Annotated in this window: 345 protein-coding genes, 2 tRNA genes, 1 other RNA gene, 4 pseudogenes and 2 riboswitches (1 of these 354 cut by a window edge); of the genes and pseudogenes, 168 read left to right on the plus strand and 184 right to left on the minus strand. The window is 72.1% G+C overall.

Annotated elements, in window-relative coordinates; genetic code table 11:
* The 7 genes from ABZ956_RS09685 to ABZ956_RS09715 all read left to right on the plus strand — a co-directional run.
* Nucleotides 1–1,881: the 3' portion of an FdhF/YdeP family oxidoreductase gene (locus ABZ956_RS09685; RefSeq protein WP_361889560.1), read on the plus strand. 408 nt of this gene lie to the left of the window's left edge; only the last 1,881 of its 2,289 coding nucleotides appear in the window; its start codon lies beyond the left edge, outside the window; its stop codon occupies nt 1,879–1,881.
* Nucleotides 1,882–1,948: 67 nt separating this feature from the next.
* Nucleotides 1,949–2,422 (plus strand): hotdog fold thioesterase, encoded by a 474-nt coding sequence (locus tag ABZ956_RS09690; RefSeq protein WP_361889563.1) that lies wholly within the window; start codon nt 1,949–1,951, stop codon nt 2,420–2,422.
* A 342-nt stretch (nt 2,423–2,764) separates the two neighbouring features.
* Entirely contained in the window at nt 2,765–3,982 is a 1,218-nt protein-coding gene (locus ABZ956_RS09695) for a branched-chain amino acid ABC transporter substrate-binding protein (protein ID WP_361890472.1), read from the plus strand.
* 120 nt (nt 3,983–4,102) lie between these two features.
* A complete protein-coding gene (locus ABZ956_RS09700; protein ID WP_361889566.1) occupies nt 4,103–5,032 on the plus strand; it encodes a branched-chain amino acid ABC transporter permease in 930 nt (309 codons plus the stop codon).
* A gap of 5 nt (nt 5,033–5,037) precedes the next feature.
* Nucleotides 5,038–6,822, plus strand: coding sequence for a branched-chain amino acid ABC transporter permease (locus tag ABZ956_RS09705; RefSeq protein WP_361890475.1), 1,785 nt, complete (start codon nt 5,038–5,040; stop codon nt 6,820–6,822).
* Nucleotides 6,823–6,827: 5 nt separating this feature from the next.
* A complete protein-coding gene (locus ABZ956_RS09710) occupies nt 6,828–7,715 on the plus strand; it encodes an ABC transporter ATP-binding protein (RefSeq protein WP_361889573.1) in 888 nt (295 codons plus the stop codon).
* Nucleotides 7,712–8,428, plus strand: coding sequence for an ABC transporter ATP-binding protein (locus ABZ956_RS09715; protein ID WP_361889576.1), 717 nt, complete (start codon nt 7,712–7,714; stop codon nt 8,426–8,428). The genes ABZ956_RS09710 and ABZ956_RS09715 overlap by 4 nt, the downstream gene beginning before the upstream one ends.
* Nucleotides 8,429–8,515: 87 nt before the next feature.
* Here ABZ956_RS09715 and ABZ956_RS09720 read toward each other — a convergent pair whose 3' ends face one another.
* Nucleotides 8,516–9,166, minus strand: a complete 651-nt coding sequence (locus tag ABZ956_RS09720; RefSeq protein ID WP_361889579.1) for a response regulator — start codon at nt 9,164–9,166, stop codon at nt 8,516–8,518.
* A 95-nt stretch (nt 9,167–9,261) separates the two neighbouring features.
* On the opposite strand from ABZ956_RS09720, the gene ABZ956_RS09725 reads away from it, so the two are divergent.
* Nucleotides 9,262–9,336: transfer RNA gene (locus ABZ956_RS09725), tRNA-Leu, on the plus strand.
* Nucleotides 9,337–9,413: 77 nt separating this feature from the next.
* Here the strand turns inward: ABZ956_RS09725 and pyk are convergent.
* The gene (gene pyk / locus ABZ956_RS09730) at nt 9,414–10,850 is read right to left on the minus strand and encodes a pyruvate kinase (protein ID WP_361889582.1); all 1,437 of its coding nucleotides are present in this window, start codon (nt 10,848–10,850) and stop codon (nt 9,414–9,416) included.
* A gap of 132 nt (nt 10,851–10,982) precedes the next feature.
* A complete protein-coding gene (locus ABZ956_RS09735) occupies nt 10,983–11,687 on the minus strand; it encodes an SIMPL domain-containing protein (protein ID WP_361889585.1) in 705 nt (234 codons plus the stop codon).
* A 144-nt stretch (nt 11,688–11,831) separates the two neighbouring features.
* Between ABZ956_RS09735 and ABZ956_RS09740 the strand changes: the two genes are divergently transcribed.
* Nucleotides 11,832–13,628 (plus strand): 5'-nucleotidase C-terminal domain-containing protein, encoded by a 1,797-nt coding sequence (locus ABZ956_RS09740; protein WP_361889588.1) that lies wholly within the window; start codon nt 11,832–11,834, stop codon nt 13,626–13,628.
* Here the strand turns inward: ABZ956_RS09740 and ABZ956_RS09745 are convergent.
* Both ABZ956_RS09745 and ABZ956_RS09750 read right to left on the minus strand, forming a co-directional pair.
* Complete coding sequence (locus ABZ956_RS09745) at nt 13,584–15,014, minus strand: SidA/IucD/PvdA family monooxygenase (RefSeq protein WP_361889591.1); 1,431 nt, start codon at nt 15,012–15,014, stop codon at nt 13,584–13,586. The genes ABZ956_RS09740 and ABZ956_RS09745 overlap by 45 nt on opposite strands.
* Nucleotides 15,011–16,435: a pyridoxal-dependent decarboxylase gene (locus ABZ956_RS09750; RefSeq protein ID WP_361889594.1), complete on the minus strand. Its 1,425-nt coding sequence runs from the start codon at nt 16,433–16,435 to the stop codon at nt 15,011–15,013. Before ABZ956_RS09750 ends, ABZ956_RS09745 begins: the two co-directional genes overlap by 4 nt.
* Before the next feature lie 246 nt (nt 16,436–16,681).
* Between ABZ956_RS09750 and ABZ956_RS09755 the strand changes: the two genes are divergently transcribed.
* Nucleotides 16,682–17,236: a F0F1 ATP synthase subunit B gene (locus ABZ956_RS09755; protein WP_361889597.1), complete on the plus strand. Its 555-nt coding sequence runs from the start codon at nt 16,682–16,684 to the stop codon at nt 17,234–17,236.
* Between the two features lie 94 nt (nt 17,237–17,330).
* On the opposite strand, the gene pepN is transcribed toward ABZ956_RS09755, so the two are convergent.
* The 3 genes from pepN to ABZ956_RS09770 form a co-directional block, all read right to left on the minus strand.
* Nucleotides 17,331–19,898 (minus strand): aminopeptidase N, encoded by a 2,568-nt coding sequence (gene pepN, locus ABZ956_RS09760; protein WP_361890478.1) that lies wholly within the window; start codon nt 19,896–19,898, stop codon nt 17,331–17,333.
* Nucleotides 19,899–20,350: 452 nt separating this feature from the next.
* On the minus strand, nt 20,351–20,656 hold the full coding sequence (locus ABZ956_RS09765; RefSeq protein WP_071964734.1) for a chorismate mutase: 306 nt from the start codon (nt 20,654–20,656) through the stop codon (nt 20,351–20,353).
* 16 nt (nt 20,657–20,672) lie between these two features.
* Entirely contained in the window at nt 20,673–21,566 is an 894-nt protein-coding gene (locus ABZ956_RS09770; protein WP_361889600.1) for an AraC family transcriptional regulator, read from the minus strand.
* A gap of 146 nt (nt 21,567–21,712) precedes the next feature.
* Between ABZ956_RS09770 and ABZ956_RS09775 the strand changes: the two genes are divergently transcribed.
* The gene (locus tag ABZ956_RS09775) at nt 21,713–23,524 is read left to right on the plus strand and encodes a beta-galactosidase family protein (protein WP_361889602.1); all 1,812 of its coding nucleotides are present in this window, start codon (nt 21,713–21,715) and stop codon (nt 23,522–23,524) included.
* Here ABZ956_RS09775 and ABZ956_RS09780 read toward each other — a convergent pair.
* Entirely contained in the window at nt 23,422–26,655 is a 3,234-nt protein-coding gene (locus tag ABZ956_RS09780) for an endo-alpha-N-acetylgalactosaminidase family protein (protein WP_361889605.1), read from the minus strand. The two genes, ABZ956_RS09775 and ABZ956_RS09780, sit on opposite strands and share 103 nt — an antisense overlap.
* Before the next feature lie 246 nt (nt 26,656–26,901).
* Here ABZ956_RS09780 and ABZ956_RS09785 point away from each other — a divergent pair, with 246 nt between their 5' ends.
* Together ABZ956_RS09785 and ABZ956_RS09790 are read left to right on the plus strand one after the other, a co-directional pair.
* Nucleotides 26,902–28,128: an alpha/beta hydrolase gene (locus ABZ956_RS09785; protein ID WP_361889608.1), complete on the plus strand. Its 1,227-nt coding sequence runs from the start codon at nt 26,902–26,904 to the stop codon at nt 28,126–28,128.
* A gap of 71 nt (nt 28,129–28,199) precedes the next feature.
* Nucleotides 28,200–28,595 carry a VOC family protein gene (locus ABZ956_RS09790; RefSeq protein WP_361889611.1) on the plus strand — a complete coding sequence of 132 codons (396 nt, stop codon included), beginning with the start codon at nt 28,200–28,202 and terminating at the stop codon, nt 28,593–28,595.
* A 34-nt stretch (nt 28,596–28,629) separates the two neighbouring features.
* Here the strand turns inward: ABZ956_RS09790 and ABZ956_RS09795 are convergent, their stop codons facing one another.
* From ABZ956_RS09795 to ABZ956_RS09815, 5 genes are all read right to left on the minus strand, one after another.
* Nucleotides 28,630–29,343 carry an MBL fold metallo-hydrolase gene (locus ABZ956_RS09795; protein WP_361889614.1) on the minus strand — a complete coding sequence of 238 codons (714 nt, stop codon included), beginning with the start codon at nt 29,341–29,343 and terminating at the stop codon, nt 28,630–28,632.
* 90 nt (nt 29,344–29,433) lie between these two features.
* Nucleotides 29,434–30,585 (minus strand): histidine kinase, encoded by a 1,152-nt coding sequence (locus tag ABZ956_RS09800; RefSeq protein WP_361889617.1) that lies wholly within the window; start codon nt 30,583–30,585, stop codon nt 29,434–29,436.
* Nucleotides 30,582–31,262, minus strand: coding sequence for a response regulator transcription factor (locus ABZ956_RS09805; RefSeq protein WP_361889620.1), 681 nt, complete (start codon nt 31,260–31,262; stop codon nt 30,582–30,584). The genes ABZ956_RS09800 and ABZ956_RS09805 overlap by 4 nt, the downstream gene beginning before the upstream one ends.
* 187 nt (nt 31,263–31,449) lie before the next feature.
* The gene (locus ABZ956_RS09810; RefSeq protein WP_361889623.1) at nt 31,450–32,154 is read right to left on the minus strand and encodes a hypothetical protein; all 705 of its coding nucleotides are present in this window, start codon (nt 32,152–32,154) and stop codon (nt 31,450–31,452) included.
* A 292-nt stretch (nt 32,155–32,446) separates the two neighbouring features.
* Nucleotides 32,447–33,247, minus strand: a complete 801-nt coding sequence (locus ABZ956_RS09815; protein WP_361889626.1) for a serine protease — start codon at nt 33,245–33,247, stop codon at nt 32,447–32,449.
* 194 nt (nt 33,248–33,441) lie between these two features.
* On the opposite strand from ABZ956_RS09815, the gene ABZ956_RS09820 reads away from it, so the two are divergent.
* Entirely contained in the window at nt 33,442–34,314 is an 873-nt protein-coding gene (locus ABZ956_RS09820; protein WP_361889629.1) for a hypothetical protein, read from the plus strand.
* A gap of 4 nt (nt 34,315–34,318) precedes the next feature.
* Here the strand turns inward: ABZ956_RS09820 and ABZ956_RS09825 are convergent, their stop codons facing one another.
* Complete coding sequence (locus ABZ956_RS09825; RefSeq protein ID WP_361889632.1) at nt 34,319–35,386, minus strand: hypothetical protein; 1,068 nt, start codon at nt 35,384–35,386, stop codon at nt 34,319–34,321.
* Nucleotides 35,387–35,391: 5 nt separating this feature from the next.
* A complete protein-coding gene (locus ABZ956_RS09830) occupies nt 35,392–37,236 on the minus strand; it encodes a polysaccharide deacetylase family protein (protein ID WP_361889634.1) in 1,845 nt (614 codons plus the stop codon).
* Nucleotides 37,237–37,756: 520 nt separating this feature from the next.
* Here ABZ956_RS09830 and ABZ956_RS09835 point away from each other — a divergent pair.
* The 3 genes from ABZ956_RS09835 (at nt 37,757) to ABZ956_RS09845 (ending at nt 40,967) form a co-directional block, all read left to right on the plus strand.
* Complete coding sequence (locus tag ABZ956_RS09835) at nt 37,757–39,010, plus strand: glycosyltransferase (protein WP_361889637.1); 1,254 nt, start codon at nt 37,757–37,759, stop codon at nt 39,008–39,010.
* A 101-nt stretch (nt 39,011–39,111) separates the two neighbouring features.
* On the plus strand, nt 39,112–40,305 hold the full coding sequence (gene wecB, locus ABZ956_RS09840) for a UDP-N-acetylglucosamine 2-epimerase (non-hydrolyzing) (RefSeq protein WP_361889639.1): 1,194 nt from the start codon (nt 39,112–39,114) through the stop codon (nt 40,303–40,305).
* The gene (locus ABZ956_RS09845) at nt 40,302–40,967 is read left to right on the plus strand and encodes a calcium-binding protein (RefSeq protein WP_361889642.1); all 666 of its coding nucleotides are present in this window, start codon (nt 40,302–40,304) and stop codon (nt 40,965–40,967) included. Before wecB ends, ABZ956_RS09845 begins: the two co-directional genes overlap by 4 nt.
* A gap of 89 nt (nt 40,968–41,056) precedes the next feature.
* Here ABZ956_RS09845 and ABZ956_RS09850 read toward each other — a convergent pair whose 3' ends face one another.
* The 4 genes from ABZ956_RS09850 to lgt form a co-directional block, all read right to left on the minus strand.
* Entirely contained in the window at nt 41,057–42,517 is a 1,461-nt protein-coding gene (locus ABZ956_RS09850; protein ID WP_361889645.1) for a glutamate synthase subunit beta, read from the minus strand.
* Nucleotides 42,510–47,063, minus strand: a complete 4,554-nt coding sequence (gene gltB / locus ABZ956_RS09855; protein WP_361889648.1) for a glutamate synthase large subunit — start codon at nt 47,061–47,063, stop codon at nt 42,510–42,512. The genes ABZ956_RS09850 and gltB overlap by 8 nt, the downstream gene beginning before the upstream one ends.
* Before the next feature lie 306 nt (nt 47,064–47,369).
* Nucleotides 47,370–48,101, minus strand: coding sequence for a VIT1/CCC1 transporter family protein (locus tag ABZ956_RS09860; RefSeq protein ID WP_361889651.1), 732 nt, complete (start codon nt 48,099–48,101; stop codon nt 47,370–47,372).
* Nucleotides 48,102–48,347: 246 nt separating this feature from the next.
* Nucleotides 48,348–49,280, minus strand: coding sequence for a prolipoprotein diacylglyceryl transferase (gene lgt / locus ABZ956_RS09865; RefSeq protein WP_361889654.1), 933 nt, complete (start codon nt 49,278–49,280; stop codon nt 48,348–48,350).
* 170 nt (nt 49,281–49,450) lie between these two features.
* Here lgt and ABZ956_RS09870 point away from each other — a divergent pair, with 170 nt between their 5' ends.
* The gene (locus tag ABZ956_RS09870) at nt 49,451–49,843 is read left to right on the plus strand and encodes a hypothetical protein (RefSeq protein WP_361889657.1); all 393 of its coding nucleotides are present in this window, start codon (nt 49,451–49,453) and stop codon (nt 49,841–49,843) included.
* A gap of 53 nt (nt 49,844–49,896) precedes the next feature.
* On the opposite strand, the gene ABZ956_RS09875 is transcribed toward ABZ956_RS09870, so the two are convergent.
* On the minus strand, nt 49,897–50,544 hold the full coding sequence (locus ABZ956_RS09875; protein ID WP_361889659.1) for a hypothetical protein: 648 nt from the start codon (nt 50,542–50,544) through the stop codon (nt 49,897–49,899).
* Between the two features lie 841 nt (nt 50,545–51,385).
* Here ABZ956_RS09875 and ABZ956_RS09880 point away from each other — a divergent pair.
* Nucleotides 51,386–51,610: a hypothetical protein gene (locus tag ABZ956_RS09880; protein ID WP_361889662.1), complete on the plus strand. Its 225-nt coding sequence runs from the start codon at nt 51,386–51,388 to the stop codon at nt 51,608–51,610.
* 279 nt (nt 51,611–51,889) lie between these two features.
* On the opposite strand, the gene ABZ956_RS09885 is transcribed toward ABZ956_RS09880, so the two are convergent.
* The 11 genes from ABZ956_RS09885 to hisI all read right to left on the minus strand — a co-directional run bounded on the left by ABZ956_RS09885 (nt 51,890) and on the right by hisI (nt 70,916).
* Entirely contained in the window at nt 51,890–52,420 is a 531-nt protein-coding gene (locus ABZ956_RS09885) for an SMI1/KNR4 family protein (RefSeq protein ID WP_361889665.1), read from the minus strand.
* Nucleotides 52,398–62,930, minus strand: coding sequence for a LamG-like jellyroll fold domain-containing protein (locus tag ABZ956_RS09890; protein ID WP_361889668.1), 10,533 nt, complete (start codon nt 62,928–62,930; stop codon nt 52,398–52,400). The genes ABZ956_RS09885 and ABZ956_RS09890 overlap by 23 nt, the downstream gene beginning before the upstream one ends.
* Before the next feature lie 237 nt (nt 62,931–63,167).
* Entirely contained in the window at nt 63,168–63,983 is an 816-nt protein-coding gene (locus ABZ956_RS09895; protein ID WP_361889671.1) for a thioredoxin domain-containing protein, read from the minus strand.
* 35 nt (nt 63,984–64,018) lie between these two features.
* Nucleotides 64,019–64,834 (minus strand): tryptophan synthase subunit alpha, encoded by an 816-nt coding sequence (gene trpA / locus ABZ956_RS09900; RefSeq protein WP_361889674.1) that lies wholly within the window; start codon nt 64,832–64,834, stop codon nt 64,019–64,021.
* A complete protein-coding gene (gene trpB, locus ABZ956_RS09905; protein ID WP_361889677.1) occupies nt 64,834–66,075 on the minus strand; it encodes a tryptophan synthase subunit beta in 1,242 nt (413 codons plus the stop codon). The genes trpA and trpB overlap by 1 nt, the downstream gene beginning before the upstream one ends.
* A gap of 318 nt (nt 66,076–66,393) precedes the next feature.
* Nucleotides 66,394–67,203: an indole-3-glycerol phosphate synthase TrpC gene (trpC, locus tag ABZ956_RS09910; RefSeq protein ID WP_361889680.1), complete on the minus strand. Its 810-nt coding sequence runs from the start codon at nt 67,201–67,203 to the stop codon at nt 66,394–66,396.
* Nucleotides 67,204–67,349: 146 nt separating this feature from the next.
* Entirely contained in the window at nt 67,350–67,790 is a 441-nt protein-coding gene (locus ABZ956_RS09915) for a DUF2752 domain-containing protein (protein WP_361889683.1), read from the minus strand.
* A 96-nt stretch (nt 67,791–67,886) separates the two neighbouring features.
* The gene (locus tag ABZ956_RS09920) at nt 67,887–68,117 is read right to left on the minus strand and encodes an HGxxPAAW family protein (protein WP_361889686.1); all 231 of its coding nucleotides are present in this window, start codon (nt 68,115–68,117) and stop codon (nt 67,887–67,889) included.
* 111 nt (nt 68,118–68,228) lie between these two features.
* The gene (locus ABZ956_RS09925) at nt 68,229–68,876 is read right to left on the minus strand and encodes a TIGR02234 family membrane protein (RefSeq protein ID WP_361889689.1); all 648 of its coding nucleotides are present in this window, start codon (nt 68,874–68,876) and stop codon (nt 68,229–68,231) included.
* A 118-nt stretch (nt 68,877–68,994) separates the two neighbouring features.
* Complete coding sequence (locus ABZ956_RS09930) at nt 68,995–70,539, minus strand: anthranilate synthase component I (RefSeq protein WP_361889692.1); 1,545 nt, start codon at nt 70,537–70,539, stop codon at nt 68,995–68,997.
* An 11-nt stretch (nt 70,540–70,550) separates the two neighbouring features.
* Nucleotides 70,551–70,916 (minus strand): phosphoribosyl-AMP cyclohydrolase, encoded by a 366-nt coding sequence (gene hisI, locus ABZ956_RS09935; protein WP_361889695.1) that lies wholly within the window; start codon nt 70,914–70,916, stop codon nt 70,551–70,553.
* A 113-nt stretch (nt 70,917–71,029) separates the two neighbouring features.
* Here hisI and ABZ956_RS09940 point away from each other — a divergent pair, with 113 nt between their 5' ends.
* Both ABZ956_RS09940 and ABZ956_RS09945 read left to right on the plus strand, forming a co-directional pair.
* Complete coding sequence (locus ABZ956_RS09940) at nt 71,030–71,662, plus strand: TIGR03085 family metal-binding protein (RefSeq protein WP_361889698.1); 633 nt, start codon at nt 71,030–71,032, stop codon at nt 71,660–71,662.
* A 57-nt stretch (nt 71,663–71,719) separates the two neighbouring features.
* Nucleotides 71,720–72,259 carry a DoxX family membrane protein gene (locus ABZ956_RS09945; RefSeq protein ID WP_361889700.1) on the plus strand — a complete coding sequence of 180 codons (540 nt, stop codon included), beginning with the start codon at nt 71,720–71,722 and terminating at the stop codon, nt 72,257–72,259.
* 89 nt (nt 72,260–72,348) lie between these two features.
* Here the strand turns inward: ABZ956_RS09945 and hisF are convergent, their stop codons facing one another.
* Genes hisF through hisD form a run of 8 tightly spaced genes read right to left on the minus strand, consistent with a single transcriptional unit; the run spans nt 72,349 to nt 78,095 of the window.
* Nucleotides 72,349–73,119, minus strand: coding sequence for an imidazole glycerol phosphate synthase subunit HisF (gene hisF, locus ABZ956_RS09950; protein WP_361889703.1), 771 nt, complete (start codon nt 73,117–73,119; stop codon nt 72,349–72,351).
* Entirely contained in the window at nt 73,116–73,520 is a 405-nt protein-coding gene (locus tag ABZ956_RS09955) for a RidA family protein (protein WP_361889706.1), read from the minus strand. Before ABZ956_RS09955 ends, hisF begins: the two co-directional genes overlap by 4 nt.
* Complete coding sequence (gene priA, locus ABZ956_RS09960) at nt 73,517–74,242, minus strand: bifunctional 1-(5-phosphoribosyl)-5-((5-phosphoribosylamino)methylideneamino)imidazole-4-carboxamide isomerase/phosphoribosylanthranilate isomerase PriA (protein ID WP_361889709.1); 726 nt, start codon at nt 74,240–74,242, stop codon at nt 73,517–73,519. The genes ABZ956_RS09955 and priA overlap by 4 nt, the downstream gene beginning before the upstream one ends.
* Nucleotides 74,242–74,898, minus strand: coding sequence for an imidazole glycerol phosphate synthase subunit HisH (gene hisH, locus ABZ956_RS09965; RefSeq protein WP_361889712.1), 657 nt, complete (start codon nt 74,896–74,898; stop codon nt 74,242–74,244). The genes priA and hisH overlap by 1 nt, the downstream gene beginning before the upstream one ends.
* The gene (locus ABZ956_RS09970) at nt 74,895–75,062 is read right to left on the minus strand and encodes a hypothetical protein (RefSeq protein WP_361889715.1); all 168 of its coding nucleotides are present in this window, start codon (nt 75,060–75,062) and stop codon (nt 74,895–74,897) included. The genes hisH and ABZ956_RS09970 overlap by 4 nt, the downstream gene beginning before the upstream one ends.
* Nucleotides 75,059–75,652 (minus strand): imidazoleglycerol-phosphate dehydratase HisB, encoded by a 594-nt coding sequence (gene hisB / locus ABZ956_RS09975; protein ID WP_361889717.1) that lies wholly within the window; start codon nt 75,650–75,652, stop codon nt 75,059–75,061. Before hisB ends, ABZ956_RS09970 begins: the two co-directional genes overlap by 4 nt.
* Entirely contained in the window at nt 75,649–76,755 is a 1,107-nt protein-coding gene (locus ABZ956_RS09980) for a histidinol-phosphate transaminase (RefSeq protein ID WP_361890481.1), read from the minus strand. The genes hisB and ABZ956_RS09980 overlap by 4 nt, the downstream gene beginning before the upstream one ends.
* Nucleotides 76,756–76,769: 14 nt before the next feature.
* Nucleotides 76,770–78,095, minus strand: coding sequence for a histidinol dehydrogenase (gene hisD / locus ABZ956_RS09985; RefSeq protein ID WP_361889720.1), 1,326 nt, complete (start codon nt 78,093–78,095; stop codon nt 76,770–76,772).
* A gap of 199 nt (nt 78,096–78,294) precedes the next feature.
* Between hisD and ABZ956_RS09990 the strand changes: the two genes are divergently transcribed.
* The 3 genes from ABZ956_RS09990 (at nt 78,295) to ybaK (ending at nt 81,242) form a co-directional block, all read left to right on the plus strand.
* Nucleotides 78,295–79,902: an oxidoreductase gene (locus ABZ956_RS09990; protein WP_361889723.1), complete on the plus strand. Its 1,608-nt coding sequence runs from the start codon at nt 78,295–78,297 to the stop codon at nt 79,900–79,902.
* 87 nt (nt 79,903–79,989) lie between these two features.
* A complete protein-coding gene (locus tag ABZ956_RS09995; protein WP_361889726.1) occupies nt 79,990–80,724 on the plus strand; it encodes an LON peptidase substrate-binding domain-containing protein in 735 nt (244 codons plus the stop codon).
* Between the two features lie 11 nt (nt 80,725–80,735).
* Nucleotides 80,736–81,242 carry a Cys-tRNA(Pro) deacylase gene (ybaK, locus tag ABZ956_RS10000; protein WP_361889729.1) on the plus strand — a complete coding sequence of 169 codons (507 nt, stop codon included), beginning with the start codon at nt 80,736–80,738 and terminating at the stop codon, nt 81,240–81,242.
* Between the two features lie 172 nt (nt 81,243–81,414).
* Here ybaK and ABZ956_RS10005 read toward each other — a convergent pair whose 3' ends face one another.
* The 4 genes from ABZ956_RS10005 to ABZ956_RS10020 all read right to left on the minus strand — a co-directional run bounded on the left by ABZ956_RS10005 (nt 81,415) and on the right by ABZ956_RS10020 (nt 85,488).
* Nucleotides 81,415–82,116 (minus strand): hypothetical protein, encoded by a 702-nt coding sequence (locus ABZ956_RS10005; RefSeq protein ID WP_361889732.1) that lies wholly within the window; start codon nt 82,114–82,116, stop codon nt 81,415–81,417.
* Between the two features lie 59 nt (nt 82,117–82,175).
* The gene (locus ABZ956_RS10010) at nt 82,176–82,976 is read right to left on the minus strand and encodes an ABC transporter permease (protein ID WP_361890483.1); all 801 of its coding nucleotides are present in this window, start codon (nt 82,974–82,976) and stop codon (nt 82,176–82,178) included.
* Nucleotides 82,977–83,055: 79 nt separating this feature from the next.
* Complete coding sequence (locus ABZ956_RS10015; RefSeq protein ID WP_361890485.1) at nt 83,056–84,030, minus strand: ABC transporter ATP-binding protein; 975 nt, start codon at nt 84,028–84,030, stop codon at nt 83,056–83,058.
* Between the two features lie 159 nt (nt 84,031–84,189).
* Nucleotides 84,190–85,488 carry an NYN domain-containing protein gene (locus ABZ956_RS10020; RefSeq protein WP_361889735.1) on the minus strand — a complete coding sequence of 433 codons (1,299 nt, stop codon included), beginning with the start codon at nt 85,486–85,488 and terminating at the stop codon, nt 84,190–84,192.
* A 251-nt stretch (nt 85,489–85,739) separates the two neighbouring features.
* Between ABZ956_RS10020 and ABZ956_RS10025 the strand changes: the two genes are divergently transcribed.
* Nucleotides 85,740–85,910, plus strand: a complete 171-nt coding sequence (locus ABZ956_RS10025) for a hypothetical protein (RefSeq protein ID WP_361889738.1) — start codon at nt 85,740–85,742, stop codon at nt 85,908–85,910.
* A gap of 92 nt (nt 85,911–86,002) precedes the next feature.
* Here the strand turns inward: ABZ956_RS10025 and dnaE are convergent, their stop codons facing one another.
* Nucleotides 86,003–89,551 carry a DNA polymerase III subunit alpha gene (dnaE, locus tag ABZ956_RS10030; RefSeq protein ID WP_361889741.1) on the minus strand — a complete coding sequence of 1,183 codons (3,549 nt, stop codon included), beginning with the start codon at nt 89,549–89,551 and terminating at the stop codon, nt 86,003–86,005.
* 156 nt (nt 89,552–89,707) lie between these two features.
* Between dnaE and ABZ956_RS10035 the strand changes: the two genes are divergently transcribed.
* From ABZ956_RS10035 to ABZ956_RS10060, 6 genes are all read left to right on the plus strand, one after another.
* Complete coding sequence (locus ABZ956_RS10035; RefSeq protein ID WP_361889744.1) at nt 89,708–91,033, plus strand: DUF2252 domain-containing protein; 1,326 nt, start codon at nt 89,708–89,710, stop codon at nt 91,031–91,033.
* A 19-nt stretch (nt 91,034–91,052) separates the two neighbouring features.
* The gene (locus tag ABZ956_RS10040; protein ID WP_361889747.1) at nt 91,053–91,703 is read left to right on the plus strand and encodes a hypothetical protein; all 651 of its coding nucleotides are present in this window, start codon (nt 91,053–91,055) and stop codon (nt 91,701–91,703) included.
* Nucleotides 91,704–91,749: 46 nt separating this feature from the next.
* Nucleotides 91,750–92,601, plus strand: a complete 852-nt coding sequence (locus ABZ956_RS10045; protein WP_361889749.1) for a thioredoxin domain-containing protein — start codon at nt 91,750–91,752, stop codon at nt 92,599–92,601.
* A 106-nt stretch (nt 92,602–92,707) separates the two neighbouring features.
* Nucleotides 92,708–93,397: a hypothetical protein gene (locus ABZ956_RS10050; protein ID WP_361890487.1), complete on the plus strand. Its 690-nt coding sequence runs from the start codon at nt 92,708–92,710 to the stop codon at nt 93,395–93,397.
* A gap of 43 nt (nt 93,398–93,440) precedes the next feature.
* Complete coding sequence (locus tag ABZ956_RS10055; protein ID WP_361889752.1) at nt 93,441–94,298, plus strand: thioredoxin domain-containing protein; 858 nt, start codon at nt 93,441–93,443, stop codon at nt 94,296–94,298.
* 109 nt (nt 94,299–94,407) lie between these two features.
* Nucleotides 94,408–96,102: an alkaline phosphatase D family protein gene (locus ABZ956_RS10060; protein WP_361889755.1), complete on the plus strand. Its 1,695-nt coding sequence runs from the start codon at nt 94,408–94,410 to the stop codon at nt 96,100–96,102.
* 37 nt (nt 96,103–96,139) lie between these two features.
* Here the strand turns inward: ABZ956_RS10060 and ABZ956_RS10065 are convergent, their stop codons facing one another.
* The gene (locus ABZ956_RS10065) at nt 96,140–96,736 is read right to left on the minus strand and encodes a dienelactone hydrolase family protein (protein WP_361889758.1); all 597 of its coding nucleotides are present in this window, start codon (nt 96,734–96,736) and stop codon (nt 96,140–96,142) included.
* Nucleotides 96,737–96,837: 101 nt separating this feature from the next.
* On the opposite strand from ABZ956_RS10065, the gene ABZ956_RS10070 reads away from it, so the two are divergent.
* Nucleotides 96,838–97,941 carry a mechanosensitive ion channel domain-containing protein gene (locus ABZ956_RS10070; protein ID WP_361889761.1) on the plus strand — a complete coding sequence of 368 codons (1,104 nt, stop codon included), beginning with the start codon at nt 96,838–96,840 and terminating at the stop codon, nt 97,939–97,941.
* A 36-nt stretch (nt 97,942–97,977) separates the two neighbouring features.
* On the opposite strand, the gene ABZ956_RS10075 is transcribed toward ABZ956_RS10070, so the two are convergent.
* The 4 genes from ABZ956_RS10075 to ABZ956_RS10090 form a co-directional block, all read right to left on the minus strand.
* Nucleotides 97,978–99,570 (minus strand): Na+/H+ antiporter, encoded by a 1,593-nt coding sequence (locus ABZ956_RS10075; protein ID WP_361889764.1) that lies wholly within the window; start codon nt 99,568–99,570, stop codon nt 97,978–97,980.
* A gap of 87 nt (nt 99,571–99,657) precedes the next feature.
* Nucleotides 99,658–100,599: an RluA family pseudouridine synthase gene (locus ABZ956_RS10080; RefSeq protein ID WP_361889767.1), complete on the minus strand. Its 942-nt coding sequence runs from the start codon at nt 100,597–100,599 to the stop codon at nt 99,658–99,660.
* A gap of 62 nt (nt 100,600–100,661) precedes the next feature.
* Nucleotides 100,662–101,246 (minus strand): signal peptidase II, encoded by a 585-nt coding sequence (lspA, locus tag ABZ956_RS10085; RefSeq protein WP_361889770.1) that lies wholly within the window; start codon nt 101,244–101,246, stop codon nt 100,662–100,664.
* A 64-nt stretch (nt 101,247–101,310) separates the two neighbouring features.
* Nucleotides 101,311–102,834: a TraR/DksA C4-type zinc finger protein gene (locus tag ABZ956_RS10090; protein ID WP_361889773.1), complete on the minus strand. Its 1,524-nt coding sequence runs from the start codon at nt 102,832–102,834 to the stop codon at nt 101,311–101,313.
* 441 nt (nt 102,835–103,275) lie between these two features.
* Between ABZ956_RS10090 and ileS the strand changes: the two genes are divergently transcribed.
* The gene (ileS, locus tag ABZ956_RS10095; protein ID WP_361889776.1) at nt 103,276–106,410 is read left to right on the plus strand and encodes an isoleucine--tRNA ligase; all 3,135 of its coding nucleotides are present in this window, start codon (nt 103,276–103,278) and stop codon (nt 106,408–106,410) included.
* Between the two features lie 137 nt (nt 106,411–106,547).
* Here the strand turns inward: ileS and ABZ956_RS10100 are convergent, their stop codons facing one another.
* The 16 genes from ABZ956_RS10100 to rsmH form a co-directional block, all read right to left on the minus strand.
* The gene (locus ABZ956_RS10100; RefSeq protein ID WP_361889779.1) at nt 106,548–107,732 is read right to left on the minus strand and encodes a DivIVA domain-containing protein; all 1,185 of its coding nucleotides are present in this window, start codon (nt 107,730–107,732) and stop codon (nt 106,548–106,550) included.
* Between the two features lie 61 nt (nt 107,733–107,793).
* Nucleotides 107,794–108,078 carry a YggT family protein gene (locus ABZ956_RS10105; protein WP_099197393.1) on the minus strand — a complete coding sequence of 95 codons (285 nt, stop codon included), beginning with the start codon at nt 108,076–108,078 and terminating at the stop codon, nt 107,794–107,796.
* A 71-nt stretch (nt 108,079–108,149) separates the two neighbouring features.
* Nucleotides 108,150–108,758, minus strand: coding sequence for a cell division protein SepF (gene sepF, locus ABZ956_RS10110; protein ID WP_361889782.1), 609 nt, complete (start codon nt 108,756–108,758; stop codon nt 108,150–108,152).
* 121 nt (nt 108,759–108,879) lie between these two features.
* Nucleotides 108,880–109,599 (minus strand): YggS family pyridoxal phosphate-dependent enzyme, encoded by a 720-nt coding sequence (locus ABZ956_RS10115; RefSeq protein ID WP_361889785.1) that lies wholly within the window; start codon nt 109,597–109,599, stop codon nt 108,880–108,882.
* A gap of 3 nt (nt 109,600–109,602) precedes the next feature.
* Complete coding sequence (gene pgeF, locus ABZ956_RS10120; protein WP_361889788.1) at nt 109,603–110,340, minus strand: peptidoglycan editing factor PgeF; 738 nt, start codon at nt 110,338–110,340, stop codon at nt 109,603–109,605.
* 66 nt (nt 110,341–110,406) lie between these two features.
* A complete protein-coding gene (gene ftsZ / locus ABZ956_RS10125) occupies nt 110,407–111,654 on the minus strand; it encodes a cell division protein FtsZ (RefSeq protein WP_361889791.1) in 1,248 nt (415 codons plus the stop codon).
* Between the two features lie 240 nt (nt 111,655–111,894).
* Nucleotides 111,895–112,773: an FtsQ-type POTRA domain-containing protein gene (locus tag ABZ956_RS10130; protein WP_361889794.1), complete on the minus strand. Its 879-nt coding sequence runs from the start codon at nt 112,771–112,773 to the stop codon at nt 111,895–111,897.
* Between the two features lie 29 nt (nt 112,774–112,802).
* On the minus strand, nt 112,803–113,897 hold the full coding sequence (gene murG / locus ABZ956_RS10135) for an undecaprenyldiphospho-muramoylpentapeptide beta-N-acetylglucosaminyltransferase (RefSeq protein WP_361889797.1): 1,095 nt from the start codon (nt 113,895–113,897) through the stop codon (nt 112,803–112,805).
* Nucleotides 113,898–113,903: 6 nt separating this feature from the next.
* Entirely contained in the window at nt 113,904–115,274 is a 1,371-nt protein-coding gene (gene ftsW, locus ABZ956_RS10140) for a putative lipid II flippase FtsW (protein WP_361889800.1), read from the minus strand.
* Between the two features lie 58 nt (nt 115,275–115,332).
* On the minus strand, nt 115,333–116,760 hold the full coding sequence (gene murD, locus ABZ956_RS10145; protein WP_361889803.1) for a UDP-N-acetylmuramoyl-L-alanine--D-glutamate ligase: 1,428 nt from the start codon (nt 116,758–116,760) through the stop codon (nt 115,333–115,335).
* Nucleotides 116,757–117,821 (minus strand): phospho-N-acetylmuramoyl-pentapeptide-transferase, encoded by a 1,065-nt coding sequence (gene mraY / locus ABZ956_RS10150; RefSeq protein WP_361889806.1) that lies wholly within the window; start codon nt 117,819–117,821, stop codon nt 116,757–116,759. The genes murD and mraY overlap by 4 nt, the downstream gene beginning before the upstream one ends.
* Complete coding sequence (gene murF, locus ABZ956_RS10155; RefSeq protein WP_361889809.1) at nt 117,821–119,242, minus strand: UDP-N-acetylmuramoyl-tripeptide--D-alanyl-D-alanine ligase; 1,422 nt, start codon at nt 119,240–119,242, stop codon at nt 117,821–117,823. Before murF ends, mraY begins: the two co-directional genes overlap by 1 nt.
* A 65-nt stretch (nt 119,243–119,307) precedes the next feature.
* Nucleotides 119,308–121,011, minus strand: a complete 1,704-nt coding sequence (locus ABZ956_RS10160) for a UDP-N-acetylmuramoyl-L-alanyl-D-glutamate--2,6-diaminopimelate ligase (RefSeq protein ID WP_361889812.1) — start codon at nt 121,009–121,011, stop codon at nt 119,308–119,310.
* A gap of 23 nt (nt 121,012–121,034) precedes the next feature.
* Nucleotides 121,035–122,942, minus strand: coding sequence for a penicillin-binding protein 2 (locus ABZ956_RS10165; protein WP_361889815.1), 1,908 nt, complete (start codon nt 122,940–122,942; stop codon nt 121,035–121,037).
* 8 nt (nt 122,943–122,950) lie between these two features.
* On the minus strand, nt 122,951–123,574 hold the full coding sequence (locus ABZ956_RS10170; RefSeq protein ID WP_361889818.1) for a septum formation initiator family protein: 624 nt from the start codon (nt 123,572–123,574) through the stop codon (nt 122,951–122,953).
* Nucleotides 123,571–124,530, minus strand: a complete 960-nt coding sequence (gene rsmH, locus ABZ956_RS10175) for a 16S rRNA (cytosine(1402)-N(4))-methyltransferase RsmH (RefSeq protein WP_361889821.1) — start codon at nt 124,528–124,530, stop codon at nt 123,571–123,573. The genes ABZ956_RS10170 and rsmH overlap by 4 nt, the downstream gene beginning before the upstream one ends.
* A 295-nt stretch (nt 124,531–124,825) precedes the next feature.
* On the opposite strand from rsmH, the gene ABZ956_RS10180 reads away from it, so the two are divergent.
* The 4 genes from ABZ956_RS10180 to ABZ956_RS10195 all read left to right on the plus strand — a co-directional run bounded on the left by ABZ956_RS10180 (nt 124,826) and on the right by ABZ956_RS10195 (nt 130,386).
* Nucleotides 124,826–125,380, plus strand: coding sequence for a carbonic anhydrase (locus ABZ956_RS10180; protein ID WP_361889824.1), 555 nt, complete (start codon nt 124,826–124,828; stop codon nt 125,378–125,380).
* A gap of 166 nt (nt 125,381–125,546) precedes the next feature.
* Nucleotides 125,547–126,545: a MoxR family ATPase gene (locus ABZ956_RS10185; RefSeq protein ID WP_361889827.1), complete on the plus strand. Its 999-nt coding sequence runs from the start codon at nt 125,547–125,549 to the stop codon at nt 126,543–126,545.
* On the plus strand, nt 126,545–127,906 hold the full coding sequence (locus ABZ956_RS10190) for a DUF58 domain-containing protein (protein WP_361889830.1): 1,362 nt from the start codon (nt 126,545–126,547) through the stop codon (nt 127,904–127,906). Before ABZ956_RS10185 ends, ABZ956_RS10190 begins: the two co-directional genes overlap by 1 nt.
* Entirely contained in the window at nt 127,903–130,386 is a 2,484-nt protein-coding gene (locus tag ABZ956_RS10195; RefSeq protein ID WP_361889833.1) for a DUF3488 and transglutaminase-like domain-containing protein, read from the plus strand. Before ABZ956_RS10190 ends, ABZ956_RS10195 begins: the two co-directional genes overlap by 4 nt.
* Nucleotides 130,387–130,473: 87 nt before the next feature.
* Here the strand turns inward: ABZ956_RS10195 and ABZ956_RS10200 are convergent, their stop codons facing one another.
* From ABZ956_RS10200 to ABZ956_RS10210, 3 genes are all read right to left on the minus strand, one after another.
* Entirely contained in the window at nt 130,474–130,869 is a 396-nt protein-coding gene (locus ABZ956_RS10200; RefSeq protein WP_361889836.1) for a DUF3040 domain-containing protein, read from the minus strand.
* A 236-nt stretch (nt 130,870–131,105) separates the two neighbouring features.
* Nucleotides 131,106–131,861 carry a methyltransferase domain-containing protein gene (locus ABZ956_RS10205; protein ID WP_361889839.1) on the minus strand — a complete coding sequence of 252 codons (756 nt, stop codon included), beginning with the start codon at nt 131,859–131,861 and terminating at the stop codon, nt 131,106–131,108.
* A 117-nt stretch (nt 131,862–131,978) separates the two neighbouring features.
* Complete coding sequence (locus tag ABZ956_RS10210; protein WP_361889842.1) at nt 131,979–132,491, minus strand: SAV_6107 family HEPN domain-containing protein; 513 nt, start codon at nt 132,489–132,491, stop codon at nt 131,979–131,981.
* A 194-nt stretch (nt 132,492–132,685) separates the two neighbouring features.
* Here ABZ956_RS10210 and ABZ956_RS10215 point away from each other — a divergent pair, with 194 nt between their 5' ends.
* From ABZ956_RS10215 to ABZ956_RS10230, 4 genes are all read left to right on the plus strand, one after another.
* Nucleotides 132,686–133,480 (plus strand): ATP-binding cassette domain-containing protein, encoded by a 795-nt coding sequence (locus ABZ956_RS10215; protein ID WP_361889845.1) that lies wholly within the window; start codon nt 132,686–132,688, stop codon nt 133,478–133,480.
* Nucleotides 133,452–135,578, plus strand: a complete 2,127-nt coding sequence (locus ABZ956_RS10220) for a YhgE/Pip domain-containing protein (protein ID WP_361889848.1) — start codon at nt 133,452–133,454, stop codon at nt 135,576–135,578. Before ABZ956_RS10215 ends, ABZ956_RS10220 begins: the two co-directional genes overlap by 29 nt.
* Before the next feature lie 35 nt (nt 135,579–135,613).
* Entirely contained in the window at nt 135,614–136,231 is a 618-nt protein-coding gene (locus ABZ956_RS10225; protein ID WP_361889851.1) for a TetR/AcrR family transcriptional regulator, read from the plus strand.
* Nucleotides 136,232–136,571: 340 nt separating this feature from the next.
* Nucleotides 136,572–138,074, plus strand: a complete 1,503-nt coding sequence (locus tag ABZ956_RS10230) for an NAD(P)/FAD-dependent oxidoreductase (protein WP_361889855.1) — start codon at nt 136,572–136,574, stop codon at nt 138,072–138,074.
* 22 nt (nt 138,075–138,096) lie between these two features.
* On the opposite strand, the gene ABZ956_RS10235 is transcribed toward ABZ956_RS10230, so the two are convergent.
* The 5 genes from ABZ956_RS10235 to ABZ956_RS10255 form a co-directional block, all read right to left on the minus strand.
* Nucleotides 138,097–139,047 carry a hypothetical protein gene (locus tag ABZ956_RS10235; protein ID WP_361889858.1) on the minus strand — a complete coding sequence of 317 codons (951 nt, stop codon included), beginning with the start codon at nt 139,045–139,047 and terminating at the stop codon, nt 138,097–138,099.
* Nucleotides 139,048–139,086: 39 nt separating this feature from the next.
* The gene (gene metF, locus ABZ956_RS10240; protein ID WP_361889861.1) at nt 139,087–140,004 is read right to left on the minus strand and encodes a methylenetetrahydrofolate reductase [NAD(P)H]; all 918 of its coding nucleotides are present in this window, start codon (nt 140,002–140,004) and stop codon (nt 139,087–139,089) included.
* Nucleotides 140,005–140,090: 86 nt separating this feature from the next.
* Nucleotides 140,091–140,762: a thiamine phosphate synthase gene (gene thiE, locus ABZ956_RS10245; RefSeq protein WP_361889864.1), complete on the minus strand. Its 672-nt coding sequence runs from the start codon at nt 140,760–140,762 to the stop codon at nt 140,091–140,093.
* 92 nt (nt 140,763–140,854) lie between these two features.
* Nucleotides 140,855–141,220, minus strand: a complete 366-nt coding sequence (locus ABZ956_RS10250; RefSeq protein ID WP_361889867.1) for an Rv2175c family DNA-binding protein — start codon at nt 141,218–141,220, stop codon at nt 140,855–140,857.
* A 91-nt stretch (nt 141,221–141,311) separates the two neighbouring features.
* Nucleotides 141,312–142,538 carry an FAD-dependent oxidoreductase gene (locus tag ABZ956_RS10255; RefSeq protein ID WP_361889869.1) on the minus strand — a complete coding sequence of 409 codons (1,227 nt, stop codon included), beginning with the start codon at nt 142,536–142,538 and terminating at the stop codon, nt 141,312–141,314.
* Between the two features lie 187 nt (nt 142,539–142,725).
* A riboswitch (TPP riboswitch) is annotated at nt 142,726–142,838 on the plus strand.
* Between ABZ956_RS10255 and thiO the strand changes: the two genes are divergently transcribed.
* From thiO to ABZ956_RS10280, 5 genes are all read left to right on the plus strand, one after another.
* Nucleotides 142,836–144,014, plus strand: coding sequence for a glycine oxidase ThiO (gene thiO / locus ABZ956_RS10260; RefSeq protein WP_361889872.1), 1,179 nt, complete (start codon nt 142,836–142,838; stop codon nt 144,012–144,014). (Overlaps the previous riboswitch by 3 nt.)
* A complete protein-coding gene (gene thiS, locus ABZ956_RS10265; protein ID WP_361889874.1) occupies nt 144,011–144,241 on the plus strand; it encodes a sulfur carrier protein ThiS in 231 nt (76 codons plus the stop codon). The genes thiO and thiS overlap by 4 nt, the downstream gene beginning before the upstream one ends.
* 9 nt (nt 144,242–144,250) lie before the next feature.
* Nucleotides 144,251–145,054, plus strand: coding sequence for a thiazole synthase (locus ABZ956_RS10270; RefSeq protein WP_361889876.1), 804 nt, complete (start codon nt 144,251–144,253; stop codon nt 145,052–145,054).
* Nucleotides 145,055–145,156: 102 nt separating this feature from the next.
* On the plus strand, nt 145,157–147,115 hold the full coding sequence (gene pknB / locus ABZ956_RS10275; protein ID WP_361889878.1) for a Stk1 family PASTA domain-containing Ser/Thr kinase: 1,959 nt from the start codon (nt 145,157–145,159) through the stop codon (nt 147,113–147,115).
* 11 nt (nt 147,116–147,126) lie between these two features.
* Nucleotides 147,127–148,020 carry a deoxyribonuclease IV gene (locus ABZ956_RS10280; RefSeq protein WP_361890490.1) on the plus strand — a complete coding sequence of 298 codons (894 nt, stop codon included), beginning with the start codon at nt 147,127–147,129 and terminating at the stop codon, nt 148,018–148,020.
* Between the two features lie 28 nt (nt 148,021–148,048).
* Here ABZ956_RS10280 and ABZ956_RS10285 read toward each other — a convergent pair whose 3' ends face one another.
* Nucleotides 148,049–148,705: a sulfite oxidase-like oxidoreductase gene (locus ABZ956_RS10285; RefSeq protein ID WP_361889881.1), complete on the minus strand. Its 657-nt coding sequence runs from the start codon at nt 148,703–148,705 to the stop codon at nt 148,049–148,051.
* Between the two features lie 199 nt (nt 148,706–148,904).
* Between ABZ956_RS10285 and bfr the strand changes: the two genes are divergently transcribed.
* Complete coding sequence (bfr, locus tag ABZ956_RS10290) at nt 148,905–149,399, plus strand: bacterioferritin (protein WP_361889884.1); 495 nt, start codon at nt 148,905–148,907, stop codon at nt 149,397–149,399.
* A 13-nt stretch (nt 149,400–149,412) separates the two neighbouring features.
* Here the strand turns inward: bfr and ABZ956_RS10295 are convergent, their stop codons facing one another.
* Both ABZ956_RS10295 and ABZ956_RS10300 read right to left on the minus strand, forming a co-directional pair.
* Entirely contained in the window at nt 149,413–149,676 is a 264-nt protein-coding gene (locus tag ABZ956_RS10295) for a (2Fe-2S)-binding protein (protein ID WP_361889887.1), read from the minus strand.
* A 148-nt stretch (nt 149,677–149,824) separates the two neighbouring features.
* On the minus strand, nt 149,825–151,174 hold the full coding sequence (locus ABZ956_RS10300) for a class II 3-deoxy-7-phosphoheptulonate synthase (protein WP_361889890.1): 1,350 nt from the start codon (nt 151,172–151,174) through the stop codon (nt 149,825–149,827).
* Nucleotides 151,175–151,480: 306 nt separating this feature from the next.
* On the opposite strand from ABZ956_RS10300, the gene ABZ956_RS10305 reads away from it, so the two are divergent.
* Nucleotides 151,481–153,391 (plus strand): anthranilate synthase family protein, encoded by a 1,911-nt coding sequence (locus ABZ956_RS10305; protein ID WP_361889892.1) that lies wholly within the window; start codon nt 151,481–151,483, stop codon nt 153,389–153,391.
* Between the two features lie 112 nt (nt 153,392–153,503).
* On the opposite strand, the gene ABZ956_RS10310 is transcribed toward ABZ956_RS10305, so the two are convergent.
* The 4 genes from ABZ956_RS10310 to ABZ956_RS10325 are packed head-to-tail and all read right to left on the minus strand — an operon-like array spanning nt 153,504 to nt 157,271.
* Nucleotides 153,504–154,535 carry a 6-phosphofructokinase gene (locus ABZ956_RS10310; protein WP_361889895.1) on the minus strand — a complete coding sequence of 344 codons (1,032 nt, stop codon included), beginning with the start codon at nt 154,533–154,535 and terminating at the stop codon, nt 153,504–153,506.
* A 47-nt stretch (nt 154,536–154,582) separates the two neighbouring features.
* Nucleotides 154,583–155,254, minus strand: coding sequence for a response regulator transcription factor (locus ABZ956_RS10315; protein ID WP_361889898.1), 672 nt, complete (start codon nt 155,252–155,254; stop codon nt 154,583–154,585).
* Nucleotides 155,251–156,474, minus strand: coding sequence for a DUF5931 domain-containing protein (locus ABZ956_RS10320; RefSeq protein ID WP_361889900.1), 1,224 nt, complete (start codon nt 156,472–156,474; stop codon nt 155,251–155,253). Before ABZ956_RS10320 ends, ABZ956_RS10315 begins: the two co-directional genes overlap by 4 nt.
* Before the next feature lie 29 nt (nt 156,475–156,503).
* Nucleotides 156,504–157,271, minus strand: coding sequence for a lysophospholipid acyltransferase family protein (locus tag ABZ956_RS10325; protein ID WP_361890493.1), 768 nt, complete (start codon nt 157,269–157,271; stop codon nt 156,504–156,506).
* Between the two features lie 137 nt (nt 157,272–157,408).
* Between ABZ956_RS10325 and ABZ956_RS10330 the strand changes: the two genes are divergently transcribed.
* Nucleotides 157,409–158,206 (plus strand): alpha/beta fold hydrolase, encoded by a 798-nt coding sequence (locus ABZ956_RS10330; RefSeq protein WP_361889903.1) that lies wholly within the window; start codon nt 157,409–157,411, stop codon nt 158,204–158,206.
* Complete coding sequence (locus ABZ956_RS10335; protein ID WP_361889906.1) at nt 158,199–158,852, plus strand: hypothetical protein; 654 nt, start codon at nt 158,199–158,201, stop codon at nt 158,850–158,852. Before ABZ956_RS10330 ends, ABZ956_RS10335 begins: the two co-directional genes overlap by 8 nt.
* A 12-nt stretch (nt 158,853–158,864) precedes the next feature.
* On the opposite strand, the gene ABZ956_RS10340 is transcribed toward ABZ956_RS10335, so the two are convergent.
* The 6 genes from ABZ956_RS10340 to ABZ956_RS10365 form a co-directional block, all read right to left on the minus strand.
* The gene (locus ABZ956_RS10340) at nt 158,865–159,614 is read right to left on the minus strand and encodes an endonuclease/exonuclease/phosphatase family protein (protein ID WP_361889909.1); all 750 of its coding nucleotides are present in this window, start codon (nt 159,612–159,614) and stop codon (nt 158,865–158,867) included.
* Nucleotides 159,615–159,690: 76 nt separating this feature from the next.
* A complete protein-coding gene (locus ABZ956_RS10345; protein ID WP_361889912.1) occupies nt 159,691–160,632 on the minus strand; it encodes an ROK family glucokinase in 942 nt (313 codons plus the stop codon).
* Nucleotides 160,633–160,719: 87 nt separating this feature from the next.
* Nucleotides 160,720–161,199 carry a DUF5304 domain-containing protein gene (locus ABZ956_RS10350; RefSeq protein ID WP_361889914.1) on the minus strand — a complete coding sequence of 160 codons (480 nt, stop codon included), beginning with the start codon at nt 161,197–161,199 and terminating at the stop codon, nt 160,720–160,722.
* 57 nt (nt 161,200–161,256) lie between these two features.
* Nucleotides 161,257–162,534, minus strand: a complete 1,278-nt coding sequence (locus ABZ956_RS10355) for an ArsA-related P-loop ATPase (RefSeq protein ID WP_361889917.1) — start codon at nt 162,532–162,534, stop codon at nt 161,257–161,259.
* 47 nt (nt 162,535–162,581) lie between these two features.
* Nucleotides 162,582–163,031 carry an SRPBCC family protein gene (locus tag ABZ956_RS10360; protein WP_361889919.1) on the minus strand — a complete coding sequence of 150 codons (450 nt, stop codon included), beginning with the start codon at nt 163,029–163,031 and terminating at the stop codon, nt 162,582–162,584.
* A 71-nt stretch (nt 163,032–163,102) separates the two neighbouring features.
* Nucleotides 163,103–163,864: a metallophosphoesterase gene (locus ABZ956_RS10365; protein ID WP_361889922.1), complete on the minus strand. Its 762-nt coding sequence runs from the start codon at nt 163,862–163,864 to the stop codon at nt 163,103–163,105.
* 267 nt (nt 163,865–164,131) lie between these two features.
* On the opposite strand from ABZ956_RS10365, the gene ABZ956_RS10370 reads away from it, so the two are divergent.
* Nucleotides 164,132–165,928 (plus strand): AMP-dependent synthetase/ligase, encoded by a 1,797-nt coding sequence (locus tag ABZ956_RS10370; RefSeq protein ID WP_361889925.1) that lies wholly within the window; start codon nt 164,132–164,134, stop codon nt 165,926–165,928.
* 61 nt (nt 165,929–165,989) lie between these two features.
* Here ABZ956_RS10370 and ABZ956_RS10375 read toward each other — a convergent pair whose 3' ends face one another.
* Entirely contained in the window at nt 165,990–167,132 is a 1,143-nt protein-coding gene (locus tag ABZ956_RS10375) for a glycosyltransferase family 4 protein (protein WP_361889928.1), read from the minus strand.
* A gap of 152 nt (nt 167,133–167,284) precedes the next feature.
* Here ABZ956_RS10375 and ABZ956_RS10380 point away from each other — a divergent pair, with 152 nt between their 5' ends.
* On the plus strand, nt 167,285–168,529 hold the full coding sequence (locus ABZ956_RS10380; RefSeq protein WP_361889931.1) for a glycosyltransferase 87 family protein: 1,245 nt from the start codon (nt 167,285–167,287) through the stop codon (nt 168,527–168,529).
* Here the strand turns inward: ABZ956_RS10380 and ABZ956_RS10385 are convergent.
* The 5 genes from ABZ956_RS10385 to ABZ956_RS10405 form a co-directional block, all read right to left on the minus strand.
* Nucleotides 168,519–169,775, minus strand: a complete 1,257-nt coding sequence (locus ABZ956_RS10385; RefSeq protein ID WP_361889934.1) for a hypothetical protein — start codon at nt 169,773–169,775, stop codon at nt 168,519–168,521. The two genes, ABZ956_RS10380 and ABZ956_RS10385, sit on opposite strands and share 11 nt — an antisense overlap.
* A 48-nt stretch (nt 169,776–169,823) precedes the next feature.
* Nucleotides 169,824–170,882: an NlpC/P60 family protein gene (locus ABZ956_RS10390; protein WP_361889938.1), complete on the minus strand. Its 1,059-nt coding sequence runs from the start codon at nt 170,880–170,882 to the stop codon at nt 169,824–169,826.
* Nucleotides 170,883–171,156: 274 nt separating this feature from the next.
* A complete protein-coding gene (locus tag ABZ956_RS10395) occupies nt 171,157–172,236 on the minus strand; it encodes an NlpC/P60 family protein (protein WP_361889941.1) in 1,080 nt (359 codons plus the stop codon).
* Between the two features lie 173 nt (nt 172,237–172,409).
* The gene (locus ABZ956_RS10400; protein ID WP_361889944.1) at nt 172,410–173,783 is read right to left on the minus strand and encodes an NYN domain-containing protein; all 1,374 of its coding nucleotides are present in this window, start codon (nt 173,781–173,783) and stop codon (nt 172,410–172,412) included.
* 19 nt (nt 173,784–173,802) lie between these two features.
* Nucleotides 173,803–174,042 carry a hypothetical protein gene (locus tag ABZ956_RS10405; protein WP_361889947.1) on the minus strand — a complete coding sequence of 80 codons (240 nt, stop codon included), beginning with the start codon at nt 174,040–174,042 and terminating at the stop codon, nt 173,803–173,805.
* 157 nt (nt 174,043–174,199) lie between these two features.
* On the opposite strand from ABZ956_RS10405, the gene ABZ956_RS10410 reads away from it, so the two are divergent.
* Together ABZ956_RS10410 and ABZ956_RS10415 are read left to right on the plus strand one after the other, a co-directional pair.
* Nucleotides 174,200–174,919, plus strand: a complete 720-nt coding sequence (locus tag ABZ956_RS10410; protein ID WP_361889950.1) for a rhomboid family intramembrane serine protease — start codon at nt 174,200–174,202, stop codon at nt 174,917–174,919.
* The gene (locus tag ABZ956_RS10415) at nt 174,916–175,197 is read left to right on the plus strand and encodes an Lrp/AsnC ligand binding domain-containing protein (RefSeq protein WP_071964901.1); all 282 of its coding nucleotides are present in this window, start codon (nt 174,916–174,918) and stop codon (nt 175,195–175,197) included. Before ABZ956_RS10410 ends, ABZ956_RS10415 begins: the two co-directional genes overlap by 4 nt.
* Nucleotides 175,198–175,219: 22 nt before the next feature.
* Here ABZ956_RS10415 and ABZ956_RS10420 read toward each other — a convergent pair whose 3' ends face one another.
* The 6 genes from ABZ956_RS10420 to ABZ956_RS10445 all read right to left on the minus strand — a co-directional run bounded on the left by ABZ956_RS10420 (nt 175,220) and on the right by ABZ956_RS10445 (nt 182,328).
* Nucleotides 175,220–176,578 (minus strand): aminotransferase class V-fold PLP-dependent enzyme, encoded by a 1,359-nt coding sequence (locus ABZ956_RS10420; protein WP_361889953.1) that lies wholly within the window; start codon nt 176,576–176,578, stop codon nt 175,220–175,222.
* A 161-nt stretch (nt 176,579–176,739) separates the two neighbouring features.
* A riboswitch (SAM riboswitch) is annotated at nt 176,740–176,856 on the minus strand.
* A gap of 61 nt (nt 176,857–176,917) precedes the next feature.
* Nucleotides 176,918–177,982 carry an anthranilate phosphoribosyltransferase gene (gene trpD / locus ABZ956_RS10425; protein ID WP_361889956.1) on the minus strand — a complete coding sequence of 355 codons (1,065 nt, stop codon included), beginning with the start codon at nt 177,980–177,982 and terminating at the stop codon, nt 176,918–176,920.
* A 152-nt stretch (nt 177,983–178,134) separates the two neighbouring features.
* Complete coding sequence (locus tag ABZ956_RS10430; RefSeq protein ID WP_361889959.1) at nt 178,135–179,781, minus strand: cytochrome bc complex cytochrome b subunit; 1,647 nt, start codon at nt 179,779–179,781, stop codon at nt 178,135–178,137.
* Nucleotides 179,778–180,833, minus strand: coding sequence for a Rieske 2Fe-2S domain-containing protein (locus ABZ956_RS10435; RefSeq protein WP_361889962.1), 1,056 nt, complete (start codon nt 180,831–180,833; stop codon nt 179,778–179,780). The genes ABZ956_RS10430 and ABZ956_RS10435 overlap by 4 nt, the downstream gene beginning before the upstream one ends.
* Nucleotides 180,830–181,639, minus strand: coding sequence for a c-type cytochrome (locus ABZ956_RS10440; RefSeq protein ID WP_361889965.1), 810 nt, complete (start codon nt 181,637–181,639; stop codon nt 180,830–180,832). Before ABZ956_RS10440 ends, ABZ956_RS10435 begins: the two co-directional genes overlap by 4 nt.
* A 68-nt stretch (nt 181,640–181,707) precedes the next feature.
* Entirely contained in the window at nt 181,708–182,328 is a 621-nt protein-coding gene (locus tag ABZ956_RS10445) for a heme-copper oxidase subunit III (RefSeq protein WP_071963529.1), read from the minus strand.
* 238 nt (nt 182,329–182,566) lie between these two features.
* Between ABZ956_RS10445 and ABZ956_RS10450 the strand changes: the two genes are divergently transcribed.
* Nucleotides 182,567–182,986 (plus strand): hypothetical protein, encoded by a 420-nt coding sequence (locus tag ABZ956_RS10450; RefSeq protein WP_361889968.1) that lies wholly within the window; start codon nt 182,567–182,569, stop codon nt 182,984–182,986.
* A 3-nt stretch (nt 182,987–182,989) separates the two neighbouring features.
* On the opposite strand, the gene ABZ956_RS10455 is transcribed toward ABZ956_RS10450, so the two are convergent.
* The 4 genes from ABZ956_RS10455 to coxB form a co-directional block, all read right to left on the minus strand.
* The gene (locus tag ABZ956_RS10455) at nt 182,990–184,237 is read right to left on the minus strand and encodes an Ig-like domain-containing protein (protein WP_361889969.1); all 1,248 of its coding nucleotides are present in this window, start codon (nt 184,235–184,237) and stop codon (nt 182,990–182,992) included.
* Between the two features lie 116 nt (nt 184,238–184,353).
* Entirely contained in the window at nt 184,354–184,752 is a 399-nt protein-coding gene (locus ABZ956_RS10460) for a cytochrome c oxidase subunit 4 (protein ID WP_361889972.1), read from the minus strand.
* Nucleotides 184,749–186,476, minus strand: coding sequence for a cytochrome c oxidase subunit I (ctaD, locus tag ABZ956_RS10465; protein WP_361889975.1), 1,728 nt, complete (start codon nt 186,474–186,476; stop codon nt 184,749–184,751). The genes ABZ956_RS10460 and ctaD overlap by 4 nt, the downstream gene beginning before the upstream one ends.
* Nucleotides 186,473–187,444 (minus strand): cytochrome c oxidase subunit II, encoded by a 972-nt coding sequence (coxB, locus tag ABZ956_RS10470; protein ID WP_361889977.1) that lies wholly within the window; start codon nt 187,442–187,444, stop codon nt 186,473–186,475. The genes ctaD and coxB overlap by 4 nt, the downstream gene beginning before the upstream one ends.
* Before the next feature lie 347 nt (nt 187,445–187,791).
* On the opposite strand from coxB, the gene ABZ956_RS10475 reads away from it, so the two are divergent.
* The gene (locus ABZ956_RS10475; RefSeq protein WP_361889979.1) at nt 187,792–189,180 is read left to right on the plus strand and encodes an aminotransferase class V-fold PLP-dependent enzyme; all 1,389 of its coding nucleotides are present in this window, start codon (nt 187,792–187,794) and stop codon (nt 189,178–189,180) included.
* Between the two features lie 119 nt (nt 189,181–189,299).
* Here ABZ956_RS10475 and ABZ956_RS10480 read toward each other — a convergent pair whose 3' ends face one another.
* Nucleotides 189,300–190,274 carry a carbohydrate kinase family protein gene (locus ABZ956_RS10480; RefSeq protein WP_361889980.1) on the minus strand — a complete coding sequence of 325 codons (975 nt, stop codon included), beginning with the start codon at nt 190,272–190,274 and terminating at the stop codon, nt 189,300–189,302.
* 166 nt (nt 190,275–190,440) lie between these two features.
* Between ABZ956_RS10480 and ABZ956_RS10485 the strand changes: the two genes are divergently transcribed.
* Complete coding sequence (locus ABZ956_RS10485; RefSeq protein WP_361889982.1) at nt 190,441–190,656, plus strand: hypothetical protein; 216 nt, start codon at nt 190,441–190,443, stop codon at nt 190,654–190,656.
* 122 nt (nt 190,657–190,778) lie between these two features.
* Nucleotides 190,779–192,305, plus strand: coding sequence for a hypothetical protein (locus tag ABZ956_RS10490; protein ID WP_361889985.1), 1,527 nt, complete (start codon nt 190,779–190,781; stop codon nt 192,303–192,305).
* A gap of 86 nt (nt 192,306–192,391) precedes the next feature.
* On the opposite strand, the gene erpA is transcribed toward ABZ956_RS10490, so the two are convergent.
* Nucleotides 192,392–192,748: an iron-sulfur cluster insertion protein ErpA gene (gene erpA / locus ABZ956_RS10495; RefSeq protein ID WP_071963520.1), complete on the minus strand. Its 357-nt coding sequence runs from the start codon at nt 192,746–192,748 to the stop codon at nt 192,392–192,394.
* A 245-nt stretch (nt 192,749–192,993) separates the two neighbouring features.
* Here erpA and nadA point away from each other — a divergent pair, with 245 nt between their 5' ends.
* Nucleotides 192,994–194,181 carry a quinolinate synthase NadA gene (gene nadA, locus ABZ956_RS10500; RefSeq protein ID WP_361889988.1) on the plus strand — a complete coding sequence of 396 codons (1,188 nt, stop codon included), beginning with the start codon at nt 192,994–192,996 and terminating at the stop codon, nt 194,179–194,181.
* 85 nt (nt 194,182–194,266) lie between these two features.
* On the opposite strand, the gene ABZ956_RS10505 is transcribed toward nadA, so the two are convergent.
* From ABZ956_RS10505 to ABZ956_RS10520, 4 genes are all read right to left on the minus strand, one after another.
* The gene (locus ABZ956_RS10505; RefSeq protein WP_361889991.1) at nt 194,267–194,953 is read right to left on the minus strand and encodes a response regulator transcription factor; all 687 of its coding nucleotides are present in this window, start codon (nt 194,951–194,953) and stop codon (nt 194,267–194,269) included.
* Nucleotides 194,954–194,962: 9 nt separating this feature from the next.
* On the minus strand, nt 194,963–196,261 hold the full coding sequence (locus ABZ956_RS10510) for a histidine kinase (protein WP_361889994.1): 1,299 nt from the start codon (nt 196,259–196,261) through the stop codon (nt 194,963–194,965).
* Between the two features lie 119 nt (nt 196,262–196,380).
* Nucleotides 196,381–196,659 carry a hypothetical protein gene (locus tag ABZ956_RS10515; RefSeq protein WP_361889996.1) on the minus strand — a complete coding sequence of 93 codons (279 nt, stop codon included), beginning with the start codon at nt 196,657–196,659 and terminating at the stop codon, nt 196,381–196,383.
* A 49-nt stretch (nt 196,660–196,708) separates the two neighbouring features.
* The gene (locus ABZ956_RS10520) at nt 196,709–197,509 is read right to left on the minus strand and encodes a PspA/IM30 family protein (RefSeq protein ID WP_361889999.1); all 801 of its coding nucleotides are present in this window, start codon (nt 197,507–197,509) and stop codon (nt 196,709–196,711) included.
* Between the two features lie 280 nt (nt 197,510–197,789).
* On the opposite strand from ABZ956_RS10520, the gene ABZ956_RS10525 reads away from it, so the two are divergent.
* Nucleotides 197,790–198,383, plus strand: a complete 594-nt coding sequence (locus ABZ956_RS10525) for a DUF3043 domain-containing protein (RefSeq protein WP_361890002.1) — start codon at nt 197,790–197,792, stop codon at nt 198,381–198,383.
* Between the two features lie 104 nt (nt 198,384–198,487).
* Complete coding sequence (locus tag ABZ956_RS10530; RefSeq protein WP_361890005.1) at nt 198,488–199,198, plus strand: methyltransferase domain-containing protein; 711 nt, start codon at nt 198,488–198,490, stop codon at nt 199,196–199,198.
* Nucleotides 199,199–199,260: 62 nt separating this feature from the next.
* Here the strand turns inward: ABZ956_RS10530 and ABZ956_RS10535 are convergent, their stop codons facing one another.
* Complete coding sequence (locus ABZ956_RS10535) at nt 199,261–199,476, minus strand: hypothetical protein (RefSeq protein ID WP_361890008.1); 216 nt, start codon at nt 199,474–199,476, stop codon at nt 199,261–199,263.
* A gap of 114 nt (nt 199,477–199,590) precedes the next feature.
* Between ABZ956_RS10535 and ABZ956_RS10540 the strand changes: the two genes are divergently transcribed.
* The 4 genes from ABZ956_RS10540 (at nt 199,591) to ABZ956_RS10555 (ending at nt 204,480) form a co-directional block, all read left to right on the plus strand.
* Entirely contained in the window at nt 199,591–200,790 is a 1,200-nt protein-coding gene (locus ABZ956_RS10540; protein ID WP_361890011.1) for a bifunctional adenosylcobinamide kinase/adenosylcobinamide-phosphate guanylyltransferase, read from the plus strand.
* An 81-nt stretch (nt 200,791–200,871) separates the two neighbouring features.
* Entirely contained in the window at nt 200,872–201,918 is a 1,047-nt protein-coding gene (locus tag ABZ956_RS10545; RefSeq protein ID WP_361890014.1) for a nicotinate-nucleotide--dimethylbenzimidazole phosphoribosyltransferase, read from the plus strand.
* Nucleotides 201,919–201,997: 79 nt separating this feature from the next.
* Nucleotides 201,998–203,764: a phosphatidylglycerol lysyltransferase domain-containing protein gene (locus tag ABZ956_RS10550; protein WP_361890016.1), complete on the plus strand. Its 1,767-nt coding sequence runs from the start codon at nt 201,998–202,000 to the stop codon at nt 203,762–203,764.
* Entirely contained in the window at nt 203,761–204,480 is a 720-nt protein-coding gene (locus ABZ956_RS10555) for a hypothetical protein (protein ID WP_361890019.1), read from the plus strand. The genes ABZ956_RS10550 and ABZ956_RS10555 overlap by 4 nt, the downstream gene beginning before the upstream one ends.
* Here the strand turns inward: ABZ956_RS10555 and ABZ956_RS10560 are convergent.
* Nucleotides 204,447–205,184: a hypothetical protein gene (locus ABZ956_RS10560; RefSeq protein WP_361890022.1), complete on the minus strand. Its 738-nt coding sequence runs from the start codon at nt 205,182–205,184 to the stop codon at nt 204,447–204,449. The two genes, ABZ956_RS10555 and ABZ956_RS10560, sit on opposite strands and share 34 nt — an antisense overlap.
* 71 nt (nt 205,185–205,255) lie before the next feature.
* Between ABZ956_RS10560 and ABZ956_RS10565 the strand changes: the two genes are divergently transcribed.
* The 6 genes from ABZ956_RS10565 (at nt 205,256) to ABZ956_RS10590 (ending at nt 213,176) form a co-directional block, all read left to right on the plus strand.
* Entirely contained in the window at nt 205,256–206,053 is a 798-nt protein-coding gene (locus ABZ956_RS10565; protein WP_361890025.1) for an adenosylcobinamide-GDP ribazoletransferase, read from the plus strand.
* Between the two features lie 139 nt (nt 206,054–206,192).
* Nucleotides 206,193–207,716 (plus strand): leucyl aminopeptidase, encoded by a 1,524-nt coding sequence (locus tag ABZ956_RS10570; protein ID WP_361890028.1) that lies wholly within the window; start codon nt 206,193–206,195, stop codon nt 207,714–207,716.
* A gap of 326 nt (nt 207,717–208,042) precedes the next feature.
* On the plus strand, nt 208,043–209,431 hold the full coding sequence (lpdA, locus tag ABZ956_RS10575; protein WP_361890030.1) for a dihydrolipoyl dehydrogenase: 1,389 nt from the start codon (nt 208,043–208,045) through the stop codon (nt 209,429–209,431).
* A 49-nt stretch (nt 209,432–209,480) separates the two neighbouring features.
* On the plus strand, nt 209,481–211,262 hold the full coding sequence (gene sucB / locus ABZ956_RS10580) for a 2-oxoglutarate dehydrogenase, E2 component, dihydrolipoamide succinyltransferase (RefSeq protein ID WP_361890033.1): 1,782 nt from the start codon (nt 209,481–209,483) through the stop codon (nt 211,260–211,262).
* Between the two features lie 129 nt (nt 211,263–211,391).
* Nucleotides 211,392–212,015 (plus strand): GntR family transcriptional regulator, encoded by a 624-nt coding sequence (locus ABZ956_RS10585; protein WP_361890036.1) that lies wholly within the window; start codon nt 211,392–211,394, stop codon nt 212,013–212,015.
* Between the two features lie 195 nt (nt 212,016–212,210).
* The gene (locus ABZ956_RS10590; protein WP_361890039.1) at nt 212,211–213,176 is read left to right on the plus strand and encodes a WYL domain-containing protein; all 966 of its coding nucleotides are present in this window, start codon (nt 212,211–212,213) and stop codon (nt 213,174–213,176) included.
* On the opposite strand, the gene ABZ956_RS10595 is transcribed toward ABZ956_RS10590, so the two are convergent.
* Nucleotides 213,167–214,096: an SDR family oxidoreductase gene (locus tag ABZ956_RS10595; RefSeq protein WP_361890042.1), complete on the minus strand. Its 930-nt coding sequence runs from the start codon at nt 214,094–214,096 to the stop codon at nt 213,167–213,169. The genes ABZ956_RS10590 and ABZ956_RS10595 overlap by 10 nt on opposite strands.
* 186 nt (nt 214,097–214,282) lie before the next feature.
* Between ABZ956_RS10595 and ABZ956_RS10600 the strand changes: the two genes are divergently transcribed.
* The 3 genes from ABZ956_RS10600 to ABZ956_RS10610 all read left to right on the plus strand — a co-directional run bounded on the left by ABZ956_RS10600 (nt 214,283) and on the right by ABZ956_RS10610 (nt 217,208).
* Entirely contained in the window at nt 214,283–214,801 is a 519-nt protein-coding gene (locus ABZ956_RS10600) for a DUF4240 domain-containing protein (protein WP_361890496.1), read from the plus strand.
* A gap of 13 nt (nt 214,802–214,814) precedes the next feature.
* The gene (locus ABZ956_RS10605; protein WP_361890045.1) at nt 214,815–215,711 is read left to right on the plus strand and encodes a TIGR01777 family oxidoreductase; all 897 of its coding nucleotides are present in this window, start codon (nt 214,815–214,817) and stop codon (nt 215,709–215,711) included.
* A gap of 177 nt (nt 215,712–215,888) precedes the next feature.
* Entirely contained in the window at nt 215,889–217,208 is a 1,320-nt protein-coding gene (locus ABZ956_RS10610; protein ID WP_361890048.1) for an NAD(P)/FAD-dependent oxidoreductase, read from the plus strand.
* An 88-nt stretch (nt 217,209–217,296) separates the two neighbouring features.
* Here the strand turns inward: ABZ956_RS10610 and ABZ956_RS10615 are convergent, their stop codons facing one another.
* Nucleotides 217,297–218,754, minus strand: a complete 1,458-nt coding sequence (locus tag ABZ956_RS10615; protein WP_361890051.1) for a regulator — start codon at nt 218,752–218,754, stop codon at nt 217,297–217,299.
* Nucleotides 218,755–219,009: 255 nt separating this feature from the next.
* Here ABZ956_RS10615 and lipB point away from each other — a divergent pair, with 255 nt between their 5' ends.
* The 4 genes from lipB (at nt 219,010) to ABZ956_RS10635 (ending at nt 222,176) form a co-directional block, all read left to right on the plus strand.
* Nucleotides 219,010–219,807: a lipoyl(octanoyl) transferase LipB gene (gene lipB, locus ABZ956_RS10620; protein ID WP_361890054.1), complete on the plus strand. Its 798-nt coding sequence runs from the start codon at nt 219,010–219,012 to the stop codon at nt 219,805–219,807.
* Between the two features lie 96 nt (nt 219,808–219,903).
* Nucleotides 219,904–220,857, plus strand: a complete 954-nt coding sequence (gene lipA, locus ABZ956_RS10625) for a lipoyl synthase (RefSeq protein ID WP_071965480.1) — start codon at nt 219,904–219,906, stop codon at nt 220,855–220,857.
* A 364-nt stretch (nt 220,858–221,221) separates the two neighbouring features.
* The gene (locus tag ABZ956_RS10630; RefSeq protein WP_071965481.1) at nt 221,222–221,482 is read left to right on the plus strand and encodes a hypothetical protein; all 261 of its coding nucleotides are present in this window, start codon (nt 221,222–221,224) and stop codon (nt 221,480–221,482) included.
* 10 nt (nt 221,483–221,492) lie between these two features.
* Entirely contained in the window at nt 221,493–222,176 is a 684-nt protein-coding gene (locus ABZ956_RS10635; protein WP_361890058.1) for a DUF4191 domain-containing protein, read from the plus strand.
* Nucleotides 222,177–222,254: 78 nt separating this feature from the next.
* Here ABZ956_RS10635 and ABZ956_RS10640 read toward each other — a convergent pair whose 3' ends face one another.
* The gene (locus tag ABZ956_RS10640; RefSeq protein ID WP_361890061.1) at nt 222,255–222,722 is read right to left on the minus strand and encodes an RDD family protein; all 468 of its coding nucleotides are present in this window, start codon (nt 222,720–222,722) and stop codon (nt 222,255–222,257) included.
* Between the two features lie 198 nt (nt 222,723–222,920).
* On the opposite strand from ABZ956_RS10640, the gene glnA (ABZ956_RS10645) reads away from it, so the two are divergent.
* Nucleotides 222,921–224,330 carry a type I glutamate--ammonia ligase gene (glnA, locus tag ABZ956_RS10645; protein ID WP_361890064.1) on the plus strand — a complete coding sequence of 470 codons (1,410 nt, stop codon included), beginning with the start codon at nt 222,921–222,923 and terminating at the stop codon, nt 224,328–224,330.
* A 256-nt stretch (nt 224,331–224,586) separates the two neighbouring features.
* Here glnA (ABZ956_RS10645) and ABZ956_RS10650 read toward each other — a convergent pair whose 3' ends face one another.
* Nucleotides 224,587–225,963: a hypothetical protein gene (locus ABZ956_RS10650; RefSeq protein ID WP_361890067.1), complete on the minus strand. Its 1,377-nt coding sequence runs from the start codon at nt 225,961–225,963 to the stop codon at nt 224,587–224,589.
* Between the two features lie 173 nt (nt 225,964–226,136).
* On the opposite strand from ABZ956_RS10650, the gene ABZ956_RS10655 reads away from it, so the two are divergent.
* The 3 genes from ABZ956_RS10655 to ABZ956_RS10665 all read left to right on the plus strand — a co-directional run bounded on the left by ABZ956_RS10655 (nt 226,137) and on the right by ABZ956_RS10665 (nt 228,805).
* Nucleotides 226,137–227,162: a tyrosine-type recombinase/integrase gene (locus ABZ956_RS10655; RefSeq protein WP_361890070.1), complete on the plus strand. Its 1,026-nt coding sequence runs from the start codon at nt 226,137–226,139 to the stop codon at nt 227,160–227,162.
* A gap of 123 nt (nt 227,163–227,285) precedes the next feature.
* Complete coding sequence (locus tag ABZ956_RS10660) at nt 227,286–227,651, plus strand: hypothetical protein (protein ID WP_361890073.1); 366 nt, start codon at nt 227,286–227,288, stop codon at nt 227,649–227,651.
* Between the two features lie 2 nt (nt 227,652–227,653).
* Nucleotides 227,654–228,805 carry a caspase family protein gene (locus ABZ956_RS10665; RefSeq protein ID WP_361890499.1) on the plus strand — a complete coding sequence of 384 codons (1,152 nt, stop codon included), beginning with the start codon at nt 227,654–227,656 and terminating at the stop codon, nt 228,803–228,805.
* Nucleotides 228,806–229,205: 400 nt separating this feature from the next.
* On the opposite strand, the gene ABZ956_RS10670 is transcribed toward ABZ956_RS10665, so the two are convergent.
* On the minus strand, nt 229,206–230,003 hold the full coding sequence (locus ABZ956_RS10670; RefSeq protein ID WP_361890076.1) for a hypothetical protein: 798 nt from the start codon (nt 230,001–230,003) through the stop codon (nt 229,206–229,208).
* 93 nt (nt 230,004–230,096) lie between these two features.
* Complete coding sequence (locus ABZ956_RS10675) at nt 230,097–231,296, minus strand: hypothetical protein (protein ID WP_361890078.1); 1,200 nt, start codon at nt 231,294–231,296, stop codon at nt 230,097–230,099.
* Between the two features lie 428 nt (nt 231,297–231,724).
* On the opposite strand from ABZ956_RS10675, the gene ABZ956_RS10680 reads away from it, so the two are divergent.
* The 11 genes from ABZ956_RS10680 (at nt 231,725) to ABZ956_RS10730 (ending at nt 241,098) form a co-directional block, all read left to right on the plus strand.
* Nucleotides 231,725–232,006, plus strand: a complete 282-nt coding sequence (locus tag ABZ956_RS10680; RefSeq protein WP_361890502.1) for a MerR family transcriptional regulator — start codon at nt 231,725–231,727, stop codon at nt 232,004–232,006.
* Nucleotides 232,007–232,331: 325 nt separating this feature from the next.
* Nucleotides 232,332–232,535, plus strand: a complete 204-nt coding sequence (locus tag ABZ956_RS10685) for a cold-shock protein (protein ID WP_046930152.1) — start codon at nt 232,332–232,334, stop codon at nt 232,533–232,535.
* Nucleotides 232,536–232,633: 98 nt separating this feature from the next.
* Nucleotides 232,634–232,984: an SCO5918 family protein gene (locus ABZ956_RS10690; protein ID WP_361890081.1), complete on the plus strand. Its 351-nt coding sequence runs from the start codon at nt 232,634–232,636 to the stop codon at nt 232,982–232,984.
* Between the two features lie 178 nt (nt 232,985–233,162).
* Nucleotides 233,163–234,173, plus strand: a complete 1,011-nt coding sequence (sph, locus tag ABZ956_RS10695; RefSeq protein ID WP_361890084.1) for a sphingomyelin phosphodiesterase — start codon at nt 233,163–233,165, stop codon at nt 234,171–234,173.
* 298 nt (nt 234,174–234,471) lie between these two features.
* Nucleotides 234,472–235,035 carry a winged helix-turn-helix domain-containing protein gene (locus ABZ956_RS10700; protein WP_361890087.1) on the plus strand — a complete coding sequence of 188 codons (564 nt, stop codon included), beginning with the start codon at nt 234,472–234,474 and terminating at the stop codon, nt 235,033–235,035.
* Nucleotides 235,036–235,173: 138 nt separating this feature from the next.
* Nucleotides 235,174–236,433, plus strand: coding sequence for a sensor domain-containing protein (locus ABZ956_RS10705; protein WP_361890089.1), 1,260 nt, complete (start codon nt 235,174–235,176; stop codon nt 236,431–236,433).
* A gap of 37 nt (nt 236,434–236,470) precedes the next feature.
* Nucleotides 236,471–236,923, plus strand: a complete 453-nt coding sequence (locus tag ABZ956_RS10710) for a cupin domain-containing protein (protein ID WP_361890092.1) — start codon at nt 236,471–236,473, stop codon at nt 236,921–236,923.
* On the plus strand, nt 236,914–237,561 hold the full coding sequence (locus ABZ956_RS10715) for a response regulator transcription factor (protein ID WP_361890094.1): 648 nt from the start codon (nt 236,914–236,916) through the stop codon (nt 237,559–237,561). The genes ABZ956_RS10710 and ABZ956_RS10715 overlap by 10 nt, the downstream gene beginning before the upstream one ends.
* A 39-nt stretch (nt 237,562–237,600) precedes the next feature.
* Nucleotides 237,601–238,221, plus strand: coding sequence for a rhomboid-like protein (locus ABZ956_RS10720; protein WP_361890096.1), 621 nt, complete (start codon nt 237,601–237,603; stop codon nt 238,219–238,221).
* A 48-nt stretch (nt 238,222–238,269) separates the two neighbouring features.
* Nucleotides 238,270–239,079, plus strand: a complete 810-nt coding sequence (locus tag ABZ956_RS10725) for a tyrosine-protein phosphatase (protein WP_361890099.1) — start codon at nt 238,270–238,272, stop codon at nt 239,077–239,079.
* Nucleotides 239,080–239,163: 84 nt separating this feature from the next.
* A complete protein-coding gene (locus ABZ956_RS10730) occupies nt 239,164–241,098 on the plus strand; it encodes a hypothetical protein (protein WP_361890102.1) in 1,935 nt (644 codons plus the stop codon).
* A 6-nt stretch (nt 241,099–241,104) separates the two neighbouring features.
* On the opposite strand, the gene pulA is transcribed toward ABZ956_RS10730, so the two are convergent.
* Entirely contained in the window at nt 241,105–243,690 is a 2,586-nt protein-coding gene (gene pulA, locus ABZ956_RS10735) for a pullulanase-type alpha-1,6-glucosidase (RefSeq protein ID WP_361890105.1), read from the minus strand.
* Between the two features lie 158 nt (nt 243,691–243,848).
* Nucleotides 243,849–245,237 (minus strand): annotated as a pseudogene (locus tag ABZ956_RS10740) (alpha-amylase family protein); the annotation flags it as partial.
* A 322-nt stretch (nt 245,238–245,559) separates the two neighbouring features.
* On the opposite strand from ABZ956_RS10740, the gene ABZ956_RS10745 reads away from it, so the two are divergent.
* From ABZ956_RS10745 to ABZ956_RS10770, 6 genes are all read left to right on the plus strand, one after another.
* On the plus strand, nt 245,560–246,861 hold the full coding sequence (locus ABZ956_RS10745) for an extracellular solute-binding protein (RefSeq protein ID WP_361890108.1): 1,302 nt from the start codon (nt 245,560–245,562) through the stop codon (nt 246,859–246,861).
* A 6-nt stretch (nt 246,862–246,867) separates the two neighbouring features.
* Nucleotides 246,868–247,812: a sugar ABC transporter permease gene (locus tag ABZ956_RS10750; protein ID WP_361890111.1), complete on the plus strand. Its 945-nt coding sequence runs from the start codon at nt 246,868–246,870 to the stop codon at nt 247,810–247,812.
* Nucleotides 247,809–248,663, plus strand: a complete 855-nt coding sequence (locus ABZ956_RS10755) for a carbohydrate ABC transporter permease (RefSeq protein ID WP_361890114.1) — start codon at nt 247,809–247,811, stop codon at nt 248,661–248,663. The genes ABZ956_RS10750 and ABZ956_RS10755 overlap by 4 nt, the downstream gene beginning before the upstream one ends.
* Before the next feature lie 76 nt (nt 248,664–248,739).
* On the plus strand, nt 248,740–250,389 hold the full coding sequence (locus tag ABZ956_RS10760) for a glycoside hydrolase family 13 protein (RefSeq protein WP_361890116.1): 1,650 nt from the start codon (nt 248,740–248,742) through the stop codon (nt 250,387–250,389).
* A gap of 25 nt (nt 250,390–250,414) precedes the next feature.
* Entirely contained in the window at nt 250,415–251,428 is a 1,014-nt protein-coding gene (locus ABZ956_RS10765) for a LacI family DNA-binding transcriptional regulator (protein ID WP_361890119.1), read from the plus strand.
* A 118-nt stretch (nt 251,429–251,546) separates the two neighbouring features.
* Complete coding sequence (locus ABZ956_RS10770) at nt 251,547–252,455, plus strand: phosphatase PAP2 family protein (RefSeq protein WP_361890122.1); 909 nt, start codon at nt 251,547–251,549, stop codon at nt 252,453–252,455.
* Here the strand turns inward: ABZ956_RS10770 and ABZ956_RS10775 are convergent.
* The 6 genes from ABZ956_RS10775 to ABZ956_RS10800 all read right to left on the minus strand — a co-directional run bounded on the left by ABZ956_RS10775 (nt 252,443) and on the right by ABZ956_RS10800 (nt 261,860).
* Nucleotides 252,443–255,535: a bifunctional [glutamine synthetase] adenylyltransferase/[glutamine synthetase]-adenylyl-L-tyrosine phosphorylase gene (locus tag ABZ956_RS10775; protein WP_361890125.1), complete on the minus strand. Its 3,093-nt coding sequence runs from the start codon at nt 255,533–255,535 to the stop codon at nt 252,443–252,445. The two genes, ABZ956_RS10770 and ABZ956_RS10775, sit on opposite strands and share 13 nt — an antisense overlap.
* A 115-nt stretch (nt 255,536–255,650) precedes the next feature.
* Entirely contained in the window at nt 255,651–257,012 is a 1,362-nt protein-coding gene (glnA, locus tag ABZ956_RS10780; protein WP_071962738.1) for a type I glutamate--ammonia ligase, read from the minus strand.
* Nucleotides 257,013–257,273: 261 nt separating this feature from the next.
* On the minus strand, nt 257,274–258,593 hold the full coding sequence (locus ABZ956_RS10785; RefSeq protein ID WP_361890128.1) for a cytochrome P450: 1,320 nt from the start codon (nt 258,591–258,593) through the stop codon (nt 257,274–257,276).
* Nucleotides 258,594–258,866: 273 nt separating this feature from the next.
* Complete coding sequence (locus ABZ956_RS10790; RefSeq protein ID WP_361890131.1) at nt 258,867–259,346, minus strand: hypothetical protein; 480 nt, start codon at nt 259,344–259,346, stop codon at nt 258,867–258,869.
* A gap of 117 nt (nt 259,347–259,463) precedes the next feature.
* A complete protein-coding gene (locus ABZ956_RS10795; RefSeq protein ID WP_361890134.1) occupies nt 259,464–260,336 on the minus strand; it encodes an alpha/beta hydrolase in 873 nt (290 codons plus the stop codon).
* 48 nt (nt 260,337–260,384) lie between these two features.
* Entirely contained in the window at nt 260,385–261,860 is a 1,476-nt protein-coding gene (locus tag ABZ956_RS10800; RefSeq protein ID WP_361890137.1) for an APC family permease, read from the minus strand.
* Between the two features lie 162 nt (nt 261,861–262,022).
* On the opposite strand from ABZ956_RS10800, the gene ABZ956_RS10805 reads away from it, so the two are divergent.
* The 3 genes from ABZ956_RS10805 (at nt 262,023) to ABZ956_RS10815 (ending at nt 266,448) form a co-directional block, all read left to right on the plus strand.
* Nucleotides 262,023–262,883 (plus strand): hypothetical protein, encoded by an 861-nt coding sequence (locus ABZ956_RS10805; RefSeq protein ID WP_361890140.1) that lies wholly within the window; start codon nt 262,023–262,025, stop codon nt 262,881–262,883.
* An 87-nt stretch (nt 262,884–262,970) separates the two neighbouring features.
* The gene (locus ABZ956_RS10810) at nt 262,971–264,569 is read left to right on the plus strand and encodes a multicopper oxidase family protein (RefSeq protein WP_361890142.1); all 1,599 of its coding nucleotides are present in this window, start codon (nt 262,971–262,973) and stop codon (nt 264,567–264,569) included.
* 124 nt (nt 264,570–264,693) lie between these two features.
* Nucleotides 264,694–266,448 (plus strand): NAD+ synthase, encoded by a 1,755-nt coding sequence (locus ABZ956_RS10815; RefSeq protein ID WP_361890145.1) that lies wholly within the window; start codon nt 264,694–264,696, stop codon nt 266,446–266,448.
* A 9-nt stretch (nt 266,449–266,457) separates the two neighbouring features.
* Here ABZ956_RS10815 and ABZ956_RS10820 read toward each other — a convergent pair whose 3' ends face one another.
* The 4 genes and pseudogenes from ABZ956_RS10820 to ABZ956_RS10835 all read right to left on the minus strand — a co-directional run bounded on the left by ABZ956_RS10820 (nt 266,458) and on the right by ABZ956_RS10835 (nt 270,195).
* Nucleotides 266,458–266,691, minus strand: coding sequence for a DUF2277 domain-containing protein (locus ABZ956_RS10820; protein ID WP_361890148.1), 234 nt, complete (start codon nt 266,689–266,691; stop codon nt 266,458–266,460).
* Nucleotides 266,692–266,723: 32 nt separating this feature from the next.
* Nucleotides 266,724–267,773, minus strand: a complete 1,050-nt coding sequence (locus tag ABZ956_RS10825; RefSeq protein ID WP_361890151.1) for an endonuclease/exonuclease/phosphatase family protein — start codon at nt 267,771–267,773, stop codon at nt 266,724–266,726.
* A gap of 209 nt (nt 267,774–267,982) precedes the next feature.
* A pseudogene (locus ABZ956_RS10830) lies at nt 267,983–268,579 on the minus strand (TetR/AcrR family transcriptional regulator C-terminal ligand-binding domain-containing protein); the annotation flags it as partial.
* A complete protein-coding gene (locus tag ABZ956_RS10835) occupies nt 268,576–270,195 on the minus strand; it encodes an MFS transporter (protein ID WP_361890154.1) in 1,620 nt (539 codons plus the stop codon). The pseudogene ABZ956_RS10830 and the gene ABZ956_RS10835, both read right to left, overlap by 4 nt.
* 171 nt (nt 270,196–270,366) lie before the next feature.
* Between ABZ956_RS10835 and panB the strand changes: the two genes are divergently transcribed.
* From panB to ABZ956_RS10850, 3 genes are all read left to right on the plus strand, one after another.
* Nucleotides 270,367–271,236: a 3-methyl-2-oxobutanoate hydroxymethyltransferase gene (gene panB / locus ABZ956_RS10840; RefSeq protein WP_361890157.1), complete on the plus strand. Its 870-nt coding sequence runs from the start codon at nt 270,367–270,369 to the stop codon at nt 271,234–271,236.
* A 142-nt stretch (nt 271,237–271,378) separates the two neighbouring features.
* Nucleotides 271,379–272,407 (plus strand): ATP-binding cassette domain-containing protein, encoded by a 1,029-nt coding sequence (locus ABZ956_RS10845; RefSeq protein WP_361890160.1) that lies wholly within the window; start codon nt 271,379–271,381, stop codon nt 272,405–272,407.
* Nucleotides 272,404–273,228: an ABC transporter permease gene (locus tag ABZ956_RS10850; protein WP_361890163.1), complete on the plus strand. Its 825-nt coding sequence runs from the start codon at nt 272,404–272,406 to the stop codon at nt 273,226–273,228. Before ABZ956_RS10845 ends, ABZ956_RS10850 begins: the two co-directional genes overlap by 4 nt.
* Before the next feature lie 29 nt (nt 273,229–273,257).
* On the opposite strand, the gene ABZ956_RS10855 is transcribed toward ABZ956_RS10850, so the two are convergent.
* A complete protein-coding gene (locus tag ABZ956_RS10855) occupies nt 273,258–277,157 on the minus strand; it encodes a BTAD domain-containing putative transcriptional regulator (RefSeq protein WP_361890166.1) in 3,900 nt (1,299 codons plus the stop codon).
* Nucleotides 277,158–277,283: 126 nt separating this feature from the next.
* Here ABZ956_RS10855 and ABZ956_RS10860 point away from each other — a divergent pair, with 126 nt between their 5' ends.
* Entirely contained in the window at nt 277,284–278,093 is an 810-nt protein-coding gene (locus tag ABZ956_RS10860; protein ID WP_361890169.1) for a site-2 protease family protein, read from the plus strand.
* A gap of 6 nt (nt 278,094–278,099) precedes the next feature.
* On the opposite strand, the gene ABZ956_RS10865 is transcribed toward ABZ956_RS10860, so the two are convergent.
* Entirely contained in the window at nt 278,100–278,294 is a 195-nt protein-coding gene (locus ABZ956_RS10865) for a hypothetical protein (RefSeq protein WP_361890172.1), read from the minus strand.
* 140 nt (nt 278,295–278,434) lie between these two features.
* Entirely contained in the window at nt 278,435–279,148 is a 714-nt protein-coding gene (gene npdG / locus ABZ956_RS10870) for an NADPH-dependent F420 reductase (RefSeq protein WP_361890175.1), read from the minus strand.
* Nucleotides 279,149–279,282: 134 nt separating this feature from the next.
* Between npdG and ABZ956_RS10875 the strand changes: the two genes are divergently transcribed.
* Nucleotides 279,283–279,894: a hypothetical protein gene (locus ABZ956_RS10875; RefSeq protein ID WP_361890178.1), complete on the plus strand. Its 612-nt coding sequence runs from the start codon at nt 279,283–279,285 to the stop codon at nt 279,892–279,894.
* A gap of 105 nt (nt 279,895–279,999) precedes the next feature.
* Nucleotides 280,000–281,313: an MFS transporter gene (locus ABZ956_RS10880; RefSeq protein WP_361890181.1), complete on the plus strand. Its 1,314-nt coding sequence runs from the start codon at nt 280,000–280,002 to the stop codon at nt 281,311–281,313.
* A gap of 49 nt (nt 281,314–281,362) precedes the next feature.
* Here the strand turns inward: ABZ956_RS10880 and ABZ956_RS10885 are convergent, their stop codons facing one another.
* Nucleotides 281,363–281,593 carry a hypothetical protein gene (locus ABZ956_RS10885; RefSeq protein WP_361890184.1) on the minus strand — a complete coding sequence of 77 codons (231 nt, stop codon included), beginning with the start codon at nt 281,591–281,593 and terminating at the stop codon, nt 281,363–281,365.
* Between the two features lie 66 nt (nt 281,594–281,659).
* Here ABZ956_RS10885 and map point away from each other — a divergent pair, with 66 nt between their 5' ends.
* A complete protein-coding gene (gene map / locus ABZ956_RS10890) occupies nt 281,660–282,517 on the plus strand; it encodes a type I methionyl aminopeptidase (protein WP_361890187.1) in 858 nt (285 codons plus the stop codon).
* Nucleotides 282,518–282,662: 145 nt separating this feature from the next.
* Complete coding sequence (locus tag ABZ956_RS10895; protein WP_361890190.1) at nt 282,663–283,325, plus strand: biliverdin-producing heme oxygenase; 663 nt, start codon at nt 282,663–282,665, stop codon at nt 283,323–283,325.
* 63 nt (nt 283,326–283,388) lie between these two features.
* Here ABZ956_RS10895 and ABZ956_RS10900 read toward each other — a convergent pair whose 3' ends face one another.
* Nucleotides 283,389–284,957, minus strand: a complete 1,569-nt coding sequence (locus ABZ956_RS10900) for an HtaA domain-containing protein (protein WP_361890193.1) — start codon at nt 284,955–284,957, stop codon at nt 283,389–283,391.
* A 133-nt stretch (nt 284,958–285,090) separates the two neighbouring features.
* The gene (locus ABZ956_RS10905; protein ID WP_361890196.1) at nt 285,091–286,485 is read right to left on the minus strand and encodes an HtaA domain-containing protein; all 1,395 of its coding nucleotides are present in this window, start codon (nt 286,483–286,485) and stop codon (nt 285,091–285,093) included.
* A 168-nt stretch (nt 286,486–286,653) separates the two neighbouring features.
* Between ABZ956_RS10905 and ABZ956_RS10910 the strand changes: the two genes are divergently transcribed.
* The 7 genes from ABZ956_RS10910 to ABZ956_RS10940 all read left to right on the plus strand — a co-directional run bounded on the left by ABZ956_RS10910 (nt 286,654) and on the right by ABZ956_RS10940 (nt 294,135).
* Nucleotides 286,654–287,622 (plus strand): ABC transporter substrate-binding protein, encoded by a 969-nt coding sequence (locus ABZ956_RS10910; RefSeq protein ID WP_361890505.1) that lies wholly within the window; start codon nt 286,654–286,656, stop codon nt 287,620–287,622.
* 1 nt (nt 287,623) lies between these two features.
* A complete protein-coding gene (locus tag ABZ956_RS10915; RefSeq protein ID WP_361890199.1) occupies nt 287,624–288,775 on the plus strand; it encodes an iron ABC transporter permease in 1,152 nt (383 codons plus the stop codon).
* Nucleotides 288,776–288,803: 28 nt separating this feature from the next.
* Nucleotides 288,804–289,658 (plus strand): heme ABC transporter ATP-binding protein, encoded by an 855-nt coding sequence (locus ABZ956_RS10920; protein ID WP_361890508.1) that lies wholly within the window; start codon nt 288,804–288,806, stop codon nt 289,656–289,658.
* 125 nt (nt 289,659–289,783) lie between these two features.
* Complete coding sequence (efeO, locus tag ABZ956_RS10925; RefSeq protein ID WP_361890202.1) at nt 289,784–290,917, plus strand: iron uptake system protein EfeO; 1,134 nt, start codon at nt 289,784–289,786, stop codon at nt 290,915–290,917.
* 15 nt (nt 290,918–290,932) lie between these two features.
* Entirely contained in the window at nt 290,933–292,243 is a 1,311-nt protein-coding gene (efeB, locus tag ABZ956_RS10930) for an iron uptake transporter deferrochelatase/peroxidase subunit (protein ID WP_361890205.1), read from the plus strand.
* Nucleotides 292,244–292,274: 31 nt separating this feature from the next.
* Nucleotides 292,275–293,252 carry an iron uptake transporter permease EfeU gene (gene efeU / locus ABZ956_RS10935; RefSeq protein WP_361890208.1) on the plus strand — a complete coding sequence of 326 codons (978 nt, stop codon included), beginning with the start codon at nt 292,275–292,277 and terminating at the stop codon, nt 293,250–293,252.
* Nucleotides 293,239–294,135 carry a hypothetical protein gene (locus ABZ956_RS10940; RefSeq protein WP_361890211.1) on the plus strand — a complete coding sequence of 299 codons (897 nt, stop codon included), beginning with the start codon at nt 293,239–293,241 and terminating at the stop codon, nt 294,133–294,135. Before efeU ends, ABZ956_RS10940 begins: the two co-directional genes overlap by 14 nt.
* A gap of 9 nt (nt 294,136–294,144) precedes the next feature.
* Here the strand turns inward: ABZ956_RS10940 and ABZ956_RS10945 are convergent, their stop codons facing one another.
* On the minus strand, nt 294,145–294,873 hold the full coding sequence (locus tag ABZ956_RS10945; RefSeq protein ID WP_361890214.1) for a bifunctional DNA primase/polymerase: 729 nt from the start codon (nt 294,871–294,873) through the stop codon (nt 294,145–294,147).
* A 121-nt stretch (nt 294,874–294,994) separates the two neighbouring features.
* Complete coding sequence (locus tag ABZ956_RS10950; RefSeq protein ID WP_361890217.1) at nt 294,995–295,588, minus strand: TetR/AcrR family transcriptional regulator; 594 nt, start codon at nt 295,586–295,588, stop codon at nt 294,995–294,997.
* 127 nt (nt 295,589–295,715) lie between these two features.
* Here ABZ956_RS10950 and ABZ956_RS10955 point away from each other — a divergent pair, with 127 nt between their 5' ends.
* Both ABZ956_RS10955 and ddaH read left to right on the plus strand, forming a co-directional pair.
* Nucleotides 295,716–295,901, plus strand: coding sequence for a DUF6243 family protein (locus ABZ956_RS10955; protein ID WP_361890220.1), 186 nt, complete (start codon nt 295,716–295,718; stop codon nt 295,899–295,901).
* Between the two features lie 116 nt (nt 295,902–296,017).
* A complete protein-coding gene (gene ddaH / locus ABZ956_RS10960; protein WP_361890223.1) occupies nt 296,018–296,839 on the plus strand; it encodes a dimethylargininase in 822 nt (273 codons plus the stop codon).
* A 58-nt stretch (nt 296,840–296,897) separates the two neighbouring features.
* Here ddaH and ABZ956_RS10965 read toward each other — a convergent pair whose 3' ends face one another.
* From ABZ956_RS10965 to ABZ956_RS10975, 3 genes are all read right to left on the minus strand, one after another.
* Nucleotides 296,898–297,908: a small ribosomal subunit Rsm22 family protein gene (locus ABZ956_RS10965; RefSeq protein WP_361890225.1), complete on the minus strand. Its 1,011-nt coding sequence runs from the start codon at nt 297,906–297,908 to the stop codon at nt 296,898–296,900.
* Between the two features lie 10 nt (nt 297,909–297,918).
* Nucleotides 297,919–299,217, minus strand: a complete 1,299-nt coding sequence (locus ABZ956_RS10970; RefSeq protein ID WP_361890228.1) for a multidrug effflux MFS transporter — start codon at nt 299,215–299,217, stop codon at nt 297,919–297,921.
* A gap of 117 nt (nt 299,218–299,334) precedes the next feature.
* The gene (locus tag ABZ956_RS10975; RefSeq protein WP_361890230.1) at nt 299,335–300,819 is read right to left on the minus strand and encodes an alkaline phosphatase D family protein; all 1,485 of its coding nucleotides are present in this window, start codon (nt 300,817–300,819) and stop codon (nt 299,335–299,337) included.
* A gap of 198 nt (nt 300,820–301,017) precedes the next feature.
* On the opposite strand from ABZ956_RS10975, the gene ABZ956_RS10980 reads away from it, so the two are divergent.
* Nucleotides 301,018–301,638, plus strand: a complete 621-nt coding sequence (locus ABZ956_RS10980; RefSeq protein WP_361890233.1) for a hypothetical protein — start codon at nt 301,018–301,020, stop codon at nt 301,636–301,638.
* A 94-nt stretch (nt 301,639–301,732) separates the two neighbouring features.
* Nucleotides 301,733–302,101: a hypothetical protein gene (locus ABZ956_RS10985; protein WP_361890236.1), complete on the plus strand. Its 369-nt coding sequence runs from the start codon at nt 301,733–301,735 to the stop codon at nt 302,099–302,101.
* Nucleotides 302,102–302,140: 39 nt separating this feature from the next.
* On the opposite strand, the gene ABZ956_RS10990 is transcribed toward ABZ956_RS10985, so the two are convergent.
* Nucleotides 302,141–302,536: a hypothetical protein gene (locus ABZ956_RS10990; RefSeq protein ID WP_361890239.1), complete on the minus strand. Its 396-nt coding sequence runs from the start codon at nt 302,534–302,536 to the stop codon at nt 302,141–302,143.
* A 119-nt stretch (nt 302,537–302,655) separates the two neighbouring features.
* On the minus strand, nt 302,656–305,997 hold the full coding sequence (locus tag ABZ956_RS10995; protein ID WP_361890242.1) for an ALF repeat-containing protein: 3,342 nt from the start codon (nt 305,995–305,997) through the stop codon (nt 302,656–302,658).
* A 436-nt stretch (nt 305,998–306,433) separates the two neighbouring features.
* Here ABZ956_RS10995 and ABZ956_RS11000 point away from each other — a divergent pair, with 436 nt between their 5' ends.
* The 3 genes from ABZ956_RS11000 (at nt 306,434) to ABZ956_RS11010 (ending at nt 310,180) form a co-directional block, all read left to right on the plus strand.
* Nucleotides 306,434–306,934, plus strand: coding sequence for a hypothetical protein (locus tag ABZ956_RS11000; protein ID WP_361890245.1), 501 nt, complete (start codon nt 306,434–306,436; stop codon nt 306,932–306,934).
* Nucleotides 306,935–307,003: 69 nt separating this feature from the next.
* Nucleotides 307,004–308,602, plus strand: coding sequence for a S1 family peptidase (locus ABZ956_RS11005; protein ID WP_361890248.1), 1,599 nt, complete (start codon nt 307,004–307,006; stop codon nt 308,600–308,602).
* 39 nt (nt 308,603–308,641) lie between these two features.
* Complete coding sequence (locus ABZ956_RS11010; RefSeq protein ID WP_361890251.1) at nt 308,642–310,180, plus strand: FG-GAP-like repeat-containing protein; 1,539 nt, start codon at nt 308,642–308,644, stop codon at nt 310,178–310,180.
* 70 nt (nt 310,181–310,250) lie between these two features.
* Here ABZ956_RS11010 and ABZ956_RS11015 read toward each other — a convergent pair whose 3' ends face one another.
* From ABZ956_RS11015 to ABZ956_RS11025, 3 genes are all read right to left on the minus strand, one after another.
* The gene (locus ABZ956_RS11015) at nt 310,251–312,440 is read right to left on the minus strand and encodes a PIG-L family deacetylase (RefSeq protein WP_361890254.1); all 2,190 of its coding nucleotides are present in this window, start codon (nt 312,438–312,440) and stop codon (nt 310,251–310,253) included.
* A gap of 41 nt (nt 312,441–312,481) precedes the next feature.
* Nucleotides 312,482–315,355, minus strand: coding sequence for a stealth conserved region 3 domain-containing protein (locus ABZ956_RS11020; protein ID WP_361890257.1), 2,874 nt, complete (start codon nt 315,353–315,355; stop codon nt 312,482–312,484).
* A gap of 79 nt (nt 315,356–315,434) precedes the next feature.
* Nucleotides 315,435–316,484: a hypothetical protein gene (locus ABZ956_RS11025; protein ID WP_361890260.1), complete on the minus strand. Its 1,050-nt coding sequence runs from the start codon at nt 316,482–316,484 to the stop codon at nt 315,435–315,437.
* A gap of 485 nt (nt 316,485–316,969) precedes the next feature.
* On the opposite strand from ABZ956_RS11025, the gene ABZ956_RS11030 reads away from it, so the two are divergent.
* Entirely contained in the window at nt 316,970–318,907 is a 1,938-nt protein-coding gene (locus ABZ956_RS11030; protein ID WP_361890263.1) for a stealth family protein, read from the plus strand.
* Between the two features lie 22 nt (nt 318,908–318,929).
* Here ABZ956_RS11030 and ABZ956_RS11035 read toward each other — a convergent pair whose 3' ends face one another.
* On the minus strand, nt 318,930–319,487 hold the full coding sequence (locus ABZ956_RS11035; RefSeq protein WP_361890266.1) for a superoxide dismutase family protein: 558 nt from the start codon (nt 319,485–319,487) through the stop codon (nt 318,930–318,932).
* A gap of 172 nt (nt 319,488–319,659) precedes the next feature.
* Between ABZ956_RS11035 and ABZ956_RS11040 the strand changes: the two genes are divergently transcribed.
* The 3 genes from ABZ956_RS11040 to ABZ956_RS11050 all read left to right on the plus strand — a co-directional run bounded on the left by ABZ956_RS11040 (nt 319,660) and on the right by ABZ956_RS11050 (nt 321,246).
* Nucleotides 319,660–320,070: a hypothetical protein gene (locus ABZ956_RS11040; protein WP_361890269.1), complete on the plus strand. Its 411-nt coding sequence runs from the start codon at nt 319,660–319,662 to the stop codon at nt 320,068–320,070.
* Nucleotides 320,071–320,075: 5 nt separating this feature from the next.
* A complete protein-coding gene (locus tag ABZ956_RS11045; RefSeq protein WP_361890272.1) occupies nt 320,076–320,510 on the plus strand; it encodes a DCC1-like thiol-disulfide oxidoreductase family protein in 435 nt (144 codons plus the stop codon).
* Nucleotides 320,511–320,589: 79 nt separating this feature from the next.
* Complete coding sequence (locus tag ABZ956_RS11050; protein ID WP_361890510.1) at nt 320,590–321,246, plus strand: TetR family transcriptional regulator; 657 nt, start codon at nt 320,590–320,592, stop codon at nt 321,244–321,246.
* On the opposite strand, the gene ABZ956_RS11055 is transcribed toward ABZ956_RS11050, so the two are convergent.
* The gene (locus ABZ956_RS11055; protein ID WP_361890275.1) at nt 321,233–321,724 is read right to left on the minus strand and encodes a hypothetical protein; all 492 of its coding nucleotides are present in this window, start codon (nt 321,722–321,724) and stop codon (nt 321,233–321,235) included. The two genes, ABZ956_RS11050 and ABZ956_RS11055, sit on opposite strands and share 14 nt — an antisense overlap.
* 289 nt (nt 321,725–322,013) lie before the next feature.
* On the opposite strand from ABZ956_RS11055, the gene ABZ956_RS11060 reads away from it, so the two are divergent.
* The gene (locus tag ABZ956_RS11060; RefSeq protein WP_361890278.1) at nt 322,014–322,370 is read left to right on the plus strand and encodes a hypothetical protein; all 357 of its coding nucleotides are present in this window, start codon (nt 322,014–322,016) and stop codon (nt 322,368–322,370) included.
* The gene (locus ABZ956_RS11065; protein WP_361890281.1) at nt 322,367–322,615 is read left to right on the plus strand and encodes a hypothetical protein; all 249 of its coding nucleotides are present in this window, start codon (nt 322,367–322,369) and stop codon (nt 322,613–322,615) included. Before ABZ956_RS11060 ends, ABZ956_RS11065 begins: the two co-directional genes overlap by 4 nt.
* Before the next feature lie 66 nt (nt 322,616–322,681).
* Here ABZ956_RS11065 and rnpB read toward each other — a convergent pair.
* Together rnpB and ABZ956_RS11075 are read right to left on the minus strand one after the other, a co-directional pair.
* Nucleotides 322,682–323,092, minus strand: an RNA gene (gene rnpB / locus ABZ956_RS11070) — RNase P RNA component class A.
* 29 nt (nt 323,093–323,121) lie between these two features.
* Nucleotides 323,122–324,585: an RNB domain-containing ribonuclease gene (locus ABZ956_RS11075; protein ID WP_361890284.1), complete on the minus strand. Its 1,464-nt coding sequence runs from the start codon at nt 324,583–324,585 to the stop codon at nt 323,122–323,124.
* 96 nt (nt 324,586–324,681) lie between these two features.
* Here ABZ956_RS11075 and yaaA point away from each other — a divergent pair, with 96 nt between their 5' ends.
* Complete coding sequence (gene yaaA, locus ABZ956_RS11080; protein ID WP_361890286.1) at nt 324,682–325,482, plus strand: peroxide stress protein YaaA; 801 nt, start codon at nt 324,682–324,684, stop codon at nt 325,480–325,482.
* 502 nt (nt 325,483–325,984) lie between these two features.
* Here the strand turns inward: yaaA and ABZ956_RS11085 are convergent.
* The 4 genes from ABZ956_RS11085 to ABZ956_RS11100 form a co-directional block, all read right to left on the minus strand.
* Nucleotides 325,985–327,163 (minus strand): bifunctional RNase H/acid phosphatase, encoded by a 1,179-nt coding sequence (locus ABZ956_RS11085; RefSeq protein WP_361890289.1) that lies wholly within the window; start codon nt 327,161–327,163, stop codon nt 325,985–325,987.
* Nucleotides 327,164–327,168: 5 nt separating this feature from the next.
* The gene (locus ABZ956_RS11090; protein WP_361890513.1) at nt 327,169–327,912 is read right to left on the minus strand and encodes a C4-type zinc ribbon domain-containing protein; all 744 of its coding nucleotides are present in this window, start codon (nt 327,910–327,912) and stop codon (nt 327,169–327,171) included.
* A 13-nt stretch (nt 327,913–327,925) separates the two neighbouring features.
* Nucleotides 327,926–328,765, minus strand: coding sequence for a Nif3-like dinuclear metal center hexameric protein (locus tag ABZ956_RS11095; RefSeq protein ID WP_361890292.1), 840 nt, complete (start codon nt 328,763–328,765; stop codon nt 327,926–327,928).
* 123 nt (nt 328,766–328,888) lie between these two features.
* Nucleotides 328,889–329,926, minus strand: a complete 1,038-nt coding sequence (locus ABZ956_RS11100) for an iron-siderophore ABC transporter substrate-binding protein (protein WP_361890295.1) — start codon at nt 329,924–329,926, stop codon at nt 328,889–328,891.
* A 311-nt stretch (nt 329,927–330,237) separates the two neighbouring features.
* Between ABZ956_RS11100 and ABZ956_RS11105 the strand changes: the two genes are divergently transcribed.
* Nucleotides 330,238–331,449: a hypothetical protein gene (locus ABZ956_RS11105; protein ID WP_361890298.1), complete on the plus strand. Its 1,212-nt coding sequence runs from the start codon at nt 330,238–330,240 to the stop codon at nt 331,447–331,449.
* Between the two features lie 252 nt (nt 331,450–331,701).
* Nucleotides 331,702–331,857, plus strand: a complete 156-nt coding sequence (locus ABZ956_RS11110; protein ID WP_361890301.1) for a hypothetical protein — start codon at nt 331,702–331,704, stop codon at nt 331,855–331,857.
* 118 nt (nt 331,858–331,975) lie between these two features.
* Here the strand turns inward: ABZ956_RS11110 and ABZ956_RS11115 are convergent, their stop codons facing one another.
* From ABZ956_RS11115 to ABZ956_RS11125, 3 genes are read right to left on the minus strand one after another with little or no spacing between them, the layout of a single operon-like run.
* Nucleotides 331,976–332,938 (minus strand): 3-oxoacyl-ACP reductase, encoded by a 963-nt coding sequence (locus tag ABZ956_RS11115; RefSeq protein WP_361890304.1) that lies wholly within the window; start codon nt 332,936–332,938, stop codon nt 331,976–331,978.
* Nucleotides 332,935–334,011, minus strand: a complete 1,077-nt coding sequence (locus ABZ956_RS11120; RefSeq protein ID WP_361890306.1) for a Zn-dependent alcohol dehydrogenase — start codon at nt 334,009–334,011, stop codon at nt 332,935–332,937. The genes ABZ956_RS11115 and ABZ956_RS11120 overlap by 4 nt, the downstream gene beginning before the upstream one ends.
* A gap of 46 nt (nt 334,012–334,057) precedes the next feature.
* Nucleotides 334,058–334,930 (minus strand): MaoC/PaaZ C-terminal domain-containing protein, encoded by an 873-nt coding sequence (locus ABZ956_RS11125; protein WP_361890309.1) that lies wholly within the window; start codon nt 334,928–334,930, stop codon nt 334,058–334,060.
* A 176-nt stretch (nt 334,931–335,106) separates the two neighbouring features.
* Between ABZ956_RS11125 and ABZ956_RS11130 the strand changes: the two genes are divergently transcribed.
* The 6 genes from ABZ956_RS11130 (at nt 335,107) to ABZ956_RS11155 (ending at nt 340,827) form a co-directional block, all read left to right on the plus strand.
* The gene (locus tag ABZ956_RS11130) at nt 335,107–336,306 is read left to right on the plus strand and encodes a histidine kinase (RefSeq protein WP_361890312.1); all 1,200 of its coding nucleotides are present in this window, start codon (nt 335,107–335,109) and stop codon (nt 336,304–336,306) included.
* Nucleotides 336,307–336,314: 8 nt separating this feature from the next.
* Nucleotides 336,315–336,920: a response regulator transcription factor gene (locus tag ABZ956_RS11135; protein ID WP_361890516.1), complete on the plus strand. Its 606-nt coding sequence runs from the start codon at nt 336,315–336,317 to the stop codon at nt 336,918–336,920.
* A 90-nt stretch (nt 336,921–337,010) separates the two neighbouring features.
* Nucleotides 337,011–337,655 carry a class I SAM-dependent methyltransferase gene (locus ABZ956_RS11140; RefSeq protein ID WP_361890315.1) on the plus strand — a complete coding sequence of 215 codons (645 nt, stop codon included), beginning with the start codon at nt 337,011–337,013 and terminating at the stop codon, nt 337,653–337,655.
* A 23-nt stretch (nt 337,656–337,678) separates the two neighbouring features.
* A complete protein-coding gene (locus tag ABZ956_RS11145; RefSeq protein WP_361890318.1) occupies nt 337,679–338,635 on the plus strand; it encodes an N-acetylmuramoyl-L-alanine amidase in 957 nt (318 codons plus the stop codon).
* Nucleotides 338,636–338,822: 187 nt separating this feature from the next.
* Nucleotides 338,823–339,692 (plus strand): hypothetical protein, encoded by an 870-nt coding sequence (locus tag ABZ956_RS11150; protein WP_361890321.1) that lies wholly within the window; start codon nt 338,823–338,825, stop codon nt 339,690–339,692.
* Between the two features lie 124 nt (nt 339,693–339,816).
* The gene (locus tag ABZ956_RS11155; protein WP_361890324.1) at nt 339,817–340,827 is read left to right on the plus strand and encodes an LLM class F420-dependent oxidoreductase; all 1,011 of its coding nucleotides are present in this window, start codon (nt 339,817–339,819) and stop codon (nt 340,825–340,827) included.
* On the opposite strand, the gene ABZ956_RS11160 is transcribed toward ABZ956_RS11155, so the two are convergent.
* The 5 genes from ABZ956_RS11160 to ABZ956_RS11180 form a co-directional block, all read right to left on the minus strand.
* The gene (locus tag ABZ956_RS11160; protein ID WP_361890327.1) at nt 340,817–342,250 is read right to left on the minus strand and encodes a M1 family metallopeptidase; all 1,434 of its coding nucleotides are present in this window, start codon (nt 342,248–342,250) and stop codon (nt 340,817–340,819) included. The genes ABZ956_RS11155 and ABZ956_RS11160 overlap by 11 nt on opposite strands.
* The gene (locus ABZ956_RS11165) at nt 342,250–343,041 is read right to left on the minus strand and encodes a maleylpyruvate isomerase family mycothiol-dependent enzyme (RefSeq protein WP_361890330.1); all 792 of its coding nucleotides are present in this window, start codon (nt 343,039–343,041) and stop codon (nt 342,250–342,252) included. Before ABZ956_RS11165 ends, ABZ956_RS11160 begins: the two co-directional genes overlap by 1 nt.
* Before the next feature lie 182 nt (nt 343,042–343,223).
* Nucleotides 343,224–344,327 carry a prenyltransferase gene (locus ABZ956_RS11170; protein WP_361890333.1) on the minus strand — a complete coding sequence of 368 codons (1,104 nt, stop codon included), beginning with the start codon at nt 344,325–344,327 and terminating at the stop codon, nt 343,224–343,226.
* Entirely contained in the window at nt 344,324–345,058 is a 735-nt protein-coding gene (locus ABZ956_RS11175; RefSeq protein ID WP_361890336.1) for a class I SAM-dependent methyltransferase, read from the minus strand. Before ABZ956_RS11175 ends, ABZ956_RS11170 begins: the two co-directional genes overlap by 4 nt.
* Before the next feature lie 88 nt (nt 345,059–345,146).
* Nucleotides 345,147–346,541, minus strand: coding sequence for a glycosyltransferase family 4 protein (locus ABZ956_RS11180; RefSeq protein ID WP_361890338.1), 1,395 nt, complete (start codon nt 346,539–346,541; stop codon nt 345,147–345,149).
* Between the two features lie 226 nt (nt 346,542–346,767).
* Here ABZ956_RS11180 and ABZ956_RS11185 point away from each other — a divergent pair, with 226 nt between their 5' ends.
* Nucleotides 346,768–347,415, plus strand: a complete 648-nt coding sequence (locus ABZ956_RS11185; RefSeq protein ID WP_361890341.1) for a TetR family transcriptional regulator — start codon at nt 346,768–346,770, stop codon at nt 347,413–347,415.
* A gap of 313 nt (nt 347,416–347,728) precedes the next feature.
* A pseudogene (locus tag ABZ956_RS11190) lies at nt 347,729–348,115 on the plus strand (response regulator transcription factor); the annotation flags it as partial.
* Here the strand turns inward: ABZ956_RS11190 and ABZ956_RS11195 are convergent.
* The 6 genes from ABZ956_RS11195 to ABZ956_RS11220 all read right to left on the minus strand — a co-directional run bounded on the left by ABZ956_RS11195 (nt 348,041) and on the right by ABZ956_RS11220 (nt 356,500).
* Nucleotides 348,041–349,966: an ABC transporter ATP-binding protein gene (locus ABZ956_RS11195; protein WP_361890344.1), complete on the minus strand. Its 1,926-nt coding sequence runs from the start codon at nt 349,964–349,966 to the stop codon at nt 348,041–348,043. The pseudogene ABZ956_RS11190 and the gene ABZ956_RS11195 sit on opposite strands and share 75 nt — an antisense overlap.
* Nucleotides 349,963–351,696 (minus strand): ABC transporter ATP-binding protein, encoded by a 1,734-nt coding sequence (locus ABZ956_RS11200; RefSeq protein WP_361890347.1) that lies wholly within the window; start codon nt 351,694–351,696, stop codon nt 349,963–349,965. Before ABZ956_RS11200 ends, ABZ956_RS11195 begins: the two co-directional genes overlap by 4 nt.
* Nucleotides 351,697–351,814: 118 nt before the next feature.
* Nucleotides 351,815–351,934, minus strand: a complete 120-nt coding sequence (locus ABZ956_RS11205; protein ID WP_361890350.1) for a SapB/AmfS family lanthipeptide — start codon at nt 351,932–351,934, stop codon at nt 351,815–351,817.
* A 43-nt stretch (nt 351,935–351,977) separates the two neighbouring features.
* Nucleotides 351,978–354,650: a class III lanthionine synthetase LanKC gene (gene lanKC, locus ABZ956_RS11210; RefSeq protein WP_361890352.1), complete on the minus strand. Its 2,673-nt coding sequence runs from the start codon at nt 354,648–354,650 to the stop codon at nt 351,978–351,980.
* Between the two features lie 129 nt (nt 354,651–354,779).
* Nucleotides 354,780–354,959, minus strand: a complete 180-nt coding sequence (locus ABZ956_RS11215; protein WP_361890519.1) for a ferredoxin — start codon at nt 354,957–354,959, stop codon at nt 354,780–354,782.
* Nucleotides 354,960–355,015: 56 nt separating this feature from the next.
* Nucleotides 355,016–356,500 (minus strand): aldehyde dehydrogenase, encoded by a 1,485-nt coding sequence (locus ABZ956_RS11220; protein ID WP_361890354.1) that lies wholly within the window; start codon nt 356,498–356,500, stop codon nt 355,016–355,018.
* 244 nt (nt 356,501–356,744) lie between these two features.
* On the opposite strand from ABZ956_RS11220, the gene ABZ956_RS11225 reads away from it, so the two are divergent.
* From ABZ956_RS11225 to ABZ956_RS11250, 6 genes are all read left to right on the plus strand, one after another.
* Complete coding sequence (locus tag ABZ956_RS11225; RefSeq protein WP_361890357.1) at nt 356,745–358,019, plus strand: prenyltransferase/squalene oxidase repeat-containing protein; 1,275 nt, start codon at nt 356,745–356,747, stop codon at nt 358,017–358,019.
* The gene (locus ABZ956_RS11230; protein ID WP_361890360.1) at nt 358,016–358,714 is read left to right on the plus strand and encodes an SCO2322 family protein; all 699 of its coding nucleotides are present in this window, start codon (nt 358,016–358,018) and stop codon (nt 358,712–358,714) included. The genes ABZ956_RS11225 and ABZ956_RS11230 overlap by 4 nt, the downstream gene beginning before the upstream one ends.
* Nucleotides 358,715–358,755: 41 nt before the next feature.
* On the plus strand, nt 358,756–359,943 hold the full coding sequence (locus ABZ956_RS11235; RefSeq protein WP_361890363.1) for a CbiQ family ECF transporter T component: 1,188 nt from the start codon (nt 358,756–358,758) through the stop codon (nt 359,941–359,943).
* Nucleotides 359,940–361,634 (plus strand): ATP-binding cassette domain-containing protein, encoded by a 1,695-nt coding sequence (locus tag ABZ956_RS11240; protein ID WP_361890366.1) that lies wholly within the window; start codon nt 359,940–359,942, stop codon nt 361,632–361,634. Before ABZ956_RS11235 ends, ABZ956_RS11240 begins: the two co-directional genes overlap by 4 nt.
* Before the next feature lie 89 nt (nt 361,635–361,723).
* Entirely contained in the window at nt 361,724–362,512 is a 789-nt protein-coding gene (locus tag ABZ956_RS11245; RefSeq protein WP_361890522.1) for an ECF transporter S component, read from the plus strand.
* Nucleotides 362,513–362,791: 279 nt separating this feature from the next.
* A complete protein-coding gene (locus tag ABZ956_RS11250; protein ID WP_361890369.1) occupies nt 362,792–363,208 on the plus strand; it encodes a transglycosylase SLT domain-containing protein in 417 nt (138 codons plus the stop codon).
* Nucleotides 363,209–363,291: 83 nt separating this feature from the next.
* Here the strand turns inward: ABZ956_RS11250 and ABZ956_RS11255 are convergent, their stop codons facing one another.
* Nucleotides 363,292–364,461 carry a steroid 3-ketoacyl-CoA thiolase gene (locus tag ABZ956_RS11255; protein ID WP_361890372.1) on the minus strand — a complete coding sequence of 390 codons (1,170 nt, stop codon included), beginning with the start codon at nt 364,459–364,461 and terminating at the stop codon, nt 363,292–363,294.
* Between the two features lie 230 nt (nt 364,462–364,691).
* On the opposite strand from ABZ956_RS11255, the gene ABZ956_RS11260 reads away from it, so the two are divergent.
* The 4 genes from ABZ956_RS11260 to ABZ956_RS11275 all read left to right on the plus strand — a co-directional run bounded on the left by ABZ956_RS11260 (nt 364,692) and on the right by ABZ956_RS11275 (nt 368,704).
* Nucleotides 364,692–365,927, plus strand: coding sequence for a cytochrome P450 (locus ABZ956_RS11260; RefSeq protein ID WP_361890374.1), 1,236 nt, complete (start codon nt 364,692–364,694; stop codon nt 365,925–365,927).
* Nucleotides 365,928–366,168: 241 nt separating this feature from the next.
* Nucleotides 366,169–366,786, plus strand: coding sequence for a DUF6230 family protein (locus ABZ956_RS11265; protein ID WP_361890377.1), 618 nt, complete (start codon nt 366,169–366,171; stop codon nt 366,784–366,786).
* 1 nt (nt 366,787) lies between these two features.
* Nucleotides 366,788–367,306, plus strand: coding sequence for a DUF6114 domain-containing protein (locus ABZ956_RS11270; protein WP_361890380.1), 519 nt, complete (start codon nt 366,788–366,790; stop codon nt 367,304–367,306).
* 684 nt (nt 367,307–367,990) lie between these two features.
* The gene (locus tag ABZ956_RS11275; RefSeq protein WP_361890383.1) at nt 367,991–368,704 is read left to right on the plus strand and encodes a hypothetical protein; all 714 of its coding nucleotides are present in this window, start codon (nt 367,991–367,993) and stop codon (nt 368,702–368,704) included.
* Between the two features lie 52 nt (nt 368,705–368,756).
* Here ABZ956_RS11275 and ABZ956_RS11280 read toward each other — a convergent pair whose 3' ends face one another.
* Entirely contained in the window at nt 368,757–370,745 is a 1,989-nt protein-coding gene (locus ABZ956_RS11280; RefSeq protein ID WP_361890525.1) for a bifunctional glycosyltransferase 87/phosphatase PAP2 family protein, read from the minus strand.
* Between the two features lie 220 nt (nt 370,746–370,965).
* Here ABZ956_RS11280 and ABZ956_RS11285 point away from each other — a divergent pair, with 220 nt between their 5' ends.
* From ABZ956_RS11285 to ABZ956_RS11295, 3 genes are read left to right on the plus strand one after another with little or no spacing between them, the layout of a single operon-like run.
* Complete coding sequence (locus tag ABZ956_RS11285) at nt 370,966–371,649, plus strand: helix-turn-helix domain-containing protein (protein ID WP_361890386.1); 684 nt, start codon at nt 370,966–370,968, stop codon at nt 371,647–371,649.
* Nucleotides 371,650–371,681: 32 nt separating this feature from the next.
* Nucleotides 371,682–372,008, plus strand: coding sequence for an antibiotic biosynthesis monooxygenase (locus tag ABZ956_RS11290; protein ID WP_361890389.1), 327 nt, complete (start codon nt 371,682–371,684; stop codon nt 372,006–372,008).
* Nucleotides 372,009–372,041: 33 nt separating this feature from the next.
* A complete protein-coding gene (locus ABZ956_RS11295; RefSeq protein ID WP_361890392.1) occupies nt 372,042–372,563 on the plus strand; it encodes a GNAT family N-acetyltransferase in 522 nt (173 codons plus the stop codon).
* Between the two features lie 7 nt (nt 372,564–372,570).
* Here ABZ956_RS11295 and ABZ956_RS11300 read toward each other — a convergent pair whose 3' ends face one another.
* On the minus strand, nt 372,571–374,661 hold the full coding sequence (locus tag ABZ956_RS11300; RefSeq protein ID WP_361890395.1) for an MFS transporter: 2,091 nt from the start codon (nt 374,659–374,661) through the stop codon (nt 372,571–372,573).
* 238 nt (nt 374,662–374,899) lie between these two features.
* Here ABZ956_RS11300 and ABZ956_RS11305 point away from each other — a divergent pair, with 238 nt between their 5' ends.
* Nucleotides 374,900–375,559, plus strand: coding sequence for an HAD-IA family hydrolase (locus tag ABZ956_RS11305; RefSeq protein ID WP_361890398.1), 660 nt, complete (start codon nt 374,900–374,902; stop codon nt 375,557–375,559).
* An 18-nt stretch (nt 375,560–375,577) separates the two neighbouring features.
* Here the strand turns inward: ABZ956_RS11305 and ABZ956_RS11310 are convergent, their stop codons facing one another.
* Nucleotides 375,578–375,943, minus strand: a complete 366-nt coding sequence (locus ABZ956_RS11310) for a hypothetical protein (protein ID WP_361890401.1) — start codon at nt 375,941–375,943, stop codon at nt 375,578–375,580.
* The gene (locus tag ABZ956_RS11315; RefSeq protein ID WP_361890404.1) at nt 375,940–376,149 is read right to left on the minus strand and encodes a hypothetical protein; all 210 of its coding nucleotides are present in this window, start codon (nt 376,147–376,149) and stop codon (nt 375,940–375,942) included. The genes ABZ956_RS11310 and ABZ956_RS11315 overlap by 4 nt, the downstream gene beginning before the upstream one ends.
* 430 nt (nt 376,150–376,579) lie before the next feature.
* Here ABZ956_RS11315 and ABZ956_RS11320 point away from each other — a divergent pair, with 430 nt between their 5' ends.
* A complete protein-coding gene (locus tag ABZ956_RS11320) occupies nt 376,580–377,257 on the plus strand; it encodes a hypothetical protein (protein WP_361890407.1) in 678 nt (225 codons plus the stop codon).
* On the opposite strand, the gene ABZ956_RS11325 is transcribed toward ABZ956_RS11320, so the two are convergent.
* Nucleotides 377,229–377,810: a TMEM165/GDT1 family protein gene (locus ABZ956_RS11325; protein WP_361890410.1), complete on the minus strand. Its 582-nt coding sequence runs from the start codon at nt 377,808–377,810 to the stop codon at nt 377,229–377,231. The two genes, ABZ956_RS11320 and ABZ956_RS11325, sit on opposite strands and share 29 nt — an antisense overlap.
* Nucleotides 377,811–378,011: 201 nt before the next feature.
* Nucleotides 378,012–378,746, minus strand: a complete 735-nt coding sequence (locus ABZ956_RS11330; protein ID WP_361890527.1) for an ABC transporter permease — start codon at nt 378,744–378,746, stop codon at nt 378,012–378,014.
* A 338-nt stretch (nt 378,747–379,084) separates the two neighbouring features.
* Between ABZ956_RS11330 and ABZ956_RS11335 the strand changes: the two genes are divergently transcribed.
* From ABZ956_RS11335 to ABZ956_RS11345, 3 genes are all read left to right on the plus strand, one after another.
* The gene (locus ABZ956_RS11335) at nt 379,085–379,726 is read left to right on the plus strand and encodes an HNH endonuclease family protein (protein WP_361890530.1); all 642 of its coding nucleotides are present in this window, start codon (nt 379,085–379,087) and stop codon (nt 379,724–379,726) included.
* A gap of 186 nt (nt 379,727–379,912) precedes the next feature.
* Complete coding sequence (locus tag ABZ956_RS11340) at nt 379,913–380,398, plus strand: DoxX family protein (RefSeq protein WP_361890412.1); 486 nt, start codon at nt 379,913–379,915, stop codon at nt 380,396–380,398.
* A gap of 258 nt (nt 380,399–380,656) precedes the next feature.
* Complete coding sequence (locus ABZ956_RS11345; RefSeq protein ID WP_361890415.1) at nt 380,657–381,295, plus strand: VTT domain-containing protein; 639 nt, start codon at nt 380,657–380,659, stop codon at nt 381,293–381,295.
* Nucleotides 381,296–381,307: 12 nt separating this feature from the next.
* Here the strand turns inward: ABZ956_RS11345 and ABZ956_RS11350 are convergent, their stop codons facing one another.
* Nucleotides 381,308–381,826 carry a DUF1990 domain-containing protein gene (locus tag ABZ956_RS11350; RefSeq protein ID WP_361890417.1) on the minus strand — a complete coding sequence of 173 codons (519 nt, stop codon included), beginning with the start codon at nt 381,824–381,826 and terminating at the stop codon, nt 381,308–381,310.
* A gap of 68 nt (nt 381,827–381,894) precedes the next feature.
* Nucleotides 381,895–382,560 carry a snapalysin gene (snpA, locus tag ABZ956_RS11355; protein WP_361890419.1) on the minus strand — a complete coding sequence of 222 codons (666 nt, stop codon included), beginning with the start codon at nt 382,558–382,560 and terminating at the stop codon, nt 381,895–381,897.
* A gap of 232 nt (nt 382,561–382,792) precedes the next feature.
* Here snpA and ABZ956_RS11360 point away from each other — a divergent pair, with 232 nt between their 5' ends.
* Entirely contained in the window at nt 382,793–383,764 is a 972-nt protein-coding gene (locus ABZ956_RS11360) for a LysR family transcriptional regulator (protein WP_361890422.1), read from the plus strand.
* 227 nt (nt 383,765–383,991) lie between these two features.
* Here the strand turns inward: ABZ956_RS11360 and ABZ956_RS11365 are convergent, their stop codons facing one another.
* Nucleotides 383,992–384,237 (minus strand): hypothetical protein, encoded by a 246-nt coding sequence (locus ABZ956_RS11365; RefSeq protein WP_361890424.1) that lies wholly within the window; start codon nt 384,235–384,237, stop codon nt 383,992–383,994.
* Between the two features lie 364 nt (nt 384,238–384,601).
* Between ABZ956_RS11365 and ABZ956_RS11370 the strand changes: the two genes are divergently transcribed.
* Both ABZ956_RS11370 and ABZ956_RS11375 read left to right on the plus strand, forming a co-directional pair.
* Nucleotides 384,602–385,153: a hypothetical protein gene (locus ABZ956_RS11370; RefSeq protein WP_361890427.1), complete on the plus strand. Its 552-nt coding sequence runs from the start codon at nt 384,602–384,604 to the stop codon at nt 385,151–385,153.
* A 58-nt stretch (nt 385,154–385,211) separates the two neighbouring features.
* Complete coding sequence (locus tag ABZ956_RS11375; protein ID WP_361890430.1) at nt 385,212–385,655, plus strand: hypothetical protein; 444 nt, start codon at nt 385,212–385,214, stop codon at nt 385,653–385,655.
* 217 nt (nt 385,656–385,872) lie between these two features.
* Here the strand turns inward: ABZ956_RS11375 and ABZ956_RS11380 are convergent, their stop codons facing one another.
* Nucleotides 385,873–386,418, minus strand: a complete 546-nt coding sequence (locus ABZ956_RS11380) for a flavoprotein (RefSeq protein WP_361890432.1) — start codon at nt 386,416–386,418, stop codon at nt 385,873–385,875.
* Between the two features lie 182 nt (nt 386,419–386,600).
* Between ABZ956_RS11380 and ABZ956_RS11385 the strand changes: the two are divergent.
* Together ABZ956_RS11385 and ABZ956_RS11390 are read left to right on the plus strand one after the other, a co-directional pair.
* Nucleotides 386,601–387,342: pseudogene (locus tag ABZ956_RS11385) on the plus strand (transcriptional regulator); the annotation flags it as partial.
* Between the two features lie 362 nt (nt 387,343–387,704).
* Nucleotides 387,705–388,070 (plus strand): hypothetical protein, encoded by a 366-nt coding sequence (locus tag ABZ956_RS11390; RefSeq protein WP_361890435.1) that lies wholly within the window; start codon nt 387,705–387,707, stop codon nt 388,068–388,070.
* 676 nt (nt 388,071–388,746) lie between these two features.
* Here ABZ956_RS11390 and ABZ956_RS11395 read toward each other — a convergent pair.
* Nucleotides 388,747–388,818 (minus strand) — tRNA-Val (locus ABZ956_RS11395).
* Nucleotides 388,819–389,006: 188 nt separating this feature from the next.
* On the opposite strand from ABZ956_RS11395, the gene ABZ956_RS11400 reads away from it, so the two are divergent.
* The 3 genes from ABZ956_RS11400 to ABZ956_RS11410 all read left to right on the plus strand — a co-directional run bounded on the left by ABZ956_RS11400 (nt 389,007) and on the right by ABZ956_RS11410 (nt 391,495).
* Nucleotides 389,007–389,783, plus strand: a complete 777-nt coding sequence (locus tag ABZ956_RS11400; RefSeq protein ID WP_361890438.1) for a DUF4097 family beta strand repeat-containing protein — start codon at nt 389,007–389,009, stop codon at nt 389,781–389,783.
* A gap of 74 nt (nt 389,784–389,857) precedes the next feature.
* Complete coding sequence (locus tag ABZ956_RS11405; RefSeq protein WP_361890441.1) at nt 389,858–391,225, plus strand: hypothetical protein; 1,368 nt, start codon at nt 389,858–389,860, stop codon at nt 391,223–391,225.
* Nucleotides 391,226–391,282: 57 nt separating this feature from the next.
* Entirely contained in the window at nt 391,283–391,495 is a 213-nt protein-coding gene (locus tag ABZ956_RS11410; RefSeq protein ID WP_361890444.1) for a zinc ribbon domain-containing protein, read from the plus strand.
* 18 nt (nt 391,496–391,513) lie between these two features.
* On the opposite strand, the gene ABZ956_RS11415 is transcribed toward ABZ956_RS11410, so the two are convergent.
* The 4 genes from ABZ956_RS11415 to ABZ956_RS11430 form a co-directional block, all read right to left on the minus strand.
* The gene (locus ABZ956_RS11415; RefSeq protein ID WP_361890446.1) at nt 391,514–392,179 is read right to left on the minus strand and encodes an O-methyltransferase; all 666 of its coding nucleotides are present in this window, start codon (nt 392,177–392,179) and stop codon (nt 391,514–391,516) included.
* 70 nt (nt 392,180–392,249) lie between these two features.
* On the minus strand, nt 392,250–393,077 hold the full coding sequence (locus tag ABZ956_RS11420; protein WP_361890449.1) for an HAD family hydrolase: 828 nt from the start codon (nt 393,075–393,077) through the stop codon (nt 392,250–392,252).
* Nucleotides 393,074–395,707, minus strand: coding sequence for a phosphoribosyltransferase domain-containing protein (locus tag ABZ956_RS11425; protein ID WP_361890452.1), 2,634 nt, complete (start codon nt 395,705–395,707; stop codon nt 393,074–393,076). The genes ABZ956_RS11420 and ABZ956_RS11425 overlap by 4 nt, the downstream gene beginning before the upstream one ends.
* The gene (locus tag ABZ956_RS11430; protein ID WP_361890454.1) at nt 395,704–396,891 is read right to left on the minus strand and encodes an HpcH/HpaI aldolase/citrate lyase family protein; all 1,188 of its coding nucleotides are present in this window, start codon (nt 396,889–396,891) and stop codon (nt 395,704–395,706) included. The genes ABZ956_RS11425 and ABZ956_RS11430 overlap by 4 nt, the downstream gene beginning before the upstream one ends.
* A gap of 253 nt (nt 396,892–397,144) precedes the next feature.
* Between ABZ956_RS11430 and ABZ956_RS11435 the strand changes: the two genes are divergently transcribed.
* Nucleotides 397,145–398,182 (plus strand): TerD family protein, encoded by a 1,038-nt coding sequence (locus ABZ956_RS11435; RefSeq protein ID WP_361890456.1) that lies wholly within the window; start codon nt 397,145–397,147, stop codon nt 398,180–398,182.
* Nucleotides 398,183–398,228: 46 nt separating this feature from the next.
* Here ABZ956_RS11435 and ABZ956_RS11440 read toward each other — a convergent pair whose 3' ends face one another.
* Entirely contained in the window at nt 398,229–398,972 is a 744-nt protein-coding gene (locus ABZ956_RS11440) for a Tellurium resistance (protein ID WP_361890458.1), read from the minus strand.
* Nucleotides 398,973–399,038 lie beyond the last annotated feature (66 nt).

A 399,038-nucleotide genomic window follows, 5' to 3' on the forward strand; every position in this document is an offset into this window, starting at 1 on the left:
GTCAGCTGGGAGCGGGCCTTCGGCATCATCGCCGACGAGCTGACCGCCCTTGCCACACCGGATGAAGCCGTCTTCTACACCTCCGGGCGCACCAGCAATGAAGCCGCCTTCCTCTACCAGCTCTTCGCCCGCGAGTTCGGCACCAACAACCTGCCCGACTGCTCCAACATGTGCCACGAGTCCTCCGGCTCCGCGCTCACGGAGACCATCGGCATCGGCAAGGGCAGCGTCCTGCTGGAAGACCTCTACAAAGCCGACCTGATCATCGTCGCCGGGCAGAACCCCGGCACCAACCATCCCCGCATGCTCAGCGCCCTGGAGAAGGCCAAGGCCGGCGGAGCGAGGATCATCACGGTCAACCCGCTGCCCGAAGCGGGCATGGAACGCTTCAAGAACCCCCAGAACGCCCGCGGTCTCGCCGGCGGCGGCACCCCCCTCACCGACCTCTTCCTGCAGATCCGCCTCGGCGGTGACCAGGCCCTCTTCCGCCTCCTCAACAAACTCGTCCTGGAGACCGAAGGCGCCGTCGACACCGCGTTCGTCGACGAGTACACGCACGGCTTCGAGGACTTCGCACGCGCCGCCCGCGCCGCCGACTGGGACCAGACCCTGCGCGCCACCGGCCTGCGCCGCGAGGAGATCGAGACGGCCCTGCGCATGGTCCTGGCCTCCGAACGCACCGTCGTGTGCTGGGCCATGGGCCTCACCCAGCACAAGCACGCCGTCCCCACCATCAGGGAAGTCGTCAACTTCCTGCTGCTGCGCGGCAACATCGGCCGCCCCGGCGCCGGCGTCTGCCCCGTCCGCGGCCACAGCAACGTCCAGGGCGACCGCACCATGGGCATCTTCGAACGTCCCTCCACGGCGTTCCTCGACGCCCTGGAGAAGGAATTCGGCTTCACCCCGCCCCGCGAGCACGGGCTCGACGTCGTCCGCGCCATCCGCGCCCTGCGCGACGGACAGGCGAAGGTCTTCGTCGCCATGGGCGGCAACTTCGTCTCCGCCACCCCTGACACGGCCGTCACCGAAGCGGCCGTCCGCCGTGCCCGCCTGACGGTCCACGTCTCCACCAAGCTCAACCGCTCACACGTGATCACCGGCGCCCGGGCCCTGATCCTGCCCACCCTCGGCCGCACCGAACGCGACCGTCAGCACAGCGGCGAGCAGTTCGTCACCGTCGAGGACTCCATGGGCATGGTGCACGCCTCACGCGGCCGCCTGCGGCCCGCGAGCCCGCGGCTGCTGTCCGAACCCGCCATCGTCTGCCGGCTCGCCCGACGCGTCCTCGGCACCAGCAGCACCACACCATGGGAAGAGTTCGAGAAGGACTACGGCACCATCCGCGACCGCATCGCCCGCGTCATCCCCGGTTTCGAGGACTTCAACGCCCGCGTCGCCCGCCCCGGGGGCTTCACCCTCCCCCACGCCCCCCGCGACAGCCGCACCTTCCCCACCAGGACCGGCAAGGCCAACTTCACCGCCGCCGACGTCACCTACCCCCTCGTGCCCGAGGGCCGGCTGCTGCTGCAGACCCTGCGCTCGCACGATCAGTACAACACCACCATCTACGGCCTCGACGACCGCTACCGCGGCATCAAGAACGGCCGCCGCGTCGTCCTCGTCCACCCCGACGACGCCCGCGCCCACGATCTCGCCGACGGCTCCTACGCCGACCTCGTCAGCGAATGGACCGACGGCAGCGAACGCCGCGCACCCGGCTTCCGTGTCGTGCACTACCCCACCGCGCGCGGCTGCGCCGCCGCCTACTACCCCGAGACCAACGTCCTGGTCCCCCTGGACCACACCGCCGACACCAGCAACACCCCGGCCAGTAAGTCCCTCGTCATCAGGATCGAGCGGCGGGCCGATCAGGACAGTTGACGCCGAAGCGGTCCAGCTGAAAAAACTTTCACCACACAACGACCAAAGGTGATCGGAGCCACGACGCATGGGCGAGTACAGCAAGACCACGTTCCCGCAGGAGATCCTCGACCAGTGGGCCGGCAGCGGGCTCGACCTGAGCGCTCTCTTCTCCGCCGGCCACCTCGGCGAGCGCATGAGCGTCCACGTCGTCGAGGCCTCCCCCGAGCGCGTCGTCGCCACCATGCCCGTCGAAGGCAACACCCAGCCCTACGGACTGCTCCACGGCGGCGCCTCGGCCGTCCTCGCCGAAACCATCGGCTCCGTCGGCGCCATGCTGCACGCGGGCCCCGGCCGCATCGCCGTGGGCGTGGACCTCAACTGCACCCACCACCGCGGAGTCCGCTCCGGACTGGTCACCGGCACCGCCACCCCCGTCCACCGCGGACGCACCACCGCCACCTACGAGATCGTCATCACCGACGAGCAGGACAAGCGCGTGTGCTCCGCCCGCCTCACGTGCCTCATCCGCGCGGCCGCCGACACCTCCTCCGCCGCCTGAGAAATCCCCCGGCCCCACCCGACCGATGCCGTCCCCGGAACGCTTCCGGGGGCGGCATCGGTCTACTCAGCGCGACCCATACAGCCGACTCTGTTAAACAATCGCCCCCGAGTGACCTGCGTCATAACAAGACAGTCACATCATGGCCTGCACCTCTGCCCCTTAGTGCCGCACACCCCTAGAGTCACGGCCATTCACCACCCCGCCGGGCGGTTCGCACACGGCCTCTCCGCACCTCTCGAATTTCCCGTTCCGCCTTGCCTTCCTCCCGCCCGGCGGCGATACGGCACCTCCGCAGCGAGGGCCTCGCCAGGGAAAGGAAGCACCGTGCGACACCATTCCTTGCTCATCCTCACCACCGCGATCACCGCGGGAGCCCTCACCCTCAGCGCCTGCGGATCACGCGACGGCGGCGGGGACAAAGACACCGGCAGCGACCGGAAGACCACCGTCACCATCGGCCTCGACGCCCCCCTGACCGGCGACCTCTCCGCTCTCGGTCAAGGAATCAAAAACTCCGCCCACCTCGCCGTCACCAACGCCAACAAAGCCAAGGAAGTCCCCGGCATAACCTTCGAACTCACCCCGCTCGACGACCAGGCCCAACCCACCTCCGGCCAGCAGAACGCCACCAAACTGGTCGGCGACAAAAAGGTCCTCGGCATCGTCGGACCGCTGAACTCCAGCGTCGCCCAGTCCATGCAGCAGGTCGCCCAGGCCAACAGCGTCCCCCTCATATCCCCGGCCAACACCACCCCCGACCTCACCCAGGGCAAGGACTGGAAACAGAACAACCGCAAGCGCCAGTTCACCACCTACTTCCGCACGGCCACCACCGACGAGATCCAGGGCGCCTTCGGCGGCCAGTACGCCTACGAACAGATCAAGGCGAAAACCGTCTACGTCATCGACGACCAGAAAACCTATGGCGTCGGTCTCGCCGCCGCCTTCTCCGCCAAATTCACCTCACTCGGCGGAAAAGTCACCGGCACCGAACACGTCAACCCCGAGGACCGCGACTTCAAGGCCATCGTCTCCAAAGTCAAGACCGCCAACCCCGACCTCGTCTTCTACGGCGGCGAATACCCCGCCGCGGCACCGCTGAGCCAACAACTCAAGGACGGCGGCGTGAAAGCCCCGCTCATGGGCGGCGACGGCATGTACAGCGGTGACTACATCACCCTCAACAAGAAATCCGCCGGCGACTACGCCACCTCCGTCGGCAAGCCCGTCGAACAACTCGACTCCGCCAAGAAATTCATCGCCGACTACAAGGCCGCCGGCTACAAAGACCGCTACGAGGCCTACGGCGGCTCCACCTACGACGCCACCTGGGCCATCATCCAGGCCGTCAAAGCCGTCGTCGCCGACAACGGCGGAAAGCTCCCCGACAACGCCCGCGCCAAGGTCGTCGAAGCCCTCAACAAGGTCAAGTTCGACGGCGTCACCGGGCCGGTCTCCTTCGACCAGTACGGCGACACCACCAACACCATGATCACCGCATACCAGGTCGATTCAGCGGCATGGAAAGCCCGCCACAGCGCCGAGTACAAACGCTGACGCCCGCGCCCGCGCACACCGCGCACCACATCCACCGGCCGGGCCGTACGAACCGACCACCCACCCCGCACGGCCCGCGCCGACCGCCCGTACCCCTTCCCATCCCACGGAGGCCCGGCGGTGCACGAACTGCCGCAACAGCTGGCCAACGGACTCATCCTCGGCGCGATGTACGGACTCATCGCGATCGGCTACACGATGGTCTACGGCATCGTCCAGCTCATCAACTTCGCCCACGGCGAGATCTTCATGGTCGGCGGCTTCGGCGCACTGACCGCCCACCTCATCCTCCCCGAGAGCACCGGCCTGCTCCTCGCCCTCCCCCTCATGATCCTCGGCGGCATCCTCGCCGCCACCGCCGTCGCCGTCACCGCCGAACGCTTCGCCTACCGCCCCCTGCGCGACGCGCCCCGCCTCGCCCCCCTCATCACCGCCATCGGCCTGTCCATCGCCCTCCAGCAAGCCATCTGGAAGTGGTACCCCGACGCCAAGAAGGCCCGTGTCTTCCCGCAGTTCAAGGGCGAATCCCTCGACATCCTCGGCGCCACCGTCCAACGGGGAGAAATCTTCCTCCTCATCGCCGCGCCGCTGTGCATGACCGCTCTCGGCCTCTTCGTCGCCAAAACCCGCACCGGCCGTGGCATGCAGGCCACCGCACAAGACCCCGACACCGCCAAGCTCATGGGGATCAACACCGACCGCATCATCGTCATCGCCTTCGCCATCGGCGCCGCCTTCGCCGCCATCGCGGCCGTCGCCCACGGCCTCAAATACGGCCAGGTCGACTTCCGCATGGGCTTCATCACCGGCCTCAAAGCCTTCACCGCGGCCGTCCTCGGCGGCATCGGCAACATCTACGGCGCCATGCTCGGCGGCGTCGTCCTCGGCGTCGCGGAAGCCCTCGCCACCGGCTACATCGAGGAGATCCCCGGCATGACCCAATTCGGCGGCGGCTCCTGGAAGGACGTCTGGGCCTTCGTCCTCCTCATCCTCGTCCTGCTGCTCAGGCCCCAGGGCCTGCTCGGCGAACGCGTCGCGGATCGGGCGTGATCACCATGACCGGCACCCACCCCACGCCCCGTCCGTCCCGCGGCCTCATCCCCCTGCCCCCCGACGCGGCGCGCGTCCTCGTCATCATCGGCGCCGCCCTCGCCATCACCTCCACCTTCACCGCCTGGACCTGGACGGCCAGGTTCCCCGGCAACCTCACCGTCACCGGCTACCCCGGCGGCCTCCAGACCATCACCCTCGCCGGTGCCCTCCTCACCCTCCTCTTCGCCGTCGCCGGCCACGGCACCCGCGGCCTGCGGTGGCTGACCCCCGCCGGCGGGACCGCACCCACGCTCCTCCTCGCCCTCGGCACCTTCGCCACCACCTGGTACACCCTCGCCGCCATCGCCATCGACCTCGGCGGCCTGGCCAACCTCGAACCCGGCGGCTACCTGGCGGGAGCCGACACCCTCCTCACCCTCGCCGCCGCCCTCGCCCTGCCACCCGACCACCCCTATGACGACCACAACGGCACCCGGCCACCCACCCTCTGGCGCCGCCTGCGCCACACCCTCACCACCCGACGGCCGCCCCGCCCCGCGCCCCTGCCCACCTGGGCGGACATCCTCATCATCGCCGCCTCGTTCGGCATCGGCCTCTACCTCTTCAGCTACGGCATCGACACCGAGTACGGCGAACTCTTCGTCGGCTACCTCCTCCTCACCGGCTGCGCCCTCGCCGCCATCAGCCGGGCCGGGCTCACCACCCGCCTCAGCGCCCTCACCGCCAAACACCGCAACACCACACTCACCGCCGCCTTCATCGCCGCCGCCTGCTTCCCCCTCACCCAGACCAACGACGCCTACACCAACCTCGCCACCAGCATCCTGATCTTCGCCACCGTCGCCCTCGGCCTCAATGTCGTCGTCGGCCTCGCCGGCCTCCTCGACCTCGGCTACGTCGCCTTCCTGGGCGTCGGCGCCTACGCGGCCGCCCTCGTCTCCGGCTCCCCTGAATCCGCCATCGGCGTCCATTTCCCCTTCTGGGCCGCCGTCCTCACCGGCATCGCCGCCTCCCTCGTCTTCGGCGTCCTCATCGGCGCCCCCACCCTCCGGCTCCGCGGCGACTACCTCGCCATCGTCACCCTCGGATTCGGCGAAATCTTCCGCATCACCATGCTCAACCTCAACGGAAAGACCGGGCCCGACATCACCAACGGCTCGATGGGAATTCCCAACATCCCCGAACTCAACATCTTCGGATTCGACTTCGGCCAGACCCATGACATCCTCGGCACGCCCATCGGCCGGTTCGGCAACTACTACCTCCTCATGCTCCTGGCCACCATCACCGTCGTCCTCGTCTTCCGCCGCGCCACCGAATCCCGCATCGGCCGCGCCTGGATCGCCATCCGCGAGGACGAAACCGCGGCCACCGCCATGGGCATCAACGCCTTCCGGCTCAAACTCCTCGCCTTCGCCCTCGGCGCCGCACTCGCCGGACTCGCCGGCACCATCCAGGCCCACGTCATCACCACGGCCACCCCCGACCAATATCAATTCGCCGGCACGGTGCCACCCAACTCCGCGTTCCTCCTCGCGGCCGTCATCCTCGGCGGCATGGGCACCATCACCGGCCCCATCGTGGGAGCGGCCCTGCTCTACCTCATCCCGAGCAAAATGGACTTCATGCAGGACTACCAACTCCTGCTGTTCGGACTCGCCCTCATCCTCCTCATGCGCTTCCGGCCGGAAGGTCTGGTCGCCGACCGCAGAAAACAACTCGAATTCCACGAGCACGAGAACACCTCCCCGGCCGGCGGCGCACCCCTCACCAAGGCGGAGGCGTAACCACCATGACGACCACCGCCACACCCACCCCGCCCGTGCTCACCGCCACCGGCGTCACCATGCGCTTCGGCGGACTCACCGCCGTACGCACCGTCGACCTCACCGTCGGGCACCGCGAGATCGTCGGCCTCATCGGGCCCAACGGCGCCGGGAAGACCACGTTCTTCAACTGCCTCACGGGCCTCTACATACCCACCGAAGGCACCGTCGCCTATCGGGGCCATACCCTCCCGCCCAAACCCCACCTGGTCACCCAGGCCGGAATCGCCCGCACCTTCCAGAACATCCGCCTCTTCCCCAACATGACCGTCCTGGAAAACGTCCTCGTCGGCCGCCACACCCGCACCAAAGAAGGTCTCTTCTCCGCCCTCCTGAGAGGCCCCGGATTCCGCCGCGCCGAACAAGCCTCCGAACAACGCGCCATGGAACTCCTCGCCTTCACCGAGCTCGCCCCCAAACGCGACCACCTCGCCCGCAACCTTCCCTACGGCGAACAACGCAAGCTCGAAATCGCCCGCGCCCTCGCCAGCGACCCCGGCCTCCTCCTTCTCGACGAACCCACCGCCGGAATGAACCCCCAGGAAACCCGGGCCACCGAAACACTCGTGCGCGCCATCCGGGAACAGGGCACCGCCGTCCTCGTCATCGAGCACGACATGCGCTTCATCTTCAACCTCTGCGACCGCGTCGCCGTCCTCGTCCAGGGCGAGAAACTCGTCGAAGGCACACCCGACACCGTCCAAGCCGACGAACGCGTCATCGCCGCCTACCTCGGCACACCCTTCGAAGGCGCACCCGGCCAGGAGGAAATAGCCGAAGTCGAAGCCGCCGAAGCCGCGGCCGAAGCGACCGGAACGCCCGGAGCGACCGAAACCGAGGGAGACCAGCGATGACCCCCCTCCTCGAAGTCGAGGACCTCCGCGTCGCCTACGGCAAGATCGAAGCCGTGAAGGGAATCTCCTTCACCGTGCACGCGGGCCAGGTCGTCACCCTCATCGGCACCAACGGCGCCGGCAAGACCACCACCCTGCGCACCCTCTCCGGCCTCCTCACCCCCACCACCGGCACCATCCGCTTCGACGGCAAGCCGCTCACCGGCGTCCCCGCCCATGAGATCGTCGCCCGCGGCCTCGCCCACTCCCCCGAAGGCCGCCATATCTTCCCCCGCCTCACCATCGCCGAGAACCTCCAGCTCGGAGCGTTCCTCCGCAAGGACACCGACGCCATCGCCCACGACATACGCCGCGCCTACGAGCTCTTCCCCATCCTCGGCGAACGAGCCTCCCAGAAGGCCGGCACCCTCTCCGGCGGCGAGCAGCAAATGCTCGCCATGGGCCGCGCCCTGATGTCCCGCCCCAAGCTGCTCATGCTCGACGAACCCTCCATGGGCCTCTCCCCGATCATGATGCAGAAGATCATGGACACCATCGCCGAGCTCAAGGCGTCCGGCACCACCATCCTGCTCGTCGAACAGAACGCCCAGGCCGCCCTGACCCTCGCCGACCAGGGCCACGTCATGGAGATCGGCAAGATCGTCCTGTCGGGCACGGGAACGGACCTCCTGCACGACGAGTCCGTCCGCAAGGCCTACCTCGGCGAAGACTGAGGGCAGAAGCCTGAGGGTGGAAGTCTGAAGGCATAGGAAAAGGGCCCGTGTCCGGCCGGACACGGGCCCTTCGGGTGATCACGACCGCTACTGCTCCTTGGCCGCCTTCTTCTCCTTGGCGTCCTCGATGACGGCCTCGGCGACCTGCTGCATGGACAGCCGGCGGTCCATCGACGTCTTCTGGATCCACCGGAACGCCGCCGGCTCGGTCAGTCCGTACTGCGTCTGCAGCACGCTCTTCGCCCGGTCGACCAGCTTCCGCGTCTCCAGCCGCTGCGAGAGGTCGGCGACCTCCTGCTCCAGGGCCTTCAGCTCGGTGAAGCGCGATACGGCCATCTCGATGGCCGGCACGACGTCGCTCTTGCTGAACGGCTTCACCAGATACGCCATGGCCCCGGCGTCCCGGGCCCGCTCCACGAGGTCGCGCTGCGAGAACGCCGTGAGCATCAGGACGGGCGCGATCGACTCGGCGGCGATCCGCTCGGCGGCGGAGATCCCGTCGAGGACCGGCATCTTCACATCGAGGATCACCAGGTCGGGCTTGTGCTCCCGCGCCAGGGCGACGGCCGTCTCCCCGTCGCCGGCCTCGCCCACGACGGAGTAGCCCTCCTCCTCGAGCATCTCCTTGAGGTCGAGGCGGATCAGGGCCTCGTCCTCGGCGATCACGACACGGGTGATGTGCGGAGGGGTGTGCTGCGGCTCGTCGTCGACGGGCGGCTGGGGCTCGGCGGCGGTCACGGGTCTCCTCAGTAGGGCAGGTGCTGCTGCATGAGCCTACCTAGGTCATGTAGTTTTGAGCACTGAGGGGGTATAGACTTCCCTTGGATTGCAAGGCCCCGGTAGCCCAATTGGCAGCAGGCGATGGATTCAAAACCCATACAGTGTCGGTTCGAGTCCGACCCGGGGCACTCCACCTTCGATTCGAAGGCGTAGCGCCGCTTCCGGTGCCTGACGGCCTTCGCTCTCCCGCCGGCCGACCGCCCGGCTAGCCCTTCGGTGAATCGTCCTCCCCGATGTGGTGCACGCGCACCAGGTTGGTCGTCCCCGCCACCCCCGGCGGCGACCCCGCCGTGATGATCACCATGTCGCCCTTCCGGCACCGGCCGATCCGCAGCAGATACTCGTCGACCTGGTCGACCATCTCGTCCGTCGTCTGCACCATCGGCCCCAGGAACGTCTCGACCCCCCACGTCAGATTCAGCTGCGACCGGGTCGCCGGCTCGGGCGTGAACGCCAGCAGCGGGATGGGCGACCGGTAGCGCGACAGCCTCCGGACCGTGTCACCGGATTGAGTGAAGGCCACCAGGAACTTCGCGCCGAGGAAGTCGCCCATCTCGGCGGCGGCGCGGGCGACGGAGCCGCCCTGCGTGCGGGGCTTGCTGCGCTCGCTCAGCGGCGGGAGGCCCTTGGCGAGAAGGTCCTCCTCCGCCGCCGCCACGATGCGGCCCATGGTCCTCACGGTCTCGACGGGGTACTTGCCGACGCTGGTCTCGCCGCTGAGCATCACCGCGTCGGTGCCGTCGATGACGGCGTTGGCGACGTCGGAGGCCTCGGCCCTGGTGGGGCGGGAGGCGTCGATCATGGAGTCCAGCATCTGGGTCGCGACGATGACCGGCTTGGCGTTGCGCCTGGCGAGCTTGATCGCTCGCTTCTGCACGATGGGGACCGTTTCGAGGGGCATTTCGACGCCCAGGTCACCTCGGGCGACCATGATGCCGTCGAAGGCGGCGACGATGCCGTCGAGGTTCTCGACGGCCTGGGGCTTTTCGATCTTGGCGATGACGGGGAGGCGGCAGCCCTCCTCGTCCATGACGCGGTGGACGTCCTCGATGTCGCGTGCGCTGCGGACGAAGGACAGGGCGATGATGTCGGCGCCGGTCGTGAGGGCCCAGCGGAGGTCCTCGACGTCCTTCTCGGAGAGGGCGGGGACGGAGACGGCGACGCCGGGGAGGTTGAGGCCCTTGTGGTCGGAGACCATGCCCCCTTCGAGGACGAGGGTCTTGACGCGGGGACCGTCGACTTCGATGACCTCGAGGGTGACGCGGCCGTCGTCGACGAGGATGCGCTCACCCTTGGTGACGTCGGAGGCGAGACCGTCGTAGGTGGTGCCGCAGCAGTGGCGGTCGCCTTCGGTGTCCTCGACGGTGATGGTGAATTCATCCCCGCGTTCAAGGAGTACGGGGCCTTCACGGAAGCGGCCGAGGCGGATCTTCGGGCCTTGAAGGTCGGCGAGGATGCCGATGTTGCGGCCGGTCTCCTCCGCGGCCTTGCGCACCCGCTGGTACCGGGCCTCGTGCTCGACGTAGGTGCCATGGCTGAGGTTGAAGCGGGCTACGTCCATGCCCGCTTCGACGAGTGCCTTGATCTGCTCGTACGAGTCGGTGGCGGGGCCCAGGGTGCAGACGATTTTCGCTCGGCGCATGGCACGACCTTATGACCTACTGGTGGGTAGAGAATTGACCCCTCGCAACTCCCCAACGTCCCTTGAGTAAAAGCTTGTTGACACTTCGTGAAACGTGCGGGCGGCTGCTCCGATGAGCGCTCCGCGGCCCCCTCAGAGCACCGGTCGCGTCATCGTAAAGCGGGCGTTGACCTGGGCGTACACGGTCTGGCGCTGGGGCTCGAGGTCGAGCGCGGGGGCGGGGGCGGAGGCGCCGCCGTAGCCGGCGGTGCGCATCATTCCGCCGGGGGCGGGCGGCGGGTAGGCGGGCAGGCCGGTGTTCTCGGCTCCGTTGTCGGCGAGTTCGACGACCGCGGTGAGTTCGGCGCCGAGTGCGGCGGCGTATTCGCGGGCGCGCTGGACGGCTTCGCGTACGGCTTGCTGCCGGGCGTCGCGGTGGGCGGGCGAGTCGGGGCGCAGGGACCACCAGGGGCCGTCGACGCGGGTGAGGTCGAGTTCGGCGAGTCGGGTGGCGAGTTCACCGAGGGCGGTGAAGTCGGCGAGGGTGGCGGTGAGGTGGACGGTGCCGTGATAGGCGCGGACGCGTTCGTTGCGGCCCTTCTCGGTGAGCTGGGGGGTGATGGTGAAGCGGCCGGTCTCGAGTTTCTCGACGGCGTCGCCGTAGGACTTCAGCAGGTCGAGGACCTGGCTGTTGCGGTGGGTGAGGTCTTGGAGGGCATTGCGGCGGTCGGTGCCGCGGGCGTTGACGGTGATGCCGAGGTGGGCGATCTCGGGGTCGACTTCGAGGCGGGCTTCGCCGCGGACGGCGAGGCGGGGGGTGTCGGGGGTGCCGTAGGGCAGGGGTGCGGGTGTGGTCATGGGTTCAGGGTCCCAGGTGGGCGGGGTGTGTGGTGAGGGTGGTCGGTGATGTATTCGCAACCTTGTGAGGGTGTCGGGGGGTGTGGTTGCTGGGTCAGAATCTACGCGCGTTGGTTCTGATGATGAATGGGGAGAACAGAACATATGCCGCTCAATCGTAGGAATTTTCTGGGGCGTACCGCCGCGACGGGTGCCGGTGTCGCGCTGGCCGGAGCGGTGAGTGCCGCGCCGGCCGAGGCGGCGTCTCCCGGGGGCAGGAAGAAGCGGTACTCCTTCACCGTGATGGGCACCACGGATCTGCACGGCAACATCTTCAACTGGGATTACTTCACGGACGCGGAGTTCGACGACAAGGCGCACAATGATGTGGGCCTTGCCAAGATTTCGACCCTGGTGAATCAGGTGCGCGCCGAGAAGGGCCGGCGCAACACCCTGCTGATCGACGCGGGTGACACGATTCAGGGCACCCAGTTGTCGTACTACTACGCGAAGGTCGACCCGATCACGGGTGCGAACGGCCCGGTGCATCCGATGGCCCAGGCGATGAACGCGATCGGTTATGACGCCGCCGCCCTGGGAAATCACGAGTTCAATTACGGCATTCCGACGCTGCGCAAGTTCCAGGAACAGTGCCGCTTCCCTCTCCTGGGCGCCAACGCGCTGGACGCGAAGACGCTGCGCCCGGCGTTCCCGCCGTATGTCATGAAGAAGGTGTGCACGCCGCACGGCCGTGATGTCCGGGTGGCGATCCTGGGGCTGACCAACCCCGGCATCGCGATCTGGGACAAGGCGAATGTGCAGGGGAAGATGGTTTTCCCGGGCCTGGAGGAGCAGGCCGCGAAGTGGGTGCCGAAGCTACGTTCGATGGGTGCCGATGTGGTGATCGTGTCGGCGCACTCCGGTTCCAGCGGGACGTCGTCGTACGGTGATCAGCTGCCGTACATCGAGAACGCGGCCGCCCTGGTGGCCGAGCAGGTGCCGGGCATCGACGCGATTCTCGTCGGGCACGCGCACACGGAGATTCCCGAGTACCGGGTGACGAACAAGGAGACGGGCAAGCAGGTCGTGCTGTCCGAGCCGCTGAAGTGGGGCCAGCGGCTGACGCTGTTCGACTTCGACGTGGTGTGGGACCGCGGCCGCTGGCAGGTCGAGTCGGTGTCGGCGAAGGTACTGAACTCCAACGCGGTGGCCGAGGACCGGAAGATCACGGGCCTGCTGAGCGATGAGCACCGCAAGGTGGTCGCGTATGTGAATCAGGTGATCGGTACGTCGTCGGCGGCGATGAGTGCCGCGGAGGCGTCGTACAAGGACACCCCGATCATCGATTTCATCAATCACGTGCAGGCGGAGACGGTGCGTTCGGCGCTTGCCGGGACCGCGTACGCCGCCCTTCCCGTGCTCTCCCAGGCGTCGTGCTTCTCGCGTACGGCCGCCGTCCCCGCCGGGAAGGTGACGATCCGCGAGGTGGCGGGGCTGTATCCGTTCGAGAACACCCTGGAGGCGCGCCTGCTGACGGGCGCGCAGCTGCGTGAGTATCTGGAGTTCTCGGCGCGTTATTACGTGCGGACGCCGGCCGGTGGGCCGGTGGATCCGGCGAAGCTGACGAACGCCGAGGGGATTCCGGACTACAACTACGACGTTGTGAGCGGCTTGTCGTACGAGATCGATGTCGCGAAGGCGCCGGGTTCGCGCATCGTGAATCTCTCGTTCGACGGGAAGCCGCTCGTCGATTCGGCGCAGTTCGTTCTGGCGGTGAACAACTACCGGGCGAGTGGTGGCGGGAACTTCCCGCACGTGGCGCGCGCCAAGCAGGTGTGGGCGAATTCTGAGGAGATCCGTAACACGATCATCGGCTGGGTGAAGGCGAAGCAGTCGATCGATGTGGCGGCCTTCGCGTCAGTGAACTGGAAGCTGACGCGGGATGGTGCGCCGGTTCTCTGAGCTGATGCCGGTGTGGGGCCGTGGCTGTGGCCGCGGCTCCAGGCCGAAGGTGGTGAAGGCGGTGCGCTGGGGCAGGGGGTAGTGGGTCTTCCCGGTGAGGGCGTTGAGGATGACGGCGCTGCGCCAGGCGGCCAGGCCGAGGTCGGGTGTGCCGACGCCGTGGGTGTGGGTCTCGGCGTTCTGGACGTGGATGGCGCCCTTGACGGAGGGGTCGAGGATGAGCCGGTGGTGTTCGTCGATGCGGGGGCGGCCGTTGGAGTCGCGGCGGATGTAGGGGTCGAGGGCGGCGAGGAGGGTGTCGACGCGGCGCTCGCGGTAGCCGGTGGCGAGGATGACGGCGTCCGTGGTGAGGCGGGAGCGGGCGCCTTGCTGGATGTGTTCGAGGTGGAGTTCGACGCGGGTGGTGCCGACGCGGCCGGCGGTGCGGACGAAGACACCGGGGGTCAGGACGGTGTCGGGCCAGCCGCCGTGGAGGCTGCGGCGGTAGAGCTCGTCGTGGATGTCGGCGATGGTGTGGACGTCGATGCCCTGGTGGAGTTGCCACTGCTGGGGCAGGACGTGGTCGCGCACGGCTTCGGGGAGGGTGCGGAAGTAGTGGGTGTAGTCGGGGGTGAAGTGCTCGAGGCCGAGCTTGCTGTATTCCATGGGGGCGAATGCGGGGCTGCGGGCGAGCCAGGCGAGCTTTTCGCGGCCGGTGGGGCGGCGGCGGAGGAGGTCCAGGAAGATCTCGGCGCCTGATTGCCCGGAGCCGATGACGGTGATGTGTTCGGCTTCGAGGAGTTTCTCGCGGTGGTCGAGGTAGTCGGCGGAGTGGATGACGGGGACGTTGTGCGCTTCGGCGAGGGGGCGCAGCGGTTCGGGGATGTGGGGGGCGGTGCCGACGCCGAGGACGAGGTTGCGGGTGTAGGCGCGGCCGAGGGCGTCGGCTTCGCCTTCGGGGTCGAGCTGGGTGTAGTCGATTTCGAAGAGGACGCGTTCGGGGTTCCAGCGGACGGCGTCGATGTGGTGGTTGAAGTGGAGTCCGCCCAGGTTCTCGCTGACCCAGCGGCAGTAGGCGTCGTATTCGGCGCGGTGGATGTGCTGGCGCTCCGAGAAGTAGAAGGGGTAGAGGCGTTCGCGGGATTTGAGGTAGTTGAGGAAGGTCCAGGGGCTGGTGGGGTCGGCCAGGGTGACGAGGTCGGCCAGGTAGGGCACCTGGAGGGTGGTCCCGTCGATGAGGAGGCCGGGGTGCCACTGGAAGGTGGGGTTCTGGTCGTAGAAGGCGGTGCGGAGGTCGTCGAGGGGCTGGGCGAGGGCGGCGAGGGAGAGGTTGAAGGGGCCGATGCCGATGCCGACGAGGTCGAGGGGTTGGTCGGGGGCGGAGGCGGGGGGCTGGGCGTTGGTCATCGGGTCGTGTGGCCTTCCACGAGTTTCAGCAGGTGTCGGAGGTCGTCCGGGCGGGTGTGGGGGTTGAGCAGGGTGGCTTTGAGCCAGAGGCCCTGAGGGGTGTGGGCGCGGCCGAGGACGGCGTGTCCGGTGTGCAGCAGGCGGCGTCTGGTGTGGGCGGTGGTGTGGTGGTCGGCGCCGATGGGACGGAAGAGAACGGTGCTGATGGTGGGGCGTGAGTGCAGTTCGAGTGCGGGGTGGTCGTCGATGAGGTCGGCGAGGTGGTGCGCGGCGGCGCAGACGCGCTCGACGAGGTCGGCGATGCCCTGGCGGCCGAGGGCGCGGAGGGTGACGGCGATCTTGAAGATGTCGGGGCGGCGGGTGGTGCGCAGGGAACGGTGGAGGAGGTCGGGGAGGCCGGCTTCGGTGTCGTCGGGGGCGTTGAGGTAGTCGGCCTGGTGGGCGAGGGGGCGCAGGGCCGTGGTGTCGGGGACCGCGAGGAGGCCCGCGGCGATGGGTTGCCAGCCGAGTTTGTGCAGGTCGAGGGTGATGGTGTGGGCGCGGTCGAGGCCGGTGAGGGCGGTCTTGAGGGTGTCGCTGAAGAGCAGGGGTCCGCCGTAGGCGGCGTCGATGTGCAGGCGGGCGCGGTGGGCCTCGCAGTGGTCGGCGATGGCGGGCAGCGGGTCGATGCGGCCGGTGTCGGTGGTGCCGGCGGTGGCGACGACGAGGGCGGGGGTGCCACCGGGGAGCCCGGGGAGTGCTGTGAGGGCGGTGTGGAGGTCGGCGGGGTTGATGGTGCCGCTGGGGGTGGGGAGGGTGCGGGGTTCGGGGAGGCCGAGGAGCCATGCGGAGCGGTGGATGCTGTGGTGGGCGTTGGCTCCGCAGATGATCTGCAGGGGCGCGGTGCCGTGGGTGCGGGCGGCTTCGCGGGCGAGGAGCAGGGCGAGCTGGTTGGACTCGGTGCCGCCGGTGGTGACGAGGGCGTCGGGCGCGGGGCGGCCGGGGTAGGCGAGGGCGGCCAGGGCCCGGGTGGTGAGGGCTTCGAGGGCGGTGGCGGAGGGGGACTGGTCCCAGGAGTCGAGGGAGGGGTTGAGGGTGCCGGCCGCGAGATCGGCGGCGGTGGCGAGGGCGAGGGGTGGGCCGTGCAGGTGCGCGGCGCAGTGCGGGTCGGCGGGGTCGGCGGCGCCTTCGGCCAGGGCCTGGACGAGGGTGTGCAGGGATTCTTCGGGGCCGGTGCCGCGTTCGGGCAGGGCGGGGCCGGCGGTGGCTCGTATGCGGGCGGCGACGGTTTCGGGGCCGCCCGCGGGGAGCGGGCCGCCGCGGGCGGTGGCACCGCGGGCGAGGGCGTTGAGGGCGATGTCGATCAGGGGGCGCAGGGCGCGGGTTCCTTGGGCGCCGCCCGCGAGTGCGGGGGTGGGGTGGGGTGAGGGCGGCGCAGGCATGAGTCTGTCCCTTTTGGGTCGGTTTTCTGTGCGGTGTTCCTGGGGTACGGGCGGGTCCGGGGGCTGGCACCAACGGGCCAAGCTACCGGCTGTGCACGGTCGGTGACCTCGAGTGGAGGAGGGTTCGCCCGATGGGGGGACGGGACCGTCGTCGCCTTGTGGCGGCGGCGAGTTGGGGGTCCGGGCGGGGCCGTGGGGTGGGTGCGGGTCGGCGGGTGGGCGGGGCCGCAAGGTAATGTGCACACCATGGCCATGACTTTTGCCCTCGACGTAGGGCCTCTGAAGCCCGACCTCGCTCCGCTGATCGTGGGGCTGGTGCTGTTCTTCATCGTTTTCGCCCTGATGGCGAAGGTGATCCTGCCCCGGATCAACAAGGTCCTCGTCGAGCGTGAGAACGCCACCGAGGGGCGTTTCGAGGAGGCCGAGGAGACCCGCGCCGAGGCGGCGCAGGTCCACGCCGAGTACCAGGCGCTGCTGGCGGAGGCCCGTCACGAGGCGGCGCGGCTGCGGCAGGAGTCGGTCGAGCAGGGTACGGCGATCATCGCCGAGCTGCGGGCCGAGGGTCAGCGTCAGCGCGAGGAGATCGTCGCCGCGGGTCACGCGGTGATCGACGCCGAGCGTGCGGTGGCGGAGGCCGAGCTGCGGGAGCAGGTCGGCGCGCTGGCCACGGAGCTGGCGGGCAAGATCGTCGGCGAGTCGATGGCCGACTACGCCCGGGAGAGCGGCGTCGTCGACCGCTTCCTGGAGGAGCTGCGTACGGCCCAGCCGTCGCAGGCGGCGAAGGGCGACGCGCGCGACTGATCGTCGGTACCGACGATCGGCAGAGCCATGGGCCGAGGCTCCCGTACCCCCCGGTGGGGTACGGGAGCCTTTGTCGTATCCGCTGCCGGGTCTGTCAGGAGTGTGCCGCGCGGACGGCCAGGGCGCGGCGCAGGTCGTCGAGCTGGTCGGTGAGCTTGCGGCGCAGGGCGGGGGTGGGATCGGCGTCGCGCAGGCAGTCCTGGCCGCGGCGCAGGGTTTCCTCTTCGATCAGGGTGTGGGGGAAGCCGTGGGTTCCGGCGGCGGCGGCGAGGGCGGGGCCGCGGCGGGTGGCGAGGGCGAGGGCGTCGGAGTAGTAGCGGTCGCGGTAGGGGCGCAGGAGGTCTGCCTGCTCGGGCTGCCAGAAGCCCTGGGCGGTGGCGGTGAAGAGGTAGTTGCTGAGCTGGTCGTCGGCGTAGAGGGCGTGCCAGGCGGCGGCCTTGGCGGTGGGGTCGGGGAGGGCGGCGCGGCAGCGGGCGGCGCCTTCCCGGCCGGTGGCGCTGGGGTCGCGGGCGAGTTCGGTGTCGATGTCGTGCGGTGTGGCGGCGCCGAGGGTGGCGAGGCGGGCGAGGGTGCGCCAGCGCAGCTCGGGGTCGAGGGCGGGGCCGCCGGGGGCGGTGCCGTCGTGCAGCCACTGCTGGAGGGTGGTGGGGGTGGTGGCGCTGTCGATGAGCGTGCGGGCGGCGGCCAGGCGTAGTCCTTCGGTGCCGGTGGTGCCCTGGGTGCGCTCGAGGAGGTCGTGGCAGAGGTCGGTGAGGGTGGCCAGGGCGTGCGGGCGGTCGGCGGGGGCGCTGTAGCGGTCGGCGATCTGGGTCCGGGCGAAGGCGAGGACGCCTTGGACGACGGCGATGTCGGTTTCGCGTGGGAGGTGGGTGCGGGCCGTGTCCAGGTAGGCGGTGGGGGCGAGCTCGCCGTCGCGGACCATGTCGCGGACGGCGTTCCACACCACGGCTCGGGTCAGCGGGTCGGGCAGGCCGGAGAGCGAGGCCCGCGCGGTCTGCCAGGAGTGGGGGTCGAGGCGGACCTTGGCGTAGGTGAGGTCGCGGTCGTTGAGGAGGGTGAGGGCGGGGCGGGGGCCGGCGGAGGCGATGGCGAGGTCGCCGGTCTGCGGGATGTCCGCCTCGACGCGCTTGCGCAGCAGGAGGCGTGCCGGGTCGTCCGGGTCGTGGTCGTACAGGCCGACGGTGATGTGGTGCGGTCGGCTGCCGCCGGGTACGAAGCCGTCGCCCGCGGGAACGGGGACCCCCGGGCTGCCCCGGTGCTGGATGGCGAGGTGTACGTACGTCCCGTCGTGGGTGACGTCCGGGGTGAGCGTGTCGGCCCCGGTCGTGCGCAGCCACTGCTCGGCCCAGGTGTGGATGTCGCGGTCGGTGTTGCGGGCGAGGGAGTCGATGAAGTCGGCGAGGGTGGCGTTGCCGAAGCGGTGCCGGGCGAAGTGGTCGTTGATGCCGGCGAGGAAGTCCTTGTCGCCGAGCCAGGCGACGAGTTGGCGCAGTGCGCTCGCGCCCTTGGCGTAGGAGATGCCGTCGAAGTTGAGCAGGGCGGAGGCGGTGTCGTGGACGTCGTGCGGTGCGGGGGCGACGGGGTGGGTGGAGGGGCGCTGGTCGGCGTCGTAGCCCCAGGCTTTGCGGGCGATGGCGAAGTCGGTCCAGGTGTCGTGGAAGCGGGTGGCTTCGGCGAGGATCTGGACGCCCATGTACTCGGCGAAGGACTCGTTGAGCCAGATGTCGTCCCACCACTGGAGGGTGACCAGGTCACCGAACCACATGTGGGCCATCTCGTGGGCGATGGTCGTGCCGCGGCCCATGCGCTGGGTGTCGGTGACGGCGGAGCGGAAGACGTATTCGTCGCGGAAGGTGACCAGGCCGGGGTTCTCCATGGCGCCGGCGTTGAATTCGGGGACGAAGGCCTGGTCGTAGGAGTCGAACGGGTAGGGCTCGTCGAAGATCTCGTGGTAGCGGTCGTAGCAGCGACGGGTGATGTCGAGGATCTCCTCGGCGTCGGCGTCGAGGTGGGGGGCGAGGGAGCGGCGGCAGTGCAGGGCGAAGGGCAGTCCCGCGTGTTCGGTACGGACGGTGTGCCAGGGGCCGGCGGCGAAGGCGACGAAGTAGGTGCTCAGCGGCTTGGTGGTGGCCAGCTGCCAGCGTCCTTCGGCGGGTGGGCCGACGCGGGTGGCTATGGCGTTGCCGAGGACGGTCCACTCGGGTGGCGCGGTGACGGTGGCGTCGAAGAGGGCTTTGAGGTCGGGCTGGTCGAAAGCGGCGAAGACGCGCTGGGCGTCGTCGAGGAAGGTCTGGGTGTAGAGGTAGGTGCGCCCGTCGGCGGGGTCCGTGAAGCGGTGCATGCCTTCGCCGGTGCGGGAGTAGCGCATGTCGGCTTCGACGCGCAGTTCGTGCTCGCCGGCGCTCAGGGTCAGCGGGAGCCGGTTGCCGTCGAGGCCCGCGGGGTCGAGGGGCTGCCCGTCGAGGGTGACGCGGTGCAGGGTGGCGGGCTTGAGCTCGACGAACGTACGGCCGGCGGTACGGGCCGTGAAGCGGATGACGGTGGTGGAGCCGAAGTGTTCCTCGCCGCGGGTGAGGTCGAGGTCGATCCGGTATCGGTGGATGTCGAGGAGCCGGGCTCGGCTCTGCGCTTCGTCGCGCGTCAGTACGGGCATGCGGCCCATGCTGCCGTAACGCCGGGCGCCGGGCCTGGGCATATTGCGGTGCCGGGTGGGGCGTGGCCCCGCGGTGCGGCTGGGGCGCCGCGGCGGACCGGATGCGGACGGTTCGGCACCGTCGGCCCCCCGGTTGCGGCTGAGCGCCGCGGCGGCGGGATAGGGGTGCGGCGGCCGGTTCGCAGGGCCACACCATTGCGGCTGAGCGCCGCGGCGGCGGGATAGGGGTGCGGCGGCCGGTTCGCAGGGCCACACCATTGCGGCTGAGCGCCGCGGCGGCGGGATAGGAGTGCGGCGGTCGGTTCGCCGGGCCGCGCCGGTTGCGACTGAGCGCCGCGGCGGCGGGCGGGTGGGGTCGGCGGTCGGTCCGGTGCCGCCGGGCCCGGCGCGAGCCCCCGGGCACCGGTCGGCGGGTGGGCTCACCGCCCGGGCCCGGCGTCGCCGGCCCGGCGGGGGCCGGGCTAGGCCCGGGCGATCGTCTCGTGGTGGCGGATGACCTCGGCGATGATGAAGTTCAGGAACTTCTCCGCGAACGCCGGGTCGAGCTTCGCGTTCTCGGCGAGCTCGCGGAGGCGGGCGATCTGGCGGGCCTCGCGGGCCGGGTCGGCCGGGGGCATCTTGTGGGCGGCCTTGAGGTGGCCGACCTGCTGGGTGCATTTGAAGCGTTCGGCGAGCATGTGAATGACCGCCGCGTCGATGTTGTCGATGCTGTCGCGCAGGCGGCCCAGCTCGGCGCGTACGGACTCGTCGTTGGCACTGTTGTTCATGTCCACCCCACCGAGCCTATGCGGATGGACGGGATCCGATGACCGGTGGGTGCTCCGGATCGGGGATCTCGTTGCTCCAGCCGCCCGAGGGCACGGCCCGCCCGCACCGTTCCCGGAAGCGGATGGGAGCGGTGCCGACCCGGCGGGTGAAGAGCCGGCTGAAGTAGGCGGGGTCGTCGTAGCCGACGCGCCGGGCGACGGCGGCGACGGGCAGCTCGGTGGCGGCCAGGAGCTCCTTGGCGCGGCCGAGGCGGACGCCGAGCAGGTAGTCCTTGGGGCTGCAGCCGGCGCCGCGCCGGACGGCCAGGCGCAGCTCGGCGGGGCTCATGCCGTGGCGGGCGGCGTGCTGGGTGACGGACAGCGGCAGGAAGGCATCGCGGGCCAGGGCGCGCAGGACGGGGTCGGCGTCGCCGGCGGAGTCGGCGCGGACGTGGCGCAGGGCGACGAGGAGCTCGTGGACGGCGGCGGAGGTCTCGACCTCGAGCAGGGGGTTGCCGCGGCGGGCGGCGCGGGCGATGCGGGCGACGGCGGCACGGGGGCCGGTGGTGTCGGTCAGGGGGACGACGGGCCGTCCGGGTTCGATGTAGCCCAGCTCGGTGTAGGCGGCGACGGCGCTGCCGGTGAAGTCGACGAAGCTCTCGTCCCAGCCGGCGCCGCGCCCGGCGCCGTAGTGGTGCGGGGTTCCGGGGGTGAGCCAGAGCAGGGCGGGGGCGGTGACGGGGTGGGTGCGGGAGTCGGGCGTGCGGTACCAGCCGGATCCGGCGCTGATGACGACGGCCACGTGGTGGTCGAGGACGCGCGGGCCCACGGCGGGCAGGGCGCCGTGCTGGAGGCCGACCCCGAGGCAGACCAGGCCGAGCCGGTGGTGGACCGGGCCGGGGGTGAAGTAGCGCATCCAGGTGTGATACACGCGTCCCTGCCTTCCGCGGCGCCGTCGGCTCCGTCCAAACAGGGCCGATCTTTGTCCATGGCTTGCTCCCCCGCCAGAGGGCGACGATGGCCGGGGCCGGGTCGAGGACGGCCCGGGACGGCCGAGGGTGAGAGGCGGGCGGGCGCGTGCCGGAGTTCGTGGTGGGGGACGAGGGTTTCGAGCTCGACGGGCGGCCGGTGCGGCTGCTGTCGGGGGCGCTGCACTACTTCCGGGTGCACGAGGGGCTGTGGCGGCACCGGCTGGGGATGCTGCGGGCGATGGGGCTGAACTGTGTGGAGACGTACGTGCCGTGGAACTGGCACGAGCCGGCCCCGGGTCACTGGCGTGATGTCGGGGCGCTGGGCCGGTTCCTGGACGCGGCGGGCGAGGAGGGACTGTACGCCGTCGTGCGCCCGGGTCCGTACATCTGCGCGGAGTGGGAGAACGGCGGACTGCCGGCGTGGCTGACGGGCGCGGTGGGGCGCGGTGTGCGGACACGGGACGAGAGGTTCCTGCGGGCCGTCGACGCGTGGTTCGCGGTCGTCGCGGACCAGCTGCTGGACCGGCAGGTGGGCCGGGGCGGTCCGGTGGTGCTGGTGCAGGTCGAGAACGAGTACGGGTCGTACGGCAGCGACGAGGTTTATCTGCGGCATCTGGCAGAACGGTGGAAGGCGCTCGGTGTGACGGTGCCGCTGGTCACCTCGGACGGGCCGGAGGAGCACATGCTCTCCGGTGGTGCGGTGCCGGGCGTGCTGGCGACGGTGAACTTCGCCTCGGGTGCGCGCGAGGCGTTCGAGGTGCTGCGCCGCTTCAGGCCGTCCGGGCCGCTGATGTGCATGGAGTTGTGGTGCGGCTGGTTCACGCACTGGGGCGCGGAGCCGGCCTGCCGGGGGACGGCGCGGGCGGCGCGGGCGCTGCGGGAGGTCCTCGAGTGCGGGGCGTCGGTCAATCTGTACATGGCGCACGGGGGCACCAATTTCGGGGGCTGGGCGGGGGCGAACCGTGCCGGGGACGACCACCGCGGGGCGCTGCGGCCGACGGTCACCTCCTACGACTACGACGCGCCGGTCGACGAGTACGGGCGTCCCACACCGAAGTTCTGGGCCTTCCGCGAGGTGCTGGCGGAGTACCGGGAGGCCACCGGTCCGCTGCCCGCCCTGCCGCCCGCTCCCCCGGTGCTGGGCTCCCCCGCGGTGGCCCGGCTCGGACAGTGGGCGCCGCTGGGCGAGGTGGTGGACGCGCTGGGGGACGAGGAGCGGGAGGGCGCGGTGCCGCCGGTGTTCGAGGAACTGGGCGTCGAGCGCGGGGTGGTGCGGTACCGCTTCGAGGTGCCGGGGCCGCGCGGGGCGTATCCGCTGCGGCTGGTGGGGCTGCGGGATGTGGCGGCGGTGTACGTGGACGGGGTACGCAGGGTCGTTGCCGGGGACGGTGGCGGCGACGGCGGTGGCGACGGCGGCGTGGTGCTGGTCGGTGAGGTCGCGGGACCGGCGTCGGTGGAGGTGTGGGTGGAGTCGCTGGGCCGGGTCAACTACGGCCCCCGCCTGGGAGAGTCCAAGGGCATCACGGGGGGCGTGCTGCACGAGCGGCAGTACGTGCACGGGGTGCGGGCGCGGGCGCTGCGGCTGGATGCCGTGGTGGAGCCCGGCGCCCCGCGCGGCGTGCCGTGGCGGGCGTGGGAGAGCGCCTGTGGCCCTCAGGGCCCGGGCGGTGGCGGTCCGGGCCTGTACCGGGGCGCGGTCACGGTGGCCGGTGCCGGTGACGCGACGGTGAAGCTGCCGGGCTGGGTGCGGGGCTTTGTGTGGGTGAACGGTTTCTGTCTGGGGCGGTACTGGGACCGGGGCCCGCAGCGTGCGCTCTATGTGCCGGGGCCGGTGTTGCGCGAGGGGGAGAACGAGCTGCTGGTGCTGGAGTTCGAGCGGGCCGGCGAGCCGGCGCTCCCGGTGGGGGCGGTGGGCTGAGCTCCCGTCCCGCTGGTCACCGGCCGATGACGGTGACCAACGGGACGGAACCCCGTGGATGTTTCTTGCCCGACTGCATGCACCGTGAAGCCATCGAGGCAGAACTCAGCGGTCCCGTTGTCTCCCACTTTCCGTAATCCCACCCACGCCTCACCCGTATCGGGTGCGGTGAACTCATAGGTGTGCGTCGCCGGGGCGGTGGCCACTGGCAGGGTGGTGCGGGTCAGTTCGCGCTCCCCGGGCTCGTCCACCGCCGTGATCCACGCGTACTGGCCCGCCTGCTCGTTCTCGTAGCGGAACGTCACGCGGTAGCGGCGTCCGGGGGCGAAGCGCACGGTGTGCGGGACGGTGCGGTAGACCAGGCCGGGGTTCTCGCCGCGCGACTTCAGCGACTGGGTGCCGTCGATGACGTCGTCGATCGCCTTGCCGTTCCAGCCGCGCTGGGTGTACGGGGCGTGCCGCTGGGCGATGTGGGTGCGCGGATCGGTGGTGCCGCCCGCGTCGCCCTTGACGAAGGGGCCCCAGCCCTGCGGCACGTTCTCGAAGTCCTCGAAGACCAGGGCTCCTGGGGCGGTGGCCCGCCGTCCGGGGACGACGCGCACCGCGTCGAAGCGGACCCGGGCCTGCCCGGGCGCGGCCGTCAGCGCCAGGGTCACGGGGCCGCCGCCGGCCGGCACGGTGAACCAGGTGAACATCCGCTGGAAGCGCGTGCCGTGTTTGTGGTCGGCGGCCATGTGGTTGACGGCGGTGGAGGTGTCCGTCCAGTTCGTGGCGGTGACCCCGTCGGCGGTGCGGACGCTCAGCGCGGCCCTTCGGCGCTCGCCCGCCGTGGCGCCGACCTCGACCTGGACGGAGGCGGCGTAGGTGCCGGGGGCCAGGCGGGCGAGCCGCTGGCTTACGGTGGCCGCTCCCCCGGCGCCGACGACCAGTTCCCAGTCCCCGAGGGCGCTGCGCACGGCCCGGGCGGGCCCGGTGACCTGCCAGGCGTCGAGGGTTCCGGAGAGGAAGTGCGGGTCGCGCACGGGAGTGCCCTCGCCCCAGCGGGGGTCGGGGCGGCGCCGGCCGCGGGTGCGGGTGAGGACGTAGGGCTGCGCGGGTGCGGCGTCGAGGGTGACGCTGCCGTCGCGCACCGGCACGTCGGTGGCGTCGGCCCGGCCCTGGTCGGTGAGGCGGTGCAGCACCACCGAGCGCAGGGTGGCCCAGGCGCGGGGCAGGGCCCAGGTGGTGGGGCCGCCGCGGGGGTTGTAGTGGTAGAGCTTGGCGGGATCGGTGGCCCTGAGCGGTTCCCAGGGCAGGAGGTAGGCGCCGTCGTCGTGGACGAGACGGCCGTCGGTGGTGATCTTCTTCGTGCCGTCGGCGTCCGAGACGCGGGTGGTGAGTCCGTCCGGTGTGGCGAGGGTGATGTCGTGCTCGCCCCAGGTTTGGATCGCGAACGCCTGCAAATACTTCGCGGGCAGGTTCTCGGTCCACAGCCGCCGGTGGAACGCGGTCCAGTCGGTCTTCGCGCGCCAGCCCTCGAAGCTGCCGAGCTTGGCGGTGCCCAGGAGCGGCCACTTGTCGGCGAAGACGTCCTTTTGGTGGTGGCGGATGAAGCGGATGAGCCGGGAGTTGATGCCGCGCGAGCTGTCGGGACCGTAGTCGGTCTCGGCCGCCCAGTGCGCCCACAGGCTGGAGCGCTCCAGGCCGTGGCCCCACTCGGTGGTGATCTGCCAGCCCTGCTCGCGCAGGAGGCGCTGCAGCGCGTCGGAGGTCCAGCCGGACTCGCGGAAGACGTCGATGTAGAGGGTGTTCAGGGCCGGGTCGGTCTCCTGGCGCAGCTGCCGGAAGCGGCGGGCGATGTCGCCGGAGACCAGGTCGCGGCGGGCGTCGATGCGGTACGACTGGTCGAGCCAGTCCCACTGCCGGTTGTTCTTGTCCACGAGGGTTTCGGAGAAGGCGTTCGCGACCGGGTACGACTCGGTGGTGTTGACGTGCACGGCGAAGTCGCTGTTCCAGCGCTTGCCGACGCGCAGCAGGGTGTTGAGGTCGGCCAGGCCGCCGGCGCGGGTGTTGTAGTTGCCGCCGTAGTCGGGGTGTGCGGAGTCGTGGCCCTCGGACTGGTAGCCCTTGAGGAGGGTGAACTGGCGCAGCCCGTCGGTGGCGAGGTGGATGCGCTTGATGTGGTCGAGGGTGGCGAGGAAGGGGTTGGTGGCCTGGCTGGCGAAGTTGAACGGGATGTGCGGCACGACGCGCAGGTGCTGTTCCCGGGCGCCGAGCGGTTCGGTCATGATGTCGCGCATCGCGATGGCCGCGTCCTGCCAGTCGGCGGTGCCGTCGCCGTTGCGGTCGCCGGTGACGATGACGGTGGCGTACGGCAGGGGTTCGGTGGCGGTCAGGGGCGCGGTGGCGGCGCGGTGGGTCCACTCGCCGCAGGTGAGTTGGGTCTTGGTGTAGCCGGCGCGGGTCAGGGTCTGCCACCACAGGCGGCCGTTGTCCCAGGAGGAGGCCGCGTCCGGCTTGTCGTGGACGGTGTTGGTCTCGATGGCGGCGGCGAGTTCGCCGGTGCTGACGACGGCGTAGGCGCAGCCGGTGGGGGCCGGGTCGGCGGGGCGGCCGGGGGTGGGGCGTACGAGGGTGTCGCCGTCGGCTGCCGCGTCCAGGTGGATGCGGGCGGCGAGGAGGGCGGCGCCGGGCTGGGTGCTGCGGACGGAGAGGAAGGCGAGCGTGGGGAAGCGCAGGGTGCCCACGCGCAGGCCGGGCGTGTCGGCGATGTGGGTGACCCGCCAGTGCACGCGGGGTCCGTCGACGCGGATCTCGACGTCGATGCGGGTGGCGCCGAGGGTGAGGCGGTACGCGGCGTGGGCGGCGGCGGTGGAGACGGTGACGTGGGGGGTGTGCTCGACGCCGTCCACCAGCAGGGAGGTGACGGGGTCCTCCTGGCCGTGGAGGACGGTGCCACGGGCGCGGTCGGTGTAGGACAGGACGCGCGGGAAGCGGGTGTCGACGCGCACGTCGAGGACGTCGGAGCGCAGGAGGGCCTCGGCCGGCCCGGTGGCGGCGCGGGCGGTGGGGGCCAGGGCGGTGCCGAGGCCGGCGAGGGCCGTGGTGACGACGACGGTCCGTCTGCTGGGGCCCGTGGTTTCTGCGGTCACGGCGACACTGTGGGGCGCACGTGGTGGGGGTGCCCATGGACAAAGGGCGGCGCCGTATTGGACTAACGCGATCCGGATGCCGGTGGGGCGGGGTGCGTCTCGGCTGTGGGAACGATCCGTCCCCTAGGGGTGGGCCGGTGCGCAGCCCCTTCTCAGGAAGGGGGCGGTCGCGGTGCGGCGCCGCTTAGGGTCGTGTCCATGATGATCACAGTCGGCGGTAACCGGCGTACGGGCAGGGGCAGTTCCATGACGCGACGCGGGGTGGCGGTCGCCACGGCCGTCGTCGTCGCGGCGCTGGGGGCGGCGCCCGCGATGGCGGCGGAGCCCTCGGCCGAGGCCGCGTCCGCGCGGCAGCACACCGAGCGCGGCACGCTGCTGTCGGTGACGCCCCTCGCCGATCTGAGCCGCGACCAGGTCGCCACGTTCCTGCGCACGTCGGAGATCGACGCGACGCGGGCCGCCCATGGCGTACGCGCCTACCGGCTCACGTACCGGACGGTGACCGCGCAGGGCGAACCCACCACCGCCACCGGGCTGTTCGTGCTGCCCAAGGGCGGCGGGCGCACGCTCCCCCTGGTCGCCGAGACGCACGGCACCATGGCCCACCGCGACTACGCGCCCTCCGTGGGCGAGGGCTTCGGGCGGGTGGCGCCGTATCTGCACGCCTCGGCGGGGCGTGCCGTGGCCGCCCCCGACTACCTGGGGCTCGGCAAGGGCCCCGGCCCGCACCCGTACATGGACACCGCGTCCGCCGTGACCGCTTGCCTGGACATGCTGCGGGCCTCGCGGACCGCCGCGCAGCGGCTGGGCAGGCCGCTGAACGGCGATGTGTACGGCACGGGCTTCTCGCAGGGTGGGCAGGTGGCCATGGCGCTCGGCCGGGCCCTGGCGGGCGGCGCGGACCGGCACTTCCGGCTCCGTGCCCTCGCCCCGGTCGCCGGGCCGTACGACATCGAGAAGGCGGAGATGCCCGGCATCTTCGACGGCCGGGTCAACCAGACCAGTGCCGTCTTCTACCTCTCGTACTACCTCACGGCCCAGAACCGGCTGCACCCGATCTACAAGCACCCGGCCGAGGCCTTCAAGCAGCCGTACGCGGGGGTCGTCGAGAAGCTCTTCGACACCCGTCACACGGAGGAGGAGATCTTCAAGGCGCTCCCCGCGACGGTGGAACAGCTGATCACCGACGAGTTCCGCGAGAAGCTGCGGCACCCCTCGGGGGCCTTGCTGGAGGCCATGCGGGCCCAGGACGGGAACTGCGCGTGGAAGCCGGACGTGCCGGTGCGGCTGCACGCCGCGGCCGGTGACACGGACGTGCCCATCGCGAACTCCCGCAGCTGCGCCCGTGACCTGGCGCGCAACGGCGTGAAGGCGCCGGTGATCGACCATGGGAAGGCCAACCACTTCGGCACCTTCAAGGCGGCGGAGCCGCAGATCGTCCGCTGGTTCGACGCGCTGGAGCGCCGTTCCTAGGGGCGGCCCGCCCGGGCGACGCCGGCGCGGCCGTCGTTCCCCTGCGCCGTGCGGCGCGGCATCATGACGTCATGATCGCCGAACTGCAGTGCACCGTCATCGACTGCCCCGACCCGTCGGCCCTGGCCCGCTTCTACTCCGCGATCCTCGGCTGGCGGGTCGAGAGCGACGAGGACGACCCGGCCTGGGTCTGGGTGACCGACCCGGCCACCCGTCAGCGCATCGCCTTCCAGGGCGTGCGGGGCGAGTACCACCCGCCCCGCTGGCCCGACCCCGGCCATCCGCAGCAGATGCACCTGGACTTCGACGTCGCCACCCGCGAGGACGTGGAACGGGCGCAGGCGGAGGTCATCGCCCTCGGGGCGACGTTCCTCCACGACAGCGGCGGCGAGAAGTCGGGCTTCCGGGTCTTCGCCGACCCGGCCGGGCACCCCTTCTGCCTCTGCTACGGGCAGTCGTCGCTCTGAGCCGGGCGGGGCGGCCCGGAAGCCCCGGCGGGCTCTAGCCCACGGGCAGCCGGGCAGCCGCCTCCCGCAGCGCCTGACCCGCGCCGCCGACGACGGGCGCACCATGACCGAAACAGGCCGTTTGAACGTCGAGCTCGGCCTGACGGCGGAAGGATTCGAGCGCCCGGCGCCGGTCGGTGTTGAAGACGCCCAACATCACGTGCGGTACGCCCGCGATGGTGTCACCCGTGAACAGCACCCCGGACGAGGTCAGGTGCAGCGCGATGCTGCCGTCCGTGTGCCCCGGCACGGCGACGACCCGTACCTCCTCGCCCCAGTCCAGGACGTCCCCGTCGGCGAGCTCGACGTCCACCCGGCACGGCCCGGCGGGCGGCACGTCCGCCAGGCCGGACTGCACGGACTCCCACAGGGCCACCTCCCAGTCCTCCAGCACCGGCGGCGGCTCCGGGACCTCTCCGCGGATCACGGGCGCGTCGGGGGCGCCCGCCAGCACCCGGGCCCCGGTGGCCGCCGCCAGGGCGGCCGCGGACCCGCGATGGTCCACGTGGAAGTGGGTCAGCACGATGTCCTTGACGTCCTCGGGGCGGGCCCCCAGCCGCGCCAGGGCCTCCAGGACGGGCCGTTCGTTGCCCGGCAGCCCGGCGTCGACGAGGGCCCAGCCGGCGCCGTCCCGCCGGCGCACCGCGTAGGACTGGCCGACGGCGAAGGTGAACATCCATATGTGGAGGGTTACTTGTGTGCTCTCCATGACGTGAGGCTAGGCACCGGCTCCGGCCCGCCCCAAGGCTTTGCGCCGTCGGCGGATTGAGCCCCCGGCGAACGGCCCCGGCCGGCCGGGTCAGACCCCGCGGTCCACCGGGAACAGCGCCGTCACCTGCCATCCGCCCTCCGGCGCGGGGCCCGCCGTCAGCACGCCGCCCATGGCCTTGGCCCGTTCGGCGAGCCCGACGAGGCCGAAGCCCCCGCCCCGGGCCTGCTCGGTCAGCCCCGCGGCCCGCTTGCCGTCGTCGGCGATGCGCAGCTCGACGCCCGCGGGGACGCCGCGCACCCCGATCCGTACGGCCGTGGCGTCGGCGGCGTGCTTGCGGACGTTGGTGAGGGCCTCGCGGACGACGCGGTGGACGCCGGCCGCCACATCACCCGGGATCCAGGTTTCCATGCCCCGCTCGATGTAAAGGGCGACGGGTGGTCCCGTGCGGGCGAACGCCTCGGTCAGTTCGCGTACCTCGGGAAGGCCCGCGACGGGTTCGGTCTCCGCCTCGCCCTCCCGCAGGACGCCCACCAGGCGGCGCATCGCGCCGAGCGCCTCGCTCGCGGAGGTCTCGATGCGCTCGAAGGCCCCGGTCGCGGCCGGGCCCTCCAGGGCGGTGAAGCGGGCGGCCTGGGCCTGTACGGCGATGCCGGTGATGTGGTGGGCGACGAGGTCGTGGAGTTCGCGGGCCAGCTCCAGCCGTTCGGCCGTGCGGACGGCGGCCATGTCGCGCACGCGCCGGGCGGACTGGCCGCGCAGCAGCAGGGAGTAGCTGCCCACGACGACGGTCAGGACCGTGAACAGGGCGGTGAACCACTCCGGGTTGAGGTCGCGCATGGGCGCGGCGACGATGGCCAGGGCCAGCATCGGGCCCAGGGTGGCGGCGACGCGCCGGGAGGACCGGCTGACGACGAGGGTGAGCAGGACGAGCAGGGCGACGTCCTCGCCCATGCCCCAGACGATCGTGGGGTGCTGCCCGGCCATCAGGACGGCGGAGGCCGTCCAGGAGACGGCGACGGCCACGGACGCCCGTACGTTCAGCGGGATCCAGGCGTAGGGCACCGCGCACAGGCAGACCAGGACGCCGGAGGCGAGGACTATGGCGTGCGGGCGGCTGGGCTGCCGGGCCAGGACGATGCCCTCCAGGCCGACGAGGCAGAGCAGGACGACCCCGAGGCCGGCCTTCGCGGCTGCCGCTCCCCGGGGGTGGCGGGCGGCCCACCCGGCCCATCTGGTCACGTGCCGCCCGCGGCCAGCCCGCTCTCCCAGGCCCAGGCGGCGATCTCGACGCGGTTGCGGGCATCGAGCTTGAGCTGCACGTTGGCCAGATGGGTCTTGACCGTGGACAGGGAGACGAACAGTTCGCCGGCGATCTCGGCGTTGGTGGCCCCGCGGGCCAGGCAGCGCACGACGTCGGCCTCGCGGTCGGTGAGCGGCTCGGAGGGCTGTTTGACCGTGGGCGCGGCGGATCCGGCGGGGGCCATGTCGCGCAGCAGGCGCACGGTGATCGCGGGCGAGATGAGGGAGTCCCCGACGGCCGCGGCGTGCACGGCCTCGACCAGCATGGCGGGGCTGGCGTCCTTCAGCAGGAAGCCTGAGGCGCCGTTGCGCAGGGCGGTGTGCACGTACTCGTCGAGGTCGAAGGTGGTGACGATGACGATGCGGGGGCGCTGCCCGCGCTCGGGGTGGGCGGCGGAGAGCTCGGACAGGCGGCGGGTGACCTCCAGGCCGTCCAGCTTGGGCATGCGGATGTCGAGGAGGAGGACGTCGGGCCGGTGGTACTCGACGGCCTCCAGGGCGGCCTCGCCGTCGACGACGTCGGCCACGACCTCGATGTCGGGCTGGCTCTCCAGGATCATCCGGAAGCCGGTGCGGACCATCTCCTGGTCGTCCGCGATGACCACGGTGATCGCCATGCTGTGCCCTCGCTCCTTGACGCTTCGGCGGTGGTCGGAAGGTTCGGTGCCCGAAGAGCCGCGCCCGTGCGGGCGTCCCTCCATGTCACCGGGGGTGTGCGGGTGACGCAACCGCAGGGCCGGGGCGCAGGGCCGGGGCGCAGGGGCGCGGCGTGCGTACGGTCCGGCCGGTCGTAGCCGGTGCCGGTCAGTCCGCGGTGCGTCCGCCGCGGCGCAGCGCGACACGTACGCCGTAGGCACCGGCGCCTACGGCCAGCAGGGCGACGCCGCCCGCGACGACGGGGGTGCCGACGTCACCGACATCGTGGCTGGCCTTGATCACCTGGCCGGCCTCGACCACGCGCTTGACGGGGTTGCCGGACGAGTGATGGGGCGGCTTGCCCGGGCCCGTGGTGGGGCGGGCCCCGGCCTTGGTCCCGGCCTGCGCGGTGGCACCGTCCGCCAAGGCGCCGGTCCGGTGGGCGGCCGCGGTGGCCGTGCCGGCCGTGCCGGCCGTGCCGGCCGCCTCGGGGGTGTGGCGCAGGGTGCCGGAGGCGAAGTCGTAGTAGTGGGTCAGGCGGCTGCCGTCGAGCTGGGCACGCAGGGTGGGGCGGGAGCTGTCACCGCCGAGGATGCGCAGGTGGAGCCGGTCGAGGTCGGCCGTGGGGCGGGCGGTGTCGAAGGTGCGCAGCTGCTTGCCGTGGCTGGTGACGGTCACGCTCGTGCGGCCGTCGCCGGAGGTGAGGCTGGCCCGGCTGCCGTCGGGCAGCCGTACCTGCTGGACCGTGGTGTGCCGGGGGCGGGTGTCGTGGTCCTGCTTGTCGGCCGCGAAGGCGGTCGCCGTCGGGTACGCCACGGCCGCGACGGCGGCGGTGAGGACGGTGGCGGCGGCGATGCGGGACTTCACGGACACGGGAGGTGCCTTTCCGTAACGGTCGGCTCTGGCTGCGCCCGCCGGGTTCTTCGACGGGCACGCCTTCACGTTACGGACGTTTATGTGCCGCACACCTCGACTGTCCGACCATTCTCGTCTCGGCCGAAAGGATGACCGGGGCCCGTCCAGGTCATACCAAAGTGCGGTCCCCCGGGGTCGCGGACGGGCCGCCGGGGCCCGTACCGGGGCTGGGCCGTCCGGGTCAGCGGACGGCGTGGCGGGCCGGTACGGGCGGTCGGATTGCGTGGGGTGCCGGGGTGCGGGCCGGGGCTCAGCCGAGACTGGCCGCGGCCGACCTGATGGCCGAGGCGAAGGTGCTCACCTCGGTGTAGACGCCGGGGTAGCCGGGGCGCGCGCAGCCCTGGCCCCAGCTGACGATGCCGACCTGGATCCAGGCGCCGGCGTCGTCCTTGCGGAACATCGGGCCGCCGGAGTCGCCCTGGCAGGTGTCCACGCCGCCCTTCTCCAGGAAGCCGGCGCATATCTCCTCGCCGGGGGTGAGGGTGCCGCCGTAGGCGCCCTCGCAGGTGGCGTCGTCGACGTAGGGGACCTCGGCCTTCTGCAGGTAGCGCTGCTGCGGGCCGCCCTCGCGGGTGGCACCCCAGCCGGCGACGGTGAAGGTGCCGTCGTTGTAGGCCGTGCTGTCGGCGATCTTGAGGGTGGGCAGGTTGATGGGCCGGGCGAGCTTGATGAGGGCCCAGTCCTTGCCGACGCCGTTGTAGCCGGGGGCCTGCAGGACGCGGGTGGACTTGACCTTGACGGCCTGGGAGGACTGGAGGTCCACGACGCCCGCGGTGGCGGTGATGGAGGTGTTGGCGCCGCTGCCGTCCACGCAGTGCGCGGCGGTCAGGACGATCTGCTGGGTGTAGAGGGCGCCGCCGCAGCCCATCGACAGCCGCACCATGAAGGGGAACTCGCCCTGGGCGGCGGGCTCGCCGCCGACGACTCCGGGACCGGGCCGGGGCCCGGGGTCGTCCTGTGCCTGGGCGGCGGAGGGCTGGAGGCTGAACGCGGCGAGGGCGACCGCGCCCACTGCGGTGCATCTTTTGAGCACCTTGAGGTAGTTGCGCAACGGTCTTCCTTTCGTGGGAGGTTGTGCGCACCGCATGGCCGGGTGGGGTGGGGGTCTTGTAGGGCTCATGACAATGCGCTTGGCGATTATCGGGCCGGGCGACACCCCTGACCTAGCCGCGTTTTCGGCCAGTCGGCGAAGGCCGCCGCCCGTACAGTGGAGGGGCACCGGCAACCGCACGGGGGTGGTCACGCGTGGGCTCGGACATCGCGATCGAGCACGGCTTCCCGCACGTGGAGACGGTGCGGTCGGCGATCACGGCGCTGTACAGGCGGCTCTCCTACGACGGAGTGCGCTCCTTCGGGGCGAGCGTGCCGCCGGCGGGCGTCGCCTTCCACGACGACGAGGACCCCTACCTGGGCGTCCAGCGCGTCGCCGGCGAGATGGTCCGGCACCTGCGCCTGCCCGACGCCCGCATGATCGTCAGCTTCCGGGAGATGGTGCACGCGGGCAGCGTCGAACTCGCGGCGGGGCCGGAGTACTTCATCGAGCTCAACGCCCGCTTCAAGGCCCACCGCCGCGACATCGGCGCGGCGCTCGCGCACGAGGTGACGCACGTCTATCTGCACCGGCTCGGCCTGGAGTTCCCCGGCACGCGCGACAACGAGATCCTCACCGACACCACCGCCGCCTACCTCGGCGCGGGATGGCTGCTGCTCGACGCCTACCGGGAGTCGCAGGTCTCGACGCAGAAGCTGGGGTATCTCACGCCGGAGGAGTTCGGCTACGTCCTCGCCAAGCGCGCCCTCGCCTTCGGCGAGGACCCCTCGCCGTGGTTCACCAGCCCGCAGGCCTACGACGCCTACGTGCGGGGGCGCGAGTGGGCCCGCCGGGACGCCCGGCGGCCCCCGCTGGCGGCCGCCGGGCGGCTGGGGCACCACCGGTACGCACGGGACCGGCGCGCACGGGCGGCGTCCGCCGGTGCCGGGTACGCCTTCGAGGGCGCCGATCCGCTACGGGTCAGCTTCCCCTGCCCGACGTGCCACCAGCGCATCCGCGTGCCGGTGCGCGGGCGGCTGCGGGCGCGGTGCGCGCTGTGCCGGACGGTGCTGGAGTGCGACACCTAGCGGTTCACGAGCGGGCCCACCACTTGCGCAGGATCTTCTCCGCCGGCTTTCCGTGCGGGGTGTACGACAGCCTCTTCGCGGTCTCGCCGCTGTCCGGCCAGTCGTCCCACATCCACCAGCACACGCCCGCCCACCACGGCTTGCCCTCGAACGCGGCGAGCAACGCCTCGTACGCCGCGGCCTGTTCGTCCTCGCCGGCGCGCTTGCTGACCGTCCAGGAGAAGGGGGCGGTGGTGGTGCCGCGCTGGCTGACGTAACCGGCCTCGGTGAAGAGGATCTTGCGGTGCTGTCGCTGCGAGAAGGCGGCGAGCTCCTCGGTGATCGGCTGCCATGCCTGCCGCAGCCGGGCCGGGTCCGCCGTCGCCTTGTCGGCCAGCGGCCAGTACGCGTCGATGCCGATGACGTCGAGATCCTTCCAGAAGGAGATCTTCTGGTACTCGTCGTAGTTGGCGGCGTACGTCAGCGGGCCCTTGTAGCGCTCGCGGACCGCGGCGATGGTCCGGCCCCAGCGCTCGCCGTCCTGCGAGGTGCCCGCGAGCTCGGTGCCGACCGAGAACTGCTCGACGCCCGTGTCCTGGGCCAGGTCCGCGTAGTGGGTGATGAAGCGCCGGTACGCGCCGAACCAGGCGTCCCGGTCGCGGGGGCGGATCTCGCCGCGGTCGCCGCCCTTGGTCAGGTCCACATGGGGCTTGACCATGACCTTGAGCCCCGCCGCGTGGGCGAGGCGGATGATGTGGCGCAGGCTGTCGTCGCCGGCGGTCTCCCGCGTGGTGCGCATGGCCGAGTCGGTGACGCGGCCCTGGTACCAGGTCGGGGTGAAGGTCACCCACCGGGCACCGGTGGCGGCGATCTGGCGCAGATACGTTCCCGCCTGGGGACTGCTGTAGTCGTCGGTGTTCCACGACGGGAGCGTGACGCCCCGCAATCCGCTCACCTTCCTGTCGTCGGGCCGGCCGCTCCGGTCGCCGGGCGTCGGGGCGGGACCGCCGTCACCGTCGCCGTCGCCGGACGAGGAGCACCCGGCGACGAAGAGGACGGCCACCGCCGCCAGCGCGGCGGCCGTCCTCCTCATCGCGTTCACTGGGTGAGAGCCGCGGGGGCCACGAAGGTGTAGCCGAGGGCACGGATGCCTTCGACCGTCTGCTTCAGCGGCTCCACGTCGTAGTACGGGTGGTAGAAGAAGCTCGCCACGCCGTCACGGACGGCCAGGTTGGCCTTGGCCGACGCGATGAGGTCGGCCGGCAGCCTCGCCGGGTGGTTGTTGTACGGCACGGGCTCGTAGTTGCCGATGTTCTCGGGGAGCACGGTCGTACCGTAGACGTCCTTGACCGCGTAGGGGAAGAACTGCCCGATGTATCGGCTGGAGTTCACCGCCTGGCCGCTGAGCGTCCCGGAGAAGTACAGCGAACGCTCAAGCCGGGCGGTGTAGTTCTTGCCGAAGACCCGGTAGTCGGTGGCCGAGGCGGCGTAGTGCGGCGTCGTCCACAGCGTGGGCTTGGGCAGGCCCGCGGCGGTGAAGGCGGCGAGGGCGGACGTCACCCTGGACTGCGCCCAGACGGTGGAGTCCTCGGCGACCGGCCCGTCGTAGATGACGCTGTCGGAGGCGTCGACGTGGGCGCGGAAGAACTCGAAGTCGTCGCCCGTGACCCCGGTGTAGGGGTTGTTGACGTTCTTGTACTGGTGTGTGTAGCCGTGGTTCATCAAGATGGCGCCGCGCTGGAGCATGTACTTCAGCGCCGAGACGACCTCCGGGGCCTGGGCCAGGGTGACCGTCTTGGCCACGCCGTTGTTGTAGGCGCCCTTGGGGTCGGTGTACACCGGGACGACGTTGATCCCGTAGGGGACCTTCTGCGAGTGGAGGTAGTCGGCCATCGCCCGCAGCTTCGCCGGGTCGGAGTCGGGGCTGATGTCCTCCAGCCGTACGAACGCCCGGTGGCGCTCGGCGGTCGCGGGGGCCAGACCGTCGAAGAGGAGGTCCTCGAAGACGATGACGCGGTCGGTCTCGGAGACGTAGCTGAAGGGGATCTCCCCGACGTACGTGAGGTTGCCCGAGCGCAGGGCCCAGGGGAAGGTGGCCCCGCTGTTGGCGTCCTTGGCCTGGGCGATCTCGGTGATGTCCGGGTAGTCATCGCCGTCGGCCACGGCCGGGTGCAGCACTCCGCCGTCGAAGCCGGCGGGGATCTTCCGGGTCAGCGTCTGGTTCTTGTAGGTGACCTGGTTGACGTTGCCGACGTTGCCGTTGGTCTCGAAGAACGAGTTGGTCGGGTCCCAGCCGTACTTCTTCTTGAAGTTCTCCACCCCGACCGCGTTGGCCATGCCCCAGATGTTGTCGCCGATCCAGTTGACGGGCTTGGTGGTCTTCAGCGCGTCCTGGTAGAAGGCGGCGGGGATGGCGTCGGGCAGGGAACCGCCGTAGTAGGTGGAGCCGACGTAGTAGGTGGAGGTGTACTGCTCCACCATGCCCGCCGTGTAGGCGGAGACCGGCTTGGCGGTGACGGTGCCGAAGTGGCCGGCGAGGTTGGAGATCGCCATGGCGTAGAGCTCGCCGAGGTGGCCGTAGGGGCCGGTCGTGTCGTAGAGGACGAGCGCCGAGGGGCCGGCCGGGGCGGCGAGCGTCCCGGCGGTGGTGGCCTTGACGGTCGTCTTCGGGGCGGGCGCGGGGCGGACGGCGAGCGTCCCGGCGCGGCGCTTGCGGTCGTTCGCCAGCCGGGCGCCGGCCCATGCCTTGAGGTCCTTGGTGCTCGCCCCCGAGAGCGAGGCGGAGCTGATGCCCTTGAGGCCGTGCGGGGGCCGGGGTTTGTCGTCCCTGCCTATCGCGGCCTCGGCGCCCGTGGAAAGCGCGACGCCGCCCAGCAGGGCGGCGATGAGGGCCAGGATGAGCGAGAGCCGGGAAATCCCCGCTCTCCCTCGCGTGTTTTCCATTGTTGTTCCCCCCTGGTTGACCAGCTGTTGTCGTTTCCTTCCCCGAACGGGCAGGCCCCGACAGTTGGCTGATTCTTGTGGGCCCCCTGAGGGGGTGTCAATAGACAGCCCTGGTCCGGACCGGGCAATAAAGGACAGCCGAATTGGTTCAGACCAAAGATCCCATCAGTCACACGACTGACTCCAGCAGGCATAACTACCGGTTGGTACACAGAATTTACTGTTCCGATTCAACATCTCTCACCATGAAGCACTGAACAGGTCGCTCGGTCTGATACCTTCCCAGCGCACGCCTCAAGTGAGGCGGAATCCGGGGGGAACTCATGTACGGAAAACCCGCTCTGGGGACAGTCCTGCCTTTGGCCGGGCTGACGGCAGCCCCAGAAGTTATGCCGGGCATACCCTTTGCCAGGGGACTGCAGGAAGCGGCGGGGGCAGGTTTCCTGCTCTACTGCGCGATAGCCGCCGTACTTCTTTCGGCCAAATTCTGGTTCGTGCTCCGAAGCTCCGGTGACCGTTCATGATCACCGAAGTCCTGCTCTGGTCCAGCATTGCCATCATCGTGATGGCCGGCTGCTACAACAGCACACTCTTCGTCCTCTCCAGACGTCGCGTCCGCCGCGACCGCGGCCCACGCGCGGAACGTCTCTACGTCTTTCTCCTCGCCTGTCTGAACGAGGAAAAGGTTCTCGCCGAGAGCCTGGCCCGCATCACCGCCCTGCCGGCCGGGAACTTCATGGCCCTGGTCATCGACGACGCCTCCGACGACCGCACGGCCGCCATCGCCCGCGCCGCCGATCCCGACCGGGTCCGGCTGCTGCAGCGGCACCTTCCCAACGCCCGCAAGGGCAAAGGCGCGGCCCTCAACGACGGCATCCGTCACCTGCGCGAATCCGGCCTCCTCGACGGCCGCGACCCGAGCGACGTCATCGTCTGCGTCGTCGACGCCGACGGCCGGCTCGATCCGCACGTCGTCCAGGCGGTCGACCCCTACTTCGACGACCCGCGCACCGGCGCCACCCAGGTCGGCGTGCGTATGTACAACCGGCACAAGGGCCTGCTCGCCCGGCTCCAGGACATGGAATTCGTCATCTACGGCGACATCTTCCAGTCGGCCCGGCGCTACTTCGGCAGCGTCGGCATGGGCGGCAACGGCCAGTTCATGCGGCTCTCCGCGCTGGACACCCTCGGCGACGGAAGCGGCAGGGGACCATGGAGCGACTCCCTGACCGAGGACCTCGACCTCGGGGTGCGCCTCATCGCCCGCGGCTGGACCAACCAGCACTGCACCACCGCCGCGGTCTCCCAGCAGGCCGTGCTCGACGTCCGCCGGCTCGTACGCCAGCGCTCCCGCTGGTTCCAGGGCCATCTGCAGTCGGCCGGGCTGGTCCCGCTGATCCTGCGCGAGGTGCCCACCAAGGCCGCCGTGGACCTGCTGTACCACCTCTCCAGCCCCGTGCTGATCCTGCTCACCTCACTGCTGCCGCTGTCCTTCCTCGTCGCCGTGGCCGGCACCGTCATCGGCTCCATCCAGGCCGGCCACGCGCTGATCTCGCCCATGTGGATCGTCGGCCCGTACGTGCTGTCGTTCACCGCGGCGTACGCCTACGGCTGGGTCTACTCCCGGCGCGAGCGAGGACTCGGGCTCGTCCGCGCGATTCTGCTCTCCCACGTGTTCGTCATCTACGGCTACATCTGGTTCGCCGCCGGATGGTGGGGCCTGTGGCGGATGCTCACCGGCAAGCAGACCTGGCTCAAGACCGCGCGCACCTGACACCCGCACCCGCGCGCGCCGGAGGAACCGGCGCGCGCCCGCCGGAGGACCGGCAGCGCCACCCACCACCAGCCAAGCGAAGGTACTTCCGAGGGAGACCCATGTCCCCGAACGTCATCACCACGCCCGTACGCGCCATGCTCGTGCTGGGCACCCGGCCCGAAGCCATCAAGCTCGCGCCCGTCGCCCGCGCCATGGCCGCCTCGCCGCTCTTCGACCCCATCGTCGTCACCACCGGCCAGCACCGCGAGATGCTCCACCAGATGCTCGAACTCCTCCAGGTCGAGGTGCGCGTCGAGCTCGACGTCATGCGGGAACGGCAGGAACTGTCCACCCTGACCGCCCGCCTCGTGGACGGACTGGGCGAGGTCGTCCGCGAGCAGCGCCCCGACGTCGTCATCGTGCAGGGCGACACCACCTCCGCGCTGACCGGCGCCCTCGCCGCCTTCTACGAGCACATCCCGGTCGCCCACGTGGAGGCCGGGCTGCGCACCGGGGTGCTGGACAACCCGTTCCCCGAGGAGCTCAACCGCCGCCTCATCGGGCGCATGGCCCGCTGGCACTTCGCGCCCACCCCGCGCGCGGCCGGCCACCTGACCGCCGAAGGGGTGCCGGCCGCCGAGGTGTTCGTCACCGGCAACACCGTCATCGACAACCTGCTGTGGGTCCTCGAACAGGACACCGGCACCGACCTCTTCCGCACCGATCTGCGGCGCGTGCTGGTCACCTTGCACCGACGGGAGAACCAGGGCGAGAAGATGCGGGCCATGGGCAAGGCCCTGCGGCAGCTCGCCGACCGCGGCGACGTGGAGCTCGTGCTGCCGCTGCACAAGAGCCCGGCCGTCCGTGAGGCCCTGCTGCCGGAGCTGACCGGCCACCCGAACATCCGCGTCGTCGAGCCGCTGGGCTACGTCGACTTCTCCGCCACCCTCGCCGGCTGCGACCTCGTGCTGACCGACTCGGGCGGCATCCAGGAGGAGTCCCCCAGCCTCGGCAAGCCGGCCCTGGTCCTGCGGACCACCACCGAGCGGCCCGAGGCCGTCGAGGCGGGGGCGGCCAAGCTGGTCGGCACCGAACCGCAGGCCATCCTCGACGCGGCCGTGCGCCTGCTGGACGACGAGGAGGAGTACCGGCGCATGGCGACGGCCGGCAACCCCTTCGGTGACGGTCGTGCCACGGAGCGCATCGTGGCCCAGCTGGCGGAGGACTTCGGTGCCGACGCCGACGCGATGCCCGTACCTGATGCCGTGATCGCCACACAGCCCGACGGTCCGGGGTCATACTCGACGGCATGACGAGAGATCGCCGGCTTCTCGCCCTCGCCCTGTTCGCGGCCGCCTTGGTGGCGGGTATCGCAGTGGCCGTGAGCAGCATGTGGGAAGACAGCGGAGAGCCGGCGACGCCGTGGGCCGAGGGATCGGTCCACGGCCCCTGGCGGTCGGTCTTCGACGGCCACGGCGTGAACATCGGCCGCCACGACGGCGTGGCCCTCTCCCCCAAGCCCGCGAAGGTGCCGGAGGAGACCCACGCGGGGCTGATCGTCTCCACAGAGAGCTACGGGGACGTGAACTACCGGGCGCGGATGCGCACGGAGGCCCAGCTGCGCACCCCCGAACCCAATCCGTGGGAGGTGCCGTGGCTGGTGTGGGGCTATACGGATCCCGAGCACTTCTACTACATCACGCTCAAGCCCAACGGCTGGGAGCTGGGCAAGCGCGACCCCGCCTATCCGGGCGGGCAACGGTTCCTGGCGACCGGCGCGGAGCGCTTCCCGGTGGGCAAGTGGTCGGACGTACGGGTCGGGCAGCGCGGGGCGCGGATGGAGGTGAGCGTGGACGGGCGGGGGCTCGTGGCCTACGAGGACAAGGAGCGCCCGTATCTGCGGGGCAACGTCGGGGCGTACACGGAGGACGCCCGGGTGGTGTTCAGCGACATGTCGGTGCGCTCCGCCGACTGATTCCGGTATGACGCGGAACGGCGCCTGCCTCGGCCGGGGGGTGAGGCAGGCGCCGGGTACGGCGGGCCGCGTGCTCGGCGGCCGGTGGGTCAGACGCTGAGGGCGCGGTCCGTCGGCCTGACCGGGGCCGGCAGGGTGCTGCTCCCGGTCAGATAGCGGTCCACGCCACGGGCGGCGGAGCGGCCCTCGGCGATGGCCCAGACGATGAGCGACTGGCCGCGGCCGGCATCGCCGGCGACGAACACGCCGGGGACGTTGGTGGCGTAGTCGGCGTCACGGGCGATGTTGCCGCGCTCGTCCAGCGCGAGGCCGAACTGCTCGACGAGACCGTTCTGTCGGTCGGTGCCGGTGAAACCCATCGCGAGGGTGACGAGCTGGGCGGGGATGCGACGCTCGGTGCCGGGCTTCTGCGTGAGCTTGCCGTCCGTGAACTCGACCTCGACCAGGTGCAGCCACTGGACGTTGCCGTCCTCGTCGCCCTCGAAGTGGGTGGTGGAGACGGAGTAGACGCGCTCGCCGCCCTCCTCGTGGGCCGAGGTGACCTTGTAGAGCATGGGGAAGGTCGGCCAGGGCTGGCTCGCGTTCCGCTCCTCCCCCGGCCGGGGCATGATCTCCAGCTGGGTGACGGAGGCCGCGCCCTGGCGGTGGGCGGTGCCGACGCAGTCGGCGCCGGTGTCGCCGCCACCGATGACGACGACGTGCTTGCCCTCGGCGCTGATCGGGGAGACCGTCAGATCGCCCTCCTGCACCTTGTTGGCCAGCGGCAGGTACTCCATGGCGACGTGGATGCCCTTGAGGTCGCGGCCGGGGACGGGCAGGTCGCGGGAGGTGGTGGCACCGGCGGCGATCACCACCGCGTCGTAGCGCCCGCGCAGCTTGGCGGCGTCGATGTCGCGGCCGATCTCCACCTCGGTGCGGAACTTGGTGCCTTCCGCGCGCATCTGCTCGATGCGGCGGTTGATGTGCCGCTTCTCCATCTTGAACTCGGGGATGCCGTAGCGCAGCAGCCCGCCGATGCGGTCGGCGCGCTCGTAGACGGCCACCGTGTGGCCGGCGCGGGTGAGCTGCTGGGCGGCGGCGAGGCCGGCGGGACCGGAGCCGATGACGGCGACGGTCTTGCCGGACAGGCGCTCGGGCGGCTGCGGGGTGACGTCGCCGGCCTCCCACGCCTTGTCGATGATGGTGACTTCGACGTTCTTGATGGTGACGGGCTGCTGGTTGATGCCCAGCACGCACGCGGACTCGCACGGGGCGGGGCACAGCCGTCCGGTGAACTCGGGGAAGTTGTTCGTGGCGTGCAGCCGCTCGGAGGCGGCGCCCCAGTCCTCGCGGTAGGCGTAGTCGTTCCACTCGGGGATGAGGTTTCCGAGCGGACAGCCGTTGTGGCAGAACGGGATGCCGCAGTCCATGCAGCGGCTCGCCTGCTTGGAGATGATGGGCAGCAGGGAGCCGGGGACGTAGACCTCGTTCCAGTCACGGACGCGTTCGGCTACGGGACGGGTGCGGGCGACCTCGCGGTCGGTGGTCAGAAAGCCCTTCGGGTCAGCCATGGGTCGCCGCCTCCATCATCTTCTCGTGGGTCTCGGTCTCGGAGAGACCGGCTCGCTCGGCGGCGTCCTTGGCGGCGAGCACTGCCTTGTACGTGGTCGGCATGACCTTGCGGAAGCGGGTCACGGCCCGGTCCCAGTCGGCGAGGAGCCGCGCCGCGACGGTTGAGGCGGTCTCCTCGTGGTGGCGGCGCACCACGTCGTGCAGCCACTGCCGGTCGTCGGCGTCGAGGGTGTCGACGGCGTCGGCCAGCTCCTTGTTGACGTTGTCGGGGTCGAGGTCGATGACGTAGGCGACGCCGCCGGACATGCCGGCCGCGAAGTTGCGCCCGGTGGGTCCGAGGACGACGGCGTGGCCGCCGGTCATGTACTCGCAGCCGTGGTCGCCGACGCCTTCGGAGACGACGGTGGCGCCGGAGTTGCGGACGCAGAACCGCTCGCCGACGCTGCCCCGCAGGAACAGTTCGCCGCCCGTGGCGCCGTAGGCGAGGGTGTTGCCGGCGATGGTGGAGTACTCGGCGAGGTGGTCGGCGCCGCGGTCCGGGCGGACGATGACGCGGCCGCCGGAGAGGCCCTTGCCGACGTAGTCGTTGGCGTCGCCCTCCAGGCGCAGGGTGACGCCGCGCGGCAGGAAGGCGCCGAAGGACTGGCCGGCGGAGCCGGTGAAGGTGATGTCGATGGTGTCGTCGGGGAGCCCGGCGCCGCCGTACTTCTTGGTCACCTCGTGGCCGAGCATGGTGCCGACGGTGCGGTTGATGTTGCGGATGGGCACCTGGGCGCGGACGGGCTGGGCCTGTTCGGCGCCGACGGTGTTCAGGGCGTCGGCGGCGAGCTTGATCAGCTGGTTGTCGAGCGCCTTGGCCAGGCCGTGGTCCTGCGCGGTGGTGCGGTGCCGGACGGCGCCGGCGGGCAGCTCGGGCACGTGCAGCAGGGGTGCGAGGTCCAGGCCCTGGGCCTTCCAGTGGCTGACGGCCCTGGCGGTGTCGAGCAGCTGGGCCTGGCCGACGGCCTCCTCGAGGGTGCGGAAGCCCAGTTCGGCGAGGATCTCGCGGACCTCTTCGGCGATGAACTCGAAGAAGTTGACGACGAATTCGGCCTTGCCGTTGAAGCGCTCGCGCAGCACGGGGTTCTGGGTGGCGATGCCGACGGGGCAGGTGTCCAGGTGGCAGACGCGCATCATGACGCAGCCGGAGACGACGAGGGGCGCGGTGGCGAAGCCGAACTCCTCGGCGCCCAGGAGGGCCGCGATGACCACGTCGCGGCCGGTCTTGAGCTGGCCGTCGGTCTGGACGACGATGCGGTCGCGCAAGCCGTTGAGCAGCAGCGTCTGCTGGGTCTCGGCCAGGCCCAGCTCCCAGGGGCCGCCGGCGTGCTTGAGCGAGGTCAGCGGGGAGGCGCCCGTACCGCCGTCGTGACCGGAGATCAGCACGACGTCGGCGTGGGCCTTGGAGACACCCGCCGCGACCGTGCCGACGCCGACCTCGGAGACCAGCTTCACGTGGATGCGGGCGGCGGGGTTGGCGTTCTTGAGGTCGTGGATGAGCTGGGCGAGGTCCTCGATGGAGTAGATGTCGTGGTGCGGGGGCGGCGAGATCAGGCCGACGCCGGGGGTGGAGTGGCGGGTCTTCGCGACCCAGGGGTAGACCTTGTGGCCGGGCAGCTGGCCGCCCTCGCCGGGCTTGGCGCCCTGGGCCATCTTGATCTGGATGTCGTCGGAGTTGACCAGGTATTCGCTGGTCACGCCGAAGCGGCCGGACGCCACCTGCTTGATGCTGGAGCGGCGGGCGGGGTCGTAGAGGCGCTCGGGGTCCTCGCCGCCCTCACCGGTGTTGGACTTGGCGCCCAGCCGGTTCATGGCGATGGCGAGGGTCTCGTGGGCCTCCTGGGAGATGGACCCGTACGACATGGCGCCGGTGGAGAAGCGCTTGACGATGGCGCTGACGGGCTCGACCTCGTCCAGGGGGACGGGCGTGCGGTCGCTCTTGAAGGAGAACAGCCCGCGCAGCGTCATCAGCCGCTCGGACTGCTCGTCCACGCGCTGGGTGTACTGCTTGAAGATGTCGTAGCGGCGGGCGCGGGTGGAGTGCTGGAGCCGGAAGACGGTGTCGGGGTCGAACAGGTGCGGCTCGCCCTCGCGGCGCCACTGGTACTCGCCGCCGATGTCGAGGCGGCGGTGGCTGGCGGGGATGCCGGTGACGGGGTAGGCCTTGGTGTGCCGGGCGGCGACCTCGCGGGCGATGACGTCCAGGCCGGCGCCGCCGATCTTGGTGGCGGTGCCCTGGAAGTAGGTCGCGACGAAGTCCTGGTCGAGGCCGACGGCCTCGAAGACCTGGGCGCCCCGGTAGGAGGCGACCGTCGAGATGCCCATCTTGGACATGACCTTCAGGACGCCCTTGCCGAGCGCCTTGATGAGGTTGCGGATGGCGTCCTCGGGGGCGAGGTCCGGCAGGAACGTCCCTGCGCGGACGAGGTCCTCGACGGACTCCATGGCCAGGTAGGGGTTCACCGCCGCCGCGCCGTAACCGATGAGCAGCGCGACGTGGTGGACCTCGCGGACGTCACCGGCCTCCACCAGCAGCCCCACCTGGGTGCGCTGCTTGGTGCGGATGAGGTGGTGGTGGATGGCCGAGGTCAGCAGCAGGGACGGGATGGGGGCGTGCTCGGCGTCGGAGTGCCGGTCGGAGAGCACGATGAGGCGGGCGCCGTCCTCGATGGCGGCGTCGGCCTCGGCGCACATCGCCTCCAGGCGGGCGGCCAGGGCCTCGCCGCCGCCGGAGACCCGGTACAGGCCGGAGAGCGTGGCGGCCTTCAGGCCGGGCAGGTCGCCGTCGGCGTTGATGTGGATGAGCTTGGCGAGCTCGTCGTTGTCGATGACCGGGAAGGGCAGGGTGACGCTGCGGCAGGACGCGGCGGTGGGGTCGAGGAGGTTGCGCTGCGGTCCGAGGGAGGAGATCAGCGAGGTGACGAGCTCCTCGCGGATGGCGTCCAGCGGGGGGTTGGTGACCTGGGCGAAGAGCTGGGTGAAGTAGTCGAAGAGCAGCCGCGGGCGCTCGGAGAGGGCGGCGATCGGCGCGTCGGTGCCCATCGAACCGATGGGCTCGGCGCCGGACTTGGCCATGGGGGCGAGGATGACGCGCAGCTCTTCCTCGGTGTAGCCGAAGGTCTGCTGGCGGCGGGTGACCGAGGCGTGGGTGTGCACGATGTGCTCGCGCTCGGGGAGGTCGGCCAGGTCGATCAGGCCGGCCTCCAGCCACTCCTGGTAGGGCTGCTCGGCGGCGAGGGCCGCCTTGATCTCGTCGTCCTCGATGATGCGGTGGCTGCCGGTGTCGACGAGGAACATCTTGCCGGGCTGCAGACGGCCCTTGCGAACGACCTTGGCGGGGTCGATGTCGAGCACGCCGACCTCGGAGGAGAGGACGACCAGGCCGTCGTCGGTGACCCAGTAGCGGCCGGGGCGCAGACCGTTGCGGTCCAGGACGGCGCCCACGACGGCGCCGTCGGTGAAGGTGACGCAGGCCGGGCCGTCCCAGGGCTCCATGAGGGTGGAGTGGTACTGGTAGAAGGCGCGCCGGGCCGGGTCCATGGAAGCGTGGTTCTCCCAGGCCTCCGGGATCATCATCAGCACGCTGTGGGGCAGCGAGCGCCCGCCGAGGTGGAGCAGCTCCAGGACCTCGTCGAAGGAGGCGGAGTCGGAGGCGTCGGGGGTACAGACGGGGAAGAGCCGCTCGATGCTCCTGCCGTCACCGGCGAACAGCTCGCTGGCCAGCTGGGATTCGCGGGCCCGCATCCAGTTGCGGTTGCCCTTGACGGTGTTGATCTCGCCGTTGTGGGCGACGAAGCGGTAGGGGTGGGCGAGCGGCCAGGAGGGGAAGGTGTTGGTGGAGAAGCGGGAGTGCACGAGCGCGATGGCGGTGGCGCAGCGGCGGTCGGAGAGGTCCGGGAAGAACGGCTCCAGCTGCCCGGTGGTGAGCATGCCCTTGTAGACGAGGGTGCGGGCGGACAGCGAGGGGAAGTAGGTGTCCGCCTCGCGCTCGGCGCGCTTGCGCAGGACGAAGGCCTTGCGGTCGAGGGCGATGCCGGTGTTCACGCCGTCGCTCACGAAGAGCTGCCGGAAGACGGGCATGGTGGCGCGGGCGCCGGCGCCGAGCAGGTCGGGGGCGACGGGCACCTCGCGCCAGCCGAGGACGGTCAGGCCCTCCTCGGCCGCGATCGTCTCGATGCGCGAGACGGCGGCGGCCGCCTCCTGCTCGTCGGCGGGCAGGAAGCCGGTGCCGACGGCGTACGAGCCGGCGGGCGGAAGCTGGAAGGGAACGCTCTCCCGGAGGAAGGCGTCGGGGACCTGCATCAGGATGCCCGCGCCGTCGCCGGAGTCGGGGTCGGAGCCGGTGGCGCCGCGGTGCTCCATGTTGCGCAGGACGGTGAGCGCCTGTTGTACGAGCTCGTGGCTCGCCTCGCCCGTGAGAGTCGCGACAAAGCCCACGCCGCAGGCGTCGTGCTCGTCGCGAGGGTCGTACATCCCCTGCGGGGCGGGGTGGGATGCGTGGCGCATCGGCGCTCCCGTCGTCGTCTGGCAGTCATGTCAGAGGCATGTGCCGAGGGACGACGTTGGCCCTCGCTGAAGAAGGTTGGTGCAGCTACATGATGGAGCGCTTCTCAGAAAGTGGAAGGGGTGGTCCATCATGTGGACACCTATGGGGCGGGCGCTCCGGAATTCCTGGGATCGCCAGGCCCGGCCGCGCCGGAGAATCAGCACAGCACGGGCGGCGTTGCCCGCTGCGCTTCCGGATTGTGCCCAGTCGCCGAGGAGCTGAAACCGCGGAGAAACACGCACGTTATGCGGAAGCGCGCATAAGAATTACCCGACGGCGGTGCCGAAGGCAATACCGAGGAGATACGTCACACCTGCCGCGGCCCCGCCCAGCAGCAACTGCCGCAGCCCGCTGAACCACCACGACCGGGCCGTCACCCGGGCGACGACAGCCCCGCAGGCGAAGAGCCCCACCAGCGCCAGCAGCACCGCGGGCCACAGCTGGGTGGCGCCCAGCAGATACGGCAGCACGGGCAGCAGGGCGCCCAGCGCGAAGGAGCCGAAGGAGGAGACGGCCGCGACGGTGGGCGAGGGCAGGTCGGACGGGTCGATGCCGAGCTCCTCGCGGGCGTGGATCTCCAGCGCCTGCTCGGGGTCCTGCGACAGCTGCCGGGCGACCTCGCGGGCCAGCTTCGGCTCGACGCCGCGCGAGACGTACAGCGCGGCGAGCTCCGCCAGCTCGTCGCCCGGGTGCTTGCGCAGCTCGCGCCGCTCCACGGCCAGCTCGGCCAGGACCAGTTCGCGCTGCGAGGCGACGGAGGTGTACTCGCCGGCCGCCATGGAGAACGCGCCCGCCGCGAGGCCGGCGAGGCCGGCTATGACGATGGCCTGCGAGGAGGCGGTGCCGCCGGCGACGCCCGTCATCAGGGCCACGTTGGAGACCAGTCCGTCCATGGCCCCGAACACCGCCGGCCGCAGCCAGCCACCGTTCACATCACGGTGGGTGTGGTTGTCACGGTGTGCGGCATGTGTCGCCGCGGCCGTATCCAGGACAGCCATCTCTGCGAACGCTCCCTTCCCCAGGGGCACGGGCCCTTCGCCCCACCCCTCCGTCACCCGACGGTACGCACGAACGGGGCTGATCCGCTAGCAAGGAAGGCCGAACTTACCGCCCTGACCTGCGGTTTTGCGGTGGGAGCGGGAACATCACGGCGAGCGGAACGAACGGTTCCAGCCAGCGATGGCAAAAAGGCCCCCACGGCGTAATCCGTGGGGGCCAGGTCCGACGCGCCGCGTCGGACCGCGTCAGAGTTTCTTCTCCTTGGACGGCTTCGAGGGCGTGGCGGGCTTGCGCGGCGAGCGCTGCACGTCCGCGGCGCCCCCCTCGGAGCCTTCGACGGTCTCCTCGGCGCCTTCAAGGGCACCGGGTTCCACCACGAGCTCCCGCCCGGGGACCTTCTTCGCGGAGATCACGATGTAGGCGACGGCGGCGAGGAAGACGACGATGGAGGTCCAGCCGTTGAGGCGCAGCCCCAGCACGTGGTGGGCCTCGTCGACGCGCAGGTACTCGATCCAGAAGCGCCCGACGGTGTAGGCGGCGACGTACAGCGCGAAGGCCCGCCCGTGTCCGAGCTTGAAGCGGCGGTCGGCGAGGATCACCAGCGCGGCGACGCCGAGGCACCACAGCGACTCGTACAGGAACGTCGGATGGTACGTACCGGCCTCACGCCCGATCGCCGGGTCCGCGTCGATCTTCAGCGCCCAGGGCAGATCGGTGGCCTTGCCGTAGAGCTCCTGGTTGAACCAGTTGCCCCAGCGCCCGATGGCCTGCGCCACCGCGAGCCCGGGCGCGACGGCATCCGCCCAGGCCGGCAACGGAATCCCACGCCGCCGGCACCCGATCCACGCCCCGACCGCCCCGAGCGCGACGGCGCCCCAGATGCCCAGGCCGCCTTCCCAGATCTTGAAGGCGTCCACCCAGTTCCGGCCCGAGCCGAAGTACAGCTCGTAGTCGGTGATCACGTGATAGAGCCGCCCGCCGACGAGCCCGAACGGCACCGCCCACACGGCGATGTCCGCCACCGTCCCGGCCTTGCCGCCGCGCGCTACCCAGCGCCGGTTGGCGAGCCAGACGGCGACGAAGACGCCGATGATGATGCAGAAGGCGTAGCCGCGCAGCGGGACCGGCCCGAGGTGGACCACTCCGGTCGACGGGCTGGGGATGTATGCGAGATTCATGGCACGTAAGAACCTACCGTGTGATGCCGCCGAACCCCAGAGTGGGCCTTGGGGCCCTTACCGACAGTAGCGCTGCGCACACGGAAGCACGTTTGGGAAAGGACTCTGTGACCCCGCTGGAAGCGACCCCGCGCAACACCCGACCGCCCCGCGGACCCCTGCCTCTCGGGGTGCGAAGCGCACGCATATCGCTGTTCGTCCTCGCCGCCTTCGGCATACCCGTCGGCGCACTGATCCTCGCTGCGACGGCCGTGGGCCTCGAAGGCGCACCTGACGTCGTCACCGGAACGATGACCTTCACCGGGGGCGTGGCCGCCTTCTTCCTCGCCGCCCGATTCCGCACCGGTGGAACCGGTATTCGCAACGGCGCTGTGGCACTCGGCGCGATCATCGTTGCCCAGGATGCGCTGCGCCTCGTCGTGGACGGTGCGCTGCCCCTGAGCACCGTCGTCTTCGCGGCCCCGATCCTGCTCGGGTGCCTGAAGAAGGAGGGCACGGCCTGGTTCCGCTCCCCCAAAGCCGACCGGAGCGGGCACGGAGCGTCGGGACGGACGGCGGGCTGATCAGCACTGTCTGTAGGGAAGCGGCAGTGGCTGCCGCTCCCCTACGCAGGTGATCAAGCAGTGGCGAGCTGCGGCGTGCTTGCCACATCCCGTGCGAGGTCCTTCAGCCATGAGGGGGCTTCGGCGGTGCACTCGATCTCGCGCAGCGTGGTCCGCAGCCCGTGGCGATTGCGGCCGGAGTTCACCACTTCCAGCATCGTGGGGAGGGAGATCAACGTCGCTTCGCACTCGGGCCAGTCCCCCGCCCTGGCATAGGCGGTCAGTATCGAGACTGTGTAGTAGAGCGTCCCTCGGCCACCCTGAACGAAATCCTCGCTGAGCTCATGTGCACGCTGCAGACCGGTCAGCGCCCAGTCGGCGTCGCCCCCTGTCAGCAGGGCTTCGCCTTCGTGGCCCGCCAACTCCAGTTCGTTGATCCACCACGTCCACGACGGGTCTCGGGGGCCGATCGAATCCTCCAGGGCGACCCGGGCCACATCCAACTCGGACAGGGCGCGAGTCTGGTCGCCGATGTCGGCCAGCGCCCGCGCCCTGCGCACCCGAGCCATCAGTCCAACACGAGGAGGAAGGCGCAGCTCCGACAGCAACTCTTCAGAAATGCGCAACACCTCCCCAGGACGGCCTTCCTGGACACCATGCATGGCCAGCATGTCCAGCGCGAACCACAGCTTCGGGCGGTCCCCGGGGTGATGAGCGAGCACGCACGCCTCCAAGAAGGCCGCGCGAGCATCTGCCCGCTGATCTGCATCAAAGAGAAGCCATCCAGCGACCTGCGCCAGCTCAGCGACGACTGACAGGCATTCACCAACCGGCGCGCGGGAACAGCACCACTGTCGAGCTTGCGCTGGGCGGCACGCCACGCCTGTACAGCAGCGGGGGCGATGACGTCGGCGCCGTAGCGGTTGTCGTGATCCATGAAGTAGGCGACTGCGGCGCGCATGTGCGCGATTTCGCTGTCGATGGCTTCGTCGTCGACGCTCGCGCGGAGAGAAGGCGCCCCCAGCAGGAGACCGGCCCACGCCCCCTCCACCCCGACCAGCAAGTCCAGCTCTCAACCAACTTCGGGGAAGGTTGCTGCTTCCCCTTCAGTGCACGGGAGAGGTAGGCAAGGTCGTAGTTGATCGCCCGCGCTGCCGCGCCCATCGAGTAGCCGCTGTCCCACAGAGCGCGGCGGGCCGGATCAGCGAAGTCGCTCACAGTGAACCCCTAAGCATTGACTCCGGCCTTCAAGTTTAGTCAAGGCCAGTCAACTCCCGCGTGGCCAAAGGGGATTCGACACGGAGGCAGGCAGTACCCCGGCGACCGCGTGAACGGCCCCGGGACATGGCCAACGCTAACAAGAAGCGTCGACATGACTGACCATGTCGCTCGCTGGTTCCGCCAGGTAAGGGCTCTGTTCGCCCCGATCCCCACTCCTTCACCGCCCCCGCGCAAGCCCCCGCACTGCCCCAGGACCACGGACCCACCCCCCTACACCGCCGTCGTATCTGCACGCGGCATCAACTTCGTCCCCCGCCAGCCCCACCGCGCGAACGCGACCCGGTGAACGCCGCTCCGAAGACCGGGACGTGGGTGGTCGACGTCGGACGGAACTGCGTCGGCGAGGCCATCAGGGCGAGCGACGGGCGGGTGGTGCTGCGCGACCTAGCGAGCAGGGAGGAGTGGGAAGCGTCGCGCTGCGACGTCCGGCCCGCCGCGGCGAACGACGAGCTGCGGGCGAGAATCGCGGACCTCAACAACCGCAGCGCGCGGAGGAATGCCCGGTGACCAACCAGAAGACGGCCCAGCCGACGTCCACGTCTGCGTCCAGAACGCGCTGCGTGGAGTGTCAGAACATCAAGCAGCGCCGGGCCCAGGCCCTGGAAGCCGGCGACCGGCCAGGCGCCGAGGCGGCGACCTTCGCCATGGGCGTCCACCTGCGCGTGGCGCACCCCTGGCGAAGGCCACAGCCGCATATGCGACCGCCGCTGGTCCCTTCCGGAAGGGACCAGCGGCGGATGGCGCTTTTGCTAGTGCAGAACTCGATCGGTCCGCACTAAGCACCCGTCAGGCGATATTCCCAACCATCCGGCAGGGAACTGTCACTTCCTCAAGGATGCTCTCGTCGAAGAACGCATCGTCCAGTTCATCGTTCAGGGCCCTCAGCAAGAACTCGGAAAAACCGTAGTCGTAGAGGCTCCAGGAAGGCTTCCAGTCGACGGCGATCGTCCACGTGTCCCGGATCGATCCCGGCGGGGCGAGATAGATGTTGGCGCCGGCCTGCGACTCGGCGACCGGAATCAGGCCATTCGGTGCAGGATGCAGCGAGTACGGGTACGTCTCCGGAAACTGACTCCGCATGAAATCCGCCTCAGCAAGCACGCGATCCATCGCGCCCTCAAGGTTCAGCACGTCAGCCCGCGGATGCCAGATCCACAGATCACCAAAGATCTCACATGGCCCATAGGCCGAAACAAATTCCTTGTAGTCATCGGGCAGATGGCGACCAAAGCGCTCCTCGAAGGAGGACCAATCAGCCACGACGTCGGAATTCAGTTCCGGGTCCCCCAGAATACTACCGAACTGAACGAGGCCCACCAGAACTCCTTTCTGAGCATGAATATCCGCCAGCGGCCCTGTTGAAAATGGAACAGTCCAGGCGATAGCCGCCGTTGCCGACTGCCTTGATTCTTATCTCGCTTGGAATGGCCGGACGAGACGCGTCACCATACACCGGCAGCACGCCGTAGGTTATGTCCTCCCCCTTCGCTGCCTTCTCTACATCGTACTCGAGGGCACGCATATGCGGGGTGTTGGCAGGGGTCTGGTACCCAGCGACAAAGTTCCGCAAGGTGTAGGGGGCGCCGCCGAGGTTGTCGGCGATGAGGTGGAGAGCCGCCGCGTTGTGCGGACGTCCCGGAACAGTGCCCGTGGTCTCCTGTGCGATCTCGTCGAACCCGGACGGCTGCCACTTCGGATTGCGCCTCTTCATTCCGGTCCGCAGAGTACTCGAGGTGATCTCTGCGATCGCACCTGTGGCTCTGCAGTCCCCCTCCTCCGGACCGAATCGTGTCATCGGCGCGTAGTAGTAGCCGGCATCCCTGGACGGGATGTCGCGAGCACAGGAGTTACGGGTCCGCTTCGCGATGGGATCCGCCCCGGATCCGCCATTGCCCAGATCGTGCTCGATGTCCTCACCGGGGAACATCCGCTTCAGATCATCTATACCGGTGTTGTCCACCGGCACTGTGTGAGGACTCGAAGCGTGAGGTGCGTCAGGCGTGAAGAGCGCGATCGCGGCGAGGTCGACGAGCGCCTGCGTCGTGACCGTAAGAGCGGTCGTCGCGGTGGCCGTCGCCGCCGTTACGGTCGTCCCTACGAAACTGACGACCGGCGCGAGAAGCGTCGGAGCGGAGATGGGGTTCTTACCGCGGTTGGGATTCTGGATGATGGGCGGCTTGGGCGGCTTGACGATGAACGGCCGGGTGATACCGCCACCGCCGCCACCACGACCTCCACCGCGCGGTGGGCTGTACCAGTCGCCCTCGTCGCCGGAGTCATCGTCCTCGTAGTAGTAATCCTCGTCTTCCTCTTCATCCCAGAGCTGACTACCATTGTTCGACTCGGCCCATCGGTACTCCCGGTCAGCCAGTTCTCTCTGGTGGCGAGATTGCCCCAAAATTGCCGATTCATTACGACCGTTCATGCAGAAGACGAAGTTGCTGAAACGACCGAAACAGCTGTCGTCTCCCAGCGGTGTGGGCGTCTCGATCTGGATCAGCAACTCGATGCCGTCACAGACGAACCCGCAACTCCAGCCCCTGCCCTTGTGCCCATCCGGGTCTGTTGTGTTGAGCGGATCCGCGTTTCCGTAAAGGAAACGATTAGCCTGAGCCGACGGGCTCGGGTCCAGCTGCCACGTGTCGCGAGCCGCGAAGCGTCCCGTGCCCGGCTGATACCAACGCGCCGCCATGTTGACATCACCGCTCGACGGATCCGTCCAGCCGGACTGGAAGCCCAGCGACGAGCGCGAGCCGGACTTGGCACGCACCGAACCGAACGGGTCGTAGGCCGTGGATCCCACGACCTTCGTGCCGTCGGGCGACAGTCCGGCCACCACGTCCGTGTGCTGGTCGGTCACCGACCGCTGCGCGGTCGTGCCGTCCGTGCTGCCGAGCAGCGCACCGCCGGGGCTCCGGCTGTACGTGCTCGAACCGTCCGAGACCAGGTTGTTGGAGCCGCCGTCGTACGTGAAGACGGTGTCGCCGTGTCTGCTCACCCGGTCGAGCGAGTCGTAGGTGAACCTCGTGTCCCCATCGGCGATGCGGCGCTCGAAGGCGTCATGGGTCAGCGAGCGCTTGCCGCTGCCCGTGTCGACGGACGAGAGCGTGCCACGCGCTGTGTAGCTGTACCGGGTGGTGCCGTCCGTGAGCTGACGGTTGGCTTCGTCGAAGGAGGCGGTGAGCTCGCCGGCCTTGACGCGGTTGCCCGCGTCGTCCCACGCGTAGTTCGTGGCCTTGCCATCGCTCGACCACGTCGTCAGCCGACCGGACTTGTCGTACTCGTACGTCTCCGTCCCGGCGCCCGAGACGCCACTGGTGCTCTTCTTGGTCAGACGGTTGTTGAGGTCGTAGTCGTATGTGGCCGACATGACCTGGGTGGTGCCGTCCGCACCGGTGACCTTGGACTCGGTCAGACGGCCGAGCTGGTCGTACCCGTAGCCGCGCCTCGCACCGAGCTGCCAGCCGGCCGAGCCGGCGGGCTTGGTCGCGTATTGCTCCTGCAACACGCGCCCGGCGGAGTCGTAGGCCGTCGTCATCTGACCGCCGGTCACGGCGTCCTCGGTCCGGTTCAGACGGCCTGCGACGTCATAGCCGTACGTCGTCGTACCGGCCTTGTCGGCCCGGGACGTCATGGCACCGTCGGCGTCGTAGGTATAGGTGGACTTGCCTCCAGGGCCGTTCGTGGTCAGCAGCTGGCCACGGTCGTTGTAGGTGTAGGTATTGGGGTTGAGCACGTCTCCCGAGCCGGCCTTGGTCAGACGGCCCGCTAGGTCGTGCTCCAGGATGCGGTCGGCCGTGGCAGCCTCGGCACCCGTGCCCGTCTCCTTGGCCAGGCGACCGTAGACGTCAAAGGTGCTGCGCCGCTCGACGCCGCCGGGCAGCAGCTCGGCCACGTTCTGGCCCGCCGCGTCGTAGATCTTCGTCCACGTGCGGTCCGCTGGCTTCGGCTGGGCCCCGGTGGCGGGCTCGATCGTGGACTCGGGCAGGCCCCATGGAGTGAAGGAGTAGGTCGTGACGTTGCCACGGCCGTCCGTCAGGCGCGTGCGGTTGCCCACCACGTCGTAGCCGAACGAAGTGGTGATGGACTTGCCGTCCGCTACCGGCTCGACCTGCTGCGTCATCCGCCCCAGGGCGTCGTACGCAAGGATGATCTTGGTCCCGGTCGCCGAAGTGACCGCGGTGCGGTTTCCGTCGGCGTCGTACTCGGCAGAAGTCGACCGCAGAGCAGTGGTGCCCGTGCCGTAGTCGGCGGTGCCTACCACGCTCCCGAAGCCGTCGTAGCGCGTGACGCTCTTGCGGCCCGTGGGGTCCACGGTCTCGGTCCGGCGGCCCAGCGCGTCGTAGCCGAGCTTCGTCGTCCCCCCGCCTGGCATCGTGGCGGTCAGGACCTCGCCCGCCACGTTGTACGTGGCAGTCGTGACCCGGCCCGCCGGGCTGGTGGACGAGGTCTGGCGACCCCCGTCGTCCCAGGCGTAGCGCGTGGTCAGGTTCTGCACCGATGGGTAGCGCTCGACGGTCGTGGCCGTCAGCCGGCGACCGAGCTCATCGTAGGTGGCCTCGGTCCGCGCACCGGTGGGTCCGGTTGCGGAGAGCTGGAGGCCCGTGGGCGTCCAGGAGAAACGATTCGCCTTGTCGTCGAGCGTCGACGGCTGTTGCAAGGTGCCACCGTCGTTGTTCAGCAGGTTCGTCGCCGGGAGCGACTGCCGGATCAGGTGGCCGAGCTGGTCGTAGGCGTACGTCACGGTCCGGCCCAGCGGGTCGGTGGTCGCCGTCTTGTGGCCCAGGGCGTCGTAGGAGGCCCGGGAGACGGCAGTGATCTTCTCCCCGCCGGGCGGGGTGTAGTCGGGCAGGGTCACGGCGGTGGCCCGGCCGAGCTTGTCCACCGCGGTGCGGGTCACCGATCCGTTCGCGGCACGGGCCTCGGTGGCCTCGCCGAAGGTGTTGTACCCCCTGAGGGTGGTCGGCTTGACGGCCTCGGGCTGCTGGCCCGGCTTCTCGGCCTGGACCTGCGGGGCGGTCTGCTCCACGAGGCGGCCGAGGGCGTCATAACGGTTGATGGTGGTGAAGGCGGCGGCGTCCGCGCCGATCTCGGTGCCTCGCGGCGTGACGGCCGTGACGGGAAGGCCCCGCTGGTCGTACGTGAACTTGACCGTGCGCGTGCGGTCGCCGTCGACCGCGGTCTGGGTGAGCTTGTTCCCCGCCTTGTCGTAAGTGAAGCGCTGCGTGTTCAGCGCGGTCTTCTGCTCGACGGGCCGGTCGGCGTCGTCGTACGTGAACTCCATCCAGCGGTTGAGGCCATTGGGGTCGAGCACACTGCGCTTGACACGGCCGGTGGCGTCCACCTCGTTGGCGACGATGGCCGTGCCTCCGGCGCCGGTCCGCTGGACGAGATTGCCCGCACCGTCGTAGACGTTGGCCTCGAGCACGACGTCGTGCTTGCTGCCGTCGGCCTGGGTAACGCTCTTGGCCGTCTTCGACGCGAGCTTGCCGTCGTCGTAGTAGGTGTAGGCGGTGGTGGCTCCCATCGCGTTCGCCGTCGAGGCCAGGCGGCCTGCCGGATCGTAGGCGTTGGAGACCACTACCAGGTCCTTGGCGTCCCCGGAGGGGTCGCCCCTCCAGTCCTTGAGGACCGTTTCCGCGGGACGGCCGGCGGCCGTGTAGCGGAACTCGTAGGTCGTCCCGAGAGGGTCAGTCGTACGGACCTTGCGGCCGAGCTCGTCGTAAGCGACAACAGTCTCGTTGCCCTCGGCGTCGGTCGACTTGTCCTCCAGGCCGTGCTCGTCGTAGTGGTGAGAGACGGTGCGCTTGGCGTCGCCGCCGGTGGTGTCCTCCGCGGTTTCGGTCAGCAGCTTGCCGTCGGGATCGAAGGCACGCGTGATCTTGGCGGTGTGGGTCGCGCCGGTGACCTCGTTCTTCACCGCGGCACCGGTCTCGGAGACGATCCGCGACATGGCGTCGTAGGCGAAGGTCGTGGTCACACCGTTCGGCTGGCCGTCGGAGACCTGGGTCTCGGACACCTTCCGGCCGATGCCGTCGTACGCGTAACGCGTGACGAGTCCGGATGGGGCCGTGGCCTGGGCCAGGTCGCCCTGGGCCGTGTAGGCGTACTCCGTCACGGCTCCGCCGGGCGCGGTGATGCTGCGGACCAATCCGACCGGGACAGCTCCGCCACCCACCGCAGGCTCGCTGCCGGTCGTGTACGCCGTGACGGACTTCCGCCCGTCCGCCAACATCGTCGTGTCCGGCAGACCGAGCGCCGTGTACGTCATGGACGTGCGGTAACGGTCGTCGCGGGCACTCGTGGAGCGGGCGTCGCGCATGGCCGTCGGCCTGTCGTTGCGCGGGTCGAGCGGGTCGCCGCTGTTGAGGTAGTAGTCCGTGAACGACGTCCAGCAGGAGTTGGCGTCACGGCAGGTGGTCCTGGAGACCGTGTTGCCGCGGGAGTCGTGCCCCGTGATGGCGAAGTGCCCGTTGGGGTCGGTCACGGTGTGCAGGAACCCGCCGCTGTCGTACGCGTAGGTGGTCCGGCCGCCTTCCGCGTCCGTCGCGGTCACGGGGCGCTGGCCACGCAGGGCGTCGTACGTCGCGCTGCTGGTGCGGCCCGCCGGGTCGGTGACGCTGACGGTGGACGTCAGCGAGGACATCCCCGAGTGACGCATGGCCCGGTAGTGCTCGGCCACCTGGTTCTCAGTCAGCTCCTTCGGATAGAAGGCGGCTTCGTCGAGATCACCCGTGAAGTAGCGCGTTCCAGGCGCCTTGCCGTCCCAACCTTCGCTCGAGTAGCCGCCACCGAGGTAGGTGTGGGCCATCGTCTCCGGCTTGGATGACTCGTTCAGGCTGCCGACCTTCGTACCGTCAAGGTAGAGAGACTGACTGCTCGCACCACCGGTGATCACGACGTGGTGCCACTGGTTATCGGTGACCGTCGTGCCGGAAATGATTGGCTTTCCGGAGCCGCCGTGCCACAGCTGGCCGCGCAGCTTGCCGTCGGAGTCGATCAGTAGGCTCGGGTTCCAGTCGGTGGGGACCTTGCCCAGGTCCACGTTCTGCAGACCGAGCAGGACGCCGCTCGCCTTGCCGGTACGGAACCACAGCTCCGCCGACATCGCGGGAGTGTTGCCCATGATGCCGTAGGGCAGTTCGACCGAGCCGTCCCCCGCCAGGGTCACGGCAGCGTTGTCGCCGGGCCCGAAGGTGCCGGTGGCCCCAAGCTTGGCCTTGGTGTACGTGCCGTCGCCGGGGTACACCGCGGTCTTGCTGCGGGCCTTGTCCCCGCTGGTCTCGTCGAGGCGCCAATAGCCGGACGGCGCGTCTGCGGTGACCGCTCCCCGGTAGTGGGCACCGTCGCCGGAGACCAGGCCGGCGCGCGAGCGGTAGTGCTCGGCGACCGTGTCCTGCGTTAGCTCCTTGGTGTAGAAGGCCACCTCGTCGAGCTGACCGGCGAGGTAGCGGGTTCCGGCGCTCTGGCCGTCCCAGCCCTCACTGGAGTGGCCCGCGCCGAGGTAGGCGTGGTCCAGCGTCTCCGGCTTGGCGGCACCCGCGAGGGATCCAGCCTTCGCACCGTCGAGATACAGCGCCTGGCCACTGGTACCACCGGTCAGAACGGCATGGTGCCACTCATTGTCCGTGACCTTCTTCCCGGAGATGATCGGCTGCCAGGAGCCGCCGTGCCACAGCTGCCCCCGGAGCTTGCCGTCCGCGTCGACCAGCAGGCTCGGGTTCCAGTCGGTCGGCGTCTTGCCCAGCTCCGCGTTCTGCAGACCCAGCAGGACGCCCTGCTTCCCCGTGCGGAACCACAGCTCGAAGGAGAGCGAGTCGGCCCCCTTCAGCGGGTCCGTGGGGACCTCCACGGCACCCGTGGAGCCGTCGAGCGTCACTGAACCGTCATCGCCGTCGGAGAAGGCCCCGACCGCACCGAGCATCACGCCGTCGCGGTACGACCCGTCCGCGCCGCCGGTGATCTCGTTGGACGCGGTGGAACCGCTGCGGTCACCCAGCCGCCAGTACTCGACGGGTCCGGAGGTACGGACCGTGTCGGCGTAAGCCGCCGAGCCGGCGGAGTAGGAAGGCGCGGAGACCTTCCAGGTGCCGCCCTTGTCGTCCGTGGTCTCGGTAACGCGACCGGTGCCGGTGTCGTAGGCGACCTGGGCGTGGACGCGTCCCGACGGAAGGGTGACCTTGGTCAGCCGGGCCGACGTGGCACGTGCCCGGTAGTGCTCGGCCACGGTGGTGGCGTCCAGGGACTGGTGATAGACGGCCACCTCGTCCATGAGACCGGTGAAGTGCCGGATGCCAGGGGCCTGGCCGTCCCAGCTGGTGCTGGAGTAGCCGGCACCGAGGTAGGTGAAGGACTGCTTGCGGTGGTCGATCGGCCCGGTCAGCGAACCGACCAGGACACCGTCGAGGTACAGCGACTGTGTGGTTCCGGCGGCGGTGAGCGCCACGTGGTGCCAGGTGTCGTCGTTGACGGCGTTGCCGCTGACGATGGGCTGAACCCTACCGGTCCAGTACTGGCCGACCAGCTTGCCCGCACTGTTCACGGAGAGAGTGGGGGTCCAGTCGTTGGGCTCGCCGTCGGCGAGGCGGCCGTCCTGGAAACCGACCAGCACGCCAGGCTTGGTGGTCTTGAACCACAGCTCGGTCGTCAGCGAGGTCGAGGTCCGGATGGTGTCCTCGGGCAGCTCCACGTACGAGTTGGTGCCGTCGAAAGCAGCGGCCTTGTCACTCGTGCCCGCCACGGATCCGGCGGAGCCCAGCTTCACGTCCCGGTAGAGGGCCTGGTTGAGGCCTGTGCGGGAAGGCGCTTCGCTTGCGGCGACGGCGCCCTGGGCCTCGCCCAGCCGCCAGTAGGAAACGGGGTTCTGGTCGAGGACCATGCTGCGGTAGAGCGAACCGTCGCCGTACTCGTAGACCGTGCACTTGTCGGTGACGCCCGGCGGGCAGACCTTGGTGAGACGGTCACCGGTGTAGGTGTACGTCCACGTCAGGCCGTCGGCACCGGGGCCGGTTCCCTTCGCCCTGGCCGTGGCGACCTTGCCGCCGTTCCAGGTGAAGGCGAGCGAACGCCCCGACAGCACGTCGCGGGCCTCGGTCAGTTTGCCGTCGGTGTACGTCAGGCGTTGTTCCCTGCCCGACCCATCAGTGATCTTCGCCAGTCGACCGGAGGGGTCGAAAGAGTACGTGGTGGCTGACTTGTCCCGCAGCACCCAGCCACCGCCGGAAGCGGAGGTGAGAGTGGTCGGGTTGCCGGACGGGGCAGCGTAGCTGCCGTCCATGTTCCTGCCGAACCGGACCCGCGTGCCGTTGGCCTGGGTGACGACGATGTTGCCGGTGCTCTCGGCGACCGCGCGCATGTCCCAGCGAGTCGACCAGCCCGCACCGAAGACGTTGTCCGTCCGCGGGTCGAGGGAATTGTAAGTCCGTCTGGCCGACAGCTCCGGACCGACCGTGGGAACGGCCACGTCGGCCGCCTGCGTCGAGTAGTTCCCCGAGCGCACACCGAATTCGCGTCCGCTGTCACCCCCCAGGTGCCCGGTCACAGGGGGCTGCGGCACCTGCGTAGAGAAGAAGGCCGGATTCTGCCGGGCAGAAGTATCCTTGCCATCGAAGACATAGGCGTACCAGGCGTAGCTCTTGCTCCACGACAGCCAACCGGCCGGGACGGCCCACTGCTGGGCGGTGCTCCGCGTGCCACTCCGGCAATTCTTGCGGGCGTCCTTCCCCTCAACCTCACAGATCTCGAAGCTGTACTGCAGAGCTCCGCTCGGGGAACGGTCGGCGTCCTTGCCCACCGCCCACAGGGTCGGGGTCAGGGAGTTCAGCACCGCACCGCTGGCCGGCGACTCGGCGGTCAGCTGGGGTGGAAGGTTGACGGCCGAGAACTTCACGGCCGGTCCCGGGACGCCTTCACTGGTGAAACGCGGACCGTCGAGCACGTCCATGGTCCACTGCAGCGTGTACTCGGCAGGAGCCAACGGGGCGATCTTGGCGTCCAGCGAAACGCTCTGCCCCGGGGCGACATCGCGCGGCATGGGTGTCCATGCGATGCGCGAAGAGTCGTTGATCTCCTTGCCCGAGGCGTCCAGGAGGTTGTAGCGCAGCTGGACGTTGCCGCCCTTGGTCCAGGTGTCCTGGCCCTGGTTGGTCACGGTGACCTGCATGGACCCCTGAGAGGTAGCAGTCACCGGCGCGGTGAAGTTGCCCAGCTTGTAGGTTGCGCCGTACTTGGTCCAGGTGATGTCCAGGCGCGGGTTGCCGTTCGGGTAGTCGTCGGAACCGAACTGCTTCCAGCTCTTGCTGTCCGAGTCCGACGCCTTGACCGCGAGTCCGTAGTTCTTCTTCCGTCCGTGGGTCCAGTCGTCGACGAGCTCACGACCGGCCGAACCGAGACTGATGGACTCCCATGCGGCGCCGCACGACCACGACTCCGTGTTGGGAGGGCGCCAGCCATGGGCGAAACTCTTGGAGACCAAGGACGGTCCGGTGTCCGGTCCGGGGTACGACTTGGTCGACGACTCCGACCAGTCCGACGTGATGCCGTGGACGGTGACCGGCCGTGCGTCGCAGGAGTACGACCAGGTGTTGTACAGCGACAGCTTCGCGTCCAGCACCCAGGCGTTCTTCAGTGAGCTTTCGACACCGTCGAACCGGAGGAACGATGCGGCCTTGTGCGTGCCGCCGTCGTACGTGCCGGCCTTGAGGATGGTGTCGGTCGAGAAGTCCTGGGTGTACGGCGACTGCACGTACGTACCGGAGGTCGACGTGACGCCCTTGACCGACGGGTCAACCTTCACCGGGAACACACGCTCCGGCGCGTTCAGCCAGTCCTTGTCGAGGGTGACGACCAGGACCTGACGGCCCTTGTCGGTCGCGAGGGTGTAGCGGACACCCGAGGAGATCTCACCCTGGTTCGCGTTCTCCGCGAGGTGGGAGTCCTCCATCCATCCTGCCGGGATCCGGGCGTGCTGCTTGCCGGCCTTGTCGGTGAACACCACCCCGCCCTGGTCGTCCAATTTGGCTGTCAGGCCCTCGGTGCTGAGCGGGAAGCGCCACTCGGTGGGTGCGTCCTTGCTCTTGAGGACGAGGGTCTCCTTGACCGTGTCGTTGCTGGCGATGTACTGCAGATCGGCGGACGGGCGAGCGTCGGGGTAGGTGATGACGCTGCCGTCCACCGTGCCTGTCGCACGTGAGGCGCCCTCGAGCCCGTAGGCCAGCGCGATCCCGTCGCCCAGGCCCATGCGCAGTACCGGGTCCGCGTCGGCGGTGGCGGAGAAGCGGATGGTGACGGCGGTCGATCGGGTCTCCCAGAGGGGAGCGACCTCGCCCGCCGAGCGCGTGGCCTTCTGCTCAGGACGGGTCAGCGTGGGGTCGATCTCCTCCCACGTACCCTCGGCGGTGCGGCGGTTGACCGGCTCGTTGTAGTGCCTGGTGGTGTAGGTGCCGTCCTCGTTACGGAAGGTACGCTGCCGCTCCTTGCGCTCGGCGGGCAGCTCCTTGCTCTTCTTCTCGGAGAAGCCCTGTGGTACCGAGAGAGCGGGTGCCTCGGCCGGCTCCGCCGGGCCCATCATGGGCTGCTGCGGCTTGCCCGCCAGCTCCTGCCGGGTCAGCTTGTGTTCGGCCGGCAGCTGCCCGGGGGCCTCGAGGGCCCCTGGGCGACCGCCCGTGGCCGCCGCCTCCGTGACACCACCGGCTGCGCGGTGGTCGCGGCCTGCGGCCGATCCCCAACGCTGGTCGGGAGCTCCGGGGCTGGATGAACTTCGATTCCATTGATCGACTGCTAGCGCAACCTGTTCGGTTCCGCACAGCAGGGCCATGACAAAAGCCATGGCAAATGCTACTTGCCGTATAAGACGCACGAGTTTCCCTCATGGGTGAATAAAATCGATCATTATTACTACCTGACGCGATCTTTATTCAACCCAAAGCAGGCACATACGGCCGCGAAGTGATGGATATCATGCACTTCTTGACATGGCCTCAATGCCCGCCGAGGGACTTACGCCGTAACTTCGAGGATCCTCACCCCGACAGGGAGCCAAGGGAGCACGCCGGTCAGGTCACCCTCACCCCTTCTGCGCCTCCGCCACCATCTCCCGGAACTTCTGCGGGGTCAGGGGCTTCGTCGGGTCTTCGTAGAGGCTCTTGCCGTTCAGGAGGACCGTCGGGGTGCCGCGGTGGCCTGAGGTGCTGAAGTTGTCCTGGGACTTTTGGACCCAGCTGTTGTGGGTGCCCTCGTTCACGCACTTCTCGAAGGCGGGGGTCTTCAGGCCCTCGATCTTGCCGGCCAGTTCCAGCAGCTTCGCCTTCTTGCCGTAGGCGTCGTCCGTCTCCGGCGGCTGGTTCTTGAACAGCTCGTCGTGGTAGGCGGGGAACTTTCCGGCGTCCTGGGCGCAGGCGGCCGCGTTGGCGGCGTTCAGGGAGCCGGAGCCGCGGAGGTTTTTGTCGATCAGTGCGACCAGGTGGTACTCGGCCTTGAGCTGGTTCTTGTCCCGCAGGTCGTGGATGGTCTCGCGGAAGCCGTTCTCGAACTGGGCGCAGGCGGGGCAGCGGAAGTCCTCGTAGACGACGAGGGTGGCCTTGGCGGCGGGGTTGCCGACCGGGATGGCGAGGTTGTCCTTGCCCATGGCGCCCTGGGGGGCGACGACCGGGCCGGACGTCTGCTTGTTGTCCTTGCCCTGCTGGGAGCCGGCCACCAGGGCCGCGATCCCGGCGCCCGCGCCGAGGACCGCCACCACCACGACGCCCGCGATCAGAGTCCGCTTGCGCTTCGCGCGGGACTCCTCCCTCTGGCGTTGTTCCTGCAGGCGCTCACGGGCGCTGCGCTTACCGTCGTTGTTCTTCTGGCTCACGTCCCCGTACAACGAACCGGGGGTGCGCACCAGCGCACCCCCGGCCGTCGTTTCCTTCAAAAGAGTTACGCGCGCTTGCGCACGCCCTCCGCCAGTTCGCCCGCCAGGGCGCGGACCGCCGTCAGGCCGGACTCCAGGTCGGGGGCGTCCAGCAGACGCTTGACGAAGGCCGAGCCGACGATGACGCCGTCCGCGAACTGGGCGACCTCGGTCGCCTGTTCGGCGTTGGAGACGCCGAGGCCGACACAGACCGGCAGTGACGTCACCGACCGGGTGCGGGCGACCAGTTCCTCGGCCTCCCGGCCCACCGACTCCCGCGTTCCCGTCACGCCCATCAGGGACGCGGCGTAGACGAAGCCGCTGCCCGCCGCAGTGATCTTGGCGAGGCGCTCGTCGCGGCTGCTCGGCGCGACGACGAACACCGTGGCCAGGCCGTGCTGTTCGGCGGCCTTGCGCCAGGCCCCGGACTCCTCGACCGGCAGGTCGGGCAGGATGCAGCCCGCTCCCCCTGCGGCCGCGAGGTCGGCGGCGAAGCGCTCCACGCCGTAGGCGTCGACCGGGTTCCAGTACGTCATGCACAGCACGGGGGCGCCGGTCAGCTCGTGCGCCTCCTTCACCGTGCGGATCACGTCGGCGATCTTGATGCCGCCGCGCAGGGCGATGTCGTCCGCGGTCTGGATGACGGGGCCGTCCAGGACCGGGTCGCTGTGCGGCAGGCCGACCTCGACGACGTCGCAGCCGCCGTCGAGCATGGCGGTGATGGCCCGTACGCCGTCGTCGACGGTGGGGAAGCCGGCCGGGAGGTAGCCGACCAGCGCGGCGCGGTTCTCGGCCTTGGCCGCGGCCAGGACCGAGCTCAGCAGTTCGATGTTGCCCGCCATTACCGGTCCCCCGCCTCGTCGTCGTACAGCCCGAAGTAACGCGCCGCCGTGTCCATGTCCTTGTCGCCGCGCCCGGAGAGGTTGACCAGGATCAGCCCGTCCGGGCCGAGCTCGCGGCCGAGCTCGAGGGCGCCCGCGAGCGCGTGGGCGCTCTCGATGGCCGGGATGATGCCCTCGGTGCGCGAGAGCAGGCGCAGCGCCTGCATGGCCTCGTCGTCGGTGACGGCGCGGTACTCGGCGCGGCCGATGTCCTTCAGGTACGAGTGCTCGGGGCCGATGCCGGGGTAGTCCAGGCCCGCCGAGATGGAGTAGGGCTCGGTGATCTGGCCGTCCTCGTCCTGCAGAACGTACGACCGGGAGCCGTGCAGGATGCCGGGGGTGCCGGCGGTGAGGGTGGCCGCGTGCTCGCCGGTCTCGACGCCGTGGCCGCCCGGTTCGCAGCCGACCAGGCGTACGCCCTCGTCGGGGAGGAAGGCGTGGAAGAGGCCGATGGCGTTGGAGCCGCCGCCGACGCAGGCCACGGCGGCGTCCGGCAGCCGGCCGGCGCGCTCGAGGATCTGGCGGCGGGCCTCGACGCCGATGACCCGGTGGAAGTCGCGGACCAGCGCCGGGAAGGGGTGCGGGCCGGCGACGGTGCCGAAGAGGTAGTGGGTGCGGTCGACGTTGGCGACCCAGTCGCGGAACGCCTCGTTGATGGCGTCCTTGAGGGTGCGGCTGCCGGACTTCACGGCGATGACCTCGGCGCCGAGCATCCGCATCCGGGCGACATTGAGGGCCTGGCGCCGGGTGTCGACCTCGCCCATGTAGATGGTGCACTCGAGGCCGAAGAGGGCGCAGGCGGTGGCGGTGGCCACGCCGTGCTGGCCGGCGCCGGTCTCGGCGATGACGCGGGTCTTGCCCATCCGCTTGGTGAGCAGCGCCTGGCCCAGCACGTTGTTGATCTTGTGCGAGCCGGTGTGGTTGAGGTCCTCGCGCTTGAGGAACACCCGTGCGCCGCCCGCGTGTTCGGCAAAGCGCGGCACCTCGGTGAGCGCGCTGGGGCGCCCGGTGTAGTTGACCATCAGGTCGTTGAGCTCGGCGGCGAAGGCGGGGTCCGCCTTGGCCTTCTCGTACTCGGCGGCGACCTCGTCGACGGCGGCGACGAGGGCCTCGGGGATGAACTTGCCGCCGAAGGCGCCGAAGTAGCCGGAGGTGTTGGGGACCTGGCCTTCGGGGTCCGGGACGAAGAAGTCGGTGGGCATGCCTGATCTCCTCTTCGGATGAGTGAGATTGACGGTGTGACTGAGCGAGCGATCGGCCGTGCGGCGATCCGCGATCGGCTCAGCTACGCCATCGGCGCCCGTTGACCTGCCCCGGCTCACAGCCGATGTGGTACCTCACCCGGCGGCCGCGGACGCGGCGCGCGGGCGCGCGGCAGCCGCGGGGACGGCAGCCCCGGGCCAGCCGCGCGTACGGGTCCTGGGCCGCCGAGCCGGCCGCCTGCCCGGCCGCGGGCATGCCGGCGGGGGCCGGGCGTCGGCCCGGCACCGTACGGCAGGCGCGGCGGCTCATCGGGAGTGTCAGCTCCGCCCGTGGCGCAGGGCCGGATGGGCGCCGGCGGCGACCAGGTCGGCCACGGCGCCCTTCGGGTCGCGGCCGGTGACCAGGGACTCGCCCACCAGGACGGCGTCGGCGCCGTCGTTGGCGTAGGCGATGAGGTCGTGCGGGCCGCGCACACCGGACTCGGCGATCTTGATGATGCCGTCCGGGATCTCGGGGGCGACGCGGGCGAAGGTGCCGCGGTCGACCTCGAGGGTCTTGAGGTTGCGGGCGTTGACGCCGATGACGCGGGCGCCCGCGTCCACGGCGCGCTGGACCTCCTCCTCGTCGTGCACCTCGACCAGGGGGGTGAGCCCGATGGACTCGGCCCGCTCGATCAGGGAGACAAGGGCCTCCTGCTCCAGCGCGGCGACGATCAGCAGGGCCAGGTCGGCGCCGTAGGCGCGCGCCTCCCACAGCTGGTAGGCCGTGACGATGAAGTCCTTGCGCAGGATCGGGATGTCGACGCGGGCCCGGACGGCCTCGAGGTCGGCGAGCGAGCCGCCGAAGCGCCGCTGCTCGGTGAGGACGCTGATGACGGCCGCGCCGCCCGCCTCGTAGTCCGCGGCGAGGCCCGCCGGGTCGGCGATGGCGGCGAGGGCGCCCTTGGAGGGGCTGGACCGCTTGACCTCGCAGATCACGCTGACGTTCTCGCCGCGCAGGGCGGCGGCGCCGTCCTTGGCCTGGGGGGCCTTGGCCGCGCGCTCCTTGAGCTCGTCGAGGCTGACGCGCGCCTGCCGTTCCGCGAGGTCGGCACGGACTCCGTCGATGATCTCGTCGAGCACACTCACGCGAGCGGCCCCCTTCCGGACTCGGATGGTCTGGGCTGGTGCGGCGGGATATCACCTCACCAGGCACTGCGATGGTACTTGCCGGAGGGCGAAGGTTTCGCATCCGGTTGACGCAGGTCCCACCAGGCGGACCCGCGCCTGGACGCTCATGGCGCGAGCGCCGACCCGAACGGCAGATTCCGCACAACGGTGAAGACGAGCACGACCGCGGCCAGCGCCCACCAGTGTTTTGCCCGCAATTCGACCGGCATACCCCCGCCTGTCCGCAGTGCCCGGAACAGCCAGAGCACCCAGAGCACGGCGAAGGCGGCGTAACCGGCGACGGCCAGGGCGTTCGCGCCGAGCGCGGTGATCACATCGCCGTGGACCAGCGCGTGCAGGCCCCGCAGGCCGCCGCAGCCGGGGCAGTACAGGCCCGTCCAGCGCAGCAGCGGGCACGCCGGGTAGTGCCCCGGCAGCCCGGGGTCGACCGTGCCCACCCAGGCGACCGCGGCGCCCAGCGCGGCGGCGACGCCCAGCGGCGCCACGGCCCGGCGGGCCGCGGGCACCACCCGGCCGGCCGCCCCGTCACGTGCTCGCTCCCTCACCCTGCCGAGTGTGGGCCGCACAGCACGAAGGCGCAGCTCTGGACTTGCGTACGGGCGTCCGTACGGGTCCGGGCCGCGCCTCCGGGCCGCAGAAGGTCAGCTCTGGGCCTGGGTCTGCGTCCGCGTGCCGCGCTTGGGGGCCTGGCCCATGCCCATGGAACGCATGATCAGGCCGACGACGCCACCGAGGGCGACCACGACCATGCCGGCCCAGAAGCCGGCGGGCTTCGCCATCACGACGAACGCACCGGAGATGCAGAAGCCGATGAAGGCGATGGTGACACCGGTCCAGGCGGCCGGGGTGTGCCCGTGGTCAGTACCCGACATGAGTTGACTCCTCGTTGCTGTATCGCGCCTGCGGGCGCAGAGATCGCTCGGGGACATTGTCCCCGACGCCGCGGGCCACACCGATCTGGGGTGCGCGTGTCCGGCCGCGGGTCACTTCCCGCTCCCGCCGGTGGGGTCCTCGCCGCGGTCCAGGGCCTTCCACAGCTCCTCGGGGCGGTCGGGGTCGACGGCGGCGCGGGCGCGGCGCGGACGGGGGGTGCCGTCGCGCTCGTAGCGGCCGGACATGGCGGGCCAGTGGCGGCCGTAGCGCAGGGCGAGGAGCCCGGCCAGGAGCAGCAGGGCGCCGCCGGCGACCGCGACCCAGGGCCAGGCGGTGTGGCTGACGTTCTCGATGGAGGCCCGGGTCAGGCCGGAGACCTTGGCGGCCTTCTCCTCCAGCGCGGCGGTGTCGCCGGCGCCGGTGAGCGCGGCGGCCACGATGCCGGCGCCGCTCAGCGCGAGCAGGGCGGCCACCAGGGTGCGGCCGGCGCCGCGCACGGCGAAGACGGCCACGAGGGCGGCGAGGGCCACGATGGCCAGGGCGCCGGGCAGGGCGGTGACGTCCTGCCCGCTGGCCTGCTCGGGGACGGCGCCGCCCTGGGCGACGGGGGCGGTGCCCTCGGACCAGGTGCGGCCGCCGGCGAGCAGGACGAGGGCGGCGCCGGCCGCGCCTAGGAGGAGGGCGGTGCCTACGCTTCGCCGGGCGGCGCGGTGTGGGGTGGCGGCGGCCTGGTCGGTGGGGGGTACAGCTGTGGTCACGGGTACCACTATCCCTTGCCGCCGGGTGTTGTGCGGCGGGGGGTGGGCGTCGTCCGCCGGGTGCGGCCCGGTTGTGCCCACCCGTTCCGCCCCGGCGGAACGACTGCCCACAACCTCGTCACAGGCGGTTCGCTGTGTGGACCGCCCTGAGGACCGCCGCTGCCTTGTTGCGGCATTCGGCGTCCTCGGCCGACGGGTCGGAGTCGGCGACGACGCCGGCGCCCGCCTGGACGTAGGCGGTGCCGTCGCGCAGCAGGGCGGTGCGGATGGCGATGGCGGTGTCGGAGTCCCCGGCGAAGTCCAGGTAGCCGACGCAGCCCCCGTACAGCCCGCGGCGGGTGGGCTCCAGCTCCTCGATGATCTGCATGGCGCGGGGCTTGGGCGCGCCGGAGAGGGTGCCGGCGGGGAAGCAGGCGGTGAGCACGTCGAAGGCGGTGCGGCCCTCGGCGAGCCGGCCCGTCACCGTCGAGACGATGTGCATCACGTGGCTGTAGCGCTCGACGGACATGAAGTCGACGACCTCGACGCTGCCGGGCTCGCAGACCCGGCCCAGGTCGTTGCGGCCGAGGTCGACGAGCATCAGGTGCTCGGCCCGTTCCTTGGGGTCGGCCAGCAGCTCCTCGGCGAGGGCGGCGTCCGCCTGCGGGGTGGCGCCGCGCGGGCGGGTGCCGGCGATGGGGTGCACCATCGCGTGCCCGTCCTCGACCTTGACCAGCGCCTCGGGGCTGGAGCCGACGACGTCGAACCCGTCGAAGCGCAGCAGGTACATGTACGGGCTGGGGTTCGTCGCCCGCAGCACGCGGTAGACGTCCAGCGCCGAGGCCGCGCACGGCGTCTCGAACCGCTGCGAGGGGACGACCTGGAAGGCCTCGCCCGCGCGGATGCGCTCCTTGATGTCCTCGACGGCCGCCATGTAGTCGGCGCCGCCCCAGCGGGCCGTGTACTCCGGCAGCTCGGAGGGGGGCAGGGCAGTGGGCTGGGTGGGCGCGGAGCGGTGCAGGTCGGCGGCCATCGCGTCGAGGCGGGCGACGGCGTCGGCGTACGCCTCGTCGACGCCGGTCGACAGGTCGTTGTGGTTGATCGCGTTGGCGATCAGCAGGACGGTGCCGTTCCAGTGGTCGAGGACGGCGAGGTCCGAGGTGAGCAGCATGGTCAGCTCGGGCAGGTGCAGGCCGTCCTGCTCGCCGCCGGGGTGCTCGCCGATCTTCTCCAGACGGCGGACGACGTCGTAGCCGAGGTAGCCCACCATGCCGCCGGTGAAGGGCGGCAGTCCGGCACCCTCTATGAGGTCGCGCGGGGTGTGCAGGGCCTCGACGGTGGCCCGCAGGGCGGCGAGCGGGTCGCCCTCGGTGGGGACGCCGACGGGCGGGGTGCCCAGCCAGTGGGTCCGCCCGTCGCGCACGGTGAGGGTGGCGGCGCTGCGGACCCCGATGAAGGAGTACCGCGACCAGGTCCGGCCGTTCTCCGCGGACTCCAGGAGGAACGTTCCGGGCCGTTCGGCGGCGAGCTTGCGGTAGAGGCCTACGGGCGTGTCGCCGTCGGCGAGGAAGCGGCGGGTCACCGGGATGACCCGGCGGTCCTTCGCCAGCATGCGGAAGGTCTCGGCGTCGGGGGTGACATCCCCGCCGGAGACGTGGGCAGCAGATGCGGACGTGGCAGCCATGGCAGCGGAGCCTACTGGCCCAGCGGGAGGTCGCCGGAATCGAAACAGGTGCGGGTGCCGGTGTGGCACGCGGGGCCGACCTGGTCGACCTTCACCAGGAGGGTGTCCGCGTCGCAGTCCAGGGCCACCGACTTCACGTGCTGGACGTGCCCGGAGGTGTCGCCCTTGACCCAGTACTCCTGGCGGCTGCGGCTCCAGTAGGTGCAGCGGCCGGTGGTGAGGGTGCGGTGGAGCGCCTCGTCGTCCATCCAGCCGAGCATGAGCACCTCACCGGTGTCGTACTGCTGGGCGATGGCGGGGACCAGGCCGTCGGCGCTGCGCTTGAGGCGGGCGGCGAGGGCGGGGTCGAGGGAGGAGGGGCGGGCGTTGCCGGTCATGGCTCCATGATGCCTGGCCCGGGCGCCGGGCGGCACCCGGCCGGCGCGGGCGGACGGCCCGGGCATGGCGCGGCGGCGTGGCCCCGCCGGGGGCGCGGTCGTAGGGTGACGCCATGTCAACTCACGCCCAGCGCGAACGTCTGCTCCTCGCCGACCTGTTGGAGACGGTGGGCCCCAACGCGCCCACCCTCTGCGAGGGCTGGCGCGCCCGCGACCTCGCCGCGCACGTCGTGGTGCGCGAGCGGCGCTCCGACGCGGCCGCCGGCATCGTGTTCAAGCCGCTGGCCGCCCGTCTGGAGCGGGTGCAGGCCGAGTTCGCGGCGAAGCCGTACGAGGAGCTGATCCAGCTCATCCGCACCGGTCCCCCGCGCCTGTCGCCGTACGCCCTCAAGCCGGTCGACGAGGCGGCCAACACCGTCGAGTTCTTCGTCCACACCGAGGACGTGCGCCGCGCGCAGCCGGACTGGACGGCGCGCGAGCTGGACCCGGTCTTCGCCGACGCCCTGTGGAGCCGGCTGGAGCGGACGGCGCGGCTCCTGGGCCGCAGGGCACCGGTGGGTCTGGTGTTGCGCCGACCGGACGGCCGGACGGTGGTGGCCCACCGGGGTACGCCGGTGGTGACGGTCACCGGGGAGCCCGGAGAGCTGACCCTGTTCGCCTTCGGCCGCCAGGAAAGGGCCGAGGTGGCTCTGGACGGCGCCGAGGACGCGCTGGCGAAGCTGCGGCAGGGGACACTGGGAATCTGAGGGACGCAGGCGGCTCGGGGGCCCGGACCGGATACCGACCCGAGGAAGGTGCCCATCATGGCTTTTCCTGGTAGGACCAACGTTCCCGGCGACCGCGCGGGCCCGCTGCCGGCGACCGGCGTCTCGCTGGGGCTTCTGCTGCTGCGCCTCATGCTCGGCATCATCATGACCGGGCACGGCACGCAGAAACTCTTCGGCTGGTTCGGCGGGCCGGGCATCGACGGGACCGCGAAGGCCTTCGACTCCGTCGGCTATCCGGCGCCGAAGGCCATGGCCGTCATCGCCGGGCTCAGCGAGACGCTGGGCGGCCTGGGACTCGCCCTGGGGCTGCTCACGCCGCTGGCCGCCGCGGCGGTCCTGGGCACGATGATCAACGCGCTGGGTGCGACCTGGGACGGCGGATTCTTCCTGCCGAAGGGCGTGGAATTCACCCTTTTGGTCGCCTTGGCGGCGACGGCTTTGGCGCTGACCGGACCAGGACGGTACTCGATGGACGCCCACCTGCCGGTGCTGCGGCAGAACCGGCTGGTGTACGGCGTGGGGGCGATCGCCCTGGCACTGGTGGTCGGGGCGGTGTTCCTGCTGATCCGGGACTAGGCCCCTTCCCATCGGTTCCCTGGTGGGCGCGGCCCTGTACAGCCGGACGGGCTCGGCGTGAGCCCGTCCGGGAGGCCGCCGGCGGACCGCTAGCGGACCGGGTGGCCCGCCTCGCGCAGGGCGTTCTTCACGTCCGGGATGCGCAGGTCGCCGAAGTGGAAGACCGAGGCGGCCAGCACCGCGTCCGCGCCCGCCTCGACGGCCGGGGCGAAGTGCTCGAGGCGGCCCGCGCCACCGCTGGCGATGACCGGGACCGTCACATGGCGGCGCACGGCCTTGATCATTTCCGTGTCGTAGCCGTCCTTGGTGCCGTCGGCGTCCATGGAGTTCAGCAGGATCTCGCCGGCGCCGAGCTCGGCGGCCCGGTGGGCCCACTCCACGGCGTCCATGCCGGTGCCGCGCCGCCCGCCGTGCGTGGTGACCTCGAAGGAGCCGGTCGAGCCGTTGCGGGTAGGTGCCCGCCGGGCGTCGACCGACAGCACCAGCACCTGGCGGCCGAACCGCTCCGCGATCTCCTTGATCAGTTCGGGCCGCTCGATCGCGGCGGTGTTGACGCCGACCTTGTCGGCGCCGGCGCGCAGCAGCTTGTCGACGTCGTCGGCGGTGCGCACGCCGCCGCCCACGGTCAGCGGGATGAAGACCTGCTCGGCGGTGCGGCGCACCACGTCGTAGGTGGTCTCGCGGTTGCCGGAGGAGGCGGTGATGTCGAGGAAGGTCAGCTCGTCGGCGCCCTCCCGGCCGTAGACCGCGGCCATTTCGACGGGGTCGCCCGCGTCGCGCAGGTTCTGGAAATTGACGCCCTTGACGACGCGGCCGTTGTCCACGTCCAGACAGGGGATGACTCGGACGGCGAGGGTCACGCCGGTTCTCCTTGGAAGGCTTCTACTTCAACTTCCACCAGGACGCGCGAGTCGACGAAGCCGGAGACCACGACCAGGGTCGCGGCGGGCCGGACCGTGTCGAAGAGCTCCTTGTGGGCGCGGCCGACCGCGTCCACGTCCCGCGCGTGGGTGATGTACATCCGGGTGCGGATGACGGACTCGGGTCCGAGGCCGAAGCGCTTGAGCGCGTCGAGCGCGTTGCCGAAGGCGGCCAGCGTCTGCTCGTACGGATCGCCTTCGCCGTGCAGGACGCCGCCGACCAGCGGCATGGTCCCGGCGACGAGCACCCGGTCCCCCGCCGCCACGGCACGTGCGAAGCCGATCGACTCCTCCCAGGAGCTGTCTGTCTGCACGCGCCGCGGGGCTGGGGTTTTGGTCATACGGACACTGCCTCCAGGGCCTCTTCCAAGGTGAACGCCTTGGCGTAGAGGGCCTTGCCGACGATGGCGCCTTCGACGCCCTCCGGTACCAGGGTGGCAAGCGCACGCAGATCGTCAAGAGAGGAGACGCCTCCGGAGGCGACGACCGGCTTGTCGGTGGCCGCGCAGACGTTCTTCAGCAGCTCCAGGTTGGGGCCCTGGAGCGTGCCGTCCTTGGCGATGTCGGTGACGACGTAGCGGGCGCAGCCCTCGGAGTCCAGGCGGGCGAGGGTCTCGTAGAGGTCGCCGCCGTCGCGGGTCCAGCCGCGGCCGCGCAGGGTGGTGCCGCGTACGTCCAGGCCGACCGCGACGCGGTCGCCGTACTCGGCGATGACCTTGGCGACCCACTCGGGGGTCTCCAGGGCGGCGGTGCCGAGGTTGACGCGGGTGCAGCCGGTGGCGAGGGCGGCGGCCAGGGAGGCGTCGTCGCGGATGCCGCCGGACAGCTCGACCTTGATGTCCATCGAACGGACGACCTCGGCGACCTGCGCCCGGTTGTCGCCGGTGCCGAAGGCGGCGTCGAGGTCGACCAGGTGCAGCCACTCGGCGCCGGCGCGCTGCCAGGCCTGGGCGGCGGCCAGCGGGTCGCCGTAGGAGGTCTCGGAACCGGACTCGCCGTGCACCAGGCGGACGGCCTGGCCGTCGCGGACGTCGACGGCGGGCAGGAGTTCAAGCTTCGGCATCAGAGCGTCTCGATCCAGTTGGTCAGCAGCGTCGCGCCGGCGTCGCCGGACTTCTCGGGGTGGAACTGGGTGGCCCACAGGGGGCCGTTCTCCACGGCGGCGACGAACGGCTCGCCGTGCGTGGCCCAGGTGACCTTCGGCGCGCGGATGTTGGCGTTGGTGACCTCGAGGTTCCACTCGCGCACCGCGTAGGAGTGCACGAAGTAGTACCGGGTGTCCGCGTCCAGGCCGGCGAAGAGCTGCGAGCCCTCGGCCGGGGTGACGGTGTTCCAGCCCATGTGCGGGACGACGGGGGCCTTGAGGGGCTCGACCACGCCGGGCCACTCGTCGAGGCCCTCGGTCTCGACGCCGTGCTCGATGCCGCGCTCGAAGAGGATCTGCATGCCGACGCAGATGCCCATGACGGGGCGGCCGCCGGACAGCCGGCGCCCGATGATCCAGTCGCCGCGGGCGGAGCGCAGGCCCTTCATGCAGGCCTCGAAGGCGCCGACGCCGGGGACGAGCAGCCCGTCGGCGTTCATGGCCTTGTCGTAGTCGCGGGTGATCTCGACGTCGGCGCCGACGTGGGCCAGGGCGCGCTCGGCGGAGCGGACGTTGCCGAAGCCGTAGTCGAAGACGACGACCTTCTTCGCGGTCTTCGTGACGGGGGCGGTCATGACCACAGCCCTTCGATGCGCAGCACACCGGCGGTCAGGCACATGGCCGCGCCGATGCCGAGCAGGACGATCAGGCCCTTGGGCATGCCCTGCTTGAGGAAGGAGATGATGCCGCCGAGGAGGAACAGTCCGACGACGATGAGGACGGTCGACAGGCCGCTCACAGGGCACCCTTCGTGGACGGGAGGATTCCGGCGGCGCGCGGGTCGCGCTCGCAGGCGTAGCGCAGGGCCCGGGCCAGCGCCTTGAACTGGCACTCCACGATGTGGTGGGCGTTGCGCCCGTACGGGACGTGGACGTGCAGCGCGATCTGGGCCTGCGCGACGAAGGACTCCAGGATGTGCCGGGTCATCGTCGTGTCGTACGCGCCGATCATCGGCGCCATGTTCTCGGGCTCGCTGTGCACGAGGTACGGGCGGCCGGAGAGGTCGACGGTGACCTGGGCGAGGGACTCGTCCAGGGGGACCGTGCAGTTGCCGAAGCGGTAGATGCCCACCTTGTCGCCGAGGGCCTGCCGGAAGGCGGCGCCCAGCGCGAGGGCGGTGTCCTCGATGGTGTGGTGGGTGTCGATGTGCAGGTCGCCGTCGGTCTTGACCGTGAGGTCGAAGAGGCCGTGGCGGCCGAGCTGGTCGAGCATGTGGTCGTAGAAGCCGACCCCGGTCGACACATCGACCTGTCCGGTGCCGTCGAGGTCTATCTCGACGAGGACGGACGTCTCTTTCGTGGTGCGTTCGACGCGACCCACTCGAGTCATTGGTTGTTCTCCTTGCGAAGGGCGCGTACGGCGTCCAGGAACGCGTCGTTCTCCTCGGGGGTGCCCGCGGTCACCCGCAGCCACCCGGGCACCGCGTTGTCCCGTACCAGGACGCCGTGGTCGAGGAGGGCCTGCCAGGCGGTGTGGCTGTCCTCGAAGCGTCCGAACTGGACGAAGTTGGCGTCCGAGTCGGTCACCTCGCAGCCGATGGCGCGCAGCTCGGTGACGATGCGGTCGCGCTCGGCCTTGAGCTGTTCGACGTAGCCGAGGAGCGTGTCCGTGTGTTCCAGGGCGGCGAGCGCCGTGGCCTGGGTGACGGCCGAGAGGTGGTACGGCAGGCGCACCAGCTGGACGGCGCCGACCACGGCGGGGTCCGCGGCGAGGTAGCCCAGGCGCAGCCCGGCCGCGCCGAAGGCCTTGGACATGGTGCGGGAGACGACGAGGTGGGGGCGGCCCTCGATGAGGGGCAGCAGCGAGGGGTGGTGGCTGAACTCGCCGTATGCCTCGTCGACGACCACCATCGACGGCTTGGCCGCCTGCGCGGCCTCGTACAGCCGCAGGACGGTTTGGGCGTCGACGGCCGTGCCCGTGGGGTTGTTGGGCGAGCAGACGAAGACGACGTCGGGCCGGTGCTCGGCGATGGCCCGCTCGGCCGCGTCGACGTCGATGGTGAAGTCCTCGCGGCGCGGGCCGGGGATCCAGCCGGTGCCGGTGCCGCGGGAGATCAGGGCGTGCATCGAGTACGAGGGCTCGAAGCCCATGGCGGTGCGGCCGGGGCCGCCGAAGGTCTGCAGCAGCTGCTGGATGACCTCGTTGGAGCCGTTGGCGGCCCAGACGTTCGCCGTGCCGACCTCATGGCCCGCGGTGCGGGTGAGGTACGCGGCGAGCTCGGTGCGCAGCTCGACCGCGTCCCGGTCGGGGTAGCGGTTGAGGTGCCGGGCGGCCTCGGCCACGCGCTCGGCGATGCGGGCGACGAGGGGCTCGGGCAGGGGGTAGGGGTTCTCGTTGGTGTTCAGGCGTACGGGCACGTCCAGCTGGGGGGCGCCGTACGGGGACTTGCCGCGTAGTTCGTCCCGGATGGGGAGCTCGTCCCAGGGGGACACAGAGGGGTTGCCGGTCACTTGCTCTGTGGCACCTTCCAGTCGAACCTCGCCTTGACCGCCGCGCCGTGCGCGGGCAGGTCCTCGGCCTCGGCGAGCGTCACCACGTGCGCGGCGATCTCGGCCAGGGCGTCGCGGGTGTAGTCCACGACGTGGATGCCGCGCAGGAAGGACTGCACCGAGAGCCCGGAGGAGTGGCAGGCGCAGCCGCCGGTGGGCAGCACGTGGTTGGAGCCGGCGGCGTAGTCGCCGAGGGACACCGGGGAGTAGGGGCCGACGAAGACCGCGCCGGCGTTGCGCACCCGGGCGGCGACCCGGGCGGCGTCCTCGGTCTGGATCTCGAGGTGTTCGGCGCCGTAGGCGTTGACGACCTCGAGGCCCTGCTCGATGCCGTCGACGAGGACGATGCCGGACTGGCGCCCGCTCAGGGCGGGCAGGACGCGGTCCTCGACGTGCTTGGTGGCGGCCACCTGGGCGGCCAGTTCCTTCTCGACCGCGTCCGCGAGGTCCTCGGAGTCGGTGACGAGCACCGAGGCGGCCAGCGGGTCGTGCTCGGCCTGGCTGATCAGGTCGGCGGCGACGTGCGCCGGGTCGGCGGTGCGGTCGGCGAGGACGGCGATCTCGGTCGGGCCGGCCTCGGCGTCGATGCCGATGCGGCCCTTGAGCAGCCGCTTGGCGGCGGCGACCCAGATGTTGCCGGGGCCGGTGACCATGGTGGCCGGGCGGCACTCGTCGGTGCCGTAGGCGAACATGGCGACGGCCTGGGCCCCGCCCGCCGCGTACACCTCGTCGACGCCCAGCAGCGCGCAGGCGGCCAGGATGGTGGGGTGCGGCAGGCCGCCGAAGTCGGCCTGGGGCGGCGAGGCGACGGCCATGGAGCCGACGCCGGCCTCCTGGGCCGGCACCACGTTCATGATCACGGACGAGGGGTAGACGGACCGCCCGCCGGGCACGTAGAGCCCGACGCGGTCGACGGGCACCCAGCGCTCGGTGACGGTGCCGCCGGGCACGACCTGGACGGTGTGGTCGGTGCGGCGCTGCTCGCGGTGGACGAGCCGGGCGCGGCGGATGGACTCCTCCAGCGCGGCCCGTACGGCCGGGTCCAGCTCCTCAAGGGCACGGGTGATCGCCTCGGCGGGCACCCGGACCCGCTCGATGCGCACGCCGTCGAACCGTTCCGCGTAGTCGATCAGGGCCGCGGTGCCGCGATGATGCACGTCGTCGCAGATGGGCCGCACCTTCTCGAGGGCGGCCGCGACGTCGAGCTCGGCACGGGGCAGCAGATCGCGGTCGACGCCTTCGGAGGGGAAGGCGGCGCCGCGCAGATCGATTCGGGAGATCACGCGGTCAATTGTCTCAGACCCGTCCCGTCACACGGCTTCGCGTACCACTTGGTGATACGCGCCGGAAGTGTTGATCTTTTTCTGACCGAGGACGGACAATCACTCCTCACCGCCGGTGTTCAACCGGTCACCCGGCGGGAATGGGCCTCCTACCCGGGGCGAGACGGGGCGGGGACCCAAGGCAGGAGGGGGGGGAACCATGAGCGAGCCGGCCGACGGCGAGCCGCCCACCGGGCTGGAGCTCACCGCCGTCGAACGGGACATGTGGCAGGCGTTCCGCAACGGCGCCACCCTCGACCTGCGCAGCCGCGCCTCCCTCGAGCACGACGACCCCGCCGGCCCGCACGTGTGGGGCCCCGAGCGCAGTGTGCGCGCCCGCGTCGTCGCCCTCCTGCTGCTCCACGGGCCCGCGGCCCACCCCGGGCGTGTCGCCGCGCTCAAGCTCAACGGCGTACGGGTCACCGGCACGCTCGACGTCGCCGGCGGGACCGTCGTGCCGTACGTCGAGCTGCACAACTGCCGCTTCGACGAGCAGCTGCTGCTGCCGGAGAGCAGCTTCACCACCCTGCGCCTGGTCGGCTGCGCCATGCCCCGTCTGGAGGGCGCGCGGATCCGCACCGAGGGCGACCTGCACCTGCCCCGCTGCGTGATCCCGCACGGCATACGGCTGACCGACGCGCACATAGGCACCGACCTGCTGCTCAACCAGCTGGTGGTGCGGCGCGACCGGCGCGGGCTGTCCATAGCCGCCGACGGGATGACGGTCGGGCAGGACCTGCAGGCGGAGATGATGCGCTCGCACGGCGAGCTGAGCATGCGCGGCGCGACGATCGGGGCCTCGCTGAGCCTGCGCGGCTCCACGCTCAACAACCCTTACGGGCGGCGCGCCCTGAACGCCCCGCAGCTGACGGTGGAGCGCACCCTGTACCTCACGGCGGCCGGCATCGGCGGCCACCGCTACGGCGGCGGCGCCACTCCCCCGTACGGCATCACCCTCAACACGCCCGAGCAGGCCACGCGGCTGCGGCGCTTCGAGTGCCTGGGCGGGGCCCGGCTGGACGACGGGCGGTTCGGCGACGCGGTGGACCTCAGCCAGGCCCGGTTCGTGATGGAGGCCGACCAGGAGCTCTCGCTGCGCCGCGTCCAGACGCCCGAGCTGCGCTTCCTGGGCGAGAAGCAGCAGCGCGGACGGGTGGTCCTCTCGGGCGCCCGGGTGGCCAACCTGATCGACCGCTACGACAGCTGGCCGGGCCCGGGCGGCCTGGTGATGGCCGGCTTCTTCTACGAGCACCTGATCCCGCTCGGCCACTTCCCGCTCGCCCTGCGCCTGGACTGGGTCGCGGCGGCCACCCCGGAGTACGCCCCGGAGCCGTACGAACGGCTGGCGGGCGCCCTGCGCGCCAGCGGTGAGGACGCGGACGCGCGGGCGGTGCTGCTCGCCAAGCAGCGGCGCCGGCGCGAGACCCTGCCGCCGGCCGGCAAGGCGTGGGGGTATCTCCAGGACTGGACTGTGGCCTACGGCTACCGGCCGGGGCGGGCCGCGGTGTGGATGGCGGTGCTGTGGGCCCTGGGGGCGCTGTACTTCTCCTACCGCCCGGTGCCGCCCCTCAAGAAGGGCGAGGGCCCCCAGTGGGACGCCGCCCTGTACACCCTGGACCTGCTGCTGCCGGTCATCGACCTGGGCCAGGGCACCGCCTGGCGGCCCGGCGGCGGCACCCAGTGGGTCGTCGCGGCGCTGACGCTGCTGGGCTGGATCCTCGCCACGACGGTGGCGGCGGGCGCCTCCCGGCTGCTGCGCCGGCAGTGATCGTCTCGCCGCGGAAGGGCCACGGCGGCTGCGCCGGAAGAGAAATCCCCCCGAGGACCGGCAGCCCGCCCATTAGGCTTACCGGCCGTGACCACCGCGCGCCTTCCCCTCTTCCCGCTGAACACGGTGCTGTTCCCCGGCCTCGTGCTCCCGCTGAGCGTCTTCGAGCAGCGCTACCGCGCGCTGATGCGGGACCTGGCGAAGCGGCCCGAGGACGAGCGGCGGTTCGCGGTGGTCGCCATCCGCGACGGCCACGAGGTGGCGCCCAGCGCGCCGGGCCTGCCCGACGAGGAGCGCCCGGAGCCCGGGCCCGCCTCCGGGTTCGGCGCCGACCCGCTGAAGTCCTTCCACACCGTCGGCTGTGTCGCGGACGCGGCCACCATCCGCGAGCGCCCGGACGGTACGTACGAGGTACTGGCCACCGGCACGACACGCTTCCGGCTGCTGTCCGTCGACGCCTCCGGCCCGTATCTGACGGGCGAGGTGGAGACCCTTCCGGAGCGGCAGGGCGAGGGCGCCGGGGCGCTCGCCTCGGGGGTCGTCCGGGCGTTCAGGGCGTACCAGAAGCGGCTGGCGGGGGCGAACGAGGCGTCGCTGGCGGGCCGGGCGGACCTGCCCGGCGAGCCGCAGGTGCTGTCGTATCTCGTCGCGGCGGCGGCGGTGCTGGAGACCCCGGTCAAACAGCGGCTGCTGCAGGCCGCCGACACCGCGTCCCGGCTCTCGGAGGAGCTGAGGCTGCTGCGCGCCGAGACCGCGGTGATCAGTAAGCTCCCGTCGCTGCCGGCCGTCGAGCTCACCCGGCGGCCCACCAGCCCCAACTGAGGGATCCGGCCTTGACCAAGAAGCCGAAGAAACAGCAGCAGGCGTCGGGGGCGACCCCCGCGATCGTCGCCCTGGAGAAGGCGGGCACCGCCTTCTCGGTGCACGCCTACGACCACGATCCGGCCGCGGCCTCCTACGGCGAGGAGGCCGCCGAGGCGCTGGGCGTCGAGCCGGGGAGGGTCTTCAAGACGCTGGTGGCCGACGTGGACGGCGCGCTGACCGTGGCCGTCGTGCCGGTCTCCGGCTCGCTCGACCTCAAGGCCCTGGCGGCGGCCGTCGGCGGCAAGCGGGCGGCGATGGCCGATCCGGCCGCCGCCGAGCGCACCACGGGGTACGTACGGGGCGGGATCTCCCCCCTGGGTCAGCGCAAGCGGCTGCCGACGGCACTGGACGCCTCCGCGCGCTCGCACACCACGATCTGCGTCTCCGCCGGGCGCCGCGGCCTGGAGGTCGAGCTCTCCCCCGCCGACCTGGCGCTTTTGACGGGAGCGGTGATCGCCCCGATCGCCCGCGGCTGACCGTTGGCCCGCGCCCGGGCTGGACTGATGCCGCTCCCTTCGCTACGACCGAGGGGCGGGCCGCCGTGCGTGCGCCCCGCACAGGGAGGGACGCCCATGTCGAAGCGCACCCGCAAGCGCCGCTGGCGGCTGAAGAAGGGCCGCGCCAACCACGGCCGCAGGCCGGCGTAGCCTAGCCCCGGCCGGACTCCGGCGGCGCCTCCGGCCCGGGGCCGGCGGCAGGTCCGGAGGCGGCCCCGGGTACGGCCCACGGCAGGACCGGCTCGGGGTCGCGCGGCCCGAACAGGGCCATGAGGCCCAGGTGTACGGCCATCGCCGACAGCGGCCACGCCAGCAGCATGCCCTTGGCGGCCAGCTTCAGCGGGGCGTCGAAGACCACGCCCTTGCCCACCGCCCGGGCGTGCCCGGCCACGTCGGAGGACGGGCCCAGCCAGACGCCCATCCGCCAGCCGATCACCGAGGCCAGCAGGGAGCCGGCCGCGAGGCCCACCACGAGGGCGATGCCGCCGGCCCGGCGGAAGAGGAAGACCGCCGCCGCGCTGACCGCGCCGAACGCCAGGCCCAGCAGCGCGAACCAGCCGTCCGCGCCGATGGCCTGCTCGCCCTCGGTGTTCTTCAGGTAGACGGCCTTGCCGTCGGAGATCAGCGGCACGCGCGGCGCCAGCCACACCCACAGCAGTCCCAGCAGGACGCCTGCCACCATGACGGCCGCCGTGACGATCGCGGCGTCCCGCAGCTCGAGGCGGGTCTCCTCGGCCCGGGCCAGGGCCGCCTCGTCCCGCGTTGCCTCCGGCTGCGGGCCCGGCGAGGGCACGGCGTCGGTGGGGACGGGGTCGGAGGAGGAGCCGTCGTGCGGCGTCAGCGGTGCGGTCACCTTGCCATCGTGCCAGGCCGGGGCGCAGGCCCGGGCGCCAGGAGGGTCACTGCGGCGCGTCACCGCACGGCCGCCCGGCGGTAGGCCCAGGTGGCCACGGCCAGCGACACCACGCCGACGGCCGCGCACACCCCCAGGTCCGCCGCCACCAGCAGCCAGTCGGGGTGCGCGTCGAAGCTGCGGGCCAGCGCCTCCACGCCGTAGGTGGACGGCAGCAGGTCACGGGCGTAGCCGATCGGCGCGGGCATGCGGTCGGCCGGCAGCACGCCCAGCAGCAGCGCCGCCGACATGCCCAGCTGGCCGCAGAGCGTCGCCAGTTCCTGGCGCGGCGCGAGCAGTCCGAGGGCGGCGCCGAGCCCGGCCAGGGCCGCGCCGGACAGCGGGACCACCGCGGCCAGCACCCACAGGTGCACCATCGACAGCTTGAACAGCACGCTGCCGACCACCGCCGTCACCAGCGTGCCGGGCGCGGTGAAGGAGGCGTACGCCCCCGCCGCTCCCAGCACGACGGCCGCGGGCGGCACCGGGAGCGTCGCGTAGTGGTCGAGGCCGCCGCTGGCGCGCAGCTGGCCGAAGTACTGGGCGAGCAGGTTCAGCGCGACGAAGGCGACGACCAGCACGCTGGAGCCGGCCACGACCGCCCGTGCCTCGTCGCCGCCGTCGACGACACCGCGCATGAGGATCATGATGCCGACGGACTGGAACGTCGCCACGAACAGCAGCGGGATCCGCGCGACGCGGGCCCGCGAGAGCTGCGCGCGGTAGACCGCCGCCAGCGCCGGCAGCAGCCGCGCCCGGGGGGCCAGCGGTGCGGCCCCCTCGCTGTCGGGCCACGACTCGGCTCCGCCCTGCGCCCGGATCTTCCCGGGGACCGCCTCTGCGGATACGGCACTCACGCGGCACAGCTCCTGTTCGGTCGGACCTTCACGCCGGCGCCCCTCATGCCTTGACCAGTCCCTGCGCGCGGCCGCCGCCCAGCGCCAGATAGACGTCCTCCAGGCTCGGCGTGGCGAGCGTGAAGTCGTCGAGCGCGGCGAACGCGGGCCCCCCGGTCACGGCGGCGACGGCGGCGCGAGCCTCGGCGGGGGCGAGCCGCAGCGACCAGCGGCGGCCCGTCTCGTGGGCGGCGTCGCGCAGCGCGGCGACCTCGGGGACGTCCAGCGGCGGTTCGTCGCGCCAGACGAGGTCGACCCGTACTTCGTCCCCGACGAGCTCCTTGAGCCCGGCCGGGGTGTCACAGGCGATGATCCGCCCGTGTTCGAGCACCGCGACCCGGTCCAGCACGGTCTCGGCCTCGATGACGTTGTGGGTGACCAGCAGCACCGTGGTGCCGCGCTCGGCGCGCCGGCGGTCCACGGCGGCCCACACGGCCCGGCGGGCCACGGGGTCCATGCCGGTGGTCGGCTCGTCCAGGACGAGCAGGGGCCGCTCGCCGACCAGGGCGGCGGCGAAGCAGGCGAGGCGGCGCTGGCCGCCGGAGAGCTTCTTCAGCGGGCGGCCGGCGAGGGCGGTGAGCCCGAGTTCGTCGAGGACGGCGTCGCGCTCGGCGCGGGCGGCACGCAGGTCGAGGCCGCGCAGCCGGCCGGTGGTCTCGGCGGCCAGGGACACGGTCAGCTCGTCCAGCGCGCTCGACTCCTGGCCGAGGTAGCCGACGAGGCGGGCGGCGCGCTCGGGGTGGCGCACGAGGTCGTGGCCGAGGAGCTCGACGCTGCCTTCGTCCGGCCGCAGCAGGCCCGTGAGCTGGCGCACGAGTGTGGTCTTGCCGGCTCCGTTGGGGCCCAGCAGGCCGAAGATCTCACCGCGCCGGACCTCGAGGTCGATGCGGTCGCTGGCCCGCACGGCGGCGGCGCCGGGCGTACCGCGCCGGCCGCGTGCGGCGGGGTAGGTCTTGACGAGGCCGCGCACGGCGCACACCACGCCGCCCGATCGCCCCGGGGACCCCCGCTCCGCCTGTTTCGCGCCCATCCTCACGAGCTATGAGGGTACGCGCCCCGGCGCCCGCGGCTTGCTCCGGGGGCCTCCTGCGCCCGCCGGTGGCGCCGCCCGCCGGGCACCCCCTCGCCGCGCACCGGCTCAGTCCCCGGCGGGAGCGTGTTCCGCCGCGGTGCGGGCGTCGATCTCGCGCCAGAAGCCGGCGCGGATCGCATAGCGGTCGTGCTCGTCGATCTGGTCGTCCTTGTGGGCGAGGAGACCGAAGCGGGCGGCGTAGCGCAGCAGCTCGCCGTCGATGCGGTGCGGGATGCGCGGGTACTCGGTGGACAGGTGCTGGAGGTGGATGGAGTCGGTGATGCGCTCGGTCCAGCGGCGGGCGAAGACCTGGCCGACCTCGAAGGGGTCGCCGCCGACGGTGGTGATGTCCTCCTCGCGGTCGGCCCATCGCTGTTCGGCGCTGGTGAGCTGGGCGAGCATGGGCAGGGAGGCGGTTTCGGGAGGCTCCCCGAGGCCGTTGCCGGCGCCGCGCTCGACCCAGCCCTTGTCGGAGGACCAGCGCAGCGTCGCGCTGGGGGTCGCGCCCTGCCCGGCGGTGGACTGGGCGGCGGCCGGCTGGGGGGAGCCGGCGGCGGGGCCGCGGCCCAGGCCGGCGAGGTCCTTGGGGGTGGGCACGCCCCGCCCGGCGGAGGTGTCGGTGGCGCGCTCGGCGGAGGTGCAGGGGGTGCTGGCGGCGGCCGCGGGCCGGGTGCCGTTGCGCTCGGGGGCCGGGCGGGCGTCCGCAGGGCGGCTCGCCGCGGCGGCGGCAGCGGCCGCGGTCTCGGGCAGCGGCGCGGAGAGGATCGCGGCGATCTCGGGCCGGGTGGCGGGCTGGGGGGCGCAGATGCCGTTCAGTTCCTTGGCCCGTACCGCCCGGGTGATCCAGGTGCGGTCCAGGACGCGTCGCTCGTCGGCCTCGGCGACGAGGTCCTCGGACTGGTTGTAGTCGCCGTCGGCGGCCTGGACGGCCCACAGGTGGACGGCGACGCCGTGTTCCTTGGCGGACATCAGGCCCGGGAGCAGGTCGCCGTCGCCGGTGACGAGCACGATGTCGGAGGCGGCGCGGTTGCGGGCGAGCTCGGTGAGCTCGGCGTGCATGGCCGCGTCGACGCCCTTCTGGGCCCAGCGTCCGTCGCTGCGGGTCAGGGCGCCGAGCCGGACGGTGACGCGGGACATCACGCGCAGCCGGCGGTGCTCGGGCTGGGGTACGCGGTCGGGGGCGCCGTCGAACCAGTAGATGCGCAGCAGCGGCCGCTGGGTGTCGGCCTCGGCGCGTTCGCGCAGACCTTGGATGAGGGTCGCGTGGTCGACGGTGATGCGGGACCGGGCGGGCTCCCCGGCCAGCAGGCTCGCGGCGGCGCCCAGCAGATACCCGGCGTCCACCAGGACGACGCAGCGGTCCACGTTCCACCCTCTTTCCGTGAGTTCAGAAGTGCGGCCCCCCGGCACAGGCGTGCCCCGGTCTCCTTTGGCTTTCCCAGGAGTCTGCCCGACCGCGCGGGGGTTATCAGTCCGAACTGGATCTTCGGCGTGGCGGATACGGGCCACGGCCGATAAGTACCCCTGTCACCCACGGTAATTACCCGAAATGCACGTTTGGCCGGTGCGTGGGAGGGTGGGCCGAGGGGGTCATCCCGATGTGGAGGCACTTCAGCATGGCCAAGAACAAGAACCGGAAGCAGCCACAGTCGTCGAGCGCTGCCGAGCGCGGGCAGCAGCAGGCCAAGAGCCGCTCGATGGAGCAGCAGACGGAGCAGCGGCAGTCCCAGGTCACCCCTGCCGACGTCGCGCACAAGGGCCGCCAGAAGCGGTTCGGCCACAACTGACCGGCGCTTAGGTGCATTTGAGGGGCGCGCCCGCTTGATGCGGACGCGCCCCTCACGCGTTCTTCAGGTCCGGCGCACGGCCGGGTGCGGGCTCAGCCCGCCAGGCAGGACGGGCCGAGCAGCTGCTTCAGGTCGCCGAAGAGCGCCGGGTCGGGCGTCACCCGGTGCCGGTCCAGGCGCAGCACGGTCGTCTTGCGCGCCCCCTGGAGCTTGATGCGCACCTCGGTGGAGCCCCGGTGGTGGGTGAGCACCTGGCCGAGCCGCTCCACCAGCGGCGGGGTGACCTTCACGGTGGGGATGGTGATGATCACCGGTGCGTTGGTGCCCGCGTTGGACAGATCGGGGACCATCAGCTCCATGGCGACCAGGCGGGGGATGTCCTCCCGCTTGTCGAGCCGGCCCTTGACGAAGACGACGGCGTCCTCGACGAGCTGGGTGGAGACCAGCTGGTAGGTGGCGGGGAAGAACATGCAGTCGATGGAGCCGGCGAGGTCCTCGACGGTGGCGATGGCCCAGGCGTTGCCCTGCTTGGTCATCTTGCGCTGCAGGCCGGAGATGATGCCGCCGATGGTGACGATCGCGCCGTCGGCGTGCTCACCGCCGGTGAGCTGGGAGATCGCTGCGTCGGCCTTGTCGTTCAGGACGTGCTCGATGCCGAAGAGCGGGTGGTCGGAGACATAGAGGCCGAGCATCTCGCGCTCCTGCGCGAGCAGGTAGGACTTCTCCCACTCGACGTCGGAGAACTCCACGTCGAGCCCGAAGCCCGGCTCGCCGCTGTCCTCCTCCCCCATGCCGCCGAAGAGGTCGAACTGTCCCTCGGCCTCCTTGCGCTTGACCTGCACCACGTTGTCGATCATCGGTTCGTAGTGCGCGGTGAGGCCCTTGCGGGTGTGCCCCATCTCGTCGAAGGCGCCGGCCTTGATCAGCGATTCGACGGTGCGCTTGTTGCAGACGACGGCCTCGACCTTGTCGAGGAAGTCGGGGAAGGAGGTGTACTTCCCCTTGGACTTGCGGCAGCGGATGATCGAGTCGACGACGTTGGCGCCGACGTTGCGGACGGCGGTGAGGCCGAAGAGGATCACGTCGTCGCCCTGGGCGGCGAAGTTGGACTCCGACTCGTTGACGTTCGGCGGGAGCACCTTGATGCCCATGCGGCGGCACTCGTTGAGGTAGGTCGCCGACTTGTCCTTGTCGTCCTTGACCGAGGTCAGCAGGGCGGCCATGTACTCGGCGGGGTGGTTGGCCTTGAGGTAGGCCGTCCAGTACGTGACCAGGCCGTACGCCGAGGAGTGGGCCTTGTTGAAGGCGTAGCCGGCGAAGGGGACCAGGACGTCCCACAGGGCCTGGATGGCCTCTTCGGAGAAGCCCTTCTTCTGCGCGCCCTCCTTGAAGAAGACGAAGTTCTTCGCCAGCTCGTCGGGCTTCTTCTTGCCCATGACGCGGCGGAGGATGTCGGCCTCGCCGAGGGAGTACCCGGCGACGATCTGCGCGGCCTTCTGCACCTGCTCCTGGTAGACGATCAGACCGTAGGTGACGCCGAGGACCTCCTCGAGGGGCTCGGCGAGCTCCGGGTGGATCGGCGTGATCTCCTGCTGGCCGTTCTTGCGCAGCGCGTAGTTGGTGTGCGAGTTCATGCCCATCGGGCCCGGCCGGTACAGGGCCGAGACGGCGGAGATGTCCTCGAAGTTGTCGGGCTTCATCAGGCGCAGCAGCGAGCGCATGGGGCCGCCGTCGAACTGGAAGACGCCGAGGGTGTCACCGCGGCACAGCAGCTCGTAGGTCTTGGGGTCGTCGAGCGGGATCTGCAGCAGATCGATGTCGATGCCCTTGTTGGCCTTCACCATCTTGACGGCGTCGTCCATGATGGTGAGGTTGCGCAGGCCCAGGAAGTCCATCTTCAGCAGGCCGAGCGACTCACAGCTGGGGTAGTCCCACTGTGTGATGGTCACACCGTCGGAGTGGCGCACCCAGACGGGGACGTGGTCGGTGATGGGCTCGCTGGACATGATCACGCCGGCGGCGTGGACGCCCATCTGCCGCACCAGGCCCTCGACGCCGCGGGCGGTGTCGATGACCTTCTTGACGTCCGGCTCGTTCTCGTACATCCCCCGGATCTCGCCGGCCTCGCTGTAGCGCGGGTGAGACGGGTCGAGGATGCCGGAGAGCGGGATGCCCTTGCCGAGGACGTCGGCGGGCATCGCCTTGGTGAGGCGGTCGCCCATCGCGTAGGGGTAGCCCAGGACGCGGGCGGAGTCCTTGATGGCGTTCTTGGCCTTGATGGTGCCGTAGGTGCCGATCATGGCGACCTTGTCGGCGCCGTACTTCTCGGTGACGTACCGGATCACCTCGGAGCGCCTGCGCTCGTCGAAGTCGATGTCGACATCGGGCATGGAGATGCGCTCGGGGTTGAGGAAGCGCTCGAAGATCAGGCCGTGCTCGATCGGGTCGAGGTCGGTGATGCCCATGGCGTAGGCGACGATCGAGCCGGCGGCGGAGCCACGGCCGGGGCCGACGGCGATGCCGTTGTTCTTGGCCCACATGATGAAGTCGGCGACCACGAGGAAGTACGCCGGGAACCCCATCTGGATGATGACGTCCATCTCGTACTCGGCCTGCTTCTGGCGGTCCTCCGGGATGCCGCCGGGGAAGCGGCGGGCCATGCCGCGCTTGACCTCTTCCTGGAACCAGGTGACCTCGGTGTACCCCTCGGGCACGTCGAACTTCGGCATCAGGTCGCGCTTCTCGAACCAGCCGGTGGTGTCGATCTGCTCGGCGACCAGGAGGGTGTTGGCGCACCCCTCCTGCCAGGCGTCGGAGGAGTCGACGGCGTACATCTCGTCGGTGGACTTGAGGTAGTAGCCGGAGCCGTCGAAGCGGAAGCGGTCGGGGTCCGAGAGGTTCTTGCCGGTCTGGATGCACAGCAGGGCGTCGTGCGCGCCGGCCTCGTGGGCGTAGGTGTAGTGCGAGTCGTTGGTGACGATCGGCGGGATGCCCAGCTCCTTGCCGATCTTCAGCAGGTCCTCGCGGACGCGGCGCTCGATGTCGATGCCGTGGTCCATCAGCTCCAGGAAGTAGCGGTCCTTGCCGAAGATGTCCTGGTACTCGCCGGCGGCCTTGCGGGCCTCCTCGTACTGGCCGAGGCGCAGCCGGGTCTGGAGCTCGCCCGAGGGGCAGCCGGTGGAGGCGATCAGCCCCTCCGACCACTGGGCGATGGTCTCCTTGTCCATGCGCGGCCACTTGGTCAGCCAGCCCTCGGCGTAGGCGTCGGAGGAGAGCCGGAAGAGGTTGTGCAGCCCCGTCTTGTTCGCCGCCCAGATCGTCTTGTGCGTGTAGCCGCCGGAGCCGGAGACGTCGTCGCGCTTCTGGTGCGGCTGGCCCCACTGGATGCGTCGCTTGTTGCGCCGCGATTCGGGGGCGACGTACGCCTCGATGCCGATGATCGGGGTGACGTCCGCCTTCTTGGCCTGGTGGAAGAAGTCGTAGGCGCCGTGGAGGTTGCCATGGTCGGTCATGGCGATATGCGTCATGCCCATTTCATTGCAGGCATTGAACATGTCCTTGAGCCGCGCGGCACCGTCCAGCAGGGAGTACTGGGTGTGTACGTGCAGGTGCGTGAAGGGGGGCCTGGACGAGGCGGTCACGGCGGGAAGACCTCCGGCGGGGTGCAGCGGGTCGGCGGGGACAGTTTTGAAGGTTACCGGCCCCCACCGACAGCCACGGGCACGCGCCGGTAGCCTCGGGCGTTGAGGCTGGCAGCACATATGTCCGCCCGATGACCCCACCAGGAGGAACCGGCGATGGCGACCGAGCACGACCGGGCCACGCAGCGCGGCGAGGAGATCCTCGCCGTCTTCGACACCGCTTTCGGTGAGCTGCTCGCGGCCGACCCGGCCGCCTTCCGGGTCAAATTCCGGAAGATGGCCGCCTCCGCCTTCGCCTTCTACCGCGGCACGGCCTGCCTGTTCTACTCCGACCTCGAGCACGAGCGCGACGCCGGCCCGTACCTGGACGACCGCACGAGCCGGGTGTGGATCCACGGCGATCTGCACGCCGAGAACTTCGGCACGTACATGGACGCCAACGGCCGGCTGGTCTTCAACGTCAACGACTTCGACGAGGCGTACGTCGGCCCCTTCACCTGGGACCTCAAGCGCCTGACCGCCTCGCTGGCGCTGCTGGGCTACACCAAGGCGCTCAGCGACGAGAAGATCAGCGAGCTGGTGCGGATCTACGCCGCCGCCTACCGCGAGCGCATCCACGCCCTGGCCACCGGCGCCAGGAACGACGACCTGCCGCCGTTCACCCTGGACACCGCCGGGGGCCCGCTGCTGGGCGCGCTGCGCGAGGCCCGGTCGATGACCCGGTTCGGGCTGCTCGCCACGATGACCGAGATCCGGGACTTCGACCGGCGCTTCCTGGGCGACGACGGCTCCATCGAGCTCGACGCGGCCACCCGCTACAAGATCCTCGCCGCCTTCGACGGCTACCTGGAGACCCTCCCGGACACCAGCCTGGCGCGCCCGGACTCCTACCGTGTCAAGGACGTCGTCGGCCGCCGCGGCATCGGCATCGGCAGCGCCGGGCTGCCCTCGTACAACATCCTCCTGGAGGGCAACAGCGACGCCCTGGAGAACGATGTCGTCATCTACATGAAGCAGGCGCAGACCCCGGCGGTCTCCCGGCACATCACCGACCCGCGGGTGCGCGGCTACTTCCAGCACGAGGGCCACCGCACGGTGATCTCCCAGCGGGCCTTGCAGGACCATGCCGATCCGTGGCTGGGGTGGACCGAGCTGGACGGCAGCGGGCAGCTGGTCGCCGAGGTCTCCCCGTACGCGGTGGACCTGGACTGGTCGGACATCGACGACCCGGCGGAGATCGCGGCCGTCGTCGCCGATCTGGGCCGTGCCACCGCCACCATGCACGCCGCCGCCGACGACCAGAGCGGCCACTCGCTGGTGCCCTTCTCCACCGAGCGGGCCATCGACGCCGTCATCGCCGCCGACGAGGAGGGCTTCGCCGAGCTGCTGGTGGACTTCGCCCACACCTACGGCGCCCGGGCCCGCGCGGACCACCAGATCTTCGTGGACCTCTTCCGCAACGGCCGCATCCCGGGCCTTTAGCCGGGGCTCACCGCACGGCATGGCAGACTCGAACCTCATGGACATATCGGCGGCACGACCGCGGGCACTGCGCGCGGCGCTGTTCTCAGCGCTGTGCGTCCTGCTGTCCGCCGCCTCGCACGTGCTGCTGTCCGGCAGGACCCTGCCCGCGTCGGCCGTCGCCGCGGCCGGTGCCGCCGTCTTCGCGCTCGCCTACGCCCTGGCGGGCGAGGAGCGCGGCTTCTGGCGCATCGCGGGCCTGCTGGTGCCGCTGGAGCTGGCCACCGGGGCGCTCTTCACCACCGGCCAGGACACCTGCTACGGCTCCGCGGGGCACCCGGCCCCGGGGGCCCTGACCTGGCTGTGCAGCGGACGCATGGGCGGCCCCCTGGCGGGGGTCGCCGCCCCCGGCGCGGCCCCCTGGCTGCTGCTCGCCGGGCACATCGCCGTCGGCCTGCTGGCCGCCGCCTGGCTGCGCCGCGGCGAGGCGGCGCTCGGCAGGCTGCTGCGCGCGGCCGCCGCGTGCGCCTTCCGCCCGCTGCTGCTGGCCGCCGCCGCGCTCGGCGCGTACGCCTCTCCCGAGGGGGCGCCCGTACGTCCCCCGCGCCCCGCGCGCACGGCCCGGCCGCGCACGTCGCTTCTCCACTCCGTCGTCCGGCGCGGACCGCCGCTTCGCCCCGCCCTCGGCTGAGCAGTAGAGAACACACCGCACCAGAGCACCACGGAGAAGCATCACCATGAGCAAGCGCAACACCTGGGAGAACAAGCAGACCGCGCGCGAGCGGCTGCGCGCCGAGCGCGAGGCCCAGGCGAAGAAGGACAAGGCCCGCCGCCAGCTCGTCGTCGCCGGAGCGGTCGTCGGCATCCTGGCCATAGCCGGCGGCATCGCCTACGGCGTGAGCCAGATGGGCGGCGGCACCAGTGGCAGCGGCAAGTCCACCAACGCCGCCTGGAAGGCCGCGGCGGACAGCACGCTGGTCAAGCCCGCCAACACCGCCGGCGACAAGGGCACCGAGATCGTCATCGGCAAGAAGGACGCCAAGCACACCCTGGAGGTCTACCAGGACATGCGCTGCCCGATCTGCTCGGTCTTCGAGCAGAACGTCGGCGAGACGATCGACAAGGACGTCAAGGACGGCAAGTACAAGCTCTCGTACCACGTCGGCACCTTCCTCGACCGCAACCCGCAGATCGCCGGCACCGGTTCGAAGAACGCCCTCAGCGCGCTCGGCGCCGCCCTGAACGTGAGCCCCGAAGCCTTCTCGGCCTACAACAAGGCGCTGTACGCCAAGGGCAACCACCCCGAGGAGACCAAGGACGACTACGCCAAGGACGACGTCCTGCTGAAGGTCGCCCAGGAGGTCCCCGCCCTCAAGGGCAACGCCGAGTTCGAGAAGAACGTCAAGGACGGCACCTTCGACAAGTGGGCGCTGGAGGTGTCCGACGCCTTCGACAAGGCCAAGGACGTCACCGGCACCCCGACCCTGAAGGTCGACGGCAAGAAGCTCGAGGTCGAGACCGTGAACGGCAAGGGCGTCCCGATGACCCCGCAGCAGTTCACCCCGGCCATCGAGAAGATGCTGAAGTAGCCGTCCCCCGCCGCCGGCGACACCGGCGACCGGACCGCGACCGTCCCCTCAACGATGCCGAATCTTGACACGACACCTTCCTGATGCCGTGGCAGACTTCGGCGTCATGGAGGGGACGGGAGTTCGGTACAGGACGCTGCGCGCGGCGCTGTTCACCGCGCTGTGCGTCACCCTGTCCGCAGCCTCCCATGTGCTGTTGTCGCACATGCCGTTGCCGCTGTCCACGGTCGCCGTGCTGGCGGCGGCGTTCTTCGCGATCGCCTACGCGCTGGCCGGCCGCGAGCGCGGCTACTGGCCGATAGCCGCCCTGCTCGTTCCGCTGGAGCTGGCCGCGGACACCGTCTTCACCACGGGCCAGCACGCCTGTTACGGCCAGGCCGGCGGCCCCGTCGCCGGCCCGCTGCGCTCGATGGGCGTCGATCTGGTCTGTGGCGGCGGCGATTTCGGCACCCCGCTGGCCCGCATGGCGGCCCACGGCGGCGCCGACCCGCTCGCGGGCGCCGCCGGGACGCACTCCGCCACCCCCTGGCTGCTGCTGGCCGCGCACGTCGCCGTCGGACTGCTGGCCGCCGCCTGGCTGCGCCGCGGCGAGGTGGCGCTGGGCCGGCTGCTGCGCGTGGTGGCCTCCTTCGCCTTCCGGCCCCTGCTGCTGGCCGCCGCCGCGCTCGCCGCGTACGCCCGTCCGCAAGGGGCGCGCCTACGGCCCATACGCGACACCCTCCCGGCCCGTGCGCTGCCCCTGCTCGTCCACTCCGTCGTCCGGCGGGGACCGCCGCTGTGCCCGGCATCCGCCTGAGCACACCACCGGTCCCTTTCCCGTACCGCAACGGAGCGACATCATGAGCAACCGCAACAACCCGCAGAACAAGGCCGCCGCGCGCGAGCGGCTGCGCGCCGAGCGCGAGCGCCAGGCGAAGAAGGACAAGACGCGCCGTCAGCTCCTGGTGGGCGGCGCCATCGTGGCCGTCCTCGCGATCGCGGCCGGCGCCGGCGTGGCCCTGACCAAGGCCACCGACGGCAGCAAGAACAACAAGGTCAGCAGCGAGGACTGGGAGAGCGCCGCCAAGAAGCGCGAGTTCAAGCAGCCCGCCAACTCCACCGGCGACAAGGGCACCTCGGTCGTCCTCGGCAAGCAGGACGCGAAGAACACCCTCGAGGTCTTCGAGGACATGCGCTGCCCCATCTGCTCGGGCTTCGAGCGGACCGTCGGCGAGACCGTGCTGAAGGACCTCAAGGACGGCAAGTACAAGGTGCAGTACCGGATGGGCGCCTTCCTAGACCGCAACCCCATGATCAAGGGCTCGGGCTCCAAGAACGCGCTGAGCGCGCTGGGCGCGGCCCTCAACGTCAGCCCGCAGGCGTTCCTGGACTACAAGAAGGCGCTGTTCGACCCGAAGAACCACCCCGACGAGCGGGACGACGCCTTCTCCGACGACGCCAAGCTCCTGTCCATCGCCGAGGCGGTCAAGGAGCTCAAGGGCAACGCCACGTTCGAGAAGGACGTCAAGGACGGCACCTACGACAAGTGGGCGCTGGAGATGTCCGCCAGCTTCGACACGTTCGTCGGGCAGGGCAAGGAGCTCCAGGGCACCCCGGGTCTCAAGCTCAACGGCAAGGTCCTGGCCAACGCGCAGGGCCAGGCGCCGCAGGCGCCCGAGGAGTTCACCGCTCTCGTCGACAAGTCGCTCCAGAAGTAGCAGGAGCGCGGCGGGTTGCCGTCGTAGGGCCGACGGGCGGGCGAACACACGGTTTTCCGCCCGTCCGTGGCCTTACCGCTGGTCGTACTGGCCAGTAAACTGACGGCTCGTGACATCCCACGACATATCGCGACGCTCCGCCGTCTCGGCCGCCGCGGTCACCGCGACCGCCGCCCTGCTGCCGCTGGCCTCCGCGCCGGCCGCCCTGGCCGACTCCACCACCCCGGCCGCCTCTGCTGCCCCGTCTCACCCCGCCGGTCCTCGCCCCGCCTTCCTGCACGGCGTCGCCTCCGGCGACCCGCTGCCCGACGGTGTCCTGCTGTGGACCCGCGTCACGCCCACCCCCGACGCCGCGCCCGGCTCGGGGCGCGGGCCGGCCGTCGAGGTCGGCTGGCAGGTGGCCGAGGACGCCGACTTCGCCCGCGTCGTCGCCCACGGCACGGTCACCGCGACCGCCGCCACCGACCACACCGTCAAGGCGGACGTACGCGGACTGCGCCCCGCCACCGGCTACTTCTTCAGATTCACGGTCACCGCCGACGGCGGTGACCGCGTCCACTCCCCGACCGCCCGCACCCGTACGACGCCCGCCCACGACGCGGCCACCACCGGCGTCCGCTTCGGCGTGGTCTCCTGCGCCAACTGGGAGGCGGGCCACTTCTCCGCCTACCGCCACCTCGCCGAACGGCGCGACCTGGACGCGGTGTTCCACCTCGGCGACTACATCTACGAGTACGCCTCCGGCGCCTACCCCAAGCCCAAGTACGTCGTACGGCCGCACGCCCCCGCGCACGAGATCGTCACCCTCGCCGACTACCGCACCCGCCACGGCCGCTACAAGACCGACCCCGCCCTCCAGGCCCTGCACCACGCGCACCCGGTCGTGGCCATCTGGGACGACCACGAGTTCGCCAACGACACCTGGACCGGGGGCGCGGAGAACCACACCCCCGGCGCCGAGGGCGACTGGACGGCCCGCTTCGCCGCGGCCAAGCAGGCCTACTTCGAGTGGATGCCCGTCCGCACCTCCGTCCAGGGCACCACCTACCGCCGGCTGCGCTTCGGCCGCCTGGCGGACCTGCACCTGCTGGACCTGCGGTCCTTCCGCTCGCAGCAGGTGAAGGCCGGCAGCGGCAAGGTCGACGACCCCGAGCGCACCATCACCGGCCGCGCCCAACTGGACTGGCTCAAGCAGGGCCTGGCCTCCTCCGACACCACCTGGCGGCTGGTCGGCAACCCGGTGATGGTCTCCCCCGTCACCTTCGGCGCGCTGCCCGCCCACCTGCTGGAGCCGATCGCCGAACTGCTGGGGCTGCCCTCGGGCGGCATCACCATCAACGCCGACCAGTGGGACGGCTACACCGACGACCGGCGCGAGCTCATCGCCCACCTCGCCGACCGCGCCATCCGCAACACCGTCTTCCTGACCGGCGACATCCACATGGCCTGGGCCTGCGACGTGCCGAAGAAGGCCGCGACCTATCCGCTGTCGTCGTCGGTGGCCACGGAGTTCGTGGTCACCTCCGTCTCCTCCGACAACCTCGACGACATCCTGCACGTCGCACCGCAGACGGTGTCCCTGGCCGCCGCCACCGCCCTCAGGGCGTCCAACCGCCATGTGAAGTGGATCGACATGGACTCGCACGGCTACGGCGTCCTCGACGTCACCGCCGAGCAGGCCCAGATGGACTACTACGTCGTGTCCGACAAGACCGACCCGGCAGCGACGTCGTCCTGGACGCGCTCGTACCGCACCCGTTCCGGCACCCAGCAGGTGGAGCGGGCGGACGGCCCGGTGCGCTGACGGCCGTCCGCGATCGCGGAGTCCGGGGCGGCGGCCGTCAGGCCCCGGCCTCCGCGATCTCGTCGAGGAAGCCCAGCGCCACCTTCCACGTGGTCTCGCACGCCTCCTCGTCGTAGTCCGGCAGGTCCGGGTCCGTGAAGAGGTGCCCGGCACCGTGGTAGCGGTGGACCTCCACGTCCGCCCCCGCCCGCCGCATCCGCAGGTACCACGCGTTGAGCCAGTCGTGCGGCTCGAACGGGTCCGGGTCGGCGACGTGCAGCTGCACCGGCAGCTCGTCCACGGACGCGTCCTCGGCCAGGTCGGACGTGCCGTGCAGGAGCAGCAGACCGCGGGCCTTCTCGTCCCCCAGCGCCAGGTTCTGCGCGATGGACCCGCCGAGCGAGAACCCCGCGTAGACCAGCCCCCGGTCCGACAGCGGCGCGGCGGCGGTCACGGCGCGGCGCAGCAGTTCCTCCCGGCCGATCTCGTCCTTGATCGCCATGCCGTCCTCGACGGTCTCCGCCGTACGCCCCTCGTAGAGGTCCGGTACGTGCACCTCGTGCCCGGCCGCGCGCAGGCGTTCGGCGGCGGCGTGGACGGCGGGCCGGAGCCCGTAGGCCGAATGAAAAAGGACAATCGTGGTAGGGGACGCCACTGGAGGTCACTTCCTTACAGCTGTGGGGGCTCCTCCCGGCTTCCGGCTGGGGGAGCGTGCTCCCATCGTGCCAGCTACGTTCGGAAGGAGCGGAGGTGCCCATGGAGCACATACTGCGTCCCCTCGCGCTCGTCGGCGCGGCGGTGGTGATCACGCTGCTGGCGGGCTGGATCGCGGACCAGGCGGTGCGGCGCGTCGGGGCCCGCCATCCGGAGACGCCGCTGTGGGGGCTGCTGGGCCGCTGCAGAGTGCCGGTGCGGCTGGTGCTGTGCGCGGCGCTGTTGCGGGCCGGCTATCCCTCGGCGGAACTGTCCCCGTGGCACGCGGAGGTCGCGGGGCAGGTGCTGACGCTGGTGCTCATCGGGGCCTGCGCCTGGCTGGCGGTCCGGGTGGCCACGGCCGTGGTCGAGTCCACCTACGCGCGCTACGCCGCCGGCGCCCAGGACCCGGCGCGGGTACGGCGGGTACGGACGCAGGTCACGCTGATCCAGCGGGTGGTGACGGCCGCGGTGACGGTGGTGGCGGTGGCCGCCATGCTGCTGACCTTCCCGCCCATGCGGACGGCGGGCGCGTCCCTGCTGGCCTCGGCCGGCGTCATCGGCATCGTCGCCGGTATCGCCGCCCAGTCGACGCTGGGCAATCTCTTCGCCGGGCTGCAGATCGCCTTCGGCGACATGGTCCGCATCGGCGACACGGTCGTGGTCGAGGGGCAGTGGGGCACCGTCGAGGAGATCACGCTCACCTATCTGGTGGTGCGCACCTGGGACGAGCGGCGCCTGACCATGCCGGTGTCGTACTTCACCAGCAAGCCGTTCGAGAACTGGTCGCGGGGCGATCCCCGGATGACGGGCACCGTCTTCTTCCACCTCGACCACGCCGTCCCCGTCGACCTGATGCGCGAACGCCTGCACGACGTGCTCAAGGCGGCCCTCGAATGGGACGAGCGGGCCTGGAACCTGGTGGTCACGGACACCACGCCCACCACGGTCGAGGTACGGGCGCTGGTGACGGCCCGCAACGCCGACGACATATGGGCCCTGCGCTGCATGGTGCGCGAGGAGATGATCACGTGGTTGCGTCGTGAGCACCCCTACGCGCTGCCGCGGATCAACACCGCGCCCGCGCCCGGCCCCGCCCTGGCGCCCGACCGCCCGCAGAGTCCGCCGGCCGCCGAGGACATGGGGCCGGGCCCGGGGGCGACGTGAGGGCGGCTTGCGGAAGGCTTGCGGGGGCCGCGCGGTTCAGATGCCGCGCAGGGTGCGTTCGTCCAGATGGCGCAGCACCCTGTCCACCACCTCCGGGTCCATCCTCGGCTCGCTGCGGGCCGCGATGACCTCCCGCCGCGCCGCCGACAGCAGCTCCCCCTGGACCCGGTGGAGCGTCCGCAGCCGCTCCACCCGCCGCGCGTGTGCCTCGCGGCGCTCGTCGTCGACCATCTCGGGGCTGATGCGGGCGCCGATGTCGTAGGCGCGCCGGCCCAGCGTCTCCATCATGTCCTCGGGAAGGTCCTCGGCCTCCACGATCTCCATCAGCCGGTGCCGGGCCGCCTTCGCCGCCCGCGCGGCCAGCTGCCGCTCCTGCTCCAGGCTCTCGTCGTGGTCGGCGGCCACCCCCAGCACACGCACGAGCCGGGGCAGGGTCAGGCCCTGGGCGACGAGGGTGGCGAGGATGACGGCGAACGCGACGAAGAGGATCTCGTCACGGGCCGGGAAGGGGGCCTTGTCCTCCGTCGTCAGGGGGATGGCCAGGGCGAGGGCCACCGTGGCCACGCCGCGCATCCCCGACCACCACGTCACCACCGTCTCGCGCCAGCTCATCAGGACCTCTTCGTGGATGTCCAGGCGCTTGTGCAGCTTCTTGGTCAGCCACGCGGCCGGCAGCAGCCACAGCAGCCGCACCCCGACGACCACCGCGACGACGACGCCGCCGATGCCCAGCATCTCGCCCCAGCGGCCGGAGGCCGTGCTGACGGCGTTGTGCAGCTCCAGGCCGACGAGGCCGAAGGCCGCGCCGGTGACGAGGGTGTCGACGACCTCCCAGAAGGTGTGCCCCGCCAGCCGGCCCAGGACGTCGTCGGGGTCATGCGTGTACTCGGCCAGGTACAGGGCGGTCGTCAGCACGGCCAGTACGCCGGAGCCCTTGAGCTCCTCGGCGAGGACGTAGGAGACGAACGGCACCAGCAGGGTGAGACCGATCTGGAGCGTGGCGTCCCCGAGGACGCCCATCAGCCGCTTGGTGGCCCAGCCCAGCGCGAGGCCGACCACGACGGCCACCACGGCCGACAGCACCAGCGCGCCGACCGCCTCCGGCAGGGAGAAGCTGCCGCTGACGGCGGCCGCGATGGCCACGTGGTAGAGCACGATGGCGGTGACGTCGTTGAAGAGCCCCTCGCCCTCCAGGATGGAGACCAGGCGGCGCGGCAGGCCCAGGGCGCCGGCGACGGAGGTGGCGGCGACCGGGTCGGGCGGGGCCACGAGCGCGCCCAGCGCCACGGCGGCGGCCAGCGAGATCCCGGGCACGATCGCGTGGGCGACGGCGGCGACGGCGGCGGTGGTGACGAAGACCAGCGCGACCGCCAGCAGGAAGATCGGCCGCCGGTTGGCCGCGAACTGCCGCCACGAGGTGCGCTGGGCGGTGGCGTAGAGCAGGGGCGGCAGCACCAGCGGGAGGATGAACTCCGGCGGGATGTCCACGGCGGGCACGAACGGCACCAGCGCGAGGACGATCCCGCCGATCGTCATCAGGACGGGGGACGGCAGCCCCAGCCGGTCCCCGAGCGGCACCGTGACCAGCGCCCCGAGCAGCAGCACGAACAGCAGCGCGAGCTGGTCCACGGATGCCCTCCGGGCGGGTCGGCGCGGTCGAACAGACCTCCAGCCTGCCTCACACGCTCCCCGCCCGCCTCACGGGCACCGACCGCCTCAGGAGCTCTCGGCGCGCACCGTGTCCAGGGCGTACTGCAGGTCCTCGGGGTAGGCGCTCTCGAACTCGACCCAGCGGCCGTCCGAGGGGTGCTCGAAGCCGAGCCGCATGGCGTGCAGCCACTGGCGGGTGAGCTTCAGCCGCTTGGCCAGGGTGGGGTCGGCGCCGTAGGTGAGGTCGCCGACGCAGGGGTGCCGGTGCGCGGACATGTGCACCCGGATCTGGTGCGTACGGCCGGTCTCCAGCTTGATGTCGAGGAGGCTGGCGGCCCGGAACGCCTCGATCAGGTCGTAGTGGGTCACCGACGGCTTGCCCTCGGCCGTGACCGCCCACTTGTAGTCGTGGTTGGGGTGGCGGCCGATGGGGGCGTCGATGGTGCCGCTCATGGGGTCAGGGTGGCCCTGGACCAGCGCGTGGTAGCGCTTGTCGACCGTGCGCTCGCGGAACTGCTGCTTGAGCAGGGTGTAGGCGCGCTCGGACTTGGCGACCACCATCAGGCCGGACGTGCCCACGTCGAGGCGGTGCACGATGCCCTGGCGCTCGGCGGCACCGGAGGTGGAGATGCGGTACCCGGCGGCGGCGAGCCCGCCGATCACGGTGGGGCCGGACCAGCCGGGGCTGGGGTGCGCCGCCACGCCGACCGGCTTGACGATGACGACGATGTCGTCGTCGTCATGGACGATCTCCATGCCCTCGACGGGCTCGGCGACGATCTGCACCGGCGCGGGCGGCGCGGGCATCTCGACCTCGAGCCAGGCGCCGCCGGTCACCCGGTCGGACTTCCCGGCCTCGGCCCCGTCGAGCTGGACCTTGCCCGCGGCCGCCAGCTCGGCCGCCTTGGTGCGGGAGAAGCCGAACATACGGGCGATCGCAGCGTCGACGCGCTCGCCCTCGAGGCCGTCGGGAACGGGCAGGGCGCGGATCTCGGGAATGGTGCTCACCCGTCGAGTATGACGGACGGCTGTGACAGGCCCGCACGCGCGGGCCCGCCGCGGCCTCCGGCTCAGTCGTCGTGGACGGTCCCGTCCGGGTCCAGGCCCCGGAAGGAGAGGATGACGATCAGGAAGCCGCCGCAGACGATCGCGGAGTCGGCGAGGTTGAAGACCGCGAAGTGGGCGGGGGCGATGAAGTCCACCACCCCACCCTCGAAGCCGCCGGGCGCGCGGAAGAGCCGGTCGGTGAGATTGCCGAAGGCGCCGCCCAGCAGCAGGCCGAGCGCGATCGCCCACGGCAGGCTGTAGAGCTTGCGGGCGATGCGGGCGATCGCCACGATCACGGCGGTGGCGATGACCGTGAAGACGATCGTCATCGCCTCGCCGATGCCGAAGGCCGCGCCGCGGTTGCGGACGACCTCGAACTGGAGCCACTCGCCGATCACCGGGACGGGGTCGTGGTGCTCCAGCTGGGCCACCACGAACAGCTTGCTGCCCAGGTCGAGGAGGTAGGCGAAGGCGGCCACCGCGAGCAGCACCGCGATGCGCCGCTTGCCGGTGGGCGCGCCCGCCCCGTCGGCCGTGGCCGGCGCCCCGGTGGGCTGGGCCGGCCCGGTGGGCTCGGTGGGCCGTCCGGCCTGTTCCGCCTCAGTCACGTGAGTCCCTGGATGTCGTCCCTGCTGACTGAGGACGAGGGTACGGCACGTGGTGCCGGGCCGGTCAGCGACGTTCCTGGCGCTGTTTGCACTCCACGCACAGGGTGGCCCGGGGGAACGCCTGCATACGGGCCTTGCCGATGGGTTTCCCGCAGTTCTCGCACAGGCCGTACGTTCCGGCGTCCAGGCGTTCCAGCGCCCGCTCGGTCTGCCGCAGCATCTCGCGGGCGTTCGCGGCCAGGGCCAGCTCGTGCTCACGGGTGATGTTCTTGGTGCCGGTGTCGGCCTGGTCGTCGCCGGCGCCGTCGCCCGAGTCACGCATCAGGCCGCTGATCGCCTCCTCGGAGGAGGCGATCTCGGCCCGCAGCCGCACGGCCTCGCCCTGCAGCTCGTCGCGGGCCTCCGCCACCTCCTCCGGCGACCAGGGCTCCTCGCCCGGCCGTACGGCCAGCACCCCCGGCTCGGCGGCGGCCGTGCGCGCCCCCGGCACCTTGTTCGCGGTCTTCTTCGCAGCCACCGTCCTGGCTCCCGTCTCCTCAGCGGGCACCGCCGTGGGGGCCGGTGCGGACTTGTCGACCCTGACGGCCGTGTCGGCCGGGGCGGCCTTGCCTGCCGCCCCGGCCGACACGGCCGAGGTGGCTCTCTTCCCTGTCGCGCCCTTCCCCACGGGTGCGGCACCCTTGCCGGCGGCCTCCGCCCCCACGGCATCGGCCACCGTGGCAGTCTTCCCCGCCTGCACGCTTTTCCCCGCCGACGCGGCCTTTTTGGCTGACGCCATCTTTTTGGCCGGTGCGGCTCTCTTGGCGGGCGGGGCCTTTTTGGCGGGGGCGGCTTGCTTCGCCGGTGCAGCTTGCTTGGCGGGAGCGGGCTCCTTGGCGGGGGCTGCTTGCTCAGCCGGTGCAGCTTGCTTGGCAGGGGCGGCTTTGGCGGGGGCGGCTTGCTCAGACGGTGCGGCTTGCTTCGCCGGTGCGGCTTTGGCAGGGGCGGCTTGCTCAGCCGCTGAGGCTTGCTTGGCAGGGGCCTTACGGGCCGGGGCGGCCTTCTTGGCGGGCGCCTTGCGGGCCGCTGCGGCCTTCTTGGCCGCTGCGGCCTTCGGCGCGGGCGGGGCCTCGGCCGGGGCGGCCGGGCGCTCCGCTGCGGCCTTCTTCGCGGGGGCGGCCCTGGTCGTCGCCTTCTTCCCCGTGGTGGTTTTCGCGGGTGCGGCCTTGGCGGTGGCGGCCGTCTTCGCCGGAGCCGCCTTGGCCGTCGCCTTCTTCCCCGTGGCGGTTTTCGCGGGTGCGGCCTTGGCGGGCGTGGCCTTGGCAGGGGCGGCCTTGGCGGGGGCGGCCTTGGCGGGGGCGGCCTTCTTCGCGGGGGTGGTCTTGGCCGCAGCCTTCTTCGCCGTGGCCGTCTTCGCGGGGGCGGCCTTCGCCGCCTTCTTCGCCGCCGCTGCCTTCTTCGCCGGAGCCGGCTCCTCAGCCGTGGGCTTCCGCGCAGACGCGGCCCCCTTCGCCGCCGGGGCGGCCTTGGCGGCCTTGGCGGCCTTCCTGGCGGGCGCGGCCTTCCTGGCCACCGTCGCCTTCTTCGCGGACGCCGACTTCTCCGCCATGGCCGCGACCCCTTCACATTTTATGATCTTGCGCGCAAATCGTGCGGGAACGATAAATCGCCTCACGGCACGCGGCAACGGGGCACGCCGGTCGCCGGCGTTGTGCCCCGCCTCCGGCCCCGTAATCGGTGGGCCACCGCCCGCCCGGCCCCGTACACTGGGCGGCAGCGAAAGGCGTGGAAGGGACGAGTAGCGCCGCACGCAGCCATGAGCGACCCGGGGACGGTGCGAGCCCGGGGGTGTGCGCGACGTGAAGATCAGCCCGGAGCCGCCGGAAGAACGCCCCGAGGGGTCAGTAGAACCGGCATCGCGATCCCAATGAGGGGGCCGGAGGCGTGACACGCCTGCGGCCAAGGAGGGTGGTACCGCGGGAAGCGCAGCGGACAGCGCGTTCTCGTCCCTCCGACGGACAGCGCAATGACGTCCCGCCGGAGGAAGCCGATGACGCAGTACCGCCAGGTACCCGCACAAGTGGATCTGCCCGCGCTCGAGCACGCCGTGCTCGAATTCTGGCGCGAGAGCAAGACCTTCGCCCGTACCCTCGAACAGTCCGAGGGCCGCCCCGAGTGGGTCTTCTACGAGGGCCCCCCGACCGCCAACGGCATGCCCGGTGCGCACCACATCGAAGCCCGCGTCTTCAAGGACGTCTTCCCGCGCTTCCGCACCATGCAGGGCTACCACGTCGGCCGCAAGGCCGGCTGGGACTGCCACGGCCTGCCGGTCGAGCTCGCGGTCGAGAAGGAGCTCGGCTTCAACGGCAAGCAGGACATCGAGAAGTACGGCATCGCCGAGTTCAACGCGAAGTGCCGCGAGTCCGTGACCCGGCACACCGACGCGTTCGCCGAGCTCACCACCCGCATGGGCTACTGGGTCGACCTGGACGACGCCTACCGGACCATGGACCCCGAGTACGTCCAGTCGGTCTGGTGGTCGCTGAAGGAGATCTTCAACAAGGGCCTGCTGGTCCAGGACCACCGCGTCGCCCCCTGGTGCCCCCGCTGCGGCACCGGCCTGTCCGACCACGAGCTGGCGCAGGGCTACGAGACGGTCGTCGACCCGTCCGTCTTCGTGCGCTTCCCGCTGACCTCCGGCCCGCTCGCGGGCGAGGCGGCGCTGCTGGTGTGGACGACCACCCCGTGGACGCTCGTCTCCAACGTCGCCGCCGCCGCGCACCCGGACGTCACCTACGTCGTGGCCACCGACGGCAACGAGAAGCTGGTGGTCGCCGAGGCGCTGCTGGAGAAGGCCCTCGGCGAGGGCTGGACGGCCACCGGCCAGTCCTTCACCGGCCGCGAGATGGAGCGCTGGAGCTACCGTCGCCCCTTCGACCTGGTCGAGCTGGACGGCGCGAACTTCGTCGTCAACGCCGAGTACGTCACCACCGAGGACGGCACCGGTCTGGTCCACCAGGCCCCCGCCTTCGGTGAGGACGACCTCAAGACGTGCCGCGCGTACGACCTGCCCGTCGTCAACCCGGTCCGCCCCGACGGCACCTTCGAGGAGGGCCTGGGCCTCGTCGGCGGCCAGTTCTTCAAGAAGGCCGACGAGAAGCTCGTCGCCGACCTCACCGAGCGGGGCCTGCTGTTCAAGCACATCGCGTACGAGCACAGCTACCCGCACTGCTGGCGCTGCCACACCGCGCTGCTGTACTACGCGCAGCCGTCCTGGTACATCCGCACCACCGCGATCAAGGACCGGCTGCTCGCGGAGAACGAGAAGACCAACTGGTTCCCCGAGTCGGTCAAGCACGGCCGCTTCGGCGACTGGCTGAACAACAACATCGACTGGGCGCTCTCCCGCAACCGCTACTGGGGCACCCCGCTGCCCATCTGGCGCTGCGAGGACGACCACCTCACCTGCGTCGGCTCGCTGGCCGAGCTCTCCGAGCTCACCGGCACCGACCAGAGCGGCCTGGACCCGCACCGCCCGTACATCGACGACGTCACCTTCACCTGCACCACCGAGGGCTGCTCGCACACGGCCGTGCGCGTCCCCGAGGTCATCGACGCCTGGTACGACTCCGGCTCGATGCCGTTCGCCCAGTGGGGTTACCCCTACAAGAACAAGGAGCTCTTCGAGCAGCGCTACCCGGCGCAGTTCATCTCCGAGGCGATCGACCAGACGCGCGGCTGGTTCTACACCCTGATGGCCGTCGGCACGCTCGTCTTCGACAAGTCGTCGTACGAGAACGTCGTCTGCCTGGGCCACATCCTCGCCGAGGACGGCCGGAAGATGTCCAAGCACCTGGGCAACATCCTCCAGCCGATCCCCCTGATGGACCAGCACGGCGCCGACGCCGTCCGCTGGTTCATGGCCGCCGGCGGCTCCCCGTGGGCCGCGCGCCGCGTCGGCCACGGCACGATCCAGGAGGTCGTCCGCAAGACGCTCCTCACGTACTGGAACACGGTCGCCTTCCAGGCCCTGTACGCGCGTACGTCCGGCTGGGCCCCCTCGGCCTCCGACCCGGCCCCGGCCGACCGCCCGCTGATCGACCGCTGGCTGCTCAGCGAGCTGAACGCGCTGACCGACCAGGTCACGCAGGCCATGGAGGCCTACGACACCCAGCGCGCCGGCAAGCTGCTGTCGTCCTTCGTGGACGACCTGTCCAACTGGTACGTGCGCCGTTCGCGCCGCCGGTTCTGGCAGGGCGACGCGGCCGCGCTGCGCACGCTGCACGAGGTCATCGAGACCGTGACCCGGCTGATGGCGCCCCTGGTGCCGTTCATCACCGAGCGGGTGTGGCAGGACCTCGTCGTCCCGGTCGACCCGCAGGCCCCGGAGTCGGTGCACCTGTCCACCTGGCCCAAGGCCGACGCCACGCTGATCGATGCGACGCTGTCCCAGCAGATGCTGCTGGTCCGGCGCCTGGTCGAGCTGGGCCGCGCCACGCGCGCCGAGTCGGGCGTCAAGACGCGCCAGCCGCTGTCGCGCGCGCTGGTCGCCGCGGCCGGCTTCGAGGCGCTCGGCGAGGAGCTGCGCGCGCAGATCGCCGAGGAGCTCAACGTCTCCTCGCTCGCCTCCCTGTCGGAGGTGGGCGGCTCGCTCGTCGACACCACGGCCAAGGCGAACTTCCGCGCCCTGGGCAAGCGGTTCGGCAAGGGCGTCCAGGCGGTGGCCAAGGCCGTCGCCGCGGCGGACGCGGCGGCGCTCTCCCTCGCGCTGCGCCAGGGCACGGCCTCGGTGGTCGTCGACGGGGAGACCGTCACGCTCGCCGCGGACGAGGTCATCATCACCGAGACCCCGCGCGAGGGCTGGTCCGTGGCCTCCGACTCGGGTGCCACCGTGGCCCTCGACCTGGAGATCACTCCGGAGCTGCGGCGTGCGGGCCTGGCCCGCGACGCCATCCGGCTGATCCAGGAAGCCCGCAAGAACAGCGGCCTGGACGTCGCGGACCGGATCGCCCTTCGGTGGACCTCCACGGACGCCGCCACGACCACGGCGCTCGACGAGCACGCCGGCCTCATCGCCGACGAGGTCCTGGCCACGGACTTCGCCGCCGGCTCCGCCGACGACTCCTACGGTGAGCCGTTCACGGACGAAGGTCTCGGACTGACGTTCCGCCTCCGTAAGGCGTAAGCAGACGGGTGACCCCGGCGCTTCGCGCCGGGGTCTTCGCCCACCCACCCGCGCCTGAGGCGCGACCACAACGGAAATGGGCCGGGCCCCTGGGAAATCCCAGGGGCCCGGCCCATGTGTGCTGACGGATCCAGCCGTCAGTTGTCGTCCTCGTCGATGAGGAACCCACGCATCGGCGAGGGAGCCTGCATCGGCTGCTGGCCCTGCGGCCGCACCGGCGCCATCGGCTGCGTCATCGCCGGCGACATCTGCTGCTGACCGCCGTACGACGGGGCACCGGTCGACGGGCCGCCGTGGCCGCCCATGGACTGGTTGCCACCCATGGAGTTGCCGCCCATGGAGTGACCGCCCATGCCCGCACCGGCCGAGGCCATCGACCCGCTCATCGAGGGGGCCGGCGGCAGCGACGCGGTCGCCGGGGTCCGCGGCGGGGCCAGCGAGTCGTCCGCCTGGTTCTCCAGCTGACGCAGCTGGCTCTCCAGGTAGGACTTCAGTCGCGTGCGGTACTCGCGCTCGAAGCCACGCAGGTCCTCGACCTTGCGCTCCAGCGTGGCGCGCGCGGACTCCAGGGAGCCCATCGCCACGCGGTGCTTCTCCTGCGCGTCCCGCTCCAGGGCGTCCGCCTTGGCACGGGCGTCCCGCTCCAGACCCTCGGCACGGCTGCGGGCCTCGCCGACGATCTTGTTGGCCTCGGAACGGGCCTCCGCGATCGCCTGGTCGGCCGTCTGCTGCGCGAGCGACAGAACACGGGCCGCGCTGTCACCGCCGGGACCCTGCCCCGGCTGCGGCAGCTGCGGGCCACCCATGGGGCCGTTCTGCTGCATCGGGTTCTGGCCCATCGGACCGTTCTGCTGCATGGGGTTCTGCCCCATAGGTCCGTTCTGCCCCATGGGTCCGCCCATCGGGCCACCCATCGGACCGTTCTGTCCCATCGGGCCGGGACCGTGCGGACCCTGGGGACCGTGGCCGTGTCCGCCTGGGCCGGCCGGCAGCTGCGGGGCACCGCCCGGAAGCTGCGGCGGGCCACCCATCTGCTGCTGGTTCGGCGGCACCGGCTGCGGGCCGGATATGGCGGCGGGCACCGGAGCGCCGGGTCGTTGCTCCTGCGGCTCGGGCTTGCGCATGGCCTGCTGCTGGTTCTGCGCGGCGGCGCGCGTCGCGGCGGCCAGCTTGGCGCGCAGGTCCTCGTTCTCCCTGAGCAGGCGGGTCAGTTCGGCCTCGACCTCGTCGAGGAAGGCATCGACCTCGTCCTCGTCATAGCCTTCTCGGAGGCGGACGGTCGTGAACTGCTTGTTCCGCACGTCCTCGGGGCTCAGCGGCATCTCTTCTTCACCTCAACGTAGTCGTCGGCAATCGGCAAGACCGTATCGTTCACAGCCGCGTTCACAGCCGGCTCACGACGGTGATCAGGATGTAGACGATGATCATCAGTACGAAGAAGGACAGGTCGAGCGCCACGCCCCCGAGACGCAGCGGCGGGATGACCCGCCGCAGAAGCTTGAGTGGCGGATCGGTGACAGTGTAGGTGGCCTCCAGGACCACCACCATCGCCTTACCGGGTTGCCATGAGCGGGCGAACTGGAAGACGTAGTCCATCACCAGCCGGAAGATCAGCACGATCAGAAAGCAGTACAGCGCGATGTAGATCACCTGCTGTGCGATGCCCATCTCGCGCTTCCCTCTCCCCTTGCTCGTACTCGGCCTGACTGGCCGTTGTCCGGATTGCCCGGTGTTGCGTCTCAGCTCTGGTTGAAGAACCCACCCTCTGCGATACGGGCCTTGTCCTCCGCCGTGACATCGACGTTAGCAGGAGACAGCAGGAACACCTTCTGCGTCACCCGCTCGATGCTCCCGTGGAGTCCGAAGACCAGACCCGCCGCGAAGTCGACAAGACGCTTCGCGTCGGTGTCGTCCATCTCGGTGAGATTCATGATCACCGGGGTACCTTCGCGGAAGTGTTCCCCGATGGTACGGGCCTCGTTGTAGGTCCGGGGGTGCAATGTCGTGATGCGGTAAGGCTCCCGCTCGGACACAACCTTGGGCATGATCACCGGTGCGTTCTTCTCCAGAGAGTGGCGTTCGGGTGTGATGGACGACACGGGGGCGATTCGGGCGGGTCGTCCCGTTTCCGCTACGAGCGGAGCGGGTTCGCGCTGCGCGGGCGGCTGGGCGACTCGAACCGGTTCGTCCGATTGCGTCTGTTGTGCTTGATGTGTCTGGTGCTGCCGGCGCCGGTCCGGCTCGGGCTCGGGCTCGAACTCGTCATCGGGGTCGAACCCCGGGCCGTCATACCCATCGTCCTCCACGAGGCCGAGGTAGACCGCCATCTTGCGCATCGCGCCGGCCATTCTCTGCGTCCTCCGCTCTGTGGTGGATCGGCTCCGTCAACGGCGCCCGGATCCACGTGGTCCGCCCGCCTTTTGACGGGAATGACCATATTTTCTGCTGTGGTCCGACTTCCTGGCGACGTTACCCGAGCCGGGGTCGGACTCCGAGTACCGCTGAGCCGACACGTACATGTGTCGCACCGGCCGCGACGGCGTCCTCGAGGTCCGCGCTCATCCCTGCTGACACCATGTTCGCAGCCGGATGGGCCGCGCGCAGGTCCGTTGCGATTTCCATCAGCCGGTCGAAAGCGGCCCGAGGCCTTCCCGCGTATGGCCCGTCGAGCGGAGCGACCGTCATGAGACCGGCGGGTCGCAGCCCTTCGGCCTCCGCGATCGCCTCGGCCAGGGCCGGCACGTGGTCGGGCGCGACGCCGCCTCTCTCCCCCCGGGCCCCGGACTCCGCGTCCAGGGCCACCTGGATCAGGCAGCCCAGCTCCCGGCCGGCCCGGACGGCCGCCGTCGACAGCGCCGTGACCAGTCTGTTCCGGTCAACGGAGTGCACCAGACCGGCGTAATTCACCACCGACCGGACCTTGTTTGTCTGCAACTGACCGACGAAGTGCCAGGTAAGGGGCAGATCCGAGCACTCGGCGGCCTTGGGGGCGGCGTCCTGGTCGCGGTTCTCGGCGACATGACGCACCCCCAGTTCGCACAGGAGGCGGACGTCACTCGCCGGGTAGGTCTTGGTGACCACGATGAGCGTCACCTCCTCGCGCCCCCGGCCCGCTGCCGCGCAGGCGGCGGAGATACGTTCCTCCACCCGGGCGAGGTTGTCCGCCAACTGGGTTCTACGGTCCGTCACAGCTCAGCCGTCCAGCCACACATAGCTTGCGAGTCGCCCGGTGGTCCGCTCGCGCCGGTAGGAGAAGTGGTCCGCCGACTCCAGCGTGCACACGGGAGAGGTGCCGCTGACGCCGACACCCATCCGGCCCAGCTGCGCCACGACTCCGGCCGCGACGTCCACCGCGGGGGTGCCCTGGCGGGTGGTGGCCCATGCCTCGGGCACCGCCGCGGCGACCTCGGCGCGCATGGCCTCGGGCACCTCGTAGCACAGGCCGCAGACCGAGGGCCCGATGTGGGCGAGGATCCGGGCCGGGTCGGCGCCCAGCCGGAGCATCTCCCCGACGACCGCGGGCACGACGCCGGCCAGCAGTCCGGGCCGCCCGGCGTGGGCGGCGCCCGCGATCCCGGCGACCGGGTCGGCGAGCAGGACCGGGGTGCAGTCCGCGGTCAGCACCGCGAGGGCCAGGCCCCGACGGGTCGTCACCACGGCGTCGACCGCCGGGATTTCACCCGTTCGCCCGGCTTGCCCTGCCTGCCAGGGTTCGTCCACCACGGCGACGTCCTTGCCGTGCACCTGGTTCATCCAGACGACGGCGGCCGGGTCGAGGCCGAGCGCCCGGGCGGCCCGCTCGCGGTTGGCCAGGACGGCGGCCGGGTCGTCGCCGACCGCGCCGCCGAGGTTGAGCTCCGCATACGGAGCGGCGCTCACCCCGCCCCACCTGTCGGTGAAGGCGAAGTGCGCGCCGCTCGCGTGTGCCACGTGCTCTACGGAAGGCACTGTGTGCTGTTGCCCTATCACTGGGAGCCGCTCACCGGTTCCTTGAGGTCACTTCAGGAAGTCGGGAACGTCCAGTTCCTCGGCGGTCGAGTCCTGGTACGGACGCGCCGGCGGGACCTGGGGCGAAGCGACCGGGGGCGGCGGGACCTCGGCGACGGGCGCCGGGTCCGGCACGGGCTCCTCGGTGCGCGGGGTCACGCTGCCGAGGCTGCCGAAGGACGGCCGGGAGGGCTCGGCCGGCGCCACCGGCCGGCCGGCTGTCGCGGCGGCCGAGCCGCTCTCCTCGCGGCCGGAGCCGTAGGAGGAGGAGCCGCCGAGCACCTTGTCGCGGCTGCCCTTGGCCGGCGGCTGCCCGCCGTCGAAGCCGGCCGCGATGACCGTGACCCGGACCTCGTCGCCGAGGGCGTCGTCGATGACGGCGCCGAAGATGATGTTGGCCTCGGGGTGGGCCGCCTCGCTGACCAGCTGCGCCGCCTCGTTGATCTCGAAGAGACCGAGGTCGGAGCCGCCGGAGATGGAGAGCAGGACGCCGCGGGCGCCGTCGATGGACGCCTCCAGCAGCGGCGAGGAGATCGCCATCTCGGCGGCGGCCACCGCGCGGTCGTCGCCGCGCGCCGAGCCGATGCCCATGAGGGCCGAGCCGGCCTCGGACATCACGGACTTGACGTCGGCGAAGTCGAGGTTGATCAGACCCGGGGTGGTGATGAGGTCGGTGATGCCCTGGACGCCGGACAGCAGTACCTGGTCGGCCGACTTGAACGCGTCGAGCACGCTCACCTGGCGGTCCGAGATGGACAGCAGCCGGTCGTTGGGGATGACGATGAGGGTGTCGACCTCGTCGCGCAGACCCGCGATGCCGTCCTCCGCCTGGTTCGCGCGGCGGCGGCCCTCGAAGGTGAACGGGCGGGTGACCACACCGATCGTCAGGGCGCCCAGCGAACGGGCGATGTTGGCCACGACGGGCGCGCCGCCGGTGCCGGTGCCGCCGCCCTCGCCGGCGGTGACGAAGACCATGTCGGCCCCCTTGAGGACCTCCTCGATCTCCTCGCGGTGGTCCTCGGCGGCCTTGCGGCCGACGTCGGGGTTGGCGCCGGCGCCGAGGCCGCGGGTGAGTTCACGGCCGACGTCGAGCTTGACGTCGGCGTCGCTCATCAGCAGGGCCTGCGCATCGGTGTTGATCGCGATGAACTCGACGCCCTTGAGACCGACCTCGATCATCCGGTTGATGGCGTTCACGCCACCGCCGCCGATACCGACGACCTTGATGACTGCGAGGTAGTTCTGCGGTGCTGCCACGTCGAAGGCCTCTCGCCTCGAGTTACGTATGCCTGGGGGCGGTTCTCAATGCCGACCCGAACCCTAACGTTGAAGTTTAGGGTTACCGGTGTCACTGTTCCCTGGGTTCTCTGAAGCAGGACACTAAGTCGACAAGCGGCGCGGCTTCAACGAACACGCCGAACCTCCCGTTTTTCTTTTCACCCTATGTGATCACCCATAGCCGTAGCCAACCAGGGTGCTGGCCGAGCGGGAGGAACGTCAACTCCCGGACACCGCCGGGGCTCCCGGGGCGCTCACGTCGTAGCGCTTCGCGCCCCCCGCGGCCTTGAGCAGCGCGGTGAGCGTGCGGGCCTTCGCGTCGCTCCGCTCACCACTGCCCCAGACGATGGTCCGACCGCCCGTCAGTTCGACGGTGATGGAGTCGTATGAGCGTACGCGGATCACGCGGGTGTCACCACGAACGGGTGCGGGCAGGGCCGCCGCCACCCGTACGGCCTCGCGTTCGAGCTGTTCGGTGCCGAAGCGCCGGTGGCTGGGCGAGCCGTCGGGCTCCACCACGAGCCGGGGCACCCCCTGGAGCGGGTGATCGACTGTGGCGAACCGCACGCCCGTGCCGTCGATTTCGATAAACTTCCCGCCCTTTTCGAGGAGCGCTTTGGGCTGTCGTTCGGTCACTTTCAGACCGATCGCGTGCGGCCAGGAACGTTCGACGTCCACCGCCTCGATCCGCCGCAGCCGGTTGCGCAGCCGTTCCGCGATGGCGTCGGTGTCCACGGAGGCGAGGGGGTCGCCGAGCGGGACCTCGGCCGCCTCGCGCACCTCCTCGGGCGTCAGCACGGTGGTGCCGCTGACCTCCACCCGGGTGACGCGCAGCCAGGTCGAGCCGTAGAAGGCCCACCACAGGGCCGTGCCGAGGAGCACGGCCGCCACCGACCACAGGAGCAGCCTGCGCCGTCGCAGGGGCCGGGGACGGGGCCTGGAGCCGCGTGGGGCGCTCCCCCGCGCCTTGCCGCCCCGCCGGGGTGGGCGGGGCGGCAGCAGGGCGATCCGGGACCGTTTGGGCGACCTGGCCGAGCCGGCCGCCTTGGACTTGGCGTTCTTCTGGCCACCGCGCCGGGCGGTCGTCGGTCCGGCCACGCTCCCCAGCCTCCTGCTCCTGCGGGCCGTCAGCCCGCTCTGCGTGCGGCAATCGCCTCGTAGACCATGCCGACGAGCAGCTCGTCGGCGTCGCGCCGGCCGAACTCGGCGGCCGAACGGGACATCTCGTACAGCCGGTGCGGGTTGGAGAGCACCGGGACCACCTGGCTGAGCACCCACTCGGGAGTGAGCTCGGCGTCGTCGACCAGCAGGCCGCCGCCCGCCTTGACCACCGGCTGGGCGTTGAGCCGCTGCTCGCCGTTGCCGATGGGCAGCGGGACGTAGGCCGCCGGCAGGCCGACGGCGGAGAGTTCGGCGACGGTCATCGCGCCCGCGCGGCAGAGCATCATGTCGGCCGCGGCGTACGCGAGGTCCATCCGGTCTACATACGATACCGGGATATAGGGCGGCATTCCGGGCATGTTGTCCACATGCGGCAGGTCGTTCTTCGGGCCGACCGCGTGCAGGATCTGGATGCCGGAGCGCTGCAGCGCCGGGGCGACGGCCTGGACGACCTCGTTGAGCCGGCGGGCGCCCTGCGAGCCGCCGGAGACCAGCAGCGTCGGCAGGTTGGGATCGAGCCCGAAGGCGGCCCGCGCCTCGGGGCGGACGGCGGCCCGGTCCAGCGTGGCGATGGTGCGGCGCAGCGGGATGCCGACGTAGCGGGCGTTGCGCAGCTTGCTGTCCGGCGTGCTCACCGCGACCGAGGCGGCGTAGCGGGAGCCGATCTTGTTGGCGAGGCCGGGGCGGGCGTTGGCCTCGTGGACGATGATCGGCACGCCGAGCCGCTTGGCGGCCAGGTAGCCGGGCAGCGCCACGTAGCCGCCGAAGCCGACCACGCAGTCCGCCCGGGTGCGCTCCAGGATCTGCTCGGCGGCCTTGATGGTGCCGCGCAGCCGTCCGGGGACGGTGATCAGCTCCGGGGTGGGCTTGCGGGGCAGCGGTACGGCCGGGATCAGCCCCAGCTCATAGCCCCGCTCGGGCACGAGCCGGGTCTCCAGACCCCGCTCCGTGCCGAGCGCCGTGATCCCCACGGTCGGGTCCTGCCTGCGCAGGGCGTCCGCGAGGGCGAGCGCGGGCTCGATGTGGCCGGCGGTCCCCCCGCCGGCGAGTACGACATGCACCGAAATTCACCGCTCTCCGGACGGTCGCTTCTTGACGCGCCGTCTCATCGTCTTCCATCTCACCCCAGGCTGCCGCATGGCCAGCGCCGCCCGTGCACCGGGTTCGTCGCGCGCGAAGGCGATCAGGAGCCCGATGGCGAACATGGTCGGCAGCAGGGCGGACCCTCCGTAGGAGAACAGCGGGAGCGGGACACCGGCGATCGGCAGCAGGCCGAGCACCGCACCGATGTTGACCACGGCCTGGGCCGTGATCCAGGTGGTCACACCTCCCGCGGCGTACCTCACGAAGGGGTCCTCCGTGCGTCCGGCCACGCGGATACCCGCATAGCCTAGAGCCGCGAAGAGGGCGAGCACCGACAGCGTCCCCGCCAGACCCAGTTCCTCGCCGGTGATGGCGAAGATGAAGTCGGTGTGGGGTTCGGGGAGTTCGCCCCATTTCTCCACACTGGCCCCGAGGCCGGCACCGAACCATCCGCCGTTGGCCAGCGCGTAGATCCCGTGCACGGCCTGCCAGCACTGATCGTTCGCACCGGGGTCGGTGGCGCCGATGCACTCCAGGCGGGACATGCGGTTGGCGCTGGTCTTGATGAAGAGTATGGCCAGGGCGGCCGTGACGCCGAACACTCCGGAGAAGAGCCTGGTGGGGGCGCCCGCCACCCACAGCAGGCCGAGCAGCACGGCGGTCAGGACGACGGTGGTGCCCATGTCGCCGCCCAGCATGATCAGGCCGAGCAGCAGGAAGGTCACCGGCACCAGCGGCACCAGCAGGTGCTTCCACTGGGTGAGCAGCTTCTTGGACTGCTTGCGGGCCAGCAGGTCGGCGCCCCACAGGACGAGCGCGAGCTTGCCGAACTCGCTGGGCTGCAGCTGGAAGGGGCCGCCCAGCGAGATCCAGTTGGTGTTGCCGTTGATCGTCTCGCCGACGCCGGGCACCTGGACCATGCAGAGCAGGAGGACCGAGACCGCGAGCAGCGGGTAGGCCAGGGCGCGCAGCAGCCTGACCGGGGTGCGGGCGGCCGCGAGCAGCAGCACGGTGCCGATGGCGGCGGCCAGCAGCTGCTTGCGGAAGAAGTAGCTGGGCGCCAGGCCGTTCTGCAGCGCCTTGATCTGGGAGGCGGAGTAGACCATCACCAGGCCGAGGACGGTGATCAGCAGGGAGCCGCCGAGCACCAGGTAGTACGCGGTCAGCGGGCGGTCCCAGGCGCGCCTGGCGCGGGCGTGCAGCCCCCGCAGGCCGCCGGGGCCGCCCCGGGGGCGCCGTGGGCCGCCGGGGGCGCCGCGCGGGGCCGGGCGGGGCGCCCGGGCGGGCCGGGTGCGCGCGGCGGGGCCCCGCAGGGCCGTCCACGCGCCGCTCGCGGCGGTGTCGTCGGCGTGCATCCGGGTGTCCCCTCCGCTGGTGTCCCACGCCGCCGGCCCGCGCCGTGGGGACCGGCGGCTACTGCTGCGCGTCGCGGCCGGCGGCCAGGGCCCGTACGGCCTCGGCGAAGGCCTCGCCGCGCTCGTTGTAGTTGGTGAACATGTCCATCGACGCACACGCCGGGGCCATGAGGACGGTGTCCCCCGGACCGGCGATCCGGGCCGCCTCGCGCACCGCCGCGGCCATCGCCCCAGTGTCGGTCCGCTCGAGGTCCACCACCGGGACATCCGGGGCGTGTCGCGCCAGTGCTTCCCTGATCAGCGCCCGGTCGGCCCCGATGAGGACGACGCCGCGCAGCCGCTTCGCGGAGGCGGCGACCAGCTCGTCGAACGTGGCGCCCTTGGCCAGGCCGCCCGCGATCCACACGATCGACTCGTACGCCGCCAGCGACGCCCGGGCCGCGTGGGTGTTGGTGGCCTTGGAGTCGTCCACGTAGGCGACGCCGTCGACGTCGGCGACGTGGGCGATGCGGTGGGCGTCGGGCCGGAAGGCGCGCAGCCCGTCCCGGACGGCCCGCGCGTCCACGCCGAAGGCGCGGGCGAGGGCGGCGGCGGCGAGGGCGTTGGCGATGTTGTGCGGGGCCGCCGGCTTGATGTCGGAGACCTCGGCGAGCTCCTGGGCGTTCTTGTGGCGGTCGGGCACGAACGCCCGGTCCACGAGCAGGCCCTCGACGACGCCGAGCATGGAGGGGCCGGGGGCGCCGAGGGTGAAGCCGATGGCGCGGCAGCCCTCCTCGACGTCGGCCTCGCGCACCAGGGCCTCGGTGGCCGGGTCCTCTACGTTGTAGACGCAGGCGACCTGGTTGCCCTCGTAGATGCGGCCCTTGTCGGCGGCGTAGGCCGCCATGGAGCCGTGCCAGTCGAGGTGGTCGGGCGCGAGGTTGAGCACGGCCGCGGAGTGGGCGCGCAGCGAGGGCGCCCAGTGCAGCTGGTAGCTGGAGAGCTCGACGGCGAGCACGTCGTAGGGCTGGTCGCCCAGCACCACGTCGATGATCGGGGTGCCGATGTTGCCGACGGCGGCGGTGCGCAGCCCGGCGGCCTCCAGGATGGAGGCGAGCATCTGGACGGTGGTGGTCTTGCCGTTGGTGCCGGTGATCGCGAGCCACGGCGCGGAGGTCTCGTCGCGCAGCTGCCAGGCGATCTCGACGTCGCCGACGACCTCCACGCCCGCCGCGGCGGCTGCCGTGAAGAGCGGGCTGTCCGGCTTCCAGCCCGGCGAGGTGACGACCAGGTCGGTGCCCTCGGGCAGGGTGTCGGCGTCGGCGAGGCGGACGGCGATGCCCTGGGACCGCAGGCCGGCGGCGCGCTCGCGCAGCGCCGGGCTGTCGCCGCCGTCGACGACGGTCACGCTCGCGCCGAGGCCGGCCAGGGCGCGGGCGGCGCTGATGCCGCTCACGCCGAGGCCGGCGACGGTGATGTGCTTGCCGTTGAAGCTCGTGCGGCTCACTTGATGGCCAACCATCCGGCGTAGAAGATTCCGAGTCCGACGGCCACGCACAGGCCCTGGATGATCCAGAACCGGACCACCACAAGGACTTCGCTCCACCCCTTGAGTTCGAAGTGGTGCTGCAGCGGGGCCATGCGGAAGACGCGCTTTCCGGTGAGGCGGAAGGAGCCGACCTGGATGACCACGGACATGGTGATCAGCACGAACAGGCCGCCGAGGAGGGCGAGCAGCAGCTCGGTGCGGGAGCAGATCGCCAGTCCCGCCAGCGCGCCGCCGAGGGCGAGCGAGCCGGTGTCACCCATGAAGATCTTGGCGGGCGAGGTGTTCCACCACAGGAAGCCGAAGCAGGAGCCCATCAGGGCCGAGGCGACGACCGCCAGGTCGAGCGGGTCGCGCACCTCGTAGCAGGAGGCTCCGGCGGTCAGCTGGTTGGCGCAGGACTGGCCGTGCTGCCAGGTGCCGATGAAGACGTAGGCGCCGAAGACCATCACGGAGGCGCCGGTGGCGAGGCCGTCGAGGCCGTCGGTGAGGTTCACGCCGTTCGACATCGCGAGGATCATGAACAGCGCCCAGACCACGAAGATCACGGGGCCGACGGACCAGCCGAAGTCCTGGGTGAAGGACAGCCGCGTGGAGGCCGGGGTCTGGCCCCGGGTGTCGGCGAACTGCAGGGCGAGGACGGCGAAGGCGATGCCGACGATCAGCTGGCCGGCCATCTTCGCCTTGGCGCGCAGGCCCAGGCTCCGCTGCTTGACGATCTTGATGTAGTCGTCGAGGAAGCCGACCAGGCCCATGCCCGCGGTCAGGAACAGCACCAGCAGGCCCGACGTCGTCGGCTCCTTGCTGGTGATCACCTTCGTCACGGCGTACGCGATGAGCGTGGCCAGGATGAAGGCGATGCCGCCCATGGTGGGCGTGCCCTTCTTCCCGGCGTGGCCGCGGGGGCCGTCGTCGCGGATGAACTGGCCGTAGCCCTTGCGGGCCAGGAACTTGATCAGCAGCGGGGTGCCGATGAGGGTCAGGAACAGACCGATGACACCCGCGAAGAGGATCTGGTTCATCAGCCGGCGACCTCACCGTCGACCGCGAGCAGCGCTTCGGCCACCCGTTCCAGCCCCACCGACCTGGACGCCTTCACCAGTACGACGTCTCCCGTGCGCAGCTCGCTGCGCAACAGGTCGACCGCCGCCTGCGCGTCGGACACGTGCACCGACTCCTCACCCCACGAACCCTCGTTATAGGCGCCCATCCGCAGCCAGGCCGCTTCCCTGCCCCCGACTGCCACGAGCTTGCTGACGTTGAGCCGGACGGCGAGCCGCCCGACAGCGTCGTGCTCGGCGAGTGACTCGCCGCCGAGCTCGGCCATCTGACCGAGTACTGCCCACGTACGTCCGCCCCTAGCCCGTGCGGCTTCGCCCATCGCGGCCAGCGCGCGCAGCGCGGCTCGCATGGACTCGGGGTTCGCGTTGTAGGCGTCGTTGACGATCGTCACGCCGTCCGCGCGCTCGGTGACCTCCATCCGCCAGCGCGAGAGCTGGCCCGCACCGGAGAGCGCGTCGGCGATCCCGGACACAGGCATGCCCAGCTCATGGGCGACGGCGGCGGCGGCGAGCGCGTTCGACACGTGGTGCTCACCGTACAGCCGCATGGTCACGTCGGCGCACCCGGTGGGTGTGTGCAGCGTGAAGCGGGGCTGCCCGGTCGCGGTGAGGCGGACGTCCTCGGCGCGGATCTGCGCGTCGGGGGCCTCGCCGAACAGCACCGTACGGGCCTTGGTGCGGGCGCTCATGGCACGGACCAGCGGGTCGTCGGCGTTGAGCACCGCGATGCCGCCCTCGGCGGCGGCGGGCAGCGCCTCGACCAGTTCGCCCTTGGCCTGGGCGATCTGTTCCCGGCCCCCGAACTCGCCGATGTGCGCGGTGCCGACGTTGAGGACGACGCCGATGCGCGGCGGGGTGAGCTGGGCGAGGTAGCGGATGTGGCCGATGCCGCGGGCGCCCATCTCCAGGACGAGGTTGGCGGTGCCGGCGTCGGCGCGCAGCGCGGTCAGCGGCAGGCCGATCTCGTTGTTGAGGGAGCCGGGGGTCCACACCGTGGGGGCGATCCGCTGCAGGAGCTGGGCGATCAGGTCCTTGGTGCTGGTCTTGCCGGCCGAGCCGGTCAGGGCGACGACGGTGGTGCCCAGCCGCTCCACGACGGCCCGGGCGAGGGCGCCCAGGGCGCGCTCGACGTCGTCGACCACGATGGCGGGGACGCCCACGGGGCGGGCGGCCAGCACGGCTGCCGCGCCCGCCTCGACGGCGCGCTGCGCGTAGTCGTGGCCGTCGACGTGCTCGCCGGCGAAGGCGGCGAAGAGGCTGCCCGGCTTCACCTCACGGGAGTCGATGACGACGGGACCGGCGACGGTGGCCAGCGGGTCCGGTATGTCGTGCTGCTGCCCGCCGGTGATGGCGGCGATCTCGGCGAGGGACAGTGCGATCACCGGTGATCACCTCCTGCCGTTCGGGAGAGCTGCCGGGGGGAGGGTTGTACGCGCATGGCGGTCTGTCATCCCTGGTCGTTCCGGTGCTTGGTCGACGAACGCAGTCGCGTGTCGGCTTCGATCGCCTCGCGCAGCACCCGGCGGTCGTCGAAGGGGCGTACCACTCCGGCGATGTCCTGGCCCTGTTCGTGGCCCTTGCCCAGGACCAGGACGGTGTCGCCGGGTTCGGCGCGGGCGACGGCGGCGGCGATGGCCGCGGCGCGGTCCTCCAGCAGGAGGACGGTGCCGCGCTCGGCGGCGGGCACCTCGGCGGCGCCCGCGAGCATGGTGGCGAGGATCGCGAGGGGGTCCTCGGAGCGGGGGTTGTCGGAGGTCAGTACGGCCGTGTCGGCGCCACGGGCCAGCGCGGCGCCCATGGGGGCGCGCTTGGTCGCGTCGCGGTCGCCGCCGCAGCCGAGCACGGCGTGGATGCGGCCCGTGCCGACCTTGCGCAGGGCGCGGAGAACCGATTCGACGGCATCCGTCTTGTGCGCGTAGTCGACGACCGCGAGGTAGGGCTGGCCGGCGTCCACGCGCTCCAGGCGGCCGGGGACGCCGGGGACGGCCGCGACGCCGTCGGCGGCGGTCTGCGGGTCGGCGCCGGCGGCGACAAGCGCGACGATCGCGGCGAGCGCGTTGGCGACGTTGAACGGGCCGGCCAGCGGCGCCCTGGCGGTCACGGACCGGCCCTCGGGGCCCAGGACGGTGAAGGTCGAGTCGAACGGGCCGATCTCCACGTCGACCGCGCGCCAGTCGGCGTCCTCGCGGCCCTCGGCGGAGAAGGTGATCACCGGGACCTCGGACACGCCCTCGGCGAGGCGGCGCCCGTACTCGTCGTCGGCGTTGACCACGCCCACCCGGCTGCGCCGCTTGGTGAACAGCTCGGCCTTGGCGGCGAAGTAGTCCTCCATGCCCGTGTGGAACTCCATGTGCTCCGGGCTGAGGTTGTTGAAGACGGCGACGTCGAAGACGCAGCCGTCGACGCGGCCGAGCCGCAGGGCGTGGCTGGAGACCTCCATGGCCACCGAGCGCACGCCGCGCTCGCGCATGACGGCGAAGAGCGCCTGCAGGTCCGTGGCCTCGGGGGTGGTGCGCTCCGACTTGACGCGCTCGTCGCCGATGCGGGACTCCACGGTGCCGATCAGGCCCGTCGGGCCGCCGAGGGCCCGCAGCCCGCCCTCGATGAGGTAGGCGGTGGTGGTCTTGCCCGAGGTGCCGGTGATGCCGATCTGCAGCAGGTCCCCGCCGGGCTCGCCGTAGATCGTGGCGGCCAGGGCGCCCATCCGGGCGCGCGGGTCGTCGACGGTGAGCACCGGCAGACCCGTGGCGGCGGCGCGCTCTGCGCCCGCCGGGTCGGTCAGCACGGCGGCGGCGCCCAGGCCCGCGGCCTGGGCGGCGAAGTCCGCGCCGTGGAAGCGGGCGCCGGGCAGGGCGGCGTAGACGTCGCCCGGGCGCACGGCCCGCGAGTCGTGGGTGATGCCGGTGACCGCGACGGCCTCCGCGCCCCGCGGGACGGGGATGCCCAGCTGACCGGCCAGCTCCGCGACCGGCACGGGGCGGACCTGGGTGGGGCGGGGCGCTCCCGGGGCCATGGCGGGGGCGTCCTGGTGCGTGGTGTGGGACTGATCAGCGTGGGGCACGGCGGTGAGCGTACCGGGCGTACCCGCCTCGTCGCGAAGCGAGGGGCGCCCCGGGCCGCGGTTCCCCGGATCGGGAGTGATCGTCGTCACGGCTGCTGCTCGCCGGGGCCGGCTCACTGCGCGTCGTAGCTCACCGGCAGCCGGGGCGGCTGCGAGCCCGACGGCGGCACCTGGAGGGTCTTCAGGGCGAACTCCATGACCTGCTTGAAGACCGGGCCGCAGATCTGCCCGCCGAAGTAACTGCCCTTGGTGGGGTTCTGGATGGCGCAGTAGACGGTGAGCCGGGGCTGGTCGGCGGGGGCGAAGCCGGCGAAGGAGGCGGTGTAGCCGTGGTAGCGGCCGGTCAGCGGGTCCACCCGGTTGGACGTGCCGGTCTTACCGGCGACGCGGTAGCCGGGGATCTTGGCCTTGGTGCCGGTGCCCTCCTGGTCGTCGACCACCGACTCCAGCATCGTCGAGAGCTCCTTGGCGGTCTTCTCGCTGATCACGCGGGTGCGCGGCGGTGCCTGGGCGGGCTCGAACCGGCCGTCGGGGCCCTTGGCGCCGCGGACGAGCGAGGGCTGTACGCGCTCGCCGCCGCCGGCGATGGTGGAGTACACCGAGGCGGCCTGCACGGCGTTCAGGGACAGGCCCTGGCCGAAGGGGATGGTGTAGGGCCGGGAGGACTTCCAGTCCTTGGGCCCCGCGAGGATGCCGGGGGTCTCGCCGGGGAAGTTCAGGCCGGTGGGGCGGCCGATGCCGAACTTGCGGAGATAGGTGTAGAGGACCTGGTTGGCCTCCTCGCGGCTCTTGCCGAGCTGCTCGCTGGCCAGGATGGTGCCGATGTTGCTGGACTTGGCGAGGACTCCGTTGAGGGTCAGGTGCCAGGTGGGGTGGTCGATGTCGTCGGCGAAGGCCCGGTCGGCGCGCGGCAGCCGGTTGGGCACCTCCACGTGCGTGGCGGGCGTGGCGACGCCCTCCTCCAGGACCGCGGCCATGGTCATGACCTTGCTGACGCTGCCGGGTTCGTAGGCGTCCTGCAGCGCGGCGTTGCCCAGGGCGGCCCGGTCGGCCTTGTCGAGCTCGTTGGGGTTGTAGCCCGGGGCGTTGGCCATGGCCAGGATCTCGCCGGTGCGGGTGTCCTGGACGACGACGTAGCCGCGGTCGGCCTGCGAGTCCTTCACCTGGCGGGCGATGGCGCTCTGGGCGGCCCACTGGATGTCGCGGTCGATGGTCAGCTCGACGTCGGAGCCGGGCACGGCGGCCTGCTCCTTGACGTCCCCGGTGGGCACCTGGCGGCCGCCGGACTGGGCGTAGACGCGCCGGCCGTTCTTGCCGGCGAGGGTCTCGTTGAGCTGGGCCTCCAGGCCGCCGGCGCCCTGGCCGTCGCCGTTGACGAAGCCCAGCAGCCCGGCGGCGAGCTCGCCGTTGGGGTACACGCGCTTGCTGTGGGACTCACGGTTGACGCCCGCGAGGACGTTCGCGCCCTTGCCGCGGGCGGCCCGGTCGGCCTGCGCCTTCTTCAGCTCGGTGATCTTCTTCCAGACCTGGGGGCTCTGCCGCCGGGCGAGGACGACGTACTTCGACTTGGGGTTGGCGGTGAGCTTCTCCTCCAGCACGTCGGGCTCCTCGTGGAGCACGGGTGCCAGGAGCTCGGCGGCCAGCCGGGCGGCGCCCTCGGCCTTGATCCGCTCGGGGGTGAGCAGGTCGGGGGCGGCGGTGATGTCGTAGGCGTCGACGGTGGTGGCCAGGTCCACGCCGCCGCGGTCGGTGATGGAGCCGCGCTCGGCGGCCAGCGTGACGGGGATGTAGCGGTTGACGTTGGCCCGGGCGGCGTAGGCGTCGGCGTCGACGGCCTGCACCTGCAGCAGCCGCACGGTGAAGACGAGCAGGACGAGCGTGAGCCCGACCCCGATCATGCGCAGCCGGGGCCGGGGACTGCCCAGCCGCAGGGCCTGGGCCCCGGGACGGGGGCGGGCCGGTCGCGCGGCGGGGCGCGCGGGCCCGGGAACCGGGCGGCGGGGCTGCCTGGGCGCCGTCACGACCTCACCTACCTGACCTGTTGGAGGCTTCCCGCCGCGGTGGGCAGCGGGAGCGCCGGTTCGGGGAGCGCCGGCGCCGGGGCGTCGGCCGGGCCCGCGGGCCCCTCGTCACGCACGGCCGGGAGCCCGCCCGGGACGCGCACGGCCGGGTCCGGCCCGGTCGTCGGCCGGGCCGGCGGGGGCGGGACGGCCGGGGGCTGCTCGGCGGGGGGCGCCTCGGGGGCCTGGGGCAGGGGAGCGGGGGCGACGTAGGCCGCCGGGGTGGCGGAGTCCTCGGAGCCGGCGGGGGCCGGGGAGCCGCTGACGGTGCCGTCGGGGTTGAGGAAGGCGGGGCTGCCGCCGGGGACCATGCCCAGCTCGCGGGCGCGGCGCTCGAGCGCGTCGGGGGCGGCGAGCTGGTCGACCTCCTGCTGGAGGGCCTGCTGCTCGTCGGTGAGCTCGGTGGTCTTGCGCTGGAGCCGGCTGAGGTCGAAGGAGCCCTGGTTGAGGGAGGAGTTCAGCAGCAGCAGCGAGATGAGGCCGGAGCCGAGCAGCACGACGACCAGGAGGACGAAGGGGGTGCGCTTGGCTCCGACGGCGCCGACCGGCAGCAGCCGGCCCAGGCGGGCGCCCCGGCGGGCGGCCGGGGTCACGGGATGTCCTCGCGGATGCGCTCGGCGCCGCGCAGCCGGGCGGGGGCGGCCCGCCGGTTCTCGGCGATCTCCTCCTCGGTGGGCAGCTCGGCGCCGCGCGTGAGCAGCTTCAGCCGGGGCTGGTAGCGCTCGGGCACGACCGGCAGCCCGGGCGGCGCGGTGGTGGCGGCGCCCGCCGCGAAGACGCCCTTGACGATGCGGTCCTCCAGCGACTGGTACGACAGCACGGCGATCCGGCCGCCGACCGCGAGCGCGGCGACGGCGGCGGGGATGGCCGCCTCCACGCTGGCCAGCTCGGCGTTGACCTCGATGCGCAGCGCCTGAAAGGTGCGCTTGGCGGGGTTGCCGCCGGTGCGCTTGGCGGCCTGCGGCAGGGCGTCGCGGATGAGCTCGACGAGGCGGGCGCTGTTGGAGAAGGGCTCCTTCGCGCGCTCGCGGACGATGGCGGAGACGATCCGCTTGGCCTGCTTCTCCTCGCCGTACGCGCGCAGGATGCGCACCAGCTCGCCGGGCGGATAGGTGTTGAGGACCTCGGCGGCGCTGATTCCGCTCGTCTGGTCCATCCGCATGTCCAGCGGCGCGTCCTGCGCGTAGGCGAAGCCGCGGTCGGCCTCGTCGAGCTGCATGGAGGAGACGCCGAGGTCGAAGAGAACACCCTGGACGCGGGGGATGCCGAGCCGCTTCAGCACGTCGGGCAGCTCGTGGTAGACGGCGCGCACCAGCGTGGCGCGGTCGCCGAAGGGGGCCAGGCGCTCACCGGCGAGCGCCAGGGCCGTGGGGTCGCGGTCGAGGGCGACGAGCCGGGCCTCCGGGAAGCGGGTGAGCAGCGCCTCGCTGTGGCCGCCGGCGCCGAGCGTGCAGTCGACGACGACCGCCCCGGGCTCGGTGAGGGCGGGGGCGAGCATGTCCAGGCAGCGCTGGAGCATGACGGGGACGTGTCGCGCGTTGCTGCTCATGCGCCCTTCTGAGAAGTACGGGGAGGCGCGGGGCGCACGCACCGCCGGGTCCCCGCCCGCTCGAAGGGGAAGCGGCCGTTCTGACGCCGGGGAAGTGCCGTCAGGGCGACCGGGAGCGGGAGGAGGCCGAGGGGTACGTACGCACCGCGCGCACGTGGTGATTCTTCGGATCCAAGGGGAGCGTCACGCCTCCCACTTCGCGCCACTTTAGTCCACTCGTCCCCTCGGTCAACCAACTGGCCAGCGCGTCACTCCGCGCGTGCGTCGCGGCCGGGCGCCGACTACCTTCATCCGTATGTCGATATCCGCGTCTCAGCCGCAAGAGCCCAGCTCCGGCACCGGCCCCGCCGCCAGGACGGTCACCGACCGCCTCGTGGAGGCCAACGCGAAGTACGCCGCCGCGTTCACCGACCCGGGCATGGACGCCCGCCCCGTCCTGAAAGTCGCGGTCGTCGCCTGCATGGACGCCCGCATCGACCTGCACGCCGCGCTGGGCCTGGAGCTCGGCGACTGCCACACCATCCGCAACGCGGGCGGTGTGGTCACCGACGACATCATCCGCTCCCTCACCATCAGCCAGCGGGCCCTGGGCACCCGCTCCGTCGTGCTGATCCACCACACCGGCTGTGGCCTGCTCAACCTCACCGAGGACTTCCGGCACGAGATCGAGGCGGAGGTCGGACAGCGGCCCCCGTGGGCGGTGGAGGCGTTCAAGGACCTCGACCAGGACGTGCGCCAGTCCATGCAGCGCGTGCGCACCTCGCCCTTCCTGCCCCACCGCGACGATGTGCGCGGCTTCGTCTTCGACGTCTCGACGGGTCTGCTGAGGGAGATCGACCCGCGGCCCTGACCGGGATCCGACGAGTTATCCACAGGCGGTGACGGGACACCGCGCGGGCGGCAAGAATGCCTAGGGGCGCCGCCTCCGCGACATACGCGGGCGCTGTGTCCACGCTGCGGGGTGGGCCGGTCCGTACCGTCGGGCCACGGCCCTGGGACGGGCCGAGGAGGGCCGGGTGACGACCTATGACGATCGAGCGAGCCTGAGCGATCTGACCACGACGGCGGAGCGTGTCCGCAGGTCGGTGGAGGGTGTGATCGAGGGCAAGCCGGAGGTCGTACGGCTCTCGCTGACCGTACTGCTCGCCGAGGGGCATCTGCTGATCGAGGACGTGCCGGGGGTGGGCAAGACCATGCTCGCCAAGGCCCTGGCCCGGTCCGTCGACTGCTCGGTGCGGCGCATCCAGTTCACACCGGACCTGCTGCCGTCCGACATCACCGGCGTGAGCGTCTACGACCAGCAGCGCCGTGACTTCGAGTTCAAGCCGGGGGCGATCTTCGCGCAGATCGTGATCGGTGACGAGATCAACCGCGCCTCGCCCAAGACCCAGTCGGCGCTGCTGGAGTCGATGGAGGAGCGCCAGGTCACCATCGACGGGCACACCTACGAGCTGCCGAGCCCGTTCATGGTGGTGGCCACGCAGAACCCGGTCGAGATGGAGGGCACGTATCCGCTGCCCGAGGCGCAGCGCGACCGCTTCATGGCCCGTGTGTCCATCGGCTATCCCAGCCCGGAGGCCGAGCTGCGGATGCTGGACGTGCACGGGGGCCCCTCCCCGCTGGAGGACCTGCAGCCCGTCGCGCACGCGCACGAGATCGTCAAGCTGGTGGACGCGGTCCGCACGGTCCACGTCGCCGAGTCGGTGCGGCGCTACGCGGTCGACCTGGTCGGCGCGACCCGCAGCCACCCCGAACTCAGACTCGGCGCGTCGCCGCGGGCGACGCTGCACCTGCTGCGGGCGGCGAAGGCCGCGGCGGCGCTGGCCGGGCGCGACTTCGCCCTGCCGGACGACGTGCGGGCGCTGGCGGTGCCGGTCCTCGCGCACCGGCTGCTGCCGACCGCGCAGGCCCAGCTCGGCCGCCGCACGGCCGAGCAGGTCGTCCTGGACATCCTGCAGCGCACTCCGGTGCCCGACCCGTTCGGCCAGCGGCCGCCGGGCGCCCGGCGGCTGTGATGCGGCGGCCGGCGGGCGCGCGGGACGCGGCGGGCGGGGCCGGGGGCGGCCTGGGGGCGGCGCTGGGCGGGCTGACCACCCGGGGCCGCTCGTTCCTGGCGGCCGGGGTGGCCGCGGCCGGGTGTTCGTACGTCCTGGGCCAGGAGGACCTGCTGCGGGTGGGGCTGCTGCTGGCCGTGCTGCCCCTGGTGTGCGTGATCGTGCTGCACCGCACCCGCCACCGGGTCACCGGCAGCAGGCGGCTCACGCCGGCGCGGGTGACCGCCTCGGCGGAGGCCCGGGTGGGGCTGCGCGTCGACAATGTCTCGCGGCTGCCCACGGGCGTGCTGATGCTCCAGGACCGGGTGCCCTACGTGCTGGGGCCGCGCCCGCGCTTCGTCCTGGCCCGCATGGAGCCGGGCGGGCGGCGCGAGGTGTCCTACCGGGTCCGCTCGGATCTGCGCGGCCGCTATCCGCTGGGCCCGCTGGAGCTGCGGCTGGCGGACCCGTTCGGGATGTGCGAGCTGACCCGGGGGTTCGGGGCCTACGACACGCTGACGGTCGTGCCGCGCGTCGAGGCGCTGCCGCCGGTGCGGCTGGGCGGTCCGGGCACGGGCTACGGCGACGGACACCACCGCGCGCTCGCCCTGGCCGGCGAGGACGACATCATTCCCCGTGGCTACCGGCACGGCGACGATCTGCGCCGGGTGCACTGGCGCTCCACCGCCCGCCACGGCGAGCTGATGGTGCGCCGCGAGGAGCAGCCGCAGCGGGCCCCGTGCACGGTGCTGCTGGACACCCGCGCCATCGCCTACGCCGGGGCGGGGCCGCACTCGCCCTTCGAGTGGGCGGTGGCGGGGGCGGCCTCCGCCGCGGTGCACCTGCTGGAGCGGGGCCTGGCGGTGCGGCTGCTGACCGACACGGGCAGCTCGGTGCCGGGGCCGCAGGGCACGGGCGGCGCGGGCTCCCCGCACGGCTCGGCGGACGTCGCCGGGCTGGTGCTGGATGCCCTCGCCGTGCTGGAGCACTCCGAGGGCACCAGCCTCTCCCCCGCCCACGACGCGCTGCGCGGCGGCGGGGCGGGGCTGCTGGTGGCGTTCTTCGGTGAGCTGGACGAGCAGCAGACGGTGATCGCCGCGCGGATGCGACAGCGCGGCGGCACGGCGGTGGCCTTCGTCCTGGACGGCGCCTGCTGGGCGGGCGCCCCGCCGGGCGCGGACCGGCGGGGCGCGGAGCAGCGGCTGCGCCTGCTGCGCGAAGCGGGGTGGACGGCGCTGGCGGTCTCCCCGGGCGCGACGCTGAGCGACCTGTGGCGGCTCGCGGGCGCGCCGGACGGCCGGGCGGAGGCGCGCCCGGGCGGCGTGGCGGGGGGCCGGTCATGAACGGGTCGGTGCGTGCGGCGGTGTGCGCGGCGGTGGCGACGCTCGCGGCGTCCAGCACGATGCTGCCCCTGATCGACCGGTCCGCGTGGCTGCTGCAGGCCGCCCTGTTGCTGACCGTCCAGACAGCGGTCGGCGTGGTGGCCCGCCAGGTGCCGCTGCCGAGGTGGCTGACGGTCGCGGTGCAGGCGCTGACCGGGCTGCTGCTGCTCACCGTGGTCTTCGCCCGGTCGCAGGCGGTGGGTGGGCTGCTGCCGGGCCCCGACGTCTTCCAGGAGTTCGGCCAGCTGCTGCGGGAGGGCGCGGAGGACGTCGGGCGGTACGCGATCCCGGCGCCGGCGACGCTGGCCATCAGACTGCTGCTGGTCGGCGGGGTGCTGATCGTGGGCCTGGCGGTGGACGCGGTAGCGGTCACGTTCCGCAGCGCGGCGCCGGCGGGCCTGCCGCTGCTCGCGCTGTACTCGGTCGGAGCCGGGCTGGCCAAGGGCGGCTCCGGCTGGCCGTGGTTCCTGGCGGCCGCGGGCGGCTATCTGCTGCTGCTCCTGGCCGAGAGCCGCGAGCGGCTCTCGCGGTGGGGCCGGGTCTTCGGCGGCCCGGGGCCCTCGCCCGCCGGCTCCGGCTCCCCGGGGCCGCCTGCCGACGGGCCGGGGCACGCCGTGAGCCCGGTGCGCACGGGGCGGCGGATCGGTGCGCTCGCGCTCGGGCTCGCCCTGGCGATACCGGCCGTGCTGCCGTCCGTCGGCGGCGGGCTGCTGCAGCCGCGCGGCAGGGCCGCGGGCTCCGGCGACGGGGGCACCATCTCCGCCGTCAATCCGCTGGTCTCGCTGCAGAACAACCTCAACCAGCCGGAGAACCGCGAGGTGATGCGCTACCGCACCTCCACGGCCTCCACCGAGGACCTGTATCTGCGCATCGTCGCGCTCGACGCATTCGACGGTTCGTCATGGCGCGCCTCCGAGCGGCGCATCACCGGTGTGCCCGACCCGCTGCCTTTCCCGGCGGGGCTGGCTCCCGGGGTCCGCACCACCGAGGTGTCCACTTCGGTCTCGGCCGCCGAGGGCTACGGCCAGAACTACCTGCCCCTGCCCTACCCGGCGGAGCGAGTCCAGGTCGGCGGGCAGTGGCGGTACGAGCCGGAGGGCCGGACGCTGGTCGGCGACCATGGGCAGACCACCCGTGGCGTCCGCTATCAGGTCTCCAGCCTGCTGGTGGAGCCGACCGCGGCCCAGCTCGCGGCGGCTCCCGCGCCCCCGCAGCAGCTGCTGCGCGAGTACACCAAGGTGCCGCAGTCGCTGCCGAAGGTGGTGTCGTCGACGGCCCGGAAGGTGACCGCCGGTGCGGCGAACGCCTATCAGCAGGCGGTCAGGCTCCAGGACTGGTTCTCCGTGGGCGGCGGATTCCAGTACGACACCGAGGTGCGGTCGGGCAGCGGCAGCGACGCCATAACGCGCTTCCTGGAGGAGAAGAAGGGCTTCTGCGTCCACTTCTCCTTCTCCATGGCAGCCATGGCCCGGACGCTGGGCATCCCCGCGCGGGTGGCTGTCGGCTTCACACCGGGCACTCCCCAGACGGACGGTTCGGTCTCGGTCGGTTCCAAGGACGCGCACGCCTGGCCCGAGCTGTATTTCGAGGGCGCCGGGTGGACCCGCTTCGAGCCGACGCCGAGCCGCGGCACGCCGCCGGAGTACACGGTCTCGCAGTCCCCCGCCGCCCCCGACCCCGCCGAGCCCGCGCCGCTGCCCCGCCGCTCCGCCGCGCCGGCGCCGGCCCCTTCGGCGGACGCGGGCTGTCCCCCGCGGCTGGAGAAGGACGGCGACTGCCCGGGGGCGGTGCGGGAGGCGATCACCGTCGACAGCGGCGGTGGGCCCTCCTGGCGCACACCGGCCGGTGTGGCGCTGGCGGTGCTGGTCGCGCTGGTCCTGCCCGTGCTGCCGCTGCTGTGGCGCACGCGGGTACGGGCCCGGCGCCTGCGCGGCGGGGGCGACCCCCGGGCGGGCACGCTGGCCGCCTGGCGCGAGCTGACCGACTCCGCGTGGGACTACGGCATTCCGCCCGACGAGTCCCTGACGCCCAGGGCGGCGGCCGAGCGGATCGTGGCAAGCGCCGCGCTGGATGCCGCGGCGACCGGGGCCGCGGGCCGGCTGGCGACGGCGGTCGAGCAGGTGCTGTACGCCCCTTCGCCGCGGCCGGCGGCCGAACCGGCCGCGGACGTCGAAGCGGTCAGGGCCGGCCTGCGGGCCTCGGCGAACCGCCGCACGCGCCTGCGCGCCCTGCTGGCCCCCCGCTCGGCCGCCCGCCTCGCCTGGGGCGCGTCACACCGCTGGTCGCAGGCGGCCGCACGACTACGGACCGCGCTGCGGCGCCGCGGATCCCGTGACGGACATCCCCGCCCACCGGGGGCGGGCGATCCGGCCCGCCCCTGCGATGGCGAGGCGTCCAGCCGGTCCGGACGGCGGGAAACGGTGAAGGTGAAGGGGCGGTGAAGGGCGGGGCCCCGGAGCGGCATACGCCTGGGGGCCAGGACCGTTCGGTCCTGGCCCCCAGGCCATGCTGAAAGAGGATCGCCGGGCTCAGTGGCCCTGTTCGTCACGGCGGCGCTGCCACCGCTGCTCGATCCGGTCCATCATGCCGCGCCGGCGGCCGGCCGGCCGCCGGGGCATTCCCGCAGGAGCGGCACCCCGCTGAGCACCCGGCCGGGGAGCCTTCCGCCACCCCGTCACCGCGAGCACGGCGCAGGCCAGCATGACGAGGAAGCCCACGACGCTGATCCAGATCCGCTGGGCGACCATTCCGGCCATGAGGAGCGCGATGCCCACCAGAAAACCCGCGACCGCCTGGTAGACCCGTCGCCGGGTGTACGTACGCAGGCCGCTGCCCTCGAGCGCTGTCGCGAACTTGGGATCTTCGGCGTACAGCGCTCGCTCCATCTGCTCGAGCATGCGCTGCTCGTGCTCCGAGAGCGGCACGGAGTCCTCCTACTCGTCGGTCGCGGGGGGCGACCGGGTGCGACCCTTTCAGGATAGGCAGGGAATCGCCCCCGTGAAACCCGCCCCTCTGCGCCAAATCGGCCACCGGCCCCGGTGTGGCGATCGATGCCCTCGGGACGTACATTCCCTGCTCGCCGATCCGCCATGCCGGACGGTGTCCCCCGATCATACGGGGCGAACGGGCCGACCGGGTGGCCCGCGTCCGATGCGCGGATTCAGCCGCGCTCGGCCAGGACGTGCAGCTGAGTGGCCACCGAGTGGAAGGCCGGCAGCTCGGCCGCCGCGGCCTCCAGCCGGAGGAGCGCGTCGAGGGCTCCGGGCTCGGCGTCGACGAGGACACCGGGCACCAAGTCGGCGAAGACGCGCACGCCGTGCACCGCCGAGACCTCCAGGCCCGCGTCGCCCGCGAGCGCGGTGAGCTGGTCGGCGGTGAACCGGCGGGTGACCGGGTCGCCGGCGCCCCAGTGCCCGGCGGGGTCGGCGAGGGCCTGGCGGGCCTCGGTGAAGTGCCCGGCGAGCGCGCGGGCGAGCACGGCGCCGCCGAGGCCGGCGGCGAGCATGCTGAGCGTGCCGGACGGGCGGAGCGCGGCGGCGGCGTTGCGGACGCTCTCCGCGGGGTCCTCCACGTACTCCAGCACGCCGTGGCACAGCACGAGGTCGTAGCCGCCGCGCTCGACGACGTCGAACAGGCCGTGGGCGTCGCCCTGGACACCGCGGACGAGGTCGGCGACACCGGCCTCGGCGGCCCGCCGCTCCAGCGCGAACAGCGCGTTGGGGCTGGGGTCGACGACGGTGACGCGGTGGCCGAGCCGGGCCAGCGGCACGGCGAACTTGCCCGAGCCGCCGCCGGTGTCCAGGACCTCCAGGGCGTCCCGGCCCGCGGCCTTGACCCTGCGGTCGAGGGCGTCCCGCAGGACCTCCCAGACCACGGCGGTACGGAGGGACGCCCGGGGGCGCAGGGGGTCTGACACGGCGGGTGACTCCTCGGCGACGGCGGATGACCGGCGGACGACTGCCGTCGGCGGCCCCCAGCCTAATGGCCCCCGCCACGCCGTCCCGCACCCCGGCCGCGTCGCCCGCGCGCCGCCTCAGCCCGCCCGGCCGTACCGCGCCAACGGCTGCCGGGGCAGGCCCACCTGGAGCACCGGCATCCGCTCGACCAGGCGCAGGAAGGCGTAGGCGTCCCGCAGCAGATCGTCGGCGTCCCGGCGGCTCGCGGCCGACCGTATGCCCGCCTCGGCCCGCGCCCGGCGCCCGGCGCCGGAGGCGAACAGCGCGCTCCACTCGGCCAGTTCGGGAGCGGCCTCCGGCAGGACGTCCCAGACGCTGCGGATGCGGCGGCGCCCGCGCGCGGACGTCTCGGGGCGGCCCCGGGCGGCGAGCACGGCGGCGGCGGTGCGCAGGGCGGCGAGGTGTGCGGTGGCGTATCGCTCGTGGGGCGCGTCCAGCGCGGCGGCCTCCGTCAGGCCCCGGCGGGCCTGGGCGAGCAGGTCGAGGGCCGCGCGCGGGGCCTCGGCAGGGCGCGCGGGGGGCGGCTCGGCCGCCCCCGGGGTCAGGGGGGCCGCAAGGGAGGGGTGGACGTCGCTCACGCGGGCTGCCATGACGAACCTCCTTCGTCGGGGCGGCGATCCGCACGGTGACGGAGCCGCCGTATGGGGCCATCGTGGGGCACACCACTGACAATCGGCCCTGACCTGCGCGAACGGCCTTGGTGAAGTGTTGGGTTGACGGGCCGGGGGACCGCCACGCCATACTTTTTGGACTGACCGGTCAGTTCAAGATCGTTGGAGGTGGCGTGGACGGCACCCCGCACGGAGCCGCGATCACGGCCGAGTCCCTCGCGGTGAAGGGGCCGCGCGGCTGGGCCTTCCGCGATGTGGACATCTGCGCTCCGCCCGGCTCGCTCGTCGCCCTAGAAGGGCCCTCCGGCTCCGGCCGTACCTGTCTGCTGCTCACCCTCACCGGACGTATGCGCCCCACCTCCGGCCGGGCCGAGGTCGCCGGCCTGCCGCTGCCCGGGAAGATGGCGGCCGTCCGGCGGGTGAGCGCGCTCGCCCACGTCCCTGGCGTCGCCGAACTCGACGCCGCCCTCACCATCGCCGAGCACCTTCGCGAACGCGGGCTGCTGGAGCGCCGGTTCGCAGGCCCGCCGCTCACCCTGCTGCGGCCGCGCGCCGGGCGCGAGGCCGCCCGGGCCCGTACCGACGCCGCCCTCGCGGCCGCCGGGCTCGACGTGGACGCGCTGCCCAAGGGGGCGACCACGGCGGTACGGGAGCTGGAGCGCCTCGACGCCCTGCGGCTGTCGCTGGCCCTGGCGCTCATCGGCCGGCCGCGGCTGATCGCCGTGGACGACACCGACCTCAAGCTCCTGGACGCGGAGCGCGAGCAGGCGTGGGCACTGCTGCGCTCGCTCGCCGAAGCGGGCACGAGCGTGCTGGCGGTCTGCAGCCAGGCGCCCCCGGGCGCCCTCGTCGTGCCGACCGCCCCGGACACACAGCGGCCCGCGTCCCGTACGACCTCCGCCCACGCGAGGACCGGCCACGGCAGGAAGGGAGCAACGGGTGCGCTCACCGAAACTGGCCGCGCTTGAACTGAGGCGCTTCGGCAGGGGCCGGCTGCCCCGCGCCGCCCTCGTCGCGCTCCTCCTGCTGCCGTTGCTCTACGGCGCCCTGTACCTGTGGTCCTTCTGGGACCCCTACGGGCGGCTCGACAAGGTGCCGGTGGCACTGGTCGATTCCGACCGCGGCACGACCGTGGACGGCGAGAAGCTGACCGCCGGGAAGACCATCGCCGAGGGTCTGCGCGGCAGCAAGTCCTTCGACTGGCACGAGACGAGCGCCGACGAGGCGCGCAAAGGCGTCGAGAAGGGCCGGTATTACCTGTCGCTGACCATTCCCGCCGACTTCAGCGAAAAGGTCGCCTCCAGCTCCGGCGGCACACCGACGACCGGCGCGCTCCAGGTCCGTACGAACGACGCCAACAACTACATCGTCGGCCAGATATCCCGCACGGTCTTCTCCGAAGTCCGCGCCACCGCCTCCCGCAAGACCTCGCGCTCCTTCTACGACAAGATCTTCGTCTCCTTCTCCGGCCTCCACGACAAGACGGCCGAGGCGGCACAGGGCGCCGACCGGCTGGGCGAGGGCCTCGGCACGGCGCGCAAGGGGGCCGGGGACCTCAAGGACGGCCTGGCGCGGGCCCAGCGCGGCAGCGGCGACCTCGAAGCCGGCGTGGACACACTGCACACGGGCGCGGGAACCCTGGACGAGGCGTCCCGGGAACTGGCCACCGGGGCGCGGAAGGTCGCGGCCGGCACCCGGCAGCTGGCCGAGAAGGTGAACGGCGTGGCCGGCCGTGAAGGGGCCTTCGTCAAGGAGCACGCCCAGGACATCGGCAAGGCCGCCCGCCTCGTCGCCCGGGAGGCGAAGACGCTCCGCGAGCACCTGGGCGACCTGCCCTCCCCCGCCGTCACCGGAGCGCTGGCCGAGAGCAGCCGCAAGAGCGCGGACGCCCTCTCCACGGCGTACGAGCAGCAGTGCGCGACGCGTCCTGCCGACCACTGCCCCGCCCTGAAGAAGGCCGTCTTCGCCGCCCGGCAGTCGGCCGCCGGCGCCGCGAAGCTCGACGCCCTCGTCCGCGACGAGAACGGCGAACTCGGCCGGCTCCCCGGCCGGCTGGAGACCCTGCGCGCCTACGCCCAGCGGCTGGCCGACGAGGCCCCGCACCTGGCGCGGGACATCGACAGCGCCGTACGGAAGGTGGCCGCCCTCGACGACGGCGCCCAGAAGGTGGCCGAGGGGGCCGGCCGGCTCCACACCGGGGCCGGCCGGCTGCACAGCGGACTCGGCACGGCCAAGGAGGGCGCCGCCGGCCTCGGCGGCGGCCTCGGCAAGCTGCGCGAGGGCGCCGAGACGCTCCAGGGCGGCATGTTCAAGCTCTCCGACGGCTCCGCCGAGCTCGCCGGCGGGCTGCGAGAGGGCGCCGCCCGGATCCCCGACTACGACAAGAAGGACCGCGACGCCCGCACCGACGTGATGGCCGATCCGGTCCGGCTCGCCTCCCAGGCGATACACAAGGCGCCCAACTACGGCACCGGCTTCGCCCCGTACTTCATCCCGCTGTCCCTGTGGGTGGGGGCCATGGTCGCCTACATGCTCATCCAGCCCCTCAACCGCCGGGCGCTGGCCACCGGCGCCTCCCCGTGGCGGATCGCGCTGGCGGGCTGGCTGCCGGTCGTCGCCGTCGGCACGGTCCAGGCCGGTGCGCTGCTGGCCGTACTGCACTGGGGGCTGGGCCTGCAGATGGCGCGCGCGGCGGGCACGGCCGGCTTCCTCGTCCTGGTCGCCGCCTGCTTCGCGGCCGTCGTGCAGTGGCTGGGCGCCCGCTTCGGACCGGCCGGCCGCATCCTCGTACTGGCGCTACTGATGCTCCAGCTGACCTCGGCGGGCGGCACGTATCCCGTGCAGACCAGCCCCGGGTTCTTCAACGCCATCCACCCCTTCCTGCCGATGAGTTACGTCGTCGAGGGGCTGCGCCACCTGATCACCGGCGGCGGGACGACGCCCGTGTGGCAGGCGTGCGGCGTGCTGGCCGCGTTCACGGTGTGCGCGCTGGCGCTGACCGCCGTCTCGGCACGCGGCAAACAGGTCTGGTCGGTGAAACGCCTGCACCCGGAACTGACTCTGTGAGCGCGGACACTGCGAGTACAGGGAGAATCACTCTCATGGACAGCAGCAGTACGCGCCGCCAGAACACCCGGCGGAAGCTCTTCGAGGCGGCGGTCACCCTCATCGCCGAGCAGGGGTTCTCCTCCACCACCGTGGACGAGATCGCCGAGCGGGCCGGGGTGGCCAAGGGCACGGTCTACTACAACTTCGCCAGCAAGACCATGCTCTTCGAGGAGCTGCTGCGGCACGGCATCGAGCTGCTGACGGACTCGCTGCAGGCCGCCGCGGACGAGACGGCCGACCGCGGGGGCAGCCGCGTGGACGCCCTCGACGCGATGATCCGGGCGGGCCTGGACTTCATCACGCGCTATCCCTCGCTCACCCAGCTGTACGTGGCCGAGCTGTGGCGCACCAACCGGGCCTGGCAGTCGACGCTGATGCAGGTGCGGCAGAAGGCGATCGCCGTGATCGAGTCCGTCCTGCGGGAGGCGGTCACGACCGGCGAGCTGAGCGAGGACATCGACGTGCCGCTGACGGCGTCCGCGCTCTTCGGCATGGTGCTGGTGGCGGCACTGGACTGGCAGTCGTTCCAGCCGGAGCGGTCGATCGACGAGGTGCACTCGGCGCTGTCCCGGCTGTTGCAGGGGCGGGTGAGCGGCGGCAGCCGCCCCTAGCGGCGGGGCGGGTACGTCCGCTGTTCCGGTGGGGGCCGATCCCCCTCGGCGCCACACCGGAACAGCGTTCCCCCGTACTCCCCCGAGCCCCCCGTGGGAGCCCCCGTGCCCCCCGGTAGCGGCAGGGCCGCCGTGCCGTTCCGCCGCCCCGTGTCGGCGGTGCGGTCACCGGCGTCCCCTCCGTGGGCACCACTCTGTCCTTTGGGCCGGTGCCGCCCCATCCGCGCACCTACTCATCTCGGCTTCTGAGTACGCGTACTCAGACGTGAGCACCCGGCACCAGCGGAGGGACCCGGCGCCCGGTCCCGGGTTGTCGGTGGGGCCGGATAAAGTCGGGCGCATGGCACGGATTGCGGTGATCGGCGCCGGGATGGGCGCGATGGCAGCCGCTGCCCGGCTGGCCGTCGCGGGCCACCGGGTGGCGGTGTACGAGCGCGGGGAGACATACGGCGGCGGCGTCGGCCGGCTCGCGCGGGACGGCTTCGTCTTCGACACGGGGCCGGGCCTGCTGCACCTGCCCGCCGTCTACCGCGACCTGTTCGTCAAGACCGGCAAGGAGTCGCTGGAGCAGTGCCTTGGGCTCTCCCAGGTCGACCCGGCGAGCCGGCATCTCTTCGCGGACGGCACGGACTTCCGCCTGCCCAACGCCTCGCGGGCCGGCGTCGTGGCGGCGCTGGACGGCGCGCTGGGCGCCGGCGCGGGCGAGCGGTGGAGCGATCTGATCAACCGGGCCCGCGAGGTGTGGGACGCGACGCGGCGCCCGCTGCTGGAGGAGCCGCTGCGCGAGGAGCGCGTCCAGGCTTTGGGGCATGACCCCTATCCGGCGGTGCGGAGGCGCTCGCTGTTCCGGCGCGGGGGGCCGGTGACGCTGGCGTCGGTGGCCTCCCGGGAGCTGACGGACCCGCGCCTGGTGTCCCTTCTGGAGAGCCACGCCCTGGCGTACGGGCTCGACCCGCGCCGCGCCCCCGGGAGCGCGGCGGTGCTGCCGTACATGGAGCAGACCTTCGGCAGTTGGTATGTGAGCGGCGGTATGCGAGGGCTCGCGGACGCGCTGTACGAGCGGTGCGTGGCGCGGCGGGTGGAGTTCTTCTTCGGTGCCGGGGTGACCGCCCTGGTGGAGAAGGACGGGCGCGCGGCCGGGGTGCGGCTGGCCGACGGAAGCGTCGCCGAGGCCGACATGGTGGTGGCCGGCGTCTCCCCCGGACAGCTCGGGGCGATCGCGCCGGGCGCGGACGGCCGCGCCGCACCCGTGCCGGCCGGCAGGTTCCATGTCTTCCTGGCGCTCGCCGGGGCCCGGCCCGAGGACACGGCGCACCGCACGGTGGTCCACGGGGGCGACCGCACGGCCGAGTTGGACGCCGTGTTCGGCCCGGACCCGGCCGGCGCCGGGCCGTACGGGCCGACGGTCACCGTGCTGCGGCCGGACGACCCCGCGACCCGCCCTGACGCGGAGCATGAGGCCGTCACGCTCACCGCCACGGTCGCGCCGCACGGGCGCGTCGACTGGAGCGACAAGGCGACGGCAGCGGCGTTCGCGGACCGGCTGATGGACGCCGCCGAGGCGGCCGTACCGGGGCTGCGGGAGCGGCTGTTGTGGCGGGAGGTGCGCACTCCGGCCGATACGGAGGCGGCGACCGGCGCCGAGGGCGGCGGTGTGCCCGCTCCTGTCCTGGCCGGTGGCGAGGGCGCGTTCCTGCGCCCCGGCAACGCCACGGCTGTGCCCGGGCTCTACCGCGCGGGTGGCTTCGCCCATCCCGGCGGGGGACTGGCCCACGCCGGGATGTCGGGGGCGCTGGTCGCGGGCCTGATCGTGGACGGGGCCGACTGGCGCGGCTCGCGATGAGCCCGGCAGCCGGCCGGCGGCGTCAGTAGCGGTAGCGCTGCTCGTCGTAGCCCTGGCCGGGCTGCTGCGGCGGGTAGGGCTGCTGGCCGGGCTGGGGCTCGGTGGCCGGCGGCACCGCGAGGTCCGCGATCTCGTTGTCCCGCTGCTGGGGCACCCACACGCCGCCGGGCGGGGTGTCGATGTCGTACTGCGGGGGCGCGTACGCCTCGGCGGGGTAGCCGCCCGTGCCGTACTGCTGCTGCGGATAGGGCTGCTGCTGGCCGTAGCCGTCGTACTGCTCGTAGGACGGCGGCCGGTTGCCGATGTACGGGTCGGAGTAGGACGCGTACTGCTGTCCCTGGCCGTAGTCGAACTGGCCGGCGTAGCCGCCCTGGGCGGGCGCCGCGGCCGGCTCCGCGTTCTGCGTGTCCCCGCCATACGTGTCGTACTGAGCCGTGGGATAGCCGGCCGTGTCGTAGCCCGCGGCCGGAGGGTGCTCCGCGGTCGGCTGCTGGGGGACGTTGGGCATGAGTTCCGTCACCGCGCTGTCCACGCTGGGGACGGCCGCGAGCGCGTCCGGTCCGGAAGCGGGCAGCGTCATGTCGGAGACGGGGGCCGGCGGCGGGGTCGCGGGGCGCTCGGCCTTGCGGCGGCGTCCGGCCCGCGCCGTCCCTGCCCGGCTCTCGCTCCTGCTCGCGCCGGCGCCGCGGCCCTTGGCGGGGGAGCCCTCCTCCTCGTCGGTGCGGCGGATGGCCCAGCCCCGGGAGAAGCCCCGGCGGAAGGAGAGCGTGACGAAGGTCTGGCCCACGGCGAAGGCGACGGCGCCCACGACGATGACGGCCACGGAGGGAATGACCACGCCCACGACGACGCCGAGGAAGCCGACGAAGGCGAGGAGCCGCCAGCGCAGCCGCGCCTTGTACTGCAGCAGCACCTCGCCGAGCAGCCAGAGCGCGACGACCCCGAACGCGATGTAGAGGACCGTCCAGCCCATTAGCGCCCCTCTCGTCCGGCCGCCGTCGCCGGCCGGCCGTCAGGACCGCTGGTGCAGTCCCAGATTCTCGTAGATCTCCAACGTGGCCGTGGAGTGGTTCAGGGTAATGAAGTGCAACCCGGGAATCTCCTCGGCCATCAACCGGGCACACAGATCCGTCGCGTACTCGATCCCGATTGAGCGTACAGCCGCCGCGTCATCCTTCACCGCGAGGATCCTCTCCGCCAGGTCCGGGGGGAACGCCGCGTTGCTGAGCTGTGCGAATCGTTCAATTTGTCGCACGTTGGTGACCGGCATGATTTCCGGAATGATCGGAGTGTCACAACCTGCTGCCGCAACGCGGTCACGCAGCCGCAGGTAATCCTCGGCGTTGAAGAACATCTGGGTGATCGCGAAGTCCGCGCCCGCCCGGCATTTGTCGACGAAGTGCCTGATGTCGGTCTCCCAGTCCGTGGACCGGGGATGCATCTCGGGGAAGGCGGCCACGCCCACGCAGAAGTCACCCGACTCCTTGATGAGCCGGACCAGGTCGGCCGCGTAGCGCACCCCTCCGGGGTGACGGACCCATTCGCCCATGGGGTCGCCGGGCGGATCCCCGCGCAGCGCGAGCATGTTGCGGATGCCGACGTCGGCGTACTGGCCGATGATGTTGCGCAGTTCGGCCACCGAGTGGTTGACCGCGGTGAGATGGGCGACGGGGGTCAGGGTGGTGTCGGTCGCGATCCGCTCCGTCGCGCGGACGGTGCCCTCACGGGAGGAGCCGCCGGCGCCGTAGGTCACGGAGACGAAGGTGGGGCCGACGGCCTCGATGCGGCGGATGGCGTTCCACAGCGTCCGCTCGCCCTTCTCCGTCCTCGGGGCGGCGAACTCGAACGAATACGAGCGCTCGCCGGAAGCAAGCAGGTCACGCACCGTGCGGGCGTGGTCCGTCCTGGTGGAGGCAGTGCCAAGGGCCATACCGGCAAGTTAACCAGCGGCCCGCGGCGCCCCCAACCCGGATCGACGATATGCCCGTTTCGCCTGGCCGGTATCCAGCGGCCGTCTCACGCCTCGGACAGCAGCGGTCCCGCGTGGGCGCGGATGCGCCGGGCGAGCCGCGCGGTGGCCTCCGCGGGGTCGTCCGCCTCGGTGATGGCCCGCACGACCACGACGCGCCGCGCTCCGGCGTCCAGCACCGCCTCCAGATTGCCCTCGTCGATGCCGCCGATCGCGAACCACGGCCGCACAGGCTCCAGCGAGGCGGCGTAGCGCACCAGGGACAGCCCCGGGGCGTGGCGGCCGGGCTTGGTGGGGGTCGGCCAGCAGGGGCCGGTGCAGAAGTAGTCCACGCCCGCCTCGGCGACGGCGGCGGCCACCTCGGCCTCCGCGTGCGTGGAGCGGCCGATCAGCACGTCCTCGCCGAGGATCGCCCGGGCGGCGGGCACGGGCAGGTCGCCCTGGCCCAGGTGCAGCACGGCGGAGCCGGCGGCGTGGGCGACGTCCGCGCGGTCGTTGACCGCCAGCAGCCGGCCGTGGCGGCGGGCCGCGTCGGCGAAGACGGCGAGGTGCTCCAGCTCCTCCCCCGCCTCCATGCCCTTGTCGCGCAGCTGGATGATGTCGACGCCGGAGGCGAGGACCGCGTCCAGGAACTCCGGCAGGTCGCCCTGGCGCTTGCGCGCGTCGGTGCACAGGTACAGCCGGGCGTCGGCGAGCCGCTCGCGCGCGGTGACGGACATCGGGTCTCTCCCCCGGGTCGGCGGCGCACGGGCCGGGGACGCCTCTCAGGCGGCTCCCGGCCCGCGCGCCGGACGGTTCTCCTCGGTCTCGGTCAGACGGCGAGCGCCTGGGCGCGGCGCTTCACCTCCGTGCCGCGATTCTCGCGCAGCGCCTGCGCGGGAGTGCCGGGGAGGGTGTCGTCGGGGGTGAAGAGCCACTCCAGCATTTCCTCGTCGCTGAAGCCGTCGTCCCGCAGCAGCGTCAAGGTCCCGGCCAGGCCCTTGACGACCTTGCCCTCGCCGATGAAGTCGGCGGGCACCATGAGCACTCGGTTCTCGCCACGGCGCACCGCGATCAGCTGGCCTTCCTTGACCAGCTGCCGGACGCGCGTCACCTCGACATCGAGCTTTTCCGCGATGTCGGGGAGGTTGAGCCAGGCGGGGACGAGAGCATCGATCTTTGCGTCAATCTCGGTCACGGGACAAGCCTGCCATCCGGGACTGACAGCCGGTAGCCGGGTTGACCCGAGCCGGGCCCAGAACCCCCGTGGACATCACCCCACCGGGCGCTCAGAGCGCGGCGGACTTCAGCGGAATCGAGGCGTCCGCCGCCTTCGCGCGGTCCAGGGCGGCGCCCTTCTCGATGAGCTTGCGCCCCTGGGCGAGGTCGCGCGGCCGCCCCACGGCCAGCAGGGCCACCAGGACGCCCGAGCGCAGCCAGCACACCGTCCAGGCCGCTCCGGAGGGGTTGCCGCGCCAGATGAGCTCGTCGGCGCCCGCGTGGTGGCCCGCGTACTGCACGAAGCGCCCGAACTGCTCGGACCAGAAGTAGGGCACCGGGTCGTACACCGGGCTCTCGGCGGGTCCGTGGACGATGTTCTCGGCGACGGTCCGCGGCCCCTGCAGGGCGTTGTCCCAGTGGTGCACCAGCAGCCGCTCGCCGTAGCGGGCGGAGGGGAAGGAGGCGCAGTCGCCGACCGCGTAGACGTCCGGCAGGCAGGTGCGCAGCCGGTCGTCGGTGACGACGGAGTGGTCGGGGGCGAGCTCGATGCCCGAGCCGGCCAGCCAGGCCGTCGCGGGCCGCGCCCCGATGCCGACGACCACCGCGTCCGCGGGCAGGCGGGTGCCGTCGGCGAGGAGGACCGCGCCCGGCTCGACGGCGGCCACGCGCGCGCCCGTGAGGAGCCGGGCCCCGCTGTGGGCGTACCACTCGGCCATGTGGGCGGCGACCTCGGGCGGCATGGCGCCCGCCAGCGGCCGGTCCGCGGCCTCGACGACGGTCACCCGGCAGCCGGCCTCGCGCGCGGCGGTCGCCAGCTCCGCGCCGATCCAGCCGGCCCCGACCGCGACCACGTCGCGCTGCCCGGCCAGGACCGGGCGCAGCCGCTCCGCGTCGTCGACGGTGCGCAGCACGTGGACGCCCGGCCGGCCCTCGGCGCCGGGCAGGGTGATCGGCTCGGCGCCGGTGGCGATGACCAGCACGTCGTACGGGACCGGGCCGCGCCGCGTCTGCAGGACGTGGTCGTCCGCGCGCAGGCCGGTGACCTCCAGGCCGAGCTCGAGGTCGATGCCGAGCGAGTCGAAGTCCACCTCGAAGGCGGATCCCTCCGCCCTGCCGAGCAGCACGGCCTTGGACAGCGGCGGCCGGTCGTACGGCCGGTGGGGCTCGGCGCCCAGCAGGGAGATCGCGCCGTTCCAGCCCTGCTCGCGCAGGGCGACCGCGGTCTGCACGCCGGCCATGCCCGCGCCGACGATGACGACGCGCCGGTCACCAGGGGGATTCGTCTGCTCGCTCACCCGATCAACTGTAGGGCGACGGCCCGCGTCTGTCGGAGCACCGCGTGAGGAGACCTCTGACACAGCGTCACGAGGTTTGTCCCGCCTCACCCGCCTCGTCCGGGGGCGCGTTCCGGCGCCCGTCCGGCCGCCGGCACGGCGCGGCCGCCCTTCCGGCCGGTCCGCGGCGCGTACTAGGGTGGCCGCTGCACGCACTCGCGGGAGCCCGGACGCACCGGGCTGAGAGGGAGGCTGGACGGCCTCCGACCGTACGAACCTGATCCGGGTCATGCCGGCGAAGGGAGGGGCTGGACGCCCATGCACGCGCATCGCACCCCCGCGCACCGTTCCTGCGACGTCCTCGTCATCGGCGGCGGCGTCATCGGCCTGGTCACGGCGTGGCGCGCCGCCCAGCGCGGCCTGCGCACCGCCGTCGTGGACCCGGCGCCCGGCGGCGGGGCGGCGCGGGTGGCGGCCGGGATGCTGGCCGCCGTCACCGAGCTGCACTACGGCGAGCAGACGCTGCTCGCCCTCAATCTGGCGTCCGCGCGGCGCTATCCGCAGTTCACGGCCGAGCTGGAGGAGGCCAGCGGCCAGGACACCGGCTACCGCGCCTGCGGCACGCTCGCCGTCGCCCTCGACGCCGACGACCGGGCGCACCTGCGGGAGCTGCACGCCCTGCAGCAGCGCTCGGGCCTGGAGTCGCAGTGGCTGACGGGGCGCGAGTGCCGCCGGCTGGAGCCGATGCTCGCACCCGGCGTACGCGGCGGGCTGCACGCGCTCGGCGACCACCAGACCGACCCCCGGCGGCTCGCGCGGGCCCTGCTGACGGCCTGTGAGCGGGCCGGGGTGGTCTTCCACCGGACGGAGGCCGTCCGGGCCCTCCTCGCCGCGGGCCGGGCCACCGGGGCCGAGCTCGCGGACGGCACCCGCGTCGCCGCCGGGCAGACGGTGCTGGCGGCGGGCAGCCTCAGCGGCCGTCTCGCGGGCCTGCCCGAGGACGTGCTGCCGCCCGTCCGCCCGGTCAAGGGCCAGATCCTGCGGCTGCGCGTACCGGCCTCCCACCGGCCGTTCCTCTCCCGGACGGTACGGGCGGTCGTCCGCGGCGGCCCGGTGTACCTGGTGCCGCGCGAGAACGGCGAGCTGGTCGTCGGCGCGACGACCGAGGAACTGGGCTGGGACACCACCGTGACGGCCGGCGGCGTCTACGAGCTGCTGCGCGACGCCCACGAGCTGGTGCCCGGCATCACCGAGCTGCCCCTGGTGGAGACCCTCGCGGGGCTGCGCCCGGGGTCCCCCGACAACGCCCCGCTGCTCGGACCGACCGAGCTGCCGGGGCTGCACACGGCCACCGGGCACCACCGCAACGGCGTGCTGCTCACGCCCGTCACCGGTGACGTGATGGCCGAGGTCCTGACCACCGGGCGGCTGCCCGAGGCGGCCCGCCCCTTCTCCCCCCGACGCTTCACCCCCGCATTCCAGGAGCAGTCCGCATGACCGGCAGCGAAGTCGCCACCCCTTCCCTCAGCGTCAGCGTCAACGGAGCGCCCCGTGCCGTCCCCGCGGGGACGACCCTCGGCGCTCTCGTCGCGACGCTCACCGACGCGCGCGGCGGCGTCGCCGCCGCCGTCAACGAAGCCGTCGTGCCCCGGGGCCGGTGGCAGGAGACCGTGCTCGGCGAGGGTGACCGCGTCGAGGTCCTCACCGCGGTGCAGGGGGGCTGATCAGCACAGATGGCAGACGATCTGCTCACCGTCGCGGACACTTCCTTCACCTCCCGGCTGATCATGGGCACGGGCGGCGCCCCGAGCCTCGACGTGCTCGAGCGCGCGCTGATCGCCTCCGGGACCGAGCTGACCACGGTCGCCATGCGCCGCCTCGACGCGACCGTGCGGGGTTCGGTGCTGTCGGTGCTGGAGAAGCACGGCATCCGGGTGCTGCCGAACACGGCGGGCTGCTTCACCGCCGGCGAGGCCGTGCTCACCGCCCGGCTGGCCCGCGAGGCGCTCGGCACGGACTGGGTCAAGCTCGAGGTGATCGCCGACGAGCGCACCCTGCTGCCCGACCCGATCGAGCTGCTGGACGCGGCCGAGATCCTGGTGGACGACGGCTTCACCGTGCTGCCGTACACCAACGACGACCCCGTCCTGGCGCGCAAGCTGGAGGACGTCGGCTGTGCGGCGATCATGCCGCTGGGCGCGCCGATCGGCTCGGGGCTCGGCATCCGCAACCCGCACAACTTCCAGCTGATCACCGAGCGCGCGGGCGTCCCGGTGATCCTGGACGCGGGCGCGGGCACCGCCTCCGACGCCGCGCTGGCCATGGAGCTGGGGTGCGCGGCCGTGATGCTGGCCTCGGCCGTGACGCGCGCGCAGGAGCCGGTGATGATGGCGGAGGCCATGCGGCACGCGGTGGAGGCGGGCCGGCTGGCCCACCGGGCGGGACGGATCCCGCGCCGGCACTTCGCCGAGGCGTCGTCGCCGGTGGAGGGCCGCGCGGACCTGGACCCCGAGCGGCCGGCCTTCGGACGCCCCTAGCGCCGCCCCGAACAGGCATTCCTGTCACTGTTCGGCTTCAGAAAGCCTGAGCGAGGCCCAACGCGCACGGGGTGTCGGTCCCGGCTCGTAAACTCCTGTGCCGTGGATACGACCCTGCCGGACCCCCTTGTCGATCACCTGCTCGACGGCCGCTACCGCGTCGAGGCGCGGGTGGCCGTGGGCGGCATGGCCACGGTCTACCGCGCCATGGACACCCGGCTCGACCGGGTGCTCGCCCTGAAGGTGATGCACCCCTCGCTGGCCGCCGACGGGGCCTTCGTGGAGCGCTTCATCCGTGAGGCGAAGTCCGTGGCCCGGCTCGACCACCCCAACGTGGTGAGCGTCTTCGACCAGGGCACCGACGGCCAGTACGTCTATCTGGCGATGGAGTACGTCGCCGGATGCACGCTGCGCGACGTGCTGCGCGGGCGCGGGGCCCTGCAGCCGCGTGCCGCGCTCGACGTCCTCGAGCCGGTGCTGGCCGCGCTGGGCGCCGCGCATCTGGCGGGGCTGGTCCACCGCGACATGAAGCCGGAGAACGTCCTGATCGGCGACGACGGCCGGGTCAAGGTCGCCGACTTCGGGCTGGTGCGGGCGGTGGACACGCACACCACGACCAGCACCGGCTCGGTCCTGGGCACGGTGTCGTATCTGGCCCCCGAGCAGATCGAGCACGGCACGGCCGACCCCCGGGCGGACGTCTACGCCTGCGGCGTCGTGCTCTACGAGATGCTCACCGGCGCCAAGCCGCACAGCGGGGGCACCCCCGCCCAGGTCCTCTACCAGCACCTGCACGAGGACGTACCGCCGCCCTCGGCGGCCGTCCCCTCCCTCGCGCCGGGCCTGGACGCCCTGGTGGCCGCCGCCACCGCCCGGGACCCCCAGCTGCGGCCGGGCGACGCGGTCGCCCTGCTGGGCGAGGTCCGCCGGGTGCGCGCGGCGCTGTCCCCAGAGCAGCTGGACGCGGTGCCGCCGCAGGCGGCCGCACCCCAGCCGGACCAGGCGGGCTCCGAGGACCGTACGAGCGTGATCCCGCGCGTCACCGCGCAGCCCCTGCCGCCGCGGGCCGAGGACGACCAGCTCAACCGCACCTCGCGGCTGGACCTGCCGCCCCCACCCGTCGCGCCGCCGGGCCACCACGCCCCGGCGCGCCCGCCGCGCACCGGGTGGCCGCTGCCGCGCCGCTGGGTGCTGGCGGCGGCCGCCGCACTGCTGGCGGTCCTGGCGGGCACGGGCGTCTGGTACATCAACTCCGGCCAGTTCACCTCCGTGCCGGCCGTCCTGGACATGACCGAGGCCAGGGCGACCTCCGAGCTGGACAAGGCGGGGCTGGGCGTGAAGACCCGGCAGGCGTTCAGCGACACCGTCGAGCGCGGCCACATCATCGCCACCGACCCCAAGCCCGGCGAGCGCATCCGCAACACCGGCAAGGTGACGATCACGATCTCGCGCGGCCCCCAGCGGGCCGAGGTGCCCAACCTCGCGGGCATGCCCTTCGCGGACGCCAAGCGCAAGATCGAGGGCCTGGGGCTGATCGTCGGCGACGTCAGCCGTCAGTTCAGCGACGAGACCCCCAAGGACGCGGTGCTCTCCAGCGACCCGCGCCCCGGCGCGCAGCTGCGGCCGGAGTCGCCCGTGGCGCTCGTCGTCAGCAAGGGCAAGCCGCTGAACGTCCCGGATGTGACCGGCCTGTCGGTGGCGGACGCCACCACCGCGCTGCGCGGCGCGGGCCTGCAGGTCAAGGTCTCGGACACCGAGGTCTTCTCCCCCCGGGACAAGGGCGCCGTGGCCGAGCAGTCCCCCGCCAAGGGCTCCCGGGCCGCCGAGGGCGACACCGTCACCGTGACCGTCTCCAAGGGCAAGGAGATGGTCGCCGTTCCGGACGTCACCGGCCGCAGCGAGGCGGACGCCAGGAAGGCCCTGACGGAGGCGGGCTTCCAGGTGAAGGTGGACCGGCCGTTCCTCTTCCCCAAGGACGCGGTCGAGAGCCAGTCCGTGCGGGGCGGCGAGCAGGCCGCCAAGGGCGAGACCATCGTCATCCGGATGAAGAGCGGATTCTGACCACCGTGAGCATGAGCACCGCGGCCCTGGACGCCGTTCCTGCCGGCCGGCTGCGCAACCCCGTCGGCGGCCACATCCCTGTGGCCGGCGGCCTCGCCCGTACCGGCCTGCCGTACGCCCGGGCGATGGGCGCCGAGGCCGTCCAGGTCTTCGTCGCCAACCCCCGCGGCTGGGCGACGCCGGCCGGCACGGCGCGGCAGGACGAGGAGTTCCGTGCCGCCTGCGCCCGCCTGGCGCTGCCCGTCTTCGTGCACGCGCCCTATCTGATCAATTTCGGCTCGCACACCGAGGTCACGGTCGAGAAGTCGGTGGAATCGCTGCGGCACTCGCTGCGCCGGGGCCGGGAGATCGGCGCGCGTGGCGTCGTTGTGCACACCGGCTCCGCGACGGGCGGCCGGCCCCGCCACGAGGCGCTGGCCCAGGTGCACGAGCGGCTGCTGCCGCTGCTGGAGGAGCTCACCCACGAGGACGACCCGCGGCTGCTGCTGGAGCCCACGGCCGGTCAGGGGGCTTCGCTGTGCTCACTGGCGGCGGACCTGGGACCGTACTTCGACGCGCTGGAGCACCACCCCCGGCTTGGTGTCTGCCTGGACACCTGTCACCTGTTCGCCGCCGGGCACGACCTGGCCGGGCCGGGCGGGATGAAGCAGACGCTCGACGAGCTGGTCTGCGTGGTCGGCGAGGGGCGGCTGGGGCTCATTCACGCCAATGATTCCAAGGACGTCGTCGGCGCCCACAAGGACCGGCACGAGAACATCGGTTCCGGCCATATCGGCGCCGAGCCCTTCGCGGAGCTGTTCACGCACCCGGCGACGCGCGGCGTGCCGCTGACGATCGAGACGCCGGGCGGCCCGGAGGGACACGCCGCGGACGTGGCGCGGCTGAAGGCCCTGCGGGACGGCTGACCGGCACGCCCGGCCGCGGGGGCCGCGATTACAGCTCCGGGCCCTCGCCCGGCTGCTCCTGGTAGGAGTAGCGCTGCTCGCGCCAGGGGTCGCCGATGTTGTGATAGCCGCGCTCTTCCCAGAAGCCACGCCGGTCGGCGGTCATGTACTCCACGCCGCGCACCCATTTGGGGCCCTTCCAGGCGTAGAGGTGCGGCACCACCAGCCGGACCGGGAAGCCGTGCTCGGCGGTGAGGGGCTCACCGTCCTTGTGGGTGGCGAAGATGGTCTTCCCGGCGGTGAAGTCGGCGAGGCGAAGGTTCGAGCTGAAGCCGTACTCGGCCCACACCATCACATGCGTGACCTCGGGTGCGGGCGGGGCGAGTTCGAGGATCGTACGGGCCGAAACCCCACCCCACTCGGCGCCGAGCATGCTGTACTTCGTGACGCAGTGCAGATCCGCCACCACCGTCGTGTACGGCAGCGCCGAGAACTCCTCGTGCGTCCAGCAGTGCTTGCCGCCGTCGGCGGTCGAACCGAAGACACGGAACTCCCAGCGGTCCGGCTTGAACTTCGGGACCGGTCCGTAGTGCGTCACCGGCCATCCGCGCTGGAGCCGCTGCCCCGGGGGCAGCTCGGGGGCGCCTCCCAGCGGCGGCTGGGGGAGCTCCCCTTTGCGGCTTTCGGTGTTCTTTGAGGGCCCCATAGGTCAATGGTGTCAGACCTTCGGCAGTGGTGATGACCAGGGCCCGGGCCGGTGGAGACGTATCGGTGCAACTCCCACTAAGTGTGCACTTACTGGACGGCTCCGAAGGGCAGTGCGAGGATGCGCGCAACCTGCAAGTCATCCTCCCCCACCGGCCTGGACGGCCGTGGGCGGTGCCCCCAGGAAGGAGCACTCTGCGATGCAGGGCGACCCCGAGGTCATCGAGTTCCTGAATGAACAGCTGACGGCCGAGCTGACGGCCATCAACCAGTACTTCCTGCATGCGAAGCTGCAGGAGCATCACGGCTGGACCAAGATCGCCTCGCACACGCGTGCGGAGTCGTTCGACGAGATGAGGCATGCGGAGGTCCTGACCGACCGCATCATCTTCCTGGAGGGGCTGCCGAACTATCAGCGGCTCTTCCACGTCCGCATCGGCCAGACGCTCACCGAGATGTTCATGGCCGACCGGCAGGTGGAGGTCGAGGCCATCGACCGCCTCAAACGGGGCGTGGAGGTCATGCGGGCCAAGGGCGACATCACCTCGGCCAACATCTTCGAGTCGATCCTCGCGGACGAGGAGGACCACATCGACTATCTCGACACGCAGCTGGAGCTGATCGAGAAACTCGGCGAACCGCTCTACATCGCGCAGTTCATCGAGCAGGAGAACGGCAACGGCGGAAGCGCCTGATCTGCCGCGACGGCTAGGCGGCGGCCCGCTCCCGCGCGGCGGCGGACGCCGGTATGAGCGTCACGTCGGGGGCCAGCACATCGGACTCCCCCTGGTCGGCGAGCTCACGGCGCGGGCACGCGCCACGGCCGAGCAGGGCCTGGATGCGGCGCACACAGCTGCCGCAGTCGGTGCCGGCCTTGCAGGCGGAGGCGATCTGGCGGGGCGTGCAGGCCCCGTCGTCCGCGTGCTGACGCACCTGCTGCTCCGTGATGCCGAAGCACGAGCAGACGTACACGCGGTCACCGCCTTGCGTCGGCCGGGAGGCCGGGTTGATCAATAAGGTTACCCTTACCTTACCCGGCCCGGCGGCCGAAAAACAACGCCGTGGGGCCCGGATCACAGATCCGGGCCCCACGGGCGTCACTGGCAGTTCGCTACTGGTCCTACTGGTCCCGGTACATCTCCGCGACCAGGAAGGCCAGGTCCAGGGACTGGCTGCGGTTGAGGCGGGGGTCGCACGCCGTCTCGTAGCGCTGGTGCAGATCGTCGACGAAGATCTCGTCGCCGCCGCCCACGCACTCCGTGACGTCGTCGCCGGTCAGCTCGACGTGGATGCCGCCCGGGTGGGTGCCGAGGCTCTTGTGGACCTCGAAGAAGCCCTTGACCTCGTCCAGCACGTCGTCGAAGCGGCGGGTCTTGTGGCCCGAGGCCGCCTCGAAGGTGTTGCCGTGCATCGGGTCGCAGACCCAGACCACCTGCGCACCGGACGCCGTGACCTTCTCCACCAGCGTCGGGAGCTTGTCGCGGATCTTGTCCGCGCCCATGCGGGTGATGAACGTCAGCCGGCCCGGCTCGCGGTCGGGGTCGAGCCGCTCGATGAGCGTCAGCGCGTCCTCGGGCGTCGTCGTCGGCCCGAGCTTCACGCCGATCGGGTTACGGATCTTCGACGCGAACTCGATGTGCGCCCCGTCCAGCTGCCGGGTGCGCTCGCCGATCCAGACCATGTGGCCCGAGACGTCGTAGAGCCGGCCGGTGCGCGAGTCGACACGGGTCAGCGCGGACTCGTAGTCGAGCACGAGCGCCTCGTGGGAGGCGTAGAACTCGACCGTCTTGAACTCCTCCGGGTCCACCCCGCAGGCGTTCATGAAGTTCATCGCCCGGTCGATCTCGCGGGCCAGCTGCTCGTAGCGCTGCCCCGACGGCGAGGACCGCACGAAGTCCTGGTTCCAGGCGTGCACCTGGCGCAGGTCCGCGTAGCCACCGGTGGTGAAGGCACGCACCAGGTTCAGCGTGGAGGCCGACGCCTGGTACATCCGCTTCAGCCGCTGCGGGTCCGGCGTCCGGGCCTCGGGCGTGAAGGCGAAGCCGTTGACGGAGTCGCCGCGGTAGGTCGGCAGGGTCACGCCGTCGCGGGTCTCGGTCGGCTTCGAGCGCGGCTTGCTGTACTGGCCGGCGATGCGGCCGACCTTGACGACGGGCACCGACCCGGCGTAGGTCAGCACCGCGCCCATCTGCAGCAGCGTCTTGAGCTTGTTACGGATCTGGTCGGCGCCGACGGCGTCGAATGCCTCGGCGCAGTCGCCGCCCTGGAGCAGGAACGCCTCACCACGGGCGACGGCTCCCAGGCGCTGGCGCAGCTGGTCGCACTCGCCCGCGAAGACGAGAGGCGGATAGGACTCGAGCTCGGCGATCACATCGCGCAGAGCCTCTTGGTCCGGCCAGTCAGGCTGCTGCGCCGCGGGCAGGGAGCGCCAGGTGTTGCCACCGGCGTGGATTTCAGCGTTCACGGTCACGCCTCAACATTACGGGGTCGTGGCGGGTGGCCAGCGGCCGGACCGGAATCTGAGACATCGGGCGAGACAGCTTTAGGGAAAACCCGGGACCTGCGCGGGGGAGGTCGGGTAGGGTGCCCGCCATGTACGTGCTTCCGTCGCTGAACCAGAACTGGTGGTGGACCGCTCCTCCGGCGGCCCACTGATCGCGCGTACTCCCGACCGATCGCGAAGGCCGCCCCGAGGGGCGGCCTTCGGCGCACCTGACGGTCGCCGGCCCCGGGGCCGTTCCTCTCCTCGAAGTCCTCCAGGAAGGAACCGCCCCAGATGAACGTGGATCCCGCAGAGACCGCAGCCCTCCTCGCGCGGCTGACCGCCGCCGGCTGCCCGCCCTTCGCCCTGCTCCACCGCCGTACCCCGGGCCGCGCGCACGACACCGTGGAGCTGCTGCTGGGCCCCGTGGCCGAGGCCGGGCGCCTGGGCGACATCCCGCTGCCGGCCGGCCCGCCGGCCCACGGCGGCCCGGCGTACGACGCGCTGGCCCTCGTCCCGTTCCGCCAGATCCGCGAGCGCGGCTTCGACGTCCGCGACGACGGCACCCCCTTGCTGGTCCTGCGGCCCGAGGAGTCCCACGAGCTCCCCCTCGCCGCGGTACGCGCCGCACTGCCCGCGCACGAGGTGCGGGTGGAGGGCGGGGCCTTCGACGTGGCCGACGAGGAGTACGCCCGGATCGTCGAACGGGTCATCGAGGACGAGATCGGCACCGGCGAGGGCGCCAACTTCGTCATCCGCCGCACCTTCGAGGGCGAGATCCACGGCTTCACCCCCGCCGACGCGCTCTCCCTCTTCCGCCGCCTGCTCGGCGGCGAGCGCGGCGCCTACTGGACCTACGTGGTGCACGCCCCCAACCGCACGCTGGTGGGCGCGAGCCCCGAGGTGCATGTGCGGATGTCGGGCGGAACGGTGGTGATGAACCCCATCAGCGGCACCTACCGCTATCCGGCGCAGGGGCCCACCGCCGAGGACCTGCTCGCCTTCCTCCACGACCGCAAGGAGGTGGAGGAGCTGTCCATGGTGGTCGACGAGGAGCTGAAGATGATGTGCACCGTCGGCGACATGGGCGGCGTGGTCGTCGGCCCCCGCCTGAAGGAGATGGCGCACCTCGCCCACACCGAGTACGAGCTGCGCGGACGCTCCTCGCTGGACGTCCGCGAGGTGCTCCGCGAGACGATGTTCGCGGCCACGGTCACCGGCTCGCCGGTCGAGAACGCCTGCCGGGTCATCGAGCGGCACGAGCCACGGGGCCGTGGCTACTACGCGGGTGCGCTGGCCCTCATCGGCCGGGACGCGGCGGGCGCGCAGACCCTCGACTCCCCGATCCTCATCCGCACGGCCGACATCGACCGGCGCGGCCGGCTGCGGGTGGGCGTCGGCGCCACCCTCGTGCGCCACTCCGACCCCCGCGGCGAGGTCGCCGAGACCCACGCCAAGGCCGCGGGCGTCCTCGCGGCCCTCGGGGTCCGCCCGGGCCCGCTACGCCCCACGGCGGCCCCGCCCGTACGGCTCGCCGACGACGCCCGGGTACGGGCCGCGCTGGACGCCCGTCGCGCGGATCTGGCCCCTTTCTGGCTGCGGATGCAGACCGAGGGCTCTGCCGCCGCGCTGAGCGGACACGCGCTCGTCGTCGACGGCGAGGACACCTTCACGGCGATGCTCGCCCACCTGCTGCGCACGGCGGGGCTGACGGTGACGGTGCGGCGCTACGACGAGCCGGGGCTCCGGGACGCCGCGCTGGCCCACGAGGGGCCCGTGGTGCTGGGGCCCGGCCCGGGCGATCCCGCGCGGACGGCCGATCCGAAGATGCGGCTGCTGCGCGGGCTGACGGCGGACCTGCTGCACCGGCACCGGCACGGCCTGCTGGGGGTCTGCCTGGGCCATGAGCTGATCGCGGCGGAACTGGGCCTGGAGATCGTCCGCAAGGCGGTGCCGTTCCAGGGCGCGCAGGAACGGATCGACTTCTTCGGGCGCGAGGAGACGGTGGGGTTCTACAACACGTTCACGGCGCGGTGCGATGCGGACGCGGTGGCCGGGGCCGAGCTGTGCCGGGACCCCGGCACGGGGGACGTGCACGCGCTGCGGGGGCGCAGTTTCGCGGGCGTGCAGTTCCACCCGGAGTCGGTGCTGACGTTGAACGGGTCGGCGATCGTCGCGGAGCTGCTGACTGCCGTCCTCGTCTGACCCGCCGCTGCGCGGCGGGCGTCTCCCACCCACCCGCCCGTTGCTCGGAACCGTCATGACGTTCCGGGTGATCGGGCGGGCGGGTGGGCGAAATCCCGCGCCGGAGGCGCGGTCAGCCGAAGAAGACCTTCGCCTCCTCGTACAGCGCGGCCGGCACCGTCTTCAGGCGGGCGGTGGCCTCCGCCAGCGGGACACGGACCACGTCCGTGCCCCGCAGGGCCACCATGGTGCCGAAGTCCCCGTCCCGCACCGCGTCGATGGCGTGCAGCCCGAACCGGGTGGCGAGCCACCGGTCGAAGGCGCTCGGGGTGCCGCCGCGCTGGACGTGGCCCAGCACCGTGGTGCGGGCCTCCTTGCCCGTACGCCCCTCGATCTCCTTCGCCAGCCACTCCCCCACCCCGGACAGCCGGACGTGGCCGAAGGAGTCGAGCGCGGCGGAGTCCTTGAGCACCAGGTCCCCGTCCAGGGGCATGGCGCCCTCGGCGACGACGACGATGGGGGCGTAGCTGGCGCGGAAGCGGGAGGTGACCCAGCCGCAGACCTCGTCGAGGTCGAAGCGCAGCTCGGGGATCAGGATGACGTTGGCGCCGCCCGCCAGGCCCGAGTGGAGGGCGATCCAGCCGGCGTGCCGGCCCATGACCTCCACGACGAGGACGCGCATGTGCGACTCGGCCGTGGTGTGCAGCCGGTCGATGGCCTCGGTGGCGATGTTGACGGCGGTGTCGAAGCCGAAGGTGTAGTCGGTGGCGGACAGGTCGTTGTCGATGGTCTTGGGCACGCCGACGCAGCGGACGCCGTACTCCTCGTGCAGCCGGCGGGCCACCCCCAGGGTGTCCTCGCCGCCGATGGCGATCAGGGCGTCCACCTCGTACTTCGCGAGGCTCTCCGTGATCCGGCGGACGCCGTCCGGTTCCTTGAAGGGGTTGGTGCGGGACGAGCCGAGGATCGTCCCGCCGCGCGGCAGGATGCCGCGCACCGCCGGGATGCCGAGCTCGGCCACCGCGCCGTGCAGCGGTCCGCGCCAGCCGTCCTTGAAGCCGATGAAGTCGTAGCCGTGGTCCTGGACGCCCTTGCGGACGACCGCGCGGATGACCGCGTTGAGCCCGGGACAGTCGCCGCCGCCGGTCAGCACTCCGATCCGCATGACAGACACCTTTTCCTTCCGCCGGGAGAACGCCCGGCCGCGAAGGGTCAGGCGTCGTCGAGACCTCGCTCTATCGCGTAGCGGACGAGCTCCACGCGGTTGTGCAGCTGGAGCTTGCCCAAGGTGTTCTGCACATGGTTCTGCACCGTGCGGTGGGAAATAACCAGCCGTTCGGCGATCTGCTTGTAGGACAGTCCCTTGGCGACGAGCCGGAGGACCTCCGTCTCGCGCTCGGTGAGCCGCGGGGCCTTGGGTTCGTCGGGGGCGGCGGGGGCGGGGTCGGCGGCCAGGCGGCGGTACTCGCCGAGGACCAGTCCGGCCAGGCCCGGGGTGAAGACCGGATCGCCGGCCGCGGTGCGGCGCACGGCGTCCAGCAGTTCCTCGGTGCTGGCGGACTTCAGCAGGTAGCCCGTCGCGCCGGACTTCACGGCCTCCAGGACGTCCGCGTGCTCGCCGCTGGCGGAGAGCACCAGGACGCGCAGCGCCGGGCGGTCGGCCACCAACTCCTTGCAGACGGCCACGCCGGGCAGACCGGGGAGGTTGAGGTCGAGGACCAGGACGTCGGGCTGGGCCGCCTTGGCCCGGCGCACCGCCTGCGGCCCGTCGCCGGCCGTGGCCACCACGTCGTACCCGGCGCCCGCCAGGTCGCGGGCGACCGCGTCCCGCCACATCGGGTGGTCGTCGACCACCATGACCCGGATGGCCTCTGTGTTCGTCATGTGCCCTCGCTCCCCCGTGGAACCTTCAGTTCTACCTCGGTGCCCTGCCCGGGCACCGACACCAGCTCGGCGGTCCCGCCCAGGTCCCGCAGCCGGCCGCGGATGGACAGGGCGACGCCCATGCGTCCCTCGCGCTCCGCGTCCGCCAGCCGGCCCTCGGGGATGCCGGGGCCGTCGTCCCGCACGGTGACGATCACCGCGTCCGGCTCGTCCTCGAGCAGGATCCAGGCCCGCGCGCCCTCGCCGGCGTGCCGGGCGACATTGTCCAGTGCGGCGCCGACGGCGGCCGCCAGCTCCGCCGCCGCGGCCGCCTCCAGCAGGACGGGCGTGCCCGGCGCCGAGACGGTGACGGCGGCTGTCGCGTGCGGGGCGATGAGCGCCCGTACGTCACAGGGGCCGGCCGGCGGTGCGGGGGCGGGCCGGACGGCCCGTACCAGCTCCGCGTCCTCGGCGAGCTGGGCGGCGGAGCGCTGCGGGGGCAGCAGCCCGCCGGCCACCAGGCTGCGCAGGGCGATCTCCTGCTCGCCGGCCATCCGGCCCAGCTCGGCGGCCTCGCCGCCGATCTGCGCGCCCCGGCGCTGCACCATGGCCAGGACCTGCAGGACGCTGTCGTGGATGTCGCGGGCCAGCCGCTCGCGCTCGCGCGTGGCCGCCTCGATCTGCAGGGCGCGGGCGAGCGTGCGCTCACTGGCCCGGGCGACCTCGACGATGTAGCCGATCGCGATGCTGGAGACCCACACCAGGACCACGTTGTGGACCGTGTCGCGGGCCGGGCTGCCGCGCTCGACCAGGTTGGCGACCGCCACGATGGTGGAGCCGGCCGCCGCCCAGCGCCAGCCGCCCTTGATGGCCAGGCCCAGGACGGCCCCGCCGGTCCAGATGGACGGCAGGGTGGCCGCGCCTGCGTCGATGCGCTCGGCGGTGTCGATGAAGGGGGTGAGCAGGATTCCGGCGAGCGCGATCGTCAGGTCGGCGATCAGGAACGGCCTGGTGCACCGCTCGGCGGACGTGACCCGGTTCCAGGTCAGCAGCATCCACAGGGTGAGTACGCCCATGTAGAGCGCGGCGCCCGTCGGGTGGGCGTACTCGTGGTAGCTCAGGAAGAAGAGCGTGAGCGCGTAGCCGAGCGTCAGGACGCGGTAGCCGGTCAGGGCGCGCCACAGCGGCAGCTCCACCGACATCCGCACGCCACGCTGACGCCCACCGGTGCGCTGTGTCATCCCTGCCCCAACCCCCCAAGCCGGGCGACCTACGCCCCGGGCTTGCGATCCGCCTTCTGCTCCGTCTTGCCGGCCTTGTCGAGTCCGGCGGCCTTGGCCGCCTTCTCCTCCTCGGCCTTCTGCTTCGCCTCCTCCGCGATCTGCCGCTTGGCGGCCGTCGCGTAGATGTCGACGTACTCCTGGCCGGAGAGCTTCATGATCTCGTACATGACCTCGTCGGTCACCGAGCGGAGGATGAAGCGGTCGCCGTCCATGCCGTGGTAGCGGCTGAAGTCCAGCGGCTTTCCGATCCGGATGCCCGGCCGGATCATCTTCGGCAGGACCTTCCCCGGCGGCTGCACCTTCTCCGTGTCGATCATGGCTACCGGGATCACGGGGGCTCCGGTGGCCAGCGCCACCCGGGCCAGCCCGCCGGGCTTGCCGCGGTAGAGGCGGCCGTCCGGGGAACGGGTCCCCTCGGGGTAGATACCGAAGAGCTCACCGCGCTCCAGCACCTCGATGCCGCTCTTGATCGCGGCCTCGCCGGCACCGCGCGCGCCCGAGCGGTCGACCGGGAGCTGGCCGACGCCCTTGAAGAAGGCGGCCGTCAGCTTCCCCTTGACCCCGGGGGAGGTGAAGTATTCCTGCTTCGCGATGAAGGTGACCTTGCGGTCGAGGACCGCGGGCAGGAAGAAGGAGTCCGAGAAGGACAGGTGGTTGCTCGCCAGGATCGCGGGCCCCTCGGCCGGGATGTTCTCCAGACCCTCCACCCACGGCCGGAAGGCAAGCTTCAGCGACCCGCCGATGGACAGCTTCATTGCGCCGTAGAACAACCGAGAACCTCCTGTAGTGACGAGGAGACCTTAACCTGCCTACCCGCCGTGCGGCGCTCCGCGTAGGCTGAGGGCCAGACCCTCTCTTTCCTGTTGTCCCGCTCCCTTGATCGGAGATTCCGGTGCCGCTCCTCCCCGGAGCCGAGCCGTTCCGCCATGACGGCGGAGAGGTCGGCGTCCTCGTGTGTCACGGCTTCACCGGTTCCCCGCAGTCCGTCCGCCCCTGGGCCGATTATCTCGCGGAACGGGGGCTGAGCGTCTCCCTGCCGCTGCTGCCGGGGCACGGCACGCACTGGCAGGACATGGCGATCACCGGCTGGCAGGACTGGTACGCCGAGGTCGACCGCGAGCTGTGGTCGCTGCGCGAACGGTGCTCGCGGGTCTTCGTGTGCGGTCTGTCGATGGGCGGCGCCCTGACGCTGCGGCTGGCCGCCCGGCACGGCGACGCGGTCTCCGGGATCGTCCTGGTCAACCCCGCCAACAAGATGCACGGCCTGGCCGCCCGGGCGCTTCCGGTGGTGCGCCATCTGGTCCGTACGACCAAGGGCATCGCCAGCGACATCGCCAAGCCCGGCATGACGGAGACCGGCTACGACCGGGTGCCGCTGCACGCCGCGCACTCCTTCCGGCGCTTCCTGCGGATGCTCGATGGCGAACTGCCTCAGGTGACCCAGCCGTTGCTGCTCATGCACAGCCCCGAGGACCATGTGGTGCCCCCGGCCGACTCGGCGCGCATCCTGGCCCGGGTCTCGTCCCGGGACGTCACCGAGCGGCTGCTGGAGCGCAGCTATCACGTGGCGACGCTGGACCACGACGCCCAGTGGATCTTCGAGGAGACGTACGGGTTCATCCGCCGTCTCTCCGCCGGCACGGGCGAGGAGAGCACCGCCGACCAGCAGGGGACGGCCTCCCGTGGCTGAGCACGACGCGGACCGCGACCGCGACGAGAGCCGCGACCCGCTGGACGAGGACCGGGCGTGGGCCGAACTGGTCGCCGCCTACGGCGAGCAGCCGGACCCCGACAAGGGCCGCTGGCCCGCCTCCGGCGACATAGCGGACACCCCCCGGTCACCGGCCGGGGCGGAGGGCCCCGACGCCCCCGAGCCCTCCCCGAAGTCCGCCGGCGCCCCTGAGCCCGGGACCGGGCCCGCCGGGGAAACCCCCGAGGAGCCGGACGCCGCCTCCTCCCCTCCCTCTGAGCCCGCCACTCCCTCTAAGCCCGCGCGGCCGGGCAGCTTCATCGTCTACGCGCCGGGCGTCGGCCCGCGCGACTGGAGCGCCTCCGAGGACGCCGACGAGGAGGACGCCCCGGACGAGGGCCACTTCGTACCGCCGGAGCCGCCGCCACTGCCGACCGGCGACGTCACCTCGCGCTTCGCGTGGATCGCGGTGCTCGGTGGGCCGCTGCTGCTGCTCGTCATGGTGCTGCTGCGCCAGGAGCTGACGTGGTGGGTCACCACGCTGGGGGTGGGCGGGTTCCTGGGCGGCTTCGCGACGCTGGTGCTCCGGATGAAGGACGGCGACGACGAGGAAGACGACGACCCGGGACGCGGCGCGGTGGTGTAGGCGCAGCCCCGGTCAGGCAGCCGGCACCCGCACCGCCGCCAGCACCGGCAAGTGGTCCGAGGCCGCCCTGAGGTCCGCTTCGGCGACCCCCGGCAGTCCCATGGGCACCCCGCAACCCAGCACCTCGACGCCCTTGGTCGCGAAGACCGCGTCGATGCGCTGCTCGGGGTCGCCCAGGCGCGTCGTGTGCTCACGGCCCCACGGCCGGGTGGCCCAGCCGTCCTGCAGCGCGCCCGCCAGCAGACCGAACGTCCGCCCGTCGGGCCGGTCGTTGAGGTCGCCGGCCGCCACGGCGTGCGGAGCGTCCAGGGCGGCCAGCCGGTCCAGGAGCAGGTGCCCCTGTGCGTACCGCTCGCCGTCGCGGATGCTCAGGTGGCAGCTGAGGACGCCGAGGCGGGCCCGGCCGAAGCGCAGCACGGCCGTCGCGAAGCCGCGCTGGTGCAGCCCCGGGGTACGGGGCAGCAGGACGTCCTCCGCGCGCTCGACGTGGGCGCGGAGCGAGGTGAGGATCATCGGCCCGGAGGCGGTGGCGCCGCCCGTGGTGTAGACCAGGTCCGTCGCGCGGGCCAGGCGGGCCGCCGCCTTGCGCCAGCGGAAGAAGCGCGGCGCCTCCTGGACGCACAGGACGTCGGGCGCGCAGGCCCGGACGACCCGGGCCAGGGCGGCGGTGTCGTCGCGCATGGAGCGGATGTTGTAGCTCAGCACGCGGACGACGGCACAGCCGTCGGAGTCCGTCCGGGATGCGGGGAGATCGTGCAACACGGGCTGTCCCTTTCCGCCGTGGGGGCGCTGGGAGACGGTGGAGTCCGACGGCTGTCCGCCGGGGCGGACCGCGGGGTTACCCCTGACGCGCCAGGTCGGCCGCGCCGACCAGGCCGGCCTTGCCGCCCAGCTGCGCCGCGAGCACCTGGGCGTGGGGGCGCCACTGGCCGCCGACCAGCCAGCGGCGGAAGGACTTGCGGATCGGGTCCAGGACCAGGTCGCCCTCGTCCGAGACGCCGCCGCCGACGATGAACGCCGAGGGGTCGAAGAGCGAGGCGAGGTCGGCCAGGCCGGCGCCGGCCCAGCGGGCCAGCTCGCGGAAGGAGTCGATCGCCACCGGGTCGCCCTGGCGGGCGGCGTCGCTGATGTGCTTGCCCTCGATGCCCTCGGGGGTGCCGTCGCCCAGGCCCAGCAGGATCTCGGCGTTCTCCGGGGTGGCCTGGGCGCGCTGCCTGGCGTAGCGCACCAGGGCGCGGCCGGAGGCGTACTGCTCCCAGCAGCCCTGGCTGCCGCAGCCGCACAGCAGGCCGTCGGGGACGACGCGGATGTGGCCGAACTCCGCGGCGACGCCGAAGCGGCCGCGGCGCAGCTTGTTGCCGATGATGATGCCGCCGCCGAGGCCGGTGCCGAGGGTGATGCAGATGACGTCGTCGTGGCCCTGGCCGGCGCCGAAGCGGTACTCGCCCCAGGCGGCGGCGTTGGCGTCGTTCTCGACGACGACCGGGAGGCCGACGCGCTGCTCGACCTTGTCCTTGAGCGCCTCGTGCCGCCAGTTGATGTTCGGGGCGAACAGGACGGTGGCGCGCTTGTCGTCCACGTAGCCGGCGGCGCCGATGCCGACGGCCTCGACCTCGAAGCCCTCGCTGACCGTGCGCACCGCGTCCGCGATCGCGTCGATGACCCCCTCAGGAGTCCCCGGGGTCGGCACCTTGCACGTCGCGAGGATCGAGCCCTCTTCGTCGACCACGCCGGCCGCGATCTTCGTGCCGCCGATGTCGACGCCGATGGTGAGTCCCATGTGTCCCTCAGTTTTTCGCTCGAACCCCGCCGCGACCCACCGTACCGGAGCGTGGGGGCAGCCCCGTGCCGTTCCGGCTACGGGGGGTCAGTCGAGGTCGATGCGCTCGCTTCCGCCGTTGTCACCCTCGCCCTTCTCGCCCTTCTCGCCCTTGCGGGGCTCGCGGGGCTCGTGCGGCGGCTCCTCGCGCGTCCAGCGTGCCTCCTGGCCGTGGACGGCGGCGCGGTAGGCGGCCATCAGCTCGGAGCCGGCGGTGGCCAGGTGGTCGAAGACCTCGGGGTTGCGGTCGATGACCGGTTCCACGGCGGCCTTCGCCTGGGCGATGAGCTGCTGGACGGCGCCCTGCGCGGCCGCGCCCGCCAGCGGCAGCTGGAAGGCGGAGACCTTGTCGGCGACGGCGTCGACGAGCTTGCGCAGCTCCTCGGCGGCGCTGCCCGGCTCGCCGCCCTGGCCGGACGTGCCGCGGCGGCGGGCGTTCTCGGCGGCGAGGTCCTCGGCGCAGGCCCGTTCCCAGGCGTCGGGGTCGGGCGCCTGGCCGGGGCCGGGGCGCTCGGTGGGATCGGTCATGACGGGCTCCTGCGGGCTGGATTTTCCTTCGACGTTACCTGAACGGCGCAGTGCCGTTCAGGTAGTCCTTGGCCACAGGTCGGGGTCGGGTATGAAGCGCACGCTGAGCGCCCCGTCGCGCAGCCCGGCGCCGGAGACGGTGCAGCGGCGCAGCGCGGACGGCAGGGGCAGGACGCGGCGGAACGGGCCGACTCCGACGATCAGTTCGTCGCCGCGGCGGACGAGGCCGAGGCCGTCGCGGTCGGCGCCGGGCAGCGGCAGCCGCCAGACGAGCATGCCGTCGGTGGCCAGGCGGTCCTCGACGGTCCAGGGCTCGGCGGGCACCTGCTCCTCATGGGCCCCACTGGTCTCGTGAACCTCACGGCCCTCGTGAACCTCACGGTCCTCGCGGGGCAGCGTGGCGTGTGCGGCCAGCTCGCCGAGGTCGGCCGGGCCGCGCGGGGAGCGGCCCAGGTGGGGCACGTCGCGCACGGTGACGCCGTCGGCGAGGAACTCCTCGCACAGCGCCCGGTGGGCGGTGCGCTGCTCGTCGGCGAGGCCGGCGAGCCAGGGGTCGGCGGAGTCGTGGGGCAGCAGCCGGTTCGCCACGAGCGAATCGATACGGCAGCCCTGCAGGGCGAGGCCGGCGCGTGCGGTGCGCAGCGCCCCGGCGGCGAGCACGCCGGGTTCGGCGACCAGGCGCACGGTCGTGCCGGGCGCCTCTATCACCTCCTGCACGGCGGCGAGCTCCTGCTGCCAGCGCTCCACGGTGTCGTAGAGGAGCTGGGCGGGCATGGGGACGCGGGCCAGCTGGGCCAGCATCGGGCGCAGGGCGCGGGCCGCCTGGCGTTCGGGGGGCAGCAGGCGGCGCAGGTAGCGGCGCAGCTGTTCGGGGAGGGCGAGCAGCCGCACGGTCTCGTGCGCGGGGGGCATGTCGACGACGAGCAGGTCCCAGCGCCCGTCGGCGTGGGCGGCGCGCAGTGCGGCGAGGATCGCCAGTGGTTCGGCGCCGGGGAGTTCGGTGAGCTCCTCGGGGTCCAGGGGGGTGGCGCCGAGGAGGTCGAGGAGGGAGGTGCCGCGGTCCTGGAGGTCACGGGCGAGGGCGCCGAAGTGCTCGCCGGCGGCGACGCGGGCGGCCCACAGGCCGGGGGCCGCCTCGACGGGCGGCGCCCAGGGGGCGCCGTCGTCGGTGCCCCGCGTGGGCAGGGCGGCGGCGAGCACCGTGTCGGGGGCGTGGCCGCGGTCGCAGGTGAGCAGCAGGACACGGCGCCCGGCGCGGGTGGCGGCGAGCGCCGTGGCCGCGGCCACGGTGGTGCGGCCCGCGCCGCCGGGACCGGTGACGAGGACCGTACGCAAGGTGGAGCCTCCGGCAGTGGTTCAGTGCATCGGCGGGGGTGTCGGGCTCAGGACCCGGCACCCTCCTCGACGCGCTTCTTGAGCCCCGACAGGGCGCGGTCGATGATGACCTTCTCCGCCTTGCGCTTGATCATCCCGAGCATCGGGATCTTCACGTCGACGGTGAGCTGGTAGGTGACCTCGGTGTGCTTGCCGCCGGCGACGGGCCGCAGGCTGTAGGAGCCGTCGAGCTGGCGCAGCATCGCCGACTTGTCCAGGGACCACTGGACGACGTCCGCCTCGGGCCAGCTGTAGTTGAGGGTGTGGTCGTCCTTGATGGCGCCCGCGTCGAGCACCAGGCGCACCTTCTTGGCGCGGCCCTGCTCGTCCTTCTCCAGCACTTCGGCCTGCTTGACCTCTCCCGTCCACTCCGGGTAACGGTCGAAGTCGGCGATCACCGACATCACCTGGGCCGGCGTCGCCTCGATCGTGATGCTCGAGCTGGTGTGTTCCGCCATCTGCGTGGCTCCTCCGTACCGGTGCGCGGCCTCTTCATGGTCTGCCGGTGAAGGCTACCTCCCGCTGCGCGTCACCACTCCAGCACCCAGGGTGTGGCCGTGGAGGCGAAGTGGCCGACGTTGACGCACTCGGTGGCGCCGATGCGCATCCGGCGGGCGAGCGGCTGGTGGACGTGGCCGAAGAGGGCGTACTTGGGCCGGGTGGCGCGGATGGTCTCCAGCAGGGCGGAGCTGCCGCGTTCGAAGCGGCGGGCGACGGTGTCGTAGCAGAGCTCCGGCACGTCGGGCGGGATGTGCGAGCACAGGACGTCGACCTCGCCGAGGGCGGCGAGCTTGGCGGCGTAGGTCTCGTCGTCGATCTCGTAGGGGGTGCGCATGGGCGAGCGCAGGCCGCCGCCGACGAAGCCGAAGACGAGGCCGCCGATCTCGGCGCGCTCGCCGTCGAGGACGGTGGTGCCCGGGCGGGCGTACTCGGGCCACAGCGGTGGGATGTCGACGTTGCCGTAGGTGGCGTAGGTGGGGGTGGGGAAGGCGGCGAAGAGCTCGGCGTACTGCTTGCGGACGGCGGCCTCGACGGCGGCGGTGCGGTCGATGCCGTCCCACAGGGCGCGGGAGAGCGCCCGGGCCTCCTCGAAGCGGCGGGCGGTGCGCAGCTCGACGATGCGGTCGGCGGCCTCGACGCCGAACAGCTCGGGGAAGATGCCGCGCGAGTGGTCGGCGTAGTCGAGGAAGAGGACGAGGTCGCCGAGGCAGACCAGGGCGTCGGCGCCGTCCCCCGCCCGCGCCAGACCCTCGGCGTTGCCGTGTACGTCGCTGACCACGTGGACTCGCATACGGATCACCCTAGGTGCTGCCTCGGGGCCTCCGGAAGGGCCCCGACCTGCGGTTACTTCCGAGTCACCTAGCCGGGAGGCTAGGGTGCGGTGAGCAGTCCGGTGGCATGTGACGCATAGAACATCTGGGCGCGACCCTCTATTCGAAAAGTGGTACTGGTGGGTAACGTCCGGGCAGTCCACTCCCCCCGCCTGATCTTGGACCGCAGCCGACGCAGCGCCCCCCGAAGACGCGGCGGCGCCGGCGCCCGACGAGGAGCAGCAGTCTTGCGCGAGTTCAGCCTTCCGGCCCTGTACGAGGTCCCCGCCGACGGAAACCTGACGGATCTCATCCGCCGGAACGCCGCACTCCACCCCGACGTCGCCGTCATAGGGCGCAAGGTCGACGGCCGCTGGGAGGACGTCACCGCCGCCGGCTTCCTGGCGGAGGTGCGGGCCGCGGCCAAGGGGCTGATGGCCGCCGGCATCGCACCGGGCGACCGCGTCGGCCTGCTGTCGCGGACCCGCTACGAGTGGGCGCTGCTGGACTTCGCCATCTGGAGCGCCGGCGGCGTCACCGTGCCGATCTACGAGACCAGCTCGCCCGAGCAGATCCAGTGGATCCTCGGCGACTCCGGCGCCGTCGCCTGTGTGGTGGAGACCCCGGCGCACGAGGCCGCCGTGGAGTCCGTGCGCGACCGGCTCCCGGAGCTGGCGAACATCTGGCAGATCGACCGCGGCGCCGTGGAGCGGCTGCGGGCGGCGGGCGAGCCGCTGAGCGACGAGGCGGTGGACGAGCGCAGCGCCCTGGCCGTCGCCGACTCCCCCGCGACCATCGTCTACACCTCGGGCACCACCGGCCGCCCCAAGGGCTGTGTGCTCACCCACCGGGCCTTCTTCGCCGAGTGCGGCAACGCGGTCGAGCGGCTCAAGCCGCTGTTCGACACGGGCGACTCCTCGGTGCTGCTGTTCCTGCCCGCGGCCCACGTCTTCGGCCGGCTGGTGGAGGTCGCGGCGGTGCTGGCTCCCATCCGGCTGGGCCTGGTCAGCGACATCCGCAACCTCACGGACGACCTGCAGGGCTTCCGCCCGACGCTGGTCCTGGGCGTACCGCGCGTCTTCGAGAAGGTCTACAACGGCGCCCGGGCCAAGGCGCAGGCCGACGGCAAGGGCAAGATCTTCGACAAGGCGGCCGAGACGGCCATCGCCTACAGCCGCGCCCTGGACACGGCCTCGGGCCCGTCCTTCGGCCTGCGGCTCAAGCACAAGCTCTTCGACAAGCTGGTCTACAGCAAGCTGCGGGCGGTGCTCGGCGGCCGCGCCACGCACGCCATCTCCGGCGGCGCCCCGCTGGGCGAGCGGCTGGGCCACTTCTACCGCGGCATCGGCTTCACGGTCCTGGAGGGCTACGGCCTGACCGAGTCCTGCGCGGCGACCGCCTTCAACCCCTGGGACCGGCCGCGGATCGGCACGGTCGGCCAGCCGCTGCCCGGCTCGGTGGTGCGCATCGCCGACGACGGCGAGGTGCTGCTGCACGGCGAGCACCTGTTCACCGGCTACTGGAACAACGAGGCGGCCACCGCCGAGGCCCTGTCGGACGGCTGGTTCCACACCGGCGACCTGGGCACGCTCGACGAGGACGGCTACCTGAGCATCACCGGTCGCAAGAAGGAGATCATCGTCACGGCCGGCGGCAAGAACGTCGCCCCCGCCGTGATCGAGGACCGCGTCCGCGCCCACGCGCTGGTCGCCGAGTGCATGGTCGTCGGCGACGGCCGGCCGTTCATCGGCGCGCTGATCACCCTGGACGAGGACTTCCTGCCGCGCTGGCTGGAGCAGAACGGCAAGACCGCGGGCCTGACGGCCGCCGAACTCGCCGACGACGCCGACCTCCTGGCGGCCGTGCAGAAGGCCGTCGACGACGGCAACGCCGCCGTCTCCAAGGCCGAGTCGGTCCGCAAGTTCCGTGTGCTGCCCACGCAGTTCACCGAGGCGTCCGGCCATGTGACCCCGTCGCTGAAGCTCAAGCGGAACGTCGTCGCGAAGGACTTCGCCGACGAGATCGAGGCCATCTACCACGGCTGACGCCATGGACGAGAACCACAGGTAAGGGGCTCGCGCCTTGGCGCGAGCCCCTTACACGTCTCTACAGCAGGTGCTTCAGCCGCTCGGCCAGCAGGTCCCATCGCCACCGCTCCTCGACCCACTCCCGGCCGCGCTCGCCCATGCGGCGCCGCAGCTCCGGGTCCTTCAGCAGCGTCACGACGCGGTCGGCGGCCTCGTCGGCCGAGCCGCCCCGCACCACGTAGCCGGTCTCGCCCTCCAGCACCGCGTCCGGCGCACCGCCGGAGTCGCCGGCGACCACCGGCAGCCCCGTCGCGGACGCCTCCAGATAGACGATGCCGAGCCCTTCGACGTCCAGCCCGCCCCGGCGCGTACGGCAGGGCATCGCGAAGACGTCGCCCGCGCCGAAGTGGGCCGGCAGCTCCTCCCAGGGGACGGGGCCGGTGAAGCGGACCGCGTGCGCCACACCGGTGTTCTCGGCGAGCCTGCGCAGATCGTCCGCGTAGGGCCCGCCGCCGACTATGAGCAGCACCGCGTCGGGGACGGCCGCCAGGATCCGTGGCATGGCCTCGATGAGGGTGTCCTGGCCCTTGCGCGGCACGAGCCGCGAGACGCACACCACGACCGGCCGGTCGGCCAGCCCCAGCCGGGCGCGGACCTCCGCGCCCCCCGAGCCGGGGTGGAAGGTCTTCTCGTTCACTCCCGGCGGCAGTTGCACCATGCGCGCCGCCGCCTCGTCCGTCAACGCGGCGGCGATCCGCGACCGCGTGTACTCACCCAGATAGGTGATTGTGTCGGTGCCCTCGCCGATGCGCCGCAGCAGCTGCCGCGCGGCGGGCAGCTGCGCCCATCCCGCCTCGTGCCCATGGGTGGTGGCGACCAGCCGGCGGGCGCCGGCCCGGCGCAGCGCCGGGGCCATCAGCCCCAGCGGCGCGGCCGCCCCGAACCACACCGAGGTGCAGCCGTGCTCCCGCAGCAACGAGGCCGCGCGCCGGGTGACCCGGGGGGTGGGCAGCAGCATGGTCGTACGGTCACGGACGACGGGAAAGGGCTGCTCGGCATCGAACCGGGCGGTGGCCTCGGCGCCCTCACGGCCGCGCTTCCAGGTGGAGGCGTAGACGACGATGCTCGCCGGGTCCAGGCGCAGGGCCATGTTGTGCAGGAAGGCCTGGATGCCGCCGGGACGGGGCGGGAAGTCGTTGGTGACGATCAGGGTCTTGTGCATCGCCGCCGACAGTACCGGGTGGGACCTGAGGTCAGCCGCGCCGCGTCCCGTCACGTCGTCGCGCGCGGGCCCCAGGACCGGCATCATTCCCTTCAGTGACGGCAGGCGGACGCTGTGTGGTGGCGCGGCGGCCCGAAGGGACGAGGTGAGTGATGGTGGCGGGCACTGGTCTGCGGCTCTCGATCGTGGCGTGGGCCGTTACCCGGGCCGCTTTGATGATGTGCGTGTTCCGGGTGTGGGACATGCCCGGCTCGGACGTCTCCGTCGACATCGAGGTGATCTACCAGGGCTGGTACGGGGTGCTGCGCACCGGCATCTTCCCTTACGACGACGTCACCTGGCAGTACCCGCCGGCCGCCGCGCTGGCCGTGCTCGCGCCCGGGCTGCTGCCGTTCCTCGACTACGCCCCGGCGTTCTTCGCGCTGTGCCTGCTGGCCGACGCGGCGGTCATGGGGATGCTGCTGTACGCCGTGCGCGACGCCCGGCGCGGCCCGGCCGGGGTGTGGGTCTGGGTGGCTGGGGTGCCGCTGCTGGGGCCCATCGTCTACGCCCGCTACGACGTCATGGTCACCGCCGTCGCGGTGGCGGCCCTGCTGGCGTCCGCGCGCCGGATGCGCCTGTCGGGCGCGCTCATGGGCTTCGGGGCGCTGCTGAAGGTCTGGCCGGTCCTGCTGCTCATCGGCACCCCGCGCGGCCCGCGCACCCGCTCCACCTGGGGTGCGGCACTGGTCACCGCGCTGCTGCTGGCGATGTTCTTCACCGCCGCGATGCCGGGGGCGCTGGCGTTCCTGACCTTCCAGCGCGACCGGGGCACCGAGGTCGAGTCCCTGGGGTCGCTGGTCTTCCACCTGGCACGGCACTTCGGCTGGCACGGCAAGGCGCGGCTGAACTACGGCTCGGTGGAGTTCCTCGGCCGCCACGTCCACGCGGTGAGCGCCATAGCGCTGGGGCTGAGCGTGCTGGCCTTCCTCTGGCTGCTGCTGTGGCGGCTGCGGGCGCGCCGGTTCACGCCGACCACGCCCTACGACGCGGCGTTCGCGGCGGTGCTGCTGTTCACCACCACCAGCCGGGTGATCAGCCCGCAGTACATGGTGTGGCTGATCGGCCTGGCGGCGGTGTGCGTGGTGATGCGTACGCCCCGGCAGGGCCTGCCGGTCGTGCTGGTACTGCTGGCCGCGCCGCTGACCCAGCTCGAGTTCCCCATCTGGTTCTCGCACGTCGTGGCCAGCGACAAGCTGGGCGTCGCCACGCTGACGCTGCGCAACGCGCTGCTGGTGGCGGCGACGCTGATCTCGTGCACCCGGCTGTGGCGGGAGACGGTCTCCAAGGCGCCGGAGACCGGCGGCGAGCCGGACCCGCCGACCGAACCCCGCGAGTCCGCCCTGGTCAGCCGGTAGAGCCGGCGAGGCCGCCCGCCACGTAGGAGCGCCAGCGCTCGGTGAAGTCGTCCTGGCCCAGCCCCAGTACCTCGCGCAGCGCCGCCTCGAGCGCGCCCTCGCGGCTGTGGTGGCCGCCCACCGCCCGGTAGAAGGCGACGAGCTTCTCCTCGCCCCACTGCTCGGCGATCATGCGGCAGGCCAGCCAGCCCTCCTCGTAGGCGCGGGCCAGCCGGCCGGCCTCGCCCGCGAACCCGAAGTCGGCGTCCTCCGGCAGGTGCCGCGGCAGCCGTCCGGCGGAGACGGCGACGGCCAGCTCGGGGGCGGCCTGCCGGGCGGTGCGGCCGGTGCCGCGGTAGGCGGCCCAGTCGGCGAAGCCCTCGGAGAGCCACAGCGGGGTGGCGGGCGAGGTCAGGGCGCGGGTGGCGACATGGGCGGTCTCGTGGGTGAGCACGATCCGGCGGCCGAAGTCGCCGAGGACGCCGTAGGCCTCGGGGTTGACGATGATCCGGTCGGCGGGGGCCGCCCCGGCGCCGCCGACCTCGCCGGTGGTCACCGCCGCGATGCCGCGGTAGTTGGACGCGGGGGCGCCCAGCAGCGCCGCCATCCGCTCCAGCGAGGCGGGCATCTCGACCACCACCCGCTCCGCCCACTTCCCCGGCCACGCGGCGTCCACGGCCGGCACCGCCCGGTCGGCGAGGTCCGCCAGCGCCCGCAGCCGCGACCGGTCCTGGCCTACCCCGAGGACCAGGCTGTGCGCGCCGCGCACGGCCGTGACCTCGCCCTGCTCCCACAGCTGCCCGCCGCCGCCCGGGCCCTCCTGGCCGGCCACGTACCACCGGTCGGCGCGGCGCACCACGGTCAGCCGCAGCGAGGCGGTGACGGGCGCGGTGTCGTACCCGTCGAGGCGGTAGCGCAGTTCGGCCTCGACGGCGACGCGGCGGCCGTCGCCGGGGGCGGGGGTGAAGCCGCCGGTGCGCACCAGGCGGTACTCCCAGGAGGCGAGCGGCACGGCCGCGAGGTTGGCGAACGCCCGGCGGCGCTCGGCACGGTAGCCGTCGGCGGCCGGGTCGACGGCCGCGAGGTAGGCGCCCTCGTCCCGGGACCGTACGGCGGCGCTCCACCGGTCGAGCAGCTGCTGCACGGAGGTGTCGGCCCGTTCGGGGCGGCCGTCGCCGGAGCCGCAGCCGGCCAGGCTCTGGAGCGCCAGCACCACCACGACCAGGCAGCACCATGCCCGCCGTCCACCGCGCCCGCTGCCCGTCACGCCCGCATCGTACGAGCCGGACGGGCCCGCACAGGGGTCAGGGCACGCTCATGGCCGGGTGACGGAGGAAATCGGCATCATGTTGGCCGGGTCGTAGCGGACGCGCGCGCCGGGGTAAGGGGCGTGCACGACCTGTCCATTGCCGACGTACATGCCCACGTGGCTGGCGTCGTCCCGGTAGATGACCAGGTCGCCGGGGCGGGCCTCGGACAGCGAGATGTGGCGGCCGGCGTTGCGCTGCGCCTGGGAGGTGCGCGGCAGGCCCACCCCGGCCCGCCCGTAGGCCCACTGCATCAGCCCGGAGCAGTCGAAGGCGCCCGGCCCGGTCGCGCCCCAGGCGTAGGGGGAGCCCACCGCCGAGCGGGCCGCCAGGGCCGCGGCGGCGCCCCGGCCGGAGAGACCGGTCAGCTCCGGCAGGGAGCTGTGGAGGGGGCCGGCCGCGCGCTCCCCGGAGCGGGAGGAGCGGGTGAGGTCCGCCCGGTCCGACTCCGGCAGGGAGTTCAGCAGCCGGCGGGCGGCGGCGAGCTTGCCCTCGACCTCGTGCTTGTGGCGTTCGACGGCCGCCCGGCTGGCCTCCAGCTCGGCGAGGGTGCGGGCGGCCTCGTGCCGCTCCTGACGCAGCGTGCGCTGCGCGGCGAGCAGGGCCTCCAGCTGGTCCGCCTGGCGGCCCGTGACGCGGTCGAGGGTGGCGGCCTTGTCGAGGTAGCCGTCGGGGTCGGAGGACAGCAGCAGCTCGATGGCGGGGTCCACGGCGCCGTTGCGGTACTGGGCGGTGGCGATCATGCCGAGGGCGCTACGCATCCGGTTGACCTGCTCCTGACCGCGCGCGACCCGGTCGGCGGCCTGTTCCACGCGCTCGCGCAGGGCGTCGGCGCGCTCGCCGGCCGCGTTGTACTTCTCGGTGGCCCGTTCGGCCTGCTCGTAGAGCTGGTCGAGCTGTGCTTTCACCGTCCCCGGGGCCTTGGAGTCGTCGGCGGTGTCACCGGGGCGTGCGCTCGCCGGTGCCGCCGAGAGGGCGGCCGCGGCGGTGGCCACGGCGGCGGACAGAACGGTGACCCGGACGCTCTGGGTGAGACCGGACTGCGAAGGACGGCGATGGGACGCCACTGGGTGCCGCACTCCCTTCCACTGTGTGCGGACCCTGCCGCCCGGTTGACGGGCGGTCGACGGCCGGGCACCGCGCGCCAGACAGTAGCGGCGCGCTCACCCCCGGTTCAAAGACCTTGCGGGCGGTGAAAACTGACGCCCCGCCGGAGACGCAGGTCACCGGCGGGGCGTGGAGTCAGTTGCCGTAGCGGGGATTCGCCCGAACGGGCGGTGCGGCGCGGCGGGGGGTTTGGGCCAAGGGGGTACCCCCTGCCGTTCGGGCCGTGGGCGGGGATCAGCCGACGCGGACGCCGAACTGGAAGGGCATGTTGCTCATCGGCTCGTACCGCACGTTGGTGCCGGACCTGGGCGCGTGCAGCACCTGGCCGTTGCCCGCGTACAGGCCCACGTGGTGCAGGTCGCCGTAGAAGATCACCAGGTCGCCGGGCTTGAGGGAGCCCTGGTCGTAGATGCGGGTGCCGGCGTTGGCCTGGTCCTGCGAGATGCGCGGCAGGGTGACGCCCGCCTGCGCGTACGCCCAGGAGGTGAGCCCGGAGCAGTCGAAGGAGTTGGGGCCGGTCGCGCCCCAGACGTAGGGCGAGCCGATCTTGCTCTGCGCGGCGCTGAGGGCGCTGCCGGCGCGCTGCGAGGTGGGGAGCGCCTTGCCCAGGTCCGGGCGGCTCTCGGAGCGGCCGGCGCGGGAGCCGTCCGTACCGCCCTTGGCCCCGCCCTTGTCGGCCTGGCCCGCGGCATCGCTCTCACCGAGGACCTCGGCGCGCTCCTTGGCGGTGAGGGTGTTGAGCAGGTCGCGGGCCTCGGCGAGCTTGCCCTGGACCTCGCTCTTGCGTTCCCCCAGCGCCTTGCGGGTGGACTCCAGGTCGGCGAGCTTGCCGGTGGCCTCGGCGCGCTCCTGGCGCAGCGTGCGCTGCTTGGCGGCTATCTGCTGGAGGGTGTCGGCCTGCTTGGCGCTCAGCTGGTTGAGGGTGGACGCCTTCTCGAGGTAGGAGTCCGGGTCGGAGGAGAGCAGCAGCTGCAGGGTCGGGTCGATGGATCCGCTGCGGTACTGGGCGGTGGCCATCGAGCCGAGGCCGTCGCGGAGCTTGTTGAGCTCCTCCTGGCCGCGGGCGACCTTGTCCTGGAGCTCGCCGACCTGCTTCTCGAGCTTCTCCTGCTTCTCCTTGGCCCCGTTGTACTTCTCGGTGGCCTGCTCCGCCTCTTCGTGAAGCTTGTCGACCTTCGTCTTGACGTCCGTCTTGGAAGGCTGGGGGTCGGCGCTCGCGGACTGCGCGGAGAGGGCGACGGCCGCGGCGGCGGTCGCGGTCAGCACGGTCACCCGAGTGCGACTCGGCTGCTTGGGACGACGGTGGGAGGCCACGGAGCGAGCCCCTCCTCTTCCTCGAACAGAAAATCACGGCACGGAGGTTCGAGGCCCGACCCTAGTGAGCGGAATGTGATCCATTCAAATTCTCGTGCGAAAAATCCGCACCGGTAGTCCAACCTTTACCAAGGTGGCACCACAGGTCACGCGGACTTAAGCGGACGTATCGCTCATGTACGAGCAAGTCGCTTGAGCAGCAACGCCGATGCGACCGGCCGTGCCCCCGCCTTGGCGACCCCGTCCGCGACCTCACGGTCGGTGGAGACCACCACCACCGGCCGGCCCGGCGGTTCGGCGCGCACCAGCTGGCGGATCAGCTCGTCCGCCGTCACCCCGGGCTTGCTGAACAGCACCCGCACCCCGCGCGGCGGCGCCAGCAGCACCGGCGCCGCGAGCTCGGCGCCGTCGAAGACACAGGTCACCTCGGCACCGGTCTGCGCGGCCAGCATCGCCAGCCCGCCCAGCAGCCGCAGCCGCTGCTTGTCCAGCGGCATCGTCGGATAGCCGGTCTTGGTGACGTTGTAGCCGTCGACCACCAGATGCGCCTGAGGCAGTGCCAGCAGCTGGTCCAGCAACGCCGGATCGGTCTCCGACAGGGCCCGGGTGGCGATGTCCTTGGGCGTCATCGTGCCCGGCTGGACGGCCTCGACGGTGTCCGCCGGGTGCACGGAGGCGGGCGGCAGGGCCAGCTCGCGCCGCAGCCCCTGCGCCGCGTCCAGCACCGTGTCCAGCAGCAGCCGCAGCCGCATGTCCTCCACGCTGCGGCCCTCGCGGGCCGCCCGGCGGCTCGCCTCCAGGCCGGCCTCGGCCTCCGCCAGCCGCGCCTTGACGCGCCGGGTCTCGGCCAGGGCCGCCGCCTTCTCGGCCGCGGCCTCCGAGCGTGCCGACTCCAGCTCCGTCTGCGCCTTGCGCAGCGCCGCCTCGCCGCGCCGCACATCGCTGACGGCGCTGCGCAGCTTGCGCTGCTGCGTCTCGACCTCCCTGCGCGCCGTCTCCAGCTCGGCCCGCACGCGCTCGGTCTCCGCCCGCGCCTCGGCCCGCGCCGCCGCCAGCTCCTCGCGCAGCCGGCGCAGTTCGCGCTGGGCCTCCTCGCCGGCCCGCTCGGCGCTGGCCCGCTGGGCCTCCTCGCCGGCCGCGGTGACCAGCTTGACCCAGCCCGGCGGGCGCAGCACGAAGGCCATGGCCGCCACGTCCTCGGGGTCGGCGGCGGCCGGCGGCGAACCGGCGTCGAGCGCCTCCACCAGCTCCGAGCCGCTCTCGCGCAGCCGCGCGCAGATGCGCTGGCGGAAGACGGCGTCGCTCTCCACGGCCGCCGCCATGGCGTTCCCGGCGAACTTGGCCCGCCGGGTGGGGGTGAAGCGGGCGTACTGCCGCAGCTGGGGCGGGAGTTCGGTGACCGTCAGCCCGCCGAACGCCTCCGCGACGAGCCCGATGACGCGCCGCCTGATCCCCTCGGGCAGGGGACGGTCGAGCACCTCGGTGACGCCGTCGTCGGCCTCGCCGGCATCACCGGCCGCCGCCACGCCGTCCGTGTGCTCCACCACCGTTCATCGCTCCCGTTCTTCAGGCACTCGCGCCCGGCCGGTCGACCAGCTCGATCTGGTCGACCACGTTGCACCAACGGCACCGCACGGACTCGATCGTCTCACTGACGACCTCACGCTCCTCCACCTTGGGCTCCCCCGCGAGATCGAGGTGCACATAGTCGACGGCCTTGGTCGTACGCGTGACGTCGAACCGGGTGAGATTGCCGCACAGCGTGCAGCGCCACCGGGTGTCGGCTGTCGGCCGGGGAACGCCCATCGTGTCGTCCGTCCTCGCTCGCGGTCTGCATACGGTCGGTGAAGTGCTTTTCGTAACCCTACGGCCTGGTGGTCGCCGAGCGCGGTGGCACGGGCCCGAGGGGGCGGACCGGCGAGGCACTCTGTGCTGGTTACGCCCGGTACGACATGATCTGGCCATGATCAGAACGGCATGGCGCCCGGTCGGGGGCGACACCCCCTGGGTGACCTGGACGCTCCTGGGCGGCTGCTGCGCGGCCTTCCTCGCCGGCCCCGCGTCGGGCATGAACGCCTCCTACGGCACCGGCCCCGGGCTGCTGTCCGCCCAGACCGCCTACTTCGAGCACTGGGGCGTCGTACCGCGCGAGCTGTGGCACGGCCCCCTGCTGGGTCTGTGCACCCCGCTCACGGCGCTCTTCGTCCACGGCAACTGGCTGCATCTGCTCGGCAACATGCTCTTCCTCTACGTCTTCGGCGCCATGACCGAGGCACGCATGGGCCGCTCCGCCTTCGCCTGCTGCTACCTCCTCACCGGCTACCTGGCCCTGCTCGGCTACGCGGTCGTGCACGCCCAGTCCGGCCGCACACTCGTCGGAGCGTCCGGCGCCATCTCCGGCGTGCTGGGAGCGTTCCTCTATCTCTTCCCCAGGGCGCGCGTCACCAGCCTCTTCCCCTTCCTCTTCTTCCTGCCGCTGCGCTTCCCCGCCTGGGCCGTACTGCTGTTCTGGTTCGTTCTGCAGTGGCTCGCCACGGGGACGGAGGCCGGCCGGCCAGGGGTCGCCTATCTGGCCCATGTCCTGGGCTTTTCGCTCGGCTTCGGCTTCGCCTGGGTCCATCGGACGGCTGCGGCTAGAGTGAAGGGCGCAGCCAGGTCCACCGAAGGAGACAAGCCGACGTGATCACTTCGATCGTGCTCATCAAGACCGACGTGGACCGGATCCCCGAGATCGCCGAGAAGATCGCCGCGCTGGAGGGCGTCAGCGAGGTCTACTCCGTCACCGGAGCGCACGACCTGATCGCGATGGTGCGGGTGGCCCGGCACGACGACCTCGCGGACGTGATCCCGGGCCGGATCAGCAAGGTGCCCGGCGTGGCCTCGACCGAGACGCACATCGCCTTCCGCACCTACTCGCAGCACGACCTGGAAGCGGCCTTCGCCATCGGCCTGGACAACTGACCCCACCGGTGGGGCGCGCAGGTCAGGCCGAGGTGTCGGGCACGCAGCGGCCGCCCTCGGTGCGGTAGATCCACCGCGCGCCGTTGGCCACCAGCTCCCCCACGGCCCGTACGAACCGCTCGACGTGCTCGTCGGGGGTGCCGGCGCCGAAGCTGACCCGGATGGCGTTGAGCGACTGCCCCTCGTCGGGGGCGCCGCACTCCCCCGGCGCGTCCGGCTCGCCGCCCAGCAGGGTCCGTACCAGCGGGTGGGCGCAGAACAGCCCGTCGCGGACCCCGATGCCGTACTCGGCCGACAGCGCGGCCGCGAAGTGCGAGCTGTTCCAGCCGTCCACGACGAAGGAGATGACGCCCACGCGCGGGGCGTCCTCGCCGAACAGCGACAGCACCCGCACCCCGGGCACCGCGGCCAGGCCCGCCCGCACCCGGTCCACGAGGTGCCGTTCGCGCGCCACGAGCCGGTCGAAGCCGGCCTCGGTCAGCGCCCTGCAGGCGGCGGCCACCGCGTAGGCGCCGATGACGTTGGGCGAGCCCGCCTCGTGCCGGGCGGCGCTGTCGTGCCACTCCACGTCCACGCCGCCGTCCGCCCGGCGGGCCACCGCGCGGCTCGCGCCGCCGCCCGCCAGATACGGCTCGGCGCCCCGCAGCCAGTCGGCGCGCCCGGCCAGGACGCCGGAGCCGAACGGCGCGTACAGCTTGTGGCCGGAGAAGGCGACCCAGTCGACGTCCAACCCGGCGATGTCCACGGGGTGGTGGGGGGCCAGTTGCGCGGCGTCCAGCACGATGCGCGCGCCGTGCGCGTGGGCGGCGGCCGCCAGCTCCCGCACGGGCCACAGCTCGCCCGTCACGTTGGAGGCCCCGGTCACACACACCAGGGCGGGCCCGTAGGGGTCGCGGTCGGCCAGCGCCCGCTCCAGCGTCCGCACGGCCTGGCCCGGGCTGCGCGGCGCGTCCAGGTAGGTGACCCGCGCGCCGCGCCAGGGCAGCAGGGCGGCGTGGTGCTCGGTCTCGAAGACGAACACCCGGCAACCGGCGGGCAGTACGGCCGCCAGCAGGTTGAGCGAGTCGGTGGTGGAGCGGGTGAAGACGACCTGGTCGCCCTCGCGGCAGCCGAGGAAGTCGGCGACGGCCGCCCGGCTGTTCTCGAACAGGTCGGTGGACAGCTGCGAGAGGTACCCGGCGCCCCGGTGCACGCTGCCGTAGTAGGGCGCGTACGCGGCGACGTCGTCCCACACCCGTTGCAGGGCGGGCGCGCTGGCCGCGTAGTCGAGCGCCGCGTACGTCACCTCGCCCCCGGTGACGAGCGGCACGCGGACGTCGGCGCCGAGGACGGGCAGCGGGGCGCAGAGCGAGGGATCGACGGCGAGGGTGACGACGGACATGGCGAAACTCCCGTAAGAGGCAGGCGAATTCCACCGCGCGGCCATGACGAGGGCGGGCGCGGGAAGGGAAGAAGGGTGCGCGGAAGAGGGGCTCTTCGAGCCCTAGCGCATTCGCTGAATCACGGAAAGATCTCCCTCGACAACCAGGACCCCTGGTGAGGGATCCGCGCTTGCCGCAGACCTCACTGCCTGCGGCCTGGTCATCACCCGGGGCACCCCGCCACGGAAGGAGGGTTGCCGGACAGCAAGCCGGGGCCGTATCGCTGTCGCTCGTGACCTGGCCAGGAGTATGGCACACACGGATCGCCCCGCGGAACCGTCGTCCCGCGGGGCGAGACGTCAGGCGTTGCTGGCCGCCACCCACCGCTCCAGCGCCCGCCGCGCCGACCCGGAGTCGATCGCCTGGGCGGCCCGCTCCATCGCGGCCCGGATCTGCTCGGCGAGCGGGGCGTCCGTCGGCTCCAACGCCACCAGCGCGGCGGCCGAGTTCAGCAGCACCGCGTCACGCACCGGGCCCTTCTCGCCGGCCAGCAGGCGCCGCGCCACGTCCGCGTTGTACGAGGCGTCGGCGCCCCGCAGCGCCTCCACCGGCACCAGCTCGATGCCCACGTCCCGCGGGTCGAAGCGCTCCTCGCGCACCGCGCCGTCCCGCACGATCCACACCCGCGAGGTCGCCGTGGTGGTCAGCTCGTCCAGCCCGTCGTCGCCGCGGAAGACCAGCGCCGAGGAGCCGCGCTCGGCCAGCACGCCGGCCAGGATCGGCGCCATCCGGGCGTCGGCCACGCCGGTGGCCTGGGCGCGCACCCGGGCGGGGTTGGTCAGCGGGCCCAGCACGTTGAAGGTCGTACGGATGCCCAGCTCGCGGCGGGCGGCCGCCACGTGCCGCAGCGCGGGGTGGAACTTCACGGCGAAGCAGAAGGTGATGCCCGCCTCCTGCGCCACCTCCACCACCCGGCGCGGGGTGAGGTCCAGATTGACCCCGAGCTTCTCCAGCACGTCGGAGGCGCCGCTGGCGGAGGACGCCGCGCGGTTGCCGTGCTTGACGACCTTGGCGCCGGTGCCGGCGACGACGATCGAGGACATGGTGGAGATGTTGACGGTCTTGGCGCCGTCGCCACCGGTGCCCACGATGTCCACGCTGGGGCCGGGCACCTCGATCAGATTGGCGTGCGCGTACATCGCGCGCACCAGGCCGGAGATCTCGGCGACCGTCTCCCCCTTGGCCCGCAGGGCCACCACGAAGCCCGCGATCTGGGCGTTCGTCGCCTCGCCGCGCATGATCCGGTCCATGGCCCAGGCGGTGTCGTCCGAGCTGAGATCGGTGCCGGCGAGCAGGGCGTCCAGTACGCGGGGCCAGGAGAGGGCCACCGAGCGCTCGCCGCCTGCCGGGGTCGCAACGTTCATGGTCCACACTCCTGGTGGTCTCTCGTGTCCACAGGGCCAGGTGGAGGCCCGGGTCCAGCCTATCGACGACCGGGGACAGCGAAGAGCCCCGTCCATGCGATGGACGGGGCTCTCGCTGTGGCGATCAGTTCACTGTGATCAGCAGGCGGGGATCAGTGGTGGCCGTGGCCGCTGGTGATCTCCTGGTACTCCTCCACGGTGGGCTTGGGGATGTGCGTCCCCTCGCCGTAGAAGCCCTTCGAGAGCTTGACCCGCAGCTTCTGCTTCGCGCCGACCTTGCGGGCGACGCCGTTCTCGTCCACCTCGGGCTCGAGCTCGAGCGGCCTGGGCTGCTCGTGCGCGGTGAGGGTGTGCATCTGCTCCTGCGACAGCGGCTCGTGGACCTCCACGAACTCACCGTGCGGCAGGCGCTTGATGATGCCGGACTCGCGGCCGTGCAGCACCTTCTCCTTGTCGCGACGCTGCAGACCCATGCAGATCCGGCGCGTGACGACGAAGGCGATGACCGGGCCGACGAAGAACGCGATCCGGACGAACCAGGTGATGGCGTTGATCGACAGGTTGAAGTGGGTGGCCCACAGGTCGTTTCCACCACCGACCAGCAGCACCATGTACCAGGTCAGCCAGGCCACACCGAACGCGGTGCGGGTCGGGGCGTTGCGCGGGCGGTCCAGCAGGTGGTGCTCACGCTTGTCGCCGGTGACCCAGGCCTCGATGAACGGGTAGACCGCGATGGCCGCGAGGACCAGCGGGAAGATCATCAGCGGGATGAACACACCCAGGACGAGCGTGTGACCCGCGAAGTTGATCTCCCAGCCCGGCATCACGCGGATGAGGCCCTCGGAGAAGCCCATGTACCAGTCGGGCTGCGCACCGGTGGACACCTGGTCCGGGCGGTACGGGCCCATGGCCCAGATCGGGTTGATCGTCGCGATGGCGGCGATGGCCGCGATCACACCGAAGACCAGGAAGAAGAAGCCTCCGGCCTTGGCCATGTAGACCGGCAGCAGCGGCATGCCGACCACGTTCTTGTTCGTCCGGCCGGGGCCGGGGAACTGCGTGTGCTTGTGGTAGAAGACCAGGATCAGGTGCGCCACCAGCAGGCCGAGCATGATGCCCGGCAGCAGCAGGACGTGGATCGAGAAGAACCGCGGCACGAAGTCCGAGCCGGGGAACTCGCCGCCGAAGAGGAACATCGAGACGTACGTGCCGACGATCGGCACGGACAGGATCGCGCCCTCCATGAAGCGGACACCGGTGCCCGAGAGCAGGTCGTCCGGCAGGGAGTAACCGGTGAAACCGGTGAACATGCCGAGGACCAGCAGCAGGAAGCCGAAGAGCCAGTTGACCTCACGCGGCTTGCGGAACGCGCCGGTGAAGAACACGCGCATCATGTGCACGAGCATGGCCGCGACGAAGATCAGCGCCGCCCAGTGGTGGATCTGCCGGATGAGCAGACCACCGCGGATGTCGAAGCTGATGTCGAGCGTCGACTTGAACGCCTCGGACATCCGCATGCCCTGCATGGGGACGTACGAGCCGTGGTAGACGACCTCGTTCATGCTGGGGTGGAAGAACAGCGTCAGATACACACCCGTGAGGATGATGATGATGAAGCTGTAGAGGCAGACCTCGCCCAGCATGAAGGACCAGTGGTCCGGGAAGATCTTCCGCATGTTGGCCTTGGCCAGGCTGTAGATACCCAGCCGGCCGTCGGCCCAGTCGGCGACCCGCTCGCCGGCGGGCGCGTTGCGGCGACCCTGCGCGTCAGCGCCTGTCGAATGCGTGTTGTTGCTCATCCGCGCTCCCAGTAGGCAGGACCGACGGGCTCGGCGAAGTCGCCCATGGCCTCAAGGTAGCCCTTGTCATTGACCTTGATCCGCAGCTGCGGAAGGGCGTGGCCGGCCGGGCCGAAGATCACTCGCCCGCCGTCGGCGAGGTCGAAGGTGGACTGGTGGCACGGGCACAGCACGTGGTGCGTCTGCTGCTCGTAGAGGCTGATCGGGCAGCCGACGTGGGTGCAGATCTTGGAGAACGCGACGATGCCGTCGGCCGACCAGTCGAGCTCGCGCTTGTCCTTGATGTTCTCCGGGCGGAGCCGGACGATCATCAGGGCGGCCTTGGCGATCTCCTTCTGGAAGTCGTGGTCCTCCTCCTTCATGCCCTCGGGCATGGCGAAGGTGAGGGAGCCGACCTGGATGTCCTCGGGACGCAGCGGCTGCAGCGTGTTCTGGTTGATGAGCATCTTGCCCTCGGACCAGGCGGTCTTGCGGAGCTTGGTGCCCGGCAGCGGACCGAGGTCACGCAGCAGCACCACGCCGGAGAGCGGCACCAGGGCCAGCGCGCCGAACATGGTGTTGCGGATCAGCTTGCGACGGCCGAAGCCCGACTCCTCGGCACCCAGCTTGAAGTCGGCCATGACCTTGGCCTTGACCTCGGGAGCCGCCTCGATCGGGTGCCGCTCGTCGGCGACCTCGACGTCGGACATCAGGGTGCGGGCCCAGTGGACCGCGCCCGCGCCGATGCAGAACAGCGCCACGCCGAGGGTGAGCCCCAGCGAGAAGTTCAGCGCGCTGATGTGACCGATCGGGAAGACGTAGATGTTCTTGTCGACCGGCAGGGTCACGTAGGCGGCGATGAAGCCGATCGTGGCCAGCATCGACAGGGTGAACAGGAACGCGACCACGCGCTCGGAGCGCCTGGCGGCCTTCTCGTCGATGTCCTGGATGCGCGGCTCGTGCGGCGGCAGCCCCGGGTCCGCGAACGGGTCGGCGGCGGTGGCTACGGCACCTTCGTGCGCGTGGCCCTGCGTGCTCGGCAGGGTCTCTTCTGGAATGTCTTGGCTACTCATGACTTCTTGGCCTTAGCGGTGTGGGCCGCGACCCAGATGGCGACTGCGATCAGCGCACCCAGACCGAAGATCCACGCGAACAGACCCTCACTGACCGGGCCGAGGCCGCCCAGTTCGAGGCCGCCCGGGCTCTTGGTCTTGTCGCTGTTGACCGTGTCGAGGTACGCGATGATGTCCTTCTTGTTCTTCTCCGACATCGTGGTGTCGGGGAAGGAAGGCATGTTCTGCGGGCCGGTCTGCATGGCCTCGTAGATGTGCTTCGGGTCGACGCCCTCGAGCGTCGGGGCGTACTTGCCGTTGGAGAGCGCACCGCCCTTGCCCGTGAAGTTGTGGCACTGGGCGCAGTTCGTGCGGAACAGCTCGCCACCCTTGGCGATGTCGGCACCTTCGGGGCTGTACTGGTTCTTCGTCGGGACCGAGGGGCCCGCGCCGAGGGAGGCGATGTACGCCGCGAGCTGGTCGATCTCGGCCTGCGTGTAGATGGCCTTCTTGCGGGGCGCCTGGGCGCCCTGCTGCTGCAGCGGCATACGGCCGGTGGCGACCTGGAAGTCGACGGCGGCGGAACCCACGCCGACCAGGCTCGGCCCGTCGGTGGTGCCCTGACCGCCGGTGCCGTGGCAGCTTGCGCAGCCCACGGAGTAGAGCTTCTTGCCCTCCTCGATGGCGAGGGACTGGGCGGTGTCATCGGCCTTGGCCGTGTCCGCCGGCGCGAACGCGGCGTACAGCCCCCCAGTTACCGCCAGCGCGAAGAGTAGGACGACGACCGCCGCCAGCGGATGGCGTCGTCGTGCGGAGAGCTTTTTCACGGATTACCCCGGTGTCAGGATCTTCTGCGTCGATGTCGGACTGTTGGTCCGGTGCGGGACAGGACCGATTACTTGATCAAGTAGATCGTGGCGAAGAGCCCGATCCAGACCACGTCGACGAAGTGCCAGTAGTAGGACACGACGATGGCCGCTGTCGCCTGGTGGTGGGTGAACCTCTTGGCCGCGTACGTCCTGCCCAGGACCAGCAGGAAGGCGATGAGGCCGCCCGTCACGTGCAGGCCGTGGAAGCCGGTCGTCAGGTAGAACACCGAGCCGTACGGGTCGGAGGAGAGGGAGAGGCCCTCCTCCTTGACCAGATCGGTGTATTCGAAGACCTGGCCGCCGATGAAGATGGCACCCATCACGAACGTGACCACGAACCACATGCGCAGCTTCTTCACGTCGCCGCGCTCGGCGGCGAAGACGCCGAGCTGGCAGGTGAGGGAGGAGAGCACGAGGATCGTGGTGTTGGTGGCCGAGAACGGAAGGTTCAGCGCGGACGCCATTTCCTTCCAGTGCTCGGCTCCGGTCACCGATCGCAGGGTGAAGTACATCGCGAAGAGGGCCGCGAAGAACATCAGCTCGGAACTCAGCCAGATGATGGTTCCGACGCTGGTGAGGTTCGGTCGATTGACCGACGGGTGCGCGTGCCCGGTATCTGTTGCTGTTGCTGTCGCCACGACCGACATTATGTCGGTCGCTTATCTCGCGCTCACTCCGGGGGGTGCCGTTCGGTGTGTCAAGACGGTATGCCCAGCTCGTACGGCCCATTGCGCGGGTCCCCCAAAGGGGGGAAGGCCCGCTTCCGGGGCCTTGCGGGCCCTGTCGAACCCTCCTCCCGGACGGCCCCCGGGGAGTAGCATCCGCGCACAACCGCTCGACCCACAAGCTGTGCTGTCCATGAGTGTCCACAAGCCTGGAGGAACGATGCAGCCGACCGCCACGGTGCTGGTCTACAGCGACGACGCGAGCACCCGCGAGCAGGTGCGGCTGGCCGCCGGGCGGCGGCCGGCGGCGGACGTGCCGGCGGTGCGCTACCTGGAGTGCGCGACCCTGCCGGCGGTGCTGAGGACCCTGGCGGAGCACCACGTCGACGTGTGCGTGCTGGACGGCGAGACGGCTCCGGCGGGCGGCATGGGAGTGTGCCGGCAGCTGAAGGACGAGGTGTTCCGCTGCCCGCCGGTGCTGCTGCTGATCGGCCGTCCGCAGGACGCCTGGCTGGCCACGTGGAGCCGTGCGGACGCGGCCGTCACCCATCCGCTGGACCCGGTGGAGTTCGCGGCGGCGCTGGCCGCTCTGCTGCGCGAGGCCGGCCGGCCCCAGCCCGTGGGTTGCCAAGACTCCTGAGACCTACATCCGGGGACGCAGCCTTGCGGTGTCGGCGGGGCTCGTCCCCTCTCGTTTCCCGGCCGCCAGGGCGCTGCCCTCGCGCCACTGCTTCCACGGCATGTTCCAGTCCCCGAAGCCGTTGTCGAAGGGCGTCATGGTGGCGCCGGCGCTGCCCACGACCTTGACGATGTCCCCGACGCGCACCGTGTCGAAGAACCACTTGGCGTTCGCGGTGCTCATGCCGGTGCACCCGTGGCTGACGTTGTCCGCCCCCTGCGACCCCTCGGACCAGGGGGCGGCGTGCACATATTCACCGCTCCAAGTCACCCGGGTGGCCCAGTAGACCGGCAGGTCGTACGAGTCCGAACTGCCCTCCGCGATGCCGATGCTGGTCCCGCGCATGCGTACGAAGGATTCCTGGCCCAGGATCACCTTGACCCCGTTGCGGGTGGCGTAGCCGGGTTTGCCGGTGGTCACGGGGATGGAGCGGATCTCCTGCCCGTTCTTGCGGACGGACATGTAGTGCCCGGCGGCGTCGGTGATGGCCTCGACGCGGTCGCCGATGGTCAGGTGCACGGGCTTGGAGGGGCCGCCGTACAGGCCGCCGCCGACCTTGATGCCGTCGAGGGTGGCGGAGACGTCGATGGTGGCGTGGGCGGGCCAGTAGTCCGGCGGGCGGTAGTGCAGGGTGCGGTTGTCCACCCAGTGCCAGGCGCCCTCGACGGCGGGCCGGGAGCGGACGCGCAGGGTGCGTTCGACGACGGCGCGGGCCGCCGGGTCCTGGACGGGCTCGCTCAGCTCGGCGGTGATGGGCTGTCCGACGCCGTAGGTGCCGTTCTGCGGGCCGAAGGCGACCCGCAGCAGCCGGTCGGCCGGATTGGTGTCGAAACCGATCGTGCGGCGCCCCTGGGCGCCGTCCTCGTCCTCAGTGCTGACGCGCACGGTGTAGTGCGCGCCGGCCGCGAGCGGGCCGGTGCTGTGCCAGCGGGAACCGTCGGGGGCGAGTTCACCCTTGACGTACCGTCCGGCGGCGTCCGTGGCGGTGACGTCCGTGATCTTGTCGCCGCCGGTCGCGGTCACCTCCAGGGGCTTGCTCGGATCGGCCTTGCGGCCGGTGGCCGCGCCGGCGAGGTTCACCTGGTCCGTGGCGTCGTAGGGCGGGTCGGCCAGCGGGTTCGACGAGCCGCCGCACGCGGTCGCCCCCAGCGCCAGGGAGACCAGCACCAGGACGCCGAGCGGCACCGTGCGGCTACGAGCTGAGTGACTCATGGTCACACCGTAGGAAGATTCGCACCACATGGCCTGTGGAGTGCCGCAAACGGGTGCACGCACGTCGGGCCCCGCACACCGTGAGGTGTACGGGGCCCGAACGGGACGGCGGGGAACTACTGGTTCTGGTTCTCGCCGCGGTAGAACTCGAACACCCAGCCGAAGAGGCCGACCAGGATGACCGGGGCGGAGAAGTACATCAGCCACCAGCCGAAGCAGATGCTCATGAAGGCGAGCGCGCCACCGACGGCCAGGGACAGCGGCTGCCAGCTGTGCGGGGCGAAGAAGCCCAGCTCACCGGCGTCGTCGGCGACGTCCGCGTTCTTGTCGTCCTGGGCCCCGGCGTCCACCCGGCGCGCGGTGAACGCCAGGTAGTAGCCGACCATGACGCACAGGCCGAAGGCCATGAAGAGGGCGGTCGTACCGGCCGCCTCCTTCGACCACACGCCATAGACGATCGCCATGGCGAGGATGAAGACGGAGAGCCAGATGAACATCCGGCCTTGGATCTTCACTTGCCGGCCTCCTTGCCACCCGCGAGGGCCTTGTCAGCGGCGAGGTTCTCCTCGAGCTCCAGTGCCGCGATCTCCGGGTGGTGCAGGTCGAACGCCGGGGATTCGGAACGGATGCGCGGGAGCGTGAGGAAGTTGTGCCGCGGCGGCGGGCAGGAGGTCGCCCACTCCAGCGAACGGCCGTAGCCCCACGGGTCGTCGACCTCGACCTTCTTGCCGTACTTGGCGGTCTTCCACACGTTGTACATGAACGGCAGCATCGACAGACCGAGCAGGAACGAGCTGATCGTCGAGATGGTGTTCAGCGTGGTGAAACCGTCGGCGGCGAGGTAGTCCGCGTAACGACGCGGCATGCCCTCGGCACCCAGCCAGTGCTGCACCAGGAACGTGCCGTGGAAGCCCACGAACAGCGTCCAGAAGGTGATCTTGCCCAGGCGCTCGTCCAGCATCTTGCCCGTGAACTTCGGCCACCAGAAGTGGAAGCCGGAGAACATCGCGAAGACCACGGTGCCGAAGATGACGTAGTGGAAGTGCGCGACGACGAAGTACGAGTCGGAGACGTGGAAGTCCATCGGGGGCGAGGCCAGGATGACGCCGGTCAGACCACCGAAGGTGAAGGTGATCAGGAAGCCGACGGCCCAGAGCATCGGGGTCTCGAAGGACAGCGAGCCCTTCCACATGGTGCCGATCCAGTTGAAGAACTTCACACCGGTCGGGACCGCGATGAGGAAGGTCATGAAGGAGAAGAACGGCAACAGCACGCCACCGGTGACGTACATGTGGTGCGCCCACACCGTCACGGAAAGACCGGCGATGGAAATCGTCGCGGCGATCAGGCCCCAGTAACCGAACATCGGCTTCCGGGAGAACACCGGAATGACCTCGGAAATGATGCCGAAGAACGGCAGCGCGATGATGTACACCTCGGGGTGGCCGAAGAACCAGAAGAGGTGCTGCCAGAGCAGTGAACCGCCATTTGCCGCGTTGAAGATCTGGGCGCCGAATTTACGGTCCGCCTCCAGGGCGAACAGCGCGGCGGCCAGCACCGGGAAGGCCAGCAGGACCAGGACACCGGTCAGCAGGACGTTCCAGGTGAAGATCGGCATGCGGAACATCGTCATGCCCGGGGCGCGCATGCAGATGATCGTGGTGATGAAGTTGACCGAACCGAGGATCGTGCCGAAGCCGGAGAAGGCCAGACCCATGATCCACATGTCGGCGCCGACGCCCGGCGAGCGGACCGCGTCCGACAGCGGGGAGTAGGCGAACCAGCCGAAGTCGGCCGCACCCTGCGGGGTGAGGAAGCCGGCCACCGCGATCAGCGAGCCGAAGAGGTACAGCCAGTAGGCGAACATGTTCAGCCGCGGGAACGCCACGTCGGGCGCGCCGATCTGCAGCGGCATGATCCAGTTCGCGAATCCGGCGAACAGCGGCGTCGCGAACATCAGCAGCATGATCGTGCCGTGCATCGTGAACGCCTGGTTGAACTGCTCGTTCGACATGATCTGCGTGCCGGGACGGGCCAGCTCGGCGCGCATGAGGAGCGCCATCAGGCCGCCGATGCAGAAGAACGCGAACGACGTGACCAGGTACAGCGTGCCGATCGTCTTGTGGTCAGTGGTGGTGAGCCACTTGATCACCTGATTGCCGGGCTGCTTCTGGCGTACGGGTGGTGCTGCCGTGGCTGTTGCGGCGGCGGCACCCTGGGGTTCGTTGAGGATGCTCACTTGTTCTTGGTCTCCGCGTTCTTCGCGTGATCCGTCTGCGCGATACCCGCCGGCTGGTAACCGGTCTGGCCCTTGGCCGCGAGCTCCTTCAGGTGCGCCTTGTACCGCTCAGGAGAGACGACCTTGACGTTGAAGAGCATCCGGGAGTGGTCCTGGCCGCAGAGCTCGGCGCACTTGCCCAGGAAGGTGCCCTCCTTGTTCGGGGTCACCGTGAAGCTGTTGGTGTGGCCCGGGATGACGTCCTGCTTCATCAGGAACGGAACCACCCAGAAGGAGTGGATGACGTCCCGCGAGGTGAGGACGAACTGCACCGTCTCACCCTTGGGCAGCCACAGGGTGGGGCCCGGGTTGTTGGTCTGCGGGTTCCGGTCGCCCGGGATGCCGACCTCGTAGACGCCCTCGGCGCCCTGCGGTGCCTTCTTCAGGAACCGGTCGGGGATCGCGTCGAGCTCCTTGTTCTCGCGGAGCGGCTTGGCCGGCGTGGCGGCGTTGCCGTCGACGTTCTCCATGTAGTTGAACGCCCAGCTCCACTGGAAGCCCACCACGTTGATGACGTGCTGCGGCTTCTCCGGGTTGGCCAGAAGCTTGTTCTCGTCGCGCGCGGTGAAGTAGAAGAGCACCGACACGATGATGATCGGGACCACGGTGTACAGCGCCTCGATGGGCATGTTGTACCGGGTCTGCGTGGGAATCTCCACCTTCGACCTGCTGCGCCGGTGGAAGATGACGCTCCAGATGATCAGGCCCCACACCAGGACACCGACCGCGAGAGCGGCGGCCCAGGAGCCCTGCCAGAGGGAGAGGATCCGCGGCGCCTCTTCCGTGACGGGCGTTGGCATGCCGAGGCGGGGGAAGTCCTTCGATGTGCAACCGGTGGCGGTCGCCAGGACAGCGCCCGCGGCCAGCGCCTGCAGCAGCTTCCGCCGCACCGGGCGCCGCGACGAGCGGTCGGAGCCGTTGGGACTCACGTAGCGCCTTCCCGAGAGTCTCGCCCGTGCGGCCGGCTGCGGCCGTCTCGCTGGTCGGTCGCCGGCCCGCTGCGGGCAGGGGTTTGGATGTTTATGCGGACCAAACCCTACTGGACGCTATTTGGGGTCGCGCGGGGAGGGTGCCCAACGCGCCGGTCCGGTCCCCGAAGGGGTGGAATCTCGGGATCCGGGGGCCGTCTGGAGGACCGTCAGGTGCGCGTGCGAGCAGGTCGCGGGGGGTGCGCCCGGCCATGCGGAGGAAGCCGGCCGGCGGGGTGCGCGGTGGCCGGCCGCGCCGCGTACGGCGGCCCTGCCGCTCGCACGCGCGGGGGCGTTAGCGTTCGTATGTGCCCTACTTCGACGCGGCCTCCGCCGCCCCCCTGCACCCGGTCGCCCGCCAGGCGCTGCTGGCCGCCCTCGACGAGGGCTGGGCCGACCCCGCCCGGCTCTACCGCGAGGGCCGCCGGGCCCGGCTGCTGCTGGACGCCGCCCGCGAGGCCGCGGCGGAGGCGGTGGACTGCCGGCCCGACGAGCTCGTCTTCACCCCTTCGGGGACCCGGGCCCTGCACGACGGCATCGCCGGCGCCCTGGCGGGGCGCCGCCGGGTGGGCCGCCATTTGGTGGTCTCCGCCGTGGAGCACTCCGCCGTCCTGCACTCCGCCGAGGCCCTGCAGGCCGCGGGCGGCAGCGTCACCGAGGTCCCCGTGGACCGCACCGGCCGGGTCGGGCCGGGCGCGTTCGCCGCGGCGCTGCGCCCCGACACGGCCCTGGCGGCCCTGCAGTCCGCCAACCACGAGGTCGGCACGGAACAGCCGGTCGCCGAGGTGGCCGGGGCCTGCCGGGAGGCGGGCGTACCGCTGCTGGTGGACGCCGCGCAGTCACTGGGCTGGGGGCCGGTACCCGGGGGCTGGTCGCTGCTGACCGCGAGCGCCCACAAGTGGGGCGGCCCGTCCGGGGTGGGCCTGCTGGCCGTGCGCAAGGGTGTGCGGTTCGCCGCCCAGGGCCCCTCCGACGAGCGGGAGTCGGGACGCGCCCCGGGCTTCCCCGCCCTGCCCGCGATCGTCGCGGCCGCGGCCTCCCTGCGGGCCGTGCGCCAGGAGGCGGCGGCCGAGGGCGCCCGGCTGCGCGCCCTGGTGGAGCGGGTGCGTTCCCGGGTGCCGGAGCTCGTGCCGGACGTGGAGGTGGTCGGCGACCCGGTACGGCGCCTGCCGCACCTGGTGACCTTCTCCTGTCTGTACGTGGACGGCGAGACGCTGCTGCACGCGCTGGACCGCGCGGGCTTCTCCGTCTCCTCGGGCTCCTCGTGCACCTCCAGCACGCTGAAGCCCAGTCATGTGCTGCGGGCGATGGGGGTGCTGTCGGAGGGAAACGTCCGGGTCTCGCTGCCGTGGGGGACGACGGAAGCGGACGTGGAGCGCTTCCTGGAGGTGCTGCCCGCGACGGTGCGCGCGGTGCGGGAGCAGCTGGGCGCGCCCACGGGTGCGGCTCCCGCCGCGGCCGGTACGGCACCCGAGGAGCTGATCGTCGACTCGCTGGGCAAGCGGTGCCCGATCCCGGTGATCGAGCTGGCGAAGGTCATCGGGGATGTGCCGGTGGGCGGCCTGGTGACCGTGCTGTCCGACGACGAGGCGGCGCGGCTCGACATTCCGGCGTGGTGCGAGATGCGGGGGCAGGAGTACGTCGGGGAGCGCCCGGCGGAGCGCGGTACGGCGTACCGCGTACGCCGCCTGTCCTGACCGCCGCTACCGCGGCGGGATGCGCCCACCCACCCGTCCGTTTACCGCCAACGTCATGACGTTCCGGGCGGGTGGGTGGGCGAAAAGGGGGTGTGGGGGCGGAGCCCCCACGGGGAGGGTCAGGCCAGGTGGGCCTGGACCTCGGCGGCGGCCTCGTGGCCGTACGCCTTGGTGAAGCGCTCCATGAAGTGACCGCGCCGCAGCTCGTACTCCTGGGTGCCCAGCGTCTCGATGACCAGCGTCGCGAGCATGCAGCCGACCTGCGCCGACCGCTCCAGCGACAGCTCCCAGGTCAGGCCCGCGAGGAAGCCCGCGCGGAAGGCGTCGCCCACGCCGGTCGGGTCGACCTTGGCCTCTTCCTGGGCGCAGCCGACCTCGATCGCCTCCTCACCGGCGCGCTCGATGCGCACGCCCTGGGCGCCCAGGGTGGTGACGCGGGTGCCGACCTTGGCGAGGATCTCCTCACCCGTCCAGCCCGTCTTGGACTCGATGAGCGCCTTCTCGTACTCGTTGGTGAACAGGTACGTGGCGCCGTCGATCAGGACGCGGATGTCGTCGCCGTCCATGCGGGCCAGCTGCTGGGAGGGGTCGGCCGCGAAGGGGATGCCCCGGGTGCGGCACTCCTCGGTGTGGCGGATCATCGCCTCGGGGTCGTCCGCGCCGATCAGCACCAGGTCGAGGCCGCCGACCCGCTCGGCCACGGGCTGGAGCTCGATCTGGCGGGCCTCGCTCATCGCGCCGGTGTAGAAGGACGCGATCTGGTTGTGGTCGGTGTCGGTGGTGCACACGAAGCGCGCGGTGTGCAGCACCTCGGAGATGTGCACGGAGGCGGTGTCGACGCCGTGCCGGTCGAGCCAGGCGCGGTAGTCGGCGAAGTCCTGGCCCGCGGCACCGACCAGGACCGGGCGCAGCCCCAGCAGGCCCATGCCGAAGCAGATGTTGGGGCCCACGCCACCACGGCGGACGTCCAGCTCGTCGACGAGGAAGGAGAGGGAGACCGTGTGCAGCTGGTCCGCCACGAGCTGATCGGCGAAGCGGCCGGGGAAGGTCATCAGGTGGTCGGTGGCGATGGAGCCGGTGACAGCGATACGCACGACGGGTCTGCTCCCTGGGGGGCGAGGTGACAAGGAGGTCAACAAGAACCACACCACGCTACCGGGTCCGGCGGTCCTGCCCGCGTCCGGATCCCCATGATTGGTAGGTAAATCTACCTAATAGTAGGTCTTACCTCGCGCGCTCCCCGGTGCGTACGGTGCGGGTATGCCGAAGACTGTGAAGGACGTCACTTCCACCACGGACCCGGAATCCCTGGACGAGCTGCGCCAGGACTGCGCCCGGATGGCACCGCACTGGACCGGCCGCACCCCTGGTGAGCCCCGCCGGGGCGCGAGGACGCCGCTGTCGCTCATCCACGGCGTCGTCGTCCCCGCCGGATCGGCACGGCTGCTGGACGGGATGTCGGAGTACGGCGACTGACGGTCCCGAAGGCGCACCGGAAGAGACAGTGGAACCGCTCGCTCCTGCGCTCCGTCCAAGCGGCGTCCCCTTCAGGGGGGATGCGGCAGTACACACATTGAGCGGAGCGAAGGAGCGATGCGGTGAGCAGCGAGGGCAGCACTGCGGGCGGCGGCGCCGACAAGCGGCGGCGGAGGCATTCGCCGCTGGCGGTGGCATCGGTGGCGGCGGCCGTGCTGCTGGCCGGGGGCGGCGGCGCGTACTGGGCGTCCACGGCGTCCGACGGCGACGGCGGCGGCCCCGTGGGCGCGCCCGGCGACGGCGGCTCCCCCGCGCCGCTCGAGCTGGACGGCTACGGGCGCTCGGCCGGCCCCGCCGGCTCCTCCCAGGGCATCGCGGTGGGCGAGCCCGATCCGCGCGGCACGCGCTACCGGGCCGAGGGCAAGCTGCCCGCGGGCCCGCGGACGGCGGCCGTCCATCTGCCGGAGCGCGAGGTCTCGCGCGAGCGGGTGGCCGCCCTGGCCAAGGCCCTGGACGTCCAGGGCTCGCCCCGGCTGGCCCAGGGCACGTGGACGGTGGGCGGCGGCCCGGACGCGGCGGGGCCCACCCTGCAGGTGAGCGAGCGGGGGCCGGGCAACTGGTCGTACTCCCGCTACGGCGTGCCCGGCGGTACGCACTGTGTGCCGAAGGGCCCGGGGACCGAGCCCGGCCCGAAGGGCGAGCCGGGGCCGAAGTGCCCCACCTTCCGTGACGGCTCCCCGGCCCCCGACCCGGCCGCGGCGCGGCCGGTGCCGGAGGAGAAGGCCAGGAGCGTGGCGGCTCCCGTGTTCAAGGCACTCGGCCAGGACGACGCGAAGGCCGACGCGCGCAAGGTGTCCGGCGCCCTGCGGGTGGTCACCGTCGATCCCGTGGTGGACTCGCTGCCGACCTACGGCTGGCGGACCAGCCTGCAGATCGGGTCGGACGCCCAGGTGGTCGGCGGCAGCGGGCAGCTCGACGTGCCGAAGAAGGGCGCGACCTACCCCCTGATCACCGCGGAGCGGGCGCTCGAGGAGCTGAACAAGGGCGCCGGCACGGGCCGGGTGAGCGTCGGCGGCTGCGCGACGGCGGTCCCGTTCAAGGACGACGGGGGCACGCCCTGCCCCGGCAAGCCGGAGGGGCCGGAGCCGGTGGCGGTGACCGGCGCCGTGCTGGGGCTGTCGGCGCAGTCGGTGTCCGGGCGGCAGGCGCTGGTGCCGTCGTGGCTGTTCACGGCCCGGATGCCGGGCGAGAAGGACGGCACGGTCACCGTCGCCCAGCCGGCGATCGACCCGAGGTTCATCGCCAAGCCGTCCTCGCCCCCGGCGGGCGACGGGCCGGGCGGGAAGCCGACGGCCACCCCGCCGTCCTCGGGGCCGGTGCAGGTGGAGTCCTACACCGTGAGCGGGGACGGCAGGAAGCTCGTCCTGCACTTCTGGGGCGGGGTGTGCAGCGACTACGCCGCGTCGGCGGAGCAGTCCTCGTCGGCGGTGACGGTCAAGGTCACCGGGACCGAGAAGCAGCCGGGCCGGTACTGCGTGATGATGATCAAGCGCTTCGACACGGAGGTCACGCTGGACGAGCCGCTGGGCGAGCGCAGGGTCGTGGACCTGGCGAGCGGGAACACCGTCCGCGAGCGGCAGGAGAAGTAACCCGGAGCACGCAAAAGGGCGGCATCCCCGGCCGGGGTGCCGCCCTTTTCGCAGGTCCGTACGGCACGGCGTACGACGTACAGCCTTTAGCTGAACGAGTCGCCGCAGGCGCAGGAGCCGGTGGCGTTGGGGTTGTCGATCGTGAAGCCCTGCTTCTCGATGGTGTCGACGAAGTCGATGGAGGCGCCGCCCAGGTACGGGGCGCTCATGCGGTCGGTGACGACCTTGACACCGTCGAAGTCCTTGACGACGTCGCCGTCGAGCGAGCGCTCGTCGAAGAAGAGCTGGTAGCGCAGGCCGGAGCAGCCACCGGGCTGGACGGCCACACGCAGGGCGAGGTCCTCGCGGCCCTCCTGCTCCAGCAGGCTCTTGACCTTGGCGGCGGCGGCGTCGGACAGGAGGATGCCGTCGCTCACCGTGGTCTTCTCGTCCTGAACGGACATCTGCTTCACTCCCGGGTTTGGTGCGGACTGCTTGCCTTCGCCAGCAACCCACGGCGTCCCGGATTCATTCCGGGCCTGGCCTATGTCTTCCGTCTTTCATGCTCGCACACCGCCCGCCCGCGCGGGAATGTGTCACATCGACGCGATGGCCATCGTCAAACTGACGTGAACCGGTTATGATAGATAGCGTCAAATTGACGACAAGGCTCGTACCGGCCGTCCGCAGAACAGAAAGGGTGCGTGTCGTGACCACCGCCCAGCCCTTGGATTTCCAGGCTCCTTCTCCTTCGCCCCTTGCTCTCCTGCTGCTCGGCCGTGAGTCCGACCCCCGGAGCGAGCGCGGCGTGGAGTGCCCCGGCGATCTGCCGGCGCCGTCCGACCCGGACCTGGTGGAGCGCGCCCGGGCGGCCAAGGCGAAGCTCGGGGACAAGGTCTTCGTGCTCGGCCACCACTACCAGCGCGACGAGGTCATCGAGTTCGCGGACGTCACCGGCGACTCCTTCAAGCTGGCGCGTGACGCGGCCGCCCGGCCGGACGCCGAGTACATCGTCTTCTGCGGTGTGCACTTCATGGCCGAGTCCGCGGACATCCTGACCACGGCCGACCAGCAGGTCGTCCTGCCGGACCTGGCCGCGGGCTGCTCGATGGCCGACATGGCCACCGCCGAGCAGGTCGCCGAGTGCTGGGACGTGCTGACCGAGGCCGGCGTGGCCGAGGTGACCGTCCCGGTCTCGTACATGAACTCCTCCGCCGACATCAAGGCCTTCACCGGCAAGCACGGCGGCACGATCTGCACCTCCTCCAACGCCGAACGGGCCCTGAACTGGGCCTTCGAGCAGGGCGAGAAGGTCCTCTTCCTCCCCGACCAGCACCTGGGCCGCAACACCGCCGTCCGCGACATGGGGATGTCCCTGGACGACTGCGTCCTGTACAACCCCCACAAGCCGAACGGCGGGCTGACCGCCCAGGAGCTGCGCGACGCCAAGATGATCCTGTGGCGCGGGCACTGCTCGGTGCACGGCCGCTTCTCGCTCGACTCGGTCAACGACGTGCGCGAGCGCATCCCGGGCGTCAACGTCCTGGTGCACCCCGAGTGCCGACACGAGGTCGTGGCCGCCGCCGACTACGTCGGCTCGACGGAGTACATCATCAAGACCCTCGAGGCCGCCCCGGCCGGGTCCAAGTGGGCCATCGGCACGGAGCTGAACCTGGTGCGCCGCCTGGCAAACCGTTTCGCCGGTGAGGGCAAGGAGATCGTCTTCCTCGACAAGACGGTCTGCTTCTGCTCGACCATGAACCGCATCGACCTGCCGCACCTGGTCTGGGCGCTGGAGTCCCTCGCGGACGGCAAGCTCGTCAACCGCATCGAGGTCGACCCGGAGGTGGCGAGCTTCTCGAAGCTCGCCCTGGAGCGGATGCTGGCGCTTCCGTAGCCCGCCTCTTCCGGCACCCGGCCCGTCCGGTGCCCCGGACCCCGGTCCGGGGCGGAGCACGGACCGGGTGCCGGTCCGTCCGTGTCTACTCGCTCCCCCGCGGCCGTACGAGCCCCGACTCGTACGCCATCACCACCAGCTGCGCCCGGTCCCGCGCCCCCAGCTTGGCCATCGCCCGGTTCACATGCGTCTTGACCGTCAGCGGGCTGACCGTCAGCCGCTCGCCTATCTCGTCGTTCGACAGCCCGCCCGCCACCTGCACCAGCACCTCGCGTTCCCGGCCGGTGAGCGCGTCCAGCCGGGCGGCGGGCCGCGCCGGGCGGTCGGCGGACTCCCCCTGCGCCAGGAACTTCGCGATCAGCCCCTTCGTCGCGGCGGGCGACAGCAGCGCCTCCCCCGCCGCCGCGATGCGGATCGCCGCCAGCAGCTCCTCCGGCTCCGCGCCCTTGCCCAGGAAGCCGGAGGCGCCCGCGCGCAGCGACTGCACCACGTACTCGTCGACCTCGAACGTCGTCAGCATCACCACCCGCACCGCCGCCAGCGCGGGGTCCGAGCAGATCGCGCGCGTCGCGGCGAGGCCGTCGGTGCCCGGCATCCGGATGTCCATCAGCACCACGTCGGGCACGTGGTGCCGGGCCAGCTCGACCGCCTGGGCGCCGTCCGCGGCCTCCGCCACCACCCTCATCCCCGGCTCCGAGTCCACCAGCACCCTGAAGGCGCTGCGTAACAGGGCCTGGTCGTCGGCCAGGAGAACGGTGATCGGCTCAGTCATGGGCCCAGCCTAGAGTCGCCTGCCGCGTGGACCCGCACCGCCGGCAGGGACCCGCAGCGGCAGCACCGCGCGCACCCGGAAGCCGGCCGCGCCCTCCCCGCGCGGGCCCGCCTCGCAGGTGCCGCCGAGGGCGACGGCCCGCTCGCGCATCCCGATCAGCCCATGACCGCCCGCCCCCGTCCCGGCCGCGGCCGGGGTGCCGCCGCCGTCGTCCAGGACGGTCAGGTCCAGGCTGTCGGGGCCACGCAGCAGGGCCACCTCGGCCCGGGCACCGGGGCCCGCGTGCTTGTGCACGTTGGTCAGCGCCTCCTGAAGCACGCGGTACGCCGTCAGGTCCACGGCCCCCGGCAGCGGTCCGACGACGGCGGCGGCCTCCGCGGCGCCCGCGCCGGTGCCGGGGCCGCCGGGCAGGGTGGAGGCGGCGCTGACGTCGACGCGCAGCCCCACCCGGGCGAAGCCGTCGACGAGCTGGTCGAGGACGCCGAGGCCGGGCGCCGGCTCGGTGGGGGCCTCGGGGTCGCCGTACTGGCGCAGCAGCCCCACGGTGGCGCGCAGTTCCTCCAGCGCCGAGCGGCTCGCCTGGCGGACGTGGGCGAGGGCCTGCTTGGCCTGCTCGGGGCGGCTGTCCATGATGTGCGAGGCCACCCCCGCCTGGACGTTGACCAGCGCGATGTGGTGGGCGACGACGTCGTGCAGCTCGCGGGCGATGCGCAGCCGTTCCTCGGCGACGCGGCGCCGGGCCTCCTCCTCGCGGGTGCGCTCGGCGCGCACGGCCCGTTCCTCGATCGCGGCGACGAAGGCGCGGCGGCTGCGGACGGCGTCCCCGGCGGCGCCGGCCATGCCGGTCCAGGCGAAGAGGCCGAGGTTCTCCTGGGCGTACCAGGGCGGTGGTCCGAAGAACATGACGGCGGCGGTGAGGACGGCGACGGTCACGGCGACGATGCGCCAGGCGGTGGGGCGCTCGGTGCGGGAGGCGACGGTGTAGAGGGCCACCGCGACGCTGGTGGCGATCTGGGTGCGCGCCGGGCCCCCGTCGCCGGCGATGACGGTGCCGGCGAACGTCAGGGCGCAGGTCAGGCCGAGGACCGCGCGCGGCCGGCTGCGGCGGGCCACCAGGCAGGCGCACGCGGCCACCGCGAGTAAGAGGAAGCCGGGGCCGGGCGGCTCGCGGTCGGTGTGCGGGCCCACGTAGGAACCGGTCAGGACGAGGCCGAGGACAAGGACGGCCAGCAGGGTGTCGGCGGCGAACGGGTGGGCGTGCAGCCAGCGGTGCGGGCGGGCGAGGCCCGTGGCGGCGAGGGAGGTCATCGCGGTCCGATCGGGGGGCGGGCCGGTCGTGGAGCGGCGACGCCCCCGGCCCGGGAGGGGGACGGGGGCGTGTGCCGAGTGTGCCGGGGCCGGGTGCGGCCGTACAGCGGAAGAGGGGGTCAGCCCGGGATGAGGCCGTCGTCGCTGAGCATCGCGCGCACGTCGTCCAGGGAGGCGTCGGGCGCGGGCAGGATCAGCTCGGAGGGTTCCAGTGCGTCGTCGGGCAGCGGGGTGCCGAAGCGGCGCACGGCGTCCAGGAGGGAGCCCAGCGTCCGCCGGAAGCCTTCCTCGTCACCGCTCTCCACCTCGGCGAGCAGCTCGTCGTCCAGCTTGTTGAGCTCGGCGAAGTGGCTGTCGGCCACCTTCACCTGGCCCTCCCCCATGATCCGTACGATCATGACGGTCTCCCTCGTCTCAGGGCGAGTCGGTGCCTACGGGCCGATTCTGTCAGCTCTTGTCGAAGCGCGGCTGCTCCTGGGACTGCTGCGCGGGCCTGGCCTGCCCGGCGGGGCCGCCCTCGATGGCCTGCTGCTGACCGCTGGTGCCGCCCGCCAGCTCGGCCTTCATCCGCTGCAGCTCCAGCTCCACGTCGGAGCCGCTGGAGAGGCGGTCCAGCTCGGCGGTGATGTCGTCCTTGGCGGTGCCGGTGGGGTCGTCGAGCGCGCCCGAGGCGAGCAGCTCGTCGATCGCGCCGGCGCGGGCCTGCAGTTGCGCCGTCTTGTCCTCGGCGCGCTGGATGGCCATGCCGACGTCGCCCATCTCCTCGGAGATGCCGGAGAAGGCCTCGCCGATCCGGGTCTGGGCCTGGGCGGCGGTGTAGGTCGCCTTGATGGTCTCCTTCTTCGTGCGGAAGGCGTCCACCTTGGCCTGCAGGCGCTGGGAGGCGAGCGTGAGCTTCTCCTCCTCGCCCTGGAGGGTCTGGTGCTGCGTCTCCAGGTCGCTGACCTGCTGCTGGAGCGCGGCACGGCGGGTCAGCGCCTCGCGCGCCAGGTCCTCCCGGCCCAGCGCGAGCGCCTTGCGGCCCTGCTCCTCCAGCTTGGTCGACTGGGTCTGCAGCTGGTTGAGCTGGAGCTCCAGGCGCTTGCGGGACGTCGCGACGTCGGCGACGCCGCGCCGTACCTTCTGCAGCAGCTCCAGCTGCTTCTGGTACGAGTAATCGAGGGTCTCGCGCGGATCCTCGGCCCGGTCCAGGGCCTTGTTGGCCTTCGCGCGGAAGATCATCCCCATCCGCTTCATGACACCGCTCATGGGCCTCGCGCGCCCCCTTCTGACCGACAAGATCGGGCTTAGGCTCTCAGCACATCTACAGAACCCACAGTACGGGGCCTGCTTCCATTACCGCACTGTTCGGGCCGCGATGCGCTCCTCCTCCAGGACGATCACAAGGTCGCCCTCCTCCGGCCCAAGGAGTAGATGCGCCGTCGGGGACGGTGGGGGACGCCGGCGCTCCGCGCGCGGCGCGGGCCGTTGCCGGATCGTTCCCGGGAGGGCTGGGGCAGCGGGCCGCGACCCCGTACCCTTGGGTTTCGTGTTCCGAAGCCGTTCGAAAGCGCAGGCCGCACCCACCGAGGTGACCGCGGACCAGCCCAAGCAGCCCCGTGACCCGCAGGCCCCCAAGGGCCGCCCCACCCCCAAGCGCAGCGAGGCCGCCTCGCAGCGCCGCTCCCTGGCGCAGACGCCCACCAGCCGCAAGGAGGCCGCCAAGCGTCAGCGCGAGGCGCGCCGCGTCGACCTGGCCAGGCAGCGCGAGGCCCTCGCCAACGGGGACGAGCGGTATCTGCCGGCCCGTGACAAGGGTCCGGTGCGTTCCTTCGCCCGCGACTTCGTCGACGCCCGGTACTCCGTGGCGGAGTTCTTCCTGCCGCTGGCCGTGCTGATCCTCATCCTGAGCATGATCAACAAGGGCCGGTTCCAGTCGTACGTCCTCCTGGCGTGGCTGGTCGTGATCCTTCTGATCGTCGTCAACTCCGTCATCACGGCCATCACCCTCAAGCGTGCCCTCAAGCAGCGCTTCCCGGACGAGAACGTCCGCGGCGCGGTGCCGTACGCCCTGATGCGCACGCTGCAGATGCGCCGGCTGCGGCTGCCCAAGCCGAAGGTCAAGCGCGGGGAGAAGCCCTGAGCGCCTTCGCCTCGGGCAGCGCCTTCGCGTCGGGCTTCGGTGGTGGCGCGGAGGGGTGGCTGAGCGGGCTCGGGGGGCTGCGGAACATCGTCCGTCAGGAGCTGGTGGCCCGCCAGATCGACGAGCAGATAGCCGCCCGGTTCCCCGTCGGGCGGCGGCTGCGCGTGCTCGACGTGGGCCCCGGCCAGGGCACCCAGGCGCTGCGCCTGGCCCGGGCCGGCCATGAGGTCACCGGCCTGGAGTGCGACCCGCGGATGGTGGCGGCCCTGCGCGAGGCGCTGGCCGCCGAGCCCGAGGGCATCCAGGAGCGGGTGCGGATCGTCGAGGGCGACGGCCGGGACACCGGGGCGCACTTCCTGCCGGGCGCCTTCGACATCGTGCTCTGCCACGGCGTGCTGATGTACGTGCCGGAGCCCGACCCCATGCTCGCGGGCCTGGCCCGGGTGCTGGCGCCCGGCGGCCTGCTGTCGCTGGTCGTGCGGAACGCGGACGCGCTGGCGATGCGGCCGGGGCTGACCGGCGACTGGAACACCGCCCTCGCGGCCTTCGACTCCCCCGCCTACACCAACCGCATCGGCCTCGAGGTCCGCGCGGACCGGCTGGAGACCCTGACGGCGACGCTGTCCGGGATCGGGGCGCCGCTGCACAGCTGGTACGGCGTGCGGGTCTTCACCGACCTCGCCGGCGACGAGGAGCGGGTGCCCACCGGGGAGGAGCTGCGGCTGCTGCTGGCCGCCGAGGACCGGGCGGGGCGCACCGACCCCTACCGCGCGGTGGCGGCCCTGCTGCACCTGTGCGGAGTACGGGGCGGATAAGAGGAAGCGAAAGCCGTCGGCCGGGGACCTCGAAGGTCCCCGGCCGACGGCTTTCGCGCCTCTCAGCCCTCCGCGGCGGCGTGCAGGCTCATCGGCCCCTCGTAGATCTCGGTGCCGTCCTCGAAGAGCCGCACCTGGTCCACTCCGCCCTCCAGCAGGGCCCGCCACTCCTCACCGATCCAGGACTCCGCGTCTCCCTGCGTGGTGAACTCCTCCGGCTCCACCGCCGGAGGCGTCTCCGTCCCGTCGGCCTTCTCGAACCGCCACGTCCACACCATGTCCGCCTCCTGGGGGCTGAAGTGAGTGTCCGTGTCGCAGCCTAACGGCCCGTTACACACGAGAAAGGGTGAGCCCCGCGCGCCTGCCGTGCGGGGACGCGAGACGATCAGTGGGTGGAACTGACTCTCCTCGGCACCGGAGCCCCCCAGGGACTGCCGCGTCCCGGCTGTCCCTGCGCCGCCTGTGCCGGCGCCGTCGGCGACGAGGCCCGGGCCGCGACCGCCGTGCTCGTCGACGACGCCCTGCTGCTGGACCTCACCCCCGGCCCGGCGTTCGCCGCAGCCCGGGCGGGGCGCTCGATCGCGGGGGTGCGCCAGGTGCTGCTCTCGCACCCGCACGACGGGCCCGCCGTCGAGTTCCCGGCCGGGCTGCCCGCGCCGGTGCGGGTGCCCGACGGGCGCGAGCTGTCGGTGATCAGCGGCCACAAAGTGCGGGCGATGGCCCTGGACGCGCCGGGCACGGGGTACGAGGTGACGTCCCCCGACGGGGAACGGCTGCTGTACCTGCCGCCGGGCTCGGCGCCGGCCGGGCTGTCCGGCCCGCCGGGCCCGTACGAGATGGTGCTGCTCGACGTCCTGGGCCGGCCGGACGCGCTGGCCCGGCTGCGGGAGTCGGGGGCCGCGGGGCCGACGACGGACGTCATCGCCGTCCACCTGGACCACGACGTCCCGCCGGGCCCGGAGCTGCGCCGGCGGCTCGCGGCGGCGGGCGCGCGCACGGTGCCCGACGGCACGACACTGACGGTCGGCGACTACCACGAGGTGCCGGACGTGCCCCGGCGCACGCTCGTGGTGGGCGGGGCCCGCTCGGGCAAGTCGGTGGAGGCGGAGCGGCGGCTGGAGTCCTTCCCCGAGGTGCTCTACGTCGCCACGAGCGGGACGCGCGAGGGCGACCAGGACTGGGCGGACCGCATCGTGCGGCACCGCGAGCGCCGGCCGGGCTCGTGGCGCACTGTCGAGACGTGCGACCTGGTGCCGCTGCTGGAGAAGGAGGGCCCGCCGCTGCTGATCGACTGCCTGGCGCTGTGGCTGACCGACGCGATGGACTCCGTCGGGGCGTGGGACGACCAGGTGTGGGCCGACAGCGGCGCGGCCGCCCTCGCCGGGCGGATGGCGGAGCTGGTGGCCGCGGTACGGGCCACGCCGCGCACGGTCGTGGTGGTCAGCAACGAGGTCGGCTCGGGCGTCGTCCCCGCGACCGCCTCGGGCCGCCGCTTCCGCGACGAGCTGGGCCGCCTGAACGCGGCGGTGGGTGACGAGTGCGAGCACGTGGTGCTGGTGGTGGCGGGTCAGGCGCTGGTGCTGCGCGGCTGACGCCGGGGCGCCGCCGCGGGCTCAGTCCTCGAATGGTCCTCGGACGCGGGACGGGACGGGTTTCTGGGTAGTGTGTCGCGGATGAGCGGTCTGAATCTTGATGACTTCGCCTCGCTGATCGAGCGCCCCGACTCCGGCGTACGGCGGGACGCCGAGGAACGGCGGGAGCGGCTCGGCCCGCGCCCCGGCGCGCTGGGCCGGCTCGACGAGCTGGGCGAGTGGCTGGCGGCCGCGCAGGGGGCCGTGCCGGTGAAGCCGATAGAGCGGCCCAAGGCGCTGCTCTTCGCGGGCGACCACGGCATCGCGTCCCTGGAGGTGTCCGGCGGTCCGAAGGGCGGGGCGCTGGAGCTCGTACGCGCCGCCCTCGACGGGCGCAGCGCGGGCGCGATCCTGGCCCGCCGGTTCGGCGCGGAGCTGCGCGTGGTGGACATGGCGGTGGACTGCGACGCCGGCGAGCTGCCCCAGGACGTCACCCGGCACCGGGTACGGCGGGGCTCGGGCCGCATCGACATCGAGGACGCGCTGAGCGCCGAGGAGGCGGAGCGGGCCTTCCGCGCCGGGATGGCCGTCGCCGACGAGGAGGCCGACTCCGGCACGGACCTGGTCGTCCTGGGCGATCTGAGCGTCGGCGGCACCACGGCGGCGGGCACCCTGATCGGCGCCCTGTGCGGCACGGACGCGTCCGTGGTCACCGGCCGGGGCGGCTTCGGCATCGACGACCTGGCCTGGATGCGCAAGTGCGCGGCGATCCGCGACGCGCTGCGCCGGGCCCGCCCGGTCCTCGGCGACCAGCTGGAGCTGCTGGCCGCGGCCGGCGGCGCGGACCTGGCCGCGATGACCGGTTTCCTGCTGCAGAGCGCGGTGCGCCGCACGCCGGTGATCCTCGACGGCGTCGTCTCCGCCGCGTGCGCGCTGGTCGCCCAGCGGGTGGCGTTCCGGGCGCCCGACTGGTGGCTGGCCGGGCAGGCGAGCGGGGATCCCGCCCAGGCGAAGGCGCTCGACCGGATGGCGCTCAACCCTCTCCTCGACCACGGCGTCACTGTGGGCGAGGGGACAGGGTCACTGCTCGCCCTGCCTTTGGTGCAGGCGGCCGCGGCCCTGGCGGCGGAGCTCCCCGAACGCTCCTGACCACGTCGGCCGGCAGGCCCGTCGCCGGTCGCGAGCGCCCGGACTCCCGCCGCACATGGGCCCCATATGATCAATTTTCATGGGAGAAGTCCGCTTGACTCCGGATGAGGGCGCCCGCGGTGGTACCTGGCAGCGGCGGTCCGCGTCGTTCGCGGTGTGGTACCTGCGTGCCGTTACGTTCGTCAATCTGCTCGGCGCGGTCTGGGTGTCCCTCGGGTCGGACATCCGCCGGCACAACGTCGAGGAGTACTTCACCCCGTACCTGCTGACGGCCGGCTTCGCGCCGGCGGTGGTGTCGCTGTTCATGGCGATCACGCTGCGCCGGCGCAAGCGGGCCGCCTGGATCCTGAACCTGGTGCTGGCCGGGCTGCTCCTGCTGCTGCTGGTGTTCGTGATGTTCTTCCCGGAGTTCCGGCGGCACGCCCTGAACTGGTTCTCCCTGGTGATCACCGCCCTGTTCGTGCTGGCGCTGCTGGTGGGCCGCCGGGAGTTCTACGCCAAGGGCGACCGCTCCAACCCCAAGCTCGCCACGGCCGTCGCCGCCGGCGGCCTGCTGGTCACCTCGCTGATCGCCGCCGGGCTGGTCACGGTCACCAACCAGGCCACCGACGAGCAGCGCTCCACCTTCCTGGACCGCTGGCACTACGGCGTCATGCGGCTGATCTCGATCGCCGCCGACGACACCCGCTACGCCGGCATCGCCCCGCCCGGCTGGGTCGACGTCGTCATCAACGTGATGAGCACGGCCCTACTGATCCTGGTGGCGTACGCCGCCTTCCGCTCCCGCCGCGCCACCGACCCCCTCACCGCCGGCGACGAGGCGAAGCTGCGCGAGCTGCTGGAGAAGTGGGGCGACCGCGACTCGCTGGGCTACTTCGCCCTGCGCCGCGAGAAGAGCGTCATCTGGTCCCCCTCCGGCAAGGCCGCCGTCACCTACCGCGTCATCGGCGGCGTCTCCCTGGCCTCCGGCGACCCCATCGGCGACCCCGAGGCATGGCCCGGCGCCATCGAGCCCTGGCTGGCCGAGGCCCGCGAGCACGGCTGGGTGCCCGCCGTGATGGGCGCCGGCGAGGAGGCCGGCACGATCTACGCGCGGCACGGCATGGACGCCCTGGAGCTCGGCGACGAAGCGATCGTGGACACCGCCGAGTTCACCCTCGAGGGCCGGGCCATGCGCACCGTGCGCCAGGCCTACAACCGGGTCAAGCGCGCCGGGTACACCGTCCGCATCCGGCGGCACGAGGACATCCCCGAGGGGGAGATGGCCGAGCTGCTGCGCCGGGCCGACGACTGGCGCGACGGCGCGACCGAGCGCGGCTTCTCCATGGCGCTGGGCCGTCTCGGCGACCCGGACGACGGCCGCTGCGTGATGCTGGAGTGCCATGACGGCGAGGGCGAGCTGCGGGCGCTGCTGAGCTTCGTCCCCTGGGGGCCCAAGGGCCTGTCGCTGGACCTGATGCGCCGTGACCGGGACTCCGAGAACGGCCTGATGGAGTTCATGGTCATCGAACTGCTCCAGCAGGCCCGGCCGCTCGGCATCACCCAGGTGTCGCTGAACTTCGCCATGTTCCGGTCCGTCTTCGAGCGCGGCTCACGCCTGGGCGCGGGCCCGGTGCTGCGGATGTGGCGCTCGCTGCTGAGCTTCTTCTCCCGCTGGTGGCAGATCGAATCGCTGTACCGGGCAAATGCGAAATACCGCCCCATCTGGGAACCTCGTTTCATGCTCTTCGAAAAGAGCGGTGACCTGCTGCGGATCGGTATCGCCAGCGCCCGGGCCGAGGGCTTCCTGGAGGCCCCCGGCCTGCCCAAGTGGCTCAACCGCAAGCACTTGGAGAGCCGGCGATGAACCGCGCGGCGCTCCTCCGCGCCGCGCGCACCGAGTGGGGTCCGCTTTATACGGCCGTGTGGGGGACGCTGCGCCGCAGACACGCGTGGGCCATCCCCATGACGCTCCTCGCCGTCGCCCTCACCGCCGTCTTCCAGCTCGTCCAGAACCAGCCCTGGGGCTTCGAGCCCGTCCAGCGGCTCGGCTCCGTCCAGGCCCGGCTGCCCTGGTGGCTGGCGCTGCTGCGGACCCCGCTGTCCCTGTTCGTCCCCGCCCTGGACCTGCCCGTATGGGGGGCGCTGGCCCAGATCCTGATCGTCTTCGGCCTGGCCGAGGCCGCCCTGGGCAGGTGGCGCACCCTGGCCGTCGCCTACGTCGCCACCCTCGCCGGGACGATGTACGCGCGGCTGGCCGTCGCGCTGGGGCCGGACTCCGTCCTGGGGCTGCCGCCGGAGGCCGCGAAGGTCATCGACACCGGCCCGTCGGCGGCGGTCGTGGGCCTGGCGGTGTACGTCTCCTGGCGCTACCGCGCCTGGTTCACCTGCGCCCTGGTGGTGCTGGCCATGGTGGCCGAGGTCCTGGTCAAGCCCAACCTGGCCGGCAAGGAGCACATCGCCGCCGTGGTGGCCATGCTGGTGGTGTGCGGCGTGGACGAGCTGCGCAGGCGGCGCAAGCCCCGCCGCGACGCCCACCGCGAGCGCGATCAGCGGTCCGGGGCGCCCGCCAACAGATCGTGAATCCTGTTGCGCACCGCCTCCCAGCGCGCGTCGTGCCGGTAGGCACGCACCCGCGCCCGGCGGCGGGCCCGCGGCCGGTGCCGGTAGAAGCGCCGCGCCCACGGGGAGCCGGGCCGGGCCAGCCGCACCGCGCCCACGATCGCCACGAACGGCACCACCGCGCCGATCAGGGCGATCCGCGGCTTGCCCTTGGCCAGGGCGAAGAGCGCGATCAGGAAGTTGAGCAAGGTGTTGGTCACCACGATGGTGCGGTTCTGCAGCTCGTCCGGCGTCAGCTCGTTCACCCCGAACGGGGCGAAGCCGAGGAGGACCAGGCCCACGAGAGCCGCCGTCAGCACCACCATCTCGACGCTCTTGCGGCCCTGCTCCGTCCAGTACACGTCGTCCAGATGCAGGACGAGCGCGAACTCGTCCAGCACCAGCCCCGCGCCCATGCCGAACAGCACGGCCGCCACCGCCGCCCCGAGGCCGTGCCGCCCCTCGGCCACCGAGCCGAAGCCGCCGACCACCGTCAGCACCACGCCGGGCACCACGTGGTGGACGTGCAGCCCGCCGGGCTTGATGTTGCCGAACGGGCCCTTGCCCGCCCGGATCAGACGGGTGATGACCCGGGTGACCAGGAACGTCAGCACGAACGCGGTCAGCGCCAGCAGCAGCGGCAGCTTGCCCGGCTCGACGATGTTGCGTGTCAGCCAGTGACCCATGAGACTCCCGCTCCCGCTCCGTGCTTACCGGCAAAAGTACTGCCCGCGGGCGGCGGGATACCCTGCCCGCGATGACCGACACGACACCCGTCCGGCCCACCGGGGGCGACGCCCTGCGCTTCGCCTTCGGCACCCTCACCGTGCTGCCGGTGCCGCTCACCCGCTGGGACCGGCAGGCCGCGCGCGGCGGCATGCTCGCGGCGCCACTGGCCGGGCTCGTCGTCGGCGGCTGCGCGGCCGCCGCCGGGCTGCTGTTCCTGCTGCTCGGCTCGGGCCCGCTGCTGGCGGCCGTGGCCTCCGTCGCGGTGCCCGCGGCGCTCACCCGAGGGCTGCACCTGGACGGGCTCGCCGACGTCGCCGACGGCCTGGGCAGCGGCAAGCCCGCCGAGGACGCGCTGCGCGTCATGAAGCAGTCGGACATCGGCCCCTTCGGCGTCATCGCCCTGCTGCTGACCCTGCTCGGCCAGGTCGCCGCCCTCACCCAGGCGTACGCGGCCGACCGGTGGCACGGCGCCGGCGCCGCGGTCGTGGCGGCCCTGGCCGCGCGCTGCGCCCTGACCCTCGCCTGCCGCCCCGGCGTCCCACCCGCCCGCCCCGACGGACTGGGGGCGGCCGTCGCCGGCACCGTCCCGCTGCCGGCCGCCCTGGCCGTGGTGGCGCTGACGGCCGGTGCGGCCGTCGGCATGGGCGCGCTCGCCGGCCCGCAGGAGGCGCTGCGCTGCGGGCTCGCCGTCCTGCTGGCGCTGGCCGGCAGCGAGCTGATGCTGCGTCACTGCCGACGCCGCCTCGGCGGCGTGACCGGCGATGTGTTCGGCGCCCTGGCGGAGACCGCCACGACGGTCGCGCTGCTCGCCTCGACCCTGGGCTGAGCGGTCCCGCGGGGCTACGCTCTCACGTGCCCAAAGGCCCGATCCCGGGCGGCGAAAGCGCGGCGCATACGATCGCAGGGTGCGGCCGGCCCCTCACCCATCGGCCGAAAAATCAACGGAAGTAGGGACACCCACCACCGTGACTGCTCTGACTCTCAGCACTTCCAGCGCGGCGACGCTGCGCGCGGACGCCATTGTCGTCGGTGTGGCGAAGGGCCCGAAGGGTCCCGTCGTCGCGCCCGGCGCCGAAGCCGTGGACAAGGCGTTCGACGGCAAGCTGGCCACCGTCCTGGAGACCCTCGGCGCCGGTGGCGGCGAGGGCGAGGTGACCAAGCTGCCCGTCCTGTCCGGCCTCAAGGCCCCGGTCGTGCTGGCGGTCGGCCTCGGCGACCTGCCCGCCGAGGGCGACGGCTTCGACGAGGAGACCCTGCGCCGCGCCGCCGGCAGCGCCGCCCGCGCGCTGGCCGGCACGAAGAAGGCCGCGTTCGCCCTGCCCGTCGAGGACGCCGAGTCGGTCGCCGCCATCGGTGAGGGCGCGCTGCTGGGTGCCTACTCCTACGCCACCTACCGCAACAAGGGCGTCGCGAAGAAGGACGACAAGAGCGCGCCGCTGGCCGAGGCCGCGATCCTGGGCGCCAAGCCCCGCGACAAGGCGTTCAAGGCCGCCGCCGAGCGCGCCGCCGCCGTGGCCGCCGAGGTCAACCGCGCCCGCGACCTGGTCAACATCCCCTCCAACGACCTCAACCCCAAGACGTTCGCCGCCGAGGTCCAGACCGCGGCCAAGGAGTTCGGTCTCAAGGTCGAGGTGCTGGACGAGAAGGCGCTGCTCAAGGGCGGCTACGGCGGTCTGATGGGCGTGGGCCAGGGCTCCGCCACCCCGCCGCGCCTGGTGCGGCTGGCCTACACCCACCCCAAGGCGGCCAAGACCCTCGCCCTGGTCGGCAAGGGCATCACCTACGACTCGGGCGGCATCTCCCTCAAGCCCGCCGGCCACAACGAGACCATGAAGTGCGACATGGCCGGCGCCGCCGCCGTCTTCGCCGCGGTCGTGGCGGTGGCCCGCCTGGGCCTCGAGGTCAACGTCACGGGCTGGCTGGCCCTCGCGGAGAACATGCCCTCCGGCAACGCCACCCGTCCGGGCGACGTGCTGAAGATGTACAGCGGCAAGACGGTCGAGGTGCTCAACACCGACGCCGAGGGCCGCCTGGTCCTGGCCGACGCCCTGACCCGCGCCTCGGAGGAGAACCCGGACGCGATCATCGACGTCGCCACCCTCACGGGTGCCATGGTCCTCGCGCTCGGCAACCGCACCTTCGGTGTGATGGCGAACGACGACGCGTTCCGCACCGCGCTGTACGAGATCGCCGGGGAGGTCGGCGAGCAGGCGTGGCCGATGCCGCTCCCGGCGGAGCTGCGCAAGTCCATGGACACCCCCGTGGCCGACCTCGCCAACATGGGTGAGCGCATGGGTGGCGGTCTGGTGGCCGGTCTCTTCCTGCAGGAGTTCGTGGGCGAGGGCATCACCTGGGCGCACCTGGACATCGCGGGCCCGGCCTTCCACGAGAGCGCCCCGTACGGCTACACCCCCAAGGGCGGCACCGGCTCCTCGGTGCGCACCCTGGTGCGGCTGGCCGAGCGCACGGCCGACGGCGACCTCGGCTGACCCCTCGCGGCGGATCATGGCCGACCGGCCCCGGGCGTCCGCCCGGGGCCGCGGGCGTCTTCCCGCCACCCGTACGGCGTGTTCGCTACGGACGAAACCCGCACGAATTAGCACGTTCGTACGCGCCGGTAACCCCGAGAAGGTGACGCATCAGTCGCCTCAGACCCCGGCCCGGCGTCCCGTCGCCCGTCAACAAGTGCGAAGATGTTGTCTCGGCAGGACAGGGCCCCCTTATTTCACAGGGCCGAAGCACAAGCGGCCGAACAACAGCCGCCGCCCGGTCACGGACGACCGGCAACGGCGTACCCATGCATGGAGGACGTGACGTGGCGAACGACGCCAGCACCGTTTTCGACCTAGTGATCCTCGGAGGCGGTAGCGGCGGTTACGCCGCTGCCCTGCGTGGAGCGCAGCTGGGTCTCGACGTCGCCCTGATCGAGAAGGACAAGCTGGGCGGCACCTGCCTGCACCGCGGCTGCATCCCCACCAAGGCTCTGCTGCACGCCGGCGAGATCGCCGACCAGGCTCGGGAGGCCGAGCAGTTCGGTGTCAAGGCCACCCTCGAGGGCATCGACATCGCGGGCGTCCACAAGTACAAGGACGACGTGATCTCGGGCCTGTACAAGGGTCTGCAGGGCCTGGTCGCCTCCCGCAAGGTCACCTACGTGACCGGCGAGGGCCGCCTGTCCTCCCCGACGTCCGTCGACGTCAACGGCCAGCGCTACACCGGCCGCCACGTCCTGCTGGCGACCGGCTCCGTGCCGAAGTCGCTGCCGGGCCTGACCATCGACGGCGACCGCGTCATCTCCTCCGACCACGCGCTGGTCCTGGACCGCGTGCCGAAGTCCGCGATCGTGCTGGGCGGCGGCGTCATCGGCGTCGAGTTCGCCTCCGCGTGGAAGTCCTTCGGCACCGACGTCACCATCGTCGAGGCGCTTCCCCACCTCGTCCCGGTCGAGGACGAGAACAGCTCCAAGCTGCTGGAGCGCGCCTTCCGCAAGCGCGGCATCAACTTCTCCCTCGGCTCCCGCTTCTCGGGCGTGGAATACACGGCCGACGGTGTGAAGGTCTCCCTGGAGAACGGCAAGACCTTCGAGGCCGAGCTGCTGCTCGTCGCCGTGGGCCGCGGCCCGGTCTCCCAGGGCCTGGGCTACGAGGAGGCCGGGGTCGCGATGGACCGCGGCTACGTCCTGGTCGACGAGTACATGCAGACCAACGTGCCGACCATCTCGGCCGTCGGTGACCTCGTCCCGACCCTCCAGCTCGCGCACGTCGGCTTCGCCGAGGGCATCCTGGTTGCGGAGCGTCTGGCCGGTCTCAAGCCCGTGCCGGTCGACTACGACGGCGTGCCGCGCGTCACGTACTGCCACCCGGAGGTCGCCTCGGTCGGTATCACCGAGGCGAAGGCCAAGGAGCTGTACGGCGCCGACAAGGTCGTCGCTCTGAAGTACAACCTCGCGGGCAACGGCAAGAGCAAGATCCTGAAGACCGCGGGCGAGATCAAGCTCGTCCAGGTGCGGGACGGTGCCGTGGTCGGCGTCCACATGGTCGGCGACCGTATGGGTGAGCAGGTCGGCGAAGCCCAGCTGATCTACAACTGGGAGGCGCTGCCCGCCGAGGTCGCGCAGCTCATCCACGCGCACCCGACGCAGAACGAGGCTCTGGGCGAGGCCCACCTGGCCCTGGCCGGCAAGCCGCTGCACTCGCACGACTAAGTCCCGAGCGCACCACCATCCGCACTATTCGTAAGGAGCAACCGCAACCATGGCGGTTTCCGTAACCCTGCCGGCGCTCGGCGAGAGCGTGTCCGAGGGCACCGTCACCCGTTGGCTCAAGGCCGAGGGTGAGCGCGTGGAGGCCGACGAGCCGCTGCTCGAGGTCTCCACCGACAAGGTCGACACCGAAATTCCGGCCCCCGCGTCCGGCATCCTGGCCTCCATCAAGGTCGCCGAGGACGAGACGGTCGAGGTCGGCGCCGAGCTGGCCGTCATCGACGACGGCACCGGCGCCCCGGCCGCCGCCCCGGCTCCGGCCGCCGCCGAGGCTCCGGCCCCGGCTGCCGAGCCCGCCCCGGCCCCCGTGGCCGAGGCCCCGGCCGCCCCGGCGCCCGCCGCCGAGGCTCCCGCCGCCGCCCCGGCCGGTGGCGCCACCGGCACCGACGTCGTGCTGCCCGCCCTGGGCGAGTCGGTCACCGAGGGCACCGTCACCCGTTGGCTGAAGGAGGTCGGCGAGGAGGTCTCGGAGGACGAGCCGCTGCTCGAGGTCTCCACCGACAAGGTCGACACCGAGATCCCGGCGCCCGCCTCCGGCGTGCTGCTCGAGATCGTCGTCGGTGAGGACGAGGTCGCCGAGGTCGGCGCCAAGCTCGCCGTGATCGGTGCCGCCGGCGCCGCTCCGGCCGCTGCCCCGGCCGCTCCGGCTGCCCCGGCCGCCCCGGCCCCCGCCCCGGTCCAGGAGGCCCCGGCCGCTCCGGCTCCGGCCGCCCCGGCCCCGGCCCCCGCCGCTCCGGCCGCCCCCGCTGCCCCGGCTCCGGCTCCGGCCGCCCCGGCCGCTCCGGCCCCGGCTGCTCCGGCTGCCCCGGCCGCTCCGGCCGCCGTCACCCCCGCGGCCGACGGTGCCTACGTCACCCCGCTGGTGCGCAAGCTCGCCGCCGAGTCCGGCGTCGACCTGAGCACCGTCCAGGGCACCGGCGTCGGTGGCCGCATCCGCAAGCAGGACGTCGTCACCGCCGCTGCCGCTGCCGCGGCCGCCAAGGCCGCGCCGGCTCCGGCCGCCGCCCCGGCTGCCGCCGCCCCGAAGGCCCCGGCCCTCGAGGCGTCCCCGCTGCGCGGTCAGACCGTCAAGATGCCGCGCATGCGCAAGGTCATCGCCGACAACATGATGAAGGCGCTGCACGGCCAGGCGCAGCTGACCTCCGTGGTCGAGGTGGACATCACCAAGATCATGCGGATGCGCAACAAGGCCAAGGACGCGTTCGCGGCCCGTGAGGGCGTCAAGCTCTCGCCGATGCCGTTCTTCGTCAAGGCCGCCGTCCAGGCGCTGAAGGCCCACCCGGTCATCAACGCCCGGATCAACGAGGACGAGAACACCATCACCTACTTCGACTCCGAGAACGTCGGCATCGCCGTCGACTCGGAGAAGGGCCTGATGACCCCGGTCATCAAGGGTGCCGGTGACCTCAACATCGCGGGCATCGCCCGGAAGACGGCGGAGCTGGCCGGCAAGGTCCGGTCCAGCAAGATCAGCCCGGACGACCTGGCCGGCGCGACCTTCACGATCAGCAACACCGGCTCGCGCGGTGCGCTGTTCGACACGGTCATCGTGCCCCCGAACCAGGTCGGCATCCTGGGTATCGGTGCGACCGTCAAGCGCCCGGTGGTCATCAACCACCCGGAGCTCGGCGAGACCATCGCGATCCGCGACATGACGTACCTGGCGCTCTCCTACGACCACCGCCTGGTGGACGGTGCCGACGCGGCCCGTTACCTGACCACGGTCAAGCAGATCCTCGAGGCCGCCGAGTTCGAGACCGAGATCGGTCTCTAACCCGAGCGTCTCCGACGGTGAGCGCTGAAGGGCGCGGCCCCGGCTCCGTACTCCGTACGGGCCGGGGCCGCGCCCTTACGTCTGCCGAGATAATGACGACGTACCCGGCAGATCCGACCAAGGAGAGAAATGACCCCGCCCGTCGTGCATTCGCTGCGCGAGCAGATCCGCGAGCACATCCTCGAAGGGATCGTCAGCGGGCGCTGGCAGCCGGGCGAGCGGATCGTGGAGCGGCGGATCGCCGCCGAGCTGCTGGTGAGCCAGACCCCGGTGCGCGAGGCACTGCGCGAGCTGGAGTCGCTGCGGCTGATCGAGTCCGTGCCCAACAAGGGCGTCCGGGTCCGCGACCTGACCGCCGCCGACCTCAAGGAGAGCTACCCGGTCCGGGCGGGCCTGGAGCAGGTGGCCGCCGAGCTGGCCGCACAGGCGCTGGCCGGGGACGTCTCGGCGCTGGAGCGGGAGGTGGCCGCGCTCGAGGTGGCCGACCGCGCCGGCGACAGCGAGGCGCAGGCCCGCCATACGGTGGCCTTCCACCGCGAGATCGTCCGGGCCGCCGGGAACTCCGTCCTGCTGCACACCTGGGAATCGCTGGGCATCGAGGTGTGGACGACGCTGTCGATCCGCTGGCTCAGCCCGGAGCCCCGCGCCCACGCCGAGGACCACGCCGAGATCGTCCGGGCCTTCCGGCGGCGGGACCCGGCCATCGGCGAGCTCCTCAAGCGACACGTCCTCAGCTGCGCGCCGCGCATCTGAAGCCGGCAAAGCATTGATCGATCATCGATCAAAGGCGTATCGTCTGCGCCGGAGCCGCACCGCGCCGCCCTGTCCTGTGACGCGGAACGGCTCAGGGGTGACGACAGGACCCCGCGCGCTCGTCCATGCCCTGGCTCGGCACGCGGGCTCCTGTCGTCACGCCCCGCTGTCAGTGGCCCCGGGCATCATGGGGTCATGCGTGCGGCCCGTCTGATCAAGCTGGTGCTCCTGCTCCAGTCCCGCCCGTCCATGACCGGCACCGAGCTGGCGAGCCGGCTCGAGGTCTCGGAGCGTACGGTCGCCCGGGACGTCCTCGCCCTGTCCGAGGCCGGTGTGCCCGTCTACGCCGACCGCGGCCGCACCGGCGGCTACCGCCTGATCGGCGGCTACCGCACCCGGCTGACCGGCCTGGGCCGGACGGAAGCCGAAGCCCTGTTCCTCTCCGGCGTACCGTCCGCGCTGCGTGACATGGGCCTGGCGGACGTCGCTTCCGCCGCGCGGCTGAAGGTCTCCGCCGCGCTGCTGCCCGAGCTGAGCGACGCCCCCGCGAACGCGGCCCAGCGCTTCCATCTGGACGCCCCCGGCTGGTGGCATCCCCATGAGGCGCCCACCCTGCTGCCCGCGATCGCGGACGCGGTCTGGGACGACCGCCGCATGGCCGCCCGCTACCGGCGCCGCGAGGGCGAGGTGGAGCGGCACCTGGAGCCGTACGGGCTGATCCTCAAGGCCGGCGTCTGGTATCTGGCGGCCCGTACCGGCGACGACTTCCGCGTCTACCGCGTGGACCGCTTCACGGCGGTGACGGTGGGCGAGGACCGCTTCCGCCGTGCGGCCGACTTCGACCTGCCGGCCTTCTGGGAGGAGCGGGCGGCGCAGTTCGCCCGCTCCATCCTGCGCGAGCAGGTGGAGCTGCGCCTGACCCCCGAGGGAGCGCGCAGGCTGCCGCACGTGACCGACCGCACGGCGGCGCGGGAGGCCCTGGCGGCGGCCGGGGAGCCGGATGCGCTCGGGCGCGTCACTCTCTCGCTGCCGGTGGAGTCGGCCGACGTGGCGTACGCACAGCTGCTGGCGCTGGGCCCGGAGGCGGAGGTGCTGGGGCCGCCGGAGCTGCGCGAGCGGTTCGCGCGCGCGGCGGCCCGGTCCGCCGATCTCTACCGGTAGTCCTCCGGGCTGCCGTCGGCGCCGCCGAAGACGACGTCCTGGAAGTATCCGAAGCAGTCCGGCCGGGAGCCGTCGGTGTCGGTGAAGCCGTAGACCTTGGCCAGCTCGCCGCTGGAGAGGGACTTGCCGTTCCACCGGGCCCGCTCCGGGTCGGTGGCCAGGGCGACCAGGGCCCGGCCTACGAAGGCCGGGGACTCGGCCACGGCGAAGTGCGGCTCGTTCTTCACCGCGTCCCGCCAGTTCTCCTCGGTGACCCCGAAGTGGTCGAGCATCTGCTCCGAGCGCAGGAAGCCCGGGCTGAGGCAGACGGCGGTGCAGCCGTAGCCGCTCAGCTCCTCGGAGAGCCCGAAGGCCATGCGGATGGGCGCGTACTTGGCCAGGTCGTAGAAGAGGTTCTCCCGATAGGTCCGGTTGAACTCCTCCGTGCCGTCGGTGATCTCCACGAGCAGCCCGCCCGGCCGCCTGATGAGCAGGGGCACGGCGAAGTGACTGGTGATGGCGTGCGTGTCCACCGACAGCCGCAGCATCCGCAGGCCCTTCGCCAGGTCCACCTCCCACACCTTTTTCCCGAACTCGATCAGGTGATCCCCGCCCCACACGTCGTTGACGAGCACATCGAGCCGCCCGTGGTCGCGGTCGACGCGCTCGACCAGCGCCCGGACCTGCTCCGGCTCCAGGTGGTCGGTGGGCACGGCGATGCCGGTGCCGCCCGCGGCCGCCACCAGTTCGGCGGTCTCCTCGATGGTCTCCGGCCGGTCGACCTCGCTGCGCCGCGCCCGCGTGGAACGCCCCGTCACATAGACGACGGCGCCCGCGGCCCCCAGTTGCACGGCCATGGCCCGCCCGGCGCCACGCGTGGCGCCCGCGACCAGTGCGACGGTCTCCGCCAGCGGCTTGCCCGCGCTCTGCGATGCGGTCACGGAACCTCTCCTCTTCCCCGGTGTGCCCGGTCTTCGGCGACTGCACCGACGGTCCCACCGATACCGGACACCTTCTGTCGTGATTTTCCGGCGATCGCGAATCGGACTCACCGATAACAACACGGCCGCATCCGGCTCCCTGGAGGTGCGTGGCCCCGCGGCAGGGCCGATGCTGGTCCCGTGATGATGGACGAGACGGAGTTCTGGGAGCTGATCGACAGCGCACGCGAGACCGCCGGAGGAGACGCCGAGGACCAGGCCGACGCCTTGGTCGAGAAGCTGACGCAGCTCGACCCGGACGCCGTGCTCGACTTCGCCCGGCACTTCGAGGCGCGGTACAACCGCGCCTACCTGTGGGACCTGTGGGGGGCGGCGGCCGTGCTGCTGGACGGCGCGAGCGACGACGTCTTCGACTACTTCCGCTGCTGGCTGATCGGCCAGGGCAGAGAGGTCTTCGAGGGCGCGGTGCACGACCCGGACGCGCTCGCGGAGCTCCTGGACGACTTCGACGAAGAGGTCGACGGGGACGGCGAGGACCTGGGCTACGCGGCGGACGAGGCGTACGAAGCGCTGACGGGGGTCGAGACGCCCGACCTCGGGCTGCAGCCCCAGCCGTCCGAACCGGCCGGCAACCCGGTCGACCTGGAGTCCGACGCGGCGCTGGCCGAGCGGTTCCCCAAGCTCTGGGACCGGTTCAGGGCCTGAGGAGGGGGCGGACATGCGGATCGCGGTGACCGGCGCGAGCGGCCTCATCGGCAGTGCGCTCGTACGCTCGCTGGAGTCCGACGGCCACCACGTGGTGCGCCTGGTGCGCCGCCCGCCCAGCCGTCCCGGGGAAGCGCGGTGGGACCCGCACCGCCAGCAGGTGGACACCGGGGCCCTCACCGGCTGCGAGGCGGTGGTGCACCTGGCCGGGGCCGGGGTGGGCGACCACCGCTGGACGGACGCCTACAAGAAGGAGATCCGCGACAGCCGGGTGCTGGGCACCGCGGCGATCGCCGAGGCCGTGGCCTCCCTCGACACCCCGCCCCGCGTGCTGCTCAGCGCGAGCGCGACCGGCGTCTACGGCGAGACCGGCGACCGGCCGGTGGACGAGAACGCCCCACCCGGCGACGGCTTCCTGGCACGGGTCTGCCAGGACTGGGAGGACGCGACGGGCGCCGCCACGGAGGCGGGCGTCCGCACCGTCCTGCTGCGCACCGGTCTGGTGGTCTCCCGTGCCGGCGGCGCCTGGGCCCGCCTCTTTCCGCTCGTCAAACTCGGTCTCGGGGGGCGGCTGGGGAGCGGACGGCAGTACTGGAGCTTCATCGCCCTGCACGACCACATCGCCGCCCTGCGCCACCTCCTGGACTCCCCCGCCCTCTCCGGCCCGGTCAACCTCACCGCACCGCACCCCGTCACCAATCGCGAGGCGACCGAGGCGACGGGGCGCGTACTCGGGCGCCGGACGCCCTTCCCGGCGCCCGCTCCGGCGCTCAGGCTCGCCCTGGGCGAGATGGCCACGGAAGTCCTGGCCAGCCGCCGTGTCCTGCCGCGGCGCCTGCTGGATTCGGGCTTCGACTTCGCGTTCCCCGACATCGAGAGCGCCGTACGCGCGGCGCTGGACAACAGCTGACGCACCCGGCCCCCGCTCCGGAACGGCGATGTGTGCGACCGCCGTGCGACCATGCTCGCCCTGTGCGCGACTGTTATTGACCGGATTTCTCTCTACGGTCGAGGCGAACTCGCGCATCGCCGCCGCCGGTTGAGGGCATCAGGCCCCCGAGCGAGCGGACCGACCCCGGGAGGGCACGTGCTCAGCAGCGCACGCACCGCACACCACGCTGACGTCGTCATCGTGGGAGCCGGCCTCGCCGGCCTCTCTGCGGCTCACCATCTCATCAGCGCCGGGGTAACCGTCACCGTCCTGGAGGAAGCCCCTTACCCGGGTGGCCGCATGACGACCGATGAGGTCGACGGCTTCCACCTGGACCGCACGGGCCAGTTGCTCAACACCTCGTTCCCGGAACTGCTCCGCACCCCCGGCCTGGAGGCGCTCAAGCTGCGCCCCTTCACCCCCGGGGTGCTCGTCCACACCGACGGCCGCAACCACCGCACCGGCGAACTCCGCGGCGCCAAGCGCGCGTTCACCACCGCCCGCGCCTTCGCGGCGGCCCGCGCCTCACGGAGCGCCGGCCTCGATCAAGCGCGGCTCGGCGCGGCGCTGGCCCGCCTGGCCGCGCTGCCCATCGACCGGATGCTGGCCCGCCCGGACCGTCCCACGGCCACGACCCTGACCAGCCGGGGCCTGCCGTCGCGCACGGTGGAGGGTTTCCTGCGCCCCCTCCTGGCCTCCCTGCTGTCCGACCCGGACCTCACCACGTCCAGCCGCTGCGCGGACCTGGTGCTGCGCGGCTACGCCCGCGGCCGCCTCTGCCTCCCGGCGGGCGGCGCCGGCGTCATCCCCCGCCTCCTGACGTCCCAGCTGCCGCAGGAGACGGTGCGTACGGGCGTACAGGCCACCTCCGTGGGCACCACGTCCGTCGGCACCGCGGCCCACGGCGAGATCACCTGCCGCTCCGTCGTCGTGGCGACGGGCGCCCGCGCCGCCGCCGAACTGATCCCGGGCCTGCGGCTGCCGGGCTTCCACCCGGTGACGATCCTGCACCACACCACCGACACCCCGCCGCTGCGCGACGCCTCCCTGATCCTCACCGGCGGCCGCCGCGGCCCGGTCGCGCACACCACGGTGGCCAGCGAGGTCGACCCCGACCGCGCCCCCCTGGGCAGGTGCCTGATCACGTCCACGATCCTGGGCCCGGCCGCGTCCCTGCCCACCCCGGAACTGGACCGGGCGGCCCGCGCCCAGCTGGCCCGGGTCTACAACACCTCGACCACCGCCTGGCACCTGCTGGCCGCCCACCACGACCCGGACGCCGTCCCCGCGATGCCGGCCCCCCACGACGTCCGCCGCCCGGTCCGGCTCCTGTCGGGCCTCTACGTCTGCGGCGACCACCGCGACACCAGCACGGTCCAAGGCGCCCTCTTCTCAGGCCGCCGCGCCGCCCAGGCGGTCCTACGGGACCTGGGCATCCGCCCGGGCTACGGGACGCAGGCGCTGCGGGCGGCGTAGTACCGCGAGGGGCCGGGGCGGGTCCTGGCGAAGGACCCACCCCGCCCCGGCCCCGCCCCACGACGGCGGCCGGAACCGGACCGGCGCGTCAGAGTCCGGCGACCTTCTCCCGATAGGCCCGAACAGCCGCGGCGTCCCGGTAAGGCTCCAGCCGCCGCTCGAAGTCCCGCACGTACTCCAGCGCCCGTACCGACCGCATGTCCGCCGCCTGCTGCGCCGCCTCGGCCCCCAGCAGGCACGCCTGCTCCAGCTCGCCCAGCCCCAGCCGCGCCGACGCCAGCACCACCCGGCAGAACAACCGGCTCCGCGCGTAGGCCGGCGACCGCAGCTGCAGCGACCGCTCCGCATGCTGCGCCGCGGCACGGTACTGCTGCAGGTCCCGGTGGCAGTGCGCGAATTCGTCCGCGAGCTGCGCCTCGTCGAAGAACCGCGCCCAGTACGGCACGTCGTCCCCCGACCGCGACGTCTCCAGCGCCCGCTCCGCCCGCGCCAGCGACGCCGAGCACGCCCGGACCTCGCCGAGCACGCCGTGCCCGCGCGCCTCCACCGCGTGCAGCAGCGACTGCACGACCGGCGGGGCCCCGGACCCCACCCCCTGCTGCGCCACCCGCGCCAGCTGCACGGCCTCGCGCCCGTGCCCGAGGTAGACGGCCTGCCGGCTCATGGTGACGAGCACATAGCTTCCGTAGGCCCGGTCACCGGCGGCCTGGGCGAGCCGCAGGGCCTGCACGTAGTACCGCTGGGCGAGGCCGTGGGCGGCGATGTCGTAGGACGTCCACCCGGCGAGCCGGGTCAGGTCGGCGGCCGCGCCGAAGAGCCGCCGCCCGGTCGTCTCGCCGTACGTGCCGCGCAGCATCGGCTCGGTCTCGTGTTCCAGATACCGCACGAGCGCCTGCCGGGCGTGCCCGCCGCCGTAGGCGTGGTCGATGGTCCGGAAGAGCTCTCCCACGGACCGCAGGGCGGCGATGTCGCCCATGGAGACCCGGCTGCCGGGCGACCGCTCGGCGAGCCGCTGGCGCGGGAGGGACACGGGCGCGCCGCGCGCCTGCAGTGGCAGGCGCGCGCCCTCACCCGAGGGCGCGGGGCTCGCGCCGCGCGCCACCCGTTCGTCCGCGCGCCCGATGAGCCAGTCGCGGCTCGGCACCACGAGCCCGGCCGGCGTGAACGCGATCTTCCGGAGCTCGGTGTGGCTGCCGGAGTCCTTTCGCCACAAGCCACTGACGATGTCAATGGCTTCTTCCGGCGAGGCGGCGAATTCCAGCCCGGCGTAGACCGGGGCGCAGGCGTCGAGCCCGAGGTCCTGGGCCGAGAGGCGCCGGCCGAGGCGCCGGGTGAACACCTCGGCGATCAAGGCGGGTGTCGTGCCGCGCGGCTGCTGCCCACGCAGCCACCGCGTGACCGAGGTCTTGTCGTATCGCAGGTCGAGCCCGTGCTCGAGCCCCAATTGATCGACGCGGCGGGCGAGGCCCGCGTTGGAAAAGCCGGCCTCCGCGATGAGCGCAGCGAGCTGACGGTTGGGGATGCGCTGTGGGGGTCGTTCCGTCATCAGCCTGCCGGTCTCCCTGGATCTTTGTTCCTGGAACGGCGTGAACTTAGCGGCCCCCACCGCCCCGATCGCCACCTTCGCCCCGCATTCATCCGATCGTGTGAGGACAGATCAAATGGCCCCGGAGGGTCACTCCGGGCGACGGCCGCCTGCGGGGTTGCCGGCGCCCCGCCGTACAGTGGCAAGGGCGTGAACCACGCCGGGACAGACCCGGGCAGGCCGAGGGACGACCTGCCGGTTCGAGGAGGAGCTGCCGTGACTGAGCTGCGCTTTGTCCACCTGGGCTTCGGCGCCGACGCCGTCGAGTACCAGGAGGCGTGGCAGGAGCAGCGCAGGGTCCACGCGGCCCGGTTCGCGGACGAGATCCCGGACACCTGCCTGCTGCTGGAGCACCCGGCGGTCTATACGGCCGGACGGCGCACGGAGGACAGCGAGCGCCCCCTGGACGGCACCCCGGTGGTGGACGTGGACCGGGGCGGCAAAATCACCTGGCACGGCCCGGGCCAGCTCGTGGGGTACCCGATCCTCAAGCTCCCCCGCCCGGTCGACGTGATCGCGCACGTACGCCGCCTGGAGGAGGCGCTGATCCGCGCCTGCGCGGAGCTCGGCCTGGAGACGACCCGGGTGGAGGGCCGCAGCGGTGTGTGGGTGCTGGGCGACCCGCTCGAGCAGCGCCCGCCGGTCGGCGGCCTCAACCTGGACTTCGACCCGCGCCTGACGGACGAGGAGTTCGACCCCCGGCTCAACGGCCCGGAGTACGCCCCCTCGAACGCGGGCCAGCGCCGCGAGGACCGCAAGCTGGCGGCCATCGGCATCCGCATCGCCAAGGGCGTGACGATGCACGGCTTCGCCATCAACTGTGATCCGGACAACACCTGGTTCGACCGCATCGTCCCCTGCGGCATCCGCGACGCCGGTGTGACCTCGCTCTCCAACGAGCTGGGCCGGAAGGTGTCCGTGGCCGAGGTGGTTCCCCTGGTGGAAAAGCATCTGCGGGAGGTCCTCGCATCGGAGGAGCCCCTGCCCCGGGCCGTGGAGGCCCAGGTCGGCTGACGGCCCGGCCCCGTTCGAGGCGGCGCCGTCAGAGCAGAGGAAATAACGGGCGTACCCTGGTGTTCGCCGAGGAATCGAAGTCATAGGGAGCCGGACGTGTCCGCAGTCGCACCCGACGGACGCAAGATGCTGCGCTTGGAGGTCCGGAACGCCCAGACCCCCATCGAGCGCAAGCCCGAGTGGATCAAGACCCGGGCGAAGATGGGCCCCGAGTACACCGAGCTGCAGGGCCTGGTGAAGCGCGAGGGCCTGCACACGGTGTGCCAGGAAGCGGGCTGCCCCAACATCTACGAGTGCTGGGAGGACCGTGAGGCCACGTTCCTCATCGGCGGCGACCAGTGCACCCGGCGCTGTGACTTCTGCCAGATCGACACCGGCAAGCCGCAGGCGCTCGACCGCGACGAGCCGCGCCGCGTGGGCGAGTCCGTCGTCGCGATGGACCTGAACTACGCCACGATCACCGGCGTCGCGCGCGACGACCTCCCGGACGGCGGCGCCTGGCTGTACGCCGAGACCGTGCGCCAGATCCACCAGCAGACCGCCGGCCGCGAGGGCGGCCACACCAAGGTCGAGCTGCTGGCCCCCGACTTCAACGCGGTGCCCGAGCTGCTGGAGGAGGTCTTCGCCTCCCGCCCCGAGGTCTTCGCCCACAACGTCGAGACCGTCCCGCGGATCTTCAAGCGGATCCGCCCGGGCTTCCGCTACGAGCGCTCGCTCGAGGTCATCACCAAGGCGCGCGCGTACGGCCTGGTGACCAAGTCCAACCTGATCCTCGGCATGGGCGAGACCCGCGAGGAGATCAGCGAGGCGCTGCAGGACCTGCACGACGCGGGCTGCGACCTGATCACGATCACCCAGTACCTGCGCCCGTCGGTGCGCCACCACCCGGTGGAGCGCTGGGTGAAGCCGCAGGAGTTCGTGGAGCTGAAGGAGGAGGCGGAGGAGATCGGCTACGCCGGTGTCATGTCCGGCCCGCTGGTCCGCTCCTCGTACCGGGCGGGTCGCCTGCATCAGCAGGCGATAGAGCGGCGCAGCCGAGCTGAAGCGTAGGTCGGGGGTCCGCCCGAGGGACGAGGGCAGGCACCCGGCCGCAGCGGAAGCGAGGCGGAGCGCGACCGAAAAGACAGCGAAGCGCGAGGCGGCGGCTTCCAGCCAGGCGGTCTGAGGCGGCCCGGTCCGTCTGCACCCCAACGGCCCCGACGCGGCCCGCACCCCGGCGACAAGCCGGACGGTGCGGGTCGCGTCAACGTTTCATAGGTGTTTGACCAACAAGTCATCCGTTGGTAACACCGTTCAGTGACGATAGGTGCACGCACAGCAGTACGACACGGCACGAACAGCAGTGCGCCCGCACAGCCAGCACAGAGCCACACCCTCCACGCCTGACCTTTTCCGCTTCCGAGGGGACACCGACATGCAGGCCGCGCCCGGTAACGCAGTCTTGGCGACCGCCACCCGCGCCTCTTCCGCTCTGCCTTCCACGCTCTCCGTACGCCCCCCGTCCGTCACCGGCGCCTTGCGCGCACTGGAGGAACTGCTGATGCGCGGCGGCCAGCGCACAGCCCGTCGAAACGCCTGGACAGCGGTGCTGGAGGACCGCCGCAGGGCCAAGGACCGGCGCGAGGCACAGCATGTGCTGGAGGCCGTGGCTACCCCTGGCCCGCAGGCCACGTAAACTTCGCCGTATGGCGAGGAAGGAAACATCCGAGAACCCCGGGCGACTGAAGCAGATCGCCCTGACCTACAAGATGACCAAGAAGGTCGACTCGAAGGTCGGTCTTGTCGTCGCGGCTGTGGGCATTGTCACCTTCGGTGTACTCCTTGCCATCGGCTTCTGGATCGACCACCCGATTTACCTGGGCATTCTGGGCTTCCTGCTGGCGTTCCTCGCGATGGCGATCGTCTTCGGACGACGCGCCGAGCGCGCTGCCTTCGGGCAGATGGAAGGCCAGCCGGGAGCTGCCGCCGCGGTCCTGGAGAACATCCGGCGCGGCGGCTGGACGACGACGCCCGCGGTCGCGATGAACCGCAGCCAGGACGTCGTCCACCGGGCCGTCGGCAAGGCCGGCATCGTGCTGGTCGGCGAGGGCAACCCGAACCGGGTCAAGGCCCTGCTGGCCGCCGAGAAGAAGCGCATGGCGCGCATCGTCGCGGACGTGCCGGTGCACGACATCGTCGTGGGCGACGGCGAGGGCCAGGTGTCGCTGAAGAAGCTGCACACCACGCTGCTGAAGCTGCCGCGGGTGCTGCCGGGTGCGCAGGTGACGGCCGTGAACGACCGGCTGCGCGCGCTGGGCGACCTGATGAGCAACATGCCGATCCCGAAGGGTCCGATGCCCAAGGGCACGCGGATGCCGAAGGGCCGCTGACCGAGCGAACCGTACGACGAAGGGGCGGGCGGGAACCGAATGGTTCCCGCCCGCCCCTTCGCGTGCGTGGTCGAAATATCAGATCCGCACCTGGACGGCCCGGGCGAAGCGGTCGTGCAGCCCGCGCGTGTCGCGGTCCCAGACGACGGCGGGCACCACGAGCAGCAGGAGCACGCTGCGCAGCAGCACCCGGGGGAGGGACAGCCGGGCACCGTCCTCGCCGATGACCCGGAGGCCGAACAGGCGCTTACCGGGGGTGCAGCCGACCGTGCCGACGGTGAGCAGGCTGAGCACCAGGAAGATCAACAGGGCCCAGTTGCCCGCTCGCTGCGGGTCACCGCCGGCGAGGAAGCCGTATGCGATGAGCATGGAGAGCGCCCAGTCGACGGCGAGGGCCCCGAAGCGCCGTCCGAGCGGGGCGATCGCCCCGGGCCCGTTCTCCGGCAGTCCCAGGCGCTCGCCCCGGTGGCCGAATTCGATGCCCATGTCCTCCGCGGCCGCGCGGGGGCCGGAGAGCCATGATCCGATTGCTTGCCTGTTGTCCACCCATCAAAGGTACTGCGCCCCCATACGTTCCCCGGCGCCCGGGTAGGCCCCTACCGCGCGGCGGTTAACCTCGGCGAAACAAATGGGTCATGCTTGGGAAATCCCGTCTCTCTAGGGTCGGCCGCAGCGCGCCATTGCGATACGGACCGCGCACCCAAGCAATCCCCGACCGCGTTCGGCCGGGCTAGGAGGAGTTGGATGTTCCAGAACGCCGACGAGGCCAAGAAGTTCATCAAGGATGAGGACGTCAAGTTCGTCGACGTCCGATTCTGCGACCTGCCTGGCGTGATGCAGCACTTCACGATCCCGGCCGCGGCCTTCGACCCGGACGAGGAGCTGGCGTTCGACGGCTCGTCGATCCGCGGCTTCCAGGCCATCCACGAGTCCGACATGGCGCTGCGCGCGGACCTGTCCACGGCCCGGATGGACCCGTTCCGCCGCGACAAGACGCTCAACATCAACTTCTTTATCCACGACCCGATCACGGGCGAGCAGTACAGCCGCGACCCGCGCAACATCGCCAAGAAGGCCGAGGCCTACCTCGCCTCCACCGGCATCGCGGACACCGCGTTCTTCGGCCCCGAGGCCGAGTTCTACGTCTTCGACAGCGTGCGCTTCAACACCGCCGCGAACGAGTCCTTCTACCACATCGACTCCGAGGCGGGCGCCTGGAACACCGGTGCGGTCGAGGACAACCGCGGCTACAAGGTCCGTTACAAGGGCGGCTACTTCCCGGCCCCGCCGGTCGACCACTTCGCCGACCTGCGCGCCGAGATCTCCCTCGAGCTGGACAAGGCCGGCCTGCAGGTCGAGCGCCAGCACCACGAGGTCGGCACGGCCGGCCAGGCGGAGATCAACTACAAGTTCAACACGCTGCTCGCCGCGGCCGACGACCTGATGCTCTTCAAGTACATCGTGAAGAACGTCGCCTGGCGCAACGGCAAGACCGCGACCTTCATGCCGAAGCCGATCTTCGGTGACAACGGCTCGGGCATGCACGTCCACCAGTCGCTGTGGAGCGGCGGCGAGCCCCTCTTCTACGACGAGCAGGGCTACGCGGGCCTCTCGGACACCGCCCGCTACTACATCGGCGGCATCCTCAAGCACGCCCCCTCGCTGCTGGCGTTCACCAACCCCACGGTGAACTCCTACCACCGCCTGGTCCCCGGCTTCGAGGCCCCGGTCAACCTGGTCTACTCCCAGCGCAACCGCTCCGCCGCGATGCGCATCCCGATCACGGGCTCCAACCCCAAGGCCAAGCGCGTCGAGTTCCGCGCCCCGGACCCGTCCTCGAACCCCTACCTCGCCTTCTCGGCCCTCCTCCTGGCCGGCCTCGACGGCGTGAAGAACAAGATCGAGCCCGCCGAGCCGATCGACAAGGACCTCTACGAGCTCGCCCCCGACGAGCACGCCAACGTCCCCCAGGTCCCCACCTCCCTCCCCGCCGTCCTCGAAGCCCTCGAGGCCGACAACGAGTACCTGCAGGCCGGCGGTGTCTTCACCTCCGACCTCATCGAGACCTGGATCGACTACAAGCGCACGAACGAGATCGCCCCGATCCAGCTGCGCCCGCACCCGCACGAGTTCGAGATGTACTTCGACATCTAAAGAGCGGGGTCGGGTGACCTGGGCGGAAACCCTGGAAACAGGCTGCGACCTGCGAAAACTCTTCTCAATAGTTCTCGCTGTTACCGCTAGCTTTCCACGCCCTTGTGCACCGCGTGTGCACCGCCCGGCCAAGTCTCTGACTTGACGTCAGAATCGCGACGCGGGCCGCTACCCCATGATCGGGGTAGCGGCCCTCGTCGGCTCGTCCGGGCCTTGGATGCCAGGTCGGAAACCTAGCTTGAGTGCACAGGCGGTACTACCGTCGACCACGCGGCCACGCGTTTACAGCCTCCTCAGGTGGATGCCGCTGTAGCCATTTGCGTGCGGCCTCGTTACCGAAGCCGTGTTCCCGGAGGACTTCAAGGGCCGCTGCTCGTATGGCTCGCTTCTTGTCTTCGCGGTCCAGATGGGCCTTCATACGCGCCACCACATCGCCGTAGTCGTAGTCGTAGCGGCCGTTGACCTTCCTTGCGAACAGCGGCAGGAGTTTGTAGTAGCGGCGTTCACTGATCCCGACCTGCGTCCACGGGTACCGGTCCGGTGCCTCGCCCTTCCGGTACTGCATTACCGCGATGCTTGCCTTCCGGCGCACGTACCGACGGGTCGCCTCCGCGCCCTGCGCTGGGTCGAATCCGGGGCGGATCAGTTGTTCGAGCAGCGTTGCGGCAGCAGAAGCCTTACTCGGGGCACGGGTTTCACGCTGAATGCGATCGACCTGACGCGGGTACGCCATCGCGACGGCATTCGCCAGTGCCGGCTCATCGCCGCTGAGGTAGCCGTGCCAGTAGCCCTTCAAGACCACCTGGCACGCGATCTCGTAAGGGGTCGAGATTGGGTCGAGGGTGATGGTGGGGATGCCGTGGCCGTGGATAGCGTCCGCGAGCTTGCTCCACGGTCGATCGTTGGGGCGCTGAACCTGTACGGGCCAGATACGCGCGGTGAATGCCCAGTCTGCGGGGTGCCGTGTCATTGGAGCCGCGATCAGGATGGCCTCGACGGCTGCCAGTGGTGGTACCTCTCCGCCGTTCATCGTCTTGTTCAACAGCAGCTCCACAAGCCGTCCGTCGTCTTCGGTCTCGCTCGTCACCCAGATGAGACGGCGGGCGATTTGGATCCACCACCCGTTGGCAGAGAGCCCGAGGATCGGGACGTAAAATCGAACGGCAGGGGCCATGATGCGGCGAAATAGTTCTTGTCGCTGCTCGTGGTCCACGGACGTCCCTAGCCAGTGGAGGACATAGTCCGCCGACAGGCGCCCCGTCTGAGATGCCTCGGCGACGAGCCGGCCAGCAATCCAGAGTGCGTCAGCCTTAGACGCAGCATTCGGGACAGGGCTAGCCAAGGGTGAGACCTGCAGGACAGCTGCAATCTGGCTGTTTACCGGGTCAGGGACCTCCCACGCTCCTGCCACAGGTTCCATCGAGCCGACCTGCAGGTCTGGGATGTCCACGAAGGGCAAGCCGTTGGGCTCGATGACTGAGGTCGTTTGGCGCGCCGGCTGGAAGCTACGGCCAGACAGAACGTCAATCTCGCGACCGACCTGGGCAAGCTTGTCCCTCAGCACGCGGCGGTCAGGGCCGCCACTGATCAGCTTCGCGGCCTCATCGACAAGGCCCTCAGACCAATGTCCCATCTGGGCAGTATACGAGGGCATGGAGAACCAAAATCCCAGTCTCAAGCGGGCGCGATCGTACGAACCCGAGCGGCAGAGCATCGGCGTGACCGAGGAGAAGTCCGACCTGACGCCCCGCTTCAAGCTGATCTTCTCTACGGTGGCTGCGCTAACGGTCCTAGCACTGATCTTGAATGTGCTACTGGCCGCGTTCGGCGCTGGAGAACCAGACGTTCGACAATCCCCGGACCTATGCCCAGTACGAGTCCCGTGTCCGCCACCACATCATCGGGCCGCTGGGCTCACTCAAACTGCGCCAGATCAAGTCGTCCACCGTGCAGACCTGGATCAAACGCCGACTGCAGGTGCTGGACGAGACGACCGTCGGGCTGATCTTCACGCACCTGTCGTCGATACTGGCCATGGCCGTGGACGACGACCTGATCGCCAAGAACCCTTGCGAGACAGGGTCGGTGAAGCGCGTCAAGCCGAGGCGGTCGAAGAAGGCGGCGAAGGACGTGCCGCTGTCCTGGGAACAGACGGACGCCGTGCGCGAGCACCTACCCGACCGCTACCAGGCCACCGTCGACTGCGGCCGAGGGCTCGGCATGCGACAGGGCGAGATCTTCGGGTTCAGCCCCGAGGACGTCAACTGGCTACAGAAGGACAAAGTCGTTCACATACGCCGCCAGATCACCCACGACCGCGGCACGCTCGTCTTCGCCCCGCCGAAGGGTGGTACGGAGCATGACCCCAAGGACCGCTTCGTGCCGGTCGGCGACGAGTTGGCCGTGCGGCTCGCCGAGCACATGCGCAAGAACCCGCCGGTCGAGGTCACCCTGCCGTGGATGACCAAGGACGGTGAGCCGGTCACCGTGCGCCTGGTGTTCACCACTCGGGAGCGCAAGCCGCTGAACAAGAACTACTTCAACTACCTCTGGAAGGATGCGCTGGAGGCGATCGGTGCGATAAAGGCCCACAATGACAAGCCCGTTGGCAAGGGCCGCAAGTGGGAAGAGTGCCGCGACAAGATGATGCACTCTCTGCGGCACCTCTTCGCTTCCGAGGCGATCAACGAAGGTGTCGACGTCTACACCCTCGCCGACCTCCTCGGTCACGAGGATCCTGCCTTCACCCTGCGTCGTTACGCCCATCGAGTGGGGGGAGCCGTCGAGAAGGCCCGCAAGGCAATCGGCCGACGATATCGAGCCGCAGCATAGGCTCTTCTGCGCCTCGTCCCGGTTCTCCGTAGGGAGGTTAAGCGAAGGCGCCCCTGCGCGTCCGGCCGTACCCCACCATGGTTGAGACCGCCAAGGCCCGGAGTGCGACAACAGGGGGATCACATGCGCGTTGAGGTTCGTGTCGAGCCAGCGGAGGACGAGCTCCGTTCTCTGCTCACCTGGCTTCGCCGGGACCCTGACATCCGGCGTACCGCCACTCTGGAAATGCGCGAGCAGCCACCGCGCGAGGGCGAGATGGGAGCAGTCGCCGACGTTCTGCAGTTGGTCACAGAGAACGGTTGGAACGCTGCGAACTTCACGCTGGCGCTTGCCGCTTGGAAGCAGACACGCCCGCGAGCCTCGCGAATCACGGTCCGGCACGACGATCTCGTCGACTCCTTGACTGACTGCAGCGACGAGCAAATCGAACGGATCATCCAAATACTCCAAGAGGGCCGGGGAGGCAACCAGAGGAGCTCGGCGAGTTGAGCGTGCTCCCGGACCCCGGCGCTACGAAGGCCCTGTTGATCGGAACGAGCACGTACGACTTCCTTGAAGATCTTCCCGCCGTCTCCAAGAACCTGAGCTCCTTAGCAGAGGTGCTCTCCGGGCCCACGTCATGGAATCTCGGCCAGGACGACTGCATCGTCCTCTCCAACCCGACCAGCGCGGTAGCTGCACTGGACACCCTTCGCGATGCCAGCGCCACGGCCAGGGACACGTTGCTCGTGTACTACGCGGGGCATGGGCTGGTCTCCCCAGAGGGCGAGCTCTATCTGGGGCTGCCTCAATCCAAACAGCAACGGGTGGAAACGGGAATTCCGTACAGCTGGCTTCGAGGCGCGCTGCTGGAGGGGAGGGCGGAGCGGACCGTGCTCATACTCGACTGCTGCTACGGCGGGATTGCCTTGGGAATGATGGGGCCCTCGGAGCTGGCTGCCCAAGCCGATGTTGAAGGAACATACCTGCTCGCCGCAGCCTCGGAGAACCGCCAGGCACTCGCCCCACCCGGGGAACCCCACACAGCGTTCACCGGCGAACTGCTCGCCATCCTCACCACGGGTATCGCGGGAGGTCCCGAGCAGCTGGACCTGGACAGCATCTTCCGACACCTGAGGAAGTCACTCGCCTCGAAGGGCCGCCCCGTCCCCCAAGGACGAGAGCGCAACAGCAACGGCCAACTCGCACTCGGCTGGAACCCCGCTTTCAGTCGGACCCCAGTGTCTACCAGCCCCGGCGTAGGCCAAGCTGAACTCCGCACATGGCCAGACCCTGCAGCCATCCGCACCATCGAAGGGTTCTTTAACGCATTGGCGCAGGTTCGCATCGTCAGTGCCCTCACCCACGCGGCCATCAGCCATCGTTCCGGCGGGCAGATCTCCACCGGAACGATCAGCAACCTCCTCAACCGCAAGGATCTACCCCGGAAGTGGAGGACGACCAGCGTCTACCTGGCCGCCTGCGGGGTGCCGGACACGCAGCTAAACGACTGGCACCTGTGCTGGGAACGGCTTCGGTCCGGTCCCCATGCCGCCGAAGAGTCTGAGTGTGAGGAGGAACGAGGCCGGAGCCACAGCACCCGCGCCTCGTCCTCCTGGAGGCGCGTTGTCCGACAGCTAGCGGGACGGGGATTGCGTGGCTGACGGGGCCGTCCGTTGCGGTCCAGGGGTCGCCTTGTCGTCGTCATTGCCGAAGAGGGTGTTCCAAGCAGCGATCAGCAAGACCGCACCGACCACGATCACCCAGAGCGCCGGCTTCTTGGCCCGGCTGGATACCCTAGTCGGCCTCACGTAGTGCGCCGCCCGGTAGTAACCCTTTCTCATCTTTGCCATTGCCGCCGATACCCCCCGGTTCAGTGCTTAGTACGTCAGCTGTGGAGTGTGGCAGAGGGCATGTTCTTGCGACCGGCGGATTGGGAACAGCGGCTGGATCTGGTCGGCGCCTGACGCGCGCCCAGTTCTTGCCAGCGTTGCAAGGAGATGATCAGCGCCCCGGTCAAGCCGAAGCAGTCCGGCACCATGTACCGCCTGATGGCTTTCCTCCCTACATTTCAGACAAGGGTGAGGTTCCCAGGGCCTTGCGCACCTCGGCTGTGAACTGCTCGCGGCTGACTTCACGGGCTTCTTGGTTGTGTCGCAGTAGGTCAACCACCGCTGAGGCTTGGTCCACGAGAGCGGACAACTGATCGACCTCCGCCTGAAGGTCCCCGAGGGTCTCTCGTGAAGCCGCCTGGTATCGGCCGGCGCTCTCCAGGTACTCAGCCAAGAGCGGGTGGCCATCAACGGTCTCACCGCGTTCATGCGCACCCGCCAGGAGTTCATGCAATTGCCCGGCGCGTTGCACAAAGTCTTCTGTGGCGGCGTGCACAGCTTCGGCATTGGCAGGGCGTTCGTTCAGGACCGACACCCCAGCCTCCGCCGCCCGGACGAAGTTGGCGGTGGCATCTACATCCTCCTGCATCGTCTCGGCCAGATCCTCAGCCGCCTGAGTCACCGCAGGAGGCCCCAGCAGCGCGATGCGCCTTGCACGCTCTGCCATTCGCCCCGCCGCTTCCCTCAGTGGACCCGCATTGGACTGACCGTCATCCTGGAGATCAGCCGAAGCCCGCGTGAGACGAAGACACTCATCCCATGCTTCGAGAAACCCCTCGTAGGCGTTGAGGCGCTGTTGCCTCAGCCAGTGAGCATGCTCGGCGCCTGCTTGGTCCTCTACCTGCCGTCGAACGGTCTCGGCGTTCTTGTCGGCTCCGGCCTTCGCCGCTCGTGCCGCGACAACTGCCCCCAGCACGGTGCCCGCCAGTCCGAACACTGCTGCCACCAGAGCAATCACTAACTCATCCACGACTGTCCATCATGTCGCTTGAGTTAGCGTTTGGGAACGAGAGGTCATCTGGGTTCCAGCCTGGCATTGGCGATCAAGAGCCCCCTGAGCGCACTACCGGGCGACTTTGCAAGGTGAGTCGATATGGGAGACGAACCTGATGCGGGCGTCCTCCAGGCGGATGCTCGTCTTCCGTCGGACCGCAGGATCCCAGAGCTCGACCCGGTCACCGGACTGCCCGAAGATCACCACTGGATGATTGCGGGGAGGCGGGGCCCCGTAGTACGGCGTTTCGGGCGAGGTCGGCTCCACGCACGCATACTCAGCGCTGACGCCGAAGTACTCCGGTATATCTCGGCCGGCCACGGCGAGCGCGCGGTTCTCCGCACCATTGCGTGCTGCGGTGTGGAGGATGAGCAGGCTAAACGCCATACCCATGCCTATGCCCAGGGTCACTGCAGGCGCCCAGGACAGCCACGGCCCTCGGACGCGCAGGGAAGGCGCGAGGAACCGCATCCATCCCAGGAACGCTACCGGTAGCAGCGCGGCCGCGACGAACACGCACAGCACCCAGAGCCCCGCGTGGACGTCACCCAAGCCGTCCTTCCCCGGCGTGGGCCGAACCCCGAACGGCGACAGATACGCCCGCTGGACGAGCGCCCCGAGCCAGGGCACGAGGGGAACTGCAAGGGGTACCGCCAGTGGGACGAGCCACGGCAGCGCGCGGTGCGTGGGGGTGCGCCGCACAGCGAGATGTGTTCCGCCCAGCAGGTAGCCCCCGACCAGGACCACGAGCGGACCGCCGACTCGTGGGTTGTCAAGGCCGATCACGGGCCAGAGCCCGGCGCCGAGCAGGCAGATTGCCGTCGCGGTGACGACGAGGGTCAGGAAAGCCAAGGCGTGCCAGCCCCGGGACACCGAGGGCCTGCCGACCTCGTGGATGTCCGGATCCAGCCTCCGCAGTACCAGCGGGTGATCCGACAGCGCGGTCCGGGCGGCACGCCGGGTGCGCGCCAGACGGCGCGCCCGGGGCTCGTCGAGCCGGGCTGGGACGCGGACCAGCCGGACGGTGCCCGCGTGCGGATTGTGCTCGCCAGTCCGTACGGCCAGGTGGAGCGCATGGCGGAGCCGTCGGCCCACTGACCCGCGCCTGCCCCGCAGGTGCCACTCGATCTGCGGCCGGTGGGCACGCTCCACGAGCGTGGCGTCCCGGCAGTGTAGGGATAGTTCAGCATCCTGGGCCAGCGTGTCCAGGGTGGCGACTGCCTGTTCCACCGCGGTCTCGCGGACGCCTCGGATGCGGACCTCAATCACGCGCACCGTCCACCTCGCGTCGTCTAAACCGCATGGTTCGATGACGACAGGGAGGGCCGTCACCCCACGTTCGGGGTGGCGGCCCTCCCTGACTCGTTCAGCCCCAAGCGGCGCAGCGGCTGGCTGTGAGCCCGTCACCGCCCCTCGGGCGGCGGCGGGGGTCGTCGCACGGTCGGCGGCGAATCGTCCGGCATTTTTTCCCCGGCCCGTGAAATACCTCCTTTCGCCACCGTAGACATTCCTTGTCAGCCGGACTAGAATTTCCGCCTGCTCAAGGAAGCCGTCATGCCATGACGAAAACGACCGCCCCGCACCGCGCGGCGGCACACCGGGTTCCCTTGAGGCGCCCAGAAGAGGTGCATGTGCCCCGAGAAGCGAAGCCGAGCGTCACCGATCGGTTCGATGACGACGACTACCCCGCTTACACCATGGGACGGGCCGCCGAGATGATCGGCGCGACGCCCGCCTTTCTGCGTGCCCTGGGTGAGGCGCGGCTCATCGAGCCGCTGCGGTCCGACGGGGGGCACCGGCGGTACTCCCGGTATCAGCTGCGGATCGCCGCGCGGGCCCGCGAGCTGGTGGACCAGGGCACTCCCATCGACGCCGCCTGCCGCATCGTGATCCTCGAGGACCAGCTCGAGGAGGCCCTGCGGCTCAACGAGGAGCTGCGCCGGTCGGCCGGGCGGCCGGAGGCCGGGGGCGGCTCCTGAGGGCGGAGATGGCGGGGTGCTGTCCCGGACGCCGGCGAATATCTATTGCCGCAACAACAGAATTCAACCGAACGGCGCCGGGAGGATTTATCCCCCAACGGGTGACGTGAGGAAACTCGCCGTGCCCGGCGGCCCGCTCCGTGCTACTGTCGATTTCAGTTGCAGTTGTGGTTCCCAAAGACTTCAAGTGCGCTGACCGGCATTCCACGCCGGTGGGTGCATTTTTGTATTTCTGGTGTTCATTTCCGGACGGGGCAATCATCGCGGCGACACAGGGAGCCCGCACAGTGCGGTTTCCCGGAACTGCCCCGAAGGAGATTTTGATATGGCTACTGGCACCGTGAAGTGGTTCAACGCGGAAAAGGGCTTCGGCTTCATCGAGCAGGACGGCGGCGGCGCCGACGTCTTCGCCCACTACTCGAACATCGCCACCCAGGGCTTCCGTGAGCTCCAGGAGGGCCAGAAGGTGAACTTCGACGTCACGCAGGGCCAGAAGGGCCCGCAGGCGGAGAACATCGTTCCCGCCTGATCGCCGACGCGATATCACGTGGCTGGGGCCCGCACCTTGGGGTGCGGGCCCCAGCCTCTTTCTCTTTCATCGCTCCCCTCACCACCCGCGGAGGCACCATGCGCTGTGTAATCGCCCGTTTCCCCTTCGACCTGGTCAAGAGCGAGGTGGAGCAGTCGATGAAGGGCGTCAAGCCCGAGCCCGTCACCGGGGCGTCCGTGACCATCGGCCGCCACACCTACCCCGTCAAGCAGGTGGGGGAAGTGATCACCCGGCAGGACCGCCGCGACTTCACCGCCGACGAGGTCACCCGGGCGCTGACGCGGCTCGGCTTCACGTGCCAGACCGTCCAGGAGCCCGCTCCCGCCGCTCCGCCCACCCCGCTGGAGACGGCCACGGCGCTGTTCGGCGGCCCGACGCGCTCGTACCTGCCGCCGTCGAGCGGTCACAACGGGGGCCCCGGCCGCTGAGCGGTCCCGTGCGCGGCCCGGCTCGGCGCCGGGCTGCCGCAGAACGTTACGACACGTTACGACTCAGGCTTTCCGAAGATCATCGAACGGCCATCCGGCGGTAACGGCAACTGATGTGATGTGCGGGGTTCCTTCCGCACCAGCCCGCACAGGGTTCTCACCCATCAAGGGAGACACAGTGCCGTTCACGAAGAACGCCGGTTCCGCCCGCCTGATCGCCGCCGCCACCACGGCCGCTGCCGCCGCCACGGCCCTCGTCGTGGCCGTACCGCAGTCCGCGGTGGCCGCTCCCACCGCCCCCACCGCCGCGACACCGCAGGTGAAGGTCCTCAGCTACAACGCGTTTCTCATGAGCAGCCGGCTCTACCCCAACTGGGGCCAGGAACACCGGGCCAAGGCGATAGCGGCCGCCGACTTCTTCCAGGGCCAGGACGTCGTGGTCCTCCAGGAGGCGTTCGACAACGCGTCCTCGGACACGCTCAAGGCCGCCGCCGCGGGCCGGTACCCGTACCAGACGCCGGTCGTCGGGCGGGGCAAGGACGGCTGGGACGCCACCGGCGGCGCCTACTCCTCCACCACGCCGGAGGACGGCGGCGTGACGGTCCTCAGCAAGTGGCCGGTCGTGCGCAAGGAACAGGTTGTCTTCAACGACGCGTGCGGCTCCGACTGGTGGTCCAACAAGGGCTTCGCCTACGTCGTCCTGAACGTGGGCGGCGCGAAGGTGCACGTCGTGGGGACGCATCTGCAGTCGACGGACAGCGGCTGCAAGGCGGGCGAGGCCGCGGCGGACCGTTCCCAGCAGCTCAAGCAGATCGACGCGTTCCTCGACGCGAAGAACATCCCGGCGAACGAACAGGTCATGATCGCCGGTGATCTGAACGTGGACTCCCGCAGCGCCGAGTACCGGTCCATGCTGGCCGACGGCGACCTCGCCCCGGCGGACACCCGCGCCGGGCACCCGTACTCCTTCGACACGAAGGAGAACTCGATCGCGGCCTACCGCTACCCCACCGACGCCCGCGAGGACCTCGACTACGTCCTCCACCGCAACGGCCACGCCCGGCCGGCGGGCTGGCGGAACACCGTCGTCGCGGAGCGGTCCGCGCCGTGGACGGTCTCCAGCTGGGGCAAGGAGTACACGTACACCAACCTCTCCGATCACTACCCGCTGATCGCCGGGACGGGCTGATCTTTCGGCCAAGGTTCGGTATTTACTGCTCAGAGGGTCTGCTGCGGCGTCGCCGGCCATGCTTCAATAGGGGGCATGGCCAGCTACCAGAACACCGCGACGGGTCGCAGCGACCTCGAGCCCTTCTGGCCTTCCCGGCAGCACCACGACTTCGACCGAGTGTGTTGTCGCGCGTCCTTCGCGCAGGCCCTCTCCTTCCGCTGACACCCACGTCGAAGTCAGCCGCCGGCACCGGTTCCGGCAAAGCGGCCCGCGCCTGCACGTCCTCTCGACGTACCGCGCGAAAGAGCTGAGCTCCATGTCGAACCTCCGCACTCTGCCCTCGTCGTCCGCCGCCGGCCTCGCCGCCCCCGCGGGCCATGCCGCCCACCGGCACCGGCTGCGGGCCGTGGCCCCGGACGAGGTGCCCCCGGTCGCCGATCTGCTGCACCCCGGCGCCACCTGGATGCCCGCCCCGCAGCACACCCTGCCCACACTGCCCGGCCAGCCCCCGATGATCGGCTACCTGGTCCTCGTACCGGCCGAGCGGCAGCCCGCGCCCGACGCCGCCCTCCCCGCGACCGAGGGCGACGCCCTGGTGCGCATCGACGCCGAGCAGCGGACGGCATGGGTCGCGGGCCGGCCGCTGGATCTGACCTACCTCGAGTTCGAGCTGCTGGCCCACCTCGTCGCCCACCCGCACCGGGTGCACACCCGCGATCAGCTGGTGACCACGGTGTGGGGCTACGGACACGTGGGCGACGGCCGGACCGTCGACGTCCACGTCGCCCGGCTGCGCCGGAAGATGGGCGCCGAACACCGCTCGTCGATCGTCACCGTCCGCCGGGTCGGCTATAAGTACGCTCCCCCGGCCGGTTTCTGAAATCGCCTGGTCAGAGGGTGGTGCCAGGTACACCACGGCCCTCTGGCCAAGCCCAGTGACCGATCTTGACCGAACCCGCAGACTGGTGCGGGGACCGCGTCCGTGGCCCCTGAACCGAATTGACGCGGGAGAGGCCCGATGAAGATCCGCGATGCCCTGCTGGCCGGTGTGAGAGGGCTGTGGCTCACGCTCTACGGCCTGGTGATGTCGGTGCTGCTCTTCACCCTCAGCGTGGTGTCGATCGCCTTCGTCACGCTGGGCATCGGCCTGTTCACCACCCCCCTCGTCCTGGGCGCCGTACGGGCCTACGCCAACCAGCACCGCGGCCTGGCCCACGAGTGGGCCGGCGTGCGCATCCCCGCGCCGTACCAGCCGCTGCCCGCCCCGCGCTCCGGCGTCGTCGGTCAGGTGGAGCGGTGCGTGACCCTCCTCAAGGACAAGGCGACCTGGCGCGACCTGCAGTGGCTGCTCGTGAACATGACCGCGGGCACGATCCTCGCCATCCTGCCCGCCTGCCTGCTCCTGTACGCGATCTGGGGGCCGGTGGTGGCCCTCGGCGTCTGGAAGCCGATCGTGCGGGCCGACGGCACCTGGTGGTTCACGTTCGTCCCCGTCTCCGACCAGTTCACCGCCAACCTCGCGGCCGCCACCGGCATCGGCTACGGCGTGCTCGGCCTGCTGGTGAACCGGATGCTCCTGCGGGGCTACTTCCTGCTGGCCAAGCCGCTGCTGCGGCCCACCCGGGAGCGCGAACTGGCCCTGCGCGTCGACCGTCTGACCGAGACCCGCCACGAGGCCGTGGACAGCTCGGCCGCCGAGCTGCGCCGCATCGAGCGGGACCTGCACGACGGGGCGCAGGCCCGGCTGGTGGCCATGGGCATGAGCCTGGGCACCATCGAGGCGCTGATCGAGAAGGACCCCGCCCAGGCCAAGAAGCTGCTGGCCGCGGCCCGGGCGGATTCCGCCGAGGCCCTCACCGAGCTCCGCGACCTCGTGCGCGGCATCCATCCGCCGGTGCTGGCCGAGCGGGGGCTCGGCGACGCCGTGCGCGCCCTCGCGCTGCGGATGCCGCTGGCCGTCGAGGCGGACGTCGAGCTGGCGGGCCGGGCCACCGAACCGGTCGAGTCGGCCGCGTACTTCGCCATCAGCGAGGTGCTCACCAACGCGGCCAAGCACTCCGGTGCCGACCGGGTCTGGCTGGACGTCCACCACGCCCAGGGCACGCTGCGGGTGGCCGTCACGGACAACGGCCGTGGCGGCGCCGATCCGGCCGCCGGCACGGGGCTGCTCGGGGTGGAGCGCCGGCTGGCGCCCTTCGACGGCGTCCTGGCCGTCAGCAGCCCGCCCGGGGGCCCGACCATGGTCACCATGGAGATCCCCTGCGCGCTCACCCCGTGAGGCGGTCCCGCGAGGGGGCGGGTGAGAGGCTAGGGTCATGACCGACACCTCCGAGCTCGTCACGCTCCTCGGCCTGCAACCCCACGTCGAGGGCGGCTGGTTCCGCGAGACCTGGCAGACGTCCGGCACCGCCGTGCCCGAGGGGTACGGCGGCCCGCGCGCGTACGCGACCGGCATCTACTTCCTGCTGCACCCCGGCGAGGTCTCCCGCTGGCACAAGGTCCGCTCCGACGAGCTGTGGCTGTGGCACCGGGGCGGCCCGCTGCGGATGCGGCTGGGCGGCGGCGGGGCGGCCCCCGACGAGGCGGGCGCCACCGAGGCCGTCCTGGGGCCGGGCGTCGAGCAGGGGCAGCGGCCTCAGCTGCTGGTGCCCGGCGGTCTCTGGCAGTGCGCCGAACCGGCGGGCGACGAGCCGACGTTGGTCACGTGCGTGGTCGCCCCGGGCTTCCACTACGAGGACTTCACGCTGGCGGAGGGTCCGTGCGCGTAGTCCTCGCCGAAGACCTGTTCCTGCTGCGGGACGGGCTGGTCCGGCTGCTGGAGGCGTACGACTTCGAGATCGCGGCGGCGGTCGAGAGCGGCCCGGAGCTCAGCCGGGCGCTCGCCGAGCTGCGGCCCGACGTGGCGGTCGTGGACGTGCGCCTGCCGCCGTCCTTCACCGACGAGGGCCTGCAGTGCGCGCTGGCCGCCCGCCGGGCGACCCCGGGGCTGCCGGTGCTGGTGCTCTCGCAGCACGTGGAGCAGCTGTACGCGCGCGAGTTGCTCGCGGACGGCAGCGGCGGGGTCGGCTATCTGCTCAAGGACCGGGTCTTCGACGCCGACCAGTTCGTCGACGCCGTGCGCAGGGTCGCCGCCGGTGGCACGGCGATGGACCCGCAGGTCATCTCCCAGCTGCTGAGCCGGCGGTCGCAGGACCGGCCGATGGCCAGGCTGACGCCGCGCGAGCTGGAGGTGATGGAGCTCATGGCGCAGGGCCGCTCCAACGCGGCGATCGCGGCCCAACTCCAGGTCACCGAGCGGGCGGTGGCCAAGCACACGTCCAATATCTTCGGCAAGCTCGCCCTGCCGCCGTCCGAGGACGACAACCGGCGGGTCCTGGCCGTGCTGGCCTACCTGGACCGGGGATGAGAGTGGCGCGCGGGGTGGAGCACGACCGATCATGGCCGGATGACCTCCGTAGTTGACCGTCTGCCCCGCCTCGCCCCCGTCTACGTCGGGGGCGTGCAGCTCGGCGCGTACGCCGCGCAGCACCTCCTCACGCCGGCGATGCGCGAGCGCCTGCTGCGCCGTTGCTCCACCAATGTCGACAACCTGCGGGCGGGCCGCTGGGACACCCTCGTCAGCAGCGCGCTGGTGGTCGAGGCGCCGCTGGAGCTGCCGTACGCGCTGCTGCTCCTGGCGGTGCTGGGCTATACGGAGTACGCGTACGGGGCGTGGTGGGCGGCGGGCGCCTTCGCGTTCGGGCACGTGGGCGCGTCGCTCCTGGTGTACGGGGGCCTGCGCGCCCTGCGCACGGACGCGCGCACCCGCTCGGCGATCGATGTGGGTGCCAGCTACGGCTTCAACGCGATGGCCGGCGCGCTCGCCGCGGCGCTGCCCCGCGGGCCGGTGCGGACCGGGATCTGCGCCGCGCTGCTGGCCCTCGGCGCCCGCCCCTACGTGCGCGGACGCGGCCGCGCGAGCTTCACGGACGCGGGGCATCTGCTGGCGCTGGTCCTGGGCATGGGGCTGGGGCCGGCCCTGGCCACGGGGCGGCGTCGCGGACTGGGCTACGGTTCTTCACAATAAAAGAGCAGAAATGCGAAAAACAGCACAGGCACCTAGGGAGACCGGCCCATGCCGCAGCAGTTCGATGCCTCGACGATCACCAATTTCCGCGACCTCGGCGGCATCGCGCTCGTCGGCAACTCCGCCGTCCGTCCCGGTCTGCTGCTGCGCTCGGGCCAGCTGGACCGGCTGGACCTGCGGGCCGATCCCTCCGTCGCCGCCCTCGGCATCCACACGGTGGTCGACCTGCGCACGGCGCGCGAGCGCCGCGAGCGCCCCGGCCGGCTCCCCGACGGCGCCCGGCTGATCGTCGCGGACGTCATGGCCGGCATGATCTCCGAGCGCGGCGACTCCCCGGAGGACGAGGCCCCGGCCCGGCTGGAGACGATCCTGGGCAACCCGGCCGCCGCCGAGGAACACCTGGGCGGCGGCAAGGCGGAGAAGCTGATGTGCGACACCTACCGGTCGTTCGTCACCTCCGAGACCGCCTGCCGGGCCTACCACCTGCTGCTGGCCACGCTCGCCGAGCCGGACTGCGGTCCGCTGCTCTTCCACTGCACGGCCGGCAAGGACCGCACCGGCTGGGCGGCCACCGTGATCCTGCTGCTGCTCGGCGCGGACGAGGCGACCGTCGAGCGCGAGTACCTCGACGTCGTCCCGGCGGTCCGCGCGGCCTTCGCCCCGATGACCGACCGTTTCACGGCCGCCGGCGGCGACCCGGAGATCGCCGGCGCCATCCTGGGCGTGCGGCCCGCCTACCTCGCGGCGGCGCTGGAGGAGATGCGCCGGGCGTACGGCGACGTCGAGACGTACGTGCGCGACGGGCTCGGCATCCCCGACGAGGCCGTCGACCGCATTCGCGCCCGCTGCATCGCCTGACCCGTCAGGGCCGCCGCCACCGGGCCGCGACCGCGCCCCCACACGGGTGAAGTGACCATCGGATCATTCACTCGTTCTACGGATGTGGAGCAGCAAGCTACGGCCCCCCGGCCCTTCGCCCCGGCCCCCGTCGACGTCGAGCAGGCCGAGGCCGCACTCATAGAGCACTACCCGCGCCTGGTCCGGCTCGGGTACCTCGTCCTGCCGCCGTCGCTGGGCCGCAACCGCCGCGTGCTGACCGCGCACGCCCTCGTCCAGCGGGCGCTGCCGCGCAACCGGGCCGGCGCCGGGCCGGCCGTACCCTCGCCCCGCGGGACCGGGGGCTGCCCGGACGACCCGGGGTACGCCTATGTACGGCAGCGGGTGCTGCAGGCCGCGCTGCGCGCCGGCCGGCCGCGCGGGCGGTGGCAGCTGCCACGCCCGGGCCAGTTGCCGCCGCTGCTGCCGCAGGTGTGGGGGCTGCGCCTGTTCCCGCGCTCGGGCGGCGCCGACGAGCTCGCGCTGGACCAGGCCCTCGCCGCGCTCTCCGGCCCCGGCAGGGCGGCGTATGTGCTGCGCGAGCTCGAGCTGGCCGGCGACCACGACGTACGGCGGCTGCTGACCGCCGCCGGGGCCGACGCCCCGGACGCGGCGCTGGCGGAGGCGGACCGGGTGCGCGTCCCGGCCGGCAGCAGGGACCGCCCGCTGCTGGAGTCGGTGGAGTTCGACCCGTGCTCGCTCCAGGCCAGGCCCACCGATCTGATGCGGCGCCGCCAGCACACCCGCGCGGCCCTGGCGGCGGCCGCCGCGGCCGTCGTCTGCGGCACACTGCTGGGGCTGCCCGGCGAGGGCTGGGGCCCCGACGGCGCCGCCGCCCCGCCCTACGCGCGGAACGTCTCGGCCCAACAGGCCCTGGATCCCGCGCGGCTGACGACGGCCTCGGACACCGCCTGGAAGCGCGCCGACCGTCCCGGCTTCGCCGCCTGGCCCGCGCGCGGCAACCGCGCCGGCGACCGGGAGCTGCTGCGCCGGGCGCTGGCCGTCTGGGCCCGCCCGGGGAACACGGTGCAGGTCACGGCGACGCCCGGCACCGCCGCCGGACCGGCGGCCGGTCCCCCTCAGCTGCTGTACGCGGGCGAGGTCGACTCGGCCGTGGTCGTGCTGCTCCACGACGGCCTGCGCGTGGTGCGCTACGCGGAGGCCAGGAGCGGCGACACCCGCTCCGCCGCACTGGACTTCGCGCGGACGGACGCGGCGGACATGGGCACCGCGGCGGCCCTGGTCGTCAGCCGCACCGACGGCAACGTCCGCTATCTGACGGCCCCGTGGGTGGACAGCACCGCCGTGCGCGATCTGCTCCGGCCCACCGCCCCCGCCCGGCCGCTGCGCCGCGGCCCCGACGGTCTGACCGACGCCGTGCCCAGCCCCGGCGCCACCCGGGACTGCCAGGGCTGGACCGCCCTGCAGCTCGGCGACCATCTGATCACCGACCTCGGCGAACTGCTCCCCGTCCGGCTGACCGCCGGCGCCCCCGGCGCCGCGCACGACGTGAGCACCGCCAAGGAGCGCGCCGCCTGGGCGCACACCGCCTGCCACCTCGCCTCCGTCCGGGGCCAGGGCGTGCGGTCGGTGAACTCCTGGCAGTTCGCCACGCAGACGCTGCCCGGGGCGGCCGGGAGCGCGGAGTGGCTGTGCACCCGCGCGGAGACCTGGCGGGGCGCGGGCAGCCGGGTGCTGGCCCAGTTCCAGGCCCCCGGCACCCGCGAGGGGGCGCCGGGCACGGTCGTCGCCCGTGCCGAGGACTCCCCCGCCTGCGGGGCCCGCGAGCCGCATGTGCTGGCAGGGGCCCTGTGGAAGTCGGCCAAGGGCAATTGGTACGCCCTCGCCGCGGGCGGCGGCGACGTCACCGCGATCGCCGCGAGCGGCGGGGTGAGCGGCAGCGCCCTCGGCCCGCTCCTGGCCGTCCCCGCGAGGCAGGGCGCCCAGGCCAGGCTGACCGCCCGGCTCGCCGACGGCACCAGGATCACTCCCCTGCACTGACGGCGCTCAGCCGCGCCGGAACACCGCGACCGTCCGGCCCGGCACGGTGAAGGTGCCCGTCGCCGCCGCGTACGAGGCGGACTTCACGACCGCGTCCGAACCGCCCGCCTGGAGCGGGTGCAGGGTGTAGCCGTCGCCGGCGAGCGCGCCGACCGTCTGGCTCTGCGACTGCGGGCTCGCGTTGAGGACGACGACGAGGTCGTCGAGGCGCATCGTGATGACTCCGGGGGTCTCGTCCTTGCCGGACAGCGGGAAGGAGAGGGACCGCTGGACGGCCTCGGTGGTCGGTCGGCTGAACGCCTTCTCCGTCGTGCGGATGCGCAGCAGGTCCCGGTAGGCGGCCGAGGCCGCGGTGGTCGCGGAGCAGCCGGGGCGCAGCGCCGGGTCGGCCAGCAGGGCCTTGGCGTAGGGCCACTTGGCGGCGTTGTCGGCGGCCGGGGGAAGGCCGCGGCCGAAGCCGTTGCCGGCGGCGCACTCCCAGTGGACAGCGTTGAACCAGTCGCCGCTGTCATAGGAGTTGCGGTCGAGGGACTTCGAGCGCAGCAGGTCCGTACCGGCCTGGGAGAGGGCCGGGCCCTGGGAGAGCGCGGCGGCGGCCATGGCCACCACCTGGGCCCTGGCCCGCTCGGCGGCGGGTGTCGAGGGCGGGAGTTTGTAGGCCAGGGCGTCGTAGAGGGCTTCGTTGTCATGGGCGTCGGCGTAGGACAGGGCGTCGCCGGGGGCGGCGGCGTATCCGGCGGGGGATCCGTTGTAGTCGACGTCGGCGCCGCGGACCTGGCGGCCGGTGGTGTCGGTGAAGCGGTAGTCGGCGAGGTTGCCGCTGAGGCCGACCTTGATGAGGTCCTGGGCGTGCAGGAGCCGGGCCCGCTGCTCGTCGGGGGTGCCGTTGGCGGGCGAGGTGTTGGGGTCGGTGAACAGGCCGGAGGCGAAGCCCTGGACGCGGGGGTCGTCGTCGAAGGGGCCGCCGCCGCGGATCGCGTCGCGGGAGCGGTCGGAGAAGGTGGCGATGCCGGTGCCGGCCATGTTCTTCTGGGTGGCCTGGACGAAGCGGGCGTCGTTGGCGACCTCGCCGAAGTTCCAGCCCTCGCCGTAGAGGATGACGGCCTTGCCGTCGACGCCGTCCTTGGCGACGGTCAGGGCGTCGAGGGCCTTGCGCACGGCGAGGATGTTGGCCTTGGGGTGGTGGCCCATGAGGTCGAAGCGGAAGCCGTCGACCTTGTACTGCTTCGCCCAGGTGACGACGGAGTCGACGACGAGCTTGCCCATCATGGCGTTCTCGGGCGCGGTGTTCGCGCAGCAGGTGGAGGTCGCGACGGAGCCGTCGTCGAGGAGGCGGTGGTAGTAGCCGGGGACGATGCGGTCGAGGACGGACTTCTCGCTCAGCCCGGAGGCGGCGGTGTGGTTGTAGACGACGTCCATGACGGTCCGCAGCCCGGCGTCCGCCAGGCCCTGCACCATCCTCCGGAACTCCACGGTCCGGCGCGGGCCGTCGGGGTCGGAGGCGTACGAGCCCTCGGGGACGGTGTAGTGCAGCGGGTCGTAGCCCCAGTTGTAGGCGTCGCGCGCGGCGGTCTTGGCCACGCACTCCTGCTGCCGCTCGGAGTCGGCGGGCGCGGCGGCGAGGTCGCAGCCCGGGCTCGCCTGGTCGGCGCGGCGCTCGGGGACGGTGGCGAAGTCGAAGACGGGCAGGAGGTGGACGTAGGAGGTGCCGGCGGCGGCGAGCCGCTTCAGGTGGCGTGTCCCGGCCGAGTCGCGGTCGGTGAAGGCGAGGTACTGCCCCGGGTGGCGCGCGGTGCGGTCGGCGACGGAGAAGTCGCGGACGTGCAGTTCCTGGATCTGTGCGTCCCGGAGGGGCACGGCCTTGGGCTTGCGCAGCCGCTGCCAGCCGGCGGGTGCGAGGGCGGGGTCGGCGAGGTCGGTGACCAGGCTGCGGGTGGAGTCGGCGGTCAGGGCGGTGGAGTAGGGGTCGGTGACGTGGTGGGTGACCGTCTTCCCGGCGGCCGGGGCGTGGACGGTGACGGCGTAGCGGTAGGGCTTGCCGGCCCAGTCCCGGTTGCCGGTCGCGCTCCAGACGCCGCTGGCGGCGTCGCGGCGCATGGGGACGGTGCGGCCGTCGAGCTCCAGGGCGACGTGCCGGGCGGTGGGGGCCCACACGGAGAGGGTGGGCCGGCCGTCGCGGAACGCCGGGCCGAGGGTGGCCTTGGTGGCGGCCGTGGCGTAGAGGTCGTCGAGGACGCCGGGGATCTGGACGCCGGTGGTGAGGCCGTCCGTCTCGGCGACGAGCCGGCCCCGGAGCGCGGTGCGTTCCCGGCCGTGGGCGTCGACGCGGAAGGCGTCGTGGGTGGCGGCCAGGCGCGGGTACTTCGTCAGGCCGCCGGGGCGGTGGGTGAGGGTGAAGCTGCCGTGGTCGTGGACGAGGCGGTGGGGGTGGGTGGGGGTGCCGAGGTTTTTGGGCCAGGCCACCGTGTTCTTGTCGAGCCAGTGGACTCTTGCGTCGGTGGGGGCGGGGGTGGGGTCGGCACTGGCGGTGCCGGTGCCTGCCAGGGGCAGGGCGAGGGCTATGGTCGTGGCCAGGGTGGCCAGTCGTCTCACGGACAGTGCTCCTTCGGCTGGGTCATGACGTGGAAGGTGCCCCGGCCCCGCCCTTTCACCGTTTCCCGGGGCTCCGCCCCGGACCCCGTACCGCGCTGCGCGCGGTGTCCTCAATCGCCGGACGGGCTGAATTTCAGGGGCGGGTCCGGGGAAGGTCAACCGCATGTACGCGCGGCTGCGTGCAGGGCCAGGGCCGTGTTCGGGGCGACGGTGGCCGTGAAGCGGCCGTCGCCGCCGACCGTCACCCGGCGGCCCGACTGGACGTCGCAGTAGTCGCCGCCCGGCAACGACGTCTGGAAGGTGCGGCTCAGCGGATACGTCTCGTGGTTGACGACCACGTAGCCCTTGTCGCCGCGCCCGAAGGCGATGGCCTGGTAGCCGTTGTCCCACCAGTCGCCGACCGCCGTGCCCCGCACGGCATTGCGGAAGGCCACCATCGCCTTGATCTCGGGCCATTTGTGCTGGCACTTCCAGCCGTCCTGCCAGCAGGCGTTCACCGTGCCGCCGCCGGGCGGTCCCGCGTCGCGGTCGGTGAACTCGTAGCCGGAGTGGAGGTCGGGCGAGCCGTAGGGCCAGGCCAGCATGAAGACGTTCGCCAGTGTGTAGGCGGCGCCGTCCTTGTAGCTGAGGGTGTCGCCGCCGCGCTCGGTGTCGTGGTTGTCGACGAAGACGGAGGCCTTGGCGCCGGGCAGGTGGCCCCAGCCCTCGCCGAAGTTCCTCAGGTAGGCCAGGCGCTCGCCGAGGAGGACGCGGCGCAGGTCGCGGGCGTAGCGGAACTCCTGGACGTCGCCGTTGCCGAGGTATTCCTCGGGCTGTACGGCCTCTCCGGCGCCGTGGATGGTCTCCTGCTTCCAGTAGACGCCGGGTTTGGAGAGCCGGGCCTTGATGGCGGCGAGGTCCTGGGCCGGTATGTGCTTGGCGGCGTCGATGCGGAAGCCGTCGACGCCGAGGGAGAGCAGGTCGTCGAGGTAGCCGGCGATGCGGGCGCGGACGTGTTCCTCGCCGGTGTCCAGGTCGGCGAGGCCGACGAGTTCGCAGTTCTGGACCTTGGCGCGGTCGCGGTAGTCGTCGAGGACGGTCGTGCAGTCGTCCATGTCCTGGCGCTGGTAGGTGCCGGGGTAGTCGTATTTCGTATACGAGGTGCCGCCCGTGCCGGTGCCCGGGCCCGCCGCCATGTGGTTGACGACGGCGTCGACGACGACCTTGACGCCGGCGCCGTGGCAGGCGGCCACCATGCCGGCGAAGGCGGCCCGGTCGCCGAGCCGGCCGGCGATGCGGTAGCCGACGGGCTGGTACGAGGTCCACCACTGCGGTCCCTGGATGTGTTCCTGGGGTGGGGAGACCTGGACGTAGCCGTAGCCGGCGGGGCCGAGGGTGTCCTTGCACTCGCGGGCCACCGAGGAGTATTTCCACTCGAAAAGGACTGCTGTGACGTCTTTGTCGCCGGGGGCACTCGCCTGGGCCGTGGGGGTGGAGACGGTCGCGCCGGCCACGAGGGCGAGGACGGCGGCGAGGGCCCGGCCGGCGCGCCGGCCGGTTCGGGGCATGGCGGTGGGGGCCATGGATCCTCCTGGGGTGGGGGAAGGATGCGATGCAGCCTTGAGCGGCAACGCGCCGCGCCCGTAAGGCCCCTGAGGCATGGAAGCTTCTTGCTGCAAGCTTGCCCGCACGGCAGCAAGCGCTTGCCGGTCGTGACCGTACGAGCCTCACGTGCACCGGTCAACCCTTTGGACACGGTCCGGTTACAACCAGGAAATCTGGCGATTGCCTTCTTGCAAGGTCTTTCGCAAGAGATTTCAGCCTGTTAGCTTCCTCCTCAGCTCGGGCCGACCTGCCCCCTCCAGGCGGCCTTCTGAAAGAGGAGTCCATATGCGAAGAGGCATATCGGTCGCCGCCGTCGTCGGCGTGCTGGCCCTGACCGCGACCGCGTGCGGCGGTGGCGACGACAGTGGGAGCGACGGCTCCAAGGCGGCGTCGGACCCGGGCAGTGTGAGCGGGACCGTCACCTGGTGGGACACCTCGGACGCCACCAACGAGGCGCCGGCGTTCAAGAAGCTGGTCGCCGCCTTCGAGGAGAAGTACCCGAAGATCAAGGTCGAGTACGTCAACGTGCCCTTCGACCAGGCGCAGCAGAAGTTCAAGACCGCCGCCTCCACCGGCAAGGGCGCCCCCGACGTGCTGCGCTCGGACGTGGGCTGGACGCCCGGCTTCGCGCAGCTGGGCTACCTCAAGGACCTCACCGGCACCCCCGCCCTGGACAAGTCGGAGGACTTCCTCCAGGGCCCGCTGAAGAACGCGGCGTACCAGGGCAAGACCTACGGCGTCCCGCAGGTCACCGACACCCTCGGGCTCCTCTACAACAAGGAGCTCTTCCAGAAGGCCGGCATCGACAAGCCGCCGGCCAACTGGAAGGAGGTCAAGGAGGCCGCCGCGAAGATCAAGGACAAGACGGGCGCGGCCGGCATCGGGCTCAGCCCGGACAGCTACTACTCGCTGCCCTTCCTCTACGGCGAGAACAGCGACATGGTCGACGCCGGCAAGAAGAAGATCACGATCTCGAACGCCGCGTCCCGCAAGGGCATCGAGACCGCCGTGGACCTGGTCACCTCCGGTGCCGCGCCCAAGCCGGCGGGCACGGACGGCTACAACGTCCTCAAGACTGACTTCAAGAACGGCAAGCTGGCGATGCTGATCGACGGTCCCTGGGCGACCAAGGAGATCTTCGGCGGCGACGCCTACAAGTCCCGCGACAACCTGGGCATCGCGCCCGTCCCGGCCGGCTCCACGGGCACCGCCGGCGCCCCGGTCGGCGGCCACAACCTGGTGGTCTACGCGGGCTCGAAGAACTTCGACGCCTCGTACCTCTTCACGAAGTTCATGACCGAGGCCGCGCAGCAGGAGAGCGTCTCCACCGCCATCGGCGTGCTGCCGACCCGTAAGTCGGCCTACACCAAGGACGTACTGGCCGACCCGGTGCGCAACTCCTTCTACATGGCCCTCGACAAGGCCCACCCCCGCCCCCCGATCCCCCAGGGCGGCGACCTCTTCACCGTGTACCTCCAGCACTACACCAAGATCCTCACCCTGAAGGAGGAGCCCAAGGCGGGCCTGGACGCCACGGCCAAGGCCTGGCAGTCCGCGCTCCTCAAGGACTACGGCATCGAGGAGTAGGACCTCATGTCCACAGTCGTTACCCGGGTCAGGCGGTCCTTCGACACCCACTGGTATGCGTGGGCGATGGTGTTGCCGGTGGTCGTGGTGCTGGCGGTCCTCGTCGGCTACCCGCTGGGCAGGGGCATCTACCTGTCCTTCACCGATGCCAACGAGGCGAACGTCGGCCGCACCATCGGCGTCAACCACATCGAGGCCACCTATCAGTTCGTCGGCCTCGACAATTACTGGAAGGTGCTCTCCGGCCAGGAGGGCCACTTCTACTCCCGGCTGACCTGGACCGTCCTGTGGACCGCGTCCTGCGTCGTCCTGCACTACGCCATCGGCCTGGGCCTGGCGCTGCTGCTCAACCGCCAGGTGCGGTTCCGGGCGCTGTACCGGGTGCTGCTGATCCTGCCGTGGGCGGTGCCGGCGTTCGTCGCCACGTTCTCCTGGCGGCTGATGTTCAACGAGAAGTACGGCGTCCTCAACGCCTTCCTGACCGGTCTGGGGCTCGATCCCGTGGACTGGCTGGGCGACAGCACCCTGCAGAAGGTGTCGGCGGTCGCGGTCAACGTGTGGCTGGGCGTGCCGTTCATGATGGTGGCCATCCTCGGTGGCCTGCAGGCGATACCCGCCGAGCTGCACGAGGCGGCCGAGATGGACGGGGCCTCCCCCTGGCAGCGGTTCCGGCACGTGACGCTGCCGGGGCTGCGGCCGGTGAGCGGGACGGTGATCCTGCTGGGCGTCATCTGGACGTTCAACATGTTCCAGGTCATCTACCTGCTCATCGGGCAGGGGGCCAGCTCCGAGAGCGAGATCCTGGTGACGTACTCCTACCGGCTCGCCTTCCAGGGCGTACGCGACTACGCGGGCTCGGCGACGTACGGCATCCTCATCCTCTCGCTGCTGCTGGTCTTCGCCGTCTTCTACCGCCGGTTGCTCGCCCGACAGGAGTCCGCGACGCGATGAGTTCCACCACCCTCAAGCCGCGCGAGCGCGGGCGGCGCTCGCGCGGGGCCTCCGTCGCCCTGCACACGGCGCTGATCTGCGCCTCGGCGATCGCCCTGTTCCCCGTCCTGTTCATCGTCTTCGTCTCGCTGCGCGGGCGGGACGGCTGGCAGGAGCCCACCCGCTTCGTCGGGTTCGACGTCTCCAACTACACGCACATCCTGGGCGAGACAAAGTTCCTGACCTGGTTCGCCAACTCGCTGATCGTGGCGCTGGGCGCGACCGTGCTGGGCGTGCTCATCGCGGCGACCGCCGGCTACGCCGTCTCGCGCATGCGCTTCCCCGGACACCGGCCGCTGATGTGGACGTTCCTGGTGGTGCAGATGTTCCCGATGGCGGTGCTGATCGTGCCGCTCTACAACATCCTCGGGCAGCTGGAGCTGCTGGACTCCTACGCGGGCCTGATCATCACCTACTGCTCGGTGTCGGTGCCGTTCTGCGCCTGGATGCTCAAGGGGTACTTCGACTCCATCCCCGCCGAGATCGACGAGGCGGGCCGGGTGGACGGGCTCACCCCGTTCGGCACCTTCTGGCGGCTGATCGTGCCGCTGGCCCGGCCGGGGCTGGCCGTCACCGGCTTCTACTCCTTCATCACGGCCTGGGGCGAGGTCGCCTTCGCCAGCCAGTTCATGAGCAGCGAGGAGCACTACACGCTGGCCGTGGGCCTGCAGACCTTCGTGGGCCAGCAGAAGGCCGAGTGGGGGCTGATGACGGCGGCGGCCGTGCTCATCACGATCCCGGCCGGACTGGTGTTCTTCATCGCCCAGCGGCACCTGGTCGCCGGGCTGACCGCGGGCGGCACCAAGGGCTGACCTCGAGCCGCCGGCGTCGTTGAGCCCATCGCACACGACGCTCCGTACGACGACACTACGAGCCGATAGGAAGTACATGACCCAGGATCTCGCGCCCTCCGTCCGCCCGGCCGCCGACGCCCGTGCCGGGCGAGCCGACGGCTGGTGGCGCAGCGCCGTCATCTACCAGGTGTACGTGCGCTCGTTCGCCGACAGCGACGGCGACGGCATCGGCGACCTGCGCGGGATCCGCGAGCGGCTGCCGTACCTGGCGGACCTGGGCGTCAACGCGCTGTGGCTGACGCCGTTCTACGCCTCGCCGCAGGCGGACGGCGGCTACGACGTGGCGGACTACCGGGCCGTGGACCCGCTGTTCGGGCAGCTGTCGGACGCCGACGACCTGGTGCGGGAGGCGCACCGGCTGGGGCTGCGGGTGATCGTGGACATCGTCCCCAACCACACGTCCGACCAGCACGCGTGGTTCAAGGCCGCGCTCGCGGACCGGTCCGGGGGGACGGCCCGCGAGCGCTATCACTTCCGTCCCGGCAAGGGCGAGCGGGGCGAACTGCCGCCGAACGACTGGGAGTCCGTCTTCGGCGGCCCGGCGTGGACCCGTACGACCGGCCCGGACGGCACCCCGGGCGAGTGGTACCTGCACCTGTTCGCGCCCGAGCAGCCCGACCTCAACTGGGACAACCCCGAGGTGCGGGCCGAGTTCGACTCGGTGCTGCGGTTCTGGCTGGACCTGGGCGTGGACGGGTTCCGCATCGACGTGGCGCACGGCATGGTCAAGGCCGCGGGCCTGCCGGACATCGGCCTGAGCGAGCAGGCCAAGCTGATCGGCGCGCAGGTGCTGCCGTTCTTCGACCAGGACGGGGTGCACGAGATCCACCGCTCCTGGCGGCGGCTGCTGGACTCCTACGAGGGGCAGCGGATCGGGGTGGCGGAGGCGTGGGCGCCGACGTCCGAGCGGCTCGCGCTGTACGTGCGCCCGGACGAGCTGCACCAGGCGTTCAACTTCCAGTTCCTGACCTGCGACTGGGGTGCCGCGGCGATGCGGGAGGTCATCGACGAGTCGCTGGCGGCGACGCTGTCGGTGGGGGCGCCCACGACGTGGGTGCTCTCCAACCACGACGTGGTGCGGCACGCCACCCGCTACGGCGGCGGCGACGGGGAGCTGGGCCTGCGCCGGGCCCGGGCCGCGGCGCTGCTGATGCTGGCGCTGCCCGGCTCGGCCTATGTCTACCAGGGCGAGGAGCTGGGCCTGCCGGAGGTCACCGACCTGCCCGACGAGGTGCGCCAGGACCCCGCGTTCTTCCGGGGCGACGGCCAGGACGGCACCCGGGACGGCTGCCGGGTGCCGCTGCCGTGGTCGGGCGAGAGCGCCCCGTACGGTTTCGGGCCGGGCGGCAGCTGGCTGCCGCAGCCCGAGGCGTGGCGGGGGCTGTCGGTGGAGGCGCAGTCCGGCGACCCGCGCTCGACGCTGGAGCTCTACCGCTCGGCGCTGACGCTGCGTGGCGAGCTGCCGGGGCTGGGCGACGGGGAGATGGCGTGGCTGGAGGCGCCCGAGGGCGTCCTGGCGTTCTCCCGGCCGGGCTTCGTGTGCACGCTGAACACGCTCGGCGACGAGGTGGCGCTGCCGGTGCCGGGCCGCCCGGTGCTGGGGAGCGTTGGGGTAGCAGACCTGGAATTCTCCGGTGGAACGGTCCGGATTCCTTCGGATACGTGCGTGTGGTGGGCAGTCTGAGATGCGACCGGTACAGTCACCTCCTGTGACCGCCCGGCTTGCCGATATCGCAGCTCAGGCGGGTGTCAGCGAAGCAACCGTCAGCCGCGTCCTCAACGGAAAGCCGGGGGTCGCCGCCTCCACCCGCCAGTCCGTGCTGGCCGCGCTCGACGTGCTGGGCTACGAGCGCCCGGTCCGGCTGCGGCAGCGCAGCGCGGGCCTGGTCGGGCTGATCACCCCCGAGCTGGACAACCCCATATTTCCGGCCTTCGCCCAGGTGATAGGGCAGGCGCTCACACGCCAGGGCTACACGCCGGTCCTGGCCACCCAGACGCCGGGCGGCTCCACCGAGGACGAGCTGACGGAGATGCTCGTCGACCGTGGCGTCGCCGGCATCCTCTTCGTCTCCGGGCTGCACGCCGACACCTCCGCCGACATGCAGCGCTACGAGCGGCTGCGCGCCCAGGGCGTGCCGTTCGTGCTGATCAACGGCTTCTCCCCCGAGGTGCGGGCGCCCTTCGTCTCCCCCGACGACCGGGCCGCCATGGGGCTGGCCGTCACCCATTTGGCCGCACTGGGTCACCGGCGCATCGGACTGGCGCTCGGGCCCAGACGGTACGTTCCGGTGCAGCGGAAGATCGAGGGCTTCCTGCTCGGCATGAAGGAGCGGCTCGGGGTGGAGGGGCCGGAGGCCGAGGCACTGATACAGCACTCGCTGTTCACCCTTGAGGGTGGTCAGGCGGCGGCCGGCGCACTCATCGAACGGGGGTGCACGGCGGTGGTGTGCGCGAGCGACATGATGGCGCTCGGGGTGATCCGGGCGGCACGCCAGAACGGTCTCGAAGTGCCGCGCGACATCTCGGTGGTGGGCTTCGACGACTCGCCGCTCATCGCGTTCACCGATCCGCCGCTGACGACGATCCGGCAGCCCGTGCAGTCGATGGGACAGGCCGCGGTGGGCGCGCTGCTGGAGGAGATCGGCGGCACTCCGGCGCCGCACAGCGAGTTCGTCTTCCTGCCCGAACTCGTCGTGCGCGGCTCGACGGCGTCCGCTCCGTAGCGGCGGTACGCGCTCTCGTGGGGGTACTCCTGGGGCGGAGGCGAAAGGGGCCGAAAGCGGCGAAGACCAGACCTGGGGATGATCTGCCGTCGAGCGCTTTCTGGCAGACTCTTTCCCTATGGGTGAAGCGACAGTAAGGACCCTGGAAGGCCGGACGGCCGCTCCGCCACCCACCGAGGAGCGCGCGGCGGCGCCGTCGGCGGACCGCCGGTCCGCGCGAAGTCCGCGCCGCGTCCCACGGCGTCCCCGGCTGTGGTTCGAGGTGCTGCTGATCGCGATCAGTTACTGGACGTATTCCCTCGTCCGCAATGCCGTGCCCGAGCAGAGAGCGGCCGCGCTGCGCAACGCCGACTGGATCTGGCAGGCGGAGCGCACCTTGCACATCGCTGTCGAGCACACCGTCAACCAGGCCGTCAATTCGGTGACGTGGCTGGTCGTGGGCATGAACTACTACTACGCCACGCTGCATTTCGTGCTGACCATCGGTGTGCTGGTCTGGCTCTACCGCTGGCATCCGGGGCGTTACGCCGCGGCCCGGCTGGCCCTGTTCGCCACGACCGCCATGGCGTTGCTCGGCTACTACCTGTATCCGCTGGCGCCGCCGCGGCTGATGGAGGACCTCGACTTCGTCGACACCGTGCTGGTGCACCACACCTGGGGCTCGATGGCCTCGGGCAATCTGGCCAACGTCTCCAACCAGTACGCGGCGATGCCGTCGATGCACATCGGCTGGTCCACGTGGTGCGGGCTGACGATCGTCATGCTGGCGCGGCCGGTGTGGGCGAAGGTGCTGGGGGCGCTGTACCCGGTGGTGACGCTGGTGGTGATCGTATCGACCGCCAACCACTTCTGGCTGGACGCGGTCGGCGGCGTGCTCTGCCTGGGCTTCGGCTTCGCCCTGTCCTACGCCTGGTTCGGGGCGTTCCCCTACCGGCTCGCCCGCCATGTGGCGGTCGAGGACGTCCGGCGCGATGCTGGAGACGGCTCCCGTCGCACGGGAGCCGTGGGAAGCGGTCAGGCTCCGTAGAACAGCTCCTCGACCACGGCCCGGGCCCGCCGCGTGGTGCGGCGGTAGTCGTCCAGCATGTCCCCGACGTGGCCCGGTTCGTAGCCGAGGTAGCGGCCGACGGCGGCCAGCTCCCGGGCGTCGCCCGGGAAGGTGTCCCCGGCCCGGCCGCGGACCAGCATCACGGCGTTGCGCACGCTGGTCGCCAGGACCCACGCCTCGTCCAGGATGCGGGCATCCTCGGTGGAGATCAGCTCCGCCGCGCAGGCCGCGGCGAGCGCCTCGCGGGTGCGCGTGGTGCGCAGCCCCGGCTCGGCCCAGCCGTGGCGCATCTGCAGCAGCTGGACGGTCCACTCCACGTCCGACAGACCGCCGCGGCCCAGCTTGGTGTGGGTGGTGGGGTCCGCGCCGCGGGGCAGGCGCTCGGACTCCATGCGGGCCTTGAGGCGGCGGATCTCGCGTACGGCGTCCTCGCCCAGGCCCTCGGCGGGATAGCGCAGCGGGTCGACCAGGTCGATGAACCGCCGGCCCAGGTCGGCGTCGCCCGCGACGGGCTCGGCCCGCAGCAGGGCCTGGCTCTCCCACACCAGGGACCAGCGCCGGTAGTAGGCGGCGTAGGAGGCGAGGCTGCGCACGATGGGCCCGGACTTGCCCTCGGGGCGCAGGTCGGCGTCGACGAGCAGCGGCGGGTCGGTGGTGGGCAGCTGGAGCAGCCGGCGCATCTCGCCCGCGACGGCGGCCGCGGCCTTGGCGGCCTCCTCGTCGGAGACGCCCTCGCGCGGTTCGTGGACGAACAGCACGTCGGCGTCGGAGCCGTAGCCCTGTTCGTGGCCGCCGAAGCGGCCCATGCCGATGACGGCGAAGCGGGTGGGCAGGGTGTCGCCCCACTCGGCGCGCACGGCCGCGCGCAGGGCGCCGGCGAGGGCGGCGGCGTTGAGGTCGGAGACGGCGTCGCCGACGGTGCGGGTGCGCTCGCCGGGGTCGCTGCCGGCGGTCTCGGCGTGGCCGCGGGAGCCGGTGCCGTGCTCGCCGGCGGCGTGGGCGCCGTCCCGGGCGCGCCCGTAGGCCCCGATGATGTCAGCGGCGGCGGTGCGGAACAGTTCGCGGCGGCGCACACCACGTACGGCGACGATGGCGGCCTCGGCGTCCTCGGCGCGGTTGACCGCGGCCAGGACCTCCTGTTCGAGGGCCTCGCGGCCGCGGGGGCGCAGGCCGCCGGGGTCGCCGAGCAGGGCGACGGCCTCGGGGGCGCGCAGCAGCAGGTCGGGGGCCAGGCGCCCGGCGGACAGCACCCGGGCGAGGTTCTCGGCGGCGGCGCCCTCGTCGCGCAGCAGCCGCAGGTACCAGGGGGTGCGGCCGAGGGCGTCGGAGACCTTGTGGAAGTTGAGCAGCCCGGCGTCGGGGTCGGCGGAGTCGGCGAACCAGCCGAGCAGCACGGGCAGCAGGGTGCGCTGGATGGCGGCCTTGCGGGTCACTCCGGAGGCGAGCGCCTCCAGGTGGCGCAGGGCGGCGGCGGGGTCGGCGTAGCCGAGGGCCTTCAGGCGCTGGCCGGCCGCCTTGGGGCTGAGCCGGATCTCGCCGGGCTCCAGCTGGGCCACGGCGTCCAGCAGCGGGCGGTAGAAGAGCTTCTCGTGCAGCCGCCGTACCTCGCGGGCGTGCAGCTTCCACTGCCGGCCGAGCTCGGCGACGGGTTCCTTGCCGCCGGGCCACTGGTAGGTGCGGGCCAGGGAGCGGCCCAGGCGGCGCAGGTCGTCCTCCGCCTCGGGCACGAGGTGGGTGCGGCGCAGCCGGTGCAGCTGGATGTGGTGCTCCATGGCGCGCAGGAAGCGGTAGGAGGCGTCCAGGGCCTTGGCGTCCGCGCGGCCGACGTAGCCGCCGGCGGCGAGGGCGGCCAGCGCGTCGAGGGTGCCGCCGACGCGCAGGGTGGCGTCGCTGCGGCCGTGCACCAACTGCAGGAGCTGGACGGCGAATTCGACGTCGCGCAGGCCGCCGGGGCCGAGCTTGAGCTCACGGTCGACCTGGGTGGCGGGGATGGAGGCGATGACGCGGCGGCGCATCTGCTGGACGTCGGCGACGAAGTTCTCGCGCTCGGCCGCCTGCCACACCAGCGGGGAGACGGCGTCCACGTAGCTCTGCCCCAGGGCGAGGTCGCCGGCGACGGGCCGGGCCTTGAGGAGGGCCTGGAACTCCCAGGTCTTGGCCCAGCGCTGGTAGTAGGCCAGGTGGCTGGTCAGGGTGCGCACCAGGGGGCCGTTGCGGCCCTCGGGGCGGAGGTTGGCGTCGACGGGCCAGATGGTGCCCTCGGGGGTGACGTCGGAGCAGACCCGCATCATCCGGGACGCGAGGCGGGTGGCGGCCTGCAGGGCGGAGCCCTCGGGCGTGCCGTCCCGGGCCTCCCCCACGAAGATCACGTCCACGTCGGAGACGTAATTGAGCTCCTGGCCGCCGCACTTGCCCATGCCGATGACGGCGAGCCGGCAGGCGGCGGCGTCCGCCGGCCGCTCCTGGGCGGCGATCTCCAGTGCGGCCCGCAGCGTGGCGGTGGCCAGGTCCGCGAGCTCGGCGGCGGCCTGGGCGACGTCGATGGTGCCGCTGATGTCACGGGCGGCTATGGCCAGCAGGCAGCGGCGGTAGGCGGCGCGCAGCGCGTCGGGGGGCGTGAGCCCGGCGTCGCGCCCGGCCCGGGAGCCCTCGGCGAGGGCCCGTTCGAACTCCGGTGTCGTGGGGTGCAGATCGGCGGAGTCGAAGCTGTCCAGGGCGTGCCAGTCGCCGGGGTGGCGGGCGAGGTGGTCGCCGAGCGCCTCGGAGGCGCCGAGCACGCCCAGCAGCCGGTCGCGCAGCGGCTTGGCGCCGATGAGGGTGTCCAGCAGCGCCCGGCGCTCGCCGTCGTCGTCGGCCTGTGCCTCCACCAGCCGTACGAGCCCGCGCAGCGCGAGGTCGGGGTCGGCGGTGGCGCCGAGCGCGTCGAGGAGCACCGGGTCGGACCGCACGGCCGCCAGCACCGGGTCGTCCAGCAGCCGCTCGGCGGCGGCCGGGTCGGTGAAGCCGTACCGCAACAGCCGGGTGTAGGTGCTGCTGCGGCGCCCCTCGGGCACGGTCATGGGCTGCCTCCCGTCCGTGGCTCCCGACAGCTTTGATCAGGATCACGGCCGAGCGTAGTCGCCCCGGCCGGCGACCGCTCCCACCGAGGGTGCCCGTGGCCGTCTCGCGCGCGTCTTACAGCACCGGCAGCATCTTGCGCAGCTCGAAGGCGGTGACCTCGGAGCGGTACTCCTCCCACTCCTGCTTCTTGTTGCGCAGGAAGAAGTCGAAGACGTGCTCGCCGAGGGTCTCGGCGACGAGCTCGCTGCGCTCCATGAGCTCGATGGCCTCGCCGAGGTTCTGCGGCAGCGGTTCGATGCCCATGGCGCGGCGCTCGGCGTCGGAGAGCGCCCACACGTCGTCGTCGGCGCCGGCGGGGAGTTCGTAGCCCTCCTCGATGCCCTTCAGGCCCGCGGCGAGCAGCACCGCGTACGTCAGGTAGGGGTTGGCGCCGGAGTCGATGGAGCGGACCTCGACCCGGGTGGAGCCGGTCTTGCCGGGCTTGTACATGGGGACGCGGATCAGCGCGGAGCGGTTGTTGTGGCCCCAGCAGATGTACGAGGGGGCCTCGCCGCCGGCGCCGGCGGTGCGCTGGGAGCCGCCCCAGATGCGCTTGTAGGAGTTGACCCACTGGTTGGTGACGGCGGAGATCTCGCCCGCGTGCCGCAGCAGGCCGGCGATGAAGGACTTGCCGACCTTGGAGAGCTGGTACTCGGCGCCCGACTCGTGGAAGGCGTTGCGGTCGCCCTCGAAGAGGGAGAGGTGGGTGTGCATGCCGGAGCCGGGGTACTCGGAGAACGGCTTGGGCATGAAGGTGGCCTGCACGCCCTGCTCCAGGGCCACCTGCTTCATCACGAGGCGGAAGGTCATGATGTTGTCGGCGGTGGAGAGCGCGTCGGCGTAGCGCAGGTCGATCTCCTGCTGGCCGGGGGCGCCCTCGTGGTGGCTGAACTCGACCGAGATGCCCATGGATTCGAGCATGGTGATGGCCTGGCGGCGGAAGTCCATGCCCACGTTCTGCGGGGTGTGGTCGAAGTAGCCGGAGGAGTCGGCGGGCACCGGGCGGGTGCCGTCGACGGGCTTGTCCTTGAGGAGGAAGAACTCGATCTCGGGGTGGGTGTAGAAGGTGAAGCCGAGGTCGGAGGTCTTGGCCAGGATGCGCTTGAGGACGTAGCGCGGGTCGGCGTAGGAGGGCGAGCCGTCGGGCATGAGGATGTCGCAGAACATCCGGGCGGTGCCCGGGGCCTCCGCGCGCCAGGGCAGGATCTGGAACGTGCCCGGGTCGGGCTTGGCGATCATGTCGGATTCGTAGACCCGCGCGAAGCCCTCGATCGCCGAGCCGTCGAAGCCGATGCCCTCGTCGAAGGCCTGCTCGAGCTCGGCGGGCGCGACGGCCACCGACTTCAGGTAGCCGAGCACGTCGGTGAACCACAGCCGCACGAAACGGATGTCGCGCTCTTCGAGGGTGCGGAGCACGAACTCCTGCTGCTTATCCATAACTGTCATCCTCGCTGGTCAGGCCGTCCGCTCCCAAGCAGCGGGCCACATCGGGGGCACATGAGCATCCCACCACAGGGTTTCGGCGGCGTTGCCTACGAGCGTCCGAACGTCTCGCGTCCTGTGGGTGTCGCTCTCCCTGCCCATACTGCCTGCCGGGCTCGTGACCCGTGTACCCCATTGTGGGGCACCGCCCCGATCTTGGTCGACCTGCCCTGCCCCGGTACCGGGGCAGGGCGGCAGCGAGCGCTGTTCCCGCGGTCAGCGGGCGGTGAGCTCCAGCAGGAGCTTCCTGGGGTGCAGGACGGTGGACAGCCGGGCGGGGCGGGGATCGCAGCCGGGGGCGGGCCGCAGCCGCCACCGGGAGACGATCGTGGCCAGGGCGAGGGTGGCCTCGGCCATGGCGAACTGGTCGCCGATGCACTTGCGCGGGCCGCCGCCCCAGGAGAGGAAGGCCCCGCGGGGCAGCGCGGCGGCGCGCTCGGGCAGCCAGCGGTCGGGGTCGAAGGCGGCGGGCCGTTCGTAGAGCTCCGGGTCCCGGTGCAGAACGGCGGGGGTGATGACGACGGCGGTGCCGGGGGCGAGGCGGCGGCCGGCCAGCTCCACCTCCTTGCGGGTGATCCTGGTGAAGAGCCAGCCGGGCGGGTGCAGCCGCATCGCCTCGGTGAGCACGCGGCCGGTGAAGGGCAGCGCGGGCAGGTCGGCCCAGCGGGCGGGGCGGTCGCCGAGGGCGGCGGCCACCTCCTCGTGCAGCCGCCGCTCGGCCTGCGGGCTGCGGGTCAGCTGGTGCAGGGTCCAGGACAGCGTGGCGCCGATGGACTCGGACCCGGCCATCATCATGGAGATGACCTGGTCGCGGATCTCCAGGTCGTCCGGTACGGGCCCGCCGTCGGCGGCGCCGTCCCGGCCGGTGGCCAGGAGCACCGACAGCAGGTCGCCGGAGTCCGGGCGGCCGAGCCGCTCGGCGGCCCGGTAGTCGCCGATGATGCGGTCCACGCTGGCGAAGAGGTGGCGACGGCACCGCTCGTAGCGGCGGTTGCCGAGCGTGGGCAGGCGCAGCAGCGGCTCGGGGACGAACACCCGCTGCATCACCCCGCCGAGCACGGTGTCGAAGGACCGCTGTATCCCGTCGGCCGTCCCGCTGTCGATGTGCGAGGAGAACAGGGCGCGCAGCACCGAGCGCAGCGCGAACCGGTACATCAGGGGGAAGGTGTCGATCACCTGTCCTTCCCGCCAGCCCCCGAGGAGGGTGGCGAGTTCCTCCTCCATGGCCTCGCCGTACCCCTCCAGCCGGGTGCGGTGGAAGGCGGGCTGGATGAGGCGGCGCTGGCGGCGGTGGTCCTGGTGGGGGCAGGTGGCCACGCCGTTGCCGAGGATGTCCCGCAGGCGGTCGAAGAGCGGGCCGCCCTTGTCGAAGGTGCGGTCGTCCCGCAGCACCTGCCAGGCGAGCTCGGGGTGGCAGACTACGTAGGCGGGCTGGTTGCCCAGCTTGACCTGCACCAGGTCGCCGTGGCGGCGCAGGGACTCCAGGAATCCCAGTGGCTGTCGCAGCAGCTGCCAGCCGTGGCCCAGTACGGGCAAGGGTGATGGCGCCGCTCCTGCGGTGAATGCGGACGCGGACAGAACTACGTGCGACATGCCCCCTCCAAACGTGTCGGCAAATCCCCATGTGGACCGATTTCCAACAAGACCCGCACCGGCCCTGTTCAGGCAATCCCCACCGCGGGGCGCATGGAATCGGCGCGACGCATCTGATCCGCCCTGCACACGACAACGCCGGCGGAGTGCGCGCAAGCGCCCCCGGTTTCCGGGCGCGGCAGGTTTGGGGGACGGCCGGGGGCGAGAGGATGCCTGTTACGCGGGGGCCTTCAGCAGTTGCCACTCGTGGGCGGGGGCACCGCCCTTGGGCAGCACCATCGCCAGGCCGTAGCTGCCGTCGCCGGACTTGCGGCCCACGTGCACGGCGAGCTTGTCGGCGGTGGAGTGGCGGTGGCTCATCAGGGCGCGGCCGGTCCAGTTCCAGCGCTGGGCGCGGTCGGCGGGGGTGGCGAGCCGGCGCAGGACGGGGCTGTGGCCGGCCGGGCCGAGCAGCAGGGTGAGCACGCGCGGTACGTGCTCGTGGGCGTCGGCGGCGAGGGTGACGACGCCGGTCGTGGTGTCGATGTGCCAGGCGTAGTGGCGCTCGGAGACCGTGTCGCGGTCCCGTACGTCGACGAAGCCCTCGGTGGCGTGGCCGCACAGGACGTAACGGGGGTCGGTCCGCCACTGGATGGCGTACTTCGCGCCCTGCTCGATCTCGCCGCCGAACAGGGTGTACTCGTGCCGCGTGCTCACGTGGGTGCTCCTCGCCTGCGCAACGACCCTCCCCTTCGCTGCTCCCACCCTGGCGCACCCGCACGCCGCGCGCCCACCGGCGGCGGCCGACCGGGTGGCGGCGCCGGTCCGGCGGGGTCAGGCGCGCGGGAACGGCGTGGCGAGGACCGCCGCGGCGATGGCCTGCGGCCGGTCGTACATCAGCAGGTGGCCCGCGGGGGCGACCGCCTCGAAGCGGCCGTCGAGGCGGTCGGCGAGGGCCCGCTGGCGCTGCAGCCAGCGCCGCTCGAGCCAGGAGCCGGTGCCCGGCGAGGCGGCCAGGACGGTGACCGGGGCGGGCGGCAGGCTGTGGTGGGCGCGCAGGTCCTCGAGCTCGGCGGCCACGTCGCGGTAGCGGGCGTTCTCCATGAGGATGGCGCGCAGCACGCGCCCGGTGCCGTAGGTGCGGCGCACCAGGTCCGCGGGGGCGGGGTCGTGGCGCTTGACGGAGGCGGAGCGGACGGACAGCCGGCGCAGGGCCGGGCCCAGCGCGCGGGGCAGGCCGGCGGCGGCGAAGGCCCGGCCCCGCATGCGGGCGGCGGCGGTGCGCAGTTCGGGGGCGGGGGCCGGGCGGGGGTCCTCCTCCACGCTGCCGTCGACCAGGACGAGTCCGGCCGTGCGCTCCGGGTACAGCCGGGCGAACGCCTCGGCGTGGAAGGCGGCGAGGGAGTGGCCGACGACGGTGGCCGGGGCGGGCAGGTCCAGCGCGTCGAGGACGCCCGCTATGCGGGCGGCCTCCCCGGCGGCGGTGGGTGGTTCGAGGGGCGGGGCGCTGAACCCCAGCCCGGGGCGGTCGAAGCGGACCACCGTGCGGTAGGGGGTGAGCAGCGGGACGACCGGCTCCCAGTCGAACCACCCCATGCCGAGCCCGGCACTGAGCACGCACACGGGCCCGGAGCCCTCGCGCAGGACGTGCAGCGTGACCCCGCCCACCCGCAGCATCCGCCCCGGTGGCCGCTTCGTACCGCCCATGCGGTGCTCCCCCTTTGGTCCCGCCCTCTGCCGGAGGGCATCGCCAAGCTACTCGACGGTGCCGGCCTGCCGGTGTTCGGCCGCCACCCAGTGCGGCTTGCGGAACTTCAGGAACGCCAGCGGCGCGAGGAAGCCGAGGGTCAGCAGGCCGCCGCCGACCGTGAGGACGTAGCGCCAGACGGGGCCGCCGCCGAACTGCTCGGGCGGTACGAACCCGATGCACATGGCGCCGACCGACGCCGCGAAGCCGATGCCGGCGACCAGGTGCACGGCGGGGACGCGGAAGCCGCGCGGCTGGTCGGGCCGGGTGGCGCGCAGCCGGATGACGGCGGCGAACATCAGCAGGTAGACGACGAGGTAGATCTGCGTGGTGACGACCGAGAAGATCCAGTAGGCGCTGGAGACGTCGGGGATGAAGGCGTAGAGCAGCGCGATGACCGTGGTCAGCGCGCCCTGGGCCACCATGATGTTCTGCGGGACGCCGCGCTTGTTGAGCTTCTGCAGGACGGGCGGCAGGTAGCCCTCCTGCCGGGAGACCAGCAGCAGGCCCTTGGAGGGCCCGGCCAGCCAGGTGAGCATGCCGCCGAGGGCCGCCGCGACGAGCAGGACGCCGACGACCTTGGTCAGCCAGCCCACGTGGAAGTGGTCGAAGAAGCCCTGGAACGCCTGCATGACGCCGGCGGTGAGGCTGAGGTTCTCGCTCGGCATCACCCAGCTGATGGCCAGCGCGGGCAGGATGAAGATCAGCAGGACGAGGCCGGTGGCCAGGAAGATGGAGCGCGGGTACTGCCGGCCGGGCTCGCGCAGCGCGGAGACGTGCACGCCGTTCATCTCCATGCCCGCGTACGACAGGAAGTTGCCGACGATCAGCACGAGGCTGGCCAGCCCCGTCCACGGCGGCAGCACGTGCCCGCCGTCCATGGGCGCGGCGGAGGGGTTGCCCTGGGCGAGGAAGACCAGGCCGAGGGCGACGAGGACGACGCCGGGGATGAGTGTGCCGATGACCAGGCCCATGCTGGAGAGCCCGGCGACCGCCTTCGTACCGCGCAGGGAGATCAGCACGCCCGCCCAGTAGATGACGACGATGACGATGGCTATATAGAGGCCGTTGTCGGCGAGCGCGGGGTCGACGACGTACGCGAAGGTGCTCGCCACGTACGCCAGCAGGCTCGGGTAGTACGCGATGGTCATCGCGAACTGGCACCACACGGCCAGGAAGCCCAGCGGCTTGGACAGCCCCTCGCTGACCCAGCGGTAGACGCCGCCGGGCCAGCCGGACGCCAGCTCGGCCGAGACGAGGGCGGTCGGCAGCAGGAAGACGACGGCGGGCAGGAGGTAGAGGAAGACGGCGGCCAGTCCGTAGATGGCCATCGAGGGCGAGGGGCGCAGGTTCGCCACCGAGGCGGTCGTCATCATCGCGAGGGTCGCCCACGAGATGAACTGGGCCTGCCCGGCCCCGGGGGCGGGGGCGGCGACGGCCGTGCTGGTGGGACGTTCGTCCCTCACCTGTTCCGTGCTGGTCATGGGGGGAGAGCGTCCTTCGGGCCGTGCTGTCGTCAATCGTTTTCGCCCAATGATCGGGCCTTGGCACCGCTTCGCGCACATCCGCTCGCGAAGGCACCCTCCGGGGGCGATACCCCGTGGGGGTAGGGTGCCCGGAGGGTCGAGGGTCTCAGGAGGCAGACGGTGCAAGGACACAGGGCCACCGCGTGGTGCGGCCGGCTGCTGCTGTTCGCCGCGCTGCTGCTGGGGATCGTGACCATGCACACACTCGGTCACCCGCGCGAGCACGCCGCGGGAGCGCATGCGGTGACGCCTGCGGACGGGCTGCCGGGCGCGCCCTCGGGCCCGGACGGCATGCCCGGCGCGCCCTCGATCCTCACCCCGGGCGACTCGCCGGACGACGTGATGGTGCCGGGTCCGGCTGCGGCGGTTGACCATGCCGGGGCGGCGGTTTATGCGGGGGCAGCGGCCCATACCGGGGCGGCCGGCCATGCCGCGGCGGCTGCCCATGGCGGAGCGGCGGCTGATGCCGGAGCGGCGGCCTATACCGGGGCGGCTGGCCATGCCGCGGCGGCTGCACATACCGAGGCGGCGACTTATGCCGTGGCGGCTGCACATGGCGGGGCGGCGGCTCATGCCGGAGCGGCTGCACATGCCGTAGCGGCCGGCCATGCTGGGGCGGCCGGCCCCGGCCCCGCACCCGGCACCGGCCCCGCGGCCGGCCATGACGGGCCGCGCCTCTCCGGCTCCGACGTGGGTGATCGGGACCCGGGGGCCCCGTCGCGTCCGGGCGTCGTCGCCGCCGCGCCCGTCGCCGCGAGTGCCGTTCCTGATCACGGCGACGGCATGGACCCCATGTCCGTCTGCCTCGCCGTGCTCGGCGCGGGCTTGACGCTCGCGCTCCTGCTCGCCGCCCTCGCGGCGCCGCGCCGGCCCGTCGGCGCGGACGCGGTGGCGGGGGGCGCGTGGTTCTCGCGCGCCCTGTGGCCGCAGCCGCCACCACGGCACAAGGCCCTCGCACGGCTGTCGGTGCTGCGCGTATAGCAGCGCGTCCCGTTGCCGCCCCCGGCGGCGCGGGCGCGCCCGCCATCACGCCCACATCTCACCACCGACACCACGAGGTGTTCTCCCATGCGCACCATCCCCACCCGCCGCGCCGTGCTCGGCGCGGGCATCGCCGTCGCCGGCGGCGGCCTGCTGGCCGCCTGTTCGCGGGACGGCGCCGGCTCCCCCGCGGCGGAGGCCGCCGGCTACGTCTCCCCCGACGGCCAGGAGGTCGCCGCCGCCGAGGCGAAGCGCCGCCCGGGCCCCGTACGCCACGTCAAGCTCACCGCCACCACCGCGACGCTGGACCTCGGCGCCGGCCGCACGGCCGCGACCTGGGCGTACGGCGACGCGCTGCCCGGCAAGGAGGTCCGGCTGACCGCCGGCGACACCCTCGCCCTCTCCCTCGCCAACCACCTGCCCGAGCCCACCTCCGTGCACTGGCACGGGCTGGCGCTGCGCAACGACATGGACGGCGTCCCGGACCTGACCCAGCGCACCATCAAGCCCGGGGCGTCGCACGACTACCGCTTCACCGTCCCGCACCCGGGCACGTACTGGCTGCACCCGCACTCGGGCACCCAGCAGGACCGGGGGCTGTACGCGCCGCTGATCGTGGAGGACCCGAAGGAGCCGCTGGAGTACGACAAGGAGTGGGTCGTCGTCCTGGACGACTGGCTCGACGGGATCGACGGCAGCACGCCGGACGCGGTGCTCGCGGAGCTGAGCCGGGGCATGGGCGGCATGGACCACGGAGGTGGACACGGCGGCGGCCACGGAAGCGGCGGCCACGACATGTCGAAGATGTCCATGAACGCGGCCTCCCCCGCCCCTTCTGCCCCTCCTTCTTCGGCCGGCCCGTCCCGGATGCTGATGGGTGCCACGAGCGACCTCCTCGGCGGTGACGCCGGTGACGTCGCCTACCCGCACTACCTCGTCAACGGGCGCGTCCCGCAGGACCCGCAGACCTTCACCGCGAAGCCCGGCGACCGCGTCCGCATCCGCTTCATCAACGCGGGCGGCGACACCGCCTTCCGCGTGGCCCTCGGCGACCACCGCATGACCGTCACCCATACAGATGGTTTCCCCGTCGAGCACGCACAGACGGACGCGCTCCTGCTGGGCATGGGCGAGCGGTACGACGTGCTGGTAGAGGTGAAGGACGGCGTCTTCCCGCTGACCGCCCTGGCCGAAGGCAAGAAGCGCACCGCGCTGGCCGTGCTGCGGACGGGCGCCGGTGCGGCGCCCGGCGCGGACGTGCTCCCCCGGGAGCTGGAGGGCACGGTGCTGACCGCCGGCCGTCTGAAGGCCGGCCGCGCCGTGGCGCTCGCGGACCGCCGGCCCGACCGTACGGTCACGCTGCGCCTGACGGGCTCGATGGCCAAGTACGACTGGGCCCTCAACGGCAAGCGGTACACGCCCGGGCAGCGCTACCCGGTGAGCGCGGGCGAGCGGGTCCGGTTCGTGTTCGTCAACGACACCGACATGTGGCACCCGATGCATCTGCACGGCCACACCTTCGCCCTGCCCGGCGGCGGCCCGCGCAAGGACACCGCCATCGTGCTGCCGGGCAAGCGGCTGGAGGTCGACTTCGACGCCGACAACCCGGGGCTGTGGATGCTCCACTGCCACAACGTCTACCACGCGGAGGCCGGGATGATGACGGTCCTGGGCTACCGCGCGTAGCGACGGCCGGTGAGGCAGAGGCAGGGGCAGCAGGGTCAGCGGTGTCGCGGCCCTGCCCCTGCCTCGCGCCCGCCGTGGCACCACTCACACCACATTGCGTCAGTCAGACGATTAGACTGGCGGCGTGGCTCAACTTCGTCTCGCCCTGAACCAGATCGACTCCCGCGTCGGCGACCTCGCCCGGAACGCCGAGTCGATCGTCCGCTGGACCCGGCACTCCGCCGAGCAGGGAGCCCATCTGGTGGCGTTCCCTGAGATGGTGCTGACGGGCTACCCCGTCGAGGACCTGGCGCTGCGCCCCTCCTTCGTGACGGCCAGCCGGGAGGCGCTGCGCGCGCTCGCGGCCCGCCTCGACGCCGAGGGCCTCGGCGAGCTGCCGGTGGTCGTCGGCTACCTCGACCGCAGCGAGGAGGCCCGCCCCCGGCTGGGCCGCCCCGCCGGCGCCCCGCGCAACGCCGCCGCCGTGCTGCACCGCGGCGAGGCGGTGCTGACCTTCGCCAAGCACCACCTGCCCAACTACGGGGTCTTCGACGAGTTCCGGTACTTCGTGCCCGGGGAGACGCTGCCGGTGATCCGCGTCCACGGCGTGGACGTCGCCCTCGCCATCTGCGAGGACCTCTGGCAGGACGGCGGCCGCGTGCCCGCCGCCCGCTCCGCCGGGGCCGGGCTGCTGCTCTCCATCAACGCCTCCCCCTACGAGCGCGAGAAGGACGACACCCGCCTGGAGCTGGTGCGCAAGCGCGCCCAGGAGGCCGGCTGCACCACCGCGTACCTCGCGATGACCGGTGGCCAGGACGAGCTGGTCTTCGACGGCGACTCCATCGTCGTCGACCGCGACGGCCGGGTCATCGCCCGCGCCCCGCAGTTCGAGGAGACCTGCGTGGTGCTCGACCTCGACCTGCCGCAGGCCCCGGCCGAGGCGCCCGCCGGCGTCGTGGACGACGGGCTGCGCGTCGAGCACGTCACGATCTCCGCCGAGCCGCTGCCCGCCTACGAGGCGGAGTTCACCGGCGGCGAGGTACCGCACCTGGGCGACGACGAGGAGACGTACAAGGCCCTGGTGACGGGCCTGCGCGCCTACGTGGAGAAGAACGGCTTCCGCAGCGTTCTCATCGGCCTCTCCGGGGGCATCGACTCCGCGCTCGTCGCCGCCATCGCCTGCGACGCGGTCGGCGCGGCGAACGTCTACGGCGTGGCCATGCCTTCCCGCTACTCCTCCGACCACTCCATCAGCGACGCCGAGGACCTCGCCCGGCGCACCGGCCTGAACTTCCGGACCGTGCCCATCGCGCCGATGTTCGACGCGTACATGGGCGCGCTGAGCCTGACCGGCCTCGCCGAGGAGAACCTGCAGTCGCGGCTGCGCGGCACGATGCTGATGGCGATCTCCAACCAGGAGGGCCACATCGTGCTCGCGCCGGGCAACAAGTCCGAGCTGGCGTGCGGTTACTCCACGCTCTACGGCGACTCCGTGGGCGCGTACGGCCCGATCAAGGACGTCTACAAGACCGGCATCTTCCGCCTCGCCCGGTGGCGCAACCAGGCGGCGGCCGAGCGCGGCGAGACCCCGCCGATCCCGGAGAACTCCATCACCAAGCCGCCGAGCGCCGAGCTGCGCCCCGGCCAGGTCGACACGGACTCGCTGCCGGACTACGAGGTGCTCGACCGGCTCCTGGAGCTGTACGTCGACCGCGACCAGGGCCGTGATGCCATCGTCGCGGCGGGCTTCGACGCGGCGCTGGTCACGCGCGTCCTGCGGATGGTGGACACCGCGGAGTACAAGCGCCGGCAGTACCCGCCGGGCACGAAGATCTCCGCGAAGGGCTTCGGCAAGGACCGCCGTCTGCCGATCACGAACGGCTGGCGCGAAGGGGCCTGACTCCCCCGGCTACCGCCGGGACGCGCTCCTGGACGGGCCGGATCTCACGACCAGCCCGTCCAGCAGCCGCGCCGTGGCCTCGGCCACCGCGTCCACCGCCTCGCCGAAGACCGCCTGATTGTGCGCGGCCGGCGCGTGGAAACCGGACACCTTGCGCACGTACTGCAGGGCGGCGGCCCGGATGTCGTCCTCGCTGACCTCGGGCGTCACCGGCGCCCTGAGCGTCTTGATGCTGCGGCACATGTCTCCAGTGTGCCGCGCGCCCGGGCCGCGGGTCAGATCTTGACCCGCGCCGCCACCGGCAGGTGGTCGCTGGGCGTCGCGGGCAGCGTCCACGCCGAGACCGGGTCCATGCCGCGCACCATGATCTGGTCGATCCGCGCCATCGGCATGCTCGCCGGCCAGCTGAAGCCGAAGCCGTCGCCCGCCGCGCCCTGCGCCGAGCGCAGCTGCGAGGTGATGGGGGCGAGCGAGCGGTCGTTCATGGTGCCGTTGAGGTCGCCGAGGAGGACGACCCGCTTCTCGGGCTCCTGGGCGATGGCCCGGCCCAGCGCCTCGGCGCTGTTGTCGCGCTGCCCGGCGGTGAAGCCGGCGTTGAACTTCACCCGCACCGACGGCAGGTGCGCGACGTAGACGGCGACGGGACCCTGCGGGGTCTTGACCGTGGCGCGCAGCGCGCGCACCCAGCCCAGGCGGATGTCGACGGGCTGCGCCAGCTCGAGCGGGTACTTGCTCCAGATGCCGACGGTGCCCTGCACCGAGTGGTACTTGTACGTGCCCGCCAGCGCCTTCTCGTACCGCGAGGCGTCGCTGAGCTCCTCCAGCGCCACGACGTCCGCGCCCGAGGCGGCGACGGCCTTGGCGGTGGCCGCGGGGTTGGGGTTCTCGGCGTTGACGTTGTGGGTGGCGACCGTGAAGTTGCCGCCCTTGCCGGACTTGTCGCTCAGCAGCCCGCCGAAGAGGTTGACCCAGACGACCGAGGGGAGCAGCAGGGCTATGAGGGCGGTCGCCGAGCGGCGCCACAGCGCCAGCGCGAACAGCACCGGCACCAGCAGGCCGAGCCAGGGCAGGAAGGTCTCGGTGAGCGAGCCGAGGTTGCCGACCCGGTTGGGGATCTCGGAGTGCACCAGCATCAGCAGGCCCAGCAGGACGGCGACCGCGGCGACGATCACGCCGCGGCGCCAGACGCCGCGGCCCGTCCACTGCTGCTTCCAGCCGCCCTTGTCCCGGCCCTGCCCCTGGCCCAGGAAGCGCCGGGCTCCGGAGCCGGCCCGCTCCGGACCGGCTCCCTCGTGGCCCGTCTCCTCCATGTATGCCTGCGGCATGGGTTGTCCTCACTGCTCCGTCTGCTGCGTCCCCGCCACCCGACCATAGGTGATCACGGTGGTGTGGCTTACCCGGACTCCCCTGGCGGGGGCGTCGGGGAGGAGGACGAGCGTCCGGCGGGCCGGGGTTCCTGCGCACCGGGCGGCGGCGGGGGCTGTGACACAACGGGCACATTCGGGGCAGGAGCCGCGGACTGCCGGCCGGCGGGGGGCCGTACGCCCTCCAGCAGGGTGTCGACGATCCGCTCCGACAGCCCGTCCGGAAGTTCCTTCCACTCGTGGAAGAGGGCACGCGAGAGCATCGGGCTGACGAACAGGTCGGTGAGGAGCTCGGTGTCCACGTCGGCGCGGATCTCCCCGGTGGCCATGCCGCGCCGCAGCACCGCCTCGAACGCCTCGCGCCGGGCCCGCACGACCGTCCCGTGGTACTCGGCCCACAGGCTGGGGTGTGCCTGCACCTGGGCCACGACAGTGCGCAGCACGGCGGACGAGCGCTTGGCCAGGCCGCGCCGGCGCAGGTACTCGAGCAGGGCGACGAGGTCGTCGCGGACGGGGCCGCCCGTGGGGCGGGGGCCGTCGTCGTCCAGGGAGCGCAGCACGTCGAGCATCAGCGCCTCCTTGCCCGCCCAGCGCCGGTAGACGGTGGCCTTGCCGACGCCCGCCTCGCGGGATATGCGCTCCATCGACAGCTCGGCGACGGTGACGCCGCCCTCGAGCAGGCGCAGGACGGTCTCGATGACGGCGGTGTCGACGGCGGCGCTGCGCGGCCGTCCGCGGCGCCCGTCCCGTGCCGTGGGCGCGTTCACTGGCCCGCTCCCGCCTCTTCCTTCTCGGCGCCGGGGCGGCCGGCGCCGGCCGGGGGGCGGGCGGCGTTCTTGGCCGGCAGGAACAGCACGGCGACGAGCGCCCCGAGCAGGGCGACGGCGGCGGCGCCGAGGACGGTGACGTGCAGGGCGTGGACGAAGGCTTCCTGCGCCTGTCCGACGAGGTCGCCGCCCGCGGGGCCGAGCCGTCCGGCGACGGCGCGGGTGGCCTCGATGGACTCGCCGGCGGCGTGCCGGGCCTCGTCGCTGAGCGAGGGGACGGCCTCGAGCCGGCCGGAGATGCCGTCGCGGTAGACGGTGGAGAGCACGGAGCCGAGCACGGCCACCCCGAGGGCGCCGCCGATCTGCCGGAAGGTGTTGTTCACGGCGGAGCCGGAGCCCGCCTTCTCGCGGGGCAGCGACTGCATGATCGAGACGGTGGCGGGCGGGGTGATGTGTGCCATCGCGGCGCCCTGGAAGAGGAAGAGCACCTCCAGGACCCAGATCGGGGTGTGCGTGTGGAGCAGGGCGTAGCCGGCCATGGTCGCGGCCATCACCACCATGCCCGTGGCGCACACGGCGCGGGCCCCGAAGCGCTCGACGGCGAGCCGGGCGCGCGGCGCGAAGACCATCTGGGCGGCGGCGAGCGGCAGCATCAGCAGGCCGCTCTGCAGGGGCGTGAAGCCGCGGGCGCTCTGGGTGTAGAAGACCATGAAGAAGGTCACGCCCATCAGCCCGAAGAAGACCAGCGCCAGCGAGGAGACGGCGGCGGAGAAGGCCGGGTTGCGGAAGTAGCGGACGTCCATCGCGGGATGGGTGCTGCGCCGCTCGTGCAGGACGAACAGGGTGAGGACGAGCAGGCCGCCGCCGATGGTGCCGTAGACCTCGGGGACGGTGAAGTCGGCGAGCTGGCCGGCCTTGATGATGCCGTAGACCAGCAGGACGAGCCCGATGACGGACAGCAGCACGCCGACCGGGTCGAGGCGGCCGGGCCGGGGGTCCTTGGAGTCGGGGACGAGGACGACCATGGCGATCATGGCGGCGGTGACGATCGGGAGGTTGATCAGGAACACCGAGCCCCACCAGAAGTGGCTGAGGAGGATGCCGCCGGTGATGGGCCCTATGGCGATGGCGAGCCCGACCGCACCGGCCCAGATGCCGATGGCCTTGGGCTGCTCCTCCCGCTCGAAGACGTTCATGATGATCGCCAGCGTCGAGGGCATCACGAAGGCCCCGCCGAAGCCCATCAGCGCGCGGTAGGCGATCAGCTCGGTGGGCGAGGCGGCCAGGGCGGCGAGCGCGGAGCCGATGCCGAAGACGGTCATGCCGAAGAGCAGGACCTTCTTGCGGCCCCACCGGTCGCCGAGCAGGCCGGCGGTGAACAGCATGCCGGCGAAGACCAGCGTGTAGGCGTTGATCGCCCAGGCCAGCTCGCTCTGGGTGGCCCCGAGCCCGGTGGGGGCGGGCGCGGCGATCGTCTTCATCGCGACGTTGAGGACCGAGTTGCCCAGGACGACCACGAGCAGGCTGCACAGCAGCACGGCCAGGACGGCCCACCGTCGGCGGTGGACGGCCTCGGGGACCTTGCCGGGTGTCGGCGCGGAGTCGGGGGTTGCCATGGACACCACCCTAATTTATTTCGATACGGGACCGTCTCGTATGGGGAAGTCTTGACCCGCGGAGGTACGGCCCGGGGGGACACTTCCCCGCCCGGACGCGGCGTGTCAGCATGGAGGTGATCCGGGGACGCCGTCAGGGCGCCTCGAGACGACATCACAGGAGCCACGGCAATGACGCATGCCTTGAAGACCCCCGACGGCGCCCGCAAGAGCGAGAAGGCGCTGTACGGCGGCACGAGTTCCCGTCGCATCACCGTCCGTGACATAGCCGCCGCCAAGGGGCGCGGCGAGAAGTGGCCCATGCTCACCGCCTACGACGCGATGACCGCCTCCGTCTTCGACGAGGCCGGCATCCCCGTCCTGCTGGTGGGCGACTCCATGGGCAACTGTCACCTCGGCTACGAGTCCACGGTGCCGGTCACCATGGACGAGGTCACCCTCCTCTCGGCCGCCGTCGTACGGGGCACCAAGCGCGCCCTGGTCATCGGCGACCTGCCCTTCGGCTCGTACCAGGAGGGCGCGGTCCAGGCGCTGCGCAACGCCACCCGGCTGGTGAAGGAGGCGGGCGTCGGCGCGGTCAAGCTGGAGGGCGGCGAGCGTTCGGCCCACCAGATCGAGCTGCTGGTCCAGGCCGGCATCCCGGTCATGGCCCACATCGGCCTCACCCCGCAGTCCGTCAACGCCTACGGCGGCTACCCGGTGCAGGGCCGCGGCGAGGAGGCGGCGGCGCAGCTGCTGCGCGACGCCAAGGCCGTCCAGGACGCGGGCGCCTTCGCGGTCGTCCTGGAGCTGGTCCCGGCGGAGCTGGCCGCGGAGGTCACCCGCACCCTGCACATTCCGACGGTCGGCATCGGCGCCGGTGCCGAGTGCGACGCGCAGGTGCTGGTGTGGACCGACATGGCCGGCATGACGGCGGGCCGCCTGCCGCGCTTCGTCAAGCAGTACGCGCAGCTGCGGGAAGCCCTCGGGGACGCGGCGAAGTCCTTCGCGGACGACGTGGTGGGCGGCGCCTACCCGGCGGAGGAGCACTCCTTCCACTAGGCACCGGGCTCCGCCACGGAGCCGGACCAGGGGCGCCGGGCGGGGGCGAAGGCCCGTCCGGCGCCCGGCCTGTCGGCGGTCTGTCGGTGATCTGTCGGCGGCTGTCGGACCGTTGTCAGTGGGGCCTGGCACTGTTGGCGGCATGAAGCGAAACGACATCCCCGAATACGGCGGGAACGCCGTCGAAGTACGGGGCCTGGTCAAGCACTTCGGCGAGACCAAAGCCCTGGACGGGGTCGACCTCGACGTACGTGAGGGCACCGTCCTCGGTGTCCTCGGCCCCAACGGCGCGGGCAAGACCACGCTGGTGAGATGCCTGTCCACCCTGATCCGCCCGGACGCCGGCAGCGCCCGGGTCGCCGGTTACGACGTGCTGCGCCAGCCCCGGCAGCTGCGCCGGGTCATCGGGCTGACCGGCCAGTACGCGTCGGTCGACGAGAAGCTCTCCGGCCTGGAGAACCTCTACATGATCGGGCGGCTGCTCGATCTGTCCCGCAAGGACGCCCGGCGGCGGGCCGAGGAGATGCTGGAGCGCTTCTCGCTGACGGAGGCCGCCAAGCGCCCCGCCATGAACTACTCCGGCGGTATGCGCCGCCGGCTCGACCTCGCCGCCTCCATGATCGGGCAGCCGGCGGTGCTCTATCTGGACGAGCCCACCACCGGCCTGGACCCCCGCACACGTAACGAGGTGTGGGCCGAGGTCCAGCGCATGGTCGCCGAGGGCGCCACCGTGCTGCTCACCACGCAGTACATGGAAGAGGCCGAGCAGCTGGCCGACGAGCTGACGGTCGTCGACCGGGGCCGGGTGATCGCCGGGGGCCGGGTCGACGAGCTGAAGGCCAAGGTCGGCGGGCGCACCCTGCAGGTCCGCCCGGCGGACCGCTCGGAGCTGTCCCTGATGGTCGACGCGGTGGCCCGGGCCGGGCTGGCCGGCATCGCCGGCGCGACCGCCGACGAGGCGGAGGGCGTGGTCAACGTCCCGATCATCAGTGACGAGCAGCTGACCGCCGTGGTGGGGATGCTGGGCGAGCGCGGCTTCGCCCTCGCCGGGATCAGCACCCATCTGCCCAGCCTGGACGAGGTCTTCCTGGCCGTCACGGGCCAGAAGGCGTCCGTGGCGACGGACGGCGAGGAACAGCGCACCGACAAGCTCGAGGAGGTCGCGGCATGAGCGCGGCGACGGTCAGCGCGCCCGCGGCGGCGCCCGCCCACGACGGCCGGATCGGCCTGCGGGCCAATGTGCGGCACATCGGGGCGCTCGCGCGCCGCAACATGCTGCAGATCAAGCAGGACCCGGAGTCGATGTTCGACGCCGTCCTGATGCCGATCATCTTCATCCTGCTGTTCACCTATGTCTTCGGCGGCTCGATCGCCGGCAAGGGCCACGAGAAGGAGTACGTCAACTACCTGGTGCCCGGCCTGATGGCGATGATGGGCATGAACATCGCCATGGCGGTCGGCACGGGCGTCAACGACGACTTCAAGAAGGGGGTGATGGACCGCTTCCGCACGATGCCGATAGCCCGGTCCTCCGTCCTCATAGCGAAGATCGTCGTCGAGGTCGGCCGCATGCTCATCGCGACCTCGATCCTGCTGGCCATGGGCTTCGCGATCGGTCTGAGCGTCAGCACGTCGGTGCTGCACCTGCTGGCGGCGGTGGCGCTGTCCATGGCCTTCGGCGCCTCGCTGATGTGGATCTTCATCCTGCTGGGTCTGACCATGAAGACGGCACAGGCCGTCCAGGGGGTCGCCATGCTCGTCCTGATGCCCCTGCAGTTCGGCAGCTCGATCTTCGCCCCGACCACCAACATGCCCGGCTGGCTGGAGGGGTTCACGAAGTACAACCCGCTCTCCAACCTCGCCGACGCCGCCCGTCACCTGATCAACGGCGGCCCGGTGGCCCACTCGGTGTGGATGACGCTGGCCTGGGCCGTGGGCATCACGCTGGTGACGGCGCCGCTGGCGGTCGCCAAGTTCCGCAAGAAGACCTGAGCGTTGGCGCCGGGGCAGCCGGGTGCGTGTCAGACGAGGGCGACGGCCTCCACCATGGAGAGCCGGCCGCCCTCGGCGTACGCGCGCTCGTAGGCCCCGGCGCTCAGCGCGGCCCGCGCCCGGTCCTCCGTCCATGCGCGCACCTCGCGCTCCGCGGCGGGGACGTGGAAGCCCGAGGGCCGCAGGGCGACGCCGGCCCCGAGCAGCCGGGCCGCCCGCAGCGCGTGCTCCTCGCCGCCGAGGGTGGCGAACGCCTGGGCGGCGTGCATCAATTGGACGGCCATCATGTGGGGGGCGATCACCCCGGCGACCGGGTCGTCGCACTTGACCAGGGCGTCCCGGATCTTCGGCAGCGCCTCCTCGGGGCGGCCCTGGAGCGTGTCGATCCAGCCGAGCAGTCCGCTGATCAGGCCCTGGAAGAGCAGCATGGCTCGGCTTCCGAACTCCCCGGCGAGCTCCTCCAGGATCTCCCTGGCCTCGGTCAGCCGCCCGGAACGGGCGACCCGGACGCCGAGCTGGAGGCGGACGAAGGTGGCGGTGTCGGGGGTGAGCCGCTCCATGCCCGCGAGCGTCTCGCGCAGGGCGCGCTCACCCTCCTCCGCGTCGATCACGTCGTCCTCCATGAGCACCTCGACCAGGCGGGCCCGCAACATCGGCACCGGCCCGGCGGCCCCCAGTTCCTCGACGCGCTCGATGGCCTCCCGGTAGTCCGCCGCGGCGGCCGCGAACCTGCCGTACTTCTCCAGGGCCTCACCGCGCCCGGACAGCGCCTCGGCCACGCCCCAGGAGTCGCCGAGGGAGCGGAAGATCTCCAGGCTCTCGTCGGCGTCCGCGATGCCCTGGTCGATCCGGTCGGGGCTGTCGTTGAGCAGCTTGGCGCGCAGTTGCAGCGCGTTGGCGAGCTCCCAGGCGTAGCCGAGCTCACGGCAGCGGTCGATCGTGCTGTCGACGACGCCGTACAGGTCATCGCTCGAGCCCGACAGCAGGACCGCGAAGAACCACATCATGCCCGGTATACGGCAGTTCTGCGGCAGGCCGTCGCCGTAGGCGGTGACGACGGCGCGCAGCAGGCGCTGCGTCTCGGGGGCGTTGATCACCCTCAGGTCGGAGTCGGCGTTGCCCAGCATGACCAGCCGTGCGCCGCGCCGCGCCTCCTCCAGCACGTCCGCCTCCATCGGCGGCGGAGCCTCGGTGCAGCTGACGTACAGCGGCCGGGCCGGCGTGACGGGCTCCGCGAAGGGGTCCGGGCCCAGGGCGGCGGCGGCCTCCGCCCAGTGCCGGGCGTCCGCGCGATGGTCGCGCAACTGCCAGAACCAGCTCAGCGACAGCACGAGGCACAGCGCCTCCTGCTCGTCCCGGGCCGCGACGGCACGCCGCAGCGCGGAGCGCAGGTTGTCGTGCTCCAGCTCGAGCCGCTCCAGCCAGGCGCGTTGTTCGGGGCCGCGTAGCAACGGGTCGGCGGTACGGGCCAGTTCGCGGTGGGCGACCAGGTGCCGTCGCTCCACGGCGGCCCGCTCGCCGGCCTCGTCCAGCCGCTCGCCCGCGTACTCGCCCACGGTCTCCAGCAGCCGGTAGCGCATGTGGCCGTCGGCGGCGGGGGCGGCGACCACCAGCGACTTGTCGACGAGCGAGCCGAGCAGCGCGGCGACGTCCGCGGCGTGCACGCCGGTGCCGGAATCGTCCGCGCAGACCTCTTCGGCGAGCGGCAGGCCGCAGCCGCCCGAGAAGACGGACAGCCGGCGCAGCACGGCCCGTTCGGGCGCGGTCAGCAGGTCCCAGGACCAGTCGACGACCGCGCGCAGGGTCTGCTGACGGGGCAGCACGGTGCGACTGCCGGAGGTCAGCAGCCGGAAGCGGTCGTCCAGGCGGTCGGCGAGCCCGCGCGGGGTGAGCAGCCGCAGCCGGGCGGCGGCCAGTTCGATGGCGAGCGGCAGTCCGTCCAGGCGGCGGCAGATCTCGGCGCAGGCCGCCGGGTCGTCCTCGACCCGGAACCCGGGCCGGGCCGCCGCGCCCCGCTCGGCGAACAGCCGCAGCGCGACGGGGTCGGGCAGCGGGTCCACGGGCCGCACCAGTTCGCCGGGCACGGCGAGCGGTTCGCGGCTGGTGGCGAGCACGGTGACGCCGGGGCAGTGCGCGAGCAGCGTCTCGGCGAGCCGGGCGGCGGCGTCGATCACGTGCTCGCAGTTGTCGAGGACGAGCAGCATCCGGCGCTGCGCGCAGTGTTCGGCGAGCCGGGCCAGGGGGTCGAGCGCGGTGGCGTCCGTGGCCGCCCGCAGCCCCTCCGCAGCGGTGCCGCGCACGACGGTCTCGCGCGCCCCGAGCGCCGTCAGCACGGCCTCGGGCACGGTGCCCGCGTCGTCCACGGGCGCCAGCTCCGCGAGCCACACCCCGTCGGGCCAGCCCCCGTCCCCCCGGGCCGCCACCTCGGCCGCCTCCTGCGACAACCGCGTCTTCCCGGCCCCACCGGGCCCCAGCAACGTCACCAGCCGATGCCGCACCAGATCCTCCCGGATCAGCACCAGCTCATCCTCCCGCCCGACAAAGGACGTCAACCGCGCCCGCAGATTGCCGGGCACGCCACCACGCGCGTCGTACGGCGCGCGCCGGTCGGCGGGCGACCAGCCGTGCGGGACGTCGGCCGGATGCCCGCCCGACTGCCGGACGGGGACGGGGCCGTCCGGATCCGGGGTGCCGTGCGGCGCCCCCGCCGCCGGGCCGGCGGACGGCCTCGCGTCGGGAGCCGACACCGGGTACGACCCCGCGCCCATACCCGGCGAACCGCCGGGGAACGCTCCAGACGCCGGAGCCGGGACGCCGTGCTGCGGCACCGCCGGCGCCCCCGCCGCCGGGCCGGCGGACGGCCTCGCGTCGGGAGCCGACACCGGGTACGACCCCGCGCCCATACCCGGCGAACCGCCGGACGGCGGCCCGGCCCGGTGTGGGGCCTCTGCCGGGGCCGCGGTCGTCCCCGGCGAACCACCGGGGAACGCTCCGGGCACCGGGCCCGGGGTGCCGCTCGGCGGCGCCGCCGGCGCCCCCGCCGCCGGGCCGGCGGACGGCCTCGCGTCCGCAGCCGGCGCCGGGTACGGGCCCGCATCCGGGCCCGGTGAGCCGCCGGGCGGCGGCCCGGCCGGGTGTGGGGCCTCTGCCGGGGCCGCGGTCGTCCCCGGTGAGCCGGGCGCCCCCGGAGCCGGCGGGGCCAGCGGGGTCGGCCTCAGGAGGTCGGCGTGGAGGGCTCGGAGTTCTGGGCCGGGGTCGGTGCCCAGGCGGGTGGTGATGGTGCGGCGGACGTCCTCGTAGGCGGCGAGGGCTTCGGCGGGGCGGCCGGCCGCGCGCAGGGCGCGGAGGTGGAGGGCCTGCAGGGGTTCGTCGAGGGGGTGGGCCGCGCAGAGCTCGGCCAGGGCCGGCAGGGCCTGGGCCGCCTGGCCCAGGGCCACGGCGGCGGCCAGCCGGCAGCGGCGGGCCGCGAGGTGGCGCCGCTCCAGGCGCAGGGCGGGCGCGGCGCGGCCCGGGAGGTCGGCCAGGGCGGGGCCCCGCCACAGGGCGAGGGCGTCGTCGAGGACGGCCGCCGCCTTCGCCGGGTCGCCGTCGGCCAGGGCGCGGTCGCCCTCCCCGGCGAGGCGCTCGAAGCGGTGCAGGTCGACGTCGTCGGGCTCGGCGCACAGCCGGTAGCCGCCGGTGGCGGAGGCCACCGCGTCACGGCCGACGGCCCGCCGCAGCCGGCCGACGAGCGCCTGCAGGGCGCCCGCCGCGTCGGCGGGCAGCGGCCCCTCGCCCCAGACCTCGTCGATCAGCGCGTCCGCGCCGCGCGTCCGCCCCGGGTAGAGGGCCAGCGCGGCCAGGAGCGCGCGCAGCCGGGAGCCGCCGAGGGCCATGGGGAGACCGTCGTCGGTGTGGACCTGGGTGGTGCCGAGGATGCCGTAACGCACCGGCCCATTCTCCCCCGCCCAGGACCGCGCGCTACGAATTATCGATCGCGACCGAGTACGGTCGCCCGGTACATCCGCGCGCGCCGGCCGTTCCCGGCGACCTCATCCCCCCTGGAGCACTCACCCATGGCAACCCAAGCGGCCCGCGGCGAAGGGCGCGTGAGCCCGGTCTTCCTCGGCCTCGTCGCCATCATGGCGGTCTCCATATGGGCGGTGTGGACCGACTTCTCGGCGAGCCCCGGTTTCGCCGTGTTCCTGTTCGTGGTCTCGACGTGGATCGTCTCGCTCTGCCTCCACGAGTACGCGCACGCGCGCACCGCCCTGCACGGCGGTGACATCACCGTGGGGGCGAAGGGCTATCTCACCCTCGATCCCCTCAAGTACACCCACGCCCTGCTGAGCATCGTGCTCCCCGTCATCTTCGTGATCATGGGCGGCATCGGCCTGCCGGGCGGCGCGGTCTTCATCGAGCAGCACCGCATCCGCAGCCGCTGGAAGCAGAGCCTGGTCTCGGCGGCGGGCCCGCTGTCGAACCTCGCCTTCGCGGGCATCGTCAGCGCCCCGTTCTGGCTGGGCCTGATGGACGGCGTGCCGGACCACTTCCGCTACGCGCTCGCCTTCGTGGTCCTGCTGGAGGTCACCGCCACGATCCTCAACGCCCTGCCGATCCCGGGCCTCGACGGCTTCGGCGTGATCGAGCCCTGGCTGTCGTACAACACGCGCCGCCAGCTGGCGCCGTACGCGTGGATCGGCCTGCTGGCGGTCTTCGGATTCCTGCAGATCACCGCGGTGAACCACGCCTTCTTCGACATGATCAACGCGATCCTGCGCGCCCTGGGCGTCACCGAGTGGGACACCTTCTATGGCCAGCAGCTGTTCCGCTTCTGGGAGGGGACGCCGGAGATCCCGTCACTGAACGGGATCGACCTCGGCTGACCGGCCTCAGACGGCCGAGGCGGACTGCTCGGCGGCGCGGTCGTTCTTCGCCTTGCGCACGTAGTACCAGGCGATGTTCGACGCGACGCCGAACAGCAGGATCCACACGACGCCGAGCCAGCTGCCCCGCGCGAAGGAGACGACGGCCGCCGCGACCGCGAGGGCGCAGACGGCGAGGGCGTAGAGAGCGAGGCGGGGCATGGGGGCGGCTCCTGTCCGGCGTCCGGGGCGCATGTGCGTACGATCCCGGTCATTGTCCCCCACGCCCCGGGCCGGCCGGACATCGACCGGCGGGACGCCCCAGTGGATCAGCGGTGGATCAGTGGTGGATCAGCGGTGGATCAGACGTCGGTGACGCGCAGCCCGGCGTGCGCCTTGTAGCGGCGGTTCACCGAGATCAGGTTGGCGACCAGCGACTCCACCTGGTGGGCGTTGCGCAGCCGGCCCGCGAAGACGCCGCGCATGCCGGGGATGCGGCCGGCCAGCGCCTGCACGATGTCGGTGTCGGCCCGCTTCTCGCCGAGCACCATCACGTCGGTGTCGATCTCGGCGATCTCCGGGTCGGAGAGCAGCACCGCGGACAGGTGGTGGAAGGCGGCGGTCACCCGGGAGTCGGGCAGGAGCGCGGCGGCCTGCTGGGCGGCGCTGCCCTCCTCCGGCTTGAGGGCGTAGGCTCCCTGCTTGTCGAAGCCGAGCGGGTTGACGCAGTCGATGACGAGCTTGCCGGCGAGCTCCTCGCGCAGCGCCTCGAGGGTCTTGGCGTGGCCGTCCCAGGGCACGGCGACGATGACGATGTCGCTGCGCCGGGCGCACTCGGCGTTGTCGAGCCCCTCGATGCCCAGGCCCAGCTCGTCCGCGGCGGCCCGCGCCCGCTCGGCGGCGCGCGAGCCGATGATCACCTGCTGGCCGGCCTTGGCCAGCCGGTAGGCGAGGCCGCGGCCCTGGTCGCCGGTGCCACCGAGCACGCCCACCACCAGGCCGGAAACGTCGGGAAGGTCCCAAGGGTCCTTTGCGGGGGCCTTCTTCACGTCCTTCACGTCATCAGAAGTAGTCATGACAGCGATACTGTCACGCGCCTGCCGCGCCCGGTGGCGCCGGTGCGCCCGGCGCGAGCGCCCCCGGCGCCCGAACGGGTGAGCCACCGGACAACTCGGCTTGCCCCCGGGGCGGTTGGGGCAGGATGCCGCGCATGGACGCCGTACGGGTCGCGCTGCTGCGCGAAGCGCTGGCCGGAACCGAGCTGCTGCAGGCCACCCGCCGCTTCGCGGGCGCGCTACGGACGTCCGTCGAAGCGCACGGCGGCGGCCTGCTCCTGGTCGGGACGGCGGAGTACGAGCCCTGGCACCTGGCCGCGCACCTGGACGACGAGGCCACCTGGTCGGGGCTGCCGGAGCTGTCCCCCACGCTCGTACGGCACCGGGTGCCGCCCGGCGCGCCCGCGCACCTGGCGGTCGGTCTCGGCCGCCTGGAGGTGACCCGGCGCGGGGAGACGCTGCTGGTGGTGGCGGAGGGCCGGCCCGGGGAGGGGCTGCTGGAGCGGGTGCACGACGCCCGGCGCGGCGGGGCGACCGTCCTGGCGCTGGACGGCACGCCTCCCGCCCGCCACTCCGACCTGCGCGCGCTCGCGCACGACGCGCTGAGCGTGCCGGGCGCGGCGGAGCTGGGCCTGGACACCGTCCAGCATCTGGTCAGCGCCGCCGCCGGGGAGAACGGCCGGCCGGCGCCGCGCGGGCGCCGCTTCCGCGACCGCCTCTCGCGCCTGGCCGACCAGTTGTCCGCGCCGCCGCCGAGCCGCTGGTGAGCACCGCCCCTCGCCCCCTCTTCGCCGTCAGCGAACCCGGCCGAAAGCGACCTGTCGGGAAAATCGTTTGCCCGGCCGCACCCCTGACCCGGACCATGGTTCCCCGTGACCGAGCACCACCCTCCCCCCGCGTCCCGTACGAGCCGTCTGCGCGCCCTGCTGCCCGACCTGACCCCCTGGCACTCCTCCCCCGACTTCCGCCGCATGTGGATCGCCGGGCTGGTGACGGTCTTCGGCGGCTTCCTGACGTTCATCGCGGTGCCGCTGCAGCTCAAGGAGCTGACCGGCTCGACCCTGGCGGTCGGCGCGATCGGCGCGGTGGAGCTCGTACCGCTGATCGTCTTCGGTCTGTACGGCGGCGCGCTCGCCGACGCCCTCGACCGCCGCAAGCTGATCCTGTGGACCGAGGCCGGACTCGGCGTCCTGAGCGGGATGCTGCTGCTCAACACGCTGCTGCCGCACCCGATGATCTGGCCGCTGTACGTGGTGGCCGCGCTCGTCAGCGCGCTGACCGGTCTGCAGCGCCCGGCCCTGCAGGCGATCGTGCCGCGGATCGTCCCCCACGAGCAGCTGCCCGCCGCGATCGCCCTGAACTCGATGCGCTGGCAGATCGGCGCCATCGCGGGCCCCTCCCTCGCCGGCGTCGTCATCGCCTTCGCCGGGCTGCCGTGGGCGTACTTCCTGGACATCGTCTCCTTCGCCGTCTCCGTGGCCCTCACCGTGGGCCTGGCCCCCTCCCCCGCCTCGCACGACGCGGACAAGCCGTCACTGCGCGGCATCCTCGAGGGCGCCCGCTACGCGTGGAGCCGCAAGGAGCTGCTCGGTACGTACGCGGTCGACATGGCGGCGATGTTCTTCGCCTACCCCACCGCGATCTTCCCGTTCCTCGCCGACGATCTGGACGCGACGTGGGCGCTGGGCCTGATGTACGCGGCGGGCGCGGTCGGCTCGCTGGTGGTGAGCCTGACCAGCGGCTGGGTCTCCCGGGTCCACCGGCACGGCCGCATGGTCGTCCTGGCGGCGGCCGCCTGGGGTCTGGCCATGGCCGTGGCGGGCTGGCTGCACAACATCTGGCTGGTGCTGCTGTTCCTGGCCGTGGCGGGCGGCAGCGACATGGTGAGCGGACTCTTCCGCTCCGCCATGTGGGACCAGACGATCCCCGACGAGCTGCGCGGCCGCCTGGCCGGCATCGAGCTGCTCTCCTACTCGGTCGGCCCCCAGCTGGGCCAGGTCCGCGCGGGCGGGATGGCCTCGCTCACCAACGTCCGCGCCTCGGTGTGGACGGGCGGTCTGGCGTGCGTGGCCTCGGTGGGGCTGCTGGCCGTCTCGCTGCCGAAGCTGATGTCGTACGACGAGCGGACGGACGAGCACGCGGTACGGATGCGCGCGAAGCGCGCGGAGGTGGCGGAGGCGGCGTAGGCGTCGCCGCAGGGCGGGCCGGCTTCCGGCCCGCCCGCCCGGACCCCGCCTACGTCCGCTCGCCCCCGCCCCCGCGCTCGTCGTTCCAGCGCGGGTCCTCCCGCCACGCCTCCTCGCGCTCGCGCGCCCGCTCCATCGCGTGCGACGCCTCCTCGCGCGAGTCGTACGGGCCCATGCGGTCGGCGGCCCTGCACTCGGGGCCCTCCTCGACCGTGCCGTGCTTGAGGCAGTAGTACCACTCGCCGGGTTTGCCGGCCGTACGCCGCTTGAACAGTGCCATCAGGTCTCCTCCAGCGTGGGTGCTCGCCCACATGGTCCCCGATGTCCGCTGGCTACACTCGCTGACATGTCTGGCCAGTCGCTTCTTGTCCCGGGGACGCTCTCCCCCGCCCGCCCCGTCCCCGCCTCGATCCCGCGGCCCGAGTACGTCGGGAAGGACGCCCCCACCCCGTACACCGGCCCCGAGGTCCAGGACGCCGGGACGATCGAGAAGATGCGGATCGCCGGCGGCATCGCCGCGCGGGCGATGGAGGAGGCGGCCAAGCACATCGCGCCGGGCGTCACCACCGACGAGCTGGACCGCGTCGCCCACGAGTACATGTGCGACCACGGCGCCTACCCCTCGACGCTCGGCTACCGCGGCTTCCCCAAATCGCTGTGCGCCTCGGTCAACGAGGTCATCTGCCACGGCATCCCCGACTCCACCGTGCTGCGCGACGGCGACATCGTGAACCTCGACGTGACCGCCTACATCGGCGGCGTGCACGGCGACAACAACGCCACCTACCTGTGCGGCGACGTGGACGAGGAGTCGCGGCTGCTGGTCGAGCGCACCCGCGAGGCCCTGAACCGGGCGATCAAGGCGGTCAAGCCCGGGCGCCGCATCAACGTCATCGGCCGGGTCATCGAGTCGTACGCCAAGCGCTTCGGCTACGGCGTCGTCCGCGACTTCACCGGTCACGGCATCAACTCGTCCTTCCACTCCGGCCTGATCGTCCCCCACTACGACAGCCCCCACCACGACACGCTCATCCAGCCCGGCATGACGTTCACGATCGAGCCGATGCTGACGCTGGGGACGTACGAGTACGACATGTGGGAGGACGGCTGGACGGTCGTCACCAAGGACCGCAAGCGGACGGCGCAGTTCGAGCACACGCTCGTCGTGACGGAGACGGGTGCGGAGATCCTGACGCTCCCGTAGGGTTTTTACCGACAACACGTCGGGAAGCAATTGACTTAGGTAAGCCTAAGTAGGGAGGATGGGCGGTGGCGGCGCGCCCCGGCGCGCCCGCTACCGCCTGTTTTCTCCGTTTGTCTCCCGTCCCCTCGGTCACCGGAGGTCCGCCTTGGACTCGCCCGCCACGACTCCGTTCTCCACGCTGATCCGCACCGCCTCGCACGAGCAGCACACGGAAGCCGAGAACTCGTCGTTCATGAGCGACATGCTCGGTGGCCGCCTCGGCGTCACGGCCTACCGCCGCTACACCGAGCAGCTGTGGTTCGTCTACGACGCCCTGGAGTCCGCCTCCGCGACCCTGGCGACCGACCCGGTGGCGGGCCCGTTCATACGCCCCGAGCTGGCCCGTACCGCCCAGCTGGAGCGCGACCTGGCCCACCTCGGCGGCCCGCGGTGGCGTACGGGCCTCGAGCCGCTGCCCGCGACGGCGGCCTACGCGGCCCGGGTGACGGAGTGCGCCCGCGACTGGCCCGCCGGCTACGTCGCCCACCACTACACGCGCTACCTCGGCGACCTCTCCGGCGGCCAGATCATCCGCGGCACCGCCGAGAAGACCTGGGGCTTCGCCCGCAAGGGCGACGGCGTCCGCTTCTACGTCTTCGAGGGCATCGGCAACCCGGCCGCCTTCAAGCGCGAGTACCGCGAGCTGCTGGACGCCCTGCCGGTCGACGACCTCGAGAAGCAGCGGGTGATCGAGGAGTGCAAGCGCGCGTTCGCGCTGAACACGGCCGTCTTCCACGAACTGGCCCGCGAATTCCCCCTCAGCGCCTGACGCCGCCCGAAGCCCGCGCCCCCCGGTGACCGTACCGGGGGGCGCGGGCCGTTTCCGCGGGCGTCAGCCCTGGGTGCCGCGCCGGCGCCGCGCGACGTAGACGGCGCCACCGCCGGCGAGAACCATCGCGCCGGCCGCGCCGAGGAGGGGGGCGGTGGGGGTGTTGGCACCGGTGGAGGCGAGGGAGCCCGTGGTACCGCCGCCGGTGGTGGTGGAACCACCTGTACCGGAGCCGCCGGTGGTGGAGCCGCCACCGGTCGTGGAACCGCCGGTGGTGGAACCGCCGGTCGTGGAGCCACCGGTGGTGCCCTTGCCGCCGGTCGTGCCACCCGTACCCCCGGTGGGCGGGTCGGGCAGCTTGGCGTTGGCGTCAAGAGCGACGGCGAGAGTCACCGGGTCGAGGGCCTCGCCCGTGGAGTAATAACCCGCGAACGCCTTCTCGCCCTCCTTGGTCAGCGTCGCCGGGATCGCGGAGAGCAACACCACGCCGTCCTTGGCCTTGAGTGAGCCCTCGGTGAGCTTGAGGGTCGCGAGCTGGAGGTCCTGGTGCACGGTGTTGTTGGACGTGACATCAGCGGTCAGCACGCCGGAGGTGCCGGTCGCCTTGACCTTGAGGCCACTGAACTTGAGGTCCATCGCACCGCCGTGCGCCGTGAAGCGGACGCTGCCGTTGAACTCTGCTTCGAGCCCGGCCTTGTCGTCGAACTTGCCGTGTCCCTTGGGGAAACGGAAGCCGGCGCTGTGCTCCTTGGCGCCTTCGCCGGTCTCGATCTTGCCCTTCCTCTTGGTGACGTACTTACGGAAGGACTCCTTGACGCCCCAGTCGAGGTTGCCGTCGAGGACCGTTCCTGCGGCGGGCTCCGTCTTCGGATCGGTCTTCGGGTCCGCCTTGGGGTCCGTCTTCGGGTCGGTCTTGGGGTCGGTCTTCGGGTCGGTCTTCGGGTCGGTCTTCGGGTCGCTCGCGCCCACCTTCACCGAGAGCGTGGCCGGGTCGAGAGGTTCATTCTCCGCATACGGTTCCACCGTCGCTCCGTCCTCCTCATAGGAGAACGCCTTCGCACCGGCGGCTGTCAGCTTCGCGGGTATCTTCGTGAAGGTGATCGCGCCGTCGGCGCCCTCACCCATCTGCTCAGGCTTCACCTCGAGCGAGGCGATGGCGACGTCCTGTTCAGTCCTGCCCCCGCGCGTGACATCGGCGGTGATCCTGCCGGTCGCACCCTTCGTGGCAGCGTCGGTGACGACCTTGAGGTCGGAGAACTTCAGGTCGAGCAGGTAGCTGTCGCCCTTCTTATGCGACAGGAAGCGCACGCTGCCCTTGAACGTGGTGGTGACGGCGTGGGTCGAGTCGTAGTCACCCTTGCCCTCGACGAAGGTGAAGGCGCCGTTCTTCTCGGCCTGCTTGGCACCGTCACCCAGCTCGATCTTGCCCTTCGACTTGGCAAGGTAGTTACGGAAGGACTCCTTCACCCCCCACTCGAGCGAGCCGTCCTTGATCTCCAGCTTCGACGGCTGCTGTCCGCCCGTCGCGGCAGGGGCGTCCGCCGCGTACGCGGGCACGGTCAGCATCGTGGCACCAAGGGCGGTCGCCGTTGCCAGCGCGGCGAGTGCGGCGCGGCGTGCGGTGGCGGTCATCGTCTGTTCTCTCCTAGAGGGACGTGAGATATGTGAGACAAATGTGCGGCCTCCATGACATCAGGGAGGCAGAGGGGCGGGGAAGGTCCGGGCAGGGGCTCGGCGTGCGGAGTGCGACACATCCGATGGGGCGTCAGCTTCCGGCAGCTGCCCGGCGCTTGCGCGTCAGCGCATACGCGGCTCCCGCCACCACCAGCACCCCCGCCCCGATCGACAGCGGAAGCACCGGAAAGGACGAAGAGGAAGAAGCGGAATCCGACGACGCGGCCTCGGTGGCGGCCGGTGCGGGGGCCGACCGCGTCGGCCCCGGGGCGGCGCGGCCCAGGTCCGGAAGTGCGGGCAGTTGGGCCTTGGCGTCGAGGGGGACGGCCAGTGAGACGGGGTCCATGTCCGCGCCCTCCTGGTACATGCCGGCGAACGCCTTGGCCCCCTGGGCCGTCAGCTTCGCCGGGGCCCCGGCGACGGCGAGGAGGCCGCCCTTCTCCTTGAGGCCGGAGGCGTCGAAGGTGACGAGCGGAACGTTTTTCTCCGACTGTCCGCCGGCGCGCGTCACGTCCGCCGACAGCGTGCCCTTGCCGTCCTCGGCCGCCACCTTCACTCCGCCGAGCGCGAGGTCGAGGTCCTTGCCGGTGAAGCGCAGCGTGCCCGAGAAGGCCGCGTCGAGCTTCGCCGCGCCGGCGTCGTACGAGCCCTTCCCGGCCGGGAAGCGGAAGAGGGCGCCACCGTCCTGGGCGCCGTCGCTCAGCTTCCAGGAGCCCTGGGCGAGGGACCCGGTGACGTACTCCCGGAACGTCCGGCGGACGCCCCAGTCGACGGCCGCACCGGTGAATTCGCCCTTGGGCCGGTCCTTTTCCTCCTCCGGCGCGGCGGAGGGGCTCGCGCTCGGCGACGCCTTCGCGCCCGCGACGACGTCGGCGGAGAGGCTGACCCGGTCCAGGGCCGTGCCCTCGGTGTAGTAGCCGGCGAACGCCTTCGCGCCCTGCGCGGTGAGCGTGGCCGGAACGTCGGCCAGGGTGACGGCCGCGCCGCCCCCGCGCAGGTCGATGCCGGCGAGATCGAGCGAGGCGAAGGGGACGCGGGAGGCCGTGGTGACCTCGCCCGTCCCCTTGGCCTTGCTGGTCACGTCCACGTAGAGGGTGCCGCCGCGGCCCGAGAGGCGGACGCCGGGCCGGCTGATTGTCAGGTCGAGCTCGTGGGAGCCGTCGGGCTTGCGGTGTCCGGTGAAGTGCACGCCGCCGGAGAAGCCCGCCTCGAAGTCGCCGCTGCCGGGCCGGTACGAACCCTTGGCGGAGTGGAAGCGGAACCGGTTGCCGCCGACGGTCGCCGCGCCGCCCTGGAGTTCGGAACTCCCCTGTGCCACGGGGCCGGTGACATAGCTCTGGAAGGAGGTCTTGATGCCCCAGTCCAGCCGTCCGCCGGACACCTCACGGGTTTCCGCCGCATGGGAGACGCCCGCGGGGAGCAACGCCGCCAGCAACGCCCCGAAGAGCGCGACGACCGGCACGCGGGCAGGTCTGAACGGCAGCATCAAGGACCCCTCTCGGGCGATAGCAATTTAGGTAAGGCTAACCTAAGCTATATCCGGAATCCTTCGCTATGGAAAGGCGGGAACGTGTCTCAACGCCAGTCGGTGGGCGGGGCGATACGCCTGCAGCGCCTGCCGCGCACCCTCGGCACCCTCGCCGCCCTGCTGGCCCTGACCACCGTTCTCACCGCCTGCGGCGCCGGCGGCGGCCCGTCCGGCGAGCCGGGCGGCGCCACGAAGCGGCCGAGCGCCGCGGCCGACCGCGTCGAGCCCCTGGCCGGGACACCGAAGCCCCGACTGCCCGTCAGCGTGCGGTCCGCCGACGGCCGTGACGTCGAGGTGAAGGCCACAGACCGGATCGTCCCACTGTCCGGCTCGATCTCCGAGGTGGTTTTCGGCCTCGGTCTGGGCGACCGGGTGGTCGCCCGCGACATCACCGCCACGTTCGAGCAGGCGCGCCGGCTGCCCGTCGTCACGCGCGGCCACGACGTCTCGGCCGAGAGCGTGCTCTCGCTCAAGCCCACGCTCGTCCTCGCGGAGGCCACCACCGGCCCCGCCGAGGCCATCGGCCAGATCCGGGCCGCCGGCGTCCCCCTCGTCGTCCTCGACCCGGCCCGGAAGATCGGTGACGTCGCCACGCGCATCGACACGGTGGCCGCCGCGCTCGGCGTCCGCGACGCCGGGGACGAGCTGCGCGGACGCACCGAACAGCGCCTGGCCGCCGCGAAGAAGGGCATCCCCGGCGGCGGTGCGAAGAAGCCGCGCGTCGCCTTCCTCTACCTGCGCGGCTCGGCCTCCGTCTATCTCCTGGGCGGCGCCGGCTCGGGCGCGGACTCGCTGATCGAGGCAGCCGGCGGCGTGGACGCGGGCAAGGAGTCCGGCCTGAAGAAGGACTTCACCCCGATCACGAGCGAGGCGCTGGCGAAGGCCGCGCCGGACGTGGTCCTCGTGATGAGCAAGGGGCTGGAATCGGTCGGCGGGGTCGACGGATTGCTGAAGATCCCCGGCGTCGGCCAGACCCCGGCCGGCCTGGACCGCCGCGTCGCCTCCGTCGACGACGGCGTCCTGCTGAACTTCGGGCCCCGCACGGACGTGGTGCTCAAGTCCCTCGTCGAGCAGATCCACGAAGGCGGCCGTTGACATGGGCCGCCGCCCCGTCAGAACGCCGGCCCCCGCGGTGGCCACGGCGCCCGGCCCGCCGGCGGTGGCGGCCGGAAACCCCGACGCCGCCCCCGCCGCCGGGGCCCGCCGGCGGCCGAGCCCCCGTCCCCGGGTCGCCGGCCTCCTCGCCCTGGGCATGGCCGTCGCACTCGCCGCTCTGTGCCTGCTGTCGGCCGGACTCGGCGCGTACGACATCCCCGTCGGGGACGTGGTGGGCTCGCTCCTGCACCGCACCGGGCTGGGCGGCGCGGCGCTCGACCGGGTCGGCGAGAGCGTGCTGTGGAACGTACGGCTGCCGCGCGTGGCGCTGGCGCTGCTCGTGGGGGCCTCGCTGGGCTGCGCGGGGGCGCTGATGCAGGGCGTGTTCGGCAACCCCCTCGCCGAACCCGGCGTCATCGGCGTCTCCTCGGGCGCGGCGGTCGGCGCGGTCGCCTCGATCGCGCTGGGCCTGAGCTTCCTCGGCAACTGGACCGTGACGGCCTGCGCGTTCGCCGGCGGTCTCGTGACCGTCCTCCTCGTCTACGCGCTCTCGCGCTCGGGCGGCCGCACGGAGGTGGTGACCCTGATCCTCACCGGCATCGCCGTCAACGCCTTCGCCGGCGCGCTCATCGGGCTGTGCGTCTTCCTCGCCGACAACGCGCAGATCACGCAGATCACCTTCTGGCAGCTGGGCTCGCTCGCCCAGGCGACGTGGCCGAAGGTGCTCGCGGTACTGCCGTGCGCCCTGGCCGGGCTGGCCGTCGCCCCCTGGTACGCCCGGAAGCTGGACCTCCTGGCCCTCGGCGAGCGCCCGGCGCGTCACCTGGGCGTGGACGTCGAGCGGCTCCGGCTCGTCCTGGTGCTGGTGGTGGCCCTGCTGACGGCGGCCGCGGTGGCCGTGGCCGGAATCATCACGTTCGTGGGCCTGCTGGTGCCGCACCTGCTGCGCATGGCGGCGGGCCCGGGCCACCGCTTCCTCGTGCCGGGCAGCGCCCTGGGCGGCGCCCTGGTCCTGGTGGCCGCCGACCTGGCGGCCCGCACGGCCGCCCAACCGGCGGAACTGCCCCTGGGCGTCCTGACGGCCCTGTTCGGCAGCCCGTTCTTCTTCTGGCTGCTGCGCAGGACGCGCCGCAAACAAGGGGGCTGGGCATGACGACCCGCACACGCCGTCAGCAAAGGGGCTGGGCATGATGCGTTCGTTCTTCGCCCAGCGGGCCAGGCGGCTGCCCGCTGCCGTCCCCCTCGGCACCGTCCTCGCCGAGGCCCGTGGTCTGCGGGTGCGGCTCGGGGGGCGGGTCGTGCTGGACGGGGTCGACCTGGGGGTCGCCGCCGGCGAGGTCGTGGCGCTCGTCGGGCCGAACGGGGCCGGGAAGTCCACGCTGCTCGCCGCGCTCGCCCGCGATCTGCCCGCCGAGTCCGGCGAGGTCGTCCTCGACGGGCTCCCCGCCGCCGCCTGGAGCGCGGGCGAACTGGCCCTGCGCCGGGCCGTGCTGCCGCAGTCGGCCGAGCTGTCGTTCCCCTTCGCGGTCGAGGAGGTCGTCCGGATGGGGCGCGCGCCCTGGGCCGGGACGGCGGCCCGGGACGAGGACGACGCGGCGGTACGGGCCGCCATGGCCGCCACCGAGGTGACCGGGTTCGCCGGCCGCCCGTTCGCCGCGCTGTCCGGCGGCGAACGGGCCCGGGTCGCCCTGGCCCGGGTCCTCGCGCAGCGCGCCCCGCTGCTGCTGCTCGACGAGCCGACGGCCGCGCTGGACCTGCGCCACCAGGAACTCGTCCTGCGGGTCTGCCGCGAGCGGGCCGCGGCCGGCGACGCGGTGGTGGTCGTCCTGCACGACCTCGGCCTCGCCGGCGCCTACGCGGACCGGGTCGCGGTCCTGCACGAGGGACGTATCGCGGCGGAGGGTCCGCCGGACCGCGTCTACGGGCCCGAATTGCTCAGCCGTGTCTATGCGCAACCGGTCGACGTAATTGATCACCCATTGACCGGGGAGCCTTTGGTGATCCCGAGACGCGTGAGTCGAAATCCTTCCCCGTGAGAGCAGAATCACGCGCCGATCGGGGAACAGGATAGGCAAGGCTCAGATAAGTTAGGGCGGCCTAATTTGACCATGTCGTTTTCGGCCACGTCCCCTTCCGCTCTCCCAGCAAGCTGGAGCCCTGCATGCGAGTTCTCCGCTCCTCCGCCGTCGCCGCCGTCGCGGCGGCCGCGGCCCTGACCGCCGTGTCCGGTTGTGCCGAGAAGTCGGACGGCAAGGGCTCGGACGCCATCAAGGTCACGGCTTCCGACGACAAGTGCGAGGTCTCGGCGACCACCGTCCCGGCCGGTCACGTCAGGCTGAACGTGGAGAACCGGGGCGCCAAGGTCACCGAGGTGTACGTCTACGCCCCCGGCGACCGCATTGTCACCGAGCGGGAGAACATAGGCCCCGGCACCAAGGCCGAGATCACCGCGACGATCAAGAAGGCCGGCCCGTACGAAATCGCCTGCAAGCCCGGAATGAAGGGCGACGGTATCCGCCAGAAGATCACCGTCACGGGCGGCGACAAGGCGGAGAAGAGCGACCCGGAGCTGGACAAGGCGGTCGCCGAATACCGCAAGTACGTGCAGCAGCAGGCGGACGAAACAATTCCGGCCGCGCAGAAGTTCGCCGACGCGGTCAAGAACGGCGACGTGGACGAGGCGAAGAAGCTCTACGCCGTCTCCCGCGTCGGCTGGGAGCGCACCGAGCCGGTGGCGGAGTCCTTCGGTGACATCGACCCCAAGGTCGACGTCCGCGAGGACGGCCTGGAGAAGGACCAGAAGTGGACCGGCTGGCACAAGCTGGAGAAGTCCCTCTGGGAGGACAAGAAGATCACCGAGGACGACAAGAAGCTGGCCGACCAGCTGATGACGGACCTCAAGGGCTGGCAGAAGGTCGTCGGTTCCGCCGAAATCACCCCGACCGGCATGGCCAACGGTGCCAAGGAGCTGCTCGACGAGGTGGCCACCGGCAAGGTCACCGGTGAGGAGGAGCGCTACAGCCACACCGACCTCGTCGACTTCCAGGCCAACGTCGAGGGCGCCGAGAAGTCCTACGAGCTGCTGAAGCCGGTCGCGGCCAAGAACGACGCCGTGCTCGCCAAGGAGCTCGACCGGCAGTTCGCCGAGCTGAAGAAGCTGCTCGGCGACTACCGCGAGGGCGACGGCTTCAAGGCGTACGACACCGTCGGCAAGGACGACCGCAAGAAGCTCTCCGACGCCGTCAACGCCCTGGCCGAGCCGCTCTCCAAGCTCGCCGGCGCGGTCGCCAAGTAGGGGGACGGGCTTTCCATGGCTGATGAGACGCACGAGAGCGTGACGGACGCGGACCTGGCCGACGGCAGCGCCACGCGCCAGGCCGCACGGACCGCTCCCTCCCGCCGTTCGGTGATCGGCTGGGGCGGTGCCGGGCTCGCGCTCGGCGCTGTCGCGGCCGGTGGCACCGCCGCCGCCCTGCGCGCGGGCGACAGTGCCGCACCGGCCGCCGCCTCCGGTGACGCGGTGCCCTTCCACGGCACCCACCAGGCCGGCATCGCCACGGCCGTTCAGGACCGGCTGCACTTCGCGGCGTTCGACGTGACCACCACCGACCGCGCCGCGCTGGTCAAGGTGTTGCGGGAGTGGACGGCGGCGGCCGCGCGGATGACGGCCGGTCACGCGGTCGGCGAGGGCGCGTACGGCGGCCAGGAGGAGCTGCCGCCGGACGACACCGGCGAGGCGCTGGGCCTCAAGCCCTACCGGCTGACCCTGACCTTCGGGGTGGGCCCGGGCCTGTTCGAGAAGGACGGCAAGGACCGCTTCGGGCTGCGGTCCCGGCGTCCCAAGGCCCTGGTGGACCTGCCGGTCTTCCCCGGCGACAACCTCGACGCGGCCCGCAGCGGCGGCGACCTGTGCGTCCAGGCATGCGCCGACGACCCGCAGGTCGCGGTGCACGCGATCCGTAATCTCGCCCGCATCGGCATGGGCAAGGTCGCCATCCGCTGGTCGCAGCTGGGCTTCGGCAAGACGTCCTCGACGACCCCGGACGCCCAGACCCCGCGCAACATGCTGGGCTTCAAGGACGGCACCAGAAACGTCTCGGGCACCGACAAGGCCGCCCTCGACAAGCACGTGTGGGTGAGCGCGAAGGACGGTCCCGACTGGATGACCGGCGGCTCCTACCTGGTCGCCCGCCGGATCCGGATGCACATCGAGACCTGGGACCGCACCTCGCTGCGGGAGCAGGAGGACATCTTCGGCCGGGACAAGGCCGAGGGCGCCCCCGTCGGCAAGCAGAAGGAGCGGGACGAGCCCCTCCTCAAGGCGATGAAGCCGGACGCCCACGTCCGTCTCGCCCACCCCGACAGCAACAACGGCGCCACGATCCTGCGCCGCGGCTACTCCTTCACGGACGGCACGGACGGGCTGGGCCGGCTGGACGCGGGCCTGTTCTTCATCGCCTACCAGCGCGACGTACGCGACGCCTTCATCCCGCTGCAGACGAACCTCGCGCGCAACGACGCGCTGAACGAGTACATCCAGCACGTGGGTTCGGCGATCTTCGCCGTCCCGCCGGGCGTCCGGGACTCCGGCGACTGGTGGGGCAAGGCCCTGTTCGCGTGACCGGCGGACGTTTCACGGAAGGGGAGGCCGCGTGTTCGGCAATTACCTGATCGGCCTGCGCGAGGGCCTGGAGGCCAGCCTGGTCGTCTGCATCCTCGTCGCGTATCTGGTGAAGACCGGGCGCCGGGACGCCCTGCCGCCGGTCTGGCTGGGCATCGGCGTGGCCGTGGTGCTGAGCATGGGCTTCGGCGCGGTGCTCCAGTTCGGCTCGCGGACCATGACGTTCGAGGCGCAGGAGATGCTCGGCGGCTCGCTGTCGATCGTCGCGGTGTGCCTGGTGACGTGGATGGTCTTCTGGATGCGGCGTACCGCGCGGCACCTGAAGGCCGAGCTGCACGGCAAGCTCGACGCGGCGCTCGCGATGGGCACGGGCGCGCTGGTCCTCACCGCCTTCCTGGCCGTGGGCCGGGAGGGCCTGGAGACGGCGCTGTTCGTCTGGGCGGCAGCGGAGGCCACCGACGACGGCGTACGGCCGCTGGCCGGGGCGGTGCTGGGGCTGCTGACGGCGGTGGTGCTGGGGTGGCTGTTCTACCGGGGCGCGCTGCGCATCAACCTGGCGAGGTTCTTCACCTGGACCGGCGGCATGCTCGTCGTGGTCGCGGCGGGCGTGCTCGCCTACGGCTTCCACGACTTGCAGGAGGCCGACATCCTGCCGGGCCTGCACGAGCGGGCATTCGACGTCAGCGAGCAGGTCCCGGCCGACAGTTGGTACGGCACGCTGCTGAAGGGCGTCTTCAACTTCCAGCCGGACCCGACGTGGGTGCAGGTCGCGGTGTGGACCCTGTATCTGGTCCCGACCCTGGTGCTGTTCTTCGCGCCGGGCAGGCCGGGTAGGGTTGCGCCGTCCCGAGCAGTCACCAAGGAGTCCAAGCGCGATGAGACGCCGGCCGCCACGTCCAGTGTTCCCGGCTCTGGCAGCAGCTCTGACGATGTCGTCGCTGCTGACGCTGACGGGATGCGTGACGGTGCACGGCGAACGGGCGGTCGTCCCGGCGGTGAGCAGGGCTGAGGCCCCCAAGGTCCTCCAGCGTTTCACGGACGGCTACAACGAGGCGTACCGCAAGCTCGACACGGCCCTGGTGGACCGGGTCGAGACCGGTGCGCTGGCGGAGATAGGCCGGGCCGACCTGGTCGCCCAGCGCGCCGTGACGCCGGGCGGCAACCCCGGCTATCCCGCGCTGACGCTCGGGGACGCCCGGTTCACGATCCCGAAGATGGCGGGCTGGCCGAAGTTCTTCGTCGCCGACACCCGCAGCAACCGCGACCGCAACCGGTGGGTCCTGGTGTTCACGCGCGCCGGGGCGAAGGAGCCCTGGAAGGCGGCCTACCTCTCGCTGCTGAACGAGGCGAAGGTGCCGCGGTTCACCGTCGGCAAGGACGGTTACGCCGAGGCCGTGCCCGTCGACGGCAAGGGCTCCCCCGACGCCGCGGGGGCGGGCCCGGGCCTGATGGCCGAGCCGGGCGGGCTGAGCGCCTCGTACACGGACTATCTGCGCACCGGCAAGGGAAAGACGTTCGCTCCCGGCGGGGCGACCACCCTGCTGCGCGAGGAGCGCGCCAAGCTGGCGCGGACCCCCACGTTCTGGTCGGAGTACATCGACACGCCCGGGAAGGCACCGGGCTTCCCGTCGTTCGCGCTGCGCACCGAGGGCGGCGGCGCGCTGGCCTTCTTCACCGCTCACCACAGGGAGCGGCGCACCATGGTCAAGGGGGTGCGCGCGGAGGTGACCGATCCGCGGACGAAGGCGCTGCTGCGCGGGGAGCTGAAGCAGGCGGTGACCTACACCCGGGTCTCGGAGTCGGCGGTGCGGGTGCCGGCCCGGGACGCCGCCGGCGGCCAGGTGGTCTTCCTCAACCGGATCGAGTCGCTGACCGCCGCCAGGGGCGAGTAGGGGCCGGGCTCAGCGGCCGATGGGCCAGGGGTGGGCCGGCTCGTGGTCCGCTCGTTCGCCCGCGTACTGGGCGCAGGCGTCGGTGAGGGTCTCCAGCAGGGTCAGCGGGTCGGGCAGCGGGCGTTCGGGGCCGTGCAGCCAGGCGACGCCCTCGTCACCGGGGAGCTGGGAGGGCGGCAGCAGGACGTAGCTGCCGCGGCAGTGCCAGCGCAGGCCCGGATGCTCGTCCATCGTCTCGGGATGGCAGTCCAGCTCGCAGGGCCACCACTCGTCCTCGTCGTCCGGGGTGCCGCGGGTGGCGGTGAAGAACAGCATGCGGTCGGGGGCGACGGTGGCGACGGGGCCGACCTCGACACCGGCCGCGGTCAGCCGGTCCAGGGCCTGCCGGCCGGCGTCGGCGGGGACGTCGAGGACGTCGTGGGCGATGCCGGTGGCGGTGACGAAATTGGCCTCCGGCTGGCCGCGCAGCCATTTGACGACCTTCTCGGCGTCGGTCGTGGCGAGGGTCTGCCAGGCGAACGAGACGGGGTGGCGGCCGGGGGTGGGACAGCCGATGCGTTCACAGGAGCAGCCGTACCCGGACGGGTGCGCGGCGGGGGCCAGCGGGAAGCCGGCCGCGGCCGCGGCCAGGAGCAGCTCCTCGCGGGCGGCGGCACTCGCCGCCCCCGCCCCCGTATCGCCGCCCGCTCCGCTCCTGGGGCGGCGCAGCCATTGGGAGAACCTGCTCTTGCGTTCCATCTATCCCCTCACTTCGACCGCGGTCTCCGGTCAATGCTGCCACCATCCTGCTCCTGGTGTGACCGCCGAACGCATCCGGGGGGTGTGAGACCGGCCGCGCCGGCGCCGCGCGCGGGGGGCCTCAGCGGGGGGCGAGGGCCCTCATGAGCATGTCGACGAGGGTGTCGGTGAAGTCGTGGGTGAGCGGGAGGGAACGCATGAGCCACCGCTGGAAGAAGGGGCCGAGGAGCATCTCCGTGGCGATGCGCGGATCGGCGTCCGCGGCGATGGCGCCGGCCTCCTGGGCGTGGCGCAGCCGGTTGACGTAGGCCTGGTAGCCGGTTTCCTGGAGGCGGGTCACGAACTGCTCGGAGAGCTCGGGGTCGTTCGCCCCGGCGACGGCGAGCGCCCGGTAGGGCGCCTCGAAGGCGGGGTTGTTGAACTCGTCGACGCTCGCGCGCAGCACGGCCTTGAGGTCGGCGGCGAGGTCGCCGGTGTCGGGCAGCTCGATCTCCTCGTCGCCCGCGTCCGCGAGGAACGCGTCCAGCAGCACCGCCGCCTTCGAGGGCCACCAGCGGTAGATGGTCTGCTTGCCGACGCCGGCCCGGGCCGCGATGCCCTCGATGGTCAGCTTGTCGTAGCCCACCTCCCCGATGAGCTCCAGGGAGGCATCGAAGATCGCGCGGCGGGAACGCTCGCTGCGCCGGGTCGAGTCGGGGGTCTTGGGGGTCGCCATGGCGGCAGTGTAGCGAGACATTGAGGCGAGACGTATCGTCTCAACCGCCTTGACAAGACGATACGTCTCGTTCAAAGTGGAGTCATCGCGAGACGGACCGTCTCGATCTAGCGAGAGGAGAATCCCTATGACTCGGGGTAATTCGGGCAAGATGCTGGGCGTCGGCGGGACCCGCAGCAACCTCTCCCGCACCGCCTTGCGCGGCGGCGGCCGGGGCGGCCGGGGCGCCGGGGGTGGCATCGATGCGAACGCGCAGAAGCGCGAGCTCCTGCGCGCCCTGAAGGAAGGGCGCAAGGGCGCCGCGCGTGCTTGACCGGGCGGCGCGGGTAAACCACCCGTACGGTTCATGCGCGAAGGTCGCGCAGCATGGACCATTTGGGCACGCACGACAACCACCTGCGTGCCCAACGCCACTGTGAGGAGCGCGACTTGCGTACAGCCCCGCGTGCATCCACCCCTCGCCGCTATCTGATGTGCCCGCCCACGTACTTCAGGGTGACGTACTCGATCAACCCCTGGATGGACCCGGGCAAGCCGGTCGACCTGCGGCTGGCCCTCGCACAGTGGGAGGAACTCCGCGACCGCTACCGCGCCCTCGGACACACGGTCGAGGAGCTGACCCCCCGCCCGGACCTGCCCGACATGGTCTACGCCGCCAACGGCGCCACCGTCGTCGACGGCCGCGTCCTGGGCGCCCGCTTCGCCCACCCCGAGCGGTGGGCCGAGGCCGGGGTGCACCGCGAGTGGTTCCGCGCGCACGGCTATACGGACGTGCGCGAGCCGGAGCACATCAACGAGGGCGAGGGCGACTTCGCCGTCACCGCCTCCTGGCTGCTGGCCGGCCGCGGCTTCCGCAGCAGCCCGCTCTCGCACCCGGAGGCACAGGAGTACTTCGGCCGCCCGGTGATCGGCCTGGACCTGGTCGACCCGCGCTACTACCACCTGGACACGGCACTGTCCGTCCTCGACGGGGACGAGGACGACGTCATGTACTACCCCGGCGCCTTCTCGCCGGGCAGCCGGCAGGTCCTCCGGCGGCTCTTCCCCGACGCGCTGATCGCGACCGAGCAGGACGCGGCGGCGCTCGGCCTCAACGCGGTGTGCGACGGGCGGCACGTGCTGCTGCCCCAGGCCGCCGTAGGGCTCTTCGAACCCCTGCGCCAACGAGGCTACGAGCCGATCGGGATGGACCTCGGCGAGCTGCTCAAGGGCGGCGGCAGCGTCAAGTGCTGCACGCAGGAGCTGCGCTGAGCATTGATTGTCATGCACGGGCCCGGAAGCCCCGGGTCCGTGCCCGTCCCGTCGTCGTTCAGGAACCGGCCGGCGGCCACTCGTCGCCCCAGTCCGCGTCGCGCGCGGACCGGTAGAGGGCGCCGTGCCGCTTGGTCACCGTCGCGCGCTCCAGCCCGTCCTCGGGCGTGCACAGCTCCAGCAGGACCTGGCCCTTGCGGATCTGCGGCCTGCGGACGATCCGGGCCGGCGCCGGCGGCACCTCCTCGTCCCGTACCGCCGCCACGTACGAGAACTTCTCGTCCTCGTACGGCAGCGAACCGCCCTTGACCTGCCGGTGCAGCGAGGAGCGGCTGACGCGGGCCGAGAAGTGGCACCAGTCGCTGCCCGGCTCTATCGGGCAGGCGGCGCTGTGCGGGCAGGGCGCGACGACGCGGAAGCCGGCCGCGATCAGACGGTCGCGCGCCTCGATGATCCGCAGATAGCCCTCGGGCGTGCCCGGCTCGATCAGGACGACGGCCCGCGCGGCGCGGGCCGCCTCGTCGGTCACCGCCGCGCGGCCTGCCTCGGTGAGCTCGCCCAGCACGTAGGAGACGGTGACCAGGTCCGTGCCGGAGGGGATCGCCAGACCGCTGCCGATCGTCTGCCGCTGCCAGGACGCGGTGCGCAGCGCCTCGGACTGCGCGCCGCGGGCCAGCTCCCGCCCGAGGGCGAGCGCCGGCTCGGCCCAGTCCAGGACCGTGGTGGTGTGCCGCCCCTCCGGCCAGGCCGCCGCCACCGCCCAGGTCGCGGCGCCGGTGCCGCCGCCCACGTCCACGTGCGTGGCGGGCGTGAAGGAGGGCAGGCGGTCGCGGAAGGACTCCAGCGCGGACCGCACGGCCTCGAAGGTGGCCGGCATCCGGTACGCGGCGTACGCGACGACGTCGGAGCGGTCGCGCAGCACCGGGGTGTGGGTGGGGGTGCGCCCCCGGTAGTTGGCGATCAGCCGCTCGACGGCCTGGGTGGCCTGGCTGGGCGGCAGGCCGTCGAGGAGGCCGGCGAGGGCGGTGCGCAGGTTCTCGCCGGTCGGCGCGGGTGCGGGGGCGTGCATTGGAGGAATTCTAGGCGCCCCGCGGCGCGCCCGTGCGCTGCCACGGGCGGCACAGCCCCACGAAGCAGCCGACGGCGGCCAGCGCGCAGCAGAGCTGGACGAGCGCCATCGGCACCGCGGTGCTCTCGCCGGCGATGCCGACGAGCGGGGAGGCGACGGCGCCCAGCAGGAACGTGGAGGTGCCCAGCAGCGCGGAGGCCGAGCCGGCGGCGTCGGCGGAGCGCATCAGGGCCTGGGCGTTGGTGTTGGGCATGGCCAGGCCCATCGCGGACATCAGCACGAAGAGCCCGGCGGAGACCGGCACCAGCCCTGCCTCGCCGAGGACCCCGGAGGCCATGACGAGCAGGGCGGCGGCGGCCAGGGTGATGACGGCGAGGCCGACGGCCAGGACCTTGTCCATGCTGACCCGCCCGACCAGCAGCTTGCCGTTGATCTGGCCGACGGCGACCAGGCCCACGGAGTTGACGCCGAAGAGCAGGCTGAAGGTCTGCGGGGAGGCGCCGTAGATGTCCTGGACGACGAAGGGCGACGCGGAGATGTAGGCGAACAGCGCGGCGAAGGCGAAGCCGCCCGCGAGCATGTAGCCGGCGAAGACGCGGTCCGCGAGCAGGCCGCGCATGACGCGCAGCGTGGCGCCGAGGCCGCCCTCCTGGCGGCGGGCGGGCGGCAGGGTCTCGTGCAGGTACCGCCAGGCGACGAGGGTCAGGAGGACGCCGATGGCGGTGAGGACGACGAAGACGCCCCGCCAGTCGGTCAGCCGCAGGATCTGGCCACCGATGAGCGGGGCGACGACGGGGGCGACGCCGGATATCAGCATCAGCGTCGAGAAGAACCGGGCCATGGCCACGCCGTCGTAGAGGTCCCGGACGACGGCGCGGGCGATGACGATGCCCGCGGCCCCGGCCAGGCCCTGGAGCAGGCGGAAGCCGATGAGCAGTCCGGCGGTGGGCGCGAACGCGCACACGGCGGTGGCCAGGACGTAGATCACCATGCCGGCGAGGAGGGGGCGGCGGCGCCCCCACTTGTCGCTCATGGGCCCGACGACGAGCTGGCCGAGCGCCATGCCCATGAGGCAGGCGGTGAGGGTGAGCTGGACGGTCGCGGCGGGGCTGCGCAGGGCGTCGGTGACCTCCGGCAGGGCCGGGAGGTACATGTCCATGGACAGGGGCGGCAGGGCGGTGAGGCCACCGAGGGCGAGGGTGAGGACCAGGCCGGTGCGGCGGGCGGCGGCGGGCGCCGCTCCGTCGGCTGCCCGGACCTCGTCGGAGCCCTCCGGGGGCTCGGTCCTCGCGAGGCCGGGGTCCGTCATGCGTCACCACTCCAGGGATCTCAAACTTTCAACTTGTCCCATGGTGTCATGAGCGCCGCCGATCCGTGGCCCTTACACGGGGTGATGTGCGCTACTGCCCCAGCCGCCCCGGGGCGGCTAGGCGCGGCTGAATCCGGGCTTTCCGGCTTCCGAGACGAAGCGGGCGGCCGTGGCGACGGGGGCACCCGGGGTGACGACCGCGTTCAGGGTGCGGAAGTCGGCCTGCAGGCGGGTGTCGTCGAGCGTGACGACCGCGTAGCCGCGCCGGCCGTCGTAGTACTTCATGTGCGGGTTGGCGGCGAGCAGCAGATTCCAGTCCTCCGGTCTCGCCTGGCCGTCGAACCCGCTGGAGACGGAGGTGCCGACCACCTCGACGCCCAGGGTGCGCGAGGCGGGGTCGTCGAAGTCCGCCTTGATGTCCATGGCGTAGTGCACGTGTACATCGCCGGTGAGGACGACCAGGTTCTCCACGCCCGCCTCCCGCGCTCCGGCCAGGACACGCGAGCGCGAGGCCGGGTAGCCGTCCCAGGCGTCCATGGACAGCCGGGAGCGGGCGGCGGTGGTGTTCTTGCGCCGGCAGAAGACGACCTGCTGCGCGATGACGTTCCAGCGTGCGGTGGAGGCGCGCAGGCCCTCGAGCAGCCAGCGCTCCTGCGCGTCACCGGTGATCGTGCGGGCCGGGTCCTCGGACTCGGGCCCCGGGTACTTCCAGCCGTCGTCGTACGCCTGGTCGGAGCGGTACTGCCGGGTGTCGAGGATGTCGAACTGGGCGAGGCGCCCGTAGGAGAAGCGCCGGTAGAGGGACATGTCGGGGCCCACGGGGCGGTGCGCCTCGCGCAGCGGCATGTTCTCCCAGTACGCGCGGTAGGCGGCGGCGCGGCGGGCGCGGAAGGTGTCCCGGGGGTCGTTGTTGCGGGAGACGTCGGCCGCGTAGTTGTTCTCGACCTCGTGGTCGTCCCAGGTGACGAACCAGGGGTGGGCGGAGTGGGCGGCCTGCAGGTCGGGGTCGGACTTCCCCAGGGCGTAGCGCAGGCGGTAGTCCGTGAGGTTCCACGTCCAGTGGTCGAAGACCTCCGGGAGCGGGGTGTCGGTGTAGTTACGGGCTCCGGCCTGGGCGTTGATCGGGTTCTCGTAGATGTAGTCGCCGACGAAGAAGACGGCGTCCAGGTCCTCCTGGGCGAGGTGGGCGAGGGCGGTGTAGTACCCCTCGTCGTACTGCTGGCAGGACAGGAGCCCGAAGGCGACGGCGTCCGGCCGGGCGTCGGGGGCCGCGGCGGTGCGGGTCCGGCCGACGGCGCTGATCCACCGGCCGGTGCGGAAGCGGTACCAGTAGTCGCGGCCGGGGTCGAGGCCGCGCACGTCGAGGTGGACGGTGTGGTCGTCGGCGGCGGGGGCGGGGACGGTGCCGTTGCGGGCGAGCCGGCGGAACGATTCGTCGTGAGCCAGTTCCCACTGGACGTCGACGGCGCCGTCCCCGGGTAAGCCGCCCCCCGGCTCGTAGGGCCGGGGGGCGAGCCGGGTCCACAGGACGACGGAGTCGGGGAGCGGATCGCCGGAGGCGACACCGAGGGTGAACGGGTTTGCTGCTGGGAGGGGGGTCATGCCCACAGATTGCGCGTGGCTGGGGTGACTGTGAAGGCCCGTGGTGCCGAACGTTTCATGGCGTACGGTGGCGCGCGTACGAACAGGGGGCGCACGCCTCCCGCTTGCGCCCTCAACGTCCGTGGCCCCAGGGCTGAATGGCCGGTTCCGGGTGTAACTTCCTCCCATGCGACGGGGAACACCGAGGGGGGTGGCCGCATGAGCCCGGACGGAGACCCTCCACCACCGCCGCCCAGCCCCCCGCCGCCCCCGCACCCGCCCGGCCCGCCCGAGGGCCGCTTCTGGTCGCGCGTGTGGACGTACTGGGTCACCGGCGGCCTGGCGGTGGTCCTGGCGGCCGTGATCCCGGTGCTGGCCAAGGCGGGCCCCTTCGCCCCCGACGACCACCCGGACCCACCCCCGGGGACACCGACCCCCACCGCCACGTCCGACGCCTCGCGGAGCCCCGCCCCGGCGTTGTCGACGACCACCCCGGTCCGGGTCTCCGCGAAGATCAACAGCGTCACGCCCCTGGGCGCGGTCACCCCGACCGTCACCAAGGTGCAGGTCAACGTGACCTTCGCGGGCCTCAAGGGCAAGTCGGCCTACATCAAGTGGCACACCTACAACGACGCCACCAAGCTCACCATGAGCGAGGACAGCACCATCAGCTCGCCCGTCCTCAACTGGGACAGCACGGACTGGAAGCCGACCTTCATCGTCCCGACGCCCAGCGTCCACTGGCAGCTCCAGGTGACGGCGTACGCCCCGGACGGGACCCAGCTGGCGACGGGGCACTCGAACTTCACGTTCAATTCGTCGACGGGCACCAACTCGTGAGACTTGGCCTGTTCGCGGTCAACCCGGAGAGCTGCCAAACACGTGTTCCTTCATGACCCGTGTGTGCAATGACGTCACAGGGAGGAACACCCTTATGATCCCCCGCGTATACCGACTCGCCGCGACCGGCGCCGCGACCGCCGGCCTCCTCATAGGAGGAGCCGCCACCGCCACCGCCGCGGCGCCCCCGAAACCGGCCCTGACGGCCCAGGCGAGCACCGGCGTGGTCAACGCCTGGCAGGAGTTCCGCGTCAGCGGCAAGGCCACCGATATCGCGGCCGGAACGACGGTGACGCTGCAGCAGAAGCAGGGCCGGAAGTGGGTGTCGCTGCCGGCGAGCGTTTCCGTGAACAAGTCGTCGGCCTACTCGATGCGCGTCAAGCTCGGCATCAAGGGCAAGAACGCACTGCGGGTGACGGGTGGTGGGGCGGTGTCGCCGGAATTCGCGGTGACGGTGCGGTAGGACACGGAAGGGGGCCCCTGGGGCACCCCTCGTGGCCGGTCACCACGTGTCCGACGTGATCCACACGGCCAGCGCGGCCATCACCATCAGCACCCCCACCAGTTGCGCCACCGCGGCGCCCGACGGCTTGTTCTCCGGGCGCTCACCGTGTGCCTCACGGTCCAGGATCTTCTGCTTGAGTTCCCGCTGATGCCCGAGAAGACCCAGCGGGATGCCCAGCATCGCCGCCGTGTACATGGGCAGCAGGGTCTCGGGGCCGTAGTGCTTCGCGTAGGCGCTCGCCACGGCGAACAGCGCGGCGAGGACCGGGGCCAGGGAGACCTGAACTCTGGATCGGGTGGTCGGCATGATCGGAACGGTGACCATCAGGAACGCCACCGTCGCGAAGACGGAAATGGTCCACCACGCCGGAGTGGGGATGGAGGGAGGTTGCATGTCACTGTCCTTGGTTCTGCGGGGCCCGCCGGTGCGTACGCACGGAGTGCGGCGGGCCCCACAGTTCTCGTCTGGCGTCGGTGGTGGCCTTTCGGCCGTGAAGGGTACTGCTTACGCGATTACCACGTGAACAGACCCACCACCGGCGAAATCAGGTCATGGCCGACCTTCGCGGCGGTCGCGGCGGCCGACTTGACTCCGGAGGCGGAAATCGCCTTGCCGACGCCGCCACCGATGAGGCTGAGCGCGACGCCGGCAGCGGAGTTCTTGAAGTTCTGGCTGCTGAATCCGTCCGTCCAGGCGTAGACACCGGCACTGATGGCCCCCGTGACGAGCGACGCCGCTCCGAGGATGGGCGCGGCGACCTCGCCGACCACGGGAATGGCGAGGGAGGCCACTCCCAGGAGGCCCAGAGCCGTGCTGGCGTGGCCCATGTTCAGGGCGAAGTCGCGCCACCCGTCCTTACCGTCGCCGCCCGAGCCGGAGCCGGAGCCCGTGCCGGGGGCGTCGACCTTGTCGTTGCCCGCGTTGTCGGCCGGGTCGGTGCGGTTCTTGGCGTTCTCCCGGGCCTGCTCGGCCGCCTTGGCGGCGGCTGCCGCCTGCTCCGCCTGGCGCTTCTGCGCGACGGCGGCGTGGGCCTCGCTCGCGGCCGCGGAGGCAGCCTGCGCGTCCTGACCCGCGGCGCGAGCGGACTGCGCGGCATTGGCGGCCGAGGCCTGGGCGCTCGACGCCGATGCCGCGGCCTGCGCCGCCGACGCCGTGGCCTGGTTGGCGGAGTAGTTCGCCTGGCGGGCGGCGGAACGGGCGGTGGCCGCCGCGTCCTTGGCCTGCTTGGCCGAGTTGGCCGCCGCGGCTGCGGACTTGTCGGCCTCCTTGGCCTTGTTCAGCGCCTCGTCGGCGTACCCCTTGGCCGTGTTGGCGGAGTCGCGGGCCTTGTCGGCCCACTTGGCGGCTTCCTTGGCGTCCTTGCGGGCCTTGGCGGCCACCTCGTAGGCCAGGGAGGCGTTCTGGTTCGCCGTGGCGGCGTGGCCGGCGGCGGTGGCGATCATCGCACGCACGGAGGCCACGTGGGTGGCGGTGTCCTGGTCGAGCTGGGCGGCCTTGTACTGGACGCGTGTGACGAAGTCGTGCTGCATCCAGGCGGGCCCGGCCATGGCGACCTGGGCGGCGGACCGCACGTTGGCGCCGCCGGTGTTCATCACCTTCAAGGTCTCGACACGGTCGTCCTCGACGACGGCCTGGCGGTAGCCGTTGAGCATGAAGGCGCTCATGGCCTTGACACTGCCGTCGCTCAGCGCCTTGTCGCCGGCCGCCTTGACGGCCTTGCCGGCGCCGTTCATGAGCTTGAGGATCCGGACGCGGTAGTCCTCGGCCTGGACGTCGTAGACGCCCTGGGTGAGGAAGCCCTCCACCTTGCCCGCGTCGTTGGTCTCCAGCGTCTTCTGCGCCGCCTGGGCCAGGGCGGGGCCGCCGATCTTGGCGAGGTAGAGGACCTTCTCCCGGTCGTCCTGCTCCAGGGCCTGCTTGTAGCCCTTCTTGACCCAGGTGACGACGTCGCTCTCGGTGCCGCCGAGTGCGGTCTCGGCCGAGCCTCGGGTCCAGGCTCCGGTGCTGCCGAGTAGGTTGACGGCGGCCTTGCGGCCGAGGTCGGCCACGACCTTGGTGTCGTCCGAGCCGGCGGCCTTCTGCAGGAGCTCCCTGGTCGCCGCGTCGGTGGCGGTCGCCTGCGTCCGCAGGCGGGCCTCCTCGTCACGGTCCTCCTGGTCGGCGCTCGCCAGGGCCTTGGCCTCCTCGACGCCGATCTGGGTGTCGGTCTCGAGCTTGGCCTTCTCGCCCTCGCGGGCGAGCTTCTCGACCTTCTGCGCCTGCTCGACCGCGTCGGACGCCGTCTTGGCGGCCTCGATGGCCTTGTTGGCGTGCTGGGTCGCCTGGTTCGCCGCGTCCTGGGCCTTGCCGGCCTCGGCGGCGGCCTTGTCGGCGGCCGCGGCGGCCTTCTCGGCGTGGTCGGCGGCGCTGTTGGCGGCCTTGTGCGCCTCGCGCGCGGCGGTGGCGGCCTGGCCGGCGAGCGACTGGGCCCGGCCGGCCGCCGCGGTGGCCGAGCCGGCGGCGCTGCGGGCGACGGCGGCGGCCTCGCGGGCCCGACGGGCCTGCGCGGACGCCTCGCCGGCCGAGCTGCTGGCGTCCGCGGCGGCGTCGGCCGCGGCGGCGGCGTTCTGCGCGGCGCGGGCCGCGGCGGAACCCGCGTTGCCGGCCTGGGCACTGGCGTCGGCGGCGTGCAGAGCCGCCGTCGCGGCGGTACGGGCGCCCTTCGCCGCGTCACGGGCGGCCTCGGCGGCGCGGCGGGCCGAAGCGGCTTCGCCGGCGTTGCCGGCGGCAGCGGCGGCGGCACTGTAGGCGCGCGACGCTGCCTGACCGGCGGCGGCGGCCGCGGCGGCGGCGGCCTGGGCGGCGTTGGCTGCCGTACGGGCCGCCGAGATCGCCGTGTTGGACGCCTGGATGGCGGTACGCGCGGCGGCTGCCGCGCCCTGGGCGGCCTGAGCGGCACGGTTGGCGGCCTGGCCGGCCCTGTTGAGGTCGTTCTTGGCCGCCTCGGTCTCCTTGGCGGCCTTCAGCGCGGCTTCCTTGGCCTTCTCCGCGGCCACCTCGGCACGCGCGCCGGCTTCCTTGGCCGCGTCGGTCTCGACCTTGGCGCGCTTGCCCGCCTGCTCGGCCACCTCGGCCAGCTGGGCGACCGTCGCGCTCTCCTGGTCCCGGCTGCGGGCCAGGTACTGCCCGGACTCCAGGAACTCCCGGCGGTCCTGGGCCGTGCCGTTCATCGCCCGGTCGCCGAGCTTCTTCACCTCGGGGCCGCCGGCCTGCATGATCTTCAGGACCTGGACGCGGTCGTCCTCCTCCTGGGCCGTGAAGCGGCCCTTGGTGAGGAACTCGTCCAGTGCCTTGGCGGAACCGTCGTCAAGCGCCTTCTGGCCCGCGTTGCGGACGCCGCGCTCGCCGTCGTTCATGGCCTTGAGGACCTCGACGCGGCGGTCGTCGGCCAGCGGTGCCTGGAAGCCGGACTTCACGAACTCGTGCACGTCCGCGTCCGAGCCGCTCAGCGCCTTCGACGCGGCGTCACGCACGCCCTTGCCGGAGGAGCTGAGCATCTTCAGGACGGCGAACCGCTCGTCCTCGGCCGACGCCCGCTCGAGGCCGGACTTCAGGAACGTGCTGATGTCCGCGTCGGATCCGGCCAGGGCCTTCGCCGCGGCGTCCTTGGTCGACGTCCCCCCGATGCGCCAGGCGTCGACGGCCTGGGCGCGTGCGCCCTCGGCGAGCGGCGGACCGTCGGGATCGGCGGGGGCGGCCCCCGCCACCGTCGTGCCGAGCACCGTCGCCGCCAGCGTCAGGGCCGTCAGCGCGGTGAGCCTGGTACGGACATGCTGGGCGCGCCGCGGGCTCGCTGTTGGTCTCTTGTTGGTCATATCCCCTCAAAACTGTCCGGGTCCTGAGGACCCGTCACACCCCGGCGGCATATGCCACCGGCACGAACGCGTTCGCGACCGTCCAGCCAAACAGGACATGCGGTTGGATTTCAAGGGCTAAGTGGACCTTCGATATCAAGGTTGCGATAGGGAACCAGCGGCACTTTCGTTCCCAAGGGGGCAGGTGATATCAATAGTTCGCCGGTCCGAGCCGCAGGGGGCAGTCGAGGCGCCATCAGGCCAGGCAACGGGGAAGCGGGGGTTCAGACCGTCCATCCGGTCTTTGTCATGCCCTGAAACAGCCGGACAGGCATGCGTGTGTGCTTCCGCATGCGCGTTCTTCCCATCCCGTCGGTGCCGCACGGCACGCGTGCCCCGCGCGCACACGTGGCCGGCACGGTGACGGGATGTCATAGATCACAAGGGGCGAAAAACAATGAAGCTGATCTCCCGAGTTCTGACCGCCGGCGTCGTGGGCGCCATCGCGCTGACCGGCTCCACCACCGCCGTCGCCGCGGCCGCGGCGGCCGCCGACACCCCGCCGCCCGCGGTGGAGGACTTCGCGTACCCGCAGGCCGACAAGATCTTCAAGGAGCGCGGGATCAAGCTCAAGCGCGGCGACGGGCACATCGTGCTCGCCGCGTGCGACAGCGGTCCCGGCCTGATCGAGGTCCAGGCGCGCGGCATGCAGGACATCGACAAGGTCGGCCAGGGCAAGTTCTGCTTCCGCGTCACGGGCAAGACCGGCTACCTCAGCCTGGAGCTGCCGGCCGTCTACGGCGCCAAGGGCAACGACTACGCCGTCAAGGTCAACATGGTCACGGCCAACGAGGAGAAGTCCTTCGACCTCGACAAGAACAAGTGGACGTCCGTGGGCGAGAGCGCCGACCCCAAGGGTCGCGAGTTCACCCTGCTGGAGATCGTCGCCAAGAAGTAGCCGCTCCTGCCCTTCCCGTCCCCCTTCTCCCCTTCTCCCTCCAGCACGACCCGATCCAAGAGGAACCACATGTCTGGCAGAGGTCCGCGCGCAGCGTGGATAGCAGGACTTCTCACGACCTCCGTCGCCACCGGCGTCCTGACCGGCACCCCGGCCCACGCCGTCGTCGGTGACGAGGCCAAGGACGGCGCGTACCGGTTCACCGCGAAGCTCGACCTCGGCGGCGGCAAGCGCAGCTGCACCGGCACGCTCGTGGAGAGCCAGTGGGTGCTCACCGCGGCGAGCTGCTTCGCCGACGATCCCGAGCAGGGCTTCCGCATCACCGGCGGCGCGCCGAAGATGAAGACCACCGTCACCGTCGGCCGCACCGACCTCTCGACGGAGACCGGCACCACCGTCGACGGCGTCGAGCTCGTCCCGCGCGGCGACCGCGACCTGGTCATGGTCAAGCTCGCCAAGCCCGTCGCCGGCATCGCCCCCGCCGCCCTGGCCGCCTCCGAGCCGCGCCAGGGCGAGGAGGTCCGGGTCACCGGCTACGGCCGGACGAAGGACGAGTGGGTGCCCGAGCGCCTGCACACCGCCGCCTTCGGCGTCGGCGCGGTCTCGGGCACCGCCTTCGACCTCGCCGGCAAGAGCGCCGACGCCTCCCTCTGCAAGGGCGACATCGGCGGCCCGGTCTTCCGCGAGAAGGACGGCAAGGCCGAGCTGGTCGGCGTCAACTCCGCCTCCTGGCAGGGCGGCTGCTGGGGTACGGACCAGGCCGAGACCCGCAAGGGCGCCACCGGTACCCGGGTGGACGACATCTCCGGCTGGGTCCAGGAGACCCTGGCCCGTACGCTCCTGCCCCGGGCCGACTGGGGCAACGCCGTGCACCTGGCGTCCGGTTACTTCACCGGCGGCGGCGTGACGGCGGACAGCAAGCGGCGCATGGATCTCTTCGTGGTCTGGAAGGACGGCTCGGCCAGCCTCTTCCAGGGCGCCGAGCACAACGACCCCAAGTTCCCCTTCTCGGCCGAGCACAAGCTCGAAGGCGCGGGCAGCTACTGGAAGGACGCGCGCGCCGTCACAGGTGGCAAGTTCACCCAGAGCGGCTCCGAGGGCCTGACCGTGCGCTGGGCCAGCGGCAAGCTCTCGACGTACACCCATGTCGACGAGAAGGGCTTCCACGACGAGAAGACCCTCGCCGAGCGGGGCAGCTGGTGGCAGCACGCCCGCCTCATCACCGCCGGCCGCTACACGGACAACGCCCTGCGCGACGACCTGCTCGTGCTGTGGGACAACGGCTCCACCTCGATGTACTCCGACACCGGTGCCAACGGGGTGAAGAAGGAGACCCAGCTCACCAACGCCGACGACGGCTGGAAGAACGCCGTCCAGATCGCCGCGGGCGAGTTCACCGGCAAGAAGACCGCCGACCTCCTCATCCGCTGGAACGACGGCCAGACCCAGGTCTTCCCCGGCGTCGACACCGCCGGCTACCACGGCCGGATCCAGCTGACGCCCGAGAAGTCGCACTGGAAGAACGCCTCCCAGCTCACGGTCGGCTCCTTCACCCGGCCCAACGGCCGGCTCAACGACATCCTCGTGCGCTGGAACACCACCGACCTCAGCTACTACCCCGGCGCGGACGCGAACGCCCTGCACGGCGAAGTCCAGCTCGTCGGCTGACGCGGCCCCTCGCACCCAGCACATCCCCCAGGAGCAACCATGATCAAGCGTTCCCGCGCCGGGTGGACGGCCGCGGTTCTCGCGTCGGCCATCGGCACCGCCGCGCTCACCGCCGCCCCCGCCCAGGCCGTCGTCGGCGGCGCGGCCAAGGACGGCCAGTACGCGTTCACCGCGAAGTTCGACATCGGCGGCAAGCGCGGCTGCACCGGCGCGCTGGTCGACGCGCAGTGGGCCCTCACCGCGGCCAGCTGCTTCGCGGACGACCCCGGGCAGGGCTTCCGTATCACCGGCGGCAAGCCCAAGGAGAAGACCACCGTCACCGTCGGCCGCACCGACCTCACCTCGACGGCCGGCGCCACGGTCGAGGCCGTCGAGCTCGTCCCGCGCGGCGACCGCGACCTCGTCATGGTCAAGCTCGCCACCCCCGTCACCGGCGTCACGCCCGTCACCGTGGGTACCGCCGAGCCCCGCCAGGGCGAGGACGTCCAGGTCGCCGGCTACGGCCGGACCAAGGACGAGTGGGCCCCCGACCGCCTGCACACCGCCGCCTTCGGCATCGGCGCCGTCACCGGCGCGACCCTGGAGCTCGCCGGCAAGAGCGCCGACGCCTCTCTCTGCAAGGGCGACACCGGCGGCCCCGTCCTCCGCGAGAAGAACGGCAAGGCCGAGCTCGCCGCCCTGAGCACCGCATCCTGGCAGGGCGGCTGCTGGGGCGCCGACGAAAGCGAGACCCGCAAGGGCGCCACCGCCACCCGTGTCGACGACGTGAACGGCTGGATCCAGCAGCAGCGGCTGACGGGCGTGCTCGCCCGGTTCACCGACGTCGTCACCTCCGCCGACTTCAACGGCGACGGTCGCACCGACATCGCGGCCGTCCTCAAGGACGGCTCGCTGCACGCCTTCTACGCCGGCCCCGACGGCACGCTCCAGTACGGCCGCGAGCTGTGGCACGACAAGACGTGGGACGGCAAGAAGAAGATCATCGGCGGTGACTTCAACGGCGACGGCAAGGCCGACATCCTCGCCGTCGCCGGTGACGGCAGCCTGCACCTGTACGCCGGCACCGACACCGGGAAGCTCGCCACCGCCGTGAAGGCGTGGAAGGACACCTCCTGGGCCAAGATCGACGTCATCGCCCGCTACAAGGCGCCCGGCGCGAGCCGCGACGGTCTGATCGCCCAGTGGGACGACAAGTCGCTGTTCGCCTACACCACCAACCCCGACGGCACGCTCAGTGGCCAGAAGAAGGAGGTGTGGCGCGACAAGACGTGGACGAAGAAGTACCTGGCCACCGGCGACTTCAACGGTGACGGCCGGGACGACATCGCCGCCGTCGCCGCCACCGGCGCGCTGCACCTGTACGCCGGCAACGCCAAGGGCTCCTTCGACGACGCCCGCGGCATGTGGCGCGACGACAGCTGGGGCAGCATGCGGTTCGTCCTGGGCGGGGACTTCACCGGTGACGGCAAGGCCGACATCGTCTCCCGCTGGAGCGGCAAGGGCATCCCGCACCTGTACGTGGGTGACGGCAAGGGCGCCCTCGCCGACGGCCGTTCCGTCTGGCCCGTCAGCTCCTGACCGGGCGTACGGCAAAGGGGTTGGCCCCCACCACATCGCGTGGTGGGGGCCAACCCCTTTGCCGTACGACCTACTTGAACTCCAGCCGCCCCGCCTGCAGCGTCCCCTCCGGGGTGAGCGAGGCGGCGACCAGCCGGCCCTTGGCGTCCACGGCGACGGCCGGCGGGCCCACGACGTGGGTGCCGAACGTCGACCACCGCTGCCGGGCGCCCGTCCCGACGCCGGTCGCGCTCAGCGTGCCCGAGCTGTTGCGGGTCACCAGGACCGCGCGGGACTTGTCGGCCGGGTCGCCGGCCAGGGCCATGACGCCGTAGCCGCGGCCGGCGAGGCCGAGGTGGAGCGGCTGCCACTGGTTGCCGACGGCGTCCGGGAGGCGGAACGCCAGCGGCTTGGACGTCTTCGGCTCCCGGTAGGTCAGCAGCAGCGAACCGTCGGGCTGGGCGAACAGCGTCGGCGGGTCGGCCGGGGTGGGCAGCCGGCCGTCGTAGGACGGGGTGAGCTCGCCGCCGGGCTTCTCCTGCGCCCAGTGCAGGATCGTGCCGTGGCCGGAGCCGACCACATGGATGCGGCCGTCCTTGTCGGTGACCGCGCTGAGGCCCTCCTGCACCTCGTCCGGGCCGCCGCCCGCACCGTACTTCGCGCCCGGGCCGCTGCGGGGCCCCTCGGCGAGGCCGCCGAGGCCGCCGGGGCCGGAGCCGCCGGAGGCGTCGCGCCGGGGCGTGCGCTCCGGGTCGTCGCTCTCGCCACCCACGCCGCCGGGCGCCGCGTCGGCGAGCTCCTGCCACGGACCCCAGCCGCCGTCGGGCGCCTGTCGCCGGGTGCTCACGCCCTTGGCCGCGTTGCGCGCGAAGACCTGGGCGCTGCCGTCGGCGTTACGGGCCACCACCGGCGCGCCCGTCAAACGGTCCCGCGCCGGGCCCGCGTCGGGTGTGCCGAGGGAGGTCCAGGATCCGAACGCACCACCGGAACGTTCCTGCTCCACCGCGACGATCTCGCGGCGGTTGCTCTCCGGTCCGTGCCCCAGGCCGGCGATGCGCTCGCCGAACAGCTGCCAGCGGCCGTCCTTGGTCTGCGAGACGGCGAGGTGCGGCATGAGCGGGCCGCCGCCGAGCAGCTTCGGGCCGTCGAAGCGGCCGCTGCCGGGGGCGGTCTCGGTCCACATCGCCGCCTGCCGGTCCAGCACGCCGAAGGCGGTCAGGCGCTTGTCGGGGCCGCGCTGCAGCCACGTGGTGGTGCCGGGGTAGCGGTGGACCGTGCTCTGCAGCCAGCCCGTTCCGTAGCTGCGGTCGCGGCCGACGTCGTAGTCGCCGCAGCCCGCGGCGAAGCCGCAGCCCATGTCCGGGGAGCCACCGTAGGCGTTGAGCACGTCGCCCTTGCCGCGCACCGCGGCCGGGGTGAGGTTGAACGGCCAGCGCTCGTTGTAGTAGCCGCGGTAGGCGGCGACGGTGTAGTGCTTGCCCTGGCCCGGGCCCTTGTAACGGTCGAGCGCCGCGTAGGTGAACTGGGCGGCGGCCGTGTGGTCCGGGTGGTCGGAGAAGCCGGGCTGGTCGTGGTGCTTGCGGTTGCGGGCGTCGTGGATCTGCGCGTCCGGGTCCGGGTCCATCGTGCGCACCAGCGTCGGCTTGAACCGCTCCAGCACGGCGGCCAGCGCGTCGACGACCCCGGCGCCGGTGATCGGGCGCGACTCGCGCACGGTCGAGCCGGTGGCCACCCGGGTGCGGCCGACGGCCTGGGGGTCCGCCCACAGCTTCTGCAGGCGGACGTCGTGGCCGGGCGCGTCCGCGGTGTGCTGGGCGACGCCCAGGAAGACCAGGGTGATGCCGGGGTGGTCGACGAGGCTGTCCGTCTCGGCCTGCCACCCGCCGGGCAGCTCCAGCGTGGTCCGCTTCCACTGCGCCAGCGGCTTGCCGGTCGCCATCAGGGCGTAGGCCTGGCGCAGCCCCTGCTGCCGGGAGCCGGCGTAGCCGCCGAAGTCCGGCTTGGGCTTCTGCTTCTGCCCGGGCACGTTGTTGCGGCCGTCGGCCTCGCCACTGGTCAGGTAGACGCTCACCACACGGTGGTTGGCGTCGATCGACTGATGGACGTCGGGGTTCATGAAGTACAGGTCGTCGTCGGGGTGGGCGACGACCTGCAGCGTGACCGCGCCGGCGGTCCCGTCCTTGCGGGCGGGGACCTCCGCCCGCGGCACGGCGGCCGGGGCGGACGGCTTCGGCTTGTCACCGCCGGAGGCCGTGCAGCCGGCGACGCTGAGGGCGAGCATGGCCGCGAGCACGCTCCTTCTGCTGGGGCCCGCCATCCTGGTCACCGGGCCCCGTGGACGAGGCGGCTGTTGCGGACCGAACCCTTCTCGTACTGCGAGGCGACCGGGAAGTAGCTTGCCAGGAACACCGCGAGGGCGTCGGCCTGCTCGTCCTCCGGCACGTCGCCGTCGTGGTAGTCGTTGATGCAGAACACGTCGTGGGAGCGGTTCGCCAGCAGGCGGTGCAGCCGGACGTGGTGGTCGCGCAGGCCGACGTTGACGAAGGCGGAGCTGACCGAGCCGGGCATGCTGCGCCCGGTGAAGAGCCCGTACCAGTGGTGCAGCGACGAGGCGACGGCCAGGTCGGTGCGGGCGCGGAACTGCGCGGCCGCGGTCAGCGCCATCTGCTCGGGGAAGCGCTCCTCCAGCTCCGCCAGCACGCTGCGGCGCAGCGGGTGGGGGGTGTGGAGGAAGGTGTTGGTGACGGTCTTGCCGAACTCCTTCTCGATCAGCGCGCGGTTGTTCTTGGCCGCGGCGAAGACGAGGTCGGAGTCGAGCGAGGGGTCGCCGGCCGGGATGGCGGTCGGCGACATGAAGCACTTGGCGGCGCCGGAGCCGTGGAAGAAGGACTCGGGCTGCATGGGACGGCCGAGGAAGACGTCGTCGTTGAAGTACAGGACGTGCTCGGCGAGGCCCTCGATGCGGTGGATGCGGCTCTCGATGGCGTGCGAGTTGAACGAGGGCAGGCGGCCCGTGTCACCGAACGCCTCGCGGTGGCTGACCACGCGCACCCGGGGGTGGTCGGTGTCCAGCCAGTCGGGCGTCTGATCGTCCGTCAGGAGGTAGATGTTGCGCACCCAGGGGGCGTGCAGGTCCAGCGAGCGCAGGGAGTAGCGCAGTTCGTCGCGGCTGCGGAAGCGGGCGGCGGCGCCCGCGGACTCGGCGGCGAGGATGCCGTGCTCGGCCTGCGTCCGCTGCTTGCGGGCCATCCAGGCGGGGTCGGTGCCGTCGACCCAGGTGTAGACGACGTCGATCGGGAAGTCGACCTGCTCGACGAAGGTCTTGGTGTACGCCTCGAAGCTGGCGTAGTCGCGCTCGCCGAGCCGGATGGAGGCGGTCCTGGCGAGCTCGGCGCGGGGCAGGGTGCCGCCGTAGCGGTTGCCGCCGGGGAAGGTCACCGTGCTCTCGTCGTCCTCGGTGTCCTTCCAGAAGTCGACGTTGCAGCCGTAGACGCCGCTGACGCGCAGCTGGCCGCCGCCGGTGAGGACCGGCTGGAAGACGCGGACCGTGGTGCAGGCGAGCGGCACGGCGTGCGGGCTGACGAAGCCGGCCAGGACGGTGCGCAGGATGGCGCCGCGGGCGTTGAGGAAGGCGACGTAGACGGGCTCGTCGCGGTAGCGCTCGGCCAGCGCGGTCAGGAAGGCGTCGCGGCCGGCGGAGTCGATGGCGATGCTGTGCCGCAGCTGGGTGGTGGGGGTCAGCGCGTAGGGGACGCCGAGGGCCTCCAGGACGTCGACGGCGAGGTCGAGGTTGTCCTGCATCACCTCGAAGGGCGTGGTGTCCTCGCGGACCAGGCAGATCTGGCCGCCGGCGCGCTTGACGTCGGGGCGGGCCGCCTCGATGCGGACTTCCTGGGCCTTGTGGGCGACGTCGGACTGCCGGCGGTCGACGCCCTTGGGGACGGCCGCGGCGGGGATGCCGCCCTGGGCGTCGGCGGCGGCCTGGAGGGTGCGGCGGCGGGCCTTGTCGGCGGCGCGGTCGCCGCCGGCGCGGTAGGCGGCGAGCTCCTCGAGGAGCTGGTTCCACTCCTGGCCGACGGTGCTGTCCGTGAAGCGGCTGACGTTGGCGAGGGCGGCGGCGCCCATCTCGTGGCGCAGCGCGTCGTCGTCCATGAGGCGGGCGAGGGCGGCGGCCAGCTCCGTCTCCTCGCCGAGCGGGACGAGGAGGCCGTCCTGGCCGTCGGTGAGGATCTCGGCGGGGCCGTTGGGGCAGTCGTAGGCGATGACGGGCAGGCCGGCGGCCTGGGCCTCGACGAGCACCAGGCCGAAGGCCTCGACGCGCGAGGTGAGCATGGCGACGGACGCCTTGGCCCACTCCTCGGCCATGTTGGGGGTGCTGCCGACGAGCTGGACCTGGTCGGCGACGCCGTACTGGCCGGCTATGGCCTTCAGGGCGCGCATGCGGGGGCCGTCGCCCAGGATGCGCAGGGTCCAGCGGGGGCGGTCGGCGGCGACGGAGGCGAAGGCGCGGATCGCGTGCTCGATCTGCTTCTCGGCGGCCAGGCGGGCGCCCAGGACCACGGTCCGCGTCTCCAGGGTGGAGCGGGGGCGGAAGCCGTCGGGCAGGGCGTTGCCGATGGTGGCCAGGCGGGGGGCGCAGTCGCCGAGGGTGTCGGCGAACCACTCGCGGGTGCGTTCGGTGAGCGAGACCAGCCCGTCGATGGCCGAGGTGAACATGCGCAGCGGCTCGCCGGAGGTGCCGCGCAGCTCCGAGACCCGGTGGTCCAGGTGGACGGTGAGCACGTGCTCGGGGGCGTACTGCGCCATGTAGGCCATCAGCGCCGGGGTGGTGGAGATCAGCACGTCGGCGTCGATCGTGCGCAGGGCCTCGGCCAGCTCGAGGTCGGTCAGCCGGTTGAAGGCGGACTCCCACTCGGGGCGGATCAGCTCGCTGGGGGTGGCGGCGAGGCGCTTGTGGGCGGCCGTCAGGTCGGGGCCGCCGGCCGGGGCGGCGCGTACGGGGCGCTGGGGGCCGCGCTTGTCGACGAGGTTGCGCACGCGCACCGTGCCGCTGTCGAAGAACGCCTCGCTCCGTGTGCGGAAGACGCTCAGGATCTCCACCTCGTGCTGCCGGGCGAGCAGCTCGGCGAGCGTCATGGTGGCGCGTTCCGTGCCGCCCATGGTGTCGGCGGAGGTCAGCAGAAAGGTGATTTTCACGTGCGGCCTTCGAAGAGTGCGGCGGTCCGGATGCGGTGGCCTCGGTGGACTAGACGGGCTGCTGGTCTGCTCGGTTGCCTCAAGGGGCGCCGAGGGCCCTCGGCGTGCAGACGAGCTGGAGTGCGCCACGGCGGGTGTACTGGGGCTTGACCTGCACGAACGTGCCGTCCTCCGTCCGTACGGTGAACACCGGCGGGGTGAGGACCTTGCGGGGTGCGGTCAGGTCGTTCTCGTGGCGGCCGAGCTCCAGCGGCTTGGCGCCGCGGTGGCCGGAGACGTAGCGGAACGACCAGGTCTGCCGGCCGGAGCCGGCGGTCAGCAGCTTGGCGAGCGGCAGGGTGACCTGCCAGGCGCCGTCGTCGCCGGGCAGGGGCTCGGCGGCGCGGCGCCGCACCTGGCGGTGCTGGTCGACCAGCTCGACGACGGGCTGTGCGGCGCCGTCGCCGGCGGTGGCCGGCCCGTAGACGGCGAACAGCAGGCGGGCGCCGGTGAACGAACGGTCGATGCGCAGGACCTCGGCCCTGGGCTGGGGGGGTGCGACGGTCAGCCGCAGCTGGCCGGCGGGGGTGAGGCCGAGGCGGTGCCGGCGGCCCGTGCGCGGGCAGGTGGCCAGCGGGCGGGTGGGGCCGGTGCAGGGGGGCGGTCCGTCGCCGAGCAGGCGCAGCCGTACGGGCGCGGGGTGCTCGTCGCGCAGCTCCAGGCCGAGGGTCCAGCGGCCGGCGGTGACGGGCAGGCCGCCGATCTCGGCGCCGAGCAGGACGGTCGCCGCGACGGACGTCCGGCCGGCGGCGTCGCGCTCGATGCGGGCCTCGGCGCGCAGGCGCGTGTCGCCGTTGACGAGGAGGAGGTGGGCGCGGGCGCCCGCCTCGTCGGCGGCCTCGGTGCCGGCGGGCAGGGTCGCGTGCAGGTTCAGTGTGTGGCCGTCGAGGACGGCGGCGTACTGGACGCGGGCCGCGCTGCCCTGGGAGGCGGGCATCAGGACGGAGTCGACGAAGGTGGTGCGGCCGCTGGCGAGGCCGGAGGCGGCGCGGCGGCGTACCGTGGCGCCGACCTTCATGACCGGGCTGCGGCGCAGCGCGATGCGTGCGGACTTTTTGATCACGCGCAGGGCGTGACGGGGCGCGGTCACCGGCGCACCCCTCGGCCGCCCGCCGCCGGCACGCGGCCGGAATCGTCGCGCGGGCTTCGCCGGTCCCCGGGAGTCATGATCTGGAAGTACACCCAAACAGGGTAAACGGATCTCGGGCCCGCGTGCGGCAGACCGGCACCGTACCGCTGTGGCATTCGACCTCTACCGGTGGGTTACGGACGGGTGAATTTCTTCACAGGCGGCTGGAAATCGATGGTCCGCCCGGTCCAAGGAGCGGGATGCCCGGTCCCTTGGGGCCACCGGGGTGCGGGCCCGGTACGGCTTTCGGCCCTGTCCCGCTTTGCGGGTATGCGAGAGATTGCTTCCGCATAAATATCTCTGGTAGTTACTTAACTCTCTGTTTTCCGGTACTGCCGGGTTTCACTGTCGGGCTGGTGACGTGCTGTTCTGAGCGTTCCGGGTAGGAGTTACACCGGGAGAGCGGATGGACGCCCATCCAGGACGACCGAGGGGTTGAATCGATCATGTCACGGGAGCCGTCGACCCCAGCCGCCCACGGCGTGCACATTCCTGCCGCCGCAGGCACTTCGGACGCCCCGGCCGCCGCCTCCGCCGCCCGCACCCCCGCCCCGCGCGCCAACCCCGAGAAGTCCGGGCTGGTCAAGGCCTACCGCAGGGTCCTGCCGGAGAGCGCCCGGCGGGCGATCGCCCAGCGCGTGTCCGTGGAGACCCGCGGGGCCCTGATGCAGCACATGGCGAACTCCCTCGACCTCCAGCAGCGCCGCCAGAAGATCCGCGGCAGGCGGCTCAAGCGCCGCTACGCCGGCCACCTCGACGACGCCCTGCCGCGCGTGGTCCTCGTCGACGGCAAGGCGCACATCGCCCTGGTCGACCCCGCCCTCACCCCGCACGGCACCCGCGCCGACACCCTCGCCCTGGTGTGCTCCACGCTCGAGGACGCCGGCGTCGAGCACTTCTGCGTACGCACGGCGACCGCCGGCACCACTCCCGCCGTGGCGGTGGCCGCCGCCGACCGCCGCCGGGTGCTGCAGCAGCTCGCCCGCCTGTGCGGCCACATACCCGGCTACGTGGCGCCCGTGAACCGGGACAATGTCCCCGGACAGGCGCTGCCCGGCTTCGTCGCGAACACCTGGCGCCAGGTCGAGAAGAGCGACGTCACCCGCGTCACGTGGTTCCGCACCACGGCCGACGGCGCGCTGGTCCTGGGCCAGGAACACGGCTGCGACATCCAGTTCTGGGCCCGCGAGGAGGGCCCCTACGGCCCGGTTCTCGTCGCCCCGCGCCGCAACGGCGTCGTCGAGGAGCTCCCCGTCTCCGCCCCGGGCGTCGAGGCGCCCATGGAGCTGTTCACCGGCCCGCTGGGGCACGGCTTCGACGCGGCGGACGGCACGCGGGAGTCCGACGGCACGGCCGCGGGCGACCGGAGCCCGGCCCGCCGCACGGTGCGCACGCGCCCGGAGTTCACCCTCCGGCTGCCGCAGGACATCCCCTTCCCCATCGACGTCGTCTACACCTGGGTCGACGGCAGCGACCCCGTCTGGGCGCAGCGCCGGGCCCAGGCCCAGCGCGACGCGGGCGGCGCGGAGACCCGCCACGAGGAGGCGGCGAACGACGCGCGCTACCTCAGCCGCGACGAGCTGAAGTACTCGCTGCGCTCGCTGCACCAGTTCGCGCCCTGGGTGCGCACCGTCTACCTGGTCACCGACGACCAGACCCCCGAGTGGCTCGACACCTCGCACCCCGGCATCCGCGTGGTCAGCCACAAGCAGATCTTCTCCGACCCGAGCGCGCTGCCGACGTTCAACTCGCACGCCATCGAGAGCCAGCTGCACCACATCGAGGGCCTGTCGGAGCACTTCCTCTACTTCAACGACGACGTCTTCCTCGGCAGCCCGCTGACGCCGCACACCTTCTTCTTCTCCAACGGGCTGACGAAGTTCTTCCCCTCCCCCGCGCTGATACCGCTGGGCGCCCACGACCCCGCCGACCCGCCGGTGGCGGCGGCCGCGAAGAACAACAGGGCGCTGGTGGAGGAGGGCTTCGCCACCACCTTCACGCAGAAGATGCGGCACGTGCCGCACGCCCTGAGCCGCAGCGTGCTGGCCGAGATCGAGGAGCGGTACGCCGACGCCCACAAGGCCACCTCGCGCGCCCGCTTCCGCAGCCCCGAGGACCTCTCCGTGGCCTCCTCGCTGCACCACTACTACGCGTACCACCAGGCCCGCGCCATACCGTCCGAAATGCGCTACGTCTACATGGACCTGGCCCACCCGAACACCTCGCGCAGGCTCAACCGCCTGCTGGCGAACCGGGACATGGACGTCTTCTGCATCAACGACACCGTCTCGACGGCCGAGGACATGGAGCGCACCAGCGCGCTCATAGGCCCCTTCCTGGAGGGCTACTTCCCCGTGCCGAGCCCGTTCGAGAAGCGCCCCTGAACCAGGGGCCCCTCCCGCCCCGTCACTTGAACGGCACGTCGACGCAGGCCAGCCGTTCGCCCGCCATGCCGGCGCGGCCGGGCGCGGTCTCGGTGGCGTGCTCGTGGATGACCACCGAACGGGCCTCACCCGCGCGGAAGTTCCACTTCACCTTCGACTCCGCACCGCCGTCGCCCTCCTTGTCGGTCGTCAGGTCCAGCCACACCTCGTTGCGGGCGTTGGCGTACTTGGGGTCCGTGGAAGGCTGCTTGGGGTCCTTGAGGTTCTGGTAGTGCGGCCCTGAGGCGTCGGGGACGGTGCCGCACGCGTTGGTGTGCACATGGGCGCCGAAGGTCCGGTTGGCCTCCACCCCCTGCACGCGCAGCTCGACGCGCGTGCCGTCCTGGCCGGTGCGCTCCACCACGGAGACGTGGCTGCCCACCGGGATCGCCTTCGTATCGAACGTCACCGCGGGCCGCGTATCCTCCCCGGCGGCAGCCGACTTGAACTCCGCGTTCACCACCACCCCCGGGCACGTCATGCCTCCAGCGGGCGACGCGACGGCGATCGAGGCGGCGAGCACTGACATGAGCAAGGACATCGTCCTGCCCCCTTCCGGCGGCTTGCTCCCTCCATCCACGGTAGCCAGCCCCGCCGGACGATGCGCGGCGGACAGCCCGATCCCTCCCTCCCCACCGGGTTGAACGCGTTCAAAAACAGGTCTACAGTCACGACCAACAGGGTTTTGAACACGTTCAAGAAAGGGCGGGAACGTGGACCTCACAGTCGTCGCGTACGTCATCTACCTGCTGGTCAGCCTGGGACTCACGGTCTGGGTCGCGCGCACGCTCAGCCGCAACGGGCGGGTCTTCCTCGCCGACGTCCTGCACGGGAACGAGAAGCTCGCGGACGCCGTCAACCACCTGCTGGTGGTCGGCTTCTACCTGGTCAACCTGGGATTCATCGCGCTCTACCTGCAGGACGACACCACGATCGCCGACACCCGGGGGGTGTTCGAGGCACTGTCGCGGAAGCTCGGCGTGGTGCTGCTCGTGCTCGGCGTCATGCACCTCGGCAACGTCTACGCCCTCAACAAGTTCCGCCGGCGCGGAATGATGGACCGAGAGCAGACCCCGCCGGTCGCACCGCAGGGCTACACCTGGGCCGCACCGGCCGGGAAGTGAACCCCGTGGCCACCGCCGCGACCGCCGGCCGGAACGCCCTGGGCGTCCCGGTCCGCCGGCTGACCGTGCTGTACGACGCGGGGTGCGGGCTCTGCGTCTTCCTGCGCGACTGGCTCGTACGCCAGCGCCAACTCGTGCCGCTCGACCTGGTGCCGGCCGGGTCGCCCGAGGCCCGGCACCGCTTTCCGCGGCTCGACCACGGAGCCACCCTCGAGGAGATCACCGTGGTCGGCGACGGCGGCCAGGTGTACCGGGGTGCCGGCTCCTGGGTCGTCTGCCTGTGGGCGCTCGACGGGTACCGGCCGCTCGCGCACAAGTTCAGCACCCCCTCCGGGCAGCGGCTCGCGCGCGGGGCGGTGCTGGCCGCGGCCAAGTACCGCGGGGCGCGGTGGCAGCGGCGCCCGTCGGCCTGCGACAGCGGCTGCGCCGTGCCCGATTAGGCTCTGCACCGTGCCAGCAGAGAACGAGCCCCGACCGGCCAAGAGCGAGCAGACGCGCACCCTCATCCTGGAGACCGCGATGAGGCTCTTCCAGGAGCGTGGCTACGACAAGACCACGATGCGGGCCATCGCCAAGGAGGCCGGGGTCTCCGTCGGCAACGCGTACTACTACTTCGCCGGCAAGGAACACCTCATCCAGGGCTTCTACGACCGGATCGCCGCCGAGCACCAGGCGGCGGTCCGCGAGGTGCTCGACCGGGAGACCGACCTGGAGGCGAGGATCTCCGGGGTGCTGCGGGCGTGGCTGGACATCGCCGCGCCGTACCACGAGTTCGCGGCGCAGTTCTTCAAGAACGCCGCCGACCCCGAGAGCCCCCTCAGCCCCTTCTCACCCGAGTCCGCGCACGCACGCGAGGCGGCCATCGACGTCCACCGCGAGGTGCTGGCGGGCTCCCGGGCGAAGGTGCCCGCCGAGCTCGCGGACGTGCTGCCGGAGCTGCTGTGGCTCTCCCAGATGGGCCTCGTCCTGTACTGGGTCTTCGACCGCTCCCCCGGCCGCGAGCGCAGCCGCCGACTGGCCGACCGCGGGGCCCGGCTGACCACCCGCGGCGTGACCCTGGCCCGCTTCCGGGTGCTGCGCCCGCTGGTCCACGAAGTGCACGAACTGTTCACGGACTTCCTGCCGGGGATGGCGCAGACGGTCACGGCCCGCAAGGCGCGCCCTACCGGGCCCTGACCGCCTTGAACTCGGCGAACCGGCGACCGTCGTCGACGTACCGGGACTTCGCGTACAGCTGCTTGTCGGCGTCGACCGACCCCGCCGCGGCGAGGTACAGGTACTCCCCGTCCCACCGCGTCTTGAGCAGGAAGGCGTCCCCCTTGACCTCGACGACCCAGGGGTTGCGCCGGCAGTTCGCGTCGGAGGTCAGGACGATGCGGCCGTAGTAGTGGCACAGGGTGTTCTCGTTGCCCGGGCGGTTCATCCTGATGACATAGCCGTTGTCGTACGGGCCGCTGCCCGTCGTCTTCTCGAACGTCAGGGACTGCCCGTACTGCCCGGCCCGGTCCGTGAACCGCGCCTGGTCCCCGTACGTCCCCGCGGCCCCCGAGGTGAGCCCGCGGTCGAACGCGGTGGCGACCAGATAGGTGGGCACCCCGGCCTCGACAGGATCCGCCGCCGCCCGCGCCGTCCCGGCCGGCGCGAACAAGGCCACCAGGGCCAGGCAACCGGCGGCGACGACAGATCTCCGGCGTCCCGCACGAAGGCCCCGCACAGCGTTCTGCATGAATGTCCTCCCGTTAAGAGCCGCACTGATCACACGGCGCACACCAGACTCCCGGCCCCGCCCCCAGCCCACCAGCCATTTTTCGGCCCCCGAGACCCGGCCACCGCAGCGCCTCCGACCGCCACCGCAATACGGCACATCCGCGCCCTCGCACCTAGCTACTGTGGACTCACGCAGCAGGAGTCGGTCACGGTATCGCTCACGCAAGGGAGCCCACATGAGCGCGCACCCGGTGGAACACGGTGATGAGCCGGTCATCGAACGCCCCGACAGAACCGTCTCCGCGCTCAGACAGGCCCTGGCTCGCGTGGCGCCCTCGAAGCTCCCACTGATGGAATCCGAGCGGGACGAGGTGCTCATGCTGGCGGCGGAGACACAGTCTGTCGGCCCCGTCAACGGGTTCCTGCTGCGCTGGGCGATGGCGGTCGAGATCGAACGGCATCCTGCGACGGCCCGTCGGCTGCGGGAGGCAGAGCATCTCGTGCGGACGGCCTCGAACGAAGAGACCATGCGCGCCGCGGCGCGCGAAGCAGCCGACATCAGGGCAGCCGCCAGGCGGGCGGTCGGCGGGTGAGCGACGGCTGGACGTGGGAGTACTGGTGGCCCGAGACCGAGCTGGACCTCAGCCCGGGGCTTGCAGTCCAGATCAAGGTGCGGTGCGAGGAGTTACTCCGGGCCGCAGAGACTTTGTACATCTCCGGAGAACGCCATGAAGGCGGTTCCGAAGCGCAGGTCGCCTACGTTGCGGGCGGCATGTTCGAGTACCTGATCGCACCGCGGCTCCTGAAACTCGTCGTGGTCAGCGTCACCGCGTATTGATCCTGCCCACGCAAAAGCCCTCGCCCCGCGCATTGGCAGGGCAAGGGCTTCGCTTCGGTCCGGCGACGGACGAGTCGGCCTGTACGCCGGGTTCTGTGCGCGCGGTCCCTTGCGGGAGCCGCGGCGGCGGCCATCCATCTAGGCCTGCCGTTGCCGGCAGGCTCGTGCGGTCTACCCGCGGACTCGGGCGGGCAGCCCTCGGTCGTCCGCGCAGGGCCGCCGCCGTGAAGCGGCCGCCCCTCTTGACCTTGCTCCGGGTGGGGTTTACCTAGCCGTCCGGGTCACCCCGGACGCTGGTGGTCTCTTACACCACCGTTTCACCCTTACCGGGAATCCGAAGATCCCCGGCGGTCTGTTTTCTGTGGCACTGTCCCGCGGGTCACCCCGGGTGGGCGTTACCCACCACCCTGCCGTATGGAGCCCGGACGTTCCTCGGGGGATCCGTTGAGGATCCCACGCGGCCGCCCGGCCGGCTCGTCCGCCGTGACGACCATGTTACCGGCCGCTCACGCGGGGACGAACCACACCTTCTCCCGGCCCGGGTTCGCCTGGATCAACCGGACCCGCGTCCGTTCGCCCAGCGGCAGCGGCGGTCCGTCGCCGTCGCCCTCGACGTGGCCGACGACCGCCGGGTCGTACAGGTGGACCGTGCCCGCCGTCGGCCGGGACCGCACGACGTCGACCACGTACGCCTCGAAGACCTCCCCGATGCGGTCGCGCATCAGCGCCGCCTCGACCAGGTCCACGCACTCGCGCTCCGCCTCGCCGGCCCGCCGGGCGCCGCGCTCCATCTCGCCCGGCAGCTCGTCCAGCGCCGCCCGCACCCACTCGGGGGCGTCCCGTCCCGCCGACGCCGCCACGCACAGTTCGCTGGTGTAACGGTCCACGAGGCGGCGCAGTGGGGCGGTGCAGTGGGCGTACGGGGCGGCGAGCGCGGCGTGGCCGGGGTCGGTGGGGGCCGGGTGGGTGGTCGGGCGGTCGCGGTCGAAGACGGTGTAGCCGGCGCCGCGCAGCAGGGCGGTGCACTCCTGCAGGAACGCGGCATGCTGCGGGTTCCTGGGGTCGAGGGCCCGTACGACCACGGCGTACGGCATCCGGGGCGGCCACGCCACGCCCAGCGCCTTCGCCACCCGCCGCAGCCGCTCGACCGCGCTCTCCGGCGCGGCGGGCAGCGTGCGCAGGACGCCCGTGCCGGCGCCCAGCATCAGCTGGGCCGCGGCCATCCCCGTCATCAGCGAGATCTGCGCGTTCCACCCGTCCGCCGGCAGCGGCACCCGGTACGCCAGTGCGTAGTGGCCGTCCTCCCGCCGCACCACCTCCTGCTCCGGCACATTGAGGGAGATCCCCCCGCGCGTACGCTCCAGTTCCTCCCGCCGCATGCCTATCTCCCGCAGCAGCGACAGGGGCTCCTCGGCCGTCCCCGCGTCGATGACCCGCTGCACCCCGCCGTAGTCCAGCCGCGCCCGGCTGCGTACGACCGCCCGCCGCACGTCGACCGCCACCACCTGCCCGTCCGTGTCCAGGTCCAGCCGCCACAGCACGGCGGGCCGGTCGTGGTCCGGCAGCAGGCTCGCGGCATCCTCACCCAGCCGCTCGGGATGCAGCGGAATACGGACGTCCGGGTAGTACAGGGTCATCACCCGGCGGTGCGCCTCCTCGTCCAGAACACTGCCGGGCACCACGAAGGCGCCCACATCCGCGATCGCGTAGTGCACGCGGTAGCCGCCCGTCCGCCGGGCCAGGAACATCGCCTGGTCGAGATCCCTCGCCCCCGGCGGGTCGATCGTGAAGAACGGCACGTCCGTCGCGTCGTACGCGGGCATGCGCGGCCGCCGCGCCACCTCTTCGGCCTCCTGGCGCACACGCTCCGGAAAGCCCTCCGGCACATGCGTCCTCTCGCGCAGCTCGCGCAGCGCCACCAGGAGCGGGGTGCGCTCCGTGTCCGTCACATGGATCGGGCGGCGGGGCATGCCCCGAGCCTAGGGGCGCCGGCGGCTCGCGGCACGGCGAGCGCGGCGGACGGCGTTAGGGTGCAGGAGTTGTCCACGCCGTGAGGAGACCGAACCGTGCTCGTGCTGTTGCCGCCGTCCGAGGGGAAGGCCACCGGTGGCACCGGAAAGCCGCTGGAGACCGGGGCGCTGTCCCTGCGGGGGCTGAGCGAGGCCCGGGAGGCCGTACTGGCGGAGCTGGTGGAGCTGAGCCGCGGCGACGAGGACAAGGCCGCCGAGGTCCTGGGCCTGAGCCCCGGCCTGCGCGGCGAGATCGCCAAGAACGCGGAGCTGCGCACGGCACCGACCCGCCCGGCCGGCGAGATCTACACCGGCGTCCTGTACGACGCCCTGGGCCTGGCCACCCTGGGCAACGCCGCCCGGCAGGCGGCGAACCGCTCGCTGCTGGTCTTCTCCGGCCTGTGGGGCGCGGTCCGCGTCGACGACGCCATCCCCTCCTACCGCTGCTCGATGGGCGTCAAGCTCCCCGGCCTGGGCGCGCTCGGCGCGTACTGGCGGGGCCCCATGGCCGGCGTCCTGCCCGAGGCGGCCGGCGACGGCCTGGTCCTGGACCTGCGCTCGGCCGCGTACGCCACCGCCTGGAAGCCGAAGGGCGAACTCGCCGGGCGGACGGCCACGGTGCGCGTCCTGCAGTCCAAGGTCGTCGGCGGCGTGGAGAAGCGGTCCGTCGTCAGCCACTTCAACAAGGCCACGAAGGGGCGCCTCGTCCGCGACCTGCTCACCGCCGGCCACGAGCCCTCCTCGCCGCGCGAGCTGGCCGAGGCGCTGCGTGAGCTGGGCTACGCGGTGGAGGGCGACGACGCCCCCGCCAAGGGTGGAAAGCCGTGGGCGCTCGACGTCGTGGTGACGGAGCTGTAGCGGCGGTCGGTCACCCATGGGGCGACACCGACGGGCGGCCTATTGACAACATGTGAACGCGGGTGACCGGCAGGGCGATAACCTGCTGCCGCCATGAACGATTTCGTTGACGAAGCACGCTCGCGAGTCGCACATCTGCTCCGGATGGCCAATACGACCGATGACCGCCTCAGGGCGCAGATCATCGAGTACGCGGACACGACCCCGGAACCGCCCGTCATAAGCCCCCGGGCCGGGATCGTGACCAGTGGCTGCTCCCGGTGCCGGCGGACCGCGTGGCGCCAGCACGACTGCGAGGGCCCGCTGTGGGTCTGCGGGACGTGCGGTCACGTGGAGCCGATCACGATGCGGTGCCCGCAGTGCCACGTCGACATGACGCCGCCGCGGATCAGTGCGCCGGACCGGTGGGAGTGCCCCAGCTGCGACGAGGTCGCGTCCACGCTGGCGCTTTAGGGCGGGGCGGGTGGGTCTCCCCCAGTCCCGCCCCTTCCCGTAGCCTCCGCTACCGCAAGTGCGACGTGTCGTTCAGCAGCCGCAGCGACGCGTTGCCGTCCGCGTAGTAGGCCACCGCCGACAGGGAGGCCGCCGAGAGCTCCATGCGGAAGAGCGACTCCGGTGGCGCGCCGAGGGCCAGGCGGACCAGCGTCTTGACCGGTGTCACGTGCGTCACCAGCAGCACCGTACGGCCCGCGTAACGGGCGAGCAGCTTGTCCCGCGCCAGGGCGACCCGCCGGGCCACCGCCGCGAAGCTCTCGCCGCCGCCCGTGGGGGCGGCCTTCGACGAGGCGAGCCAGGCGTCGAGGTCCTCGGGGAAACGCTCCTTGACCTCCGCGAAGGTCAGGCCCTCCCACTTGCCGAAGTCGGCCTCGCGCAGGCCCTCCTCGACGCGGACGTCGAGGCCGAGCCGGGCGGCGATCACGTCGGCGGTCTCCCGGCAGCGCCGCATCGGCGAGCTGACGACGGCCTGGACGGTGCCCCGGGCGGCCAGCGCGGCGGCCGTCGCCTCGGCCTGGCGGCGGCCGGAGGCGGAGAGCTCGGGGTCCGTGCCGCCGCTGCCGGAGAAGCGCTTCTGCGGGGTGAGGGCCGTCTCGCCGTGCCGCAGCAGGACGAAGGTCGTGGGCGTTCCGAGGTCGGCCGCGGCTCCCCAGCCGACCGGCACCGCCTTCGGCTCGGCGAGCGGCTCCGCGACCGGCTCGGCCACAGCGGCCGCGGCGGCGGAGGCCGCCACCGCGAGCCCGGCGGACGAGCGGCCCGGCTCCCACTTCCGGCCGGCCTTGCCCGCGTCCATGGCCTCGTTGGCCAGCCGGTCCGCGTGCTTGTTCTTCTCGCGCGGGATCCACTGGTACGCGACCCGGCCCGCCGGGAAGATCCGCTGCGCCTGGGCGGCCAGCGGCTTCATGTCCGGGTGCTTGATCTTCCAGCGGCCGGACATCTGCTCGACGACGAGCTTGGAGTCCATGCGGACCTGGATCTCGGCGTCCGCGTCGAGCGCCTTCGCGGCCTCGAGGCCGGCGATCAGGCCCTTGTACTCGGCGACGTTGTTCGTCGCCGTGCCGATGTACGCCGCGGCCTCGGCCAGCGCCTCGCCGGTGACGGGGTCCAGCACCACCGCGCCGTAGCCGGCGGGGCCCGGGTTGCCCCGGGAGCCGCCGTCCGCCTCGACGATGAAGCGATTCGCCATGGGGCTTACAGGCCGGACTCGGGCGTACGGACCAGGATGCGGCGGCAGTTCTCGCACCGGACGACGGCGTCGGCGGCGGCCGCGCGGACCTCGTTGAGCTCGGTGATGTTCAGCTCCAGGCGGCAACCCTCGCAGCGGTGCTGGTAGAGGCGGGCGGCGCCGACGCCGCCGGACTGGGCGCGGAGCTTGTCGTACAGCTTGATGAGGTCGGCGGGGATGGAGGCGGCGATCAGCTCGCGCTCCTTGGTGACGGTGGTGATCTCGGCGTCGATGCCCTCGGTGGCGGCGTCGCGGCGGGCGACGGCGTCGTCGACCTTGGCCTGGACGGACTCGACGCGGCCGGTCAGCTCCTTGACCCGCTCCTGGGCGGACTCGCGGCGCTCCATGACCTCGAGGACGACGTCCTCCAGGTCGCCCTGGCGCTTGGCGAGGGAGACGACCTCGTGCTGGAGGTTCTCCAGGTCCTTGGGGGACATGCCGGCGCCGGAGTCCAGGCGCTGCTGGTCGCGGGCGGCGCGCTGGCGGACCTGGTCGACGTCCTGCTCGGCCTTCTTCTGCTCGCGGGCGCAGTCGCTCTCCTCGGTCTGCGCGGCGACGAGGAGGTCGCGGTGCTGGGCGAGGTCGCCCTCGAGGGTGGTGATCTCGGCGTGCTCGGGCAGGCTCGTGCGCTTGTGGGCGAGCTGGGTGAGACGGACGTCCAGGGCCTGGAGGTCGAGAAGGCGGATCTGGTCGGCGGGCGCGGCGTTTATTTGGGGGCTCCTCTTAGTGGTGATGGGCGGACGACGCCGCGTGGGCGGTCCAGGGGTCGGTGACCGTGCGGGAGACATGGGTGCGCAGGCCCCAGCCGTGGCGGTCGGAAATCTCGTCGAGCTGGGCCGCGGCCTGCTCGGTCCAGGGCCACTCGGTGGCCCAGTGCGCGGCGTCCACCAGGGCGAGCGGGCTGTGCTGCTGGGCCTCGGAGGCGGGGTGGTGGCGCAGGTCGGCGGTGACGTAGGCGTCGACGCCGGCGGCCCGTACCTCGTCGAAGAGGGAGTCCCCGGAGCCGCCGCAGACGGCGACGGTGCGCACGGTGCGCCCGGGGTCGCCGGCGACGCGGATGCCCTGCGCGGTGGCGGGCAGGCGCTTGGCGGCGCGGTCGGCGAAGTCGGCCAGGCTCATCGGCGGGTCGAGCTCGCAGATCCGGCCGAGGCCGCGGCGGCCGGCGGGGTCGGACGAGTCCGGCACGAGGGGGCCGGTGACGCGCAGGTCGAGGGCGCCGGCGAGGGCGTCGGAGACGCCGGGGTCGGCGCGGTCGGCGTTGGTGTGCGCGACGTGCAGGGCGATGTCGTGCTTGATCAGGGTGTGCACGGCGCGGCCCTTGAAGGTGGCGGCCGAGACCGTCGTCGTACCGCGCAGGTAGAGCGGGTGGTGGGTGACGAGCAGGTCGGCGCCGAGCCGTACGGCCTCGTCGACGACCTCCTGGACGGGGTCGACGGCGAACAGGACCCGGCCGACGGTGGCGTCGGGGTCGCCGCAGACCGTACCGACGGCGTCCCACTGCTCGGCCCGCTCCGGGGGCCACAGGGCGTCGAGGGCGGCGATGACTTCAGACAGTACGGGCACGGGGAAAGGCTACCTGGCTCCCGTGCCCGTACGACTCCCGCTGTTCACCGGATCCGTGGGATCCGGTGCGGCGGCTCACTTCACGCGTTACTTCACGCGTTACGTCAGGCGTTACGTCAGGCGTTACTTCACGAGGAAGCCGCGCAGGTCGTCCAGGACGCTGTTGGCGGCCGTGACGCCCAGGCCCAGGTACCAGGTCTCGTCGGGGACGTCCTTGGCCTGGCCCTTCTTGACCGCTTCGAGGTTCTTCCACAGCGGGTTGTCCTCGGCGGAGCTCCGCTTGGTCTTCTCGACGTCTCCGTAGACGCCGGTGAAGATCCAGTCGCCGTCGGCCTTGTCGATGTTCTCGGGGCTGATCTCCTCGGCGAGCTTGTCGGCCTGCTGGATCTTCGGCCGGGGCAGGCCGGCGTCCTTGAGGATGGTGCCGATGAAGGACTGCTGGGCGTACAGGCGGGTGAACTGCGGCAGGTAGCGGACCATGCTGATGGTCGGCTTCTTCTCGCCGACGTCCTCGCCCAGCTTCTTCGCCTTGGCCTCGTAGTCGGCGAGCTGCTTCTTGGCGTCGGCCGTCTTGTCGAGGGCGGCCGCGTTGAGGAGGTAGTTCTCCTTCCACGTGAAGCCGGGGCGGAGGGAGAAGACGGTCGGGGCGATCTTGGAGAGGTCCTTGTAGCTCTTCTCCGCGCGCAGCTTGCTGCCCAGGATGAGGTCGGGCTTGAGCTCGTTGATGGCCTCGAGGTTGAGGTTGTTGATGGTGCCGACGCTCTTGGGCTCGCCGATGTCCTTCTTCAGGTACTCGGGGATGTCCTTGCTGCCCTCGCTGGGGGCCCAGCCGACGGGCTTGATGCCGAGGGAGACGACGTTGTCGAGCTCGCCGACGTCGAGGACGACGACGCGCTGGGGCATCGCCTTGATCTCGGTCTTGCCGAGCGCGTGGGTGACGGTGCGCGGGAACTGGCCCGGCTGGGCGTCCGTGCCCATCTTCGCGGTCTCCTCGGCGGCCTTCCCGAAGTCCTTGCCGCCCTGGGCGACGGACTTCGAACCGGCGCCGCCGTCCTTGCCCGCCTTGTCGTCGCCGTCACCGGACGAACCGCAGGCGGTGAGCGAGAGCGCGGTGGCTATGGACAGGGCGACGGCGGCGGTACCGCGGCGGCGCAGGGACATCGGGGACTCCTGTACGGGGTGGGGGGGCCGGCGGCCGGGTGGGGCCGGGCGCCGGGGGTGGGGCCAGCGGGGAGACACAAGCAGCCCGGCAAGCACAGACGGCTCAGGGCATGCCGGGTCGGCCCAGGTCAGCCACTCGGATGGCCACTTAGGCTGGCCTTACCTTAAACAGCCGGAACGGATGAAGCACACCCACCCCCCGCCCCTCAGGCGAACCGGATAAGCCACACCCTTACGCGTGAAGCGCCGGGGGTGGCGGGGTCGCGTTGCGACCGCGATAACTACGTTCTGTGCCGGAGGTGACGTTTCTCATGACGGTCTGTGCTCCCCACAGTGCCCAGAGCGCCGCTCAAACCACCCTGCGGAGTGGCCCGCCGGTGGAGGCGCGGCGGCCGGCGTTCACCGTCACGGCGGACGGCTCGTACGCGGCCTGGCTGGCGCTCGGGCGCGGCACGGACGGCTGGTTCCCGGAGCGCTGGACCCTCGACGGCCCCGAGCCCTACGCCGTGTCCCTGCCCGGCACCCAGCCGGAGGAGCCCGACAGCGAGGTCCTGCCGCTGTCCGACGGCCGGGTGCTGATCAGGCGCCGCGTCGCCGAGCGCTACGCGCTCTCGCTGCTCTACCCCACCGGGCCGGGCACCGGCGAGCTGCCGCTGGGCGCGATCGAGTGCCCGCGGCTGTCCCTGCTGCCGCCCGCGCCGGACGGCTCGTCGGCCTTCGCCCTCGTGCACGGCGAGCAGCAGACCACGCTCTGGCGGGTCTACGGCTGCACGAGCGGGCCCGAGCTGCTGGCGACGGTGCCGGGCCGGTGCGAGGGCGGGGCCTGGCTGGACCGCACGGGCCGGCTGCTGGCGCTGGACCGGGAGCTGGAGGGGCTGACGAAGGCCGTCGTCGTCGACCTGGGCCGGGGCGGCGAGACCAGCCCGCTGCTGCAGATCACGGAGAAGAGCAACGACCGGCTGCTGCTGGCCGAGCCCGACAGCGGCCTGCTGATCGTGCGCTCGGACGCGCCGGGCATCGACCGGCTGGGCTGGGGCGTGCTCGGCTCCGCCCGGCCGGTGCGCTTCCCCGAGTGCCTGCTGCTGGCGGACGCGACGCTGACGCCCTTCGCGGCGCAGCCGGGGCAGGGGCTGGCGCCGGAGGCCAGTTCGGTGGCGTTCCGCATCGACCGGGGGCCGGTGAGCAGCTGGCTCGGGGTGTGGCGGCCGGCGAAGAAGCAGTTGCAGCAGTTCCAGGGCCCGGCGGGCTGGCTGGCGGGGGCCGGGCTGTGGACGGCGGAGGGGGAGCTGAAACTGCCGTTCGTCACGCCGGGCGTGCCGTGCGGGCTGGCGCGGCTGCGGCTGTCGGAGGACGGCGACGTGCTCGTGGCGGGGACCGACGGACGGACGACGGCGTCCGCGGCGACGGACCTGGACGCGGACACGGAGAGCGACGCGGAGGCCGGCGAGGCCGAGGGGGCGGGGACGGTGCCGGCGCCCCGGCCCGTGCCGTTGCAGCAGGCGCCCTGCGCCCGTACGCCGTGACGACCCGTACGCCGTAATAAGCGGACACACCTGCGAGTGCGGGTGGCTCGGTGATCAAGGTCCCGTTAGACTTGGGCGGGGGCCGCACAGCCGTACCGTCCGGGCACCCGGGTGAACCGAGGTGAGTGGAACGGTCATGCGTGGAAGGCGTGTTGACATCCGGATTTCCGGTGTTGCCCGCGCCGCCGTGCGCCACTGCTGTGGCCCCGACGCGCAGAGCACGCATCCCCTTTCCGACGGAGTGACTTCCCCATGCCCGATGCCCGAACCGACACGACCGAGGCGCGCCCCCTTGAGGCGTCCGCCCAGGCCGCAGCCGCCGGCACCGGCAGGCACCGCGGTCCGGCGTCCCCGGACGAGAACCGCGCCCCCGCCCTCGGCAAGCACCGCCGCGCCGACGCCGGCTGATCCTCAAATACCGGACGGGCTGGATTTTCCAGCCCGTCCGGCGTTTGAGGACACGGCACAGCCAGCCCGTCCGGCGTTTGAGGACAAGAAACGGTGAAAGGGCGGGGCAGGGGCAAGTTCACCCCCGCCTCAGCCCCAGCACTTCCGGCGCGGCGAAGCCTTCGCGCGGCGGGCGCGCCGCGTAATACGGCGTCAGAACGGCGTCCAGCTCCTCGACTCCGAAGACCTCCGCCTTCGCGTCGAACTTCGCCGCCACCCTGGGCCGCTCCATGACGGCGACCGTCCCGCCGTGCACCACGAAGACCTGACCGCTCACCCCGGCCGCGGCCGGTGACGCGAGATAGGCCACCAGCGGTGACACGTGCTCGGGTGCGAGCGGATCGATTCCACCGTCCGCGGGGGCGGCGGTGCCCGCGAAGACGTCCTGCGTCATGCGGGTCCGCGCCCGTGGGCAGATCGCGTTGACCGTGACCCCGTACTTGCGCAGCGCCTGGGCCGTGGAGGTGGTGAGGCCGATGATGCCGCCCTTGGCCGCCGCGTAGTTCGGCTGACCGGCCGAGCCGGCCAGGAACGCCTCGGAGGAGGTGTTGACGATCCGTCCGTGGACGGGCGCGCCGCCCGTCGCCTTCGACTGTTCCCGCCAGTGGGCGGCCGCGAAGCGGACGGTGTTGAAGTGGCCCTTCAGGTGGACGCGGACGACCGTGTCCCACTCGTCCTCGGTCATGGAGAAGACCATGCGGTCGCGCAGGATGCCGGCGTTGTTGACGAGGATGTCCAGGGAGCCGTAGGTGTCCAGGGCCAGCCGGACGAGTTCCCGGGCCTGGTCGAAGTCGGCCACGTCGCCGACGTGGGCGGTGGCTCGGCCGCCCGCCGCGCGGATCTCGGCGACGACGGCCTCGGCGGGGGCGGCGGACGCCTCGCCGGAGCCGTCGCGGCCCGGCCGGCCGTAGTCGTTGACGACGACGGCGGCGCCGAGGCGGGCGAGTTCGAGGGCCTCGGCGCGGCCGAGGCCGCGCCCGGCGCCGGTGACGATCGCGGTCCTGCCGTGCAGTAGGGCCCGGTGCGGGGCGGGGCCGGTCACAGCGTGATCCAGGTGCGGAGTGCCTCGCCCGTGCGCATCTGGTCGATGGCGTCGTTGATGTGGGCGAGCGGGACGCGGTGGGTGATCAGGCCCTCGAGGTCGATGCGGCCGGCCCGCCACAGGGCGATGGCGCGTTCGTAGGAGCGCAGCACGTCGCCACCGCCGTACAGCGACGGCAGGATCTTCTTCTCGTCGAAGAACAGCTCGAACATGTTGATCCGGAAGTGGTCGTCCAGCGCCCCGGCGCCGACGACGCACAGCGTGCCGCCGCGCCGCGTGGCCTCGTAGGCGCCGCGTGCGGTGGCGGACGTGCCGACGACTTCGAAGACGTAGTCGAAGCCCTCACCGCCGGTGACGCGGGTCCGGGCGTCCGCGAGGCCCTCGGGGGCGACGGCCTCGGTGGCCCCGAACCGCAGGGCGGCCTCGCGGCGGGAGGCGACGGGGTCGACGGCGACGATCCGGGCGGCGCCCGAGACGCGGGCGCCCTGGACGACGGCGATCCCGACGCCGCCGCAGCCGATGACGGCGACCGAGGAACCGGCGTGGACGCGGGCGGTGTTGAGGGCGGCGCCGAGTCCGGTGGTGACGCCGCAGCCGATGAGGGCGGCGATCTCGTACGGCACGTCGTCGGGGACGGGCACGGCGCATCCGGCGCCGACGACGACCTCCTCGGCGAAGGCGCCGGTGCCGGCGAAGCCGAAGACGTCGGTGGTGCGGCGCCGGAAGTTGGGGGTGCCGGAGTTCATGAACCCGGCGAGGCAGAGGTGGCTCTGTCCGCGCCGGCAGGAGGGGCAGCTGCCGCAGGCGGGCAGCCAGCAGAGCATGACCCGGTCGCCGGGCCTCACGTGCGTGACGCCGTCCCCGGCCTCGACGACGTCGCCGGCGCCTTCGTGGCCGGGGACGAAGGGCGCGGGCTGGGGCAGGACGCCGGACATGGCGGAGAGGTCGGAGTGGCACAGCCCGGCGGCCCGCAGGCGCACTCTGACCTTGCCGGGGCCGAAGCCCACGGCTTCGACGTCGTCGAGGACTTCGAGCTTGTCCTGGCCTGTCTCGAGCTGTACGGCGGCGCGCATGGGGGTGCTCCCTTCGCGGGCGAAGCGGGCTGCGTCACGGGGGCTGTCAGCTGTGTTCGACGACCGTGTCGGTGAGGACGGGGGCGTCCGCCCGCTCGACGGCGGTGGCCGTCACCTGGATACGGCCGGGGCCCGGCACGTCGCGCCACATGCGTACGCGCAGGGTCTCGCCGGGGTGGACGACGCCGGCGAAGCGGGTGGTGTACGAGCGCACGCGGGCGACGTCGCCGCCGAGGGCGGTGTCGACGACGGCCTTGAGGACGATGCCGTACGAGCACAGGCCGTGCAGGATCGGTTTCTCGAAGCCGGCGAGCTTGGCGAACTCGGGGTCGGCGTGGAGCGGGTTCCAGTCGCCGGAGAGGCGGTAGAGGAGGGCCTGGTCCTCGCGGACGTGCCGCTCGACCGTCAGGTCGGGTGCCGCGGCGGGGGCTTCGGGGCGCGGCGGTCGTGCGGGGCCGCGCTCGCCGCCGAAGCCGCCCTCGCCCTTGACGAAGATGTCGCTGACGCTGGTCCACAGCGGCTGCCCGTCGTCGTCCGTGACGTCCGCGCGCAGCACGATGACGGCCGCCTTGCCCTTGTCGTGGACGGCGGCGACGCGTGCGGTCTGGGTGGCGGCGGTGGCGCGTACCGGCAGGGGACGGTGGAGGGTGAGGGTCTGTCCGCCGTGCAGGACGGCCGCGAGGTCGACGTCGATGCCGGGGGTGGCCAGGCCGGACCCGGCCATGCCACCCCCGGCGACGGTCGCGAAGGAGGGCAGGACGTGGAGGCGGCTCTCCAGGGTGTAGCGGAGCTCGTCGGGGTCGGTGGCGGGGATGCCGGCGCCGATGCCGAGGTGGTAGAGCAGGATGTCCTTCGGGCCCCAGGCGAGGGGGGCGACGCGCGGCGCGGCGGCGAGGGCCTTGGCGGGGTCGATGGGCATGGAGGTCTCGTTCTCCCGTCTGACGAGGACTAGAACGCGTTCTACCCAATCGCCCATGTATAGCCGATGGCACGGGGCGTGGGAAGACAAATGTCAGGTGGGGAAAGACAAATGTCATGAGCGACCGGGGACATACGCGACTGCCCCGCGCCGGTGGCGTTCCTTAGGGTCGAAGCATGAAACACAGCATGGAGGGGTCCGGGCGCGGCAGGCCCGGCCTCGCGGGGACGGGCCGGCTCAAGGCGCCGACGTGGCGGACGTTCCTGCCCTGGATATTCATCCTGACCGGGGACGTCATCGACCTCTTCCAGGGCGAGGTCGCCCTGCCCTGGCTCGGCGGAGCGGGGGTACTGGCCTTCCTCGTGCTCTACTTCGTCACGGTCGTCACCGGCCTCGACCCGCGGCGCCGCGAGCGCCGCACGCCGCTGGTCACGCTGGGCGGGCTGACCCTTCTCACCTACGCGATGTCCATCGGCTACGGCGGCGACTGGCTGCTGTGCTTCCCGCTGCTGTCGCTGGCCGCCGGGGTGGCGCTGCGCGACAGGGGGCGCTGGCTGTCGGTCGCGATGGGCTTCTACGGCACCACGGTCGGCGTCATCCTGTCCGTCCAGACCGGTACGCAGAACGTGCTGGCCATCGCCTGGGGCACCTCGCTGTCCGGGCTCGTCGCCTCCGCCATCCTCAACCTCTCCGAGACCGTCGCCGAGCTGCGCGCCACCCGCGAGCAGCTGGCCCACGCCGCCGTCGAGCGCGAACGCCTGCGCTTCTCCCGCGACCTGCACGACCTGCTCGGCCACACCATGTCCGTGGTCGTGGTCAAGGCGGAGGCCGTACGCCGCCTGGCGCCCCGGAACCTGGACGCGGCGCTGGGCCAGGCCGCGGACATCGAGGCCGTGGGCCGGCAGGCCCTCACCGAGATCCGCGAGGCCGTGACCGGCTACCGCGAGGGCAGCCTGACCACCGAGCTCGAGCGCGCCCGGTCCCTGCTCGACGCCTCGGGCATAGCCGCCGACGTCCGGCAGTCCGGCCCCCCGCTGCCGCCCCAGACGGCCGCCCTGCTCGGGTGGGTGGTGCGCGAGGGCGTCACCAACGTCGTACGGCACAGCGGGGCGGACACGTGCGTCGTCGAGGTGCGGGGGGAGCCGGACCGGGTCCATCTGGAGATCACCGACGACGGGCGCGGCGTAGGGTCGGACGGACCGACGGGCGCGGCGGCCAGCACTGGCGGCACCGGCGGCACCGGTCTGAAGGGCCTGACCGAGCGCCTGGCCGCCGCCGGCGGCTCCCTGACGTCCGGCCCCGACGGGCGGCGCGGTTTCCGCCTCGTGGCGGAACTTCCGGTGGACGAGAGCGACGAGGAGGAGCGGGCCGCGTGAGCAGCGAGCTGATCAAGGTACTGCTGGCGGAGGACCAGGGGATGATGCGGGGCGCGCTGGCGCTGCTGCTCGGTCTGGAGGAGGACATCGAGATCGTCGCCCAGGTCGGCAACGGCGACGACATCCTCCCCCAAGCCCTGGCCACGGGCCCCGACGTGGCCCTGCTGGACATCGAACTGCCGGGCCGCAGTGGCCTCGACGCCGCCGCCGACCTGCGCTCCCGCCTGCCCGGGTGCAAGGTGCTGATCCTGACCACGTTCGGCCGCCCCGGCTATCTGCGCCGTGCCATGGAGGCCGGCGCGTCCGGCTTCCTGGTCAAGGACGGCCCGGTCGAGGACCTCGCGGCCGCCATCCGCCGGGTGCTGGCCGGCGACCGCGTCATCGACCCGGCGCTGGCCGCCGCCGCTCTGAGCGCCGGCCCGAACCCCCTCACCCAGCGCGAGCGCGACGTCCTCAGCGCCGCCGTCGACGGCGCCACGGTCGCCGACATCGCCGCCCGGGTCCACCTCTCCCCCGCGACCGTCCGCAACTACCTCTCGGCGGCCATCGGCAAGACCCAGACCCGCAACCGCATGGAGGCGGTGCGGGCGGCCCGTCAGAACGGCTGGCTGTAAGGGGGCGGCCCCCGCCCCCGGCCGCCGCCGCGCCGTGCGGCAGCATGGGCGGCGTACGCGCCCCCACGCAGCCGGAGGATCAGGACAGCCATGGCTCCCACGCCCGAGATACTCGCCGCCTTCGAGACGGCGAAGGGATTCATGCCGGTGGACGAGGGGCTCGCCCTCTACGCGGCGGCCGAGGAGGCCGGGCGGCTGGGGCTGCCGCTGGTGGAGGTGGGGACCTACTGCGGGCGTTCGACGATCCTGCTCGCCGGGGCGGCCCGCGCGGCGGGAGGCGTGGTGGTGACCGTCGACCACCACCGCGGCAGCGAGGAGCAGCAGCCCGGGTGGGAGTACCACGACGCGTCCCTGGTGGACGACGCGCCGGGCGTGGGGCGGATGGACACACTGCCGACGTTCCGGCGGACGCTGTACCGGGCCGGGCTCGAGGAGCACGTCGTCGCCGTGGTCGGGCGCTCGCCGCAGGTGGCACGGGTGTGGGGCCGGCCCGTGGGGCTGGTCTTCATCGACGGCGGGCACACCGACGAGCACGCGAGCGCCGATTACGAGGGCTGGGCCCCGCACGTGGCGCCCGGCGGACTGCTCGTCATCCATGACGTCTTCCCCGATCCGGCCGACGGCGGACAGGCCCCGTACCGCGTGTACCGCAGGGCTGTGGAGTCGGGAGCGTTCACCGAGGTCTCTGTGACGCGGTCGCTGCGCGTACTGCGGCGTACGGGTCTCGGAATCTGAGCGGCGGCGCTAGCATCGCCCGCGTGTCCAACGGCAGCGGTTCCCAGATGACCCCGCGTCTCGTCGCCGGGGCGGCAGTGCTGTTCCTGGCGGCCGGGCTGGCGGGCTGTTCCGACGGCTCCGGCGGCGAGGGCGCCGGCGAGAGGTCCGCGGCCGCCGCGTCGTCCCCGGCCACGGCCCGCCCGGCGCCGCGGCCCCAGCCCTCGCGGCCGGCGGAGCCCACGGCACCCGCAGCGCCCTCGGCCGCTTCGCCCTCCGGGCCGGCGGAGCCGACACCGGCCGCGGCGCCCCAGGGCGCCGCCGACGGCCCCCTCAAGGGCAAGGTCGTCGTGGTCGACCCGGGCCACAACACCCGCAACGCCCAGCACACCGCCGAGATCAACCGTCAGGTCGACATCGGCACGGGCCGCAAGGAGTGCGACACCACCGGCACCGAGACCAACTCCGGTTACTCCGAGGCCGCCTTCACCCTGGACGTGGCGCACCGGCTTCGCGCGGTCCTGCAGGAGCAGGGCGCCAAGGTCGTGCTGACCCACGACGGGGACCGGCCGTACGGGCCGTGCGTGCCCGAGCGGGCCGAGATCGGCAACGCGGCGCACGGTGACGCCGCGGTGTCCATCCACGCGGACGGCGCGGGCGCCGGGGACCGGGGCTTCCATGTGATCCTGCCCGCATCCGTGCGCGGCGGACGGGCGGACACCTCGGCCATCGTCGGGCCGTCGAAGGAACTGGGGGCGCGCATCGCGGGGAACTTCGTCCGCACCACCGGCAGTGCCCCGTCGAATTACATCGGCAAGGGCACGGGACTCGACACGCGCGGGGATCTCGGCGGGCTCAATCTGTCGACGATTCCCAAGGTTTTCATCGAATGCGGCAATATGCGCGACGCGCAGGACGCGGCCCTGCTCACCGACGCGGCATGGCGCCAGAAGGCGGCGCAGGGAATCGCGGACGGCATCAGGGACTTCTTGCGCGGGTAAGTACCGCGGGTAAGTACCGGCAGGCCACGGCCGTGTCACGAGGGTGATACGAAGGGGACGCCCGGGACGTCCAGGAGATAGGTTCCCCGTACGATGGGTGGCCGCCACCCCCGCGCCCCCGCATCTCGCGTACCGGCGACAGCGACGATTACTGACAGCCCCGACAAGCACTGACAAAGGATTTTAGGTGAACATCCGCTCCCTCACTCGAGGCGACGGCGTGGTGATCGGAGCAGCGGTGTTGCTGTTCATCGCCTCGTTCCTCAGCTTCCGCTCGTACGACTGCGGGTCGGCGATCAACTGCCCCAAGGAGCCGATCGGCTGGAAGCCTGAACTCTTCCCCGTACTGCCGTCGATCTTCCTCGCCGGAATCATCGCCGCCGCGCTGGTCGTCGTCGCCCGTTTCCAGCCCGAGGGCCGCAAGGTCATCGGCCTGGGCCTCGACCAGTGGGGCATGGCGCTCGCCGTGTTCGCCGCGTGGTCCTCGCTGTGGACGATCTTCGGTGGTCCGGACGTGGACCAGATCTCGCCCGGCGTCGGCCAGATCCTCGCGCTGATCGCGAACCTGGTGCTCGCCGCCGTCGCCCTGCTCACGCCGCGCACCCCGGCGCTCAAGGCCCCGCTGATGGGCGCCCCGCGTCCGGCCGCCGCGCAGCCGTACGGCGTCGCCCCCAACCAGGGCTACGGCTACCCCGGCCCGGGCGGCATGCAGCCGGGCGCCGGCGCGCCCTACGGTGCGCAGGCCCCGCAGCCGTACGGTGCCCAGCCGGACCCGGCGCAGGCCCAGCCCCACCAGGGCGGCGCCGCGGCCGCTCCGCAGCCCGCCGCCGCGGGTCAGCCGGCCCCGGCCGCCGGTGGCGACTTCGCCCCGTTCTGGTTCGCGGTGCCGGTCAACCGCCCGCTGTTCGCGGAGGACGGCTCCCCCAGCCAGATCGCCGAGCTCGCGCCCGGCACCTGGTACCTCGCGGTCGACCAGCGCGGTCCGGCGCTCGTCGCGCAGACGCAGGACGGCCGCCGTGGCCTCCTGCAGGACACCACGGGCATCCAGCGCGGCTGAGCCCCGCACCTCCCGTCAGGCGGCCCGCCGGGTTCTTCCCGGCGGGCCGCCGTCTTGTCGCCCCGCGCCCGGCGGGCCTACCCTCGCCTACCTGACGCTTCGTCAGATGGATGAGGGAGGCTCCATGCGGCTCGGTCTCGCCCTCGGCTACTGGGGCCGCCGGCCCGGCGCGCGCGACCTCGCGCTCACCCGGGAGGCCGAACGGCTCGGCTACCACTCCGTGTGGACCTCCGAGTCCTGGGGCTCGGACGCCTTCACCCCGCTGGCCTGGATCGCCGCGCACACCAGCCGCATCCGGCTCGGCACCGCCGTCGCCCAGATGGCGGCCCGCTCGCCCACCGCCACGGCCATGCACGCGCTGACCCTCGACCACCTCTCCGGCGGCCGCGTCCTGCTCGGGCTGGGGCTGTCGGGACCTCAGGTCGTGGAGGGGTGGTACGGACGCCCGTTCCCCCAAAGCCCGCTGACGGCGACCCGGGAGTACGTGGACCTGGTCCGGCAGGTGCTGCGGCGGGAGGCCCCCGTGGCCCTCGACGGGCGCTTCCACCCGCTCCCCTACACCGGCCCCGGCGCCACCGGACTGGGCAAGCCGCTCAAGTCCATCACCCACCCCCTGCGCCCGGGCCTGCCCGTCCTGCTCGGCGCCGAGGGGCCCCGCAACGTCGCCCAGACCACCCGCATCGCCGACGGCTGGCTCCCCCTGTACTGGTCGCCCGCGCGCGCCGGCCTGTACGCCGCCGCCCTCGACGGCGTCCCCGAGGGCTTCATGGTCGCCCCGATGGCCCAGGCACGCCTGTGCGAGGACCTCACCGAGGGGCTGCGGCCGGTGAAGACGATGCTGGCCCTCTACATCGGCGGCATGGGCCACGCCGCCCGCAACTTCCACGCCGACCTCATGGCACGCATGGGCTACGAGGAGGAGGCCCGCCACATCCAGCGGCTGTTCCTGGCCGGGCGGCGGGAGGAGGCCGTCGCGGCGGTGCCCGACGCCTTCGCCGACGAGATCTCCCTGGTCGGCCCCCGCGAGCGGATCGCCGAACGCCTGGAGCTGTGGCGCGCGGGCCCGGTCACCGACCTCCTGGTCACCGCGCCGGACCCCGCGACCCTGCGCCTCCTCGCGGAGCTCAACGCCTGACGGCGGGCTTGCCCTCGCCGTACAGCCAGACGTCGAAGACGTCACCGACGTCCTCCGCGTCCTCGCAGAACTCCACGAACTGCTCCGTGGAGACGTTCTGATGGCGGTACCGCGCCGTCCAGTTCCGTACCAGGGCGAAGAAGGCTCGGTCGCCGACCTTCTCGCGGAGCTTGTGCAGCACCATGGCGCCCCGGCCGTACACGGGCAGGCCGGAGACCGTCTCCGCCTCGGGCTCGGACGGCGGGAAGTCCCAGATGCTCTCCCCGTCCTCGCCCTTGCTCTCCGGATCCTTGCCGTCGTAGTAGTCGTCGAAGATCTGCCGCACGGACCGCCCGCCCCGCTTCTCCTCCCACATCCACTCGGCGTACTGCGCGAACCCCTCGCTCAGCCACATGTCCGACCATTCGCGGGGCGTGAGGGAGTTGCCGAACCACTGGTGGGCCAGCTCGTGCACCACGAGCTTGTCGGTGGGAGCGCCGTGGAAGTACGGCTTGGGCTGCGTCTCCAGTTCGTAGCCGATGTACGGATTGCGGTCGACGACCGCGCCCGTCGACGAGAAGGGGTACGGGCCGAACAGGCCGCTCTGCCACTGAAGGACCTCGGGGATCAGCTTGGCCACCTTCGCCGCCGACCCCGTCTCCGCCGGGTGCGCGGCGACGTACACGGGCAGGCCGTCCGGTGTCCGGGAGGTCGTCACCCGGAACTCGCCCACCGCGACGCTGGCCACATGGCTGGCCACCGGCTCGCCGCTGTGCCAGGTGAAGGTGGTGCGCCGGGCGTCCCCCGTGCCCGTGTCCCGCGTGCCCTTCAGCTCGCCGTTGGCGACGGCCGTGAAGCCCTTCGGCACGGTCACCGCGATGTCGTAGGCGGCCTTGTCGGAGGGGTGGTGGTTGCCGGGGAACCAGGCCATCGAGCCCGTGGGCTGCCCCAGGCCCACCGCCCCGTGGTCCGTCTCGACCCAGCCCTCCGTGGAGCCGTCCGCGTCCTTGACCGCCCGCGGCCGCCCGTCATAGACGACCGTCGTCTCGAACGTGCGGTGCTTGGCGAGGGGCTTGTCCGGCTCGACGGTCAGCTCGGCGCCCTTGCGCGTCCAGCGGGCCGGCTCGCCGTTCACGCGGACGCCGCGGACGGTCAGGCCCGTGAGGTCGAGGTTGAAGGCGCTCAGGCGCTGGGTGGCCCGGGCGGTGATGACGGCGGTGGCGCGGAGACGGTTGCCCTCCGGCTCGTAGTCGAGGGTCAGGCCGTAGTGGCCGACGTCGTAGCCGCCGTTGCCCAGGCGGGGGAAGAGCTCGTCGTGCGCGCCCGCCGCCCCGGGCCTGCCGCCGGCCTCACCGCCCCCGCCGCATCCGGCGCCGAGCGCGGCGACGAGCAGCAGGGCGGCGGCCGACCGCGCGCGGCGGGGCAGCGGGCGTCCGGTGAGCATCAGAAGCTGGCCCGCTCCAGCCAGAAGTCGAGGACCCCGCGGTCCCCGAGGACCTCGACCCCGCCGCCGTCCACGGGCGAGCGCCGGTAGAACACCCGCAGGACGTCGGTCAACGGACCGCGCAACGCGACGGCCGCCTTCTCATGGGCGCGGCGCCAGGTGACCGGCGCCCCGGTGGCGTCTATGAACCACTCGGCGTTCAGCTCCGCGGTGCAGTCCGTGGCGTGCAGGTGCAGGGTGCGGCCCGGGCCGGTGAGCTCCCCCAGCTCCGGCTTGTACGCGACGGCCTGCGGGGATGTGACGATCTCCAGCCACTCGTCGAGGCAGTCGGCGGCGACGGCCGCATCGAGGGTGTACTCGGCGCCGACGGCCGCGAAGACGTCGGCGCGGTGCATCACGGTCTCGTGCGTCATGCGGCGGACCCAGAAGCTGGCGTTCTGCTCCGCCCCGAAGCTCCACACCTCCGCCTCCGGGCCCGCCTCACGCAGGGTCTCCACCAGCTGCCGCGCGCCCTCCTCCAGGTGGGCGTCGAGCGAGTCCGCGTCGAACTTCTCGGCCCCGGCCGTACCGCCCGTGTCGTCGGTGGGGATCGTGAACTCCTTGACCCGCTCGCGCACCATCTCCTCGACGCCGCGGTGGGCGCTGGCGACGTGCAGCGCGAGCTGGGCGAGGGTCCAGTCGGGGCAGGTCGGCGTCTTGGCGGTGAGGTCGCCGCGGCGGAGGGCGTCGCGCAGGAGATCGGTCTGGGTGAGGATCTCTTCGCAGTAACGGTCATAAGAAAGGCGAGTCATGACGCCACTTTAGGTTGACCGACGGGTGCCGTTCGAGAGATTTTGCCCCGCCCCGCCCCTTCCCGAACCGGGGCTCCGCCCCGGACCCCGGTCCTCAATCGCCGGACGGGCTGATTTTCAGCCCGTCCGGCGATTGAGGACAAGAAACGGTGACAGGGCGGGGCAGGGGCACGATCCACCGCCTAGCGCTGACCGCCGCACGAACAGTCGGGCTCCAGCCCAGCGGGCAGGCGTTCGCCGCCGAAGACCGCCGTCGTGGCCTCGTCGCCGCCCAGCGCCGCCGTGGCCAGCAGCAGCGAGCCCGCCGTCCAGGTGGTGAGCTCTTCCGGCCAGACCGCCTCGTCCTCGAAGACGTAGCCGGTCCAGTACATGCCGTTCTCGGCACGCAGGTGCTGGATCCACTGGAGGATCTCCACCGCGCGGTCGGACTCGCCCATCACCCACAGCGCCAGGGCCAGCTCGCAGCTCTCGCCGCCCGTCACCCAGGGGTTGGGCAGGACGCAGCGCACCCCGAGGCCGGGCACGACGAAGTCGTCCCAGCGGCTTTCGACGCGCTCCTTGGCGGCCGCGCCGGTGACGGCGCCGCCGAGGACGGGGTAGTACCAGTCCATGGAGTAGCGGCTCTTGTCCAGGAACCGCTCGGGGTGGTGGCGGATGGCGTGGGCCAGCTGCCCCACGGCCAGCTCCCAGTCGGGCTGGGGCTCCTCGCGGTGCTCGGCGATGGCCAGGGCGCAGCGCAGCGCCTGGTGGATGGAGGAGCAGCCGGTGAGGAGGGCGTCGGCGACGTCCTCGCCGCCGTCCTCGGGTGCCTCGCGCTTCCAGCCGATCTGGCCGCCGGGCTGCTGGAGTTGGAGGACGAACTCCACGGCGGCGAAGACGGTCGGCCACATGCGGTCGAGGAAGGCGTCGTCGCCGGTGGAGAGGTAGTGGTGCCAGACGCCGACGGCGACGTAGGCGACGAAGTTGGTCTCGCGGGCGCGGTCGGTGGGCTCGTCGGCGGCGCCGTCGGCGTAGGCGGCGTACCAGGAGCCGTCCGGGTTCTGGTGGTCGGCGAGCCAGCGGTAGGCGGCCGCGGCGCGGACGTGCTCGCCGGCGGCGTCCAGGGCCATGGCGGCCTCGACGTGGTCCCACGGGTCGAGGTGGTGGCCGCGGAACCACGGTATGGCGCCGTCGGGGCGCTGGGCTGCGGCGATGCCCGCCACGGTGCGCTCGGCCTGTTCGGCGGTGAGGACGCCGGGCAGGACGAGGCGTTCGGTCCGGCCGGGGCCCCGGCTGAAAGCGGTCACTCGGCGGCGCCCACGGGCAGGTGCGGCTTGGTCGCGTAGGCCACGAAGCTCTTGCCGATGACCGGGTTGAGGAGCTGCTCGGCGATCCGCGTGGCCTTGGGCTTCTTCATGATGTCCCAGACGAGCAGCTTGTGGTACGCGCGGACCGGCAGCGCCTTGTCGTTGTCGACCCCGAAGGCGCATTTGAGCCACCAGTAGGGGCTGTGCAGGCCGTGGGCGTGGTGGGTCCCGTAGGGCTTGAGACCGGCCTCCTCCATCTTGCGGAGCAGTTCGTCGCCCCGGTAGATGCGGATGTGGCCGCCCTCGACCTCGTGGTACGCGTCGCTGAGCGCCCAGCAGACCTTCTCCGGGCCGTAGCGGGGGACGGTGACGGCTATGCGGCCGCCGGGCCTGAGGACGCGCACCATCTCGGCGAGGACGCCCTTGTCGTCGGGGATGTGCTCCATGACCTCGGAGATGATGACGACGTCGAAGCTGTCGTCGGGGAACGGCAGCGCGAGCGCGTCGCCCTCCATGGCGGTGGCGGTGGCCCCTTCGGGGGCCTCGCCGGCCTCCTTCATGGCGGCGAACCACTTGGCGACCTCGCGGATCTCCTCGCCGTTGCGGTCGAGGGCGACGACCTGGGCGCCGCGCCGGTAGCACTCGAAGGCGTGCCGGCCCGCGCCGCACCCCAGATCGAGGACGCGGTCGCCTGCGGCGAGCGGGAAGCGGGAGAAATCGACGGTCAGCACGTTTTTGCTTTCGTCCGACGGGACAGGGTGGTGGCGCTCGGGGACAGGGGACGGCGGGAGGGCGGGGCGGGGTGTGCCGGGGCGGCCACTACGCGCCGCCGGCCCGGCGGGCGGCGCCCGCGCGGGCGATCGCCCTGCGGTAGTGCTCGGCGGTGCCGATGGCAGCCTGGCGCCAGGTGAACCTGGCGAGCACGCGCTCGCGGCCGGCGGCGCCGAGGCGGCGGCGCAGGTCCTGGTCGCCGAGGAGGCGGCCGAGGGCGGCGGCCAGCGCTCCCGCGTCGCCCGGCGGGACGGCGAGGCAGGTCTCGCCGTCGGGGCCGGCGACCTCGGGGATGGCGCCGCCGGTGGTGGCGACCAGCGGGGTGCCCGTGGCCATGGCCTCGGCGGCGGGCAGGGAGAAGCCCTCGTACAGGGAGGGGACGCAGGCGATCTGGGCCGAGCGGACCAGGTCGACGAGTTCGCGGTCGGTGATGCCCTTGACGAACTCGACGGCGCCTTCGAGCCCGTGCCGCCGGATGGCGGTGGCGACGGGACCGTTCTCGGCGCGCTTGCCGACGACGACGAGGTGGGCGCCGGGGTGGTCCGTACGGACCTGTGCCAGCGCCTCGACGAGGTGGACGAGGCCCTTGAGGGGGACGTCGGCGCTGGAGGTGGTGACGATGCGGCCGGGTATCTCGGCGACGGCGGGGTCGGGCGAGAACAGGCCGGTGTCGGCGCCGATGTGGACGACGTGGATTCGGCCGGGATCCACCCCCAGGTGGTCGACGATCTCCTGCCGGGAGGACCCGGAGACGGTGAGCACGGACGGCAGCCGCCGGGCGACGCGCTTCTGCATGCGCGTGAACCCGTACCAGCGGCGCACGGAGGCGCGGCGCTTCCAGTCCGGTGCGGCGTCCAGCTCCAGCTGCCGGTCGACGGTGATGGGGTGGTGGATGGTGGTGACCAGGGGGGCGCCGAGGACGCCGGGGCCGCCGAGGAGGCCGTAGCCGAGGGTCTGGTTGTCGTGGACGACGTCGAACCTGCCACGGTGGGCGGCGAGATGGCGGCGGGCGCGCAGCGAGAACGTCAGCGGCTCGGGGAAGCCCCCGGTCCACATCGTGCCGACCTCCAGCGCGTCGATCCAGTCGCGGTACTCGTCGCGCCCCGGGGTGCGGAAGGGGTCGGGCTGGCGGTAGAGGTCGAGGCTGGGCAGCTCGGTGAGCGTCACGCGGCCGGGGGCGGGGCTCGCCTGCGGGCCGGCCGGGGCGTCGTCGGTGTCGAGCACGGGGTACGGCTGGGCGCCGATGACCTCGACGGTGTGGCCGAGGCGGGCGAGTTCGCGGGAGAGGTGGCGTACGTAGACGCCCTGACCGCCACAGAAGGGGTTGCCCTTGTAGGTGAGCAGTGCGATGCGCAGCGGCCGTTCGCCGTCCCCGCCGCCGCTCCTGTCCCGGAGGCTGCTGCGGTCTCGCGTGAGCGATGCCTCCGTGGCCTCAGCGGTCACTCCGGCCTCCTTCTCGCTGGCTGTTCCGCCGGAGCGTAACGGGTCGCGCTAATCTAGAACAAGTTTCAGACTGGGTCGTCCAGAGGCTTGAATCTACCGGCATGTCAGAGGGCCGAAAGAGCCGTGCCGGGTGATTCGCGCCACGGCCCGACCCCTGCCATGCTGTGCCGTCCGGGCCGTACAGGCGCCGCTGGATGGATTGCCACGGAATGGGACATACGGACATATGACGACGGAACCCAGGTCGGCCATGGCATCTGTCGCACCCATGACGAGTGCCGCTCCCTTGACGGCACGTCAGGAGGCGCGGCGCCGCCGGATCCTGCACGCCACGGCCCACCTCGCGAGCCGCGGCGGCTTCGACGCCGTACAGATGAGAGAGGTGGCCGAGTCCTCGGGCGTCGCGCTCGGCACGCTCTACCGCTACTTCCCCTCGAAGGTCCACCTCCTGGTCGCCACCATGCAGGACCAGCTGGAGCACCTGCACGAGACGCTGCGCAAGCGCCCGCCCACGGACGAGAACCCGGCGGCCCGCGTCTCCCAGACGCTGATGCGGGCCTTCCGCGCGATGCAGCGCGAGCCGCACCTGGCCGACGCGATGGTGCGCGCCCTCACCTTCGCCGACCGCTCGGTGAGCGCCGAGGTCGACACGGTCTCCCGGCTGACCACCGCGATCATCCTGGACGCCATGCGCCCGGCGGGCCCGCCCACCCCCGAGCAGCTGTCGGCCGTGCGCGTCATCGAGCACACCTGGCACTCCGCGCTGATCACCTGGCTGTCGGGGCGGGCGTCCATCGCCCAGGTGAAGATCGACATCGAGACGGTCTGCGGGCTCATCGGCCGGCCGCCGGTGGCGGTGGCGGGCCCTCGGTAGGCGCAAGCCCTCCGCAGCCGAGGCGGGTCCCGGCAGCCGCCCGCGTCCTTGCGCCCCCGGCGGACGGGGTAACCGCACCCCTGACAGTGGGTCGCGCCGGTATGAATTTATCGACGTACCCGAGGTGGCTTGCTACATGGAGCGGGGAGAACCGTACGTGACCCGAGTTCTGCTGATACACGACACCTATCTGCTGCGCATGGCTCTGGCGGTACTGATCGGCAGAGAGCCGGACCTCGAGGTGTCCTCGGCATCCTGGCCCGGAGCCGTCGCCATGTCCCGGGCGCTGCGCCCCGATGTCTGCGTGGTGGACATGGACAGCCCCCAGGCGGGCGGGGAGTGCGGTATCGGGGAGTTGGGGCAGGTCAGAGAAGGAGGTGCAGGGGGTGAAGGAGGCTGTTGCGGCGCGCTGTTGGCGCTGGCGACCGCCGGGCGGCCCGGCCCGCTGCGCCGGGCCTATGAGGTGGGGGCCTTGGGCTACTTGAGCAAAAACGCTTCTCCGGACCGGCTCGTCGAGGGCATACGGCATGTGGCGAAGGGAGAGCGTTATATCGACGAGTCGCTCGGCTTCGGCTTTCTGCAGGCCGCCGAGATCCCGCTGACGCGGCGGGAGTTAAGCGTGCTGTCACTCGCGGCCGAGGGCGCTTCCGTCGGCGAGATCGCCCGGAGCCTGCACCTGTCCAACGGGACGGTGCGCAATTACATGGCCGCCATCACCCGCAAGACCGGGGCCCGCAACCGCGTCGACGCGATCCGCATCTCGCAGGGGGCGGGGTGGGTGTGACGGGGCGGGCGGTGGGGGACCCGCCGGTCGTGCTTTGGCCGACGCGGACGCCTCGCCCATGAGGTCCCGGTAGAGCTCCGAGCGGACGGACAGGTCCCGGTGCGTGCCGGCGAGCGTACCGGGCCCGTCCATGACCAGGACGCGATCCGCGCGGCGGGCCGAGCCCGCGCGGTGCGCGATGACCACGAGGGTGCCGCCGGGCCGCGCCGCGAAGGCGCGCTCGGCGCGCGCCTCGGCGGCCGGGTCCAGATGGCAGGCCGCCTCGTCGAGCAGCGCCACGGGGGCGGGTGAGAGGTACGCGCGGACCAGTGCGATCAGCTGTCGCTCACCCGCCGACAGCTCGCCCGGCACCACGGGGGCGGCCAGGTCGCCGCCCAGCCGCCGTACGAGGCCGTCGGCGCCGATCGCGTCGACGGCGGCCATGACCTCGTGCTCGGTGACGGGATCGGCGCGCAGGTAGCGGAAGTTGTCGCCGAGGGTGCCGGAGAAGACGTACGCCTCCTGCGGGATCAGCACCCGGCGCGCGGGCGCGCCCTCGGCGCGGGCCGCCACGCCGCCCACGCTCACCTCGCCGGCCGACGGCACCAGCAGCCCCGCGATCAGTCCGGCCAGCGTCGACTTCCCCACGCCGCTCGGCCCGACGACCGCCAGGTGCGTGCCGGGCGCAAGGGTGAGGTCCAGCTCCCGTACGACGGGCTCGGCGTGTTCGCCGTACCCGAAGGTGACGCCGCGCAGCTCCACGGCGGGCGCGGAGGGGGCGCGCCCTTCCGGGAGCGGGAGCGGGGGCGGTGGTGGCGGCCCGGCGGGGGGTTCGGTCAGGCGGCGTACGACCACGGCCAGCCGGGCGCCGCTCGCGCCCAGCCCGTGGATGAGGCCCTGCAGGGCGGGGAGCAGGGTCTGCGTCAGATAGGCGAGGGCGCCGACGAGCGCGCCCGCGGAGACGCCGTGGTCGAGCAGCCACGGCGCGGCCACCAGGAGCGGGACGACGGGGAGGCGGCCGGCGACGGCGAGTGCCCCGACGCGGACGACCGACCAGCGGGCGAGGGCGCTCGCGGCGCGCGGCTCGGCGTCGACGAGGGCGCCCGTATCGGCGCGCACCCGCCGCTCGGCGCCGCCCGCGGAGATGTCGCGCAGGCCGGCGCAGACCTCGCCCAGCGACTGGGCGACGGCCTCGTCGGCGGCCAGGAAGGCTTCCTGGCGGCGGGCCATGGGGCGCAGCGTCGCCAGGAACAGCGCCAGGCCCAGCACGAGGGGCGGTACGACGACCGCCAGCAGCACGGGGGCCAGCAGGAAGAGCCCCAGCAGGGCCCCGGCGGCGGTGAAGACGAAGGAGCGCGCCACCATGACGAGGCCGGCGAACGCGTCGCGGGCGATCTCCACTTGGTGGGTGAGCCGGGACACGGCGGCGCCGTCCCCGTCGCTCAGCGCCCGCACGACCACGCGCCGCACGAGGGCGTCGCGGAACGGCTCCACGAGCGCGGCCACTCCCCCGTACGTCCGCCCGGTCCCGTAGGCGCCGACGACCACGGCGACGGCGGCGACGGCCAGCCAGCCGAGCCCCGTGCCCGGGCGCCCCGCCAGGAACCCGGCGTCCAGCGCCCGGGCGAGCGCGTACCCGGTGGCGAACGCCTGCACCGCCTCGACGGCCGACCACCCCACGAGCCCCGCCAGCACGCGCCGCCGCCGCAGCACGAAGGCGACCCCGTGCCGGAAGCCGGCGGGCCCGCCGAGGGGAGGTTCGCGGCGCAGCGGGGTCCCCGGGGTCATCCTTCGAACACCGCCCGGTACTGCGGCAGGTGCCAGAGCTCCTCGTGGGGGCCCACCGCGCGGATGCGGCCGCCGTCGAGCCAGGCCACGTGGTCGGCGCGGGCCGCCGTGGAGGGGCGGTGGGCGACGATGAGGCGGGTGGGGGCGGTGACGTCGTTCATCAGGGAGCGGGTGACCTTGTGTTCGGTGACCGAGTCCAGGCTCGAGGTGGCGTCGTCGAGGATGAGCAGCCGTCCCGCGTGGGCGAAGGCGCGGGCGAGGCCCAGGCGTTGGGTCTCGCCGCCGGAGAGCGGGGCGGCGGCGAGGGGGGTGTCGTAGCCGTCGGGCAGGCGGCGGACGAAGTCGTCGGCGCAGGCGGCGCGCGCCGCGGCGGTCAGGGCGCCGGGGGCGGGGGTGAAGGCGCCGAAGGCGACGGTGCCGCCGATCGTGCCGCCGAGCAGGGCGGGGCGTTCGAAGGCGTAGCCCACCTCGCGGCGCAGCTCCTCGTGGGTCAGTTCGCGCAGGTCGACGCCGTCGAGCGTGACCTCGCCGGCGTCCGGGTCGGCGAGGCGCCCGGCGACGGCGGCCAGGACGGACTTGCCGGTGCCGGAGCGGCCCACGAGGGCCACGGTGGTGCCGCCCGGCACGGTCAGGTCCACGTCGTGCAGGAGCTGCCGCTCGCCCCGCGCCACGCGGACGCCGCGCAGTCGCAGCGTGCCCTCGCCGGGCGGCAGCCGTCGCGTGCCGTACGGGGTCGGGGTCAGGGCGTGGACCTCCGCGAGGCGCCGTACGGCGGTGCGGCCGTGCACGAGGGCGTTGAGGTGCCCGACCAGTGTGCCGATGCCGGCCGCGAGCACGGCGTAGCGGGAGGCGGCCAGCAGGTCGCCGACGCTGAGCCTGCCGCGGGACAGTTCGAGGCCGGCGACGGCGAGGACGGCGATCTGGAGCAGCGGTACGAGCGTGGCGGCCTGCGAGGTGGCGCGGCCCTGCACCTTCCACATGCGGTGGCCGTGGCGCGCGAGGGCGGCCAGCGGCGCGAGGACGCGGGCCCGTTCGCGGCCGGCGGTGCCGGCCGCGGCGATGGTGCGGGCGCCGCCCAGGGCCTCGACCAGGCGCCCGGCGAGCTCGCCCTGGAGCCGCTGGTAGCCGGTGAGGCTGTCGGCGGAGGCGCGGGTGAAGGAGCGCAGCAGCAGGGCGAGTACGGGGGCCCCGGCGAGGAAGACCGCGGCGAGCCAGGGGTCGATCAGGGCGAGGGCGGCGATGCCGCCGAGGGGTCCGGCGACGGCGGCGACGGTCCCCGCGAGGGAACCGGGGACGGTACCGGCGTGGGCGGCGTTGCCGACGAGGCGGGTGACGAGGTCGCCCTGGGGGATGCGGGCGGTGGCCCGCGGGCCCGCCGCGAGGACGTCCCGCAGCGCGCGGTGGCGCAGCCAGGCCGTGGTGCGCGCGGCGGTGGTGGCGGTGAGCAGCTCGTCGCAGGCGTCCAGCACGACGGGGACGCAGACGAGGCCCGCGCACAGCAGGACCCACCGGCTCGCGTCACCGCCGCGGCGGGCGAGCAGCAGGTCGAGGGTGTGGCCGAGGACGGCCGGCAGCAGCAGGGCGGCGGCGGTGCTCGCGGTGGCGACGAGGGCGAGGGCGACGGCACGGGCGGCGCTGTGCCGGACGGCACCGGACATGACCCCGCGACTGCCGGGGGCGGTGTGGGCGGCGTCCGGGCTCGGCTCGCGGGGCGGGGCCGTAACTGCCATGGGTGATGGACCTCGTGGGTCGGGGCCTCGTACCGGCTGGTGTGCGGTCGGCGGGCGGCCGAACCGGTGGGCCCCCCTCGGGGAGGGCCCACCAGGAGCGGTCACCCGCGAGGGTGGATCACAGGCACAGCGCGGTGCTGGCCGTGCTCCAGCACAGGAGCAGGCTGACGTTGCTGCCGCCGCCACCGCCGTGGGACAGCTCGTCGGACTCCATGTTCTGCAGGTCGAGAAGCGCCATGGTTCTTCCTTTCATGGGGACGGATGGTGTGGTGATGGTTGGGTCACGGCTCCACCACGCGGTGGAACCGGCTCTGGGGCGCCCGCAAGGGCGGCAGGAAGGGCAGCTGCGCGGGCGGTCGTGCCGGGCTGTCGCCGCCGAGGGCGGCGTCGAGCGCGAGCAGGCAGCCTGCCGTTCCGGTGGCGAGGTCCATGGACAGCCGCATCATCTGGTGTCCGGGGAAGGCGAGTTGCCCTTGGTAGGACATGGCGTGCCAGGACAGGGCGGCGATCTGGTCGGCCGTCCACTCCCCGGTGGCCTCCGCGGCGGTGGTGCGGCTGAGGTGCCAGATCATTCCGGCGCGGCCCTGGAAGAGGCCGGGCTGGGCGTAGAACCGGGACCGGGCGGCGAGGAGGATGGCCTGGCGCGCCTCGGTGAGGTCCTCGTCGCCGGCGTCGCCGGAGCGGTGGGTGAGGTAGTCGTCCAGCACCGCGCCGATGCCGACGCTGCCGTCGCCGAGGTACGGCATGGTGCGCCAGCCCTCGTCGACGTCGAGGGAGCCGGCCGGTGTGCGCACGCAGCGCTCGAGGTCCGCGCGCAGGGCCGTGCCGGCCAGGTCGAGGAGGTCGGGCGCGCCGGTGCGTTCGTAGAGCCTGAGGAAGAGCAGGGCGGGGCCGGTGGCTCCGTGCATCAGCCCGGCGCGCCGCTGGGCGGCGGGGGCGGCGCGGTCGGCCGCGAGCCGGTCGGCGAGCACCTGGGCGGCTTCGACGGCCCGTTCGTGCAGGGTGCGGTCGCCGGTGGCGGTGGCGAGGTGGTCGAGGACCAGGCCGACGCCGGCCAGGCCGCCGTGCAGGCCGGTGGCCAGGCGCTGCCACTTCTCCGCGAGCAGCGAGCCGGTGATGTCGAGGGCGCGCCGGGTGTGGCCGAGGCGGTGGAGGCCGTAGGCGATGCCCGCCAGTCCGTCGTAGAGGCCGAGGGGGGTGCCGGGCGGCACCGGGTCGGTGTGCTCCAGCAGCCACTTCTCGCCCTCTTCGTAGGGCTCGGCGCCGGTTTCGGCGAGGGCGTAGAGCACCCCGGCCGCGCCGTGTGCCAGGCCCAGCCCGCCTCCGTCGGTGAACTGGGCGATGTCGCCCGGGAAGAGCCGGTCGTCGCGTTCGGGCGTGGCGGAGGCGAGCAGGGCCCGGATCATGGAGTCGCGGCTGTGCGGCCAGTCGCCGGGCTCGGGCACGCCTCCGGGGAGGCGGCGGGGACGGCTGCCGGCCGCCGTGGCGGACGCGGGCCCGGGGCCCGTGCCGCGCGTGATCTCGGCGACGGCCTCGTCGAGGAAGTCGCCGGGCACGGGGAAGTACTCGGCGATGAAGCCGGCCAGGTGCGCGGCCTTGGCCCGGTCGATGGCCAGGAGTGTGGTGACGGGCAGGAACAGGGCGAGCCGCAGGCAGGCCAGCGCGTACCGGTCGACGTCGGTGCCGGTGCGGTCGGGCGGGGCGACGAAGCCCGGGTGGGCGACGATCTGCCGGCCGTGCTCGGAGGCGGGGGCGGCGGCCTCGAAGTCGATGAGGGTGACGGACTGTTCGTCCGGCGCGACCATGATGTTGAACAGGTGCAGGTCGTTGAAGACCACTCCCCTGGCGTGCACCGCCTCGACCGCTTCCTCGACGGCCCGGTGGATACGCAGGGCCCACGTGGTGTAGCCGGCGAGCGCGCCGGGGTCGGGGTCGGCGGTGAGCAGTGGGTGGCGCTCGGCGAAGAAGGAGTTCAGGGGGCGGCCCTCGACGAAGTCCATGACGAGGAAGCGGTGGTCGCCGACGCTGAACCAGTCGCGGACGCCGGGGGCGACGCCGAGGCCGGTGAGCTTCTCCAGGGCGTCCTTCTCCCGCTCCAGGCGGGCGATGGCGTCGGCGCCGTCGGCCGCCAGCCCGGCGTGCGGCCGGCCTTCCTTGAGGACGACCGCGCTGCCGTCCCGGGTGTCGGTGCCGCGGTAGACGCCGCCGCCGTTGGAGAAGTGCAGGGCCTTTTCGATGCGGTAGGGCAGTTCGCCGACGGTGGTGGCGTTGCGGGCGGCCAGGTGGGGCTCGAGGAAGGCGGGCAGGGTCACCCACGCGGGGGTCTGGAAGGCGGGGTTGCGCAGGTCCGGGACGAGGGTGCCGCTGGGGTCCTCGACGGCGGGGACGAGCGCGCCCCGGGCGTCGGTGCAGTAGCGGCGGGCGAAGGCGCCGTAGCGGACGTAGAGCGGGCCTTCGTGCCAGCGCAGGTCGGTGAGGATGTACGGGCCGGGGCCGCCGGCGAGGATCTCGTGCAGCTCGGTGAGGACGGTGTGCAGGCTGTCCTCGTCGGCCGGGTAGATGGTGACGAACTTTCCGCTGCCGTCGCGGGCGGCGTACTTGCTGTTGCGCAGGTGCAGTTGGTGCGGCGCGGGGACGAACTTGAACGGCACCGACCGCGGCACGCAGTAGTCCCACACGGCGGCGGCGGTCCGGTCCGCGGTCCGCGCGGTGGCGGACACATGGATCTTCCAGCCCTGCGGCGGCTGTCCGGGGCGGGGGCGGCCGGTGGCGTCCACGGGTGTGAGGCTGAGCCAGTCCCCGCTGCGGGAGCTCTTCCAGCCCTCGGGGACGGGGCGGCGCGCCGTCTCGAACAGGGCGCCGGCGCCGCTGTCCCCGGCCGGGGCGGACAGCCGCTCGGGGATCTCGTAGAAGTGCCTGTCTGCCAGGCAGTAGACCTCGTACCGCTTCTCCATCGGACCCCCCTCGGCGGCGACGGGAAGAGATTTCCACGCCGCGGGGGGCCGGGACAGTCACATGTGTCATGAACAGTCCGTGCGGAACGCATGAGTAAACAAATGTACGGACCTGTTGTTCGATGGACGTTACTCCTCCGGTGGGAACACCGCCTCGCCCGTTTCGGCCACGTGGAGGGCCACGGCCTCGGTGGGACAGTTCTCGGCCGCCTCCAGCACGGTCGGCGAGGGCTCGGTCTCCGCCGCCACCGGGTGCGCGCGGCGGGCCGCGTCGAGCCGGAAGGCGCCGGGCGCGGTGCCCGCGCACATGCCCGAGCCGACGCACACGCTCCGGTCGACCGTCACCCGCCAGCGCGGCGCCCCGCTCACCGGCCGGCCTCCGGCTGCCGCTGGTGTCCGGCGGGCAGGTGGATCGTCTTCTGCTCCAGGTACTCGGCGTAGCCCTCCGGCCCGCCTTCCCGTCCCAGGCCCGAGTCCTTGTAGCCGCCGAACGGTCCGAACATGTCGAGGCTGAAGGTGTTCACGCAGTACGTGCCCGTGCGCACCCGGCGGGCGATGTCGATGCCGCGCTCGACGTCGGCCGTCCAGACGCTGCCGGAGAGCCCGTAGTCGGAGTCGTCGGCGATGCGGACCGCCTCGTCCTCGTCCTCGTACGGCAGGAGGCAGACGACGGGGCCGAAGATCTCCTCGCGGGCGATCCGCATGGTGTTGGCGACGTCGCCGAACAGCGTCGGCTCGACGTACCAGCCCCTCTCCCGCCCGGCTGGCCGGCCGCCGCCCGCCAGGACCTTGGCCCCCTCGCGCTGCCCGAGCGCGATGTAGGCCAGCGAGCGCTCGCGCTGGCGGCGCGCGACGAGCGGGCCGACCTGGGTGGCGGGGTCGAGCGGGTCGCCGACGACCAGCGCGGAGGCGGCGGTGGCCAGGCGTTCGGCGAGCTCGTCGTAGTGCGAGCGCGGGGCGAGGACGCGGGTCTGGGCCACGCACGCCTGGCCGTTGTTCATCCAGGCGCTGGGGACGATGCCGGCGACGGCGGCGTCGAGGTCCGCGTCCGGCAGGACGATGGCGGCGGACTTGCCGCCCAGTTCGAGGGTGACCCGGGTGAGGTTGCGGGCGGCGACCTCCATGACGCGCCGGCCGGCGGCGACGGAGCCGGTGAAGGAGACCTTGTCGAGCCCGGGGTGGCCGACCAGGTACTCGCTGACCTCGCGGTCGGCGGGGAGGATCGAGAGCACCCCTTCCGGGAGGCCCGCGGCGGTGACGACTTCGGCGAGGACATAGGAGTCCAGGGGCGTCTCCGGTGAGGGCTTGAGCACCACCGAGCAGCCGGCCAGCAGCGCGGGCGCCAGCTTCGCGGCCGCGACGAACTGGGGCACGTTCCAGGGGACGACGGCCGCCACGACGCCGACCGGCTCGCGCCGCACGAGCAGGGGGCCGAGGACGCCGGCCCGCCGCTCCTCGTGCGGGAAGCCGCGCGCGACGGCGATGGCGGAGTCCCACACCATCACGGCGCCCAGGGCCTGGGCCATGACGCTCCAGGAGTACGGGGAGCCGTTCTGGGCGGAGATCAGCCGGGCGATCTCCTCGTACCGGGCGGCGATGCCGTCCTTGATGCGGGTGACGACCTCGATCCGCTCCGCCAGGGGCAGCCCGGCCCAGACCTCCGACTCGAAGGACGCGCGGGCGGCGGCCACCGCCCGGTCGACGTCCGCGCGCGAGGCGTGCGGGACGCGCCCGATGACGGTCTCGGTGTGGGGCGAGACGACCTCGATGACGTCCCCGCGGGGGCCGGCGGCGGGCTCGGCCTGCCTGCCGCCGATGAAAAGGTGTCCGTACTCGACGAGCTCGCTCATCGCGGTGGCCTCCCGCCCGGTTCTGACGCTGCATCAGAAACACTCCGGATTCCGTTGTAGTGGGTGAGCGCGGGCACCGGAAGGCGAGCGGCGCGCAGGGATGGTCATGCGCATGACCGCATGCTGGGGTGTGCGGGCACGTACGTGGCGGTATGAGCCGCCGGAAATGGGCCGGATAAAGTGTTCAGCCCCCGCCAAAGCGACCCTCGGCACCCGCCGGGAACCCACCGAGAGGCACCACTCCATGGCCCCCTCCTTCGCCGTTCACGCGCGCCGCGGCGCCGCCGCCCTGGCCACCGCCGCCGTCCTGGGCGTGGCCGTGGCCCCCGCCGCCCTCGCCGACGGCTCGCCGTCCCCGGCGGCCACGGGGCTGTACGGCACGGGCGACCCGAAGTTCGACGGTGTGTTCCGGCAGTCCCTCGCCTTCCTCGCGCAGGACGCCATGGGCGTGCGCCCGGCGGACTCCGCCGTGGACTGGCTCGCCGGGCAGCAGTGCGCGGACGGCGGCTTCCCCGGCTACCGGGCCGACACGACCAAGGCGTGCGACCCGAAGAAGGACGAGTTCACCGACGCGACCGCCGCCGCCGTGCAGGCCCTGGCGGCCGTCGGCGGCCGTGACGAAGCCGTGAAGAAGGGCCTCGACTGGCTCAAGGCCCACCAGACCGCCCTGGGCGGCTGGGGCTACCAGGCCGGCAGCCCCACCGACGCCAACTCCACCTCCATCGCCATCGGCGCGTTCGCGGCGGCCGGCCAGGACCCGGCGAAGGCGGCCGTCAAGAACGGCAAAAACCCCGTCGAGACGCTGCTGACCTTCCAGATCGGCTGCGGGGCGAAGGAGGGCGAGCGCGGTGCCTTCGCCTACCTCGCGGACCAGAACGCCCTGCGCGCCGACAACCTCGCCAGCGCCGCCGCCGGGCTCGCCACGCGCGGCAAGGGCTACCAGGTCGAGCCGCTGAAGAAGGGCTCGGACCGGCCCGTCGAGCCGCTGGACTGCTCCTCCGACACCAACAAGCGGCCCAAGGACGCCGCGGCCGCCGCCGAAGCCGTGGACGGCTACCTCTCCGCGACGCTGGACAAGAACGGCGGCCACCTCCTGCCCTCCATGCCCGGCGCCCCGGCCAAGCCCGACCACGGCACCACCGCCGACGCCGCCCTCGCCCTCGCCGCGGGCGGCCACCGCGAGGCCGCCGAGAAGCCCCTGACGTGGCTGCGTTCCAAGGAGAGCGGCACCGCCGAGTGGGCCAAGGGCAACCCCGGCAGGCTCGCCAAGCTCATCCTGGCCACGCACGCCGCCGGCGGCGACCCGCGCGACTTCGCCGGCACCGACCTGGTGGCCGCGCTGAACGGGACGGGCCCGAAGCCGGAGGCCACCGGCGCCGCCCAGGAGAAGAAGGACGAGAAGAAAAAGAAGGACGGCGACGACGGCGTCGGCATCTGGTGGTTCGTCGCCATCTTCTTCGTCGCGAGCGTCGGCGTCGGCTTCCTGCTCAGCGGCCGCCAGAAGAAGACCGAGCTGTGACCCGTAGGCCCCTCACCGGCACGCGCGCCCTGGGTGCCGTCCTGCTCGCCGGCCTGCTGGCCGTGCTGGGCGCGGCGCCCGCGCACGCGGACGGCTACCGCTACTGGTCGTTCTGGCAGCAGGCCGCCGGCTCCGGCCAGGACTGGGCGTACGCCACGCAGGGCCCGGCCACGCTGCGGCCCGGCGACGGCAAGGTCGTCGGCTTCCGCTTCGCGGTGAGCAAGGACTCCGCCGAGGCCGCGAAGCCGCGCACGGCGGCCGACTTCGGCGCGGTGTGCGACCGTACGCCCGCCAAGGAGGGCGCCAAGCGCGTCGCCGTCGTCCTCGACTTCGGCACGCCGGCCGACGCCCCGGGCGGCGAGAACCCGCCCGCGGCCCGTACCGCCTGTGCCCAGGTCGCCCCCGACGCGAGCGCCGCCGAGGCGCTGGCGGCGGTGGCGAAGCCGCTGCGTTACAACTCCGACGCCCTGCTGTGCGCCATCGCGGGGTACCCGAGGACCGGGTGCGGGGAGAAGGTCGACGGCGGGGCCGGTACCCCCGCGCAGACGAAGGAGGGGCAGGACGGGCAGGACGGCAAGAAGGCGGGCGACGAGGGCGACGGCGGCCCGTCCGCCGGCCTGATCGGCGGCATCGCGATCGTGGCCGCGCTCGGCGCCGCGGCGGTGTGGCAGACACGGCGACGCCGGCGCGGATGAGCCGCGCGAGCGGGACGAGCAGGGCGAGCGAAGTGAGCGGTATGGGTGGGACGAGCGGGGCCCGGGTGGCCGCGCCCTCGGCCGTACGCGCCGGGGCGCTGCACGCCGGCGCGTGGTGGGTGTGGGCCCTGGGCCTGGCCACCGCCGCCTCCCGCACCACCAACCCCCTGCTGCTGGCGCTGCTCGTCGGCGTCGCCGGGTACGTCGTCGCCGTCTGCCGCACGGACGCGCCGTGGGCGCGCTCGTACGGGGCGTTCCTCAAGCTCGGGCTGGCGGTCATCGGCATCCGGCTCGTCTTCGCGATCGTCCTCGGCTCGCCCATCCCCGGCACGCACGTCCTCGCCACCCTCCCGGAGATTCCGCTTCCCGAGTGGGCGCGCGGGGTGCGGGTCGGCGGCCGGGTGACCGCCGAGGGGCTGGTGTTCGCGCTGTACGACGGCCTGAAGCTGGCCACGCTGCTGGGCTGCGTGGGCGCGGCCAACGCCCTCGCCAACCCGGCCCGGCTGCTGAAGTCGCTGCCGGGCGCGCTGTACGAGGCGGGGGTGGCGGTCGTCGTCGCCATGACGTTCGCCCCGAACCTCGTCTCGGACGTGCAGCGGCTGCGCGCGGCGCGGCGGCTGCGCGGCCGCCCGGACCGGGGCCTGAAGGCCCTGCTCCAGGTGGGGCTGCCGGTGCTGGAGGGTGCGCTGGAGCGTTCCGTGGCCCTGGCGGCGGCCATGGACGCCCGGGGCTACGGCCGTACCGCCGAGGTCCCGCGTGCCGTGCGGCACACGACGAGCGCACTGACCCTGGGCGGGCTGCTGGGCGTGTGCGCGGGAACGTACGGCCTGCTCGGCGACGCCGGGGGCGGGTACGGGATGCCGCTGCTGGGCGCGGGTCTGGCCGCCGCGCTGGCCGGTCTCCGGCTGGGCGGCCGCCGCTCGGTCCGTACGCGCTACCGCCCCGACCGCTGGGGCGCCCGCGCCTGGCTGGTCTCCGCGTCGGGCGCGGCGGTGGCGGCCCTGATGATCTGGGCGGGCGACTGGGCCCCACAGGCCCTCCACCCCCCGGCGGTCCCCCTGAAGGCCCCGACCCTCCCGCTGTGGCCGGCGGCATCGATTCTGTTGGGGCTGCTACCGGCCCTGGTTGTGGGCAATCGTTCCGCAGGGCGGAACGGGTGGGCACAACGGAACAACGGCGCCCAGCCCGCTCCCCCACCCACCACGGACGTCAAGGAGACCCACCGATGATCCACTTCGAGCAGGTCTCGGTCTCCTACGACGGCGCAAGCCACCGGGCGATCGCCGACATCGACCTCACCGTCCCCGAAGGCGAACTGTGCCTGCTGGTCGGCCCGTCGGGCGTCGGCAAGTCCACCCTCCTCGGCACCGTCAGCGGGCTCGTACCGCACTTCACCGGCGGCACCCTGCACGGCCGCGTCACCGTCGCCGGGCGCGACACCCGTACGCACAAGCCGCGTGAACTGGCCGACGTCGTGGGGACGGTGGGCCAGGACCCGCTGGCCCACTTCGTCACCGACACCGTCGAGGACGAGCTCGCCTACGGCATGGAGTCCCTCGGCATCGCGCCCGCCACGATGCGCCGCCGCGTCGAGGAGACCCTGGACCTGCTGGGCCTGGCCCCGCTGCGCGACCGCCCTCTCGCCACTCTCTCCGGCGGCCAGCAGCAGCGCGTCGCCATCGGGTCCGTGCTGACCGCGCACCCGAAGGTGCTGGTCCTGGACGAACCCACGTCGGCCCTGGACCCGGCCGCGGCCGAGGAGGTCCTGGCCGTGCTGCAGCGCCTGGTCCACGACCTGGGCACCACCGTGCTGCTCGCGGAGCACCGGCTGGAGCGCGTGGTGCAGTACGCGGACCAGGTGATCCTGCTGCCCGCCCCCGGCGCCGCCCCCGTCGTCGGCGAGCCCGCCGAGGTCATGGCGGTCTCGCCGGTGCACCCGCCGGTCGTCGACCTCGGCCGGCTCGCCGGCTGGTCGCCGCTGCCGCTGTCCGTGCGGGACGCCCGGCGCAAGGCCGCCTCCCTGCGGGAGCGGCTGGCGCCGCTCGCCCCGCCGGACCGGGCCCCGGCCCCGGCCGGTACCCCGGCGCCGGCTCCGCGCTCGCGCGGGGCCCGGCTGCTGCGCGGGGCCGGGCGGCCCGCGGCGGCCGCCGGGGCGGAGCCCGCCGCCGCGGCCGTGGAGGGCCTGGCCGTCCGGCACGGCCGCGTCGACGCGCTGCGCGACGTCGCACTGTCCGTGCGGGGCGGGGAGACCGTCGCCCTCATGGGCCGCAACGGCGCCGGCAAGTCGACGCTGCTGCGCACGCTCGTCGGCATGCACCGGCCGGCCCGCGGCTCCGTGCACGTGGGCGGCGCCGTCCCGCACCGAACGGGCCCGCGCGAGCTGCTGCGGCACGTGGGCCTCGTCCCGCAGGAGCCGCGCGACCTGCTGTACGCCGACACCGTCGGCGCGGAGTGCGCGGCGGCCGACCACGACGCGGGCGCCGAGCCGGGCACCTGCCGCGCCCTGGTCGCCGAGCTGCTGCCGGGGGTGGCGGACGCCACGCACCCGCGCGATCTGTCCGAGGGCCAGCGCCTGGCGCTCGCGCTGGCGGTGGTCCTCACGGCCCGCCCGCCGCTGATCCTCCTCGACGAGCCGACCCGCGGCCTCGACTACGCGGCGAAGGCCCGCCTCGTCGAGATCCTGCGCGGCCTGGCCGGCCGGGGCCATGCGATCGTCCTGGCCACGCACGACGTGGAGCTGGCGGCCGAGCTGGCCCACCGGGTGGTGATCCTCGCCGAGGGCGAGGTGGTGGCCGACGGCCCGACGGCGGAGGTCGTGGTCTCCTCCCCGGCCTTCGCCCCCCAGGTGGCGAAGATCCTGGCCCCCCTGCCCTGGCTCACAGTGCCGCAGGTGCGCGCGTCCCTGCGGGAGGCATCGTGAAGCTTGTGGGCAATCGTCCCGCAGGGCGGGACGGGTGGGCACAACCGGACGACGGCGGAAAGCCGAACCGCACCCCGGTCACGCGCGCCATCCGGCTAGGCCCCCGCTCCGTCGTGGCGCTGGCCCTCGTCAGCGCCATCGGCGTAGCCGCCTTCGGCTGGCCCCTGCTCGCCGACTCCGCGTCCGGCCTGGCCCACTCCCAGGACGCGCCGTGGCTGTTCGCGGCGCTGCTGCCGCTGCTGCTCGCCGTCGTCGTCGCGACCATCGCCGACGTCGGCCTGGACGCCAAGGCCATCGCCATGCTCGGCGTCCTCGCGGCGGCCGGGGCCGCGCTGCGGCCCCTCGGCGCGGGGACGGCCGGCATCGAGCCGATGTTCTTCCTGATGGTGCTGTCCGGGCGGGTGCTCGGCCCCGGTTTCGGGTTCGTGCTCGGGGCGGTGTCGATGTTCGCGTCCGCGCTGCTGACCGGCGGCGTCGGGCCGTGGATGCCGTTCCAGATGCTGGCCATGGGCTGGGTGTCCATGGGCGCGGGCCTGCTGCCGGGCCCGGACCGGCTGCGGGGGCGGCACGAGCTGGCGATGCTCGCGGGGTACGGGGCCGTGGCGTCCGTCGCCTACGGGACGGTCATGAACCTCCAGGGCTGGCCCTACATCGGCTCCCTCGTCTCCGGCGTCGCCTTCGTGCCCGGCGACCCGGTGCCCGAGAACCTCGCCCGGTTCGTCGCGTACTGCCTGGCCACCTCCCTGGGCTGGGACCTGCCCCGGGCCCTGGTCACGGTCGTCGCGACCCTGACCGTGGGGCCCACCGTGCTCAAGGCCCTGCGGCGGGCCACGCGCCGGGCGGCCTTCGACGCGCCGGCGGCCTTCAAGGACGCGTGACCCGCTCCACACGCGGCCCCCTTCGTAAGAGATCGAAAGGCTGGCGCTCCTTACGCCTCCGGTGAGGCGGGGCACATGGCCCCCGTCACATACGATCGCGCCCCGTAGCCGCCCGCCCCAGGCCCGCGCGGGTGGGCCGGGCCGCCCCGGCCGGGGTGCGAAGGTCCTTCGTGCACAGGGGTCGTTGCCATCGCTTTCCGCGTCGGTCAGGTTGGTGGGGCCGCCAGGGAGCACGACTCCCGGCGGCGCGCTACTGCCCCCGACGGAAGGTCCTCCTTCGTGACGTTCTCGACCATCAGCCGTATCGCCTCCCGCAAGCTCGTCGCCGCCGCCGGCGCCGCCCTGGCCCTGGGCACCGCGGGTGCCGTCCTGACCGCCGTCCCGGCGCAGGCCGCCGCCCCCTCGACGAGCGCCACGCAGGAGATCGCGCGGAAGATGATCTCGAACGAGGCGCAGTTCCAGTGCTTCAGCAAGATCGTCGAGCATGAGAGCGGCTGGAAGCACACCGCCACCAACGCCTCCAGCGGCGCCTACGGCCTGGTCCAGGCCCTGCCCGCCTCGAAGATGGCCTCGGCCGGCGCCGACTGGCAGACCAACCCCGCCACCCAGATCAAGTGGGGCATGGACTACATGAAGGACCGCTACGGCAGCCCCTGCGCCGCCTGGTCCTTCTGGAAGGCCCACAACTGGTACTGATCGAACCGATCGGCCGACCGGCACGCGAGCGGCCGGCACCCCTCCCCGGGGTGCCGGCCGCTTCCGTGTGCCCGTAGCCCCTCCTACAGCCGCTGGATGATCGTCGCCGTCGCCTGCGCCCCGCCCGCGCACATGGTGATGAGGGCGAATTCCCCGTCCCGGCGTTCCAGCTCGTGCAGCGCGGTCGTGATCAGCCGCGCGCCGGTGGCCCCGACGGGGTGGCCGAGCGCTATCGCGCCCCCGTTGACGTTTATCTTCTCCAGGTCCTGCTCGAAGACCTGCGCCCAGGAGAGCACCACCGCGGCGAAGGCCTCGTTGACCTCCACCAGGTCGATGTCCCGCAGGGACATGCCCGCCTTGCCCAGTACGGCCCGGGTGGCGTCGATGGGCCCGTCCAGATGGAAGTGCGGGTCGGCGCCGACGAGCGCCTGGGCGACGACGCGGGCCCTGGGGCGCAGCCTCAGGGCCCGGGCCATGCGCTTGGAGGCCCACATCAGGGCCGCGGCGCCGTCGGAGATCTGGGAGGAGTTGCCGGCGGTGTGGACGGCGGTGGGCATGACGGGTTTGAGGCCCGCCAGCGCCTGCGTGCTCGTATCGCGTAAGCCCTCGTCGCGGTCGACGAGCCGCCACATGCCCTGGCCGGCGAGCTGCTCCTCCTCCGTCGTGGGCACCTGTACGGCGAAGGTCTCGCGCTTGAAACGTTCCTCCGCCCAGGCGCGGGCCGCCCGCTGCTGGGAGAGCAGGCCGAGCGCGTCGACGTGCTCGCGGGTCAGGCCGCGCCTGCGGGCGATGCGCTCGGCGGCCTCGAACTGGTTGGGCAGGTCGACGTTCCACTCGTCGGGGAAGGGCTTGCCGGGGCCGTGCTTGGAGCCGCTGCCCAGTGGCACGCGGGACATGGCCTCGACGCCGCAGGCGATGCCGACGTCGATGACACCGGTCGCGATCATGTTGGCGAGCAGGTGGTTGGCCTGCTGGGACGAGCCGCACTGGCAGTCCACCGTGGTCGCCGCGGTCTCGTAGGGCAGACCCATGGCGAGCCAGGCGGTGCGGGCGGGGTTCATCGACTGCTCTCCGGCGTGGGTGACCGTGCCGCCGACGATCTGTTCCACGCAGTCGGGCTGGATGCCGGTGCGGGCCAGGACCTCCCGGTAGGTCTCACCGAGGAGATAGGCGGGGTGGAGATTGGCGAGCGCGCCTGCGCGCCTGCCGATGGGAGTGCGTACGGCTTCGACGATGACGGGTTCCGCGGCCATGACTGACTCGTCCTCTCCTCGCGTCCGCGGGGCGTCCCGGCGCCCCCGGGCGGAACTGGTACGCGTTCTAGTTCCGCCCCGCAGTCTTACGACCGTTACCCCCGGTTCACAAGGGTCGCGCACGCCCCGCCTCCGCAACAGATGGCGTCACCTCCCTTGCCGGTGCCGAGGCCCGTCACTACCGTCGACCGACAGGTTTCTGATGACTCGTCAGAACTGGAGTGGTGGCCATGTCGTCCTGTCCAGCGCTGCCCGACGGCTTCGACTTCACCGACCCCGACCTCTACCAAGTCCGCGTCCCGCTGCCCGAGTTCGCCGCCCTGAGACGGACGGCCCCCGTGTCCTGGAACCCCCAGCCGCACGGCCTCGCGGGCTTCGACGACGACGGCTACTGGGTGGTGACCCGGCACGCGGACGTCAGGGAAGTGTCCACCCGGCCGGAGGTCTTCTCCTCCTCCGTCAACACCTCGGTCATCCGCTTCCACCCGAGCATCCGGCGCGAACAGATCGACGCCCAGCGGCTGATGATGCTCAACATGGACCCGCCGGAGCACACCCGCGTCCGCCAGATCGTCCAGCGCGGCTTCACCCCACGCGCGATACGGGCCCTCGAGGGCACCCTGCGCGAGCGCGCCGGCTCCATCGTCGCGGCGGCCCGCGAGCGCGGCAGCGGCGACTTCGTCACCGACATCGCCTGCGAACTGCCACTGCAGGCCATCGCCGAGCTCATCGGCATCCCCCAGGACGACCGGACGAAGATCTTCGACTGGTCGAACAAGATGATCTCCTACGACGACCCCGAGCTGGCCGTCACCGAGGAGATCGGCACCCTCTCGGCCATGGAGCTCATCTCCTACGCGATGAACCTGGCCGCCGCCCGCGCCGAGTGCCCGGCCGGGGACATCGTCAGCCGGCTCGTGGCCGCCGGCGACGAGGGCCACCTCGCCTCCGACGAGTTCGGCTTCTTCGTCCTGATGCTGGCCGTCGCCGGCAACGAGACCACCCGCAACGCCATCAGCCACGGCATGCACGCCTTCCTCACCCACCCCGAGCAGTGGGAGCTCTACAAGAGCGAGCGCCCGGCCGGCACGGCGGAGGAGATCGTGCGCTGGGCGACGCCCGTCGTCTCCTTCCAGCGCACGGCCACCGAGGACACCGAGCTGGGCGGCGTGCCGATCGCGGCGGGCCAGCGCGTCGGCCTGTTCTACGCGTCCGCCAACCACGACCCGGAGGTCTTCGACACCCCCGGCGCCTTCGACATCACCCGCGACCCCAACCCGCACCTCGGCTTCGGGGGCGGCGGCCCGCACTTCTGCCTGGGCAGGTCCCTCGCCGCCCTGGAGATCGACCTCATCTTCGGCGCCATCGCGGACACCCTCCCCGGCATCCGCCTGGCGGGCCACCCTCGCCGGCTGCGGTCGGCCTGGCTGAACGGGATCAAGGAGCTGCGGGTCGACTACGCGTGAGTCGGCTACCCGCCAACTCCCCCTGAAATCAAGGGTCTCGGGAGAATCGGTCCGTACCTGAACCCTTGTCAGCTCCCGTGGACGGACTTACTCTCGGGTACACCTTCTGGGACGGCGCTTGTGCGCCACGCCGCGCACGCACAGCCGCGCGCGCCTCCCTTCGTGCACCGGCAGACACAGCACCCCACGCACCGCCGACAGCGCGGGCAGCGCTGTCCACAGCTCTTCGAGGGGACACCGCATGGACGCTCAGGGAAGACAGGTAACCGGACGAGTCAGGTGGCGGAAGTTCGCCGTGCTGGCCGTGCCCGGTTTCGCGGCCACCGCCGCGCTGGCCGTCGCGCTCGCCCAGGGCGCGCTGGCCGCGTCGTTCGCGGTGTCCGGGCAGGAGTTCAAGGTCGCCGCGAGGAGCCTGGAGGGCCAGGGCTTCGCGCAGTACGGCAGCGTGGACCAGAACGTCCGCGGCAAACTCCTGCCCGTGGCCGTCACCGCCATCAAGAAAGCCGAGATCAACGACCTCTGCCAGTCGGTGGTGACCTCGCTGCCGGGGCTCGGGGACATCTCGCTGAAGCTCTCCGCCGGTACGGGCGACAAGCCGGTCGAGGCGGAGAACCTCTTCCTCGACGCCACCCAGCTCGCCGGTGACGCCACCTTCAAGAACATCGAGATCGGGCGAGACGCCTCGACCCTCGACAAGGGCCCGGCCTCCGCGCAGGGGCTGCAGGACGCCTTCGCGCAGCAGGCCGACCGGGTCGAGATGACCAATCTGCGGCAGGTCGCCTGGGCGACCAACGCCGGCTCGTTCAAGCTCTCCGGCCTGAGCATGAAGATCGGTTTCGGCAAGCAGGAGTGCTTCTGACGTGGCGGGCGGCATCGAGCCCGTACGGGTGCGGCAACGCTCCCGGCCGAGGGCCGCGTGGCGGCGGTGGCGCAAGGGGCGCCCGTTCTGGGGCGGCCTGGCCACCGTCGTCGCGGGCGCGGAGATCTGCGCCCTCCCGCTGGCGCCGCTGAAGATCATGCTGGAGCAGGGGATCGCGGGCATCCCGTCGGTCCTGATGGGCCTGGTCATGATCGTGATGGGCCTGACCGCGTGGTTCGCGCCGCAGTACCGGGCGCTCGCCGGGGTGCTCACCGTCATGGTCGCCACGGCGGCGCTCGTCATGTCCAACCTGGGCGGATTCCTCTTCGGCACGATCGTCGGCATCATCGGCGGCGGCATGATCTTCGCCTGGCAGCCGATCGCCGCCGAGGCGGCGCCGGAACCGGGGAACCCGCCCGGTGCGGATGCGGATGCCGGTGCCGAGGCGGATGCCGTCGCGGCGAACGGACCGGCGAACCGGCGAACCGACCTGCGGAAGGACCCGGACGGACGGTCCTGAGGGACGACGACCGGCCCCCGGCGCGGCACGACCTCTGACGCCGGCACGCAAGAGGGCCCACACCCCGGCCCGCAACAGCACCCGCCGCACCACGGACACGGCCCGGCACCACCGGGAACGGCACCGCCCGGCACTCGCCGGGCCCGCACCACCCGGCACCGCCGGGGACGCACACCCGGCCCTACGTAAACGGGCCCACCCGGCACTCGCCGGGAACGCCCCACCCGGCACGCCGGGAACGGCATCCCCCGGCTCCTGCCGGGGACAGCACCACCCGCCACCGCCGGAGACGGCACCGCCGCACCACGGGCACCACCCCGCACTCGCCGGAGACGGCACCGCCGAACCGCCCACAACCCCGGCCACAGCACCACCGCCGCCCCACCTGACCAGGCACATCCCCGCCCGCCGGGCCGGCACCACCCCGCACCGCCAGGCACGGCACCACCCCGACACCGCCAGGTACGACACCACCCCGCACCGCCGGGGCCGGCATCCCGTACGCGAGCGGCTCACGGGTGGGCGGGCCCCGCATCCGCAGCCCGCGCCCCGCGAAGCCCTTACCGCAAGCCCGCGGCCACCGCCGCGCCCCGCACCACGCGCGTACCCCACCCACCTCGCGCCACAAGCGCAACGCACCGGGCACAGAGCACCCCCCGTCCCACTCCCACCCAAGGAGCGATCGTGACCTCCCACAGCACACACAGCCCCTCCAGCAGTCCCCGCCGTCGCGCCCTGCTCGTCGTGGGCGCGGGGCTCGCCGTCACCGCCTCGCTGGCGCTGACCGGGGGGACCGCCGCGACCGCCGCACCCACGCGCGACGCGGGGCCGACCACCGTCGAGCCGGCCGGTCACGCCTTCGCGGCCACCCTCAACGGCAGCGCCACCTTCAAGGCCGGGTCCGTGACCATCACCTGCACGGCGTCCAGTTCCACCCCCACGGACGGCAGCACCAACAACCACGTACCGCAGGCGCCGGACAACGCCAACCCCGCCGGTCCCGTCGTCAGCGGCATCAACCCGCCCGTCTACTCCAACTGCCGCGGCAGCCTGCCCGGGGTGACGGTCACCATCACCACGTCCGGCGAATGGGGCGTCTCGATGCAGCACGGGTCGCCGAGCACGGCCTCGCTCACGGCGCCCGCCGCGGGCATGGTGCTCAAGAGCAGCGGCCTCGCCAACTGCACCGTGACCGCGTCGCCAGGTGGGCCCGCGACCATCCCCGCGACGTTCACCAACGGCACGCCCTCGCAGATCACCGTCACCGACTACGCGCTGCCGGTGAAGGTCGAGGGCGGCTTCGGGTGTCCGACGACCGCGACGACCGCGCTGCTCAACGCCACGTACGACGTCACGGACGTCACCGATCCGGCGTCGCAGATCACCGTGGGCGGCTGAGCCCGCGCGTCCCGTACGGCTTCGCGCGAACGGGCCGGTGCGGGCCGGGGTGTCAGCCCCCGGCCCGCACCGGCTCCGGCTTGCGGGCGTCGTCGCTGTCGTCGTCACTGCCGCCCCGGGCACCGGGGATCACGGCGAGGGCGACCCGGCCGGGGCCGGTCAGCGCGTACTGGATGGCGAAGCCGGAGGCGACCACCAGCGCGCCGCCGGCCGCGTCCAGGACGTAGTGGTTGGCCGTGCCGATGATGACCGAGAAGGTCAGCAGCGGGTACAGCATGCCCAGCCACTTCATCCACAGCTTCGGCGCCACCGTCGCGATCACGACCCCGCACCACAGCGACCAGCCGATGTGCAGCGAGGGCATCGCCGCGTACTGGTTGGACAGCTCCGTCAGCGCCCCGAAGTCGGGGTTGGACAGGTCCTGCGGGCCGTTGGCGGTGTCGACGAAGCCGCGGCCCGGCATCAGCCGCGGCGGGGCCAGCGGGTAGAGCCAGAAGCCGACGAGCGCCATCAGCGTCGCGAAGCCCAGCGCGGTGCGTGCCCAGCGGTAGGTGGCCGGGCGGCGCAGGTACAGATAGCCCAGCAGGGACAGCGGCACCAGGAAGTGGAAGGTGCCGTAGTAGTAATTCATGCTGTCCTTGAGCCAGCCCACGCCCGCCACGAAGCGGTTGAAGCCGTGCTCGACGTCCAGGTGCAGGAACTCCTCGACGCCCATGATCTGACGACCGTGGGTCTCCGCGAGAACGCGCGAGTCCGGGGCGTTGCCGCGGATGTACGAGTAGACCCAGTAGCCCACTCGTATCAGCATCAACTCCAGCAACAGGTTGGGGCGGTTCAGGGCGCGCTTGAAGAAGGGCAGCAGCGGCACCCACGCGAAGCGGCCACGCTGCGGCTCGGCGACCGGGGTGGGCAGGGGCCGGTCCCACAGCTCGCTGGAGCGGGAGAGGAACGGCACGGCGCAGGCGGCGGCGAGGGCCGCCAGCAGCGGGGCGTTCTCGCCCACCGGGCCCAGGACGGGGTTGATCGGTACGAGGACGGTGCTGGTGAGCGTCATGACGAGCACGACGAGCGCGGGCCACACCAGCCGGTCGGCACGGCGCCGGCCGACGCGGCCGACGACGGCCAGCAGGATCCACAGCTGCTGGTGCTGCCAGGCGGTGGGCGAGACGGCGACCGCGACGCAGCCGGTGATGGCCGTGGCGAGCAGCGGCTGGCCGTCCCGGGCGTAGCGCACGGCCCGGCGCAGGCCGAGCACGGTGACGGCGACGGCCAGCGGCGCGTACAGCGCGAGCTCGGCCGGGCCGTGCAGGCCGATGCGCAGCAGCAGGCCGTGCAGGGACTGGTTGGCGAGGCCGTCGGGCTTCTCGCCGAGGCCGGCCCCGGCGATGTGGTGCACCCAGTACGTCCACGAATCGTCCGGCATGGTCACCCATGCCAGTGCCGTGCACGCCGCGAAGGTGACGCCGGTGGTGGCGGCCGCCCGGCGGCGGCCGGTCAGCCAGAGCAGCGGGGCGAAGAGCAGCACCGTGGGCTGGAGGGCGGCCGCGAGGCCGACGAGGATGCCGCCGGTGCGGCCGGAGCCATGGGTGAGCCGGGGCGGACAGCAGGCGAGGAGCACGAGCAGCACCGGGATGATGCTGGTCTGCCCGAGGGTGAAGGTGTTGCGTACGGGCAGCGAGAGCACGGTCAGGATGACCGCGAGGGGCGCGGCGAGCAGGGCGGTGCGGCGGCTGAGGGGGCCGGGCAGGGCGCGGGCGGCGACGAGCGCGAGGGCGACGACGAGCAGGAGGGTGCCGAACGTCCAGACGATGCCGAGGCTCTGTTCGGCCGCTTTGGTGAACGGCTTCAGGACAAGCCCGGAGAAGGGAGTTCCGGGGAACTTGTCCGTTTCGTAGAGGGAGCCCCCCACGTGCAGGACGCCGTTGTCGCCGATCCAGGTCTCGAGGTCGGTGAACCGGCGCTCGGGAGGCAGTCGCAGCACCACCGCTGCCTGACGCACGGCCAGCAGCCCGGCGAGGAGCCACAGGACGCCCAGGACCATGCCGGTGCGCGAGCCCGCGCGCGGCGGACTGCCCAGCCGGCCCCGCTCTGCTTCCGCCACGCTCCGCCGCTCCTCCCGTCGCCCAGTCGGTCACCCTCGTAGGGCTGTTTGAGACCTTACTGAGTCCTGCGGAACAGACGCAGGTCACCCCCAGGTCACCTGACAACCTCCCACAGGTGGCCTGATTCCAACGCTCGGACGGCCATTAGGGTGCGGTGTCATGACCACCAGCTCAAGCAGGGGAGAGGAGCCCGCGGCCCTGCGGGCGGACGCGCGGCGCAACCGGGAGCTGCTGATCGCGGCGGCGCGGGAACTCTTCGCCGAGCAGGGCCTGGAGGCCCCTCTGGACGACATCGCCCGCCGGGCGGGCGTGGGCAACGCCACGCTCTACCGCCGCTTCCCCACGCGCGAGGCGCTGATCGAGGCGGTCTTCGGCGAGCACCTGGGCGGGAGCATGGCCTCGGGCGAGGAGGCCCGCGCGGGCGAGGACGCCTTCGCGTCCCTGCTCGGCTACATGGAGCGGATCTTCGAGGGGCTGGCCGCGGACCGGGGGGCCATCGAGCTGATGACGACCACGGTCCCCGCGGGCCCGACGCTGGCGGCGCTGCGTGAGCACAACCACGAGACGGTCGCCCTGCTCGTGCGCCGCGCCCAGGAGCAGGGCACGATGCGCGCGGAGGTGGTGGCGGAGGACCTGCTCTTCACCCTGGCGGCCCTGGGCCGCTTCGTCCCCTCCGCCGCCGCGGCGGCCCCCGGCTCCTGGCGCCGCTACCTCACCCTGCTCTTCGACGGCCTGCGCACCGAGGTCGCCGGCCCCCTGCCGGCCCCGCCGCTGACCCTGGATCAGCTGGAGGCGACCCTGGCCGACGCGGGCGGCGGCCGCCGGCCTGGCGAACGGGGCTGAACGGGGCCCGGCGACTGGGGCAGGATGGGCGCATGAGCATCGTGAAGATCAACGTCCTGACCGTCCCCGCCGAGCAGCGCGAGGTCCTCGAACAGCGCTTCGCCTCCCGTGCCGGCACCGTGGAGAGCTCCGACGGCTTCGAGTGGTTCGAACTGCTGCGCCCCGTCGAGGGCACCGACGACTACCTCGTCTACACCCGCTGGCGCAGCGAGGAGGACTTCCGGGCGTGGATGGAGGGCCCGATGAAGGCGGCGCACCAGGGCGGTGGCGAGGGTGCCCCCAAGCAGCGGCCCGCCGCCTCCGGGTCCACGGTGTGGTCCTTCGAGGTCGTCCAGCAGGCGGCGCCGAAAAGCAGCTGATCCCCGCGGGGGCCGCGTGCGACGATCCCCCGCATGACCACTGCCCCCGCCCGAGCCCTGTGGAGCGTCGCGCCGCAGCCGGTCGGCTCCCCGGAGTCGGCCGCGCTGCTGCGCGCGTATCTCACCGACGTCGCCGACCGCTGGTACCGGCTGCACCACGGGCGTACGACGACCCCGGAGGAGATCGAGCGGCATCTGGCCGAGGACCCCAGCGACGACCTCGCTCCCCCGCACGGTGTGCTGCTGGCGGGCCGGTACGGCGGGGAGCGGGCGCCGGGCGGGTGTGTGGGGCTGCGGCGGCTGGACGGGCGGACGGCCGAGCTGAAGCGGATGTACGTGCGGGCGGACCGGCGGGGGCTGGGGGGTGCGGCCGTGCTGCTGGCCGCCGCCGAGGCCACGGCCCGGTCCTGGGGTGTGCGGCGGATCGTGCTGAACACGCGGAGGGACCTGGTGGAGGCGCGGGCGCTGTACGCGCGTCACGGCTTCACGGACGTTCCCGCCTATGCGGACGGCCCGTTGCCGTATGCCGAGGTGTGGCTGGGCAAGGAGCTGTAGCCGCCGGCTAGCGGCCGTGGTCGAGGCGGTGGTCGTCGTGGGGGTGGCCGGTGCGCGCGTCGCCGTCGCGGGGCTGCTCGGCGTCGGAGCCGCACAGCTCGCGGTTGAGCTCGCGGACGAGGGCCTGGAGGTCGTGGGGGCGGTCCTTGGCGGTCCACCAGTCGCCCAGCATGTCGGCGAGCATCTCCTCGCGGACCTGGAACAGCAGGTCCGCCTCCCGCTGTCCCTCCGCCGTCAGGACGAGCGGCAGCCCTTCCCGTACGGCCAGGCCCCGCGTCTCCAGCTGCCGGGCCCCCTCCGTGACCACCCGCAGCGGTACGTCCACGCGCTCGGCGAGCAGGGAGGGCTCCACGTGCCCGTCGCGCTTGATGCGCAGCAGCATCCAGCTCGCGGCGGGTCTGAGGTCGAGCCCGGCCCGTTCGGTGATCTTCTCGTAGACCCGTCGGCGCCCCTCCCGGCTGCCCAGCACGGACAGCGCGCGGGCGCACTCGTCGCGCGAGGAGCGCTGGACGGGGTTGCTGGAGATGACCTCGCTGGTGTCGGGGGCGGTGACGCTGGCCCGCAGGGGCTCCTCCCTGAGCAGCCAGGCCAGGGCGAACGCCACGAGGGCGGGCGGTACGGCGTAGAGGAAGACGTCGGTGATGGACGTTGAGTAGGCGGCGAGGACTCCGGTGCGCTGGGCCGGCGGGAGCCGGTCGACGGCCCGCGGGTCCGCCTGGAGGGCGCCGGGGGTGACGCCGGGCGGCAGGGGGATTCCGGCGAGGGCGTCGGCGATGCGCGGGCCGAGGTGGTTGGCGAAGATCGTGCCGAAGATGGAGACGCCGAAGGAGGCGCCGATGGAGCGGAAGAAGGTCGCGCCGGAGGTGGCGACGCCGAGGTTCTCGTAGCCGACGGAGTTCTGCACGATCAGCACGAGCACCTGCATGACCAGGCCGAGCCCGAAGCCGAAGACGAAGAAGTACAGGCTCATCTCGGTGGTGCCGGTCGTGGGGCTCAGCTGGTGGAGCAGGAGCAGGCCGATGGCCATCACGCCGGTGCCGGCGATGGGGAAGACCTTGTAGCGGCCGGTGCGGCTGACGATCTGGCCGGAGGCGGTCGAGGCGATGAGGATGCCGGCCACCATCGGCAGCATGTGCACGCCGGACATCGTCGGCGAGACGCCGTGGACGACCTGCAGGAAGGTCGGCAGGTAGGTCATGGACCCGAACATCGCGAAGCCGACGACGAAGCCGATCACCGAGCAGAGCGCGAAGGTGTGGACGCGGAAGAGGCCCAGGGGCAGGACGGGCTCGGCCGCGCGCCGCTCGACGCGCACGAAGGGCACCAGCAGCGCCACGCCCAGCACGCCGAGCCCGATGATCTGCCAGGACGACCAGGGGTAGGTGGTGCCGCCGAGCGAGGTCATCAGCACCAGGCAGGTGGCGACGGCGGCGATGAGGAAGGTGCCCAGGTAGTCGATGCGGTGCGGGGTCCGGTCGGCGGGGATGTGCAGCACGGCGGCGATGACGAGCAGCGCGACGATGCCGATGGGCAGGTTGATGTAGAAGACCCAGCGCCAGCTGAGGTGGTCCACGAACAGCCCGCCGAGCAGCGGCCCCAGCACGCTCGTACCGCCGAAGACGGCGCCGAAGAGCCCCTGGTAGCGGCCGCGGTCGCGGGGCGGCACGAGGTCGCCGACGATCGCCATCGACAGCACCATCAGCCCGCCGCCGCCCAGGCCCTGCAGCGCCCGGAAGCCGATCAGCTCGGGCATGTCGCGGGCGAGGCCGCACAGCGCGGAGCCGACGAGGAAGATGACGATGGCCGTCTGGAAGAGCCTCTTGCGCCCGTACTGGTCGCCGAGCTTGCCCCACAGGGGGGTGGCGGCGGTGGAGGCGAGCATGTAGGCCGTGACGACCCAGGACAGGTGCTCGAGGCCGCCGAGGTCGCTGACGATCGTCGGCAGGGCGGTGGAGACGATGGTCTGGTCGAGGGCGGCCAGCAGCATGCCGAGCAGCAGCGCGCCGATGGCGACGAGCACGCCGCTTCGGCTCTGCCCCTCGCCGGGCACGTGCGCGGGCTCCGCGGCCACCGCGGGGCCCGGGGTGTCCTGGGCCATGGGGAGCTCTCCTCGGGTCTCGGTTCCGCTGCTCCCATCGTGATCGGGGCGGGCGTTCCCGGCCCGCTGGGGTAGGCCATTGGCTGCCCCGCGGGGGCGTCGGCACCCCGGCGACCAGGGCCGTTGGCGTTTGTACCGATCCGTTTTGTATCTTTGATAAACAAAGTGGCTCCGCCCGCACTCCCTGACCGGCGGGTGGAGCCGCTTGTCTTCTTCCGCGGCGCTCTGGAGTCCTTCGATGACCACGCTCACGGCACGTGCCCTGCTCCTCGACATGGACGGGACGATCGTCAACTCCGACGCCGTCGTCGAGCGCTGCTGGCGCCAGTGGGCCGAGGAGCACGGCCTGGACGCCGACGAGGCCATGAAGATCGTCCACGGCCGCCAGGGCTACGCCACGATGGCCGTCCTGCTCCCGGACCGCCCCATGGAGCTCAACCACGAGGACAACCGCCGCATGCTGGCCGCCGAGACGGCCGACGTCGACGGCGTCGTCCCGGTCCCCGGCGCCCCCGCCTTCATGGCCGCCCTGGCCGGCCTGCCGCACGCCCTGGTCACCTCCGCCGACCGCGCCCTGGCCCGGGCCCGCATGGGCGCGACCGGCCTGCCGATGCCCGCGGTGCGGGTGACGGCGGAGTCGGTCGGCGCCAGCAAGCCGGACCCGGAGGGCTTCCTCAAGGGCGCGGCCGAGCTCGGCTTCGCGCCGGGTGACTGCGTGGTCTTCGAGGACTCCGAGGCGGGCATCGCCGCCGGCAGGGCGGCGGGCATGCGCGTGGTGGGCGTGGGCCCGCGGGCCGCCGCGCACGCCCCGGACGTGGCGGTGGCGGACCTGAGCGAAGTACGCGTCGAAGCGGCCCCGGACGGCGGCATCACGCTGCGGTTCGGGACGACGGGCTGAGGCGTACGCGACGGGGCGTCAGCCCAGCTGCGCCTTGGCGTGCGCGATCACCTGGTCGAGTTCCTTCGTCGGCGAGAACTCCATGAACTCGCTGTCCTCCAGGGCCTCAGGAGCGTGCCCGGGCGCCCAGTAGAACGCCTGCCCCGCCTCGTACGTCTCCTCGCCCTGCCGCGTCCGCAGCTTGATGCGGCCCTTGGTCAGGAAGCCCCAGTGCGGGCACTGGCACAGGTCGTAGGGCAGGCCCTTGAGGACGGGAGCGAGATCCGTCCCCTTGGCGGTGCGCATGTACATCACGCTCATGCCCCCGCCGATCTCCTTCAGCCGCGCCTCGACACCCTCACCCTCGAGCGCGACCGGCGTGTCCTCACGCGTCGTCGACGTCATGGTCTCTCCTCTCGCGCCTTCTCGAGCAGGCCGGACAGTTGCGCGTCGTAGTCGGCGAGGAGACGCCGCAGCTCTTCCAGCGCCTCGTCGGGCATCTCGTCGGGAGCGGACTCGGCGACGTACCGGGCCGCGGCGACGAGCGCCGCGAACTCATAGGCGTGCGAAGTCACCCGCAGCACACCCGGGCGTGCCCACTCGAGCTGCATCGTCGGCAGCCACCCCCTTTGTCCGGCCGAGTAGCTGTCCCACTTCTCACGATAGGCCGTACGGTCCCGGCATGCTCCTGTGCCTGGAGCGACTGCCCGCTCCTACCGGTGGAACGCGGCCGATCAGCAGGTCACGGTCTTCTGGTAGTGGCCGCCGAAGAAGTAGTGGACCATGGTCTGACCGTTGGCGAGCGTCTTGCCCCACCGTCTGACCTGCGCGGATGCGCCCCCTCATGGGACATCGGGGGACGCGCCCCCGGAAGATCCGGTGCCGGAGATCCACCGCACCCGCGCGCCCCCCAACGCGCCCGCGCATGCGCCCCGGTGCCTCCACGGCACGCGCTCGGGTGGTTGGCAACCACCGTGCCCCGCAGTGGAATGCCCTGATGGAAACGCACCGCACCGCACCGCGAGAGAAGTGGGTGACCGCGTGATCCACATGACCGAGACCCTCGCCGTCCACACCGTCGAGGGCTTCCTGACCCCTGACGAGACGGCCGAGGTCGTCAAACTGCTCGACGATCACATCGAGGCGACCCGCTGGATCCCCCTCCGGCCCAGTGACGGCATGGTGGCGCCCGACGATGTCCAGGAGATCCTGGCGGGTGCCGTCGTGCGGGCGCTGCCGTCGATCCGGCGGGTGTTCCCGTCCGTGGCCGCGGCGACGGCGTGGGACTACCACGACCTCGGGCCCGGCGACCGGATCCAGCCGCACGTGCACGGCGTGAGCGACCCCGACAGCCGGCCGCAGCGGGTGGCGCGGGTGGCGTTCCACCTGCAGGAGGCGGAGCGGGGCGGGGAGTTCTACGTCGACACGTGCGCGTCCGACGCGCTGTGGACGGGGCGGACCGCCGGCCCCGGCAGCGGGTTCGCGCCCGGCACGCGGTTCGTCCGGGAGATATCCCACCATGCCGGGCCCCAGGCGGTCGCCGCGCTCGCCGGCATCCCCCGCACCCGCTGGACCAGCGCGCCGCCCGCCGGGACCGCCGTTGTCTACGGCGCCCAGCTCGTGCACGGCGTCCAGACGGTCCACGAGGGGCGGCTGCGGAAGCTGATCACCAACCTGATGGACGGGCCCGTCAGCCCACCACCGCCTCGTACAGACTGAAGCCCGCCAGGGCCAGCATCACCAGTGCCGCCACCTTCGTGATCAGCTTCAGGGGCACGTACCGCATCAGGGTCTTGCCGCCCAGGATGCCGAGGCCGGCCACCGCCCACAGGGCGAGGACCGCGCCGAGGCCGACGGAGACGGGGTCCTCGTAGCGGGCGGCGAGGTTGGCGGTCATGATCTGGGTGAGGTCGCCGAATTCGGCGACCAGGATGAGCATGAAGCCCGCCCCGGAGACCTTCCAGAAGGACTGGTCGGCGGGCTTGGCGATCTCCTCGTCCCCGTCGTCCTTCTTCAGCAGCAGCATCGCCGCGCCCGCCAGGAACAGGGCGCCGACGACCGCCTGGACCAGGCGGTGCGGGAGCAGCGTCAGGACGCTGCCGGCGGCGATGGCCAGGGCGACGTGGACGAGGAAGGCCGCCGCGACGCCCGCGAAGACGTACGAGGCGCGGTAGCGGGCGCCGAGCATCAGGCCGGCGAGGGCGGTCTTGTCCGGCAGCTCGGCCAGGAAGATCACGCCGAAGACGAGGGCGGCGACGGTGAAGCTGATCACAGGGGTGGGTTCCTCTGTCGGTGGGTGGTGACGCCAGCCCCGCCGAAACAGTGACCTGCACATCCAGATCAGGGGTCGCTTCGGCACGGCAGCGTCGTGGACACTGCGGCCGAAGGTCTCGCTGGCCCCTCCGTGACGGACGGGCCTCCGGGCGCCGGCCGGGCGCGAGGCCCAGCAGTATGTCGACGGTCCGGCGAAGAGCTACTCCCCTTCTGCTTCCCCCAGGGTAAGGGATCGGTGCAGCAGCCCGCGCGCGACGAGTTCCAGTACGACCGCGACCGCCACCACCTGCACCGTCATCAGCGCGACGAGCACGAACAGCTGGACCACGCCCGCCAGGACCGGGGAGGCGCCGCCCAGCAGCATGCCCACGAAGGCCCCGGGCAGGGTGACCAGGCCCACGGTCCGGGTCTGGTCCAGGCCCGGCAGCAGGGCGTCGGAGGCGGCGGGGCGGGCGATCTCCAGGCGGGCCTCGCGGGGCGGCAGGCCCAGGGCCATGCCCGCCTCGACCTCGCCGTGGCGGATGCGCAGCTCGTCCAGGGCGCGGCGGCCGGCGAGCACCGTTCCGGTCAGGGCGCCGCCGATGAGGATGCCGGTGATGGGGACGAGGGCGACGCCCTTGACCGGGACGAGGCCGGTGAGCAGGAGCGTGAGGACGGCCGGGACGACGCCCGCCGCGATCGGCAGGGCCGCCCACCACCAGGTGCGGTTGTCCGTGACGCGGCGGCCGGCGGTGCGTACGGCCACGGCGAACATCAGCGCCAGGAAGGCCAGGAGCAGCGGAACCGCCCGTACCACCCAGCCGATGAGCGCCGAGACGGCGGCCAGCTGGAGGGCGGCGCGCAGCCCGGCGAGGGCGATCGCGCGGGCGTAGCCGCGTTCCTTGCCGTCCGCGAGGCGGGTGAGGGCCGCGACGGTCACGGCGGCGGCCAGCATGACGGCGAGGACCACCGCGAGGGTGCCGTTGGCGGGCAGCAGGACGTCGGCGGCGAGCACCCGGTCACCCTACGGGCGGCGGGCGCCGGTGCGCGCCCGTACGGCCGGCGGCGTGTCCGTCCCCCGGCAAACGGACTCTGACGGTCCGCCAACTGGCGGGCGCAGGTGGGTACATCTCACGTCCGCAACCCCTTGTTTTGGCATGAGCGCGTCGCCATCCTGTCACCTGGCGACCACCCCCCTGACACCCGGCGCCGCGATCCTGGCCGCGCTTCGGCGGCCCAAAGCCCTCCACCCCCAAGGGAGTTCTCATGCCCGGACTGCGCGTCCCCTCGGCCCTGCGCGGCGTCTACGCGCGTCGTACGGCCGTCACCCTGGGCCTCACGGCCCTCGTCGGCACGCTGGTACTGAACGGCCCGGCGGCCCAGGCCGCGCCGCCCACCCCGCCGGACGCCGCCACGGCCCGCGCCTACCTGGGCAAGCTGACGGTCAAGCCCGAGGGCTCGATGGACGGCTACAGCCGGTCGAAGTTCCCCCACTGGGCCACCCAGTCCGGCCAGTGCAACACCCGTGAGGTCGTCCTGAAGCGGGACGGGCAGAACGTGGAGCAGGACGGCAAGTGCGCGGCCGTCTCCGGCACCTGGCTCTCCCCCTACGACGGGGCCACCTGGCACGACGCCCAGGACATCGACATCGACCACCTCGTGCCGCTGGCGCAGGCGTGGCGCTCGGGCGCCAACACCTGGACGACCGAGCAGCGCAAGGCGTTCGCCAACGACCTCACCCGCTCGCAACTGATCGCGGTCACCGACCGCGTCAACCAGGCCAAGGGCGACAAGGACCCGGCGCAGTGGATGCCGCCCCTGAAGTCGTACAGCTGTACGTACGCGCGGATGTGGGTCTCGGTGAAGTACGACTACAAGCTGACCGTGGACTCCGCCGAGAAGACCACCCTGACCGGCATCCTCAACGGCTGCTGAGCAGCGCGCAGGGCCTCTCCCACCTCGCGGGGAGGCCCTGCGCGCCCCCGGGCGGGGCTCCAGGGGCCTGGTTACAAGCGTGTTGCGGTGCGGGAAATCAAGAAACTTGAACTTGCAAGTACTCGTTAGGCGTGCCTAACCTTGAGCTCTCGGCGTTTCCTGTCCCCGACACGAGGAGCTCGACCCATGTCCCCGACGCCCACGGCGGCCTCGTCCCCGGCCACCGGGCAGTCCGCCTCGGCCACGTCCTCCCCGACGCTCCCCGAGCGCCTCGACGCGGCCCGCCCGTACGTGCTGTCCCTGTTCCGCATCGTCATCGGCCTGCTCTTCGCCTGCCACGGCGCCGCTTCCCTCTTCGGCATCCTCGGCGGCGCGGCCGGCACCGGCGGCACCGTGTCCGCGGGCACCTGGCCCGGCTGGTACGCGGCCGTCATCCAGCTCGTGGGCGGCGTCCTCGTGATGATCGGCCTCGGGTCGCGCTCCGCGGCCTTCATCTCCTCCGGCTCGATGGCGTACGCGTACTTCGACGTGCACCAGGGCGAGGCGCTGTGGCCGATACAGAACCACGGCGAAGCGTCCGCCATGTTCTGCTGGGCGTTCCTGCTGCTGGTCTTCACCGGCCCGGGCCCGCTGTCGCTCGACCGCCTCTTCGGCCGGGCCAAGCGGGGCTGACCACCCTTCACGGCCGCACCACACACACGCGCGCGCAGGGGCCCGGCGGAATCCGGGCCCCTGCGCGCGTGGCGCGTACGTGACCTGACTCACCCTCCGGTACGTGACCCGCCTCACGCCCGGCACGTGATTCGAACAACATCGCGGGCCCCACGACCGTCCCCCGGTCGCTCCAGGCGTACGCTGTACGGTTGTGAAGGCCGCCCCTGCCGCTCCCCTGCGACGTCGCGGCGGGGGACCGTACCGGGAGATCAGGACGTGCTGGAGCAGTTGGGGTCGTTGGCCGACACCCCATGGATATACGTGATCGTCGGACTCTCGGTACTCCTGGACGTCTTCCTGCCGGTGCTGCCGAGCGGCGTCCTGGTGATCGCCGCCGCCACCGCCGCCGCGGGCTCCGCCGCGGGCGCCGTGGACGAGGCCGCGCGCGGCCACGCGGGCTTCTCCGACATGTTCGCACTCGTGATGTGCGCCGCCACCGCCTCGGTGCTCGGCGACATGGTCGCCTACCGCCTCGCCTGGCGCGGCGGCGACCGCTTCGACCGCGCCATCTCCCGCTCCCGCCGCCTGACCGCAGCGCAGGCCAAGCTCGGCACGGCGCTGCTGCGCGGCGGCGGGCCGCTCGTCGTCCTGGCCCGCTTCGCGCCCGCGGGACGCTCGGTGGTCAGCCTCGGCGCGGGCGTGATGCACCGCCGGGTGGCCGAATTCCTCCCCTGGTCCGCGCTGGCCGGCCTGACGTGGGCGGCGTACAGCGTCAGCCTCGGCTACTTCGGCGGCCAGTGGCTGGGCGCGAGTTGGCTCAGCACGGCCGTCTCGGTGCTCGCGCTGTTCGCGGCGGGATCGGGAGCGGTCTTCCTCATGCGCCGCCCGGAGGAGCCGGAGCCCCAGCCCCACTAGGGGCCGCGTCGCTCACGCTCCGGTGAAGCGGCGCAGCGCGCGCCCGCATTCGCGCGCGTACGCCCGCTGGACCAGCGGTACGAGCGGTCCCACGGCCCGGGTGAACCACCGCGTCGGCCTGCTGAAGGCGAGCACGGTCAGCCGTACGTCCCCCGTGGCCTCCTCGAGCGTCACGACGAACGCCTCCTCGCCGCACTCGGGGTGCCCGGGCAGCGTCCCGTACCCGAAGCCGGCCCGCCGCTCCTCGCGCACGGCCCACACCACCTCGCACGGGCCCGACACGCTCAGCGCCCCGAGGCCGAGGGCGGGCGTCACGGTGACGCCGGGCGCGGGGGCCGCGGTGCCCGCGGGGATGCGTACGCCCCTCATGGCGCGGTGCATCTCCCAGGACAGGACGGCGTCGGCGGCGGCCCGGAAGGCGGCGGGGCCGTGGCCGACGCGGGTGCTCACGCGCAGGTGGTGATAGCCGCCGGGCAGCGGGGCATCGCCGGCGGTGGCACCGGCTTCGGGGTAGGTGAGCCTGTCCGTCACCGCGCCAGTATGGGCGACGGCCCGGCCCCACGGGGGGACCGGGCCGTACGTGCTTCAGCCGGCGCGGATCAGTGAACCTTGGTGAAGGGCGCCTTGTCGAAGGCCTTCAGGCCGTTGGCCCACAGCTGGTTGACGCGGTTGCGCTCGGCGGTGTTCGGGTTGGGGTTGGTGCAGGACGGGCCGGGGCCGCCACCGGACATCAGCTCGCTGCAGGGGCCGGAGTAGTGGTCCGGCAGGCCGAGGACGTGGCCGGTCTCGTGCGCGGTGACGCGGGTGGAGTCGTACTGCTCGTTCTGCCGGTAGTCGAGGAAGATGTAGCCCCGGCCGTGGCCGTCGGTGCTGGCGTACGAGCCGCGGGAGTCGTTGCCCTCGTAGTATCTGAAGTCGGCGTTGGAGCCGGCGCGCAGCTGGACGTTGCGCACCGAGCTGTTCCATATCTGCGCGCTTCTGGCTATCTCCGTCGCGAAGCTCGGCGCCCGGCTGGCGTCGTAGGTGACGGTGACGGCCGCGAGCCCCGGCGAGGCCGCCTGCTTGGCCTTCGCGGACTTCATGACGGCCTCGAAGAAGGCCTTGTTGTCGGCTTCCTCCTTGGCGGAGCCGACGTACGAGGAGGTGGTCGTCGCCTGTGCCGGACCACTGCGGTCGAGAGCCACTGCCGATGCGGGGACGGCGGTCATCGTGGCCGCCAGCCCGAGGCCGAGGGCGGCCGAGAGCACCATCGTGGAGCGTGTCATGTGGGGGACTCCAATTCGTGCCGGGAGCCGCTTCGGCCGTGCGCGGTGGGACGCGCGGCCGGGGCTCACGGGTGAACTCCAGTTCCCCTCGAGTCTCTGACGAGTTATCAATGGTGCGGATGATGCCAGTTGGCCATAGCGCCATCCAATCGCCTATCCTGCGCCATCCAACTGTCCATGTGCGTCCGGCATGTGTCTGGTGTGACGTACGGGGCGCGGATATGCTCCCCCCGTGGAGCTTGAGGTCAGGCACCTCCGTGCACTTTGCGCCATCGCGGACACCGGCAGCGTGCGGAAGGCCGCAGTGCAGCTGGGCATGACCCAGCCCTCCCTGACCACTCAGCTCCGCCGCATCGAATCCACCGTCGGCGGGCTGCTGTTCACGCGCGGCCAGACCGGCAGCCGCCCCACGCCGCTGGGCCACTCCGTGCTCTCGCGGGCGCGGCCCATCATCGCCGAGATGGCCGCGCTGGTAACGGCCGCCCGGGACGCGGCAGTCGGCGTCGGCGGCCTGCGGCTGCGCATCGGCAGCATCGGCAGCCGGGCGGTGACGGGCTGGCTGCGCCGCATCCACCAGCGGCTGCCGGACACGGACACCACCATCCATATAGAGGTCTCCTCGAACACCCTCCTGCAGCTGCTGGCCACCAACCAGCTCGACGTCGCCTTCGTCCACGAGACGGCGGGCTTCCCCCTGCACGTGCCGGAGGGCGTGGAGCGCCGCGTCCTCATCGCGTGCGAACCCCGCTTCGTCGCCCTCGCCGCCACGCATCCGGCTGCGGCGCGCACCGCGCTGTGCCTGACCGAGCTGGCGGCCGACCCCTGGATCGTCGACCCGACCGCCGACGACGAGGCCACCGCCCTGCGCCGCGTCTTCATGACCGCCGGCCTGGACCCCCGCCTGATCCACGTCCGCGACAACACCACCGCCGCCGAGCTCGTCGCCTCCGGCGAGGCCGTCCGCCCCACCCAGCCCACGGCCGACCCCGCCCCGGGCACCGTCATCCGCCCCCTCCTGGGCGACCCCCTCTCCACCCAGCTCTCCCTCGCCTCCCGGTCCGGCTCCCTGCCCCTGCGCGAACTGGACGCCCTCTTCACCGACTTGATGTCCGCCTACGTGACGGCCGCCGCCCACAACCCCGTCTACCGCGCCTGGCTCGACCGCAACGGCAGCCCCCTGCTGCCGTCGGTGGGCAGCCACTGACCGGGCCGGGGGCTCTTCCAGCGCTTGCGTAAACGGGGCCGAATGCAACAAAGACCCCTTCACGGATCACCGCGAAAGGGCCTCTGACCTGCTATACAGGCCCACGACTCGCCTGGGGTACTCCCACGATTACCTTCCGGGCGCGTGTCGGCGGTGTGGCCGGCACGTCGCTGAGCCCGAACCAGCCGGCCTTCGCCTCGGGCGTGACGTCGAAGCGCCGGCGCTGCTCAGTCCACAGCGACCGGCGGCGCCGGGACCTGGGCGTCGAGCATCGTGACCCGGCCCGGCATCCCAACGTCGGGCAGCAGCAGTCCAACCGACTGCACCGTGATCGCCGACGGGACGGCTGGCAGGGTTCGGGACGCGACCGTCTCCAGCGACTTGGTGATCACAGGTCTGGGATCGGCGACTTCCGCTTCAAACACATGGACGGGTATATCGCGGAGCGCGTCGCCTGGATCGCCGTAGCTCATTGGCCAATACATCCACCCGGATTCAGCCAGTCCTCTATCGATACCGCTGGCTAAAACGCTCATCCGTTACATGCCTCTAACCAGCCGAGTTACGCTCTACCGCCACCTCAAGGCCGAATACGCCCGCCAAATCCGGCAGAAACGCCCATGTTTCACGCCAATGCGCGGATAGCCAGTCAGTCGATCATGCGTTGAGCGGGTCATCGTGCCGCGCTAGCGTCTGCTCGTCGGCCCGGAAGCGATCTTCTAAAAGCGACCGGGAAAGAAAACGGGGAAGACGACAGCGAGAGCCGGGCGGGCTACCAACCAATGCACCGGCGATCCCGCATGCCCTCTTCCCCGGCATACGCATCTGGGAGTGTAAGTGAAGCGAAGCACTCTGCGCATCGCCGGGGTCTCAGCCCTGGCAGCGCTCGCCTTCGGTGTCACCGCACCTGCCGCCTCTGCGGCTGAGTTCAACCGTGGCCAGACCGCGCCAGTGTCGGCCAGCGCTGCTGGTACAGCGTCCAGACTTACCGGCGAGGCCGACGCGGTCCGCGCGTTGGAGGCATTTGCCCTGGCCATCCAGAACCTGCCGGAGCGCCTCCAGGCCAAGAACCTCAACGACCCCGAGGTCGTTCAGCAGCTGACCAAGGCCATGGAGCGCCAGGGCGTCAGCCACAACACCGCGTCGAAGGTTGTGGGCCTCAACTGGCTGAGCTGCAGCTTGGCCGTCGGAAAGTTCGCTGCGGAGAACGCCATACCTGTTGCCAAGGTAGCCCGGATCGTCGGCAAGGTCGGTGGGTATGGCAAGTTCGCCAAGTACGCATGGCGCTACATCAAGGAGGGGCACGTCCCCCCGGAGGCCGGCGAGGAGTTTGCCGACTTCGTCATGTCCGTAAGCGGACTTGGCGGTGTGGCAGAGGCGTGCAGCTGACGCTCTGACGTCAGGGACGGCCGGCCACACGACGTGACGTGTTGAGAGGAGAGGGGCCATGCCAAGCGTTTTTCAAAAGCCCGTGGGCGAAGACAGTCCGGGAACGGTGAAGGAAGCCATCGGGTACGGCACCTTCAACGTGCTGTTCTTCCTGATGCTCTCCTATCCCGGCGCCTCGTTCCTGCGGGAACTGCTGGGATGGTCTGGTCTTGCGACCACTCCTCTGATCGCAGCCGCTGTCTTGTGGCCGGTCTCGGTCGCCATTGTGTACGCCGAGCCTCGGCTTCATGCGCAGGTGTGGTGGCCAAAGGTCTCAACAGCGTGGACCTGGGGCTGTTCCGTCTTGTATACGTTCCCGCCGCCGGTCCTGGCCCTGACCTTCCCGCTCGCCGTGGGCAATGGTTGGCCGACAGGCGTTCCCACGCTCATTTCGCTTCTGCCTGTGGTTGCCCTGTTCGGTTTCTTCGTTGCTCGTCGACGCTGGCGGGACCGAGCGCACTGAGCAGGACCGGGCTGGGTCCGAACAGGTCGATGCGGTGGAGCTGGCTGTCATCCGGCAGCCAGCTCGCTTCTGTGGATGGGGATACTCACCGCGAACTGGCCGTTGGCCAGCCCTCATGAGGACGCCGAGACCGCCGCTGCGCGGCAGAGGAGCTGCATGGCTGCTACTCACCGCCCCACTCCACACGCAGTGGCCAGGGCAGGGCAGGCCCCACACACTACGCCGTTTCCAGAATCCGTTTTGCCTCACTGAGCGCGATGTCCCACGGGTAGCTGGCTGGGCGCCCTGAGCCAGGCGGGTTCGGCACGAAGCCGCTCTCCCCGTACAGGACAGAAACGCCGGCCTGCCGGAGCGTCTCCACCGAGCGCTCGAACTGCGGGTGACGTGCGAGGGCTTGATTCACGCAGGGCATCGTCACCAACGGAATCTTCTTTCCGATTGCCTCCGCCGCAAATCCGGCGACAAAATTGGCTGTGAACCCAAGAGCCCACTGATTGATCGTGTTGAAAGTGGCCGGCGCCACGAGCGCCACGTCCGCTGGAGGCCAGACGTCTGGCTCGGTCGGCCTTCGGTGCTTCGAGCGGACCGGGTGCCCCGTCAACGTTTCCAGGACCGGGAGTTGCTCCTCCACCCAGCTGGCAGCGGTCGGCGTCAACCCCAGGCAGACATCCCACCCGTCCGCTTGTGCCCGATGAACGGCCTCAGCGATGCCCAGGACAGGAGGAGCTGCGGCTCCCAGCACGTACAACACAGGAGTGGTCATAGGGGGATCACACCACAGGCGCCCGCCCCCACACCGGCAGGTGACGGGGGCGGGCGCCGTTCCCCCGCAGGCGAGCAGGGGTACCGTTCCAGATGACTAGTCGGGGACGGAGACCAGTATGTCCAAGCTGGAGGACGACCACACGGGTAGGCGCATCGCCGAGCAGCGCAAGCGCGCTGGGTAGTCCATCGTCCGAGCTCTGGTCAGCCCTCGCCTCCGCCTATCGCACCGCTCACGACGTCGCCATCAAGCTCGGCTTCTACGATCTCGCAACCGTCGCGCTCGACCGCATGGACTGGGCTGCGTACCGCGCATCCGACCCGCTCATCTCGGCAATGCGTCAGTACATGCGTGCGCTCGTGTACTTCCGAGAAGGCGAGCACAGCATTGGCCTGCGCCTCATCGGCGCCGGCCACAACCTCATCGGCCCCAGCTATACGAGTCTCGAATCCCGGGCTGTGGCCGGCCAACTCCACCTAGGAGCCACCGTCATTGCTGCGCGCGCAGAACGAGGGCAAGGTAAAGGCGCATCTCGCCGAGGCACAGGCTTTGGCCAGGCAGACAGGTGAAGCCGGCCACATTCACTGGCTTTCCTTCGGGCCCACCAATGTGGCTGTTCACGAGGTGTCCGCCCAGGTCGAGATGCGCCAGTACGGCAACGCGGTGAAGACGGCGAAGAGCGTCCTGCTGCCCGACAATTGGGCCGCGTCACGCCGTGCCCACTTCTACATTGATCGTGCGCGTTCCGAGATGGAGATCGGCCGGACGGAAGCAGCGCTGAAGTCTTTGGTGGCTGCGCGAAAGACGGCTCCTCAGCAGACCCGCTATCATCCTGGCGCCCGGGAAACGATCAAGGGGCTCGTCCACCTCCAGCGCAGGACCCCTGACACGTTGAACCACATGGCCGCGTGGGTGGGCCTCTAGAGCCAGGTGTCACGAGTGTCACTCAGCAGTGACACTTAGCGGGATCCCGCTTCGCCACCCTGGTCCCACACCTCGACCACATCGAAGTTGGGACATCCCCATGGGTACAGCGTGCTTCCTCCCGCATGCTTCTCGACGCTCTGGTAATGGCAGAACGCCTCGGTACGCGCGGCAGGTGCCCAAGTGTCGGTGAACCGCCCTGCCAGCCCCCACACCACTGCTGAGTGCCGGACCGGACAGCACACCCCGGCATGCTCCGGCGCCACGCCCATCCGGCGGGTAGGCGCATCAGCTCCTACAGCCAGAACTGAACCTCTGCCCTGCACCTGTACGTGCCATCGGTCATCAGCGGAGGGAACCCCGTGGCCGTCCACTGCGACGGCATCATCCTGAACGCCACTGACGTGAAGCGCGGAATCCGCGGCACCAAGGACGAGCCTGAGATCGAAGCCCGCTTCAAGGAGTTCGGCATCTGCAATGCGGTCATCGTCACCCGCACCCGGCAGGAGTACACCGTGCTGGTAACCCCTGACAGCACACGCGACTGGGATATCCCTTGGGTGGAGTGCGTCGGCGCCGGTCACCGCCGGAAGCACTTGGCCGTGCCCCATCCCACGCGCGAGGCATGGCCGGGCGCCTACTGGCTGCTGACGGCGCCCGACTGCCGCGAGAAGCTGAACGACCCGGCCAACGTGCGCAAGCTGCTCAGGGCGGGGGCACGGCCATGATGTATTGCTCGTGGCACAAAGAGCGCGTGCCCGATGCGGCCGCGGTAGTCACCGTCGACGGTGACCAGGTGAGCCATCATGTCTACGCCTGCAAGGAATGCCAGGACACACACGGCCTCACGCCACTCCGTGAGCGTGAGGCAGACGCTGCGAGCCGAGCCCGCCTCTGGAAGAAACTCGGCCGCGGTTAGACGTCCACGAACAGGGCAGCCGGTGATACGTGCAGCGCGTCAGCGATGCGCAGCAGAGAGTCGAGCCGCGGGCTTGAGGCGCGCCCCTCGATGCGGTCGACCGCCTGGCAGTCGCGGCCGACCAGCTCGGCGAGCAGCCCTGCGTGAGGTTGCGGCCAAGCCGTACTCCCGGATGCGGTTGCCCACTGCCCGACGGCGGGTTAGTACCCAGTCGGGCGGTGAAGTCTTCGGCACCTGATTACCGTGTGCCGATCATGATCGAAAGTCAATATCGTAAACCGTGCACACCGCCCCGGCCCTCCAAAGGGTCGGGGCGGTTTGGCATGGACGCAACGCGGGCGGTGTAGAACAGGTCCCTCGCAAGGTGACGTGCGGCACGGTGCCTGAGGGGATGTGGACCGTATGCGGACTCCGGTCATGCATGAGGCCCCCGATCATGAGTGATCGAGGGGCCAAAATCACCGCTGAACAGCGGTTATCTTCGGTGGGCACAGACGGATTTGAACCGCCGACATCCGCTTTGTAAGAGCGGCGCTCTACCGCTGAGCTATGCGCCCTGGCACGAAAGGACAGCCTACATTGCCCTCCCCCGGTCCTCGCAAACCCGGGGGTTAACCCCACCACGGACCCGGTAGCAGGTGGGATGTCCGGATGATCTTGCCGCGCATAGGCTCGTCGAGCAGGTACTCACCGACCGGCCGGGGGGCATGGGCCCGCCCGCCGTACGCCCGACATGGAGATCATCATGGTTGCCCGCGCCCACCGCGCCGTCCGCGTCAGCGCCGTCCTCGGCGGAGCCCTGATCGCCGGAAGCCTGCTGACCGGGTGCGGGACGGCCAACGCCGACGACGCCACGCCCGAGAGCAGGACGTTCTCGCTCGGCGGGCGGGAGCTCACCGTGGATACGGACAACTCGGCCGTCGAGCTCGTGCCCGGCGACGGGGACGGCAAGCAGGTCAAGGTCACCCGGTGGTTCGACGGATGGGCGCTGGGCGGGTCGACCGGGGTGACGTGGGCGATGGAGGACGGCGGGACGCTGAAGCTGCGGGTGAAGTGCAAGGGGGTGACCGTCGGGTGCGAGGCCAAGCACCGGATCGAGGTGCCGCGCGGCGTCGACGTCACCGTCAGGGACGGCGACGGCACCATCACGGCGCGCGGTTTCGAGAGCCGGCTGAAGGTCACCTCCGGCAACGGCGCGATCGAGGTCCGCGACACGAAGGGGCCGCTGGAGCTGAAGAGTTCGAACGGGCAGATCACCGCCGAGGGGGTCGGCTCCCGGAAGGTGAGCGCCACCACCTCCAACGGGGAGATCCGCCTCGGCCTGACCGCCGCGCCCGACACCGTCACGACCCGTACCAACAACGGCTCCACCCGCATCACCGTGCCCCGCGCCCCCTACAAGGTGACCGCCGGCTCCGGCAACGGCAGCGTCCACGTGGACGTCCCGCGCGACGACGCCGCCCCGCACGCGGTGAGCGCGCACAGCGGCAACGGCTCCATCGACGTGCGGACCAGCGGCTGACCGCCCTGTGTGTTCGCCCTCGCCGGGTGGGAGAATGGCACCCGGGCCTGGGGCGATCCATCGGGAGAGGGCAAGTGACGGCGACCTTCGCACGTACGGTGACGGCTGCGGCCCGCGAGACCCTCGCGCTTGTCCTGCTGCCCCTTCCCCTGCTCGCCGTGGCCGTGGCCGGCTCGAACGGCGCCTTCGCCGGGGGCGGCACGCGCCGCTGGGGCTGGGGGCGCGGGGAGAACCAGCGCGCGGAGGCCCAGGCCGCCAAGGACGCCGCCGCGGCGGCCTTCTACGAGCTGGACACCGCGCAGCGCGAGCTGCGGATCTCCATCGAGACGATCACGGCCGTCGACGCCTCGCCCGCCGCCCGCAAGGCTGCCGCCGACTTCGAGGCGTTCGGGCGCCGCATAGACGAGGTCTCCGGCACGTACATCACCGCCGTCGACACGCACGACCTGGACCGTGACGACCTCGACGCCGCGACCGCCGGCCGGGCCCGCGCGGACCTGGTGAAGGCCAAGGACGAGCTCGTCCGGGCCAAGGCGGACCTGGAGCGGTTCGGGGAGAGCCTGGGCCCCCTGCTGACGCGGGCGGAGAACCAGCTGGCGCAGGTCGCGCCCGCCGTGGAGCGGGCCCGGCAGGGGCTGCTGGCCGCGAGCAACGCGCTGGACGCCGCCCGGGCGACCGGGCTCACGGCGGACGACCTGGCCGCGCGGCTCGCCGCGCTCTCCCCCGAGCTGACCAAGCTCAACCAGGGCGCGGGGCAGCACGGGGTGCAGGAGACCGTCGTACGGGCCGAGCGCGTGCAGCGGGAGGCGGAGGCGATCCGCAGCGACGCCGAGCAGCTGCCGCAGCGCGCGGCGGAGATCGACAAGCGGCTCGTCTCGCTGCGGACCCGCGCCCAGGCGCTGGCCACCCGCGCGGCCGGCATCACCCCCGTCCTCAGCGAACTGCGCCGCCGTTACAGCGCCGCGTGCTGGCAGGACCTGCAACAGGTGCCGGAGGAGGCCGGGCGCGCGGTCGTCCAGGCCGAGCAGCGGCTGGCCGAGGCCCGCACCGCCCGGGACGAACAGCGCTGGGCGGACGCGACCTCGCTGCTGACCACGGTCCGGGCGCTGCTCAACACCACCGACGAGGGCGTCTCGGCCGCCGGCGACCGGCTGCGGCGGCTGGACGAGGTGGCGTTCGACCACCAGCGGGAGGTCGAACGGACCCGCTTCGCCATCCGCGACGCCCAGCGGCTCGCGATGACCGGACGCAGCACCCCCGACCCGCGCCACGCCCGCCCCCTCGACGACGCGGTGGCCCGCCTGGAGCGGGCGACGGGCGATCTGGAGGGCCGGCACCCGGACTGGTGGCACTTCCTGACCGAGATGGAGGCCGTGCGGCAGTCCGTGGCCCATGTGGTGCGGGAGATCCGCGAGGAGCGCGCCGCGGGGAACGGGCGCTGACGCCGGCTGCCCGCGCTGCCCTCTGCGCGGCGCGGGGCGCTGGCTATGCTGCCTGGCATGCCTCGTTATGAATACCGCTGCAGGGCCTGTGGTGAGACCTTCGAGCTCAACCGGCCGATGTCCGAGTCCTCGGCCCCGGCCACCTGCCCCGAGGGGCACGCGGACACCGTGAAGCTGCTGTCGACCGTCGCGGTGACCGGTGCGGCCGCCCCCGCCGCGGCCCCCCGCGCGGGCGGCGGCGGGTGCTGCGGAGGCGGCTGCTGCGGCTGAGCCGGCCGTAGCCGCGCGTCAGCCGACCCGGCGGGCCAGCGTCAGGCCGTCCGCGACCGTCAGCATGACCGACTCCATCCGCCGGTCCGCGGCCACGTGCTCGTTGAACGCCCGTACGTGCGCGGCCGTGCCGTCGGTCACCGACGGGTCCGCGACCTGGCCCATGAACAGCACGTTGTCGACGACGATCAGGCCGCCGGGGCGCAGCCGGGGCACCAGCTGCTCCCAGTAGTCGATGTAGCCGTCCTTGTTCGCGTCGAGGAAGGCGAGGTCGATGTGCGGCTCGGCCGGCAGGGCGCGCAGCGAGTCCGCCGCGGGCGCGATGCGCAGGTCGATCCGGTCCGCGATGCCCGCGGTGGCCCACGCCTGGCGGGCGTGGGCCGTCCACTCCTCCGACACGTCCAGGGTGATCAGCCGGCCGCCGTCGGGCAGCGCCTGCGCCATGGCCAGGGCGGACAGGCCGGTGAAGGTGCCGACCTCCACCACCAGCCGGGCGCCGGTGAGCCGTACGAGGAAGGCCAGCAAGGGGGCCTGTTCCTGGGCCACCTGCTTGATGGCCTCGCCGGGGTAGAGGGCGTGGGTGGAGTCGACCAGGGCGCGCTGCACGGGGTCGAGGGGCGGGTTGTGGGCGAGTACGTACGCGTACAGCTCGGGGGTGAGCGGAGCGCTCTTGATCTCGGGCACGCGATCTCCTCGTTGGCTCGTCGAGGACGACGGAGGGCTGCGACGACGACACGGTGACGCGCCCCCGAGACTAGCCCTCCCGGACCGCTCCCTCTGGAACCTTCCGCTCCGCGAAGGCCCGCAGGATCTCCTCGCCCGCTGCCACGCCCCGCGTGAGCAGGGCGGTCACATGCGGGGCGGTCCAGCCCGCGTCGGCGAGCTCGCCGTGGCCGGGGCGCCAGGCGCGGTCGGCCGCCAGCAGCAGGTCGGCGTCCAGCAGCGAATCGCCGGCGGCGAGCACCTCGGTGGCGCCGGTGCGGCGCGCCACTTCCGCCACGGCAGCGCTCTTGGTGAGCGGCTTGGGCACGGCGTAGACCTTGCGGCCCTGCAGCGAGACCGTCCAGCCCCGCTCGCCGGCCCAGACGGCCAGCTCCTTGACCCAGGCGGCGGGCAGCTGCTCCCGGTCGACGACGAGGTAGGCGAACAGGTCGGCCGCCGTACGGGACTTGAGCAGCCAGGCCGGGTCGGTGGTGCGCAGCAGCCGCTCCTGGACCTCCTCCAGCGAGGCGCACTCGGCGGCCAGCGTCCGGCGCACGGCCGCCCGCCAGGCGAGGTCGGGTTCGCCGTCGACGAGCAGCTCCCCGCCGTTGGCACAGATCGCGAACGCGGACGCGGGGCCGGGCAGCCGGACGCGTTCGTACTGCTCGCGGGTGCGGGTCGTGGTGGGCACGAAGGTGACGGTGCGGGCCAGTTCGGCCAGCAGCGCGGCGGCGGTCTCCGTCATGTACGACAGCGGCTTGTGCTCGTACGTCTCCACGCACAGCAGGCGCGGTGCCTGCGCGTCCGGCATGGACAGGGCGAGCGCGGCGGTGGAGTAGATGAGGGTGCGGTCGAGGTCGCTGGCGACGAGGAGGGTCACTGCGCGGCCACCGCCTTGCCGTCGGCGCCGGTGGCGCCGCGGGTGTAGTGGGGGTGGATCAGGCCCACGCAGCTGTACGGCAGGTCCCCGACCTCCTCGACCGGTACGCCGCGCTGTTCGGCCAGCAGCCGCACGTGGTCCAGGTCGGCTCCCGCGCCGCGCTTGGCGAGGATCTTCCAGGGGACGCGGCGCAGCAGGACGCGGGTGGTCTCCCCGACGCCCGGCTTGACGAGGTTGACGTCGTGGATGCCGTACTCCTCGCTGATGCGCTCGACCGCCGCCCAGCCGGCCCAGGTGGGGGTGCGGTCGGCGGCGGCCATCTCCTTGGCGTCGAGGGCGACGTCCTGCTCGACCTCGGCGAAGCGGGCGCGGACGGTGTCGAGGAAGGAGCGGGAGACGTCGGCGGTGGCCAGCTGGCGGTAGTACTTCGCGCCGTGGAAGTCGTGCGGCCCGACGAGGTCGGCGCGCAGCACGGTGCGGGAGATGAGGCCCGAGACGGTGGAGTTGAGGCAGGCGGAGGGGATGAGGAAGTCGTCGCGCGTGCCGTAGGTCTCCACGCAGTGACCGGGGTCGGCGAGCACGGCGATCCGCGGGTCGAAGCCGGGGAAGTCCCGCAGGGCGTCGGCCAGTTCGCGCGTGATGGCGCCCTTGCCCGTCCAGCCGTCGACGAAGACGACGTCGGCCGGGTCGTGGTGGGCGGCCAGCCAGCGCAGGGCGTTGGGGTCGATGCCCCGGCCGCGCACGATGGAGACGGCGTAGTGCGGCAGGTCCAGGCCGTGCGCGTGCCGGGCCCAGCGGCGCATCAGCACCCCTACGGGCGTGCCGGCGCGGGCCAGGGAGACCAGGACGGGGCGGGGCGTCCGCTCGGCGAGCACGGTCTCGGTGACCGCGCCGACGGCCCGGGCGACGCGGGCGGCGGAGGCGTCGAGGGCGGAGTGGTAGAGCGCCTGGTAGCGCTCGCTGGGCTGGTACTCGACCGGCAGCGACTCCGCGTAGTGCGCGCCGCCGCTCTGGATGGCCTCCTCGCGCTCCTCGGTGGGTGCCTCGAGGTCCACGGCGGAGAGGTCCTGGAGCAGCCAGCCGACGTCCTCGGGGTCGTACGAGGAGAAGGCGGGGCCGCGGAGCGGTTCTGGCATGGGGGGTGTGGCCTGTCGGTCGGGGGCGTAGGAGGGGATGACGGTGAGCAGCACGTGCCCGGTGTGCGCGGCGAGCCGGTCCAGCAGTCCGCCGGGCGCGTGCAGGGCGGGGGTGTCGCCGGCGGAGTCGACGACGGCGACGACAGCGTCGAAGCGGTCGCCGTGGCCGTGGCCGTCGCCGTGGCCGGAGGGGGCGACGTTGTAGGCGTAGCGCTCGCCCGGCCCGTCGGACGGGTCGTCGTGCGCCGGGAAGGCGAGGCGGGTGCGGATGGCGTAGCCGGGGTCGTCGACGGCGAGGACGGGCGAGCGGGTGGTGGTGGAGAACCGCACCTCGGCGCACTCCTGCTCCAGCGCCTGTGCGAGGCGCAGGGGTGCGTACATCAGCTCCTCGGTGCCGAGGACGAGGACGCGCCCGGCGTTCGCCGGGAGGGCGGCGCGGACGCGCTCCGCCATGCCGGGCAGCGCGGCTTCCAGGCGTGCCCGGTGGGCGGGCGTGAACCCGTGCCGGCCGCCGTCGGGCAGGCCGGGGGGCCAGGCGAGGTCGACGCGGGCTGCCGCCTGCGGTGGGTTCGGCACCGCCGGACTCGCCGGTGGACGGTTGCCCGCCGTCGCGGCGGGGAAGGAGCCCCGGTCCCGCCCTTTCGCCGTTTCCCGGGGCTCCGCCCCGGACCCCAGGGGCCCGGGGGCTTGCCCCCGGTTTCGGGAAGGGGCGGGACTGGGGAGCTCAGCCCTCGTGGGGCGGCCCGGCGGTGCCGAACCCGCCGCCGCCACGGTCGCCTCGAACTCGGCCACCAGCTCCTGTCCCCGCTCCAGCACGCCTGCCGGCAGGCGCACCGTGCCGCTCGCCGCCGCGATCAGGTCGACGCGGGCGCCGAGCTCGCCGGCGAACTCCGTCAGCCGGGCGCGGTCGTGCTCGCCGCGCATGTCGACCAGGGCCACCACCACGTACCGCTCGCGCGGAAAGCGCCGGTGCAGCGCCGCGATCGTGTTGAGCACCGTGCGCCCCGTGGAGAACTCGTCGTCGACGAGCACCAGCGGGCCGTCCCCCGTGAAGAAGCCGGGATCCTCCGGCAGCAGCAGGTGCGACGTGGCGTGGCTGTGCTCCTCCTCGAAGCCGCCCACGGGGCGGACCCCCGGCACCTCGCGGCGCGTGGAGTGCAGGTACGGCGCCAGGCCGAGGCCGTCCGCCACCGCGTGGCCGAGGCCCGTGGCGGTCTCGGCGTAGCCCAGCACGACCGCCCGCGCGGCGTCCGCCTCGCCCAGCAGCGCGCGTACCCGGCGGCCGAGCCCGGCGCCGGCTTCGTATACGACGGAAGGGAGCTGCGGGACGTGCTTGCCCAGCACGTTCGACACGAGCAGATGGGCCCGCTTGGGGTTGCGGCGCAGCGCCAGGCCCAGCAGCTCCGGCAGCCGGGCGTCACCTTCCAGATCGACGCCCAGCCGCCGCGCGACCCACTGTCCCGACCACACCACGTGCGCGTTCTCCTCGCTCATACGTCCTGCAACCCCGCAGCCAGCAGTTCCACGAAGCTCACGTCCTCCCGGGCGACGCCGAAGACCTCGGCGCGCAGCATGGTCCGCTCGGCCCAGGCCCGGTGCGGCTTCACTTCGTTCATCTTGTTCGTATAGGCGGAGCGCAGCACTCCACCACCGTCGCGTTCCGGCCGCAGGATGTCCTGCGCGTCGCTGAACTCCTCGTGGCTGACGACGGACAGCGCGTGCACGGGGGCGACGTGGGAGGGGTGGATGCAGGTCTTGCCCTGCAGGCCGTTGGCGCGGTCCAGCTGGATCTCGCGCAGGAGGCCGTCCATGTCGTGCTCGATGAGCGCCGTGCGCAGCGCCTCGGCGGGCCCGGCGAAGGGGCTGCGGCGCAGCTGGGGCTTGAACATCCGCTCGGGCTGGGGGAAGTACTCCCAGACCGGGCCGGTGACGGTGAAGCCGCTGCCGTCGGCGCGGCCCAGGACGTTGACGACGTCGGCGATGACGGAGGCGACGATCTGGACGTCGTAGGCGGTCATGTCGGGTGCCCGGCGCAGCCCGTAGGCGGAGCAGAAATCGGTCACGCCGAGCCGGAGCGCCAGCACGCGGTCGCGGTACTTGTCGACGGCCCGGGCGATGCCGGTGAGGGTCTCGGTCCGGGTCTCCAGGTGGAGCAATTCGGGCGATTCGAGCACGGGCATGGCGAACAGCCGGCGCCCGCAGTCCGCTTCCGCCTCGGCGAGGGCCTCCAGGAACGGCAGCCCCCGCTCCTCGGTGAACTTCGGCAGGACGAATCCGGACAGCAGCCGCCCGGCGGGGCCGAGCCGGCGCACGAGGTCGGTGATCTGCGCGGGCTCGCGGACCCGGACGAACAGCAGGGGCAGCTCGCCGCCTCTGCCGTCGTCCCCGGCCTCCTCGCCGGCGGCCAGCTCGGTGAACTGCCGGACGAGGTTCTCCTCGGCGCCCACCACGTCCGCGTCGCCGATGGAGTCCTCCAGGCACAGGACCATGGAGACCACTCCGCGCCGCGCCTGCTTGGCGACGTCGCGGGCGAGCGTGGTGCGGGTGGCGGGGCTGTAGAGCGTGGCACCGAGGGCGGCGGCGAGCGTACGGGCGGGGGAACCGGCGGTGAATTCGCCCGGCTCCTTGTGGAACAACGCGCTCCGCACCGCAGGCGCAAGGTATCCGAAATGCCTCATTGCTCTCCCCGAATGCCACGGCCTGGGCGCCTCCCCTCCGGCCGGGCCGGCACGGAAGTGTGGCCGATTATCGTACGTCCGGGGGTGGGTCAAGAGTTCCCCAAGTCTGTTAAAAGCTCATGACCAGCAAGGATCCATCCGGTAAGCGAGCGCGGTACCGAAAGAGGACCACCACCCCTCAGCGTCCCCCGGCAGCCGTCCCGCACACCCCCTGCGTTGTCCCCGGGCCGTGCGGGAGGGCAGGATTGCGGGCATGACGCACGCGATGCTGAAGGGGTCGAACATCCCGCTGGAGGCCCCGACCGTGCGGGCCGTACTGCGCTGGACGCCAGGGCCGGGCGTCCCGGACGTGGACGCCTCCGCGCTCCTGCTGGGCGACGAGGGCCGCGTGCGCTCGGACGAGGACTTCGTCTTCTACAACCAGCCCCGCCACCCCTCCGGGCTGGTCCGGCACCTGCCCAAGAAGCGGCTGGTCGAAGGCGCGACGGACTCGGTCGAGGCCGACCTGTCGGCGCTGGAGCCCGCCGTGACGCGCGTGGTGCTCGCCGCCTCGGCCGACGGCGGGCCCTTCGGCCTCGTCCGGGACCTGTGCGTCCTGCTGTACGACACGGCGCGCGGCGGCTCCGCGACGACCGAGACGGCACCCATCGCGCGCTTCGACGTACGGGCCGAGACGGGCGACGAGACCGCGATGCTCTGCGGCGAGCTCTACCGGCGCGGGGACGGCTGGAAGTTCCGCGCGCTCGGCCAGGGGTACGCCTCGGGCCTGGTGGGGCTGGCCACGGAGTTCGGAATCTCGGTCGAGGAGACGGAGGACACGGACGCCTCCGGCGCCCCGGACCGCGCGAGCGCCACCGGCGACCCGGAGCCGGCCGCCGCCCCGGACCCGGCACCCGCGCCCGCACCCGTGCCCGCCGCCACCGCACCACCGGCGCAGGCTCCGGCGCCCGCTCCGGCGCCCGCACCCCAGCCCGCGCCCGCTTCCGCGCCCGGCTACGGCTACCCGCCGCCGCCCTCCGCGCCGCCCGTCATCCCGCCGCCCTCGCAGTCCGTACCGCTGCCCGCAGCCGCTCCCCAGGCGCCGCAGACGCCCCAGCCGTCCTACGGCTACCCGCCGTACCCGGCGGCCCCGGCGGCCCAGCCGTCCTACGGCTATCCGCAACAGCACCAGACGCCGCAGACGCCTCAGCCGTCCTATGGCTACCCTCCGCAGCAGCCCGCGCCCGACCCGGCCTTCCGGCTGCCCCCGCAGGGCCCGCAGTTCCAGCCGCAGTTCCAGCCCGGGCGCTGACCCGGTGCCGGCGCCCGGGCGCCGGCACCGGTCCAGGTGTGAGTGGTCACACCTTGCTCTTGTACCCCCGCCCCCACTGCAGTCCCCATCCGTACAGCCGGTCCAGCTCCGACTGGAAGCCGTACACATACTTCATCTCGCGCCGCACGATGATCTCGCCCTTGATGTTCTCGATCAGCACCACGGCACACGAGCGCGCCTCCGGGGCGCGCTCGTCGAGCGAGACCTCCAGGCGCGGGCCGTTGCCGGGGTAGAGCGTCACCAGGGCGTGCGTACGGTCGAACGCGGGGGTGCCGTCGTAGATGTAGACGAAGATCAGCAGCCGCTTGATCTCGTCGCGGTGGTCCATGTTGATGTAGATCGTCTCGCCCGACCCCGACCCGAAGCGGTCGTCACCGCTGAGCTGAACATACGGCGGCGAGTTGACGCTGCCCAGTATGTTCCCGAGTGGCTGGACTACGCCCTTGGAACCGTCCTGCAGCTCGTACATACAGGCGAGGTCGAGGTCGACGTTGACCATGGCGGGGCCCTGCGCCTGCACCATCTGCGGCGTGAACTTGCGCAGCGGGTGCCGCAGCCCGGCTCCGAACGAGCGGCGCTCGTCGAAGTCCGAGGTCCGCATCCGCCAGGACAGGTTGACGCGCAGGTTGCCGGTCACCGCACCCTGCTTGGTCAGCGAAAACGTGGGACGGCGCTTGGTCAGTTCGACCGCGCCGTTGGTGCCGCTGCCGTCGAATTGGCGCGCGGCGGCGCTCCCCCAATTCCCGAAGAGCTTCTCCCATATCGCCATTGCCGTAACCCCCACCGTGTCGAGCACACATGCCGCGGGGCGGTCGCGAGGATGATCCTCGCGACC

The sequence above is a fragment of the Streptomyces sp. NPDC046261 genome, assembly GCF_040646235.1.
Taxonomy (GTDB): Bacteria; Actinomycetota; Actinomycetes; order Streptomycetales; family Streptomycetaceae; genus Streptomyces.

Excerpts from the sequence above, each read along its gene's own strand:
- ABZ956_RS09690 (WP_361889563.1), top strand. The coding sequence starts at position 1,949 with ATGGGCGAGTACAGCAAGACCACGTTCCCGCAGGAGATCCTCGACCAG.
- ABZ956_RS09705 (WP_361890475.1), top strand. The coding sequence starts at position 5,038 with ATGACCGGCACCCACCCCACGCCCCGTCCGTCCCGCGGCCTCATCCCC.
- ABZ956_RS09710 (WP_361889573.1), top strand. The coding sequence starts at position 6,828 with ATGACGACCACCGCCACACCCACCCCGCCCGTGCTCACCGCCACCGGC.
- ABZ956_RS09715 (WP_361889576.1), top strand. The coding sequence starts at position 7,712 with ATGACCCCCCTCCTCGAAGTCGAGGACCTCCGCGTCGCCTACGGCAAG.
- pyk (WP_361889582.1), bottom strand. The coding sequence starts at position 10,850 with ATGCGCCGAGCGAAAATCGTCTGCACCCTGGGCCCCGCCACCGACTCG.
- ABZ956_RS09735 (WP_361889585.1), bottom strand. The coding sequence starts at position 11,687 with ATGACCACACCCGCACCCCTGCCCTACGGCACCCCCGACACCCCCCGC.
- ABZ956_RS09740 (WP_361889588.1), top strand. The coding sequence starts at position 11,832 with ATGCCGCTCAATCGTAGGAATTTTCTGGGGCGTACCGCCGCGACGGGT.
- ABZ956_RS09745 (WP_361889591.1), bottom strand. The coding sequence starts at position 15,014 with ATGACCAACGCCCAGCCCCCCGCCTCCGCCCCCGACCAACCCCTCGAC.
- ABZ956_RS09750 (WP_361889594.1), bottom strand. The coding sequence starts at position 16,435 with ATGCCTGCGCCGCCCTCACCCCACCCCACCCCCGCACTCGCGGGCGGC.
- ABZ956_RS09755 (WP_361889597.1), top strand. The coding sequence starts at position 16,682 with ATGGCCATGACTTTTGCCCTCGACGTAGGGCCTCTGAAGCCCGACCTC.
- pepN (WP_361890478.1), bottom strand. The coding sequence starts at position 19,898 with ATGGGCCGCATGCCCGTACTGACGCGCGACGAAGCGCAGAGCCGAGCC.
- ABZ956_RS09765 (WP_071964734.1), bottom strand. The coding sequence starts at position 20,656 with ATGAACAACAGTGCCAACGACGAGTCCGTACGCGCCGAGCTGGGCCGC.
- ABZ956_RS09785 (WP_361889608.1), top strand. The coding sequence starts at position 26,902 with ATGACGCGACGCGGGGTGGCGGTCGCCACGGCCGTCGTCGTCGCGGCG.
- ABZ956_RS09790 (WP_361889611.1), top strand. The coding sequence starts at position 28,200 with ATGATCGCCGAACTGCAGTGCACCGTCATCGACTGCCCCGACCCGTCG.
- ABZ956_RS09795 (WP_361889614.1), bottom strand. The coding sequence starts at position 29,343 with ATGGAGAGCACACAAGTAACCCTCCACATATGGATGTTCACCTTCGCC.
- ABZ956_RS09805 (WP_361889620.1), bottom strand. The coding sequence starts at position 31,262 with ATGGCGATCACCGTGGTCATCGCGGACGACCAGGAGATGGTCCGCACC.
- ABZ956_RS09825 (WP_361889632.1), bottom strand. The coding sequence starts at position 35,386 with ATGAGGAGGACGGCCGCCGCGCTGGCGGCGGTGGCCGTCCTCTTCGTC.
- ABZ956_RS09830 (WP_361889634.1), bottom strand. The coding sequence starts at position 37,236 with ATGGAAAACACGCGAGGGAGAGCGGGGATTTCCCGGCTCTCGCTCATC.
- ABZ956_RS09835 (WP_361889637.1), top strand. The coding sequence starts at position 37,757 with ATGATCACCGAAGTCCTGCTCTGGTCCAGCATTGCCATCATCGTGATG.
- wecB (WP_361889639.1), top strand. The coding sequence starts at position 39,112 with ATGTCCCCGAACGTCATCACCACGCCCGTACGCGCCATGCTCGTGCTG.
- ABZ956_RS09845 (WP_361889642.1), top strand. The coding sequence starts at position 40,302 with ATGACGAGAGATCGCCGGCTTCTCGCCCTCGCCCTGTTCGCGGCCGCC.
- ABZ956_RS09850 (WP_361889645.1), bottom strand. The coding sequence starts at position 42,517 with ATGGCTGACCCGAAGGGCTTTCTGACCACCGACCGCGAGGTCGCCCGC.
- gltB (WP_361889648.1), bottom strand. The coding sequence starts at position 47,063 with ATGCGCCACGCATCCCACCCCGCCCCGCAGGGGATGTACGACCCTCGC.
- ABZ956_RS09860 (WP_361889651.1), bottom strand. The coding sequence starts at position 48,101 with ATGGCTGTCCTGGATACGGCCGCGGCGACACATGCCGCACACCGTGAC.
- lgt (WP_361889654.1), bottom strand. The coding sequence starts at position 49,280 with ATGAATCTCGCATACATCCCCAGCCCGTCGACCGGAGTGGTCCACCTC.
- ABZ956_RS09890 (WP_361889668.1), bottom strand. The coding sequence starts at position 62,930 with ATGGCTTTTGTCATGGCCCTGCTGTGCGGAACCGAACAGGTTGCGCTA.
- trpA (WP_361889674.1), bottom strand. The coding sequence starts at position 64,834 with ATGGCGGGCAACATCGAACTGCTGAGCTCGGTCCTGGCCGCGGCCAAG.
- trpB (WP_361889677.1), bottom strand. The coding sequence starts at position 66,075 with ATGCCCACCGACTTCTTCGTCCCGGACCCCGAAGGCCAGGTCCCCAAC.
- ABZ956_RS09920 (WP_361889686.1), bottom strand. The coding sequence starts at position 68,117 with ATGTCGGGTACTGACCACGGGCACACCCCGGCCGCCTGGACCGGTGTC.
- ABZ956_RS09930 (WP_361889692.1), bottom strand. The coding sequence starts at position 70,539 with ATGGCTGCCACGTCCGCATCTGCTGCCCACGTCTCCGGCGGGGATGTC.
- hisI (WP_361889695.1), bottom strand. The coding sequence starts at position 70,916 with ATGACCGGCAACGCCCGCCCCTCCTCCCTCGACCCCGCCCTCGCCGCC.
- ABZ956_RS09940 (WP_361889698.1), top strand. The coding sequence starts at position 71,030 with ATGTCAACTCACGCCCAGCGCGAACGTCTGCTCCTCGCCGACCTGTTG.
- ABZ956_RS09945 (WP_361889700.1), top strand. The coding sequence starts at position 71,720 with ATGGCTTTTCCTGGTAGGACCAACGTTCCCGGCGACCGCGCGGGCCCG.
- ABZ956_RS09955 (WP_361889706.1), bottom strand. The coding sequence starts at position 73,520 with ATGACCAAAACCCCAGCCCCGCGGCGCGTGCAGACAGACAGCTCCTGG.
- priA (WP_361889709.1), bottom strand. The coding sequence starts at position 74,242 with ATGCCGAAGCTTGAACTCCTGCCCGCCGTCGACGTCCGCGACGGCCAG.
- hisH (WP_361889712.1), bottom strand. The coding sequence starts at position 74,898 with ATGACCGCCCCCGTCACGAAGACCGCGAAGAAGGTCGTCGTCTTCGAC.
- hisB (WP_361889717.1), bottom strand. The coding sequence starts at position 75,652 with ATGACTCGAGTGGGTCGCGTCGAACGCACCACGAAAGAGACGTCCGTC.
- ABZ956_RS09990 (WP_361889723.1), top strand. The coding sequence starts at position 78,295 with ATGAGCGAGCCGGCCGACGGCGAGCCGCCCACCGGGCTGGAGCTCACC.
- ABZ956_RS10025 (WP_361889738.1), top strand. The coding sequence starts at position 85,740 with ATGGCCAAGAACAAGAACCGGAAGCAGCCACAGTCGTCGAGCGCTGCC.
- ABZ956_RS10035 (WP_361889744.1), top strand. The coding sequence starts at position 89,708 with ATGGCGACCGAGCACGACCGGGCCACGCAGCGCGGCGAGGAGATCCTC.
- ABZ956_RS10040 (WP_361889747.1), top strand. The coding sequence starts at position 91,053 with ATGGCAGACTCGAACCTCATGGACATATCGGCGGCACGACCGCGGGCA.
- ABZ956_RS10045 (WP_361889749.1), top strand. The coding sequence starts at position 91,750 with ATGAGCAAGCGCAACACCTGGGAGAACAAGCAGACCGCGCGCGAGCGG.
- ABZ956_RS10050 (WP_361890487.1), top strand. The coding sequence starts at position 92,708 with ATGGAGGGGACGGGAGTTCGGTACAGGACGCTGCGCGCGGCGCTGTTC.
- ABZ956_RS10055 (WP_361889752.1), top strand. The coding sequence starts at position 93,441 with ATGAGCAACCGCAACAACCCGCAGAACAAGGCCGCCGCGCGCGAGCGG.
- ABZ956_RS10070 (WP_361889761.1), top strand. The coding sequence starts at position 96,838 with ATGGAGCACATACTGCGTCCCCTCGCGCTCGTCGGCGCGGCGGTGGTG.
- ABZ956_RS10090 (WP_361889773.1), bottom strand. The coding sequence starts at position 102,834 with ATGGCGGAGAAGTCGGCGTCCGCGAAGAAGGCGACGGTGGCCAGGAAG.
- ileS (WP_361889776.1), top strand. The coding sequence starts at position 103,276 with ATGACGCAGTACCGCCAGGTACCCGCACAAGTGGATCTGCCCGCGCTC.
- ABZ956_RS10100 (WP_361889779.1), bottom strand. The coding sequence starts at position 107,732 with ATGCCGCTGAGCCCCGAGGACGTGCGGAACAAGCAGTTCACGACCGTC.
- ABZ956_RS10105 (WP_099197393.1), bottom strand. The coding sequence starts at position 108,078 with ATGGGCATCGCACAGCAGGTGATCTACATCGCGCTGTACTGCTTTCTG.
- sepF (WP_361889782.1), bottom strand. The coding sequence starts at position 108,758 with ATGGCCGGCGCGATGCGCAAGATGGCGGTCTACCTCGGCCTCGTGGAG.
- ftsW (WP_361889800.1), bottom strand. The coding sequence starts at position 115,274 with ATGCACGCCGACGACACCGCCGCGAGCGGCGCGTGGACGGCCCTGCGG.
- mraY (WP_361889806.1), bottom strand. The coding sequence starts at position 117,821 with ATGAACCAGATCCTCTTCGCGGGTGTCATCGGTCTGTTCCTGACCCTC.
- rsmH (WP_361889821.1), bottom strand. The coding sequence starts at position 124,530 with ATGAGCAGCAACGCGCGACACGTCCCCGTCATGCTCCAGCGCTGCCTG.
- ABZ956_RS10180 (WP_361889824.1), top strand. The coding sequence starts at position 124,826 with ATGTCGATATCCGCGTCTCAGCCGCAAGAGCCCAGCTCCGGCACCGGC.
- ABZ956_RS10190 (WP_361889830.1), top strand. The coding sequence starts at position 126,545 with ATGCGGCGGCCGGCGGGCGCGCGGGACGCGGCGGGCGGGGCCGGGGGC.
- ABZ956_RS10195 (WP_361889833.1), top strand. The coding sequence starts at position 127,903 with ATGAACGGGTCGGTGCGTGCGGCGGTGTGCGCGGCGGTGGCGACGCTC.
- ABZ956_RS10210 (WP_361889842.1), bottom strand. The coding sequence starts at position 132,491 with ATGGCAGCCCGCGTGAGCGACGTCCACCCCTCCCTTGCGGCCCCCCTG.
- ABZ956_RS10225 (WP_361889851.1), top strand. The coding sequence starts at position 135,614 with ATGGACAGCAGCAGTACGCGCCGCCAGAACACCCGGCGGAAGCTCTTC.
- ABZ956_RS10230 (WP_361889855.1), top strand. The coding sequence starts at position 136,572 with ATGGCACGGATTGCGGTGATCGGCGCCGGGATGGGCGCGATGGCAGCC.
- ABZ956_RS10235 (WP_361889858.1), bottom strand. The coding sequence starts at position 139,047 with ATGGGCTGGACGGTCCTCTACATCGCGTTCGGGGTCGTCGCGCTCTGG.
- metF (WP_361889861.1), bottom strand. The coding sequence starts at position 140,004 with ATGGCCCTTGGCACTGCCTCCACCAGGACGGACCACGCCCGCACGGTG.
- thiE (WP_361889864.1), bottom strand. The coding sequence starts at position 140,762 with ATGTCCGTCACCGCGCGCGAGCGGCTCGCCGACGCCCGGCTGTACCTG.
- thiO (WP_361889872.1), top strand. The coding sequence starts at position 142,836 with ATGCACGCGCATCGCACCCCCGCGCACCGTTCCTGCGACGTCCTCGTC.
- thiS (WP_361889874.1), top strand. The coding sequence starts at position 144,011 with ATGACCGGCAGCGAAGTCGCCACCCCTTCCCTCAGCGTCAGCGTCAAC.
- ABZ956_RS10270 (WP_361889876.1), top strand. The coding sequence starts at position 144,251 with ATGGCAGACGATCTGCTCACCGTCGCGGACACTTCCTTCACCTCCCGG.
- ABZ956_RS10280 (WP_361890490.1), top strand. The coding sequence starts at position 147,127 with ATGAGCACCGCGGCCCTGGACGCCGTTCCTGCCGGCCGGCTGCGCAAC.
- ABZ956_RS10285 (WP_361889881.1), bottom strand. The coding sequence starts at position 148,705 with ATGGGGCCCTCAAAGAACACCGAAAGCCGCAAAGGGGAGCTCCCCCAG.
- bfr (WP_361889884.1), top strand. The coding sequence starts at position 148,905 with ATGCAGGGCGACCCCGAGGTCATCGAGTTCCTGAATGAACAGCTGACG.
- ABZ956_RS10305 (WP_361889892.1), top strand. The coding sequence starts at position 151,481 with ATGAACGTGGATCCCGCAGAGACCGCAGCCCTCCTCGCGCGGCTGACC.
- ABZ956_RS10310 (WP_361889895.1), bottom strand. The coding sequence starts at position 154,535 with ATGCGGATCGGAGTGCTGACCGGCGGCGGCGACTGTCCCGGGCTCAAC.
- ABZ956_RS10315 (WP_361889898.1), bottom strand. The coding sequence starts at position 155,254 with ATGACGAACACAGAGGCCATCCGGGTCATGGTGGTCGACGACCACCCG.
- ABZ956_RS10320 (WP_361889900.1), bottom strand. The coding sequence starts at position 156,474 with ATGACACAGCGCACCGGTGGGCGTCAGCGTGGCGTGCGGATGTCGGTG.
- ABZ956_RS10325 (WP_361890493.1), bottom strand. The coding sequence starts at position 157,271 with ATGAAGCTGTCCATCGGCGGGTCGCTGAAGCTTGCCTTCCGGCCGTGG.
- ABZ956_RS10345 (WP_361889912.1), bottom strand. The coding sequence starts at position 160,632 with ATGGGACTCACCATCGGCGTCGACATCGGCGGCACGAAGATCGCGGCC.
- ABZ956_RS10350 (WP_361889914.1), bottom strand. The coding sequence starts at position 161,199 with ATGACCGATCCCACCGAGCGCCCCGGCCCCGGCCAGGCGCCCGACCCC.
- ABZ956_RS10360 (WP_361889919.1), bottom strand. The coding sequence starts at position 163,031 with ATGGCGGAACACACCAGCTCGAGCATCACGATCGAGGCGACGCCGGCC.
- ABZ956_RS10365 (WP_361889922.1), bottom strand. The coding sequence starts at position 163,864 with ATGCGAGTCCACGTGGTCAGCGACGTACACGGCAACGCCGAGGGTCTG.
- ABZ956_RS10375 (WP_361889928.1), bottom strand. The coding sequence starts at position 167,132 with ATGCACAAGACCCTGATCGTCACCAACGACTTCCCGCCCCGTCCCGGC.
- ABZ956_RS10380 (WP_361889931.1), top strand. The coding sequence starts at position 167,285 with ATGGTGGCGGGCACTGGTCTGCGGCTCTCGATCGTGGCGTGGGCCGTT.
- ABZ956_RS10405 (WP_361889947.1), bottom strand. The coding sequence starts at position 174,042 with ATGGGCGTTCCCCGGCCGACAGCCGACACCCGGTGGCGCTGCACGCTG.
- ABZ956_RS10410 (WP_361889950.1), top strand. The coding sequence starts at position 174,200 with ATGATCAGAACGGCATGGCGCCCGGTCGGGGGCGACACCCCCTGGGTG.
- ABZ956_RS10420 (WP_361889953.1), bottom strand. The coding sequence starts at position 176,578 with ATGTCCGTCGTCACCCTCGCCGTCGATCCCTCGCTCTGCGCCCCGCTG.
- trpD (WP_361889956.1), bottom strand. The coding sequence starts at position 177,982 with ATGAACGTTGCGACCCCGGCAGGCGGCGAGCGCTCGGTGGCCCTCTCC.
- ABZ956_RS10430 (WP_361889959.1), bottom strand. The coding sequence starts at position 179,781 with ATGAGCAACAACACGCATTCGACAGGCGCTGACGCGCAGGGTCGCCGC.
- ABZ956_RS10435 (WP_361889962.1), bottom strand. The coding sequence starts at position 180,833 with ATGAGTAGCCAAGACATTCCAGAAGAGACCCTGCCGAGCACGCAGGGC.
- ABZ956_RS10445 (WP_071963529.1), bottom strand. The coding sequence starts at position 182,328 with ATGTCGGTCGTGGCGACAGCAACAGCAACAGATACCGGGCACGCGCAC.
- ABZ956_RS10450 (WP_361889968.1), top strand. The coding sequence starts at position 182,567 with ATGCAGCCGACCGCCACGGTGCTGGTCTACAGCGACGACGCGAGCACC.
- ABZ956_RS10455 (WP_361889969.1), bottom strand. The coding sequence starts at position 184,237 with ATGAGTCACTCAGCTCGTAGCCGCACGGTGCCGCTCGGCGTCCTGGTG.
- ABZ956_RS10485 (WP_361889982.1), top strand. The coding sequence starts at position 190,441 with ATGCCGAAGACTGTGAAGGACGTCACTTCCACCACGGACCCGGAATCC.
- erpA (WP_071963520.1), bottom strand. The coding sequence starts at position 192,748 with ATGTCCGTTCAGGACGAGAAGACCACGGTGAGCGACGGCATCCTCCTG.
- ABZ956_RS10505 (WP_361889991.1), bottom strand. The coding sequence starts at position 194,953 with ATGACTGAGCCGATCACCGTTCTCCTGGCCGACGACCAGGCCCTGTTA.
- ABZ956_RS10510 (WP_361889994.1), bottom strand. The coding sequence starts at position 196,261 with ATGACCTCCCTCGCCGCCACGGGCCTCGCCCGCCCGCACCGCTGGCTG.
- ABZ956_RS10515 (WP_361889996.1), bottom strand. The coding sequence starts at position 196,659 with ATGATCGTACGGATCATGGGGGAGGGCCAGGTGAAGGTGGCCGACAGC.
- ABZ956_RS10520 (WP_361889999.1), bottom strand. The coding sequence starts at position 197,509 with ATGAGCGGTGTCATGAAGCGGATGGGGATGATCTTCCGCGCGAAGGCC.
- ABZ956_RS10535 (WP_361890008.1), bottom strand. The coding sequence starts at position 199,476 with ATGGTGTGGACGTGGCGGTTCGAGAAGGCCGACGGGACGGAGACGCCT.
- ABZ956_RS10545 (WP_361890014.1), top strand. The coding sequence starts at position 200,872 with ATGAGCGGTCTGAATCTTGATGACTTCGCCTCGCTGATCGAGCGCCCC.
- ABZ956_RS10550 (WP_361890016.1), top strand. The coding sequence starts at position 201,998 with ATGGGAGAAGTCCGCTTGACTCCGGATGAGGGCGCCCGCGGTGGTACC.
- ABZ956_RS10555 (WP_361890019.1), top strand. The coding sequence starts at position 203,761 with ATGAACCGCGCGGCGCTCCTCCGCGCCGCGCGCACCGAGTGGGGTCCG.
- ABZ956_RS10560 (WP_361890022.1), bottom strand. The coding sequence starts at position 205,184 with ATGGGTCACTGGCTGACACGCAACATCGTCGAGCCGGGCAAGCTGCCG.
- ABZ956_RS10565 (WP_361890025.1), top strand. The coding sequence starts at position 205,256 with ATGACCGACACGACACCCGTCCGGCCCACCGGGGGCGACGCCCTGCGC.
- sucB (WP_361890033.1), top strand. The coding sequence starts at position 209,481 with ATGGCGGTTTCCGTAACCCTGCCGGCGCTCGGCGAGAGCGTGTCCGAG.
- ABZ956_RS10585 (WP_361890036.1), top strand. The coding sequence starts at position 211,392 with ATGACCCCGCCCGTCGTGCATTCGCTGCGCGAGCAGATCCGCGAGCAC.
- ABZ956_RS10590 (WP_361890039.1), top strand. The coding sequence starts at position 212,211 with ATGCGTGCGGCCCGTCTGATCAAGCTGGTGCTCCTGCTCCAGTCCCGC.
- ABZ956_RS10600 (WP_361890496.1), top strand. The coding sequence starts at position 214,283 with ATGGACGAGACGGAGTTCTGGGAGCTGATCGACAGCGCACGCGAGACC.
- ABZ956_RS10605 (WP_361890045.1), top strand. The coding sequence starts at position 214,815 with ATGCGGATCGCGGTGACCGGCGCGAGCGGCCTCATCGGCAGTGCGCTC.
- ABZ956_RS10615 (WP_361890051.1), bottom strand. The coding sequence starts at position 218,754 with ATGACGGAACGACCCCCACAGCGCATCCCCAACCGTCAGCTCGCTGCG.
- ABZ956_RS10630 (WP_071965481.1), top strand. The coding sequence starts at position 221,222 with ATGCAGGCCGCGCCCGGTAACGCAGTCTTGGCGACCGCCACCCGCGCC.
- ABZ956_RS10635 (WP_361890058.1), top strand. The coding sequence starts at position 221,493 with ATGGCGAGGAAGGAAACATCCGAGAACCCCGGGCGACTGAAGCAGATC.
- glnA (WP_361890064.1), top strand. The coding sequence starts at position 222,921 with ATGTTCCAGAACGCCGACGAGGCCAAGAAGTTCATCAAGGATGAGGAC.
- ABZ956_RS10650 (WP_361890067.1), bottom strand. The coding sequence starts at position 225,963 with ATGGGACATTGGTCTGAGGGCCTTGTCGATGAGGCCGCGAAGCTGATC.
- ABZ956_RS10655 (WP_361890070.1), top strand. The coding sequence starts at position 226,137 with ATGTGCTACTGGCCGCGTTCGGCGCTGGAGAACCAGACGTTCGACAAT.
- ABZ956_RS10660 (WP_361890073.1), top strand. The coding sequence starts at position 227,286 with ATGCGCGTTGAGGTTCGTGTCGAGCCAGCGGAGGACGAGCTCCGTTCT.
- ABZ956_RS10680 (WP_361890502.1), top strand. The coding sequence starts at position 231,725 with ATGGGACGGGCCGCCGAGATGATCGGCGCGACGCCCGCCTTTCTGCGT.
- ABZ956_RS10685 (WP_046930152.1), top strand. The coding sequence starts at position 232,332 with ATGGCTACTGGCACCGTGAAGTGGTTCAACGCGGAAAAGGGCTTCGGC.
- ABZ956_RS10690 (WP_361890081.1), top strand. The coding sequence starts at position 232,634 with ATGCGCTGTGTAATCGCCCGTTTCCCCTTCGACCTGGTCAAGAGCGAG.
- ABZ956_RS10700 (WP_361890087.1), top strand. The coding sequence starts at position 234,472 with ATGTCGAACCTCCGCACTCTGCCCTCGTCGTCCGCCGCCGGCCTCGCC.
- ABZ956_RS10705 (WP_361890089.1), top strand. The coding sequence starts at position 235,174 with ATGAAGATCCGCGATGCCCTGCTGGCCGGTGTGAGAGGGCTGTGGCTC.
- ABZ956_RS10710 (WP_361890092.1), top strand. The coding sequence starts at position 236,471 with ATGACCGACACCTCCGAGCTCGTCACGCTCCTCGGCCTGCAACCCCAC.
- ABZ956_RS10720 (WP_361890096.1), top strand. The coding sequence starts at position 237,601 with ATGACCTCCGTAGTTGACCGTCTGCCCCGCCTCGCCCCCGTCTACGTC.
- ABZ956_RS10725 (WP_361890099.1), top strand. The coding sequence starts at position 238,270 with ATGCCGCAGCAGTTCGATGCCTCGACGATCACCAATTTCCGCGACCTC.
- ABZ956_RS10745 (WP_361890108.1), top strand. The coding sequence starts at position 245,560 with ATGCGAAGAGGCATATCGGTCGCCGCCGTCGTCGGCGTGCTGGCCCTG.
- ABZ956_RS10750 (WP_361890111.1), top strand. The coding sequence starts at position 246,868 with ATGTCCACAGTCGTTACCCGGGTCAGGCGGTCCTTCGACACCCACTGG.
- ABZ956_RS10755 (WP_361890114.1), top strand. The coding sequence starts at position 247,809 with ATGAGTTCCACCACCCTCAAGCCGCGCGAGCGCGGGCGGCGCTCGCGC.
- ABZ956_RS10760 (WP_361890116.1), top strand. The coding sequence starts at position 248,740 with ATGACCCAGGATCTCGCGCCCTCCGTCCGCCCGGCCGCCGACGCCCGT.
- ABZ956_RS10770 (WP_361890122.1), top strand. The coding sequence starts at position 251,547 with ATGGGTGAAGCGACAGTAAGGACCCTGGAAGGCCGGACGGCCGCTCCG.
- ABZ956_RS10775 (WP_361890125.1), bottom strand. The coding sequence starts at position 255,535 with ATGACCGTGCCCGAGGGGCGCCGCAGCAGCACCTACACCCGGCTGTTG.
- glnA (WP_071962738.1), bottom strand. The coding sequence starts at position 257,012 with ATGGATAAGCAGCAGGAGTTCGTGCTCCGCACCCTCGAAGAGCGCGAC.
- ABZ956_RS10795 (WP_361890134.1), bottom strand. The coding sequence starts at position 260,336 with ATGGGCGGTACGAAGCGGCCACCGGGGCGGATGCTGCGGGTGGGCGGG.
- ABZ956_RS10800 (WP_361890137.1), bottom strand. The coding sequence starts at position 261,860 with ATGACCAGCACGGAACAGGTGAGGGACGAACGTCCCACCAGCACGGCC.
- ABZ956_RS10810 (WP_361890142.1), top strand. The coding sequence starts at position 262,971 with ATGCGCACCATCCCCACCCGCCGCGCCGTGCTCGGCGCGGGCATCGCC.
- ABZ956_RS10820 (WP_361890148.1), bottom strand. The coding sequence starts at position 266,691 with ATGTGCCGCAGCATCAAGACGCTCAGGGCGCCGGTGACGCCCGAGGTC.
- ABZ956_RS10825 (WP_361890151.1), bottom strand. The coding sequence starts at position 267,773 with ATGCCGCAGGCATACATGGAGGAGACGGGCCACGAGGGAGCCGGTCCG.
- ABZ956_RS10835 (WP_361890154.1), bottom strand. The coding sequence starts at position 270,195 with ATGGCAACCCCCGACTCCGCGCCGACACCCGGCAAGGTCCCCGAGGCC.
- panB (WP_361890157.1), top strand. The coding sequence starts at position 270,367 with ATGACGCATGCCTTGAAGACCCCCGACGGCGCCCGCAAGAGCGAGAAG.
- ABZ956_RS10845 (WP_361890160.1), top strand. The coding sequence starts at position 271,379 with ATGAAGCGAAACGACATCCCCGAATACGGCGGGAACGCCGTCGAAGTA.
- ABZ956_RS10850 (WP_361890163.1), top strand. The coding sequence starts at position 272,404 with ATGAGCGCGGCGACGGTCAGCGCGCCCGCGGCGGCGCCCGCCCACGAC.
- ABZ956_RS10860 (WP_361890169.1), top strand. The coding sequence starts at position 277,284 with ATGGCAACCCAAGCGGCCCGCGGCGAAGGGCGCGTGAGCCCGGTCTTC.
- ABZ956_RS10865 (WP_361890172.1), bottom strand. The coding sequence starts at position 278,294 with ATGCCCCGCCTCGCTCTCTACGCCCTCGCCGTCTGCGCCCTCGCGGTC.
- npdG (WP_361890175.1), bottom strand. The coding sequence starts at position 279,148 with ATGACTACTTCTGATGACGTGAAGGACGTGAAGAAGGCCCCCGCAAAG.
- ABZ956_RS10875 (WP_361890178.1), top strand. The coding sequence starts at position 279,283 with ATGGACGCCGTACGGGTCGCGCTGCTGCGCGAAGCGCTGGCCGGAACC.
- ABZ956_RS10885 (WP_361890184.1), bottom strand. The coding sequence starts at position 281,593 with ATGGCACTGTTCAAGCGGCGTACGGCCGGCAAACCCGGCGAGTGGTAC.
- map (WP_361890187.1), top strand. The coding sequence starts at position 281,660 with ATGTCTGGCCAGTCGCTTCTTGTCCCGGGGACGCTCTCCCCCGCCCGC.
- ABZ956_RS10900 (WP_361890193.1), bottom strand. The coding sequence starts at position 284,957 with ATGACCGCCACCGCACGCCGCGCCGCACTCGCCGCGCTGGCAACGGCG.
- ABZ956_RS10905 (WP_361890196.1), bottom strand. The coding sequence starts at position 286,485 with ATGCTGCCGTTCAGACCTGCCCGCGTGCCGGTCGTCGCGCTCTTCGGG.
- ABZ956_RS10915 (WP_361890199.1), top strand. The coding sequence starts at position 287,624 with ATGGGCCGCCGCCCCGTCAGAACGCCGGCCCCCGCGGTGGCCACGGCG.
- efeO (WP_361890202.1), top strand. The coding sequence starts at position 289,784 with ATGCGAGTTCTCCGCTCCTCCGCCGTCGCCGCCGTCGCGGCGGCCGCG.
- efeB (WP_361890205.1), top strand. The coding sequence starts at position 290,933 with ATGGCTGATGAGACGCACGAGAGCGTGACGGACGCGGACCTGGCCGAC.
- ABZ956_RS10945 (WP_361890214.1), bottom strand. The coding sequence starts at position 294,873 with ATGGAACGCAAGAGCAGGTTCTCCCAATGGCTGCGCCGCCCCAGGAGC.
- ABZ956_RS10950 (WP_361890217.1), bottom strand. The coding sequence starts at position 295,588 with ATGGCGACCCCCAAGACCCCCGACTCGACCCGGCGCAGCGAGCGTTCC.
- ABZ956_RS10955 (WP_361890220.1), top strand. The coding sequence starts at position 295,716 with ATGACTCGGGGTAATTCGGGCAAGATGCTGGGCGTCGGCGGGACCCGC.
- ABZ956_RS10965 (WP_361890225.1), bottom strand. The coding sequence starts at position 297,908 with ATGCACGCCCCCGCACCCGCGCCGACCGGCGAGAACCTGCGCACCGCC.
- ABZ956_RS10970 (WP_361890228.1), bottom strand. The coding sequence starts at position 299,217 with ATGACGGACCCCGGCCTCGCGAGGACCGAGCCCCCGGAGGGCTCCGAC.
- ABZ956_RS10975 (WP_361890230.1), bottom strand. The coding sequence starts at position 300,819 with ATGACCCCCCTCCCAGCAGCAAACCCGTTCACCCTCGGTGTCGCCTCC.
- ABZ956_RS10980 (WP_361890233.1), top strand. The coding sequence starts at position 301,018 with ATGAGCCCGGACGGAGACCCTCCACCACCGCCGCCCAGCCCCCCGCCG.
- ABZ956_RS10985 (WP_361890236.1), top strand. The coding sequence starts at position 301,733 with ATGATCCCCCGCGTATACCGACTCGCCGCGACCGGCGCCGCGACCGCC.
- ABZ956_RS10990 (WP_361890239.1), bottom strand. The coding sequence starts at position 302,536 with ATGCAACCTCCCTCCATCCCCACTCCGGCGTGGTGGACCATTTCCGTC.
- ABZ956_RS10995 (WP_361890242.1), bottom strand. The coding sequence starts at position 305,997 with ATGACCAACAAGAGACCAACAGCGAGCCCGCGGCGCGCCCAGCATGTC.
- ABZ956_RS11000 (WP_361890245.1), top strand. The coding sequence starts at position 306,434 with ATGAAGCTGATCTCCCGAGTTCTGACCGCCGGCGTCGTGGGCGCCATC.
- ABZ956_RS11005 (WP_361890248.1), top strand. The coding sequence starts at position 307,004 with ATGTCTGGCAGAGGTCCGCGCGCAGCGTGGATAGCAGGACTTCTCACG.
- ABZ956_RS11010 (WP_361890251.1), top strand. The coding sequence starts at position 308,642 with ATGATCAAGCGTTCCCGCGCCGGGTGGACGGCCGCGGTTCTCGCGTCG.
- ABZ956_RS11015 (WP_361890254.1), bottom strand. The coding sequence starts at position 312,440 with ATGCTCGCCCTCAGCGTCGCCGGCTGCACGGCCTCCGGCGGTGACAAG.
- ABZ956_RS11030 (WP_361890263.1), top strand. The coding sequence starts at position 316,970 with ATGTCACGGGAGCCGTCGACCCCAGCCGCCCACGGCGTGCACATTCCT.
- ABZ956_RS11035 (WP_361890266.1), bottom strand. The coding sequence starts at position 319,487 with ATGTCCTTGCTCATGTCAGTGCTCGCCGCCTCGATCGCCGTCGCGTCG.
- ABZ956_RS11050 (WP_361890510.1), top strand. The coding sequence starts at position 320,590 with ATGAGGCTCTTCCAGGAGCGTGGCTACGACAAGACCACGATGCGGGCC.
- ABZ956_RS11060 (WP_361890278.1), top strand. The coding sequence starts at position 322,014 with ATGAGCGCGCACCCGGTGGAACACGGTGATGAGCCGGTCATCGAACGC.
- ABZ956_RS11075 (WP_361890284.1), bottom strand. The coding sequence starts at position 324,585 with ATGCCCCGCCGCCCGATCCATGTGACGGACACGGAGCGCACCCCGCTC.
- ABZ956_RS11085 (WP_361890289.1), bottom strand. The coding sequence starts at position 327,163 with ATGGCGAATCGCTTCATCGTCGAGGCGGACGGCGGCTCCCGGGGCAAC.
- ABZ956_RS11100 (WP_361890295.1), bottom strand. The coding sequence starts at position 329,926 with ATGTCCCTGCGCCGCCGCGGTACCGCCGCCGTCGCCCTGTCCATAGCC.
- ABZ956_RS11105 (WP_361890298.1), top strand. The coding sequence starts at position 330,238 with ATGACGGTCTGTGCTCCCCACAGTGCCCAGAGCGCCGCTCAAACCACC.
- ABZ956_RS11110 (WP_361890301.1), top strand. The coding sequence starts at position 331,702 with ATGCCCGATGCCCGAACCGACACGACCGAGGCGCGCCCCCTTGAGGCG.
- ABZ956_RS11120 (WP_361890306.1), bottom strand. The coding sequence starts at position 334,011 with ATGCGCGCCGCCGTACAGCTCGAGACAGGCCAGGACAAGCTCGAAGTC.
- ABZ956_RS11125 (WP_361890309.1), bottom strand. The coding sequence starts at position 334,930 with ATGCCCATCGACCCCGCCAAGGCCCTCGCCGCCGCGCCGCGCGTCGCC.
- ABZ956_RS11130 (WP_361890312.1), top strand. The coding sequence starts at position 335,107 with ATGAAACACAGCATGGAGGGGTCCGGGCGCGGCAGGCCCGGCCTCGCG.
- ABZ956_RS11140 (WP_361890315.1), top strand. The coding sequence starts at position 337,011 with ATGGCTCCCACGCCCGAGATACTCGCCGCCTTCGAGACGGCGAAGGGA.
- ABZ956_RS11155 (WP_361890324.1), top strand. The coding sequence starts at position 339,817 with ATGCGGCTCGGTCTCGCCCTCGGCTACTGGGGCCGCCGGCCCGGCGCG.
- ABZ956_RS11160 (WP_361890327.1), bottom strand. The coding sequence starts at position 342,250 with ATGCTCACCGGACGCCCGCTGCCCCGCCGCGCGCGGTCGGCCGCCGCC.
- ABZ956_RS11165 (WP_361890330.1), bottom strand. The coding sequence starts at position 343,041 with ATGACTCGCCTTTCTTATGACCGTTACTGCGAAGAGATCCTCACCCAG.
- ABZ956_RS11185 (WP_361890341.1), top strand. The coding sequence starts at position 346,768 with ATGACGACGGAACCCAGGTCGGCCATGGCATCTGTCGCACCCATGACG.
- ABZ956_RS11195 (WP_361890344.1), bottom strand. The coding sequence starts at position 349,966 with ATGACCCCGGGGACCCCGCTGCGCCGCGAACCTCCCCTCGGCGGGCCC.
- ABZ956_RS11200 (WP_361890347.1), bottom strand. The coding sequence starts at position 351,696 with ATGGCAGTTACGGCCCCGCCCCGCGAGCCGAGCCCGGACGCCGCCCAC.
- ABZ956_RS11205 (WP_361890350.1), bottom strand. The coding sequence starts at position 351,934 with ATGGCGCTTCTCGACCTGCAGAACATGGAGTCCGACGAGCTGTCCCAC.
- lanKC (WP_361890352.1), bottom strand. The coding sequence starts at position 354,650 with ATGGAGAAGCGGTACGAGGTCTACTGCCTGGCAGACAGGCACTTCTAC.
- ABZ956_RS11215 (WP_361890519.1), bottom strand. The coding sequence starts at position 354,959 with ATGTGCGCGGGCACCGCGCCCGGCGCCTTCCGGCTCGACGCGGCCCGC.
- ABZ956_RS11220 (WP_361890354.1), bottom strand. The coding sequence starts at position 356,500 with ATGAGCGAGCTCGTCGAGTACGGACACCTTTTCATCGGCGGCAGGCAG.
- ABZ956_RS11225 (WP_361890357.1), top strand. The coding sequence starts at position 356,745 with ATGGCCCCCTCCTTCGCCGTTCACGCGCGCCGCGGCGCCGCCGCCCTG.
- ABZ956_RS11235 (WP_361890363.1), top strand. The coding sequence starts at position 358,756 with ATGGGTGGGACGAGCGGGGCCCGGGTGGCCGCGCCCTCGGCCGTACGC.
- ABZ956_RS11240 (WP_361890366.1), top strand. The coding sequence starts at position 359,940 with ATGATCCACTTCGAGCAGGTCTCGGTCTCCTACGACGGCGCAAGCCAC.
- ABZ956_RS11255 (WP_361890372.1), bottom strand. The coding sequence starts at position 364,461 with ATGGCCGCGGAACCCGTCATCGTCGAAGCCGTACGCACTCCCATCGGC.
- ABZ956_RS11260 (WP_361890374.1), top strand. The coding sequence starts at position 364,692 with ATGTCGTCCTGTCCAGCGCTGCCCGACGGCTTCGACTTCACCGACCCC.
- ABZ956_RS11265 (WP_361890377.1), top strand. The coding sequence starts at position 366,169 with ATGGACGCTCAGGGAAGACAGGTAACCGGACGAGTCAGGTGGCGGAAG.
- ABZ956_RS11280 (WP_361890525.1), bottom strand. The coding sequence starts at position 370,745 with ATGGTCCTGGGCGTCCTGTGGCTCCTCGCCGGGCTGCTGGCCGTGCGT.
- ABZ956_RS11285 (WP_361890386.1), top strand. The coding sequence starts at position 370,966 with ATGACCACCAGCTCAAGCAGGGGAGAGGAGCCCGCGGCCCTGCGGGCG.
- ABZ956_RS11290 (WP_361890389.1), top strand. The coding sequence starts at position 371,682 with ATGAGCATCGTGAAGATCAACGTCCTGACCGTCCCCGCCGAGCAGCGC.
- ABZ956_RS11295 (WP_361890392.1), top strand. The coding sequence starts at position 372,042 with ATGACCACTGCCCCCGCCCGAGCCCTGTGGAGCGTCGCGCCGCAGCCG.
- ABZ956_RS11300 (WP_361890395.1), bottom strand. The coding sequence starts at position 374,661 with ATGGCCCAGGACACCCCGGGCCCCGCGGTGGCCGCGGAGCCCGCGCAC.
- ABZ956_RS11305 (WP_361890398.1), top strand. The coding sequence starts at position 374,900 with ATGACCACGCTCACGGCACGTGCCCTGCTCCTCGACATGGACGGGACG.
- ABZ956_RS11310 (WP_361890401.1), bottom strand. The coding sequence starts at position 375,943 with ATGACGTCGACGACGCGTGAGGACACGCCGGTCGCGCTCGAGGGTGAG.
- ABZ956_RS11315 (WP_361890404.1), bottom strand. The coding sequence starts at position 376,149 with ATGCAGCTCGAGTGGGCACGCCCGGGTGTGCTGCGGGTGACTTCGCAC.
- ABZ956_RS11330 (WP_361890527.1), bottom strand. The coding sequence starts at position 378,746 with ATGCTGGCCGCCGCCGTGACCGTCGCGGCCCTCACCCGCCTCGCGGAC.
- ABZ956_RS11340 (WP_361890412.1), top strand. The coding sequence starts at position 379,913 with ATGTCCCCGACGCCCACGGCGGCCTCGTCCCCGGCCACCGGGCAGTCC.
- snpA (WP_361890419.1), bottom strand. The coding sequence starts at position 382,560 with ATGACACGCTCCACGATGGTGCTCTCGGCCGCCCTCGGCCTCGGGCTG.
- ABZ956_RS11365 (WP_361890424.1), bottom strand. The coding sequence starts at position 384,237 with ATGAGCTACGGCGATCCAGGCGACGCGCTCCGCGATATACCCGTCCAT.
- ABZ956_RS11375 (WP_361890430.1), top strand. The coding sequence starts at position 385,212 with ATGCCAAGCGTTTTTCAAAAGCCCGTGGGCGAAGACAGTCCGGGAACG.
- ABZ956_RS11380 (WP_361890432.1), bottom strand. The coding sequence starts at position 386,418 with ATGACCACTCCTGTGTTGTACGTGCTGGGAGCCGCAGCTCCTCCTGTC.
- ABZ956_RS11400 (WP_361890438.1), top strand. The coding sequence starts at position 389,007 with ATGGTTGCCCGCGCCCACCGCGCCGTCCGCGTCAGCGCCGTCCTCGGC.
- ABZ956_RS11410 (WP_361890444.1), top strand. The coding sequence starts at position 391,283 with ATGCCTCGTTATGAATACCGCTGCAGGGCCTGTGGTGAGACCTTCGAG.
- ABZ956_RS11425 (WP_361890452.1), bottom strand. The coding sequence starts at position 395,707 with ATGAGCGAGGAGAACGCGCACGTGGTGTGGTCGGGACAGTGGGTCGCG.
- ABZ956_RS11430 (WP_361890454.1), bottom strand. The coding sequence starts at position 396,891 with ATGAGGCATTTCGGATACCTTGCGCCTGCGGTGCGGAGCGCGTTGTTC.
- ABZ956_RS11435 (WP_361890456.1), top strand. The coding sequence starts at position 397,145 with ATGACGCACGCGATGCTGAAGGGGTCGAACATCCCGCTGGAGGCCCCG.
- ABZ956_RS11440 (WP_361890458.1), bottom strand. The coding sequence starts at position 398,972 with ATGGCGATATGGGAGAAGCTCTTCGGGAATTGGGGGAGCGCCGCCGCG.